The sequence below is a fragment of the Pseudoalteromonas sp. '520P1 No. 423' genome (assembly GCF_001269985.1).
Taxonomy (GTDB): Bacteria; Pseudomonadota; Gammaproteobacteria; order Enterobacterales; family Alteromonadaceae; genus Pseudoalteromonas.
In genome coordinates this window covers 1,499,460-1,960,832 of the sequence record NZ_BBZB01000001.1, presented here as the reverse complement: position 1 = coordinate 1,960,832, position 461,373 = coordinate 1,499,460, and the positions used below count along the sequence as shown (strand labels likewise).

Here is a 461,373-nt window from a genome sequence, read left to right as displayed (position 1 = left end):
CAGCACCGCCAAAATCTTTATTACTATATAAAATGTTATAAATCATATGCGGCTATATATTCTTTTATTTGTGTAAGGTAATCGGATGAACTTACATGCCGAGAATTTATTCGAGTTTCTTCACTCCAGACTTGCTCCTGAGTTAATCGCAACATTTTTGATGTATTGAAATTAAAATCTAATAAAGATGACCTATAACCCGCCAAAAAATCTACATTATTATAAATCTGATCAACTACTTTAAACTGTTGTAGCTCTTTATATTTATTGCAATCAGATCTTGGATGTAGCTTTACATAAATTTTACCTTGGATTTTTTCTGATAATTGTTTTAATAGATTTTGTTCCTGTTTAGATGTTATACCTAGCGTTGTAGTTAAAGGTTCATCAACATAAAAACATTTTATTGGCTGAGTATTAATAATAGTTGAAGTTGAAGAGCCAAAAGTACTAACACAAGGCTCATCACACTTAATATAATTGACATTCTTAATATGCTTAAAGTGTTGCTGCCATTCAGCTTTGTATTCATCGGTATAATAAAGTATGTGAACGCTAGGTTGTTTATTGTTTTTTTTAATTAAGTTTGAAATTTTTGGTAACTTAAGCCTTCCCATAGATGAAACCCACATGGCTACTTTTTTAAAATTATTCACATAATAATTTAAGGGAACACTCTCACGTCTAGGATTTTTAGCATGTTGTAATATAACAATATTTTTATTTAATTTTGATGCTCGTTTATAAGCTGCAATATCTGGCGGGCGTCTTCCCCATATAAAAACCGTTTGTGCTATGTTAAATTTACATCTCCCCAAAATAGATGTTAATTTTTCATGATAATAATAAGCACAATCATTACCTAATAAATGATTAGCAAACCTTTTCCTTTCTAAATCATTAATATTTATAGATAAATATTTCATACTTCGTTCACCCTTTTTTCATCAATAATTTTATTTGCAAGAAACCAAAGTAATGGATCTGTAAGTGGAATTTTTGTAACTATCAAACACAAAAACATTGGACTTTTAAAGCAGCAAAAAGCTAAAAGCATGCCTACCGGTACAGCTAATACTCCAAAAATCAGAATACTAGAAAAAATAGGCCCTAGATCAAACACAACATTATTTTTAAGCGTTTCTTCGTCTAAACCAAAAATAGGAAGCTGCTCATAAAATAAATTTACGGCTTGAAATCTTGTAACCATAGACAAATCCATTTGCGAATACACATTTATTTTATAGAGTAAGAATTCAACAACGATATAGCCTATCCATACAAACGCAGGCGAAATAAAAACAAGGATGGCTAATTTAATTTTAAATTTTAAAGGGCTTTTTATTGCTAAATAAGACAAGAATACTAAAGATACAACTGCCGCCGCAGAAAAACTTAATAATGAGAAAAATAATAAAGATATTTTTGAATAGAAAAAATCTTTTGTAGATATTAAATGTAACGCAAAAGCAATTCCTATCAAATGATATGCGAAAGTTGAAGGTTCTTGATATAATCCTGATCCCCTAAATTTGACTAATGAGAATGCACCAGTTGAATGTCTTGATTCTCCATAAATAAATTGTGCTATTAAATCAGTATCTAATATCAGGATCGATATAATAGATAAAACAAAAAAAACAATTTGAAAATAGCCAACTCTTATCCAATCTTTAGCTTTAATTTTAAAATCAAACAAAATAAAGCTCACAGATATTGCACAGTAAACAACAATAAGTACTTTACTTGGTTCATTTTTAAACGCGACACATATAATACTCAGTGATGTCAGTATTATTAAGCTAATAAGTAAGCGGACTAATGAAAAACGCCTATGATTTATTAATGCTAATAAAATAGCCAGCGGAAAAAAGAGTTTTAATCCTATAAATGGAATTGGGATCGTTGCTAAGCTAATAGTCATCGCATAAGTAAAGCTAAGCATTATTATACTTAAAACAAAAGTAATGAAATAAACCAATAAGGCTTAAGTAAAAAATAATTGCTCCAATATAATCAAGCTTTACATTGAAATTGGAAAGTGTGATGTTAAATAAATAAAGGCTTGCACTCACCATAACGCTTATTTTTATCATAGTATTATATGAAGCTTTATAATTCAGTAATATATTAAAGTGACCAAATTTTAAGAGGATGAATTCAAATATAAGAAGGATAATAAAATAAGGCAGTAATTTAAATTCAACTAAAAAAGCTACGCATATCATTGAAACAGCAGATAAAATATAAAAAACATTAAGTAGACTTAGCTTTATTTTATTAAATACATCTGTTTTACCTTCATTATGATCTAATTGTTTCACTCTAATTAAAATTAGAGCACCTATTGAGCCAGAAATAAATGCACTTATTTTCAGTAGTAATAAGAAGTCCACACTTAAATAAAACAGATTTTTAAGTGTGAAATATGTTACCAGTGGGAATAAGAATGTTGTAAGTGAGTCAACTAGATAAGGTTTAATGTTAGATAACTTTATTCCTATCAGATCTGGTGCTTTTGGTTTATATAGGTAAAAAGTAATAAATAATAAAACAAATATTTCAATCATTATAAAATGAAAGATATTAGTATTATCAGGCTTTAATATAAAAAGGCATACAGCTATTAATAATGACCCATTCACTAGGCCATTTTGAATGATGAAACCTGGCCTTTTACCTTCTCTAATATAAAAACAACCTAAGTTAAACAATAGAGCTGAAATTACAGTTAATGATAAAATTAAATATGCGGTTAAGTTCACAAAATACAAAGGCTGTATTGATAAAAAGATGACTAGTTGAAACCAAAATAAATTGTCTTTAGCTTGCATTTTTTTCTTAAAAGATAAAGCTTGCTGTAAATGAATAGGTAAACCAAACCTAAAAAAAGGCAACAAAATAGGTATAATTAATAATGCTTCCATTAAAAATTCAGATATAGTTGCTTTTGAATCAATAAAATCAACAGATTTAATTAACGTGAATAAAACGACTGCAGGAACACTTCTACAAACTAAGTCTAATACCCGACTTTTTTGTGTTTTCGCAAAAAGCCTTATATCAGATAAAGCTTCCATAATACTATTGCCCCATACCAGTTATTACTGTTTTGATCGTACGAAGTAATATTTTAAAATCTAACCATAAACTGTAATTTTTAATATAATGAATATCATATTTGTGTTTCCATATAGCATCCTCTAAAGAAGAACCATAGCTATACTTAACCTGTGCAAGCCCTGTAATACCTGGCTTCAATGCATGTCTAAAATAATAAAAAGGTATTTCTTTTTCTAGTTGTTCAACAAAAAAAGCCCTTTCAGGTCTAGGTCCGATTAAAGACATTTCACCTTTAAATACATTGATTAGCTGAGGCAACTCATCAATGCGAGTTTTTCTTAAAAACTTACCAACAACTGTGACTCTAGCGTCATTTTTATTAGCCCATTGAATACCTTTTGCTTCAGCATCATTCCTCATTGAGCGTAACTTATAGACATCAAATTCAGTATTTTTTATTCCTACTCGACTTTGTCGATATAGAACAGGTCCTTTACTTTCTAATTTAATCGCAAAAGACGCTATAACGAGTATTGGTAAACATATCGTAAGTAAGATAAAAGAAATAAAACAATCAATAATTCTTTTAGTAATTAAGCTTTTTCTATTAGATAAAATAGTTAAAGGAGTGCCTTGGATAAAGTAGCTTTCATATAGTAACTCAACTTCAGTATAACCATGCTTTCTCTCTAAATAAGTTAGAATACTTTCTACTTGAGCACCACTTTGTGTTGCATGTAATAAATATTGTTTGTACTTATCAGATAACTTTTCATGTTGATAATATAGAACTACTTTATGCTTTAAATCATTTAAATTTAAATCATTAAAAACGATAAAGCATTTAGAATTCGAGAGTGATTTAGTAATCTTTTCTTGAAGATCGTTTGGACAAAACACATAAATTGTATTTTTTTCTCGTTCAGATTTGTGCATCGGTTTTGAGTCAGCAATAACTCCATCATCACTCATACTCATTCCATTAGACAACTTGAAATTCATATATAAACCTTACATTTTTATTTCACTCCTTCCTTTGAAAATATTATCCTATTAATGAAAACAAACGTTAACAACAGATTAACAATTAGTTAGCTAAAACTCATACTAATAGACTACAACCTCTATTACAACAAATAAAAGTATATTTTTTGATCGGCACGCATCATGTTGTTGATATAAATACATTAAAAAATCAACTAAAACATTATTTTACAATGCAAAAAATTAAAACTATTTTCAATCATATAAGTTAATCTACAGATAATCTGGCATAGCACAATTGTGCTGCAACCTTTTGAATTTATTTCCTAACAAGTGTATTGTTTAAGTATTGTATTGTAAAAACGATACAGTACTAAACATTCATATTTTTTATTAGGCGTATATGAAGAATTTAAACAAAGGTTTTACTGTAATCGAATTAGTCACTGTAATAGTTGTTCTGGCTATCATTGCAGTCACCGCCCTGCCAAAGTTTTTATCTTTATCTAAAGACGCTAAATTACAAGTGCTTAGTCAAATAGAAGTAAGTATAAAAACAGCCAATGATTTTATGTATATTCAATCTCAACTACCAAGCTATGCAGCCCTGCCAGTACCAGGAAGAGCAGACCTAATTGATGTCGATACCGATAAAAATGGCACTTATGATACACGCTTAAAATGGAATTACTTAGATAATACTGATATCGAAAAACGGATCACACTTTCGAGTGATTTAAAAATTAAGTATCAAGGCATTACAGATACTTATATTGGTTATGATACAGCTAGAGACAATCAAGTCGCTGATAATAATTGCTATTTTAGATACACACAGGCAGCAGGATTAAACTTAAAACCGACTTATGCAGTACAAACCAGTAATTGCTAATTAATTGGTTTTTAATCTAAGTTACAATTGTTTTATCATTTAAGGAAGTTAAAAGTATCATGGACAATAATCAACCTGAAAATTTTCGTTGGATACTCATTAAAAAAGGCTTTGTATTTCAATTAAAACTGGGCGCCGATGCCCTTAGAGATTTTATTCTTAGCCCAATATCAATCATTTTATTAATCACAGATGTATTATGTAGACATGATGCAAAAAACAGTCTTTTTTATAAAATGATGAAATATGGGCGGTTAAGTGATCATTGGATTAATCTATTTGAGATTAAACAAGGTTTTGGCTTTAGAAAAAATAAAAATGTTGATCATTGGATAGATAAAGTTGAAACAATTATCAATGAACAACAACATACAGGTAAAATGAGCCAAGCAGCTAAAGATAAAATAGACGCTTATTTAGATAAAATAAGTCGCCACTCATAAATATTTACCCTATCTGATAATATTTACGAATAATCAAAAATATTATCCCAATGACTATCTAATTGCTTTTTAGCTTCATCAAGCTTTATTGCACAATATTTATTATTTTTTATTACAACTAACTGCATACGTTCAAGCTTAGACAAGGCATCTGATATTTCAAAATCTAGTTCACATTGATATTTACTTTTAAACCAATACTCTATTTTGGAATCAAGAGCGCTAGCTTCAAGCCCATGAGGTTCTTTAAGTAAAAATGTATAGGCTAGTATCGCTTCTTTAAAATCTTCTTCTTCAGCAGAATCAACTAAAGTATGAAATACCCCCGCATTGTTATCTAAATTTTTAAAATAAAGATTATCAGAAAGCGCCTTCATAAATTTAATTTTACGATTTTTAAATTTACTCCACTCTTTAAAAATAAAGCCGCCAAATACCCCCATGCCAATTGCAAAAGACATAAAGTGTTGTTGCGTCATTTCAACAGTTTCAGATCTAAAACCAAACCAAAAGGCGAATAACGCAGTAAGTAAAATAAGTGAAGCTCCCAATTTAGTAACTAATATAACAGCACCACCTACAACTGCTGAAACACCAATAAACGCTTTATCTATTGGTCGCATTTTTACTTCACTATTGGGAAATAGCATTTCTAAATCTGCTTTTGGCACATTTTGGAATAGTTTGACTATAGTGGAACTAGGCTCAAAACCAACTGGCTGCTTACTTTTTTTATCAAAATAGCTTTTATCTTTAAAAGTAATGAAAACTGCTACACGATCATAATTAGTAAAATGAATTGTTTTCTTCCGAAAACCCCAAAAGGAGCTAATAGAATCTGTTAATTGAGATTCACCTCTGCAATAAAAAACCACTTGCTCAAAATCTTCAAATTCAACTTCTAATCGTACCCTCTGACCTATCCCCCAAAAATAAGACCATGACATTGATGAGATTTCCAATAAACTGGAGACAATGGAGATCTCAAAATGAAGAAACGTTACAGCGAAGAACAAATTATCAAGGCCATCAAGCAACATGAGGCTGGTGCAAAGGTAGATGACATCTGTCGAGAGATGGGCATATCCTCAGGTACTTTCTACAACTGGCGCAGTAAATATGCTGGATTGGAAGTCAACGAAGCCAAGCGACTCAAGGATCTTGAGTCTGAGAACAATAAACTAAAGAAGTTGCTTGCAGATAAATTGTTGGAAGTTGAGGCTATGAAGGATGTACTGTCAAAAAAGTGGTAACGCCAGCAGCAAGGAAACCGGTCGTCCGACATCTCATTGACGAATTTAGTTTGAGTGAACGGGTGGCTTGCAAGCTTGCTGGTGTGAGTAGAACAGGGTTTCGATATAGTCTAAGGAATAAGACGGATGATTCCGTTCGTACACGGCTGAAAATACTGGCAGCGCAATATCCGCGATACGGTTATTTGATGCTTCATGGCTTGCTTAAAGGCGAAGGCTTAGTGGTCAATCGGAAACACACTTATCGCCTCTACACTGAAGAAGCACTACAGGTGAGGACTAAGAAGCGTAAGAAGCTAACACGCCCTAGGCAGCCTATTGAGGTTCCTACAACCCCCAACCAACGTTGGTCTATGGACTTTGTATCGGACCAACTGAGTAATGGGAGACGCTTTCGTGTATTGAATATAGTTGATGATTTTTCACGAGAAATGGTTGGTCAACTTGTCTCAGTTTCTATTAGCGGACGACAGGTGGCTCGGTTTCTTAGTGAATTGATAGAGCAACGGGAAAAACCAAAGAAAGTGATTTGCGACAATGGAACCGAATTCACCAGTAAAGCGATGTTCTTCTGGAGCAAGGAAAGCGAGGTACAACTGGGCTTTATTCAACCAGGCAAGCCAACACAGAATGCATTTGTTGAAAGCTTAAACGGGAAGTTCAGAAATGAATGTTTGAACCAACACTGGTTTAGAACCTTAGATGAAGCGCGATATGAAATCGATTTGTGGCGCAAGCACTACAACACAGTTCGACCACATAGCTCACTGAATTATTTGCCGCCTGTTGAATATGCGAAAAGAGCAGCATAATATAAAGAATCTCATCAAAAAATTGGTTCTAATCTCGGGGAAAGGTCACCTCACTCAATGCATCTTTTAAGTCTTGCTCTGTGAGCATCTCAAAATTGGCGGCATCTAATACTTTTGCAAAATCCTTCGCAAATGCAGTTTGACATTTAGCTCTTTCATTTGGCGTGAATGTTTTTATTAAACGGGTATCTGAATTTGGATCAAAAGGTGCGTAATTACTTTTAAGGTTGTCTAATAAATTATGATAGTCATAATGGATTAGGCTTGAGAGTATTTCACAAAACTGTGTAAATGAAACTTTTAAATCTTGAATTTCAATTTCTTGCAAACACATATTTACAATATCTTGCTTTCTAAATGGAATAAATCTGTCTGCAGTCATAAGTTAAATTATAATATTAAATAATTTCATTATTGTATGCGTTTAATAAAGCAAAACAAATGATTTACTCATCATTTAACTAAGATGGAGTGTTGTATTAAACTAATTCTATATCTAACCTTTGTGCTAATAACTGCCTTTCTTTACTTAAGCCTCGATATGTACGCAATCCTGCCAGTAATGCTCTTAACATCACTTTATCTTGCTTTTGTGCCTCAAGTTGCGTCTTTAAATGCGCTAATGTTACCTCTAATGTATTTCGCGCATCTAGGTTAATCTTCAAACCAGCCGATTTTTCGATTAAACGTGTCAAAGCTTTTTCTATATGCTTAGATTTAAGCTCAGCTTTTTTTGCATTTATCTCTTCTCTTCCAGAGAGCATATCAGCTGATACGACTGAGCTCGGTTTTTCAGACTCTAGATTTGAGGCAATTTTATCAATACTGCGCACTACCCAACTGACTAATGGGTCAATATCTAATTTAATTTGCTCAAGCATAGCTAAACTTAAATAACTTGTCACTAAACCATCTAGGCATACAGCCAAGTCTACAATCCAAGGTCTGACTGATTCACCATAGATTGAAAGCAAAAATGCCTCTTGAAGTTGCTGCCATTCAACTCTGTATTCTTGATAATAAATAATGAATTCTTGATTTAGCTTAATTGCTTCATCATTAAATAAAGATTGATAGAAATTCTGATAATCTTGAATTTCTTCAAACTGAAATCTAATTTGAGTTGCTAGCTTTTCTAAAGGTGCCATAGAGTTATCATTTAATATCTCTTTTACTTTACTAGAAATATGGTTAGTGTGGCTTTCACATACAGCAAGCAATAGCTCATCTTTAGATTTAAAATGCAAATATACTGCACCTTTAGATATTCCTGCCTCAATGGCTATCTCTTGCATACTTGTTGATTTAAAACCCTTTTGATCAAACAAAGTCTCAGCTGCTGTTACAATTTTTAATCTTTTATCAAGCATCATTATATATTTTAAGTATTTCCTACGATTGTATCAGTTGATATCGCGCTTTAAAAATAAATAAAAATGACCGGTCGGTCATTTTTATTTTGACTTTAAGGTCGCGCTGAGTCTAAAATCGAATTATCACAATAGAAATTATTTCAATGTATATGGAGATAATATGAAAGAAGATAAAAAAACTGTTAACTATAAGGATTTAATAAGCTTACTAAAAGCTTCCAACCCAGGTGTCAAACTGATCATTGCCTGTGTTGCTTTAATTTTAATTGAAGCAGTGCTTGGGCTTTTAGTACCACTACAAACTAAATACCTTTTAGATGAGCTTAATCTAACGAGTCAGCTTTCTTGGCATCTTGTTTTTATGCTGGCTGGAGTATTAATTATTGGTTCTATTGCCAGTGGTATTTTAAGCTACTTACTGGGCTTACTTGGTAATAAACAAAAATTAAAATTACGTAAGAAGTTTTTTAATCATTTAATTCATTTACCTATTTCTTTTTTTGACAAAACAGCATCTGGAGAACCTGCAAATCGGTTAACTAAAGATACTGAAGTAATTGAAGATTTTGTCAGTCAAGGTAGTCACTCATTAATCTCAGGTTTAATCTTACTCATTGGCTCATTTTTTGTTTTATGGTGGTTAGATTGGCGCTTAACAGCCGTCTTATTTAGCGCTGTCGTTATCAGCTTTCTAGTTATTTTACCTTTCACAATTAAGCTTTCTTCATTATCTAAGTCTTTACAAGATGAAGAAGCAAATTTAATGGCGCGAGTAACTGAAGTCTTATCTCAAATACGCCTGATCCGAAGTCATAATGCTCATAAAGTTGAAGCTAATAAAAATAACGAGAAGTTTCACCAAATTTATAATATCTCGATGAAAGAAACACGTTTACTGGCAATAATGTCACCACTAATCAATATTGTAGTGATGGCGACGATTATTTGTGTGCTTGGTTATGGCGCGACGTTAGTAAGCAATGGCGATATGACCATAGGTACATTTGTGGCATTTATAATGTATTTAATTAATGTTGTTGCACCCTTCGCACAATTGAGTATGTTTGTTGCCATGTTTAATAAAGCAGCGGGTGCGGCTGTTAGGATTTCAGAAATACTAAAACTCAAGCAGCAAAATTTATCAGGTTTACCGATTCTCATAAAAAATCAAGATATCAGTTTTAAAAATCTCAACTTTGCTTATAAAAATAAACCAGACCTATTTAAAGAGCTGAGTTTTACGCTACCAGCAGGGAAAACAACTGCTTTAGTGGGCACATCAGGTGCAGGTAAGTCGAGTTTATTTTCTTTATTACAAGGTTTTTATAATGCACAAGCAGGCCAAATTTATTTTGGAGTTCAAGCATTGGACAATAGTAGTTTAACAAGTTTATATCAACAAACTGGTTATGTTGCTCAAGACTCTCCGGTTTTATCTGGCTCTATTTATGAAAACTTAATTTACGGGCTAGACGAGAAACCTTCAGAAAATCAAATTGAACAATCTTTGAATGATGCTGATTTACAATCTTATATCGCAACTTTAGATAAAGGGTTGGATACACAGATAGGCGAAAGAGGCATTAGTCTATCTGGCGGCCAAAGACAAAGACTCGCATTAGCTCGTGCGCTTTTAAAAGATCCAGCCTTACTCATATTAGATGAAGTAACAGCAAGTTTGGACTCTAACAGCGAAGATAAAATTCAACAGGCACTTAAACAAGCTTGCAATGACAGAACAACTTTAATTGCAGCACATAGGTTAAGTACAGTGTTACATGCAGATCAAATATTACTACTCAAAGATGGAAAAATAATCGCGAGCGGTCAGCATCAACAGCTCATGCAAGAGCAAAGTTTTTATAGAAACTTGATGGAAAAGCAGTTTAAGTTGCCCGATATGGTCAATGAAGCTTAAGTTGATGCATATTTCTAAATGATGAATGGCAATATAAAGTGATTTTCGGGACATTATTGCCTTTTATTTTAAGTAAAATAACCTCCATAAAAATAACAAATTGGAGACATCATGCAAATTACAATAAACAATGTTGTAAAGCGTTATGCAAAAGTTGAAGCTGTTAAACAATTAAGTTTTTCAGTACAGCAAGGTGAAATATTTGCTTTATTAGGACCAAATGGCGCAGGAAAATCATCTTTAGTACGCATGCTTGTTGGGTTTACACACCCAGATGAGGGGGAAATACAGGTAGCGTTTAATGATGAGATTTACAGTGCAATACCTGGAGAGGCTTTAGGTTACTTGCCTGAAGATCGTGGTTTATATGCAGAAAAAACGTTAGAGCAAAACCTACATTATTTTGCACAATTGCATGGCATTAATAAAAAAGAAGCAACCAAACGCATGGAACACTGGTTAGAGAAATTCGATTTACTAGATCGAAAAGATCAACCTCTTAAAACCTTATCAAAAGGCAATCAGCAAAAAGTACAGCTAGTGAATGCTGTATTACACCAACCAAAATTTGTTATTTTAGATGAACCTTTTTCAGGTTTAGATCCTATCAATCAAGAAAAAGTAGTGTTGTTTTTATCCGATTTAAAACAACAAGGCATGACAGTAATATTAAGTGCTCACCAAATGTCTATGGTAGAAAAACTAGCTGACCGCATGTTATTAATGAACCAAGGAGAAGCCGTATTATATGGTGATTTAACTCAAATACAGCAACAAGTCGGTGTAGGTACCCAACTGACAGTTGAATTTGCAACACCATTTAATATTAAACAACTCTCACTTGCTTTAAATGGTTTTAAGTATGAAGCCTTATCTAAAAACAAAGTTGTAGTAAATTTAGCCGATACAAATCAAGTAAATGAAGCCCTTACGCAACTTATGACATTAGGTCATATAGATAATTTAGAAAGTAAAAAAATGGATTTACATCAGCTTTACTTAAAAGCAATTTCTGACCATAAAGGAGCAATACAAGATGACGCAGCATAATAAAACTTGGTTAGTTGCCAAATGGGAGTTTATGCACTTTTTTAAGATCAAGCAGGAATTGATTGGTAAAGCAGTTATGTTACTCATCGCACTTATGGTCTTTTTTTGGCATAACAGCCAAGGATTATCATCTGAAAAATATCAAGTTGCCGTGATTTCACAAAGCCCATTAATTGGTGAGTTTGACTTATTTGAGTTTAAAAAAGCTTCTGAGCCTGAAGTTGTATTAAAAGAGCAACTTAATAATGAACTAATTGATGCTATCTTAGTTGAGCAAATGGTTGATAAAGGAATAACAACTTTTAAACTCTATAGTGTTGGTAAACATAGCTGGCAAAAAGATTTATCAAATGTATTAACAACATATTACAGCGCCAAAGTCACACAAAGTTTGGGTTTGACACAGCAGCAACTTCAGCAAATTAAAAATCCAATTTTCATTGAAAACCATTATTTAGATACTAAGATAAAATCTGAAGAGCACACCTCCCGTGAAACAGCTGTAGGTGTTTTAATATTAATTGGTTTAGGTATTTTTGTTTCATTCGCTCAAATATTTGTCTCTATAACTGGAGAAAAACAACAGCGTGTCACTGAGCAACTCTATGCCTGTATGGACTCGCAAACTTGGATTGATGGTAAAATTTTAGGTCAAATGCTTCTGGCACTAAAAGCAATGACAAGCACTTTAATATCAATTGTATTAGGTTTTGGCTTTTTTCAGGTGATCCTCAATGGACAAACATTTGATTTATCTTTTATTGATTGGTTTTTACTACCTTGGTTTTTATTATTTTCTATTTTGGGACTCTATTTAGCGACAGCCTTTATGGCGGCGATTGCCGCAGCTATTGATGACCCTAATCATAGTGGTAAAACATCATTTATGATGTTGCCATTAGTACCTATGATTTTAACTTTTATGGTTATGGATAGCCCAAGTGGTTTAGCTATGACTGTATTAAGCTATTTCCCACTAACTGCATTTGCGGCGATGCCGGTTAAAATGGCATTAATAGAAGTCCCTATGTGGCAAACATTATTAGCAATCACTTCTACTGGCATCACTTGTTGGTATGCAAGAAGACTAGCTGGAAAAATGTTTAAAATGGGCATGATAATGTATGGAAAAGAGCCTGGCTATAAAGAAATGTTTAAATGGGCTGTTTCATAGTTTAATCTTTTGACCTAAATTTAAATAACTATAATTTACAAATTAAAAAGCGAATCTCAAGATTCGCTTTAATTGTCGCATCATAAGTGTCACGTGTTGTTAAACCTAAACCTATGCTGGTTTGTGAAGGAAAGTAATAATCTACAACACCATCTAGTTCATCATCAGTCATTAGCTCTACATTTAGAAAGCTATCGCCTGTTAACTGTGTCATATATTTAGTACGAAATGTAAATGGGCTATCATCAATATCTGATTTACCCACGGCAACTAAAAAGTATTCGCCAAAAAAGTAACCTAATTCGCCTTGAACAACTGAATCACCTTCTTCAGGGTCTAGATAATTTAATGCAGTAAAAATGTTATTGTCAGCATTATAATATCTACCATTTAAATCAAAAACATTGCTGTATCAACTTCAGTTGCAACTGATGGATTTGATTCAATTGATACTTTTGCTTTAACTTCCTCAGAACTACCGCAAGAAATTAAAAGTAAAGTAGCGCCTAATAGCCCAAAAATATGGCAAGAAAGTGATTTGCATTTAACATCTTGTTTCATAGAACTGATCCACTAATATTTAAACTAGTCAATCAGTGAACAGTTAGGTAGAAATGTTTACCCTTAGATTTAAGCCATTTTAACCATACAAATTTGTATGAAAGCGAAAGTTACCAAAAATATACCAGGTATGTTAACTTACATAAAACTCTTAAATTATAATAACATGTGATATTTTTATCGAAATAGCATTTGGGAGTATGACAAATGAAATTTGATACTTTTGATTTTCAACAAACAAAAAACTAGCTTAAACCTCATCATAAACAAGATGTATTACTAAAGGCTTCTGCCGCCTTCTATCCAAAGTATCGCAAAGGGGGAAATACTTTCTAGTTTGCTATAACTCAAGCATTTCGGTATTGGATAAATCACCCATTTCAGTCAATTTTTTATGCCGATACGATGCTCAGTCCTGCAATGTATCGCCACAGTAAAAAAAGCCGCGATTGCTTGGCCGAATTTAAAAAGCACACCACCTGCGTGTTTATTTGAAAAATTTAATGCTAAAGGGAATATTAAGATGCCTAAGTTACATATTCGGACAATGAAACAACAATGGCTAAGCATTGCAATTAATTGGGCTAAATCTGAAGGTTGGGATCCTGGACTTCATGATGCAGAATTACTTTATAAAGCAGATCCTAATGGTTTTTTTGTCGGTGAAATTAATAAAAAAATTGTTGCAGTTGGCAGCTCAGTAAATTATGACGCGCACTTTGCGTTTTGTGGCTTATACATAGTTGCACCTGAGCATAGAGGCAAAGGTTATGGTTTAGCGCTTACAAAGCATAGACTCAAATACTGTGGTGAACGCAATATTGGCATAGATGGCGTATTAGAAAATATGGAGATTTATAAAAATATCGGGTATGTTCCTTATTATAAAAACTACCGATATCAATCTAATGCAAAACAAACATCTAACCTGAATAAAAATACCCAAGAGATTTCTAAAGACTCCCTTGCTCAAGTTTTAGATTATGATAAACAATGTTTTCCAGCCAATAAAGATAAAGTATTTGGAATTACCACTTTTGAGATAGGTTAAGATAAATAAAAGGCACTTAACAGTGCCTTTTAAATAAGATGTTCTCAGCTCTGATGTGTTATTTTTCTGAAATTTGCCAAACAGCTACTGTGCCTGATATTTCATTACCAACAATTAATAAAGCTTCGCCAGTCGCACTGTCTTGTGAAGAAACAAACTTCATTCCCTCAGGCGCTAAATCACCTGTGATTTGAGCACCTTCTGAAGTACCACGATTAATAAAGTAATCAACAAATTGCGTATTATAAGGGTTGGTGATATCAAATATCATAATACCTGCCATACGCTCAAGGCCAACAAAAGCAAATTTACGTTCACCAATGTCGCCTATTGCAAGCGCTTCAGGCTCAGCACCTTTTGCATCTGAACGTGTGTCACCTTTGTTTTCATCTTCATCATTGTTAAATGCTTCACCATGAATAGATGCTGTTATGCGATCAACCATATCACCTGAATCAAATACAACTAAACCATTACTGTCCCAAATTGTGAATGAACGGCCACCGAAAGTATACAATTCATCAAATTCGCCATCATTATTGATATCTCCCATTTCTGAAGATACTTTTAATCGACCAATATCATTATCATCATTATTTAAGTAATCAAAATTAGCACCTAAATTAAGGTCTTCAGCTCTTATTTCATTGGTATAAGCTAAACAGCCATCATCTTCGTCATAATCTAAACCTCCTGCAATCATACAAGCGGCTTCATTTTCAGCATCAAAGAAATATTCACGCCCATCACCTTCATTAGCAGTCACAACAAAGTCAGCACCTTGCCAAGAAAATGAAGCAACCGAATCAGGTTGATACATGCCTTTTAGGCCTGGGTATTTTTTAAAGTTAATGCCGCCATCTTTATCTGATGCATCAAAATCAAGGTTACTCCAATCCTTAAAGCCTAACCCCTTAATTGACATAGAGTTGTCTTCTAAATTAACTGTGATCATCGCGTTATTTTCTTGTAAAGTAATAAAAGCTTTTGAACTGTCATCAGATATTGCAACATATTCAGGCTCTAAATCCATCGCAACTGATGTCTGTATTAACTTACCATTAATAGTGCGACCCGCAGGATTTGAAAATAAAACGCCTTGCGCTGCTAATTGCGCCTGCTGATTATTTAAGCTTTTAAGATCTATGCTAAACGCAGAATCTTTTGGCATACCTGAGTCAATATCAATCACAGAAATAGACCCTTCAGGATCAATAGAATAATCACCCATAGGTTCACCTTCATTGGCTACAACAACCTTTTTACCATTTGGAGAAAAAGCCACCATATCTGGTAAATAACCAACCTGCACATTTTTTATAAACTGTGGTAACTCTACAGATATATCATAAAATGCAATATGGCCCATGACACCTGTATTGCCAGCCATAGCAACTGCTAATAAATGATCTGAATCTGAAATAGCGATGCTATTAGCATCACCAGCTGTATTAACTGATAAATCAATTGTATGTAAAATCGACATATTAGTATTATTAACAGTACCTTCACTATCTTTTTCTAAAGAAGCAGCATCTAAATTTTGCGTAGATAAAATCTCAACAACTGCTTTGTCACCGGAACTATTGATGGCATAAATTTTTTGTGAAGCTTTATGATACGCTACAATTTCAGCCGCCCCTTCTGGAGACTCTGCGTTTAGTTGCGAACGTCCGACAAGTGATATATTAAGTAATTGACTTGCATCTTTGCCATCAAGTCCATTATTACCTGAGTCACCTGCTTGGCCTTGCTCACCTGTAGCGCCATTTTTGCCATCACTACCATCAAATGTACAAGCAGATAACATTGAAATTAAAGTCAGTGCAATTATTGATTTTTTCATCTACAACTCGTTAAATTTTATTAGAAAGAAAAGTTATCCGCACATGAAAACAGTTTCAGATGACAAGGATATTTCAAATAAACGACAGCTGTGTGACAAGTTTTAAGACGGTAATTTACACAACATTTAAATTTCAAATCGATTGGTTATATTTTGCTGAAATAAATGAGCGACCTATATTCAATATAAAGGTACTGAGTGAGCTGAACGTCTAACTAGATATAAGGTTGAGCATCAATTAATTGGGTGACTTAATAGCCATTAAACTTTAGCGTGGTTATATGCCTAATCACCTAAGTCTCTTGACTTGATTAAACGCTCAGTTCGTAAGCATTAATACAATAAGCAAAGTCGCTTGCACCTGACTTGAGCCTGAAACTAACTGGTGCACATTATGCAACCAACATGCTTGAATAGTGCCTTGATTAGGTTAACCGATGAATGTCTCGATTCTGGCATCCTGCTTCATTCTACCTCCTAAATCCATTTAGTCGTAGTGCCCATGCTATGTTATAAGGATATGAACTAAAGCAGGCAGCGATGAGATCGCAATAAGAGAGCCTCTATATGTGTTTGCCGTAAGCTACTTGCTTAACAGCCGCATCGACATACGAAGTAAACGAGTTTGTTTATTGATTTACATTTGACCGTCACTGCAAAAAACGGTCAAAAAGAACACTATTGCCTATTGACAGAGTTAATGCTCATATGTGTTAGGGAGTTTAGCCACCCAACACAGGCTGAAAATTAATTTTAATACTATCACCGTTGCAACCAGGGTATTTATGAGTTGAACTTACCGACATACTACCGGTAGCGGTATTTTCGGGTGTTCTAATGTATATATCAGTTGCAACATTAAACGTTACATCATTTTGGGATAGCAAATTCCAATCTATTTTTGAGCCAATTGGAGTTGGGTTTTGAGTTGAGTACTCATTTAGTACGTTTAATGATTGTGGCCAGATAGAATTATCACAATAGAACTTAGCGATTACCCCAGAAAGGTAAACATGTTGCATAGCGTTTTCGGCTGATGCTTTACTTGAATCAGCCTCTTTGCTCTCAGTTGACGCGCATCCTGAAACAACCAGAATGAGTAACAAAACTTGAAAATAACGCATACCCTTGAATAACTCCCTAACGAATGATATGGACTCCCCATCCAATTGGCATTTGTGCCATATTGAAAGTGTAAACAATCAAAAAATGGAGAGCCCATATGTCTTTAATTAAAGTTGTTGGCATTGATTTAGCCAAATTAGTTTTTAGTATCCACGGTGTTGATAAGCATGACAAGTGTAAATTAAGAAAAACTATCAAAAGAAACAAGCTATTAGAGGAAATAACACAACTGCCACCCTGTATTATTGCAATGGAAGCTTGCTCCGGTGCTCACTATTAGGCAAGGGAATTTACCAAACTCGGTCATGATGTGCGTATTATGGCGTCTAAATTTGTTATTCCCTATCGCTAAAATGAAAAGAATGACGCCAATGATGCTGATAAAAAAAATTAAAAAAAAATTTAAAAAAATTAGACAGGCAAAAATATCTCATTGATATTAAAACCCCACTCAGAAATTAAAAGCTTACGCTGGTTACTATAAATATATTTAATTTGAGAGTTTTATGTTTTATTTCACGAAATACAATACAAATTATTGAGGTTTTATTAATTACGCGCACAATCAATTAAATTGCTAGATAGCAACAATTGTTAAACTTAAATAAAGTTGAGCAACTACGCGGAACCTTTATACCAACTATGATTGTGACTATGTGCACACTTCATTAAAGATGATTTTGAACCTGCGAAGTTAGCATAATGCCGCCTGAAGTGTTGAATGGTATTGAGCCATGAATCAACTTCAATATTTAAAACAGCTAAAATTTTTGGAGTCGTTTTCAAAACCGAACCTCGTTTATTTGGCACGATTAACCGACTACTAAAATCAGCTAACTCTAGATAATCAAAAAGTGTAAAAGGAATCGTATTTTTATCAATTGAGCAGCCAAATTCTAATAGTAACTTTGGTTGCTGTAATACTGTAAACCCTGAAGTTTCATTTGGTTTTTTCTTTTTATTACTTTGCTTTTTATTACTTTGCTTTTTAAAAGATTGGTATTGCTTGATTCGTTCTTGAATTGAAGTGAAATCACTGTCTAAAAGTGAGTCAACCATTTTTGCTCTAATAGGATTTAAATCAACATACATCATGCAACTTAAAATTGCAGATTCATCTAGCAAAGCCTGTGATTTAAAACGCCCTTCCCAAAATTTACCCGTGCAATTATCTTCTTTATTCGCTTTACGCGCTATAAACTCATTAAGGCTGCGCATAAACCAACTAATATCATATAGCCTTATGCGCCATTCATTAACTATTTCATTAATTCTAAACATGTATGCGGCATTGAGTTTTTCACCCGACCTGTAACGGTCGACCAAAATACAACCATGGTATAACTGATACCAACGTTCAATAACTTCATCATTCGTTAAATTTAAAGCCTCTTCCCTATTTACCTTTAAAACAAGGTGATAATGATTAGACATAATCGCATAAGCTGCGATATCAATTGAAAAAACAGTTGAAAGGAATTTGATTCTATCTACTAACCAAGTTCTACGATGGTCAAAGTTATTACCTGAATATTTATCATCGCCACATAAGTAACTTCTACGGATACAGCGATTTATACAATGATAATACGGGGTTGCATCTAAATCGATTAACGACTCTCTCGCCCTAGCCATAATAACCACCAATAACATTTCATCAGTGGTTAAAGTTTAGTCTAAAAAATGAGTTTTAGACTAGTTTTCAATAAGAAAAGCATGGCTGTCTTTAATTTGTTTTTCGTCTTTAATTTGTTTTTTGCTAAAATAAATTAATTTTAAAGATAACCAACTCGTTTACGACTTTCTTCTGACGCTACAATTTAGCTACAAGTATCGTCATTTCTGCCATTGCTCGCCGGTGGACTCTCTGGAAAGGAGGGTTCACCTGAGCCGCCTGCCCACCTATACTCAATCGTGCAGTCACTTTCTGCCAATGTAGTCCCAGGATACCACCAAATAACTTTATTAGAAGTTAACATAGACTCCCAACCTCCAGAATCAACAAGACCTGCAATACTACTAATAAGAAAATGATTTGCAGATGGGTAACCATCATCCATACGAATCGTTTCGCCACCTACTTCTATAGTGGAGTCCCCACTCACATCACAACTTGGGTCCATCATACATTTCAAATGTGCCATTTGAGATGCCGATTTAATTGAACCGAATAACGCTGCACGACTAGCGCGTTTGGCATCACTCGTTAAATCGAGAAACTTAGGTGCAGCCGTAACCGCTAAAATACCTAAAATGACAATAACGACAACCAACTCAATTAACGTAAAACCTTGTTGCTTTTTCAAAAGAACTCCTTCTGGTGCACATGGAATTTGCATACACATAGACACAATGACTCCCACAAAGCGCTAGCCTCTACATTTTCGTGGGTTAGTTTATCAGCAAAACTGACAAGCCAGAGCCATAATATATGTGTCAAAACAATACAAAGCAGAGGCTAGCATGAATAACATTAGCATAGTTTTCATTGGATTAGATACTCATAAAGAATTTTTTGAAGTAGCACATGAATTAGATGGTCGTGATAATCATGTTACACACGATGGTCGTATATCCAGTTCTAAATCATCCGTCATCAAAATGGCCCGTGATTTCCAATCCAAATATCCACAAGCGACCCTTCATTTTGTTTACGAGGCGGGTCCTTGTGGATATTGGATTTATTGATTATTGACTAGTCTTGGTCATTGTTGTTACGTCGTTGCATCTTCTCTTTTACCTAAAAAACCAGGTGAAAAAGTTAAAACTGATAAACGCGATGCCCTTAAACTTGCTAAACTACTTAAATCTGAAGATCTCACCCCTATTTATGTGCCTGAGCCTGAAGATGAAGCTATCCGTGATTTATCTCGTGCGCGTGAAGTCGCCATTAATGATCTTAATGATCTTAATGATGCTAAATATCAGTTAAAAGCACTGCTACTTCGAAACAATATTAACTATCCTGGTACTACAAACTGGTCGCTTAAACATTTACGCTGGTTAAATGAGTCAATCTTACCTCACCCCGCACAGCATATTGTTTTACAAGAGATGCTACATACGATTGATGAACGAATGAAACGCTTAGCTCGCTTAGTTAACGAACTTGAACATCAAGTTAAGCAGTGGCTTATTACCCTGTTGTTAAAGCAATACAAGCTATGCGCGGTGTACGTTTATTGGTTGCCGCAGGCGTGATTGCTGAGCTCGGTGATTTAACCCTTTTTAACCATCCAAGAAAATTAATGAGCTACCTTGGTCTGGTTCAGAGTGAGCATTCAAGTGGTGGAAAACGCCATCTCGGAGCGATTACCAAATGTGGTAATGGTCGCGCAAGGCGTTTAATAGTTGAAGGGGCACACAGCTATCGGTATCAGGCAAATATCTCAACTGAATTACAAAAAAGACAAGAAGGATTACCTAAGAAAATCATTGATATCGCATGGAAAGTCCAACTTAGACTATGTAAAAGATATAAAAAATCTCATTGCTAAAGGTAAACATTACAAACTTGTTGTTACTGCAATAGCCAGAGAAATGATTGCTTATATTTGGGCAAGCACCAAAGAAGTGGTACTAACACCAGTTAACCCAAAACTACGTTTGGCAAGAGTACCAGCATAATGAACGATTTAGAGTTAATGCATTGGATCGAGCATCGGGTGTGGCATAACCATCGAGGGCGTTGCCTACATGGATGTAGGTAAGGGGCGTGAGCAGGAGCGGAAGCTTTAGGTCGGCAACATTGAGCAATCAATGTTGACCCACGAACATAGACTGAAATTAGGTGCCACGTCGAAATAAGTAAGGTTTACTCTGTTACTAGCAATAGTAATAACCAACGAATACCAGCATGAAAACCGACGAAAATACTTGCTTCATCTATGCATTAACTCGCTCTAATTCGAGAATAATGATTATGGTTTAAAAAGTTAAACAAGGATAAGTGTGTTTAACTTGACAGTGGGAGTCATACCAACGCCGCAATAAGCGGTGAGTAACAGTTTGCTAAAATGTGAAGCGAAGCGAAACCGAGCAAACTGTTACGAATCCGACTTTATTGCTTTGTTATAAGCCATTAACTAAATCAACTGTTTTTTCAATAGCTATATTAACTAAATTTGGCGAATCTATAGGTATATTGTGACCAGTTGAATTTGAAACAATATGAATTGAATTAGGGTTGTGCCTTATTAATGAGGAGTGGAGCTCTCTCCATATTTCTTTCCCTTTCTCACTGTGACCAATCCACCAATCGCTTTCTCCTAATTTACTGGAGGTGACAATAACAGTCGGTATTTTAGTAATAGAGCCTTTATCTTTTAATTGCTCATTTTGATATATTTTTTGCAAAACTTTCCACTCTTGGCTTTGAGCCAAAAGTGAATTTAACTTTTTATCATCTCTCTCCACCCAATCTTTATCTAACTGAATTAACTTTTTCGAAAATTGTTCGTGACTTGGATCTAGTAACACTAAACCTATCACTTGCTCCCGATAAGAAGTAGCATATTCACGAACATGAATACCTCCATATGAGTGCCCAACTAATATAATATTTCTATCGACATTTAATAGCTTTAGTAGAGCATGTAAGCGATTATTAGATTTCTGAATAGAAACATCAATAGTTGCTGTTGAGCTACCATTGCCTGCACGAGAATAAATAATAACTCGATGTTTAAGCATTTTTAATTTAGTTAGTAGTGGCTTCCAATAATTAACCCCCATCCCTACGCCTGACTCAATAATGATATTAATGTCCCCAGTACCTATATCAATATATTCAAGCTGTACATTTTCAATCGCAGCAAAACTAACCTTAGACTCGGCAAGGACAGTGAAATGAGTTAGAAAAATACTTAAAAAAAATAGAAATATGGAAGACTTCAATGCTCTATCCTTGGCTTATAACAACGCAGCAATATGGGGCGTATAAATGCTTGGCTAAAATTAGCGAAGAATGAGCGCCAGCCAAGCTTTAGACGTCCCACGCATAATTGCCTTGTTATATTTCTTTAAACTCAGGCTTTATTAAGCCAAAACACTTTAAATCATGGAATTCCTTTTTCCAGAAACCACTAGAACGCCTAATTCCTTCCTCTTTGAAGCCTAGCTTTTTTAACACAGACTCAGAAGCTGCATTTCCAATCATAATGTCACCTTGAATCCGGTAGAGTTGACCTAATGGTTGGCCATTGGAAAATACAAATTGGATAATCGTGCTAACAGCCTCGGAAGCATACCCAAGCCCCCAATACTTTGAGGATAACTCATACCCAATACCTGCACTTTTCATCTTTAGGTTTATTGAGTTAAAACCACACGTACCAATCAACCTTCCCGTGTTCTTAACTCGAATAGCCCAACGAACACCATCTTTGTCAGCAAAGCGTTGATTAAAAAAGTTAATTAGCTCCAAAGATTGTTTCTCTGAATCAAAAACATCAATATCGTAAAATTTTACAACGTTTTCATCAGAGAAAATATCAAGTAAAGCCTGGCTGTCACTTTCTGATAACTTATTAAGAATTAACCGAGATGTTTCTAGCTCTGGAAATTGCACTTAGTCCTCCTTGAAATATAGACACAATGACTCCCACAAAGCGCTAGCCTCTACATTTTCGTGGGTTAGTTTATCAGCAAAACTGACAAGCCAGAGCCATAATATGTGTCAAAACAATACAAAGCAGAGGCTAGCATGAATAACATTAGCATAGTTTTCATTGGATTAGATACTCATAAAGAATTTTTTGAAGTAGCACATGAATTAGATGGTCGTGATAATCATGTTACACACGATGGTCGTATATCCAGTTCTAAATCATCCGTCATCAAAATGGCCCGTGATTTCCAATCCAAATATCCTCAAGCGACCCTTCATTTTGTTTACGAGGCGGGTCCTTGTGGATATTGGATTTATCGATTATTGACTAGTCTTGGTCATTGTTGTTACGTCGTTGCATCTTCTCTTTTACCTAAAAAACCAGGTGAAAAAGTTAAAACCGACCGTAAAGATGCTATGAAATTAGCACACTTACTTAAAATGAATGATATTCCAATCATTTACGTACCTGAGGCTGAAGATGAAGCTGTTCGTGATTTATCTCGGCCACGACAAACTGCAACTAATGATTTAAACCATGCTCGTTGCCAATTAAAAGGTTTCCTATTAAGGAATAACATTTGTTATGACGGTACTGCCAATTGGTCACTTAAACATCTGCGTTGGCTAAATGAGTTAATTTTACCTCACCCTGCACAACATATTGTTTTACAAGAAATGGTACATACGATTAATGAACGAATGAAACGCTTAGCACGTTTAGTCAATGAACTAGAACATCAAGTTAAGCAGTGGCTTATTACCCTGTCGTTAAAGCAATACAAGCTATGCGCGGAATCAGGTTCTTAATTGCTGCAAGTATCATTGCAGCGCTCGGTGATTTAAGACGCTTTGATAATCCTCGAAAGCTAATGAAATATCTAGGTTTGACCCCCAGTGAAGATTCAAGTGGTGATAAACGTAGATTAGGAAAAATATCTAAATGTGGTAATGGCCGAGCTAGACGTCTTTTAATTGAAGGCGCACACAGCTATAAATTTCCAGCTAAAGTGTCTTCTGAAATGCAAAAACGACAAGAAATGTTAAGTAAAAAAGTAATCGATATTGCTTGGCAAGCACAATTAAGGTTATGCAAAGGTACCAAAGGTTAATGCACAGAAGTAAACATCGCAATGTTGTAGTAACTGCTATCGCCAGAGAAATGATTGCATATATATGGGCGATTTCAAGGGAAGTGGCAATTGCACCAATTGATGTAAAAAAACGAACAGCCAGAGTACCAGCATGAAAAGGTTAGAGTTAATGCATTGGATCAAGCAGCGGGTGTGGCACAACTCCCGAGGGCATTGCCTACATGGATGAAGGTAAGGGGCGTGAGCAGGAGCGGAAGCTTTAGGTCGGCAATATTGAGCAATCAATGTTGATCCACGAGCATAGACTGAAACAATGTGCCACGACGGAAAATGTAAGGTAGGCGCTGCTAATCAATAGATTAGTAATCCACGAATATCAGCATGATAACCGACGAAATTACTTTGCTTCATTCAGTGCATTAACTCATTTATTTAAAAATATATTAAGAATGGCTTTAAAAAAGAAGCAAGGATCAGTGCAAAAAAGTTGACTGTGGGAGTCATATCAACGCCTGCATAACACGTTTGCTACCATGCAGATTAAGTCTAAATTTACCACTTAATACGGTAAACTCAAAGAAACCTAGAATGCCGAATGTAGCAAATCGTGTTGATGCATTTGTTATGCATTACAGGCCACCAGCTAAATCCAAGTAGTTCCCTGTAGAAAATGATGCTTTGTCTGAGGCTAACCAATAAATGGCTTCTGCAACCTCACTTGGTTCCCCACCTCTTTGAAGTGGAATTATACTTTTTAACCTTTCGATTCTCTCTGGCTCTCCACCATCAGCATGCATATCAGTATGAATCAACCCAGGACGAACACAATTAACTCGGATACCTTCAGATGCAACTTCCAGTGATAAACCTTTCGTTAAAGTATCAATTGCTCCTTTCGATGCTGCATAATCAATATATTCGTTTGGTGAGCCTGAACGAGCGGCACCAGAAGAAACATTAACAATTACGCCACCAAAACCACCATTTCGTGTCGACATTCGCTTTACTGCTTCTCGACAGCATAGAAAATAACTTGTGACATTATTAGTAAGTATTGAGTTGATCCGTTCGGCACTCATATTTTCTAAGCGTGATTGCTTTTTTAAGATCCCTGCATTGTTAACAAGAATTGATATTGCACCTAACTCTCGATCAACAGTAGAAAACATTCGGATCACATCATCTTCGCAAGAAACATCAGCTTGAACAGTAATACACTTTACACCCTCAGCCATTATTGATTGAGCTAATTTATTCGCTGAGTCTGAATTGGATTTATAATTGATACATACAGCGTAGCCTTCTTTCGCAAAAAGTTGAGCCGTTGCCGCTCCAATTCCTCGCCCGCCACCTGTAATAATTGCCACTTTTTGAATACTCATAAATCAATCCTTATATTCTGAGTTAAGGGAATGCATAACGCCCATTTAATTAGTGAAGCAATGTTGGCTGGCTTTTTTGCGGGTCTTTGCAAAAAACAGGTCAACTTGCGTAGTCTGATTGAAATGTTTGTTAGCTGTCTTATCTAAAAGCTTCAATTCTTCGATTTAAATATTAACTTATACCAACAAAATATTGGTGATAAGAAGCTCCCTAGAAAAAATAGTATTGCATAGTACAACTTAAACTTTCCACTAGATTTCGTTTTAGACCAAAATACAAAGAAGAAGCTCCAAAATATTATTGCCGCACTTCCAATCAAATAGGAGCCTAACACCTTAAGCTCCTCTATATATTCTACCTGTTGTAGCATGCTATTTATATAAAAAGCTACGAGTCCAATTGGTGCTAATGCAACAATCAATGTCACAAGTTTAAATATTAACATTGATTCTCCATGGACAGTTAACGAATGATATGGACTCCCCATCCAATTGGCATTTGTGCCATATTGAAAGTGTAAACAGTCAAAAAATGGAGAGCCCATATGTCTTTAATTAAAGTTGTTGGCATTGATTTAGCCAAATTAGTTTTTAGTATCCACGGTGTTGATAAGCATGACAAGTGTAAATTAAGAAAAACTATCAAAAGAAACAAGCTATTAGAGGAAATAACACAACTTCCACCCTGTATTATTGCAATGGAAGCTTGCTCCGGTGCCCACTATTGGGCAAGGGAATTTATCAAACTCGGTCATGATGTGCGTATTATGGCGTCTAAATTTGTTATTCCCTATCGCCAAAATGAAAAGAATGACGCCAATGATGCTGAAGCTATTTGCGAAGCAGCTACAAGACCAAAAACACGTTTTGTCAGTATTAAAAGCGAAGAACAACAAGCCGTGCTGTGTTTACACCGCATCAGACAAGGTGCAATTAAAGACAGAACCGCACGTATAAACCGATTACGCGGTTTACTCGCTGAGTTCGGTATCATCATGCCAAAAGGTCGATACCCTGCACAAAATGCCATTAACGGTATTCTTGAAGATGCTGAAAATAACCTACCTTTTCTTGCGCGTGAATTGATCAATGATTTATGGCAAAAGACAAAAAAATTAGACAGGCAAAAATATCTCATTGATATTAAAAAGACAAAAAAATTAGACAGGCAAAAATATCTCATTGATATTAAAACCCCACTGAGAAATTAAAAGCTTACGCTGGTTACTATAAATATATTTCATTTGAGAGTTTTATGTTTTATTTCACGAAATACAATACAAATTATTGAGGTTTTATTAATTACGCGCACAATAAATTAAATTGCTAGATAGCAACAATTGTTAAACTTAAATAAGGTTGAGCAACTACGCAGAACCTTTATACCAACTATGATTGTGACTATGTGCACACTTCATTAAAGATGATTTTGAACCTGCGAAGTTAGCATAATGCCGCCTGAAGTGTTTAATGGTATTGAGCCATGAATCAACTTCAATATTTAAAACAGCTAAAATTTTTGGAGTCGTTTTCAAAACCGAACCTCGTTTATTTGGCACGATTAACCGACTACTAAAATCAGCTAACTCTAGATAATCAAAAAGTGTAAAAGGAATCGTATTTTTATCAATTGAGCAGCCAAATTCTAATAGTAATTTTGGTTGCTGTAATACTGTAAACCCTGAAGTTTCATTTGGTTTTTTCTTTTTATTACTTTGCTTTTTAAAAGATTGGTATTGCTTGATTCGTTCTTGAATTGAAGTGAAATCACTGTCTAAAAGTGAGTCAACCATTTTAGCTCTAATAGGATTTAAATCAACATACATCATGCAACTTAACATTGCAGATTCATCTAGCAAAGCCTGTGATTTAAAACGCCCTTCCCAAAATTTACCCGTGCAATTATCTTCTTTATTCGCTTTACGCGCTATAAATTCATTAAGGCTGCGCATAAACCAACTAATATCATATAGCCTTATGCGCCATTCATTAACTATTTCATTAATTCTAAACATGTATGCTGCATTGAGTTTTTCACCCGACCTGTAACGGTCGACCAAAATACAACCATGATATAACTGATACCAACGTTCAATAACATCATCATTAGATAAGCTTAAAGCCTCTTCCCTATTTACCTTTAAAACAAGGTGATAATGATTAGACATAATCGCATAAGCTGCGATATCAATTGAAAAAACAGTTGAAAGGAATTTGATTCTATCTACTAACCAAGTTCTACGATGGTCAAAGTTATTACCTTAATATTTATCATCGCCACATAAGTAACTTCTTCGGATACAGCGATTTATACAATGATAATACGGGGTTGCATCTAAATCGATTAACGACTCTCTTGCCCTAGCCATAATAACCACCAATAACATTTCATCAGTGGTTAAAGTTTAGTCTAAAAAATGAGTTTTAGACCAGTTTTCAATAAGAAAAGTATGGCTGTCTTATTCGTGTTGAAAAAACAGTTGAAAGGAATTTGATTCTATCTACTAACCAAGTTCTACGATGGTCAAAGTTATTACCTGAATATTTATCATCGCCACATAAGTAACTTCTTCGGATACAGCGATTTATACAATGATAATACGGGGTTGCATCTAAATCGATTAACGACTCTCTTGCCCTAGCCATAATAACCACCAATAACATTTCATCAGTGGTTAAAGTTTAGTCTAAAAAATGAGTTTTAGACCAGTTTTCAATAAGAAAAGTATGGCTGTCTTATTCGTGTTATACAACGCTTAACTCTTTATTCCAATCTTTCCACAAAATACACCGTCCTGGAAATGCTACTTTGGAAAAATCCCATTCCTCCGAAAGCCATTTACGGACTGTTTGATAAAGCTCATTATCTAGTTCGATACTATCATCTCGAACCCATAAATAGACTACGCATTGATAGTTTGGAGAATCACTTGGGTCGATGTAAACAGAACCAAGGCATTTGTTTTTTGACTTATTAAATACTGAATAAGCAAATGCCTCTCGTGATTCAAATTCTTGTTTATGTACTTTTAGGCTAGCAATATTTTCTTCAAGTGTCATATCACTTTTAGGCCATTTAGAGCCTTCGCCAAAAATCCCTTGCAGTCTCTTTTGGCTAGACATTACTGCTTCAAAATCAAATTCTGCGACTTCATCTTCAAGAACTCTGAAATGAAAATATCTATTGTCAAAACTCTTAGGTGGTTCAAAAATGTCAGAAATTAAAGGGTTAGACATGCTCAGAAATTTCCATAGTTGTATAACGCCCAGCTCAGCCGTAGGCTGGGCGGAGCTTGTTTTGTGTTAATTTGAGAGCGACAGCGAGCAACACAAAATCAAGTGGAGCCCAGACTGTCAGCTGCAGCTGTTTGTTATGCAACAGGCTGGAATGCAATTACATCCATGAAGCCGTTATTAATGATTTTTGCTTTTGATAACTTGCTCATATCATAGAATGATTTAATCAGACCATATGATTTATCTAAATTCTCTTGCGATGCCTCTAATATACTACGAGGTATAAATACACCCTCGAATTCAAGCTCGCACTTGGAGTCAATAATTATATTTGGCTTATCAAAACCTTCATCAGCTAAAGGAATCACACCTATAAAGTGTACATTAACCTTATTATCTAAAGCCTTACCAAAAATTATTTTGGTAATATCCACAGGGATATGCTGACTATTCAGGTAAATTGAACCATCAATGTAGCCGTCCTCAGGATTTACAGGAAATTCAAAGACCTTGCCTTCAATATCAGCAATAGATTTGAATGGAATGTCGATGAAATCTAGTTGAATAGAGGTTTCATTGACCTCTTCTTCAAACTCAAGTGGTTCTAGCTCGATATTGATGTTAATTACACTCATCATTTCTAGGCCGATTGAGGAGTTCTCAAAAAGATGAGAATCCATCACCGCTTTTTTAGGGCTGATGGTAAATTCCATTTATATATTCCTATGCATAACGCCTTGCACATCGGCTGGAAAAACTGGCGATTTTTGTGCGGCACGCACAAAAAGTGACAGGTTTGACAGTCCGTTGCTGCGCCTTGTTAAGGCTGCAACTTTAATGACATTGAATAGTTGATTAATGACTGCCCCCTTAACTTAACATGATTTGTATTATTGTATGAAAAACCTTGTTTCTCGAATATAGGCCTCGCAACTTTGCTTGCCTCTGCATAGAGATGATATATGCCATTGTTCATAGCTTTCTCAATAGCATATTCTAAAAGTCGGCTCCCAATTCCTTGCCCTTTAAACTCTTTATGGATATAAAGGCAGTCAATATGGCCATCCCTTTCTAATTCAATAAACCCAACAATTTGATCATTTACGATGGCCTTATATGGTTGCTTATTTTCGAGCCTCATCTTCCACTCATCATAGTTAGGAGGAGATGGTGACCAAGCCTCTAATTCATCTGACGTGTAAAAATCAGATGATATTGAATGTACTGAGCCATGGAATAAATCTGCTATTTCCTTAAAGTCAGAGGATTGATAATTCTCGAATTTCATAATGCCTTAACATTTGTATAAACGGCCCGCACACTTATCAGGTTAGACCTCTTAATATAAATTAAAAATAAATAGCTTAGAGATAAATAACGTCAAAAACGGAGGTAGTAAAGTGTGCTTGCACGCTTTGTAATTTATGTGCGCCTATTATATCGGAGCATATATTCGTATGTGATTGACTATACATAATTTATTTTTTTTCATCAAGACAAAGCGTGCGCTACTTAAAAGCAAACCGTGCGATGAAACTTAAGTTATGAGGTAAATAAAGCAAATAACATACTTTTTAAGAGATTAAAAAACACTTCCACAAAATTGAATGTTTTTCTCAGCTAAATATTCAAATCACCATTTCACTTTTACAAAATCGCTTTGTGCACTTAATGATTCAACTAATAACAGTTTATTTTTATTCGGATGTAAATCAAATCCTAATCTAAATTTATTATTGCCAATTGAAATGCTTAATAAATCATTGTTAGCGCCTGCTTTTAATTTAGATATAGGCTCAAAAGAAACGCGATTTAAATATGATTCTCGACCTTGTCTCGAAGTAAAATATAATCCACTTTTATCTACTGACCAACGATGTAAATTAGCCGCTTCTATTTTAGTTAATTTATCTTTTTTTATAACTTCACTCTTTTTTGATGAAATCAGCCAAGCCACATTATTTTTATCAATGGCAACAGCGTTATACCCTTTCAAAGCAAAAAAAGGTCGATATGCAATATATTCATTAATCACTTGCGTATATGTTTTATCTTTAATAGTAATGTTTTTTATTTTAGCTTTACCATGTTCATAAACAGTTAAATACACAGATTCATTATTATCATGCCATACAGGCTCTGCCACTTTCTTTAATGAATCCGTAATATAGGCTGGCTGTGACTGTAAACTTATATCACATTCAGCGAGTGTTTTAATGGGTTCTAGGACGAGCCTTTGATTTACGATAGCTGCAAAGTGGCTCTCTTTTGGACTGATCTCTAAATTTGTAATTTTTATATTACTTGGCCAGCAAGCCAATATAGATAAACTACCGCCAAACTCTTGTTTATGAAGTACTAAAGATTCAGTGGTTGAAGTCACAAAATATACCGCTGTGCCAATATTATTATAACGAGGTAAGTCTTGCGCCCCCGGCAATGCGATAATGTCACTTGCAGATATTAATGGTCGATTATGATCTACTTTCTCAGATAATAAAAAGTTTGGCTCTTCTTTGATATCCAAATAATTACCATTATGTTGGCGCATGAGATAACAATTATCACCACAGTCAGCAAAAATATCATTTGTATAAGCTGGAAATTGGGGTAATTTAGTTAAACTGTTTTTAATGATATCAAACTTAATTGCAGCACCGCTAAAAGCACTTAAGGTTAATGTATTATTATCTTGATGCCATACAATACGGTTAACAAACATAGATACAATACGATTCGCGATGAGTGTGCCTGATCCAGTTTCAATAACTAATAGTGAAAACTCCCCTTTAGCAACTTCTCTGATAATAGCTAAGTATTTTCCATCAAATGATTCTGAAGCTAAATAATCACCTGACCCTGTCACTTGAGGGGATGTCATTGTTATTAATTCTTGTGTTACTAAATCAAATTTATAAATGCTGCGGTTATTTGATACATAGGCTTCTTGCGCTAGATAAAGCGCATTATCTCCATGCCAGCCAACAATATATTTATCCTTCAAACTAGGGTGTTGCAATATATCTACATTAACGACCTCCCCGTTTTTATTAAACTGTGTAATTATGCTGTTTGATACACCATTATGACTTCGTCCAAATGCCAGTTTATCACCTTGTTTCGACCAATAAGCACCTGAATAATGTGCACCATCCCAACTTATTCTTTGAAGTCTGTTATTTTTTAAGTTTTTAATAAGAATTTGTTGTGGAGAATCACTTTGACTACGGTGTGTAAATGAAATTGTTTGCGAATTATGATTGAAACTACCATAAGTTTCAGAGCCCGCCAGTTGTGTAATTTTACTGACTTCAAACTCTGTTGTGATTGTTAAATCATTATCAGTAGTGTTATTTAAGTAGAAAACATAAGAAAAACCAATGCACAAACAAGCTAATCCAATAATAAAAGGATTTAAAAGGCTGGGTTTCACTTCGCTATGTGAAGGGTTTTCATTTGATTTCTCAGTTATTAAAACTTTTTCAACTGGCGCTATAAATTTATAACCTTGGCGTGGCACAGTTTTTATAAATATTGGAGATTTCGCATCATCCCCAAGTATTTTTCGTAACTTTTTAAAGGCAGCTCTAACTGCTTCATCACTAACATGTCTTCCAGCCCACACTTTATTTTGAATTAGCTCACGACTCACCACATTAGGTGACTCTAAAACTAATAAAGCCAAACAAGAAAACAGCTGAGGTTCTAGTTTTATTTCTTCATTATTTTTATAAATACGCTCTTTAGACAAATCAATTTTAAATTCGTCAAAAATAACAACATCCTGAAAACCTGACTCTAAACCAGCCATAAAAAACCCTGATAATACATGTGACCTTTTGTGAACACCCGATTATTACATGTGTTCACAATAGTTAACAAAAGTTTGTTTGCTTTAAACCATTCTTTTAATTAATTCTAATAAAACACTTTGGCCAACTAGGTTCAAGTGTTTTTAACTTGAAATTTCGCATTAATTTCATACTGAAAATAATAAATTCATAAAGAGGTACTATGAAACTTTTATCCATACCAATTATCATCTATTGCTTTTTACAGCTAGCGATTTTAAATATTGCTAATGCCAGTTCTGAGACAAAAAAAGCAAAAACATTAACTCAACTAAATAACAATATTTTAAAGATCATGGAAAAAAGTACACTTCCTTCTTTAGCTTACGCATTAGTCAATAAAAATGGTATTGAAGAAATTAAAGTACTCGGATTTTCTGATTTAGAGTCGCAGAAAATAGCTGATAAAAATACCTTATACCGAATAGGCTCAGTATCTAAAATGTTTACATCTATTGCGATATTAAAATTGATAGAACAAGGCAGATTACATCTTGATGATGAAGTAAAAGCGTTAGTCCCAGAAGTCAAATTTTATAACCCTTGGCATGATACTCATCCTATTAGAGTGGTTCATTTACTTGAACATACAACTGGTTGGGATGAAATCGCTTTAACTGAATATGCAAAGCAAAATAACCCTGAACAAACTTTAATTGACAGTTTAAGTTATTATCCTGAATCTAGAACATCTCGCTGGCCAGCAGGAACACGATCATCTTATTCAAATTCAGGCTCAGCTGTGGCAGCTTACATAATTGAAAAAATTACAGAACAAAACTTTGAATCTTATATCCAAGAAACAATTTTTACTCCGCTTAAAATGCACAACACAACTTATTTATATAATGAACAGGTTAAGCAGTTTGGTGCAACCTCTTATGTAAACCAAAAAGCTCAAACTTATAAACATCTTATATACCGTCCAGTAGGTGCAATAAATTCAACTATTGGGGATATGGCTAAGTTTACAAAAATGCTACTCAATAGTGGCAAGCCAATTTTAACAGCTGAATCTATCAAGCGTATGCGAAACAGTGAATCAACTAATTCAAATGAAATTGAAAATGCTTATGGCCTCAACAATATCCCTACTTTATTAAATAATTTTTTATATCACGGACATGATGGGGGTATTAATGGTGCTTTAGCAGATCTGAGATACTTACCTAGTGACAACTCTGGATTTGTAATTTTAACTAATAGTTCAAATCCAAGTAAACTAAAACAAATTAGAGAGCAGATTGTCTCATTTCAAACTCAAGGGTTAAATAAACCTGAAGTATTTTCAGAAACCATATCAAATAAAATATCCAAACAACTGCGCGGTTACTATTACACAGTAAACCCTAGATTTGAATTAGCGCATTTTTTCAATAGATTAGTTGCTGTATATAAAGTAACTACTACCGAGGAAGCATTATTATTTGGTGGTTTAATATTTAATGCTAAACCTAAAAAGTTTTTACCGGCCTCTAAAACTTCATTTAAATCTGTCGATAATGGTCTAGTAACTTTAGCCGTTGCAGAAGATCCTATTGATGGCAAAGTTATCCATTATGGAGATAAAGTACTTAAACGTACCAATGCCTTTGCTGTTTATTTTCAGCTTATAACAGCAAGTCTTTGGATAATAATCGTCATTTCATTCATTGTTGTTTTATTAATAAATGGTATTAATAAACTTAGAGGGAAAAAGCTAAAAATTGACCACAAACAATTAAGGAAATATCCATTATTAGCCTCTTTTTCTGCTTTATTGATGATCACATGTGTATTTTTAGGAATGCAAAACCCCTATTTAAACTTTGGCAATAAGACTGTTTTTTCATTAATGCTAATGTTAAGTACTGTTTTTTATGCCATTTTCTCATTAATAGCCATTTACAATACTGTTAAAACACCTATTAAGAAAATAAATAAGCTAGCTTATAGTTATCATGCTACTTGTTCTGTTATTCATTTGCTTGCGTTTAGCTATCTACTGTATTTTGGCATTATAGGTGTGAGAGTATGGGCTTAAATTCAGGCGAAGCAGCTTGAGTTGATAAAAAAGCAGGATGTAAATCCTGCTTTTGAGTACAATTAACAAGTCTAAGAGCGAAACTTAAAGCGATCTACCAAGTGTTTCATTTGATCAGAAAGCTCATTCATCCTAGACGCTTTTTCTGATGTTTGATTCGTAACTTCTAATATTTCAGATGATGATGAGCTAATAGCGACAACATCTTTTGAAATTTCAATTGTTGTTGCTGACTGCTCCTCACAAGCCGCATCAATTTTAGCATTGAGTCATATCTAAAGTTGCAGTTAATATCTCATTGGCGGCATTTGCAACAGAGCTCGATACGCTATTTATATCCCGAATTAACTCATTAAAGAGTTTGCCATAGTATTCATAGCTTGAGCTAACTCTCCTATTTCATCACCACTATTATCTTCGATAGGTTGGATCGTTAAATCACCTTCAATGACCCTATTTGCAACACTTAGTACGTTATGTAATCGTTTATTAATACTACTTGTTAAGTAAAATTAAATACCACCAACAGTAAAAATGGCAATAATTGAAATGATAATTTATGTAGATAACTGGTTATTCTATGAAACTAATGTACCATCAATCGCCACAATAGCATCAGACTTCTCCTCTTCAGCTGAACGTTCTAAAATGTCTTCAACCTTAGCGAATAGTTGATGTTCCATTTCGTCCGCTGATTTTAAAGTAGACGCTCTACCTGTTGGATCGAATTTTTCAAAAATAAGCTCCGCAGTAGTTTTTCTCTCATTGTATAGATTATATATTTTTTGAAGGTTAACTAATTCTTGAGGCTTTTGCTCTAGCGGGTTTAGTTGCTCAAAATAACTTTTAAACGAGTCACTACCTTTGTAAAAATCAGCTTTTTTACTTAAATCTCCTGCAGTAAAACTCGTAACCGATGCTAACATGTCACCTGCTTCATCTATTTTTCCAGTTAAATATTCTAATAAGTTAGATTGCATATCTCCAACTTCATCTAATACTTGTAGATATAAGATCACACTTGGAATATCATCACTTTGAACTTCAAAAACGACTTTTTGAATATTACTACTCTTAATCTAAATAGTTAAAGATACGATTAACATCAAAAAAATCACGATACCAAAACCAGCATAAATTCTTTGAGAAAGGGTCATTTTCATAATGGAGTGCTCTATCAGAGTAAGTTTTTACTGTAGTATATTTAGCTCGATTTGCTAGTTTTAGAATATCAGAACTTACACAAAAAAATGTTTAAAAATAAGTGATTTATGTACTGAAGATTTTTCGACACTAAAAAAGTAAACGATGCTTTTCAAGGGATAAAACACCGTTTACATTTGGGTTACATACTTCAAATACATAATACCCTTAGATTGGATTTAAAAGATTGCTGTAATATTGTTATTTATTGATTTTTATTTATTTCGATTATTTTATAAACATCTAAATTAAATTAATATTTTGATTACAAATTAAAATCACTAAATACGCATGCAAAGTTAATGTTTTGTTAACTCAACATATTGTTAGTGATTGAGTAATAACACTTATATGAAAGCTAAATTATTTTGAATTTTCAACTTTAGAAAACCTTTTAAAGGTTTTACCTTCACGTTCAATCGTTTCATCAAACATCGCTAATGGACGCACCCAAATACCTCTTTCACCATATTCAGGTTGATATACAACTAATAGCTCATCTGTTTCACTATGTTTTGCTATATGTAAAACTTGATAAAAATTACCTTTAAAATGCTGGTATCGACCTGATTCAATCATTGTTTTTCCTAAAGTAATATTTTATTTTAAATTCCTAAGTAAAAAGAGAGGTAAACCTCTCTCATTTTATGCCGTTTTGACCAGTAAATTTATCTAATAAACCACCTAGTTTTTCTTTGGCTTTGTCTTCTAGCTTCTCTTTAGCTTGGTCTTTTAAGATTTTTGTTTGTTGTTTTTTTGCTTGTTTCCAGATAGATGATAATGCTTGCTTAGCTAATTCAGCACCTAATTGACTTGCAGGCATGCCATTTTGACCACCAATATTTGTTAAATTAATATCTGTCAAAACAGCTTGATGCGCTTTATTACCCAGCTTTGATAAATCAACAGTTAGTGCCACACCAGCTAATACAAATTTATTTATACGTATAATCGGCTCTTTTACACTCGTTGAAGTGCTTTCTTGCTCAGGTTCAGACTGAGTATTACTTGGGGTATTTTTCTTTATGGTATCAAGTAGCTCTTTAATATTAGCGTCACCATTTTGAGTAAACTCAACAACAGCTTGCGGTTTGTCTATGACTATTTTATCGATAATAATAAGATCGGTAGTCAAGCTATCAAGATTAATATCTAAAGTGACTTCATCTAATGAAAACACTGAAGGTGCAGTATACTTTGATGGGTTAGCCAAAACTAAACCTTTAATTGTGCCAGCGCCTTCTAACAGTTTCATATCAACTGTATTAACAGTGACAGGCTGCTCTATCACTTTTGTACCAACTTGCTCAATTTGTTGTTTAATCAAATCATTAAGTGCACCACCAGTTAAAAACCAAAATGCACCTAATATTACCAATATTAAAGCAGCTAGAATAATTGCTATTTTTTTCATTTCAATATATGTCCTTTATAAATTTAGATGAATTATATAGAAATTTAAAAAAACACAAAGTAATTAATGTACTAGAGAGCTTTAAATATGTTTGATTAAATAACCATGTTATTGCAAATTTAAAAAATACAATACTGCCTATTAATACCAAAGCAACATAAAGTAATAAATGAATACCTGCTTGGCGATGTTTTTTAGCGTGTTCGCAAACTGTTTGATTAGTGATATTTTTAAGTAGTTTTAATCCGTTAGGAGAAACAAAAACCATAGGAATTTTAAAATATTTAGGTGAACCTAGTTGTTGCCATACTTCAGGCTCTAAATTTTTAACTGATTGATAGTAATAATATTCAGAAAATGCTGAGCGCAACTCAGCAAATGAATATCACTCATGAACTCAATGAAACTTTAGAGCAGCTACATCACGTATCAGAAAATTACCGTACATTAGTAGAAAGCGATAAAGTCAGTAACGCTGTGGCTAATACAAATAAAGATCTCCATTTAATGGTAGAAAAGCTCACTGGTAACCTTGAACATCAAGAGTTCGAACTATTTGATTAATTAAATCGAGTTCATATTAATTATTAGTAATTTACTGAATTTAAATACTTCTATACCATTGCAACATAAAATGACTTCCTAGAGAAATAGTATGAAAACAGCATTTATTACAGGTGGTGCAACAGGTATTGGTGCAGCTACAGTAAAAAAATTCGTTAACCAAGGTTATAAAGTTGGTTTTATTGATACTAATCCACAAGCTGCTGATTCATTAGCTATAGATTTAAAAGAAAATATATATTTTTATAAAGGTGATGTACGTAAAGTATCAGATCAAATTGCTGCTATTGAAGGTACTATTGCAAAATTTGGCGAAATAGACGCTGTATTTGCCAATGCCGGTATTCACCAATCTAATTCTATTCTTACTGCCACTGATGAAGAGATTGATACCATTATAGATATCAATATTAAGGGGATTGTTATCACAGTAAGAGAAACTGCTAAAAAGATGAAAGATTCAGGTGGTGGTAGCATAGTGATAATGGCTTCAGATCAAGCATTAATAGGCAAACCTAATAGCTTTAGCTATGGTTTGACAAAAGGTGCACTAGGCCAAATCACAAAAAGTTTAGCACTTGATTTATCAACACATCAAATACGTGTAAACGCAGTTTGTCCAGCAACAATCAAAACCCCTTTAGCAAATAAAGCAATGCAACGTTGGGCTGATGCCGACTTAGATGGCAATTTAGAAAAAGCATGGGAGCTTGAAGCACAGGCCCACCCAATCGGCCGTGTTGGTTTAGGTGAAGATGTTGCTAATTTGGTTTATTTTTTATCATCTGATGAAGCAAGCTTTATTACTGGTAGCTTGCACAGTGTAGATGGTGGTTTAACTGCAGGTTAGCACTCTATGTGCCAATAATTAAGCAGATAAAAGTACCTTAGGATACTTTTATCTGCTCAGACTAATAATGTCACAATTTCCCCTTAGCCAAAAAATCTAAAACATAACAGTTTAACAAACTCAAAAAACACCCATTAATTCACGTTAAATCCCCCTAAAATAGCTTTAGATTCAATAAAATTTATTTTCCTCTAAATTACACCACCTTGATATTTTTAGCTAAAACCTATAATATTATTATTGATTGAACGTTCAATTAAAATAAAAAGAGAAGTTAGTGCCTAAAGTTGGAATGCAACCTCTGCGAAAACAGCAGTTAATTAATGCAACATTAGAGTCTGTTGCGCAATACGGATTACAAAAAACGACCATAGTCACTATAAGTAAAATAGCGGGATTATCCTCTGGCATTATTAGTCACTATTTTGGTGGTAAGCAGGGATTAATTGAGGCTACTGTTAAATATCTTTTAGAGCAGTTAAAAGTCGCTTTATTAGAACGTGTTACAGATCATACTCTCAGTGCCCCTCAACGATTAAAAATGATAGTTGAAGCAAACTTCACGCAACTACAACGCTCTACACCTGCCACAAAAACCTGGCTTAGCTTTTGGGCGCAATCAATGCACGAACCAGGCCTTGCAAGGTTACAAAATATTAATAGCAAACGCTTATACAGCAATTTACTTTTCTCTTATCGTCAAATATTTGATGAAGACTTAGCACAAATCACATCGAAACAAACAGCTGCGATGATAGATGGTTTTTGGTTGCGAAGTGCATTAAGCCCAAATTCTGAAGAAGCGTTCAAACAAGCACAACAATTGTGTAAAAACTTTATAGATGACTTAATCAAGCAACACGGAGATAAAACATGCCATTAAAATGTTATAAAAACTATGTAGATGGTGGTTATATTTCAAATTCCAGCGGTGAAACATTTGATGTAATTAACCCCGCGACAGGCAAAGTTATTTACCAAGTTGAAGTTGCAGATGAACATATAAAACAAAAAACCATAAAAAGTGCAAAAAATGGTTTTGCACTTTGGTCGGCTATGAGTCCAACAGAGCGTAGCCGAATATTAAACAAAGCCGTAACTTTATTACGAGAACGCAATGATGAAATGGCAAAAATTGAAGTATTAGATACAGGTAAACCAATTCAAGAAGCTGCTGTAGTAGATGTGCATTCTGGAGCTGATTCAATTGAGTTTTTTGCAGGACTTGCTCCCGGTATTGAAGGCAATCAGCAAGCTGTTGATGGCGATTTTTATTATACTCGCCGCGAACCTTTAGGTATTTGTGCAGGCATAGGTGCTTGGAATTACCCATTGCAAATAGCGTGTTGGAAATCAGCTCCAGCGCTTGCTTGCGGTAATGTAATGATTTTTAAACCATCAGAAGAAACCCCCTTAGGCGCATTAAAACTAGCTGAAATCTTCACCGAAGCAGGTATTCCCGATGGCGTATTTAATGTTATTCAAGGTGCGGGTGATATTGGAGCTTGGCTAACACATCACCCTGATATTTCAAAAGTCTCTTTTACAGGTGAAGTCGGTACAGGTAAAAAAGTAATGGCGGCAGCTGCCACATCACTTAAAGATGTGACTATGGAACTTGGTGGAAAATCTCCTCTGATTATTTTTGATGATGCTGATATAGATAATGCGGTGTCTGCGGCCATGATAGGCAACTTTTATACGCAAGGTGAGATTTGCACTAATGTGACCCGCGTATTTGTACAAAAATCGGTTTACCCTAAATTTATAGAAAAACTGATTGAAAGAACAAGCCAAAATATTGTTGTTGGCGACCCATTGGATCCAGAAACAAACTTTGGCGCTCTTATTTCTGCTAAGCATCGTGATTTAGTACAAAGCTATATCGATATAGGTATAAAAGAAGGCGCTAAATTACTTCATGGCGGTAAGGCACTCAAACCTAAAAACGCACCAGATGGCTATTTTATTACGCCAACTATTTTTGGTGACTGCACTGATGACATGACAATCTGCCGCGAAGAAATTTTTGGCCCTGTTATGAGTGTTTTAACATTTGATGATGAAGATGAAGTTATAAAACGCGCCAATGCAACTGATTTTGGACTGGCGGCCTCGGTATTTACCCAAGATATTAATCGTGCCCATAGAGTGACCCATCAAATGCAAGCCGGCATTTGTTGGATAAACAGCTATGGCGCCTCTCCTGCTCAAATGCCAGTTGGCGGATACAAACAATCAGGTATTGGTCGTGAAAATGGCCTTGCGACACTTAACCACTATACTCAAATTAAAGCTGTGTATGTTGGTTTACAGCCTTTAGAAAGTCCATTTTAGATAAAATAGATTTTCATCTATAAATTTAAATCATTAACCATTTAATTGAGATCAAAACTACGGTTTTGATCTCTGAAGTAGTAAATACGAGTTTTACATGACAAAACAAAATTTTGATTTCATTATTGTTGGCGCAGGATCTGCTGGCTGTGTTTTAGCAAATCGCCTATCAGAAGACAGTAATAATCAAGTATTGCTACTTGAAACCGGCGGCACTGATAAAAGCATTTTTATTCAAATGCCAACAGCATTATCTATTCCTATGAATACCAAGAAATATGCTTGGCAATTTGAAACTCAACCTGAGCCATACCTAGATAATCGCCGTATGCACTGCCCTCGCGGTAAAGTCTTAGGCGGTTCGTCTTCTATTAATGGCATGGTTTATGTTCGTGGGCACGCTAAAGATTTTGATGAATGGCATGAAAATGGTGCGACAAATTGGGATTACGCACATTGTTTACCTTATTTCAAAAAAGCTGAAACCTGGGCATTTGATGCTGACGAATATCGCGGTAAAAATGGCCCCTTAGGGGTTAATAACGGTAATCAAATGCAAAACCCGCTTTATAAAGCATTTATTGACGCAGGTGTGCAAGCCGGATATTTAGAAACTAACGATTATAATGGCGCCCAGCAAGAAGGCTTTGGCCCTATGCATATGACCATCAAAAATGGCGTGCGCAGCTCTACCTCTAATGCCTATTTACGCCCAGCTATGGCGCGTAAAAACCTCACAGTGATCACCCATGCTTTAGTACATAAAGTATTGCTTGAAGGCAAAAAAACAGTGGGTGTACGTTATGAACGAAAAGGCAAAATAGTTGACGTAAAAGTTAATAAAGAAGTTATTCTATCAGCAGGCCCTATTGGTTCTCCCCATATTTTACAGCTTTCTGGCATAGGACCAAAAGCAGTATTAAAAGATGCTGGCATTGAGTTAAAACATGACTTACCTGGTGTGGGTGAAAACCTACAAGATCACTTAGAGTTTTATTTTCAATTTAAGTGTAAAAAGCCAATATCACTTAATGGTGAGCTAGATCTATGGCGTAAATTCCTAATAGGTACACGTTGGATATTGACTAAAAAAGGCTTAGGTTCAACCAATCATTTTGAATCATGTGGTTTTATTCGCTCAAAAGAAAACGTTGAATGGCCAGATTTACAATATCATTTTTTACCAGCAGCAATGCGATATGATGGTAAAGAAGCCTTTGCAGGGCATGGTTTTCAAGTACATATTGGTCATAATAAACCAAAAAGTCGTGGTTTTATAAAAGCAACGTTTGCCGATCCTAAAGCGCCCCCTCAAATTCAGTTTAATTATCTAGAGCATGAAGCAGATCGCGAAGGGTTTCGTGCCTGTGTACGTTTAACCCGAGAAATAATCCATCAAGCGGCATTAGATGAATATCGCGGTGAAGAAATTCAACCTGGTATTGATATTCAAACCGATGAAGAAATTGATTCGTTTGTTCGCCAATTTGTAGAAAGCGCCTATCACCCATCATGTTCATGCAAAATGGGCACAGATGAGTTATCCGTTGTTGATCCACACACAAAAGTGCATGGCATTAATGGACTTAGAGTGGTCGATTCTTCCATTTTTACCACAATTCCAAACGGTAACCTTAATGCACCTACAATTATGGTTGCAGAGCGTGCGGCTGATTTTATTCTTGGCCGAGATACATTACCACCATCTGATGCACCGGTGAGTATCACACCCAATTGGCAGCAAGAACAACGTACAAATAAACCAAATAGAAAAATAGACTAAATTCATTCGCGAGCATTTTTAATTCGTTAATTTTCGCAATCATGACGCTTATATCCACTGTCATCATTGCGAAAGTTAATATTTAGGTGAGAATCTGAAAATTTAAAATGCTCTTATTATAAAAAAGAAACAGGAGTATTACGTGTTTATATCTACTAAAATCAAAATAAGGAGACTGCTATGACCCCTTGGTTATCTGCCGGTATCTTATTTACCTTTACTGCCATCGCTTTTATATTATATCGCTGGGGAAATATCCGCTGTGTTGGTGTCACACCCGTTAAAACATTTACCTTTATTGCAATTTTATTTACTTCAGGACTTGATGTGGGACTTATTATGTTTCCGCTCACTGAGTTTGCAGGTTATGCCGACTTAGCCGCTAGCCCTGAATATGCCTTTACAAATCCACTAGCAATTGAATTTGGCTTTTGGGCATTCTTGATTTGGGGTTTTTACTTTTTAACCTGTTTCTATTTTTGTGTAATTGAGCCTCGGGTAAAGTTCTTTGAAATTCCAGCAGTAAAACTAATCAATAACGTGGTTATTGTTGGTACCTGTGCTTTTACAGCCTACTTATTGCTATCAAACCTTCCTTGGTATGTACCTCAACTTGGCGATGGCGAATCAATTATTGGCAGTTTCTACTTAATCGTATTTTTGGTCATTGCTGTTGCTGTGTATTCTAGTACCAGCATTCGTTATGTACGCTTATTAAGCTTGCTAACGACCTGGATGTTTATTGGTTTAATTTTATTAATGTGGGCAGGTGCTTTTCTTTCAGAAGGTTCAGGCATTGGCGAGTTTGCAACCACAGTTGCATTGCTTGGCGGCTACTTTGGCAATATTCATGAATTTGTATTACCTATGAATGCATACCATGAATTCTACCTTTATTGGTGGTTTGCTTGGAGCATCATGATAGGTCAATTTACTGCGCGTTTTGTTGGTGGCTTACGTACATACCAAGTATTGTTGGCTATGTTGATATTCCCATCAATTCCAATCGGGATCTGGTTTACTGTGTTGTATTACTACAGCGCAAATGGTCTAGAAACAGCTGGATTTTACAATATAACAATGGCAATTGTAGGCATTACCTTTGTAATTAACTCACTTGATTCATTGATCCGATTATATACAGATAACCTTAATTTAACTGTGTCACGGATGGGTAAAGTTAAGTACTTTTTAGGCAACTTAGTTGCACTTAGCTTACTCACTTTATTATTCAAATTGGACTTTTTACAGATCCAATGGGTCGGCGCAGTCGTTATTGGGCTATTCTTTACTTGTTTTGGTTATATTTTATTTTCCAAATTCAATGTTGTTAGTGAGATAGAGTGCTCACCAAAAGAGAATAAAATCGACTTTAATAAAATTGAACTAGTAAATTAATATGAGCATAAAACTAATGAATAAAAATATCATCGCTATTGCAGCAACTAGCTTACTTGCAGTGTCTGCAAGTTCACACGCTGCGCTATCTTCTACTGTGAATTTAGCATCTGACTACACCTTTAATGGTGTCAGTCAAACAATGAACGATCCAACTCTGCAAGCAAGCTTTGATTATGCTGCTGACAACGGATTTTATGCGGGTACTTGGGCATCTAATGTTGATTTTGGTGGTACTGATGATACCAATATTGAATGGGATGCTTATGTAGGTAAGTTTTATCAGCTAAATGATAAAGTTGGTTTAGACACCGGTATTGCCTACTACACTTACCACGGTGATGATGCATCTGACACTTATAACTACCCAGAAGCTTACGCTAAATTTGCATATAACTCTTCGATGGGCGATACCGAATTTAACTTCTGGTATAGCTGGGATTACTTTGGTGTAGGCGCAGACCATTACATTGCTATGGTAGCCCACACAGTAGAAGTTGCAGATGGCCACAACATCAAACTTACTTTTGACCGTTCAACTTCAGCAGATGAAGATAAGTGGTCTTGGGATGGCGGTGATGCTTATAATCACTACCGTGCTGAATATATGACAAGTTGGCAAGGTTTTGATTTCAATTTAGCGGCTGAAAATACAAGTATCGATTCAGATACTACTGATGAACGTATCGTCCTAGGCGTATCACGTACTTTTAGCTTCTAGTAACATTTTATATGCCTTTATTAGGTATTTAAAAATATAAAAAACCGACTCTGTTCGGTTTTTTATATTTTTCCTCAAAGGTAATACACCGTTGAGTTTCTTTCGTTTACATTAACGATAAACTAAGTAACTTTTTAGTTGTTAAACATAGGTAAGATGTAAGTGCACTTTTATAGTCGCATACATAAAAATTACAGCTAAAATTGAAATAACATTTAAGATAATTAAGAGTACCTTAATGACTAAGATACACAAACCAAACAGTTCTACTATGTTCAAAAGAGCCATTGACAATATGCCACTAGGCGTTGCTGATAGTTACCGTTACTGGGGTGAGGAAAACACCGTATTTTTAAAAAGTATGAAAGGATGTACTATCACAGATTGTGATGATCAAATGTTTACAGATTTCCGTTTAGCGTATGGCCCTATTATTCTTGGTTATCGTGATTCGCGTATTGATAGTGAAGTGATCAATGCAATTACAAATGTCGGTACTATTTCTGGTTTTTCTACGGGTTTAGATTCTGATGTTGTGGAATTAATAAAGTCACTTTGTCCTAATATTGAAAAAATGCGTTTTTCAAACTCTGGCACTGAAGCTGTAATTGGTGCAGTACGTACAGCACGTGGTTTTACAAAGCGTAATAAAATTGTTGTAGTGGAAGGCGGATTTCATGGTCTGCACGATGAAGTAATGTGGAAATCAGATGTTGATAATTGGGATGTTAATACCCAGGAAGTACCTGAAATCATTCCTTTTGGCGGTGGTATTCCACACAATACCCGTGAGCACCAAGTAAGCGTACCACTAAACGATTTTGATGCGATTGATGCTGTTTTTGCACAGCATGGCGATGATATTGCAGCTATTTTAATTGAACCTATCATGGGTAACTGTGGCTCAATTGCTTCAACACAAGAGTATATGCAAAAACTGCGTGATATCTCTGATGCAAATGGTTCATTACTTATTATGGATGAAGTGAAAACCGGTTTCCGTGTTGCTAAAGGTGGCGCACAATCTTTATACGGTATTCATGCTGACTTAACAACCTACGCTAAAGCAATAGGTAATGGTTACCCAGTTGCATGTTTTGGTGGTCGCGCCGATGTCATGGACACGATTTCATTCGATAAAGATGGCGTAACACATGGCGGCACGTACACTGCAAATATGGTGGCATTAACTGCAGCAAAGGCGACATTAACAGTACTTAAAGAAACAGATGCACTTGAAACAGTGAACCGTGCAGGTAAAGCAATTCAAGCATTACTATCTCGCGTATTTACTAAGTTTGGCATTGAGCATTGTTTTGCAGGCCCTGATTCTATGTTTGGTGTACATTTTGGTAACTCAGTACCGCAAAACTACCGTGACTGGAAACAAACTAATAGTGATCTATACACGCAGTTTGCACTTAACTTAATTGATAATGGTGTAATGTTAGAACCAGATTCACGTGAACCTTGGTTTATCTGTGAAGCACATCAAAACACTGATCTTACATGGCTAGAAGCCGTTGCTGAAAAATCGATGGAAGCAGCTATAAACGCAAAATAAATTTAAAGCCTCTTTAATTGCTAGATTAAAGGGGCTTATAGAAACTGATTAAAAATGATAATACGCTTGTAATGAAAATATATCCATATCAGCATCAAGATCAATAAGTGAATTTTTAAACACTAAAGTCCAATTATTAAGCTTATATTTAGTACCAAAAGCATAATATATGCTCGAATCTCTACCATCTTGCAACGTTTCTGTATCAGTTCCTGAGTATGATACATTTTTACTTTCATCTATCCCTAAATCCACTGACATACAGCCTAACTCACCAAATACACAAAAGTTTTCTAGGACTAGATAACTGCCAATAATGCTTAAACTGGCACCATTGCCTTTCATTCCTAAATCTGTGTGAACACCCAGAGTAAGCAGAGAAGTTTCTGCACTAAAGTATTTTGAAAATACATAGCCCCTATCAAAGAAAAACCATTTTCTCGACTTGATTGACCTATTTCCTCAGCTGAATTTTTGCAATAACAAGAAATTCATCAACAAGTAAAATTAAGCGAACAAAGGTTGAATCTAGCATTGTGGGGAAGTGGTGATATTTTATGGGATTGGGCTCTTAAAGTTGGCGCTATTAAACGGGAAAACCTATCAAAAAAAAAGTCGCTTACCAATTTATATAAATGGCAATACCATCGACTCAGTAAAAAAATATGTCCATCCCGATGATTTTGAATTACTTGTAGCAAGGTTTAATAAGCATTTAGCAGGTAAAACAGAGTTTTTTTGAAGCAAGTTATCATGTGCTAAACAAGGTGTCGGATTTAAGATTGAAATTAAAAATATAGTCCAAAAATAGGCTATTTAACGAAACATTATTAAAGTGCCCTGCCCTGTTTAAGATAAAAACGATATAATCCTTATAATTATATCGCGTAAAATAGGCCAACCATGAATACCAAAATATATAAAAAAGTATTATCACTTACTGACAGCTTATTAGCGGCTGCAGAGCAAAAAAACCAAAAAAGATTTGATGGCTTTTATTTAGAATTAAAACAATTATGTGAACAAAATGACAATACAGATAAAGACCACCCAGTACAATGGGAGACACTAGCTGATTTTACTGATGATTTAGCCTTAGCCGTTACGATTTATGAGCAAGCATTAGTTAAAGCAGAAGAAATTAACTCTAAAGATTTCCGTTCTTCTATTGGGTATTCAATTGGCGCTTTAAAAGTTGAATTAGGCGATAAATCAGGTGCAATTGAACATTTAGAAAAAGCGAAAATTAGTTGTAATAAAATTGCAGATAAAGAGTTAAAATCTGAAATTCATGATTTATTAGAAGAGCTTAAAAGCGCATAAATGGTGCCTTCATATTAATGAGTAATCATATTTACTCATTAATATTATAAAGTGCGATTTCCCGGTAAAGAATTCATATGCCATACCTATAAATGTGTATAAAGCCAAGCTTTTTGTGACTCTCCATGGTTTGTTTTAACATCATAATGTTTATTCTCAGATTTTAATTCACTCATTAGTTTATTTGCTAATTTATTTGCGTCAGCTTCAAGTTGCTCACAGCTAGTACGAGCACCTATTGATAATAATACGTTATCAATCTCTTTAGCCGTTTCAATTGCTAATGTGCCATGACCTTTTTCATGAATACTCAAATTCGGGTACCATTTGTTCCAAACATTAATCACAGCTGTATTTGAGGAGTCTAATTTAGGCATAGTATAGGTAAGTGTTAAGTGCGTATTGACCTTAGTAAACTGACAACTGTTTTTCAATGACCGCCACCAAAACCGCCATTTTATATAATACTTTGTATTTCCGTGAAAAATATCATCTCCCTCACGAATAGGTGTTGCTGTATTCAAAGATGAAAGTAATTGTTTTTTTGATTTAGGAGTTACTGAGTAATAAATAAATTCTTCATCTATTTTTACTTTAGATGCAGCATAAGGAGAGACAATAATTAATATAAATAAAATGGTTTTCACTAACACCCTCCTAATTTTAAAACGCCTTAATACCTATATTTCAGCATTACTTTAACAAAGTACTTTGAGTGAATAAAGAGTCTACTACTGATATACGTTCGCTATCAGGTGAATATCAAAGTTTAATTTAAAACGATTTGTTATTGGCATTCAGCATGAATTAATTGATATTAGGCTTTATTTATAACTATCCAATTTGTCATTGAGTGGCTTTTTTGTCATTCTATGATGCACATAGTTCAATAAATGAGTTTTATGAACTTATCAATAATTTGATTTTGAAAACCAGCTATAAATCATTACTTTGGAAAACGTATAATGTCGAATTATAAATTAGTCATGTTTGATTTTGACGGAACTTTAGCTGATAGCTACCCGTTATTTATAAAAACGTTGAATAACGCAGCTGATAAATACAAGTTTAAGCATGTAGGAAAAAAAGAAGAAAATGATTTAAAGCATTACAGTGCTCGTGAAATAATTAAAATTTTACAAATATCTAAATGGAAAATGCCTTTTTTTATTAAATATATTAGACATAATATGACTGAAAAATTTGATCAGGTATCATTATTTGAAGGTGTTGGAAGTTTATTACAAGATTTAAAACATCAAGGGGTAAAGGTTGCAATTGTCAGTACTAGCTCTTATCAATATGTCGCTAATATACTCGGTGAAGAAAATACCGCTTTAATCGATCATTTTGAATGCAGTGCTTCACCATTTGGTAAATCTAAAAACATCAAAAAAACGTTGAAAAAATTTGCGTTCCATAAGCAAGAATGTCTACTCATAGGAGATGAGATCCGCGACATCGATGCTGCGCGAAAAGTATCCATTCCGATAGGTGTGGTTTCATGGGGCTATACGCATATTGATGCTTTAAATAATCACAAGCCAGATGAAAGTTTTTTACAATTAGAGTATGTAAAGTCAGTATTGGGGAGTTCAAGTAAAATTTGACTTGAAAAAGCTTATTCAAGTCAAAGCAGACAATTAACTTAAGCTTTTTTTACAAACTTAGCCGTCACCATCATTTCACCAACACCATCAACTTTACAATCAAGTTCATGGTCTTTCTTATCAAGTACGCGCCTAACAAGCGCTTTAGTACCAATTTTGATTATTTGAGAGCTGCCCTTTATTTTTAAATCTTTAGCAACAGTGACTTTATCGCCATCACTGAGCAAGGTGCCATTGGCATCTTTGACGATCACAGCATCTTCATCTGGCTCTTGTGGATTCCATTCATAAGTACATTCTGGGCATATCAAAAGCGATTGATCTTGATACACATATTCAGACTCACATTTAGGGCAAGCTGGTAAACTCATAATTTATTCATTAACTTAAGTAAAAACTATCGGTATTTTAGCAGTGTAGATGAGATATTTAAAAGCAATGATTTATAAATCCTCATTAGCAACTAACTTAATAATCTTCATCAAATAAACATGACTAAAATGAACAAAAACGACTACAGCTAATATAATTATGTTATTAAAAATATTGAAACATCTAAGTCGTCAATGAGAGTAACACCAAAGGATGGGTTGCTCAGTCACAACAAAGTGGCTATTAGAATTCCAGCCTTTGCTTTCAGCACTGGGTCTGCCATATTAGGGGGAAATAATACTATAAACATTTTTTGAAATAGCTTTTGCTGAAAAGTTAAAGTCTGAATTGCTAGCCCAAACAGGTTGGGCAATCGAGCCAATGGCACATAATGCTAATAAGGTTTTTTTAGATATGTCCAAAATAACTTCCATGATTTTATTGTCTAATGTATATGTCATTAAGATATAAGACAAAAAGCGCTTTATTATATGTGAAGTAAAACTTATCGAATTTAGTTTAATTTTAAAACTATTAACCCATCATTTTTGTTACATAGAGTGTATTTTTTACACCTATTTATAAAGAAAAAGCGAGCATCACTTTTGTAATACTCGCTTTTAATATCAGCTGAATAATTTCTTATTCATCTATTAATATATTTTATCTCCTCGAATTTTTACGGCCTTTAGATTTACCTCGATTTGGCTGTGGATCTGCTTCAAAATTACCGTATTCGTCATCATCTGTTTTTTTTCTTTTTGATTTACATGTTTTTTTTGTAGTAGAAGCTAATTTTGAGTTTTTATCTTTAGCTGCAGCTTTTGAAATTGCTTTAGTAATTTCCTTTTTATTTGGCTTAAAGCCAGCGATAATTTCAAGTTCAAATTTACGCTCAAGTAATCGCTCTATTGCTTGCAACTGTTTAGACTCATCAGCGCTAAATAATGAAACCGCTAACCCTAAAGTACCCGCACGGCCAGTACGACCAATACGATGCACATAATCCTCCGGTGTATATGGCAAGTCAAAATTAACCACATATGGTAATTGATTTACATCTATGCCACGCGATGCAATATCTGTGGCAACCAAAACTGTGATATCTTGATTTTTAAAGCCCTCTAAAGCATGAGTACGAGCATGTTGAGTTCTGTTAGCATGAATTGATGCAGCTGTAATGCCTGCATTTTCAAGTTCAGATACCAAATTATCAGCGCCTTGCTTAGTACGACTAAAAACCAGCACTTGATGCCATTTATTCTGTTTAATTAAATGAATTAGCAACTCAGTTTTGCGTGTTTTTTCTACTGAATAGATTTTTTGTTTGATTTTATCAACGGTGCTGTTTGCAGCTGTTACTTCAATTGATAAAGGATTATTTAACATGCCACTTGCAAGCAACTTGATCTCATTGGTAAAAGTCGCTGAAAACATTAAAGTTTGACGTTTAATTGGTAATAGGCTTTTTATATGGCGAATATCATCTATAAACCCCAAATCCAACATACGATCAGCTTCATCTAAAACCAGCATTTCAAGCTGGTCAAAGTTAATCGCCTTTTGATTATATAAATCAACCAAACGACCAGGAGTTGCAACCAAAACATCTACACCGCTTTGCAACAGGGCAATTTGCGGCTCTATTCTTACACCGCCAAACACAGCTGCAGAGCTAAGCTTCATATGGCGACTATAGTTTTCTAAACTTTTAGCTACTTGAGCTGCAAGCTCTCGAGTAGGCGTAATAACTAACGCCCTCACTGATTTAGGCGCAGGGCTCTCCCCCAGAGATAAAAGCTGAACCATAGGTAGCGAAAAACAAGCAGTTTTACCAGTTCCAGTTTGCGCAACGGCCATAACGTCGCGCTTTTTAAGTACAGCAGGAATGGCCTCAAGCTGTATGAGTGAAGGCTCTGTGTAACCTTGTTCTGAAACAGCTTTCACTAATTCATTGCATAAACCTAAAGCGCAAAAAGACATAAAATAAATTCCTTGGGTGTTTAAGGAGAAGAAAACAGGCTTCAAAACCTTAAAACATAACGCCATTGATGGCTGAAAATTGTGGCTATCATATAGTAGAATCAATAAAAGCCAACAAATATTTAATCATTTAAAAACCATTTCACATATATTTCACTTACAGTTTTTTAAGCTAGCTGCAACAAAATAAATAGGAGCCAAGTTCATGCTTAAAAAAATAATATTTACCTTAGTAACCTTAACTATCCTACTTGTTGGTTTCGCATTTGGCGCTAAATCTTGGGTTAAAAGTTTATTACCAGAAAAAGCACACTTTATAGCAATCAAACAAACCAAAGTAAGTGACTTACCTTATATTACCCAAAATATCCCAGCATATAGAGGTAAAATATTAGCAGTTGTTACTAGTGCAGATAAAATGGGTGAAGATAAAGAAACTGGTTATGAACATACTGAATTAGCGCGTGCTTATTGGGTATTTACAGCAAATGGCTTTGAGGTTGATATCGCCAGTCCAAAAGGCGGAAAGCCACCTGTGGTCATTGATGGCGAAGATATGGGCGCATATGATTATGCCTTTTTAAATGATCAAGATATTCAACAAAAAGTAGCGAGCACCATAGCATTAGCAGATGTTAATCCTAACGATTACGAAGCTGTATATTTTGTCGGTGGCAAAGGCACTATGTTTGATTTCCCTGATAATCCGCATGTGCAAAACATTGCTAAAACTTTATATCAAAATGACAAAGTAGTCAGTGCTGTTTGCCATGGCCCAGCAGCACTTGTAAATGTTGAATTAGATAATGGTGATATGTTGCTAGCAAATAAAAACGTCAGCGGATTTACCAACGAGGAAGAGTTGTTTCTGATCCCTGATGCAAAACAAATTTTCCCTTTTTTACTTGAAGATAAATTAAAAGCACAAGGCGCTCAATTTAATGCGGGTACAACCTATTTAGAAAAAGTAACACAAGATGGAAAACTAATCACAGGTCAGAACCCTTGGTCAGTATGGACACTTGCTGAAAAAGTAGTCGCTGAAATAGGTTACAAGCCTAAAACTAGAGAACGTACCCCGGAAGAACACGCTATAGAACTTTTAATGACATACGATGCTAAAGGCTTTAATGCTGCAGAAACTCAGCTAAAACAAAAACCACAAGCTTATCAACGTATTTTAATCTTAATGCATGGTGTATTAGCATTTATGCAGTTTGATATAAACAAAGGAATCGACCTTTTAAGTCTGTCAAATCAATTAAAACAACTAAACTAAAGTTGAGATAGGCTCTGTAAATAATCTATTAAGCAAGCCTAATACTTTTAAAGGTATTAGGCTTTTTTATTCAATCTATAGCCATTTTTGAAATAACAATGAACAATTACGCGGATAAATCCTCGCCGATAAATAATCACAACAGATACTCCCGTATACGGGACTTCAGCAGTTTATTTCTTGACCAGATCGTTTTAAAATAAAATGTAATCTACAAACAGTAACAAATAAAATAACCAGCTTAGTCGCAAAAAATGATTGAGTGCGATAACATCATATAAAATGACTTTTTGAAAAAAATTGATGACACAAGTTCAGCAACAACAAGATAAGCCTAAAAAGAACAATCCATTATTAGAAATACTATTTAATATCTTGGTCCCTTCCCTTATTTTAATGAAATTTTCAGGCCCAGAACATTTAGGCACTTTACTTGGTTTAATTGTCGCACTTGCATTCCCTGTTTGTTATGCCATATACGACTTTACTAAAGTTGGCTCTTTAAACTTTATTTCATTGTTAGGTTTTTTAAGTACACTACTCACAGGCGGTATAGCCTTGTTTGAATTGGATGTAGAGTGGTTGGCAATTAAAGAAGCAGCTATTCCAGCCATGATAGGTTTAACCGTTTTATTATCTGGCTTTTTTGGTAAACCATTGCTCGCAAAACTACTATTAAACTCATTTATCTTTAATCTTAATTTGATATATGACACGTTAGAAAAAAAATCAAAAACAGAGCAATTTAAACAAAAAATTAGCCAAGCTAACTTTGTTTTAGCGATGACTTTTGTATTTTCATCTACGATGAATTATTTATTAGCCAAATGGATTGTAACAAGCCCCGCTGGTACAGTTGAGTTTAACGAACAACTCGGTGAAATGACTTTGCTAAGTTATCCAGTGATTGCTATTCCATCAACAATCATGCTTTTTGGCATATTATTTTACGTTATTAAAATAACGTCTAAATTGACTGGAATAAAGTTTGAAGACATGATGAATGCAGATTAGCTCGTTTTAAATCATCTTTAAAGAAGTAAAAAGCCTTATTTACGAACGTAAAGGTCACTATAATCTCATGAAATTATACGGATTTATTTAATAGCCCAATAATGACAACTATTTATTTATGGAAAATTAAACAATAAAGAAAATAAGCATAACGAATAAGTTATGCTTATTTTAAATGTGTGGATTTAACTTTTAGAAAAAACCACCTTTGTAATAACCCCACTTTTAACCGTATAAGTAGCAAAGGCTTCTAATGACTCCCCATTTAAGCCAGTAACACGTTCATGATCTTTAATGGTAAACTGGTTAATTACTTGTCGATTTAATACTTCACAATGTAGCTCTGGGAACTTATCAAATAAACCAGTGTAACGTGTTCGCATGACATCTTTACCTTTAAAAGATAAAACCGGCTTACCCTCTTTCAATCTATATACTTCAATGTCATCAGAATAAGTATCTAAAAACGCTTCTATATCTCGTGCATTATATGTATTAACTTGTCTATGAACGACTTCAGCTGCAGACCAATCTAAAATTTCATTTGAACTAAATGACTCACCAGATTTAATAACATTTACTATTGAAGATATATTTTCTATATTTTTTAATGGGTTTTTTTTGAGTAAAACTAAGTCAGCATTGAACCCCTCTTTAATCACTCCAATTTCATCTGCCATAGCCATTGCATGTGCGCCACCAATAGTTGATGCTTGCAAAATTTCTAATGCTGACATACCCGAATTAGACATCAACTCTACTTCTCTAAAATAAGATGACCCAGGTAATGTACCAATATTTCCTGCATCTGTGCCTGTCGCAATAATCACCCCAGACTTTTGTAATTTTAAAAGATTTTTAATTTCAATTTCGTTCAACTTGAATTCAGGTTTACTTGCCATGTAATCGCGCAATCCCTGTGTAAACTTATCTTTGTTAATCACTTTCAAATCAAATAGAGACGACATTGTGAAAGGGTTTGCTATCTCAAAATCCGATTTTTTAAAATTAAATTGTTGTGTAAAAGTTCTTCTATAACCTTCAACAACTTGCAAGGTAGGTATATATACAACTTGATTTTTCAATAAAGTATCTATGAAGCTTTTATCTACTACTTCATCTCGTATTCCATGTACTAAAATGTCCGCTCCAAGTGCAACTGCAAGTTTTGCAGAGGCTAATTCAGTTGCATGTACAGCAACACGAACATTGTGCTTATGGGCTTCGTTAATAATAGATTCAACAAGTGGTTTATGTTCGTTAAGAGAACGGTTATCACGTCTAATAAACCAAATTTTAATAAGATCTGTACCTTGTTTGATTTGTTTATCGATTATAGGCTTTGCCTGTTCAAAATCTTTTACTGATACTATGGCTAAATCATCACTTTCAAGACCTTTAGGCGTATAATTTGTAGATAACAATGGACCAGCTACTTTGATATTAGGAGATTTTAAAACACCAACAGCTTGGTCTCTTGCATTAAAGTTCCACATAGGGCCACCAGCATCAAGCGTAGAGGTTATACCACTTCGAAGATAGCGCGAAAAAGTATCACTCAAATCACGCTTTATTTCTTTAAGCTCTGCTTTATAGGGTTTTACGTATTTCAAATCAAGTGCATCTGGTCGAGTATAAAGCCCACCAGATTGAAAGTAATGAACATGAGAGTCAATTAGGCCAGGTATTAGATATTGATCAGTACCATTAATTGCTTTAGCCTCTCTATTATCAAAAATAGGTTTATCTGATATCGTATCAATCACACCATTTTTAATTAAAATATGTTGATTATTTTTTACGTTTCCAGTTTCAACATCAACAATATTCACATTTAATATTTTAAGGTTTTTTGAAAACGCACTTAAGCTAATTGAAATCGAAATTAAAATAGCGATTATTTTTATAAAACTAATCAGTTTTAACATTGATTCTTATTAATCCGTTCCGTTATAAGGTAAGGTCGGTGATTTAATCAGAACATCAATTCTAATTCAACTTTTTTGCTATAGGTTTGAACGGGCTAACATTCGTTCCACCTGTATTGCCTAAAGGAACCCAAATTCGAGAAAATACAATTGAAGCTAAAATACGCATAACTTGACCTAAAACTTCTTTAATATTAATTGTTTTAATGCCTACTTTTAACATCCACCAGTGAGAGCTTGTATGGGAGATAACATAAGATTGCCCTAATATATGTGCACGCTCTAAATGCCCAAAGCACTTAATATAATCTCCTGTTTTATAAAGTTTTTTGGCAAACAACATCTCTTGAGCAAACGCTTTTTTTAATTCAGTGTTTATTTTTTCTTCCCCAATCAAATAAAAAGGGAAATTAGCCCCCTTTCTTTAACTGATAGCATAAGTAAAAAAAACTTAATTAATTGAATAAACCTGCTATCCATTAAACAAAATCAAGCGCAATGTTAATAATTAATTTTTCTCTATCTGTTTCAGTTACTTTTCAAAAAACGGCAGCTTTCATACCGTCACACTCTAAATATAAGCATGACAGTATTATTTTAATATCCCCAATTCCCTACAATTTACTCTAATTATAAACTTGACCCTAACGCCCCATCACCGGATAATCCTTTTTATTTATAGGCGTATTAATGCTTAAATTTTTTCGTGTAGTCAGTATATTAGAAGGCTTTTCTTATTTGGCCGTTTTAAGTGTTACGTTTGGTTTTATTAGTAGGGACTTTGTATCTGGGTTAGGCATGTTACATGGTGTGTTATTTATGCTGTATTTATTTTTAGCTTTGCCAGTTTCTAATAATCAAAAATGGCCATTAGTTACATTTTTCTCTTTATTTATCGCCTCTATTGTTCCTTTTGCTTTTATTGTTGTAGAACTATTTCTAGGCCAGCATCTAAAATCACAAAGATTAACTAAAGTGTAAAGAACATAAAGCATATTTGACTTTAAACAATCACAAAATGATATGTTAGAAAACCATGAAATTGAAACAGTGTCATTATATGTTGGCACTGCTTCAGTTTAGATAAACTTAACAATAACTATTTATAGTATTTTACTGTTCGGTAAATACTGCTTTTACTTTTTCTAACTCTTGCTCATTTCTAAGCTTTATCTTTTCTTCAACTGAAAGTTTAGCTTGTTGCTCAAGTACTATTTGTCTTTGCTTAAGGTCGTACTTTTCATCTTTTGTCAAAAATTTATAGGCTTTTTTATTGGCAAGTGCGTAAGCAACAACATCTTCACCTTTTACTCTGCGCTCATCAACACGTTGTGAAAAACGTGCGTTGTCCCGGTCTTTACGCTCTTGGGCATTTAATTTACTCATATCTTGTATCCTCATTAGTTAATCGCGCTAGTATCACTACGCTCAGTCAAACAAATGAGATTTAATGCACATTTATAAAGCTGAAACGGAATTTTAGCATAATATCTATTGTAATCCCTATGATATCTAGCTTTGAGAATATAAATTAAAGCGTTAATACAGCAAAGTATGTAAACCAATTAGAAATAATATGAATATCAAAAATAAAGATATCACAGTTATATTTTAAAGTACTTTACCGTTGTATTATTCTATTTACATCATCAATAAAAAAAACCGCTTAAAATGTTTCAAAGTTTTTCTAGCTTTGCTCTAATAGAGGCAAATATAACAAAAAATATGATTCACTCACATTAAGGACATTGTATGAATGCTGCTAATCAAAAACCTAGACTAATAGACAGGTTTTTGAACTCAATTGAACGCGTAGGTAATACCCTGCCGGATCCTGCTATTATCTTTTTATTCGCCATGACGCTTATATGGTTTTTATCAGCCATATTTTCTCAGGTCTCATTTGACGCCATTGATCCTCGTACAGGCGAAGCTATCATAGTACATAACTTATTAACGGGTGACGCTCTGGCTAACTTCCTTGCTAGCATGGTAAAAACCTTTACTGGTTTTGCACCTTTAGGTGTTGTATTGGTTGCTATGTTAGGTGTAGGTGTTGCTGAGCACTCAGGCTTTATCAATACTGGCCTAAAAATCATGCTAAAACGCACCCCTAAAGCCTTATTAACTCCTTCTATCATTCTTATTGCGATTGTTAGTCACACTGCAACAGATGCAGGCTATGTTTTAGTTATTCCATTAGCAGGTGTTATATTCTTTGCCATGGGACGCCATCCATTAGTCGGTATTGCAGCAGCATTTGCTGGGGTAAGTGGTGGTTTTAGCGCTAACTTTATTCCTTCTGGTATCGATCCTTTACTACAAAGTTTTACGCAAAGTGCGGCACAAATTATTGATCCTGAAATTGTAGTAAACCCCTTAAATAACTGGTTTTTCACTTCAGCTTCTAGCATATTTATCGTGTTATTAGGCTGGTACATCACAGATAAAATCATTGAACCTAGATTAAAAAATACACCTATAGATGGCGATACTTCAGATTTACCACAATTTGATGAAATAACTCAAAAAGAACGTAAAGGCTTTTATTTAGCATCTTTTGTTATGGTCGCAGGTCTTGCATTACTAGCATGGGCAAGTTGGTCTGATGATTCTCCACTTAGAGGACCAAGTGGTTCTTTAGCCGATTTTAAAGCACCGTTAATGCAATCTATCGTACCGCTAATTTTCTTATTATTTTGGATACCAGGTGCCGTATATGGTTTTTGTGTTGGTACCTTTAAAAACAGTAAAGATATGATAGATGCCATGAGTAAATCTATGGGCAGCATGTCTTATTATATTGTAATGGCATTTTTCTGTTCTTTATTTATTGCTGCATTCTCTCAATCTAATTTAGGTGCTTTACTGGCAATTGAAGGTGCACAAGTATTAAAAGCAATGGCATTACCAAGTGCAGTAACAATTGTAGGTATTATATTTTTAACTGGCTTTGTTAATTTATTTGTAGGCTCAAGCTCAGCTAAATGGGCGCTGCTAGGTCCTGTATTTGTGCCTATGTTAATGCAACTGGGTATATCACCTGACTTAACACAAGCGTCATACCGTATTGGTGACTCTAGCTCGAATATCATCACCCCATTAATGCCGTACTTCCCATTAGTTGTGGTGTACTGTCAGAAATACGTTAAAGACACAGGTATCGGTACTTTAATATCATTAATGCTACCTTTCTCAATTGCATTTATGATTGGCTGGACATTATTCTTATTAGCTTACTGGGGTCTGGGTATTCCTTTAGGTTTACAATCTAGCTACACATATTAGTTAATTTTATTCATAAAATTAACTAAATATGCCCACTACAAAGTGGGCATATTTTTATCTTTTCATAATTTTATAAACTTTTTATTGAAAATATGGGCTTAATAATCTGCGCTAAACGAACTATTCAGATTTAACTTATATACGATAATTACATGTAAAATCATCCAGAAAATTGAAGGTGATTTCTCAAAGGTACACTAAAGCCTTAAATAACTTTTTTATATTTTCTATGATGCAAATAAAAAAGTCCGGCGTACTTTAAAAAAGCAACCGGACTTTGCACACATAAACAAAACTTACCTTTACGAATTAAAAGTATTTAACCCAACCTATAGAGGTTGATCTTTTAAACGCACCAAACTTTTTACAAGGCCAATATAAAAGCACGATTAAACTCGCAGCGATTAACCACACAATGCCAATATTACTAACACCTAAATAGCCTATTTGTTTTTCACCATAATGCATAGTTGCTCCAAAAATACCGTAACCTATTGCGTAATAGACAAGTAACGCATACAAGTGAACGATATAAAAAAACATAGGCACAGAACCGATAACATTTACTTTTTCAAGCCATTTGCCCTTAGCAAATTCAAGCCAAGATAAAATCAATGAACCTATCCCTAAAGAAAATAATAAAAAGTTCAGTGAAGGCGGATATTTAGTGTAATTTAGAAAGTCCATAACCGTTTGTACGAATGTCGCCTGCACTTGCCAATTAATCGTTTCACCATATGTATTAGCGCCTCTAAGCACCATTAATAATAACAAACAAAAAATGCCTGCATTACGTAATACTTTTTGTCTCAATTGTTTATTTACAGAGGAACTAAACAATGGTCCTACAGCATAACCGACCATAATGACACCAATCCAAGGTAATACAGGGTATGAAGCTTTTACTTTCACAATACCATCCATGATTAAATACCCTCTATCATGCAGGATGGTCCATAAGCTATAACCGAGTTCATCAGCTTGAAAAGATATCGGGGTTAATAAATTATGACCGAACACAATAATTAAGCCCAATATAGCTATCCATGTTCTGGGTAGATACGCTAACAATGCTAACGAAATCATACTGATCCCAATGGCCCAAATAACCTGTAAATATAAAGTTGTATAAGCAGCAAACCATGAAAAATTAATCAAAGTTGCTTCAAGTAAAATCAAAATCAGACCGCGTTTGATCAAAAAACCTTGTACTGGTCGTTGTGGTCCATTACTAGGATTTGCATAAAGCCAAGCAGACAAACCTGTTAGAAACACAAAAATAGGTGCACATAAGTGTGCACTCAATCGCGTGAAAAATAACGCAGGATCTGTACTGTCAATATCCATAGGATCCAGTACCTGCTTATGTAAATAAAAGCGCTCTCTAGCATGGTCAATTAACATCAAAATAATTACGAATCCACGTAAAATATCAATAGAAGCAATACGAGAACGAAAAACGTTTTCTGTCATAATAAACAGCGCCCAAATTGGGCGCGCCTCTTTATCTAATTAGAATGAATATTGAATGCTTGCTGTATATGTCAATGGTTTACCAGGCATATTCCACAGAGCTGAATATGAGTTCGCGATATAAGATTCATCAAAAATATTTTCGATACTCGCATTAAAACTCACTTTGTCATTGACCGCTACTTTGCCAAATAGGTTTGTTAGCGTATAACCATCTAATTCGTAGGTTGGATCAATCGTTTCACCTAATCGCTCACCCACATACTGAACATGCATGCCCAGTTTTAAGTCATAATTTGCAACAGCAGTAAAATGCTGCAAGGAAATATTAGCTGTATGCTCAGGTACATTGATTAAACGACTACCTGAAGGAATATCTACGCCCCAATCAGGATTGATCATGTCATTATTAGTATGAGCGTCTGTATAAGCATAATTGACTAATAACTCAGTATTTTCTAAAAGAGTGGCAGTTAAATCAAACTCAACACCAGAGCTTTGTGCTTCGCCAAGTGCCATAGAAAAACCAGAATTAACAGGATCAGATGTCAGGATATTTGATTTTTCAGTACTAAATAATGCAAAACTGGCAACCACCGTATCATCATTACTTTGCCATCTAGCGCCAAATTCAAACGATTCGCTTTTTTCAGGTTCAAAAGCTGCGCCATTTACATCTGCACCAGAATTAGGTCTAAACCCTTCAGCGTAATTGACGTAAAACATAACAGGCTCAGCTAACTGATATGTTAGTCCTAATCTTGGATTAAACTCTGATTGTGATTGAGAAGCGACATCAGAATTAAAGTGATTGGTAATATCTTGCTCAAATTTATCGTAACGTAAGCCAACAAGTGCCTTTAAGTTTTCGCTCAGCGTTAGTTGGTCTTGAAAATAAATACCCCAAGCCGTTTGTTCTTCAGTTCTATCTTGCGAAGGTGCAAGTTCTGATGCTGCTTGGCCATATACTGGGTTATAAGCATTAATTGAGTAGCTTGTATCACCACTACCCCAACCTACACGCCAACGATTTTGTAATGAATCCAGTTCATAATCATAAGTATCAGCACCAACCAGTATGTTATGTTCAATATTAAGTGCGTTAACATGACCGCTTAGCTCTACTCTAAAAGACATATCTGAGGCATCATAATCACGATAACGACGCTGACGACTGACCGTTTCTCCATCTACATAAAGTAATTGGCGCCCTGGTGATAACTCTATTTCTGTCGAATAACCTTCTAACGAAGAAGTCCTATAACCTGCACCAAACGATAGAGTCCAATCTTGATTAAGTTGGTGATCTAAAGTGAATTGGTGACCTAATGCAGCCACATCCATAGGACCGTCGTTTGGTTCACCATAAAATGTACTGTGATCAATATCGATGCCAGCTAAAACTGGAATACCACGATCAAAAGGAATGGCTTGATCAACATATTCTAGTTCATATGTGATGCTGGTTTGTTCTGTAATTTTGTAAAGTAATGAAGGTGCTAACGCAAGTTTTTCTGATTCTACAGTATCTCTAAAGCTACCTGAGTCTTCATAAGCACCATTTATGCGAAATGCCACTTGGTTACTCAAAGCAGAGGTGAAATCACCTTCAAAGCGTGTATGCTCGTCGCTGCCTAATTCTGCACTTACATAGCCTTGTTGTTCAAATTGTGGCTTTTTAGTCACAATATTAATTGTACCACCAGGTTCGCCTCTACCATAAAGAGCAGAGCCCGGACCTTTTAATATTTCTATAAATTGTATATTCGATGTATCGCGTAAACCGCTAAAACCACGACCAGCACTAAAACCATTGATCAAATAAGCTGAAGGTAAATTTTCATCTCCTGAAAATCCTCTAATCGCAAAGCTTTCCCAAAGGCCACCAAAATTATTTTGTCTCGCAATACTGCTTGATAAACCTAAAGCAGTTTGAAAATTAGCGATACCCATATCTGAAAGTTGATCAGCTTCAATTATCTCATACGATTGCGGTAATTGTGCTAATGGTGCATTGCCTCGATATGCTTGTTTTTGTGTATGAACCGATATTTTTTCGATATCTTTTGTGTCTGCATATGCAGTAGAAATAGAAGCTAAAAGCACAGATAAAGAAAAAATCGCACCATAATTTTTAAATTTGGAATTAAATGACACTTTGTTCTCGCATTGCTGTATTAATATCAACACCATTGTAATTGATACGTTATACCATAACAATGGTTGCTTATATACTTTATAAATATTATAAAATATCAACGTGCAAAAGGATGGTAATGGTCAACTTATCTACAGTGAACATTTAGATAGGTTTTGCCGTCGAGGCTCTGTAGAAGATAAGCATACTTCAGCACTTTATGATCAAGGCGTTGATATACAAAGGTTCCTGGTAAAAAACAATGTAGTTTACGGCATTAATAATGACTTTCAATTATGGTCATATAATTTACGATAATAATGCTTTTGAAATCATAGCTAAGTACCTCACTCAGTGTTTAATCATGGCTTAGAGGTATTTAACTTTACCGCATTTAAGATTTGCAACAAAACAAGCTTGTGCTAATGTCGCTCTAGGGTTGTCAGGAAGCCTATTCTCGTGAAAACAAGCGTACCTGTTCGTAAGGAAAATACTTACACTTTCTATTATTAAGCCACAAACGAGAACGACTAATTGATTGATGGAGTTTGTATGAACACCCCTAAAACAATTCCAAAGTTAAACTCATTTTTATGCACAGAAAAAAACTATGTTGCTGTAAATGTTGGTAAAGTAGTTCAATATGGCGCTCAAGCTATGGTGCTATTAGCAGATACATAGTAAATATTTAACAGAGTCTGTAGTTCATCATAATCTACAGACTCTTCTTACATTAATCGTTAATAAACTTATAAATAACAGCGCTAAGTATTATTTTGGCTAGTTTGCGCTAAAACCTGTTTAGGTTTTTGTCTTTTACCATTTAAAAATACACCTATTAATGTGTTTCTCACTAACAAATGATATGAGGCAACACCTACAATGACCATAGCACTAACTAATATGATAAGTTTAATACCCGCTGGCAAGCTAATATTAATCATCGGTAGCTGAATATACATTAACAACGGCACATGAATAAGATACAGCCAATACGAAGCATTCGACATATAAACACTAAATTCATTGCGTTGATTCAGCCACTTAAACCCAGCAAGCAAAGCAACAGCCGCCCAAGTCACTATCGCAATAGTTTGACTAGCAAGTGCGACAATATTTGTATGCGCTAACTTCACTACACCACTAGCATTCGCAGCCTCAATTACTTGTTCAATAGTTAAAGCCGCTGGCAATACAACAAAATAAACTATGGTAGAAGCAACTGCTAATAAAAATAATACATTGATACGTTTGAGATACCCCACCAAAAGTTCATGGTGATGGTAAAAACCAGCGCCCACTAAAAACATCGAGCCATATAAACCATAAGACCAAAGTTCTGGGTACAGTTTATCCGCTGCAGGAAATGGTACCATCAGATTAAACATCGCAACAAATATAATAATTGGCAATACAATGCCCAAAAATAAAGGCCGCACAACAATAGAAAGCACCTTACGATAAGCCTGTTTATATAAGCTTAAAAGCCAAACTAATAGGCAAAGTTGCATTAAATTCCACAGAAACCAAAGGTGCATTGTGGATATAGGAGGATCTTGAACTACTTGAAACACGTTAAATAATGGCGGCAAAGAGTGTGCTATTTTTTCTCCCCATGTGATGGCATGAAAAATGAGTGCAAAGGTTATTGGCAGAAAAACCATAAAAGGCAATAAAACACGTTTTAAACGATTTGAAATAAAGGCTTTCGAACCTCGTTTCTTAATTAATAATGCAGCGCAAAAACCCGCTATTAAAAAGAATAATGGCATTCTAAACAAGTGCGACCATAAGGCAAAGTAGTTAAAACCAACATGACTGTTAGGATCTGCTACAAACCAAATATTCTAAAAATAAGGGCCATATGCAAGCGATGCGTGAAATACAATACCGAGTAATAATGCTAGGCTACGTAGATTATCTATATAATGAAAACGAGGTTGTACTTTAAAATCCCTGTACCTAAATGCGAAGTGTATACAATGTAACATTCAATCTCAGTTGGTACTACATCTCGACCCCATTAATATTAATATCTCTGTTCTTACGTTGCTTGCACTCTATTAGTTTAGTTATAATCAGCTTTCAGGTTTCACTTTTTGCCTTCTCATTTTGGAATACTCCATGAAGAAACTCTCTAAAGTACAACAAAAACAACAAGACCTTGTAATGAATACTGCCGATATGCTGGAAGAGCAAGCTCGCGCAGAAATCCCGGGCATGCTGCAATGTTGGTTTGATGTTGAATATCACTTATTTCCAGGTTCATTATTACTTTGTTTTCAATTTGAAAATGAGCAAGCATTAGCAAGTGCAGAACCCGATTTACTAAAGTGGCAAAAACGCTTAAGCGCAGCAATGATGAAAAAAGGGGTTATCTTAAAAAATATGCGTAAACATTTAGTATTTACGATGAAAGGACCTGAAGACTAATATTAAGTCTTGATGAATTAATAAAACTTAGTTAATTAGATTAATATCTTAGACTCAATCTATTCTATTTTCCTCGATTGAGTCTCAAAATAAAATCAAGATTGTAACAAGATGGTTTTGGCTAACCAGTATTATTGGAGTTAGCCAAATGTCATAAATTTCGATTCAACTTTTAACGCCACATTTATTCATAATCACGATGTCGTTTCGTTTTAATGACGGCTATGTAGGCATGCCAACTAGCAAATGCAAGAAGTGGCATGGTGATGATGAAGCCAAATCCAAAAGTCAAAACACTAAAAGCAACCATAGCTACAATGATCAATGCCCAAACAAACATGGTAAATGCATTTTTATTAACCGCTTTAATTGAGGTGATAATGGCAGTCATAATATCAACGCGACGCTCTATCATCATTTGTGGTGTAAAGGCAGACAAAGTAAAAACGACTGTTGATATTATCGCCCCAGCAGCAGTACCCATAGCCAGAAAGTTAATGAGCTGCTCCAGTGTAGGATCGGCATAGCTTGGATATAAAACATGGATCAGCGCAGCAATTCTCATCCAAGCAATCATAATAATCACAAGTAATAAAGCAAAGCCCCATTCACCAACGGGGTTTCTAAACATAGACTTTAAACTATGTTTGAATGTGGGTTTGTGCCCTTTTTCTAACTCCCAAGCAACGTCATATAAGCCTGTAGCAAACGCAGGGCCTACGAGAGCAAATGCAACAATTGAAGGAAGTATGATTAAATGGTTTTGAGTGGATATGACTAAAAAACAGATACTAATAGGTATAATACTAAATACGATACCGTATACCATTGCAATCATTGGCGCATTTATAAAATCTTTTACTGCTAAGCTCAACCAATGAAAAGGAGAAAAAGTTGAAACAATATTAGAATCAATAATCCTACTAAACTCTCTATTTTTTATGTTTTTTGACTTTACCTTATTACTCTCTACATGTGTTTCAGCCATTTCAGACTCCTACTTTACAAAAGATTGTAAAGTTTAATACGATAGAAATATCAAATAAGTTCAACGGAACTAGTATAAAAAACAAACAGCGATAGCCACTAAGTGATAATAAATTAAAATGAGATTGTTTTAATATGGTGTGTTTAATTTGAATTTTTCAGAAAAATGGTTTTTATAATACGTGCTATAGTCTTGATTTACTTATTCTTTCGGTAACCAACTCGACATCGCGTTAAAATAAGCGACAGTAGATTTAATGTCTATCAATACTGTATTAATTTTTTGGATCACTTTTTTAACCCAAGCCGAATTACTACAACCAATATAGGCAACACCGTATGTTTCAATTCCCAATAGCCAAAGAATCAAACCCATAAGCAGAGTCATCCAATAAATAATTTGCAGATGTTGGCACAGCAATTAAAAACTCTACTCGACCACTTTTTAACATTTTATATAATCCTGACTCCGATAAAGTCGGTCAATTATAAAGAAGCTCAGGGTCCTTCGAAAAAGTTTTATCTACATGCTCAGTATAAGATCGCTCTGGAAGTTTAATCGCTTTTAATTTATATCGAGAAAATAACATATCAACAGTGACAATTTAATAGACATAACCAATTACTGCTATTAAAAGTGCTAGCTCGTAATTGGTCAATGTGAAGTCTAATCTAACTTACTGAGCCGCACCTAATTCTTTTGCCAATTGAAAACGTTTTTCAGTATCATTATTATCTGACCAACCCAGCAGATTTTGCGCCAATAACTCAGACATCATTTCAATGTGTTCTGGCTCTGCATTGAGTGCTTCAATATATTCATAACGCTCTCCACCAGCTTCTATGAAATAATCCCTATTTTCGATGCCTATCTCTTCTATTGTTTCTAAACAGTCAGCAGAAAAACCAGGGCAAACTAACTGCACAGATTTAACACCTTGTTCTGGTAAAGACATAAGGGTTTTATCGGTATAAGGCTGTAACCACTCTTCTCTGCCAAATCGAGATTGAAAAGTAACCATATATTCCCCTTTGCTTAAACCTAAATTTTCAGCAATTAAACGAGAAGTTTTATAACATTCACAGTGATATGGGTCTCCATTAGTTAAATAGCGCTTAGGGATCCCATGATAAGTAAATATCAATTTATCCGCCCTGCCATTCAGCTGCCAATGCTGACGAATTTTATTTGCTACGGCATTAATATAATAGGGAAAATCATGGTAATGATTAATAAAACGTAACTCTGGAATAAGTCGTTTTTTCGCAAAACTATTTGCTACGGCATCAAAAGTTGATGCCGTTGTAGAAGCACAATACTGCGGATAAAGTGGTAATACAGCTAATTTACGTACACCTTGGTCTAGCATTTTACTGATTACTGAATCAACCGAGGGAGAGCCATATCGCATTGCAAATTCCACTACAATATTATCACCATATTGTTCTGTCAGTTTTTTACGTAATGCGTCCGTTTGGTCTTGTGTATGAAATAAAAGTGGTGAGCCACGTCCAGTCCAAACAGTACTATAAGCATGCGCAGATCTTCTTGGGCGAATATTTAAAATAACAAAATTCAGTATCATCCACCAAATTAAGCGTGGTACCTCAACAACGCGAGGATCAGATAAAAACTCTCGTAAATAACGTTTCAATTCCTTTTTTTTAGGAGCATCTGGCGTGCCCAAATTTGTTATCAATACACCAATTTTATCTTGTTGCTTATGGGAGAAATTTGGATTACCTTGGTATTTCATAAACCTGCTCTAATTAATATTTATTTAACTAGCCATATACGAACAGCGGGATTAAAAAGATCTCTTTCAATAAAAAAGAATGCAAATAAACGGTACCAACCTACTGACACTTTAAAGTTTGTTATAAAATCGTCTATTCAATGATAGCTAACGAAATCACACTAATTTAATTAATTTTATGATGCTAACTTCTATACCTTGTTATTCATGTTAAAATTCGACATTGTATAAGTATCACCAATTTTTACTTACCGTTTTATTCAAGGAAGTCCCGCTAATGGTCTTTTTAAAGCTTTTTGTTAATCAAATTAGTTATGTTTTTAGTATCAAAAAATTATTTTTTATTTGTTCACTTTTTCCATCGTTGGCACATGCTGTAATTGCAGATAACAATTTTGCGCAGTGTAAAATTAATTTAGCAGAACGCGCTGAAACCGAAGGTTTTTCGCCTTACATCACCCAAACTATTATTGATGATATCTCCCCGATAGAACAAGTCATTTCATACGATAAAAAACAGCCTGAATTTACCCAAACTTTTGAGCAATATATTAAAGCTAGAGTAACCTCTTTTCATGTGAGAGTAGGAAAACAAAAATTAAAACAACATGAAGAGCTGTTTGACTCATTAGAGAAAGAATACGGTGTGCCACGCGAATATTTGGTCTCTTTTTGGGGCTTAGAAACAGTTTATGGTAAAATTAAGGGTAAAATGTCGATAATAAACTCTTTAGCGACATTAGCGTGTGATGAACGCCGTAGCGAATTTTTCACACTGGAACTGTTAGATTTATTCACCCTAATTGAAACAAAACAAGTAACCACTAAACAGCTGCAGGGCTCTTGGGCTGGTGCTATGGGGCATATGCAATTTATGCCTTCATCATTTTTAAAGTATGCAGTTGATGGCGATAATGATGGAAAAGTTGATGTTTGGCAAAGCGAAATTGATGCGTTAACAACGGCTGCGAATTATTTAAATAAAATAGGCTGGCAAACTAAAGAGCGCTGGGGAAGAGAAGTTAACTTATCAGATAGCTTTGCCTATGAAAAAATAGCGTTCGATCAATACTACCCAACTCGCTATTTTAAAGAACTAGGTGTTAAAAAATCGAACAATCAACCATTATCTACTTACGATATTGAGGCTGAACTTTACCTGCCTTCAGGCCATAAAGGCCCCGCATTTTTACTCTACCCAAATTTTAATGTGATCATGACGTGGAATTTATCAAAAAGTTATGCATTATCTGTTGGAATATTAGCTAATAAATTAATTGGTGCTAGCGGTTTAAAACTTTCAAAGAAACAAACCAAAGTGAAACCTTATACTGTTACTGCAATGAAAAACCTGCAGAACCAACTTAATACCCTAGAATTTGAATTAGGCGAGCCAGATGGTATTTGGGGTCCTAAAACCAGACGTGCCATTCGATTATTTCAGATAGAACACCAGCTAATTGCTGATGGTTATCCAATTGACGATGTTTTTTCGACAGCTAATTCGGTGACAAATGAAAGCAAAAAAGCGCCCTAGGGAGTGACTCTCATGGCTATAGCCCTGGTAAATCAGAGCTTACTACCTGTCTGGGTTGAATCGTATTGTGCTTTACAGTGACATTAGATAGCTTATTTATTCCCATTCTTTTACTATCTCTATATTAAAATATAACAACTAAACAATATGAAAACAGCGATTGTACTTGGGGCAACAGGGTTAATTGGCCAAAATCTGACATTAAAACTGGCACAGCAATCCCATATCAATAAAGTTATTGCTGTCACACGCAAAACTGTTGATTACTCACACCCAAAAATTGAAAATCAAGTCGTAGATTTTTCTTTGCTTGAACAATACAGTCAGACCTTTTTGGGGGATATTTTATTCTCATGTTTAGGCACAACTAAAAAGCAAGCAGGGTCCACTGAGGCACAGCGAATAATAGATGTTGATTACCAATTAACAGCAGCAAAACTCGCTGCCAATAACGGTGTTTCTGAGTATTTTTTAGTATCTTCAAGTGGTTCAAACGCAACAAGTAAAAACGCATATTTACAAATGAAAGGCGAGTTAGAAAATAAAATAATGGGCCTAGGTTTTGAACGTATATGTATTTTTCAGCCTTCGTTATTATTAGGTGAGCGTAATCACGTTAGAATAGGCGAAAAACTTGGTAGCTGGATTTTACCAACACTATGTAAACTTCCTATTTTAAAACGCTTCAAACCAATTTATGGCGCTCAAGTAGCAACTAAAATGTGCCAAGTGAGCGCACAGCAAACTGTCGGAATAATGCGTTATACATTAGATGAATGTTTTCCAAAGTAGCGAGTCTTATTTTTCTAGTCTTAAAACAATTTCAATTAAGTTATATATTTGAACACCACATCAAAAACAAAGCCTAATAACGCCATATAAATCATGTAAATTGCCATAGTTTTAACAATAATTAACAACCAAGCTTGCTGATAAACCACCTTAAAAGCGCTTAAAACATACCAAGTTAAATATATAACAGGCAAAAATTGCAGCAATAAAAACGTGATATGAGACTGCTCCATCACTTCTAAAGGCGCGATAATCATTAGAAAAATATACGCCATACTATGCAAGTGCATGGAGAAAACTAAATTACCAATATAAAATGTTTGTCGAAAAAATACCTGAACGATTAATGCAAACACAGGAAAAAGCACAAACATCACTTTAGAATAATAACTAAGCATTGACTCTGTAAACTTAACACCGAGGTCAAGCATTTGATAAGGTTGAGAAAATACTATGAGAAACAGTATGCTAATCACAAGATATAAACGTAAAGGCGGTGTATATTTAACCCGTTTACCTTGGTTAAACTCATGTGTCAATGTGCCTGGTTTAGTAAGCATTGTGCGTAACGTAAGCCACAGCTTACCATCAATATCCAATAATTCATGTGACATCTCTTTTACGACATCAAGAAATGGTCTATTTAGACTTGAAGCTCTTTGTCCGCAATATGAGCAAAATTTAGTATCATCTTGAAGTTGTGTTTGGCAATTTTTACAATTCATTTGTTTAATCATTAAGTTAAAAATAAATAATGGCGAATATCATTATAAGGTTAGTTTTCAAGAAGAAAAGTATGGCTCTCTTATTTGACTTTATAATCGTTTATTTAAGAAAACCAAAACAATAAAACAATAAAACAATAAAACAATAAAACAATAAAACAATAAAACAATAAAACAATAAAACAATAAAACAATAAAACAATTGTATACTTTATAAAATAAATTATAGTAAGGAAAATAATATGGGATGGAGATAAATATGTTTAGAAAAGCTGGATTATTGATAACTTGCTTATCCTTAACTGCTTGTTCGATAACGGCAGAAAATCAATCAGTCAAAGTGACTAAAGCCGATTATCAAAGGGCTGAAAATTTTTTACCTAAAAATGTAGCAGCTAAAGTCCGTAATTTGGTTGTTGAGCCACAATGGATCAATCAAACTAGTGATTTTTGGTACAGTGAGCAAGATAAATTAGGCAATAAAAGTTATTTCAAAGTACAACCCACTTCAGCTTCTGTTACGCCATTATTTGATCATGAAAAACTAAAACTCAGTATTAACCATGATGCAGAGCAAATTTTTTCGATAGACATAAAAAAACTAGATTTAGTCGAAAATCATTTGAAACTCGTTTACCAAAATCAAGACTATAAATGTAACTTATATACCAGTCAATGTACTCAATTAGCTGAAAAAGCAGCCGCTACTCAACCAAAATACAGTTCGCCAAATGGTTTATATTCATTAAGTGTAAAGCAATGGAACTTGTATTTAACTGAACATGAAACGGATAAAGTAACTCAGCTAACCTTTGATGGCAGCGAAGGTTATCCTTATGCCGTAAACAATATGAACCCAAAAAATTATATCAATAAAGATGCTAAAAATGTAAAGCAGCAACTGGATGTATTTTGGGCGCCAGACAGTCGTACTGTTATTACGCACAGGCTCGATCGCCGAAAAGTTGGTAAATTACATTTAGTGCAATCTAGCCATGATGAGGGCTTAAGACCAAAACTATATAGCTATTATTACCCCTTAGCAGGTGATAAACATATTCCACTAGGTGATATTTATTCAATTGATATAGCGAGTAAAAAAGTAAGTTTAGTAGATACCCCTAAACTACAGCAAACTTATTATGGTGGCCCAATTTGGGGTTGGTGGGAAGATAACAACCGTTTTTACTTTATAGACCAAGCTCGCGCAAAAAAGCGTATAAGCCTTCATGAATATAATCCTGAAAACCAACAAGTAAGATTAATTGTTGAAGAGAAATCAGCACAATTTTTAGACCCATGGGCACAAAATATATGGATATTACAAAAATCAAATGAATTGATCTGGAGTAGTCAACGTTCAGGCTCACAACACTATTATTTATATGACCTTAAAAACGGACAACTCAAAAATAAAATCACACAATGTGATTGCTATGTTCGTGCAAATAGAGGCGTCGATGAAGAATCACGTACTTTATATTTTGAAGCTTCAGGTGGGTTTAATGATAGAGATCCCTATTTACGCCATTTATACAAAGTGAATTTAGATGGTACAAAGCAAGCTTTATTAACATCTGAACCACTAGAGCACAGCACGCGACTTTCTCCTGACTTTAAATACTTTGTAGATATTGCTTCTGATCATAAAAGTGTACCTACAAATACAGTACGCAGCACTTTAGATGGAAAATTAGTAACAACTGTTGGCTCACCCGACATAAGTGAATTAATTACGCTAGGCTGGCGTGCACCTGAAGCCTTTAGCGTACTCGCTGATGATCAACATACGCAATTATATGGCTTAATGTATAAGCCGAGTAACTTTAATGTCAATAAACGTTACCCTGTGATTGATGCCACCTATACCGGCCCTCATGGCTTTTTTACCCCTAAATCGTTTTGGACATATTATCAGCAAGCACAATCTTTAGCTGAGTTAGGCTTTATTGTGATTAAAATGGATGGTAGAGGCACCAGTAAGCGAGATCGACAATTCCACTTAGCGGCTTATCAAAATTTGTCTGCTGGAGTAGATGATCATGTATACGCAATTAAAGCACTGGCTAAGCAACATAAATATTTAGATGTTAATAAGGTAGGGATTTATGGTTTTTCTGCGGGTGGTTATGATACAGCTCAGGCCATGTTTAGACATGCTGACTTTTTTAAAGTCGGTGTAGCCGCTTCTGGTAATCATGATTTTAGAGTAGATAAAACAGGCTGGAATGAAACATGGTTAGGCTATCCAGTCGCTGAACACTGGGATCAACAAACAAACCTAAATCCGCAAAGTGTTGCCAAATTAAAAGGTAAATTACTGCTTGCTCATGGTGAATTAGATGAAAATGTTAACCCGGCTGCAACTATGCAGCTCGTGAATCAATTAATCAAAGCAAACAAAGACTTTGATTTAATGATTTATCCAAACCAAGATCACTTTTTAAATAATAGTGATTATTTCATTAGAAAGCGTTGGGACTATTTTGTTGAGCATTTACTTGGCGCACAACCAGTAAAGGAATATCAGTTCACTCATACTGAAGAGTAAAATAATTGCTCACTCAAATTAATCTAGATTAGAAATAAGCGGGACTTTTTTATACCAATTCTATTAAGTTAGTGATCTAATATAAATTAGGATAAATTTTCAAGAGCAAGGCGCTTGATTGACCAATAGCTGGCTATTGGGATTGAAAGCACAGGTTTATAGCTCCAGACTAAACCTAAGTACCTGCATCCATGCAGGCAACGCAGCTATTATATATTTAGACCATTTAGATTGATCACATATTTATTGGAATTGATATTAGTCCCTTTTTTTATAAAGTAACTTCCCTGATTTTATTTGATACTAGGTAATAGTGATTAGATATCATTACCTAAACTACAAATTCAGGAATTAAATACGTGACTTTCTTTAGAAGTCGATGTTAGATATTACGCCTCAATTTAATAACATATTTAACACTTCACTTACAATAAACCCAATAGTTCCCACAACTAAAATCAACTAAAACCATAAAAATCAATCACATAAATACACATATCAATCTTTTACTTTTTTAAAGCCTATATAGAATGATGGACTTTTAAGAACTCTGTATTCACTAGGTAAGATATTGAAGATGCGACAGAAATCAATGAAGAAGTAACTGATGAAGAAAATAACGCAAAAAGCAGCGTTGTTTCAATTAGCAGTAATGCGTAATTATTAGATAAGTTTGAACGCTATAACTTAAGAATGAATATAGGGCTTGTTGACTTTCAAGCTGTTCAACAGGCCCAATATCTTTATAAACATGGTAAAAGAAAGTTAGACAACTAAGATTTACGTTCGCTTTTAAACTTTCCCCATGGGCCAGTTATCGCCAATGTTTTGGTTGGTGCATAAATGTTTACAAACAATACACTGCCATCAGGTGAAAAACACGTCCCTGCTGGCTCAGTCTGAATATTCAATTTAGCAAAGGGATATACTTCACCCTTAGGAGTTACACCACGTAAATGATTTTTTGTCACATCAGTATATTGATCTTCACAAACCAATAAATGACTTTGTGGTGTTACTGTTAAGTTATCACCAAAGTTATATAAAGACTCATCTTCACTTTGTAAAAACAGCTGAATTAATCCTGGATGTTTGGACTCATTTTGTGAGCCTTCATATGCTGATGGCTGATAACGCATTATTTGCCCTAACTGCTTTTTACCACCATTAGTACAACAAAAATATAATTCATTATCAGCAAAATGAATGCCTTCACCACGGGCAAATAACCCAGCTCCTTTTGCAAAACCGCGTTTTCTAAGGTCATCTTCAGGGCTTTGTGGATTATCTAGATTTATCCACTCTACTTCATGCCAATTTGAAATTGGAAAGTTGTTCGTTTGCCAATTTCGGGTATCGAAACCACTAGCTTGTTTGAAGACTAATGCTTGAAGTTGACCACCTAGATTAAGTTTGCCTTTAATATTAGGAATAAATCGATAAAACAAACTATCGCCACGGTCTTCAGTCAAGTAAACAATACCCGTGCGTGGATCAACTGCGGCCGCCTCATGGTTAAAACGTCCCATAGCGATAATTGGTTTCGCATCAATTAACCCCGTAGCATTGGCCGGCACTTCAAATACATAACCGTGATCTGCTTTAATGTCATTGTTTGCAGTTTTCACAGACTCTTCGCAAGTTAACCAACTACCCCAAGGAGTGGTACCGCCCGAACAATTTCGTATTGTGCCAACGAGACTATAAAACTCGCGCTCTACCTTACCTGTTCGCAAGTTATAAATAATATTTGTCGTACCACCTGGTAATGCAACCCCATTAGAGGTCGAGTCATAAGCAAGCGGTGTTTTATGGTTTTGAATAGATACTGTAGCTTTGCTTAAATGTTTTGGGCTTAATTCATGATTACGTATTAATACAACTCGTTCATCATCAAGTTTAATACAGCCCATGCCATCAGCATTATTAGGTACATTAAAACCATCATCCATTATACTATCTAGTTCAGAAATAACGGAATAACTAAACCCTTGCGGTAAATCTAATAAACCATTTTTGTCTTTAATTAAAGGTCCATAACCATTATTTAATGGCATAGCCATCGTATTTTTATTATTAGCAGAAGTTGATGCACAGCCTAATAAACTACTGCCTAACCCCATAAATGCCAAAGTCACTGTACTTTTTGTAAATTGTCTGCGAGAAACCACTAATTTGCCCCTAAATTTTTTAAATAAGATTAAGCAACCAAGATGATATTTTCATTAAAGGCTTATTAAACTAACTTAAATTTCTACATGTTACTAAAAGATATAATATAACATCACAATAAAAATCAAAATAGGGTCTAAATAAAGAGTTTGAGTTTAAGTGTATTGAATACTTTTTAATAGCCACAAGTTCTAACAATATAATTTAACACTCGTTATACACTAAGATTCCAACCTAGCTTTGACGATAAACCATTAGATACATGTGGCTATAAATGTTTGATCCCTATTAATTAAGTAATTTCTCAGCTAATGATAAAGCAACTTTCCCCGCATCCTGACCACTGAAATTACTCAGCACCACGATATAAATATCTTTTTCCGGAAAGAAGTAACCGGACGTAGCAAAACCATGGATCCCACCATTATGTGAAACTGCTTGGTATTTATTAAATTTTTCGATGTACAAACCATAACCATAGTTTGATGATTTACCATTATTTAATATGACAGGACTCGTCATTTGTTTATAACTGTTTTGAGAAATCAACTGATTATTTGTCAGTGCTGTAAACCATTTATTCATATCCTCTAATGTAGACAACAAAGAACCTGAAGCATGAGGCCAAGACATATCAATATATCCTGCATTTACAACTCCTTTGTTAGTGGCATCATAACCATTAACTCTATTTTTAATTATTTGAGAGCCGCCGTACTGGCTAGATTTCATATCCAATTTTTTGAAAATATGCTGTTCGACAAATTTAGCATAACTTTGTCCACTAGCTACTTCTATTATTTTACCTAACAACACATAACCAGTGTTAGAGTAATACATTTCTTCACCTGGTTTTGTTCTCATTGGATATTGTGCTAATTTCTCAATAACTTGATCAATAGATTTCGATGTTAAAGCTTCATTAGCAAATATATTAAAGTCATCTGTGAAATTACCAAGCCCTGATGTATGGGTTAACAATTGCTCAATTGTAATCTTATGACCTTGAGTTGGAAAATTAGGGATATATCGATTGATATTATCTGTTACTGTTAATTTTTTTTGCTCTTGTAACAACAAAATTGCTGCACCTGTAAACTGCTTGGTAATTGAGCCTAAACGAAAAACGCCATCAGTTTTCAAAGGTATCTGATGTTCTATATTAGCGAGTCCATAAGCTCCTTTAAAAATAACTTCACCTTTTTTACTTACCAAAGCAGCAACACCCGGCCCATTTTTACTCACCGCTTTTTCAAGGATTTTTTGATAATCCATATTTGTTTCAGATGCAAAACTTGATTGTTGAAAAAGTACTGTAAACACAGTGCAAAGGCCTAAATATATATATTTCTTCATTCATTTCTCATTTAAAATAACAATTTAGTTTAAATAGGTAATTGATACGCCAATTTAAAATACTATATACCATTGATTTTATTTGATTTATTCTTTCTTAACAAGTACCTGTTTCGTAACATTTGGTAAATTTAACTATTTATTAATATTTAAGACCTTAATTTCAAGCTTTTAGAGAACACATTGCACTTAGGATATTAATTCCTTTTAAATACATTTATATCTATAAAAATCCGTTGCAATTATCTTATTTAGCAAATAAGACATCCTAGATATGTAAACTTTTGTAAAACATAAGCAAAATGATTTTACATTAAGTGCCTATAAGAGCGCCCAATCAAAAATGTATATTGTACAAAAACCGCCCAAACATAAGGTTCACTATGCATACCTATATAAACAACACCTTGATATTTATGCTATTACTTTCACTATTTAAAGCTAATTTGGTTAAAGCAGAGGAAGTGCAGCACTTTGTAAATAAATTAAAAGACCACTACCAAGATACCTTATCTATCAAGGCATTCTCTCTTAATCATCACTTTCTAAATAAACAATACAGAGATAAAAATTACTGGGATTTTAAAATGCCCAATCGCGCTATGTCGATCAGAACAATAGAAGTTGATCTTGAAAAAAAACACTATTATGACAACGACATCCTCTATTTCCCTGGCGGATTACTGTTTGATAGAGTGCAATTTCAAAATAATACCGAGGGTTATTATTATGATAAAAGCGGTGCATTTCTTGGAAAAGCCGTTATAAAACAAAATATGAACAGGTTTGATACTGTAACTAACTATCTAGTAATGAAGCTTGATTTTATGGCTGTAAGGCCATTACTTGAAGAACAAAATAGCAAAAAGGCTCTTACCCTTATCAAAGACAAAAAGTCTCAAACGACCCTAGTCACTCATACATTACCTAGCGGTGACACAATAGATTACAAGTTCAAAAATCAGCCTTTACAATTAATTTCAGTTAACCATAAACCGCTTAATGGTTACTTTGAATATTATGACTATCAAACGACCCGAGGCATTACTTACGCTCGAGTAGTACACCAACATTACAATGATGCAACAGTTCCTCAATATGTCACTTATAACGACAGTTTTAACATTCTTAATCAAGTAGATCCTAATAGACTAAAACTACCACAAGGGTATGATCAAGAATTACCCAGAGGTGATGGCAAATTATTTTCAAGCTTATTATCTGAAGATCTGTATTTAGTGACAGACTCAGCTGGAAGACGTAATAGCTTATTAAAAGTCAAAGACGATAAAATCATGGCATTTGGGGTAAGTGGCAGTACTGATTTAGCAAAAAAAATTATCAGTTTTATTGAAAAGGAATTTCCAAATAAAACTCTAAAATCTGTGCACATCACTCATCCACATAGCGATGAAATTTCAGGGCTTAATCTTTATGCTAAACAAGGTGTTGAGATTATTGCTGACAGTTACACAATTGCAGGTATAAAAGCACATAAAGCATTTTCAAACGACATTGAAAATTTCAAATTTCGTATTTTAGAGAACGAGCAAAATATTTATGGAGCTAAGTTTTACATCTTAGAAACCATGCACGCTAAACGCCAAAGCTTTGTTCACTTCGATAACGCTGGTATCATTTTCCAATCAGATTTTTTACACATTCCATTTGATAACACTATCCCTAAGGTGATCCCTAACTACACTAGAACTTTTGTTGATTTTGTGCGAAATAACAAGCTAAAACTCAATCGTGTAGTTGGCCAATATGGCAATAACAATATAACCATAGAAGTCATGAATAAGGCATATGATGCTTTAATGTAAGCGATTCTTTAATCAAAAAAGGTGATCTAAGTCACCTTTTCATATTGGAACTAGTTCATAAAAAATAGCCCATAAAATCAAGCTTATTTATCATTCGATAACCATCAACATTCTATATTCATCATAAGCAAACTGATCTGTCATGCCGCTTATATAATCTTGAATTAATCGACAACGATAATAAAACTCTAAACACGTATAGTTTTCTGCTCCTTTATCTAGTAACGAAACAGCTTTTAAGTAGGTCTCCTTATGCTTTATTGGGAGTTTATTACACAATCGCGTTTCAATTAGTGGCGCCCCTTTTTCTTTATTTATCGCCAGTTCAAACTCATGTTTATCTAATTCTAATAAGGGTTTATAAGCATCAAGTAAGCCGCTAATTATTCTAAACCCTTGTAATTCAAGCTTTTCAACCTCTTGATTACAAAATACATATTTTAATGCGATTTGCTTTAAGGTCTGCGTAATTGCATGATATCGGCTGTTATCTTCTAATAAAGCTTGATTAAAAGTGCCATGATATACAGCTTCAATATTATCAATAAATCGTGTAGTTGCATGCTCAACTAATGGATGAATTAATGCTACGCGCAACTTAATAAAATAATTTGCATCATTCTCTACTTTATCTGCACTTTCAACTGCCTTTTTCCATTGAGATATTGCATTAATGTCATCAATCTTAAGTTGATTGATTAAAACATCTTCAAACATATCCTTTAAGATAGTACTTAAATCATTTCGACTTAAAACCCCTTTTTCTACTGCATCTTCTATATCCGCTAAACAATAAGATATATCATCGGCTGCTTCCATAATATAAGAGATTGGGTGACGACAGCCATGCTCTATATTTAAAGATGTCATCATGCTATTTACATATTCTTTTTCAGCGAAATAGTAGCCGACCTTTTTCATTAAATAGCTTTTGTCTCTAACCACTTCGGATTTTTTCATAGTTGCTGGTCTAGTATATTTTAAAATTCCTGCTGCTTGGGTATAAGTCAGATTTAAGTTTAATAATGAATGAATTAATCTTATTGCTTGGGCATTACCTTCAAACTGTTTCAAATCTTCAAGTAAATCTTCATTACCAATAAAAATATTGCCACTACTTAAAGTTGTTAATTGCGCAATATTTTTTATAAACCATTGATTTAATGCTTCTTCACCAAAATGACCAAAAGGAGGGTTACCTATATCATGCATTAAACAAGACATTTCAACTAGACTTTCAATTGATCTCTCAAGACCCTCTAGGCCATATTCAGCGAGCTTATTTGGTGATAAGCTTTTGAAAATAGATTGAACAATAAACCGACCAACTTGCTGTACTTCCATAGAGTGCGTTAGCCGACTTCTTACTGCAGCATTACGTTCAAGCGGAAAAACCTGTGTTTTTTGTTGTAGTCTTCGAATTGCAGCTGAATTTATTATGCGTCCCCTATCACTTTCAAAAGCTGTATGCTGGTTAGCTAAGGGAATATTTTCTGTTTTATAAGTATTAAAAGGTCTAATAAAGTTTATTTTTGTTTTAAAGTTAATATTAGCCATGATGTTATCTCCCTCTACATCTCGAAACTGCGTTAGGTTGTCCCTATCATGCCAAATATATTATTGAACTATAAGGTTTAATTATCATATATCAAAATTATATTAACTTATTGTTTAACACCTTCTATTTCAACATAAGCAATTGAGCAACAACCTCCTTTTTCGAAATCATAAATATTTTCACAAAACCGAAAAAACACCTAATAAAACCAGCAACTCAAAGCAGAATAACAGTTAAATATCAATACCTTACAACCTGGTGTGCTACTTGCTTATTTCAATATATAACTAACATAAAAAGTAAGGAAAAATATGAATTTAATTGGTAAGTTAATCATGAGCTGTTGTATTGCAACTAGCCTACAAGCCAGTGCAATGATAATTAGGCATGACAAAAACGACAGTGAGTATGTTAAACAAGAAGCTGACTTTCCTGCGATTTTTCCATTGCATGATAATGGCAAACTAAAAAACTGTGTTGGCACTATGCTCGCATCACAATGGGCTATTACAGCTGCGCATTGTACTATCTTATTGAAACCTGGTAGCAAGTTTGTAATTGCTGGCAATGATGCAGAAGTTTCATCTATTTATATGCCTCCTGAGTATGGTTATATGAAGGCCATTAGAAATAGCCAAGGCGACATTGTTGGGGTAGAAGATAAAGTAAAGGACCAATCATTTGATATTGCATTAATTAAGTTGGCTAGCCCTATCAAAAACATTAATACATTGCCCTTATTAGCGTCAGAAGTAAAAGTAAATCAAATCATTGAAGTTATGGGCTGGGGAGATTTTGGTAATGGCGTCACAGGTGTTTCGCGCCAAGATAGGGTGAACGATAGAAAGTTTCGTGTGGCGCATAATAAAATAGAAGCCGTAGATGGTAATTATTTAGTCTTTAATTTTGACGCTCCTAACAGCGGAAACACATTACCATTAGAAGGTATTAATGGCCCAGGCGATAGTGGCAGCCCAGCACTTGTAAAAATTGATTCAGTTTACTATGTTGCTGGGATAAGCTCTGCTGGCGACTACCCTAATGAGCAAAAACATGAAAGAGAAGGTAAATACGGTTGGCAAGAGTACTATATTAGTGTTAACACTTTAAAATCTTGGATCACGCAAACCATGTCTGTACAACAGAGAAAATCACAGTCCAGCAATTAGAGTAAATTAGTATCCTTAGACTTTCAGTATTTATGGGTTGCTCATTCACTTATTTTAAATAAAACAAGCTAGATGTGTTAAAAAGCATATCTGGCAAAGAATAAAAATAAAAAAGGTTAGGCAAGTATTGCTAACCTTTTGAATATAAAATTATGTAATATGTGTTGCGGTGCACAACGAAAGACCCGCACCAGTTATTTTAGTTAAGAACCACAGCCACTAACAACAACCCAAGAGTCACAATATCCATCCAAATTAACAAACAGGTTGCTTAACCTTTGCGGCTCTTGCGTAATAAAATCATACGTTACCTTGTTTTTAACCTTAAACGATACATATCCAGTAGGATCACCCTCTTCAAGCAATTCCGCTTCTGTTTCTACAAAGCTTACCTCTGGTAACTTCTTTAGCACTTCAGCTTGCTGCGCTTGGCTTAATGGCCAGCATTTAAAATCGATCATAAACTCAATTTCGTGATCTAAATTGAAATCAAACCCCCTTCCCTGAAGTAATCGTAAAACATCTCCATCAACATCTTGTGGCCAAGCATTATTTTCATTCATTAAAATCTATTATTCCTAAATTTATGTCTCAATTTACAAAACCAAGTGATAAGTCAATATTTTCACTTGTTTATATTGTTACACCTTATCAGAAACCAGAAAACAAAGAAATGAGAATTAATATCATTACCATTAATGAATTAAGGTCAATATAAACTCGTTTTCAACAAGAAAAGAATTAATGTTTAGTTTTACTTATCCTGACTGCACGATGCAAGACCTGATAATCATATAGAAAGCTCCTAAGTGTTAAGCGTAAAGTATGTGCCGTCCAAAACACTTTTACGAACACTAGGAGCCTAAGATGAAACTATATGGTGGAATTGATTTACATTCAAATAATAGTGTATTTGCTATTAAAGATGAAAATGGTGAAATTAAAGCAAGAAAAAAATTACCCAATGATTTAAATATGATTTTTCAGTTTTTAGGCTCTTTTGAAAATGAATTAGTTGGCTTAGTAGTTGAGTCTACTTTTAACTGGTATTGGTTAGTCGACGCTTTAATGGATGCTGGATTTTGTGTTCATCTCGCCAATACGACAGCGATCCAGCAGTATTCTGGTTTGAAATATGCTGATGATAATAGTGATGCTGCTTGGCTGGCAGAAATGTTGAGATTAAATATTCTACCTGAGGGGTATATCTATCCAAAAGCAGAGCGAGCAGTACGAGATTTGATGCGTAAACGGATGCAACTTGTTCAACAAGCCACGAAAAACCTTTTGTCCATCCAGGGGCTATATATGCGTCATTTGAGTTATAAACTGAGTAATAACAAAATAAAACAACTCTCAGCTGAAGACATAGAAAAAGATTTTTTATCAACAAATGTTAGCCAGGCTACAGTTTGCAACCTAGCTGTAATGAACTGTCTAAAAACACAAATTAAGACGATTGAACGTGTCATATTAGAACAAGTTAAATTAAGAGCGCAATTCCAACAACTGACTAGCATTGATGGTATTGGTAATATTTTAGCCCTCACTATTATGCTTGAAACTGGTGATATTAAGCGTTTTGACAAGGTAGGTAATTACGCATCTTATTGTCGATGTGTCAGTGGTGCTCGTTACAGTAATGGTAAAAAGAAAGGCAGTACAAATTCAAAAAATGGCAATAAATATTTGGCATGGGCTTTTGTTGAAGCCGCTAGCTTTGCTATCAGGTATAACAAAACAGTGAAAAGTTATTATCAACGAAAAGCAGCAAAAACAAATCAAACTGTTGCGATAAAAACAGTGGCCCATAAATTAGCGAGAGCTTGCTTTTATGTTTTGCGAGATGACGTGCCTTTTGAAGCTAAAAAAGCTTTTTGTTAACAGAATTTGGTTAAGGTAATGAGTTATACAAGGGATTGGAAAAACCACGAGACCTGATTAAACCTTTACCTTAACCATTCTAATTTAATTGTAAAAATGAGTATGCCCAAAGTTAAAGCCATAACGGGTTGGATTGCCTTTAGCAGGCAAAGCCATAGATCTGTTAATTACAGAAACTTCTGTAAAGAACTGGATTAACTTTGGCACTAAATAATTACTGAGGCTTTGTAGCCAAGAGCAGTAGTCATCCAGTTTATTGGCTGACTACACCGCTTTAATTCAGATGGGTGACTGGTGCATATTCACACCAACATTGTGATTTTTAGGTGCGTATTAATAAATAATTGAAATTGGCGGTACAAAAAACATTTTTACTTGGTTTTTAATAAAAAACACAAGAAAACACACATGTCTGCTTGACCGGAAATTCCTAATGGGTGACCCCATTGGTTTGCTTGACCCCATTGGTTTGCTGTGTTAATGGCCTCAAGTTAAATAAATCACAAATTCAGCGCAAAATGAAACAAAATTTGTCTGTAATCACTTTACTTGCCCCTATGCTAGGCTATGATGTTTCAGCGCAAATAGTTCATACAGCACACCATAAGGACATTTCATTAGCAAAAGCCGCTGAGCTACTAGGTTTATATACCTCAGCAGAGTTCGTAGCATTGTTAAATGAAAAAATTCAACAAAGTTCTACTTTCATGGAATAAACGCTTTTTTGCAAGGCCAGCTAATCCCATAAATTAATGCATTTTACGTCTACAACTCAACCTTACTCATTAATGATGTCTTAACTTTCAGCCACATTCTGATTAAAACTCTCAATGCAACTAAGGCAGAGCAATAGTAGCGTTTACTTTCCCTTTTTCATTCATGGCATTGTTGCTCACCTTACTGGCGATATGTTTATTGAAATATTTGTAGACATAACATGATGACATAGAAGATAAGAGTGCACTGTAGTCCAAGTTAAACATTACAGTTTGGCCAACTAATAGCGGTTTTCCTGAAGTTTCAATAATTAGATGATCACTCGTTGATGACATTATTGTCATTCCGTCAGGAGCACTAAGTCCTGTAATACATACATCTTGACGGCCTAACGCAAGAATAGCTTGTGATACTGCACCTCTTTCTGAAGTATATTCCTTTTCTCCAAATGCATTGGCACCTATACTTCCCCATGGCAAAGACGGTTTTAATTTTGACTCAATCACTTCAGCAGTCAATGTAATTGAATCGGTATATAAACCTTCAATTTTTTCTTGAGTTAATGAGTCAAAGCCTAGAAAAATCGCTTCACCGATACGGAGGTTATTCACACGGGTTGTACTGGTATGATTAATTGCCCAATCAATTGAAGCAGTATTTCCCCCTGAAATAATATCAAGCTTGAGGTCAAACTTTGCTTCAATGTCATCGGCTAAATTTGAAAGAAGTGACATATTTTTTTCGTCAGTAGCAATACCATACCGACACGCTAGGTTTGCACCTATTCCTTTAATGATGATATTGGGTAAATCAATAATTTGTTTGATAAAGCCAATAATAAGTTCCGGCATAACGCCCTCCCTCAGATCGCCAAGTTCTATCATGACAACAATTCCATGGGTGATATTTAATTGCTTTGCGACACAGGAAAGCTTTTCAATAACATCTATCTCAGTATTCAAACTAATATCACACCATTTAACAACACTGGTAACTTGGCTGAGCATCGGCGTGCGAATCAACATTTTCGGCACCAAAACACCAGCTTTAGTTAACCTTTGGATATTTTCGACCCTAGAATCTGCAACCATTTCTGCTCCTGCATCAATAAGCATTTGTGCAATAATAGGATGGCCTGAAAAAACTTTAGTTACCGGAGTAACTGAAATGTTTCTTAAAGCTAATTTAGCCATAAGGTACTGAGCGTTATGACAGACTTTAGTGCAATCGACATCTAATCTAGGATACTTCATTCTTTTCAGCCAGTTTACTTGCCAATTGAGGATAGGCTGACAGCACGATGTCGAGCAATTTTTCAACTGGCTGAGACAACGGGTCAGTAACCTGTATACCTAACTCATTGGAGTAACCATCAATCGCAGTAAAAATATCATCTGAAGACATTCCTTCGTGATTGAGCGTTAAGCCAATAACCGATGTGTCTGAAAATGTCTCAATCAGTATTATTTCTGAAGCAACTGAGGGCATTGGCATATTTGGAAAATCACTACGGTGCTGACGTTTAGGAGCATGCTGTAAAATAACACTGGTTGGGCAGCTGCCACGCAATATGAACGAACTGGTAGAATATGCGGGGTGACTTAAGGCACCTTGTCCTTCAATAATAATCAAGTCTGGATTTTCTTTTTCATATGCTTTAACAATAACCGACTCCAATTCTCCAGCACAAAATTGGGAAGGGACTGCGTCGAGAGCTACACAGTAACGCGCCCCTTGCATAATACCTGTTTGTCCTGTTGCTATCATCACAACATTGAGACCTTTATTAGTTAATTCGTTGGCCAAAATGGTCGCAGTTGTTCGTTTTCCTAATGCACAATCTGTACCTAATACAGCTATTCTAGGGCAGTTCACCTCTCGAACTCTACCGCTAAATATTTGAAGCTCTTCTTTTCGCTTAGGTTTGCGAATATCAAATATTCGAACACCATGCTCAATACTCGCGTCAACAAATGCTAAATCCTCGGTCAGAAACTCATGTAGACCATTGATGATATGCATTTTCAAGGACATGGCATGTAAAATGATTTTTCTTTCTAAACTCGATAAAAAACCGCTGGTAGGAGCAAGACCGAAAATGAAGTATTGAGGAAGAGTTTCGCTTAGGTTTATAGCGTCTTCTAAACTTGCAACTATGGGTATTCCATTGGCTTTTTGATCTAGTACCTTACCAGAATCCAAACCAGCTAATTTGCTATCAATGACAGACACTATGCGATACTTTTGGGAGTGCCGAATCAAACCATTCGCCGTTTTACCATCAGCTTTTCCAAAATTCCCTTCGCAAAAAATGATAGCAGTCGGTTGAATGGAATTATCTTGTTCTTTTAGCAGAGTTGCCTGTCTTAACGAATTAAAAGTATTGTTGACGTTAATATTTCTAAAGTCATTATAGTTTGAAGGAGTAGACATAATAATAGCCTTAAAGTAAGGCTTAGAAGGGCGTCTGAGGAGTGTCGAGATTCAATCTCGAAAAAGAAAAGAAGTCCCTACTAAGCGGTAGGGAGAATTTCAATACTAACACACTTGGCAATTTCCCACCAATCATTTAACTACAATGACATAACATTTAAGAGGCTAACTTGACATTTGATTACTTAACAGAATCAATATCAACATCATGCTTTCAAAAATTATTAAAACGAGAAGAGTTAACGATAATGATTAGTAAAAGACCAATTAAGTAAATTTTAAAGAAATTATTTACTAGTTTTTTTCTTATGACTCAAAGCCCCAGATTGGAAAAATCATTTTCGTTATATTGACACTTCAAAAAAAAAGATTAAAAAAGATTAAAAAAGATTAAAAAAGATTAGACATAAATATCTCATTGATATAAAAACCCCCACTCAGAAATTAAAAGCTTACGCTGGTTACTATAAATATATTTAATTTGAGAGTTTCATGTTTTATTTCACGAAATACAATACAAATTATTGAGGTTTTATAAATTACGCGCACAATCAATTAAATTGCTAGATAGCAACAATTGTTAAACTTAAATAAGGTTGAGCAACTACCCGGAACCTTTATACCAACTATGATTGTGACTATGTGCACACTTCATTAAAGATGATTTTGAACCTGCGAAGTTAGCATAATGCCGCCTGAAGTGTTGAATGGTATTGAGCCATGAATCAACTTCAATATTTAAAACAGCTAAAATTTTTGGAGTCGTTTTCAAAACCGAACCTCGTTTATTTGGCACGATTAAACGACTACTAAAATCAGCTAACTCTAAATAATCAAAAAGCGTAAAAGGAATGGTATTTTTATCCATTGAGCAGCCAAATTCTAATAGTAACTTTGGTTGCTGTAAGACTGTAAATTCAGGTTTCTTATTAGATTTACTATTTTTAGATTTGTCTTGTTTTTTAAAAGATTGGTATTGCTTGATTCGTTCTTTAATTGAGGTGAAATCACTGCCTATAAGTGAGTCAACCATTTTTGCTCTAATAGGATTTAAATCAACATACATCATGCAACTTAAAATTGCAGATTCATCTAGCAAAGCCTGTGATTTAAAACGCCCTTCCCAAAATTTACCCGTGCAATTATCTTCTTTATTCGCTTTACGCGCTATAAATTCATTTAGGCTGCGCATAAACCAACTAATATCATATAGCCTTATGCGCCATTCATTAACTATTTCATTAATTCTAAACATGTATGCTGCATTGAGTTTTTCACCCGACCTATAACGGTCGACCAAAATACAACCATGATATAACTGATACCAACGTTCAATAACATCATCATTAGATAAGCTTAAAGCCTCTTCCCTATTTACCTTTAAAACAAGGTGATAATGATTAGACATAATCGCATAAGCTGCGATATCAATTGAAAAAACAGTTGAAAGGAATTTGATTCTATCTACTAACCAAGTTCTACGATGGTCAAAGTTATTACCTGAATATTTATCATCGCCACATAAGTAACTTCTTCGGATACAGCGATTTATACAATGATAATAAGGGGTTGCATCTAAATCGATTAACGACTCTCTCGCCCTAGCCATAATAACCACCAATAACAATTCATCAGTGGTTAAAGTTTAGTCTAAAAAATGAATTTTAGACTAGTTTTCAATAAGAAAAAGATGGCTGTCTAATTTTATAGTCTTCTTCAAACACATTCGCTGATAGGTGCGGCTTATTCATAGCTGATGGGTGGCACTTGTGGTATTCTTGCTTCAAGAACGTATCTACAACCTTGGTATAGACTTGTGTTGTGTAAACGCACAACTAAGCAGTGCGCCTAGCTATGATCGAAGTCTAGCTGCACATTCCACGGCATTAAATCGGTTAAATCAGAATTTTCTCCTCGATTTGGCATTTCTTTGAACAGATATTGGAAATAGTAATATGGGTTTATATCATTTGCCCGACATGTCATGACAATACTATAAAGTATCGCACTTGCCTCTACACCATTGACTGATTGTGAGAACATCCAGTTTTTCCGTCCCGTGGTAAATGGTCTGATATCTCGCTCCGTTATATTAGTAAACGCGCAACTAGGCGGTGCGGCTAGTTATAATCAAAGTCTAGCTGCACATTCCACGGCATTAAATCTGTTAAATCTGAATTTTCTTCTCGATTTGGCATTTCTTTAAATAAATGTTGGAAGTAGTAATATGGGTTTATATCATTTGCCCGACATGTCATGACAATACTATAAAGTATCGCACTTGCCTCTACACCATTGACTGATTGTGAGAACATCCAGTTTTTCCGTCCCGTGGTAAATGGTCTGATATCTCGCTCCGTTATATTATTGTCGATACCTAATTCACCATCTTCTATATAATGATTTAATTTATCCCATTGATTAAGTGTGTAGTTGATTGCTTTGCCAATATGGCTCTCTTTGGTGACTTTTATCTTGGCTTCATCTAACCATATTTTAAATGCTGCTAATATTGGTTTGGCTTTTTCTTGCCGTAATTGATAGCGTTTCTTTGCGCTTAGTTTCTTGTTTTTTGCCTGCGTTTCTAATTTATAAAGTTTACTGATGAAACTGATTGCCTTATGTGCCCGACCTTTATTCTTTGACTCAGCCTTAAGTGCATCATTATATTTACGCCTGGCATGTGCCCAGCAGCCTACAGGCGTGATATTTTCAACATTGTCATAAACAGGGTAGCCATCACACTGTAAATATCCTTGATAATCCCCTAGGAATTCTTTTAAACAGGCGCGACTTCTACCCGCCTGGTAATCATAAACCACAACAGGTTGCTCACTCATTTCGTTACTGCGATACACCCACATATAAGATTGGTTTGTGGCTTTTTTATCAGGCTCATCTAATACCTGAACTCGAGTTTCATCGGCGCATAAACTATGCTGAGCGAGTAAATGTCGTCTCATTGCTTCAACTAAAGGTTTAATGATTGCGCCAGCTTTAATACACCAATTTGCCAGCGTGCCCCGAGACAAGCTAAGTCCACCGCGTTTGAATATCTCAACCTGTCGATAAAGCGGTAACGCATCACAATATTTAGCCGTCACAACTGCAGCCAGTGTTTCCGCGCTGGCAATACTGCCGGGTATCGGTTGTTTTGGCTTGGAAGCGGTAATGATTTTGTTTTTGATTTCAGTATTTTCACAATGACGACAAGCGTATTTGAATTGCTTGTGTTTTATGACACTGATTTTGGCTGGGATAATTTTAACTTGTTCACTTTCTTCAGTGCCACAAACATGCATATCATTCCCGCAACACATACAACTGCTATCTGCTAATACATGTTCAACTTCTTCACGCGGTATATCTTCAGGCAGTGTTTGTTTGCCTTTTTTATGATGCTTGGGCGCTGACTTTGCTTGCTCTGCTTCGTTAAAGGTGCCACGTGGTGCCTTCTCACTTTTCTTGCCATATTTTTGAGATTTGCTCAGTTTCAATTCTGCAAGAAGGTGATCAATACGCGCCTGCATTTCAACCATATCTTCTTTTAATGCTTGTTTATCTTGCTGCAATGCATCAACCTGAGCTTGCAAAGCCGCCAGTTGTTTTTGCAGTTGATTTATTTGCGCATTATCAGACATTTATAAAGCTTTATTTATCTCAAAGTATGGCTAGCATGACACAGTAAAAAGATCGTTCAATACCTAAAAAATGCTCTTCAGGATCACATAACCGATAGGCCTGATAATGTGTGATGTCGTGACGGATTACTAACAGGCAAGCCTGAGAGTAACCATTGCAACTGGCGTTGTTCAATACCCATAGCAGCCAATGAACAACTGTTTTTCGGCCATTGAAAGCGACCTTGTTCTAAACGTCGATAATAGAGCCAAAAACCATTAGTATCCCAAAATAAAATTTTTAGCTTATCGCGATGTTTATTACAAAAAACATACCAAGCTTGATTGAGAGGATCTAACTCAAGTTGCTCAGCAACAATGATTGATAAACCATTTATGGATTTACGCATGTCAGTAAAGCCAGTGACCAAATATACCTGTTGAGGACAGATCATTTAAGTAAACTCACAATATGATGAAGCTTTTGATGACATAAGTCCTCATCAAATTCTAATTGATAGCCGGTTGGTGTACTTAATTTGAGCGAGGTCGTTTGAAGTTCAGCGGCACCTTCAACAAGCAAGGGAATAAGTTGTTGCTTTTGAGTCGGCAGGGGCTTATTGCCATTAGTTTTGGCTATGCGTTTTTTCCAGGCATAAAATGTAGAAGTTGAAAATTTTTGCTGTTTACAAAAATCAGTAATAGAAAGACCACTGTTTTGTTGCTGAATAAAGAGTGACTGCCAATGTTTAATTTTTTGCTGATATTTCATAATTATCCCGAATTAATTTGATGAGATAATTTTGCTTAAAGCTGATTGAAATTGGAATGTGGGGTTAAATTAGCGCTTACTTCGCTTGCAAACTCAAGGCGGTGGAGATTTAATTTATTGGGTTTTATGCCCTTTTTGGTTCGGACTTTTATTTTTAATTATTCACAACCAAATACACAAAAAAACACTCTACAAACTACCGTACAAAATCACTGCATTCATGAGGGGTAGACGCGAAAACCGAGAACAAAAAAAAGCAGAGGAAGCACAAGAAAAGTTTAATTTTCAATCCAATATAGAGCGAGAAATTGAACTCGAAAGGGAAAAAGTAAGAGCTGAAACACGCAGGGCAGAAATAAGACTAGAAGAAAAAGCACTAGAAAAATCAAGACCCGAAAAAGAAAAAAATCTATCTTCTATTTTAGATAGATTAGATGATTTATAAAAAGAAATTCCACTTGAGTTTACTTTGGTTTTTGGTTAGGTGTGACACGATAAGAGCTGAAAAAAGGCTAGAAATAACAAAGATAATCTAAGCGCGGATATGTACGGAAATTTAAGAAAAAACCGTTCTTTTATTCAACCGACCCTTTATAGGAACATGTATTACCGCAAGGTTTAAAAAATGGTATGAAGTGATAGCGCGCATAGCAGGTGATTTAGTTGATGCGATGATCAGTTATGTCAATATGCGGAGTTATTTGAGAAAGCTGCAGGACGTAACCCTTTATCATGTCAATATTGTGGTGAGGAAATGGAGTTAACCCGATTATTACACCCACTAAAGGGATTCTTCTATGATATATTTGCACACGATTAGTTTTTTGTTCTATTTCAGTGAAATTATGGTTTTTGTTTATTTCTATTAATTTCACTGTAAACAAGAGTGTAAATAAGAATTGATCCAGCTATCGGTAAACCTGAATTATCTATACGAAAACCACTTAATATCAAACCTATCGAAAACAGCCAACTGATAATTATAATAAATAACGAAAAAACATCTATTAATTTACTCATGTTATTTAACATTTCCTTTTTCATAACAACAATATTAATATCAAAGTCTAACAGTAAACTTTAATTAATCTAATATCAATAGGTTGGAGAATTAAATGATTTAAATATTGTTTAATTGACTTACTTAGTACCTACTTTATAGTAGCGGCCAACCTCATTATTAAGGAAAATAAATGAAATATTTAATCACGCTCACACTTGTACTCTTATCTGGATTAGCCAGCGCAAAAACATATGTTAAAAGTTGCAATGGATGTTATGACCATCAATATAAATCAGTAGCGTTAGATATGAGAACAGTAAAAGGAGATGAAGTGTATGTAAGTGATAGCGTAAATAAAATTATAAAAAGATACCGTATAAGTATTGTATATATTGAAGATTATATTCCAGTTCCAACTGCAACGGAATATAGTGTTGATAGTGATATTAGGGCCAAATTTTTAGAAACTATATCTGCGTTAGATCTAATGCATTCTAGAATCCAATCAGGTCCTCAAATAGAAGGAGTGACTTCGATTGAAATAGATGAAGGGTTTGATGTTCCGCCAGATACTTCAGTGTATGATTGGTTGAGTAATGGAGGTCTTCAAAGTCGCTCATACTTACAGCTTAGAGCTCGAAATCCTATAATATATTCATATTGGGAATTCTACAGTGGTTTAATCAATACAATCACTGTAGGTTCTGGTTCAACTCAGATTCAGGTTGAACCTTCTGCTTTTAATAAACCACTGATTTTAATTTTTGAAAAAGGTGGTTATGTAAAAGTTTATCCTAATAAAGACACATCTTCATGGAACATTGTTAAAAGTTCAGCTTACGATGAAAATGGAAACCAAGTTCCTTTTTCAAAAGAAAGCCTTGCGGGTCATGATTTTAATTTTCAAGGTAAAGCTTCTTATGATGATTTTGAAAAGTGGGCAAAACAGTTCAATGTTTTATTTACTGAGCCTGTAAATAAATTTTCTTCACCATATAAAGTTTCTTGTAATTATGAAAGTGGTAAATTTGTATGCACACTTAAACACTAAGATCACTTATTATAAATTAAAGAAACACTTATTTAGTCGCCACACGACAAGCGTATCGCCTTTCCTGGCATATTTTAACGTTTCTTGGGGTAATTCCACATAGCACTGGTTTGTACTCATAAGCGGCATCCTTTATAAATAAAGGATGCCGCTATTTATATGAAAACATACTTTAGTGACTAAAATTTATAAATTATTGTTATATCGATATATTGTAGGTTAATTCATAATAAATTTTTAGTGCCATTTAAACGACCATTTTTTTAGCGCTCTAAAAAAAGTAAATTTGATAGGTAAATTAACCAAATTAAAGAAACCATGTAAAGTGAACTCAAAATATATATTGACTCTATAAACCTTGCTATATAAGGGCTAGAGAGAATTCTACCGACAAACCGTTGACCCTAACGAGTAATTATCAACTAAGTCCAAGTAAAAGAAGAGCTGTAGGCATTTACAGTGATAAATCAGTGCTATGTGGAACAACTCCCTAAATATCAAGCATACAAAATATTATTTTACTTCTGATAATCCTAATTATCAGAAGTAAAATTTCAGCCCTCAAATACAAAAAAATGATTTTTGTGCAGTTAAATTTGTCATTATTATTTTATAAAAATAACGGTGTATGCTATTGTTGTTAGGTTGAAAATTGAACAGGTGTCATTTTAATAAAGGACTGTTATGATCAAAAAAATACTCCCCATATCCTTAGCTGCTTTATTCTCGGTCAGCCCTGTAGCAAACGCCGGCTTCTTTAGTACATTTTTTGCTAATGTAGCCTCTGATTCTTTTCAAAAAAATGGGCGTGGCAACTCTACACCTAATTTAAAAGAGAAAAAAATCCAAGCTGCGCTTGGTGTTATGGCGCTGTACAATGGGAAGCTTGATGGTGATTTGGATACCTTCGAGTCAAGAACAGGTATAAAAAAATTTCAAGGGCAATACAACTTAGATCAAACCGGATTCTTAACAGATACAGAAAAAAGCCAGCTGGTATATTTAAGTAATTTATATGTATCTTTAAAGAAAAAAGGAGTGACGGAATCAAAAAAAATAGCCATTTACAATGAAATAGATAGCACTACAGATTCAATGGTAAACAAAACTTTAATTGAAGAGTATTTACCATTTTTATCTGATGATAAATATAAGTTAAGAATAACGAGCGAGCATGAAGATGCTACCGTTTATATTGATGGTAAGAAAAGTTGGTACTATTCAACTAGGCTACTATACCCAATTAGTCGATTCTGGTGAGTTCACTGTAAAAACACTTAAAAAAATCAATACTTTGATTATTCAGCGAGCAAAAAAATTACTGTTAATAATAAAAATGAAGCAACAGTATTTCATGCAAAAGAAACTAAAAGGCCAAATAAAAAAACAATTGAAATAACAAAAAGCATGGGGTTGAAAGAATATCCGATTAATGGTGTTTTTGTTGATTTAGTTAATAAAACTATTTGGGAAAATACCTCTTCAACACTCCAGAGTGCAAAGTATACTTGGTATCAAGCTGAAGAATACTGTAATAGCTTATCTATTTCTGATTACACTAATTGGCGATTATCAAGTAGGAAAGAGCTTCATCAGCTGTATCAATCGGTAAATGGAAATAGCATTCAAGAAGCCTCTCAAATACAAAAGAAATACAATTCTAATAGTAACTTTGGTATTTGGAGTGATCACACAGAAGTACAAAATGTACGTGGTGGTTATACAGTTACCTATGGCAGTAACGCATATGATGGGCAAAACTCTAGTTCTTTTATAATCGATAGTAAAAACCCCTACTCATCAAAAACTAGAGATGATTATCATAAAACACAAGTTATATGTATTTTAGATAGCTAAAAATAAACCGTCGATAAAATATATTATCGACGGTTTTTATTTAGTTGTGATAATTCAGATTATCTCAACTAGTTGACTCAAAACTAAACTCTGTATAATTGAAATATATTGTACTTTTTTTATTCTATTTTTGATGTCTGTAGTGGTTTAATGAACTCGGACACCATTTAAGGTGGTATTATTACCACTTACATGAGGTGTCATATGACTAGTAAACGTCGAACTTTTACAAAAGAATTTAAATTAGAAGCTGCAAGTTTGGTGCTTGAACAAAGTTATAGTATTCCTGAAGCTGCTCGTTCACTTGGTGTCGGTGAAACAGCATTAAGGCGCTGGGTACGGCAATTGAGTGATGAACGTAGTGGTACTACGCCAAAGTCCAAAGCGCTAACACCTGAGCAGCAAAAGATTCAAGAATTAGAAGCTAGAGTTAATCGCCTAGAGCGGGAAAAATCTATTTTAAAAAAGGCTACAGCTCTCTTAATGTCAGACGAAATGAACAATATACGTTAATCAACAAGTTAAGTGGGCATGAGTCTACAGAGTTGATTTGTGACGTATTTGAAGTACCACGTTCTAGTTTTTATGACTTTAAGCAATCTAAAAAAGTTATTAACAAGCAAGAGATAGAGTTACGAGCAAAGGTAAATGAGCTATTCAAACTTAGTAGAAGCTCTGCTGGAAGCCGAAGCCTGGTTATGATGCTTGGTGAAGATGGCTTCAACATAGGTCGCTTCAAAGTAAGGCGTATCATGAAGGATATGCACTTAATCAGTAAACAGCCGGGTTCGCATGCTTATAAAAAGACAACCGTTGAACGACCTGACATTCCAAATCTATTGGATCGAGAATTTAATGTTTCGCAGCCAAATCATGTTTGGTGCGGTGATATCACTTATATTTGGGCCGGTAATTGTTGGGTATATCTTGCGGTAGTACTCGACTTATATTCAAGACGAGTTGTTGGTTGGTCATTATCGAACAAGCCTGATGCTGACCTTGTAGTATCAGCATTAGACAGAGCCTATCAACAGCGTGGAAAACCTACAGGGCTGATGTTCCATTCTGATCAAGGTAGCCAATATGGAAGCATAAAATTCCGTCAACGATTATGGCGTTATAGAATAACTCAGAGTATGAGTCGCCGCGGCAACTGTTGGGACAATGCACCGATGGAACGTGTGTTTAGAAGTTTAAAATCAGAATGGGTACCAACCAATGGCTATCATTCAATTAAAGAAGCAGAGCAGGATATCAGTTCTTATTTAATGAAATACTATAACTGGCGCAGGCCACATAGTTATAACAACGGGTTTTCTCCTGCTAAACCAGAAGAAAACCTTAATTTAATGTCCGGAATTAGTTGACCACTACAACGGGTATTCCTGAAGGAAACTTTTTAGGCAGACCAGGCTTAATACACTGTTGGTAATAAAGCATAAACAACAGGGTTTTAATCTCATTATCATCCTCATATGTCTTTGCAAGCGTCTCAAATGTCAGCTTTTTCCCTTCAGCATCTTTTATTTTTAAAGCTAATGTTGGTAAAAAGCCGTTCGATGCGCCTGCGCCAATAAGAAAGTTAAGGTTTTGTTCATATATATTGAACAAGTTTAGTTCATTAGTCATTTTGAAGTCCGTATCGAAAACAAAAGTATATAAAAAGGAAAGGTTCGCTATAAATTTATGCTTATCAAGCTTACCTTTTAAATACTAAATATCATACGATAATTCACTATAAATATGACGAAAGTTAACTCAGTTTGAATTATGTACTAGAGCACTATTCACTATGACTAATAATGAGTTAATGATATTGATAATAAAAAAGGCGAACCATTTCTGGTTCGCCTTTTAATAATTAATGTCGGATCTAGTTAATTAACCAACTTAATTAAAATAATCATCTTCATTAAATCGTTAACCAACTTAATTAATGATCCTCAAAAAACAATGTGCCTGAGTATTTATAATTCAGACAAAATGACAATGTAGGATAATCAAAAAACCTTCTCTCAATCAAAAAATCTATTAAAAACTCAGACAAACTTAATTTCTTCCTGTTACAAAGTAGTTTGTCTGAATTTAAATACAAGCCGATTGTAAATGCTACTTTCTGAGAAGTCCGGAATCGAAAGTGTAAAGCTATACCACTTTAGTGCGCCCTAGAACATGATAAACAATGTACCCTGAACGATACATCATAAATATTTCAGAAAATTAGAGTTCAAATGATAAACAAGTACTATTGATTTAAAGCAAATAGTTTCATAGTATAAAAAACATCCAAAGAGCTAGACTTATTCGCTCTTCGTATTTGGATGTAGAACCAAAATGTTTTGCAAGTTACGAAGGTGTCGTTTTAGTTTATTAATTTTCTAAATCTAGTAATTGCACTTCTTACCATTAAAACGTTTTCCTTCTGTGTCCAACTCTTAGTACCTTCTAATTATAGGGATATGATATGGGTTATTACTTGTTCTGCTGGTTGTTCAGCTTTCTAAGTAGTTTAATTTTCCTTGGCGGGATTGGGCTATTATTCAGTAAACGTTTAGCTAGAGTTCTAATTGGTTCTCACAAAAAGATGAACTTGTCCAGTCTACAGTTTTCTCTCTGGATGATATTAAACATGTCAACTTTGTTTTGCGTCAGCATCATCTATAAAGCGATGAATTTAATTATACCAGCAAATCTCTGGGCACTTATCGGAATATATCTCAGCTCTTCAGCAATTATAGTTACAGTGAAAGGCATAATAAACACCCAAGAAGCATCTGTAAATCTATCGAAACAACTTCGTTCTTTCAAAGCTATATAAGATTCTTTAATTTTAAATACATCACAACTTTATTTTTGACAAATAATTTTAATTATTCTTATAGGAAAGTAACTATGACTAAGCGTGAAAATAGAATAAAAGTAAATGTAAAAACCACAGACGCTGATTTACTAATTTCAAAAAATGTGAAAGAACTCTCACCTAGTAGTGAAAGCTTGAACTCATTCGATAGATTAACTTTCGATGGTTATCGGTTGAGGTGGCATGGTGCTTCCCCAGCAGAATACAACGCTTTCTCTGGTCAATCAGATTTGTCAGCTAGAGAGTCGAAGAAAGACTTAGGCCCAACTCCTCAGGGGTTGTTTGCAATTGATCCGGCAAATATTGAGGAATTGGAACCAAGTAACGATTGGGGGAGCTATAGGGTTAAGATAGAACCTTACCGCTCCACTGTACAAAGAATGAGTAATTGCTTTGATGCTATTAGAACCAGCATGTACATACACGGTGGTAAAGTGAATGGAACTAGCGGATGTATTGAAATTAATGACGACCAACAAGAAAAAGCTTTCTTCGAAAAATTAAAAAGCTACGGAAGAAAGATTGAACTTGAGGTTAGGTTTGTTGGCGAGATGGAAAACAAACTCGAAGAATCAAAATGTCCTTATTAAATAAAAAGCTAGAAGTAAAAAATTGTCGGTAAAAAAGAAACTTTTGGAGATAGAGATGCAAGTATGCAACACCACAATAAAGATACTCAATAAAATTTGCTGGAAACTCCCTTCAAGAGCAATAGAAAAGCTACTTTTTCCAATTTTATATATTCTTCTTATAGTGGCCCTCAGCGGCTGTAGTTATAAGTACAGCCAGCAAGTTATAAACCTTGAAATAGAGGGGACTGAACAGAAATCCATAGTAATTATCACGCCCCCATATAGCACGTTCCCCATCTCTAAAGGTGCCTACAAAACTAATTCAAAGCACCGGTTTCAAGCCCTGTTAATCGAAAATGTGAGCATGAACTATTATGAAATGCTAACCTATGCAAGTGAAGGAAAACTCCTCTCCTACAAATCGCAAAAAAACTCACCGCCCCATCTAAAACAGTCGAAAATACTTGAAACAAAAAATATCACTTCAGGGCGAATAGTTTTATTTGAGCACAATCAAACAAAAAAAATTCTAATTGAAACTGACTACGATAATCTACTTAAGTGCACTGATGTAAAATGCATCACATCAAATTTTGAAACGTTATCCCACGAAGTTTTAAAAACACTGGCAAAATATGAAAAATTGTCTAGCTCGGGTGACGAAAAGTTAACTTTGCCACATGGCGCAGCATTAGAAATACTCGTTAAGCTTTTTGAAACAATACCACACCCAGAGTCCGCAAGCTTATCAAGGTATGGAAAGGTTCAGGGGAAGTACCACATGGTATTGTTTCTTCATCCTTCAATGCGATTGATTGTAGATACAACTAACAAACTAAAAAGACCCAATGAAATCTATATACTTGAAAACACATCTTTTCATTCTTTTTCGCGCAATAAACGGGGGGAAATATCACAACTTCCCTATTTCGAAAATACTTCATTAGATAAACAAACAACTTTCAGCAAGACACAACAGGGAAGCGGGAATGAGATTGTAATCCTAGCCACCACTGCCGATATGCATTATTCAAGCGCAACTAGATCTAGCAACTACATTGCATTGCTGCAAATGCCGATGAAAAATTCAATTCATAGCAATGGTGAACATCTTGATGATGATGACGCTAAAGACTACTGCAAGACATACGAATGCCAATCGGCAATTCTATACGGACTACCTGACAAAGTCATCTCACCAAATGATCTTCATGTAGGTGTGATTCCTGAATACAAAAACAAAGCCGTTTTTGGTGATAGAAGTTATATTTCCGTCGAATTCCCAATCTACATCAATGATACAAAAATATACGTGCAGGCAGGCAGTACAATAGCAACTCTTTTGCAATTAGGTGACATACCACGAAACTTTAATTTATTCCGTAAATATAAAGGGATATACCACCCTTTCAAAACAGATAAAAACATAGACATTCAATTGCTACCAGGCGACAGGTTCAAAATATAAGGAATATATATGAAACTACATAAAAGCAATACGGATTTGCTATTCAGAGACCATAGCACAAGCTCAGATGTACAATTTGGCGTATATTGGAAAGGCTATGAAAGCGCTTTGGAGCTTGAGTTTAGCAATAGCTTTATATCCGATTCCACCCATAAATGGGTATTAATATTTTACCCTCAGGGTCTAGATGTAAATAGTTTAAGTCAGAGTGATTTTGACGTTTTTATAGATAGCTTTAGCGAAGTTAATGCCGCCATAATATGGCTGGAGTCCACAGAATCCCCTGCATATTTAAAGAAAGCTCTGCGTCTGACGCTTGATGGAAAAAGAATCGAAGCTTCTAGGTTGGATCCCGCTCAACACTATACTATCAATAAAAAAGTACAATTCAGACGATTAAAAAATTCGACTATCGCTTTAAATGAATTGGGAAATCTAATTATCACCCAATCCCTTCAAGACCCAATCAATTTCAAAATAAACGGTGGCCGATGCTGTTTTAATGAGTTGCAAATAGGTATAACCAACAAAACTGGAAAGCTTAGCTTTCAGTCACTATTTGATATATCAGAAAAATCGATGCCAATTGTTGTACCTTTGGTTTCTCAAACAAAAAGAGAGGCCTTTGAATCATATGCATCTGATGAAGATCCTGTTGTATCGTATCAGGTTGCAGACGCATCAGGGCTTGTTGGTCAGAAACTACTAGCCAGCTATTTACCATTCTACAACTTAAGCTCTTGCGAATTCCAACTCTCACCAAATTCCGATATACCCATAACAACACAACTTACCGATTCCCATGGGAGGCAACTTAAGATAAACCACCCCAACAACCTGACATTTGGAATTAGGAACCTTCAGGTTACAGAGAACGAAGAAAACCACCGACGCTATTTCATGGTGCCAATTTCAGGTACTGTAATGCTAGATAGTCAGGAAATGCTATTGGGTTACTCGGGAACAGAGAGTATTAGCTGCAATAATACAGCAACTTCAGCATTGGCACTGACATTTAGTGAAACCAATCAAGTCCAATACGATGATAAAGACTTTTCAACAGAAATCGCCACTTGTTATGACTCTACCTCGGTAGGTATGTCGCTTAATACTGGTCTTGACTTTAACTTTGATAGCCAGCGTGCGCCACTATTTCCTAATCAATCAAGTCAAGCAACAAATAAAGCTTGGATATCTAATTACAAGAAGATCAAAAAAGGAACATTTACTACCGAACAAGTCCCACTTATACCGTCACTCGCTTTTTTTAAGGAACATCAGGAAGACCTGCTAAATTTGGAGAAGATATATTCTCAACAACGTATTAATAATGCCCAGACAGATACATTTTCAGCTAGCACCCTTATAGAACAAAACCACATTACTCCTCAAGGTTTCATTAAGTCAGGTCCTAGATACGATTTTGTAAATAAAGATGATATTGAAAATCAAGGTTTCGAGTTTTCAATTGAAGGTTTTGACAATGATCTAGAACTATCAATCCAAAAAAATGAAGTTTTCTTTGTACTTACACCTGAATTATTCAGGCAATACAAGTTGCTGTCTCAGTCACAGATGACGCTATCGGCCAAGTTCTCAGTGAACAATACACATGACAACAATCTACGCTTTTTGGTTGATCTTCTTGATGCCTACCCAGACACACAAGAATTTCTTGAATCTCCAACAACTCATAAAAACTCCATCGTAATATTCAAATTCCACACAAAAAGTCTTCAAACTCTGCTCAATGATAAAACCAATTGCACCAACCAGGGTAACTTAAAAAAAGATCTAGTGACTATAATTGGTGAAACTAGCACTCGATGCGAAAAAATCAACGAAACATATTTTGAGCGCGTATACAAGGATAGCAGCTGGAACGGTATCGTAATACTGGATATACCAATTACCGGCCAGTCACTGCCAGCAACATTTAAGGGACTTGCCTCATCTCAACAGCTACCTCAAACCGAGAGCGGTAGCAGTCCATCTTCGTCGCTCATCCCACTTAAAACCATGCTCAAGTTTCAATATGTTGCCATTCCGGTGAACAAAACCAAAATCACAGATTTAACCTTGGAAATAGATTCCACCGCATTCTTCGGACTCATTGATTACGATCCATTTACAGATGAACAGGATTACGAAGAAATACACGCTCACCTAGACGAGTTAGGCACTCAAAATAGTTGGCGTTTCGTACTTTCCAAGTTGCGTGTTGTGTTTCGAAACTCAAATATCGTTGAATTCGACTCTTATGCATTTCTTAGGGTTGGTTCACTATTTGAAAGCACCGTTTCATTTGGTCAAATTGCACTGACACACCCAAAAGAAAACTACCCAGGCATAGAAGTAGAGCAGCTTGATCGTATGATCATGCTTAAAGGGAGTTACCAAAAAAACGAAGGCAAAGAAGAATTTGCTTTTGATGCCCACTTAGATGGCAGCATTCACATCAACAATAGTATTTTAAAAGCAATTAACGTTAGCCAAATTGGTTTTAGCGGCAATGGAGAAGCTTATCGCTTCGATATTAATGCGGACGTTGACCTTGACGCAATTGACTTTAAAGAGTATCTATCTTTTGAAGGGCTCGAGTTAAGAAATCTAGGTCTTGCATTTAACACTGATTCTTCAAGTATCCCATCCATCTCTTTTGATGTTTCCAAGCTCATTGCCTTTCCAAAAATAAGTTTCAACGGGGAGGGATTCCTAAGCAGCTTCCCTTTACGTTTTAGCCACTTCAATATGTTTGAATTAGATCTCAATTTCAAACCTATCAACGACTATATGACACTACCCGTTGGTCGTTTGCATGACGCTGATATATCTAACTCTATGCAAATGTATAGCTTAGTTTTTGATTTTGACATGGGAACTCTAGGGGACCTGGATTTTCTTAAGAAACTCAAAGGGCAGCTTTATATTGGTTGGACTGGGGGTAATGGGCTTTATCTGGGTATGAAGCTCGGTCCCTCTAGTTCCGGCTTGGACTTTGATTTATTTGGAGCCCTAAAAGTAAAAGTTGAAGAATTGGATGTTGGCACTTTGAATGTCTACGGAGAATGCAATACGTATTTTATCAGGCTAAAAAATGCCAGCCTTCAACTCTTCGATACACGCCTACCAAGCGAAGAGAACAATTTTAACGGCATTATCATCGCTGACTTTAGTAACAGCACACCGAGTAAGATTGCCTGGCTAGCTACCTATTCACGAAATGAAGATGAGCGACTTCTGCTGGGGCTAGGCCAGAGAATGGGGCCTCCTTCTGGTGATGAAGGTTCCACTACTAGAACAATGCTCGAAGCAGCTAGAAAGCCATTCAAGATTGATTTACAAAATAGGCCTGCTTGCTCACTAACACCGAATGATTTCCATTATCGACCGGAAAGGAACTGGCTTGTTGCTACGGAATCACTCTTTGGTTTGTTCGGTAGTGCGTGGGAAAAAACTGTCGACCTTCGATTTATTTTCAATGACCCTGTACTCTACGGTATATATATCGGTATCAACGGTGAGAATCCTGCAACCAAAGGGTTAGGCGTTGACATATTATACAAAAAACTCTCCGAAAATCTGGGGTTATGGTCAACGGAGATTCAATTACCAGATGCCGTACGCTATCAAGAGTTCGGGGCTTTATCTGTAACTTTCCCAAATCTTGGGCTGGATATATACACCAATGGTGATTGGAAGTTGGATGTTGGGTTTCCAAAAAACAACCTGGATTGGCAACGCTCTTGCCAGCTACAACTGATACCTTTCGTCGGGTGGGCAGGCTTTTACATTGCCAGTTTAAAGTCTGTTGACCACTCAATATTTTCGTCGTATGAGGATGAGGTTGAAGGAACATCCATTGTTCAAGTGGGCTGTGCAATTCGAATAGGTTTAGGCAAGTATTTTCGAAAGGGCCCACTCTATGCGGGTGCATCAATTAGTGTTTATGGCGTACTTGAAGGTGCTTTCGCATTTGAAAACGATGAAAGTGGTCTAGATAAATTCTTCCCTGATCATTTCGCCCTGCGTGGACGAATTGGCGCAATTGCTGAAATTATTGGTTACGTCGATTTTAAAATAGTTAAAGCCTCACTGCATGCGTTTTTACAAGTAGAGATAGGTCTACTACTCGCTTACATAAACTCTAGACTCATGCCAGCTCCCCTATACATTGAAGGGAATGTTGGGGTAAGAATTCGCGTTACCATTTCTTGCTTCAAAATATTTAGAAAAAAAATATGCATTAGGATCACTTTCTCTTTCAGTACTACGGTGAGATTTCAGTGGACTCTGGGCGGAAGTGGTTCAAACAAGTTATTTCCGTTGTTAGAGTCTTCCCCTGTATCCGTCCCTGTAAATCTAGAAGAAATACCTGTTATCTATATACCTTCTGTGACAAAAGAAAGTAACGGGAACGCTGTCTTAGTTCATAACTTTGCAATAAACTTTTTTGGTTTTGATGCAGAAGACAATAAAACTAGCATCAACAAAAACAACATTCTTAAAAAATCAATTATTGACCCTATATTTAAAGCACTGATAAATGGGGAAAACCCGGTAAGTAGCATTGAGCAGTTACGCTCAATATTGTCGGAAGACAGAGAAGATAACCCCAGTCACAAGCTCGATTTTTCAAGTTATGTTCCTACCATTTATTCTGGGTACGACCTTGATAAAATCACATTTGATGAAGATGATTTTAAGCATTTTAGAGATATATTTGGGTTTGATGAAAACGAATTTGAGAAATTTGTTTCCATCCAAAATAGCTGTGAAACCACACCAGAACAATGCCCTTTCAGGCCACTTGTCGCCCCAATTGGTCATAAGCTCAAAGTAAAAACCAAAGATGGTGTCGAAAAGCACTTTGATAGTGGGTTTGACATAAGTTTGGAAAACCTTTTCAAAGATAACCAAGGTAATACCTCTATTGTTAAATCAATAGATAAACTGGGTGGTTATACGGAAGGCGATATTAATAAAATAGACAAGTTCTTCAACGGCTACAAAACGCAGTTTATTGCTCGTCAAAATGAAGAAAGTGCATTACTCGATGAGTCCGACATAGAATTGCGATATGAGTACATCATCAATGAATATTTTGAGCTATTCGGCTTATTGGTGTTAGAGGCCTGCTTCAATCGTTTTATTGATAGCTACGATCATGATAGTAAACCAGACGCCTCTTCTGTTTCAGTGAAGTATATTTCGAATGACGGTCAATATCACTTTAAATTCAAAGCTGGCGATATAGCAGCCCCAAACGACGGGTTAGTCAATCCTAATGATGTTCTTGAAGACGTTGTAGGCCAGATCAACTACTTCTATAGCAACGGTCTACGCTTACCTAAACGAGAGGAAGACAGCCAAGATATAACTACACCCTACTGGGAGTACCTGAAACAAACGTCAGATATAATTATACCAAAGTCACCTTTAAGCCAAATAGAAGACGTTAAGGTGGAATTTGGCAATAATAAGTTTGGCGACGATCGTGACTGCATAAACTTGAGAGCAGACCTATTTGAAGACAATAACGATCTGCTTGAATTTATGGACAATGCAAGAAAAAACGTATCCGTGAACCTTTCTGATATTAAAAAGACCTTCAACCTAGACAAAATCATTTCAAATCCTTACAAGCTCATTCCCGCATCCTATGGCCTTATTAATTCCACAATAAAAGAGTCCATTGTTGAAGACAGTGTGGTATTTCTCAAATTCCCTGAACAATTAAGATCTACACAGGAAACCAAAAGTTATACATTCAAACTTTCTGGAAAAAGTAGCGATGAGGTAGATTTTACACCAGTTGCAAATATTGACGTGATTGCAAGAGTTCGACAGGTTGATGGTAGAGATATCATTGAAATACAAAACGTTAAGATTGATGAGCTCACATTAATTAACCTTATACAGCAGTCCATGCTTGTTCAAGGTTGTGATCTGAGCATGTTTCGCGCTGAAAAAGATGAACAAGGCGGAATTACTCTTCATGATTTGGGTGAACTAACAATTGTAAAAACCAATCTTAGCAAAGTTACATCCCCACCAATCATTATCAGTCAAAATGCCATGCTTTCAGAAAACCATGAAAGCAAGAAATATATCGCTTCAACATATGGTGACAAACAGCGATTTATAGAGCTCCTTAGGCAGGCTTTAACGACGAACAATGGCGGCTTCTACTTGCTACCGCAGCACTCCGGTGAAGCGCTTGCGACTTCTGAAAAATGGTCAGATATACATATCACCTGCTCCGTCAGTTTTACACCAGACAATATACCTTCTTACATTAACTACTTAAAAGTAAAAAACAACAATCAACAACTCAAGCTCATTGATATTTTTATCAAACATGCTTCCAATGAAGAATATCGAGAATTACTTGATTACCACTCCATCATACCTTCGCATTGTGTTGGGTTCGAGATAGGCAGAACACTGCCTGATACAGATGATGCGGAACATCATAAGTTATTTTTACCACTTGAATACGGCATTTCATCTGAAGATGAAACCATGATTAGTAAGGAGAAAGTACTACCTATAATGCCCCAAAGCATTAATTCAGAATCTGACCGAGCACTAGATCCGTCTAAAAAGCAAGAAAAGCTGGACGTAAATAGTTTAAGCAAAAGACTGCTTTATTATAAGCACGTAACACCTCTTAGCGACCAGCTTACAGCCGTTGAACGATATGCCTGCGTGGGTAAAACCTACGTTTTCAAATTTGGTTTAAGGGATATATATGGCCATAGGACTATTGATAACATTGGAACCACTGTAGAGCACACTCATAAATATTTTGATAAATTAATCCCCATGAGTGCATGGCCTATGATTAAAATTACCCCTTCAATATCAAACGAATTAAATTCAGTTACATCTTCCTCAATTAAATTCAATGCAATTATCGAAGTTGATAGAGAAGCTTATAGAAAGTACCAAAACAGCAATGGTAAGGAACAAATACAGTCCCAATTATTAACAATTATCTCTCAGCTTCATGATGAAAATTGTCATATGCTGATAAATACAGACGCGAGTGAACGTACTCACATATCAGATGCAATCAAAAACTCGATAAAAGACCTTTTGATGAACCTTTACGAGGAAAATAACATTGCCGTAGAAGCATCTATTTCGATACCTTACATTATTACACTAGACCGGTTCGCATCAACCATTAACGCCGACATCGAGATTATTAGAAAAGTCGAGGAAGAGCTGTTTGTTATCGCCACTTCAAATTCAATTATCGATTCCCGAACAATACGGTCAGTTAAAACACCGTTAGTATTCGACTCGGCATCTAACAAAGAGGACAGCCTTACAGGCTTTGCTAAATTGGTTGACACCATAACCAAATCAGATGAATTAACAGTAGGCATTGGTAGTGATGGTAAAGAACGCAAGTTGATATATGCGATTAAAACTGCACCAATGGATAACTTATTTGAAAGTAAAGAACCCTATTCTCGATCGGCGGCGACTCCTATAAGCAATACGCTTTGGTCCGGAGAGTATAACAATACCAAATATACAGACATTGATCTGGATACTTCACTTAGAAGTGTGTTTAACTATATTGAAGACTTGCTATCTGATAATAACATAGCAAGTTTTTTTGACTATTCAGAAGATTCAGATAATACATCCACGTTAAACGAATTAATTCAAGCTAAGAAAGAGCTTTCAAAACATCAAGGGTTTTTAAGTCGTAAGGTTGAACTGCTAAGTTCAAAAACATTAAAAGCGAGCAAGTTATTTGATGAAACCTTGGCAAAATCATTACTCAGTTACTACTATGTTGACGGCATAGTTTCTTATAAAATCAACACACCCGTTGATCTACAAAAGTATAGGCTTACAGTATCCGTAAAGGACCCCGTAAAAAGCTATGATGTAACCTGTTCAAAAATAGATAGTCGTAATAATGGCGATCTCGATATATTATTTGATAAAACATCTAACAATGACGAAACTGATGACGGTAGTCACCATAGTTTCTCATTTACACCTCAGGTTACTCATATTGAGTCGGATATTGACTCATCTTCTGAACTTGAAAGTTCAAAGTGGATTCAGCTCATTAAGCCTTATTCTTTACTAGGTGACGACGACAAACTTCAAGTAGATCTTTTCCCTTCCATTACAAAGAAGTTTCCACCTAAGCCCTTAATTTCACATGACTTTGATTACAATAAAAAGCTTAAAACATGGGGGGACAATGTCGGAGAGTGGAAATACAAACTTAAAATAAACAACTCGAATGCAATTAGCAAAGCTTTAGAGGGCTCTTCGAATGACTACTACGTCGAAGGCGACAAAGTTATTATCAAATTAACAACAGAAACAGTTAATCAATATTTTTTTGAAGATCAGGAACAATCAACATTTTCAGCATTTGTTGCACACTATGCTAGCCTGATAGCTTCAAGAGAAAAAATTAGAATACCTGAGTTTATTCAAGATCTAACCTCGGCCATTCCTTCAGAAAAGGCTCCCCTTGTATTTGGAAACTCTTCTAAAAATCACACCTATACGTTCTGGTTAGTCAAACAAGATAATAAGTGGAAGAGTGTGGAGGTTTCACCCCCAAATCCTGATAATGCACTTAAACTGTTCACAACCCCTGACGGTCACGTGAATATAGAAAACATGACTTTTAACGGACCAAATATACTGGCGTCCGACAGCCGGTGCATCCAGTCTGTTCTTCCCTCTGTTTATGTTATTAGAAACGAAACAGGGGTAGAAAACGAAAACTTCCATTACACAACCCAAAAAATATCAACAGCAACCAGAGTGATACCTTTGCTGGAATATTCTCGTTACCCCTTAGCAATAGATCGAGATCAAACCTTTGATGACAACGTTATTAACAAAGTACCAGGTAAGTATCGGCGTAAAGTCACAGTGAAATATCATTTAAATCCTGGTTCGGGCAATCTAAACCATAAACCGCCTCGGCCTCTTATCCCAATAACACAGATAGAGATTGAGAAAAACATCAATGAATTTAAAGGTGTGGATGCTATATATGAAGGTTATCAAAATGGAAATGAAGCTTTGACACTTACCGTTTCAATAGAGAATGACGATGCAGAAAGTAACCAGCCAATTATTCATGTTGATACTATTTATCGAAAAGGAAATTAAAATAAAACTATAAAGATATATTTAAATTAGAAACCTGTTTAGTTGAATTAAATAATACAACTAAACAGGTCATAAATGACAAGGCCAATTACATTTCACTTAAATGGAGTAATTGATTGATTAGAAATACTTGCTTAAATTTATCAACATAAAAATGTACACAAACTACATCTAATAGACGTGGAGTTATAATTTATTCAGTTCTTAGTATTCATGTTTAGATACCCCTAACTAGAGCTACTAACTTGAAGTCATATAGACTATTTTTTTAATTTTACTCTTACAATAACTTAGAAAAGCAATGATTAAATCTCAAAGAGCAGCCAATTACCATTTATCATTACAAGCTGGTTAATTCGACGCACAAGCGTCGGTATACCTCATTTCGTAGAAATGAGAAAAACTCCATTAATGATTAATTTCCAGTGTAGAAGAAGTAATCTACAAAATCGGGGGAAGATCAATTTGTTATCAATTACAAACGCCCTAGTGAAGCCATAGAAGTTCGCAGTATAAAACCTTCTCTGTTGAGAATAAGGATTTTAAAACCAAACAAAAATTAGAAGAGACAATTAATACCAGTTAATATCATATTTTCCTTTATAAAATTGTTAAGTTAGATAGAACGAAGGGGTTCTGATTTGAAAAATATTTTCATAGTTTTTATTTTATTAATTATTGTTTTACCAATAGATGCGATTTCATCCACCTCTACAGTAGGTGAAAAAACAGGGGTTATTCAACCAGTGGTTGAAGGCCCCGATGAAAAAGACAAATGGTTCAATTTAACCGATGATTCAAAGTTTTGGGGAGCAGTTATAGCTGCTATTATCGTTTTTATCTCAGCACAGATCGTATCAATTTTCACAATACGCTCACAAGGTAAAATGCTAACTAAAACTATTGAAGAAAATAGAAAATTGGAAGAAGAAAAAGCAAATAGGAATTACAGTCATGACTTTATTAACGAGAAAAGAGAAAAGCTTCTAGAAGTAATGAACTCTGTGATTTTTGCATGCAACTGGGCATCAGAGCATAACAGGTATTTAGCTGTTACGGAGGAAGATGGAAAAGCGCTAAGAGAGAGTTTTCTTGAAATATCAGCCAATCTTCAAAATGCTAAATCTATTTCACTTTTCTACTTTCCAGACCTTATTGAAAGTTTAGAAAATTTAGAATTACCACTAAAAGACTTCTTAATAAGTGTTGAAAATCAAATAGATTGCTCTGACAAGGTTGCAAAAGAAAATTGGAAAAAACAAGCCCGTGAACAATCGAAAATAATGAAGGGTTTGATGGAAAGGTTTCATGTATTAACCTCTTCGTATGCGGCAAAGCTTAAAGTGGAAAATCCAATATTATTAAAAGGGGCTGTCTAAGCTTAGATTCCGAGTTAAGACGAATGTATGGTATTGAGAATTGAATCAATATATTGTTTCTCACATGTTCGTCTCTTATTTGCTCTCATGAGTGTAGTGGTACAGTAGTTTTGGCCACCTAATAAGAAATGTTATGATTATTTCATAACCAATTTAGGTGACATATGACAAAGAAAAACCGTGTAACATATTCTGCAGCGATCAAACTTGAAACAGCTCAGTTAGTAATTGACCAAGGCTACACTCAAGAAGAAGCAGCAAAAGCTATGAATGTGGGTAAATCAACTGTGAGTAAATGGGTTGCCCAGTTAAAGGTTGAGCGAAGCGGAAAATCACCTTCAGCATCACCTATGACGCCTGAACAAATTGAAATTCGAGAACTGAAAAAGCGTATACAGCGAATTGAATTAGAAAAGGATATATTAAAAAAGGCTACAGCTCTATTGATGTCGGACTCTCTGAACAATTCTCGATAATCGAGAAACTCAATAAGAGCAATAGTCACCCAGTTAAAACATTATGTGATGTATTTGGCGTACATCGCAGTAGTTATAAATATTGGGTTAACAGAGATAAATCAGTATCAACTGATGATTTAAGGTTATCTATTGAAATCAAAGCAATACATAAAGAAAGTAATGGCTCTGCGGGTGCCAGAACTATCTCTGATATTGCATCTTATCGTGGTTTTAATTTAAGTCGGTATCGAGCGGCTAAATTTATGAAAAAATTAGGACTGGTTAGCTCTCAACCGCCAAATCATAAGTACAAAAAAGCAAAGAAAGAGCATATTTCAATACCCAATTTATTAAACAGACAGTTTGATGTAATTGAACCCAATCAGTATTGGTGTGGTGATGTGACCTATGTTTGGATTGGTCACAGGTGGGCATATTTAGCCGTTGTAATTGATTTATTTGCAAGGAAGCCAATTGGTTGGGCTATCTCCTTGTCTCCAGATAGTGAATTAACAATAGCCGCTGTAGATATGGCTTATGAAAGCAGAGGAAAACCTAAAGGTATCATGTTTCACTCAGATCAAGGCTGTCATTACACAAGCTTAAAGTATCGTCAGAGGCTATGGAAATATCAAATAAAGCAAAGTATGAGTCGACGAGGAAATTGTTGGGATAATGCGCCAATGGAAAGGTTTTTTAGGAGCTTTAAAACTGAATGGATGCCGAAAAAGGGTTACATCGATTTTAAAGAAGCCAAAGGTGCAATTACTGATTACGTAATAGGTTATTACAGCGAGATCAGGCCTCATCACTATAATGCAGGCTTAAGTCCAAATGAATCAGAGCGAAGGTTCTGGTTAAATTCTAAAACTGTGGCCAAATTTAGTTGACCACTACAAGATTCAACTAACGAAGAAATATCAGCATGGGGTATTGCTAAAAAAGTTCAATGGGAAGCATATATTGCTAGTGAATACGAAAGAGAAGTAGAGCATGACATTGATAGAAATGAAAGGTTTGAATGGTAGTTGTGAATTCAATATCAATTAAATTATAACTTTTTCGAGTCAATTAATTTTGAGCTGAAGAGTCATCTACATTTCAATATCGACATCAGTTAAAAATAAATGTATTTCTTCAAGCAAAAAAATAGACAAACCGCAGTTTGTCTATTTTTTAATACATTGTCTGAATTTTAAATATTCAGGCACAACTGATCGCAACATTTATAGTTGGAAACAATTAACTCATTTACCACCTATATATTCAATAACTTACAAAAAACGTAAAAACAATTAAAGTTGGAAACTTCGACCATTTAAAGCATAGTAAATACGTAGATATAAGCACTTAAAGATGGAAACCGAACCAAGCATATAAAACAGTAATAACAATCATATGTTTACCATTATATCTAGCCGGTTTTATGTGGCAAAATACACCTAAATTGACCTAAATAGTATCTTTCCCAACAGATATTAAAATTTAAAAGTGTTTTTCGTTAAATGCCATCCACCATTATCACACCTGTAAACTCTCAAGTAAGTTCCATCCTCCTCAAAGATAATATCAGCTTGGGTATCAGCTTCATGTTTAGTGTCATAAGTATGTTTAGGCGTTCCATCTCCCGCTGTGCAGCTTTCACATATTTTTCTCTGGACATATTCTGATTGAGAAGCAAGCTTCCCTAAGTCATATTTATTCAACTCATATTGTGAAAAGTCACTGTATTGCTCTAGCATTTGTTCAAAGCATGTTTCACTCTTCATAACATAGCTCCTTCACCAATAAACACAACAGGTTCAATAGGAAGGTAACGAGCAATAAAGACTGCTTCGTTAAAACTAATTTGCTTTAATGCTTTTGCTGCACCTACTTTATTTATACTCTCACTGTATTGATAACCAGAGCCACCTGACGAGTTTTGATAAAAACACCCTTTAGGATCAATCATTAAATATGATTCAGTCATAGCGAAATTAGATTCAGCAAAGATTGGTAATCCTGCATTACTATGCTTATCAACGAAATTATTAAATTGTTCATTGGAAATAAGGAGGTTGTCTTCACCATATGGCATGACCTGTAATGCTTTCCATTTATAAGGATTTATTTCTGATATTAAACTAGAAAAATCCTCCTGCCAATTAAGCTTATTCACGACAGTATTAATTTTTGTTTTAATACCTTTCTGTGTATTTGATAACTTTGCTAATGCAAAAATCAAATCATCAGAACTTAATGAGTTCCCTTTTCTATCAACTCTCCCTATTTGACATCTAACACCATAGTTTTGACTATCAAAACTAATCCCAACCATATCCAATACATTATTAGGAAGGTCAAATTTACTATTTAGCAGGTAGTGGCCGTTAGTTATAATTGAGGTTTTAAAACCTTTCTGTTTCGCTAACATCAAAACTATTGAAAAGGTACTGCCCAACATCATTGGCTCACCGCCAGCAATATTAAGACGGACACTTTTATAGCCCAGCTTTTGCTTCAGTGGTGAACTACCTCTAATGAAGTAGTCCGCTAAGTTATCTAAAAGCTTTTCAATAGCCTCAAGTGAACGATGCAATTCATTTGGCTTTCCCCACTTAGCAAAGCAGTAAGCACAGCTATAGTTGCATGCTTCAGTTATGTGCCAATTTATTACTAGCTCATCTGATTTATTGATGAGTGAAGAAGTCGAATTTTCGACGTAGTTGTTTTGTATAGACATACGTATACTCCTTGACTGGTCTGCAAGTGCAGACCGTAAAGTTTCAACATGGCGGACGACGATCGTCGGAGGAGGAGCATCGGGCTCCAGTACACCAAGATTGGATTATTTAAATTTTGGGTCGTTTAGGGATTGCGCATTAATTTGCGCCTTGTTTTGAGCGCTGCTTCATGATCAACAGATTCTGGACCTAGTAACTCTCGACGTTGACATAATAAAAGCCACCACTCGGCAGCAATAATGCCCCGTTTTAAATCTTGAACTGACGGGTTTTGCTTAGCATGGCGACGAACTGCCTTGTAGCATTCACTTGCGATAGATCGAACATCTTCATTTGGGTCTGAATTTTTAGTGAAGTTCACTGTTTTATGAACCTTGCCATTTAGATCAAAACCTAACTCAGTTAAGGCTTTTAAATAACCTTGTCTCCAAATTGAGGATTGCTCTACTACTTGGCTAGAATCATATTTGCCTTCTTTTGCTTTTTCACCTTTACGAAGGCGCAAGCGACTGAGACAAAATTCAGCTAATTCTTGAGAAAAGTTCACATAAAAATCATTCTGAACTTGTTTATAGTTATCTTGCGTTACTTCTCTATTACCATTCGTTTGGTAAGCATAATGTGTATCAGAAAGTTGCTTAAGCGAATCGTACCATTTGTAAAAGTTTTCACGCTCAAATGGACTTCCTAGCTTTGAGATGGATTCATCAGAAAATGGGGCTTTAGATGAGCGCATCAACAATAATCTATGGCGTAACGCTTTTTTAGACGATGATTGGTCAAGAGCGTTAAGTAACCTCTCAAGTTTTTGATGGTATGTTTTTATTTTTTCATCACATTCTTCTTTAACCAACTCACCACGTAATACCCCAATACTTTTATCAATATAAGGAAGCACATCTTCATGTTTAAAACGATCAACAGCGACAACTGTCCAATTAGGAATCAAGCTTTTTGGAAAGTCACGGGAGTCAATTAAGTCAGTAAAAAGTTCATTCCACCATATAGAAAACTCAGAATAAAAAACCTCAGATTGACCTCGTTTAAAAGGTGAACAAGAAGATAAAATACATAACTGATTTTCAATTACCAAATCATTAAGGCTTTCTAAGAACATTTTTTTCCAAGCAACAAAGTATTCTTTACAAACCCATTTTTCAGCACTATTCAGCAAATCTGGTCTAGTTTTCTTTGAGTCAATGACTCGCTGAAAATCATAATCAACTGAATATTTAATCCATGTTGATACCTGTAAGGAAGTTAATTCTGAACAAAGTTTGTGATGAGCATTACTTAGGCGTATGTTTAAATCATCATTTGTTAGCTGACTATAATCATAGTCACTATAGATATATGTATGAGTGTAAGAAGTAAAATAACTATCTAAACCACTAGCCCACTGCTCCTTAACTTCATCAGAAGCAAGGTTTAGATTGGCGCTTAAGTATATAAGTTTTTTAAACTCTAATTTTGTGTCTTCTAACCATCTTTTTAACAATTTAGAGGTTTCTTCACAATCAGATTGTTCGTCACATTTTAATCTTTCAATTCTTTCCCAGGGTGAATTGCCGTCATATGCAAAGTCAATCCAATTATAGGAAAACCTACCAGCCTGCGAATCAAACTTTATCCATGCTTTAAGGAAGTCCAAACCTCGCATTATATCTAATGAGTCTTTAGTTGCGGGGCCATAGGTAAAATTTAAAGAAGCTATTGATATAAATTCTTTTAATAATCTAGTTTCATCTAAACTTCTAAATTGATAGGCAATAGAGTGAAAGTAATCCCAGAAAACGTAGGCCCTTTCACGAAAACCTAACAGAGCTAATTTTTTATCGTTAAAGAACTCTTTTGAAAAACAAAAATCTTTACCATATAACCATGAGACAAATAAAGAATAATTACCTGTAACTTTATCCATTCCGTTGTTATAAAACTCGAATGGAGAGTCATGGAAATAAGTCTTTTTTACATCATCTATAAAATCAAGTAACTCATTTTCAAGAAATGGTGTTCCACTTAAATAACAAATATAACAATGTTCTAATGTCGACTTTTTAGATAGTAAGAAAGCAATACATTTCTCAGATTCAGAGTCATGCTGCTTAGTATTTCTGAAAGCCTCTTCAAGCTCAGAAACGCCTCTGAATACATTCTGCCAATTATCAGAAAAGTGTTTAATTAGTAATGTTCGTAAGTTACCTTGTACTTCAAACTCATCTAGAGCTTGTACAAAACGTTCTTTGGGGTCGTTTTTTTCATCAAAGGTGATATTGCCAAAAGGCGCATCAATCCTGCACATAGTTTTCTCCATAAACTGAGAATTAGGTTTCACAAAAAGAATCCGGATCTATATCCGGTTGCAGTTGAAACCTCCCGTACAATAGAGGGGAGCGGAAAAGTAAAGTAGAGCAAACATGCTCAGTAGCCGACTGCGATAGTCTTATTTTAGCTTAAGGATAATATTCAATGATGTCAACAAGATGTTTGGACTTTTGATTGTAATAAACGAATTAAACTGACAAGATTCATGCTGGTTTGGATACAAATCCGTAGTCAGTTTCACTTAACCATCACACTAAGAATTAACAGTAGAACATCAAACTAATATCATGAAAAAAATTATAAATAATTGAATATATAAAGAGTAAAAAATATGATTCCTAATGGAATAGAATTTAATCACATTGAAAGTGCAATACAAGAAATTGAGAATAGTGAAATCCCTAAAAATAGAGAATCAATTCATTATGATTATTTACATAACAACAAGCCTTACCCCCCAAAATATGTCATATTTCTAGCATCAAAATATGCATTTGGTAATACATTTGATAATTTCACTGCTGTAATGGCAAAAGATTATCTTAAAAAAAGGGGTTATATTGTTCTCGATCGAAGAGAAAATAGTTCTAGTAAATATTCATTACTAGCAGATTATTTTAATCAATTAACAGGAAATTCTGTAACACTTTCATTCCAAGATATTGAGATGATACTGGGTAATACTTTACCTGCAAGTGCACGTAAGTATGTCGCATGGTGGGCTAACTCTAAGTCCAATGGTTCACATCCATGGGCACAAATTTGGATAAAAGCCGGTTGGAAAGTTAATGAATTAAATTTAAGAGTGTCAGAAGTTGAATTTTCGAGAATCAACAGCTTAAAGCTTACCAATCACGATAAGTTCGACATTGTATTTTCTAATGTAATACTAAGAAAATTTGAATCAAAATTGGTTGGTTGCCCATTAACAGTTAAAGAAATAAAGGCAGTATTAGAAAAAGTAGCGAAAGCACATCCTGAGTTAAAAATTGCTGACGGTAGCATAATCCCCAAAGACCATGCCATTGGAAACAAATCGCCGTGTTCGTGCTCCGGAACAAATGACCAACTTTTTCATACTGTAAGTGATACAGCCAATTTTAAACAAGATATGTTTCTACCCTGTTCAAATAATGGAACCTCTCAGGCCGCACTAAGATTCTTTAATACTTATAATTTAAAATCAATTGTCTTACATGAAAGTAATGAACAACAAGTAGGTGAAGAAAGAGAAGTTATTACTAAAGCTAGAATTGGTCAAAGCTTATTCAGAAAAAACTTGCATATATATTGGGAGGGATGCTCAGTTACAGGATGTCTGTTATTTTCAGTGTTAAAGGCTTCACATATAAAGCCCTGGAAAGATTCTACCCCACAAGAGAAAGTAGATCCTAATAATGGGTTATTATTATCACCAAATCTAGATTCATTATTTGACGGTGGCTTTATTAGCTTTAATAGTCGTGGAGCCATTCTGATATCCCTTTTATTGTCTAATGAAGATTTAGGCACACTCAACATAAATAATAAGATGGCATTAAGGAAGATAACCCCTGAAATAGCCAACTACCTTAAGTATCATCAGGAAAATATCTTTCAAGGTAAACTATAATTTGTGATAATAATTTCAATAGAATTAAATGCTTGGGTAGTTAATAAGGAGTAGTTTTTGGGTATTAATAAATTATCTAATTTACCAGTAGTTCAACCTTGGATTAAACAGTTTCTTCCAAAGGATAGAGCCTTAGCAAGGCAGCTAGTTGATGAGCTAATGTACTATGAAACGAGTCATGTGTTTAGAGAAATTAGTCTAATGACTAAAGATAAAATGACCCCTTACTCCGGAGTAGGGATTATCCCAGTCCGTGAACTAAAAGATAAGACTGAAAGCTACTTTCCACAAGATAATGATATAGCACCATTAACACAATCATCAGAAGAATATCTAGGTAGTGAAGCTTATGTATCAAATTTAATAACTCAATTATCTAGGTATAACGTAAAAAAAATAATAAGAAAAAATGGTAAGGCACCTAGTTTAAATGAATTAATTCATAGAAAAGCTAAAGCATTGATTTTAGTTGACGATCTGATTGGGTCAGGCAAACGTGTATGTGACTTTCTAGACGCTATATATCGAAATGAAAAAATAAAAAATTTAATATCTCAGGATAAAATAAAAGTTCATATTGTGGCGTTTATGGCATCAGAAACTGGTGAGGCATCTATTAACCGATGGGCTGAAGAAAAACATGCAAGCATAAATCTAACTGCTATTAATAAGTGTCCTACATTTCACAAGCTACCATTATCTGAGTCATATTTAAAACTTTGTAAAGATTATTCTTTCCGCGAAGAAAGAAAGCCTATTGGCTTTCAAGATACTGCTGTTAGAGTAGTATTTGAGCATTCAGCTCCTAATAATTTGCCAACTATCTTTTATAAAGACATAAAACAGTATTTTCCAAAAAATAGTAAAATAACTGGCTTAAGTAAATCTTGGTGTGCTTTGTTTTCAGGAAGAGCTGTAGATGAAAAATTTAAATATCAAGCTTCACACATTAAAGTTAAAAGAACAGTATCAAATATCATAGGATTGATACTCAGAACCTTATCATCAGCCTCACCTATGAGTTTACGCTCCTTAAGAAAGGTTGAAGGTCTCAACTCTCTAGATCTGGCACATTATATTAACTTGTGTGTAAAACTTAAAATGTTGGAAAAGAATAAAGAGCAAGTCTCAATAACACAACAAGGTGTTATTGAGCTTAATTCTTTAAGTAACATAAAAAAACCTATTGAAATCAATGAACAACTATACTACCCTCCGTAGCTTGAGCAGGGCCTTTTGTTTTGAGCTAGTGTTCCGGTTGATTTTCAATTGGGCGTCTACTTGTTAGATGTACAGACTCATGATTTGAGTGAAAGTATGCTTTAAAAGATACTTTAGGTATTAACGGTGTTGTTAATATTTTGGTTAAGATAAATTTTATATTTTATTATTTTTAATATATTCATAAAGGTAGCTCAGTGACAATCGGCCCTACTCATTCGTACCTTAAAACTGGATTATCAAAAGGCTTTTCTAAAGAAAAACTCCTTACCATACTTGAGTCTTCACATGAAAAAGAGTCTAAATCTCTTTCTTATATACACAGCCTAAAACACATCAGTCACATTACAGGGGTTCATTACATTGTTTTGAGGAACATTGTTTTGAGAAACTCTAACCCTTATTTGGTATACAACCTGAAGAAAAAAGTGTCTGGGTATCGTGACATTTCATCGCCAAATGATGATTTAAAGCTAGTACAAAAATGGATAGCCCAAAATATTCTAATAAACATTGAGCCTCATTGGCGATGTTATTCATACCATAAAGGCGCATCAATTATTAAGTGTGCTCAAGAACATGTAGAATCAAAGTGGTTGATCAAACTAGATATAAATAATTTTTTTGGTTCTATACAAGAATCTCAAGTTTACGACGTTTTTAAAAGTCAGAATTACAACTCATTAGTTTCTTTTGAAATGGCTAGGTTATGTACAATCAATACTGAATTTGATCATAGCTCATCCATAAAGCATTGGGTGAAATATAGGAACAAAAGATCTACTTCACCTTATAGTTCTCTAAAAATAAAAAGGTTTGGCCATTTACCTCAAGGCTCTCCAACCAGTCCTCATTTATCAAATATTATTTTTAAAAGTGCGGATATTGAATTACAAAGCATTGCCCAAAGGTACTCCTTAGTTTACACAAGGTATTCAGATGACCTTAGCTTTTCGACAGGTGATAAAAAATTTAACCGGAAACATGCAAAAGCTTTTATTACTGAGGTATCGAAAATATTAAAAAAACATCATTACCAATTAAATTCAAAGAAAACAAAAATAATACCACCTAGTAAGAGTAAGGTTATTTTAGGGCTTAATGTTGATGGAGATACCCCTAAACTAACTAAGTCTTTCAAACAGCGCCTAAACTTTCACATTCGTGGAATCCAAGAGTTTGGCATAATAGAGCACTCACAACACAGTCATTTTAATTCAATTTTTGGGATGATAAATATAATATCAGGAAAGATAAATTTTGCTAAAAGTGTTGATATAAATTACGGAAATAAAACTGAGTTGATTTTTAAAAAAATATTACAGCAAGAAGGATTAATATAAATACCTTAAAATCCTTGATGCTTAAAAATAAGAGTTTAAATACTAATTCTGTGAAAAAAAAAACTGAAATATAACTCCACATCGCTAATGGTAAACTATTATGCTGTTTAGGATTAAGAATACTAATAACCACTTCAGGTTCACTTTCCATTAGCTAACAAAGAACATCAACGACTTAATATCACTAATGATTATTTAATAGGAAATAACAATGAGTTGGGAAAGCATTGGTACAGCAGTATTAGCTGGAGGCATGGCAGGTCAGCTTGTCACACTATTTTGGGGAAACCGATTAACAGAAAAGCGTGAATTCAACAAATGGTTAGAGCAAGAACGTTATAAGCTTTTTGGCACTCTAGTGTCTAAGGCATCTCATACACCAAAAAATCAAACATCACTTGATAATTGGACATATGAAATTAGGGATATTTCTCAACAAATTCATATATTATTTAAAGATGGCACCGCTCCTAAAAATTTAGAAAACACTATGGAAATAGTATTTAGGTTAGCTAAAGAGAAAAAAATGCTTCAACTACTCCTGACTTTAATCAAACAACCTGGAGGGCCAATATGCGACAGGCTGTAAGTGACATGCGCAAAGATATGTCATCATCGATTAAAGTACATTAATTCTTCTAGTTGTACAAAAAGCAAATAAGGCATTTAATCCATTGCATTAAACGCTTTTATAAACGGCTTATGGTGAGGATGAAAGCGTATATGGCCTTTAGCATTTAATCGCTTCCTTCGTTGATTAAACGGCTTGGTTATATACCCCCAATTTGCGCTTTTCGAAAAATAGATGACGTAATCAATCTTGGCATCGCCCCACTTATTTTCAACAATATGAGATTCATCTGCCGACTCAACAGTTTTAATTTGAATACGATAGAAGTTAACGCCATCACTAACTAGTAGGTCTGTTTTCATATCATGGTCAATTACAGGAACAAAAACTTCCCAGCCATCATAGGTAAACCAACTGGCGGCTAACGTTTCAAAAGAGGTGTTTTTATAGTACTGATTTGCGGGTGCTGTGCGGTTTTCGTTTTTAACAGGCATAGTTATATCCGATATAAAATTAATGCCGCATGCCAGTGGGTCTTCAGCTAGCGGAAAGGAATTCCGCTTGGAATTTCCCTAATTTAATATCACCATACAACCGTGTGGTTTGTATCTAATAACGAAGGCTGCCCGCCTTGCACTTTCCCTAAAGGGGTCATATGCATTAACACTATTATCAGACTTTAGAGCCTGTGATAAAGCTTACAATTAATCTAGCAAACATTATGATTTTAGGCAACTATGGAACTAACGCCCCTACCGACAAGTAATAACTTCATGTATTAACGCCGGCTGCTCTTATTTTCTTAATTTCAACAGGACTAAACCCTTTTCGTAATAGTGGAAATTCATTCAAGTAAATCTTGACTTCATTGCCATCACCCAGCAACAAATACGTGCTACCCGAATTTGTGAACACTCGATTTTCTTCCTGTATTATTGTTTTTATTAATGACGAACAAACGTAATCACCAGGGGAAAACCTCATGGTTTCATCGTGAACTACTATCCCCCAGACAACAGAGCCTTGGTACTGTTCTTCAGAAAAATTACGTTCACATATTCCAACGATAAACCACTCTCTAATTTCCGTAATCATACTCACACCTTTGGCAATACCAATAGTTTTTTAGCAAACTCTAATGACATCGGCAGCTGATTCCTATATTTCAAAAGCCAGCCATGCCCACCTAGCTCTCTGTCTATTTGCGATAATGAGCTATATATCGGTTTTAACGACATGAGTTGGGCGACTAAAACGATGTCTCGTGCACTCCAATCAACGCTTGGATAATAAATACGAGATTGTGGAGGTGGCAAATGTTGATATAACCAGTCTTTATCGTTTTTATATAGCCACATATACGCGCCACAGTGCTCTTTAATATAGTTTCTGGGTTTTCCTGGATGTGAGACCGTAAACGCCAATAACTCTTTCTGATGAGCCATTAAGCGCCTGACCATCAGTAAATGATGACGCCACTGTGATAGTCCTTGGTGACTTTGAATGATTTGCTCAACTGCACCGACTGAAATATCAAGCTCATTTGCGATGACTTCACGGTGTATACCGTAAAAAGCCTTTCGCCAAACCGTGCGTTCAATATCAGCAGAAATGTGCTGACGCCGCCTTTCTATCTCAATGTTATTTCGTAAAGCTAGTTGCTTCAGATAGCCAATACTGCATGATAGCTGGGAAGCGACACTTCTCATTGAGTTGCCTGCAAATAGCAGTTCAAGTGCACGCTCTTCAATATTTCTTGCTGGCTTTACTTTAGCCTCGCACTCTTGTTCAGCTTCAGCTGGCCCGTTAAAAAATTCTTCCGGCGTTCTACTCAGAAAAGCCATTAGCAACACATGTTTGATGTAATGCATATTTCTGGGCTTGTGAACCATGATAGGAACAAACTGAAAACCTTTTAGCTCTAGAGGTAGTACTGGCTCAATAGAGCAAAATAACGAGTGCCAATAAGAAAGCAGTTGTGGTTTTAAAATTCTCCAGCGTATATGACCATTACTAGTTAATAACTCTCTGTCTGATAACCATTGTTGGTACAATTTATTGAGCGGTGTGATTGGCGTAAAGACGCAAAGAAGCTCATGTAATTTTTCAATGTAACGGCTAAGAGTTTTCTCAGTAATATTTGAAGGCTTTATTTCTTCATCTTTTTCCCATAAAGGCAAAACATATTGATGATTTATTCCACCCTCACCTGTTTTGTGAACGGCCAATCTAACGCCGTGCTTAGGGCAAACTGATACACCATGATATTGATGAATAATATGCCAATACGGAACGCCATACTTAGCCTCATCAGCTATAACACACAATGGACACGCTTTTATCTCTTGAGCAAAAGTAAGCTTAGAAACGGCAAGTAAGCTTGAGCCAAAAGCCCTCTCTCCTGTTTCAGTGCTTGTATTGATAAGTCGCTCACGCGACTTAATATCAATTAGCCCTAACCCAAACAATACATGCCCTGTGGCTTTTACACGTACTTCATCTATTGAATGAGCCGTCAGCTCTGCAAAAGCAGTTAAACGCCCAGGAAGTATTACATTAATCCGTACATGCTTTACATTAAACATTTCTTTATTCGTTTCACCCCAAGAGCAGTAAGGCGATTGTAAATAAGCTCTCGCAACAAGACTATATGCGCATTCACCCGGAAACCAAACAAGCTGATTCATAAGCTTCATCCTTTATCTGATGGCTGTTTATAAACTGCATAGCAAGCAAATGAACCAATGGATGTATAGGAGTCGCTTTACCGTTACACATGGTTAAACGAGAACTACGCATCATCGAAGGTACGAGCAAGCCGTTAGTCCCACTAAAATTATTAAACCAACTCTTAATTTCTGAAGGTGAATAGTAGGCGAGAAATTTACCACGCCAACTGCTTAATTTTTTTTGCTCTGCCATCGTGTTTTGCAAATTAGGAGGAATCCCTATTTGAGAGCACAAATTCAATTGATGTTGGTGTAATAAATCCATTTCAGGTTCATTATTTACTAACTGTAAAATAGCCTCCTCAATCACGGCCATGTTGTCAGTGAATAGTCCATCATAACTACTTAGCCAAAAGCCGCAGCACGGACAGAGATTATCTATAGGAGGTACTTGCTGGTCTTTAATATGTGTAACCTGCCACCCGCATTCAGCACATTCCTCAACCAACCCAAGGGAGTGTTTTTTACAATGAAATACGCCCGGCAACTGATGGTCTCGATGATAATACGGCATTCCAAAAGAGGCTTCATCTACAACAACACAATCCGGACACCAACGCCAACGTTTAGGGTGTACACTCGCTAGCGCAGTAAATCTTGGTTTTATTTTATTATCTAACCACTGCTTTCGCTCTGCTGAAGTTAAATAGGCCAACTCTAGATTTATAATGCTATGCTTTCTGACACTCTCATCATTAATGCTTTTTCCAATAACATCCAAAATGTTCAGCGTGCATGAGTTAAATAGCCTATGTGGGCCTTGTGCATCAACGCTTAACCCCATTTCTTTATAACTATGAGCCATTGCTCCTGTTCCTGTTAAATAGTGCCATCTAGCAGGAGCTGCTAAGATATCTTCCCCAGGAAACAGTGTTTGTAAGCTATTCATGATTTTCTCCATCAATTAACGCCATAAAGTTATCTGGTGATAATTTACTGGATGCTTCAGAGGCTTCTACTTGATGATGAGAAATCTTATCTTGGGGTGAAGCCAACTGGTATTGCCCCGTTTTCAGGTGTTCCGTTTTCTCCTGCCATAACTGATACACTTTTTCTGCTTCTTTATTCAACTCAGCAAGCTTCTCTTCTCCTGCACTTTTAGGATTAATTTCCTTGAGTAACTTAATAGGTTTAAAGTCCTCAAACTTGTCATATTCTTCTTCTATCAATGCGGCCATTGGTCCATGCAATAGTTTAAATTGTTGTTCAAAGACAAAATCAAAAGCACCTGTTGTCAGACATTGTCCGCCTGTATCGTGATAGCTTAAGAAACGTAGGGTCGATTGAACTAAGCTAACGGCAATTGCAGGGATACCAGCTGTAAGACCATGAAGGTGTGTTCTTAAAATGAATAACTCATCTTTTGAGTAAGTAGCTCCAACGGCCTTAAATAACTGATCAGTTAACCTTATCCAAAATGAACTATCGAGAGGAGAACCTAGAAGGATCATAGATCCACATCTTATGGTCCGCCGAGTGATAGTCACTTCTTTTTCGAATAAAGATAACGTACTCAACGTGCCTACAAATATACTCGATACACCCAAAGTATTAATTAATTCTTCAACAAATTTCATTGAAGTTTTTTCTTGCGAGCCAATTTTTAAATCTTTCGCTGCGGGTGCAAAATTCTGAGCTTCATCAATAATAAACGCACCGATGTGATGTACGACAACAGCTTTTCGAACCGCATTCATAAGCTCAAATACTGAGCTGTTTCGGTTTACATACGCATATGACTTTCGACTTACACCACTTAATTCATCACCAATTACCTCATCAATAGCTTGGAGTATGGAAATCAAAAAGGCTTTTTGTCCAACTCTATCGTGATGCTCTACATAGATATATGTGATCTGCATATCAGTAAAAGTGGCTTTTTCGCCGTTTAGAACAATATGAGTCTGGTGTATTATCTTCTGCCGGATATGTTCAAGTGCCATTTTTACCATTGCACTTTTTCCTCTACCTGAAAGACCTGCGATTAAATAGCTAAAACTATTTTCTAGCATATTCAAACGTTTGATATTTAGTGCCTTTAACGGCTGATCCTTGTCTCGCTCTATCGCCGCCAACATACGACCAATTTCAGGTTCGTTCGGATTACGTCCTAGGTAACCATATTCAATTCCATGACGTAAGGTTTCATAAACATCGACCATCTCATCCTGGCAAACATGAAGACTAAATAGATTTAAAATAACTGAGCGGTTATAATAACCATGCAAATCACTGGGCACACCTGTTAGGTCTAACCCGCCATCAAATGGCTTGTTAGATACTTCTTGTATTTCTTTTATAGTTAAAGGGTATCCCATCCCCTCAACCAAGGGGTTACCTCGGTAACTTTCGTTAGGGTGATTGATATAATGTGGTTTAGACATGTTCGTTCTCCTTTAGAGGAACAGCGTTAGGATTAGACCATGCAGCATCAATGGTATAGCTCATGGTTGGTTGAGAAGGTTGTGTAGTAGAAAAGGCTGTTTGTTGCTGCTGATGGTATTCGAATTTTTGTTGGTCCCCCATCAAAGCTCCATTTTGTTTAGTGCCTTGTGTCGGAGATTTTGCTCGTGACGTTTCAACTTGTTTTTTCATCCGCTTCAATAGTCTTTCTTGAGACCTTAAATCCATTCGAAACAAAATTTTTGCAAATTGATTACGTTCATCAAGTAATGCTAATTCATGCTTAATAAACTCTATGCGGTGCATAACATTCAACCAGGTTTGATTTTTAAACGCTTCACTTCTATCTGTTAAATCGAGTTTAAATAGCTCCTTTGTTTCGTCATTACGCCACCAGATTGAGTTTGTGGAAACATCGGTATAGCGGATTTTTACCTTTTCACGACTCCCATTCTTAGCCTCATCCATCAAACCTAAGCGTTCAAATTCCTTAGAGTTGTAGTAAAGGTTTTTATAGAAAACGCCTTTCCCTTGAATAACAGCGTTGTCTTCAGGTAGTAAAGCATATATCAAGCGTTGTTGTGAGACCTGACGGGTAATTACACGATGCTTTAACCCATAATTCCAAGCGTCGAGAGAGGTAAAGTCCACACCATCTCTTTCCATTTCAAATGTACGCCCATTGGTTCGTTTTGTGTGATTATTTGATAGTATGATGGTCTTGATTATCTGACGTACCAGCGATTTATAGGTATAAATCTGTTTACGACTTGCATGTTGCTCATCAAATTTTTTAACCTTTTCAACTTTACCTGCTGTTGGCGATAAAGTTTTAGACTGAACCGTATCAAATGACTTCTCTACAGTCCCTTTTGCACTGCCCATATGGTAAGCATTCAAGTTCATAACACTTAACCCTATTTGACCTTTAAGAGTAGACTCTAAATTCCCGTCATTGTTTTCAGTTCCTCTATCGAGTGTTAGTTGCTGACTTACATGATGACAAGGCCATTCACCATCCTTAAGTGCATAGCCAAACTTTGCACAAAATGCTTTCTTGTCTGTAAAAGCATTTAATAGTGCTTGGCTTGCTCCTGTCCAATCTGGGCCATGAAAGCAAACGTGCATACCTACAATCATTCCAGTAACAACATCAATCACTAGATATAAAATAGGACGCCCTATTGAGTAATCTTCATTGGAGTACTCATATCTCACATAGACATCAATAACCGTACTATCGATTTCATAACGACTTGTTGGCCCCCTAAGACCATGGTGCGCAGAGCCCGGCTTTGCTTCGTTATCTCTTAAGTAGTTTTTATTACCTACTTTTTTCTTTAACCAAACAAGCGCTGGTACAATTTTTTTGAGCTGACGTTTAAAAGCACGAGGGGAAATTAAATGTCGCCTTTCAAGAACCATTGAAAACGGCTCTGCAATATCATTTTTTGTCGCCCCTTTGGGCTTCACTTTAAAGGTATAAAACTTGCCAATAAAATCATCATATAGCGTGCTTAGTACTGTTTCCTGGCCATTCTTGATATCTGTCTTGGCAAACTTTTTTATATTTTCTACATCCCATCGCGTCACATGCCGATAAGCATTTCCATAGACGGTAGCAATACCTGGCTTACTGGCTAGGTCTGGATAACCATCATCAAGATAACGGGGTTTATCTTGTAATTTATGAAATTTACCACACTCATAATAACGAGGGAGAAGCGCCTCTTTAGTGCCACCATAAAAAAAATATCGATTAAGATTTCCTGTAACATACTTGCGGCTTTTACCGGACTTCTCTTCTAATTCTTTTAAAATACCTTTGGAGCTACCATACAAATATGAATGCAGTTTTTCAGGGGTTTCAACTAATGGCTTAAGGCATTCGTAAGCATCATCTTGCATCTGAATTGGATCTTTAACTTTAGCTTTTTTAAGGGCTGAAGCTAATGTAGACGTCTTGCAATAAAGCGTATCTGGAAAGTCATGCTCTACTATCTGCCATTCTTTTCGCTTAATCTTTCCAAGAACGTACTCAATTTTGTGAGTCGTAGGACGTTTAGGACATTTTCTGTTCAAGTCAGATACTGCTATAAGCCCATTGCCTTCATCTTCATCGATTCCGACAATAAGGAGTTCAACATGCTCGCTTTTAGCGCCAATAGAGACTATTTTTTGATTAACTAGCATGACGAAGCTCCTTAACCATCGATAAAGGGCGATTCAGGTCAATGAGCTCTAGCCAATCAATTGTAAGTGCACGATTATAAACAAACATTTGGAATAAGAACTGGCTTTGAAATAGTTCTATGCCAAGCTCAGCAGCAGTCATTTCAATGATTTTATATACCGTCACATCAGGATAATTTTCAAAGTTAATACGAAAGCACGTTAGCGCGATAACTTTGAATTCTTCACTTACATTAAATTCATCTTCATGTTCCTTGTATTCCCTTAAGTAACGTAGGTTATTCGTGACATTTGAATGGAAACTCAACTCGGTAAGTTGGGTCCAACTTATTTTGTTTTTCTTACAATACTTACGTTCAATCTTTGCTTTTGCCTCCGTTCTAGCCACAGATTGTGGACTTGTTAACTTTGGGTTTAGTGCATCAGCATATTTGAAGTTATAGGCATGAAGCGAATTATCTTGGTGCTTAACGACATAATCCAGCGTCATGGTTTTTGCTGGCCTGTGGCCATCAAAATCTTCAGCTTCTTGATAAGAGCCAGGGTGAACAATGTTTAAATCGACGGCATATTTAAGTGTATCTTCAATGGGAAGTGGATATTGGTCAAAGATATCTTTAACAATGTTATTGGCTTCAAAGTGAAAGAAAGGAACAAGCTCACCGCGACTTAAGAAATGATGTGTTCGACCAGTTTCATGCGAATATATAATTTGCCCTTGGCCAATTGTGTGCGATTGCCGCACAGTAACAAAAGGACGATATCCTTCTTTTTTAACAAGAGCGATATAACGCTCAATTTTGTTCTTTTCTTTTTGGGTAATGATTGGTTGTGTAACTGGTAATTTCATTTTTTTGATCTCAAGTTAAATTTAGAGATCACTTATTATATAGCTGAAAACGATTTACACAACAAGCTAGTTCCTTGATATTATTACAATAAATATATATAACTGTTAATAATTTAAATTGTACATATTTTGCACAGGTAGGAATTTCAACAACTTAACCATCGTTTATTAGCAACTGTTAATTATTAGAATATTAAGTTTTAGACCAAAAAGGAATAAGAAGAAGAAGGTGGGTTTAAAATCGGTCTGAAAATAGTAATAAATATTTGTTAAGAGCTACCCCAAATGAACTGTCATGAAAAAATTCAGCTAATTTCCTTTAAAAGAGAAGGAAGAAATGCCCCTTCCATACCGCCATAATATTTAAGGTAGACATATAGAAAATCTTCGAGTACTGTATATTAAAACAGTACCCAATAGGTATGGTATTACATCTACTCCTTTTAATTAAAAATATTTAGGTATCCGTTGTTCGAATTCATAAACTCTTTGATAGAAAAGGTGGTAACTCATTGGCATGTAAGGTTTAATACGTATAACGTGAAACTTTATATGTAATAAGTGTTGAAAGTATATGATCCACACTGATGTTGGCCCGTTAGATGGTGATAAATGGGAAAGCCTAATTCAAGCTGTATTTAAAAAAAAATATGATACCTATCAAGATATGGTCGCATCTCCAGGTGATCTTGGAATTGAAGGTTTCGTGCTTGATGGAGGTATTGTCATTCAGTGTTATTGCCCTGACGAACATTACGATACAAAAACATTACATGAAAAGCAACGCGACAAAATTACTAAGGATATAAAAAAGCTATCGCTAAATGAGAAGGAGCTAATTAAACACATTGGTGATTGTGAAATTACTCAATGGTTATTTATTACTCCCAGAATAGCTAAGCATGACATTTATGCTCATGCGAGAATAAAGGAAGAAGAAGTTAAAAATGCTGGCCTCGACTTCATCGCCAGTAATTTTCAAATACTCGTAAAAGATCTTGATTTCTATATTCAAGATATCAGGCAGCAACAAATGGTAGGTGGTGAGCAATTAAGTTTTACCAGCCATTATGGCGAAGTAATTACAGAGCCTGAATTAACCACAGAATACGATAATAACATTAAAGAGAAAAATGAGATAAGAAGTGTCGTTAATGAAGTATACAAGCCTAAAAATCATAGCCGATTGAACGAGCTCACAAAGAAAAACTACTTAAGCGGCTACGATATTCTAAGGCGTATATTTACCCAGTCACCTGAGCTATATGAACGTATTGCAAAACTAGTTAATAATTTTGAGGATGATGTTGAAGAACTGTCAATGACATGGGAAGAGAGCCCTCAAAAATTGGTTGGATGGGTAGAAGATAAATTGATAGAAAGGTTTTGTAAAGATCCACATATATCATCAATAGAGCATGAGGATTTAATGTCAATTACTAAGCACATGGTTGCTAGATGGATTGCAGAATGTCCAATGAGGATTGAATGATGAGTAGACTGAGATTTTCTCGAAAGAAAACATCAGTGATTCCTGAACTTCGGCCTATGTATAAAGTAGGAAAGCTGTTATTGATTTTAAAGCTTTGTTGCAGTGGTGGTAAAGCAAGTCTATTAAAGCTCCATCTGTTTAACTGGGCTATGTTAGAGCCTGAACGGCTAAAAACTCTCCAGCTTTCAGCTGAAAGGAAAAATTTATTGCTAGGAGTTTGGGGAATAGATCCCTCATTAAATATGGCTCTATGCTATGCAACCTCTGAAGGGTTACTTTCAAGAACGGCAAATGGGGCTTATAAGTTAACTCCTAAAGCTGAGTCCTTTATCTCGGGGGCAGATTTAATGAACCTGTTTGATACTGAAGTTAATGAATTAAACATCATAGCAAAGAAAATTACTGAAACTATGGTGACTCAAGCAGCAAAAAGGTGGGTAGATGAAGTTTAATCAATTATTTGTAAAGTTAACTGATATTCAGAATCAGGACTATGGGTATAAAATAAAATTTAAGCCTGGCCTTAATATTATTCGTGGCGACAACTCATCAGGAAAAAGTACATTTGTTAACTCTCTAATCTACGCCCTTGGGATGGAAGAGATCATAGGCTCTAAAGGAAATGCAGCTTTACCTTACGCTCTAAAAGATCGATTCGACTTAAATGGTAGTGAAAAACGAGTTCTTAGTTCAACTGTTTACTTAGAAGTTGAAAATAAACTCGGAAAGGTGATTACGTTAAAACGAGCTATCAAATCAGCTGATGTCAATACGAAGTTAATTCAAATTATCGACGGTGCATATTTAACAGATACCTCTTCAATCAATTTAAAAAGTCAGTATACATTCTTACATGACGGGGGCTCAGCTCAAGACAAACAACGTGGTTTTTTTGCATATTTAGAGCAGTTTTTAGGCCTTGATTTGCCGAGTTTATCTGATAATAAAGGTAAAGAAACAAAGTTATATTTACAATCAGTGTTCTCTGCTCTGATAGTAGAACAGAAGAGAGGTTGGACAGATTATATTGCTAATATTCCATATTATGGAGTTAGCGCCATGAGAGAGAAGGTGGCAAGCTATTTATTAGATCTTGATAGCTTCAGAAATGCAAAGACACTTAATGAGCTCCAATCTCAACGTTCTAGTCTTATCAGTGAATGGTCAGAGCTTGTGACTGAAATTAAGATTGAGGTAGAAAATAAATATTTATCTATTTCAGGAATTAATAAAGTCCCATCGGTCGATTTTGATCCTAGATTAGTCATGATTGGCGAGAGAAATGGAGCAGATGTTTTACCTTTTGAATCTGTAAAAGCCAATCTTAGGAATGAGATGCATGAAATAATTCAAAATGAAAAGTCTCAGCTTTCCGAGGCCCCTTATGTTCTAGTCCAAAAAATAGAAACAACACAAAATAGGATGGAAGAGTTATTGGTCATGCAGAGTATGTGCGGCAGCCAAATTAAAATTAATGAGTCCCAATTTGGTCAGTATTTAGGGAGCTTAGAAAGTATTGAAAAGGACTTAAAAGCTAATAAGTTAACCGAAAAGCTTGTCAAATTCGGGGCCGATGAATCAGATTTAGATTTTGCTAAAGGAAAATGCCATACCTGTATGAATCCTATCGACGATATTTTAATTTCGCCGGATAGTGTAGCTATGCCAATGTCGCTTGATGAAAATATTACTCATCTTGATAACCAGAAAAAGATGACGAAATCCATTATTGAGGGGTTAGATAAAAATATTGAAAGAGACAAGGCTCAGCTGCTAACAATTAATAGAGAAGTTATTAAGTTTAGGAAAGAATTGGTCTCTTTGAAAAAAGATATAAAGTCTACAAATAGTGTCAAAGAAACTGATGTTAGGCGAAAAATAAACCTAGAAAATAGATTATCAGGGCTTACTGAAATTGAAGAAAGAGTAGAAAATAAGCTTGAAAAACTGGTTGAATTATCCACTATATATAAAAACTTAAATGGAAATATTGCTAGCTTATCTAAATATAGTTTTACTCAAAGTGACTGGAAAAAAATCAACTCATTTTCTAATGAGTTCAAACAACTTGCAGCTAAATTTGGCTACCGTAGTGCTGATGTTAATGAAATAGAAGTTAAACCAGATACATTGCTTCCTTACTTGAAAGATCTAGAATTACGGGAAAGAGTAGACACGCCAACAGAGGCAGCTAATAAGAAAAACTCAAATTCAGCTGATATCAAGTCGGATTCATCGGCAAGTGATTTTGTAAGATTAATTTGGTCATATTTAATAGCGTTATATAAAGCATCTAATTCTACAAATGGAAACCACCTCGGTTTAATATTATTTGATGAACCTGCTCAACACTCTATGAGCACTAGAAGTGTGAATAAGATGCTTGATACTTTATCAACGACACAAGGCTTACAAAGTATTGTTGCAGCGTCATTTGATGAAAATGACGAAACATACGCAGCATCGGTTGCTGGATTAAATACTAACAGTTTTAAGCTTGAGTATTTACCTAGAAAAGTCATTACTAAATTATAAAGCAGTAATAATTCTAGTAAATTGCTATAAACACCTGCTTCTTGATGTCAATTTTAATCAAGAGGCAGGTGTATCGCGCTATATACTTACCAATGAATATAGTTATTGTCGAACAAAACTAGGTTCGCTTAAAAAAGATAAAACTAACAAGCTGTATTTAGTTAATACAATTATTGAATAGGTGTTCTGAACATGCAATTGGCAACATTATTGAGAGATATGTTTTTAGGTGATGATCACCCTGGACGTGCAACAGTTTTTTCCAAAATAAAGAAACAGCCCGATGAAGCATTTCATACCTTAAACTTAGAAGACGCTGATAATCATTTGTTGCAGTACTTAATGTGGCCAATGAATACATTCCATCTGATAGCTCGAATATTTGATACACAGGACGAGTATCAGAAAATAGTATCTATAGAAAATGAAGTCGATTACCTAAAACAGCTAAAAACAGGTAACCATGCAAGAAACTGGTCTACCACACTACTTGATGCCCAGGGACTCAACGAAATTAGGGTCAGTCCAAGGTTTTATGGACTCTTGTTTAATTTATTTAATGGAAGCAAAGCTAAGCTCCATGTTGAAGATCTATTAAAGAGGCCTGAATATCTAAAATTGCTTTTTGAACTATATGTTGCAAGCGATGAATGCGCATACCTATTACGGAATGAGATATACCGAACTAATAATAGCCTTATCAATAGCTATGCAGAATCACTAATTGCAAGAAAAGAACGTTCAATTATTTCTAGCTTATCTCAATGTAAGAAAAGAAATGGTGTAATTCAGTTTAAGAGTCATACCCCACAAGCAGGCATATCCTTAAATAGCTTAAGCCATAATTTAGCTTACATTAAACCAGGAATTGAGGTAGCAGCCCTTGTTGGAAGCTCAATTGAATTAATCCAACCTGACTCATACAATGTATTGGTTCTTCCTTGGCCCCTAGAGGTAAAAGATGAGTTTTTTAAACAAGATGATAAGCCAACTTTACAAATGAATGATGAATTTGCTTTCTTTGAATATAAGAACAATCAACCAATTACGCATCAGATGATCGAGTATGCTATTGAATCATCAGGAGAACAAACCTCATTAGACCTTATCGTGATTCCAGAGTGTGCGGTTAACTCTAATGATAAAATTAAAATTCTCAGCGGGCTAAGAGATTATTTTTCAGAAAAAAGCATTAATCCTCCAGTAATAATATTTGGTGTTTTTGGTGACGGTGATAATGTAGAAAGTTACGGTGAAAATAGCTTGGAACTACTTTATCAGAACCGATTTGTCGCACATTATGTAGCAGAGAATCAAAAAAAACACCATCGATGGGCTCTGGATGAAACTCAGCTAAACACATACGGATTAGGCCATATACTCAGTACCGATAAAGTGAAGTGGTGGGAAAGCTGTTCAATTGGAGACCGAAAGCTTATTTCTTATCGAGATGAGCGTATCCATATATGTCCTCTAATTTGTGAAGACTTAGCAAGGCAGGATCCTATAGCTCCTATCGTTCGCGCTTTAGGCCCTGATCTTGTCATTGCTCTTTTACTTGATGGTCCTCAATTGAAGGATCGCTGGTCTGGAAGGTATTCATCTGCTTTAGTTGATGAGCCTGGCTGTAGTGTTCTGTCTATCTCACCATACGGTATGACACAGCGCTCAACGAATGGCGGAAAGTACCCTAAAAGTTCAACAGTAGCTCTTTGGAATGATACAGCATCCTCACATGAACTAGAATTAGAGCCAGCTAAAGTTGGCCTTTTGTTAAAGTTAAGGTGTAGTGGTACAGTAGTTTTGGCCACCTAATAAGAAATGTTATGATTATTTCATAACCAATTTAGGTGACATATGACAAAGAAAAACCGTGTAACATATTCTGCAGCGATCAAACTTGAAACAGCTCAGTTAGTAATTGACCAAGGCTACACTCAAGAAGAAGCAGCAAAAGCTATGAATGTGGGTAAATCAACTGTGAGTAAATGGGTTGCCCAGTTAAAGGTTGAGCGAAGCGGAAAATCACCTTCAGCATCACCTATGACGCCTGAACAAATTGAAATTCGAGAACTGAAAAAGCGTATACAGCGAATTGAATTAGAAAAGGATATATTAAAAAAGGCTACAGCTCTATTGATGTCGGACTCTCTGAACAATTCTCGATAATCGAGAAACTCAATAAGAGCAATAGTCACCCAGTTAAAACATTATGTGATGTATTTGGCGTACATCGCAGTAGTTATAAATATTGGGTTAACAGAGATAAATCAGTATCAACTGATGATTTAAGGTTATCTATTGAAATCAAAGCAATACATAAAGAAAGTAATGGCTCTGCGGGTGCCAGAACTATCTCTGATATTGCATCTTATCGTGGTTTTAATTTAAGTCGGTATCGAGCGGCTAAATTTATGAAAAAATTAGGACTGGTTAGCTCTCAACCGCCAAATCATAAGTACAAAAAAGCAAAGAAAGAGCATATTTCAATACCCAATTTATTAAACAGACAGTTTGATGTAATTGAACCCAATCAGTATTGGTGTGGTGATGTGACCTATGTTTGGATTGGTCACAGGTGGGCATATTTAGCCGTTGTAATTGATTTATTTGCAAGGAAGCCAATTGGTTGGGCTATCTCCTTGTCTCCAGATAGTGAATTAACAATAGCCGCTGTAGATATGGCTTATGAAAGCAGAGGAAAACCTAAAGGTATCATGTTTCACTCAGATCAAGGCTGTCATTACACAAGCTTAAAGTATCGTCAGAGGCTATGGAAATATCAAATAAAGCAAAGTATGAGTCGACGAGGAAATTGTTGGGATAATGCGCCAATGGAAAGGTTTTTTAGGAGCTTTAAAACTGAATGGATGCCGAAAAAGGGTTACATCGATTTTAAAGAAGCCAAAGGTGCAATTACTGATTACGTAATAGGTTATTACAGCGAGATCAGGCCTCATCACTATAATGCAGGCTTAAGTCCAAATGAATCAGAGCGAAGGTTCTGGTTAAATTCTAAAACTGTGGCCAAATTTAGTTGACCACTACAAGGTTTGAAGGTCAGAAACAATGGTCAGCAGATGGCAGATGCGAAAATAAAAATAGACTCTTTTACTCAAGTCATAAATCTATAGGTAATATTTCGAAACTAAAGGAGCTATTTGGTTTTAATTCTCAAATCCACTTAGAAGGCAAACTAACAGAAGAAGTATGACTCTACATTATTACTTTGAAAAACAATTAAAGTTTAATAGCTAATTAACCCCATCTAAAATTTAATTGAATTAACGTTCCAAATTAGAACAAAGCTGTATTATCTACACTTCTTTTAATTAAACTATTAGATCAGATCCTATATACAAATCTACATCTAATAGTTTTAATCTCTACAGATAACCTCAATTAAGTACAAAAAAGGCGAACCATTTCTGGTCCGCCTTTCTAAAATTCACTTGAAGTTTCCAACTACATTAGCAGTTTCCAACTTGATCTCACCGATTTCCAACTTGATCTGTTGTGATCAACAACAAAATTTAGTCTTTGTAAGTATCTACTGCAGGACATGAACAAATGAGGTTACGGTCGCCGTATACGTCATCGATACGGTTAACTGTTGGCCAGAATTTGTTTGCAGCTGCTGCTGGTACTGGGAATACTGCTTCAGCGATCGTGTATAGACGATCCCAAGTATCAGTAATATCAGCAAGTGTATGTGGTGCATTGTGTAATGGGTTGTTATCTGCGGCCCACTCACCTGAACCTACTTTAGTCACTTCGTTACGGATAGATACCATAGCTTCAATGAAACGGTCTAGTTCAACTTTAGACTCAGATTCAGTTGGCTCAATCATGAAAGTACCCGCTACTGGGAACGACATAGTTGGTGCGTGGAAACCGTAATCCATTAAACGTTTTGCCATATCAACTTCAGTTACGCCTGTTTCTGCTTTGATTGGGCGTAAATCAATAATACATTCGTGAGCAACACGGCCGTTAGCACCAGAATATAAGATTGGGTAATGTTGACCAAGCTTATGGGCTAAGTAGTTAGCGTTAGTGATTGCATATTTAGTTGAATCAGTTACGCCTTTTTTACCTAATAAAGCAACGTATAGGTAAGAGATACATAAAATACCTGCACTACCATAAGGTGCTGCTGAAACTGCGCCGTTACCTTTCGTTGATTCATCAACATTAATTAATGCATGATCTGGTAAGAAAGGTGCAAGGTGTGCTTTAACACCGATTGGACCCATACCTGGACCACCGCCACCGTGTGGGATAGCAAAAGTTTTATGTAAGTTAAGGTGAGAAACGTCAGCACCAATAAGACCTGGTGATGTTAAGCCTACCTGTGCATTCATGTTTGCGCCATCAAGGTAAACTTGACCGCCATTATCATGAACAATGTTACAGATTTCTGCGATTGTTGTTTCGTATACACCGTGCGTAGACGGGTAAGTGATCATGATACAAGATAAGTTATCAGCCATTTCAGTTGCTTTAGCACGTAAATCGTCCATATCAACGTTACCTTGCTTATCACAATCTACTACCACTACTTTCATACCAACCATTTGCGCTGACGCTGGGTTAGTACCGTGTGCAGAAGATGGGATCAAACAAATGTTACGATGCGAATCACCACGGCTTTCATGGTATTTATGAATTGCGATAAGACCAGCGTATTCACCTTGTGCACCAGAGTTTGGCTGCATTGAGATGTTATCGTAACCTGTTAGTTCTACTAACCAGTCACCTAATTCGTCGATCATTTTTTTGTAACCAACAGTTTGGTCTACTGGTGCAAACGGGTGCATGTTTGCGAATTCAGGCCAAGATACTGGGATCATTTGTGCTGTCGCATTCAATTTCATTGTACAAGAACCTAATGAAATCATTGAATGGTTTAGTGCTAAATCTTTGTTTTCTAGCTTTTTGATGTAGCGTAACATTTCTGTTTCGCTGTGGTACGAGTTAAATACTGGGTGAGTTAAAAACTCGGAACTACGTACTAATTCAGCTGGGATAGATGTGCTACCGTTTGCAACAATTTGTGCGTCAAGTGCCGCTACGTTTAAGCCATGACCTTCACCTAATAAGATATTAAATAAAGTATTGATGTCGTCACGTGTTGTTGTTTCATCTAATGAAATTGCAACTTGACCATCTACGTCTGTACGTAGGTTAGCGTTGTTTGCTAATGCACGTGCTATTACTTCGTCTTTGTTAGAAACATTAAATGTTAATGTATCGAAGAAAGTATTGTTTGCTGGTGCTAAACCTTTAGCTGTCGTACCTGCAGCTAAGATATCTGCTAAACGGTGAATACGGTTAGCAATTACTTTTAGGCCTTCTGGACCGTGGTAAACTGCGTAGAATGCAGCCATATTTGCTAATAATACCTGAGCTGTACAGATATTTGAGTTCGCTTTTTCACGACGGATATGTTGCTCACGTGTTTGCATTGCCATACGAAGTGCTGCGTTACCGCGAGTATCTTTAGATACACCAATAATACGACCTGGTAATGAGCGCTTGTGCTTATCACTTGTAGTGAAAAATGCAGCGTGAGGACCACCGTAGCCCATAGGTACACCAAAACGCTGAGTAGAACCAATTACAGCATCTGCACCCAGTTCACCTGGTGATTTTAACATTACTAAGCTCATGATATCGGCAGCTACTGCAACAACACCTTTTTTAGCTTGTAAGTCTTTAATTAAACCAGCGATATCTGTGATTTCACCTGTTGCACCTGGGTACTGTAATAAAGCACCAAATACGTCGTGATTTACTGCATCTGCAGCTGGTGCAATAACAACGTCAAAACCGAACATGTCAGCACGTTGTTTTACTAAATCAATAGTTTGTGGATATACGTCATCAGCGATGAAGAATAAGTTTGATTTTTTGTTTTTAGATACACGCTTAGCTAAAGCCATTGCTTCGGCTGCTGCTGTGCCCTCATCTAGTAAAGAAGCTGATGCTAAATCTAAACCTGTTAAATCAATACACATTTGTTGATAGTTTAATAATGATTCTAAACGACCTTGTGCGATTTCTGGTTGGTATGGCGTGTACGCTGTGTACCAGCCTGGATTTTCTAACACGTTACGTAAAATTACGTTAGGTGTTAGCGTACCAAAGTAGCCTAAACCAATATAAGTGTCGTTAACTTTGTTTAAGTTAGCAACGGCTTTTAAATCTGCTAATGCTTGTACTTCAGATTTGCTTTCTTCAATTGCAGGAAGATCAGCTAAACGAATATCCGCAGGTACGATTTCATTGATTAATGCGTCAACAGATTCAGCACCCATGTCGTTTAACATTGCTTGTGTTTGTGCTGCGTCAGGGCCGATATGGCGGCGAATAAAGTCTTGCTTTTGCTCTAACTGCTCAAGAGAGTTGGCGTTTGACATTAGTCCAGATTCCTATGATACAAATAAAATAATTCATACTAGTTAAAAAGTGATATTTAAAACTAGCTAATAAATGGTTTAATCTAAGTTTTTAAAACAAACCATTTTAAAGTTTAAATACCAATTATATTAAGGGGTTAACACTTTTCGCTTGTGTATATTAATATAATGGGTATGTATTTTTACTGCACAACAGTAAAAATATAAAAGCCCAAATACCCAAATTACTGTAAAGAGAGAGGTTCAGAGGCTTGGTAGGGGATTAAATCAAGACGCCGCTTGTAGATAATGGTTTTTCCCTTATCAAAAGCTGCAACGATGAAATAATTCCCTACCGAGCCTCCCTTCGGGTAAGTTGATAAGCAACCATCTTCTTCGTTATAAAAATTTTGAATTGGAATAACCAGTCCTACAATTTTATGCCTTGAATCTAGTCACTTCTTAACTTACTGAATTCTTCTATTTACAGTATTTTGGGTATCTAGAGGCTTTTTATCAACAAAAGAGATTAGTCTTCGTCGATTGAATTTTCGTAACCTTCAGCGTCTAGAAGATTAGCAAGCTCTGACTCGTCAGATGCTTTAACACGGAATAACCAACCGTCACCGTATGCGTCAGAGTTTACTTGCTCTGGTGCATCTTCAAGTTCTTCGTTGATTGCAACAACTTCACCTGAAATTGGTGCATAAATGTCAGAAGCCGCTTTTACAGACTCAGCTACTGCACAATCTTCACCAGCGTCAACTTCGTCACCAACATCTGGTAAATCAACAAATACCATGTCGCCAAGAAGTTCTTGTGCGTGCTCACTGATACCTACAGTGTAAGTACCGTCGCCTTCGTTACGAACCCATTCGTGAGACGTTGCATATTTTAATTCGCTAGGGATATTGCTCATTTTTATGTTCCTTAGTTCTTTATTTAGGCTATTAGCCCATAATTCATTAAATTATTGATTTGCCGTTACGTACAAAGCTAGGCTTAACTACTTTAACATCAACTAATTTTTTACGCATTTCTACTTGTGCAGTTTCGCCAACTGTTTTTGGTACACGTGCAAGTGCAACGCTAAAACCTAAAGTTGGAGAGAAAGTACCAGATGTGATAACGCCTTCGCCACCATCAACAACTACTTTACTACCTGCGCGTAAAACGCCTTTAGCTTCTAATACTAAACCAACAAGTTTATCGACACCTTCAGCTTTTTGTTTAACAAGTGCTTCACGGCCAATGAAGTTACGATCTTCTGGTTCCCAAGCAATTGTCCAACCCATATTAGCAGCAAGTGGTGATACAGTTTCATCCATATCTAAACCGTAAAGGTTCATACCTGCTTCTAAACGTAACGTATCACGTGCGCCTAAACCAGCTGGTGCAACGCCCGCGTCTAAAAGCTTCTGCCATAAATCTGCTGCATCATCATTATGAACAACAATTTCGTAGCCTGCTTCACCAGTGTAACCAGTTGTAGCGATAAATAATTCGCCAGCTTGAACACCAAAGAATGGCTTCATGCCTTCAACAGCTGCAACTTGTTCTGCATTTAAGATAGTAGCAGTTTTTGCTTTAGCATTAGGACCTTGCACTGCAATCATGGCAAATTCTGGACGTTCTGCAACTTCAACAGCAAAATCTTTTGCAACTTCACCGATCCATGCTAAATCTTTAACACGTGTTGCTGAGTTTACAACTAAACGATATTCAGTTTCTGAGAAGAAATAAATGATAAGGTCGTCAATTACGCCGCCGTCATGGTTAAGCATACCTGTGTATAGTGCTTTACCAGGTACAGTTAACTTAGCAACATCGTTTGCTACTAATGTACGAAGGAATGATTGTGCGTCAGCGCCTTTAACATCAACAATTGTCATATGAGATACGTCGAACATACCTGCATCTTGACGAACAGCATGATGCTCTTCAATTTGAGAGCCATAGTTGATTGGCATTTCCCAACCGTGGAAATCAACCATTTTTGCGTTTGATTCTAAATGTTTTGCGTGTAGAACTGTTTTACTTGTCATAATATTCCTGCAATTTATTTAATATCCGGGTAATAAAAACCAAACGGACCGTGGCCTCTTTACGAGGGGAATAACATGAGCCGCGATTATACATAAGATATGCATAAGGGGCACATTTATTTAACTATTGATGAAACCTAATTTTGTAAATTCTTGCTGCCAATTGGCTAATTCTGTTGGGCTTGCTAATAATTCGTAACTATTTCGTTCATTTGCATGTACAGCAGTTACAAATACTCGGCCACTTTGTGCACCAAAACGTTGTTGAGAGTCAGATAAACGTATGCCAGGTGTAAACTTAAATTGCTCAACTAACATATCAAATGCATCATCTCCGCTTACAAGCATAACCGCTAAATCTGAACGATTGATAATATCGATATCGTAAATATCTTCAAAAGGCGATAACCACGCATTGAACAATGCAGGTTGTGTTGTATTTACGATAATGCGGTAAGCTGACTCTGAAAAGTAATACACATCAAGTTGTACTTCAAAATCTGTATTTTTTGGTCTTAGGGTACTTTGTATGCCCATGCCTGGTGCTGTTAATTTAACAACATCAGAATCTAAAATATGACGTAAGAAAGGCAAAGCTGCGCTACCACCAATATCCAACACTTGTTTTTGTGGATGAAAGGTAAAGTTATTCGCATTTTCAATTTGAGTATCAGAATCTAATACGTGATTCGCAAACATCGTTGTATTTAAGATCATTACAGTGCCTTTAATGCTATTTTAGAATATTTAAAAATTATATTGCTGCTTTAATGCAACAACAAATTGTAATTTTAAATATATTGATAAATAATACTTATATTATTCGGTCGATAAATAGAAAATACTAATGAAGAATATCCCAACAGATGCTTTACGTGCATTAATTACTGTTGTTGAAGTAGGTGGTTTTGCCAAAGCAGGTGAATTATTATGTTTATCTCAACCAGCTGTGAGTTTGCAAATAAAACGGCTTGAAGATTTACTTGGTAAAAAACTGTTTAAAAAACAAGGGCAAAGACAAGTATTAAATCATCAAGGTGAGATGTTGCTGCCGCTTGCTAAGCAAGTACTGCAAATGAATGATGCTATTTTACAAAAATTCAGCTCTGAATTACTAACAGGTAAAGTACGTTTAGGTATTCCAAGTGAATTTGCAGCCAGTATTTTACCTTATATTATCGGTGAATTTGTTTCCTTATATCCCGATGTCTCTTTAGAAATAAAATCCGAATTAAGCAAACAATTGATGCATATTAGTAACCGAGAGCAATTTGATTTGGTGCTAACCTGTAATGAACAGCTAGACCATTCTGATAATCCAATCTTTATGGAAGATGAATTAGTGTGGGTGGGCGATTTAAATGTATCATCTGACGATGTTATTTCATTAGTTGTTGCCCCAGAAGGCTGTTTATATCGTAAACGTGCAATCAATGCGCTAGATAACGCAGGCATAAAATGGCGCATTGTTTATACCAATGCCGATTTAGCCGGTTTAACAGCTGCATTAAAAGGTAATTTAGGCATAACAATTTTAACCAAACAAACCGTACCTGCAGAATTAAACCATTCAAGAAGCACCAGTGTGTTGCCTGCTTTAGGCAAAATAGGTATTAGTTTAATAAAAAGAAATCAGCACGAAGATCAAGCCGTTGATAAATTAGCTGAGTTTATTACACTAAGGTTGAAATAACAGATCTGCTATGCAGCTCAGTTGATGGCAACTGCGTTGCAATGCATGGATAAAAATTTAACGATAGATTCCCGATAAAACAACTCGGGAATGACATGTTTTAATCCCTCAGAAATGACATCCTATAATTCCTCAGGCAGTCACCTCCGAAGTGTTTTATCGAAGATCTATTAAGATATAGGTAATAGATTCCCGATAAAGCAACTCGGGAATGACATATTTTACTTCCTCAGGAATGGCATATTTACTCCCTCAAGCAGTCATCTCCGAAGTGTTTTATCGGAGATCTACATGAAAATAAAATAGATTCCCGATAGAAAAACTCGGTAATGAGATGTTTTGGTTTCTTAGTTGCTTTAAATAACTTTAATTTGTCTTTCGCCACGTAGTGGCCACCAGTAAAGCTGTGCAGCAGATTTACTTGCCTAAAGCACTTTTACCAAATATTTGTTTTAATGGCCCTAGGTTATCAACTAAGTTTAGCCCTATGCCACGGATCAGTTTTTTAACTGGGTTTTGCCCTTCAAATAATTCTTTTAATCCTTGCATCATAGCGATGTGTAATTGTGCATCAGATTTACGGGCACGTTCGTACTCTCGTAACACTTTATGCGGAGCAAATTCGGGTTTTTGGACTCTTGTACTGATAACTTCATTTTGTGAGTCTTCACTTAATAAATCTATCATCAATGCTGCATCTTTTAGACCTAAATTCATACCTAAGCCCGCTAAAGGGTGAATGGTATGTGCTGCATCACCCATTAATACAATACGGTTATCTAACCACTTTTTACTATAACGCATGGTTAAAGGAAACGCTGCTCGATCACTGACTATTTCGCATAATCCACATTGACCATCAAAATGTGCCATCAAGGTCTTATTAAACTCTTCATCACTTAATGCTTGTAGCTGTTTTGCATGCTCAGGTGAAGTAGACCACACTATTGAATGGGTGTTTTTTTCTGCTAATGGTAAAAAAGCTAATGGGCCTTCAGGCAAAAACACTTGTCTTGCAACATTATCGTGGGGTAACTGAGTTTTAATCGTCGCTACGATTGCATGATGATCGTAATCCCAAAAAGTAATTGGCATTTTAAATGTTTGACGAATATTTGAATTTGCGCCATCACACGCCACCAGCAATTTAGCAATGATTGGTTGACCGTTTTCTAATGTTAAAAATACATCATTATCAGATTGATGTATTTCCTTATAGCGGGTATTAAACATCAAAGTCGCGTTAGCTTGATTATTTAACTGGGCAATAAGAGATTGGCGGATGACATCATTTTCTACAATATGACCTAAATGTTCAGTATCAAAATCTGCAGCTGTAAATGAAATCTTGCCAAAAGAGTCTTGATCTCTGACATCCATTTTTTGATAACTTTGAGCCCGGGTGGTTATAATATCTTGCCATACTCCTAGTTTTTCAAATAAAGCTTGGCTCGCTAAACTCAGCGCACTGACTCTTAAACCAAACTCTTCACCCACTTCGATTTCACCTGATGCAGAATCTAATACAACGACTTCAACCCCTGATTTAGCTAAACCTAAGGCAAGAGTTAATCCAATACAACCTGCGCCGACAATGCATACTTTTGTTTGCATCATGATACTTTTTCCTCAACATTATCTGATGATAAGCGAACTTTTACTTTACCCATAAGTTGTTTTGCTAATGGTTGTTTTAAATCTGAGCATAAATCCATACTAACAAGCCCTATACTGCGAGTAAGTGCTAGCATACGAGACGAATTTGAAAATAAACGCACTAAACCGTCAGTTAACATTAATACCTTATCTAAATCTTTTTTGCGCTCTAACTCAAATGCACGTAGTACTTCAAAACAGCCTATATCTTGATTATTTTGGTGAGCTTGCGTTATTTTAGTAACCAAAGCTTGTATATCACGTAAGCCTAAATTGAAGCCCTGTCCTGCTATTGGGTGCACTAAATGTGCCGCATTGCCTATTACAGCCACACGATGTTGCACTATTCGCTCTGCACGCCCTAATGCCAATGGATAGCATGCTCTCATTCCCACTTGGCTAAACTTGCCAGCACTAAAACCAAAAGCTGTTTGCAATTGAGATATAAATTCTTTTTCAGGTAGCTCTAATAGTTCTTGTGCTTTTACAGGGCCCTGACACCAGACTAATGAATAACGGTTTTGGCTCATAGGCAATAAAGCCATAGGACCAAATTGTGTAAATCGCTCAAAAGCCTGATTATTATGCCCACCAGCCACTTCAATGTTAGCAATCAATGCTGATTGCTCATAAGCTTGCTTTTTAAAGTCTATATTTAATAAATCACGACTTACAGATTGCCCGCCATCAGCCACGACAACCAATGAAGATGATAATTTAATGCCAGATTTTAGCTCAATAAAAGCTAAGTCTTGTGTAAAGCGATGTGCAACAACTTGATCAGGACAAAATAGTGTTATGCTTTTTGTTTCATCAAGCTGTTTATGTAACGCAAGACCTAAAGGTTTTACTTCTGCCACATAGCCTAACGCATCAAGTTGATACTCTTGTGCGGTTATTTTTGCTTTACCAAAATGGCCTTTATCAGTGACATGAACTGTTTTAATGGCTTCACAATAGTTTAAGCTTTCATTAAATAAATTAAATTTTTTAAGATACTGTGCTGATTGCGCAGCAATCGCGATACTGCGATCATCAAAACTTGGCTGATTTTTTTGTGTGGCCTCAAAGGCTTCAACAACTGCGATTTTAAGTTGCGGACATGATTTAGCTAAACACAAAGCTTGTGTTGCGCCAACTAAACCACCGCCTACAATCACAACATCAAAATGATGTGTGCTTTTTGATAAATCTTGCACTGTCACTCCTGCCACTAAGCCATTAAGCTTTCGATTTGGGCGATAGTTTTAGGTAAAGACTGCGTTAAATTTTCATGACCATCATGTGTTATCAAAATATTATCTTCAATACGCACACCTATGCCTTTGAATTGCTCTGGTGCTTTAGCGTCTTGCGCAACATAAATACCAGGCTCAACGGTTAATACCATTCCTGGCTCAAAAATACGTTCTTTTTCGTCTTGTTTATAATCGCCAACATCATGCACATCTAACCCTAACCAGTGCCCTAAACCATGCATATAAAATGCTTTATAAGCTTCACTTTTAATAAGCTCATCAAGCTCACCTTCAAGTAAACCTAAATCTATCATGCCCTGAGTCAGCACTTCAGTTGCAGCAACAGATGCTTGTTTTAAGGTAAAGCCAGGCTTGTAAAATGACATAGCAGCAATTTGTGCGTCTAATACAAGTTGATAAAGCTGTTTTTGTGGCGCACTAAACTTGCCATTTACTGGGAAAGTACGTGTAATATCAGCAGCATAACCTTCAAGCTCACAGCCCGAGTCTATTAAAACTAAATCGCCATCAACTAATGCGCCTGAATTTTCTGTGTAATGTAAAATATTGGCATTATCACCAGAACCAACAATCGTACCGTATGCAGGATAACGCGCACCGTTCATTGCGTAGTGGTGATGAAGTTCTGCTTCTAATTGAAATTCAAACGCACCCGCTTTTGAAAATTTCATTGCTCTTATATGTGCTTGCACACTTATCACAGCAGCTTTACGCATTAATTCAATTTCGTTTTCTGATTTAAATAAGCGCATTTCATGTACTAAATTACGTACATCTTTAATCACTGCAGGGGCTTTATAACCTTTTTTAGGTCCGCCTCTTAAGGTATTAAGCAATTGCCAAATTTTTTCATCAAACTCAGCATAGGTACCTTGACCGTAATAAAGCGTTGAATGACCATTCACTATAGTCAGTAACGTATCTTTTAGCTCAGATAATGGGAATGTTTGATCGAATAAGAAATCTGATTGCGCACGCTCAGGACCAACGCGTCTGCCACACCAAATTTCAGCGATTTTATCTTTATTACGACAAAATAATGTTGATTGATTTTTGGCACTTGGAGATAACACTAAAACAGCTTCTGGCTCTAAAAAACCAGTTAAATATAAAAAATCACTGTCTTGACGAAATGGGAATTCAGTATCTCTGCTACGTGTTAATTCAACGCCAGCAGGAATAATAGCGATTGAATTGGTATCCATTTTTTTTAATAAATTGTCTCGACGATTTTTAAATTCGATTATGTTCATTATTATTCCAAAAGTCTTTTTTGATACAGCTAGAAAACTTCTCAAAGTAAAAGACCACTTAGTGGCCTTAATATGGAGTTTAAGCAATTAAATTAATGCAATGTTTTACTTGGAGATGCTGAACTTTGCTGTTTTTTACCTAGCTCTGCAAAACATAATAATGTTGAAATGCGTGCATACTCTATAATTTCATATAAAGCTTGTGCATCATCTTCAGTTTCATCAAAGTGGGTATCTAATTTACTGATCTCAGTAAAGTCAGTGATCACTTCTTTTACATCTGGTGATAATTTAACGTAATTTTTTTGTTTTAAACCAAAACCTAATAAAAAACCAGATACCCAAGCTACTAAAGCATTGGCTTGATCCGCTTGAGATTCATCTTCATGAGGCAGGTATAGTTCAAACGACAGATCATCTTTATCTAAGTTTGATGTGACTAATTTATAAAAGTCAGCAAAAAAAGACTTTAATTCACTATTAAAATTTTGCCCTTCGTTAAATACATCGCTCAATATTTGTAAATACTCATCACTTTGAATATCTAAACCACATGCTAATAAGCCGCTAATTACACCATGTACTTCAGACGGCATGATATGAATTTCATTTTGCTCTAATACTTGCTGGACTTCTTGATAATCTTGAATTTGACTCATGACGGATTTTAAACCTGAATTTGTGCACTGAATATGTATTAATGCTACCACTGGGTAAAGCGCAAAACCACTAAATTGCAGTAGCTTGAATAAATAAACAACCATTTGTTTATATTAGTAGCATTCAGATCAATTTTTTGAAAAAAAATGTAGAGGTTTGCTACGACTCATATATACTTAAATTGTTCCCTGTGGTGTTGGTGTACGAGTTACGTCCCTGAGCCGATAAACTTTTTACCAGGAATTCAGTTAACCTTCTATTGAGCAAGCTTGGCATGTACCGAGAAGCCTACGGAAGGCATCTGAGCTCCGACCTGAGCCATTGGGTTCAGGACCAATACTTGAAACCGCGTCTTGGGGAACACCTTTATTTTTAAGTAAGTTTTTAGTATTCGCTTCATTTTTTAATCTACTAAATTAATTCCCAAAGCATATAATAACCTTACTGCTTCGTATCTGCTAAAGCTCGCATTTTCTACTTTGTTTCTATTAATATTAATATCGTAATTAATCGCCCCCGCAAATTTTGCACCGGTTAAATTCGTATTTGAAAATAAGCTATTATTTAAATCTGTATCTTGAAAGTTAGCCTTAGTAAAGTCAGCTTCTCGAAAATCAACATCATGTGCTCTACATGCTTTTATTGCTATTTCGGCTTGACTTAGACCATAAAAGGAACTTGAATTGATCATACACTGATTAAATTTTAATAATGAGCCCAATGCTAAATCGCGCCAATAAGCTTTAGTCCAATCAACACCAAGCATTTTACATTCAGTAAATACAACATCAGAAAACTTACTATTGCTCACCGATAATGAATTGAGATTACATTTATCGAAGTTGCAATCAATAAATTCACAACTTTTAAATACCGCACTACTAAAATCACACGATACAAACTCACAGGAATCAAAAACGTTACCTGTTAATGATAATTCACTACAAGTTACGTTATTAAAAGTTTGATTGTATAACTCTTTTTCTTTTAAGAATAATTGAGACATTTTTTTCTTTTTGATTAAAAATCATATTATGGGGACATTGTATTTAGTTAAATTTAAATTGCACCGATTTTTTAAGAACTTATACCAATTGTTTAATAACAGATAAAAACCAAAAAAGCCTAGCTAAAAGCTAGGCTTGGGGTGTCTATAATCCAGGGAAGAACTAAGACTAAAGTTTGTTAAACAGAAAACTTAGAAAGTTTGAGTGAAACCAACTGTGAATACACGTTCACGAATATCATATAGTGAAGGTACTGGACTACGTGGATCACTTTCAGATCTAGGCGGAGTTTGTTCCAATAGGTTTAAAATACCTAAAGAAACTTTACTATTCCAAGGTGTGTAATATGTGTATGAAAGGTTATGGCTTAAGTAGCTATCCAATGTATCAGTAACCTCAACACTTGTAACACCATCTACAACAGTTTCAGCTGTATCTTCCATTGCAGAAAGGTAAGTTGATGATAAAGCAACATTATGTGAATCTAGTGTCCAACCTAATTGCAGAGTTACACGATCTTCAGGTCTAAATAATGCACCTAACTCATCTTGACCTAATACAATATCTCCATTTTCATCAATGAAACTTGTTTTAAATTTCATCATATGAGTCCAGTTTAAATCTACAGTAAAATCACCAGAAGAAGTTTCAATATTACCGCGAACTGTGATATCTGTACCTGCTGTTTCACGTGTACCTGAATTTGTTCTTGGACTAATGATTTCATCTATATTATTCGCACTACCTTGATAAGAAATAGCGACTCCAGGTAATTGACTTGAAATGTCTGCATTTGGACCTTCTGTTTCCCAAAGGTTAATTTGCATTATTTGAATCAATTCTTCATCAATTGTTGAAACGCGCTGATCAACATCTAATGTCCAATAATCAACTGTTGTTGACCAACCATCAGCAAACTCCCAAACAAAACCAATATTTGTATTTTCAGATTCTTCCGGCTGTAAATCTTCATTACCGCCTGACGTACCCCAATAGCTATCTTTGTAATCACAATCTTCGATTGAAATACCTTCTTGATAACAAGCAATATAGTTAGTTTCGTCTTCTAAATGACCGCGAGATTTTAAACCGTATAAATCTGTTAATAGTGGCGCTTGGAAACCTGTACCTATAGATGCTCTTAGCAATAACGAATCGATTGGACGGTAGCTCATTTTTAATGCAGGATTAAATGTACTACCAAAGTCACTAAAGTCATCATAACGTGCAGCTAAGTTGACCTCTAAATCATCAATTACTGGGATAACAAGTTCAAAGAATGCAGATTCAACAGTACGAGCACCTTCACCACCGCTACCGCCATTACCACCACCAACATTATCAGCTTCAGCTTGTGCATCTATATATGAATAATAAGTATCACGAGTATGAGATGCACCAACATAGCTTGACATTGTACCAGCTGGTAGTTCCATAACATCAAATGAAATACCACCAGTTATACCTAATTGCTCAGTGAAACGGCGTTTATCAAAGTTAGCACGGACTGATCCTGGTGGTACTGAATCTGGATCACGAGGATCCCAACCTGACCAATTCCCATCAGCATCTTCAGAACCGATTGCCGCAGTTAATGCTGGTGTACTTGTGTAATTAGTACCCCAAGTAAATGCATCATAACGAGCATAGCTTGTATTTAAATCCCAAACGGCATCACCGATGCTGCCTTCTAAACCAATTACAAAATCAAATGTGCTATCACTGTGTTCAGCAGTACGATCGCCTAATGTATTCATTCGGTAACCAAACCAACCACCCTCATCAATAGCTGTTAAAGTCAGATCAGTACCATCTTCTGTAGTAATTGAACGCTCAGGTAATGCTTGATCCGTTGGGAACCAAGCTGGAACGCCTGCAGAGACATCTAATGTTACAGAATTCATCCATAAACCACGAGCATATAACTGAATATCATCGGTTAGCTCGTAAGTAAGGTTTGCCATTAAAGAATCGCGACGGTAATCAGGAGTAAGCTGAGCTGAATCAGTATAATCATAACCACATACAACACTATCAGTACCAAAAGGGCCCATTATTGTGCCTGTACCATTACCAGTATTGTAAACATCACAGTTATTTTGCGTGTTTAGCGCTTGACTAACCCAACCATTGCTCGCTTGCTCTACAGTTCGGCCCGTACCACTAACGCCGTGCCAGTTACCTCTATCACTTGGATCTAAACCTTCTTCTTGTAATTGTGCTTTTGCATAATCAAAATCAGACATATAGATAGCATCTTTTTCATAATGCTCCCAAGAAAATACCATGCTACCTTTATCACTTGAAAGGCCGCCAGTAAAAGTAAAGTTTTGCGAGTCTGCGCCTTTTACCGTATCAGGGAATTCACTTTTAGCACCAAATTCAATGCCATCAAATTCTTTTTTAAGCACAATATTAATAACACCCGCTACAGCATCAGAACCATAAACTGATGAAGCACCATCTGTTAATACATCAATACGCTCAATTGCCGCATTTGGGATCAAGTTTAAGTTAGATGTACCACCAGCGATTGGTGATTTAGACATTCTTACGCCATCAATTAGTATAAGGGTTTGACGAGGATCAGCACCTTTAAGTGCCATAGTTGCTGTTGCAGCCCAACCATTATTGGATTCGCCACCAAAAGATCCAAACGGATTAAGTGATGAATTACGTAGTACATCAGCTACAGTTGAATAACCAGTGCTTTCCATTGTTGCAGCTGAAAAAGATACGATTGGAGATGCGCTTTCTAACTGAGTACGCTTAATACGCGAACCCGTTATCGAAATACGCTCTACTTCTTCAACTGACTCTTCAACTGCAGCTGTTGAAGTAGCAGAAAAAGAAAGCAGGGAACCCATGCTTAATGCTACTAATGATCTTTTATATTTGTCTAATCCTGAACGATTCATGTTAACTCTCTTGTTTTATTTATTGCACTTTCTCGCTTAAAAGATAGCGCAGTTATTTCCCGGGCGTATTTATACAACAATATATTGTATACTTTCTACAAAAATTAACATTAAGTTACAATCTGTGAACGTTTTAGTTTCAAAAAGCAGTAATTTAAATATGTAATCAACTGAAATAAAACAAAAAATAAACATTGCATACTTTATATAATCTAAAGCTATAAACTATAACCATTAGCGATTAAAAGTAGGTACAAGCTAAAATCATTGACTTAGTGGGATATTAATAGGTTTAAGTTATTATAGATAAAACATAAAAAAGCCAAGATAATTTAGAATTACCCTGGCTTTATTGTTATTTTTAATTTGCATTAAGAAGTTGTTAATTCTCCCGTGAATGAAATGCAATTTTTACTTTTTCAACCAACATATAATTGACAGGTATTAATATTAAAGTGATAAAAGTCGCAAATAAAATACCAAAACCAAGTGATACTGCCATAGGTATTAAAAATTGCGCTTGAGTCGACTCTTCAAATAATAGAGGCATTAAACCAATAAATGTTGTTAAGCTAGTTAGCATCACAGGTCTAAATCTTGCTGCACCGGCTGTCATCACGGCGTCCATTAATTTATCTGCATGTTCGCCCATTTGCCCACGCTTTTTATTGATAAAATCAACTAACACTAAAGAATCATTCACTACCACACCTACCAGTGCCAACATGCCCAGTAAGCTCATTATGGTTAGCTCCATGCCCATAATCCAATGGCCCATCACAGCACCTATCATGCCAAATGGGATCACACTCATCACTATTAATGGCTGTAAATATGATTTAAATGGGATAGCTAATAAACCGTAAATAATAAAGAATACAAATAATAACGCCCAGCCTAATGAGCCAAATGACTCCCTTTGCTCTTTCGCTTCACCTTCCAATGAATGGTTAACACCTGGGTATTGCATTATTAACTCATCTAAATACTCTTTAAGATCAGCTTGTAATATCGTCATATTGGTATTTGTTTTCTCAACATCAGCGGTTACATTTACTGTTCTATATCTATCAACACGATTAATAGATGCAGGGCTTTGACCCGGAATTAAGGTTGCTATATGCGACAAAGGCACATTACCCCCGCGCGGAGTCGTGATCAGTATATTTTCTAAGTCTGATACTGATGCTCGCTCATTTAATGGTAAACGTACCATTACACGCACATCATCTCTACCGCGTTGAATGCGCTGTACTTCAGCACCAAAAAATGCACTTCTAACTTGGCGAGATGCTTCTACTCGCGTAAACCCTAACGCACGACCTTGATCTGTTAATTCAATTTGAAGCTCTTCTTTACCATTAGATAAGCTATCTGCAATCTCAAAAACCGTAGGATAAGTTGCTAATCGGGTTTTAACTTTATCAGCTACTTCCTTCAGTGTTTCTAATGATGTTGCTGTTAACTGCACATCAATTGGATCTGAAGAGCGACCAAGCTCAGCTCTAAATGTCAGACTTTCGGCCCCTGGTACTGTGCCAATTAATTTGCGCCACTCCCTTACAAGCTCCTTAGAGGTGATTGTGGACTCTCTTTGCTCTGGCGGAATAATTTCAAAACGGACTCCTCCTGAATGAGATACCCCACCTCTACCCCCTGTTGTCGCTAATATATTTAAAATTATGCTTTGACCTGTTTCGGAGTCTCTATATTTTTCTTGTAAGTCATGGGCTTTATCAGCCATTTTAATCACAAATTTATTTGTCACCTCAAAAGGTGTACCTGTAGGCAATGTTAAATTAACTCTTACAGTTTCACTTGGAATACGCGGGAAGAAAATAAACTTAGTCCAACCACTTGTGATTAAAGTGACTATGATAATAAATACACCAGCAAATAAACTTAGTGTGGCTAACTTATGCTTTAAAGCTGTAATTAATAATGGTTGGTAATATTTTAAAATGGCACGTTCAAAACCATCAGCAAATTTATGTTGAAAACGCTCAAATCTACTTGGTTCAGATTTTTCGTGACGTAATTTAATATTTTTTAAATGCGAAGGAAGAACAAATTTAGATTCAATCAATGAGAAAATTAATACAGGTATAACAACAACTGGAATTTGTGCAAACAAGGCACCTCTATTACCTTCAATAAATGCTAATGGTAAAAAAGCGGCAACCGTTGTTAAAATACCAAATGTCACTGGCGTGGCAACTTCTTGTGTGCCTTTGATGGCGGCATATTCGCCTGACTCTGCATTTTCTAAATGGGTGTAAATATTCTCACCTGTAACAATGGCATCATCTACCACTATGCCGAGCACTAAAATAAAACCAAATAGACTCATAATATTAAGTGTTATACCAAAAAATGGCATTGCGATAAATGCGCCCATAAATGAAACTGGAATACCCACACATACCCAAATCGCAATTGCAGGTCGTAAAAATAAGGTCAAAAGAATTAAGACTAAAAAGCCACCTTGCATCGCACTGGTTGTTAAAGTAGAAATACGATTTTTTACTATTTGAGAATCATCATCCCAATAATTTAGCTCGTAACCTAAAGGTAGATTTACTTGGCGTTGATCAATATAGTTTTTTACTTTTTGGGCAACATCTATGGCACTTTGCTGACCAATACGATAAACATCAATGAAAGCAGCTTGATTACCATTAAAACGTGTTCTTACCGGTGTTTCTTCAAAATCATCTCTAATTATTGCAATATCATTTAAAGTTAAAATAGAACCATCGGTATGTGTTTTTATTGCTATAGCGGCATATTCATCTTTACGGTAAGCTTGCCCTTTTGAGCGAATAAGTACATCTCCCCCTTGGGTTTTTATATTTCCCGCAGAAATATCAGCGCTTGAATTAGAAATGGCAGAAGATACTTGACTAATACTCAAGCCATATTGATTTAACTTATCTTGAGATATCTCAATTGCCACTTCATAGTCTCTCACTCCACTGAGTTCTAATTGCGTAATACCTGGAATTCGTAATAAATCATCACGTACTTGCTCTGCAAACTCTCTAATTTCTTTTTCACCATACTGGCCAGAAACAGTTACTGACAGTACTTCACGTTTTCTCTGTGATAAGGCTACAACAGGCTTTTCTGCATCAACAGGAAATGTATTAATCGCATCAATTCGACTTTTTATATCAGCCAACATTTCTCTTGGATCATAACCAGATTCAACTTCGATTGTTACCGAGGCAGAGCCTTCTGAAGAACGACTTGAGATTTTTTCTATGCCGTCTAGATCTTGTACTGCTTCTTCGATACGAATGGCGACTCCTTGCTCTACATCTTCTGGCGTAGAGCCTCGCAGTGATACTTTTACACTAATTTTATCTGTTTCAATAGATGGAAATACTTCTAAGGGTATTTGTGTGATTAAGCTAAATAATCCAGTAAATATAATCGTGACCATTAGCAGATTTGATGCTACATGATTTCGGGCGAACCAAGCGATCATGATTCACCTCTTTTATTTTTACGTGCTAATTGTCTTTGCTTCTGACCTGCGACTCTTACTGGTGTTCCTGAACTAACTTGGCCTAAAGGTGTGATCACAAGATTATCTTTAAAGTTTAAGCCTGATGATATAATCGCATCTTGGCTATTTTGCCAGCTGATAGTGATATCTTTACGTTTAAGTACCCCTTTATCAACAATATACACATAGCTGCCTTGATAAATCGCACTGTTAGGAATAACAATGGCATTTTTAACTTTTTTACCTTGGATGCTCGCTGTTAAGTATTGCCCAATTTTAATCGGTGATTTTTGATTATGGCTGACATCAAAAGGGTTTTTAATGTGCGCAACAATATAAAGCTGTTGCGAATCGGTATCTATGGCACTTTCAGTTCTCACAACTGTGCCTTGCCATGTTTGCAAACCTACAAGCTCTGAAGTAAGAGACACAGATGTGCCATCTATTTTTTTATTACTATTACGAAACTCCTCAGGAAAAACCATTAGCCCAAGATCTTTATTTTTAATAGGCAAACGAATTTCAACTACATCCGTTGCATAAATATCAGCTAACTGAGTATTAGCAGATACAACCTGGCCTAAATCCACGTACTTCTTTAATATGCGGCCAGCGTAAGGCGCGACAATTTGACTTCTTTCTAATGCTAAATCTGTTTTTTCTAATTGTGCATGGGCTGATAACACTTGTGCTTTTGCAGCTTCAAGTTGTGGCTGCCTTAAAACTAAAGCCGACGGTTTATTACCGTTACCTAACCTTTTCCAATCAACTAATGCTTGATCTACTCTAGCTTGCTCTTCCAATAGTCCTTGTTTTGCTGACATTAAACTTGCTTGCGCTATTTTTTGCTCAGCTAAATAATCTCGATCATCTAAAGTGACTAATGCATCCCCTTTTTCAAAAAAGCCACCTTCTCTAAACTGATCTTGTACTTGTTTGATTTGCCCCGATACTTGAGACACTAATACACTTTGAATTTGTGGTTTTACTGTACCAAAACTTTCAATCATAACGGGATATGTTTGCGGTTTTAACCTTTGAACCTCAACTGTCATTTGAGGTGCTTGTGATGCTTTTCCTCTTTGACTACTTGGAGGATTACTTTTAATAAAAGCAACCGAAATAGCCGTTAGGGTTAAAATAGTAACTGGGATAAGTATTTTTTGTATTTTATTCATAAATTATTTAGCCATTTCATTTTGTTCTGCAGTGGAAAAGTCACCACCTAACGCAATATGCAATTGAATTCGATTTCTGATTAATTGATTTTTTATTTGTATCACTGTGCTTTGCGCATCAAAAGAGCGACTTTGAGCATCAAGAACTGTAGTGTAATCAACTAAACCACTTTGGTAGTTTTCAAATGATAGCCTTTGTGCCGCAATGGCATTTTCCTGTGCCGCTAACATCATTTGATACCTTTGTTTTAGGCTACTTTCTTGAGTGACTGCGTTCTCAACATCTAAAAATGCGTGATGTAAAGTTTCTAAATAACCTTGCTCTTTTTGCTTGAGTAATAAACGCGCTTTTTCTTCATTTGCTTCTAGCTTGCCAGCATTAAGTAGTGGCATGGCTAAATTACCTAACAATGACCAGCCTAGTGCTGATGCAGAAACAACATCAGATAAATCTGAACCACTGTTACCTATTGATGCTGTTAGATTGATTACTGGAAACCTTTGCTTATGCGCATATGCTAATGATGCGTCAGTTGCTAAAAGTTGATACCAAGAGGCTATCAGCTGAGGTTTACGTGTAATAAGCTCTGATGGTAAGCCTGTTGGAATATCTGAGTTTAATAAAGGCAAACTTGCATCAATAGCTAATGCTCCTTTTGGATAATCTCCTAAAAGTAATTCAAGAGAACGAATAGCCTCTATTTTTGTTGCTTTTTGTTCAACAGTACGTGAAAGCTCACTATTGACTTCGTTACGCGATAAATACACATCTAATGCGCTATTTAGCCCTTGCTGATAACCTGATTCGATGATGTCCAAGTTCTGCTGAGTATTATCAGCGCGTTGTTGATATAACTGAGTTAATTGATTAGATTCAATCACTTTAAACCAAGCTATCACCACATCTGCAACTAATTGTAGCCTAGCTTGCTCATAATTAGCTTGTTCAGATAAATAGTCTAAATTTGCTTGTTTATTTAAATCAGATAACTTGCCCCATAAATCAATTTCATACTTAATATTCAAATCAACAGAAGTACTATTTGTATAATCACTTGGGAATGTATTTTTTCTACGACTACTTGAAACAGCTAAATCTAAAGATGGCCAAAGAGCGCTACCAGAAATCATAAGCTCTTGCTTTTTCATTTGAAGTGAATATGCCTGTTGTTTTAAGGCGAAATTATTATTTAAAGCGACTGAAACTAATGTTTGGATTTGCTCATTGCTAATTTGACTCAACCATCCACTATTAACATCTTGTACTTGGGTACTATTTTGCCAAGTTTGCGGGACATTTGATTGACGTAATGACTCATCAAGTTCATAGGTTGTGGTGTTACACGCACTTAATAAAATACAACTTAGAAATACACTTAATGGTTTAAGGCGCTGCCTCATATACTAAAACCTATTTAAATTTTCAACACTTTATTGTAAACCTAGTCAATAAAATATCTAAAGCAACTTTACATAAGCTTACATTGATGCGGATCAACTGAAAAAAATGCAATTTTTGTATGATCTAATTACATTAATTAAAAGTAGGTCAAACGCTTGTCTCTACTTTTATTAAAGTGGCAATATGAAAAAAAACACCCAATTGGATAGCTTACTATTAAATTCAATAGCGCAAGCTGGTATGGCCGTTTGTATTAAGGATGAAAATAAAACAGTATTAAAAATCATCCCCTAGGGTTGAAATTAGAGGTTATTTGATTTTTTAAAAATAGGTAAAACTTGAGAATAAAGCCGCTCGGATTCAATTGTAAATCCCTGACTACCATTGCTTTCCAATTCCTCCACCAAAGCGTCTGATGAAATCCAGGTATACATATAAAAAGGAGTTTGATTATTAGTTCTCATTGCTAAATGTATAATCGAGAAACATAATACAGCAACAAAAAAATAAATTGGCTACTGCCATTTTTTGCTAACTGAACTTCTTTATTGATGGTATTTGAAAACTCAACAGTTTCATTTTTAAGTCTATTGAGTTGTTTTGATAATGAATCATCTAATTTATAGCCTTTACCATGGACAGTTTCAATTAATGGACCTTTATAACCTGCTAATGCAAATATATTTCGGGTTTGAGTAATAAGCTCAGGCAAACACCAACTCGTAATTTCTTTATTCTCATAAGTAACTTGGATCAACATGTGCTTAGAGCAAACATCTGGGGAGGCTTCAATTAATAGTTTAAAAGCAAAAAAGTACTTTCATCAATTTGAACTAAATTAGTATTGATTTTTAATTGAGTGTTCTCGGAGTCTATCGAAAAACCCTTAAAGCAATATTCCATAAATATTAAATATATCCCTATTTCATCCTGTGAAAGAATATGGCAAGTATCAATTAAAAAAACAATGAAAAAGTTTATTTTAGGGTTATTTATTAAGTAAGCATTCTAATTCAGAAAAATAAAGAATTGTTAATTGATAATTAAAAGGTGGGTTAGAAACTAAAAAACCAAGCATATGCTTGGTTTTTTGTTATTCATAAGAATAAATGGTGCCTCGACGCGGAATCGAACCACGGACACGAGGATTTTCAATCCTCTGCTCTACCGACTGAGCTATCGAGGCACATTAACTGTGCTTTGCCTAAAAGTAATAATAAATGGTGCCGACTAACCGAGTCGAACGGATAACCTGCATGAGTTACTGATTACAGTTTCTCAATTTCATATTTACTAATAAATGGTGCCGACTAACCGAGTCGAACGGTTGACCTACTGATTACAAGTCAGTTGCTCTACCAGCTGAGCTAAGTCGGCACACTAAAATCGTACTAGAGTCGTTTAATGTTTAAATAAAACGAAAAAATGGTGCCTCGACGCGGAATCGAACCACGGACACGAGGATTTTCAATCCTCTGCTCTACCGACTGAGCTATCGAGGCACATTAACTGTGCTTTGCCTAAAGGCAATAATAAATGGTGCCGACTAACCGAGTCGAACGGATAACCTGCATGAGTTACTGATTACAGTTTCTCATTTTCATATTTACTAATATATGGTGCCGACTAACCGAGTCGAACGGATAACCTGCATGAGTTACTGATTACAGTTTCTCATTTTCATATTTACTAATATATGGTGCCGACTAACCGAGTCGAACGGATAACCTGCATGAGTTACTGATTACAGTTTCTCATTTTCATATTTACTAATAAATGGTGCCGACTAACCGAGTCGAACGGATAACCTGCATGAGTTACTGATTACAGTTTCTCATTTTCATATTTACTAATATATGGTGCCGACTAACCGAGTCGAACGGATAACCTGCATGAGTTACTGATTACAGTTTCTCATTTTCATATTTACTAATATATGGTGCCGACTAACCGAGTCGAACGGTTGACCTACTGATTACAAGTCAGTTGCTCTACCAGCTGAGCTAAGTCGGCACACTAAAACCGTCTAACGTTTAAATAAAACGAAAAAAATGGTGCCTCGACGCGGAATCGAACCACGGACACGAGGATTTTCAATCCTCTGCTCTACCGACTGAGCTATCGAGGCACATTAAATTGTGCTAATTAAACGTAATAATAAATTTAACTTTAATACAAATATTGCCGACTAATAGTATCGAACGTATAACCTTCATGAGTTACTGATTACAGTTCCTCATTTTCATTTTTAGTAAAAAATGGTGCCGACTAACCGAGTCGAACGGATAACCTGCATGAGTTACTGATTACAGTTCCTCATTTTCATTTTTAGTAAAAAATGGTGCCGACTAACCGAGTCGAACGGTTGACCTACTGATTACAAGTCAGTTGCTCTACCAGCTGAGCTAAGTCGGCACACTAAAACTGCCTAACGTTTAAATTAAACGAAAAAATAAATGGTGCCTCGACGCGGAATCGAACCACGGACACGAGGATTTTCAATCCTCTGCTCTACCGACTGAGCTATCGAGGCAAAAACTATAAAGCTTTTACTTTTTGAGTTTCCGTAAAATACCAAAACTTTAAATAAATGGTGCCGACTAACCGAGTCGAACGGTTGACCTACTGATTACAAGTCAGTTGCTCTACCAGCTGAGCTAAGTCGGCACACTAAATCACAACTACTTTTTTATAAAAGTATAAAAATGGTGCCTCGACGCGGAATCGAACCACGGACACGAGGATTTTCAATCCTCTGCTCTACCGACTGAGCTATCGAGGCAGTACCTGACAAACTTTGCATCCGTCTTGGTGTGCGGCGTATTAAACTGGTTTTAGGTGTTTAAGTCAACTTTTTTTTTACTCTATTTTTTGTTTGCATAGTTTTCAATCAAGGTTCTGATTTTAAGCTCAATAAGACATCAATTTGATAAAAAATTATACAGTTTTCTTAATGTCGTTTTTAATCTAATGAGATGCTACTATTAACAATCTAATAAACAAACTTACTTTAGTCATTAAAAAGGAATGCCTCCGATATGAATGCAGCTACATTTCCAGCAAAAAAAATGATGCATCTTATATATTTTATTCTTTTATTTCTTTTTGTTCTTTCTTCTACATATACAACATATTTAATTCCTAAAGAAAATAGTCATTTTTCTGAAGTTCATCTAAAAGGTATTGCCAATAAAATCGATAACCCACTTGCTGATGCGCTCACCCGCTTTGGTTATAACACTGCTATTCAAATTTTATTTTCAGCTAACGCGATTAATCCTAAGCTTGATTTCTATTTATACAAAAAAACAAAAACAGATTCTCTTGAGTTAATTAGTAAAACTTCTGAAGTTAATGTTGAAGGTATTTTAAAAAATCAGACAATTGAAAAAAATCATCAGATGTATTTACATCACATTATAAAGAAAAATGACGCTGTCATAGGTAGCTTGGTTATAGTGCAAAAGGTGAATAAAAAAATAGATAGTACGCTTTTTTATATCATGCTTGCTGCGAGTATTTTATTTGCTTTTATTCTATTATTTATATTTCCTAAATATTTAAGTAAAAAAATAAAAAACAGTACACAGCAACTTGAAAATGAAATTAGTTTAATCACTCAAAAGCAAGACTTTAAACTTTCAGTATCTACAAATATTGGTTTAGGTTTAAAACAAATTTCAATTTTAATTAATCAACTACTTAATAAATTACGTACTCAAGAAGAGTCTCATGCTCAAATTGAACTTGATTTACAAGCTTTACATACTAACCTTGAAATTCAAGTTGCATCACGAACTGAGGCGTTAGAAAAGGCGATTAAGTCAGCTGAGCTTTCAAATGAATCCAAATCAACTTTTTTAGCGACTATGAGCCACGAGATCCGTACACCTATGAATGGTGTAATAGGAACCATTGATTTATTACGTCATACCGACTTAACGGGCGCGCAACATAGATTGAGCAGCATCATCCGTGATTCAGCATTTTCATTATTAGGGATCTTAGACGATATTCTTGATTTCTCTAAAATTGAAGCGGGTAAATTAAAGATAGAAAATAAAAGTTTTTCGATTATTAAAATAACTGAAGAAGTAGCCAAAGTGCTTTCATCTGTTGCTCATAAAAACAACCTAGAATTAGACCTTTATATTGACCCTAATATCCCAGACTCGGTAACAGGCGATATCGTTAGAGTGCGCCAAGTGATTTATAATTTATGCAGTAATGCCATTAAATTTACAAAATCAACCGATACACAACAAGGCTTAATTTGCATTCAAGTTTCTTTAGTCAATAAAAGCGATGATCACCATACAGTAGAGTTTAAAATTTCTGATAATGGTAAAGGCATGAATAAAATGCAACTGGCCAAAATATTCTTACCATTTAATCAAGCTGAAATAAGCATTACCCGTGAATATGGCGGTACCGGATTAGGTTTATCTATCTGTAAAAGCCTCATTGAATTGATGTACGGTGACATAAAAGTAAACAGCGACTTAGGCTTTGGTAGTGAGTTTATCGTTACTTTGCCATTTTCAATAGATGAAACCAGTGTTGTAAAAGATAAAGGCCGACTTAAAGGCAAAAAAATTGTACTTTTTAGCCAAAACAATAAACAAAGTGAATATATCAATAACTATTTGAAATTCTTAAATGCTGAAGTTATTTATTTAGATGATTTAAAAAATGAGCTACCTTGGCATAAAACAAAAAATTTAATTTGGTTGTTAGATGGTATTAACGCTATGCCAACAGTTAATCAAGCACTTAGAAGGCTAAGTGGCTCTTTAGAGGAAAACAATCAACAAGTGATTGTTTTAAGTGAACTCAGTGAAGCTAAACTTTCATTTAAAAATATATTTTACCTTAATGCTGCACCGCTATGTAAAGAGAGCTTTTTTAATTCATTATTTATTGCCGCTGGATTACATCAAGCAAAAAATATCAAAATGGCAAAATCTCTCAATCAATACCCTTCTATAGAGCAGGCGCGAAAAAACAACCAACTCATTTTATTGGTTGAAGATAATATGATGAACCAACAGGTGATATGCGACCAGCTACATTTACTTGGCTATGGCGTTGAAATTGCCTCTGATGGTCAAGAAGGCTTGAAAATGTGGCAATCTAGTAATTACTCTTTGGTATTGACTGATTTACATATGCCAAAAATGTCAGGTTACGATTTAGCTAAAAAAATTAGAGAGCTTGGGCCAAGTAGAACCGATATGAAAAAAGAGAGCATTATTATTGCAATTACAGCAAATGCACTCAAAGACGAGCGAGATAAATGTTTATCTCAAGGTATGAATGATTACATAACTAAACCTGTCGAGCTTAATTTATTAGAAACAACATTAAATAAATGGCTGCCTAGAACGCCTACAAAAACAATATCGCCAACATTAAATGAGCAAGCTTTAGCTGATTATATTGGACCTGATACAACTCAACATGCTTATTTTTTAAATATGTTTCTAGAACACGGCTCAAAGCTAATGACTGATTTAAAGCTTGCTGTCACACTTGAAGATCAGGAGAGCATCATGGACAATGCACACCAATTAAAATCTACAGCTAAAAGTATAGGTGCCTATATTCTATCTGAAACAGCTGAAAAATTAGAAGGTATTGTAGATAATAAATCATGTGATGCCCATACAATAGAGCATATATTTGATCAACTTGAGCAACACTATTTTGAAGTTAAAGAGTTTATAAATCAAAGGTTAAACTAATTAAAATTCAGTTTTAATATTAGAAAAGGTGAACTCAGTTCACCTTTTTTAATATTTAATACTTGTCTTAATCAATAACTAAAACACTCTAAATGAGAATCCTCGACCGCCTCTACCCTTGCGACGAGAACGCATTCTACCGTGTAACTCTTTACGCTTTGATTCTAACCACTCTTCACGTGTAATGGTATCAGGATCTTTACGAACCTCTTCACGAGAGCGATATTCACAAAATTCCACAAAGGCTTCCATATCATCTTTTAGTTCAGCAACAACTAACTCAATCATAATTGCGTCATCTAAAAAGCCTAATACGGGAATATGGTCAGGAATTAAATCTTCTGGCTCACTAAAGTAAGCAAGTGCACTAATTACATCTTTGCGTTCTTCAGCTGGAATGTTCCATTCTATATCTTCGATCATTGCAACTAATGTTTCTAACTGCTTTAATCTAGATGACACAAACTCCGGTACATCTGTTTTTATTTCTCTCGATAAAGCACGAACATTATTTAAGATATCTTTTTCATCTAAATTACCTACCCCAGACTGAGCTTTACGCATAACATCGCGAAAATATTCTAAATCACTGTCTTGAAGGTTAAATGTAATGTCTACAGACATAAATACAACTCCTTAAAATCCATCTTTATTATTTCTAAGTAAATAAACTAAGCAGTATAAAAACACCATTTTAGTTTTGTTTTATTAAAGCTTTTTTAACATAAGTAATCAATCATTAATTTTTTTGGCTCTGTTCCATTAAACTGTTGTCACCTATAAGCTGTGATCAAAGCGAGATAACTTGGTAAATAACCTGAACTCGGGATAAAAATTGAACTAATAGCCCACCTTGTGATCAGATCTTTCGACAAGAAACGATTTAAATATTACAAACGGTGGGCGTATGGATAAGTTAGTTGAAATATTTTGTGATGTCGATGATTTTTGTACAGTTTTCATTCCTCAGTGGGAGAAACAATTACTATCCGATGGTACTCGAAAACGACAACGCAAAGGTCGAATGACAACGAGTGAAGTGAAGTCATGACTATCATTATTTTATTTCACATGTGACATTACAGAGACTTTAAAAACTATTACATCGGGTTGATTCATCGCTTTTATAAAGAGCACTTCCCAAATTTACTCAGTTACACACGGTTTTTAGAAGTAATGCCAACAGCTTTAGTTCCTTTGTGTAGTTACTTTTCTACTGTTAAAGGCAAACCATCAGGTATTGAATTTATTGACTCTACAAGTATTAAGGTATGCCATAATTTACGAATTCCTCGTCAAAAAACGTTTGATGGAATTACCAAACGCGGTAAAGGAACGATGGGGTATTTTTTTGGTTTTAAACTCTATTTAATAGTAAATCATCTAGGCGAAATTGTAGCAGCAAAAATCACAGCAGCTAATGTACATGATACTCACCAGTTGAAGATATGACATCAGATTTACCAGATAAACTCTATGCTGATAAGGGATATATAAGTAAAGTACTGGAAAGTAACTTACTAGAAAAAGGTGTCACTTTAGTCACGAATATTCGTAAAATATGAAAGCCTAAATTGAATATTACAGATGATGAGATAAATCAAATGGTCGTAGCTTAAACCGATCCAAATTACAGGGTAAAAAAAATGAATCGTTTTATTACTTTCAAGGAGCGATAGATGTTGGCTGGGTGACGGTATGGCGTGCTGAACTTGAACCTATCTTGTCTCAATTACAGCTAGACTCTCAATTTTCTCTTATGATGGGTGGCGTAAGAGCAAGATTAGCCACTATGCGCTCTAAGATGGCTGTAGAAGATGAGTTCTCTGCTATTGAATTTGATGAATTTTAGCCATAGAGAATAAACCCCATATCAAGAGGGGTTTATTTTAAGATTACTTTGGTCACACCGTTACTTTTTTTCTTGCGGTTTATAACCTTCAATTTCGACTTCTTTGTTTTCAAATAAAAAGCCTGTCATTTGCTCTTCTAAAAACAGACGGTGTTCGTTGTCCATCATATTTAAGTGCTTTTCATTAATTAGCATAGTTTGTTTATGTTGCCACTGCTGCCAAGCTTCTTTTGAAATATTGTTAAAAATCTTTACCCCAAGTTCACCAGGGTAAAGTTGAAAAGAAAGACCTTCAGCATCTTTTTGTAATTTTTGACAAAATACGGTACGTGACATTGTATAAACTCTCTTGGAAGTTCGAAATATATTACTATTTTAATGTTTCAACTAAAATAATTCTATTAGTTTTTTAGTTGGTGCAGCTAAACCTACTTCAGATTTAGATTTTAAATCATACCAAATTATTTGATTATCATTTATCACATCAGGATGAGTGTTAAGCTCAATCACTAATGGGTTAATGGTTAACTTAAAGTGCGTAAATATATGCACAAATGAATCTAAGTATTTTGCTTCATATTTTATACCTTGCTGAGCAAGATAAGTTTGCAACATGCCTTCATCATCAAATTGCAAAAAAGCATGTAATCCCCCCCAAATGCCTTCACTTGGTCTTTTTTCTAATAAAAGCTGATCTTTTACTTTAAGAATAAGCATATGGCAATGACGTTTAGGTACTACTTTTTTCGGTCTTGGATTTGGATATTGTTTTACTACATCGTTTTTAAGCGCTAAACATTTGCTATTCAATGGACAAGGTTCACAATCAAACTTCGAACGAGAACACAGGCTTGAGCCTAAATCCATCATAGCTTGATTAAATTCTGTCACATTATTTATTGGTGTTAGTTTTTCGCTATATTGCCATAACCTTTGTTCAACCGCTTTATTACCATACCAGCCATCTAACATAAAAAAACGTGCCAATACACGTTTTACGTTACCATCTAAAATGGCATGATGTTGTTGCAATGATAATGATAAAATTGCCCCAGCAGTCGATTTTCCAATACCAGGTAAAGCGATAACCTCATTTATATCTGTTGGAAAATGCCCTTTATATTGCTCATGAATTATTTTTGCCGATTTTTGCAAGTTCCTTGCTCTAGCGTAATATCCCAGTCCAGTCCATAAATGCAATACTTCATCTTCTGTCGCATTCGCTAATGATGCCACATCAGGAAACCTTGCCATAAAGCGCTCAAAGTAAGGTATTACAGTGATCACTTGTGTTTGTTGTAACATGATCTCAGAAACCCACACTTTATAAGGCGTTTTATTGATCTGCCAAGGTAATGTTTTTCTACCGTGTAAAGCATACCAATCTACAACTTGAGACGAAAACCACTTACTTTTTGTCGATGTTAATTCCAACTTAGCCAAACCCCATGCAAAAATATGCCCGTCAGTCTATAACTCATATTAAAAAGGTCAAGAGATTACTTGTGCCAAGAGGTGCTAACAGGGATAATACGCCACCGAATTTAGGCAGAAGATATGGTTGGTACCAAAAATGAGTGAAAAAGATCAAACTCGATTAGAGCAAGCAAAAGAAAGTGGCAAATATATAAGAACTATTCGTAGTTTTGTAAAACGCGAAGGCCGTTTAACTAATGGTCAAGCAAACGCCCTAGAAAAAAGCTGGCCAACCATGGGACTAATGCATGAAGATGGAGCATTAGATTTCAAAGCTACTTTTGGCAATGATAACGACGTTGTATTAGAAATTGGTTTTGGTATGGGTAAGTCATTAGTAGAAATGGCTGCCAACGCACCACAAACCAACTTTATCGGTATAGAAGTTCACCGCCCAGGTGTAGGTGCATGTTTATTAGATGCTGATGTTGCACAAGTGACAAACTTACGCGTATATGAACATGATGCGATTGAAGTATTAGCTGACTGTATTGCTGATAATTCATTATCTAGAGTACAACTTTTCTTCCCTGATCCTTGGCATAAAAAGCGTCATCATAAACGCCGTATTGTTCAAGCTGAATTTGTTGAAAATTTACGTAAGAAATTAAAGATCGGCGGTGTATTCCACATGGCTACCGACTGGGAAAATTACGCAGAACATATGCTTGAAGTAATGAATTTATCAGATAAATTCAAAAATCAGTCTCAAAATAATGATTACATGCCTCGCCCAGACTTTAGACCTTTAACTAAGTTTGAAAAACGTGGTCATCGTTTAGGTCACGGTGTATGGGACCTTATGTTTGAGAAAGTGGAGTAATTTATAATGAGTCAGCTAACTAATCCAAGTAAATTATTATTACGCAATGAGCACTCACTTGAAGCTGACTCTATTTTAGTTATAAACTTTACCCAAGACGGTTTTTTACAGCAGTTAGGGGCTTTAAATATATGTAAAACACTCACAGCTTTTACAAGTAATTTTGCAACTAAAGCCGCAGAAAAACACAATAACAATTGTAATATCCAACTAGGTATCGAGTTACCTAAAGTTGATAAAAACAATAAGCCTTTTGATTTAATCATTTATTATTACCCAAAAGCAAAAGCAGAAGCTTTAATGATGATAGATAATATTCGTGCTGTTTCATCAAATGAAACCCGTTTATTAGTCGTTGGAGAAAATAAAGGCGGCGTAAAATCATCCGAAAAGCAGCTTAAATCACTATGTAAATTTTCAAATAAAATTGACTCCGCCAGACACTGTATTCTTTATCAATTTAATGGATTAGAACTTAAAGAAAACTTTGATATTAATCAATATCAAAAGACTTTCGAACTTTTAATTAAAGATCACACGATTAAAATAGTGAGCTTACCTGGTGTATTTAATCATGGTGAGTTAGATCTTGGAACTAAATTACTGCTAGAAACCATGCCAATACCAAAATCGGGTCAAGTATTAGACTTTGGCTGTGGTGCAGGCATTATTAGTGCCTATTTAGGTAGTTTAAACGCTAACCTTTCGTTTACGTGTTTAGATGTCAGTGCACTAGCAACAAAAGCGACTGAATTAACACTTGCAGCCAATGATGTAGAAGGCAAGTGTTTATTAAGTGATGGATTAAGCCAGGTTTCTGGCAAATACAATCATATCGTGAGTAATCCGCCATTTCATACTGGCCTGTCGACTGATTATGACATTAGTGAGCAATTTATTATTAAGTCAAAGCTGCACTTATCAGCAAAAGGCAGTTTAACAATTGTTGCAAATAGCTTTTTAAAGTATCAACCATTTCTTGAGCAAAGCTACAATCAATTTGAAACACTTAGTAAATCCAATAAATTTACTGTCTATCAGTGCATCAATAAATAAAATCACTTCAAATTAGTTTTTTTATTGCCTATTACTAAGTTAGATCTTAACATCAAAGGAGATGTTTTTAATTTAAGACCTAACTTAGTTTAATATGCCAGTATTCGGCCAAATAATAAGTATCAAAAAAGCTTTGATCAGAACTGTAATGCTTATTACAGCTTTTTGTTTGATCTTATCTGTTTCTGTTTCCACTTACCTCGATATTGAAAAACAGCGCACTCTCACTGTCGATAAATTAACAACTTATGCCGATGTGATCGCTTTTAATGCTCAAATTAGCTTACTTTTTGATGATCAAGACACTGAAGAAAATAGATTAAAAGCATTTCGAGCTGTTAAAGAAATAAGAAATATACATATTTATAAAATTGATGACTTTAGTAATGAAACTGAATTTTTCACTAGCTACAATGCGCCTAACACCCCCCCTATTCCTGCAAGATTAGATAGGCTTAAAGCACCTTATACCTCTGAATTGGCGGGTAATTATATAGATGTTATTAGGCCTATAATGTTCGAAGAAATCATTCAAGGTTATGTCTATATAAGAGGCGACTTATCCTCTTTAAATGCCTATATAAAAGATAAATTAATTATAGATATATCAGTCGCTTTTTTTGTGTTAATTGTTGTCTTTATACTCAGCTTCAGGATCCAGCGTCGATTAGCCAAACCAATAGAAGGGCTCAGCGCATTAGTACAAGATGTTTCAAAGAATAAAAATTATTCGGTTAGAGCGCCGCATGTAAATGTATTAGAACTCAATCAACTAAGTCACAGTTTAAATGTACTGTTTTCTCGTACTCAAGCCCAACTTCAACGTCAGAAAAAAGATGAACAAGAGATAAGATTACTAAACCAAAACTTAGAAGAAAAAGTAAATCACAGAACAATTGCCTTAAAGGAAGCAAATCAGGAGTTATTAAATACGTTAGAAAGAATGCACCAATACCAAAATCAAATTGTTGAAAATGAAAAAATGGCCTCATTAGGTCAAATGGTTGCAGGTGTTGCCCATGAAGTAAATACACCAATAGGTTTAGGTGTAACGGGCTCTACCTTGCTAAAAGATAAACTGTCTGACATAAAATCTGCTTTTGATAATAAAACACTGACATCAAAACAGCTCTCTCGATTTATAAATGATGGTATTGAAAACTTAGATCTTGTTTATCGCAGCTTAAACCGTGCAGCTGAACTTATATCTAGCTTTAAACAAGTTGCTGTTAATCAAGATACTGAAAGCAATTTAATGCTTAATATGAATGATTTGATGAATGAAGTGCTGCTTGCGATGAAAGCAGAAATTGCTTTAACACAGCATCATGTCGTTGTGGAATGTCCTGAGTCACTCAAAATACATTCAAAAGCCGGTCCACTACATCAAATTTTGCAGAATCTAATTGAAAATTCCCTGATCCATGCCTTTGAAGAAATGACCATAGGGGAAATTTTAATAAAAGTTGCGATCGATGAAGGTCAATGCCAAATAAATTATACTGATAATGGTAAAGGCGTACCAGGCAATATAATAAATAGAATATTTGACCCCTTTGTCACTACAAAAAGAGGTAAAGGCGGTAGTGGTTTAGGTATGCATTTAGTATATAACCTAGTAACCCAAGCACTTAAGGGCAGGATCACGCTAAATAATACGGGTTCTACAGGCGTAAACTTTATCATTACTTTCCCAGTAAACGGGGATGTATAATGGTTAAGTCTCATCATTTTATTTCTAAAAACATATTATTTACAGCACTATTTCTGAGCCTTATTTTCACCCATAATAATGCTTTTTCTGAAGAACTCACTAAAGTACGATCTGCTTTTATATTTAAACTGTCTAAATTTCTGAGTTTCCCAGCACCAAATTCAAATGAAATGAATTTTTGTTTTTTTGATAAGAAACAAGGCCCTGGTAGTTTCCTGCATAACAAGAAAGGGTTGAAATCTCAGAAAAAAACAATTTCAATCATTTTTTTCGATGATATTAATAAAATCACGGAACTTAATCAAAAATGCAACATCATATACATTAGTGAAAATATACAAAGTAAAATTGATAAACATTGGATTAACAAAATAAGCCCTAAAGTTGTGGTGATTGGTGAAACACTTGAGTTTTTAGATTTAGGGGGATTAGTTGCCTTGATTCAAGAAAGGAACAAAGTTAGGATATTTATAAACAAAGCTAAATTATCCCAAAACCAAGTTAAAATAGAGTCTCGATTACTTGCTTTAGTAAAATTTCACCCTCAATAGCGCGTTTCTGCATAAAAGGGTTTAATCACCTTATTACGAGTTTTACTTGTTAACAAACCGATAAGCACCTATAATCGCTAGATATTCGCACGATTAACATTTTTATTATTAATTGTAAACTAAACATTTCCAAAAGGTTACAAATGATGCAAACACCAGTCATTCTAATCGTAGAAGACGAAGATGTCACACGACTAAATCTCGTTAGTTTATTCCAAGCTGAGGGATACAAAGTTGTCGAAGCCATTAATGGTGAAGATATGCACGATAAGCTATCAGCAAATGACGATGTCAACTTAGTAGTAATGGACATCAATTTACCGGGTAAAAACGGCCTAATTTTAGCCCGCGAACTGAGACAACAAAAAAATATTGGTCTTATTTTCTTAACTGGCCGTGACAATGATGTTGACCGTATTTTAGGATTAGAAATTGGCGCAGATGATTATATAACTAAACCATTTAACCCTCGTGAATTAACAATTCGCGCGCGTAATTTATTAACCCGTACGTCAAGCTCGGACGATGAAAATGAATTAAGCACAGATGGTGTAGTAACATTTAATGGTTGGGAACTAGATGAAAACAGCCGTTGTTTAACTTCTCCTGCAGGTGACTCTAAACGTCTACCTAAAGGTGAGTATCGTGCATTACGTTTAATGCTAGATTCACCAGGTCGCATTTTCAGCCGTGAACAGCTTATTAAGCAAATGACTGGCCGTGAGCTTCGCGCTAACGATAGAACTGTAGATGTTACGATACGTCGTATCCGTAAACACTTTGAAAGTGATGATGCAACTCAAGAGCTGATCAGCACAATTCATGGTGAAGGTTACCGTTTTATTGGTAAATTAGATAAATAGAACAATTTAGTTTATCTATTTTAAAAAGCCCGCAGTTTTTAAACTGCGGGCTTTTTTATTGCTTAAATTAAAATACTTAACTATTTAAAAGCACGCGTTAAATATTTTTCTAACAGCTCTAAACTCAAGGTAATACTTTGAGGTAATTCATCAAGCCAGGACTGCCTTTGTTGCGCTGTTGCAGTATGAGTATTGTTTTCCATCTCCTTTGCTAAAAGTTGAACTGATTTTAAACCAACCGACCCTGCTGCACCTTTTAGTTTATGCGCGACCGATTGATATTCATCTAAATCATTTTCACCTAAAGCATCCTGCATTTCAGTAATATATAAAGGACCTAATTTTTCAAGTAATCGACTACTTTTAATAAAAGGATCAACTCCCATTGATTCAACAAAATCATTGATTGTTTCTAAATCTAACAGCTTAGTCTGCTCTATCAATTTAGGGTTATCACGATGAACTGACATAATCTTAGGTTCAAGTTTTTTCGGCTCTTGTGTTGCCGTTGAGTGTGGAAAAAGCTCAGCTAACATACGATCTAAACGCCCTGTATTAATTGGTTTAGCTAATGCACCCTGTATATTAATTTCAGCTAAATCTTCTTCAGCACGTCGCACATTTGCAGTTAATGCAACAATTGGTAATTTATCAAAATAGCTGTCTTCTCGAATAATGCGTGCAACTTCATCACCATTTATATCAGGTAATTGCATATCAAGTAATACTAAGTCTAAATCGTCCTCAGTTTCAACAAATGAGAGTGCATCTTCACCTGTTTCGGCCCATATAACCTCATGCCCTCTTTGCTCTAATAAATTTGTCGCAATTTCAGCATTTAAAGGCACATCTTCAACTAATAGAATATTTAGTCCACGGCCATCATATAGGCGTTGCTCTGGCTCCGGAGCCATAGTTAATGCAAGTGGTATCTCCATAGTAAAGCAACTGCCACGTCCTTGCTCACTCTCAACTGATAATTTGCCATCCATTGCTTCAACTAGGGCTTTAGTTACGGCTAAACCTATGCCTGAGCCCAGTGCGTTACTACCATTAACATCAGGTACTTTGTAATACATATCAAATATTCGATTCATTTCTTGAGGCGCAATACCAATACCACTGTCAGCCACTTCAATCATTAACCAAGGACTTCCCTTTCTGTACTCTCGAATAGAGGTGAAGCTTACACCACCTGCATCAGTAAATTTCACTGCATTATTAATTAAATTCCATAAGACTTGACGTAGGCGTGTGGGATCAAGTTGTGCAAATACATCTAATTCGCCCTGTTGCTCAACTTTAAACTCAAGTTCTTTTTGTTGCGATATCACACCACCAAAGTTAATAACATCATTTAAAAAGTCAGATAAGTTAATGCTTTCACACGCAATATCTAACTGTTCGCGATCAATTTTATCTAAGTCTATAATATCATTAAATATATTACCTAGCGTCTCGGCACTTGAAAATACCGTATTACACCAACTTTTTTGCTCATCACTTAAGTCTGTATCTAGTAACATGCGAGTTAAACCAACAATACCATTAAGCGGAGTTCTAAGCTCATGGCTTAATGTGGCAATAAACTTGCCTTTATCTTTATATGCAGTTTCTAATTCTTGTTCGGCTTCTTTACGACTTGTTATATCACGACCAAAACCTAATAAACCTATGTAATCATTTTTATCATTGAAAAATGGGACTTTACGCATTTCAAACCAATGAGTTTCACCTTTGATTTCATACTTCACATCTAAAGTAACGGCAATATGTTTTTGCTGTACTTCTTTATCGGTTTTTAATACAGATGGCAAATGCGACCCTGTATAAATTTCACTCGCATGCTTACCAATCAAGTTATCACCTGAGAGACCTACAACTTGTTCAAACATACGATTACAACCTGCGAAACAACCACTTTCATCTCGGTAATAAAATAAATCTGGCGAGGAATCTACTATAGATCTCAGTAAAACACCTTGTTTAGCGAGCTCTTGTTGAGTTTTTTTACGTTCAGCAATTTCCCTTCTAAGTTCATCAATAGCACGTCGTTTAGCTTGAAATGCCATTTTACGTTCATCTATTTCGCTATTTAAACGTTGGATATTGTCTTTTAAGGTCTGATTTAATAGTTTTTCTTGTTGTGTTGCGTTTTCTAAGAAGTCATAGGAGGCATTCAAATGTACGATTAAGTTTATCGTGACGTAAACTAAAACAGGTGAAAATAAAGCTGTTAAAATAATATTTTGTAATAGGTCAAACCAAGCAATAGAACCTGTAGCGACATAATAATAAGTACAAGATAAAATAAGCGCGATAAACAATAGTAAAGTATACAAAATGATACTTGCTTTACTATTACCCCATCGAATAACAAAAGAGGATAAAATACGTACCCAAGGGGTAAAAGACGATTCAATCATATAAGTAAAAGGGGCTCTAAATTAAAAACCCCTCTATTGTAATCAACTCGTCATCATTTGTACTTAATAATTATACTAATTAAGTATTTTTATTTGGCTTGAGATGCTTGCAAAAGAACAAATATTTAGATTTTTACTGTCTAAAGAAACTATTCCCTTGCGGGCAGTACTTGAGGAATCACGTTTAAGTAATAAACTATAATCAACACCTTGAATATCTCCAGTACCTTTTGCTTGCATAGCACCTGTATTACACAACATATTATTAAGCTTATAAAAATTATATCGTGCAAAAGGTTGTGATGATGTCACTGTTGGTGTTTGAGTATTAGTGGTATTTGTAAATTTCCAACTTGCAAAATCAACAGAGAGTGCACCATTTCTAAGTGTCATAGAGTCTTGATGAGTTAAATAGTAACTTGTAAACTCTTCCATTTCGATACTCGATGCTTGCAAGTTTATTTGCCTCCCCTCTTTTTGAGTATCAAAAATCCAGAAGCCTCCTTTACCTAAAACATCAAATTTAATTGTTTCACCATTTTCATTCTTACTGCTTGATATTGCGATACTTGTCTCTTTATCCAAACCAAAAGCAAAACGGTTATTTGTCTCTATTGCCGTTTTTATTAACCTGGGCTGGCGAGCCAATGAACTAACTTGGGTATCAAATACACCCCACGGAAACATATTAAAGACTGTAGAATTCAGATAACCCAAGTTTTTTTCAGACTCTAGGGCAATACAATCTAAACCTAAATTACATGCCTCATTACCTGAATTCATCACAGTAGAAGCCGTTAACATGACCTGTAAACCATCACCTGAAAATATAGTAGACTTGTTACTTAACACATGGATACTACTACCTTCAAGCCCGAGTATTATTTGCTTTTGTATTAGCATTTCTTCAACTTTTTTTAATAACTCAGATTTTTCACCTGTTGGTAAGTAAAAACTATGAAACGCTAATAGTGGGCTACCATCAGCAATAAAAAGTGCATCTGACTTTTTTAAAGTCTCGATAAATGCATCTTTCTTTTTACATTGAGATACCTGCTGTTTAAATAAGTCTGGATATAAAACTTTTCGGCGATAACTTGCAAGCTTTTTTATTTGAAACTCTTCTAAGCTATCACACGATGTTAAATCATATTGCTTAGCCACTAATGCAGTTTGCATAGCTGAGTCAATTGCAAGCCAATCAGCTTCGAATCCTAACTGCTCAAAAAGATTTTGAAAATAATCTACATTTTTATAAGGGTCTCTATCATTACCTGTAATAAAGGCTATTCTAGGTTTTCTCTTTTTCCCTGATACTGCTGATGCTGCTTTATAAAAAGCTTTATAAGCTAAAACTGCTGATTGATTATTAGTTGATTTTATATCTACAGCTGTATTTAAGCGTTTCCCTGACTTAGTTGATTGCTTTTGCTCTAATAAATCAAATAAATTTTGTTTTTCAAATTCAAATAAGTTGGACCAAATATCTCTACCTTTTAGGTCTTCATTTAAGTAGCTAAAATTTTGACGGCGTAACATGCGAACAAACAATCGTTCACTTAGCTTTTTATCATCTAATTGCGCTTTTAATACTTTAAATAATGCGATTGTTTGTTGTTTTAATTCTGGTTGGTCAGTCCAAGCTATTTCATTTAAACGCTCAAGTGCCTGTTCAGTTATTGTATAAATAGCAGTTTGTTTTGCGTTATCATCGAATCCGTCAGCCTTTTTATCTTTGCCGCAGTGCTGTAAGTTTTCGCTAGAGCAAAAAGATAAATTTTGGCCGAATAAAAATAAATCAGGCGTTACAGCGATAGCAACATTAAGGTTTGCCAACAAAAACAAACCACCTAAAACACTTATTTTAGTTTTGAACAAGTTCATACTGATACCGTTTTTATTATTAAAATCAATTTCCATTAAGTATTAAAATGAAGCGACACCTCCATTGTATTAACCTTAAAAGCGCATTCTATCAACATCCCTAGCAATTTCATATATGGTTTATTGACAATAAAAAATATCCATCGCAATTATTTCCTCAAACATTAAAAACGATACTTTTGGCATATATCATGCTTATTAAAATATAGATTCACTGATTTTTATTATCAGTGTCAAATTATTGATGTTGGAGTGTATTTATGGAGTTTGTTTTATTGTCGATCTTGGTTTTAGTTGTTATTGCTTCTATGGTCACAACTAAACTCACAGATAGTGGAAACCCTTACCCTTTTACTAAAAAAGATACTTTATATACCCATATAGAAAAAGGATTTTTGAGTTTATTAGAGCGCGCGATTGGCAACGAATACAAAATTGTTAGCCGAGTAAAGTTAATTGACGTAATAGATTTTAAATCTGACACGACTTCTAAATCAAAGCGTCTTGCATTAACTAAAGCGCAGAATAAACAATTAGATTATGTATTACTTGAAAAAGAAACCATGAATATTGTTGCTGCGATCGATTTAGTGAATAACAACAATAAACAAGGACATAAAGCGCAAAAAGACTGGTTTGTAAATGGTGCTTTAGAGTCAGCTGGCATTCCCCATATCAGAATGAAAGTAAAAGCAGGGTATAAACCTTTGGAAGTAAGACAAGCAATTATGTTTAAACTTGGCAAGTCAGCGCCAAAAAAACCTATGGTAAAGGCACGTACTTCGAGCAAACCAGCGGTTTTATCTGCATCCCAAGTTAAAACGCAATCTACAGGGCTTGTTCAAGCTTAGCTATTTTTGTAACAACTGAGTATAATATATAAAAATATTATTTAGAGTTAAGTAAATGAAAATTGGCATTATTGGCGCAATGGAACCGGAAGTAGCAATTTTAAAAGATGCTATGGAGCAAACTGCTGTAACACAAAAAGCAGGCTTTACTTTTTATGAGGGTAAACTTGCAGATCAAGACATCATATTAGTGCAATCAGGCATAGGTAAAGTAGCATCGTGTATTGCGACAACTTTATTGATTGAATCTTTTTCGCCTGATTGTGTCATTAATACCGGCTCGGCCGGTGGGTTTGAACCAAGTTTAAATGTAGGCGATGTCGTTATAGCTTCAGAAGTACGTCATCATGATGTTGATGTTACAGCTTTTGGTTATGAAATGGGCCAAGTACCAAATATGCCTGCAGGTTTTAAAGCACACCCAGCTTTAATCAGTGCAGCTAAAGATGCAATTGCACACATGCAAGGCATTAGAACGATGACAGGCTTAGTATGTACTGGTGATTCATTTATGTGTGATCCAGCACGTATTGAAGTTACTCGCTCACAATTCCCTGATATGCTTGCAGTTGAAATGGAAGGCGCAGCAATTGCACAGACATGTTATCAGCTAGATACACCATTTGTAGTTATTCGTTCTTTATCTGATATCGCAGGCAAAGAATCTCCAGAATCATTTGAAAGCTACCTAGTTAAAGCTTCAGAAAACTCATCAAAAATGGTGACTGCTTTATTAGAAAAACTTCAAACGGTTTCTCTATAAGTGATTGACGTATTAGAACAAATATTTTTGACAGATTCTGAAAGTTCGCATGAACTGCTAGAGATTTTTGTTTTATTACTTGCTCTTACAGCTGAGCGTTGGCTAACTTTACCGCGCTCATACCACCCCGCTACATTATTATTTGTTATTTTTTCAAATTTACAAAACCGTGTTTATAAACAAAACGACGCTAAGAACTACCAAATTTTATCTGGCTCTTTAGCTGCGATCTTACCCTTAATGGTCATTTTAGCCTTATGTTATGGGCTATTAATATTTGCATCTTACCCTGAATTATTATCTGGCTTAATTTTATATTTGTGTTTGGAAAGTCAAAAATTAGAACAATCAATTAATAGATTACCGCTTTTATTAAGGCAAAAACAAAAATCTGCTGCAAGAGACTTACTCAGAGTATGGCTTAGACGAGAAACTAAAAACTTATCAGAGCCTGGATTGATCAAAGCTGCGATTGAAGCCTTAACCTTACGAAGCACTAGACTTTACTTTGCAGTCTTATTTTTTTATTTGATTGGCGGTCCTATTGCTGCTTTAGGCTATAGAATTTTAACCATAATGCATGCCAGTTGGAGTAAGCAATACTTACCTAACAGCCCTTTTATTCAGCCAATTCGCAATCTCACATATATTTTAGAATGGTTACCAACTCGTATCGTGGCCGTTTGCATTGCTTTAAGTAAAGAAACAAAAATGAGCTTTCATTATATAAACCATTACGGCAATCATTTTTATCATAAAAATACGGGCTGGCTATTGAGCTGTATGAGTGCAGCATTAAAAGTACAACTTGGTGGACCCGCATTCTATTGTGGAACTCGCTTTGCAAAAATACGTGTAGGACAGTACCCTGTACCTACATTACCTAGTATTAAACATGCCATAACACTTATAAACCGCGTAAAAGTATTGTGGTTTTGTTTTATTATTTTATCTAAAGTGAGTATTTACCTTGCGTTTAACCTCTAAATTTACTGCTATTATCTTATTACTTGTGAGTTTTAATAATTACGCTTCAGCACAAACAATTAAACGAATTGCGACACTAGCACCTCATTTGACCGAATGGGCTTATAGCTTAGGTTTAGGAGATAATATTGTAGCTGTTAGTGCTTATAGCGACTTCCCCGAAAAAGCAAAAAAACATCCCGTTGTATCTGATGTTAATGGTATCAATTTAGAAAAGTTAATCGAGCTAAAGCCTGACCTTGTATTATTATGGCAAAATACTCATGTGTTAGGTCAAGTTGAAAAGCTAGAAGCCTTAGGTATTGAAGTTTTCATTTCAACGCCTAAAACACTTGAAAGTCTGGCAACTGAAATGCTACGTTTAGGTGAACTTACAAATACACAAAATAAAGCAAAACAAGTAACAGATGCGTACCTTTCGGATTTAGCCGATTTAAGAGCCAGATTTAAAGATATACCAAGAAAAAAAGCTTTTTTCCAAATTTGGCATTCCCCTTTGATCACCGCAAATGGCGACAGCTGGATCCAAAACCTGATGGATGTTTGCCAATTTGATAATCCATTCGCTGAACATGAAGTACCTTACCCGACGGTAAATAAAGAACAAGTTTTAATGCATAACCCTGATATTATTATTATTTCTGAAAAATCAGATAATAGCGTGCAATTAACAACTTGGGATTCATTACCAATGATCACCGCAGTTAAAAATAAGGAAGTATTTAATATCAACCCAGATCATTTGCATAGGTTTACTAGAAGGGTATTAATTGGCGTTGAAGAGTTGTGTGGATTAAGCCAATAAAAAATTTTGTTTAGAATCGCACTGCAGCTTTTTACATTTAATTTGATGAAGTGAGACTATTAATGTTGAATAACATGACTAGTCCCACTTTTTTATAATTTACTACATGGTCAATTTACTGCCACGCTGTGGCTGCAATGTAAATGCACAGCAGATATATTAAGCAATTGTAATTTTGGCAAATTTGCGTTTACCTACTTGATAAATTTCTTGTGACCCTTTAGCAAATGTTTGCTTAGTATCAGATATTTTTTCTTTACCATTTAGCTTAACAGCACCTTGCTTGATCATTCTCATCGCTTCAGAAGTACTGGCAACCAAACCTGCTTCTTTTAATAAATTAGCGATGCCAATTTCTTCACCATCTATTGTTATAGTCAGCTCAGGAATTTCATCTGGTAATGCTTTCTTTTGAAAACGCTGAATGAAATCTTGATGTGCAGCTTCTGCATCTTCTTGAGAATGAAAACGTGCAATCATTTCTTTAGCAAAATCAATTTTGATATCTCTTGGGTTTGTACCCGCAGCTATCTTAGCTTTTAAGCCTTCGATTTCACCTAAAGATAGGCTACTTAATAATTCGTAATAGCGCCACATTAGCTCATCAGAGATAGACATGATTTTACCAAACATTTCTGTTGGCTTATCAGTAATACCGATGTAATTACCTAAAGATTTAGACATTTTTTGAACGCCATCAAGGCCTTCAAGCAACGGCATCATTAATACAGTTTGTGGCTTTTGACCTTCATCTTTTTGAAGTTCACGACCCATTAATAAGTTAAAGCGTTGATCTGTTCCACCTAGTTCAATATCCGCTTCTAATGCTACAGAATCCCATCCTTGAACTAAAGGATATAAAAATTCATGGATAGCAATCGATTGATTATTTGCGTAACGCTTTTTAAAATCATCACGTTCTAGCATACGTGCAACTGTTTGACGTGCTGCTAATTTGATCATGCCAGCTGCACCTAACTCTTCCATCCAAGTAGAGTTAAAAGCAACGGTTGTTTTAGCTGGATCTAAGATTTTAAAGATTTGCTCTTTATATGTTTCAGCATTAGCTAATACATCTTCACGAGTTAATGGCTTACGAGTTACATTTTTACCCGTCGGGTCGCCAATTAAACCTGTAAAGTCACCAATTAAAAAGATAACTTCATGACCTAAATCCTGAAATGTCTTCATTTTATTGATTAAAACAGTGTGGCCTAAATGCAAATCAGGCGCAGTTGGATCAAAACCCGCTTTTATTTTTAATTTCTTTCCAGACTTTAATCTTTCAAGTAAGTCATCTTCAATTAATATTTCTTCAGCACCACGTTTTATTTCAGCAAACGCAGCTTGTAAATCACTCATCAAATACTCCCAATAATATTTTAGCTTTTAGGCTTATAACGCTATGCCTCGATTCTAGCTTATTATTCTCCTAGTTTATACGGCTATACCTCGCTATATTTACACAAAATTCTGGTATCTGAACAAAAATCATTATATGCTGAAATATTGTTATAAAATATCATTTAGGTAAATACAAAAAAATGATGGTAAAAGCGGTACAAAAAATACCGAAAAAACACAAGTTAGTCATATTAGGTTTGTCTACTTTAATGTTAGGACTTACGCTGATCCCAGCAGAACAAGCAACAGCTTCTAAAGACAATGATGCTAAAATTTTAGAAGTTGGTAAGCGTTATAATTTAGATCTTGAAGTTGTTAAGAACACACCTAAAATACAAGTAAAACTTGCAGAATCTGCCAAAACAGAAATTGAACAGACGAATACAACCAAAGTTCAAGTAATACCTGAAGTTGATACTTCTATTAACTTTAAAGATTTTAAAGTTAAAAAAGGCGATAATTTAGCTATTATTTTTAAACGTGCAGGCTTTTCAGCTAAAACATTACATAAACTAATAAATTCAGATAAAAACACAAAAAAACTAACACAAATACATCCAGGGGATACGCTCAGTTTTGCTAAAAATCCAGCTGGTGAATTATCACATTTGAAATATATCTTAAATAGAACTGACACTTTATTAATCAGTCTTAATATTCAAGATAAATACCAATCACAAATACAATCAAAAACGATTGAAAAACGCACTAAATCGTCATCAGGTCTTATTACTTCTAATTTTTGGAATGCAGGTGTTGAAGCGGGTTTAAATGACAAACAAATCATGAACTTTGCTGATATTTTTGGTTGGGATATTGATTTTGCAAACGATATTCGTAAAGACGATCAATTTACTCTGATTTATGAAACCCTACATATTGAAGGTGAATATATAGGTACAGGCCAAGTGCTTGCCGCTGAATTTATAAATCAAGGCGAGAAATACAACGCATTCTTACATACCGATGGCAATTTTTATACTTCACAAGGTCGCAGTATGAAAAAGGCATTTTTACGTGCCCCTGTGAACTTTAAATATATTAGCTCTCGTTTTAACCCTCGTAGAAAACATCCTGTAACCGGTAGAGTTAAAGCACATAGAGGTATTGATTATGCAGCACCAACGGGAACACCGGTAGTTTCTGCTGGTAATGGTAAAGTAATAAAAGCGGGATATAGTAGATTTAATGGTAATTATGTATTTGTTCAACATGGCACAAAATACGTTACTAAATACCTGCATTTACATAAGAAAAAAGTTAAAAAAGGCCAAAAAGTAAAGCAAGGTCAATTAATTGGTACTGTAGGCGCTACAGGGCAAGTAACAGGTGCTCATTTACATTATGAATTTTTAGTAAATGGTGTTCATCGTAACCCTAGAACCGTTAAGTTACCTAAATCGCAATCATTACCTAAATCTCAATTAGCTAAATTTAAGCCAATTGCAGATGACTACCTAGCAAAACTCAGTCGTAATCGAGAATTGCAACTTTCTATGATTGATAAATAGGTATTGATAAAATCAGGGCATCCCCTTTTGCCCTGAGTGTAAATATTAATTTAAAATTTAGTCCAAAACTCCCATCAACCTCCTATAATTAAATTTATATCAGGAGGTGGTGATGAAAATACTTAGTCAGCTTTTAATCTCTTTATTTATTATACTCACGCTTATTACTTGCAGCTTTAATCCCTATGAAGATCAGCAGGTATTATCAATTGCGCCATCGGTAGAAGCACCATTGCTCAAAGTAACAAGTCATATAAGAAATAGCCCTAGACCGAATGATCCGACACAATTTCCAATTGAATTAGGAGAAGTGGGTCCCACCCTGCCATTATTTTCTGGTAATTTAAATTACCCTTTTTCATGCCATACCCAAGCATCAGGTTTGGGTCAACCTTTGGTTGATAACCAAGAGTTATTAGGCATTCCTATTTTTGAACTTGATTCAAACGGTGTAAAAACACATAAAGTGCTCGGTTTTAGTAAAGATTGTTCAATACCAAGCCAATTAAGATTTTTTAAAGTCAGTAGTGATAATAAAATAAGTCAAATACACGACGCTAAAGACATAAGAGCTGATGATTTATTACTACGCATAGAGCAAGGCACAATTAATAGATATATCTATGCGATTGTGATGCCGATTAAAATAAATGAAATGCCTGATAGATTATTAAACTCTTTATGGAATAAAAAGTTGATATATCAATTTGCAGGGGGTGTGGGCATAGGTTTTAGACAAGGAAAACTAAATCCTAAAAAACTCATCAGCAGGCGTATACCACAACTGAAAAAAGGCTATGCTGTTATTTCAAGCACAGCTAATAAAACCAGCTTTAGCTATAATATGCTGCAAGCCGAAGATACAGCTAGAAGAGTAAAAAAACAGTTTATTTCGTTATATGGTGAACCTTTATATACTGTAGGCATTGGTGGCTCTGGAGGTGGTTTAGCACAATACCTTATAGCACAAAATAGCACAGGATTAATTGATGGTGCCCTGCCCTTATATTCATACCCAGATATGATCAGTCAAACTTTATATGCCTTAGATTGTGATTTATTGAATAGCTATTACACCTTTAAAAGCTCATTAGAAGAATGGGATGTTGCAGATAAAAAACGATCTATAGAAGGTTTTAATAATGCCAAAATCGAACATAAATCTTGGTTTTTTTATCCATTCAATCAGTTGGCCAGCGCTAAAAAGATATATATCCCAGAAAATTACAGTGAATGTATTCATGGCTATTTTGGCTTAAGTTCTTTAATTAATAACCCAGATCAGGGGTTTATAAAAAACATTTTCTCTCCTGAGGTTAAGCGTCAAGCTCATTGGAGTTATTGGCAAGATTTAATCAATATACTAGGAAAAGATGAACAAGGCTTTGCTAATTCGGCTTGGGATAATCAAGGCGTACAATACGGGTTATCGTCATTACGAAAAAATATCATTTCGCCCAAAGAGTTCATTCATTTAAATTACAATATTGGCGGCTGGAAACCGCAACGGAAAATGAAACAAGAGCAATTAGTATATTTGCCCTTTACCAAAATCCCTATTTGGATGACCCAATGGAGTAGACACAACATTTATCAGGCAAAAAAAGGCCCTGCTAAACGCACAAAAGCATCAAGTAAAGCCATTGAAAATGCTTATCGCTATGGACAAGTTTTTATTGGCTTTAACGATATTCCTACAATAGATATCCATCATTATTTAGAGCCTCAATTAGATATGCATCATATCTCGACTTCATTTGCCACTAGAGTACGTATTTCACAGCAAACTAAAAATCTAAAAAACCATAAAATATGGATTGCTCACCCTGATCATACGCCATTAGAGGAAGCATTTTTAGCCATGGATGAATGGTTACTTAAGGGCGATTCAGAACAACTACAAAACCAAACGAGCGATCGCTGTTATGACAAAGAAGGCAAAGTAATCGCTCAGGGTATTAAGGTATGGGACGGTGATTGGAATAATAAGTCTCATGGAGAATGCACTTCAACTTACCCTATTTATACTAACAGCCGAATTCAAGCAGGCGGCCCTTGGCAAGGCAGTATATTTAAATGTAAAACCATGTCAGTTGAGCAAGCAATCAAGTTAGGGCTTTATGGTGATCAAGATATGACACTATATGTAAATCAGTTAAAAGAAATTTATCCTGATGGTGTATGCGATTATCGTTTTGATGATATCGCTAAACCGCAAGATATGGCTTTAGCAAAAGCTATTGAGTAGATACCAAAGTGTTCAAATTTACAAAAATCAAGTTCATTTTATAGATCTGAACTTATTACTTTGCAAATATATAAAATCAAAATGTATGGTTTTACAGTAAACCATATATGATCTGAATAACGATTAATATCACCAATAAAGGCCAAATAAATTTTTGGTAACGACTCATTTGCTCATTTGACATTCTAGGCGAAAATTTTTCTAGCAATGGAACAAGTATCATAAGTGCAACAAATAAGCTTAATAAAATAATTAATACGGGAGGCATGTTTGATCCTTTGCTTTTTAAGAGAGGTTTATATTATCACTTATCTTATAAATAAAAAAACGCGCAATATTATAAAATATCACGCGGTAAAGGTCGGGAGGTTGAGCCCTTAAACTTTAATTTATAAAACGAGTCTGTAAATCACACTTTCTGAAATTAACCTACCATTGCAAGCAAGATACCTGCTGCTACAGCACTGCCTAATACACCAGCTACATTTGGACCCATAGCATGCATTAGTAAGAAGTTATGCGGATTACTTTCAAGTCCCACCTTATTAACAACACGTGCAGCCATTGGTACCGCTGATACTCCGGCGGCGCCAACGAGTGGATTAACTGGCGTTTTAGAATAACGATTCATCACCTTAGCCATTAATACCCCAGATGCAGTGCCTATTGAAAATGCAACGGCACCTAAAGCTAATATACCTAAAGTTTCAATCGTCAGGAACGACTCCGCAGCCAACTTAGAGCCTACACCTAAGCCTAAAAATATCGTTGTAATATTAATCAGCTCATTTTGTGCAGTTGAACTTAAACGATCTACAACCCCACACTCTCTCATTAAATTACCTAAACAGAACATACCCACTAATGGTGCTGCTGCTGGTAAAAACATAATGATTAAAACTAATACCAATAGCGGGAAAGTTATTTTCTCCACTTTTGATACATGGCGTAATTGCGGCATTGCAATCTTACGATCTTCTTCGTTAGTTAATGCACGCATAATAGGTGGCTGAATCAATGGTACTAATGCCATATATGAATATGCAGCCACTGCGATTGCACCTAATAGTTCAGGAGCCAATTTAGAAGCTAAAAAGATCGCTGTCGGACCATCTGCACCACCAATAATAGCGATTGCTGCAGCATCTTGTAATGTAAATTCAAACCCAGGAATATAATTAAGTGCAATAGCACCAAATAAAGTAGCAAAAATACCAAACTGTGCAGCAGCGCCTAATAATAACATTTTAGGGTTTGCAATTAGCGCACTAAAGTCAGTTAACGCACCTACTCCCATAAATATGATTAATGGAAATACTCCTGAATCAATGCCAATTTTATAGACGTAATAAAGCATACCGCCCACTTCAGACATACCAGCAAGTGGTATATTTGTTAGTATTGCACCAAAACCAATAGGGATTAATAGTAGAGGTTCAAAGTTTTTCATTATTGCTAAAAACAATAATAAACACCCTACCGCTATCATTATTAACTGTGTAAATTCAATATTGGCAACCCCAGTAGACTGCCATAGATTAAGTAACCCTTCCATAACAGCTCCTAAGCGATTGACAACAAGGCATCGCCGACTGAAACAGCGTCACCTTCAGAAATATATACTTCGCCAACAGTGCCCGCTTTAGTTGATCTTATTTCAGTTTCCATTTTCATAGCTTCTAAAATAATAACAACTTCACCTTCTTTTACTTGATGACCCGCTTTCACTTGTACTTTAAATATGTTGCCAGATAATGGCGCAGTTAAATCTTCAGCATCACTTGCTACTGCTACTGCTGCTGCAGGAGCGGCGGCAACAGTTTGTTTTGATGAAGCAACAACGTCTTTAAGCTCACCATTAGGTGCAACCAAAACATCATAAACTTTGCCTTCAACTTGCACGCTATAACGCTCGGTTTTACCTGACGCAGGTGCTGGTGCTTGCTCTAATACCGCAGGTGCACTTTCTAATGAAGGTGCAGGTTCAAAAGCGTCTGGATTACCTTTATTTTTAAGGAATTTCAAACCAATTTGAGGGAATAATGCATAAGTTAAAACATCATCAATTTGCTCATCTGCAAGTGAGATATTATCTTCTTTAGCAGCAGCTAATAAAGCAGTTTCAAGTTCTGATAACTCAGGTTTTAATAAATCTGCTGGGCGACAAGTAATTACTTCTGCACCATCGAGTACTTTATCTTGCAGTGCTTTATTTACTGGTGCTGGTGTTGAACCATACTCACCTTTAAGTACACCAGCAGTTTCTTTACTAATTGATTTGTATCGTTCTTGCGTTAATACATTTAAAACTGCTTGTGTACCAACAATTTGTGAAGTTGGCGTAACAAGTGGTATGTAACCTAAGTCTTCACGTACTTTCGGGATCTCTAGTAATACTTCATCAAATTTATCTGCAGCACCTTGTTCTTTTAACTGACTTTCCATGTTGGTTAACATGCCACCAGGTACTTGAGCTAATAAAATTCGACCATCAACCCCTTTTAAGCTACCTTCGAACTGAGCATATTTCTTTCTCACATCTCTAAAGTAAGATGCAATTTCTTCTAATAATGGTAGATCTAAACCTGTATCTCTATCCGTGCCTTCAACAATCGCAACCATAGTTTCAGTCGCACTATGCCCATAAGTCATACTCATAGATGAAATTGCGGTATCAAGCATATCGATACCCGCATCGATTGCTTTTTGGTATGTTGCAGTACTTAAACCCGTAGTGGCATGACATTGCATCGCTATTGGCACATCTACAGTCTTTTTCAAGCCAAGAATTAACTCTTCAGCTTCATATGGTCTTAATAGTCCGGCCATATCTTTGATACAAATTGAATGACACCCTAAATCTTCAAGCTGTTTAGCTTGGGTTAACCATGTATCTAAATTGTGAACTGGGCTTTGTGTATATGAAATTGTACCCTGTGCGTGAGCACCTACTTTTACAGCTGATTTAATTGCAGTTTCAAGATTTCTAACATCATTCATCGCATCAAAAATACGGAAAACATCAACACCATTTGTATGAGCCCGTTCAACAAACTTTTCAACAACATCATCAGCATAATGACGGTAGCCTAATAAGTTTTGACCACGCAATAACATTTGCTGCTTAGTATTAGGCATTGCTTTTTTTAATGCCCTAATACGCTCCCAAGGATCTTCACCTAGGTATCTAATACATGCATCAAATGTTGCACCACCCCAAGATTCCATTGACCAATAACCCACTTTATCAAGTTTTTCGGCAATCGGGAGCATATCTTCTAAACGAAGTCGAGTTGCTAAAATTGACTGATGTGCATCTCTTAATACTAACTCGGTAAGTTTTAATTTAGACATAGAATAACCCCTTATGATTTCTTGTGACCATGTTGTTGTCTGTACTGATGAATTGCCCCTGTGATTGCAGCTAAGTGAGCAACAGGTACAGTTGACGATTTAGTCGTGATTGTATTTTGTGTTTTGGTTTTATTATTTGTTACTGGATCTTCAGCATATTTAGCTAATACAGACGACATTAATTTAACGACTGAAATCAACAACAGTAAAAAAACAAAAACAACTACCATGCCAGTAAGCATTAAATTGGCAGCCTCTAATAACAAAGATGTTATATCCATCTTCTTTTCCTCATTCCCAACAATAAATCTTTACTTAAATCAGTTTATAACTGTGAATTAACTAACACCCTTGAAACTCAAAAACCTTAATTAAGGTCAAATAATTAAGCTTTAATTCACATTATTTATACAAACATGATAATTACCACGCAAATATTGTCAATTGGTAAAACCAATTAATTTTTCAATAACAGTAAAGCACAATATTTTTACATTGATATATACTAAAAATATTATGCCTTATAAATCATAAGATTAAATTATAGTAATTATTAATTTGAATGATGTGACGTTTACGTTAACGTAAAGATAAGAGTGTGTTTTTTGCTAATATATTGACAAAACTAGTTAATTTTTTAACTGACATTAAAATTGGTAAAAACAAGGGTAAAAATAAGGGTAAAAAAACATATTTAAAAATTAACATATTTGTCAAGAAATGAGGTTTTAATTATTTTAGTGCGTTATTTTATTTCTTAGAAATGCCAACAAATAGCATAAATAGTTAATATGCAAAATTTTCATGTCGGTAAAATATGACTTATAACTGACTAAAATTGGCTTTAATGGCTTTTATTTGTTAAAAAAAACACTGTCATGATTAAATTTAAAGTAAAAAGAATGAGAAAATAAGTTTAATGATTTATTACTTACAGCTTGAAGGGTTTTAATTCTCTCTAGCTTGTTATTTTTACTTATTATCGGGCTGATTTAACAAAATAATAAGTGAAACAGCTAGAGAGCTTATAAATGTCAGTGGTTTTAAAACGAGTTTATTCAGAAATATCCTTCAATCGTTCCCATACAGCAACAACATGTGCCTTATCTTCATCAGATAACTCACCGCCTCGATAGGCTTTTACTAAAGACTTTTCAATATTATTATTAAGCTCTTCAATTGTAAGCGCTAACTCTTCTACCTGTGCATAACCAACAGCAAGATCAAAGTGCCCTTGAATATAGCTGCCAGCAAATAACTCATCATCAGAGGCTGTTTCAACTAAATGTTCAAAAAATGTTTGCGCCTGATCTACATATTCTTTTAATGTCATTTTTGTTCCTATTAATACCAATTCCAATAAATATATGAGCAATTTAAATGGTCTAATTTAAATTTGCTCACTAACTTAATAAAGTTGCTATAATTTCTAATTACCAACCGCATACATAACATGATCATTAAACCCAGTGATCACTTTAATATATCCACTTAGTGCTTCATCTAATTCATTGTCGCCTGTATCACTTATCAGAGGACGGCAGTTAAGAGCTTGTAATTTAGTTTTTGTTGCCACTAAAATAATATTATCTCTACCAATTAACCTAATTACTTCTGGGCTTAATTGCTGATTACCTCGACCAAATATATGACCTTGACCACCAATCAAAGTGATCACTAACTTGGTTTTTAATCCTTGTTCTATTTGTTCTTTAATTACTTTTACAAGTTGATTAGCTGTAACATCTGATGCAATTAGTTCATGATCTTCAATAATGTCCACACCAAGTAACGTGTTATCTAAACCTATTTCTTGCATTACTGCTGCAACTGTAGAGCCTGAACCTATTATATATTTCTCATCATCTTCCATTTGAGAAGCAACATAAGCAGCAATATCATCTAATACAAGTTCGTCGGTTTCCTTACCGCCACTTTTAACGCTTTGTATATATCTCAGCTCAGAAGGTACTTGCATTTCACCATACCTTTTGGCTTTTACACTGCCTTGTCTAAATGCAACTTCATCAATATCCATTACATCTGCATCTTGAACGGTAACTAGCTCTCCCGTTACCAATAATTCAACTACACGCCCTGCTGCTTTTGGTGTAATTGCATAAACACCAGAATGAATTTTACACCCTGCCGGAATACCTAATACAACACAAGTATCTTCCACTGCATGACATATATTACGAGCAGTGCCATCTCCACCTGCAAACAAGATAAGATCAACATCTTTATCTCTTAAAGTTTGTGCCGCTTTTTCTGTATCCTCAGCAGTAGATTCCTCTTTAGATTGATAAACAACTTGCGTAACAAAACCAAGTTCACTCGCTACCTTCTCACCCATTAATCCAGTAACCGTATAAATTTCTATTTTTGATTGGTAGGGAAGTAAAACTTCAAGTGCAGCGCGTGTTCTTTGGTTTGACTTTGCCACTGCACCTAATTCAAATGCGCGTTGGCTCATATTATCACTGCCTTTAAGCGCAACACTACCACCTAAACCAGCTACAGGATTGACTATTAAACCTAACTTAAATTTTTTCATTGTATTTACCAATTAAATCTTTGCTCTGTTAGTGGCCAAGGTGTTTGATAAAAGTCACTAAATGCTTTTAATAACGCTTGTGTTCTTTGGCAAAAGCCATTTTTGATATATGTTAAAACTTGTTGATGTACTTTTTTTTGAAAGCTCACTCTGCAAGCTTGTTCACCATTTAAATTATCTGCAGATACGTTAAACTTAAACCCTGCTGCCATACATAATGCCCACTCAATTGCCTGTGGTTTTATTTCCACTTTTTCGAATTCAGCCTGTTCGATTTCAGTGCGACCATCAGGACAGTACCAATATCCATAATCCTCGATCAACCTGCGCTGTTCACCTGCAATTAACCAATGCGATATTTCATGCAGTCCACTGGCATAATAGCCATGGGCAAAAATAATTCGGTGAAAATTGTATTCTTTATCTGCAGGAAGATAGATAGGCTCATCATCACCTCGAATAAGTCGAGTTTGATAATTTTGATAGAATGTATTATCAAAAATAGAAATTAAGTCGGATATTTTGTGCATAAAATATTATTTGGTTTAAACCTAAAACGAGTGTTCATTTTACAAAATAGTAAAAATAAAAAACACTACTTAAATCAATATGAGTAGTGTTTTTTATGTGTTATTTATAGCATTTTTAACTAAAGCTGCCCGGTATTGGACCATGCTCTAAATTAACATGTGGATTTTGCCCACGTTGACGTAATAAGTGATCCATCAAAGTAATTGCGAGCATCGCTTCTACAATTGGGATTGCACGTATACCAACACAAGGATCGTGACGACCTTTAGTGATCATATCTACTGACTCATTATCAGTATTTAAGCTTTGACCTGGTATGGTAATACTTGAAGTCGGTTTTAATGCGATTGATGCGATAATATTTTGCCCCGTCGAAATGCCAGCAAGTACGCCGCCGGCATGATTTGATTTAAACCCTTCAGGCGTTAGTTCATCTCTATGCTCGGAACCTTTTTGTTCTACCACATCAAAACCATCACCCATTTCAACGCCTTTTACCGCGTTAATGCCCATTAATGAGTGAGCAATTTCAGCATCTAAACGATCAAAAACAGGCTCGCCTAATCCAACAGGTACATTAGAGGCTACAACTTTTACTTTAGCGCCAATAGAATCACCTTGCTTTTTAAGCTCTCGCATATATTCATCAAGTGCTTCAAGTTTAGTTGCATCAGGAAAGAAGAACGGATTTGTTTCAACTAAATCCCAATCAAATTGCTCAGCTTTTATCGGTCCTAACTGACTTAAACATGCTTTTATTTCAATGCCATGGCATTGTTTTAAATATTTTTTAGCTATACCACCTGCAGCAACACGGATCGCGGTCTCTCTGGCTGATGAACGACCACCGCCACGGTAATCACGAATTCCGTATTTATGCCAATAAGTATAATCACCATGGCCTGGACGAAATACGTCTTTAATCTTGCCATAGTCTTGCGATCTTTGATCGCCATTTTTAATTAATAAACCAATACTTGTGCCAGTGGTTTTGCCTTCAAAAACACCTGACAAAATTTGAACTTTATCTTCTTCTCGTCGTTGTGTGGTATAACGACTTTGTCCTGGTTTTCTTCGGTCTAAATCAACTTGTAAATCTTCTTCAGTGATTTCTAATCCTGCTGGACAACCATCTACAACACCACCTAAAGCAATACCATGGCTTTCACCAAACGTACTTACTTTAAATAGTTGCCCAATACTATTACCTGCCATTGATTTTCCCCATTCCCATAAAAAATTATCAATATTCGATTAAATGTGACTGTCAATCACACGCTTTTTAAATATGTGCAACCAATTCTTCTTTGGTTAATACAAATACACCTATACCACCATTTTCAAATTCTAACCATGTAAATGGCATATTTGGATAGATAGCTTCCATGTGTACCATAGAATTACCTACTTCGACAAATAATAATCCATTATCAGTCAAGTGTTCGGCTGCTTCAGTTAAAATAGTACGTGTAACATCTAGGCCATCATCACCTGACGCTAACCCTAACTCTGGCTCATGATGGAATTCATCAGGTAAGTCAGCCATATCTTCTGCATCTACATAAGGAGGATTTGCAATGATTAAATCATATTTTTGACCTGGTACACCACTAAAGACATCCGACTGTATTGGGAAAACACGATCTGACTCCATATGCTCATGAATATTAAAATCAGCCACTTCTAGGGCTTCATAAGAAATATCAACCGCGTCAACTTGCGCACTCGGAAATGCTTTAGCCAGTGCAATTGCGATACAACCTGAGCCTGTACACATATCTAAGATACGATTTGTTGGTTTTCCATCTTCTAACCAAGTAGAAAAACGATTATTAATAAGCTCTGCAAATGGTGATCTTGGTACTAATACGCGCTCATCTACATAAAATGGCAGGCTTGCAAACCATGCTTGATTTGTTAAATAAGGCACAGGTGTGCGATGATTAATTCTGGCTTCTATAAGTGCTGCTAATTGTTGTTTTTCACTGGTGATCAATTTTGAGCTAATAACATCTCGAGGCATATCTATAGGTAAGTGAAGCGAAGGTAAAATTAAGCTAACAGCCTCATCCCACGCATTATCAGTACCGTGACCAAAAAATAATCCAGCTTGAGAAAACTGACTTGCACTGAAACGCAACCAGTCATTTATCGTTTCAAGTTCATTAATTGCTTCATTGAGTATTTCAGGCGTTATTTGTGCTTCATTCATTGTATTTCAACTGACCGATATTATATTCCCCCATTATACCCAAGCAAGGATAAGATGCGAGTTTCAGGCACAATTAAGTCCTTGTGAAATTCACAATCCTTTATATAGAGCTAGCTTTGTAATATATCTGGTTATAAATCGAATTGTATTGATATTATTTTTGAGATTTCAGTTATTTTTAATTAAACTTGTCGCATGAAAAAAGAATTGCGACAAATCAAAAAAAGCATAGTGAAAGATATGCAACAAAAAGCGGATGCCGAAGCAAAAAAGCGCGCTCAAGCATCTGAGCCTAGTACACTTCCCGAAGATGATGCTGACTTATTTAGAGATATGTTTGGTGGCACAAAAAAATTACAACAAGATAAGGTTGTTTTTAAGAGAAATACACTGCAAAAAAAACATGAAATTGAAGAAGATGCAAAGAAAAAACGCTTAGCTGAGTTTTACTTCTCCGATGAATATGTGCCTAACTTAGAAAATAATGGCACTATTAGCTATGTTCAGCCAGGTCAAGATACGTATTTGGCAAAACAATTAAGGCGAGGTGATTTTTATCCTGAACTCGTGCTTGATTTACATGGTTTAAATAAAGAACAAGCCAAAGAAGAGCTCATCGCTTTAATCGCTGAATGTAAAAAACAACATTATCGCTGTGCTTGTATTGTTCACGGTATTGGTGAATATATATTAAAACAAAAGGTGCCGCATTACTTAGTACAACATCCAGATATACTAGCGATGCACCAAGCACCGTTAGAATTTGGCGGTAAAGGTGCTTTATTAGTGGTAATAAACCAACCTACCAATCCTAAGTTTTAAGTTTTAAGTAATGAGATAAAGTAATTAATCTAATTACTTTTTCTCATTTAAAGTCTATTTGGAGACTTTAAACCCACTAATTCACCTTGGCCTTTATCCTCATTATATTCAATACAAGCAATCGCTGCCGTATCAAATATGGGCATTTTACCAGGACAAAGCTCACCCACTAAGTAACTAACCAAAGGCATATGGGCAACCACTAACCAATTTTGATTATCAGGATTTAATGATATTAATGCCTGTAAAAAATCACAAGTATAAGCAGGGCTTGCTTCAGGAATAAAATCGGATGAGGTTTGCTCGAGTTTTATATTATTTTGTCCTTGCTTCAACAATTGATATGTTTGTTGTGCTCTAACATAAGGGCTAACTAAAACGGCATCAACAGAAGCTGTTTTTTCAAGCCACTTATTCATGGCTTCGACTTCTCTGATACCTGAGTTTGTTAAGGTTCGGCTCGCATCATCGGCACACATAGGTGATGCTTGACCATGTCGCATAATAAAGATCTTTTTCATTTATGATACATTCGCTACTAATAAAAATTAAAGTAAAAAGAATAGCCAGGCTTAGTAAATTTCAGCTATATTACTAATACACCTAGTAAAAAACTTGTGCTTTTAATGTTCAGGAAAAAAGAATAACCACCTGAAGCTGTCAGCAAAAAGCTCCTAAATACCCGACACCTACAATTAGGGTATGTAAATTCTGATTTGGAGCCATCTTTTGAAACAAACCATAAAAACTAGTAATAATGATAGCAGAACTTATCACAGTCTTACACTAAACAATGGTCTTAAAGTTTTACTTACCCAAGATCTTGATAGCGCTAAATCCGCCGCATCACTGACTGTGAACGCAGGACATTTTGACGACCCTGAAGATAGGCAAGGATTAGCGCATTTTTTAGAACATATGCTATTTTTAGGCACCGATTTATATCCAGAACCAGGCGAATTTTCTAAATATACCAGTCAACATGGTGGCAGTTGCAATGCTTGGACTGGCACCGAACATTCTAGCTATTTTTTTGATATAGATGGCCAATACTTTAACGATGCCCTCAAACAGTTCAGCCGTTTTTTTATCAACCCATTGTTAAGCACAACAGCCACTAATAAAGAAAGAAACGCAATAGATGCAGAGTTTAAGTTAAAGCTTAAAGATGACAGCCGAAGAATTTATCAAGCTCATAAAGAAACCGTTAATTTAAAACACCCTTTCTCTAAATTCTCTGTTGGCAGTTCAGATACATTAAGTGATAAAGATCAATGTATTAGTGAAGAAATCAAAGCATTTTTCAATGAGCATTACATTGCAAAAAGAATGACTTTAGCTTTATGTTCTGAGCTGCCAATTAATACACAAATAGGCTTAGTAGAAGAGCTATTTAAAGAATTAAATAATATAAATACAAAAAAAGTGCCTATATCAGAGCCTTTATATCAAACTGAGCATTTGCAAAAGCTAATTTGTATCGAGCCGCATAAACATATGCAAAAACTTATCGTTAGTTTTGCTATGCCTAATATTGATACCTTTTATAAACATAAAACGGTCAGTTTTATGGCGCATATTTTAGGTTATGAAGGCGAAGGCTCTCTGTACGATATTTTAAAAGAGAAAGGTTGGCTCAACAGCTTAACCGCCGGTGGTGGTATAAATGGTAGTAATTTCAAAGATTTTAATTTAAGTATCTCATTAACCGATGAAGGAATTAATCACTATAAAGATATCGTCGAGACTATATTTGCTTTTATACTCTTATTAAGAAACCAGTTAGATACCTTAATTCCTTTATATATTGATAAAAAATCACTTTTACAAATCGCTTTTGAAAACCAAGAAAAATCTAAAATTATCGATTTTGTTAACGGGCTAAGTATTAATATGCACCACTACCCAACTGAGGATTATGTGCAAGGCGACTACTTAATGGACGGCTTCAATAAGTCAGAATGGCTAAAAGTACTTAACTGGCTTAAACCAGATAATATGCGCATTGTATTAATTCATCCTAATGTGAAAACAAATAAAAAAGCAGCTTGGTACCATACACCTTATAAATGCGAATCAATTGATAAAAAATGGATTGAAACCCTTAAAGGTATCAATACGCCTGTTGATGAAATGCAATTACCGAAACCAAATCCTTATTTAACCAATCAAATTCATTTACTGCCCTTAGAAGCAAAAAGCCAAGCTCCTGAAAAATTAATATGTCAGCCAGGTATAGAGTTTTGGTTCCAGCAAGAGCAAGAATTTAGACTTATAAAGGGTCATTTTTATTTGGCGTTAGACTCATATTTTGCAGTACAAAGTGTAACAAATATGGCGTTAACAAGATTATTTAGTGATTTATTTATGGATCATGTTGCTCAAGACTTTTATCCAGCAGAATTAGCAGGTTTAAGTTATCAGTTATCTATTCACCAAGGCGGTTTAACTTTACATACATCCGGTATTTCTACCAATCAGTTAAGCCTAGTTGAAGGACTGTTATCTAAGTTATTTAATAGTGACTTTAAACAGCAGCGCTTTGAAGAATATAAAAAGCAACTTTGCCGACATTGGAACGCTGGTAATCATAATAAACCTGTGAGTCAATTATTCAGTTTTTTAAGTGCTAAATTATTACCTTGGAATCCAACACCTGAATCTTTAGTCGATGCATTAAAGCAAGTCACTTTTGAAGAGTTTACAGCTTTCACCAAACTCCTATTTAAAGAAATTCATGTTCAAGCTTTATTACATGGTAATTGGCAAAAGCAAGATGCCTTTAACTTTAATTCTGTCATTGAAAGATATATCAATAAACAAACACCGATAGATGATCTAAATCGCCCTACCACTATTTTAGATAAACCTATATACAAAAATTTTGCTTTAGCCCATGGAGACCATGCTATGGTCATTTATTACCAAGCGCTTTCAAATAGTGTTGATGAAAAAGTAAAAATGATGTGTTTGAATCACTTAATATCACAAGATTTTTTCCAAGAACTCAGAACACAAAAACAGCTAGGGTATCTTGTTGGAACAGGTTATGCGCCTCTCAATAGCAGAGCGGGCATAGCTTTTTACATTCAATCTCCAGAGGTTGATGCTAAAGAATTAATTAAACATACTCATAGTTTTACAAACCAATACGTAAAAACGATTCGAAGCATGTCTGATGATAACTGGATTAAAAGAAAGCAAGGTTTATTAACGCAAGTACAAGAAAAAGATAAAAATTTAAGACTCAGATCTTTACGTTATTGGTTGTGCTTAGAGAATCAAGATTTTAAATTTACAATGCAAAACAGATTGGTTAAATCATTAAAATCTCTTTCAAAAGAAGATATGTACCAATACGCATTAGAGACCTTTAATGAAGGTAGATCGCGAATAGAATACAGCTCAAAAAGCTAAAAATGCTAGAAGCCTTTGACACTAGGCTTTCATTACATTATGGTGAGAGGTCAAAATAAAAAATAACGAGGTAAAAGTTGCATCTTATGCAAACTATAAATAAATATACCTTAAAATTTAGTGTTTTTTTTGTGCTATTTTATTCTTCAAAGGCTTTTTGTTCAGAAGTAAGTATTGTTGAATCAATTGCCGCTATCCCTATTATTTTCATGGCTATATCCCTCCCTATTGCGTTATTTGGCATATACAAATTAAGACGTTCAAAAAAAGAATTAAAACACTCTGAAGAGCGCCTAAAAAGTAGCTTAGTTGGTAGTGGTGATACTTTGTGGGATTGGAATATTTCGACCGGTGAAATGAACCGAATGAATGACGGTCAGTTTATAGAGCAAGATGAGAACGTAACAACACCACCTAATAGAAAACATATTCATCCAAAAGATTTACCTAAAGTTGATTTATTACTTAAACAACACTTTTCAGGGCACACCTCTTTTTTTGAAGCCAGCTACCGAACTAAAGATAATTTAGGAAAGTGGCGCTGGGTATTAGATAGAGGCAAAGTAATTGAACATACAGCTAATTTAAAACCAAAAAGAATGACTGGTACGGTTAAAGATATTAGTCGTATTAAATCAACTGAAGAGCATTTAAATTTATTTGCTAAATGTATTGAAAATTTATCAGACTCTATCGCTATTTATGATAAATCATTTAATTTTGTAGAAGTAAATCCAAGTTATTTAAAAGCTTTTGGCGGCCAAAAAGCACAATATATTGGCAAACGTTTCGCTTTACATGGCTATAAAGATACTTATATAGAAAAGCTCAAAAAAGTATTAGCTGAAAAAGGCCACTGGCAACAAGAGCTTAAATTACCAAACCAAAAAAACAAGCTTATCCCAATAGATATGTCTATTGATGTCGTTAAAAATAAAGCAGGAAAAATATCTCATTTCATTGTTTTATATAGTGATATTAGTGAGCGAAAACAAGCTGAATCTGAATTACAAAAACTATCTAATAGAGATAGATTAACAGGTTTACCTAATCGCACTGCATTTTTTAGTAATCTTCAAAAATTAGTAGATCTACGTACACATCATGCTTTACTGGTATTTGATTTAGACAATTTCAAAAAAATAAATGATTCTTTAGGTCATCAACTTGGTGATATGTTGTTATGCCGCTTAGCTAACAGACTTAGTAAAATAACTAGGCAACAAGATAGTATTTATAGATTAGGTGGCGATGAATTTGGTTTAGTGATGACCAATACTAATGATATTCATACCATTACATGCACTGCAAAAAAGTTTTTAGCCGAAATCATTAAACCATTTCATATGTCCGGCCATGAACTTGTTATCACATCAAGTACTGGTGTCGTTTTATTCCCAGAAGATGGTAATAGCCCAGAAGTATTATTAAAAAATGCAGATACCGCTATGTATCATGCTAAAGAGCAAGGGAACCGCTATTTATTTTTCAATGATACGATGAACAAACAAGCAGTTAAACGTCTGCAAATTGAAAACTTAATGCGCTACGGTTTAAAAGAAGATCAATTTTGTGTGTTTTATCAGCCAAAAATGAATCTAAAAACGGGTGAGTTAATGGGAATGGAAGCTTTAGTGCGCTTTATCACGCCTAAAAAAGGTCTTATTAGCCCAGTTCAATTTATTCCAATTGCTGAAGAAACTGGTCAAATTATTGAAATTGGTGAAGTCGTATTAGAAAAAGCCTGTAGAGATGTTAAACAATGGCTCGATAAAGGACTATTTAATGGCAGAGTTGCAGTTAACTTATCTGCTAAGCAGTTCTCATTACCTGATTTAACCCAGCGTATTGACCGTATTTTACAAAAACATAATTTACCTTCTTATTTCTTAGAGTTAGAGATCACTGAAGGCACGGTAATGGATGATCCAAAAGATGCTATTAACATTATGAAATCGCTTAGTGCCCGAGGCATACATTTAGCGATGGATGACTTTGGTACTGGCTATTCATCTTTGGCACTCTTAAAAGAGTTCCCGCTTAACACATTAAAAATTGATAAAGCTTTTATAGATGATATCGGCTCAAAGCGAGGTCGAAATATGGTTGATTCTATTGTTACAATTGCCCATAACTTAGATTTAGATGTCGTAGCAGAAGGCGTAGAGTATTCTGAACAAATAGATATTCTTAATGAGCTGAATTGTGAGATATTACAAGGTTATCATTATTCTAAACCTTTATCTGCAGAACAATTTGAAGCCTTTTTATTAAAACAAAATGGCAATCCCAAATCTCGATTGAGCTTAGTTAGCTCATAATTCAATTACAAACGCCCATAGATAAAACATTTAACAGTGAAATTATTCTAATGGACTTTTTTGTAGTAAAATTCTCTTATAGCAATTCTATTAAGTTAGTGATCTAATATAAATTAGGATAAACTTTCAAGAGCACAGGTTTTTTGTTCCAGACTAAACCTAAGTACTTGCATCCATGCAGGCAACGTAGCTATTGTATATTTAGGCCATTTAGATTGAACACATATTTATTGGAATTGGTAATATATTCTACCGTCTCATTAAAAGGCTCAAAATGAACCCTATAATTCAAATATTAAATGAATCAAATATCAGCAAAGAAAAAACGCAAGAGCTTTTCCAAGCCTTAACAGAAAACCCTATGATGGCAATGGCTTTAATCCAAACTATGGGGATAGCGCCAGAGAAGCTTCAGCAAATTATGGGTTTAGTGATGACAAATCCAAACCTTATTAAAGAAGCAGTTGAAGAACTAGGTCTTGATTTTTCTAAAGTTGAAGCCGCAAAAGAAAAGTTAAAAGAAGGTTTAAAAAAATAACCTCAGCTTAATATATATTTATTTGCAAATATAAAGTTAAGTATTTAAGCTTTAAAAAACTAAAAAAGGCGACCTAGGTCGCCTTTTTGCTATCTGAAATTTAAACTAATTATTCAGACTTGTCAGTTTCAGGTAAAGCGACTGCAACAGCTAATTCAACTAATGAATCAGGGTTTGCTTTACTTGGTGCATTTGTTAATAAACAAGATGCTTGTGTTGTTTTAGGGAAAGCAATCACGTCACGGATATTATCTGTACCACTTAACAACATAGCTAAACGATCTAAACCAAATGCTAAACCAGCGTGAGGTGGAGTACCGTATTTTAGTGCATCAAGTAAGAAACCAAATTTGTCTTCTTGCTCTTGTGCTTCAATACCTAAAATACGGAAAGCAGCAGCTTGCATATCGTTATTATGAATACGAACCGAACCACCACCTACTTCATAGCCGTTTAATACCATATCGTATGCGTCTGAGATTGCAGAAGCAGGGTTTGCTTCTAATTCTTCAGCAGTCATATCTTTAGGCGCTGTAAATGGATGATGAACAGCATGTAACGTGCCTTCATCATCTTCTTCAAACATTGGGAAATCAACAACCCAAAGTGGAGCCCATTTATTTAAATCTGTTAATTCAAGGTCTAAACCTATCTTAATACGTAACGCGCCCATCGCTTCGTTTACAACATTTGTTTTATCAGCACCAAATAAGATGATATCGCCAGTTTGTGCATTGGTACGCGCTAATAATGCGTTTATAACGTCTTCATTTAAGAATTTAGCAACTGGAGATTGAATTCCTTCAATACCCGCATCACGATCTTTAATCTTCATCCATGCTAAACCTTTAGCACCGTAGATACCTATGAATTTAGTGTATTCATCTAACTGCTTACGAGATAACTGTGCGCCACCTGGTACGCTTAATACTGCAACACGGCCTTTTTCATCATTAGCAGGACCTGAGAATACTTTAAACTCAACATCTTTCATTAAGTCCGCTACGTCGATTAGCTCTAATGGGTTACGTAAATCAGGCTTATCAGAACCGTAACGAGACATCGCCTCGTAGTAAGGCATAACTGGGAAAGTACCTAAATCTGCATTAAGTAATGACTGCCACATTTCAGTAATCAGTTTTTCAGTCATAGCACGCACTTGATCTGAACTCATGAATGACGTTTCAATATCTATTTGAGTAAATTCCGGTTGACGGTCAGCACGTAAATCTTCATCACGGAAACATTTTACAATTTGATAATAACGATCAAAACCAGACATCATTAACATTTGTTTAAATAACTGAGGTGACTGTGGTAAAGCGTAAAAAGAACCTTTGTGTACACGACTTGGTACTAAGTAATCACGCGCACCTTCAGGTGTTGCTTTAGTTAGTACTGGTGTTTCGATATCTAAGAATTCATTACTGTCTAAGAAATTACGAACAAAGCTGCTTGCTTTTGCACGTAATTTAATACGATCGCTCATTTCGATACGACGTAAATCTAAATATCTGTATTTTAGACGCATTTCTTCAGAGTTTTTCTGATTAAAATCTAATGGTAATGGCTCAGAACGGTTAATGATCTCCAGGCTTTTACCTAAAACCTCAACTTCACCCGTTGCCATATCTTTGTTGATTTGACTTTCAGGACGAGCACGTACAATACCCGTTAACTTCACACAAAATTCATTACGTAAACTCGTTGCATTATCCATTAAACCAGCAACATCAGGATCAAAAACTACTTGTACAATACCTTCTCTGTCTCTTAAGTCTACAAAAATTAAGCCGCCTAAATCACGACGTTTATTGATCCAGCCACATAGTTCAACAGTTTGATCTACATGAGTATTGTTTAATTGTCCGCAGTATATCGAGCGCATAGTTTTCCTATCAGTCAAATGACCTGATGAGTTGTTATAAATAATTGCTGCTGATTATACCCAAATAACACATAAATGCGAGCATCTACGCAAGAGTTAAAGAGGAGTATTTATAAGGTTTAAGTCATTTTATTTAACCAAGTATTTCAAATTTTAAAAAAGTGATTTCGGATCTATCCTATAAAAAGCTGAATTAAAGTTTTAATTAATATAATTCATAACTTAACAAAATCAGATATAATCCCTTTTTTGAGGAATTAGCATGTCTGCAAACAAGTACTTTTCACATTATCCAGAAAATATTCAGAACCAAATAATGCACCTTATTAATAGTAATAAAGTTAAAACCTATTTATTGAACAAATACCCCAAGCCACACAATATCAATTCCGATAAAGCGCTTTATCAATATGCGAATGATTTAAAACAACAATATTTACGTAATACGCCTCAAATCAGCAAAGCCTTATATGAGAAGGAAAAAGACTTAATTCAAAATGCACTTGGCACTCATACATTTGTCAGCAGAAATCACGGCGGCAAACTAAAAAGTAAACATGAAATAAGGATCGCACAAAGCTTAAAGTCTGCACCTGATGAAATGCTAAAAATGCTGGTAGTACATGAACTTGCGCACTTTAAAGAAAAAGATCATAACAAGGCTTTTTATAAATTATGCGAACATATGCAACCACAATACCATCAAGTTGAGCTCGATATGCGTTTATTCTTAGTTTTAATTGATCAGGGCGATAGCCTTTTTTAGTTTTTATGATGTTTTTTAAACATGTTTGCTTTATTTAAAACTTAATATTAATCTGAACACTTAACTAATAGATTAATTTATTATAGGTCCAGATATGAGCCAAGCATTAATCATTGCCGAAACAATTAATAATATAAGGCATATTCAGTTTAACCGTCCTAAATACAAAAATGCACTTACTGAGCAAATGTATCAAGATTTAACGCAGTTTTTACTTGATGCTGAACAAGACAGTAATATTCACGTCATTATGATCACAGGTGATGAAAATGATTTTTGTGCAGGTAACGACTTAAACGATTTTATAAATAACCCCCCTACCAATACTCAAGCAAACGCGTTTATATTTTTACTTACTTTAAATAGACTTTCAAAGCCATTAGTCGCAGGTGTATCAGGCTCAGCTATCGGGATAGGCACAACTATGTTGTTACATTGTGATTACGTCATTGCAGCCAAAGAGTCGGTATTTAAAATGCCATTTGTCAATTTAGGCTGCACGCCAGAAGGCGGTTCAAGCTTAATCTTACCCATGTTAATTGGCCAAAGAAAAAGTGCACAATTATTAATGCTTGGCGAAAGCTTTAATGAAAACCAAGCGCAAGAGTTCGATATTATCAATCAAGTGTGTAATTTAGGTGAGTGCTTACAAAGAACGCTTGATATAGCTAAAAAAATGGCAAGTCAGCCACCATCGGCAATACAAGCCGCTAAAAAAATTATGAAGGCGAATGTTGTAAATCAAATCGAACAAACAATTTTAGTTGAAGGGGAGTTATTTATTCAAAGGTTGCAATCTCCCGAAGCAAAAGAAGCCTTAACCGCTTTTATCGAAAAACGACAACCTAACTTTAATTGAGCTATGCCAGTGGTTGAGACTCTAATGTTGTAACCACTTCCTCTTGGGCTAACATTAAACGTATTTGGCTATTCGCCTCACTTCTTACTTCTGATTTATGCCAACGTTTCCAGCACTCTATATTTTGCCAATCAGTTATAATTGTGCGCTTATTTTTATTATTTATATCTACATAAGAAGTACCAGAAATAAATCCTTTAGCACCCATCACAGCTGTCAGTGTATTTTTCAATTGTGCCTCATAAGTTGATTCCATATCATCTGCGATAATGCGTTCGATAATTACTTTAATCATAATATTTCTCCAAACAATAGCTTTGTATACTTTTGTTTTAACTTATTTAATAAAATATAGCCAGAGTATTTTAAGTTAATGTGACACGGTTAGCGCATTTTAATCTCAGATTCTAGCAGGGTTGAGCGATAATCATCGCCTATCCCTGCCATTTTCTTTTTCCTCGCCATACTAGCTGACTTGGTTGTATTTTGTTTGAATAGTGCCATAGCTACCTTTCACATTACACTAAATACAAGTGGACCTTGCTTTTTACGTATTCTCGATTCATCTTCTCTAAAGGTCATATCTAGCATCCAATGCATACTTTCAACTTGCCAATGGCTACGTACCGCATTGAGCGCTTGCTCTGCATTTAGGTCTAATGAGCTGATATACCAGCGTGTTTCTGTTGACTCCGTACCTGCCAATTTATCGTAAACCTCTGCGGTAACTTTAATGATACTTTTTAAACCAGGCCACAGGTAAGTTTTGGCTAACCACTTTTTATCAATAAGTAGCTGCTGACAAGTCCTAGTTTCAATGCGTCCATGTCCTGAGCTTATTTCGGTATGTTTGTCATAGTTATTATTGGATAATCCTTCTCCCTCACTCTTGTACCACCAAGCTTTTAATTCGCTCTGCATACCACAGTGGTTGCCTTTGAACGCAAGAATATAATCGGCTTTTTGCTTAATTATTTGTTTGGCTATTTCTTGTTGGCATCCCATTGCATCAATGGCGATGATATCAGCACCTGTGGTTTCAATAAGTGATGAAATCCAAGATTGAAATGCACTCTCAATTTCATCCGCTTTTAAACGACAGACGACACGAGCAATAGTGTCATGCTTTGGAATTCCAGCGTCGAAAGAGCCATATTTTTTTAACCAATCAAGCTTTAGATGCCCAAATTCTTCAATATCCTCCCATCCTTGTGCACTAGACAATACAGCACTAATGGCTAGCAGAAGAATATCGATAAGTTCATGCTTTTTGCAGCGTTCAATGCGAGGACCTGTAATTGAATTAAAGTGTTTCAGAAAAGTAGCGCTCATATTAAGTTACCAAGGTCGTAATTATGCCTTGATCTGATCGCTACTTGTTCTATAAGTTCAATTTATAATGATCTTGCCGCGGTTAATGTAAGTAAATAATACTTATTAATTAGTATAGTAAATATTTATTTGAATATGGCGTTAAGCAGAATTAGTGAATTTTAGATGAATAAGGTTAGGGGCTGTTGATCTTTCACATTGGCAGCCAAATCAGTGCACATTAATCGGGGCATGACAATCTCGTTTAGTTTGGTTTTGGCGAAGTGAATTATACGAGATTGTTACTTACGCTCAAAATTCAAACAAAGATCAACAGCCCCTAATATTAATAAGAAAAAATTAAAGAAATAATGGTTCACTTACTACAAAAAGTAAGTAATAAGTGAACTTTATTTAAGATAAGTTTTAAAGCCCTAACTCAGCCATAAAGTCGTCATCGATATCATCGACAGCAGGTGCTTCATCTTTTACTTTAGCAGCAGCTTTATTATTTTTAGCTTCGCGCTCTATCACTTCATCAGGGTCGATTGCTTCAGCGATATCAAAATCATGTAATTTAATAAATTCTGTTTTATCCATAGCAAGTTCAAGATAAAATATATTTTGATTTTTAGTTGTAAAAGTAACTCGTCTCGCTTGAGGTCTATCCATCGCAGTATCTACAGAAATTTGAACTAACTTATTGATAGCCATCATTTTAGGTTGATTTTGCGTAATCGATGTATGCAATTGCTCTCTGACTTTACCTGTGAAATCTCCTACTATCTGGTTCATCAATTCGCCCATGACATTTGAAACATCATCTGACATATGGCTACTGGCAATTTCAGACTCTGGCATGCCCATATTTCGCATATAGTCTTGGTAAATTTCCATTGCAGCTTGTGCTGTGAAATTTGAAACTACAATGCCGTTAAAACCGCCATCAAACAATACAAAACACCCAATATCTGGTCGTAAACATGTTCTGGTTATTTTTTGCACCATAGCAGAGTAACTTATTTTATTACCACTGGCTGTAGATAAAACCTCAGTAAATGACTGACATAAGGTTACGAGAATATCATCAGTTGTGATTGTTTTATTCTTTTTCATTTATCCTCTCTAGAACATGATTTTACTCAACTATTAGAAGTGTAACCTAATTTTAGTGAAATTGAATGCCAGGACCATAAATATTCCTAAGTGATAAATCTCACTTTAACGCTGACTAATTAAAACAAAATGCGTAAAATAGTGGTATTGATATTAAGTGAGTTGAAAAAGTGACAATTAAAGACAACATATATGCTGATAAACAAGCAGTAGAAGATTTTAGTTTTGATGCAAAAGTGGTCGAAGTATTCCCTGATATGATCCAACGCTCAGTTCCTGGCTATACAACAATAGTCAGTACTATGGGCAAACTTGCTGGTCAGTATGCACAAAACAACTCTAATATTTATGATTTGGGTTGTTCTTTAGGCGCTGTAACCTTAACGATGCGACGCAATATCAATAAAGATAACTGTCAAATAATCGCATTAGATAACTCACAACCTATGGTTGAACGTTGTAAATTGCACTTAGAGGGTTTTCGCTCTGATATCCCTGTTGAGGTCAAATTAGGTGATATCACCCAGTGTGAAATAAAAAATGCGTCGGTTGTTGTACTAAACTTCACGCTACAATTTATACCTAAAGAGCAACGCCTTAATTTACTAGAACAAATTTATAAAGGTCTTAAGCCTGGCGGCATTTTATTATTAAGTGAAAAAATCCGTGGCGAAAATGAGCAAACCAACGAATTGCTCATAGATCTACACCACGATTTTAAACGTGCAAATGGTTACTCCGAGCTTGAAATTAGCCAAAAACGCACTGCAATTGAAAATGTAATGCAACCCGATACCTTAAGTAGTCATTTAACCCGATTACAAAACATCGGTTTCTCTCAAACACAAGTCTGGTATCAATGTTTCAATTTTTGCTCTTTAATAGCAATTAAATAGTTTAGGATAAGTTTAAACATGAACAATAAATTTAAAGAGTTTTACGCCCAAATTGCACAAACAGAGCTGAGTCCTTGGCTAGAAACGCTACCTACACAATTACGTGATTGGCAATATGAAGCTGCACATGGTGACTTACCAAAATGGGAAAAAGTTTTAAAAAACCTACCTAAAACTGATACCAAGCATATTAATATCACCGATAAAGTTGAGTTTGGTACTGCAGATGAGTTATCAATTGGTCATGATAAAAAAATTACGCACTTATTAAAACGCATGATGCCATGGCGTAAAGGCCCATATCATATTCATGGGATTCATATTGATACTGAATGGCGCAGTGATTGGAAGTGGGACCGTTTATTACAGCATATCTCTCCTCTTGAAGGTAAAACTGTGCTTGATATTGGTTGTGGCAGTGGTTATCACTTATGGCGAATGCGCGGCGAAGGCGCAAACTTAGTTGTTGGTATCGACCCAACTGATTTATTTTTGTGTCAGTTCCATGCAATCAAACACTTTAATCCAGATCCTAAAGTACATCTGATCCCAGTTGGTGTCGAAGCGCTACCTGAATTGAAAGCCTTTGATACTGTATTTTCTATGGGGGTTTTATATCACCGCCGTTCACCAATTGACTTTTTAGCACAGCTAAAAGCGCAATTAAAACCTGGCGGCGAGTTAATATTAGAGACCTTAGTGATTGAAGGTGACGAGCAATCAGTACTAATGCCCACAGATCGTTATGCAAAAATGCGCAATGTTTGGTATATACCAAGCTGCGATGCGTTAAAATTATGGATGACCCGTGTCGGCTTTAAAGATATCAAAGTGGTAAACGAAGATACCACCTCTTTAGGCGAGCAAAGGACTACAGATTGGATGGAAACTGAATCTTTAGAAGACTTCTTAGATCCTAACGATAGATCAAAAACAGTTGAAGGCTACCCTGCTCCACTTAGAGCTATATTTATTGCTAAAGTATAGTAATACCAATCCCAATAAATATGTGATCAATCTAAATGCTCTAAATATGCAATAGCTGCGTTGCTTTCAATTCCAATAGCCAGCTATTACTCAATCAAGCGCCTTGCGCTTGAAGATTTATCCCTATTTATATTAGATCACTAACTTAATAGAATTGGTATCAAACAGTGCACCTACTGTAGTCGGGATTTCAGTCGCGTAAATTATTTAACCCTAAATTAAGATTGGGTTCATTAAAATAGCTTTGCAGTAGTTTAACAAACTTAGCAACATGAATACCGTCCATTAGGGCATGATGCACTTCAATCGACAGTGACATCATGCCACTATTTTTATCATATTCGCCAAATACCAATTTCGGAATTCCCAACTCATTTGGTAAATGTGTTGCATGTTTAAATGAAGTGAAATTCAGCCAAGGTAATACCGAAATATGTAAAGTATTTAACTGGCCTTCATTATCACTAAAATCTTTTGAGAAAAATTCCGCCTGTTTCGCTTTGTCAGCAGCGAGCTTAGCTTTGTCATCAAACACACTAAATTCATTTTCAAAATCAATATAACTAAATCTAAAAGACTCATCTTCACATAATTGCACAACACTGGCATTGACTGGTTTAACTTCCAATGCATCATCATTCTTTATGCGCAAACACATAGGTTGATAATTATTAGCTGCTTTGAGTGTTAAGAATAAATAACTATGAAAAAAAGACACTTTATTTGCTTTTGCAAATAAAAATAAAGCTTGGACATTAATATTAACCGTGACATTAAAGTAAGGATCTGAAAAACCTTTAAAAAATTCAAAATGCTGTGCTCGTGACCCAGTTTTTAAATCAATTTTTTTAACATTATTCATATTCATTCCCAAAAACAAAAATCCCCGTAATTTACGAGGATTTTAAAGTGTTACATCATTAAATGATTTTATATGAAATTACGCATGTTTTATAAACCGTTTTTTATGATTTCTTGCGCTAATTCATCTGCAATTAAGTGTGTCGATTTTTGCTCAGTTTTAGAGCGGTCAAATATTTCACATAACGTACTATAAATGCCTTCAACATGTTTAGTTGAAGCAGCTTCATTATAACCGCCTTCATGTGTTTCATACCAAACATTAATAATACCGCCCGCATTAATCACATAATCAGGGGCATATAATACGCCTTTTTCACGTAAGATTTCACCGTGACGACATTCCGCAAGCTGGTTGTTTGCGCAACCCGCTATGATTTTAGCTTTAATGCGAGGAATGGTTTCATCATTAACTGTTGCACCTAATGCACATGGCGCATACACATCAACATCTAAGTCGTAAATTTCATCAATACCGACAGCCTTTGCATTAAAATCATTAACCACACGGTCGATAGAAGCTTGATTTATATCTGTAACAAATAATTCGGCGCCTACTGAATGTAAATGTTTACATAAACCATAAGCGACAGCGCCTAATCCTTGAACAGCAACTTTAACACCGCTTAAATCCTCATGGCCATTTAAATGTTTAAAAGCCGCTTTAATACCTAAAAATGTACCTAAAGCAGTAAAAGGTGATGGGTTACCACTTTTTCCTTCAAGGCCTAATACATAATTAGTTTCTTTGTTCATAATAGCAACATCACCAGTAGTGATGTTTACATCTTCTGCGGAATAATAACTACCACTTAAGCGTTCAAGTTGACGACCAAATGCTCTAAAAAGCGCTTCTGATTTTATTTTTTTTGCATCGCCAATAATAACCGATTTACCGCCACCAAATGGTAATCGTGCAACTGCATTTTTATAAGTCATCCCTTTTGATAAACGCAGTACGTCATAAACAGCATCTTCATCGCTAGCATAGTCCCATAAGCGACACCCACCAACAGCAGGGCCGAGTTTAGTATTATGTACTGCGATAATAGCTTTTAAGCCTGATTCTTTGTCAGAACAAAAAACCACTTGTTCATGGTTATCAAATTCAACTTGATTAAATACAGTCACTTTTATTCTCCGAAGTTAAGTGCGCCCCTAAACCCATATTAAGTTTAGTATCAACTAGGTGCTTTTACTGATTTATTGCGATTGAGAGGACTCTATCATTTACTTTACTCGCTTGCTACTTTTTAGGATAACAAGCTAGTTTACAAATAAAAACATCTAATAAATCCAATAAAAAGTATTTTTATACATACATAATGCGACATTACTTATTAATATGGATTTATTATTTAATTTCGTTAATTGTTAATTTAAAATTGCTTGAAGAGTTTTATCATTAAAAATTTATGTCAATTCTGCGTTACACAATTTAAATAACTTCAGTATAAAAATTAAAATTGTTGCTCTTTAATATTCTAAATATTTATAGCTTAGATAAATAAATTCCAGAGTCTTCTGTTTAAATTTAATTACACAAACAACTAAAAATTGACATAAAACCATAACCTAGTGGTTAATCCATTTTAAATTAACAAGTTAAAACAAAACCCAACCGTATATAAATAGTTACAAAAAGATATAAATAAAAAATAAAAACTTATACCTCTAAATATATAAAAAAAACAAATTACCCAAATTTGACACAAGTACAAAAAAGCTATTTATTAATTAACACCAATTTAACATTTAACTTGGTTCCTATGCATATTCAAAATAATGAAATGCAATTTTAAAATAATAAAGAGATCTTAGAAAAATGAATAATAAAACTAAAATAAGTTTAGCTACAGGGTTTGCCTTATCTCTCATAACATCAGGCATTCAAGCCAGTACTAATGCTCAATTAGAATCAACAGATAACACGCAACGATTTATTGTGCACCTAAATGACAGCGCTATCTTTAAAGCACAATCGGCATCAAAATCAGCCCATAATATACAAGCAGCAAAAATGACATTAATGCAAGCAACTGCCAATAATGTAAATGCAAAGCTAGTTCATACGCTTTCTGATATCAATGCGATTGCAGTTGAGTTAAATGCACAACAAAAAGCGGATTTACTTAAAGATGATAATGTTAGCTTGGTTGAAGTAGATCCTAAACGTTACATTTCTTCTGAATCTACACCGTATGGTATTTCGATGGTGCAAGCGCAACAGCTTTCTGATGCTCAAAGTAATCAAATAAAAGTGTGTATTATGGATACAGGTTACACATTAAATCATCCAGACCTGCCAAATTCAGGTGTAACAGGCGATGACGGTTATGGTTCAAACGATACAGGTAATTGGTATAACGACGGCAATGGTCACGGTACTCATGTGGCAGGTACTATTGCGGCAATAGGTGGTAATAACCAAGGCGTAGTTGGTGTTAATCCTTCTGGTCAACTAGGCTTACATATCGTAAAAGTATTTAACGATTCTGGTAATTGGGCATATGGCTCTGATTTAATTGCAGCTATTGGCCAATGTGAGGCAGCTGGTGCAAATATTACTAGCATGAGCTTAGGTGGTGGTGGCTCATCTACTGCTGAAAAACAAGCATTTGATAATAGCTATAACCGTGGCATGTTACATATTGCCGCCGCAGGTAATGATGGTAATTCAAGTATGTCGTATCCGGCATCTTATGATTCTGTTGTATCTGTAGCAGCTGTAGACAGCTCTGGTACCAAAGCTTCTTTCTCTCAATATAACTCTCAAGTTGAAATTGCTGCACCTGGTGTAGGTGTAAACTCGACTTGGAATAATAACGCCTATAAATCAATAAGCGGAACTTCAATGGCGACACCACATGTTTCTGGTGTAGCTGCGCTTGTTTGGTCTAATAATTTAAACTGTTCAAATAAACAAATTCGAAATGGTTTAAATGCGACAGCACAAGATAAAGGTGCTTCTGGTCGAGATACATCTTATGGCCATGGTATTGTAAAAGCAAAAGATGCCAGTGATTATTTAAACAACTGTGGCACAGTAACGCCAGATGAAAAACCTGTTGCTAACTTTAGTCATTCAGTCAGTGGTAAATCAGTTAGTTTTAATGATAACTCTACAGATGATAAAGGTATAAACAGTTATGCGTGGAACTTTGGTGATGGCTCAAGTTCGAACTCGAAAAACCCAACGCATACCTATTCTGCGGACGGCGACTTCACTGTAACACTCACTGTGACAGATACAATCAATCAAACAGGCAGTAAAACAAGTAAAGTGACTATCGGTACTGTAAGTGAAACTTGTGACGGCTATAAAGCTTGGAGTCCTGCAACTAACTATCAAATAGATGATTTAGCATCTTATAATAACCGTAAATACAAAGCGACTTGGTGGTCAACAGGGGCTAAACCGAACGTTTACACAAATGTTTGGCAAGATCAAGGTGAATGTACAACTGGCGGACCTGGTGAAAACCAAGCACCAAAAGCAAGTTTTAGTGTATCTACTTCACAGCTAACAGCAAACTTTACTGACAGTTCAAGTGATGATAAAGGCGTAACTGCTTATTCTTGGAATTTTGGCGATGGTAATACTTCTTCTAGTAAAAACCCAAGCCATACATATGCATCATCAGGTGCTTATCAAGTATCATTAACAGTTTCAGATGCAGGCAACAAATCAGATACTTATACAAAATCAGTAAATGTATCTGAAGTGACTCAAGGGTGTTCTGGTATTGTGACTTGGTCTGCAAGTACTACTTACCAATCGGGCACAACCGTTGCTTACAATGGTAATAAATACAAAAACAACTGGTGGAGCCAAGATGAAAATCCAGAGCAAAATTCAGGTCAATGGCAAGTATGGAGTAACTTAGGTTCTTGCCAATAGTTTTTATTAGTTAAAATTTAAATTTCCCTTAAAGCACGATTTTATCGTGCTTTTTTATTTAAAACAAAAAAGTGAAGACAAATATAGAGCAAAAACACTACAATAAAAATATTATAAAAACTCTAATTTAGAGACAAACCAACAATAAGAATAACAATATGCTGCTATTTCTAACTTTTATAACATTCTTTGGCTTATGTCATATCATTGCTGATCATTATCATAAAACCCACTTTTGCTATATTTTAAAACCACTCACTACATTAACCATATTGAGCTTAGCGCTATATTTAACTGAGTTTGAGCTTCAGTACTATGCATTGTTAATAATTTTTGGATTATTATTTTCTTTAATTGGCGATATATTTTTAATGCTCAAATCCGATAAATTTATGCAAGGTTTAGTGAGTTTTTTGATAGCACATATTTTTTATATTGTGGCTTTTTTAGACTCTGCAAAAATTGACTTAAATCTGTATGCCATTATTCCAATTACATTAATAGGTATAGGATATTTAACGGTTTTATTACCAAAAACAGGTAATTTAAAAATTCCGGTATTAATTTATGCGTTAGTGCTACAAGCTATGGTGATCACTGCTGATATGTTTTATCAAACAGCACTAACAACTAATAGCTTAATGGTATTAATAGGTGCTATTTGGTTTATGTTGTCAGATTCTATTCTAGCTTTTGCAAGATTTGTTAAGACTTTCAAGTTTGCCCAAGTTGCTGTACTTAGCACTTATTACATAGCGCAAACCTGTATCGTGCTCTCACTAAAATAAACGATTCATTCCGACTAAGTTCAATATACACGCTACTTTTTAGTAGCGTGAGATACTGGCAAATTTTTTATCCCTAGATTTTTACTCTTATTCATTACAAAGCTAAATTTATACTGCCCTTTAAAACCAAGCTCTATTGTCCAAATAAATCCTGATAAAACTAGCCAAAGCGTAATAATAGAAAAAAAGATAATTTGCCAATTATTAAAACTACCTTCACCTGCATAATCCATAAAGTGCAACATGAAAAAGAAGTCAGCAATACGTTTATCATCATCGCTATGTTTTATTAATCGGCCAGAGCTGGCATTAACATACACACTGGTATTCACGTTATCTTTAAAGTTAATCTGCCAAACTGTATTTTTTTCTTTTGGAATATCTTCTATAGGTGGTTTTTGCAAGGTAACAGACTGTATTGTACCTGGGCCATTATAAGACGTCTTAGCTATTTTAGATGCCATTTCCTGATCAACAATCACCTCTTTACCTGTAAATGTATTTACTAATGACTGTTTATTATAAAAATGGTGATACAAGCCCGTTTGGTGGGTTAATAGATAATAAGGCTTATCTAATACTGAGACTATTGTTAAGCTTTGTGAGTTTTCAAATTCAGCTAAAATTGTTTTAGGATCAATAAATGGAGCATTATTCATATTTGAATAAACCACAGGAGCTAGTTTTAATTGCTCTCTATATTGATTTCCTCTAACTTTATCGTGATCCATTATATTAAAATAAAAACCACTGACTAACCAAAGCAGTAGCTGAATACCTACGAATAAAGACGTCCATTTATGTATTAATTTAATAAATCGCATTTGAACGATTCCGTTTATTTTTGATAACGCGATAATACGTCAACACAAATCCTGTTAGTGCGGCGAACAAGCCTAATATTGAAAACCAAAGAAGTAATAAGTTATCTGGTTCTCCATCTTGATAATCTGCAATATGAAACCTAAACATCCAATCAAACAATCGCCAAAATTCATGACGTTTAGTAACTACTTTCCCTGAATAAGCATTGATATAAAGTGATGGGCTAGCAAATGCCTCAAAATTAATACGATAAGCTGGCAAATGCCGTTTGCTTAACTCAAAAGGAGCGTGGTCTGTAAGCAATTTAATTTCTGATATAACATCATCAGCCGAATAATAATGCCTAGCAATCTTAGCTGCCATCATTTCATTTATAGGTGATAATACCTCACCCGAACTAGCATTTAGCATAATATTTATATGCTCATTTTTAAATCTATATACAGGTAAATCAATTAATACAGCGAGTTCGATATTTTGTGCAGTAGGATACTTTTTTATCACGTCTGTAAGGCTCATATTAATTTTATTAACATCTATAGGAGTTTGATGCTGAGTTACTAGGCTATCTCCATGTATATAATCAATATCAAATATAACCATATATGCACCGGTAACAGACCAAACAACAAATTGAATGCCTAAAAAAAGCATTAACCATTTATGTAATTTACGGCTGGTTTTTAACAACATCATTGTATGTTTATACATCCCTTATTCTTTTTCACTACAAAGTATTTTTTATATTCTTTCTATAATATTTCGTTTCATTAAGATCACAAAACCATCACTAACTGCGACAACAATAGTATCATCATCCTCTTTGATGCTTATATGCTCCGTTTTGCTTATAAAACAAAGCATTTTTATATTCTTTCTATGATATTTCGTTTCATTAAGATCACAAAACCATCGCTAACTGCGACAACAATAGTATCATCATCCTCTTTGATGCTTATATGCTCCGTTTTGCTTATAAAACAAAGCATTTTTATATTCTTTCTATGATATTTCGTTTCATTAAGATCACAAAACCATCACTAACTGAGACAACAATCGTATCGTCATCCTCTTTGATTATTGTGCCGTTTGAATACTCATGTGTGATTTGACCTAGCTCAATGTTATTAACTAATAAGGTTTCATTATTAAGTCGCGCTACAACTCCAAACCGGCCACATGCTGCTGATAGCGCTTTTATCTGGTTTGTAGTCATATTCCAATTGATAACGCGATCATTTATTTCTATCTTGGGCCAAGTACTGCCAGTACCTTGTTTTTTAGCTTGGTGATATAAATTTTCAAAATCACTTAATACTTCATTTAACAATTGCGGAATAGTTAAATGAAGTTTCATCATTAAAGTTTCAAAGCATTCATCCTGTGCTAATGAAAGTGATTTTTGATAAATAATGTCACCAGAATCAAATTCATTCGTTAATTTATGAAATGTCACACCTGCATGTTGCGCTTGTGAATTAATAATCCAACTCACAGGTGTTGTACCTCGTCCATGAGGTAACATGCTCGGATGCACGTTCATAGTAAATACATCCGATAGATTGTCATAAATAGGGATCAACCAAGCATATTCTATTGAAAATAAACAATCAATCCCTTGAAGTAATAAGCTTTCAATCGTTTTTGCATCAGGCTTAGTCTTCGTCACGGGAATATTATTATCAGATGCGTATTGGCGGATCACTACATTAAATGGCTGCTCTGAGTTTATAAAAATATGGCCAATCGTATGTCCATTATTTTTAAATGTTTCTAAACAGCCTATATGCCAATCATTGCCAAAATACGCAATATTCATTTTGTTCCCTTAACTAAATTTTCATCAATTATTATTTATCGAATTTTTACGCCATACAAAATATATGGCCGGTAATACAAGTAATGTTAAAAGCATGGCACTTAACATGCCACCCACCATAGGAGCTGCTATTCGACTCATCACTTCGGAGCCTGTTCCTGTACCATACAAAATAGGCAACAAACCTATTATGATAGACAAAGCTGTCATCATAACAGGCCTAACTCGCATACCTGCACCTTCTATAATAACCTGTTTTAAACTTTCAATATCGACCGATTGACCTTTGGTTTGGCAATCATCTAATAGCTTTTGATATGCTTGGTTTAAATAAACCAACATAATTACGCCTATCTCAACGGTGACACCTGCAAGGGCAATAAATCCAACCCCTACGGCAACTGAAAAATTAAACCCTTGGAGATACATTAGCCAAATACTGCCTACCATTGCCAATGGTAAAGTACCCATAATAATGCCTACTTCAACAAAATTACGGAAATTAATATACAACAATAACAATATGATAAATAAGGTCAAAGGAACAACATATTGCAATTTTTCTTTTGCTCTTAACATATATTCATATTGCCCTGACCAAGAAATAGAATACCCAGCTGGCAATTTGAGCTTATCAGATACAAATTTTTGCGCATTTTCAACATAGCTTCCGATATCAACACCTTCAATATCGATAAAAGCCCAGCCATTTAACCGTGCATTTTCACTCTTAATAGCAGGCGGACCATCTTCAACAAATACATTAGCAACATCACTTAATGAAATTCTTTGCCCTGTTGGCGTAACAATAGGTAGTAACCTCAACTTTTCAGGAGAGTTCCTATAGTCTTGCGGATACCTTAAATTGATAGGGTAACGCTCTAAACCCTCTACGGTTTTAGATACATTCATGCCACCGATTGCAGTTGATACCACTTGTTGAATATCGGAGATATTTAAAGCATATCGCGCCGCTTGTTCACGTTGAATATCAACTTTAATATATCGACCACCAGCAACTCGCTCAGCATAAACTGATGCAGTACCGGGTATTTCTTTTAAAATTGATTCTAATTGCGTACCTATTTGTTGAATTTTATCTAAATCAGGACCTGCGATCTTGATGCCAACAGGAGTTTTGATACCTGTAGCGAGCATATCAATTCGTGTTTTTATTGGCATAACCCAAGCATTTGTTAACCCAGGTAGCTTAACTAACGCATCTAACTGCGCTTTAAGTTTATCTGTGGTCATACCCACTCGCCATTCGCTTTGAGGTTTTAACTGAATAAATGTTTCTATCATAGTCAAAGGAGCGGGATCGGTTGCAGTTTCTGCACGCCCTACTTTACCAAATACATTTTTCACTTCTGGCACGGTATAAATTAGCTTATCCGTTTGTTGTAATAACTGCCTTGCTTGACCAATAGATATACCTGGGTAAGTCGTTGGCATATACATAATATCGCCTTCATCTAATGGCGGTATAAACTCACTGCCTATTTTATTCACTGGGTATAAACCAACACCTAACAACACCAGTGCCATAAATAAGGTCATTTTTGGAAAATTAAGCACTGCTTTTAACGCAGGTAAATAAATACTGGTTAAAACACGATTTACTGGGTTTTTATGCTCAGGTAAAACTTTACCTCGAATAAAGTAACCCATTAAAACAGGCACTAATGTGATTGCTAAAGCCGCAGATGCTGCCATCGCATAAGTTTTAGTAAAAGCTAAAGGTGAAAACATACGACCTTCTTGCGCTTCTAAAGTAAATACAGGAACAAAGCTCACTGTAATGATCAATAAACTAAAAAATAATGCAGGCCCAACTTCACATGCTGAATCAACGACTATCTGCCAACGATTTTCTTTGGTTAATGGTGTACGTTCCATATGTTTATGCATATTTTCTATCATCACTATCGCACCATCAACCATGGCGCCTATCGCAATCGCAATACCACCCAAAGACATAATATTGGCGTTTAACCCTTGCATATGCATCACGATAAATGCTGTTAATATGCCTACGGGTAAACTAAAAATTGCGACTAAAGATGAACGCACATGAAATAAAAATACAATACATACAAGTGCAACAACACCAAACTCTTCGAGTAATTTAAAGGTTAAATTTTCAACTGCTCGCTCTATCAGCGCGCTTCGGTCGTAAACGGTTACAACTTCAACACCTTTTGGGAGCCCTTTTTTAAGTTGCTCTAACTTAGCTTTCACACCATTTATAACTTCTTGAGCGTTTTCGCCGTAACGCATTACAATTATGCCACCTACGGTTTCACCTTCACCGTTAAGTTCAGCGATCCCACGGCGCATTTGTGGACCTATGCCGACATCCGCAACATCTTTTAATAATAATGGCGTACCATTTTTATTTACCCCTAATGGAATATTACCTAAATCTGTTTCATTTTTAATATAGCCCGTAGCACGCACCATATATTCAGCTTCAGCCATTTCAACAACTGATGCCCCAACTTCTTGATTACCTTGTTTTATTGCAGTTTGTATTAGAGATAAAGGAATACCAAAAGCCCGTAATTTATCTGGGTCTACTTTTACTTGATATTGTTTAACCATACCGCCTAAAGCAGCGACTTCAGATACGCCAGCAACGGTTTGCAATTCATATTTTAAAAACCAATCTTGTAAACTACGCAACTGACTTATATCATTTTTCCCCGTTTTATCTACTAAAGCATATAAATATACCCAACCTACACCTGTTGCATCAGGGCCTAACTGTGGTCGGGCATTGCCAGGTAAATTAGGTGATACTTGAGAAAGATATTCAAGTACACGTGAACGCGCCCAATAAAGGTCTGTATCTTCATCAAAAATCACATACACATAAGAATCGCCAAAAAATGAATACCCTCTTACAGTTTGTGCCCCTGGTACTGATAACATAGCTGTTGTTAAAGGGTAAGTTACTTGGTCTTCTACAACTTGAGGTGCTTGACCTGGATAAGTTGTTTTAATAATAACCTGCACATCTGATAAATCAGGCAAGGCATCAACAGAAGTATTTTTTACAGAATATAGACCTGCAAGCACTATGATGGCTGCAGCTAATAAAACAAAAAAACGGTTATAGACGGACCATTTAATAATTGAAGTTATCATATGCTATCCCCCTAATGATTACTGTGTTCAGCTGAATTAGGTGCAATAGCTTGTTCATTTATCATTTTATGCTCAGAGACTACCAGCTCAGTAATAATAAATTCACCGTTATTAATCTCAAAAGTAAAATCTACTGACAAACCTGAAGTTAACTTAGACATGTCAATATCGTCTACGATCATGAAATCTAGAGTTGCAGCTGGGCGATCCCACTTTTCAATCGGACCTCGGCTAATATTCAACATTTTATGCTTTGCCATTACTGTATTGATCACACCTGAAACACTTGCAGTGCTATTAGCGTTTTCATTTTGCTGCTCGGGAATGTGAATAGCGGTAATTTCAAAGCTGCCAGTTTCATCTTTCGTTATTTCAATATGTAAAACCATATCAACTTCTAAACTTGAAAAATCAACTTTAGGCGATACCATAAAATCCATTGTCATTTGTGGCCAATCCCAGTCACTAACTGGCTGGTGATCAACATTGATCATATTATGGTTTGCCATCAAGCTATTTATACTTGCTTCAACCCAAACAGAGCTTGGTTGTTCATCATGATACATACGTTTAAAATCTGAGCTTTTACTTGATTCCGAATCCAGTAAAAACTGTGCAGAAGTGACTATGTCATCTTCTTCAATTAAGCCAGATATAATCTCTACAGATTTATCATCAAAACGACCTACTTTAACAGCAACCGATTTAAATTGACCTTCGCCTAGGGCTAACACAACACGATCTTGACTACCCGTTCTTATCAATGCTTCAATTGGAATTAATAATGCTTCACTGCCTTTTGCATGAATAATGACTTGTGCAAACATATTTGGTTTAAGCATTAAATCTTTATTATCAAATCGTAGCCTGACTTTTACTGTGCGTGTTTTCTCATCTAATGTTGGATAGATATAATCAACCTTGCCAACCCATTCACGACCAGGTAGGTAATCTAAAGTCATAGTAACCGAAGTGCCTTTTTTCACTTGATTTGCTTGCCTTTCAAATACCTCAGCTTCAACCCACACTTCATTCAATGCACCGATTGACATAATTTTCGTACCAGGTTTAACAAAAAAGCCTTCTCTAATTTTTAAGTTTTCAACAACACCAGATTGCGGTGCATAAAAGGTAATGGTTTGCGCCACTTTTCTTGTTTTTTTGATATTTTCTATTGCTGACTTTGGTAATTGTAATGCCGTTAACCTATCTTCTGCAGCCCTTACTAAACGCTTATTTTTACGACCTAGCGCCAACAAAAGTTCTTCTTGCGCGTTTACAAGCTCAGGTGAATATAAAGAATAAAGAGGTTCACCTTTAGTAACTGGATCACCTAATGCTTTGATGAATAAATTTTCAACCCAACCTTCAACTCTTGGGTGAATATGTACTAATTGGTCTTCATTATATTTCACATAGCCAACAGTTTTAATCCCTAAATGTAATTCACTCACTTTTGCCTTGCCGGTTCTAACACCTAAGTTATTTACCACATCAGAAGAAATTTTAATGGTCCCCGGTCCAGAATCGGAATTTGATGCACCGTTAGCGTAAACAGGTACTAAATCCATGCCCATTGGCGATAGACCTGGTTTATCTCTTCTGTAATTAGCATCCATAGGTGCAACCCAGTACAAAGGTTTATTTTCAACATTTTGCGTTTCATTAATAGTCGATGGTGTTAGTAATTGTGATGTAATGACAAAAGAAATGATGCCACCAAATATTGCAGCTAAACTAAGTTTGATTGTTGGATTCATTATTTCTCTCCTAATGTAATTGGCATCTTTTTGTAACTGACTAAATTATTATTTTTCTTAAAACTCAACATCTGTCTAGCTTGACTAACAAATAAATAATTTAACTCCAATTGCACTTTTTGTATTTGCGTTTCTATCGTTAAACTCTCAATTTTTGCATTAAGTTGTGCAATACGAGCCCGAACAACTTCTGAAAAATCACCATCGTCATTGGTGTATGCTGTTAATGAAGCTTCTGCTTGATCTTGTATTTGTGGCAGTAACTTAGTGTTATATAAAGACTGTCTTTCTACTAATCTTAATAAACGGCCTTTACCACTAGAATATGCCCCCATAAGCTGCCTAAGTAATAATAAACGCTCCGTTTTAACAGATTCAGTTTTTGATATAGCTGCACTGACTTGTTGATCTTGACGATTATCAGTAAATAGTGGCAAATCAAATGTCATACCCATGGAAAATAAATGGGCGCGATTATTTCCCATAGGATCATCATCTCGATAGGCATAACTGGCATTAACACCCCATTGCGGTTCATAACTTTGTTTTGCTAACGCTATGCCTTGTAAACTGGCATTTATTTTTTTATCAATCGCCATTATCTTTGGATGTTGATAAAAGTTTTCGACCAATTTATCTGGTGTAAGCCAGTTCTTTGATTTAATAATATCTTCTTTTAATAAAAGCACTTCCGGTAAAGAATCCCCTAAATTTAAATCATGAAAATTAACTGATTGTGTCGTATTTAAGTTTTTGGCTGCGAGCCATTGTGAAAGCTGACCTTGATAACGGTTTTTCTGTTGTGATAACTGATTTAACCTATCATCTAACATTGTTAGTTCTAGTTGCGCTCTGATCACATCTTGTTGGCGGGTTTTACCTTGCGCTGATGAATAACTAGCTTGCGCGACATCAGTTAATTGCTCAAATAAAGCACGATCAGCTTGTATTAACCTTATGCTTTGTTGCACTCTAAAAGTATCTAACCATAACTGTCCAACAGTCACTGCGACCTCAGCTTTTCGATTCTCTCTTTGAAATGGATATTGCTGAGAACTTAATTCTAATTGCTGTTGTTTAAGTGCCAAACTATCTCCGCGGGGAAGCATTTGTGCCACTGCCACTTTAAATTGCGTCATGCCCTCTTGAGATAAGTTAAAGTTATCCGTTGGCAAGTTTGCCATAGACATTGATACTTTTGGATCTTCATATGTGCCAGCTGCAATGCTTAAAGCGTTAACAGAATCTTGTTGATGTTGGTTACCAGATAACCAAGGGTCATTTTCTTGCGCTTTAAGAATACTCACCCTTAATGTAAGTAATGATTCACTTACCTCATAAGATGCCAATAAATTAAAATGAGCTAAAAGAGTAAAAGCAGCTAAACATTTAATTTTTGAATTATAAATTCTTTGACTCATTAATATTGCTCCTTTTGATTTTCAACATTTGCAAATGTGCTATAAGACCCATCTTTATTAAGTAATAGTACTTTATAAGGCGTAAACCTATCACCCATCTCCATACCTGGACTACCCGCGGGCATAGCTGGTACGGCTAAGCCAATTGCATCTACGGGTTTATTTGCCAAAAATATTTGTATATGTTTTGCAGGAATATGGCCCTCAAAAACAAAACCATCTGTTGATACAGCTGTATGACATGAGTGAAATCTAGGCGCTATGCCTTTATCTAATTTAAATTGCGTCAGGTTTTCGTCATTAACCGCTTGTGTATAGAAGTTCTTTTTATCTAAATGCGTGATCCAATCATTACAACAGCCACATGATTCCCGTTTATATACAGTTATATGTGTTTTACTGTGACTTATTTGTGTTGTTATATTTGTTTGTTTGTCATTACCACAACCAATAAGTGCAGCTAAAGAGAGTAATAAAAATAATGATTTATACATAATGCCTTCAAAGACCAAAGTTTGGTCATAGTTTTGAGCTACTTTTCAAGATGAAAAAGACTCACTAAATACAATTAAAGTGTTTCTAAGATAAATTTAGAAAATTAAGACGGATCTATTTTGTAATTAGCTATTAAGCGGAGGGCGATATAAAGATGAAGGGTATTGGCTATATATAAAAAAGTTTAATTGATTTATTTTTTGTGATGCAAAATCAAGATGAGAAAAAGCATAAATTGATGTAACAGCCATAGAAACACAGCCATTCATTGAACATAAGTGATCATTATCATCACAGCAATCCATTTTAGACATAGACTCCATTGAATGATCCATATCTGACATCCGATCAGATGTATCCATTGCGTGATCCATGCCTGACATCATAGATGCAGTTAAATGATTAGCGTTTTGAAATTGACATGAATCCATAGCATTCGCCATTGACTGACCAATAAAGGACATCAATAAAAAAAACACTATGAAAATATGACATTTTTTATTCAAAATTTAAATCACCCATACACATTCTTTTATTAGGATACAGAACATACAAAAAAGTGCCATAAAAATTATCACTCTTGCCTATTTATCAAGTACACTTGTTTAAATAACGGACAATAACTAACTTAAAAATGAAAAAATTTATTTTTTGTTTTGATGGCACGTGCAACGAGCCTAGCGATAGCATGGATTACGCAGTTGATTTAAGCATTAGCAATATCTTAAAGTTACACGCCTATTTTGGCGGCAGTTTAACTAACTCACCTCACAACGATGAATATGGCCAGCATAGCTTTTACTACTCAGGCGTTGGCACTTATGGTAATTGGCTGCAAAAAACGTTTAACTCTCTTTTTGCACCTGCATTCTCTGATATAAAATCAATAATCACTAAAGCTAAACGTGATGTAGAGAAACATTACAAAGAAGGTGATGAAATATTTGTTTTTGGTTTTAGTCGAGGTGCCGCCATAGCACGCATCTTTGCTAGCCAAATAAAACATAAGGTCAAATTTTTAGGCGTATTTGATACCGTAGCCTCTATTGGTTCACCTGATCTCAGTATGGAGACACGCCCCGCCAGTGATGTTGTTTTTGAAAATGGCACTTTGGCGGGTAACATTGAAAAAGCGGTGCATATAGTTGCATTAGATGAAAAACGTGTCGCTTTTCAGCCTATATTGTTTAATCGTGATCCCAGAGTATTAGAGGTATGGTTTGCTGGTGTACATTCAGATATTGGTGGTGGTTATTGGTATGATGGTTTATCGGATATCAGCTTAGAATTTATGTGTTTACATGCCAGACAGCAAGGTTTAAATATCCTAAATCTTGAAGAAATTGATTTTAATCGGCTTAAACAAAGCGATAGTTTTTTATGTGTGGATGATTTAGAAATTCAACCTATTCCTGAGGGCATAATGCATCAGCAGCAGCGTACTCAAATTATTGCCGATAGGACGTTATCTCCCAGATTAGTATGTGTCAACCACCAAGACACAACTTGTGATAGCCATCATGCAAAAATTCATCATAGTGTTGCTTTAAGGTTTAAAAAAGTAACTAACTATAGACCGCACTCTTTAAGAAATACCAATTATCAAATCATGGCTGATAATGGTCGTCTTTCAAAAGTGAAATGCGGTATTACAGGGTTAAGAGGCGTATAAAAAATAAAAGCCTACTGTAAACAGTAGGTTTTATAATAATCGCTATAGCCGTCACTAAATGACTTTAATAAAAATGCAAAGCAGTTTTATTATTTAACTTGCCATTGAATTGTTTCTCCAGCGCGAATTGGCACTACTATATCGCTACCTAATGGGTAAGACTCAGGTACTTCCCACTCTTCTTTAACTAAAGTAATCGTATCTGTATTTCGTGGTAAATTATAAAAATCAGGGCCATTTAAGCTCGCAAAACCTTCTAACTTATCAATCGCACCAGCAGCATCAAATGCTTCTGCATATAATTCAACTGCTGCATGTGCAGTGTAAGAACCCGCACAACCACAAGACGCTTCTTTTTTGTCTTTTAAATGAGGTGCAGAATCAGTACCTAAGAAGAATTTTTTGCTGCCACTTGTTGCCGCTTTATTTAAAGCGTCTTGATGAATATTACGCTTTAAAATTGGTAAACAATAAAAATGAGGACGAATGCCACCCGCTAACATGTGATTACGGTTATATAATAAGTGATGCGCTGTGATTGTTGCCGCTACATTATCAGATGCAGCTTCTACAAACTCAACAGAATCTTTGGTTGTGATGTGTTCAAGTACAATTTTTAGCTCTGGGAAGTCAGCAACCACAGGCGTTAAAACGCTCTCTAGAAATAATTTTTCACGGTCAAAAATATCAATAGCAGAATCTGTCACTTCTCCGTGTATTAACAATAACATACCCACGTCTTGCATCGCTTTAAATACTGGGTACATATTTTTAACGCTAGTCACACCTGAATCTGAATTAGTTGTTGCGCCAGCTGGGTATAATTTAGCTGCAACAATATGACCTGTTGCCTTTGCTTTTTTAATTTCTTCAGGTGTTGTTTTATCCGTAAGATAAAGCACCATCAAAGGTTTAAAGTTCCCTTGAGGCTTTTCTGCCATAATGCGCTCACGGTAGCTTAATGCTGATTCAGTACACGTTGCTGGCGGTACTAAATTAGGCATGATAATCGCGCGGCCCATATAACGACTCACATCGCGCACTGTGTCTTTTAATTGATCGCCATCACGTAAATGGATATGCCAATCATCGGGACGAACTATAGTGATACTTGTCATTGCTCTATCTTCTATAAATAAATTTATATGATCATATGGAGTCTAGGTATGCCTGTAAAGTAACAAATCAAATTAACAATAAGTTTATTGTATACAATATTCGTTACTGTTAATCTCAGCATTAGATTAAAAAAAATAAAGACCACTATGATAAAAAATAAACTATCTCTTTTAAGCAGCGCATTATGTTTATCATTGCTAAGTGCCTGTAACAGCACTCTAGATAATACTGAAATATCACCTGCTGATATTAAAGTAATGCAAATACTTGATGCTAAAGACAACTGGAGCTTTGAGTTAACAACATCTGAGCACCTAAATAAAGTAACTGAACGCATCATTTATTTAAGTGAAAATAAATTTAATAATTCAGAGCTTGATTCACTTTTATATTTCCTACGTGGTTTTAGTTATTATGGAGATACTAAGCAAATAACCGACTCAAGTTGGTTACAACTAGAACAAGCCTTAACGACCTTAAATAAATCAGGTTTATTAAACCTGAACCACAATAGTAACGCACGATTAGTTGAGCATTATGCTGTAGCCCTTTATCGTTTTTATAACCAAGATATTTTGAGTGCTAAAGTAGGACCTCATTTAAATACTTTATCACAACTTGTACAGTTACCTATTGATATTGAAAACTCGCCTTCTCAGTATGCTAAATGGGAACTGATCAGAGCTATGGCCTTTTTAACCTATGAAGCTAAAAACAATAAAGTACTTGCTGGTGCAATTTTAGCAAATCAAAACTGGCTACCGAGTTTAAAAGCTTTAATCAAACAAAGCGGTTGGCAAGCTGAACATGCACTTTGGGCACTCGCTTATCAACATAAAATATTACATGAAGGTGCTAAAAAACAATTAGATACCCATGTATGGCAACTAGTTGATAATATGGAACTTGAGTTGAATAAAAAGCAATTTTTATTTTCACAAAGGTATTTAGTGAATAGCTTTAGAGGGTTATCAGAATGTAACAGTGATTTTGAAGGTAAATGTTCATTCCCTACAATTGATGAAGCATTGCCTATCAATCACCAATGCTCTGATAGTTTATTTATTCGCGCCAACGAAATGAATAAGTCACAACTTGAAACAAGCTGCAATAAGTTAACATCACAAGAAAGCCAATTTCATTCTTTGTTAAATACAAAAAATCAACCAGCAGCAAATGATCATAATCAATCATTACGAGTTGTGATTTTTGATAATTACAGCCAATATAATCAATACGGTCAAATGGTATTTGATATCCATACGGATAATGGTGGTATGTATATCGAAGGCACTCCGAGCGATCCAAATAATCAAGCAACATTTTATTCTTATGAGGTATTTTGGCAACGTCCTGATTTTAAAGTATGGAACTTAAATCATGAATATGTACATTACCTTGATGGTCGTTTTAGCAAATATGGTAGTTTTGGTCATTTTCCTTCACATTTGGTCTGGTGGAGCGAAGGCTTGGCTGAATTGGTTTCAAGACAAAAAGTTAACCCTAAAGCCTACCAAGAAGCAAAAGAAACTGCTAAAGAAGAATGGCCTACTTTAGAAGAGATATTTGCGACTACCTATATTGATGGGAGTAAACGCGTATATAAATGGTCATATTTAGCAATTAACTATTTAAGCCAGGTTGATCTTCAAGGTGTTCAGCTATTATCTCAACATTTAAAAAATGATTTTTTTGATGGTTATAAAGCACAATTAGATAGCCTTGCTCAAAAACATCAAGCTGGTTTTGTTGCATTTTTAGATAAACAGCTAAAAAATGGTGCTAACAAAGACCTTCAAGTTAAAAAAGATAAAAGCCCTAAAAAGTTATATAGATATTTATATCGCGATTATTTAATGCCAAAGTCTTTAAAGCTAACTCAAAAACATAATCATATTCTTTAAAGCTATACATTAGTATGTATGCAAAAGTGTAAAGGCTAAGCACATGCCTTTACACTTCTATAACAAATGATAAGGTATTTTCATTTGAATATTCTTCCAATGATGATCATAATAAAACTTTACACTTAATGATGTTTGATATGCCTAAAGTTAATGATGCAAATAACAATACTAAACCATCTGACTTATTAGATCCTTTAGAACAAAAATCCCAGCAGCTAAGCATCATTAATCAATTCTCGTTATCTTTAATTCAAATTAATAACCTTGAACAACTGTTCAGCTATGTCGTAAATGAAGTTGTTAGTAAACTTGGGTTTCCTGATTGTGTTATCTATTTAGCTGATCATGAAAAGCAAGAGTTAAAACAAGTAGCTGCGATGGGTAAAACGAATGACGATGGTCAATATTACATTAAACAAAATAAAATTCCCTTTTCTTTAGGCAATACAGGTCATGTTGCAGTTTCAGGGCAACCACAAATGATCAATGATTTATCTCTTAGTGATAGATATTTACCGGATATTACACCCGCAAAGTCAGAGATTTGCGTACCTTTGATCGACAATAATAATGTGATTGGTGTGATTGACTGCGAGCACCCACAAAAAAATTATTTTAATGGAAGTCATTTAGAAATATTAACAACCGTGGCTTTAATGTTAAGTACAAAAATAAATCAATGCCAAACATTAATCGACTTAAATAAAACCGTTGTTCAGCTCAATGAAGCACAAAAGCTTGAGCAAGGGCTGCTAAAAATAGCAAATCTAACTTACGAAGCCTGTAATATGGCTGAGTTTTACGAGAATCTTCATGAAATAATCAATTCCTTGCTTAATGCTAAAAATTTATTTATCGGATTATTTAATAAAAAAACAAAACAATTAGAGTTACCTTATATTCTAGAAGCTGGAATACGTAGTTCAGATATAAGAGTATTCTCTGCCGAACAAACCAATAACACAGCTTCTGCCTATATGCTAAAAACGAAGACCTCTTTGTTGCTAAGTAAAGCGGATTTTAAATCTCATCTTGCAAAAAAACACTTTCAATTAGTTGGTGACTCCCCTCATTCATGGTTAGGCGTGCCATTTGAAATAAATGAGCAATTTAATGGTCTTATCGTGACCCAAAGCTATGATAATAACATTGCTTATAGCCATCGCGATCAAGATATTTTGACATACATAAGCAGGCAAGTCAGTTTAGCGATAGATAAAGAACTTACACATAAAGCGCTTACTCATAAAGCCATGCATGATCAATTAACAGGCCTTGCAAATAGATCATTATTGATTGATCGCTTAGAGCAAGGAATAAACCGCTTAGACAGGCAGCCCGATTTAAAATTCCATGCTTTATTATATTTAGACTTTGATAGATTCAAAATTATAAATGACACTTTAGGCCACCAAGTAGGCGATCATTTTCTAATTAAAATTTGTAAAAAAATTAATGAAAACATCCGTCAAGTTGATACATTCGCCCGTTTGGGAGGAGATGAATTTGCAATATTAATGGAAGATTTAGACAGCGAATCACAAGTAGCTAACTTAGTAGAGCGGATCAAAGCCTCTTTATCTGAGCCTCTTATCGTTGATGGTCACATTCTAAAAGCCTCTACTAGCATAGGTATCTCTTATGCCATCAATTCAACAGACTTAGCATATCAAGTATTGCAATGTGCGGATACTGCAATGTATGAAGCCAAGTCATTAGGCAGAGGACAATCTCAAGTCTTTAATGAATCAATGCGCAATAAAATGAAAGGCGCTGCCATTTTAGAAAGTGACATACAAAATGGTATTGAAAATAATGAGTTTGAACTCTTTTACCAACCTATATTTGAGGTTGCGACTAATTTAGTAACGGGATTTGAAGCATTAGTTCGTTGGCACCACCCAACTAAAGGCTTTGTTTTACCAAACGATTTTATTAAGGCTGCTGAAGATAGTGGTCAAATATTACAACTTGATTTGTATTTACTTGACCAAGCAGCCAAACAAATATCAATTTGGCAAACACAAACTAATAACGACTTTACAATTACTGTAAATGTATCATCAAGACACTTTTCTAGCTTAGATTTTGTCACCTTTATAAGAAAGCTATATGAAACATATCAGTTAAAAACTGGCTCTTTATGCATTGAAATTACCGAGTCAGGTTTAATTGAAAACCTATCATTAGCAACGCAAATCATTGAAGGGTTAAAATCTTTAGGCTTAAAACTTTACTTAGACGATTTTGGTACAGGCTATTCTGCATTAGGATATTTACATCAATTGCCAATTCAAGTATTGAAGATTGATAAAAGTTTTATCGATAATCTAAAAAATGGCCATAAAAACCCCCTTGTAGACGCTATATTAACTTTAGCAGAATCACTTAATTTAGAGGTTGTTGCTGAGGGAATTGAAACACAAGAACAGCTAGATATATTAAAACTTACCAGTTGTAATTACGGTCAAGGTTATTTAAAAGCAAAACCTTTGCATGCTAAGGATGCAGCTAAATTATTTGGTAAACAAATTTAATTTAAACAAAAAACAACCTCACTTCTCTCTTTGCCCTCATTCACTTCTAAATTAGTTTAATTCAACTCAAACACGATCTTCTGTTGAATTAAATTCAGCATATTAAAGATGAAAAAATAAAAAATAGAAATCAAAAATGAATTAAATTACTACCAACTAGGATTTAGAACAAAAAAAGTACAAATTAAATAGATAAATTATAAGTTATAGCCATCTAGATGTTGAAAGAGTATTAAATAAGCTATAAGATGTTTGAGTTCGTATTAAATACAACCAACAAGATGAGAAAAATTAAAGATGATTGATGTAAAGCATTTAAAAACACTTTCAACACTCAAAGAAACAGGTTCTTTGGTTAATACTGCTCGCGAATTATTTTTAACTCAATCTGCATTATCTCACCAAATTAAAGACCTAGAAAATAAGCTTGATTGCCAACTATTTGAGCGTAAAACTCATCCAGTTCGATTTACACCTCAAGGCATGCTACTGATTGAGCTTGCTCAAGAAGTATTACCTAAGGTAGAAGCAACAAAATGCCGAATAAAAGAAAGTTTAAATCAGCCTATTTCTCAGCTTAGGCTCAGTGTTGAATGCCACGCTTGTTTTCATTGGCTTTTACCTACAATAAAAGAATTTAATAACTTTTGGCCTGATATAAAAATTGATTATGAAAGAGGCTTTAGTTATGACGCGATACCTGAATTATTAAATGATGAGCTTGATTTAGTTTTAACGTCTGACATGCGCGAACCTGAGCACCTAGAATATGCGCATATGTTTGATTTCAAATTAAAATTAATTGTATCACCGGATCATGAGCTTGCTAAAAAAGCCTATGTGACGGCGCTTGATTTAAAAGACGAGACTATCATCTCATATCCTATCCCACGTCAACGCCAAGATATATTTAAATATTTCATACAAAATGCCCGCTATGACGGCAATTTAAAAACGGTTGATCAAGGATTATTAATTTTTCAATTAGTGAGTGCTGGAATGGGAGTTGCGGCATTACCAGATTGGTTAGTCACGCCATACGAGAGCCAAGGTTTAATAAAATCAATACCTTTAGGTGCCTTAGGATTAACACGTCCTATGTACCTGGCGATGAAAAGAAATATGAAAGATAATCCTGTTTACAGACACTTTATAAATACTTGTAAACAAACAACCAGATAAAATCTCACCTTGTAAAAAGACACAAGGCGATATTTTATTAAGCCAGCTTAGCTAGGGGAAATACTTACCCACCTGTAAAAATAACAAATTAAGAAACTTGGTTTCAAGTTTCTTAATTAATGCCTAGATACTTATGTACTTGCACTGATAAGCGCCAATTTTTAGCGATACATACATCTACAGCCAACCGTGTTGCTTTTGCTTTTTGGCTAATAGGCTGTAAGTACACTAACGCTGGTTGAATACCCATTTCCTCTAATAAATCTTCTAGTTCTTCAACATGTTTCATCATCGCAATGGGGTGTTTAATTTCATTTGCTCTGAGCATTGCTGATTTTAAAACGGGATAACCACCGCGCATATTGATCTTAGGTGATACTGTCACCCAAGTTTTTTCTGGTACTTTAATCTCAAAAGTTCCGCTTGTTTCTAACTGCGTTGAAAAGCCATTATCGTGTAACAATTCGCACATCGGGTTCAAATCAAACATACATGGCTCACCTCCGGTGATCACAATATGTTTCGCCTGATAACCTTTATCTTTAATTAAAGAAATGATTTTCTCAGCAGAGCTATCAGCCCACAGTTCTGAATCTGCTTTTTTCTCTACAGTTTTTTGTAAATCAACTTTATAAACATCAGATGCTTCCCAAGTCTGCTTGGTATCACACCAAGAACAACCTACAGGGCATCCCTGTAAGCGGATAAAAATAGAAGGTGTACCAGTAAAACTAGCTTCACCTTGGATAGTTTCGAATATTTCATTGATTTTGTACAAAAGGGTTTTCGCTCTCGATATAAACTAAAATTGTCATTATCAAAGCGTAGGTGTAGAATATCGCGCCCTGACAAAACATCTATTATACGAGAGTCTGAGAAATATGTCGCAAAAAGTTGTTGTTATTTATTCCGGTGGAATGGATTCATATACCGTATTGAACAAAGCCTTAAGAGATGGCTATGAAGTTTATGCATTATCATTCGATTACGGACAGCGACATGTTAAGGAACTTGATGTGGCAGCAGTAGCCTGTAAAGGCTTGGATGTTCATCATAAAATCGTTGATATTTCAGCTATAAATCAAATAATTGGAGGCTCTTCTTTAACTGATGATATTGAAGTTCCTGAAGGTCATTACGAAGCTGAAAATATGAAAAGTACCATAGTGCCTAACCGTAATATGATCTTACTGTCATTAGCTGTTGGTTATGCTGTGTCACTAAAAGCATGTAAAGTTTATTATGGCGCACATTCTGGTGATCATGCCATTTACCCTGATTGTCGCCCAGAGTTTGTTAAAAAGATGGATGATGTGTGTCGTATCGCTAACTATGATGAAGTTGAGATTGTTAGCCCATACCTTAAAAATAGCAAAATTGATATTTTAACTGATGGTCTAAAAATGAATTTAGATTACAGCCAAACTTGGACTTGTTATAACGGTCGTGAAAAGGCGTGTGGTAAATGTGGTGCATGCCAAGAAAGATTGGAAGCGTTTAAACTTAATAATGTCATTGATCCAATAGAATACGAAGTATAATAAATATTAAAATCTCACTTGATTTAGATCATAGCTATCAGTATATGATCTAAACTCTTCACCATTTCAATTATTTACGCAAAACGAAATTTAATAACCAAAAAAGTAATTATTTATATTTATATTTATCTTTAATACTGACAATTATAGCTGAAGCATATTTTACTTTTTACACAGATTTTACAGGTACAGCTTTGTTATTGGACATATATTTAAATTTTTATCATTTTGGATGGTTTATCAAGCGATTGTACAAACAATTTTAAAAAAACCTTTCACTTTATTAACTAAAAATTCAAATAGCTATGATGCAATCCATCAACCCACTATTCTAATTGACAGTAATGGTGATATATCACAATTAAATCAATCAGCAGTGAAAATAATCAATACAGCTTTAATTGATGCAATCCATCAACCAGTTCATATATTATTTCATCCAGAAAATTTATCAAAACATAACTGTTCTATTTGTAATTCAATAAAAAAACATGAAATAATTTTTAGCGAAGAGTTTTATTATCCACAATTTAATAAATTTTAGTTATAAATGCGATTATTCTGGTTTTGAAACTTTAGACAGTGGGCATATCTCAATTCATATCTCGCAAGAAAAGCACATGTTGGTATTAAAATTTCAAGATTCAGGTTGTGGAATTGAAAGCAAAAAATTTACCAAAGTTATTTGAACTATTTTTTACCACTAAGAGAGGCCAAGGAGGCAGTGGATTGGGGTTAAATATTGTTTATAACTTAGTAACACAATCTTTAAAAGGCACTATTACCTGCGAGAGTAAGCTAGGAAGTTGTGCTAAATTTATCATCCACTTCACCTGTGAGATCATTAACTGGTAATACAGGAAGGTATTTGCCTGTTACATATTTAATTTCAGTTATTATCACGAATTACTCTGTTTCTGATAAAGTTTATTCCTCATAAAAATTTCATCCAGAAATTTTTAAATTCAACAAGTACCCAAAAAAAAAACATGGTATACTTTTAGTTAAAGTTTCAAATAAAGGGAAATTCACACTAAATTCTCAGAGAAATATAATGCAAAAACCTTTAGACTACATGTAGTAGTAAATTATTCATTATTTGGTAGTAAAGTCATTGAGTAAACATGATCTTATAAAAATAAAAGACTGGATTTTTGATCCTAGCACTAAATCATTACGCAAGGATGATGGCACTGATGAGACTGTAACACTTGAAAATAAACAGTGCTTACTCTTACAGTTTTTAATAGAAAATCACTCTCAAGTAGTTAATCGAGATCAACTTATTGAAACTGTTTGGTTTGGCAGAATAGTTGAAGAACTCACAATCAATGCTGTTGTTTCAAGATTAAGAAAAGTACTTGGTGGTGAAAAAAATGACTATATTAAAACACACCCAAAAATAGGTTATTCACTCGTATCAGAAATTAAGTTTATAGAAAAGGAAATTGTAGAGCCTGAAACAATAAAGATATCAGTACCGGAATCGTCAGCTAGTGACTTAACTCATAAGATGCGTTATTCCAAAAACGCAATAACTTCCTTTATTGCAATTGGGTTTATCATAATTTTAGTTTCATTTATTATTTTTAAAAATAAAGAAATTAATAGTACACCGCCCACCAATATCAATATATCTAATTCAGTAACACCACTGCCTTTAACATATCAAGAGGGTTGGGAGTTAAGTGCAGACCTTTCACCGGATAAAAAATTATTAGCATTTGTTCACAAAACCAATGCTGATTCAAACATGCAAGTCATGGTTAAAAATATTAATACAAATAAAACAATTTCTATCGATGATAATTACACTACATCTCCTAAATGGTCTAAAGATGGTAAAACCCTTTTTTACCAAAATTTTATTAAAGAGAAATGTCTCATTAAAAGCGTTGCTATTGATAAGGATTTGAACTTAAACAAAACTAACAAAATTACTAGCTGTGGTAATATTTTAAGCATGAGCCCTTTAGCTATTGATAACACTTGGATCTATTTTTCATATAAACTTAATGATACAGAACCTTTTGTTATTAAAAGGTTTAATTTAGATACGAAACAAGAAGAAACATTAACTGCACCTCCTATAAAACACTATGGTGACTATAGTTTAAGTTTAGATAACAGCGGTCATAAGCTAGCATTTATAAGATCAATTACCAATACTAAACATGAATTAATGTACCTAAATTTAATAAGTGGTGAAGTGAAGTTTTTAACCAGCTTTAGCCATGTACCATATCAAATAGACTGGAATCCTACAGCTGATTCAATCGTATTTGTTAATGAAAATTATACTTTAAGTTCAATTAATATTGACTCTCTCAAAGTAACACCTTTGTATCAATCAAGTGAACAAATTATAGGTCCTAAAATCATCTCAGATAATGAGCTATTACTGATAATTGGTGACTTTTATACATCAGATATAAAACAATTAAACTTAGCAGCTAATGATACTCTTGCCTCAAATTTAATATCATCAAGTTTTAATGACTTTGCAGCCTCACAATCTGAAGGCAACGAAGATATAACTGCATTTGTATCAAATAGAACAGGTAAAAACCAACTTTGGATTTCTGATACAAATGAAATTTATCAACTTACTAATTTTAAAGAAACTCATTTATTATCTAATTTAAAATTGTCATTTGATGCATCTCAATTATTATTTACTAAAAATCACCAGCTTTTTTCAATAGATATTAAGTCGAAAACAATTAGTGAAATAACTAAAAAGAATGAATATATTAAAAGCCCTATTTGGCTATGTTCAAGTAAAGATTCAATTTTAACCATATTCCACAGTAAGGGTGAATCTAATCTGTACTTAATCAACAGTAAAAATGGTACTAAGGAAAAACTACAAGCTTCTATTAATTCAGTTAAATCTGATTGTAAGAATAATCAGTATTATGTCAGTAAGCTTGGTGTAGATGGTATTTATAAATTAACAGACGATTGGCATATAGAGCAAGATTCTTACCGTATTTTAAACACTAACTTTGCTGATTATTATGAATGGGAAGTTTATGAAAATAACCTTTATTACACCAAACACAATAAGTTTTATAAGTTAAATTTAATGACAAAAAAACAAACGGAACTATTTAAAGGTGAATTTTCTGTTGGTCGATTTAGCTTATCTAATAACCGGTTACTCTATACCAAAAGAAATTTAAATAATACCTATGTTGCCAAGATGAAAATAAAAACAAGTTTATAAATAACAAAAACAATAATTCCGCAATGTAAAATTGCGGAATTAAATCATTATCTTATGGCAGAAACATTAATTAGTCATATAGGTATTGTTATGAAAAACACATTTAAAAAAATCTCACTTTTAGCATCATTAGTTATGGCAATGCCATTTTTAGCTCAAGCTGCACCATTAATTGATTTAAAAAATATAGATAAGCAAATAGATAATAAAAATACAGGTACGGTAACTATCATGAATTGCTCACCTTACCCTTTGTGTGCAAAAGAAGTTACAGAAGAACAAACGAAAAAAACACAAGAAAAACACAAGAAAAAACAAAATAACTTACATTAATTACATGTAGTTATTTTAGGAGAAACCATGAAAATATGTACTAAAAATCATCATCATTGGTCTCTCCTTGATTCTTTACCTCATGATAAAAATGGTGCGGGTAAGTATAAATGCGCAGGATGTGCTTATGAGAAAGGCTTTAAAGCAGGAGAAAATAAAGAAGAATCACTTAATATAGATTTAGATAAGCTACATGAGAGCCAATCTGGGACTATGCAATATAAAAGTCCCCATGCAGCATTCGCCCAAGGGTATATAGATGCTATAAATAATTCCTAATACCGTAACTTCACTAACTCTTCAATTTTCACACTAACCTATATCCAATAAAAATATTATCTAACCCTATCTGACCTTAATCTGATTAGAATCATTTACTATCCAGTTATTTTTGCTTTAGAATAATATTAGATGCTTGATATATAGATAAAGGTAATCAAATGACAGGTACAAACATTCAGCTAATTTCACTGATAAATACACATGGTGAATATACTTATGTTAATTCTGATTACTGCCAAAATTTAGGTTAATCTCAAGATGAATTGCTTGGTAAAAACAGTAGAGATCTCTACTCACCTGATATGCCCGCTTCAGTTAAAGATGAAGTAAAAACCACTTTAGGAAAAAGGATTTTCATGGCAAATCACTCACTTTTGAGTTTACTCGCTCACATCGTTTTACTTTATCGGTTATTCTAAGCTTAATTTCTCAAGATATTATTCCGATGGCAAGAAAAGCACAAAAAGTGTAATCTACCTTTGATAGCGTAAGCCGACAAGTATATTTTGGTAAAGGAGCAGCCAGTGCATTTTATTTTAATATGAACCTATTGAAAACAGAAATAAAAGCAATTTTAGAGCGAACTCCAGATGTAACTAAGCCAATATGAGATATTATAAATAAGGTACATAAATGAACTGAGCAAACCCGAACTAATCTCCTTGCCTTGAATGCAGCTATTGAAGCAGCAAGAGCTGCAGAGCATGGCCGAGGATTTGCTGTGGTAGCTGATAAAGTAAGGAGCTGTTTCTTCTCGTACTCAAGAAACAGCCGTGCATGTCCATACAAGTTTATCAGAAATGCTTGCTACAATTATCAGGATTATCAATGCAAATTGCGACGGCAGCTGAAGAGCAAAGTTCAGTTTCAAATGAAATAAATAATCATGTTATTGAAATAAAACAAACATCAGAGCTAAATTGGCAGCAAACTGAAGACGTTGCGACTCAAATGGATCAATTACAGCAAGACATTGAGACTATTAGTAATTTAGCCAACACATTTATATCCACAAAAAATAAGGCGTAACCTATGACAGGCACAACTATGATAGTTTTGATCGTTTTTATCTCTGTTGGCTTTGGTGTTATGTACGATATGTATAAAAAACACTTAGAGTTCAAAGAAAAAACTTTTAATTTAAGCCAGGAAAATGATAAGAGAAATGAGACTTTAGAACAAAAAGTCACAATTTTAGAAAATAGAATACAAGTACTCGAAAAAATTGTGACTGATGAAGGTTATTCAGTTCAAAAGGATATTAATAACTTATAAAGCTTATGAAATATTAACTTTCAAATTTATATATCAAAGCCTTTAAGCTGCGGTCGTCATCTAATTCAACAAAATTAGGTGCCGGATCAAGACGCTGCTTAAATATAAACTTTTCACCTGCGTGCTCTGATATTAAGTTTTTAAAAGCCTGTAAGTTTAATTCAGGGCTGTTTGCACATAACAATAACTGTGCGCCATCAGTTAATATTTCAGGTAAACGTCTTAATATTTTTTGATAGTCTTTTGTCAAAACAAAACTGCCTTTTTGAAAGCTTGGCGGATCTACAATCACTAAATCAAATGGACCTAATTTCTTTAACTTTCCAAATGATTTTAAAATATCATGGGGATAAAAACTCACATTTCGAGTAAATCCATTGAGTTCATGATTTATTTTACCTGTCCGTAATACCCCTTTATTCATATCCATATTAATGACTTGTTTAGCACCACCGGCCATAGCAGCTAAAGAGAAACCACACGTATAAGAAAATAGGTTAAGTACTTTAGTATCTGCAGCTTGTGCTTTAGTCCAAGCCCTTCCTACTTTCATATCTGGAAAAATACCAGTATTTTGACTACCTGTTAATTCAACTTGATATTTTAGTCCTAGCTCTTGTATTTCAAAGCTTTTAGGGTCTTCTCCCTGAATAACTTGAGTATGTGTATCTCTTCCAGCTCTTTGTTGATATATCAAACCTTTAATATTTGGATTATTTGATTCCTTAACATGCAGCCATATCAACTGAGTTAAACTTTCAAGGAGCTGAGGTGCTACATCTATATATGAAATTAAAAATAAGTAAGGGGAATAAAAGTCTAGATTTAAGTGACTTAACCCTTCATACGCATGGCCCCTGCCGTGAAATATACGACAAAGTTCTTTATTATCAACCAAAGATGCATTTTCTAATTCTATTGCATCTAAGCTTTCAATATTAGCATTAAGTGAGTCACTTAATGCCTGCAATAACGGATAAAACGGACTCGATGATTGAGAGTTGATTAAATCAGGCATTTATTAAATTATCATGTAGTTGTTGAATTTCATCACGCACCTTAGCAGCTTGTTCAAATTCAAGCTCTCGGGCATGGGTTAACATTTTTGCTTCTAAACGCTTTATTTCAGCACCAATTTGATGCGCATCCATCACTGGCTTTTTAACTGCTTTGGTAGGAATTAAGTAAGAAGTATCAACTTTATTTTCAGCTTTCTCTCCTACATCCATCATATCAGTGATTTTTTTATTTAAGCCCGTGGGCGTTATACCATGTTCAACATTATAAGCGTGCTGAATTTCACGACGTTTATTTGTTTTATCAATCGCCTTTTCCATTGAGCCCGTAATACGATCAGCATATAAGATAGCTCTGCCTTTTACATTTCTAGCTGCACGGCCAATTGTTTGTATTAACGAGCGCTCGGAGCGTAAAAAACCCTCTTTATCTGCATCTAATATAGCAACTAATGACACTTCAGGCATATCTAGACCTTCACGAAGTAAGTTAATGCCTACTAGCACATCAAATACACCCGCTCTAAGATCTCTAATAATTTCCACACGCTCAACAGTATCAATATCTGAATGCAAGTATCTCACCTTTACATCATGATCCGATAAATAATCAGTTAAGTCCTCAGCCATTCGTTTGGTTAACGTTGTGACCAGTACACGCTCTTTTAACTTGGCTTTTTTATATATTTCTGAGAGCAGATCATCGACTTGCGTTGCAACTGGCCTGATCTCAATTATAGGATCTAATAAGCCGGTTGGTCGAATAACTTGTACAGCAACTTCACCTGTTGAATGCTCTATTTCATAATTCCCAGGGGTTGCTGATACATAAATACGTTGTGGCGCAATCGCTTCAAATTCTTCAAACCGCATTGGACGATTATCCATAGCTGAAGGCAACCTAAAACCATACTCAACTAAATTTTCTTTACGGCTTCTATCACCTTTATACATAGCGCCAATTTGAGAAACCGTAACATGAGATTCATCTATTATCATCAAAGCGTTATCAGGCAAATAATCTAATAATGTTGGAGGGGGATCGCCAGGATTACGGCCAGATAAGTATCGGCTATAGTTTTCAATGCCAGAGCAATATCCCAGCTCAATCATCATTTCAAGATCGTATTGTGTTCTTTGAGCAACCCTCTGCTCTTCAACAAGGTGATTTTTTTCTAATAAATATTCTCGGCGTTGTTTTAATTCTATTTTTATTTCTTCTGTTGCAGCCAGTATTTTTTCTCTTGGTGTTACATAATGGCTTTTAGGGTAAATAGTTGCCCTAACAATATACTTGTCAACTGCACCTGTTAAAGGGTCAAAAATACTTAAACGGTCTATTTCATCATCAAACATTTCAACTCTAACTGCATACTTATCAGATTCTGCAGGAAATATATCTATAACCTCACCTCGAACTCTATAAGTACCTCTGCTAAAGTCAATGTCATTTCGCGTATACTGCAACTCAGCTAAGCGACGTAACATATCTCTTTGATCTATAGTGTCACCTTGCTTGAGTAATAACATCATTTTCATATATGAATCAGGATCACCTAAACCATATATTGCAGAAACAGAAGCTATGATAATGACATCTTTTTGCTCTAAGAGTGCTTTAGTAGCCGATAATCGCATTTGCTCTATATGTTCATTGATAGATGCGTCTTTTTCAATAAAGGTGTCACTGGCAACAACATAAGCTTCAGGCTGATAATAATCATAATAAGAAACAAAGTATTCAACCGCATTATCTGGAAAATACTCTTTCATCTCTCCATACAATTGCGCTGCTAAGGTTTTATTATGCGCCATGATGATAGTAGGTCTATTTGTATTGGCGATGACATTTGCCATAGTAAAGGTTTTACCTGTACCGGTTGCCCCTTCTAATGTTTGATGAGCAAGGCCAGATTCTAAACCATCACATAATTGCGCTATTGCCTGAGGTTGGTCGCCACTAGGTGAATAATGGGATTTTAAATTGAATGTTAAACTCATGCTTCACAAACCTTTATTTGTTCATTGATTTCAATTGATTGTAATGTTTGACAAAACCAACGGTATGAAATGATTGCAGTGAATACATTACCTATTAAAGCACCGATAAATAAACCATGAATACCCCAGTATAGGCTGCCTAAATAAGCTAATGGCACATAAAAAACAAATAGTCGGATCACACTCATAAGTAATGCATTCATAGGTTTATGTAATGCATTAAAAGAAGAATTAGAGAGTATTATCACCCCTTGTAGACCATAGCCTAAAGGTAAAATCCAGATAAATAATTTTATTATCGAGACAACCCCTTCTGAAGAAGCAAATATATTTGCAATTACCCCCGAAAATACAATTAAAAGTAAATATAAAGCAAACTGCCATATTAAAATGAATTTAAGCGTCGTTTTATAAGCCATCGCAACCCTATCAAATTTAGCGGCCCCAAAATTTTGACTTATAAAAGGCGGTAATGTCATAGATAAAGCTAATACAACAATACTAGAGATAGATTCAATTCTACTGCCTACTCCAAAAGCAGCTACAGCCTCAGCCCCATGACGAGCAACAAGCGCAGTCATAACGGCCATTGCAATAGGTGTAAGCATATTAGCACCAGCTGCTGGTAAGCCTATTTTCAGCATCTTTTTTGTTGCTAACAAAAATGTTTGTTTTTTTGCGTCTAAACTGATGAGGTTTTTCTTTATTATTAATAGGTATAAAATAAGAAATACGCCTGTAGACCAGGCAATAACACTTGCTATTGCAGCACCTTGGATCCCCATAGCGGGGATTGGCCCTAATCCAAATATAAAAATGGGATCTAATACAGCATTTATAAGCCCTGCAAAGCCCATAATCATGCTGGGTGTTTTAGTATCTCCACTGGCTCTTAAAACTGCATTACCTATCATAGGTGTTATTAAAAATACGCTACCAATAAACCATACACAAATATAATCTCGAATAAGTGGCATTAAGTCTTCTTTTGCACCTAACAGTGAAAAAATAGAGTCAATAAAGATATAACCTATAAATGCAAGAACCGATACAAATAGTGCTGATACAATTAAAGCTACAGCTCCATCAAAACGCGCTTCTTCTAAATTACCCGCACCTAACGCTTTGGCTATTATGGCTGAAGTACCAATGCTCAAACCTATTGCCAAGCTTATAACTGTAAAGGTAACAGGGAAAGTAAAACTGATCGCTGCTAAAGGATCGGTACCGAGTAAGCTAACAAAAAATGTATCAACAAGATTAAATAACATTAAGGTAACCATGCCAAATATCATAGGTATGGTCATATCCCGCATTGTTTTAGGGATTGGCGCACTTAATAAATCAGGTGATTTTGTTTTGTTTCTCATAATCATTCACATCTTAATTTTTGATATTACTTTTGATTTAAATAACACCTGTTAGGGGTCGGCTATTCTAAAACATGGTAAAAACCTTGGCAACTTAGAAAACAAGTTAATTGTTTGAATATGAGTTATACAGAAATTAGCTTATTTAAAATCATATAAAGACAAAAAATGTTAACAACAGCGATAAAATAGAACTGCAAGATGAAATTATTTACAAGTTAGTAACAACAAACCTTTAAAAAGCTTCTTTTGTACACAAGTTAAAATAGTCAATTAGCAAAGAGGTAATATTTTCTTTATTATAGAAGAATCGACCGCAAGCGACCGAGTTTAAAAGAGTCCTAACTGATTTCCGTGAGCTTATTTTTTATCCAATTAAACCAATTGGTTTTACACATATTTTCGAATTATATCTTCCGTTGTATTTCCAATTCGACTATATCTATATCGTAGTCATAGCCAATTTTTAGTTATAATTTTCATCGCTTCACGGTAAAGCTCAGAAAAAACTTTACGTCGATACTTAGGTATCCACACAAAGTGATACATTAGTATAAAAACATTTGACAATCCTAACTAGCTGTTTTAATTGCCAAATATTTATTTTAAAAAACCTATTGATATTGCTAGACACCTCAAATACAAAGGCCTCAAACACTTTCTTAAAGATCCATAAACATAGTTATCCACAGATTCTGTGGGTAACTAACGCCACCCCCTATATATTCAGGGGTATTTAAACAAAATAATGAATTTCTATCTAAAACATTTCTTACAAATAAATTTTTTAGCGTTAATTGTGAATTATATGGGCGATCTAAAATAGATAATGTAATTAATAACTGAGCTTGCTACTGTTCTTTGAAAATAACGATTAATGTAAATAGCAAGATTTCCTACGAATATGCTTATTTCTTTATTTTTAATATAAAGTGACAGTATAAATTTTCTATTTTTAGCTGATCGCCATAAATATTACCTAGCTTTACTCATAATCTGATAGTTCTACAACAAACTTATTATCTACGGCGGAATAAATTTGGACGCTATACATACAGAAATGCTATTTTTTAGTCTTATTGAATATAAAATCAGCGAACGAACCATTTATTTTAAATAATAAAGTTTTATTAGTTGACACTTTGCACCCCTGCCATTAATATTTCGCCCCGTTGAGAAGCAAGCCATTCCCCCTTAGCTCAGTTGGTTAGAGCGACGGACTGTTAATCCGCAGGTCCCCCGTTCGAGTCGGGGAGGGGGAGCCAAATTTTCAACATATCATAAGTAGTTCCCCCTTAGCTCAGTTGGTTAGAGCGACGGACTGTTAATCCGCAGGTCCCCCGTTCGAGTCGGGGAGGGGGAGCCAAATATGATAATATCAAGTAGTAGTTCCCCCTTAGCTCAGTTGGTTAGAGCGACGGACTGTTAATCCGCAGGTCCCCCGTTCGAGTCGGGGAGGGGGAGCCAAACGTTGATAATATTGTTTAGTTCCCCCTTAGCTCAGTTGGTTAGAGCGACGGACTGTTAATCCGCAGGTCCCCCGTTCGAGTCGGGGAGGGGGAGCCAAATATACTCAAAATATTCCAAATACTTAAAAACCACGACTAAGTCAGATCAAATTATTTACATTTCATATCTTTATACTCTACTATATGACAATAAATCTTTACTCGATTTAAACTCTAAATAAAACGGATATTAGATACACCATGGTTGAGTTAAAAAAATTCATATCTATTCAAGTGCTACTTTGGATAATTGTAACCTCTTCAGGAATTTACACGATTATAAATGCCTTTCAAAGTTACACTGCACAAACACAATTAACAACTCAACGTGCTATTAGCTTGTATATCCGAGAAAACCCACTTGTTGAAGAACCAAAAGTTTATGGCAATAACATAAAAAATATATTTAATTTAGATTCATTAAAAATTCAAAAAGATAAAAGTGAGATTATTTACAACCAAAATGAAAATTTATCTTATTTACCTTTTACAATAAAAGAAATACACGCCCTCTCCCCTTTTATTAGAACACAATTTGCAGTAGATGCTGATCAAGGTTTAAATCTTGAATTTACAGTGAAAATGCAATTAGCTGCTAATGTTGCACAAAATACGCTATTTATCTTAATGGCATTTACTTTAATATTGGTTATCACGCCGTTTCTTACTTTAAAATCAACACTAAAAAAAGCATCTAACAATGTCACTGAAGCCATGTCTAAAATGATTGATCAATTTGTAAAAAATCATGAGCAAAATAAACAGTTAGATAGCAGTATTGCTGACGGTGCTGTTTCTTCTATTTTCCCAAGTATCGTACGTTTAAATTCATTTTTAAGAAAAAAACAAAAAGAAGTTCAAGAATCAGCATTAGAGATAAAATTTCAAGCATATAAAGATTCAGTAACGGATCTTGGTAACCGTAATATGTTTGTTGAATATTATGGGACTAATATAGAGGATACAGACAATCCTAGTTTTGGTATTTTAGCCTTAGTACGTTCAAGTGAATTACAATTGATAAACCAAACCAGAGGTTATCAAAAAGGTGATGAATATATAAAAGAAGTATCAAACTTGATTCAAAAGGTGACTGGCACATATTCAACAAGCCAATGTTATAGAATCAATAGTTCTGATTTCGCCATTATTTTACCGAATACTCCTTTAAAAGAAGCTGAAAAATTTGGTGATTCATTACAGTCAAAATTTACTGAGTACCAACAAAAAACAGAACTAAGCTCTATTGCCAATACTGGCATGGTTGCATATGAAGCAAAAAAACCATTAGGTGAATTGCTTGCTCTATTAGATACCGCATTAAGCTTAGCCCAAAGCAAGCAAGCAAACGCTTGGCATATTCAAAAAGCATCTGATGTACTCGGTAATATCAGTGCAAGCTTTGGCAATCAAAATTGGCGACAAGTCATAGATGATGTACTAGAAAGTTCGCGCGTTAAATTAATGATACAAACAATTTCGCCAACAAATAGAAGCACCAAAGCCTACTCTGAAATTTTAGCCCGATTTAAAACCAATGATGATCAAATTTTACCTACAGCATCTTTTTTTGCTATGTCAGAAAAGCTAGGACAAATATCTCATGTGGATAGACTGATTATTGAATCTGCAATCGATTCAATTAAAAACAAAAACCTATCAGAGCAGTTCTTTGGTATCAATATTACTGCTCACAGTGCACATGACGAACAATTTTTAATATGGCTTGAGCGATTGTTGCTTAAAAATAACAATGTTGCTGCAAAACTTATTTTTGAAATAAGTGAATTTGGTTTACAACAAAATATCAAAGCAAGTAAACGCTTTATAGATATGACACACAGAGTTGGTTCAAGAGTAACCGTAGAAAGATTTGGCGTAGGCTTAACCTCATTTAAATTTTTCCGTGATTTAAAACCTGATTTCATAAAAATGGATGCTAGCTATACTCGAGGCCTTGAAGAAGATAAAAACAATCAATATTTTATGCGTTTAATTGTAGATTTAGCCCATAGAATTGGTGTTACAGTTTTAGCTGAAGGCGTTGAGACCCAAGAAGAAAAACATATTATTGAACAACTGTGTTTAGATGGTGCTCAGGGCTACTATATTGATAAACCAAGAGATATTTAAACTTTAAATAAAGCGCTTTGTTCAAATTAATCAAGGCGCTTTTTATAAAACCCTACTCCCCCCACACTTCTAACACGTTAAATTCATTTTTTTCTCACTGTTCACCTGTTCTCAGTTGTTAAAAGGCCGAGAAAACAGGATAATAACCCGCTTATATCTTAGGGTGATAAAAAACATGGCAGAATACTTACTAATACTGATAGCTACAGTGCTGGTAAACAACTTTGTATTAATACAATTTCTTGGCTTATGTCCGTTTATGGGTGTATCTGGTAAACTAGATACCGCTATTGGCATGTCTTTAGCCACAACTTTTGTTTTAACTTTAGCATCTATTGCCAGCTATTTAGTTAGTCATTATATTTTAATGCCCTTAGAACTCGAATTTTTAAGAACAATGAGCTTTATTCTTGTTATTGCTGTAGTTGTTCAATTTACCGAAATGGTCGTTCGAAAAACCAGCCCAACCCTCTATCGTTTGCTTGGTATATTTTTACCCTTGATCACAACTAATTGTGCCGTACTAGGTGTCGCCTTACTTAATATCAATAAAGATCATAACTTTATTCAATCTGCGGTTTATGGATTTGGTGCTGCGATTGGCTTCTCTTTAGTGCTTGTTTTATTTGCAGCACTTAGAGAAAGGTTAAATGCTGCAGATGTGCCTTCGCCATTTAAAGGCGCTTCAATAGCAATGATTACAGCGGGACTTATGTCTATGGCATTTATGGGCTTTACTGGCTTGGTGAAACTATAATTATGATACTTATATACGCTTTAATTGCACTAGGAAGCTTAGCGCTTATTTTTGGACTTATATTAGGCTTTGCTGGTGTACGTTTTAAAGTTGAATCAAACCCTATTGTTGATCAAGTTGATGAGATATTACCGCAAACACAGTGTGGCCAATGTGGCTATCCAGGCTGCCGCCCATATGCAGAGGCTATTGCAAATGGCGATGATGTAAATAAGTGTCCACCAGGTGGCGATGCCACAGTAAAAAAATTAGCTGATTTAATGGGTGTGGAAGCAACACCTTTAGCTGGAGGCGAAGCACAAGAGCCAATAAAAACTGTTGCATATATACGTGAAGACGAATGCATTGGATGTACAAAATGTATTCAGGCCTGTCCTGTAGACGCTATTTTAGGTGCAACAAGGCAAATGCATACTGTATTAACTGATGAATGTACTGGCTGTGATTTATGTGTCGAGCCCTGCCCTGTAGATTGTATTGACATGCTAGCAGTGAAAACAACAACACAAAACTGGAAATGGGATTTAGAATCCATTTCAGTAAAACAGATAGATTAAGAGGGCTAGGTGGAAAGTTTACTAGAGCAGATAGAACGTGGAATGCTATGGCAGGCCCCTGGTGGCGTGCATCCTCCTGGTCACAAAGAGTTAACCGAGAAGGCTGAAATTGCTCAGCTTCCGCTACCAGATAAACTTGTGATCCCAATAAAGCAACACATTGGCGTACATGGGAAGGTATTAGTTGAAAAGGGGCAATTAGTCCTTAAAGGGCAAGCATTAACCGAGCCAAATCAGGCTTGGTCTGTTCCTATACACGCACCAACATCAGGTATCATAGATTCAATTAAAGCGATGCCATCTGCTCACCCATCTGCTTTAGAAGAAATTAGCATCATATTAATTCCTGATGGCAAAGATATATGGTGTGATTTATTTCCTGTAGCAGATTATAAAACACTAGAAAACCAAGATATTATAACTAAAATTCAAATGGCTGGGATCAGCGGTATGGGGGGAGCAGGCTTTCCAACATATGTAAAATCTCAAACAGATATAAACATTGAATTTTTAATCGTTAATGGTGTTGAATGTGAGCCTTATATCACAGCCGATGACAGATTAATGCAAGAGTATGCGGATGATATAATTCAAGGTATCAATGTTTTAAATCATGTTTTAAAACCAGAAAAAGTATTAATAGCAATCGAAGATGATAAACCGCTTGCAATCAAAGCAATGGAACAAGCTAGTGCATCATTTGACAATATATTAGTTAGCGCTATTCCTACTAAGTATCCGTCTGGTGGTGAAAAACAATTAATTCAAATCTTAACAAATAAAGAAGTGCCTGCTCGAGGGATCCCCGCAGATATAGGTATATTAGTTCAAAATGTGGGAACTTTATTTGCTATAAACGAAGCTATCCATAAAGGTAAACCGCTTATAGAACGCGTTATAACAGTAACTGGGCGAACTTTAAATAAACCTAAAAATGTTTGGGCACTGATTGGCAGTGAAATAAAACATTTACTGGATAATTGCGATTTTGAGCCAGAAGCGCAACAAAGAGTGATAATGGGTGGCCCTATGATGGGTTTCACTTTACCTAGCATTCGCATCCCTGTTGTAAAAACAACAAACTGTATATTAGCACCCAATAAAATAGAATTACCTGTTAGCGATAACGAACAGGCCTGTATTCGTTGTAGCGCCTGTGCAGATGCCTGCCCTGCATCATTATTACCGCAGCAATTACAATGGTTTGCTAAAGCAAAAGAGTTTGATAAATTGGAAGAGCATAATTTATCTGATTGTATTGAATGTGGTGCATGTAACTATGTTTGCCCAAGTGAAATCCCTCTAGTTCAATATTACCGTATTGCTAAGGCGCAGATAAAAGAGCAAAAAGAAGAACAACAAAAAGCACAAAGAGCAAAAGAACGTTTTGAAATTAGAAATCAAAGACTCGAGCGAGAAAAAGAAGAACGACTCAATCGCCATAAAAAACCAGTCAAAGCTAAAACAACTGAAGAACAAACTAAAATAGCGCAAGCTATGGCTAAAGTAAAAAGCGACAGGTCTGAAAAATCAGCGGTCTCGGCGGCCATTGCCCGTGCGAAAGCTAAAAAATTACAAAGTGAAAATGAAGCAGCTTTACCTGATAATTCCGAAGTTGCCAAACAAAGAGCTGAGCGTAAAGAAAAAGCACGACTATATAGAGAAGAAAAACAAAAGAATGCATTAAACTCAGATACAGATATTCAAGATAATACAAGCAAAGATAGCGATAAAAAATCAGCTGTAGCTGCTGCTATCGCTCGCGCTAAAGCAAAAAAACTTGCTAAACAAGCAGAACAAACACCTGAACTTGAAAACAATTCAGAGCAAATTGAAGATCCTAGAAAAGCAGCTGTTGCTGCGGCAGTCGCTCGCGCTAAAGCAAAAAAACTTGCCAAACAAGCTGAGCAAGCGTTTGTACCAGAAAACAATTCAGAGCAAATTGAAGATCCTAGAAAAGCAGCCGTTGCTGCGGCAGTCGCTCGCGCTAAAGCAAAAAAACTTGCCAAACAAGCTGAGCAAGCGTCTGTACCAGAAAACAATTCAGAGCAAATTGAAGATCCTAGAAAAGCAGCCGTTGCTGCGGCAGTCGCTCGCGCTAAAGCTAAAAAACTCGCCAAAGAAGCTGAGCAAGCATCTGAACCAGAAAACAATTCAGCGCAAATTGAAGATCCGAAAAAAACAGCTGTTGCTGCAGCTGTCGCTCGCGCAAAAGCAAAAAAGCTAGCGAGAGAAGCTGAGCAGGTGTCTGAACCTAAAAACGAGTCAGAGAAAATTGAAGATCCGAAAAAAGCAGCTATTGCTGCAGCTGTCGCTCGCGCAAAAGCTAAAAAACTTGCCAAACAAGCTGAGCAAGCATCTGAACCAGAAAACGATTCAGAGCAAATTGAAGATCCGAAAAAAGCAGCTATTGCAGCAGCTGTCGCACGCGCAAAAACAAAAAAGCTAGCGAGAGAAGCAGAGCAAGCGTCTGAAGCAAAAAACGAACTAACCCATGAAGAAAATAATACAAAGGGCGATGAATAATGATGAAGGCTAGCGCACAATTAAATATGAGTAGCTCCCCACATAGCCACAGTCAAAAAACATTATCTAATATGATGATGACGGTCATACTCGCTTGTATTCCTGGTATTTTAGTACAAGCGTATTTTTTTGGTTTTGGCGTTATATTTCAATGTATTATTGCACTACTGACAGCCGCTATAGCTGAATCTTTTGCCTTAAAATTAAGAAAACGTCCTATTTTGACAACTTTGAAGGATAATAGTGCAATACTCACAGGCTTGCTATTAGCTCTAAGTATTCCTCCATTAGCACCTTGGTGGATAATCGTTATAGGTACCTTATTTGCAGTCTTAGTTGTTAAACAACTATACGGCGGTTTAGGGTTTAATTTATTTAATCCAGCGATGGCAGGTTATGTATTATTATTGATCTCTTTTCCTGTGCAAATGACTTCATGGTTACCCGTTAACTCACTTCAACAATATTCGTTAAGTTTTATTGATCAATTACAAGTTATTTTGACTGGGTTTACCAGTGATGGTTATAGCCTTAATCAATTAAGAATGAATATTGATGGCATCACTATGGCAACCCCATTAGATACCCTAAAAACAGATATTACAAAAGGACTTACCGTAACCGAGAGTTTAACTGGTGAGGTCTTTAATGGATTTGCTGGTAAAGGTTGGTTATGGGTAAACCTTGCATTTTTAGTGAGCGGTTTATATTTAATAAAAGCAAAAATTATTAATTGGCATATACCTATCGCTTTTCTCACTAGTTTAGCTTGTTGCTCTATTTTAGGACCTTTGTTTTCACCTGATATCCATGCTGGACCTGTATTTCACTTATTAGGTGGTGCAACAATGTTAGGTGCCTTTTTTATTGCGACAGATCCTGTTTCCGCAACAACAACTAATAAAGGCCGATTAATCTATGGTGCATTAATAGGCTTATTAATTTACCTTATTCGAGCATACGGTGGTTATCCAGACGCGGTTGCATTTGCAGTATTGTTATTAAATATGGCTGTACCGCTAATAGATTACTACACACAACCAAGAACTTATGGTCACGGAGATAATTAATGGCAACTGAAAAAAAAGCCATGATGAAAAATGGTGCCATATTGTCTTTATTTGCACTGATCACAACAGGTTTAGTAACTGCCACGCAAATAATGACAAAAGATAAAATTGCACTGCAAGAAAAAAAGCAATTATTAAAGGTTTTAGAGCAAGTACTGCCTAAAGATAAACATGATAATGAACTTTATTTAGATTGTACTATCGTAAATACCAGTTTTTTAGGCAGTAAAAAACCATATAAAGTTTATCGCGCTAAAAAAGACAATCAACCAGTCGCTCTTTTAATTGAAAGTACAGCACCAGACGGCTACAGCGGGAATATTGATATTTTATCAGCTGTTTATTTGGATGGTACGGTAGCAGGTGTTAGGGTTTTAAAACACAAAGAAACACCAGGCCTAGGCGATAAAATTGAAATAGAAAAATCTCCCTGGATCACTGAGTTCAATAATATCCAAGTAAAATCTGAGCAAGATATGCGCTGGGCAGTAAAAAAAGATGGCGGCATGTTTGATCAATTTACAGGGGCTACGATTACACCAAGAGCGGTGATTTCAGCGGTAAAACGCGCTAGCTTATATGCACAGCACGAACAAAATATGTTATTTGAAGCCGAAAATAAATGTGTTGGAGTTGATAAATAATATGAAAGATGAATTAAAAGAAATTTCGTTACAAGGGCTGTGGAACAATAACTCAGTATTAGTACAGTTACTAGGTTTATGTCCATTACTTGCTGTTTCAACAAGTTTAATTAATGCTCTTGGCCTAGGATTAGCGACTATTTTAGTTTTAATTGGCTCTAATATTTCTATTTCATTTGCTAGAAACTGGGTACCAAAAGATATTAGGATCCCAGTATTTGTGATGATTATTGCTGGCTTTGTAACCATTATTCAGCTACTAATGAATGCTTATACATTTGGTTTATATCAATCTCTTGGTATTTTCATTCCGCTTATCGTTACAAACTGTGTCATTATCGCAAGAGCTGAAGCTTTTGCTTCTAAAAATCCAATTCATTTATCCGCTTTAGATGGTTTTATGATGGGTTTAGGTTTCACATTAGTGTTAATCGTCTTAGGTGCCATGCGCGAAGTGATAGGTCAAGGTACATTATTTGATGGTGCTCACTTATTATTTGGTGAATGGGCACGAGTTTTAAAAATTGAAATCTTCAAATTCGATAGTCAATTTTTATTAGCTATTTTACCGCCAGGGGCTTTTATTGGTATGGGCTTTCTTATAGCTGGTAAAAATATCATTGATGAACAAATTAAAGATAAACACCCTAAAGCTGAAGAAATTGAAAAAGCACCTAGGGCCCGTGTAACTAGCCTAACTTAAACAACACGCCACATAACTGTGTGGCATTGAAGAAATAAATTACTCAGTAGCAAGTAGTGATTATGAATAAAATAAAAAGAATAGAAATCCTAAAAAGATTAAGAGAAAACAATCCAAACCCAGAAACAGAACTAGATTATAACTCGCCATTTGAACTACTTGTTGCAGTAACGCTATCAGCACAATCTACAGATGTTGGCGTAAATAAAGCAACCAGAAAGCTTTTTCCAGTTGCGAATACCCCACAAGCAATATTGGATTTAGGTATAGATGGATTAAGAGACTATATAAAAACAATCGGTTTATATAATTCAAAAGCCAATAATGTTTATAAAGCCTGTGAAATGCTTGTGAATCTTCATAATGGTCAAGTACCTGAAAATAGAGAAGCCTTAGAGGCACTTCCTGGTGTAGGCAGAAAAACGGCTAATGTTGTTCTTAATACTGCATTTGGCTGGCCTACTATCGCTGTTGATACGCACATTGACCGCGTATCAAACCGTACAAAATTTGCTATGGGTAAAAACGTGATAGAAGTTGAACAAAAACTTCTAAAAGTTGTACCTGCTGAATTTAAAGTTGATGTGCATCACTGGTTAATCCTGCATGGCCGTTATACATGTGTAGCTCGCAAACCTAAATGTGGCTCATGTATTATTGAAGATTTATGTGAGTTTAAGGATAAGACAGACTAGTTCAACTTTATATTGCATAAGGCACATTAACCTTCGTAAAAATATCAAAATAATTTACATCTGCATGTCAACCAAATTGCTAGATAAACGTTATATTTGATAATAGTTATAGCTATTATCTTTGATTTGAGGTTTAAATGAAGTTGTATAACACAAGCAAATTATTTGTATTATTTAGTCTATTTTTTCTATTAACAGGATGTGGGGGCGCAGGCAGCAAGTCTGATAATTCTACACCTTTTTTACCTGACCCTGAACCAATTGAAGTCACGCCAATGGTTAAGTCACAATCTACTTATTTAACATTTGTAGATGAAGATATCACATACGCTGAAGGGCTTAGTCACGACAATTCGAGCGCAACACCTGTTGCAATATCACTTAAATTAGATGTTTATTACCCTAGTAATGACTCTACCAACAGACCCGTTTTTATGTTTATTCATGGCGGCGGATTTACCGGTGGTACAAAGACTAAGCCCGAAATTGTCGATATGGCTAGCTACTACGCTTCAAGGGGGTGGGTTTTTATTTCCGTAGATTATAGAACAGCAGAGGAATTAATTACGATAGAAGGCATCTCTCGAGAAGAGTTATTTACCTTTTATAATGGAATTGCCCCACAAGAGTGGATAGAGCATGCTCTACAAGGTGCAGAAACGGTAAAACAGTTCGAACAAAGTATTGCTATGTACATGGCACAAAGAGACTCAAAAGCAGCACTTCGTTGGGTTGTAGCTAATTCAGAAACCTATGCCATTAACACAGACTATATTACGGTTGGAGGAGCCTCAGCAGGTGCCATTACAACAATTGCATTAGGCATTTCAAACCAAGAGGATTTTAGAGATGAAATTTCTATTGCCGACGATCCCACACTTTCAACGACAAACTTGGAAGAGACCTATAACGTACAAAGCATGGTTTATTTTTGGGGTTCAAATTTAAAGTTAGATGTATTTGAAGCCGTTTATGGGTTATATCAATATGATAGTAACGATCCAGAACTATTTATGGCACATGGCGATCAGTATGACCCCGTTACGCCTTATGAAGAGGCTTTGGAGTTACAAGAAATATATGACTCCTTAGGAATATACAACAAACTTATAACTTTACAAGGCGAAGGACATGGTGCTTGGTTGGCAACGGTAGACAGTAAAGGCTTATCCGAAATGTCATTTGACTTTATCGTTGATAGACAAAATTTGACAGTTGAATAGCCCACAATACAATTAAAACTATACTCAGTTTATAGTTACTAAAAATGAATATAAGACAATATTGCAACGGAGTTTATTGCCTGTTAATTATCTTTACACTGTGACTATAGCCATTAATTTATCGATTACACGGCATAGGTATTTGCAACTTATATAGAGAGTTCTAATGATGTTATATAAAAAGCTTAAACAGTCTGCTTTATTTTTTTTGCTATTGCTATTAACGGCTTGTGGAGGAGGAAGTAGTAGTAGCGATTCGCCACCTTCTCAAATACCAACAGCGCCTTCGGTATCTTTTTCACCTTCTTCAAATAGAGCCACTACTAACACCGAGTTCACGTTAATTTGGTCTTCAACCAATGCCGATTCTTGCTCTGCATCAGGAGATTGGAGTGGCGAAAAAACAACGTCTGGCAATGAAACATTAACAGAGAGTGATACTGGAAATAAAACGTACACCCTCTCCTGCTCTGGTACAGGCGGTGAAACATCAATAAGTGTTGAAATTGAAATTACAAATGACGACGAGAATGGACAGTGGGATCATATCAATATTGTTTATGGATCAGATGACCCTAGCCGTCAGTGGCTAAACATTCATTTACCATACGATCAGAGCACGCCTTCACCTATTTACGTGTTTGCTCACGGCAATGGCGGCAAAGCCAATGGGGTGTCTGAAAAGCAACTGCATACTATTGCGATGGCTGGCTACGCTGTCATCAGTTGGGAGTCCATTGCAAACATAGGTAATCCAGAAGAAGCTGCAATAGGTGTTGCTGATGCACAGGTAATGTTTGACTGGATTCGAGCTAACGCTGATAAATACGATTTGGATCCCGACCACATCGTTGTGGGTGGACGTTCACGTGGCTCAATAATTAGCTGGCAGTTGGCGCATAGTAACCACCCTGCAATTAAAGGAATATACATGTACAACGCTTTACCAGAGTCAACTTGGCAAAACGTTGATGTTTGGAATCCTGTTGATGAAATAACAATTGATAGCCCCATTACCTACTTAGTTTACGGCCCAGATTTTGACGATAATGATGGCCATAATCCCGTTTACGTTGATCCCGTTATCGAGCGGTATGGAGAGCTAGGCATTAGCGACAAAATAACACGTTATGTCGATATGTGGGGAGACTACAAGGGTGGCAGTAGCAGCGGTAACTGGACGAATGATGGGGAAATTATGCATTACTTTCCTGAGTTCGCTGTGAAAGTTGAAGACGCAGAAGTTCCCCCTTCCTCAGAGCACAATACTTTATTTATGGGACACAGCTTCTTTGCTCCAATCGCCAGACAAATCCCTTTTCATTTGGCTGAACTAGGTATTGATAACCATAGCCAACATGTTGAGATGTCTGGTGGAGAAACAGGAACTCCCCATGCACTTTGGGAAGACGAAGAGCATAGAAACAACATTCAAACCATCCTCAATACCGGAAAAGTTGAGCTACTTGGCATGACTGCAAGCCCAACGCTCGAAGGCTACACGCTTTGGATTGATTATGCTTTATCGAAAAATCCAAATACAAAAATTGTTATAGGAACGCCTTGGCTAGACTTTCCTGCGAATTACAGTGACGCGGCAAGTTATGAAAGTACAATAATAGACGGAATTGACAGTAAAATTAAAGTTGATATTGATGAGCTTAGGGTACGCTACCCTGATGCAGAAATCATTAGTTTACCTTATGCTTTTGCCGCTATAGAACTAAGACATATGTTCGAAGCAGGCCAATTACCAAACGTAACAGATTTAATAGGAAACAATCTAAATACTTCTATCTTTGCAGATGAAAAAGGTCACGGTCATAGTAACGGCTTATTACTAGATTTAGCAGAATTTATCTGGTTAGCTCAAATTTATGGCGTTGACTTGGACTCTTACAAATATAGAGCCGGACATGCTATTAACCTAAAAGAAGTTACCAAATCTATTTTAAATAATCATGCCTATTACTTTAATTAACTAGAAAAATAGCTATTCTATTCTGCCGCTCAAGGTTGCGTTAGGATATATCTACCTTGATTATACTTTGGCTCGCCAACCATATCCGTAGATACTCACATCGACCGCGTATCAAACCGTTCAAAATTTGCAATGGGTAAAAATGTGGTAGAAGTTGAAAATAAGCTTTTAAAGGTAGTACCAAAAGAGTTTATGGTAGATGTTCATCATTGGCTTATTTTACATGGTCGCTATACGTGTGTTGCAAGAAAACCTAAATGTGGCTCATGTATTATTGAAGACTTGTGTGAGTTTAAAGATAAAATAGAATAGTCCAAGATCTATTTAACGCGTAAAACGATCTCTATAAATGACTCTTTTCTTTATCTTACCATTTGATTTTTTAATTTTTAAAAGCGAAATGAGGTATGTAGGCCTAGAGCTTAAAAGGCCTCATTAATAAATTGTGATGCATCAAAAAAGAGCCCTAAACATTGTGAACTCTTGCTATAAAAGTTGCGTTTGTGAATGCGCTAATAAAGAAAATGAATTTGATTTGGTTGTTTCAAGTGAAGTGGTAAACCCAATATCGCTTCACAGTCTATGTAGATCTAATATTGGTTGGTTCAGTGATAAATCTATATTTGAGCACCATATAAAAGATTAGCACTTAGGTCACACTAATGGACTTTACATACTTTGGCATAAAAATAACTACTGTAATAAACACAACCACTTTCATATGAGAGCGCTATATGTCGGTAAGGGAAATATAGCAGCTCGTTTTCGTGATCATTGGGATCGAAAAGACTTTTCCGAAGAGTTATTTGTTTATTTTACATACGTAGAAATGTCGAATCGCCTATCAAAATACTTTGAACAGGTGTTACTAGACCATTATGATTTTCCCCTAAATAAATCAGAAAATACTGGATGCAAAGTTTTGTGCCAGCATTTTGCTCAATGGGACGTTGATTAATTCGCGCATAACATAAAGCTTTCTGGATAATAGAACACAAAACTTACTTTCCTTTAACTAACTGTAATCACTATTTCTTAAAGATTATTGGTAGCACCTTTTCTAAACGACACTACTGGAGGTAGTTGATCGGTAAAGAGTCCATCTACTTTCCATTTATTTATAAGCAGATCCAAAACATCTTTTACTTCTTTACCTTGCATTAATGTTTCTGTTCTAAAGGTATAAGGGTGAATGAGTAAGCCAAGACTTTTCGCTTTGTGTACCCATGGTGCTAACTCCTTACTTTCAGCATCTGAAATGTGGCCAAGCCAAGGACCTATGCCATCTGCATATTGTGAAACGCTCATCATGCCGGCTGAAGTTTTTAACTGATCAAAGTTGGTTTCTGCTTCCTGCCAGCTATTTTCACCTATTAGTTGGATCAACTTAACCTTAGCGTTTAACTCTGTGCGGATCCGCTTTAGCTCGTCAAAGTCAAAACACTGAATATATACCTTCGCATCAGAAGCATCCAAACCGAATTTTCTAAGCGAACTCAGTACCTTTTGACTAATATCTAGACCGTTTTGTCGATGAAATTCTGGTGATTTTACTTCAATATACAGCCCAGTATTTTTGTTAGTGCCACGATTTAATTGATTTACTAGCTCAATCTGATCGGCCAACGTCGTAATGCGAAATTTAGCTTGTCCCTGATAACGTTGCTTAAAGACTTGAATGTTATTATCTTTACGTTCGTTTACTGTCAGCCTGTTTATTTCCGCTAACGTAAAATCAATTGCATAATAACTACCGTCCTTCCTCGCTCTTGATGGAAAGATCTGTGCGACATTTGTAGTATTTTCAAGATGGATATCATGGATCACTAATGGGACCCCGTCTTTGGATAAAACAACATCCTGCTCGATAAAGTCTGCACCTTGGGCATGAGCGAGTACTGTAGAGGCGAAGGTATGCTCTGGTAAATAACCTGAGGCACCACGATGCGCTATGATACTGAAATCAGCTTGAGAGCTAAAAGTGACTATAGCCAGTGATAAAAAGACAATTATTGTTCGCATAATAAAGAGTATTAACGGTAATTACAGTTGAGTATAACCACTGATTATTAAATATTTATGTCAATTTCGATAACGCACTCAAGACTATATTTTATTCTAAATGGCATTAATGCCTTTTAATGGATAAAGCAAGCCACAAAGTTGGTAATAACAAAGGTAGCAGCTGAGTTTAAGGTAAATACAGAGTAAAGGTAATTATTGCATACCAGTAATGTTTGTATCATCCAAACCTAAATGTAGATCATGTTTTATTAAACGTTTGTGTAAGTATAAGAATTCAATAAATCAAAGACATCAACAAGTATATAAGGTTTATATTTTTGTTATCTAAGCATTAAAACTGTTCCCATTTGCTGACTTAAAATGTCGACTAAAATTACGGGTACTCATCATGCAGTATTTGGCTACTTTTTCCAAAGTATAATTATCAGCACTAAATCGATTAACTTAGCAATTCTTTCGTCACTAGGTCTTTCTATTATTGGGTTTTCAATAAATTGATTTTGACCGCCACTTCTTTCTGGAGATGAGACCATAACTTGCGCAATCTTATTAGCCACTTTAACACCATAATACTGTTTTACTATATGAAGACAACAATCAATTGCTGCTGCACTACCAGCTGAGGTGATCACATTACCTTGCGTTATATATAATGGATTTATATCACAGGTTATTAATGGAAAGGTTTTTGCAAAGTCACGCCCATATTGCCAATGGGTTGTAGCGCGTTTGCCATTGAGTAAGTCACTATAAGCGATAGCATAAGCTCCGGTACATAAACCGACTATTAGTTTGTTATTACTGTGGGCTTGTATAAGTTGCTCTTTCATAAAATCGCTTGGCACTTTATCCGGGAGCCAGCTAGGCACGATCACAATATCTGCATCTTTAATAACAGAAATGTCATCGTTTATTTCAATGCTTAAACCATTGGCTGAAGTATTTAGAAAAGCCTAAGGCATTTATTTCTTTATTCTAAATACTATCTATTTGAAAACAGGATCTAAATAGAGTTGAATTTCTTAAATTAAGCCGATTATTATCTTTAAATTATTTAAGTTAAAATGTATAAGGAGGCAATGTATTGTGCCTCCTTAATCCACTAATTTACTTTAAAGAAATTAGTGACCGAACTGAATACGAATGCCGGCATTGACAGTAAATCCATCATTACGAGACCAAATATCTGTAGTCCAGCGACCGCTTGGGTCTTGCTCTGGTAGCAATAAAGACTCATCTTTAGTTTGTCGTACGTTTAGCAAGTTTTCTGCATTTAAAAAGTAACTCACTTTGCCAACAGTAATTTGACCCAGCAAACCTAAATGCCAGTATGCCTCACTCTTAGTTCGATACGGATTATCCTCTAAGTGTTGCGTCCCTGTGTAGTAAGCCTCAAAACCTACCATATGACTACCATGCTCTTCCCACATAAGCACAGCACCAGCTGAGTGTTTTGGCGTAAAAGTCAAAGGCTCTCGGCCAGTGCCTAACTGAGTTTGTTTACTAGCATCAGTGTACAAATAACTAGCTGTTAATTTCAAATCATGCCAGCGATAGCGAACTAAAAATTCAGCACCTCGAATTTCACTCTGGCCTGGCGCATTTACGATACGTACTTGTTTATCAGAATTTCTCTCATATAAGGGAATTTGCTGAAGTTCTGTAACATTATCAACATCAGATGCAAATAAAGTCATACTCGTTTCGATATTATCAATTTGATAGCTAAAATCGATAGATGCTGTTGTTGCCTGCTCCTCTTCAAGATTTTCAAGCGGTGCTAAACGTGATAAACCAGCTTCTTCAATATCTTCAATAAAAGGCGTAGGTGCAAAAAAACCTTGACCGTAAGAACCGCGAACAGTCCAAGTTTCTGGGTTATAAAGCATTGAAATACGTGGACTAACTTGCGTCCCATATTCACTGTGCCAATCTGTACGTGCACTCAAGGACAGTGAAATATCATCTTCTGTATCATAATCAAGCTGAGAGAATAATCCTGGTACTTGGTAATTGTAATTAAACTCAGAAAAATCTTCCGCGTTAAAACTATCTGATTGATAAGCTACACCCACTAACCAAGCAAGTTTATCACTGTAACCTGATACGCTAGATTCAAGTAAATAACTTTCGTGGGTATCAGTCTCTTCTACCAGACCATAAACATGATCATGCTCTTGGCGCATAGCGGAGCCACGAATATTAAGATTTAATTCATCTTCTAATTGTTGATCAAAAATAAAACCACTATCTAATCTAAGTGAATCTTGGCTTTGAATAAATGGATTACCATCTGGAACTGTGGCTCCCTCAACTGTGCCACCTTCACGTTCTTCCATCATAGCACCAAGAGTCATATATAAATTGGCTCCGCTTTCGCTTTCCCAATAAATGCGAGGGCGCACTGTTGCTCGTTGATACTGTGCCATATCAATCCAACCGTCACTATCCAAATCTTGTTGCTCTTGATTATGTAAGCCAGCAGTTAAAGATGCACGAGTAGAACTATTAATAGGTGTGGCGAAATATGATGTGATATCTTGGCCATTTTTAGATGTTGCATTTAATAACACTTCACCTTCAACTCCATCTGATGGAGTACGAGAGATTAAGTTTATTACGCCACCAAGTGCAGAGCCCCCATAAAGAGAAGATGCAGAACCTTTTATGATTTCAACATTTGCAAGATCTGTTGGTGGAATTTGTAATAAGCCTATAGATGCAGTTTGACCGCCATATAATGGTAATCCATCACTTAATAGCTGAGTGTAACGACCATATAAACTTTGCAGTCTAATATTGGCACTACCAAGCGCAGGTGAAGTAGTTTGTACGCGCACCCCACCCGTTTCAGCAACTAGCATAGAGATATTACCAGGTCTCATTAAGGCCTTTTCTTGAATTTCTTCTCCATTAATGATCTCTGTTCTTGTGGCTGACTCAGTAACAATTCGACCAAGTCGTGACGCTGTTACTTGAATTTTTTCAATTTTATCTTTGCCATGTTCATCATGGTGGTCGCCTTCAGAAGCGTATGATATTGAAGGTGCTAATAGCACTGCCAGTGCTACTTTAGAATATTTAGTAAGCATTTTTTACCTCATAAATGCCAAAACTGCGAGACGTTCGCAATTAAAAAATGTTTGTTTCTTCTATATTGGAGTTTTAGGGACTAGGAGGTAAAAATGGGTGGCCGATAGAGGGAGTTAGCAATAAAATGCGTACTTTTAGTTGCTAATGATAACTGCTGCTCACTTAAGATCACCAGTTCTGAAATATCAGTATTATTATCTAAATATGTAAAAGATGCACATGCATTTGCAGGGCAAATACATTCTGTTTCACAACAGTCTATCTCACAACAATCATCATCTGATGTATTCATATCATGATCATTATTTTCAACTGCTTGCTGAAATACTTTTGTGTGAAGTTCAGACATATCATCAAAAGATGGCATAATGTGATAAGCCATCGTTTGCCCTATAAAGGCAACCGCAATTGTGATTATAAACAGCAATTTTGACAATAGTTTAAACATAAATAACTCTAATAAAATTCGCGACTATTGTAGGCGATTTTCAAATATATGTGAAGCATAGCAAAAAGTTCAAGTTGTGAAAGATTTTTTAACATACTTATTATATTAAAGAATTGTGCCTCTATCTTGCCTGCTTTTTTCTATTTTTTATCGATTACATTTAAACAAAACTAATTAAAACTGGCATAATAACTTAAAGCCTTCACTGAATCAGTTTTGTAGCATATTGATTACTTTTTCTAATAATTGTTAGCGGTTCACAAGAAAAATATGTATTTATGACTCTGATTTTTGATAGCGACCGTCACCATATAAAATACTCTTTAAGGAAGGTTATGCGTTTATTACATACTATGCTGCGCGTTGCAGATTTAGAAAAATCTATCGAGTTTTACACCAAAGTTCTTGGCATGCAGGAGCTTAGACGCTCTGAAAATGAAAAGTATCGTTATACTTTAGTTTTTGTAGGCTATGGCGATGAAGACGCAAATAGCGTCATAGAGCTAACATATAACTGGGATACTAATGAATATGATCATGGCACTGCATTCGGTCATTTAGCAATAGAATATGATGATATCTATAAAGCATGTGACAATATTAAACAGTTAGGTGGCATTGTGAGCAGAGATCCAGGCCCTGTACTTGGTGGTACAACTGAAATCGCTTTTGTTAAAGATCCTGATGGCTATGCAATTGAATTGATTCAAAAAAAGTAAATAACTTAGCAGAATGAGAGCTAAATCTTTATTTGGCTCTTATTCTCCATAACAAAAATTAAATTTATGTAAGAAAATAAAAAAATAATGTCTTTAGGATATAAGGCTTACAGTTAGGGTTTGAAAGATTACTTAATCAGTTTTAAAGGTAAAATATATTAGATATTAATAAATAGGTATAAATTAGATATTCTTGAAATGATTTATCTAATGACTTCTGACTAGCACTTTAAAAAGAGTGGCGTCCCCAAGGGGATTCGAACCCCTGTTACCGCCGTGAAAGGGCGGTGTCCTAGGCCTCTAGACGATGGGGACACAGTTGTTTTTGTTTAAATTTAATCTTAAAAAAATAATAAAATCTATAAAACGGTCAGTGTCACTAGGACTGGTTATTTAGACTCTTACCATACGAGCTTCGCCTAAGCGATTAAATTGTATTGCTGACTTTCACTTTAAATAAAGTGGCGTCCCCAAGGGGATTCGAACCCCTGTTACCGCCGTGAAAGGGCGGTGTCCTAGGCCTCTAGACGATGGGGACACAGTTGTTTTTATGTTACTCTTATTAAAAGTAATAAAACGGTCAGTGTCACTAGGACTGGTTATTTAAACTCTCACCATATGAGTTTCGCCTAAGCGATTAAAATGTACTGCTGACTTTCACATTCTAATTAAAGAAAGTGGCGTCCCCAAGGGGATTCGAACCCCTGTTACCGCCGTGAAAGGGCGGTGTCCTAGGCCTCTAGACGATGGGGACACAGTTGTTTTTGTTTAAATTTAATCTTAAAAAAAGAATAAAATCTATAAAACGGTCAGTGTCACTAGGACTGGTTATTTAGACTCTTACCATACGAGCTTCGCCTAAGCGATTAAATTGTATTGCTGACTTTCACTTTAAATAAAGTGGCGTCCCCAAGGGGATTCGAACCCCTGTTACCGCCGTGAAAGGGCGGTGTCCTAGGCCTCTAGACGATGGGGACACAGTTGTTTTTATGTTACTCTTATTAAAAGTAATAAAACGGTCAGTGTCACTAGGACTGGTTATTTAAACTCTCACCATATGAGTTTCGCCTAAGCGATTAAACTGTATTGCTGACTTACACTTTTAATAAAGTGGCGTCCCCAAGGGGATTCGAACCCCTGTTACCGCCGTGAAAGGGCGGTGTCCTAGGCCTCTAGACGATGGGGACACAGTTGTTTTTATGTTACTTTTATTAAAAGTAATAAAACGGTCAGTGTCACTAGGACTGGTTATTTAAACTCTTAACATACGAGCTTCGCCTAAGCGATTAAATTGTACTGCTGACTTTCACATTCTAATTAAAGAAAGTGGCGTCCCCAAGGGGATTCGAACCCCTGTTACCGCCGTGAAAGGGCGGTGTCCTAGGCCTCTAGACGATGGGGACACGGTTGTTTTATGTTACTTTTATCAAAAGTAATCAAACAGTCAGTGTCACTAGGACTGGTTATTTAAACTCTTACCATATGAGTTTTCTATTTACACTTTATGCTAACTCTAAACTCGGTTAAAGTTGCTTTTCAGCTTCAGCATTAATTAAGTATAAAAACTTAATTGGCGTCCCCAAGGGGATTCGAACCCCTGTTACCGCCGTGAAAGGGCGGTGTCCTAGGCCTCTAGACGATGGGGACACAGTTATCTTTTTAGATATGTATCACTAGGACAATGCAAAAGTAACCTGGTGGAGCTATGCGGGATCGAACCGCAGACCTCTTCACTGCCAGCGAAGCGCTCTCCCAGCTGAGCTATAGCCCCATTACTTACTCAGTAATTCACATGTATGTATCGCTGAGTGCGGGGCGCATTTTATGCAGACACCATTTTAAAGTCAACAGTTTTTTATAAAACAATTGCTAACTGATAAGTTTTTCAACAAGCTGATGCTTAAATAAGCAAATATAGTAAAAAGTATCCGGTTAGTTTGTTGGATAGCTTTTAAAAACATAAAATCTGCGCGCCTACTCTATCCTAAGCTCTGATACCATCAATCTAAGTTGCCTTATATGTGCAAAAAACACAATAAAGATAGGTATACATCTATAATGGCTATTTATTTTAATACTTAATTCTTTTAAAAAATGATATAGCTATTAAGATTGGTTCTGCTTAATAAACCTATCCACATAAACTTCGGTTTTAAGTTTTAAGTTTTAAGTTTTAAGTTTTAAGTTTTAAGTTTTAAGTTTTAAGTTTTAAGTTTTAAGTTTTAAGTTTTAAGTTTTAAGTTTTAAGTTTTAAGTTTTAAGTTTTAAGTTTTAAGTTTTAAGTTTTAAGTTTTAAGTTTTAAGTTTTAAGTTTTAAGTTTTAAGTTTTAAGTTTTAAGTTTTAAGTTTTAAGTTTTAAGTTTTAAGTTTACATAAAAAAACCATAAATTAAGTAAGTGCGAATATAATATTCAGCATTTATTAATCTTTTTATAAATCTTTATCATGGGGTTTTTTCTACTTAGAGATCTATTGAACTCACCTAAGAACAGGCAAAACTTCATATAAAGCTAAATATAAGTTTAAAAAACAAACTTTTGTTTATTATATATTCAGCTAAAATAAAATAACTTAAAATATTGCATTCAAGTATTGACAGTTTTCGTTCCATACCTATAATAGCGCTCCACAACAACGGGGTTATCTTTTAAAAAGTTAAGAGCATTGTTGATAATGAAATTGGGTGATTAGCTCAGTTGGGAGAGCATCGCCCTTACAAGGCGAGGGTCACTGGTTCAAGTCCAGTATCACCCACCAATTTTATTACAGTAGCATTTATATCTGGGTGATTAGCTCAGTTGGGAGAGCATCGCCCTTACAAGGCGAGGGTCACTGGTTCAAGTCCAGTATCACCCACCATTTATAAATAATACAAATCGTAATCTGGGTGATTAGCTCAGTTGGGAGAGCATCGCCCTTACAAGGCGAGGGTCACTGGTTCAAGTCCAGTATCACCCACCATTTTACGATTAAGAATATAATATCTGGGTGATTAGCTCAGTTGGGAGAGCATCGCCCTTACAAGGCGAGGGTCACTGGTTCAAGTCCAGTATCACCCACCATTTATTATATTTAAAATGCATATTAGTTATATCAAATTGGGTGATTAGCTCAGTTGGGAGAGCATCGCCCTTACAAGGCGAGGGTCACTGGTTCAAGTCCAGTATCACCCACCATTTTGATACAATAACAGATTTATGTGGGTGATTAGCTCAGTTGGGAGAGCATCGCCCTTACAAGGCGAGGGTCACTGGTTCAAGTCCAGTATCACCCACCATATGCATTCATTTAAAAATCCTATTATGTGGGTGATTAGCTCAGTTGGGAGAGCATCGCCCTTACAAGGCGAGGGTCACTGGTTCAAGTCCAGTATCACCCACCACATAATAGCCTCTTGTAAAAATCATCTTGTAAGTTAAAATAAATTTAAACCTCGTTATTATCTTAATTACCATTAAATTGTCAAAAACTAACCTCTTGGTTTAAATATCTTTAATACCACTTGTCAGGCACAGATCTGTTTAATATATTCATAGTTACACACAGTGACTATATTTAATAAATGATAGATAAAACCTTTAACAAAACTAAAGTACTGATTATTGATGATCAACCTTTAGCACAGAGCTATATGAAGCAATCTCTAGAAAGCATTGGTTTTAGAGATCTTATTTGTGCCGAACACGCACAAACTGCATTACGCCTGTGTCAAAGTAGTAAGTTTGATTTAATTCTGTGCTCATTCAATTTAGGCAGAGATAAAGATGGCTATCATTTATATGAGGAACTCAAAAATAAAAAGCTTGTTAAGCGTACTACAGGTTTTATCTTTATCAGTGCAGAAACCAGCCCCGCTCTTGTTCATAGCGTTATAGAATTACAGCCTGATGATTTTTTAGCTAAACCTTTTTCACAAAAAGAACTCAGTACCAGAATTGAAAAGTTATTAAATAGAAAAACAACTTTAGCTCAAATTTATGATTTTATCGATGTTGAAAATTACTCTAAAGCTTTAAAAGTCATAAAAGTACAGCTAGCTTCCACCAAAGTATATAATTACACCCCTATTCTTTTAAGATTAAAAGGAGAGTTATTACTTAAGTTAAATCAGTTTGCTGAAGCTAAAGAGTTTTTTAAGTCTGTTTTAGGGATCCAAAAATTTACTTGGGCAAAAATTGGTCTTGTAGAATCATTGATTGCAAATAGTGAATTCAAATTTGCGCAAAATTTACTTGAATCTATGCTTGAACGTCCAGAAACCAGACTTGTCTCATACGATTTACTCAGTAAATTAGAGCTACAATTAAAAAATTATGATAGCGCACAAAACTACTTAGTAGGTGCAACACAAATGGCGCCTAGAAATATTAATCGACAACATCAATTAGTTAATGTTGCTCGATTAAATCATGATTATGAAAATAATTATACGGCTAACCGTAATATTTTAAAGTTTGCAAAAAATTCAATTCATCATCACCCTAATATTTATTTAAATGTCGCTAGAGCCGGTGTTGATTATGCTTTAACAACAGATCAAACCGAATTAGTTACTAGATTAACAAGGCAATCTAGTGAGTGTTTAAATGAATTAAAAACACAATTTCCGGATGCTGATACGCAAGAGCAACTTGATATTCTACATGCACGTATTCATTACCTAAAAGACGAAAGAGAAAAAGCACTTGGACTCATTAATCAACTCGATAATGAAGGTGACCCTATCCGCTCAGTTGATGATTCATTAGATAAAGCAAAAGCATTGCATGAACTTGGATTTCATCATAAAGCGAGTTTACTTTTTGATAAAATCAATCAACATTGCTTACAATACAAAGTAGATGACAAAACACTCTTAGCTTATATTTCTCAAGAAAAACAAGAGAGAAATGAAATTAAACATGGTCCTCGAGAGCTTAATAACAATGCTGTAGAGCAATATCAAAGAGGCCAATTTCCAAAAGCAATTGAAACTTTTTCTCAAGCTTTTAGAGTTATGCCAAAAAATGCCAGTATAGCCCTTAATTTATTACAAAGTATGCTTAATGCTTCAAAATCTGGTGAGAGTTTAAATTCAGCTTTAATCAATAAATGTAAAAAAACCATAGAATCTGAAAAGCTAGATGATGAACAGCAACAAAGATTTGATAAGCTCAAAGAGCAACTTCCTTCAAAAATTCATTAGCAATACAGTTTTCACTATATTGATTACATTTATTTCGAGTAGGTCTATCCAAGATAGACCTACTCTCTTTAATTTACTTTTTTAAGGTAGTTATCCATACGTCCTTTATTCAAAGCGACTGTCGGTATCACTTCTTGCCAATCTTTTTTGGCAGCATCTAAATTAATTGCGTTACCAACTTGAATCAACCCTACCATGCCCATAACGGTATGCGGCAAACACTTATATAAATAAACACCTTCTATATCAAAAGTTACCTTAGTTGGTTTACCAAAGGGGGTTGAAAATGCTTTTGCGCCATCAGGCACTGAAAAAGACTGTGCATTATGACTGACATCGCTAGGAATAAAGTTAATAACATCGCCTTTTTCAATTTGTATATATCCAGGTTCCATTACCATAGTTGCACCTTTACTACCTGAAGTTAATAATTTAACACTATGCTCTGCTGCATTAACTTGAACCAGACCACAGGTTAAGGCCGCTGCTATGATTAACTTTTTCATATTACTCTCCTAATATTTTTCATTCAAAAAACTTTTTTTCTTTACATTTCACACAAAAAACAATATAAATGCAAATCATTATCATTACAAGAAAGTAATTAAATGGAAAACTGGCAATCTATGATGAAAACAGGCAATGCATTTTTTGAGCAATGCGCCTGGTTTGATGCACAATATTATTATCAAAATGCAATTAGCCATATAGAAGCTTTATGGTCTAGTGATCCTCAAAACATTCAATTACTACTTGGCTGGATCTCAGGAATGCACAATTTATCAGCTCTGTTTGAAATTCAAGGTGACTTCCAAACCGCTTTATATTATTTAAAAGCACCACATGAGCATATGTTGAGTATTACGCAAGACGATACACAATCTGAATCCATGCAGTTAATCGCATTAAGAGCGCTAAAAATAACACTAACGCCATTATTAGAGTTTTCTCAGCAACATCCTATTTGTGATCCTTGTTTAGACTCTCTTCACGCAGCAGAAGAGTTTATAAACTCATCACAGCCTATCATCCATTAAAATCAAAGGTATTGAACAATGAACAATAAAAAGGTTATTTCAGCATTACTAGGTAGCGCATTGCTAACTACACAAACTGCTTTTGCTCACCCTGGACATGATCACAATGCAGCATCTGCAGACTTAATTCATTTATTTTGGATTGCACCAGCAGTAATTGCCGTTGGATTTATTGCATACAAATTAATAAACAAAAACAAACAATCGAAGAAGGGATAATCATGCTATTTAACTTAGTAAATAAATTAGATCAAAAATTCAGTTTTTCAACTGCATCCGCACATTGTGATATTCCCTGCAAAATATACGATCCTATTTCAGCTCAAATTGCAGTGTTAACTATGATCAGAATGGTTGATTTGTTAAATGAGCTTAATGAAAAAACAGATTTAACCGCTAATGATCAAGCCCAATTTAGTCGCCTACTAAATCAAAAAGAAGATCACGGTAATAAAGTAAAAGAAGAAGTTCGAATTATTTGGGGTGATTATATTAAGCAACCACAATTAGAAAAATTTCCAGAGCTACATGAATTAACGCATAGTATTATGTTAGCTAGCTCGAAGGCAAAACAGCATATAGATAAAGATGCTACTTTAGATTTATTAAACAAAGTAAATAGATTTGCTGAAATATTTTGGATCACTAAGGGTGTAGAAACATTCACAGCTGTGTGTCCATACCCACCAGCACAAACATTAGTTTATCCTAAGCTGAATTAATGCCCTTTAAGCTAATAAGAATTACGGGGCACAGTATGTCGCCTCGTATACCAGATAAAAGTTATGTTTTACTGCATACTTGGTTAAACATATTTAAGCCTGAACATGGTAATGCTTTGCTTATTAAACATCCTAAATATGGTGATATAATAAAAAGCTTGGACCATATAGATAACCAAGGTTTTTTCTGGTTTAAGGGAGAAAGTGAACAAAGTGTTTCTATGATTGAAATAGGCCCTATCTCAAAATGCCAGATTTTAGCAAAGGTTTGTTTTACTTTGTCGGCCAATCGTTAAAAAATACGGGTAAGTATTTACTGCGTATTAAATAGAACAATACCCAAGAAACTAATAACAATTGTATAGCAAGAAAAGCAGAGAACTGAAAATGATGACTTCTTGCTTGTATCAATAGCCAAGCCAAATCAAGTACACAACACAAAACCAAAGGCGTTTTCATAAACCGCCAAGATTTTGCTAATTTAGGATTGCTACTAGGTCGCCTTAAAGAAAATATCACTGCGGGTATTAATGCTAATGCCCCAATCGCTAAAGCAATAAAAAAATCATTTTTATTGCGATAAAACAATGACATTAAATCTAAATCAGGACGCCTTGATACCGCTGAAAAAATCCAAATTATGTAAGTTCTTAATAAAATAAGAAATGAAACACTCAATGCGATAGGTGCACGATAAACACCATGTTTATCCCAAAACTCAGGTCCAAAACGCATTACAATTTCCTCGAACATTCATATGCAAAGTCTCTAAATTTGATTTTTTCTATCTGCTAATACACCTAAAATAATAAAAGCCACCAGCAAAAACCAAGGCATATATATTTTGCCAAACAATAACAGTAACTTTATTAATAAAGGCGTTGCAAATAGGGTTAATGCACCAAAGCCAAACGCATTGACAATAATAAAAATCACTGTACGGATAATAAAGTGCTTACGGGAAAATAGTCGTTTAATAAACTTATTTAAGTCATTTGCGTATAGCGCTATTAAACACACGATAATTGTCAGTGCGATTTGACTTAGATGAGGTAAAAACCAGCTTGCAAGCTGGTTAGAAACCTGATTAAAAAAAGTAATTAAGCTATTCATACATTATGATCTAAAAACAAATCAACTAAGTCTTGTTCTGTTAATATTTTAAGACCCAAGTCTTGCGCCTTTGTTAGTTTTGAGCCTGCTTTATCACCAGCAACTAAAGCATGAGTTTTTGCAGAAACACTACCCGATACTTTTGCGCCTAAAGTTTGCAATTTCGCTTTTGCTTCTGAGCGCCCCATTTGTGTCAAGGTACCCGTTAAAACATAAGTTAAGCCAGCTAAAGGCTGCTCACTTTCAGACTTAACTTCAATGTCAGGCCAATGAACACCAGCTTGCATTAAATCTTCTATCACTGTTTTATTATGCTGCTCTCTAAAAAAGAAATTTACATGTTTTGCGACTATCTCGCCAACATCAGATACATCTTGTAAGCTCTCTACGCTTGCTAGGCTTACTTTCTCAAGTGTTAGGTAATGATTTGCTAGGTTTTGGGCTGTTGCTTCGCCAACCTCTCTAATACCTAAGCTATATAAAAAGCGTGATAAAGTGGTTTTTTTTGCGTTTTGTAAAGATGCAATTAAGTTTTCAGCCGATTTAGGTCCCATACGCTCTAACGTTTCCAGATGCCCTTGTTTTAAAATAAATAAATCAGCAGGTGTATGAATTAACTCTCTATCAACCAATTGCTCAACTATTTTATCTCCTAAACCATCAATATCTAATGCTTTGCGAGAAGAAAAATGTTTAATGGCCTCTTTTCTTTGGGCTTCACATACTAAACCACCACTACATCGTGCTACGGCTTCTCCAGCTAAACGTTCTACTTTAGAATCACACACAGGGCAAGAATTAGGAAAAGTAATGTCTACGGCATTATCAGGACGCTTTTCTAATACTATTTGTGCCACTTTAGGGATCACATCACCGGCACGGCGAATAATCACAGTATCACCAATTTTGATACCTAAGCGCTCTATCTCATCTTGATTATGTAAAGTTGCATTAGAAACCGTTACACCACCAACAAATACGGGCTCGAGTCTCGCTACAGGTGTGATAGCGCCTGTTCTACCTACCTGAAATTCAACATCTAATAACTTAGTTAATTCTTCCTGAGCCGGAAATTTAAAAGCAATTGCCCATCTTGGAGCACGGGCAACAAAACCTAACTCTTGCTGTAATGTTTTATTATTTATTTTAATTACAACGCCATCAATTTCATATTTTAGGCTGGTACGGCGCTCACCAATATCTTGATAATAAGCTAGTGCAGAATCAACGCCTTTAACTAACTTAGTCTCAGGGCTCATAGGTATGCCCCATTGCGTTAACTGAGTTAATTGTTCAAAGTGATCTTGTGCCAATTCGCCATCTTCAACGACACCTGTACTGTAGGCATAAAACATTAAAGGTCTTTTAGCCGTAATTTTTGAATCAAGTTGACGCAAACTACCTGCTGCTGCATTTCTTGGATTGACAAATACTTTGTCACCATTTAACTGTGCTTGCTCATTCATTTTTTCAAAGCCAGCGCTATTCATAAATACCTCACCGCGTACTTCAAAACGCTTTGGATAGCCAGAACCACGTAATTTTAAAGGGATATTACGTATCGTTTTAACATTCTCAGTGATGTTTTCACCCGTAGCACCATCTCCACGTGTTGCAGCTTGTACTAATACACCATCTTCATACAAAATTGAGACAGCTAAACCATCAAGTTTAGGCTCACAACAAAACTCAAAAGTGTGGGACTCTTTTAGTCTGTCTTGTAAACGCTTGTTAAAAGCATGAAACTCAGCATCATCAAATGCGTTATCAAGAGATAACATAGGCACTTCATGAGTCACTTGCGTAAAGCCAGCTAGTGCATGTCCGCCTACTTTTTGAGTTGGTGAATCTGGTGTAATAAATTCTGGATTTTGTTGTTCTAGTTGGGTTAAAGATTTAAATAATCTATCGTATTCAACATCTGGAATACTTGGTTCATCTAAAACATAATATTTATAGTTATGCTCTTCAAGTACTGATTTCAGGCTATTTATTTGTTCTAAAATATCTTCCGACATGGTTTTCTCTATCAACAAAAAAGCCACCAAAGGTGGCTATAAACTATAAATATATGATTTTAAGAACTTGGTTTTAGCCAAATTCTCTTATTTTTTCAACATACTGTCTAACTGTAGGTACAGTTAATAATTCGCGCTTATGGTCAAATATTTCTGCGCCAAATTCATCTGCTATTTTCTTAGCTGCGCTATGTAACATATTAAATGCGGGTAATGTATCGCCTTCACAAGGAAGTGTCATAAATAAACTTATACCGGCAGTTGAAAACTGCTCCATATTATCTATATCAAAGGTACCTGGATTAAACATATTAACAAGTCTAAATAGTACAGGTCCATCGCCTGAAGGGTCTTTATGACGATTAAAGAACCCTTCATCTGAGTATTTAAACCCTAAAGTAAGTAATAAAGGTAATAAAGAAGAACCTTGCATAGTTAGCCCTGTAGGCATTTGAATATGAACTATTATAAAATCTTTAGGCTCTTCTGCTTCAGGCGTTTCTTGAGTACCTGACGCTTCTTTGTCAGTAGCAGATTTCACATCATCGTCTTCATCTAATTGAACGCTAATATCACCAATCTCAGGCTCATCTCTGTCTGCAACCATACTAGGCACATCCATAGACTCATCTGCAATTTCAACTGATGGTGCTTGCTCTTTACTGCTAGTGTTTATTTTGGCTTCACCTGATGGGGTTTCGTCTTTTTTTCTTACAGACCAAATTCCATGTAATAATAATCCACCAATCACTAAGGCGCTAATGATCACTAAAACCCATCTTAACTCTTCGGCCATGCCTCTACCCTTTTTTATTTTTAATGCAGTACATTCTATTTATAGCATTATATTAGTTAATTAACAGCCATTTCAACTGCTTGGTCAATATCAACGGCAACCATACGAGATACACCGGGTTCTCCCATAGTGACACCCACTAAACTACCAGCCATTTCCATCGCAATTTTATTATGGCTGATATAAATAAACTGCACAGATTGTGACATTTCTTCAACCAAACGACAAAAACGTCCAACATTAGCATCGTCCAATGGCGCATCTACTTCATCCAGCATACAAAATGGCGCAGGATTGAGCCTAAAGATGGAAAACACTAATGATAATGCGGTCAGCGCTTTTTCTCCACCACTAAGCAAATGAATTGTTGAATTTTTCTTTCCCGGTGGTCTGGCCATGATAGAGACACCACTTTCTAATAAATCATCTGAGGTCAGCTCTAAATATGCGTGACCTCCGCCAAAAACTTTAGGAAATAATTCCTTTAACCCTGCATTTAACGCATCAAATGTTTCTTTAAAGCGGTTTTTGGTTTCTTTATCAATTTTTTGAATCGCCGTTTCTAATGTATTTAGCGCATCAAATAAATCTTGATATTGTTCATCAAGGTATTCTTTTCTATTTTTAGCTTTTTCATACTCATCAATCGCAGCTAAATTAATTGGCCCTAAAGCCTCTATTTTTATCGCAAGTTCAGATAATCTTGTTTGCCAAATACTACTTTTTGCATTCTCTGGTAAATGGTTTAGTACTGATTCTAAATTAGTATTCAAATCTATTAAAGGTTCAAGTAAAGCCGATGCTCTTACAGCACTGCCCTCCTTTTCAATTTGTAGCTGTTGTAATTTTTTTTGTATGTTAGCTAATTCGCCTTGCGCATTTTTTTGGCCACGCTCTTTGGATGACAACCCCTCTTTTGCTTTAATTAGCACTTTATCTTGCTCTAATTGTGCAGTTTTTAAGGATTGCTTTTTCTGTAACAAACGTTGAATTTCCTCATCAACATGCTTGATAGGCGATTCTAATTCTAGGTCTTGCTCAGTCAGTGATTTTTGTAATGTTAAGGCTTCATCTAATGACTTTTGAATATGGGCTAACTGATTTAGCTCTAAAGTTAACGTATTCTTAGCCGTTTCAAATGCCAAACTCGCGTCATGATTCTCATTTTTAAGTTGTTCAAATTGCTGCTGATATCGTTTTAATTCTTGTTTTGCCTGTTCATACGCTTGCTCAGCTGACTGCGTTTTTGATTGCAACTGCTCATTTTCAATGTTTTCCCAAAGCGATTTTGCATGTTTTAATTCATCTTGATGCCGATTATATTGCTCTTGTAGATGTTTTAATTTGAGCGTAATTTCATTTACTTGTATTTGCCATCGTTGAGCCTGTGATTGCAATACATCTAAGCGTGTAAAAACAGCAACATCTTGCTGGGTTAGTTGATGAATTCGCCCAGAAAGCGCTTCATCATCACTTTTAAGCTCAGATATGAGATCTGTTTGTTGTTGATGTTTAAGTTTCAGTACATCACGTTTATGTGCTAATTCTGTTAATCTTTGCTCGATTGATACTATTTTTTTTGCTTTTAAGATTAATGATGCTGACTCATCAATTTGAGCATCTAATACCCAGTTTCTACCAAATAATGTGCCTTGCTTGTTTATGCATGCAAACCAGTTTTTATCTTTTAAAATTACTTTAGCTGGGGCTTCGTTTTCAATCAGTGCAATATGTTCTAATACATCAGGAAAAGTACCAGATGCCACTTTTCGTGCTAATGCAATCTCAGAAGCACTATCAGTGTAACTGCGCCAAATACTATGGCCTTCGCTTTTTGTCGATTCATAATCTTTAAATATTTTTGCATTTTTAAATTGCTGTAATGCATGCTCTATGGCTAACTCAAATCCATTGTGTATTTTAAGCTGGCTAAACAGCAGAATATCTTGTGAGTTTGTTTGTCCATCCTTATTTAGTGCAACATTGTTGACGATATCGCTTAATGCTTTTAGCTGTGCTTCTTGTTGACTAAATTCAGTTTGTAATTGCTCACATTCATTTTGAATGTCTTGTTGTTTTTGTAACTGTAAACCAATTAAATTCTGCTTTTTGTTTTGTGCTAATTGCTGTTGTGCTAAGTCACTTTTTAATTGTATTTGTTCTGTTTGTAACTTCGCCAGTTCGTTAGCACTATTTTGTTGCTCTAATTGATTAAGCTGATGCGAACAGTCTTGCTGTTGTTTTTCATTTAACTCTAACGTATTGAGAATTTTCTCTATATTTAATTCGTTTTTTTGAGTTTGCTTTTCATATTCATGAAACTGCTTTTGTAAATTTTGCCAATTTTTAAATGCGTCTTGGTTTTTTTGATGTAATTCATTAGAGTGAATTTCATTTTCAGCAACACGTAATTTTGCTATTTCCAGATTTTCCTGAGCCAGTTGTTCAGCTTGCTTATTTTCAGATTGCGTTTTTTTAAGTGTATTTTGACTTGCTGTTAATGCCACTACTTTAGAGCTACATTGCTCAATTTGAACTATTAGCTCTTGTCTTTTTTGTTTTAAATGCACTTTTTGTGTTTCAAAACGCGTTAATTCTGTTGTGGTTTTATAATCTGACTCTTGAATTGCTTGGCGCTTTTGCGTAACCGCTTCTATTTCACTTTTTAGTGAGGCAAGGACATCTTCATGACCAATATGAGCTTGTTGATAAAATTGAATTTCTTGTTCTAACTTTTTTATTTTTTCTTCTGTCACTGCGATTTGTTGTTGCAGTTTTTGCCATTTTAAAACTGCCAATTCACTTTTTAAGCATCGCTCTTGTGCTTTAAATTGCGAATATGACTTAGCTTGCTGTGATTGTTCATTCAACTTATCTAACTGAGCTTGTAATTCTTGGCGTACATCTAATAAACGTTCTAAGTTTTCACGTGTACTGCGTATCCGAGTTTCAGTTTCTCTTCTGCGCTCTTTATATTTAGAAACACCTGCGGCTTCTTCAATAAATGTGCGTAGTTCATGGGGTTTACTTTCAATTAACCGGGAGATCATGCCCTGTTCAATAATGGCGTAACTGCGAGGACCTAAACCTGTGCCTAAAAATATATCTGTGATATCACGCTTGCGGCATTTACTGCCATTTAAAAAATAAAATGACATACCTTCACGATTAACAGCCCTTTTAATTGAAACTTGGTTTCTGCTAGCAAAAGTATCTGGTAAACGACCTTGGGTATTATCAAAAATAAGTTCAACAGAAGCTTGAGAGATAGGCTTTCTAGATGTTGAACCATTAAAAATAACATCTGTCATGGCATCGCCACGCAGGTTTTTTGCTGAACTTTCGCCTAGCACCCAACGTACGGCATCAATTACATTTGATTTGCCACAGCCATTAGGTCCAACAACACAGGTCATTTGATCTGGAAAGGGTATTTTAGTAGGCTCAACAAAGGACTTGAAGCCAACCAGCTTAATGGTACTCAGGCGCATGTATCTTTTTATTATTATCTATCAGGTTTTGGGCCGCTAATTTTATCAGAAATAAAATATATTGATATTAAATCGCACTCAATATTAATAAGTACCGATTAAATTAAATAAATTGTTGGAAAAATATATTGTTACGCTTATCTTTATTAAAGAGGTTTTAATAAAAAACAATTTATTTATACTCAATTATTCTTACGCCTATATCTGTTCGATAAAAAAGGCTTTTAGTTTATTATTTTTTACAAGGAACATAAGTGCAGTCTTCTCAAGGGTTTCAATACTTTTTAGCTGGTTTTAATCTTATCAATACCAAAGGACTTAAACGCTTTGTTTTAATTCCATTATTAATTAATGTGCTGTTATTTGGTGGCTCATTGTTTTTTATTTATGACTGGCTTACACAAGGTTTTTCATATTTAAATGATTTACTACCTACTTGGCTAAGTTGGTTAGAATGGCTCCTATGGCCTATCGCCATATTTACGATATTATTTAGTTATACCAGTATTTTCAGCATCATTACTAATTTCATAGCCGCACCATTTAATGGCCTATTATCTGAAAAAGTCGAATTACATTTAACGGGTAAAGCCATAAATGATGACAAAATTTTAGATACCATCAAAGATGTGCCGAGAATAATAGCCCGAGAAGGGACTAAATTAGTTTATTATTTACCAAGAGCCATTGGTTTCTTTTTATTATTATGGTTTTTACCCATTTTTGGACAAGTCCTCTGGGTATTATTTACATGCTGGATGTTTAGTGTGCAATATCAAGATTTTGCATTTGATAATCATAAGATCCATTTTAGAGAAACAAGACAGCAACTCAAACAAAACCAAGGTCTTTCATATGGATTTGGTTTTGCAGTGTTAATTTTTACCACTATTCCATTATTAAATTTACTTGTTATGCCTGTAGCAGTATGTGGTGCAACTAAGTTATGGGTAGAAAAATATAGAGATAAATATTAGAAATAAACTCAAGCTTCAGTGCTTAAAGCTTGAAAATAAAAATATTAAAAATATAAAAGGGAATAAATATGAAATATGCCATTTTTCAAGTTGATGCATTTTCTAACGCGCAATTTAAAGGCAACCCTGCAGCTGTAGTGCCTTTAGATACCTGGTTAGACGATGATACTTTACAAAAAATTGCCGCTGAAAATAACTTATCTGAAACCGCCTTTTATATTATTGATAATGAAAACATTAAATTACGTTGGTTTACCCCTGAAACTGAAGTTGATTTATGCGGTCATGCCACACTCGCAACAGCTTGGGTATTAGTGAATGAATTTGGACATAAAGAAACCGAAATTAACTTTGAGACGCGTTCAGGTATTTTAACCGTATGTCACTTTAATGATGCTGCACATGAAAATGAGCAAATTTTTGAACTTGAGTTACCAATTAAACATGCTCATGAATGTGATATTAAAAGCCCGTTATTAAGTGCTTTTGGTCGCCCTCCTTTAGAAATTTTAGCATCAGATGACTATTTATTACTTTTTGAAAATGAACAAGTCATTCGAGAATTGAAACCAGATCTGTCTTTATTATCTCAGCTACCATTAAGAGGCGTTATTGTTACCGCACCTGGTGACGAAGTTGATTTTGTATCTCGTTGGTTTGGTCCAAATGTTGGCGTAAATGAAGATCCTGTAACCGGCTCAGCTCATACAAGCTTAACACCCTATTGGGCAAATAGATTAGATAAAACATTATTAACAGCTAAACAGATATCTCAACGTGGTGGTGAGTTAGAGTGCCAATTAAGAAGTGACAAAGTACTATTGAGAGGCAAAGCAAAGCTGTATATGAAAGGTGATATTTATATAGAGCTATAAACAGCGATTAACAAAAAGCCAGCGAGTTTTAAATAAATACTCGCTGGCTTTTCTACTTTAGTCTTAATTTACTTACTATTATTCAGAATCAGCACCATTTACCACTTCAGAAATCGCGCTTAATCTTTGCAATGCAATTTGATTAATCGTGCCTTTAGCGTACGTGCCTTTATTTGTTAATGTACCAGCCGGTTTATTCAACAAAATTTCTAACGCTTCATCAACTGTTTTCACTGTATATACATGGAAATGTCCATTAGACACTGCAGTGCGCACTTCTTCATTCAATACTAAGTTTAAACGATTTGAATGCGGGATCATCACACCTTGTTTACCCGTTAAACCACGCATTTTACAAAGTTTGAAGAAACCTTCTATTTTTTCGTTTACCCCACCAATTGCCTGTACTTCACCATGCTGATTAATCGACCCCGTTAATGCGAGTGATTGATCTATTGGTAAACGTGTAATTGCCGAAATAAGGGCACATAATTCAGCTAATGACGCACTATCACCATCGATATAACCATAGCTTTGCTCTATGGCAATACTAGAGCTTAGAGTAAGCGCGAAATCTTGAGCGTATTTATTGCCTAAGTAACCCGTTAGCAGCATCACACCTTTTGTATGTATTGCTTTACCTAGTTCAGCTTCCCTTTCGATATCAAGTACACCTTCAGATCCTGCATATACAGTTGCAGTGATCCTAGCTGGGCTTCCAAAGCTCGTATCACCTACATGCAGCACAGTTAAACCATTTACTTTACCAATGGCTTCACCTTGGGTATCAATGAGCGTATGACCCTCTTTAATATCAGAGAGCATGCTTTCACTCATTTGTCCTGTGCGATATTGCTTGCCGGCAAGGGCTTCCGTAATGTGATTTGCTTCTATGATCTGACTTAAATCTTGTTTTGCGTAATAGCTAGATTCATTTAGCAGTTCTAAAATATCAGCAAATCTCGCACTCAGTTTAGTTTGATGCTCAGCTTGTCTGTAACTAAAGTATAGAAGTTGTGCGATCGCTTCATCAGTTAAATCTAATTCTAACGCTTTAGAGGCATGCTCTTGCACTTTTGTAATGAATTGATATTGAAATTTATCACTGCCAGGAATGAAAAATTCAAAATCAGCTAAAACACGAAACTGTTCATTAAACTCTTCATCGTATTCTTGCATTAAATAATAAAGTTCACGAGAACCTAAAAATATAATTTTAACATCAAGTGGAATGAGTTGAGGTTTTAAAGAACCACCTCCTGCACCACCATCTTGTACTAAACAATCATTTTTAATTTGATGTGTTTTTAAAGACAGTTTTAACGCATCCCATACTTGCGGGTTTGCCATAACTTTTTCGGCATCAACAATTAAATACCCGCCATTAGCTTTATGCAATGCGCCAGATTGAATGGTGCGGTAACTGGTTAATATCGACCCCTGATGTGAGCCATATTCCGCCTTACCAAATATATTGCCTAATGTCGGGTTTGGTTCATAAATAACAGGCGCTGCATCACCCTCTTTATAATCTACAATCTGATTAGGTGCAAAATAATCAGTTAACATACCGCGTTTATCTAAATCATCTTTGTTGTTTTCATCATTTTCAACATCTAACCATTCTAAAACGGTATCAATTAGCTCATCTTTGATCTCTTTTAAATATTTTAAAATGCCTATTTGTGCCGCATATTTAAACTCAAGCTCTTTTAAAAGTGGTTTAATCGCTTGCTCAGCAGTTGATTTTTTTAGCTCTCTTAGTTTTTCTGATGATTCTCTTTTCCAGCGCGGTAATTCAATTAATGCATCAATTAATGCATCTTCTAATTTTGAGATCACTTCATAGAAATATTGTTTTTGATCATCACTTAAAACCGAGAATTCCGCATCATCAAGTTGTTTGCCATCTACAACTGGGGCAAAACTTAATACATCATTTTCTTCGAATAATGCAATGCTATGCTCAGCAGCAACAATTTCAACTTTATCAATCGCTGAGTCGTATTTGGTATTAAATGCGCGATCGATTGCTTTTTTCTTACGCTGAAATCCAGGGTTATCAAAAGCCGCAGGAAAAGTATCCATAATTTCATCAATTAACGAATCTATATCATCACAAAAAACTTTACCCTCACCAGGTTGCAAGCAAATAGAGATAGGCTCACGGTGATCATCATAATTATTAACGTAAAGCCACTCTAATGGGGTTTTTCTTGTTTTGCTATGTTGCGTCAATTTATCTTTAACAATAGAGAAACGACCTAATGCAGCCTCCCCCATGACATATAAGTTATAGCCCGGCATTTCCATGCCTAAAGCAAAATCAATTGCGGTTTGTGCGCGATTTTGACCAATGAAGTTCAATGACTCAGGATAAGGTATCGTCATGCAATTACTCACATGCGCCATATCAATTTTTGGTGCCAGTGCCATTGGGCTTAATGCATTATTTTCTTTATTCATCCCTTACTTTACCTCTACTGGGCTTGTTATTTCATAAGCTTATCATAGGCAGTTAAAGAACTTTGATTTTTATAAGGTTTTGTTTGAAAGGAATTAGGGCGATAAAGCTTGTCTAGTAAAATAGATCCCACCGCACTCATTACAAGCCGATATTTGAGTCGGATGAAAGCTATGCGTAATATCACCACATTCCTTGCAAACAAGCTCTCCAAAGCCTATCCATTGTCCTTGATGATATTCTCCATTATGTTTAAAGTCTTCCAATAAGGATTGCCATTCAAGTTGTGATTTATCAGCAATAACAGCTAATTCACACCAAATTGTTTCTTTAAATTCTTGTAAAGCTAGGTCATTGTATTGAGATTGATTTTGTTGGTAATGAGATAAGTCGAGTAACAAGTTTTTTTGGTAAATAGACAGTTGCTTCTCACTTGTATGTTTAAACGCTTTTAGCTTTTGTTCCCCTTGCATTAAATTTTCAATTAAATGTTTCATTTCATTATGCTCAACATCTTTCAACCACGCATGGAGGTCGTTAATCCAATCAAAATAACTATCTTGCTTATCCATGAGTTCACCAACTGAAGATGTTAATTAGTAATAAGTATAGGAAATTTCAGACAGTTATGAGTGATTTTTAATAAAAATTTATTTAGTGACCATTAAACCCGTACTATTTATTCAAACCAATGCAATTTTAGGTTATCCTAGCAGTAATTTTTTAGTGATTTTTTGCAATAAGTTTGGAATTGTAAATGCAAGAGCAATATACCCCGCAAGATATAGAGTCAAAAGTACAATCGTACTGGGACAAAAACAAAGTTTTTAAAGTAACTGAGCAAGAAGATAAAGAAAAGTTTTACTGTTTATCTATGTTCCCATACCCAAGTGGTCGACTACACATGGGTCACGTGCGTAACTACACTATTGGTGATGTTGTTTCACGCTTCCAACGCCTACAAGGTAAAAATGTAATGCAGCCTATGGGTTGGGATGGATTTGGTTTACCTGCTGAAAATGCTGCAATCAAAAACAATACTGCGCCTGCAAAATGGACTTACGAAAATATCAATTATATGCGCGATCAACTAAAACGTTTAGGTTTTGGTTATGATTGGGATCGTGAAATTGCAACTTGTCATCCAGATTACTACAAATGGGAACAATGGTTTTTCACTAAATTGTATGAAAAAGGCTTAGTGTACAAAAAAATGTCAACGGTTAACTGGGATCCAGTAGACCAAACTGTACTTGCTAATGAGCAAGTAATTGACGGTAAAGGTTGGCGTTCAGGTGCGGTAGTTGAACAAAAAGAAATCCCACAATGGTTCATTAAAATCACTGACTACGCACAAGAATTATTAGACGATTTAGATAAGTTAGATGAATGGCCTGAGCAAGTTAAAACCATGCAACGTAACTGGATCGGTCGTTCAGAAGGATTAGATATCACATTTAAACGTGCTGATACTAATGAAGACCTTTCTATCTACACAACACGTCCAGATACGATTATGGGTGTAACATATGTTGCTGTTGCAGCAGGTCACCCAATTGCAATTGAAGCAGCTAAAAATAACGCTGATATTGCTGCATTCAACGAAGAATGTAAGAACACCAAAGTTGCTGAAGCTGATATGGCCACGATGGAGAAAAAAGGCATTGCAACGGGTTTCTATGCTGTTCATCCATTAACGGGTAAACAAGTTCCAATCTGGATCGCTAACTTTGTATTAATGGGTTACGGCTCAGGTGCTGTTATGGCAGTACCAGGTCATGATCAAAGAGATTATGAGTTCGCGACTGCTTACGGCTTAAATATAGAGCAAGTGATCACTAATGAAGAAAATACAGCTGACATAAGCGAAAGCGCATACACAGAAAAAGGCACTTTAGTTAACTCTGCAGAATTTGATGGCCTAGATTTTGAAAAAGCATTTAATGCCATTGCTGATAAAGTAACTGAAATGGGCTGTGGTGAACGTAAAGTTAACTTCCGTTTACGTGATTGGGGTGTAAGTCGTCAGCGTTACTGGGGTTCTCCAATCCCAATGTTAAGCGATGAAGATGGCCAAACAATTGCTGCGCCTGAAGATATGCTACCTGTACGTTTACCTGAAGATGTTGTAATGAACGGTGTAACTTCACCAATTAAAGCAGATCCAGAGTGGGCAAAATCAGAGATTAACGGCGAGCCTGTTTTCCACGAAACAGATACTTTTGATACTTTCATGGAATCTTCGTGGTATTACGCGCGTTACTGTAGCCCACGTAATGATGAAGCGATGTTAAACCCTAAAGAGTCAAACTACTGGTTGCCGGTAAACCAATACATCGGCGGTATTGAACACGCAATTTTACACTTATTATATTCTCGTTTTTTCCATAAGTTATTACGTGACTTTGGTTTAGTTGACTGTGATGAACCTTTCGAACGTTTATTATGTCAAGGCATGGTATTAGCTGAAACTTTTTATCGTAAAGATGAAAAAGGCGGCGATATTTGGATTGCACCAAGCGATGTTGAAACCGAAAAAGATGAAAAAGGTCGTGTCACTAAAGCATGGCATAAAGACGATGGTGAACCTGTTTTTGCAGCAGGCACAACAAAAATGTCTAAGTCTAAAAATAATGGTATCGACCCACAAACTGTAATCGACCAATATGGTGCTGATACGGTACGTTTATTTATGATGTTTACTGCTCCACCAGAACAAACTCTAGAATGGTCTGATTCAGGTGTTGAAGGTTCTCATAGATTCTTAAAACGTGTTTGGAAATACGCATACGATGTTAAGGCTGCTGGTACCGCTACACTTAATAAAGATGCATTAACAAATGATCAAAAAGCACTGCGTCGTGAATTACATAAAGCCATTGCAAAAGTAACTGATGATTTAAACCGTCGTCAAACTTTTAATACAGCAATCGCTGCGGTAATGGAATTATTAAACAAGTTAAATAAAGCGCCTTTAGTTGATGAGCAAGATATCGCTTTAGCAAACGAAGCATTAACAGCAATGATTATTATGCTTTCGCCGATCACACCACATATCAGCCACCAGTTATGGCAAACTTTAGGGTTTGAAGGCGATGTGATTGATGCATCTTGGCCAACATTTGATGAAAGTGCACTTGTTGAAGATGAGAAATTAGTCATAGTGCAAGTTAACGGTAAAGTCCGTGCAAAACTGACTGTTGCTGCAGATGCTGATCAAGAATCAGTTGAAAAGGCTGCTTTTGCAGATGCGACTGTAAATAAATTTATTGATGGTAAAACCATTCGTAAAGTAATTTACATTAAAGGTAAAATCTTAAACGTGGTTGCTAACTAATATGCCTTTGCTTTTTGATAAAGTAACAACGTATTACAAACAGATCATAGCAGTTTTGCTATGCTCTGTTGCGCTATCAGGCTGTGGCTTTAAGTTAAAAATGGCATCTGTTTTACCGCAGGAGTTTAAATACCTTACAGTGACAGCCGATGACGCAAACTCTGCGTTATATCGTCAACTTAAAAAACAGCTGGTAAATGCTAACGTAGATTTATCTGAAGATGCGATTGGTAGACAAGCTAATAGTCCTCACTTGGTATTAAATAAAGACAAACTTGATAGACGTACATTGTCTTTATTTAAAAATGGCCAAGTAGCAGAATATGAACTTACCTATCATGTTGCTTATCAAGTGTTCCGCCCTGGTCAAGATACAGTAAAACACAACTTTGAGCTTTACCGTACTTATCAGGACGATCCAAACAAAGCGTTAGCAAAAGCAAAAGAATTAGATATTATTTTGACTGAAATGAGATTGCAAGCAAGCCATAGAATAGTGAGAGAGCTTTCTCAATTATGATCTTTAATATCAAAAATAATGGCGTACGTTAGTTGTGCGCTGTTATGTTAACCAACTCAAAACACAATTAAATAAAGGGCTAAACCCATTTTACTTAGTGATGGGTGAAGAACCCTTTCAAGTACAAAGCTGCACTGATGACATTCGAAACAATGCAAAAAAACAAGGCTTTGATGAAGTTTTAAAATTTAGCATCTTACCTCAGTTTGATTGGAATGAAATTACACAAGAATATAATAGTCTGTCATTGTTTAGTGATAAACGTATTATTGAAATTGAACTAGGCGATCAAAAAGCCGGAAAAACAGGCTCAAACGCCTTAAAATCTTTAGCCCAACATATTAACCCTGATTGTATAGTAATTATTAAAGGCAATAAAGCAGGACAAGATATTCAGAGATCGGCATGGTTTAAAGCCTTGGACAAAGGTGGTTTATTTATACCTTGTTATGAAATCACCGCTAATCATCTTAATACTTGGCTAAATCAACAATGCCAAAATTTATCTTTAGATCTTGATCAACAAGCTAAACAATTTTTACTTGAGTCAACTCAAGGCAACCTATTAGCGACACATCAAGAACTTGAAAAATTGGTATTACTTTACGGCAGCAATGCAATTACCAAAGAGCATTTGATTAGCGTATTAAGGAATCAATCTAAGTTTGATATTTTTGATTTATCTGATGCCTTGCTAAACGGTAATTTAAAACTCATTATAGACATTATTAGCAACCTAAAAAGCAATCATAATGAAGTAGCCAGTGTTAGCTGGGCTATCACCCGAGACGCACAACAATTGTTTGAAATGAGCAATGCAATGCAGTCAGGTGAAAATATTAACCAAGTATTTAAAGCGCATAATGTGTGGAAAAACAAACAAGCGCTATACCAGAATGCATTAAATCGCATCCCTTTTTCACAACTAAAACATATTTTAGTTTTACTGGCACAATTTGATACTGGTTTTAAAAGTGGCACACTTGTATCGCCCTGGCAGGCATTGGCGCATATTGGCATCAGCTTTACACAAGCATTTAATGCTCCCTTGCCAATTTATAAAGAAGACTAATATGATAGGTATTTTTGGCGGTACATTTGATCCAATTCATTTAGGTCATTTGAATATTGCACAGCAATGTGTAAAGCAACTTCAACTAGATAAACTCTTCTTTATGCCCTGTGCAACCCCTGCGCACAAATCATTATCAAATATTAGTGCTGAACATCGCGCTCATATGGTCAACTTGGCTATCAAAGATAATAACCTCTTTGCTTTAGATGATAGAGAGCTAAAACGCACAGGAGCCTCTTATTCGGTTTTAAGTTTACGAGAGTTAAAACAAGAATTTCCAGATCAAAGTATATTATTTTTAATTGGCATGGACTCTCTAAATACTTTAAGTAGCTGGTATCATTGGCAAGAAATCACCCAACTTTGCCACTTAGTTATTTGTAAAAGACCAGGACAAACGTTTTCACCAAGCCAAGAAACGCTCGATTATTTAAATCAAGCAACAACAGCACATCAAAGTGACTTAAAAGAGATAAAATCAGGTAAAGCTTTCTTCTTAGATACACCTGAATTTAATATCGCCTCAACTCAAATCAGAAATAATCTAAATGAAACAAATTCAATCAATCAACTACTGCCCAAAGCAGTTCTCAGTTATATAAAACTAAATAATTTATATTAGCCGTAAAATCCAACCTAAAAAATCGTATTTAAAAGTAAGTGGTAGTAATGATGAATCAAGCTGAATTAATCCATTGGCAAAAGCATTTTAAAGCATTTGTAACTGAGCAAATGCAACAAGACCCAGCTCATGATATAGCGCATATACAAAGAGTTGTTACCAGTGGTATCGCTTTAGCTAACAAAGAAAACGCTGACATAAATATCGTTTTGCCTGCTTGTTGGTTACATGATTGTGTCAATGTGCCAAAAAAATCAAATCTTCGTGCTAAAGGCTCTATTTTAAGTGCTGAACGTGCCATTGAGTACCTAACAGAAATAAAATATCCAGCACATTATTTTGACGCCATTCATCATGCCATTGCTGCTCACAGTTATTCAGCAAATATCGAAACTAAAACATTAGAAGCTAAAGTTGTACAAGATGCTGACCGATTAGATGCATTAGGCGCTGTAGGCATGTCTCGGTGCTTAATGTTAGGTGCAACATGGGAAAGTCAGCTTTATCATTTTGAGGACCCTTTTGGCGCAAATAGACCTCTTGATGATAAAAAATATTGCATAGATCATTTCTTTGTTAAGTTGCAAGGTCTAGTTGATACCATGAAAACGCCAGCAGGATCTATTGAAGCTCAAACTCGTTGGCAGTTCATGGCCCTATACCTAAAACAGTTAGGTCATGAAACAGCGATTGATTACCAAGCCAAAAATTAATTAAAAACAGGCTCAGGCAGTTTCACTTTGAACAGATAAAAGCTACTCTATTAAAGAGTAATAAATAGGTGATACTGTGACTGAGCTACCAAAAGAAAAAAAATTGAATGTTTTATTCCGCTTAGAGCCTGGATGTCTAGGTCCTAAAGGCATAGATTTGATTGAAGGTTTTTGCGAATTTGCAAATTCAAAAATATCAGAACTACCCTATGCAAGCTATATGTTTGTGCCTAGATTTGATAAGACGCTACCTGAGTGGGAATACAAAATTAATACAAGAAATTTAAGCAATGAAAAAGTTTCTTCATATTTGGCAATCTTTAATCAAGTAAAATCACAATTTGAAGAAAGCTTAGAAGAACAGGTAACTGAATATATTGAAATATATTTGAATAGACAGTAACCCTGTAGGTTGAGTTTTTACTAGCAAACATTCATGCTAAATCAACCTACAGCAGTTATTAAATAGCACTATACAGACAGTAATTTATACCATCCTAAAATTGCATTCAAACAACCCACTCCAGCAAATACAATTAGAAAAACTAAAAAATATTTAAAATTAAACGGGTCTTTAAATTCACCTTGCTGACTCATTATTTACTACCTTTATTGATTAAACACAGACGCCGCGCAATAATAGAGCAATTCTGATAATCAATAAAGTATTATAATTTATTTTTGGGTAACTAAAACGCCTTGCTCTATCAGCGCGCTTAATATACTTACAGCACCTTGCTTTATTATATCTAAAGATAACGATTGAACTTGGCTGTATAATGTTTCACATAAAGCTTCGAACTTTATATTCGGGTTTTCATTTATTATCTGCAACATAAGTGCGGTCATGCCGTTGATAGCAATAAAACCCACTTCGTCTTCTAAGTCTCTAAAAACAATTATATAACTAGGTTCTTCAGGTATGCTTTGTGGTTGATTTTCAGGGCTTATTGTATGTACCGGAAACTGATAGCTCAAAGACCAAGCTAAATGAGACAAAGATAACGGTGTGATATCTAAATCATCAGGATCAAAGTTTGTATATGACTCATTTTCATCTCTAATTGAGATATCTAGCTCTACCCACTCATAATGTGCTAACTCAAGCATAAATATCGGATCATGTGTTGTCATTTGATACTGGTGACTTAGATACTCAATAAACTCTTGTGAAATTTCTAAAAAATATGGTGTTTTACAATTATGTTCAATAAAGAATTTTCTGACTAAAGCCAGCCAATCATCTTCATCATATAAAGATTTTAGAACAGGAAAAGCAGAAGCAATAAAACCTTCAATATTGTTGAAAAATAACTCGCTATAAATAGCCATTCTTCTTGGTTCTATATCAGAAGGAGGTGCTATATGATCGGGGTCTTTTATGTGAGCCATAAATTGCGCTTGCACGTATTTAAAATGAGACATAATTATACCCGCTCTATTTTATTTACAATGTCAGCAGTATTTAAAACTGAACTTGGCTGTAATGGCGAATTAAATGTTTGTTGAATTGATTTTATTTTATTAATCTCTATTAATAAATCAGTAATAGGTGGGATATTAAAATCACGTTCTAATAACGTTGGAAATACACCATGGAATTCATAGGCTTTTTCTAATAAGGACCAAACTGGATCAATAACATCGGCACCATGAGTATCAACCAGTAGATCATCTGCTTCATCATAATGACCAGCAATATGACCATAAGCAATGCGTTTAGTTGGTAATGCTTTTAAAAACTCAATCGCATTATATTTATGATTAATTGAATTAACATAGATATTATTTACATCAAGTAATAAGTCACAATCTGATAATTCTAATACTTGATTTAAAAAGTCTATCTCTGACATTTCCTGACCAGGAGCAGCATAATACGAGACATTTTCAATGGCTATTTTCATCTCTAAAATATCTTGAACTTGTTTTATTCTATCCGAAACATAGATAGCACTTGCCTGTGTAAATGGGATCGGCATTAAATCATACATATGACCTTTACCCGAACAATAACTTAAATGTTCACTATAAAGTTTAATATTATGTTCTTTAAAGAAAGGTTTTAGTTGTTTTACAAACTCAATATCCAATGGCTCAGGAGAACCAATTGAAAGCGATAATCCGTGGCATACAAAGTTATGTTTTTGAGTCAGTTTTTTAAGGTTTTTTTTAAAAGCGCCGCCTAAGATTAACCAATTTTCAGGTGCTATCTCTAAAAAGTCTACATCACAAGGATAACTATCAATCATTTTATCTAGCATTTCTCTACGTAAACCAAGCCCAGCTAAACCTAATATAGGTGTATTCTTATTCATAAAACTTACCTAAAAAAATGGCCAGATAAACTGGCCAGTATAAAATAAAAATATAGTTTATTTATGTGAACCACACTTACCTTCGCCACACTTACCTTCTTTTTTAGCTTTTTTCATGTCGCCACCGCATTTACCTTCGCCACACTTGCCTTCTTTTTTAGCTTTTTTCATGTCGCCACCGCACTTGCCTTCGCCACATTTACCTTCTTTTTTGGCTTTCTTCATGTCGCCACCGCATTTACCTTCGCCACACTTGCCTTCTTTTTTAGCTTTTTTCATGTCGCCGCCGCATTTACCTTCACCACATTTTCCTTCTTTTTTGGCTTTTTTCATGTCGCCGCCGCATTTACCTTCACCACATTTTCCTTCTTTTTTGGCTTTCTTCATGTCACCACCGCACTTACCTTCGCCACATTTTCCTTCTTTTTTCTTCATATCGCCGCCACATTTACCTTCGGCAGAAACAATTTGGTATCCGGCGGACATTGTTTTCATTTCAAAAGGGTTTGCTTGCGCGTTCACAGACGCTAAGCTTGAAGCTCCAATAGCAACAGCACCTAATGTTAGAGAGATAGATTTCTTATTTAATGTTTTCATATTGGATTTCCCTTTTTACTTAAATTTACTTTCACGAATATTTGTATTACTTATGAAGACCTAGTCTTAGATAATTTTATTTCAAATTAATTATATTAAATTTTTAAATTATTCTAATTTTTGTTAAATATGACACCAAAACCAAATAATCATTTATCAAAATGGCAGTTATCTGTAAAATCCTAAACCTTATTTCTCTGACTCAGATCCCTTTATGAAACTGATTTTAGCACCTATGGAAGGTGTAGTTGATTTTAATATGCGACAGCTACTTACTGACATTGGTGGTTTCGATTTATGCGTAACAGAGTTTGTTCGTATTGTTGATCAAATATTATCACCTAAAGTTTATCATCGTTATTGTCCTGAACTCCTTACAAAAGGCAAAACAAGAGCTGGCACCCCAGTTAGAGTACAGCTATTAGGCCAAGATGCAAATTACTTAGCTGAAAATGCAATTGTCGCATCAGAGCTTGGTTCGCACGGTATCGATCTTAATTTTGGATGCCCAGCTAAAACAGTGAATAAAAGTAAAGGTGGTGCAGTATTATTAAAAACACCTGAGCATATATATGAAATAGTAAAAAAAGTACGAGAAGCGGTCCCTTTAAGCAATGAAGTATCAGCTAAAATTCGCTTAGGTTTTGACGATGATACTTTATCGCAAGAAATATTTGATGCAATTAATCAAGCCGGCGCTAATACCATTACTATTCATGCAAGAACTAAAAAAGACGGCTATCGTCCTCCTGCATATTGGGAAAAAATAAAACCTTTAATGGATAAACCTCACGCCATGCAAGTTATTGCTAATGGTGAAGTTTGGAATTTAGATGATTATAAAAGGTGCCAATTAAAAAGTGGCTGTGTTGATGTTATGTTAGGTCGTGGTGCATTAGCTAAACCGGATCTGGCTAAGCAAATATACTGTGCTAATTTATCTCAAGAGTACTCTGAATTATCTTGGCAAAGTATATTAGTTTATATTATTAATTCTTCAATGCACAATGAAGAACCTAAAAAAGAAAAGTACTTTTCCTCTAGAACGAAACAGTGGTTGAGGTTTTTATTGCTAACATACCCGCAAGCAAGTGATTTATTTAATGATATAAAACGCTTAAAATTAAAGGATGATGTTTTAAATATGCTAAAACAACATGCAAAGGTCATTTAATTGATTTACATCAAACTCAGGTTATAAGACTGCCTTCTATAATTCGTTAACCCGACATTAAATAAAAAGTAATTAAATTAAACAAGGTCGAAGCAGCTTTATGTCAATTTGAGCAAGGCGTTTATGGCATTTTCGCTGATTGTGAAGACGCAATTTCACTATTAAAATTGGAACAGGACCCAACAGAACAAAAATGCCTGCCTTGTGCTGAAAAACCAGCTGTTTAATTAATATCATAAAAATTAAACAGCCCAGAGCACCCCGTTTATTCAACTATTTGTTTTTTAGTAAACCTTTTGCACCTGACATGATCTGACCAGGATAAAATACAACATACTCTATGAGTGAAGCCACTTCATCCTCAGTTAAATCAAAACGTTTATTTAATACATGCTCAGCTTGCTTTAAACCCCAACCTTGATAATGAATACCTAAATCGATTTCAGCAATTGTAAGCCAAAATAATTTAAAATTACTGTTTATGATCCCTGGTTTTTCATATAAAGATTCAAACATTTCATTGTAATTGATATAACCCTGCTGCCAGTCTAGCCCGTTTACTTTTGAATTTAAAATCTCTATACCAAATTGTGAAACTAAACTTGTCAATAAAGGTTGCGGTAGTATAAACCCGGCCTCAATTAATTGTTTTTGTAGTGCAACGTCAGACATTCTATCAATGGCTACTACATTTTCGCCATCCAAACTTTTTAGTGCACTTTGTATTGTAATTAGCCATTCATCTGGCGCCTTAACACCACCTAAGAAGTAATTTAACTTAGACTGGTACCAATCAACTCCATTTGGTAATTGTCGAAGCCCTAACATGTTTCTTGGTTTATATTTTAAGACATATGTTTTTAGCTGTTCTAAGGCACTTCTAAACTCTGTCAGTTCAGTACTTTCTTTAATATTTAAATTATTTAGTTTCTCATTCACTAATGTAATTCGAGCGATTAAATCTGAATGCGCCATCTTATTAAGTTTAATATTACTCTTAGTAGCCTCTTCTAATCTAGTCTGAACGAACCTGAGCCAAATTGTCGCATCTGATAACAAAGCAGAGTTTTGTGTCGTTAAGGTATGAGTTAGCACGGTATCAAGCACATTGATATCCGATGGCCACGGAAAGTAACGCTCAGGAAAGCGCTGTTGTATCATCAAATAATTTAACTCTGCTTTCGCACCTGTTCCACTTGATATTTCAAAAAAGGATAAATCAGTATAAATTTGATGCCTTTTCATTAAATACGTTTCATCAAATGGGTAATCAATGCTTTGGTTTAGCACTACATTAGATGGTAATAACAAATGATTTAATACCTTCAATTGTTCAATCGAACCCTTAGTACTTTTGCTTTTCGGTATGTTTGCATCATTACATGCAACGAATACAGGTAATAAAAAAATTATTAAAAATTGAGTAATTTTGTTCAAGCTAATCTAACCTTATTTAAGAGGGTTAATTAAAGGGTGGCCTATGATATTTTCTTTTTCAAAATGCATCATTTAGAGATGGTGATACAGGATTATACAATCAAGCATATTTTATGGAAATACTAAACAGGCAATGGCATAGATTATTAATCAGGAACAAATAATATTGTTCAACGAATACAAAGCACTATAGAAGAGCGCATTAAGTTAAGATCTATATCAATCAATTTGACTGTAGGTGCGACAAATATTTATACCTTTAGAAGATATATTTGTTAAATCAGCCAGTACACTAAAAGAAGCGGAGTCTCAAGGGTGTAATGCCTATTCAATCCATGGTCTGCATTAGTCATTTTTAGGTTTATAAAAACAAAAAACCCTATTCAAAAAATGAATAGGGTTTTTGAGTTAACGAAAGTTAACTTTAGATCTTAACGCCTTTACGTGCTGCTTTTTCTTTAATAAAAGAAGACCAACTTTTCGCAAATTTACGTGTTTTAGGATCTTTAGCTGATTCCATAATTGCAGAATAAGCTTTCTTGTATTTTTCTTGCTGGAAATAAGCATCAGCTAAATCAGCATAAATACGACCTTTCTTTTTAGAACCTAACTCAAGAGCTTTGTTTAATGCTTTAACAGATTGTGAGAATTTCTCGCTCTGTAGCAATAACGCGCCTGATTTACGATACAATTCAGCATCGTTATCAAACTTACCTGCTTCTTGGTAGTACTTTGAAGCCTTAGCAATCTCTTTTGACTGATGGAAGTAACTTGCCATCGCCATAACATTTTGCTTAGTACGCTTAACTTTATCTTCTTTCATTGCCTTTTCAAATAATGCACCGGCTTTGTAAGGGATTTCGTTAAGAGAATAGAAGCTAGTTAATATTTTATAATCAACTTCTGTTTCAAAGTGACCGTTTTTATAAGCCATTTCCATGGTTGAAAGACCTTTTTTATAGTCTTCAACTTGCATGTAAAATTTACCTAACTGAGTCCAAGACTTAGGCATTTCTGGCCAAGTTTTAAGTACAGTTTCAGCAACTTTAACTACATTTTTGTAGTCTTTTAGCTCATAAAAAGCACCGATTTTTAAATCATATGGTGCTTTTTTACGGTCATCAGGTTTTTCCAATGCAATGGCACGATCTGCTGGTGCAATTACATCTTTAAATGCTTTAAGCTCATAGTTAGCTTGTGCAATTCGGATGTAAACATTGGCATCTTCTTCACCTGTAAAGTCCATCCAATCCATGTAAATTTCTTTAGCTTCTTTGTATTTTTTAGTACCTGCATACAAATCACCCATCAATTTCATAGATTGAGCTTGGTCTTTAAAGTTAAGAACATCTTCAGAAATAGCCAGTTTCATGTATTTAACAGCTGCAGAATAATTTTCTTTTTGAGCATTTAACTGCCCTAAGTAAAAATTAACTGTTGCTTTATCAAATGCATTAGAAGGTTTCAGTTCAAGTAAAAGAGCAAGTGCACCATCTATATCTTCTTCATTATAAAGATCAAATGCTTTAACTACTTTTTTACCTGTACGCTCACCCATTATTTTGGTTTTAGCTTTTTTACGTTTTTCAATTTCTTCGTAATTAGGCTTAGCCATAACTGTAGGTGAAACAACAGAACCACCCAAAGAGATAAGCAGGGCAAGAGCTGTTACTTTTGACAAGTTTTTCATTTCTATTCCTCCTTAACCTTGGTTAATTTTAAAGTCTAATTGAACTTGAAGGCCTGGTTGTTTCATGGCTTTACCATCAACAACTTTAGGCTTGTACTTCCACTTACGTAGAGCACGTTTTGCTTCGCGGTCAAATATACGTTTTGGTTCAGCGTTTATAACTTTAACATCTTCAACACCACCAAGTTCATTGATAGTGAAAGATAACTGCACCCAACCTTCTTTACCATCACGTGCAGCTTGCACTGGGTATTTAGGTTCAATTCGAACGATAGGTGTAGCATCACCATCACGACCAAAAGCACCTGGACCACTCAGTCCTCCAGCTGAACCACCTACATTGATGCTTGGCATATTAAATGACAAAGCTCCGGCATCAGGTGTACTGTTGTCCGGTTGTGGTGGCTGCGGCTTAGGCGGCTGTTTTGGCGGCGGCGGCGGCGGAGGCGGAACACGTCTACGCTGCTGCACCTTCGACTCAGGCGGATTCGTCATAATTTCGACTATGATTTTTTCTTTTTCATCTTCAGCTCTCTTATCTCCACTGGAGATAAGAAAGGCCATGAAAAAGAACAAGCCGAAAGTAACTGCCCCACCTGCAATAAGTGAAAACAGAAAACGAATCATCAAGGAACTCCTGCAATAGAAATTCTAGAAACACCTGTCGTCTTGATAGCATCCATTACTTTAACAACGATACCATGTTTTGCTTCTTTATCCGCTTGGATAATTACAACATCAGTAGGCTGTTCAGCTAATAAACTTTCAAGTTTCGCAGATACACGTTCGATATCAACAACACTCTTGTCCATATGAACTTCACCACGTGCATTGATAGCAATAAAAATATTTGCATTTTTTTGCTTACTTGCTTGTGCTGCTTTTGGTTTATTGACTTCAATACCCGCTTCTTTAACGAATGAAGTAGTCACGATGAAGAAGATCAGCATGATGAAAACGATATCTAGCATCGGTGTCATATCTACTGCAGCGTCTTCTTCTTCACGAAAACGTTGTTTACGTGCCATATTTAAATCTCTCTCTAGTGATGTGGCAGACTATCAATTAATGAAGCGCGAGCAACTTTCGCTTTAGCTTCAAGACGTGTACTAAAAAATACACCAGATAGCGCCGCAACCATTCCAGCCATAGTCGGAATTGTTGCCATTGATATACCAGCTGCCATTAAACGTGCGTTACCTGTACCTTGGCTTGCCATTGTTTCAAAAACAGCGATCATACCAGTTACAGTACCTAACAGTCCGATTAAAGGACAAACAGCTACCAAAGTTTTAATCAACAACATGCGCTGGCTTAAATTTTCGGACGCTTCAGAAATCCATGCTTCACGAATTCTGTGTGCGTACCAGGATGTAGTATCCTGGCGGGCATCCCAACTAGCGATTATTCCTTTTTTCATACGAGGAAACTCGGTAGTTAAGAACCAATAACGCTCTATCATTAATACCCACATAATGAAAAGTGCTATCGCGACCACATAAAGTACTTGGCCGCCTGTAGCCACAAAATCCCTGACAGATTCCCATAACTCTATCAGGAATAACATTAGGCTTTTTCCTTCTCTGCGTGAGCTGCGATGATACCAGCGCTTTGCTCTTCAAGAACGTGCACGATTGATTTACTACGCGCATGTACAACAGCGTGTAAGAAAATTAATGGTAGTGCAGCAATTAGACCTAGAGCAGTTGTTACTAGAGCCATTGAGATTGAACCAGCCATGATTTTCGGGTCACCTGTACCAAACAAAGTAATTTGTTGGAAAGTTTCGATCATACCAACAACCGTACCTAGTAGACCTAGTAACGGAGCGATAGCTGCGAAAATCTTGATAATATTGATACCAGCTTCAATGCTTGGAGTTTCTTTCATGATAGCTTCATCAAGTTTCAACTCAAGGTTTTCAACATCTTGGTTTTTGTTGTCGCTGTAAACTTTAAGAATACGACCTAGTGGGTTTTTGTCACTTGGTGCGTTAACATTCTTAAGTTGTGCTTTCATTTTGCCACCGATAACAGTAAGCGCAGCTAAACGTACGAAACCAATTAGGAAACCAACAACTAATAACACTGCGATTACGTAACCAACTGTTCCACCTTGGTGGAAACGGTCTTCTGGTGTCGCTTTTTGCGTGTTAAGACGAAGGATTGAACCACGAGTTGGATCTAAGTAGAAACCTGAGTATGAACCAGCTGAAGCTGATATTAAATCAGAAGCAGAACCTACGATATGACCGTCTGGTTGACGACCTAAAGGTTGGATTTGCTTAGTTTCTGGGTGGTAGATTAAGTAACCTTGTTCGCTAACTAAGTTGAAGTTACCAATACGAGTAACTTGCATCATGCTAGTTGCACCGTCAAGTTGAGCAACTTCAGCATCAAATTTAGATACTTTAGCAGACTCAGTCATTTCAGTTTGAAGTGCAATCCATAACTCTTCTAGTTCACGAGTTGTAGGAAGTTTTTTAGCTTCTGCTAATGAACGTAATACAACTTCGCGACCTGGTTTTTGAGCGCTTACTAAAGAAGCTTCAATTGAACCAATTGTTTCAGATGCAGCACGACGTACAACACCAAACATTTCACCAAGTGTACCTTTAGCATTTTCAAGCGCTTGCTCTTTTTCTGCTAAAGTAATTTCATTTTGTGCATATTGCTTTTTAAGCTGCTCACCACGTGCTTTTTCAGCAGCTAGTTCGCGTTTTGCTTTATTATGCAAAGCTTTTTTGTCTGCACGAGCAGAAAGGAATTCTTGCTCACGTTGCTTATTAATTTTACCTTCAGAGATACGATCTTTTTTTACTTGCTCTAAAATTTTATCTAGAGAAGCTGTATCTGCGTGAGCATTTAATGCTGCACCAGCAGAAACTGATAGTACTGCAGCAACAGCAAAACCTTTAAAAAGTTTCTTCATTAGTTTTACTCCGCGCCAAAGATAGGTAGTTTAACAAGATCGAATGACGCTTGCTTACGTGCCATACGGATAAGAGTTGTTACTGGTTTTAGGTATTCTTCACCTAAAGCATCCCAAGATCCTGACGTGTTGTTCCATACCCATGCGTTTTTCATGTCTAAAGACTGAGCAACGTAAGAGATACGACCAACTTGAGCGAAATCTACAGTGATATCACGACCATCTAGTTTCAATACACCTTGAGTAGCGTTAACAACTGAACTGTAATCTTTTTCAATAAGATATGCTTCAAGTACTTGACGGTATTTCTCAGAAGTCGTTACTTGAGAGCTAACCATAGTGCTACGAAGTAGTTCAATACGTGCTAAACGTTTTTCAGTATTGAATGGAACGTCCGCTTTGATGAATTGCTCAAGCGTATCGATCATGCGATACATCAAAGGCACAACGTTTTGTTTCGTTTTATCGATTTCTGCGATTTGATCATTAAAAGATTCGATTGAAGCATTTTGGTCTGCAACCAAACGTGCTACGTGATCGTTATAAACTTTAATGATTTCTCTTTCGTCAACAACAGAGCGGTACTCAGCGATTAACTCTTGAGTTTGTTCATATACATTGTCGATTTTAACTTGTGATTTTACAGCGGCCTTATGAATTTTCGCTTCAGCTTTATGAAGGTCATTCAAAGGATCTGCAATCACATTATTGCTTGCTAATGCAAATGCGCCAACCAACGCAGATGCTACAAGGCTCTTTCTGATTTTAACAGACATAGTTCCCAACCAATTTAAGTAATGTAACTTTTTTAGAATTTAAAACTGATTTAATTCAACCAGGATTGATACCTATAGATAGGCATCAACTTACCAATAATGCAAAATGGATCAAGTCCTGTCAACTCGATGTTAAGATATATATAACTTTTTATATCATTTAAATTCGGCACAAGTTTTTGAGTTACATAAAATTTACATAAATAAGATTTTATTCCCTTGTAACTCTGGAAAAACAAGCTTCATGTGAACAAATGTTAATATACAAACGAATATAAAAAAAATAATTTTATTTTAGTTAAACAATCAAAAAGTATGAATTCTATAAAATCCTGAGTGTTTTTATTATAAAAAGTGCATCAAAAATCTGGATCTTCTTCTTAGTTCTTAATTTTAAGTTATATTCTTTGAATTGATTTTAGTCCTCGAACTATAAAGTAAACGCATTAATTCTAGTTCTGTATTTTCACCTATCAACATTGAAAACCATTTCTTCACCTGTGCTAGGTCTTCAGCATTATTAATTTCTATTTTTTTATATTTATCATTACGAAATGATGAGTTAAATTCCTCATTAGTTGATTTTACATTTTTTGACATCATAGGTGAGTTTATGATGTTAACAATATCACTATCATCAAATCTTAAATCTAAATGCGAATTAATTGCTCTTAAGGCGCTTTGCGAATCTGTAAAGAAATTCTCGATATTTATGGATAAAGCTCTTGATGATATTTCTTTAGGTAAATCTATGATTTGTTTTAATTGAAAATACTAGATTAGGCTGCACGCTTCCAAATAACTTACCTTTTCAAAGTTGATACTTTTCATCCAAGTTTCTTCAATTGCTTCTCGACTGAGTATCTTTGCTAATAAAGGCATTTTTAATTTTGTTTCTTTTGATTTATTTAAATTTGTAATTAAAAATTTATGTAAATCAGTATATAGAAAAATACTCTTAGACTCTGGATTTACTATTTTCAAATCTTCAATTAAATTATTAGCAACATTTGTTGGTTTTATAATTACTTTTTCTTTTTTTCGTAGTTTTTTACCAGTAATATCTCACAATTTTTAACTAAAGCTAATCATAGTTTTGTATCGAATTGACCGCTATTGACTAGACCCCTTTTTGTATCAGCTAACCTTCTAAGTACCAAGGTTCACGAAATGAAAATGTTTTACTTGGTTTATTTAAACATCTTGAAAGTAAAGTAGAAGCGAAAACAAAATATGAAATATATAACAAACCGGTTTAGTACCTATTTCCTCATCTTGTATTATTTTATTCATCAAAGGCATATTAACCAACCAGTTTTTACCTGATACATCCTCCATTCTCGTATCTAAAAAACTTGAATTAATATATGTTTTTTTAGTGACATCCAAAAATGTATATTCACAACTTCTTAAATCAACATCATATAATAAATAGTTAGGGTTAAACAACAAATCATCTTTTATGTTTTATCCTGAAATTTACAAAGTTAAAAGGCCGCTAAAGCGACCTTTTATCATATTCTATGAATATTTTATACTTAGAAAGTATGAGTTAAACGAACAAACCAGCTTTTTCCAAATAAACGGTAATTACTTTCATCTGTATTACCGTTATTTGCAGGCTCGATGTATGGAGGAGCTTCATCTGTTAAGTTAGTAATACCTGCAGAAACAACTGTACCAAAATCAAAGTTATAAGTTGCAGTGATATCATGGTAAACCATTGAATCAACTTTGTAAGTGTTTACAGGGCTATTAGGATCATTAGGATCACTCAATGTAGTACCCCAGTAAAGAAGCTCTGAATACTCAAGTTCACCGATATAATTCATACCGTACGAAATTGTTAAATCATCCAAAGAGTAGCTTACATTTAAATTAGCTTTGTTTTTAGCATAGCTTGTATCATTTTCAAATAAGCCAGCTAAATCTTTCATTTCAAATTCAAACGTTTCAGCGTTATAAATTTGGTTTTCACGCTCTAGAGTATGAGTCATAGAGTAGTTGAACTTCATTTCGCCGCCAAGAGCTTCTAAGCCGTAGTTAGCTTCAAAGTCAATACCTTTTGCAGTCATACGACTTAGGTTGCTTGATTTTGCACTTAGACGAGAAATTTCACCATTTGTACGTTCAACATTGCCACATAATTCAGCGATTCCACCTAAGTAACAACCTTTAAGTGAATCATTTGCGCCAACACCATCAATTACTTTTTCAATTTCGATTGACCAATAATCAAGTGTAATTCCTAAACCTTCTACAAATTCAGGAGAGTAAGCAAAACCTACTGTTAATGTATCACCTTCCTCAGGCTTAAGTTCTTGGTTACCACCTACACGAGCTAATTGCTGTGAATCTAGGTTGTTAGAACCACCAACAGGAACACCATCAGCAGTACAGTAACCTTGTTGAGCAGCAGTTAATGAACCCCAGTTAGACGTACTACATGGATCTGTTGCTGAAGGGAATGAGTCACTTTCTGGACCGTATAAAGAACCAATACCAGGTGCTCGGAATACTGTGCCGTATGTACCACGAACTAATAACGAATCAACAACTTTCCACTCCATACCTAATTGGTATGTAGTTGATGCACCAAATGCGCTAAAGTCATCGTAACGTAAACCAACTTTTGCATCTAAGTTTTCAGCAACTACAGAGTCTGTTAATAATGGAATACGGAACTCAGTAAATAAACTTGTTACATCGTAATCACCGTTAGTACCTTTAGACTTGTTACCAGTCACAGCACTCATAAATTTACCTGAATCTACTTGAGCTTCAGCTTCTTCTTTACGGTATTCAAAACCAAAACCACCAGAAACTACGCCAGCTGGCAATTCAAATACATCACCACCAACGAAAGCTGTAAGTGTTTGTACTGTATAGTTACTTGCATCAACTAGAGGTGCAGTTACGTAATCAAGCATTTCTTGAGTAACAGAACCTGGACCACCAAATACATTCATAGATACACAATCAGAGATTGGTGAAGCTGCAGTACCACAAACAACATTACCATTGCTGTCTTTGAATGAAGGACCCATAGCTTTTGCTAAGTTTGGACCAAATAATTGACCAAAGTCAGTTGATGTATTTTGTGTATAACCATAGTTATAGTTTACATCATAATACCAATCATCATTGATCTCACCTTCAAAACCGATAACTTGTTGGAAACCAACTATATCTTGTTCAAAGCTACGACCACCTTCTAACATACGACGACGTGAACGAAGAACGTCTTCACCAAATGGGTTGTAATAGTTATCTTTAGATACACCATTAAACTCAACCATTACTTGCTGGCCATCATCACCTAGTACCGGTGTACCGTCAGCTTCAGTTTTACCATATAGTCCTGAATAAGCAGGATCATAACGTGTATCGTAAGGAACAGCAGCTAGTTCTTGACGCGAAGTACGTTTGTTAATACGAGTTTCTGTATATGCACGAGTTGAGTCATTGATATCAAATGAACCTTCGATAAATACATTTAATTTTTTGTATGGCGTTTGTAAGTAGTTTACAGGTGCGTAGTTATATGTGTCATTGTTTGGACCACTGCCAACAAAATCACGCATATCACCTAAACCAGGTCTACCACCATCACATGTATCATTAGTTTGGCTTGGACCATGTTGTAAATAGAAATTACCACAAGGAACTGAACCTGAACCAACAACAATAACATTCATATCATCGCCAGAACCAATTAAGCCATTTTTATGGAAAGATGCTTCACCTGCATCACCCCAAACTTGCCAAGGGTAGTTCATGAAATCGATTGGAGTATCGCCTTGATAAACAGCTGACTGGTCAACAAAATCAACACCTACAACTAAATGACCAGCATCAAAAGCTTTACCCATTACTAGGCTAAAACCAGTTTCTTCATTTGCACTTACGTCAAATGAACCTTTAGTTTGTAGAGTTAATTCTACACCTTCAAAATCTTTACGAGTGATGATGTTTACAACACCAGCAACAGCATCTGCACCGTAAGTTGCAGAAGCACCATCTTTTAAAATTTCAATGCGCTTAACCATTGAGCTAGGAATAGTTTGGAAGTCATCAGATACTGGACGACGGCCATTAACTAGAACAAGAGTACGTGAAGAACCTAAACCACGAAGCTCAACACCAGTAGAACCATTACCACCATTATTGGTAGTTGTCATAGCTGGTGAACCAGACATTACAGCACTGCTTTGTAGGAATTGACCTACATCTTGAATACCTTGAACTTTCATTTGTTCAGCAGTAATTACAGTAACAGGTGATGCTGATTCCATATCTGTACGTTTAATACGTGAACCAGTTACTTCAATACGCTCTACTTCTTCAGCGCCTTCTTCAGCCGCTGAAACATTTGCAGATAATGCTACTGTTGAAGCAGCACCAAAAGCCATCGCTAAGCGAACTGCTTTTGCTAGTTTGTTATTTATCATTCGATTTCTCCCTGGACCACATTCTTTGATGTGATTTAATTTTTTGTTGCCATTTAAGTTGAACTTAATGACTATTTTTAAGTCTTGCTCGTTATCCGAGGCAAATATTAAACAAAATAGGAAACATTGGTCAACACATGTTTATAATAAATTAACATTTAGAGCTAAAACTTTTCCATAAAGAAACAACCTGAAACACCTAATTACAACTGCATAGAAGTAAAAATAACCAGCAACACACTGTTATATATAAAAAATAAAACAAGTAAGGAAGTTAATTTGACATTAAAAGTGTAACCATTGGATTACAAAAAAAATATATTGGAAACATTTGAAAAAATAGATTGACATATAGATAATTGGCTATAAATGTCAGGTTTTTGATATATCACGCCCTGTAAATAAAATGTAAATGAAACTAATTTTCATTAAAGAGGGTTTTAACTTTTCATTAAAGAGGAATTTATATACCCAACGGAAATCAAAACACTGGATTTAAGCGCTGAAAATTATCGTTAATTCTACTGTCTAAAGAGTCAGCAATATTAGGTAACGTTGTCTGGAAAAAATCATCAACCCTTTCCTTAAAAATTTTAACTGAGCTAAAAAAGTAATTATTCCTTATATGCTCATTCATCACCTTCCACAGCCTTTCTATTGGGTTCAAATTAGGGCTGTACGGAGGCAGAATATGAATTTTTATATTCAGCTCTTTGGCTTTTTCTGTCACTATTTTTGACTTATGATATCCAGCACCATCAAGGATGAAATGTATTTGCTTATAATCGCTATATTGCGCTCGCAACTTATATAAAAAGTCGATAATACTTTCACCATTAATCGTCTCGTATTGGCTTGTAAGCGTTTCATCTAAATGACCCAAACGAATACTGCCAAAAATATTCAATCGCGTTCTGCTCGCCGTTGTTTTGACATGTTTCTCAGTGCCTTTTTTGATCCAGCCATGGCTTATTTTAGTCGCCATAGTTGGATGCACACCATCACCAAAAATAATAGGTTCATCAGGGCCTACAGACGCTTTTAGTTCAGCATATTTTTCAATGAATTGTTCTTGTGCTACCACGTCAGCTTTATAGGGTATGCCTTTAGGCTGTTTGTAAACAAAATTATTGCGGCGTAGCCATTTATGCATCCCTGAAACGGTAAAACTAACAACTAATTTCTCTTATATATAAGTCACTATTTGATGGTTATGGTGATAAAGGTTATTTTCGATATGACTACTAAGTTCTTTGGTTTGTTCTGGGTTTAAATAACCTTCACTGCCACCACTATTTACGGTTAATTTTTCATTTGTTAGATAATCATCAATATATCGAACAACACTGGTTTCGTGTATACGTAGTGCTTGAGCAATCATTTTTGTTGACCAATCTTCATCGCGTAGCAAAACAGCCTTAATACGGTCACTTTCACGTTTACCACATGATTTTTTGTGACGCGTTTCTAATGCTTGTTTTTGGTCTATGGTGAGTTCGATTTTTTCATACTACTATCATGATCTTATTGGTGACAAAATCAAGTACTTTCAAAGATCACTAGTATAAGAGCTATTAATGATGTTTGGGAAAGTAAAATTCGCTATAAAATAATATTTTTATTTAGATTTCGGTTTTTTATGTTTATTGGAAAATAAAAAACCTGCTAGCTAATCAGGTTTTTATTATTGGTAGGGTTTAACTTTTAAATATTAAAACTGTTGTTCAACTCTTAAATACATTGAACGACCTGTTTGATCATATAGCGACAAGCTAGAATCAAGTTAATCACGGAAGCAATCATAGTAGCTAAGTGCTGCTTTATCAGTCAGGTTATTAACGCCCCACTCTTCATTACCAGATTCTTGCGAGCCAACATGGAAGAGAGACCAAGCAACTGAATAATCATCATACGCATAGCTTAATGCTAAATCTGACTTAAGATCTGGGTAATCTTGTAAACCGTCGTAATAAAATGGTTCTGACTCAGAATCAGCGATTTCTTAAATGTCATTACTTTTGAAACATTTGTAGGAGAGAAATCACCAAAAGATGTTTCAAAGTTATAACGTGCACTAAAATCAATACCATCTGTAGACAGTGATGATTTATAGATATGACCCATTTTCATGCTATCAATTTTACCCGTTGTCGCATTACGCTCTATCGCATCAGGTGTAGAACCCAACCCATTCTCTTGCTCAATTCTTAATAATTTATTATTCGATACACTATCAATTTTATTTTCATAGTTGATTGAATAATACCAATCAGATTATTTAAACACCCAAATTAATCCAGTCTCTCATACACATTGATTTTACTCGTTCTAAATCACTAACGAAGCTATTCCAAGCATCGCAACATGAATTAACAATATCCTCATAATCATCAAAGCACTTATTGGCTAGTTCATTTTGGCGTTACTATTGCCTCTGTTGCTCCAGTCGCAGGAAAAATAGCACCAAAAAGATAAGCATATTGAAATTGTTGCTGTTTCACAGCCCTCGGCCGTGAGCCTTTTTCAGCCTATAATCTTGTCGTTGTATTCTGTTGCCCAAACCTTGCTTCGTCTTGAAACCAAATATCTATGTTGGATCTATCATGATCCTCAAGGAGCATTTCAGTTTTGAATTTTGTAAGTTGCTCTGTGGTCAAATAGCAAGGCCGCCCTGTTCAGGGTTGTTCTTTTAGTCCATCAAGTCCGTTTGCATAGAATTTTTTAGCCCAATCATTTACAGCTTTACGACTGAGCTTTAAATATATAGCGGCTTGTGTTCGGTCTGCACCATCTTTGATGTGTGAGAGAGCTAACAAGCGAATACGTATTTTACCATTAGTTTCTTTGGCGATAAGAGATTTAAAGTCTATTGATTTAATCTTATCTTGAAGTTGTTTTTGGGAAATATATTTCACCCAACTATTAGATCATAAATTTAATCTTATTGGTATAACATCTAAAAACAAATTGCCACAAATGAAATCAAATGTAATCACGTGACAACAAGGTAATTTAAAAAAATACACTTAATAACCCCACGGGAAACTATAACCTTAAAATTAGCGCTAAAAGTAAAATAGTGAACAAGATGTTAAGTTGATTTTCTAGGTTTTGTAATCAAATTATCATTTTAGATGAGTTGGAGGAAAGGCACTCGTAGATTTACAAGTGCCTATATTATGAAATGTTAGAATGAAAGTCCTAGAGATAAGTACATATGTCTACCAGTTGTATTGTATGTACGCGGATCTGTATTATCATTAAATCCACTTGCCATATAAGGTGGATCTTCATCAAAAATATTGTCCATGCCTATAGTCGCAGTCATATTCTCCATGAAGTAGGTGAACCTGATATCGTGTATAGTTGAAGAGTCGACATCTCTGAAAACATCCCAACCATCTAAAGCACCAGTTTCACCATTAAATACCTCAGCAGTTCTAAACCCTGAGTTGATTTCAGATAATGACCAATCACTTGCTGAAGCCATATCTACATATTCTTCAACACTCGACATGTATCTAATGCTATATGCCACTGACCAATCATCATTTTGTAAACTTATATTTATATTAGTTTTCCATTCAGGGAAGTTACCATCACCACTTGATGCATCCCAATATTTTCCGGCATGCTTTACAATGGAATCATCAGCTTGAATTACATCATAGGTATCATAATAAGTCGTATCTAAATTTACCTTTAACATTCCCATTTCAATATCTGTAGAATATTTAATATTAAAATCATAACCCGACGAATTAACACCACCTACGTTGGTTGTTCTATCATCTATATCGCTTGAATTACCATACAAAGCACCAGCATCAGGGCCATAACGTGTAATTTTGTCACAGAAAGTCCCCTCAGTGGCACATTTAGTTAAAATCAACTGCTCCCCAATTGTAGATATTGCATCTGTTACTTCAATATCCCAATAATCTAAAGTGACTGATAGACCATCCAAAAAATCGGGACTATATACAATACCCGCAGTCAAAATATCAGCCTCTTCAGGTTGAATTTCTGTGCTACCTCCTCGAGTTGATGATAATTGGTCACCAATTGGTTCAAAACCACCTGCAGGTACACCATCAGCGATACAAAATGCTGTGGGATTACTAGAACAAGGATCCTCCACTGTAGGGCTGTTAGCAGATGCACCTTGGAATAAATCATTCGTAGAAGGTGCTCTAAATGCACTAGAACTTGTCGCTCTTAATAATAACCCTTCCATAGGTACCCAGCGAATACCTAGCTTATGGTTAGTGGTATCCCCAAACGTATCATAATCTGAATATCGAATTGCACCATCGATCTCTAAACTATCAGCAAATGGTACATCCGCTAATAATGGAAAATTAGCTTCAACATAGGCCTCATCTACAGTATATGAACCCTCCGTAGATAAACGAGATGAACCTGATGTAATGCCTAAAGCAATTAAAGCATCAGGGTAATCGGCTCCTTTTTCTTCCCTATGCTCTAACCCAATAGCAACTCCAACCATACCAGCTGGTAACTCAAAAGCATCACCAAATACACTACCTGAAATAATTTGCTGTTCATTTGAACCAAAATCATGAGCATTAAATGTAATAAAATCCATCATAGCTTGATTAATAGCAGTTTCTGTTCCGGGAATACCAAATACATTTAGGGATACACATCCCTCAATAACATTATCTTGTGTACCACACATTACTTCGCCTGATGTCGAATCTAAGAATGATGGTCCTACAGCTTCACCTACTTTTTCAAAATTCACACCACCAGCGCCATTTGTTGCTGCATCGTTTGCACCAAATATATATGAGACTTCGTAACGCCAATCATCATTAATTTCACCGTCAAAACCAATTGCAGCACGAACTGTTTCAACTCTAAAGCTACTATCTCGACCCCCAGTTTCAACCATACGTCTACGCCAATCAGCAATATCTACAGAGTTTCCATCTTTGTCTTTTGGACCAAACATTTGGTTGTAATAGTTATCTTTTGAATAAGTCGCATCCGAGAAGCCAAAAAATGCTAACGGCGCTAAGGGTAGTGGTGCTAATTTAGTATCTGATATCCTACGATTAAAACTTAATTCTGAGAAAAACCTAATTTTATCGTCAAATTCATAACTCCCTGAAGCAAAAAATCCATAACGTTCTTGCGGTGTTAAATGATAATTAGCAGGCGCATAGTTATAGGTATCTTTATCCCAATCCCAACAATCAAAGCCTGTAGGGTTTGAAAAGTCGCTTGGATCTGATTGACCAGGACCACTACCTGCACCATGAGTAAATGACCCACACTCAGAACCATTAACTATGCCATCAATACCATTATATCTTCCCCATGGTGGTGCTGAAGATCCCCCTTTAGAAACTTCACCAGTAACATCCATATCTAATTCAAATTGTGACCATGATCTATCACCAGACCACTGTGCACCTTGCTCAACATAAAAGGCATTTACAACCACATTCCCTTTATCTCCTGCAAAGCCTACAGTCACATCAAATGATTTTGTTTCGCCATCACCCTCTTCTGTTGAAGCGTCATACATTAAATTTGCTTCAAAGCCCTCAAAATCATCACGTGTGATAATATTAACAACACCTGCGATTGCATCTGAGCCATAAATTGCTGAAGCACCATCTTTTAATACTTCCACTCTTTTAATTATCGCGGTGGGTATCGTACTTAAATCGACTGAACTATTCGCACCAGTTCCCGATGCCACCATACGACGGCCGTTAAGTAGGACTAAAGTTCTAGCAGATCCTAAACCTCTTAAGGAAACCCTAACAGACCCTGAACCACCGTTATTAATAGCTGTATTTGTTCCTGCACCTGCTACCGAAGGAATTTCTTGTAAAATATCACCTACATTGGTAATACCTGAGGCAATTAACTCGTCCCTACCAATGATCTGTACTGGATTAGCCCCTTCCATATCAGCTCTTTTAATACGAGAGCCAGTTACTTCTATTCTCTCTACCTCTCCAGCACCTTCTTCGGCTTGAACATTAATGGATAAAAAAGAAAGTGAGGATATAGCGAGTGCTAATTTTGAATATTTAAATAATTTATTGTTTAACATTTCAATTTCTCCCTGATAAGAGTATTTAATGGAAAAATAATAAAATAAAAATAAACTGAACTTAATTTTAATACTTTGAACTATTCAATTATCGTACAACAACAGACCCGAGGTTAATTTTTAACCAATAATATAGAGTGATTAATGATTATTTCGCAATTATTAGCTCACTAAAATCGCTAACTAATAATTAAAACAATGAGGCTTGACCATTTAAAATTTGATCAAAATTTGTATTTAGGTAAGGTAAAATAGATTCGGCAATCGGTCTTATTTGCTTTTCAACATAATGTGTCCTGTTAAATTTTGAAGTATTAAATTGCCTTATTTCAGGACCATTAATTGTAATAACATATTCAACCCATTGTCCTTTGCTAGGCACTTTATCTGGATGAGTAATGTGCACTTTTAATGCAGCTTGTGCGTGAGGCGGGATATTTTTCACATATTCGCTTAAATGTTGTCGTAATCGCTTTTTATAAACAAACTGATGATCAAAGTCTCCATTTAAAGTATTAGCAACATAAGTTTTAATATATTCTTCAACGGGTTCACCATCAAAAACTTTACGATACAAAGTCATTTGAAAGTCTCTTGCTAATACAGTCCAATCACTTCGTACTGTTTCCATACCTTTAAAAACTAACTCTTTTGTATCTTGTTTATTATCTAAAAATCGCGTTATTTGACCAACATAACGTTTCTTTGAACCTTTTATATCGCCACGAATTGTAGGCATGAAAAAAGGGTTATATAGAGTTTCAAATTCAATTTCTAAGTGGCTTATTATATTAAACTCTTGTTTTAGTTTTTCATGCCATTTTAAGTTGATTTCGTCAGCTAATTTTATACCGACTTCATTACATTGATTTTGCGTTAATTCATCAGCTAACTTTATAAAAGTGGAATCAGTATCACCATAAATAACCTCAAAACCCGATTTTTCTATCCATAGTTTTGTTTGTTGCATGATCTCATGACCACGCAACGTAATTGAGCTTGATAATCTAGGATCATAAAACCGACAACCTGTAGAACCCAATACGCCATAAAAGCTATTCATAATAATTTTTATTGCTTGAGAAAGCATTTTATCTTTATTTTTTTTTGCTTGATCTCGTGCACTCCAAAGCTGCTCAATCAAGTTAGGCAAGTGGTGTTTTGTTCGGGAGAACTTAGCGTCATGAAAACCTGCTACTGCACTATATTTTTGTTTATCATCTTCTTTAAGCCCTTCAATAAGCCCCATAGGATCTATTAAAAAGGTTCTAATTATTGAAGGGTAAAGGCTTTTAAAATCAAGCACGATAACATTTTGATATAACCCTGGACTTGAACTCATAACATAGCCGCCAGGACTATCAAAATTCACAGGGCTATCTCCTAAATTAGGAGCCACATAACCACTGCGGTGTAACAAAGGGAGATATAAATTAACAAAAGCAGCGACTGAGCCACCCATTCTTTCTAAATCTAATCCTGTTAATTGCGTTCTTACAACTGCAAACTCTAGTAAACTTTCTTTTTTGAAAATATCCCATACTAATTTACAATCTTGTAAATTATATTCAGCCAAAGCAATTTTATCTTCTACAAATTGTCGCTCTATTTCTTCAAGTTTATTATCAGACTCAATTAATTTTGACTCCCCTAAAATCTCACTTGAAACATTAGCTAAACTAAAGCTTGAAAATTGATAAGTTGCATTACGCATTAAATCTATACCATCTAATACAACGCGACCCGGAACAAGTAACTTTCCTACCTGAGATTGTTTCAACTGAATTTTATTATTGGCTCGACCTAATTTTAAAGAGATATCTAATTGTTCTGCCCGTTCAAACAGTAGTGAAAAGTCAAAATTAATCACATTCCAACCAATTATTATATCGGGATCATAGAAAATAATTTTCTTTTCAAGTTCCTGTAATAATTCAGTTTCATCTTTTACCCAGATAATGCCATCATGATTTTGAGCAACTCCAACCATAATAACAAGAGCACATTTATCGCTGTATAAACCAACCGAAAATAAAACCCCTTTGCCACTGCATTCTATATCTAAAGAAAGCATGTCTAATTTAGGTTTATATTGATTATCATCTTTAATAGACTTCATTTGCGCATTTGAGATCTCAATAAAGCCATTTTTTTGTACAAAAACGCCCTTAACCCATGCCGAACCACATATAAACCGCTCCATTAAAAACCGGTCGCAATGGCGAATATCAGATTCAAAAGTCGTAATGAAATGTTGATTAAATAAGTCTCTTGCTTGGTAGAACTGTTTTAACTGAGAAAAGTAAAAGCCAACAACATTGTTTTGTTTAAAAGTACTTAAAGGCAAAGCACTACATCTATACGGTATTTTTTCTTTATCTAATAACTTACTCGCATTCTCTTGATTAGTCTGTTCAACAAAAAAAACAGCCTCTTCACCTGTGATCACAACCTTAAGCGGACCAAAATCAGATGATAGCCAATAACACAGACAGATCTGCCCATTTAATGTGTATTGTTGCTTTGAAAGGATAAACCCTTGCAATGTTTGTTGTATCAAAAACCCGTTCCCTTTAAACTAATCACTGTAATTATATACATAACTAGGTCACTGCAACATGCTCTCTGATGCTTTAAAAAAAACAATTCGTAAAATTCACCAGCAAGTTGCAGATAATTTAACCGATTATAAACCGCGAAAAAGCCAAAACTACCTAGTTGCAGAAATCGCAAAAACCTTGGCGGGTGAATACCATAAAAGCCAAAGGATTTGTGTATTAGAAGCCGGCACAGGTACTGGCAAGTCATTAGCCTATTGTTTAGGTGCGCTACCTTATGCCATTGCAAATAAAAAAAAGTTAGTTATCTCAACCGCAACAGTTGCTTTGCAAGAACAATTAATAGATCAAGAACTCCCTTTTTTTGCTAAAAACTCAGGTTTAGATTTTCAATTTGATCTCGTTAAAGGCAGACACAGATATGCCTGCGCACAAAAACTAAAAGCATCTCTAGCAGAAGAACCTGCACAACTTGATTTTGTACCTTTGTTAAAATCGCCATTAGATAAAATGGAAAAAAAATGCTTAGAGCAGCTCGTTACGGCTTATACCACAAGCAAGTGGCATGGTGACCGAGATGCATGGACTGATACGATCCCCGATAAAGTTTGGAATTTAATTGCCGGTGATAAACATTCTTGTCAGCGCCAATTAGCTGAGCATCAACACTGTCCTTTTCATAAAGCACGCAACCGATTAAATCAGATGGATGTCTTAGTGGTAAATCACAGCTTATTATTAGCTGATTTAGATTTAGGCGGCGGAAAAATTTTACCAGAGCCAGCTAAAACAATTTATGTCATTGATGAAGCACACCATTTACCAAAAATAACTCGTGATTTTTCATCGGCTTCCGCAACTGTAAAAGGCACTTTAGAATGGCTTGATAAGTTAGCTAAGTTTAATCAAAAACTGTCTAATACCATTTCCACTCAACGTGCAATCGGTATGAACTTTAAATTAGCTGATGCCATTACAGATACACAAAAAGAATTAAAAAAAGTCCGAGATATTCTTGATGGCTTAGATGTTACTTATAATGAAGATGACGTATATCGTTTTAAAAATGGTGAACTACCTGAGTTATTATCTAATTTAAGTGAAGATTTAAGTGACTCATCATTATTAGTATCTAAACATTTAACTAAAATGCATGAATCATTGATCCTTGATGTGAACGATGGCGATGTAAAGCCACATAAAGCAGATCCTATTTTGGCTGAAAGCGGTGTTTATATTCAAAGAGTAGAAAATCTAAATAAACTTTGGAATAACCTCAATAAAGGCACAGCTTCAAGCCCTCATGCTCGCTGGTTGACACAACAAAACTATAAAAACCATCACGACCACCTATTAGCCGATAGCCCTATCGAAGTTGGTTTTTATTTAAAAGATAAATTATGGCAAGAATGTGCGGGCGCAGTTTTGTGTTCAGCAACATTAACTGCATTAGGTAATTTTGACCACTTTGCATTTGAATCTGGCTTAGCAGGTGAAGAAGGCGTTAAGTTCTTAAAGGTTCCCTCTCCTTTTGACTATCCAAAGCAAGCGCTACTTTTATTGCCAGATATAAAATGTGAGCCAACAGATAAAAACTTCACTAAACGTTTAATTGAGGTGATGCCAGATTATATTGAAAAAGAAAAAGCTAACTTAGTATTGTTCGCTTCTTATTGGCAAATGAAAGAAGTCGCTCAAGGTTTAAGAACAAAAGGTTATAATTTATTATTACAAGGTGAGTCATCCCGCGAGTATTTAATAAAACAACATAAAAAAGCAATTGATAAAAATAAAGGTTCTATTTTATTTGGCACCCAGAGCCTTTCTGAAGGTCTTGATTTACCTGGTAAATATTTAGAAAATCTCATTATTACTAAAATTCCATTTGCCGTGCCAACGTCACCAATGGAAGAAGCGCAAACAGAACATATTCAAAATAAAGGTGGAAATCCATTTTTATCAATCACTGTACCCGAAGCCTCTAAGAAATTAGTGCAAAGTTGTGGTAGACTGCTACGCAAAGAAAAAGACTCTGGTCGCATTGTTGTATTAGATCGTCGTCTCGTCAGTAAGCGTTATGGCAAAGCTATGTTAGATGCCTTACCTCCTTTCAACAGAAAAATAGAGTAATAAATTTAAGTGCTAGAACTCGCTTTAGACCCTTCAACTTGGGCAATATTATGTGCTGTAGCATTGGCTGCAGGTTTTATAGATGCAATTGCTGGCGGTGGCGGTATGCTCACTGTACCCGCATTATTAACTGCTGGTTTGCCACCTCATATTGCCTTAGGTACCAATAAACTCGCTTCTAGTTTTGGCTCACTTACCGCAAGCATTACTTATTTTAAAAAGCATTTGTTTCAACCAAAATTTTGGTTAAAATCCATTATTGCAACAGCTTTAGGTGCCTTAATAGGCACTCTAGTCGTAGATAAACTCAGTATTGATTTTTTAAATAAGCTACTGCCATTTATCATTATATCCGTTGCTATTTACAGCATATTTGGCAAATTAAGTCCCGAACAAAAAACGAAACTACCTGCTGTTACTTTTGGTTTAAAAATAAAGCAAATCGTGCAAGGCAGCCTATTAGGTTTTTTTGATGGTTTAGCGGGCCCAGGTACTGGCACATTTTGGACTGCTTCAAATTCATTATTATATAAGATGAACTTACTACTGAACTGTGGTTTAGCCCGCTCTATGAATTTTGTGAGTAACTTTATCTCTCTTATTGCTTTTGTCGCTTTAGGCCATGTTAACTTTATATTAGGTGCAACTATGGGTGCATTTTTAATGTTAGGAGCTTGGATAGGTGCACATTCAGCCATAAAATTTGGCAGTAAAATTATTAGACCTATATTTAATACTGTGGTCATTGTTTTAGCGGGTAAGCTTGCCTATGAGGCTTTTATGTAAATGAAATCTCAAGTATTAGAAAGATTAAATATTCAAATAGCAAAAATAAAGCGAGACGCCAAAAGTTTTGATAACGCTAAGTGGTTTGATAAAAATAGCTATATGAGATCTAAGCACAGATTATTTGACCCGACACTCTTTAATACCCGCAGTATGATTTTACTAGATTATGTTGATGAATTATTAGAAACTTACAAAAACCTGCCCCCTATTGCCCACCGCCGCAGCTATGAATATGCAATAGAAAGATTAACAGCACAACTTGAAGCCATGATACGTGTGCTAAAATCAACACCTGTTTGGCAAAAAGATTTAGACGTAAATAAATTTGTTAAAAAGAAGACATATTATAAAAAAGCGGTGAAAAAAATCATGCAATCATCCCATGATTTACACCAAGAACTGGCTAAAAATAAAGAGTTTGAAAGACGTTTATTAGTTATGATAGAAGAGAAAAAGGCCTTGTTACATAAAGCCATTGGCGATAAAGCAAATGAAATCAATCTTGATATTTTGATAACTCACGGCCGATTAGGACGTTGTCGCAAAGCAATTTCAGCCACTGAAGATAAAATTAAATTGTCTGAAAAAACCAAATAAATTGTCTCGAACCCATGAGTTAGATTTGCCTCACGTTTTGGTATAAGCTAAATTAAGTACAAAGAGTTTGAATTAAATTTATTAAAAGAGCTGATTCAAATAAATATAAAAATAAAATTTCATGTTTTATATGGAGTATTAGATGAAACTGCATGATGATATACATAATTATTATGAAAAATTAGTGCTTGATGAAGTCATTAAACAAAAAATAAGTGAATCTTTAGATGTCGATACATTAGCTGATCTTTGCTGTACGGTACTAAATCAACTCCCTCCAAGATATATACGTTTTGAAGTTGATCTGGCTTTTTATTTACCACAATCTGAGCGAATAGAAATGGAAGAACAAGTCAAAGTAGCCATTGAAGAATCTATAAAATTAATATCAATGAGGGGGGACAATTGATTAGCTCTAATTTAGATAATGCACCTGAGCATATTAAACTCGCTATTGATTTAATTATGTTATTAGAACAAGAAGAGCTTGATTCACAGGTTGTGCTTGATGCATTAGAAGTTGTAAAAGATGACTACAAAAAGAAATTAATTCAGATACAAAGTGTTTAAGTTGGTATCTGAATTATCTTTAAAAGCACTTATTACTTAGAAAAGCGTTTAAAAACAAGCGATGTATTAATACCACCAAAAGCAAAGTTATTGCTCATCACATGATCTGTATTTATTTCACGGCTTTCATTTTTAATATAATCAAAATCACCACACTGAGGATCAATCTCTTGTAAATTTAATGTCGGTGAAAACCACTTATCTTGCATCATATTAATACTTGCCCAAGCTTCAATGCTGCCACAAGCACCTAAGGTATGCCCTAAATCTGTCTTTGCGCACCTAAAAATTTAATTAAAAAAGCTTGGTATTGCTAAGTTAATTGATAAGGCACTCCCTGAGCACAGTGATGACAAGCTTATTTCTTACGGTCAGCTGCTAGGGCATTAATTTAGACTCGACAAGTATTCATGTTGATGGCAATTATGAGCATGACAACGACAGTAAAGCAGTAAAACTAGTTCGAGATTACAGTCGAAACCATCGCCCAGAGCTGAATCAGTTTGTACTTAACCTGATCACTGAAAACAAGGCAGGTATTCCAGTGTATATGCAAGCAGCCAGTGGCAATATTAATGACAATGAAGGGTTTAAAAATATTGTTAAACACCATATTAGCAGTTTAAAAGCAGCTCAAGATGGCCAATACTTTACTGCTCGCTGGGTGTTCTTTTGCTTTTAAGGTATTGATGTATTAACAATCAGTGGCGAGCAACAATTAGTCCTCAATGTGGAGGAGAGGAACAGTATTATCATTAATTGCATGGGCAGCATCTATCAAGAAATTTATTCCTAAAAATGCTGCGGAATGTCGGAAATATCTTTATTTATAAATTAAAAACAAAGATATACAAAACTACTACTTAGATATAGAGCATAAAAGACGTAAAATAGACCTTTTATGTTTAAGTAGTAAAACCTTGAACATAAATCATATACTGAAAAAGATAGGTTATTACTGTATTATTATGCTTAGACTATTCAAGACATTTAAGAACCATAATGGCAACCCAACAATTCAATCCTGAACTGATCATAAAGCAAGTAGATGCGACTAAGGAAAGCGCTCCAGCTGCATTAAAGCACAATCCACCTATTAATTTAGAACCAGATGAAAACTCATCTAAAATCGTGCTTGCTACAATTAACGCTAAGTATATTCATGCGAGTTTAGGCTTACGTTATCTTTACGCTAATCTAAAAGATTTACAAAGTAGCTGTGAAGTTAAAGAGTTTGTTATTCAAACTCGCCCTATTGATATTGTTGAGAAAATATTAGAATCCAAACCAACTATCGTGGGCTTTGGCGTTTATATCTGGAACATCATTGAAACAACAAATGTGGTAAGTCTTTTAAAAGTAATCGCGCCTGAAATTAAAGTTGTTTTAGGTGGACCAGAAGTAAGTTATGAAGCTCAAGGCCAAGCCATTGTTGAATCCGCTGATTATGTATTAACAGGTGCTGCAGAAGTGAGTTTTTACAATTTATGTAAAGACATTTTAAATCAAAAAGCACCTGAACAAAAAGTACTTACTTCTAAGCCAGTAGCCTTAACAGATCTCGCGTTACCTTATGAATATTATAGTGATGAAGATTTAAAAAATCGCTTACTTTATGTTGAAGCATCTCGTGGCTGCCCATTCAAATGTGAGTTTTGTTTATCATCATTAGACACGGCATCAAATCCATTCGAACTAGAGTTATTTTTAGAAGAAATGGAAATCCTATATCAACGTGGCGCTCGAAACTTTAAATTTATCGACAGAACTTTTAATTTAAACATAAAAACGACAATGCAAATTATGCAGTTTTTCTTAGATAAGAAAAATGATGAACTTTACCTGCATTTTGAAGTAGTGCCAGATCATTTACCGCGCAAATTAAAAGAAGTATTAACGCAATTTCCTGAAGGCAGTTTACAGTTTGAAATTGGGATCCAAACATTTGATCAGCAAGTACAAACTAATATTAGCCGAAAGCAAAATAATGCAAAATCTAAAGAAAATTTAATTTGGTTAAAAGAGAATACCCATGCGCATATTCATGCTGACTTAATTTTTGGTTTACCAGGTGAAACATTTGAATCATTTGGTGATAGCTTCAATCAGCTATATGACTGTCGCCCACACGAAATTCAATTAGGTATTTTAAAACGCCTTAAAGGCAGCCCTATTATTAGACATACAGAAGCGTTTGACTTACGTTTTAACCCTTTACCACCGTTTAATATATTAAGTACTGACCGTGTTGATTTTTCAACCATGCAGCTGATCAATCGATTTGCAAGATATTGGGATATGATAGGCAACTCAGGTCGCTTTAAACATGTGCTGCCTTCAATATTAGAAGGTAACCCATTTGAGCACTTTATGTCTCTGACAAACTGGCTATTTGAAGCTACAGGTCAAACTCATCAAATAAACCTTAAAAGACTCTATGAGCTGTTATCACAGGCAGTAGAAGCTTTATTTCCAGAAAAGCATCAAGTTGTCATTTCAAAAATTGAATTAGATTACACTGCGTCTAAATTAAAGAGCCGCTTTGATACCCTGAACCTTTATGCCGGTCAAAAGAAAGAATCAAAGAGCCAAATTAATTTCGTGCAAAGACAAACCCGTCATATGAGTTAACAAGTTAAGTACACTCTATGTTTTAAAATAAAGCATAGAGTGTGTATTCAATAAAACGAATATACCCAAGCCTTCTTTGATCTCCATGCATATTTTAAGCGTATCAAGGTGATTTATTTAAAATCATACCATCTATTTTTTAAACAATATAATTTGATTTAAACCACAGAGGCAGCTTTTGAAGCTAACTAGTTTTAAATATAAAACCCGCAAAGGCCCTGACTATCGTCATGGTGAGCAAATGACGTTTATAGATATTAAAAAGACTTTTAATCTTGGTAATATCCGCATCGGTAAATGGGTCACCCGAGAAGAAAAAGAGCTTGCGGCAAACGTGATTTTTGACTCCTTAGCAGACTTAGCTTTTATACTGGCGCTTCCACCTGAAGCAATTGGCCTTCGTGGTACTTTAAATTTAGCTTTTGGTACTGGCGGTCAAATGGGAGTTCAGGCACATTATGCGCCTTATCGACGTGAGTTAGCGCTTGCTAAAAATGCAGGAGCCGGTGCATTAGCTCATGAATTTTGGCATGCATTTGATCACTATATATCAGATAAAGCTTTTGAAATTGACACTCCTTTCAATTCATCAAGTCTTCCATTATTTGCGAGCGATTGCTGGCTAAAAAATAAAACCATAAAACCTCACCCACTTAATGAAAGATTAATGGCAATATTTGATAGCGCACTGCTCAGTGAAAATGGACTTGATAAAAGTGACTATGTTGCACGCAGTGTGAAAGCAGATCTCGTATTATCTAAAAACTATTATGCACAACCCACAGAAATGATGGCAAGAGCGTTTGAATCAGTGATTGAGTATTGCGCTGAAATCAACAATGCCTATTTAGTATCTGGCACACTCAATAATGATGTCATTAAGCTATACCCAGATTTAACACATAGACATCGAGTTCACGAAGCGTTATTAGCTTACTTTAAACCACTGGGAATGGCGTTAACTAGGCTTTAGAGAGATATATCTAAAAATTTGATTAAAATAAATATTAGTAGCTAATTCATTTACATTCAGTTGCTCCGAGATTCAAAACCGATGTTTTAAAGATCAGACATTCAGAAAACGAATTTTAAATGCAACCGAATAATATACAAGTGGATTAATTTATGAATATAAAGAAAAATTTAATTTTAGTTGTTATGTTTTTACTACCTTTTCTAACAATTGAGGCGAGCGAGAGATTATTCAATAAGCAAGTCAAGCAACTCTCAACGTCAAGCTAAATATCAATTTGGGCAGGCCGATAATCATCTTACTTTTATTCGTAACGATGTCATTAAGTTTATCGAAAGCAACTATCGAACTAACCCGAGTAATCGAACTTACTTCGGCTTTCCCTTGGGGGCTTATTTGGTACTTACGCCTTAATGACACATCCGGATACTTTTAAAAACTATATCTTAGGTAGCCCATCGCTTTGGCGAGATATTCCGTTACTTTTCTCCCTTGAAAATGCCTCATTAAAAACAAAAGCGCTAGATATCAATCTGTTTATTTCATATGGCGAATTAGAAAAAGAATTAAGTGTGCATGTAGAGGACTTTATTACCCAACTAAAAGCTAAAAAATATGAAAGGTTATCATCTTTAAAACAGGTAGTGATTCAATCGTCTGACCATAGCGACTCATTTCCTATGGTTGGCGTCCGCAGTATAAAATGGTTATCAAACTTGACAAAAAACAAGGATAAACTCTAAGCCGAGTTTATTTTTTTATTGATTTGCTGCTCTTTGTGTTAACACTGAGTAGCAATCGTTTTAACCAAGATGATTTTCTAATACTGTGAGCCTATTGTTGATATTGATTCCTATACCTGCCAAAAAACTAAATAATCTATGTATCGGCAATGTGATGATACTTAGCCCGAAAATCAAAAAATAAGGTAACCTTATACTCCGAAGAAGTTTGAATCTGTGAATTGTTTACTTCAGCTTAGTGCACTTTACTCACGTTAATTGATGAATAATGGATTTGGTTACTAAGTTCTCTGTCAATATAAAAGCAGGACTAAATCATTTAAAAACATACTAACAAGAGAATTAAAGTCAACTGTTAAAGGAGCCTAAAAGGCTCCATAACATTTTGATATTTGATTAAAATTGTCCTCGTATCGTTAAACTAAATAGACGTGGAAATCGTGATTGTCTCACTTCATATTGCTCTATGTTATTGCTTGTAATTTCATCAACATAACGAGTGCGTTGGCGTTTTTCTTTACCATAAAATAACTCGGAACCTTCTAAACGAATCTTCAATTTAGGATTAATTATATATTCAATAAAGGCATCAGCATCAATTTCTGGCTTATAACTGTTGGTATTATCACGCCAATTGTAATAATAAACAGAATCAGAGAAAATACTGAAACCATAGGTTAATCCTAGTTCTAAGTCATCATGCTGTAATTCAAGTGACCATACATGTTTGAGTTCGTCATTGATTTGTCTACTGATTTGACTAAGCGGATCATTAAAGTTTGACTCAGTAAAGCTGTATTCACTATTGAACAGCGTATTCTCAAACCCTAACGCTGTTAACCTTAAATTGCTCTCTAGTTTTATGCCATATTTTTTTGCATGGTCAACATTTCCTAAGCCAGAACTCGCCTCTAAAGGAATTTGAGTAAGGTGGTCGCTAATATTTTCATAAAATCCTGTTAAGCTAATATCACCTTGTTCTTCTCTAAAGTTATGCTGATAAGTTAAGTTCATCGCCCAAATTTGTTCAGGTCTTAAATTCGGGTTACTCGGTTCAAGACGGTTATTGTCATCATTAAACTCAGGTAGAAAGTCAGTTAAGTCTAATTGGCTGACAGTTTTCTCTATATTAAAGCGTAACTGCTCATCAATACTAAGGTCGTAGCTTAGATTAATACGTGGTTTAAAGTAATTGAAGCGACGATTTAATGCTAAGTTGGAAGTTATTGGTAGTTCATCAGCGAACTGGTTACTGTAGTTAGTGACTAAGTCAACTTCAGACCACTCCCAAACTAAGGATGTTTGCAAATTAAGAGTGGATGAAATAATAAAATTATGATTGAAAAAAGTCTGGTAGCGATCTTCTTTGATCTGTGATGCTTCAGTTGATAACTCATTATTATTGGCGGCAATATCAGCAAAGGAAGTAAAACTCACATTACCGTCAAGCTTATTAAATGCTAACTCAAAACCTGCCTCAATTGAGTGCTGCCCATTTATTGTTTTATCTAAACTGCTACGCACAGCCTGTTCTGCAGTAATAACATAATCATCTATCGCGTAAATAGGTGTATAACCGCCGCCAACTTGGTTGATTTTTTGGTTAATTAAATCAGTGTTGTCAATTTGATTAGCGATAAATATCACTTTTAAATTGCCTAATTTTTTAAATCGATAATTGAAATCCCCACCTAACTCCCACTCTTGGGAGTCCTCGCTATAACGGTTATCTTCAATATAGTTTTCTATCATAATTTGTTGAGTATTAAAGAACTTTCGTTTTATCGGGTCGGTAGACTTACTTTCAACAAATTTATAGGCGCTATTTAAGCGGATGCTGCTTTTATCGGATAAGTCATAAACCATGCTAGCGGAAAAGTTATTACTGTACCATTTATCCTTATTATTACTCTGATTGGTCTCCAGTAGACGATTTACACTATCGGTAATTATCTCATAGCTGATAAAATGGTCGGGTTCTGCTTGACGTTCAAAACTCAAAGAATATTTTAACTTATCTTTACTTACACTATGATTAACACTACCGAGAGGTAGAGGTTCTACGCCAGAAATATATGCTAGCCCAATATCCCACAGAGTCGCTGATACATTGTTAGCGTTATCTAACACTACGTTAATAAGCAAACCATCAGATTGCACGTCCAAACCAGCTACTGCTCCTCTAATTAATTCTATATGACGAACATTACTAGCCTGAATTCGGAAAAGTTGTGCTGAGATTCCATTGCTTTTTCCTGAAATACGTTTGCCATTAATTAATATTTTACCGCCACTAGCGCCAAATCCTCGCTCTGTGCCATCACTATCAAGGTCACGTAAAATGGCAGAGGTTCCAGATATTTTATCCAATATATCTTTGAGATTTTGTGGCGAAAATTGATTAAAGTAATCTCTTTGATAACGCGTAATAGCAGGGCTATCGATAGCATAGCTTTTAAATGACGCCAAACCTAACAATATTGAGTAAATAACAGCGGCAAGCTTTACGGTAAATCGGTATGGATAAATAGTCATAATGTCCTTCAACTAATGTAATAATTTCAACTAAAGCACACCAATAATAAGCACTTCTTAAAGTACTAAAACTGATGCTTGCATTGATTTATTTGTATTATCCAACACAGCGAATACGATACATGTTTTTCTGCTGATTAAAAGTTGATGATTTGCTGATGCCATATTTACAAAGGGCTCCAGTCATTATTTGATAGCTAAATAGTGATTACACGGTATAATTTGGCTACTCGAAACTTAGCTATATTGGTTGATTTAACAAAGAAATGGCAAAACATAAATGAATGAATTTTCTATAGGCAGTTTTTATATTGATATAGCCAGATCAAAAATTACCGTTCGAGATGAGACTATTGCAGTAGAACCTAAGGTATTACAGGTTTTATTGGTTTTAGCAAAAAGCCAAGGTAAAGTGGTTAGTCATGAAGATATTTTAACAAAAGTTTGGCCTAATGTTTATGTTGCCCCTAACGCATTACAAAGATGCATAGCTCAATTACGTAAAGCCTTTAAAGATGATGCTAAACAACAACGCATAATTGCGACTCACCCGAAACAAGGTTATAGCTTAGTTGCTGAGGTAAATTGGCAAATAAAATCAATTGTTCCAGCGCAAAGGGTTGAAGTGACTGAGGAGTCAGTTCCACTTACAAGCCAAACTGCGCAGCCTAAAAATCAATTGAGGCAAATGCTGAATGTTATAAATATACGTTTTTGGTCTCTTTTCAGTGTAGCGGTAATCGTTTTTCTGACTAGCTTTTATTATTGGCAAGCGCCGTTGAATCATTTAACAATCAAACAGCTTATTCCTTTAACCACAACAGATAATCAAGAGTATTCACCGCGTTATTCTCCTGATGGGCGGTATATTGCTTTTGAGCGACATATCAATATCTGTGAAAACCAAATTTGGGCTAAAGATACTCAAACTAACAAAGAGTTCTTATTAACTAAAGAACGTGGTTTATATGGCCCCCCTACTTGGTCTCCCGACGGCAGTCAGTTAGTCTTCTCGTTAGAAAATAATTGTGGTGAGCAACAAAAATTAAATTGATGCTCTGACATTCGTTTACTTTCTTTTACTTTAGCAAAAAATAGCCCTCAGCAGACTCGCGCGATTCTCCCTTGTAAAAAAGACTATATTTATCAAGCCCAATGGTTAACTGATAATAAAATTGCTTGGTCAGTAACTGAAAATAAGCACCATAAAGTAATGTCGTTAACATTATCAAATAATGAAATTCAAACTTTATATAGCACTGAAAAAATGTTATTACCTACATAGACTATTCAGCAAAATATAATAAAGTTGCAATAATGCAATACGATACGAAACGATCTGCTAATTTAGTATTACTTGACCCTGATAATAGCAAGTTTACGCAAGTCAAATTACGACCGCCAGAAAAATATCAATATAACTCTTGGTGGCCAGTTAGTTGGCCCCCTCATCAAGAAACTTTACTTAGTAGCTATCGAAATTCTTTATTTACCATTGATTTACAAGGGGGGTTTTACTGAAGTTAATATCCCTAGCATGCATAAATTTAATGGTGCAAATTACCACCCAGAAGCTGAGAATATTATTGCTAATATGATCTTTCAAGATCTAGATTTAGTTGAGTTACAGTGGCCAGCCACTTATAAAATTGAAAACCCAAAAATACAGTCAAATCAATCCACATTAAAGACTCGCGTTTTACACCGTAGTACTGTCAGTGAGTTCTCTGCTCAATACCAACCAAAAGGCCAAGATATCGCTTTCATATCTAAGCGCAGTGGCTCAAAACAAATTTGGCTATCACGACATGGTAATAAAAAGGCTGAGCAACTAAGTCACTTTTCAGGCAATGGCTTAGAGAGTTTTCGTTGGTCTAAAACTGGTGATGCTATTCTAGTGGTAGCAAACCGTAAATTATACTTACTCAGTTTGACTGGCGAAAAACAGCAGCTAATGACTGTATTTGATGTAGTCGATATTTATCAAGTAACAGAGCAAAACCACTTATTATTAAGTATAGTGGAAAAAGAAAATATTAAAATAGCTCTGTTCAATATGACAACTACTGATTTTCAGGTGTTATATCAAGGAGACAGTTATTTAGCCCAACTAACGAACGAAAATATTTTATACGTAATTGATGAAAAAAATAAGTTTAAAAAAGTCACTCAAGATAATGAGGAACATATCAGTGAACTAGCTGATTTAGATATTATGTCTATATTTTATCGCCATAATGTTGGCTTATTACTTGAAGATAGTGATTCTAATTTTTGGCGTTATAACCTAGTAAAGAAAACAAAGGAAATTATATTACCTAAGCTCGATGATGTTTATCAGATAACAGATGTAGATCTCAATAATAGGCGATTACTCTTTAATCGCATAACAACTTCAAGTAGAGAAGTTGTTTTATTACAGTAAAAGTTAAATTGTACCGTGACACTAAAAGCTGGGCTTCAAAACCAAATACGCCAGAGGCGTCTTCAAAATGCAAGCAGGTATCAAATTCTAAAAATGACTCGACAGAAAAACAGTTTTCATTTTTTGACTGGCAAACTTAAAAATATTATTTACGCTAGAGTGTTTTATATTTCGGCGATACATAACATAGCTTATTTTCATACAATGAATGTATTTAAAAATAAACTATGTCAACTTACCGTAAAATCTGCACTATAAAATGACATAGAAATGCACTAATAGTTGACATAACCTTACATAATTGCACTATAAGTTGGCATAACCTTTTCGGTTTACTCTAACTATTATTTATACCTTAGTTATCGGGATATACAATAATAAAAAAGACCCGACTAGCGAGGCATTGGATTCAAAAATTTAGACTTTGCTAATAATGTCTAAATTTCTTAACGAATATAAAAAACTGCCCTTTTGTTTTTTCGTTAATTGATATAGAACACTCAATTTCGTTTGGAAGCATATCACCTACAATGTAAGTGCCAATTAAAAGTGAGGTTTCAGCTTTTCTATTTAAATCAGTAATTTTACTAGAGCTTGACTCTAGCTCTATGATTTTATCTGAACAATTCATTGTTGCCGAAATATTATGATTTTTATTTCGGACAGCTTCACCTACAACATATACACCATACTTCCCTTTATAACGATGATTTAAATATAATCTTTCACCTTTACTTTTATCTGTATCAATCCAAATCCCCCCTATTTGCTGATAATAATCATGAGGAATATAGGTTAGGTTTAACAGCGTATAAAAAAATCCATCAGAAAAAGTTTCAAAATGCCATTTTGCATATAGACTCATAGGCTGGAACAAAATTGAAAACAAAAATAATACTGATATAACAAATTTTATTTTCATCTCTTACGCCTCTTCTGATCTGCGGCAACATTGTGATATTGCTCAATGACTTCATCAACATAATCCTGACAGTTATTAGTTAGAACATTATAATTTTTCATATAAAATGAAATTTTTGCACGTAATTCTGCTTTCTTCATTAAATCATCATCGTATTCTTTACTCTTACATGAATATTCACTTGTATCGGAATCGGTGCACGGGTAACCTTTCCGAATAGCGAATCTACAGAAAACCAACTGTTAGTGCCATCCTTATATAGAATTTTCTCATGAAACACTCCTATATTTGTATTTGATGCACCATTGGTTCTCCTACCCCCTGAACCTGCTAAAGCCCTAGTACAAATTTTTGCTAAACCTAATGGGTCAATAAAATTAATAGGATTACCTTCAAGATATGCATAGGTATTAATGCCACCCGCTAAACCAATGGGATCAGACTGAATGTAGCGCCCAAATTCGGGATCGTAATCCCTAAAGTAGTTATAAACTGTTACTAATATTTTCATCCATGAATTTAATGACTAAATCTCAGTTAGAACTTGTTTCTAAACTTTTCAGCCATCACACCAAGCTTAAACATTATGTCTCTAGACTTAGCTTGCGCATGCCCATCAGGTGCTAAAATTGTCATTAGCAGGTAGCAATTTTCATCACTTGCTCCCTGGCAATAAACAAGGTGAATATCACTGGTTTTATAAAATTGAACTTTCTTCAAAGGCAGCGGTTTATCTTCGCTGCCCAATTGAATATGCTGAACTTCTTCAGCTAAAATAATTGGCAGCGTATTCGGGTGGTCGTATGGCACATCACGGCCCAAATTATCAGGCGTATTACCTGTAAGTTTGTAACTTTTAAAATCATCTACTAGTGTGTTAAGTTCTTCTTCCGTCAGCACTTTACGAATGACACTACTTTTAAATACGCGTATCACTCTGCAAAATCACCTAACTCGTCATCAGAAGCAGCTAGTAATACTTCACTACCATGCTCAGCGATTTGAGTGAGCCGTGCATGTGACGGTCTAAAGCGTGAGGTTTTAGATTGTGACTCTATAAGATCTACCATTTGCTCATACAACTCTGCACTAACCATGTAACCCGCAGTTTTGTTATTTGATAACACAGCTACTGGCTCATCTATGAAATAGTCGCATGGCTTCTTCCTAAGCTCTGTCACTGAAACCGTCTTTTCAGCCAATATTGATTGAACCGCCATAAATCACCTTATATACAATTAATAATGTACTTAATTAAGTACGTTATTAATTATACCCCTCGTTATGATAAATACAAATAACTTCTGATAGTGCGCTATTCTGTATTTGGATTTTTAGCCGCTGGATGTGTTTTTTGATAGGTTTCACTCAATTCATCAACCGTAACATGTGTGTATATCTGAGTACTGGTACTTTGTATTAAATTATTTTCATGATCTTCTGGCACTCCTATTTCATTATCAAACTCATCAAAAAATCTCCCAAAGCTGGTGTCAGTCATTTCTCAACCATATCTTTGATTGCGCATTAATATCTGAATTAATTAAGTCGGTATCAATAAAGCCATGAGAGATAAGTCCTAAAATTGACGCTAATACCTCTCCTTCAGCAACTGATTCTGATTGAATAATCTTTACAATGCGTATCATGCCGAATGATTTAATTAATTCTAGTAATTTGTATTGCAATGGCGTTAAAGATTGAAAGCCTGAATAGCGATGTAATAATTTCAGGTTGTTTAAAATTGGGTTTATACGGATTTGCTGTTCTGTAACCAAAATAAGCGGTTTGCCTAATAACAGAGATTGCTGCTGCTTTGCTGAAAACCTAAGTCTAAATTCATCATTAATGGTTTTATCTAGCGGCTTTACTTCTATGAAGCGCTCACCATGCTTTTTATCAACAACAAAAAAATCTGGTGTATACCTTCGGACTTTATCATCAAATTGATATTTAAAAGTTAAAGGTTGAGCTTCAAAACTAATTACATCAGGGGAATATTCAAAACTAATTACATCAGGGGAATATTCAAAATGAAAGCAGGTATCAAATTCTAAAAATGACTCGACTGTAAAAAACAGTTTTCATTTTTTGACTGGCAAACTTAAAAATATTATTTACGCGAGAGTGTTTTAGATTTCGGCGATACATAACATTGCTTATTTCAATACAATGGCTATATATAAACTTAGTCTATGACAACTTAGAGTGCAAATTAGGACAACATACAAGGAAAAAATGACAACTTATGGTGAAAACTACAAAAAAGGTGTTGCTTGCACAATAAATTGGCATAAAGTGAAAGCAACAATCAATAACTTACCGCTAAATCTGCACCATAATATGACATAAAAATGTACTAATAGATGACATAACCTTACATAATTGCACTATTAGTTGACATAAAGTGGTGAAAGTTTAACAGCACTATACAACAGGCTTTAGGTTTAATTGTAATGGTCAATCCAACTTGGAGACTTCTTTAGGCACTTTTCAGTAATTTCATTTCATATTCTGCTGGTGAAATATTTCCTAACTTATAATGGCGGCGCTTTTGATTATAAAATGGTTCTATATAATCAATAATATCTGCTATTGCTTCACTCCTTGTTTGATAACGACGATAATTAACTCGTTCAGATTTTAAACTTCGGAAAAACCTTTCTGTAACAGCATTATCCAAACAATTTCCTCGGCTTCTCATACTCGCTTTGATACCATATTCATTTAGTGTTTCTTGAAATGCTTCACTCGTATATTGAACTCCTTGATCACTATGGAATATAACGTCATCATCTGGTTGTCGTTTATTTACTGCTAAGCGTATTGCTCTTGTTGTTAACTCACTATTTGGTTTATCTGAAAACGCCCAACTAATTACTTTACGAGAGCATAAATCCATAATCACAGCTAAATACAGCCAGCCTTGTTGAGTTCGGATATAGGTAATATCACCTGACCAAAGCGTATTTAGTTGCTCTGGGTTAAATTGTCTATTCAAGTGATTAGGTGCGACAACTGATGCTTTACCACCTGATGGATAACGATGTTGCTTAGGTCGTTTAGCTACAAGGTCTAATCGCTTCATTGCTGTTCTAACTTTATGAATACCTAGTCTAAAACCCATAGCCTGAAGCTCTATTAGCATTCTGCGTTTGCCATAAGTTGCATCCATATCAACATGAACTTGCTTCATGGCCGCTTCAAGTTTTAGTTGTTCGGCATTTATAACTTTAGGCTTTGAACGATAATAAAATGTACTTGCTGCAATCGATAAGCACCGACAAATTTGCTGAACTTTATTTCCAGCCTTTTTCAACATAACTGCTACTTGCTGCCGTTGTTCATTTCCATAGCGAAAAAGGCTGACGCTTTTTTTAATAGTTGATTATCACTTTTTAACTGCTTAACTTGCTTTTCTAATTCCTGAATACGTATTTGTTCAGGAGATAAAGCACTCGCTTTTGGTGTGATTGTTGTGGTCAACTAATATTGGCCACGGTTTTATATACAGACACTCCAATAACAACTTGGACAATCTACCGTACTTTTTGAGTAGGGTAAATTTTCTACTGAATCAGACCAAATATGCTTACATTTATCGCATCTTATTGTTCTGGTTTTGTATTGTTTAATTTCTTTAACTATTTGGTTTGACGGTGAGAATTCTGAGAATAATTTGTCATATACGTTTGTTGTATTTGTGTGCATTGACGCATGTTTTTCTTGTGCAAACTGAATATTATATAACTCTTTTTCTCTGAGTTTATCTAATTGAATTTGTTCCCTTACTACCTTATTTTCATTGGGATGATAATGCCAGGTTCTAAGGTTTACATCATATAAAAGTTTATTTTTCACCTGCTCCCTAAAATCCGAATGAATGTTACTTATGTACTCAGCTAAAGAACTAATCCATATCTCCACCCTAGCAGTATCGCTTTGTATATTTGTAAAATAACATGTGGTTTCTGAAGCGTTATAGGATAGCGCTAAAGCTATACGCATATTTGCGGTTTGAATTGTTGCGAGTTCAGTGTTTGCACTTTCATATGCTGGTCGAAATTTAACATCTCTATATGAATAAATTTAGCACTCAGTTACTGTACATTTTTTAGTATAACTAGCACTATCTCTTTTATATTTGGTAGTATATTTTGGTAATTTAATTTCGTTATTAGATTCTAATATAGAGCGACATAGCCAAAACACAGCTCTTTCTATATTTGCTTCACAAGGAATTTCATCAGACGTCACACGTGGTGCGTGCTTGAAGTGAGGGCGCCTATCTGTATAGTAAAAAGCGACAACCGGCATATCACAGTGCACACATAAACAATTGCAGGCTAATCCTCGGGGAACTTCATCAACAAAAGCTAAATTTCCAGTTTCTTTATCTTTTGCAAATGGTAGAAGTAAATCCGTTTTCAAATGCTTTTCCAATGTACTTTTTTATAACCCAACCAACTTAAAAATTGGACTTTATTTATTATATTAAGAATGAGTATACCTAGTTTCTAGTTTAGGAATAAAGAATAACTACTAAATTTTCTTCAATTTAGAATCAAGCCCGATTATTTAATGACAGTGTATTAATAACTTTCCCCATACAAAAAGCCCCAGAAAGTTCTGGGGCTTTAATTTAAAACACTGCCTTTTCGGCAGATTAATTTAATACGATGTTGTTGCTTACTTCTTGGCCTAATTCCAGCTGCCTATGCGGCAGTACACCTACACGGTTGCTAGCGAAAGTATCAGTTAATATTTCCAGCTGCCTATGCGGCAGTTCACTTAATATTCCAGACATGTAACCATATTTACTTATTTCCAGCTGCCTATGCGGCAGTTCACTATAAATATTAGTAAACAATAGGCTATATTCCAGTAAGTTAGTATGTGATTAGCTAAAATACCCTTTACTACCCAATTTTTATAACAAACTGAAACTAAAAGCTTTTATTTAATCATTATAAATAAGGGATTTCTGTATTTGATAAATCAGGTACTGTGCCTAAATGTTTTTGGTTTGTAGCTAGCCCATAATTACCATAGTCATTACTTTTAACAGAAACAGTATTCACCTTTTGAATATGTAATAAAAACGCTTCATTTGAGCTTTTACTACTTGATAATGCACAATGAAATGGTTGTATTTCCTTTTCTGGTTCAGGGGTTTTAGGGTTAAACATTTCACCTCTACTGTGTGCTCTTCGCTTAGCTCTTTCGAGCCGCCTTCTTTTTTCACCTACAAAGCATTTAGCAATACTTTGGTTACGCTTAAATCGAACTTCAGAGAGGTTTTCTGGAATAGATGTTACTTCACTAACGGCAAATAAATTATCACTAGCCATCATGTTAAAATATGATTGCTCTGATAATTCAGCTAAAAGGGATTCGTGTTCACTTACAAATGCAATGGTATTTCCCAAACTTTTATCAGACCAATTAGGAAAGCTGACTCCAATACCTGTAATATTTCTTGCTGAAATAAAACCATGTAAAATAGAAATACAGCGACCAGCTAATAAACATTGATCTACATTTAGCGGTAAATATTTAATAGCGAAAAAGTATCGTTTTTGCATTAACCTCTCCCCTTTTGAAATAAACCACCTTTTAACAATACAGCCATTACATAATGAATCTCTTTAGATGTTTTATCATCACTTAAATTATGTCTTTTCATATAACGAATATACACCGCAGCTCTGATCACCAATGAATAAAAATCGTTATGTTTTGATGGGTGACGTTGAGATATTAAGCTTTGTTTATCTGCACCGTATTCATGGGTTCTTAATCTTTTATCTGCTTCAATATGCCACCAGTCGTCAATTAGCTGTAGTGCAGCACCAATTTTTTCAGCGTGAAAACACGCAGCCTCTTTACCATCAGTACAAGTAACGGTTGAAAGCTGCTTAGATGACTCTCCTTGCTCTACATTATCTGTAAACCTTTGGCTTGGGTGGATTTCTTGGCAAAAACTTGTTTTTAGTGTCGCAGTCACTTCAATAAACCAATAAACTTTAGCATCACTTAAGGCTTGGCTAAACTCTTTAGTTAACTGCTTTAAAACCTCATCATCTGGTGATTTCCAATTAGAGTGCCAAGTTAGTCGTCTTGCATCTTCAATAACATAAGTATTACCTGATGATGTTAAAACCTCTATTCTTGTACCACCTGTATGCTGATTCCGCCAAAGCCAAGCGCCCATTAAAATATTCATACAATATCTTCGTGCTAATTCATCATAACCATTAGAGTTTTTATATTGAGTTGCGAGCTTTTCGAGCCATTTTTTAACTTTAGGATCTATACACACTCTTGGCTCAAGAGAGTTTGCTTCAACTCTTAATGAAAATCGGCAATATACTTCGTTAATATTTGGAGGGATATAGCAGGCATCAATTGTATGAGGATTAGCAAACGCTAAATCTTGAGGGGTTGTATTTTTATAGTTACCACTACCATCATAAGCTTCAGAAAAACTAGATTTTTGACCTGCTATTTTATTAACTTCAACTTGTAATGGTACAAAATCACTTTCTGGTGTTTTATAAAAAAAGATGGCTTTTCCTGGTGACAGCGAACGAACATAATTAAGCTGCTTACATAACTTCATTTAAATCACTCAAATTTAGCTATTTTCATAAGCATAGCGTCTTTTTCAATATTAAATTGCCAAAGTGCTTTATTTAAAAATGACTTAACTCCATTGAGCCTCACTGTTATTGGGCTAATACAATTAATTATCCCTATGGCTGGCTCGACATAACAATGTAAGTCTGCTATTGCATTCTCTCTATATTTCATTGGCTCTAATGCGAAAAAACCTAATGATGCGGGTTTTAACCTTGGGTTTAATTTTAATGTATCAGCTAGCTGTTCTAAATTATCAGCAGTCTTATCTGATGGATAAACCCAACAACCATTTCGAGGTAAACGCGATAGCTTAGAGAAAAGTTCATTTGAGTCATTATAAATATGGCACCATTCTTTATTTTCATATAAAGATGGTGGATGCATACAACCACCTGCAAACTTGGATGGAAAAGCAGCTTTTATTAATGCTGATTGTAAGTCTACAGGATTATCAATATACACTCGTAAAACTAACCCCATAGTCAAATCACATTTTTTAGTATCAATAATGCCTGAGCTTTTTACTGTTGATGGATTACGTTTTGAAGTTAATACACTTGGTTCAGGTAAGTTTTTACCTGCTACTAAATTATAATTTTGAATGAACCAAGCAGAACCCATCACTGTTAGCTCAGTTCCTAGTATGTTATTTACTTTTCTTTGAAAATTATGACTCCAACCACCTAAAGCACTTAGTGATGGAATGCCTTTAATATAGGGATTGGCTAAAGCATTGGCATCAAATACCCTCAAGTCTGAAAAATATAAATACATAATATTCGATTGTGACGTATCACAATGTTTATCAGGTTTACCAATCCAAGTTAATAACCACTTTAACTGTGATTTTAAAGGTGCCATTAAATCAGGATGAAATGCATAGCGTTGCGTATATTTGTTATATTGAAACTGCTCGTTAAGAACCCGACTAAATTCATTTAGCAAACTCAGCAATTCAGCAATTCAGCAATTCAGCGTTATTTTTTTTTAAAAACTCAACTTCTAGTGTATGTTGATTAAGTTCATTATTAGAGTTTTCTTTATAATCTAGCCGCCACTCAATTAAAGGCGCTAGCCAGTCGCTTAATTGCTCACGGATCAAACGTAACGCAGCCACACGAGCTTTACGCCTTAACTTATGCGTTATGGCTTCACTTTCTCCTGAAATCACTTGTAATGCAGCTGTGAAGGCTCTATTACGTATTGCTTTATGATTAAAACAGCCCCTTTGCTTAAATGGCTTTTTCAGCATATTTTCTTTATAAGTGTATCCATCGCTATTAAACACTGTTGGTAAATAACGCATCCCCCTTACATTGCCACCTAATGAAGTTGCCAAGTCGCCTACATTAGTCGGCCTTGAATGCTCAACAATTACCGTTCGTAATTTATGCTCTACTGATAGCTGTTGTATTTTAACGAGTAAGTTATGGCTAACTACAGGAGTAACTGTACAATAAGTATCACCAATAGGGACCATTAATTGATTTGAGAATTGACTCACTTCATCAGGGAAGTCAGCATTAGGCAAATAATCTGTAAGTTCCTGACACAATAATTTTAATCGTTTTTTAGTTAATCCTAACTTAACAAGGCAATCCATCCAGCATTGCTCTTTTTTGATCAGTAATCTTGCTAAATTGGTTGATTCGTTTTGCCAAATAAAGCCTGCACTAAATAGTTTTGCATGATTCACTTCAGCACTGTTATGCGACCAACCTAACAGTTGAGGCTCACTTTCACTGGAGATCACTCCCCTATAATGATCCAACTTAGGTGCAATAATGCGTTGATGGCTTACCCTGATCTCAGGATACTTTAAATTATGAGTATGAAACCATTGGACTTCGTTAATACACTTATCAAATAAAACCGTATTTTTTAATATCTCAGTTGCTGTATCTGGATTTATTAAATCACTAATTTCGGATTTTTTAAAAGTAAGATTTAATAAAATAATAACTGTACTTAATTCATTACCATCAACACTAATAGCTTTGGAGTAAGGTGCAAATGCACGCCTGATTTTATGTTGTTTGTCTTTAAAGTCTTTATTATCTAACAAAGTATTTAAATACATGAAATCACCATGCCGGTACATATTTATTTTGCCCGTCACGTTGTGACTGCATTTTTGCAATTCTTAACTCAATAACTTGCCTTAAATAAAAAGCAGGTTGATAAGCTGGTAATTTAACGTGTAGCTTTAAGTTACTTACTAGCTTTAAATGACCCTCTTGATATAAGCGATACACTTGCTCTGTGCTAGTACACAGTAAAACGGCTGCCTCATTAATATTTAATAATAAATCAGCCATATTAGGCTCTTTCGATTTTGGATTATTACCTATCAAATTTACAAAATATTCAATTATCGCTTTTAGAATAAAGTTTTTATTAAGCTCAGCCGTTGGTAAATAAGCACTGCCTTTTAGCAATGTCCCAAACACATCTTCGAAAGAGGTGTGATTTAGTAATTTAGTTTGTTTAAAATGTGCATTTTCAACTTGTTGATTGAGTTCTAAATATAAAACATCAGGCCATTTTTCAAAATACTCAAAGCAATCTGTCATTACCAAATTTTGATTTTTAACTAGCTTGCAATAACGTTCATTAAACCAAAGCAGTGCACCATATCTAAACGATAAATTACTGGAATTAAAAAAGTTGTTAGTGCTATCAACTTGCTGCCCAACAACAAACCCACTTAAATTAATAGTTTCTCTAATGGCATCAGGAAGTGAAGCCTCACTAAAATCAAAACCACATTCACAGTGCGATATTTTTTCACTGATCATATAGTTAATTTCAACATTACAATTCGGGCAAGTTTTGAGTAAATCACAATTATGAATATGACAGGCGTTATAATGTTTTAAATGCCAGAACTGGCGTATATAGGTTTGTTCTTTTATACATTGAGGGCAAATAGGTACACCTGCTACACGTAAAAAACTACGAGGTATATCTATATCATTTCTAAAAACAGCAGCTTTGCCCGAAAATCTAATAGCAGAATGCATTAAAGCTAATTGCGTTAAAGTTGAGATTTCAAGTCCAGCTAACTTTTCAACCAGCGCTAATGCACGAACTCTAAAACTACTTGTTTGATGTGCATGATAAACATTCACTAAATGCAATTCTTTAGGAAATGCTCCCGCAGCTTCATGATCATGTTCATATAACCATTGCCACAGCGCATCACTTAACTCTTGATATGATTCAAAGAAATTGGCATCAGATAAACGTAAAAGATAACTCTCTAATGATTCATCTGAAAAAGGAGTTGGACGTATGAGTAATTGCATCAACAATCTAAACTAAGAAACTCTTAGTTTAGGTTTAGTGTATGTTTGCTTTACTTTCCAGTTTAAACTTATACTTGAAAAGCTATCACCAATGAGGCGCCTCTTTTTCAAAATATAGCTCCCAATACTTAACCCAAGTATCATTTAACGAAAATAAAGGTTTCCTACCATTTTGTAGTCGAGTTAACCATTCTAAGTTAAGTATATTTTCTTTTCTTAATTCTCGTGACATATTATTACTTGCTATTTTATTTCTACTCATATTTAGGGATATAATTTCATTTATTTCATTTGTTAATTCAACAGAATAACTACAGTCAAAACCTTTAGCTTTTCTTAGAACTAATGCAACAAATATAAGTGGAATATAAATAGAGCCATCAACCTTTAAGATTCCAACATCTTTTGGTATTTTTGATAATAAATTTTGATTAATATTTTTTTCAAGCGAAATTGATTTATTCTTCTTCATTTTCGGTAATTGAAGTTGATCTGTGGAAGTAATTAAATCAAATCTTGCTTGCCCACTATCCAATTGCTCTATATCTAAAATAGAGTTTTTTACAGATCTGTAGTCAGCTTTTGGTATTTCAATATAATGAGCTTCTTCATTTTCATCTGATTCAATAATCAACCCTTTAGGAGCATTACTTGAAGACATTAAATCTACATAACAGCCATAATCTAATGCATATATTGTGTACTTTTTACCTACAGAATTATGAGCTGAGACTCCTTGCTTTAATACATGGATAATTCTCATATCGTATAAATAATCAATTAAATCAAAACTTTTTTCGTTACTGATTAAAAAGCCCCTAGATTTTCTTAAACCAATTACTTCATTAATTATCCTATCTAATAATGCAACAGCTGAAGGTCTACTATTTAAAGCATTATGTTTATTCACTTGAAACCATTTTTGCGCGGAGCTACGAACGCTTGATATGGATATTTTAGTGTCATTGGCAGCTTGAGCCGCTAAGGAAATAATATTAATAGCATCTCTAGGAACCCCTTCTGCAGCTCTAACAAACTCTTCAAAAGCAGGTACTTGGCTAAATATATCATTTATGAAAAAGTTTGACTCGTTTTCACAAACAGCAGTTTTATCTAAAGCTATTGCATGACGATGAAGTAAATTTTTAAAAAAATCTTTCGCTGCATCACTATCATTATCAAATACCATATATTCATCTAAATTAATAACTGAAGATGCATCTGAACCTAGCTCTATTCCAATACTTACATTGCTTTCATAGTCATATTCCTTAAAATTACACCTGTGGGCTATTGCTGCAATTTTCACTGTAATTCCAGGGATTGGATATAAGATTCTTCTTAAAAGTTCAGCTAAATATGGCTGTAAATCTAGAGGGGTTTCTGACCATTCATCAATTAGAACCCATAGTTCTTTACCTGGTAATTTTCTTACAATCTTATTAAGTAATTTAGTTATCGCACCAAAATGAATACGGAGTACCTTTTTCCCTGTAACTTTACCCCTTTCCATGTCATCAGCTGCTATAGTCTCTTTACTTGAAAGGCCTACTGATAAGCTTTTAGTCGTTATTCCTACTTTGTTTTCTGAATTTATTGAGAGTTTATTAGTTGAACTAACTTCACTTTCAGAAACTCCATCTATACAGAGTGAAGTTGCTTGTTCCACAAACTCATTCAATAACTCGGTTATTTCCGAAGCATTTTGAAGCTCATTATCAAAAATATAATCAAGTATATTTTCATGAATAAGACATAATGTATCGGATAATAGTCTTGTAGCTCTCTCACTTTGAGGAATATCTTTATCTGCAAAAATCCCCCCGGTAGAACCTATTAACCTCATATCAATAGGGACACTTATTAAACCTCTATCTAAAATATCCTTACTAAGTACTGTTAAAAAGTGAGTTTTCCCCGTTCCTCTACGGCCAAACATTATTTGATTATCAGTACTAGAAAGCAATGTATATGTTGGCCCCACATCAACAAATGATTTTTTTAAATGATCTGGTTGTAATTTTTCAGCTCTCTTAGCAAGTCTCATTAAAATTGAATTTACAGGTCTCATATATACTTTGCTTTATTTTATTTATTCGTTAGCCTAACAAAAAAACTAGATATATCAATAGTATTGATATGAACTATCCTATTGACAAATTAAAATTTTTAATCGTTAAATAGTTATTAAATCAACATTAAATTAATTCTATCTCTCACTCACTTTTCATGATGTTGCTGAGTATTTCCTGCTGTTCTGTTGCACTCAATGAAGCCACAGCGCAAATAACTTCAGCCAATAGATCATCATCACAATAAAAATATGCCACAGGTAAATCTAACTCTTTAGCTATGCGCTGCATAGTTAAATAATCAGGTGCATGTTTGCCTTTTTCATATTGATTCATTCGTGCACTGGCTGTATTTGGTTCCATGCCTAAAGCAATGCCAAGTTGTTGTTGCGTAAAACCTACTTTTTTGCGTGCAGTTTTGAGACGAAGTGGCGTTGGATTATCCATTTAAGACATTGCACCGTAACTATATTTTTTATAGCTAAGATTCTCTTAGTCTCTGGGGCATAAGTGTACTAAGGTATCCTTAGTTTAAGAGTGTCCGGCCTATATTGCTGAAATAAACTTAAGTTCTGTGACATAAACTATTGATAGAAAAAAATAAAATTTGATCATTTACATTAATAATTGATTATTTTTTTAATAAAGAAGAATGTTGGGTAGCAAGTGATGTCTGATGTAATTTGATAGTTTTGTTCGAATAAAGTTAATGTCCCTTAAGAGCGAATATCAGACGTTGGTATCAGTTTCGTTAACGACTGCTACTCCGACGGAGCGGACATTAGCATCAATGAATACCTTATGACTTCATTTAGCCATTAGCTTCTAAGTTATTAACGACAATTCAAAGCCTAAAGTACACTGGTTTATTGGCCACTTATTTATGTCGATATACCTGTCTTTCAATAAGATCCCTCTATGCTTCGGGGTCAGCCTTATGAGATACAGATTTCAGGGTATTTAAATAAGCTACAGGGACTTTATTCTCGATTGCACCAATAATTACATGATTTAAATACCAAGAATAAGGCAGAAGGCTAGTATCAATTCTAGCTGCAACATAAATTAGTGCGGATATAGATTCACCTGCCTCGTTAATTACTTGAACAATCTGCTCATCATAACCAACGCCTAGCTCCTCAGCTTTATACAAATATGTTTTTTCAGCATCATCCATTTCATACAGAGCACCTATGATAATGTCTGATTGGCTACCAGTATAATAAGCATCACATTTAGCGGAGCCATCATCATCTCTTTTTATGAAAACGCAATTGATATTTATCTAAAGTGAAACGGCCTATTTTAGTAGTGCTTGGCACTCTAGCACCCAATATGTGACGGCAAACGGGGTTAGCAATTCCTCTTTACGCCTACCACTTAATAAAAGGCTATTTAATTGAATTTACGATAAAATCTAATACCTTATCACCTGATGTCGTATATGACGTGTCGAATAATGATTCAGGTTTGTCTAGCATGCCTCGTTCCACCATTTCGGTAACAACTTCAAAATCTAGCAGCCCTGTTTTACCAACCAGTAAGTTATCGATAGAGCCTTGTTTTGCAACGTTTAGAATATCTCTAAAACCTGTTAGGTATAAGTAATCTTTGGTAAAGCCACCACCGCGATAAACACGGGTTGTTAGCGTAAAAGCAAACTCTTTATCTAATGAAAATTCATTCATGAGCGCATGGTAAGTTTTAACAAAATCTCTGTGCTCCAACATGTATTGTACAGCGATAACTCGAAGCGCAATTATCTTTAATCGCTGTATTGTCAAACTTCCAGAGCAGTATTCACTGTACAGCGCGATCCCTTCTTGGGTATGTGTATTACCTGTCAATCCCAAACTAAAGACCTTTAAAGGGTGTTTCTTCGCATTGATGGACGTTAACATATGAATGCCTAATTCATGATAAGCAAATGCATGTAGTTCTTTATCGGTAAACTTAGCGTCTTTGTTTATTAGCAGTAAGGCTTTTTCATTATTTACCATTGCTTTGGCAACAATCTTCCCTGACTTTTCTATTTTACATTTAAGGCCCCATTCATCTGCCTGATATCTGAAGAAGTCTATTGCTTCATCGGCGGTTAGATATTTTTCTGGCTCTGTAACATCCTCGTCATTCAAATGAAGAATAAATCTTGCGTTAGCAATATCAGTTTGGTCAGGCTCTCCGTAGTATTTCAAAGAGTTATAAACAAAATCATCTGTGCCAATTGAAGTTAATAAATCAATTTTACTCGCTAAGTTATCTATAACATGGCGATACAATTGTTGAATACCCGCATCAAAAATGTCATCAACTGGTAATTTGTATAAGCTTTCTCGAAACTTATACGGATTCATATTTAGTTGCTTATAGTTAAAATTCGGCGCAATATAACTATTTTTTTTGATAAAGCGATTTTTCTGGGCAACTAAGTTAATTGGATTAATAAAATTAAGTGTTTCAACGCTTTTACAAAGCGAAAACAACTTTTTATCAAGCTCGACAACTTCTGGGCTAACGTTGGAAGAAAGAATGTCAGCTTTTTTAGTACGTGTTTTATTAGTGTAACGACGCATAAAAAATGCAGCCGTTTCACTGATAGCATCTTTAAAGCCTGCCTTTAAATCTTCTAGAACCAACGGATAAACTTCACCCGAAGATTCATCCATGAATACTTTTTTAACTTCTGTCGGCAATACTAGTGTGTTATCAAAATGCGCATTAATGTGTGAAATTAAATAGCCTCGACCATGAAAAATGTCATCCGTAGCAGCTCTAACTTCAATATTAGGCAGCTCAATTTTATTTAGCTGTCGTTCGAACTGACTAACAACCTTTCCCCATCGCTCGACATCAATTTGCCCAGCACCAATATTGAATGTTGGCGTAATCTGTTCAATTCGCTTGTAATTATACGAGTGAATATCAAATACAATTGCATTGCTAAATTGCTTTTCAATAACTGTCACTATAGCTTCTAATACATTATAAAAAGACTCGTGCTTACTGTGACTAATTGCTCGTTGTTTTTGAGTAAGCGGCTTTTGCCAAACTTGCTTATCCCATGCTGTCTTAAAATAAGTAGACAGTGTTTTAGCTCGATTCAAGTCATACTCAAACCGAGAATCATTACCAATTAACTGAATAGGAAAAGAAGAGATGAGTTCATCTGTGTATGGGTCTTCCTCATAGAAGCGCTCTTGTTGAGAGAGCAAGAACGACTTATCCAATTCAGCACGTAACCTATGACCGTTATGGATTGCTGCACAAATAAGTGGTGTATATTCGTCTATTTTTACAACAAAAGAGCCATTATTAACTTCAGCGTGAAAGCACTCTCGCTTTTTAATGAGTTGAATGCACTCTTTTTCAGATAACGTGAGCATCGTCTATCGCCTTTCTAAATTCGTTTTTACGCTGAGCTAATGCTTCTTTGGCATTGACGACACTTTCAACAAAGTCGATGACCTTTCTTTGCAATTTGACGTTATTCAATTTATTTATACGCATAATACCACCAGGGCTTTGCACATTTACTTCGATTAACTTTTCATTGATTACATCGATACCAACAAAATATAAACCATCGCGTACAAGCTTAGGACCAATATGTTTGCAAAGTGCTTTCTCGTTTTTTGTTAAAGTATGTTTTACTACGGTGCCACCTGCGTGAACGTTTGAGCGAACTTCATTGGTAGCAGGCACTCGTTTCATGGCCCCAATGGGCTCTCCATTTAGCATTAATATACGAACATCACCTGAGTCTGCTCCCTCGACGTACTCTTGTAGAATGACATAATTCCCGCCATCACCACTATTGATGTAGAACTCTAATAGTGAATGAAAGCTTTTTTGTGCATGCTTTTCTACTAAAATAACCCCTTGACCACCATAGCCATCTAATGGCTTCATGATCATTTTTCCAGAAGCTGAATCATTTAATACGTCCACTAAGTATTCTGGTGTTTTTGAAACATGCGTTACAGGGATGAAGTGATTAGTCGGGTCATCAAATGAAGCGGTATAAAGTTTAGTGTTCGCGATACGCAAACCATCAATATCGTTCATAATAAAAACATCTTCGCGAACCGAATCAAGGAAGTTTAACGTAATCGGATCTAATGGAGGGTTGGCTCGCATGATGATGGTATCGAAACCAGCAAGTGGCAACTGTGATTTTTTAAATTCAGCTTTTTTATAAAAAGACATCACATTAGCAGGAGTAGCAGCTCCCTTTTTAAAAACCTGACAGAAAGCACTAGAAACCGAGTCTCTCATGGTTAAATTATGTGGGGTTGCAACTGCAACGGTATGATTGCGTGATACACACTCATGTATTAGCCTTAACGTTGAGTCTGTTTCAGGTTCAATTTTATCCCAAGGATACATTAAAAAAAGAATATTCATTGTTTCGCCTTTGAACCGCATTATTCAAATCATAAAGTAATTGTGAAAATTGAAAATACGTATTTGAGTAAATATCAAGTATCTACCCACCCTTAAAAATATTGGAGTGTGATCTAATAGAAGGTAAAAACACTAATCCCAATCATCATAATAGTCTTCATTAAGTCGTCTCAATCGACGCTCTTCTTGTAGCTGTTCAATTTTTTTCTTAGCAAGATGAATGCGTTTTTCATTTCGTCTAGAGCTTTTTCCTTCATTTGTATTTACTGTCAATTCAAAATCAGCAATATCATTCTCAAGCTCACTTGAAGAACTTTCACTATCAAAGTTTAATTCATCGGAAGAAGTTAATTCGTAATCTGGATCTATAGCCATAAAGCGTTACTCAAATGCTAACGGTGTTAAAATTGAATAGTCTACTTTTTTTACGGTGAAGAAAAGTAAAATATATTTAAGCTGACGATAAAAATATTTTACTTAAAGATTAGCTGGGGAATTTGGTTATAAAGTAACTTATTCAGTCTATTGAATTATGTAGGTGTCATAATTGCCGGAGCTTCAGGTTTGTCTTTTCTTAATAAGTTCTTTATTTCAATAATACGCTCTTCATTTTCATTTTCTTTGTGAAAAGCACTGAATAATTCACGTTCAAATACTGGAAGCGCTTTAATTTCAAACAACTGACCTTGTTCAATAAAAGGTCTTGCTAACATATCTGGAAGATAAGCACTACCGCCACATTGCAACATGAGATCAAGCGCGATCCTCGCTGTACTGGTGCGTATTGCAGGAATAGAAATACCAGGAACTTCTTTAGCATGCCAATTAATAAAACTCGTTCCCCAGTCAATCATAATGTAACGTTGCACTTCACTAGGGACTGTGATGTCATTTTGAAACGTGGTAACAGGGATTAAATTGAACATATGTAGCGACTCAATTTTTAATTCCTCAACTTTAGGTGGATCAAATAAAATGGCGACATCTAATGTCCGCTCAAGCAACTGCCTAGTTAGCTGCTCTCGTGAGAGAATCTCAGCGATTAAACTTATTTGAGGTTGATCAATGTATATTTTTGAAATCGCATCATGAATGTAAACATCCCACGTATTGGGGGTTCCGGCAATAGATATTTGCGTAACTTGTTCAGATGCTAAAGCAACATCTTGTTTAGCCATCCTGAGGGTATTTAGCATAGCTTCAGCATGCGGGATCAACCTTTCACCCGCTAACGTTAATTGAATATTGTTTCTTGCACGCTGGAATAATGTCACGCCAAAATACCTTTCTAGCTGTCTTATTCTAGTACTGACAGCAGCTTGCGTTAAATATAAATTTTCAGCGGCTTTGCCAAAATGACGGCTATCTTTAACTTCTAAAAACGTTTTAATTAATTCTATGTCCATCGCTATTTCTCTTATCGTTACGATAAATATAATTTGTTTTACAGCCAAATGGCTTAACCGCATAATTCGCCAAAGTATATACCCTAAGACATAAGATGAATATGAAATTAATACACGGTTTTATTGCGGAAGGGCCTTTTTATGATGATGCTCATTTTGCTAGAGGATTTAGTAAATCAGGCGATTTCACTATCGCTGAATCAGAACTATTAACTCAAGCTGGTAAACGCTTATTCATGCTTGAACAAGGATATAGAACTCCGGAAAATACCGTTGAAGAACAATTCGTCAAATTTTGTAAAGCACAAATTGAAGGGGACTTAGAAGGACAGAATAAAATTGAAATGTTATGGCTGAAATATAAGAAGTTGACAAAATTTAAGCCTTTTAATTGCTTAAGTGGTAATAGTTCAGGGTAAGCTATATTTATTAGGGGTAATTGATGAAAGTTAATCACAGTAAGACATTAAATCTATTGGTATTTATATTCATCATATTAAGCTTTTTTATTGCTCAAGTTGCAACGGCTTTACAATAGATAAATCATTCCACAAGACAGCATCGATATCTTACTGGGTGCGATTATTAAAAAGTTACAGACAAATATTCTTAATCTAGTATAGCCAATTAGCTTATCAACTGAGGGATTCCATTGTTAGATTTTACGTCATCAATTAGTCAAATTGTTTCACCTTATACTCTATCGTCAACGAGTAATAAATTTTTTATTACAATTTTCATGGTTATTACAGTGATGTTTATCAAGTGGTTGATAATCACTTTAATAAAAAAAATAGCTCCAGAAAGTAAACGTTCTAAGATAAATATCATCAACAATTTAGTCACTGTTTTAATCTTAATCGGTGTATTTAATATATGGTCTGATGAAATCCAAAAGTTTGCATTTTCTATTGCTGCATTTATCGTTGCTATTGTCCTAGCAACAAGAGAGTTTATTCAATGTTTCATTGGTTTTATGTACATTATTTCAAGTCGTCCCTACAGGATTGGCGACTGGGTACAGGTGGGCGACATATATGGCGAAGTGCATTCAACCGATTGGATGAAATTAACCCTATTGGAAGTGAATATTGATGCATATGAATACACAGGTAAAACTCTCTATTTACCTAATAGTAAGCTTATTACCTCATCAATTAAAAATTTAAACTTCTTAAAACGTTATGCAATGCACCACTTTACAATTACTCGTGATGGAAGTGTAAACCCATTCGTTTTTATTGAAAATTTATCTAAAAAAACAAATGACTACTGTGAAGATTTTAAAGATGTCGCCTTTCGTTATAATCAACTAATTGAGCGTCAGTTAGATATTGTTATTACCGGCCCTGAGCCTCATATTCAAGTTGCAACTTCTGATTTAGGTGATACCCAAGTATTTTTCACCATTTTCTGCCCTACAGAGAGAGCTATGGATATTGAGCAAAAATTAACGAGTGACTTTATGACTATGTGGTTTGAACAAAAAGCGTTACCGACGAAAAGTGGTTAACCGTATATATTTTTAACGAACCACTTCTGTTAACTCTAAAGTCAGGTTTCGTATCAAAGTGATCGTTAGATTCGGGGTATTTATTACGCCATTTAGTCCGCTTTAGGCTCAAAGTCGCCATCCATGAATAAATAGCAAAGGTCTGCTAAATGGCACAAAGCGGTCATTGATTACATGCCAAGAAAAGAGTGAAACGAGCACAATATATTGTAATTAGGCGTGGTTATCAATTACTCTCTCTTCTTTAATCATCAAACTTTATTGTCTGCTGACAACTATGATCTGTAGATGATATTATTGAGTCAGTTCTTTTTAAGTAGTTGGCTAATTGGTAATTTGTCAGTAAATTGTGTGGGGATCAGTGCATCAAAATCACTTTGTGCACCAAGGTCATACCGGGAGTAGTTTTGTACTTCACATGCACTAATATCCGCTAATGATTGTGTAAATGGGTTAATGAGTTCAGGATAGAAATAGTCAAAAGCGCTTGTCATGTGTTCAATCGTTAAAGTAACAGCATCATCTAATAGAGCTTGTTTTACAGATTCATCTAATAAATGTTTTAATGCTCTAAAACAGCCTTTACTTGCAGAAAATAATGCATAAGTTACTTTTTGGTCTTCAAGTTCTGGCTTTATAGTGAAAGGCATTCGTTGAGCTAAGCCCATTAACAATTGAATGAAATTCTGTGGGTTTTCTGATAGTTTAAAATAAGATATGTTACGCCGGATCATTAAACGAGATGACCATTGAGGCTCTTCAGCTATTTTAGCAGTCCATGGCATACCCACTAGTACTATAGGAATTCCAGCCTCTTCATTTATGTATTTGAGTCTATTGGCAATTTCATTTCTTTTTTGACCGCTTTGAAATTCAATCAATTCTTGAAACTCATTGATTATGATTAATTCAGTACCACATTGCTTCAAAAGTTTAATTAAAGATTCTGTTAATCTTTGATCATTATTGCGAGTTTTTTTATTACAGCTACCAAACTGCCCTGAGTCTTTTAATAACTCAATCATGGTTGTTTCTAAGGTGGGTTTACTTGGAATTCGACTGACTAATAATGGTTTATGCAATTTATCATTTATGAACTGTGATTTAACTAATGATTGGTAGTGACTAATTACTGACGATTTTCCCGTTCCAGTATCACCTGTAAGCAACATGCATTGCTGCTCACCACCTAATTTATGATTATATCTGAGCCTGTCAAAATCATTTAAGATTGTATTAAGTATTGGATGAGCAATAAACGAAGTAATAAAGCTATTTAGCTTTTCTTCTTGATTGTGATTAAGTGTTTTCATGAATAAGGTTTCAGGTCTGAAATAAGGTTATTCCAATCATCTTCTACTGACGGTTTTTCAGCTATGGTATTAAATTCACCTTTAACTTCCTCTCTCTCCATTACAATGCTTGTGCTATTGTCACTACTGATCCCTTGATGTTTTGCCAATGCAGCACCACCGCGTACGCTTCGCTTTGAGGCCATTTTTTTAATAACTTTGATTTCTTGCTCAATACGATTATTTATCGCTATTCTTACACGGGCTAAACTAACCAAATCGACACTATTATTAATATAATTACGTTGTAATCTAAGGTTTATTTGATGTTCTAACAAGCTTAGCTTTTGAGTGTAACCAGTAGGGTCTATGCATGGCACTTTTAGATATTGGCTTAACTTATTTAAATAAACGTAAACTGAAGATAAATCATCTGGGTTTGTTTTTATTAAATATTTATCAGTCTCGCCACTTTTTTCACCATACATTTTTCGATAATCAGATAGTTCATCACTATCATACCTAAGGTTATGTATATGAATTCCACCGCGCCTATGCTGCTTATATTCACTAAGACCTAATACAATATCTAATTTAGTTAAATCTTCTAATGATGCTTTTAATGGTGGGAGTTGTTGATAACCTGTTTTCCATGACAAAATCGGAATAAAACGTGCTCGTGCATCTTTATCTTGATGATAAACATCAATTATCCATTGATGTAAAAGATCATTAAAAGTAGAAAAACGCATAATCGCATCTTTAGCTGAGTTATATTCTGCTCGCTTTAGGATATTTGAAAATGTTTTGCCTGGAATATCTACTAATAGTTCTCGGTTAATTGTACCAAAAATACGTTCTACCATAGGCTTTAGCCAAGGTTTTCTTACTGGATTGTATTGAACATTGATACCAATTTCTAAACATGACTGTTCTAAACTATTACTCCAAAATTCAGCGCAATTATCAACTACTAAAGTTTCAAACTTACCATGACATGGCCACTCATTTTCAATGCATGGAAACTGTTCTCTAATATAGCTTTTTGGTTTTATCGCATTTAGTAGTGCTTTTAAAACAGAGTAGTTACTTGGCTCTTTAAACCCTAAGTGAAAGCCAACAATGCATCGGCTATAACTATCAATTAATAGCGTTAAAAATGGTCTACCTAAAGGGATTAATAGCTCATCATCTAATAAAATCAAATCCAAAGGTGTATGGTCAATTTCAACACGCTCTAGTATTCGAGTTGGAGGGCGATGGCCATAAATGGCTTGAAACTCCATATCAGCTAAATATTTACCATATCTTGCAACCATAACATCATATTTAGGGAGTTTTTTAATTCTTTTATAAAAACCTTTATATGAAAGCGCTTTAATTTTTTCGCCAACTATAGTTTCATTTTCTAATCGAATAATATCACTATAGTACTGATAAACCTTTGCTATTGATGGCCTTTCTTTTACCAGGTATCGTTCAACTGCTTGCTCGTAAAATTTATCTGAAGAAGATACTGTATTACAATTACCTTTTTTAGCGTGTTTTGGGATCAAAGAAAGCATATCTCTTTCTGACTTATTGAAACTCTGCCACCATCTAGCTACTGTTCGCCAGTATGGTCGAGTACTTGTGTTATGCTTTGGTTCTGTGTTTATTAGAGGCATTAAATTTTTCTTTGTCCAGCCCCCTATTAAGTGACTTTCTATCCATTTGATATAATCATAACGTTTGGAAACTTCATATTGGATTTTTTTAGGATAACTCGCTAAATCTCTTTCACGAAAATCAGATGCATCTTCATGTTTTATTTGTGGTAAATTCAATAATTCATCTGAAAACCCGCTTTGTTCTAAGCTATCTTTACTCATTTGCTAGCCAAACATTTGATTGAATACCAAAGTTTGAATTAATTAAATCAGTATCAATAAATCCATGCGAAATCAGTCCTAAAACAGACGCTAACACTTCTCCTTCAGGTAAATTTTGGGATTGCACAATCTGTATAATACGTACCATGCCTAATGATTTAATTAATTCTAGTAACTTGTATTGCAATGGCGCTAAAGATTGAAAGCCTGAATAGCGATGTAATAATTTCAGGTTGTTTAAAATTGGGTTTATACGGATTTGCTGTTCTGTAACCAAAATAAGCGGTTTGCCTAATAACATAGATTGCTGCTGCTTTGCTGAAAACCTAAGTCTAAATTCTTCATTAATCGTTCTATTTGAGGGTTTAACTTCAATGAAGCGTTCGCCATATTTTTTATCAGTAACTAAAAAATCTGGTGTATACCTTCGGACTTTATCATCAAATTGATATTTAAAAGTTAAAGGTTGAGCTTCAAAACTAATTACATCAGGGGAATATTCAAAACTAATTACATCAGGGGAATATTCAAAATGAAAGCAGGTATCAAATTCTAAAAATGACTCGACTGTAAAAAACAGTTTTCATTTTTTGACTGGCAAACTTAAAAATATTATTTACGCGAGAGTGTTTTAGATTTCGGCGATACATAACATTGCTTATTTTCATACAATGAATGTATTTAAAAATAGACTATGCCAACTTATGGTGAAAACGACAAAAAAAGTGGAATATTGGGTGGCAGTCTTACCAGCCACATCCCGGCACACAAATCATCCGCTGTGGCTGCTCCCTTCCGGGCCTGACCAGGTTCACGAACTATTGTTGCGAGAGGACCAATAAGACTACCATAGAGGGTCTTGTTAGACGCGGGGTGATTATCACTATTTATAGCGGGTATATCAAGTTAAAACTTTAAAAATATGTTTGTTTGCATGGTAAACATACAATAATGAGTCAGCTGAGTATAAAACTCAGCTGAATTTGAAGTATTGGAGAATTATTATTCTGAAGTTTCTAAAAACGTTTTAATGCCTTTTAAAGCACTTTTTACTTTTTTAACATTTTTAGCGCCCATTCTTAATAATTGCTTTTGCGCCTCAGGAAGTTGCTCCCACTCTGAATAAGCATATTTATATGCTACGCTTTCACTTAATAATGGTACATTACCTGTTACTATCGGTGTTGTTAATACCATATCTATCGCATCAAAAACCGCATCGTCAAAATCTCGTTCTTGATAACCTATCTCTTCATACGCTTCATCAAATAGTGGTTTATATTCTTTATAAAAGTTCACAGCTTGCTGTGGTGTCATACTGGTAAATAGCTCAACAAAAGGCGTATAACGCTCATAACTTTGTGGCGCGATAGTTAAAATATCACCTTCTACAACAGTAAAACTCGCTTGTGGCTCAATAATAGGGCTGTGTTTTTTAGCAATTTTACCTTTACCAATATTATCAACATAAACTACAAAACGTCTGATCATGTCATCTTGTACAACCAGTTTTAGAGTTTGTTTAGCAAAGTATTGAGATAACTGAGTTTTAACACTTAAGTCACTATCATTTAATTGCGGCAATGTTTTTACAGGTTCAACTTCAACTAAAGGCAAGTCTGGTGTTTGTGTTAATTCAGGCTCAATGTGTTCAGTCAAACCTTGATTACTTTGCTCTTGCTGCTGCTCTTCTACATGTTCAACAACTTTTATTTCTTCAACTTCCACAACTGGCAGCGCAACGGCAACAGGTTCTGTAACATCTTTTGAATTTAACGATGTAAATAATTTAAAGCTCGCACCAATAATAACAATTAACATGATTATTAAGGCAAACATGTAAATGCGTTTTTTAGTTACGTTAGAGTCTTGTTCTACATTTTTTTCTGTCATATTTCACTCATATACAAATAAACAATTTCTTTTTAATTCAATATCTTCTAAATTAAAGAAAATACCCTAACAAAAGCTGATTATGCCTATATGATAAAAAAAGCAACTAAGCATAATATTGTGCCAGCAAATAAAACGGCCTTGTTATTGACCGGAGGTGGCGCACGAGCAGCTTATCAAGTTGGCGTGCTCAAAGCTATAGCAACAAAGTTACCACGTAACTGCCCATCCCCTTTTGGTATTATAAACGGAACGTCAGCAGGTGCAATCAATGCAACGGCTCTTGCCAGTTATGCTTCTTGTTTTCACCTAGGCGTAAAAAAACTAGAGTGGGTATGGAAAAACTTTAGCACAAACCAAGTTTATCATAGTGACTTACGCCATGTTTTTTGCCATTTATTTTCAAATATCCTAGGTAGTTTTCAGTCTGATCATTTAAATCATTCACCAGCAAGTCTGCTTGATAACCAACCTTTAAGAGCATATTTAAAAAGTGTCATGGAGCTAAAAAGAATAGATAAAAATATTGCCAATGGTTATTTAAGAGCGCTTTCTGTCACAGCTTCAAGCTATACCAGTGGAGAATCTGTCGCTTTTTATCAAGCTAAAAACACTGTGCCGTGGAAAAGAGCTAAACGCTGTGGAGAGCAATCTCAAATTAATATTGAGCATTTAATGGCTTCAAGCGCAATTCCTATGGTTTTTCCTAGTATTAAAATCAACCAGGCTTATTTTGGTGATGGGTCAATTCATCAACTCTCACCATTAAGTCCACCGATTCATTTAGGTGCCAATAAAATATTTATCATAGGTGTCGATCAACCTAAAGATAATAAATACTTGGGTTTTCAGCCTCACTACCCGGGTATTTCTAGTATTGCAGGTCACTTATTAGATACGATATTTTCTGATACTTTACATTCTGACATTGAAAGGCTAGAACGTGTTAATCGCACAGTCTCTTTATTACCTGCCAAAGATAAACATCAAGAGTTAAAGCGAGTAGAAACTTTTGTAATTAATCCCTCTAAAAACTTTAATGCAATTGCGTGTGAACATTACGATAGAATGCCTTTTGCTATAAAAATGATTTTGAGATTAATTGGGGTGAAAGCGCATTCTGAATCAAGTTTAACCAGTTATTTATTATTTGAAAAATCTTATACTCGACATTTAATTGAGATCGGATATGAAGATGGATTAAATCAAATTGATGAAATTTTAGAGTTTTTAGATATAAAGTGTGATTAGGCTAGCAATGTTAATCCCCTTCAAGTAAATATCTTTCGACTCTTTCTACTTTTCTTGGTTTTCCTCTGATCACCAAAATATCTTGGCTTTGTAAAATCATATCAAGAGCCGGTTTTGATATTTCTTTACCTTCTCTGCGTAAACCCATTATATCGACGCGTTTTTTATCTAGCGCTAACTCTTCTAGACTTTTATTAATAGCAAAAGCATCATCTGAGAGTGCGACTGCATGTAAATGTTCTAACCTTTCTATTGAGCTAGGTGGTAAATCTGAATTCTCTCCCGGAAAATAGCCATGTAGTATGCCATACCTATTTTTACGCTCTTGTTGCACCCTACGTAGAATACGTTTAACGGGAACTCCTGACATAAACAATACATGAGAGACCAGCATTAAACTGCCCTCTAAAGACTCAGGTACTACCTCAGTAACACCGGCATCTTTTAATTCGTCTAAACGACTATCATCTTTCATCCTTACTAATATTTTAACAGTCTCACTTATACTTTTTAGTACACTTACAATTGCAGTCGACTTATCATAATCAGCAAAGGTGATGATAACTAACCGGCTATTTTTAACCCCTGCGGCATTTAACACTTCTTTATGTTTAACATGACCAAAATGTACGTTTTCTCCGGCTGCTTGCGCTTCCCTTATACGAACAGGATCTAAATCTAATGCAATATAGGGGATTGCTTCTGTTTTTAAAAAACGTGCAACTGTTTGCCCTACTCGACCAAAACCACAAATTACAACATGCTGTTCTAATTCAGATTTAAAGGTCGGCTTTTCATCATGTTTATTTTTGTCCTTTTCTTTACTCGACAAAACCTTAGCTATTTTTTGATTGTTATCAATTAAATTAGGGGTAATTGCCATTGATAATACACCTACAGCAATTAATAAAGACGCATATGACGAGGCTATAATTTGATTCTGTAAAGCCAATGCAATTAAAACAAAACCAAACTCACCCATTTGGCATAACATTAACCCAGTAGACCACGCATCCTTTTGACTTTCGCCCATCATGCGAGCAAGCAGTTTAATCACTAAACACTTAATTAAAATGAGCCCTACTAAACCTAAAATCACCCAATTAGCATTCATAAATACGAATGCCATATCAAGTTGCATACCTACAGTTACAAAAAATAATCCCATTAAAATATCACGAAACGGTCTGATATCCGCTTCTAACTGATGCCGATATTGACTTTCTCCAAGCATAATTCCAGCTAAAAATGCACCTAATGCCATAGATAAGCCAAAGAAGTGTGTCAATGCGCTGGCAAATAATGTCACTAATAAAGTCGTTAAAACAAATAACTCATCAGTTCTCACTTGAGCAACCGCATTAAATACCCGCGGTAAAACCCATTTACCAATTGCCCACAACAGTCCACACACTAATGCGCCTTTAGCAAGCGCAATTAAAAGTGCAACAACTAATAACTGCTCTCCTTCACCTGCTAATAAAGGTAATGCGATTAATAAAGGCACAACCGCTATATCTTGAAATAACAATATGCCAATGGCTAATTGCCCTCTGCGAGTATGTAATTCACCCGATTCACTTAATTGTTTAACAACTATAGCTGTTGATGAAAGTGCCAATAAACTGGCGATACTGAATGCACTGAGCCAATTAGTGCCAAAAATTATCGCAACTAACATAATTAAAAAAGTAGAGATCCCGACTTGTGCCGAGCCTAATCCGAATACGATATGCCTCATGGCGACTAGTTTAGGAATTGAAAATTCTAAGCCTAGCGAAAACAATAAAAACACGATGCCAAACTCTGCAACCAAATGAATTTCTTGATAATCTGTGATCCAACCTAAAGCATGAGGGCCTGCAAAAATACCCGTCGCAAGATAGGCTAAAATAGGAGGTAAATTAATTCTTTTAAAAACCCATACGAGCAATGCCGCAATAACTAATAAACTAAAAATTTCAGTAAAAACACTCTGCAATTATTAAATCCCTTATATTTTTATTAATCTAAATATCGCTTTTATTTATCAAATATAGCAAGTAATTGTTTTAATTCTAGTTATCATATTATTTTTATCAAAATATTTAATTATTGTGATATTTGGCACAATACCTGCAAACATGATTTTGTACTAATTAGACCCTTATCGCAATTCCATTAACGGAGAATACAAGTGGAAAATGTACATGTTTTAACACACGCTTCTTCAACTAGAGGACAATATTTGCCTCCTACGGCTAATTCTTACCGCTCTACTAATGATGGGAATATTCATAGTTTAGTCGCTCAACTTCAAAAAACCTTAGAGCTGGATAAACTTATCAATATTTTTTCATTCGAAGCGGCAAAGTTATTACCGATAGACGGCCTACAGTTTCATAGTATTGATGGCGTTGTTGAAATGACAGGGAGTAAAAATTTAGGCCAAACTGTTTCTTTTGATTTAGAAATTGAAAATGAGAGATTGGGGCAATTAGTTTATTTTACTAAAAAACCGATCAGTATTTTCCTTAAAGAGAAACTCCAAAGACTGCATAGTGTACTTGTTTACCCTCTTAGAAATGCGCTTATGTTTTACCGTGTTAAAAAGTTAGCAACAAAAGACATATTAACAGGCTTAAGCAATCGCAGTCATTTTAATGACTACTTATGTAAAAAATTAGACCGCTGTCGCCGACATCATAGACATTTTGGTTTAATGCTATTAGATTTAGATAACTTCAAACAAGTAAATGATACCCATGGGCATTTATTTGGCGATCGCGTTTTAGTACAATTTTCAAAGCTGTTACTTCAAAGTATTCGTGGCATTGATACCGTATTTCGATTTGGAGGTGATGAATTTGCTATTTTAGTTGATGATAACCAAGAAAATGCGTGCAATATTATTGCAAATAGAATGCAGATACTAGTTCATCAAGATGCGCTTTTAGCAAAACATCAAGTAACAACTAGCATAGGTTTCACTTTAGCTAAGGTCAGTGATGACCAAGTGTCTGTGTTTGAACGTGCTGATAAAGCGTTATATAAGGCTAAAAAAAATGGTCGAGATTGCTTTGAAATTATGAAATAAAGGAGCTTGTCCTTTCTTCCATATAAAATTTTATTTTTTCTCAGTAAAACCATAAAGCATTAACAATGCTGAAGCACCGATAAAATAAGCGCTGACTAATTGAAATAAAGAAATAAAATTAGGCAGACTTGTCATTATTATAGCAACTAGTGGGCTCAACAAAGCGATGATAAAAAAGCTGCCACCCTTACCTCGCCAATAAAATAATAAAAATAGAGATGTCAGTTTGCCTGCAATCACACCATTTATAATGGCAAATAAAAATACTTCACTTGAAAAACATAAAATACAAATAATAATTAATGATATTATTAATCCTATATAAGCTTTTGAAATTATTGATTTTCCGACTTGATCATTTGTTCTCATTTAAAATATCTTCTTTTAATTGCCAGAATACACCTTGATCTTGTGCATAATCATCATTAATAAAATAGCCAACTACTTGCACCAAAGTGTCATTATAGTAAATCTGTGGCACAGCAGCACGCTGCCAAGGCGGCACTTTTGCATCTTTAAGCCAATGCTTTACGGTATTGCTACCCGGTTTATTGCTCGGTTTAATCCGTACTTTCAAGTTAGAAAAACGCACACTCAATTTTTCATCAGGTTTAATATCTCTAATGCCTTTCCCTTGGTATTTAGCCAATGAATTGCCATTACCTAATAAAATGGTATCTGAATCACAGTCGTACACATCTAAAATGGGTTCATATTCAGCAACAATATAAAGCTCATTTCGAAACCTTTGTATTGAGTGATTACCTAGTGCGATATTAATTTTGGCATCAATTTTAGCATTGGCGGCTTGATTTAAAATTTGCTCTAAAATGACTTTTGATGGCATTAATAAATTATGTTTACCAAGCCAAAACCTCACTAAATTTGCTTGCCTTGCAAAAGACAGCGAGGATAAAAAGCAAACAGGTAATGCCCTATCACCTTTTGCTTGAGATACGTTATAAGCTTGGTCTAAATCTGATTGTGATATTTCATCTATTAAACTTTGCTGCTGCTGTAATAACTCTACACTGCGCGATACACATGAATTAAAACCCCTAAATCGCTCATTTAATTGCGGCACAATATCATGACGCAAGTAATTACGGTCAAAGCTTTTATTATCATTTGATTCATCATTAATATGTTTAATAGCAAAATCGGTTGCAAAGCTTTCTATCTGGGCTCGGGATATATTCAATAATGGTCTTAATAAATAACGCCCTTGTTGTGTGCTTAAGCTTGCCATGGCACTTAAACCCGCTAAACCCGAACCTCTTTTTAATTGCAGTAAAAAAGTCTCAACCTGATCGTCTTGATGTTGTCCTAATAAAATAACACTACTGGCATCTGATAGCTCAAATAAAGCGAGATATCTTTGTTCTCTGGCAACGGCTTCTAAACTTTGCCTAGTCTTTTTATTAACTTCAACTTGGGAAGTTTTCAGTGGTATATTTAGTTTTTCACACAGTTGAGCGCAAAATAGCTGCCAATCTTTAGCATTATTACTTAGGCCATGATCAACATGAATCGCACTTACGGATATATCGGGATTGTCTTTTTGAAAGGTATTGGCTAAATGAAGCAAAACAACTGAGTCTACTCCACCAGACAAAGCCACAGTCAAAGAGTTTGAATGTGGCTTTATAGTTTTCAGCTTTTTAAAAACAACATTGCTGAATATTTTATATATTTTAGAAGCTTTCATAAAAAGACTGCCCTAAGCAGTCTATTCATTAGCAATAACCAAATGACATTAAACGATCATATCTTTGCTCAAGCATTTCATCAGTAGAAAGCGCTTTAAGATCAGATAAATCACGCTTTAATTGTGCCTTTAAGTTTTTAGCCATGCCTTCATGGTTGCGATGTGCGCCGCCCATAGGTTCATCAACAATATTGTTGATTAGGTCTAATTCTTTAACACGATCTGCGGTTACACCCATAGCTTCTGCAGCTAAAAATGCTTTTTCAGCGCTTTTCCAAAGAATTGACGCACAACCTTCAGGAGAAATTACCGAGTAAGTGCTATATTGCAGCATGTTTACACGATCACCCACACCAATTGCTAATGCACCACCAGAACCACCTTCACCAATAACAGTACAAATAGTTGGCACTTTAAGGCCAGCCATTACTTTAAGGTTTTTCGCAATTGCTTCACTTTGACCGCGCTCTTCAGCGCCGACACCTGGGTATGCACCTGGCGTATCAATAAAAGTAATAATTGGCATATTAAAACGTTCAGCCATTTCCATTAAGCGTAATGCTTTACGGTAACCTTCTGGCTTTGGCATACCAAAGTTGCGTTTAATTTTTTCAGCTGTATCACGACCTTTTTGATGACCAATAACCATAACTGGTTCGCCATCTAAACGCGCAATACCACCGATAATTGCAGGATCATTTGCAAAAGCACGATCACCACACAATTCATCAAACTCAGTAAATATATGATTAATATAATCACGTGTATAAGGACGTAACGGGTGACGTGCTAATTGCTGCACTTGCCACGCGCCTAACTCAGAAAATATTTTTTGAGTTAGCTCTGTACTTTTGTCTTTTAAGCGACCTACTTCGTCTTCAAGACTTAGATCTAACTCACCAACGTTACCAATACTACGTAATTCTTCAATTTTTGCTTCCAATTCTGCAATTGGAAGTTCGAAATCCAGATAATTGAGACTCATGCTCTAAAAGACCTAACTAGTTAAATTCTAAATCTATATCTTGCGCCGCCAATTGACCTAACTTATGTAATAAGTCGTCACTTGGCGTAACACACCATTGCGTTCCTAATGAAAGCTCCGAAATTATATCCGGTCGTTCATATTCTATAATGATAGGACAGGTGCCGTATTTATAAGGTTCAAGTACATTTTGCAACTTATCGAAGAACTTACCATCAATATCCTGCATTTTAACTTTCATTTTTATATTTCTAATGCGCTTTTCACGCACCTGTTCTATCTTGCACACTTCCCGAGCAGTCATTGTAAGGCCTCCGGAGAAGTTATCAAAGCTGACCTGTCCAGATATCACCAAGATATTGTTATTTTGTAACAATTCTTCGTAAGTTTCAAACTGTTCAGGAAAAAAACGTACATCCATGCGCGCACTTTTATCATCTAAGGTGATTAAGCCCCAACGTTTTCCTTTTTTATTAATCAAAACTCGGGTGCTTATCACTAAACCAGCCGTAGTTGTCATCACATCACGTTCAGTTGGCTGCAAATCAACTAATCTACCGCTAATATAGTGTTTTAACTCTTTTCTATATTGATTAATTGGGTGCCCTGTTAAATAAAGGCCTAAAGTTTCTTTTTCACCTTCTAACCATTCATTATCAGAAAAGCGTGGGACATGTACAAATGCTTGTGCAACATCTTCAGGTTCAGTTGCTAATAAACCAAATAAGTCATCTTGTCCTAAAGCTTGCGCTTTATTGTGTTGCGTCGCAGACTTAATTGCATCAGGTAAACTGGCTATTAAAGTCGCGCGGGCACCTTGTATTGCACTTTTATCTTTAGACTCAGGTAATTTTGGACCTAAACTATCTAAAGCACCTGCCATGATTAATTTTTCAATAACACGTTTATTCAGTCTTTTTTGGTCTATATTGGCACAAAAATCAAATAAATCTTTGAATTGACCGATTCTGGATCTGGCTTCTAAAATTGTATCTACAGGGCCTTCACCTACACCTTTTATGGCACCTAAACCATATACAATTTGACCTTGTGAATTAACAGTGAATTTATATAAACCACAATTTACATCAGGTGGTAATAAAGGCATGTCCATATTTTCACACTCATCTACTAGTGTGACTATTTTATCTGTATTATCCATATCGGCCGACATTACTGCGGCCATAAATTCTGCAGGATGATGGGTTTTCATCCAAAGTGTTTGATAAGAAACAAGTGCATATGCAGCTGAGTGAGATTTATTAAATCCGTATCCGGCAAATTTCTCTACCAAATCGAATATCTTCATGGCCAACTCGCCATCTACACCATTATTAACAGCGCCTTCTTCAAACGTTGCACGTTGCTTTGCCATTTCTTCAGGTTTTTTCTTACCCATAGCACGACGCAGCATATCTGCACCACCTAGAGAGTATCCAGATAATACCTGTGCAATTTGCATTACTTGTTCTTGGTATAAGATGATACCGTAAGTAGGCTCTAGAATTGGCTGTAATGACTCATGTTGCCAAGTTTCATCAGGGTAAGAAACTGCTTCACGACCATGCTTACGCTCAATGAAGTTATCTACCATGCCTGATTGCAATGGTCCTGGTCTAAATAGTGCTACCAAGGCAATCATATCTTCAAAACAATCTGGCTGAAGCCTGCGTACTAAGTCTTTCATACCACGAGATTCCAATTGGAATACCGCGGTTGTTTCAGCCCTTAGTAATAAATCTATGCTTTTTTGATCATCTAATGGGATAGTAGCAATATCAACTAACTCTTTATTTTCTCGAGTTAATCTTTCATTGGTCATATCCAAAGCCCACTGCAGAATTGTCAGTGTTCTTAGACCTAAGAAATCGAATTTTACCAAACCAGCTGTTTCTACATCATTTTTATCAAATTGTGTAACTGGAAACTTACCTTCGTCATCACAATACAGTGCTGCAAAGTCAGTAATTGTTGTAGGCGATATAACAACACCACCGGCATGTTTACCGGCATTTCTGTTACACCCTTCAAGAATACGACACATGTCGATAAGCTCTTTAACTTCATCATCGCCATCGTATGCTTCTGGTAATCTTGGCTCTACTTCAAATGCTTTTGTTAAAGTCATACCAGGGTCACCCGGTACTAATTTTGAGATCCGATCAACAAAACCGTAAGGGTGACCTAATACACGACCTACATCTCGTATTACCGCTTTTGCCGCCATAGTACCAAAGGTGATGATCTGAGATACAGCATCTCGACCATATAGTGCAGCAACATGATCAATTACTTCATCACGCCTATCCATACAGAAATCGATATCAAAATCCGGCATAGAAACACGTTCAGGGTTCAGGAATCGCTCGAAAAGTAAGTCAAACTCTAATGGGTCTAGATCGGTAATTTTTAGTGCATAAGCAACTAATGAACCTGCACCTGAACCACGTCCTGGCCCTACAGGAATATTATTATCCTTACTCCACTGGATGAACTCCATTACGATCAGGAAGTAACCTGGGAATCCCATTTTATTTACAACATCAAGCTCAACTTTTAGTCTATCGTCATATATACCGCGTTTTTCTTTTCTATCTTCTTCATCAGGAAAAAGCGTCGCTAAACGCTCTTCTAGACCATCTATCGATACACGAACTAAAAAGTCTTCAATTGAGAGACCTCCCGTTGGATAATCCGGCAAGAAGTAGGTACCTAATTGAATTGTTACATTACAGCGTTTTGCAATTTCTACTGTATTTTCGAGTGCTTCTGGAATATCAGAAAATAGTTCAGCCATTTCTTCAGCTGTTTTGAAGTATTGCTGTTGGGAGAATCGTTTTGGCCTACGTTTATCATCTATGGTAAAACCATCGTGAATAGCAACGCGCACTTCATGAGCATCAAATTTTGATGGTTCAATAAATACCACTTCATTTGTCGCTACAACTGGCAAGTCTGTTTGATTGGCATGATGAACAGCTTTATGTAAATACTCTTCTTCTTGTGCTCTTGAGGTTCTAACTAGCTCTATATAATAATGATCTGGAAAATGGGTTTGATAAAAATCAGTGATAGACTCAATACTCTCAACTTGATTTTTAAGTAGCGCTTTACCTAAGTCACCATCTTTAGCCCCAGATAATAAGATTAAGCCTTCTTTATGTTCAACCAACCATTCTCTATCGATCATGGCACGATTTTGAACATGACCTCGTAAAAAAGCCTCAGAAATCAGAACCGTTAAATTTTTATAGCCAACATTATTTTTCGCTAAAACGGTTATTCTACAAACTTCATCATCAAATTCTGGTGATTGTAACCAGAAATCAGCACCTACAAGGGGTTTTATGCCAGCACCATGTGCTGCACCATAAAAACGAACTAAACCACATAAGTTCATTTGATCTGTAATAGCCAAAGCCGGCATATTCATTTCAGCAGCTTTAGCTACAATAGGTTTTGTTTTACCTAACCCATCAACTAATGAAAAATCACTATGGACACGTAAATGAACAAAATTGGGTTGAGTCATAATCGAATAATGATCCTATTTAGCCTGCATTTCTATTATTTTTTTAACGGGTTTAAAGCTTTTTCTATGATGCTCAGTAATACCGTATTCTTCAAGTGCAGCTAAGTGCGCTTTCGTTGGGTAGCCTTTGTGGCCTGCAAAGCCATATTGTGGAAATTCTTTATCAAGCTCAATCATTTCATTATCACGGGCCACTTTAGCTAAAATTGATGCCGCACTTATCTCTGCAACTAAGCTATCACCTTTTACAATCGCTTGTGCTGGAATACTAATATCAGGCAAGCGATTACCATCAATAAATACAAATTCAGCTGGTATCGCTAATCCCTCAACTGCGCGTTTCATTGCAAGCATAGTAGCATGTAATATATTAAGCTCATCTATCTCTTGAATATTTGCACGTTCAATGCAATAACATAATGCTTTTTCTTTAATTTCAATCGCTAATGCTTGGCGCTTTTTATCAGTTAATTTTTTTGAATCAGCTAAGCCTGCAATCGGTTTATTTGGATCTAAAATAACAGCGGCAGTTACAACGTCACCTACTAAAGGTCCTCTACCGACTTCATCTACACCAGCTATTAAATGTGTATTTGGACGTATTATTTCCATTAGTGATCACCGTTATTAATTAAATTTAGCACTGCTTTTGCAGCCTCATTACTTGCATCAAGTCTTAAGGCTTTATGCATGGTCATAAATGTTTCTTTAAGCTCGCTCTGATCTTCCATTAAATAAGGCGTTAATTTTTCAACTAAATTCTGTGCTGTTAAATCTTTTTGAAATAACTCAGGAACCAAAGCTTTATCAGCTAATAAGTTTGGTAATGAAAAATGCTTAATATCAAAAGTAAAAAAGGTATTTAATAAATGATATGTCAGCGGTTTTAGCCTATAACCGACAACCATAGGTTTCTTGAAGAACATCGCCTCTAATGTAGCCGTGCCTGATGCTAATAATATGGCATCAGCAGATTGCATTGCTTCTCTTGATTGTCCATCTAACAGAATAAAATCAATTTCAGGCGCGATATTTAATGCAAATTCTGAGAATTCAGCTTTTCTTTTATCATTTACAAATGGCACTACAATTTTTAGCTCTGGTACTTTTTGCTTTAATAATTTGACCACTTGAATATAAGGTTCGCTTAGCACTTTAACTTCAGAGCTTCGGCTACCCGGTAATAAAGCCAATACTTTGTCAGTTTGAGATAAACCTAGTTTGTCTCTCGCTCCGCTTTGATCAACTTCTAGCGGTAACTCATCGGCCAGAGTATGACCTACAAATTGACAAGGTACCTGATGTTCATCATAAAATGATTTTTCAAATGGTAATAAAGCTAGTACTAAGTTTGTTGCGTCGGCAATTTTAAATATGCGTTTTTTACGCCATGCCCAAACTGAAGGACTCACATACTGCACTGTTTTGATACCTGCTTCTTTTAAAGGTTTTTCAACTCTTAAGTTAAAGTCAGGTGCATCTACGCCAATAAATACATCCGGTGGATTATCAGTAAAATGCTGAACAATTTCTTTTTTTATTTTAAGTAAGCGCTTTAGTTTTGGTAGGACTTCAAAAATCCCCATTACAGCTAACTCTTCCATCGCAAAATGAGAATGGCATCCAAGGGCTTTCATTCTTGGACCAGCAATCCCCTCAAATTCTACATTGGGGTTTATTGCTTTAATGGCTTTAATTAAACCTGCGCCTAAAATATCGCCTGAATGTTCTCCGGCAATAATGCCGATACGTAATGGTTTTGTCACTGTTTTGAGTTCTTATATATTGGACTAAAATGAATCATTTCGTGGCTTGTTGTGAGGATGGCCCTCACAACATCAAGCTAGAAAATTGCCACGAAGTGGGCTTTATGTGGATAATAAAAAATACTATCGTGTAATGCCTCGGCCTGAATTTTTAATAAAGTCAGCAAACATTTTCACAGCAGGGTATTTTGCAATATCATCAGCCATTTGCTCAATTGCTTCATCAACCATTAAGCCTTTTCTATAAACTGTTTTATAAGCACGTCGAGTTGCCATGATTTCATCTGACTCAAAACCTCTGCGTTTCATGCCTTCAGAATTAATTGAAACAGTTTTAGCTGGTGTGCCAATCGTTGTAACAAATGGTGGTACATCTTTATTAATGCCTGAATACATGCCAACAAAAGCATGTGAACCAACATGACAAAACTGATGTATCCCTGAATTACCCGCTAGGATCACCCAGTCACCAATATGCACATGACCCGCTGCACTTGCATTATTAGCAAATATACAATTGTCACCAATAACACAATCATGAGCTACATGGGTATAAGCCATAAATAAGTTATCACTACCTATTTTTGTTATACCTTCATCTTGTATTGTACCACGATGAATCGTTGCACATTCACGAATAATATTATTATCGCCAATAATTAGCTTTGTTGGTTCATTATCATATTTTTTGTCTTGGCAGGCTTCACCTACTGACGCAAATTGAAATATATGATTGCCAGAACCAATTACAGATGGGCCCTTAATAACAACATGTGACTCAATAATACAATCATCACCAATCACAACATCATTACCTATGTAGCTCCAAGGACCTACTTTTACATTTTTACCAATTTGAGCACCAGGCTCAATAATCGCAGAGGAATGGATCACGCTTATAACTCTCTTCTAGCACACATTAATTCAGCAGTACAAACAACCTTGCCGTCTACTTTTGCTTCACCATAAAACTTCCATAAATTACGACGTTCTTTTATAAAATCTACATGCAAATGCATCGTATCACCAGGGTAAACTGGTTGCTTAAATCTTGCATTATCAATTGCAGCAAATAAGTATAGTTCATTATCAGCACGACCTTCAGTCGTTTTAAAACCTAATAAACCAGTTGCTTGAGCCATCGCTTCTAAAATCATCACGCCTGGGAAAATAGGCTGATCTGGGAAGTGACCAGTAAAAATAGGCTCATTAGCTGTTACATTTTTGATTGCATGTAAATATTTACCAGCTTCATAATCCACCACTTTATCAACCAATAACATTGGGTAACGATGTGGTAATAAAGCCATTATTTCTTGAATATTAAAGCCATTTAATTCATTAGCCAAAATACGATTCCTTTTATTCAACTTTAACTAAAGTAGCTGTGATTTTTTCTAACTCTTTAATTTTTTTATTCATATCACCAATATGACGTAAATGCGTCATTTGTTTACGCCAATCTCTATTTTTACCATGTGGTATACCCGAAGAATAAACCCCAGGCTCAGTGATTGACGAAGTTACCATAGCCATACCAGTTAATATTACACTATCACAAATTACAATATGACCATTTATGCCACATAAACCTGCAATTTGACAATACTGGCCGACCTTAGTACTACCTGCAATAACCGAACATGCCGCCATAGCGGTACCTTGTCCAATCACAACATTATGTGCAATTTGACATTGGTTATCGATAATCACATTAGAATGTATTTCAGTATTACCTAACGCACCACGATCAACCGTTGTGCTTGAACCAATTTCTACATCGGAACCTATAATGACAGAACCTAGCTGAGGGATTTTAACCCATTTGCCTTGCTCATTCGCAAAACCAAAGCCATCAGAACCTAAAACCGTATTTGAATGAATAATACAGTTATCACCTAGCTCTACTTCATGATAAATAGTTGCATTAGCCCAAATTTTACAATTAGCGCCAATTTTAGCTCTTTCACCAATAAAACAACCAGGACCAATTTGACAGTCATCGCCGATTATAGCACCCGCTTCGATTACTGCATTAGCGGCAACTGAAGCAGTTGAGCTTACAACTGCATCAGGGTGTATCACCGCAGAAGCATGCACACCATTAGCAGACTCTGGCGTGGTATCCATTAGCTGTGCAAGTTTCGCATATGCTAAATAGGGATTTGCTAACACAAGCTTAGTACCTTCAAAGTACTTAGTGTCAGCATCAGTTAAAATAACTGCACTTGCTTGAGTCATATCAAGTTGTTTTCGGTATTTTTTATTCGCTAAAAAACTAATCTGTCCACTTTGAGCAGACTCTAAAGTTGCGATGCGTGTTATTACTAACTCACTCACAGCTTTAGTGTCTTTTTCATTATGAGCACAAACGAGTTCTGCGCCTAAATATTCAGCCAAGTAGGCTAGTGTGAAATCTTGCATTATTTAAGTTTGCTTACTCTTTCAATAATTTTAGAAGAAATGTCTTTAATCTTTTTAGCATCAAAATAAACTAACGCAGCTTTATTTTTTACTTCGTCGATTTTGCTTGCTTTTGCTTCTGACTCTACTGCTTGTAAAACAAGCGCTTGAACTTTAGCTAATTCTTGATTTTGACGTAATTTAATTTCTTGCTCTAAAGGACGTGCTTTAGCAGCAAAGTCTTTTTGCATATTTTGTAATTTTTCAGTCAAAGCATCTTTTTGTGCTTTGCTCATCGTTGCGCTTTCACGCTTAAATTTTTCAGCTTCAAAACGAATATCGCCTTGTAATTTTTCAATTTCTTGACGACGTTCTGAAAATTCAGTTTGTAGCGTTTGCTCAATAGTGCTCATTTGAGGTAACTGACTGAAAATTTGCTGCATATCGATTACTGCTACATTATGCGCCATCACAGCTGATGAAGCGCTTAACATCATAGTTGCGAATATGCTTGATTTAATTATTTTGTTCACAATAAATTCCTTTAAAAATTCTGTTAAAAAGTATTACTTATATTAAAGCTAATAGATTTAGTATCGTCGTCTTCTTCTTTTTTAAGTGGATAAGCGAAACTAATAATCATCGGCCCCATAGGAGATATCCATTGAACTGACATACCTGTTGCTACACGGAACCTTGCAGGATCTGAGAAGTCATCAAGTTTAGCCTTTTCATCTGGTGATAAATTAGAGAAGCGGTCTACATCAAATTCAGTATCCCAAACATTTGCAGCATCAACAAAGAAGCTAGTTCTTACAGAGCTGGTATTGTCATCATCTAAAAATGGTGTTGGTACAATTAGCTCTAGACCTGCAACCGCTTTGGCATTACCACCAATACGACCAGCCATGCTAATTTGGTCAAACTCTGGATCGCCACCAATATTACTTACGTTACCATCTGGAGATGGCGTACCAGGTAATGGGCTTGGTCCACGAACAACCGCTCTTGGTAAGATAGTATTTCTATCAAAACCACGTAATTCTGTTTCTTGAATTCTAAAGAACTCTTGAACTGGTAGGATTTGGTCATAACCATTGGTTGTACCAAAACCATTACCGTAACCAAATGCCGCACGTGTCATAAATGACCACTTATGATCATTACTGATTGGCCAGTAGAACTTAGAATCATAGTTAACTTTAAAGTATGTTAAATCAGATCCCGGTGTTGTACCTTTAAGCGTTAACGTTTGTTTAGAACCCGCTGTAGGGAATAAACCACGGTTTAACGTCATTCTTGACCAACCCACACTTAATTCAAGCTTTGTAAAATCAAAACCTGCATCTGGATCTTCTGGGTCTAAGAAAGTTTCACGCATGATACGTGTTTGTTCGTATTCTGATAACTGAGAAAGTTCTTCTTTACTTAAGGTCACACCAAAATTAATACGGTTAATTGCATTAATAGGGAATCCCAAGTTACTACCAACACCGTATGAAGTGCTCTTATATTCTACTAGACTAAATTTACTTGCATCATAGTTACGGTAGAAAATACGGTTGCCTAAACTCACACCATCAGGCGTAAAGTAAGGGTCTGTATGAGATAAGCTAACAGCTTCAGAACCTGTTGATGTATTGATGTTAAACGCAACTTGGTTACCTGAACCTAAGAAGTTTGATTCACTAATACCAATATTAAATTGCAGACCATAGTATGAACCATATGCAAGACCTGCATTAAAGCTACCTGCTGATTGCTCTTTTACTGAAAAATCAACATCAACTTGATCATCTTTACCAGGTACTGGTGCAACATCAAATTCAACACTTTCCATATACATTAAGCGTTGAATTTGAATTTTTGAGCGCTCTAATGATTGATTTGATAACCAACCACCTTCTAGCTGTGTCATTTCACGTCGTACAACTTCATCAGCTGTATTTGCATTACCTGCAACATTGATACGACGAACGTAAACTCGCTTACCAGGATTAACTGATAACGTTAACTTTACTTCTTTATTCTCTTCGTCAACTTCAGGAATTGTTCTTACTTCAGCATTTGCATAACCAAAACGCGCTAAATAGCTTTTAATGAACTCTTCAGATGAAGTAACTACTGAGCCATTATAAAGCTCACCGGCTTTAAGCGGGATAACCGAACGGATCAGTTCTTCACGGCCTAATAAGTCGCCTATAAAGTCAAAGCCACTTACTTTAAATTTTTCGCCTTCAGTTAAATTAACAGATACATAAACTGATTCTTTATCTGGGCTCACTGATACTTGAGTAGAGTCGATATTAAATTGTAAATAACCACGATCTAAGTAGTAACTACGTACTTTTTCTAAATCGCCTTGTATCGTTTGTTTTTGATATCTATCACTGCCCATGAAGTCAAACCAAGATAAATCTTGTTGTGACTCCACTTGCTGTAATAATTCTTCATCAGAAAAAAGGTTATTACCCACTAAATTAATTTGACGAACCGATGCAGCATCACCTTCATCAAATTTAAGTTTTAACTTAACGCGGTTACGCGGTAAGTTAGTAACGCTGATATCAACTGTCGCATTGTATTTACCAATACTATGGAAAAACTCAACTAAACCTTTTTCGATATTATCAATAACCGTTTTATCTAGAGGCTCACCTTGACGAATATCTTGACCTTCAAGAGACTCGTTAAGTTGCTCATCTTTGATATCTTTATTGCCATCAAATTCGATAAAACTAATTGTAGGACGCTCTTTCACTTTAAAAATAAGTGTTTGTCCATCTCTATAAGCTTTGATGTTATCAAAGTGACCTGAACCATATAATGACTTTATCGTTTTTGATATTGTATAGTCATCTAGGTTATCACCCACATTGATAGGGATATGTGTTAATGCAGCACCAAGCGCAACCCTTTGCAGCCCTTCAACTTTTAAATCTTCTACGATAAAAGCGGTTTGGCCTAATGAAGCAAAACTTGCTCCTATTAAACTTGTTGCAGCCAAATATTTTTTTATAGCCATTTTATTATCTTTTACCCTTTACAACCGCATAAAATCATTGAATAGCGCAAAGCCAGTCAACAATAATAAAACTAATGCACCAATTCTAAAACCAAATTCCTGTGTCCTTTCAGAGACTGGTTTTTTTCTGATAAGTTCAATTATGTAATACATTAAATGCCCGCCATCAAGAATTGGCAAGGGCAATAAGTTAAAAACACCCAAATTAACACTAATTAATGCTAAGAAGCTCAAAAAAGCGACTAAACCATAGCTTACACTGGCACCAGCGCCTTGTGCTATGCCAATTGGTCCACTTAAATTATTAACTGAAATCTGCCCTGTTAACAGATTTCCAATCATCTCAAAACTTAAAGATATCATTTGCCAAGTTTTATCAACACCTTGAACAAACCCATCAATTGGGCCATATTTTCTTGTTGTTATATAACCATCTGGCCACTTTGATGCTAAAGGTACCACACCTAAATAGCCTTGGCTAAACCCATCTTTAGTTGGCTTATTATCAGGCACGACATTTATGTTTAATTTTTCATCACCACGACTAATAGTCATTAACAAAGATTTATCTGCTGAAGCTTGAATAATACCGACTAACTGAGCCCAACTCGAGATTTTTTCGCCATCAACTAAATAAATTTTATCGCCAACTTGTAAGCCATATTTTTTAGCGGCTGAATCTTCGGCTATATGCGCTAACTCTGTGGTGATTTGTGGTCTAAATGGTGTAATACCCACTGAATGTAATGGCGATTTAACATCATTACCTAAGGTCCAACCTTCAAGGTTTAAGTTTTTAACAACTTGACCTTCAACCGGATCTTGAACCACGACTTTAACTTTAGATTCCCCCATATTTTGCATCAATGCAAAAGTGGTTTCTCTCCAGTCAAATACTGTTTCATTGCCAATTGAAATAAGTGTTTGATCTGCTTTAATGCCTGCAATTTGAGCCCGACTGCTTGTTTCTATGCTACCGATTACTGGCTTAACTGTTTGCACACCTAGCATATACATGGCCCATAAAAGAACGATTGCAAATGCAAAATTAGCTAACGGTCCAGCCGCTACAATAGCAATTCGAGATTGCACCGACTTACTATTAAATGATAGGTGTTTTTCATCCGCAGGCACTTCTTCAACACGTTCATCAAGCATTTTCACATAACCACCTAAAGGAATGGCTGCGATAACATATTCAGTGCCTAGTTTGTCATACCAAGTGATTAATGGTTTGCCAAAACCGATTGAGAATCTCTGTACTTTAACGCCTGCTTTTCGAGCAACCCAAAAATGACCATACTCATGTACAGTCACTAAAATACCTAATGCCAAGATAAATGAAGCTAAGTTCCAAATAAAATCAAACATTAATTTAGTGCCTTATTGATTATTTCACAGGCATAAGCACGTGCCACTTTATCTACATTTAAAATATCATCTAAAGTAATTGCTTGCCCATTTTGCATTTTATTTAACACTTCTGCATTAATTTTATAGATATCAGTAAAGCCGACTTTATTTGATAAAAATGCATTTACAGCCACTTCATTCGCTGCGTTAATTGCTGTTGTTGCGCCTTGCCCTAAACGACAAGCATCCATCGCTAATTTTAAATTAGGATAACGAGAAAAATCAGGTGCAGTAAATGTAAAGTCTGCCATTGCCTTGAAATCTAATGGTTTCACACCAGAATCTATACGATTTGGATAAGCAAGTGCATGTGCAATAGGTGTACGCATATCAGGGTTACCCATTTGCGCCAATACTGAGCCATCTCGGTATTGCACCATTGAATGAATAATACTTTGTGGATGTATTACAACTTCAATATCATCTACTTGGGCATTAAAAAGCCATTTAGCCTCTATAAACTCTAAACCTTTATTCATCATAGTGGCAGAATCAACAGATATTTTTCTGCCCATACTCCAATTAGGATGTGCAACCGCTTCATCAACAGTAACTTGCGCTAAAGTATTTAAATCGCGTTTTAAGAAAGGACCACCTGAGCCGGTGAGTAAAATCTTACTAATACCTTGCTCTAATAAGTTGCCATTATTTATATCTTGCTGCATTTTCGTAGGTAAACATTGAAATATAGCGTTATGTTCACTATCAATTGGTAATAAAGCTGCGCCATGCTTTTTAACTTTATCAATAAATAATTGGCCTGACATGACCAAAGATTCTTTATTTGCTAATAGAACTTTTTTTCCAGCTTCAACCGCAGATAAAGTAGGTAATAAGCCTGCAGCACCAACAATGGCAGACATAACTACATCTACGTCATCAGCTTTAACCAAGTCACACATAGCTTGTGTGCCTGATAATACTTGTGTTTTAGCGTTGTGGCTACTCAAGGCTGCTTTTAAGCGCACAGCACTGTGTTCATCATGCATCACTGCAAATTGAGGTTTAAACTCAATACACTGGGCTAACATTTGTGCATCATTTTGACCTGCGGTTAATGCAAAAACAGTGAATTGAGTATTTTGACGGATCACGTCTAATGTACTCAGACCAATAGAACCGGTAGATCCTAAAATACAAACCTGTTGAGGGGCCTCGTTTACATCTGATGCATTCAAAATCATGAACTGATTGTCCATGCGTAAAAGGCTACGAATATAGGTGCAGCTGCAGTTAAGCTATCAATACGATCTAAAATACCACCATGACCAGGCAAACAACGACCACTATCTTTTAATCCCGCTTCACGTTTAAACATGCTTTCTAATAAATCGCCCACTGCAGAGAAAATTGCAATAAAGACTGTCACACAGGCATATAAAAACCATTTGTCTTTTGCTACGTCAGCAAAATAACAAAAAATCAAAATGAATAACGTGCTAGCAATAACGCCGCCAGCTAAACCTTCAATGGTTTTATTTGGGCTTACGTTGGGCATTAACTTATGTTTGCCAAAGTTTTTACCAGAAAAATAAGCGCCAACATCTGCACTCCATACGATGCCAAGTACAATCATAATTAAAATAGAGCCATGTAAAGTAGACTCATTATAAGATGCGCTTCTCAATGCATTTAACGCTAACCACAAAGGAATAAGCGTTAAAAAACCTGCGATTGCACGCATCAAAATACCTTTATTCCATGATTTTGACATTGAAGGATATTGCCAAACTAAAGCTGTAGCGACTAACCACCAAGCAACAGAAACTGTAAATAAATAATTGGCATCAGATAATAGTTTATTATCTTGCCATAACGTTTGAATAGGCCAATGTAAATGTAATGCAGACAAGATGGCCCCAATCAAAACAACATACAGGGATCTGTGTATTATTTTTTTAAGGCCCATAAAACCAGACCATTCCCACGCGCCAACTAAGACTATCAAAGCAGCAATATAACTAAAAACCATCAATGGTGTATAAAATACAAGCGCTAAAGCCGCTGGCGCTAATACAAGAGAAGTCATTATTCTATGTTTGAGCAAACTGTTTTACCTTATAAATTTAAATTTTTGCGTAAAAAAATGTATGAGAATTTAAGCGAGTAATTGTTTTATTTGTTCGCCGGTACAACCGAAACGTCGCTCTCGAGACACATAACACGCAATTGAATCTGCAAATGCTTCATCATTAAAGTCAGGCCATAAAATATCAGTAAAATATAATTCTGCATAGGCAGCTTGCCAAAGCAAAAAGTTACTAATACGAAGATCGCCACCCGTTCTGATCAATAAATCTAAATCGGGTTGATCTGCCATCATAATATGTTGGGAAATCAGGTCCTCATTAATATCTTCATTTTTGATTTCCCCTTCAGATACTAAAGTAGCAACTTTCTGTGTTGCTTGAGTAATATCCCAACGACCACCGTAATTTGCAGCAATATTAAGACATAAACCTGTATTGTTTTTTGTAAGTGCTTCAGCTTCGATTACACGCTTTTGAAGCTTGTCAGAAAAACGGGATAACTCCCCCATAATTCTTAATTTCACATTATTTTTATGGAGTTTTTTAACTTCCTTGGTAAGCACAAACATAAATAGCTCCATTAGCGTACTAACCTCTTGTTCCGGTCGTTGCCAATTTTCACTACTAAAAGCAAATAAAGTAAGAGATGAAATTTCTAATTTTTGACAAAAAGTAACTGCGTTTCTAACCGCATCTACCCCTTTTTTATGGCCAAAAACACGCGGTTTACCCTGAGCTTGCGCCCATCGACCATTTCCATCCATGATAATAGCTATATGCTTAGGTAAAGTTTGTTGTGTTATTTCACTCATTCTAGAACCATTAACTGTTTATATTCCATAAAAAAACGCCGACTAGTATACCCTAGCCGGCGTTTAATCTCTAACATTTTACTGCAGAGCAGGAATTAAAATTCCATTAATTCTTTTTCTTTGGCTGCTAATTGCTCATCCATTTCTTTAATGAATAAGTTAGTTAGCTTTTGGATTTCATCTTCAGCTTGATGTTGCTCATCTTCAGAAATTTCTTTATCTTTTAATAAAGCTTTGAAATCACTGTTTGCATCACGACGAATATTTCTGATAGCAACACGGCCACTTTCAACTTCACCACGTACCATCTTAATGAAATCTTTACGACGTTCTTCAGTTAATGGCGGTAATGGTACACGAATTACAGTACCTGCAGACATAGGGTTTAAGCCTAAATCTGAAGTCATAATTGCTTTATCAACCGCTTTAGTTAACTCTTTATCAAAAACAGTGATAGCAAGTGTACGTGCATCTTCAGCAACAATATTAGCAAGCTGTTTAAGCGGCGTATTAGCGCCATAGTATGGAACCATAATGCTGTCTAAAAGGCTTGGATGTGCACGCCCTGTACGGATTTTAACTAATTGATTTGCTAGTGCATCAACACTTTTTTGCATACGTGTTTTAGCATCATTTTTAATTTCATTAATCACAGTATTATTCCTATATTTTTTTTAATAACCAAAATATCTATTCTGGACTTTATTTATTCTGTGGTATCAACCGAACTTTGAGATGAAATAAGTGTACCTTCATCTTCACCCATGATCACACTTTTTAATGCACCAGGCTTATTCATGTTAAATACACTGATTGGCATTTTATGATCTCGCGCCAAAGTAAATGCCGCTAAATCCATTACCTTTAGTTCTTTTTCAATGATTTCATCATAGCTTAAGTGACTAAATAACGTAGCATCTGGGTTTTTTGCTGGATCATCATTATATACGCCATCTACTTTAGTCGCTTTAATCACAGTATCAGCTTCAATTTCAATGCCACGTAGACATGCAGCTGAATCTGTAGTGAAGAATGGGTTGCCGGTACCGGCTGCAAAAATTACAACGCGGCCTGTTTTTAATAAACTGATTGCTTCAGACCAGTTATAAGCTTCACAGACACCATTTAATGGAATTGCTGACATTAAACGCGCATTTACAAATGCACGGTGTAATGCATCACGCATTGCTAGGCCATTCATTACGGTTGCTAACATACCCATATGATCGCCAACTACACGGTTCATACCCGTTTCAGCTAATGTACCACCACGAAGAAAGTTACCACCACCAATCACTAAGCCAACTTCTATTCCTAATTCTACTAATTCTTTAATCTCTTGCGCCATACGATCGAGAACTTTTGGATCAATACCAAAACCTTCATCGCCCATTAAAGCTTCACCACTAAGTTTTAATAAAACTCGTCTAAAAATTGGTTTTCGATTTGTATTCATAAGTTACCTGGCTAGAAATAGGGATAAAAACGGGCAAAAAATAACCGCGTTCATTAATATAATGACAACGCGGTTATTCTAAATAATTTTATCAGATGAAGCAAAGCAAAAACGCCCTGCTTATAGACAAATTAAGAGATTAAGCTTTAGCAGCAGCTATTTGAGCAGCAACTTCAGCAGCAAAATCTTCTTCTTTCTTTTCGATACCAGCGCCAACTTCTAAACGTACGAAGTTAGATACAGTTGCGCCTTTTTCTTTAAGAATAGCACCAACAGTTTTCTTAGGTTCCATGATGAAAGCTTGACCAGTAAGAGAGATCTCACCAGTAAATTTCTTCATACGGCCTACAACCATTTTTTCAGCGATTTCAGCTGGCTTGCCTTCGTTCATAGCGATATCGATTTGAACTGCTTTTTCTTTCTCAACTACGTCAGCTGGTACATCTTCAGGGTTAACAAACTCTGGGTTAGATGCAGCAACGTGCATTGCAACATGCTTAAGTGTTTCTTCGTCAGCTTCACCAGCAACAACAACACCAATACGCTCACCGTGACGGTAAGTAGAAAGTGTTGCACCGTCGATGTATTGAACACGACGAACATTGATGTTTTCACCAATTTTAGCAACTAGAGCAACACGTGCTTCTTCAAACTGTGCTTGAAGTGCTTCGATTGTTACTTTACCAGCTGCAGCAACGTCTAATACTGAGTTAGCAAAAGCTAAGAAGCTTTCATCTTTAGCTACGAAGTCAGTTTGGCAGTTAACTTCAAGAAGTGCAGCGAAACCTTCGCCTTTCTTGATAAGGATAGTACCTTCAGCAGCGATGTTACCTGCTTTTTTAGCAGCTTTAGCAGCGCCACTTTTACGCATGTTTTCAATCGCTAACTCGATGTCACCAGCGGTTTCAGTTAACGCTTTTTTACAATCCATCATGCCAGCGCCAGTGCGCTCGCGTAATTCTTTAACTTGGGCAGCAGTTACAGCCATTAGAAAATTCCTTAAAACAATAAAATTAAATAAACAGGGGCCAATCATAATTTACATTATAAATTCGGCCCCTATTGAAGTAAAAAGTAGTTACTTAATACTTATTCAACTTCTACGAAGTCGTCTTTTTCAGCTTGAACAGCAATGTTGCTTTCACGGCCTTCAACAACAGCGTCAGCCATTGCACCAGTGTATAACTGGATAGCACGGATTGCATCATCGTTACCAGGAACAACGAAATCAACGCCATCTGGATTAGAGTTAGTATCAACAATAGATACTACTGGGATACCTAGATTGTTTGCTTCGCGAATAGCGATGTGCTCGTGATCAGCATCTATTACAAAGATAGCGTCCGGTAAACCGCCCATATCTTTGATACCACCAAGGCTCTTGTCTAGCTTTTCCATTTGACGAGTAAGCATTAATACTTCTTTCTTAGAAAGCTTTTCAAAAGTACCGTCTTGGCTCATTGTTTCAAGGTCTTTTAAACGCTTGATAGACTGACGAACTGTTTTCCAGTTAGTAAGCATACCACCTAACCAACGGTGATTTACGTAGAACTGGTCAGAGCGAAGTGCAGCTTCTTTAACCGCTTCGCTTGCTGCGCGCTTAGTACCAACAAAAAGGATTTTACCTTTGTTTGATGCAGTCTTACCGATGAAAGAAAGTGCATCATTGAACATTGGAACAGTTTGTTCTAAGTTGATGATATGAACTTTGTTACGAGCGCCAAAAATGAAAGGCTTCATTTTTGGATTCCAGTAACGTGCTTGGTGACCAAAGTGAACACCAGCTTGAAGCATATCGCGCATTGAAACGTTTGCCATTTTTAATTCCTTAATTTAATTTTGGGTTAGGCCTCCACACATCCCATATCACTAACACTTTTATTGAATAAAAATAAACGTGCACCCAAGTGTATGTGTCGACGTGTGTGTGATTTTAGTTAATATATTAATTATTAATATATCGGTTTAGTGTCTCTTAAATACAACAAAACCAACCAATTTATAGTAGCTTTCAGAGTGAAAACTTAAATTTTAGATTTTAATTGTAAAAAGGACGCGCGCTTTATACCATGAACTGATGTATAATTCCAATCTTTCTTGATTTTGTTATTCAATTTTTGAACAATAATTTGCTTCGGAGCATAAATGAGCGCAGTCATAAAAACACCTGCTGAAATAGAAAAAATGCGTATCGCTGGCCGTTTGGCTGCTGATGTATTAGAAATGATAGTACCGCATGTTAAAGAAGGTGTTACTACACAAGAATTAGATACAATTTGCCACAACTATATCGTTGATGTGCAAGAAGCGATTCCTGCACCTTTAAACTACCATGGTTTTCCTAAGTCGATATGCACTTCGGTAAATCACGTAATTTGTCATGGCATTCCAAATGATAAACCACTAAAAGATGGTGACATCATTAATATTGATATTACCGTTATTAAAGATGGTTACCACGGCGATACTTCTAAAATGTTTTATATCGGTACGCCTAACGTCCAAGGTAAACGCTTATCTGAAGTTGCACAAGAAAGCTTATATCTGGCAATTAAAATGGTAAAACCCGGTGCCCGCTTAGGTGATATTGGCGCAGCAATTCAAAAATATGCTGAAAGCTTTAAATATTCAATTGTTCGAGAATATTGTGGTCACGGTATCGGCGCAGGTTTCCATGAAGAGCCTCAAGTGATGCATTATGGTAAAGCAGGCACTGGCGAAGTATTAAAAGCAGGTATGTGTTTTACCATTGAACCTATGGTTAATGCAGGTAAACGCCAATGTAAAGTACTTAAAGATAACTGGACAGTGGTAACTAAAGACAGAAGTTTATCTGCTCAGTGGGAGCATACCCTACTAGTGACTGACAATGGTGTTGAGATATTAACACTCAGAAATGATGATAAAATTGATCGTGTGATTGAGCATTAATTTCTAATTTGTAAAAATGGCTTAGTTTCTAAGTCATTTTTCTCACCCTTATCAATAAATCTTCCAAATTAAAGTCACCCTCCCTGTTGAGTTAATTTCAATCTAAAATCTTAGATTAAATTTGATAAGACCAATCCATTGTGTACAATCAATGCTTTAAAAACCGTTGTAGATCCTGCATTTTAAAGAGATACGGATATAAAATTTATGGCTGTACCTAAAGAACAACTAAAACAATTAGCACAATGCACAATACTTGAAGATTATAAAGATGCTATATCCAATTTTTATACTTGGCTAAAAGGTGAGTTTGCTTTCCAACCTGTAGAAAAACTAATAAATGCACGTGCTGATTTTATTGATCAGTTATTATCTCAGTTATTCCTGCACTTTAACCTTAATGAAAATAATAACTTTAACCTGATTGCCGTTGGAGGTTATGGTCGTGGAGAGCTACACCCTTACTCAGATATCGACTTTTTATTAATAGCGCATAACGAACCGACAAAACAAGAATGTGAAAAAATCGGTGAGTTTGTCACTATGTTGTGGGATTTAAACCTAGATATTGGCCACAGTGTTCGCACCTTAGCGCAAACGATTGAATACAAAGCAAAGGATGTGTGTTTTGCGACTAGCTTATTAGAAAGCAGATTAGTCATTGGCGATGATGATGAATTTAAAATACTACAAAATTCACTAGTTAAAACCCAAACTTGGAGCTCTGAAGCCTTTTTTTTAGCTAAAGTAGAAGAACAAGACTTACGACATAAAAAATGCCATGGCACAACTTATAATCTAGAGCCTAACCTAAAAGAAAATCCTGGTGGTCTTCGCGATATTCAAACCATTATTTGGGTCGCAAAAAAGCACTTCAAATCGACTTTACTCAGAGATTTGATTACTGACGGTTATTTAACGCATGAAGAACATCAAGAATTATTAGAGTGTTTACTAAATTTATGGAATATACGATTTGCCCTACATTTAGCTGCTGGTCGCCAAGAAAATAGATTGCTATTTGACCATCAACCTTTAGCAGCTGAATTGTTAGGGTTTGGTACCGATGGTAAAGCTTCGGTTGAGCGAATGATGAAGCGATTATTTAGGATCATGAGTCGTGTTAGAGAGTTAAATCAGATGTTATTAAGATATTTTGATGACAATATTTTACCTGATAGGAACTCCCATAAAATAACACAACTGAATGATGATTTTATTCGCATAGATCATCAAATAAAAGTTAAAGATGCATTAGTATTTTTTAATCGAGAAAAAATATTTGAGCTATTTGAGCATGTCGCCGATAATCCTGAAATCACCCATATATATCCAAGTACCTTGAGAACTTTACGACAAGTTCGTCGTAGGCTATTAGGTGATTTACAAGATTATGAGGGCTGTCGGTCAGCCTTTTTAAGATTGCTCCGCCACCCCAACGGTATGGGTCGTGCATTTACCTTAATGCATAAACACGGTATTTTAGCCGCTTATTTACCACAATGGCGCAATATTTTTGGTCAAATGCAATTTGATTTATTTCACGCTTATACAGTTGATGAACATACTCATAAAGTGATTCAAAATATTTATCGCTACTTTCAAAGCGAAAGTGTACAAGAATTCCCTTTATGTCGTGAAATTGTGATCCGAATGGAAAAACCAGAGCTGCTGTATTTAGCAGGTATATTTCATGATATTGCCAAAGGCAGAGGCGGCGATCACTCCGAACTTGGTGCATTAGATACCATTGAATTTGCTAAACTACATCAGTTATCAGACTTTGAAGGTAAATTCATAGCTTGGCTAGTTGAAAATCATTTATTAATGTCGATCACAGCACAACGTAAAGATATTTCAGATCCTGATGTGATCAGTGAGTTTGCAAAACGCGTCAAAAATGAAAAACGCTTAAACTACCTCTATTGTTTAACCCTTGCAGATATTCGTGCAACAAACGATAACCTTTGGAATAGTTGGAAGAATACCCTTTTACGTGAATTATTTTTATCAACGCAACGCGCATTACGTTTGGGACTTGAAAATCCGATGGATTTACGTGATCAAATTAGGGATAAAAAGCAACAAGCAAGACAAAAGTTAATTAATCTTGATTATAATGAAGCACAAATCGATTTTTTATGGAATCGATTTAAACCAGATTATTTCAGTCGCTTTAGTACACAGCAAATTGCTTGGCATAGCGAAAACTTCCTTAAATCAAAAGACTTATCGCAACCTATGGTTGTTATATCAGAAAAAGCCATGCATGGCGGTACACAACTATTTGTATACAGCCCAGATCAAATAAATTTATTTGCGCGTATAGTCAGTGCATTAAGTAATAAAAAAACCCATATTCATTACGCACAAGTTATGATGACTAAAGATGGTTATGCCATCGAAAGCTTTGTTATTTTAGAACAAGATGGCAAAGCCATTGAATCAACAAGTAGACTAAACTCTATTAGGCGAGGTATTGAACATTCTCTCAGTGACCCCCATAAAAAGATTAGAATTAAAAAGAGTCGTTCTAAGCGTTTTAAAGGGTTTAATATTAAACCTCAAGTTATCATTAGACCTCATGGGCGTAAAGATAGAACATTAATAGAAATACAAGGTGTCGATATACCTGGTTTATTGACAAGAATTGCCAATGTATTTCAAAAAACCAAATTACATATTCATGCAGCTAGGATCACAACCGTAGGCGAACGCGCTGAAGATTTTTTTGTGGTTTCAGATGAACATTACCAAGCATTAGATGCTGATATGCAAGCGAAAGTAAGCCAAGTACTATCAGACAATTTAAATAAAGAAACTGAATAAAGGACAGATAATGTCAGATTTAAAAAGCATAATTGAAAGTGCGTGGGATAACCGCGATAACATTACACCAGATACAGTAGCAAGCGATATTAAAGACGCTATATTAGACGCCCTTTCACAGTTAGATTCTGGCAAAGCGCGTGTTGCAGAGAAGATTTCTGGTGAATGGGTCGTTCACCAATGGCTTAAAAAAGCGGTTTTATTATCTTTTAGAATAAATGACAACCAAGCATTAAACGATGGTGTAAATCAATACTGGGATAAAGTGCCGCTTAAATTTACCGATTATACGCCTGAGCAATTTAAACAAGAAGGTATGCGTGTAGTACCAAATGCAGTAGCACGTAAAGGCAGCTTTGTTGGTAAGAATGTTGTATTGATGCCTTCATATGTAAACATTGGTGCATATGTAGATGAGGGTACTATGGTTGATACATGGGCGACGGTTGGTTCATGTGCACAAATAGGTAAAAACGTACATTTATCTGGCGGTGTTGGCATAGGTGGCGTATTAGAGCCATTACAAGCGAATCCAACTATCATCGAAGATGACTGTTTTATTGGCGCACGTTCTGAAATTGTAGAAGGTGTTGTAGTAGAGCAAGGTGCTGTCATTTCAATGGGCGTTTATATCAGCCAAAGTACACGTATTTACGACCGTGAAACAGGCGAAACACATTACGGCAGAGTACCAGCTGGCGCAGTTGTTGTGCCAGGTTCAATTCCATCAAAAGATGGAACTCACAGCCTATACGCTGCAATCATAGTTAAAAAAGTAGATAAGCAAACACGTGATAAAGTGGGCATAAATGCACTACTTCGTTCAGTAGACGCCTAATAGAGCTGCTGCGCACCTCTATTGAAGCCACTACGTGGCAATATATTGGGATAGTCACATTGATTGACCCTAGTTTTATTAATTCGAATAAAAACTAAAAATTAAATTGATGAGTAACTTTGACTACTTTGATGATATTCAATAGAGACTAAAAAATATTGTCTTATACTTTAAAGATACAGAGTTAGGTCTAGAGATCTAAAATAATTAGATTAAATATAATGATTACTAAAAGTAGTTATCATTATATTTTTTAGGTTATTTCCACGAAGTGGTATTTATAGAAATGCGAAGCAGAACTATATTGCTTCTTCGTCTTCTTCGCCTGTACGTATTCTTACAACACGTTCGATTTCTGTGACAAATATTTTACCGTCGCCGATTTTGCCAGTTTGTGCTGTTTTGATTATCATATCAATTGCACGGTCTACATCTTCATCTGCTAATACGATATCTAATTTAACTTTTGGTAAAAAATCGACCATATATTCCGCGCCGCGATATAATTCTGTATGCCCTTTTTGACGACCAAAACCTTTTACTTCACATACCGTCATACCTGAAATACCAATTTCAGATAGTGCTTCACGTACATCATCTAATTTAAAAGGTTTAATTATGGCTTCAATCTTTTTCATTTTTGTTCCATTTTAATGGTCGTTAAAAACATAAGGTGTTGAGTTTAGCTAATCAATATAATCTGTGCAATTTATATTAAGTGCCACCTATGGCATATTTCAATATTTGATTTTTTAATGGACCTGAATTTTTTGCGACTTTTAAACCTAATTGGCGTAACATTTTTAATGGTTTAATATCATTAGAAAAAATGCCATAGCAGCCATCCATTACGCTCATCATTAATAAATTGGCATTTCTACGCTTGTTTTCATATTGGGATAATAATTTAGTACAGCCGACATCATCTATATTATCAAGTACATCAGCCAAAGCGGAAACATCTTTAAAACCTAAATTAACGCCCTGACCTGCCAATGGGTTAATTGTATGAGCAGAGTCCCCAACCAATACTAAACGACCTTTATAATAATTATTCGCATGAGAGCGCGTTAATGGAAATACCGCTTGTTTTACTATTTCAAAGTCACCTGGTAGCTCAGGGAAGGTTGCAAGCACTTTGTCTTTAAGTTGCTGCTCAGTTAATTTATTAAATTCGGCCAAGGTTTGTGTATGGTTATACCAAACTAAACTTGCATAAGGCGCTTGTAAAGGTAAAAAAGCGACAGGTCCTGTTGGTTGAAATTGCTGCCAAGTAATATCTTGCTGTGGTGCATCTAATTTAATTAAAAGCCCCATACAGCTTTGCTGGTATTGCCAACCTGTAGAACCGATACCCGCTAATTTTCGACACTGTGACTGCCCCCCATCAGCAGCAACAATTAAGTCTGCTTCTAATGTGATATTTTCAAACGCTATGGTTATTTTATCTTCAGTTGTTTTACCCTGAATGATATTTTTTAATTTACCTGCATCATCTATTACATTTATATCTAACGCTGAAAACTGTTGCCAAAGTGATGCTTGTATTAAATTATTTTCAAGAATATGACCTAAGTGGGTTTCGCCTATATCACTGGCTTTAAATTCTAAATTTGAATCTAAAGATTCACATACAGATAAACGTGAATAAGGTGCTGTTCTCCCTTCACGTAAAATAGGCATCGCACCCAGTTCATCTAATAATTTTTCAGAAAAGCGATTTAATGCAGATACTCTAATATCTGGAATTTTATCACTGTTATCATCATTTAATATAACGGCATGATGCTCAATTAAAGTGATTTTATGTCCTTGCTTAGCAAGTTTTACAGCGGTTGCAGCACCCACCATGCCGCCACCAACAATAACAATCTGATTTTTCATAACTTTTTAATTAAAAATGCAATTACTTATATTATACGCTTCATAATTAGAATACGAAACTAGCTAATATTCACTTGGTATTATAAAATACGCGCCCTGCTCTTATTCCTGATCTGAAAATCATAACAATAAGGGCGTTAAAAGTTGCAACAAATTGCAGCTATAATCACCAAAGCACGAGGCAAGAGAAACACTATGGGTAAGAAGCTACATATCAAAACCTGGGGTTGTCAGATGAACGAATATGACTCTCAGAAAATGGCTGAATTATTAGATGCAACAAACGGTTATTCACTAACTGATGAAGCAACAGAAGCCGATGTAATTCTACTTAATACTTGTTCTATTCGTGAAAAAGCGCAAGAAAAAGTATTTCACCAGCTTGGTCGTTGGAAATTATTAAAAGACGACAAACCTGATCTTGTTATTGGTGTTGGTGGTTGTGTTGCTTCTCAAGAAGGCGATACGATTCGCAAACGTGCACCATTTGTTGATGTGATTTTTGGTCCACAAACATTACACCGTTTACCTGAAATGATTAAACAAGTTCAAACAGACGCAGGTTCTGTTATTGATATTTCATTTCCTGAAGTTGAAAAGTTTGACCGTTTACCGGAACCTGTAGCCGAAGGCCCTAGTGCATTTGTTTCTATCATGGAAGGCTGTTCTAAATACTGTACTTTCTGTGTTGTACCTTATACGCGTGGTGAAGAAGTTAGTCGTCCATTAGATGACGTGTTATTAGAAGTTGCACAACTTGCTGAGCAAGGCGTACGTGAAGTTAATTTACTTGGTCAAAATGTAAATGCTTACCGTGGTGATACGCACAATGGTGAAATTTGTTATTTCTCTGACCTTTTACGTTACGTTGCTGCAATTGATGGCATAGACAGAATTCGTTATACCACTTCGCATCCGGTAGAGTTTACACCAGATATTATTGAAGCATATAAAGATGTACCAGAATTAGTTGATCACTTACATTTACCAGTTCAAAGTGGGTCAGACAGAATTTTAGCACTAATGAAGCGGAGCCATACTGCTATTGAATATAAATCAACAATTAGAGCACTACGTAAAGTTCGCCCTAATTTATGTATGTCTTCAGATTTCATAATTGGTTTCCCTGGTGAAACACAAGCTGACTTTGAAGCAACAATGAAACTAATTAGTGATATTGGTTACGATATGAGCTTTAGTTTTATTTACAGTGCCCGCCCAGGTACACCTGCTGCAGATTTACCAGATGACGTAACAGAAAAAGAAAAGAAAGAGCGTTTATATTTATTACAAAACCGTATTACGCAAATGGCGCAAGATATCAGCCGTAAAATGTTTAATACTGAACAACGTATTTTGGTTGAAGGCCCTTCTAAAAAGAATCCAATGGAATTACGCGGTCGTACTGAAAATAACCGTGTAGTTAACTTTGAAGGCCCACACTCTACAATTGGCCAATTTGTAGATGTGCGCATTACAGAAGCATTACCAAATTCTTTACGTGGTGAATTATTACGTACAGAGGCTGAAATGGATTTACGTAAAGATGTTGCGCCAGCTGATATTTTAAATAAAGCACCCGCAACAGTAGAAGTTAATGAAATAGGTGTAGCTACTTTTACACCATAATTAACCACTCAATATAGAAATGCCTGTAAATGCAGGCATTTTCTTCAAGGATTGCATTTTGAGCAACAAATTAAAAACTTCAGAAATATATTTAGAACCTTCCGACAATCAAAGACTCAGTTCACTTTTAGGCCCTTTTGACGACAATATAAAGCAAATAGAACGTCGTTTAGGCCTTGAAATTGCCCACCGCGAAAATCATTTTCGCATAACAGGCAAACATAAAAATGTTCAAGCAGGTTTAGATTTATTAAAGAACCTTTATGTTGAAACTGCACCAATCCAAGGTGTTGTTAAAGAAATTGAACCAGAACTCATACATTTATGCATACAAGAAGCGAACTGTTTAGAGCAAGAGCAAGCTAAAAGTAATTACATTAGCGATGCCTATATAAAAACAAGAAAAGGCGTTATTAAACCGCGTAATCCAAATCAAAACTTATATATTTCTAATATTGTTAATCATGATATTTGTTTTGGTATTGGCCCTGCTGGTACGGGTAAAACCTATTTAGCTGTTGCAGCTGCTGTTGATGCATTAGAACGCCAAGAAATTCGTCGTATTTTGTTAACGCGCCCGGCTGTTGAAGCCGGTGAAAAATTAGGTTTTTTGCCTGGTGATTTAACGCAAAAAATAGATCCGTATTTACGCCCATTATATGATGCACTTTTTGAAATGTTAGGCTTTGAAAAAGTCGAACGTTTAATAGAAAAAAAGGTCATAGAAATAGCACCGCTTGCTTATATGCGTGGTCGTACTTTAAATGATGCGTTTATTATTTTAGATGAAAGCCAAAATACTACTGTTGAACAAATGAAAATGTTCTTAACACGTATTGGTTTTAATTCTAAAGCAGTTATTACAGGTGATATTACGCAAGTTGATTTACCTCGTGGTGCGCGCTCAGGTTTACGTCATTCAATTGAAGTATTATCTGAAGTAAATGAAATCAGCTTCAACTTTTTTGAAGCCAAAGATGTTGTACGTCATCCAGTTGTTGGCCGTATCGTAATGGCTTATGAAGCACATGATGAAGTTGAACGTAAACGTGCTTTAGCTAAAAAAGAGCAGTATATAATTAAACAAGCACAAGAAGTTAAAAATGATTGATCTGGATTTACAAATTGCTTGCGAATTTGATGATTTACCTAGTGAAGCACAATTTTCACTTTGGGCAAATACGGCATTAAAAAACTTAAAGCCTGATGCTGAAATGACAATACGTATTTCAGACGCTCAAGAAAGCCAGCAATTAAACTCTGAGTATCGCTCCAAGGACAAACCAACAAATGTTTTATCATTTGAATTTGAAGCACCTTCTGGTATAGATTTACCTTTAATAGGTGATTTAGTCATTTGTCCTGAAATCGTAAAAAAAGAATCAATTGAACAAGAAAAAACATTTCATAATCATTTTGCCCATATGGTTGTTCATGGATGCTTGCATTTATTAGGTTTTGACCATATAGATAAAGATGAAGCGAATGAAATGGAAAGCTTAGAAAAACAAATCTTATCGAGTCTAGCTATTGACGACCCTTATAGAGATGATGTTTAATTCACTTTCACTATAAAAAAGTGATTAATTTTAATACTACGGAGCTAAATAAAAGCGTATGAGCGACGACAACTCGCCGAGTAACCAGGGTTCTTCAAGCAAAACATGGTTAGGGGCAATTGCCCAAATGTTTCAAGGAGAACCCCAAAGTAAAAAAGAATTAGTAGAAGTAATAGAAGATGCCCAGCATCGTGAACTTATTGATTCTGACACTCAAAAAATGATCAAAGGTGTATTAGGTGTATCTGAACTTAAAGTTCGTGACATCATGATACCGCGTTCACAGATGATCACTCTAGATGTAGAAAAACCACTAGCTGATTTATTACCGCTTATGGTTGAAGCATCACATTCACGCTTCCCGGTTATATCTGAAGATAAAGACCATATTGAAGGCATTTTATTAGCAAAAGATTTATTGCCTTTAATATTAAAAGATCATGACGAGTTACCGCCTTTAACGGATCATTTACGCCCTGCTATCGTAGTTCCAGAAAGCAAAAGACTTGATACCTTATTAGATGAATTTAGACAAAAACGCTATCATATGGCCATTGTGGTTGATGAATATGGCGGCGTTTCTGGCTTAGTTACCATTGAAGATATTTTAGAAATTATCGTTGGCGAAATCGAAGATGAGCACGATGAAGAAGAAATAGAAGATATTAAGCAACTAGCTAAACATGTTTATTTGGTCCAAGCATTAACGCCTCTTGATGAGTTTAATGAATACTTTAGTGTTGAATTTAATACCGATGAAGCCGATACCATAGGCGGCATTGTATTACACGCATTTGGTCATATGCCAGAAAAAGGCGAAACCATTGATGTTAATGGTATCCAATTTAAAATAGCAAATTCTGATAATAGACGTATAGGTCAATTACAGATCACTGTACCAAAAAAATTGGAAGTTGAAGCGACCTCTTGATCACCTTCAATAAAAAGCAAATGGTTAAAAGCGCACTGTCATTTTTATCGGGTGTGCTTATGACATTAAGTTATGCCCCTTATAATTTATGGCCATTGGCTTTTATTTGCATTGCCATCCTGCTTTTTAATGCAAAACCAACTGAAACCTCAACAGCTAAAGATTCAACCAAACAGGGTTTTTTATTTGGTTTAGGTTGGTTTGGTGCAGGGATCAGTTGGGTACATGTTGCCATCGCTGATTTTGGAGGCTTGCCATTAATTGTTTCATTAATACTCATGTTGATTTTATGTGCTTACTTAGCGATTTATCCTGCTTTAGCATTTGGGCTGAGTACAAAACTTCTTCAAAGGAACATTAAAAATATTCAGACAAACGTAAAAAATGATTATTTATGGTTTGGCTGCTTATTACCTTTATTCATTATAATGGAAGCACTCAGAGCAACTATGCTCACTGGTTTCCCATGGTTATCATTAGGATATATTTTAACTGATAGCCCATTCAATACACTCTCTCCTATTATTGGTGAATTTGGTTTAAGCATTATTGTGTTAATCATTTCATTTAGTTTACTGTTATTAATAAACAAGAAGTACTGGCAAGCACTCGCTGCCACAAGCTGTGTTTTATCTGGTTTATATTTTACAGCACCTTTATTCAACCAACTCGAACATCAAGAAGAAGATATAAAAGTTCTGCTAGTTCAAGGAAATATTCAACAAAGCCTCAAATGGAACCCAGATCAAGCTTGGCCTACGATGCAAAAGTATCAAGATCTTACACGTAAAAATTGGGATGTAGATCTAGTTGTTTGGCCAGAGGCGGCGATTCCAGAAATAGAAACTTATGCTTACCGATTTTTATCTAATCTTGATAATGCAGCAATATTTAATAATGCAGCTTTGATCACAGGCATTGTTGATTATCAAAGAGATACCAAGACCGTATTTAATAACCTAATAGTTGTAGGTAAAAAGGAAGCTGATAGCACAGCTGGCCAGTATGAATATTTACATAAAAACCGCTATACCAAACATAAACTATTGCCTATCGGTGAGTTTGTACCATTTGAAGATTTTTTAAGGCCACTCGCACCATTATTTAACTTAGCGATGTCATCTTTTACCCCAGGTGAGCCAATTCAAAAAAACTTATTAGCTAATGGTTTAAATATATTGCCAGCAAACTGTTTTGAAATTGTATTTTCAAACTATCTGAGAGCCAATCAACAAGATAATACAGATGTTTTATTAACAGTGAGTAATGATGCTTGGTTTGGTGATTCTCACGGCCCTCATCAACATATGCAAATTGCACGTATGCGCTCACAAGAATTAGGCTTGCCATTATTACGTGTTACCAACAATGGCATAACAGCTGTATACGACCCTTTAAGCCATAAACAAGAGTCATCAAAGCAATTCGAAACTAATGTGCTTAAAACACAATTTAACAAGATATCTGGCACTACTTTTTATTCAAAGCATGGCAACACTCCATTTTGGATAGCCCTCATTACATTATTTATCAGCGCATTAACCATAACCTTAAAAAGGGGTCGGAGTTAATTACCCTCAATTCAGTTTGAAAAACACCTAACCTGACATACTTAAAATAAAAAACCTATATATTTCAGTCTATTATCATCAACAATAAAAAAGGGGTCGGAGTGAATTAAATTTAATTCACTCCGACCCCTTTTTAGACCCTTTTTTATTGTGTTTATCGTTTTAGATGTTTTGGTATATCTGTTACTTGTAGGTTTACTGTGATTTCTTCACGGTCATGGTATAAATGTTTTGCCTGCAATTTATATTCAATGCCATATTTTTTAAGTTCAGTTCGAATTAAACTTAAATTTTCATATACGCTATCAAAGCGTTTTTTCATTGGCAGTTTTAAGTTAAAGATAAGTTCTGTTACATAACCGTTCACAACCCAATCTAGCATCAATCTTGTAACTTTAGATGGCTTTTCTACCATATCACATACTAACCAATCTATATTCTTTTTCTCTGGGCGAAACTTAAAGCCATCTTCAGTAAAGTGGCGTACTTGACCTGTATCCATTAACGATTCAGCCATAGGGCCGTTATCTATTGCTTGAACAAACATACCCCTACGAACCAGTTGATATGTCCAACCGCCAGGACAAGCACCTAAATCAACTGCATTCATGCTTGGTTTGATACGCGCTTCTTTTTCATCATCAGGAACAAAAAATATAAATGCTTCATCTAATTTTAAAGTAGAGCGACTTGGCGCTGCACCTGGCATTTTTAATCTAGGAATCCCCATAAAGAATGCAGAGTTATTATTAGTATGAGAATAACCAACATAAGCAACTGAGCTTGATAAAAGCAATACATGCATTATAGGGCGTTTTTTAGCTGAATTGCTTATAGCGCCTTTTTTATCATCTATTAAAAGATTCTTTTTGATCAGTTTATGTTTTAAAGGCACAGATAGTTTTTTACAGAATCTCAGTAATTCTTTGCCTTCATTCGTATCAGGGGTTTCAACACGTAATTCACTGCAAAGTTTAATGTCAGCAGCAAACTGCTCTGTGGCTTCAACAAGCGGCGTTACACGATCTTCATCCGGCATATTTTCAACTAAAGTTGCTGCAAACCACTGTCTTGCAAATACCATTTGTGTAAATGGCACATTTTTAATTATTTTATCAGCATGACCTTGTTCAAAGCACTGAAAAATAACAAACCCACTTTGAGGTTTTGTTTTTACAAAGCCTGCGACATTTTGTTGTGCTGCTTGATGGGTGATCTCGGCTGCGGCATCACTTTCAAAACCAATACGACAGTAAATAACAATACAATTCATTAAAAATTAAACCCTAAAATATAAAACTTTCCCAAAACTAATTAATACTGCAATAAAAACATCTATATTTGGGAAATTTTTATTACTATAGCTTCGCTATGATTAAAATATAAATGCGCTCTTATTTTGACTAAGAACGCATTTTGATATTTCAATAAAATAAATAAACAACTATGTGCGATAAATTTGAACAACAAATAAAATCCAGCCAATTATAAAACATAATCCACCTAATGGTGTTATTGGACCAAACCATTTCACGCCTGTTAGTGCTAAAGCATATAAACTGCCACTAAAAAGCAGTGTGCCTATAACCAAAAAACCAGACGCCCAATTAAGTGGCACACCTTGTTTGGCAACAATTGCAAATAAAATCAAAGCTAAAGCATGATACATCTGATAAGTCACACCAGTTTGAAAAGTCACAATAGCTTGCTCTGAAATTTTACTTTTTAAACCATGTGCTGCAAATGCACCTAAAATTACGCTTAACGCAGCAAAAAGACCACCTAACATTAAATATACTTTAATCATGATAGCTGCTCATCAATAAAGCTAAGCGCAATATCGGCTGCACTTGCCCAGTTTTGTTCTTGTGTAAAACCTGACTTTTTTCTTGGAACCAAAGAGTGATCACCATCTGGTATCCAAGTTAGCTGCACATTATCGCATAAATCCATTGCCGACACCTCAGCTTCAGTACCAAAGGAATCTCTTTGTCCTTGTATAACTTTTAATATGCAATTTAAATCAGGAAAATGCGAAGTTCTTAATTTTTCTGGTTTACCAGGTGGGTGAAAAGGGTAACCAAATGCAATTATACCTTTAACAGCAGATATTGCTTCATGTGATAAATAAGCTTCATCGCTGACTATCATTGATGCCATTCTCCCACCCATAGACTTACCGCCTACAAACAAAGGTAATTCACTTTCTTTAACGGCTTGAGCTAATACTTTATCAAAATAAGCTAATAACTTAACTGCACGCTCTGGCGGCCTTCTTTTACCTTCTGCTTTTATTTTTTGCATATATTCAAAATTAAATAAACCTACGCTTATTTTTTTTTCAGACAGCATTTGTGCCATTTTTTGCATAAATTCAGAATCCATACCTGCACCGGCACCGTGTGCAAATATAAACTGTGCTTTTGCATTATCTGCTTTGTACCATTGAATCATTAAAACTTTCCTAATTTTGTTCTTGTGCTACTAAATCTAACATCCAATCTTTGAAAGACACGATTTTACCGAGCTCTGATTGCGACTCTCTAAAAACCAAATAAAATGCATTTTTACTTTCTAGATAATGACTAAAAGGAATCACTAAACGGCCTGCATCAATATCTGGTTTAGCTAATACACTGTTACCTAAAGCAACACCTTGACCATGAACAGCCGCTTGTAAAACCATAGATGAATGACTAAAGATCGGACCTTGATTCACTTTGATATCTCGTACACCTGCTGTTTTCATCCAGGTTTTCCAATTCCTACGTGTCATATCATGTAAAAGTACATGTTTTTGCAAATCTGCTGGGGTATTCATAGGGATTGAACTATTTAACAGCATAGGGCTACATAATGGCACCATATACTCAGTGTGTAACTTATGAGTCTCTATGCCGCTCCAATTACCCCTGCCATAATAAATAGCAACATCAACATCATCGGTTAACGAGTTTTCATCTTGATCTTGTGCTTTGATCCTTACATCAATATCGGGATGCGCTTCATTAAATAAATTAAGCCTAGGTACTAACCATTGAATAGCAAAACTAGGAGTTAAACTTACAGTTAAAGAACCCTTAGCACCACGCGCTAATAGCTTTTCTGTCGCATCAATTAATTGAGTGAAAATATCACGAATATCTAAAAAGTAACCTTGACCTTCTTCGGTCAATAATAGAGAGCGATTTTTACGTAGAAATAACTTTAAACCTAAGTGTTCTTCTAAGGTTTTTATTTGATGACTAACAGCAGCTTGCGTTACAAATAACTCATCTGCTGCTTTTGTAAAACTGAGGTTTCGTGCCGCAGCTTCAAATGCCTTTAACGCATTTAATGGGGGTAACCTTCTAGACATGACAACCTTATGAAAGATGCATTAGTTTTTCTAATCTATTCGCATTATAAATGATCGTTTTTAAATTACAAACCAAACGGTTATTATTTACCCGACCTTAAGGAACACCTTACAACCAAAGGAACTGAAGGTAAGAATTTAAAATTGATTTTAACTTTGAATATATTTATGCCCTCAACCTGCATAACTATTTCTATTCAATACCGAGGTATATTATGAAAAATTTAACAGCTAGCATCGCAATACTCGCAATCACTTTATTTAGTGCAAATGTTTTTGCAGCACAAACACAAAGTGAAATAAAAGAACAGTTAAAAAATGAAGTAACAGCTCAAATTAAAAACGTTATTGTAGTACAACTAAACGATTCATTTAATGCGCAATCTTTTGCACCTAAATTAACATTGGGAAAGGTTAATATGCAATGGGCATTAGCAAAAAATACAGTAACGCAACCAAATACAGGTATTAAAGCAACAGAACTATCTGAATAAATGAATTATTTGCATTTATCAGCCAACCAAAATGAAAAAAGGAAGCTAAGCTTCCTTTTTAAAATGCGATTCTAATTAGTATTAGTTCACCACAACAAACTGACCATCAGTTAAGCGTTCAGCACCTCTAACAGCCACTTTATCACCTTCAATCAAGTCACCTTGTATTGCAACACGCTCTAAACTGCCTAACCCCACTTTTACTAACAATTTATGTGCTTTGTTCTCATTGTCGACTTTTATCACATAAGTGCCATCTTTTCTTAAAATTAATGCATCTCTATGAACTGTTAATTTTGCCAAGTTATTTTGAGTTGGTACTGTCACAGTGACTAACTGCCCCGCTGCCCAATAATTATTTATCTCTTGTGGGATCTTAATTCTCACCTCAAATGTTTGTGAGCGAGGATCTGCACTTGGAATTTTTGCTATAATTGGTGCTTCTATTTCTTTACCGTTTGCGAATATTTTTAAAAGATTGCCTTTACTGATATACGCTAAATATTTTATCGGTACAAAAACGCGTACTTCTAAGTTTTCTGTATCAAGTAATTTAAGCAAAGTATCACTTCTACTCACATCTGTGCCCGCACGTGTGAGTCTTTGCGTAATTACACCTTCAAATGGTGCTATTACTGTTGCACGATTAATTTGATCTTCAATTTGCTGTAATTTTAATTGTGCAATTTCAATATCGGTTTGCGCTAATTCATATTGAGATCGGGTTTGATCTAATTGAAATTGTGATGTCGAATTTGTTTTACGTAGTTTTTGCAGTCTATCCCATTCATTTTTAAGATAAGCCAAATTGATGTTTGCACGCTTAATTTGTGCTTTTTGCTCTGCAAGCTTTAATTTTAATGGCAATAAATCCATTTTGACTAAAGTATCTCCGGGATTTACATGCGTACCAGGCTCAGCAAGCCATTCTAAACGACCATTGATCCCAGCTGTGATCTGAATATGAGAGCGACTATGCAAAGTACCCATTAAATCTGTCGTTGCTGGTAATGAAATACTTGTTACTGTATCTAATTTTACAGGACTTGCAGGCGTATCTTGTGCGTTTGTAGAAATAGCTAATAACGCTATACTACTGGCTAGTAACCCTTTAACTAATTTTTTGGTACACATACTGACTCCTAGCTAGCCTGTTGATGTAACGAATTTAAATCCGCAACTTTATTATCTGATTTATTTAATGAGCTATCTTGATTTGAACTCGATAAGTTTTTCCCTAACTGTAATAAACAAGGGAATAATAATAAGGTGAAAATTGCACTAATACTCATACCGCCAACAATAACGGTAGCTAACCCGCGGTATATTTCACTTCCAACACCTGGCATTAACATAAGTGGCAACATGCCAAATAAGCTAGTTAATGTACTCATGTATACTGGTCTTGCACGAATACTCACAGCTTGTGCTACTGCATCTGTACGAGATAAACCTTGCTTTTGCGCTTCCCGTGTTTGATCTACTAATAAAATGGCATTATTAACTACTAGGCCAAGTAAAATAATGAAACCTATCATAGTTAATAAATCTAGTGACTGGTAAGTAAATAGATTTAATATATATAGACCAATTACCCCACCAGCAACCGCTAAAGGCATTACCAAAAGTACTAGCAAACTATCTTTTGCAGACTTAAATAAAGCTGTCATTAATAAAAACAAAATCAATAAAGCTAAAGCAAAATTTTGCAACATATCATTAATTGCATTAGCCATTTTATTTGCATTGCCACTTAATAGAATTGAAGCATCATTTGGTAAATTTTCATTCATTTTTGGAATGATTTTTTCGTTGATCATCACTAGTGCTTCTTCTAATGACATATCAGCCGGCGGTGATACTTGTAAACTAATAGTACGTTTACCATCAACCCTTCTAAGTTGTGTTGGACCTGCTGTTCTCGTTAAAGTTGTTAATTCACCAATTGTTTGAACACCCGCTAACGGCGAATAAATAGGGAATGATGCAAGCTCATCGGGAGTCTTCCATTTTTCACCGCGTAAAATCACATTAACCCTATCGTTACCATCAAAGTATTCACTAATAAATAAACCACTGGTATAAGCTCTCACTGCATTTGCTACATCTCTTCTTGTGAGCCCAGCTTGCGTGATCCTTTGATCATTGGGTATTAAATTAAGCTCAGGCTCAGTAAGATTTAAGCTTGGAATAGGGAAAGCGGTTGTGCCTGTCATATTTTCATTAATGGCATCTATACCTGTTTGTGCCACTTGCATTAAACTTTCAATATCAGAACCATTAATATCAATATCTATTGTACGGCCATTACCTGAGCCCGAGACATTGATCATAGAGCCTCTAAATAAAAATATTTGTGTATCAGGTAATCCTGCAAGCACTTTATTTCTAATAACATCCATAAGCTCTTCTACCCGCCTTGGATCATCAGAATAGATAAAACCACCGGTTGCGCCAGCACCGTAAGAGAAGAAGTTATAACTTTTAATCTTAGGCTCTTGTTCACCCGATAAATAAGGTGCTAAACGTTCTTTTACTAAAGAAGCAGTTTCTTTTTCAATAGATTCCACATTGCCACCCGGTGGCATATTAAAACTCATAAAAAAACCATCTGTAGGTGCCCTTGGCATAAAATCTGTTTTTGGCATTAACATGACACTTGCCACAACAGAACCACCTAATAAGATTGCTATCCAAGAAAAGCGTTTAGCTGTTGTATTGGTAACTTTCATTACAAAGCTTGCCAGGTTTTGCCAATAAGCTTTATAAGGATCTATTTCTTCTTTTGTATTTAACCAATACTTACTCGCAATAGGTAAAACGGTTACTGCCGATACAAATGATGCTATTACCGCGATAGATAAAGTAAGAGCTAAATCTGAAAATAACTGGCCCTCAATGCCAGCCATAAACAAGATCGGTAAAAATATCGCTACACTGGTTGCTGTTGAGGCAAATAAAGCGCCTGTCACTTGAAGTGCACCGCGCATTACAGCTTTCGATGTATCTAACCCCTGACTTCTAAGCCTTACGATATTTTCTTGGACAATAATGGCGGCATCAAGTACCAAACCCACAGAGAAAGCTAAGCCAGCTAAAGAAATTACATTTAAGCTACGATCAAAAATACTTAATGCTGCAAACGACACCATAAGCGAAACAGGTATTGTCATAGCAATAATTAAAGTTGTTTTTATACCCCTTAAAAATAACCAAAGAATAATCAATGCCAAAAGCACACCTAAACCTAAATTATTTTGTACTAGTTTTAAGGCATTTCGAATATGCACAGAGGCATCAAAACTTAGATCTATGGTTAAACCCGCTGCAGCCATAGGGCCAGCATTGAGCTCTTTTATTGCGATATTAATTTCATCTAATAAGGCAACTGTATTGGCATCATTTTGGCGCTTTAAAGTGAAGTAATATGAAGGCTGGCCATTTCTTAAATTAAAAGCAAATTTATCGACTAAGGTATTTTCAACTGTTGCTACATCTTTTAAATAAATAGGACGCTCACCACTATAACCTATGATCATATCGGTTAAATTACCAATATTGTACTGACCAGAAAAACGAACCGTATATTGACGGCGACCAACATTGGCAATACCACCTGATACGTCACTGGCTCTGGCAATGGTTGAGCTAATATCAGCAATGCTTAGCCCTAGGGAGGCTGCTCTTAACGCATCAAAGGTAATTCTAAGCTCTCTTGGTCTATGGCTAGCTAAATTAACTTGCCCCATACCAGGGATACGAGCAAATCGTGGTTTTACCACATCTTCAATCAACTTTTGATATTGACCTAAATCTTGAGCCGGATTTGAAGGTAAAGTTTTTATCATTAATGATGCAGTATTGGGGCCGCCTCGTCCACCACCAGCTGAAATTACAGGCTCTATCGCATCTAATGGTAATGGAGGAGCTTGGTTTAGATTATTAATCACATCTAACATAGCTTTTTGCATATCAGCACCGACATCAAATGTTAGTGAAATATTGCCAAAACCACGTTGAATATTAGTTGTTACTTTAGTGACACTTTGGGTATTTTTAACGACGTTTTCTATAGGTTCTATTATCACCGATTCCATTTCAGAGGGTGCAGCACTTCGCCAACCAGTTGAAATGGTAATTTGAGGTTGCTCTATATCTGGGGTAAGTTGCAGTGGTAATTTAAAAACACTTATGACGCCAAAAACCATCACTAAAGCGACTATTACGATAATAGCGGCAGGATTTTTTAAGGCCGAACGCGTTAAGTTCATTTTTTTATTCTCAATTTTAGCCAGTTGATTCCCTTATTTTATTATAAGCTTTGTACACAGTTCCTCTAGAGAACTTACGTTAAACAGCAATAATTTCACGTTAGAAACGAATTTTGAAACACCTTGTTACAGCTCGAAATCTTGAGCAACAATATTTAATCTGGGCTTCGAATAAGAGAATAAAATTTATTTTCGATGACTAAACAAAAAGGCAAGATAAGCTTGATGGTAAAATAACTTTAACTCTGGGTTTTTAATAACTACTGGACACAGTGCGCGCTTAGGTGGTAAAAACCTGACCTAATATTGAAATATAATAATAATTAAGGTCTGTTATGACAGCTTTTTTAAAAAAATTACAATCAACCAGTCTGGTTAGTCAAATTATAGTCGCTATTATTTTGGGCTGTCTTTTGGCTGTTGCATCACCCGAAACCGCTAAATCATTCTCTATGTTAGGTGGTTTATTTGTTAGCGCATTAAAAGCCGTTGCGCCTATATTAGTATTAGTATTGGTAGCCTCTTCAATCGCGAATCAAAAAGTAGATAGCGACGCTAATTTAAAGCCTATTGTCGGTCTTTATTTAATTGGTACATTAAGCGCTGCATTTGTAGCTGTTGTAATGAGCTTTTTATTTCCAACTCAACTGACGCTTGATTTAGCAGGCGCAACAGCAAACCCACCGCAAGGCTTATCTGAAGTCTTAACAACACTAGCTTTTAAAGTAGTAGATAATCCAATTAATGCCGTAGCTACGGGTAACTTTATTGGTATTTTAGCTTGGGGATTAGGGTTAGGTTTTGCATTAAAACGTGCCAGTGAGTCATCTAAAATAATGGTTCATGACTTAGCTGATGCGGTTTCTAGTATCGTTAAAACAGTTATTAAGTTTGCACCTTTAGGTATATTTGGTTTAGTTGCCAATACAATTGCAACAACTGGTTTTTCTGCATTAGCTGAGTTTAGCCATTTAGTATTTGTATTAGTAAGCTCCATGCTAATTATTGCGCTGATTGTTAATCCTTTAATTGTATATATCGTGACACGTAAAAACCCATACCCATTAGTATTAACTTGTTTAAAAGATTCAGGTATTACTGCTTTCTTTACAAGAAGTTCAGCTGCAAACATTCCTGTAAATATGGCTTTATGTAAAAAACTAGATTTACATGAAGATACTTACTCTTTATCAATTCCACTAGGCGCTACGATTAATATGGCTGGCGCAGCAATTACCATTACTGTACTTACTTTAGCTGCTGCTAATACCTTAAATATTGAAGTTGATATTGCAACGGCTATTTTATTAAGTGTGATTGCATCTGTATCTGCTTGTGGTGCATCAGGTGTTGCAGGCGGTTCTTTATTATTAATACCTTTAGCTTGTAGCTTATTTGGTATTGATACTGATATTGCAATGCAAGTAGTTGCTATCGGCTTTATTATTGGTGTGATCCAAGATTCAGCGGAAACGGCATTAAATAGCTCTACGGATGTTGTATTCTCTGCAGCTGCTTCTCATCACGCAACTAAATAGTAAAAGTTACAGTAAAATAGTAACTGAGAAATAAAAAGAGCAGCTATTTAGCTGCTCTTTTGCTTTAAGGGTTTCTTTAATTGCTTTTAAAGCTTAGTCCATACAGATGCTTTTCCTGGCTCTTCATTTTTAGTCCACCAACCAGCACTATAGTCTGCGCCATTATGTGAAACTTTATCACCACCGTTATAAACTAAGTCTGAGCGCCAAGCACGAACTTGACCATCATCAGGGATCACTTCTTCCCATGGACCACCAAGATCTGGTTGATTACCTTTAGTCCACCATTTTGCTTTATATGTCACACCATTAAATACAACAGTATCGCCTGTATTATAAACTTTAGTGCTATCCCATGTTGTATTTCCATCTGTTACTTTATCCGTCACAGTTACTGTAAAGCTTTGTGAAACAACAACTGTGCCATCTGAAACATCAACAGATACGGTGTAATTAGTATCAGCCGTTACTTCATCTGCTGCTAAATAAACATTTTCACCTGAACCTGATAAAACCAAACCAGCAGGTACATTCCATGTGTAAGTTAATGCATCGCTATCCGCATCAGACGCTGAAACTGAAAGATTTACTTGCGTATTTTCTTCCAAAGACACATCACTAATTGGCGATACTACAGGTGCTGTATTTCCAGTTGTTGGTGCAACAACAGTAACAACAGCTGATTTAGTTACTACAGCTTTACCATCTGACACACTGATAGATATTGGATAATCTGTTGTCGTAGTTACATTTGGCGCAGTGATGCTGATAGAAGCTGAATCAGTACCTGTCGCATTCAATGCAGCATCAACATTCCAAGAATATGTCAGTGCATCATTATCAGCATCTGTTGCCGTCGCAGAAATTGCTAATACATCACCCGCATTTACACTAAAGCTAGCATCTAAAGTAACAACTGGCTTTTTATTAATAGGATCAGTTGGACCACCAGCCAAACCTTCATGCATTGCATTTAAAATATCACCGTTATCTGCATCAATTTCCCATGCAAATAAACCACCTAGTCCATTATTAGTCACATACTGACCTTTAGCTAATACTGAACGAGGGCTATCATAAGTAATTAACTGACCAGAAGTACGATTCCAAACATAAGCAGCTTCTGCCACTTCATCATAACTAACTTCAAAACCATTTAGACCAGTACCTGCTGGACCTACGATATATTTAGCAATACCTTTATAGTCCATGATACCGTCTTCCCAAACACCTTGAGCTGTAGAACCTTTTAACTTACCATTACCTGGCGCAGTCATAGGATTATCCATATCTGATGCGCTTGCAGGAAAAACACCTTCCCAACCACGACCATACATAGCTGTACCCACTACAATTTGTTTTGCAGCAACACCTTGTGCAAGTAATAAATCAACCGCATTAGTAATAGTATAAGCAGGACCTTTACGTGGTTTACCTTCATCATCAAGACCAGTACCATCACACTCTCCAGCACTGATATGACTGCCACAATTTAAACCAGTTTGATGCCCAGTTACATTATTCCAGCCACCAAAAAAGTCATATGTCATGGCAAAAATATAATCCATGTACTGTGAAGCAGCTGCATAATCAACATCTTCAATTTTGTCATAGCCAGAACCTATTGCAGAAGTAAGTTCGTACTTACGACCTGTCTCAGATTCTAAAGCATCTAACATAGTGCGAAGCTCTTGCATTAATGCAACATAAGCTGGACCATCTTTAATTGGGTCGCCTAAACCAACACCTGCGCCATCACCACCAGGGAATTCCCAATCAATATCAACACCATCATAGAACTTCCATGTTCTTAAGAATTTTTCCATAGATGCAACAAAAACATCTCGGTTTGCCTTTTCAGTAAAACCATAAAACGGGTCTGATAACGTCCAACCACCCACTGAAGGTAAAATTTTCAAATCCGGATTTCGTTGTTTTAATGCCATTAATTGCGCATATGTACCACGAATTGGATCTTTTGCATCAATACCCGGCAATGCTTTTTGCACAGCAGCCCAAGGGTCATGAATGACAACTTCATAATCAGCTGAACCACCACATGCAGTTTGCAACGCACGCCAACTATTGCCATTTTCGATTTCTTTTAATGATTCGTTTGGACCACAAATTGGAATAAATCCATATAATAAATGCGTTAAGTTATCTACAGGGATCTGAGTAACATCGTATTTACGACCATAGATACCCCATTCAACAAAGTAAGCACCCACTACATTATCTATTTGTTTAGGGTATTGTTTATTATTAGGATCAATATTCATATCTAATGGTGCTAAATGACCACCATCAGTATCTGCAATAACAATTGGCTTAATTGCACTTGTTGCACACCCCGTTGAGTCACATAATTCAATTGTTAAATCATGACGACCAGACTTATCATAAGGGAAAGTGATCACACCACTTTTAGTGCCAGCAGCTAATGCACCTTCATTTACAACAACACCATCAAATAATACTTTATAGCTATCACCACCAGTACCACTCCAAGAGTTCCATTTGATGCTAATATCTACCACATCTTTTGCTTTCACTAAATCTTTATAAGAGCCATTTGACTCTAGATTTACTTCAACAAAAGAATAATCTTGTGGTGTCCAATCTATACTTGGTGCAGCTGGAGCAGCTGTAACTTGCCAAGATGAAAGTATTGCCGATACAGCACAGGCAGTGAGTAATTTTTTATACATAATTTCCTCTTCTTTTTATTTAATTAAATCGATAGTTATTGCTTTTGCCAAACAGCATTGACGCCAGGCTCTTCACCCTTAGTCCACCACTTAGCTTTATATTGAATTGTGTTATGAGATACGATAGTGCCACCAGCGTAGTCATTTTGTGCATTCCATATTGCAACACCTCCATCACTCGGTGTCGCTAACTTCCAAGCATTGCTATTATTTGGCTTTTGGTTTTTATTCCACCATTTAGCTTCATAAACTTTGCCTTCAAACACTACTTTATCACCAGCAGAATACGCTTTAGTGCTAGTCCACGGGGGTTCAGTTGGATCGATTACTAGGTTATTTACACTTACTACAAAAGATTTTGTTGTTGTAAGCTTGCCATCAGAAACAGATACACTTATTGGGTAGTCAGTATTAAGTTCAACGGAAGGTGCTGTAATTACAATGTTTGCATCACTTCCTGTGTAACTGATTTCACTTGGAACAGACCAAGTAAACTCAAGCGCAGTTTGTTCATCATCAAATGCATGCACATGAATTTGAACACTTGCTAATTCATCAATATTTATATCAGCAATATCATGAACGATCGGCGCTGTATTTACGGGTGCAGCTTTAATAGAAACAGCAAAGGTATGATCTTTATTTGTTACAAATACACTATTGCTTAAGATATTTTGCTCATCAAAAACAATATCACCAGTAGGATTTTTAATGCCGATAGCAACTAGATTGCTGTAATCAAGATTAAGCGATTGTGCAAAGTTGGTTTGCCAATTTGATACATTATTTTGAGTTACCGCTAATTGTTGATTAACAAGCTCTTGACCACTGACATCAAAGACTCTAAATGTAACTGTTTCGCCAACTTTAGCTGTTTGACCTTGTTTTACATAAAAGCCGGCGTCAAACCAAGTATCAGGCTGAACATCGTCACGTTTTATTGTAATGTCACTACAGTTATAAAAGCCTTCTCCCACCACATCTTCACGCTGCCAGCGAGTATAAAGGATTGCTTCACCAACACGATCTACAGGTAGATTTACATTCATTTCATAAAAACGCTTACCATCACTGTCTTTAATAAAATCAACATTACCTATTGATTGCACTAAAGTAAGATCAGACCAATTAAGTGCTTGCGTCGCATCATAGGTTTCATTACTTAAATAAAACTGCCAAAAGCTGGGGTTATGGGGTGTTGTCGCTCTAAAACGCACTTTAATATCACCATTAGCATTTGGAATCACATCCGTTCTTTGCCAATGCGCTGATGTTAAGTTCATACCTTTTTTATTCACGTCACCTGCAGCACATAAAGTACCATCAGGAATATTAGCTTCAACTGCTGCTTGGTTATTATAATCTCGCGTATTAACAGCAAATTCATGCTCTTGAATAAATTGAACATGGCCTGAATCTAAATATGCTGCACGACATGCTGCATTAGGAATATTTGAACCATCTTCTGGCCACCAATACCCTTGCTGCTCTTCACAAATAGCTTGCCTTGCTTTTGGGCTATCCATGTAACCATGAGCACTGACTTCTACCGAGCTACCAAGTAAAGCACTACTTAATGCAATACTCAGTACTGATAATTTACTCTTTTGGTGGTTTTTAAACATAGTTATCTCCTAAGCAAAGAGATCACTCTCTTTGCTTTATGTTGATATTTACTTAAAAGAAGGTGTTAGATTAAAGTGCGCAGACTTTTTCCCAGTCGGCACCACCAGGTTCAGAACTTGTCCACCATTTAGCCTTGTATACAGCACTATTGTGAACCATCATATCGCCTTGATTAGCATGACTTGGATTACCAGCCCAATCTTTTTGAGGAAAATCAGGATAGATAGGTAAAGTAGCCACATCAACGCCATCACAGCCAGTACCTGTGCCACCACCATCGCCACCACCTGTACCACCGGTAGTTGCTTCAGGTAAGTTAGGATATTCAGACTTAAAAGCAAATGACTTACCATCTTTTTCAATTACAAAGTTAACAGGACCACTGATAGGCATGTAATACATCACTTGCGCATCAATCGTTTCGCCTACAGCAAATGATTCAGCCGCGCCGCCCCATTCATTTGTTAATGTGATTGAAAATCTATGGAATTCATTTTCAAAGCCACCAATATTATTTCCTGCTGCATTTGAAGCATTAGCATCAATCGCCATTTTGAGTTTTTTAGTGGCACTCCAGTTAGATTTGAAAATTGCCGAAGTGGACACAGGTACATCAAATGATATTTTTGCGCCACTAAAGTCAATTGCTGAGTTATTAGTAAATGCAAATGTTGGGCTGATAGGATAGTTTTTATCACCTTCAGGGAAATCTTTAGCAACGAAGCTCACATCAACCATTTCAGCAGGCTTAACAAAAGTACTATTACCTTTATCTATGCCATAAGGCACACCGCTTTGATTAAACTTATCATAGGCAAGCGTTGTCATAGTTGAACCCATGAAGTACTCACCTTTAGCTGCATCAAAATCAAAATCACCAGCTAGCTCCCAAAACATAACGCCACCTAAGCCATTATTAATGACATAGTCAACCTTAGTCGCCATAGACTCTTCATCTTCAGTAGAGATAAATACTTTTTTAGTGTCATTCCATAACCAAGGTGCTACAGCAACACTGTCGTAATGACGTGTATATGTGCCTGTGAACTTATCTTTTGGATCTGTTACTGGATCTAAACCATATGCTGTTAAATAGCTGCCAACAATTCCTTTTTCTAAGTTTTTAGTATGCCAAAGCGGGTTACTACCAGCAGGGACTTCACGGTCATTCTCTGTATCATGCCAAAGGTTATCTATACCAACAGCGCCATTACCACAGAAGTTTTTATCACCTTCACCTGTACCTTTAGGACAACTAGCTTGATCAGGCAGTTTTGCTTGACCCCACAGACCATTAGTTCCACCCGTTACATCTTTAAAACCACGCGTATAATAAGGTAAACCAATATTGATACGACCTGCAGATAGTCCGCCTCTAAAGTATTTAACAGCCCAATCAGTATTTAAATAACCAATGCCTTCAAATTCTTTAGTACCGTATACGTCCCACGCTTTTAATTCAGAATCTAATCCAGTATCAAATAATGATGCGTTATGGCCAACATGAGAATTCCATGCACCATGTAAATCATAAGACATGATATTGACATAATCTAAGTATTGCGTAGCTTGGAATGTTTCCATACCACGTAATAAATAACCTGAAGATGGCGAAGCAATTGTTAACATGTAATGTTTGCCCGCAGCTTCACCGGCTTTATCAAGTGACTCACGTAATGATTTCATTAATACTTGATAAGAAGCATTTAAACCTGCACGACGTGCATTAGATATTTCAAAATCATCCGGATGACCTGCATCAGCCATAGATGAAGGGTACTCATAATCTATATCAACACCATCAAAGCCATACTTTTCAATAAACTCAACAGCACTTGCACTAAATGCTGCAATACCAGCATGATTTACGCTGCCATCAGCATTGGTCGTTAATGTATAAAAACCACCATCAGCAATTCGTCCATTTTCACCAAAATGGCCACCTGTTTCAGCCCAGCCACCTACAGACACAAGAGTTTTAACATCAGGGTATAATTTTTTATATTTGTTTAATAAGTTGAAGTGACCTTTATAAGGTAAACTAGGATCCAGCTCTGCACCTGCAACACCAGGCCATTCCATATTTGTTGCTGGATTGTTAGGTGAATTAGGATCGCCAATTGACACTTTTTGATTGCTATCAACATGTGCAAAAGCATAGTTTATATGCGTAATTTTATCCCAAGGAATATCATTTACTAAATAACTAGGTTGGTTGTTTGCACCATTTCGCCAGCTAGTGAAATAACCGATTACACGTCTTGGGTGATCTGCACCCATTAACTCACGACCATCAGCATCATACATAGTACAATATGGCGTATTTACACCAGGTGTTTGATATAAACCTTCGGGGCGACATGCGTCTGCACCATTATCAACTTGACCGTCTTCCACTACAGATACATTAATTACATTACTTAAATCTGTCGCACCTTTATCATCAGTTGCATTAACCGAAAATTGTACAGAACCTAAAGCTGAAGCCGTCCATAAATAACTACCACTTGCTGAAGAAATTGTACTAACTACACTATTGCCTTCTAATAATTCTAAAGAAGCAATTTGGCCATCACTATCTGTTGCTGAAAATTCAAAGTTAATTGTATCGCCAATTAATAATTTACTTGGGATCGTTGCCATTAAGGTTGCAACTGGCGCTTTATTGACTGGTGGCTGATCTTTTGCAGTAACAGAAATTAAAACTGAATTACTTTGAGTTTGTTCACCTTTATCATCATAAGCAATTGCAGTGAGTGAATGTTCGCCTTTAACTGCAGTCCAATTATAGGTGTATGGGTTATTCGCTAAGCTAGTTAATTTAACACCATCAATAAATACTTCTACTTGAGCAACGGTACCGTCTTCGTCAGATGCAGAAAGATCAAAGACAACGCTGTCATTTTCAACAAAAGAACTTCCACTTATAGGGCTATTCCAAGAAATAATAGGAGGTACATTAACAATGACACCGCTGTCACAGTCGCCCGTTTTTTTCCATTCTTGCCAAGGTCCAGATTTTTCTAAAGGATTAGACTTATTCCACCACTGAGATTCAAAAGCTTGATTCTCAAGTTGAACTAACTGTCCTTTAGTATACGCCGTATTCGGTTGCCAAGTTTCTAAACTCGTACAGTCAACTGTTGCAGCTTGAGCTTGAACACTGACTATCGCCAGTGATACAGCACTAAGCGCTAATATACTTTTTATATTTTTAACAGGTTTCATTGTCACCTCCGTTATTATTTTAATTAACTTATTTGCATTACAAACACATGACAACATAAAGGTAACATAGTTTTTACATTCGTCAAGAATAAAGGTACTAAAATAAAATTCAACAACACTCAATGCAACTCATTAAAAAACAACGACCTATAAAAAACACACAAATAAGTAACGTGTAAATAAATATGATAATTGATGCTTAACAGGCATGCTATAACGGATAAATATTGCTACAACCAAATTACTAGTTAACAATTATTTAACCCTATAATACATAAACTTACGGAACAGAATGAAGTAGAAATAACTTCCCACGTTAGATATAACAAAATGAAATAAGACAAAAAAACATGTTATATAAAACGATAAATAAAAAAATTTAAACCCTAATTGATAATGATTTAATTAAGCTGTTACTTATCTGCAACTAGCATGATAAAATGCTCTATTAGATTAAATGTTAAACCTTTTTTAAATAGTGAGTATATATTTTGCAAACAACTGAATTATTAGATTTTGCCTTTGATAAAATTGATGATATGAAAGCCAGAGATATTGTTAAACTTGATGTTATCGGTAAATCAAGCATTACTGATTACATGATTGTTTGTTCTGGTAACTCTAAACGTCATGTTTTATCAATTGCTGATAACGTGAATAAAGAAGCAAAAAAAGCAGGTATTGACCCTTTAGGTTTTGAAGGCCGAGATAGCGGCGAGTGGGTGATTGTTGATTTAGGCGAAGTTATTGTTCATGTAATGCAAGAACAAAGCAGAGACTTTTATCAACTAGAAAAACTTTGGGGCTAGTATGAAAATACAGCTCGTTGCAGTCGGTACTAAAATGCCAAGCTGGGTTGAAACCGGCTTCAAAGAGTATCAGCGTCGTTTTCCTAAGGATATGGCGCTAGAGTTAATAGAGATCCCTGCAGGTAAACGTGGAAAAAACGCAGATATTAAGCGTATTTTGCATATAGAGGGTGAAAAAACCCTTGCAGCTGTACCTAAAGGTAATCGCATTGTTACGCTAGAAGTAACAGGTCAACCTTGGGATACGCATAAACTCGCAAAAAACATGACTAAGTGGCAACTAGATGGCCGAGATGTCAGTTTATTAGTTGGTGGTCCAGAAGGGTTAGCACCACAGTGTATTGCAGCTTCAGAGCAAAAGTGGTCATTATCAAATCTCACTTTACCTCATCCATTAGTGCGAATTATTTTAGCTGAAAGCCTGTATCGAGGTTGGAGCTTAAATACAAATCACCCTTATCACAGAGAGTAGCACTTTTAGATGTTTAAAGGCCCAACTACCATTCGAGATCACTCCTTTGAAGCAAATTTATTTGCACGTAGGGCCTTTATCGCTTTTGTTTTTGTACTTGTTCTAGTCGCGATTCTTTTTATCAATGTTTATCAATTACAAGTCACCTCACACGATACGTATCAAACACGCTCTAACGATAACCGTATAAAAATTGTTCCTGTCGCACCAAATCGTGGTATTATTTATGACCGTAATGGCGTAATTTTAGCTGAAAACAAACCTGTTTACAGTCTTGAAGGTATTTCAGAAAATATCAAAGATTTAGATAAGTCATTAGAAAAATTAGCTAAATTACTCGCGATTAGTGAACAACAACAAACCAACTTTTTAAATGATCTAAAACATAACCGCCGTTTTAAAAGCCAAATTCTAAAATCTAGATTAAGCGAAAAAGAAGTAGCGCTATTTTCTGTTAATCAGCATAAGTTTCCAGGTTTTAGTATTGAAGCACGTTTAGCGCGTCACTACCCTTATGGTGATACTTTAACCCATGCTTTAGGGTACGTTGCAAAAATAGGCAAAAAAGAATTACTCAAATTAGATTCCGAAAATAAAACCAAAAACTACCGTGCAACCAGAGATATTGGCAAACTTGGAATAGAAAAATTCTACGAAGATACATTACACGGCACTGTGGGTTCACAAAAAATAGAAATCAATAATCGTGGTCGTGTATTACGCACTCTAAGCTTTACACCACCAATACCAGGTGATGATCTTGTTTTAACCATGGATATAGGGTTACAAAAAGCCGCCCAGGAAGCTTTAAAAGGCATGCGCGGCGCAATTACTGTTTTAGATGCCAAAGATGGCGGCGTATTAGCTATGTATTCGAACCCTAGCTACGACCCTAATTTATTTGTACATGGTATTAGCAGTAAAAATTACAAAGCCCTCCTCAATCCAGATAGACCACTTATTAACCGAGCAACACAGGGGAGATATGCACCCGCCTCTACTGTTAAACCCTTATTTGCAATTTTAGGTTTAAATGAAGGTATTATCACCGAAACGACAAAAATTCATGATCCAGGATTTTTTCAAATTCCTAATGTTAAGCATAAATGGTATGACTGGAAACCATGGGGCCATGGTACTAAAGAAGATGGTTACAAAGTAGATGTTTATAAGGCAATAGAAGAATCCTGTAATGTATTCTTTTATGATCTTGCTTATCGTCTTGGCATTACCAAAATAAGTAATTTTATGGCTAAGTTTGGCTTTGGTGAAAAATCGGGGATTGATATTTTTGAAGAAACCAGTGCTATTTTACCTTCTGTTGAATGGAAAAAAGAACGTTATAAAGAAAGCTGGTATGTAGGCGATACAATTTCAGTCGGTATAGGGCAAGGTTACTGGTCAGCTACACAAATTCAAATAGCTAACGCAATTAACATATTAGCGAATAAAGGCGTACATAATCCGCCTCATTTAGCGTCTGTTACCAAACAAGGCAGTACCGTTAAATTAATTAATAATGAAGAAAAAGAGCCCATTATAGTAAAAAATCCGCATCATTGGGATATCGCTTTAGATGCAATGCACAATACAGTTTCAAAGCTCAGAGGCACAGCGAATAAAGCTTTTAAAGGCGTTACTTACGACCCAGCAGGCAAGACTGGTACAGCCCAAGTTGTAAAAATCGCCCAAGGCGAAAAGTATGATGAAAAAAAATTAAAAGAAAAGTATAGAGATAATGCCATGTATGTTGGTTTTGCGCCTTTTGATGATCCTGAAATAGTTATCGCGATCACTGTAGAGAATACAGGTGGCGGTAGTAGTGTTGGTGCACCTATGGCAAGAAAAGTAATGGATTATTACTTTGCAAACAAAGCAAAAGAGGTCGCAAGCAACCCATGAACCCACTAAAACATCGCGCCACTCTTTGGGATAAACTACATATTGATTTACCTTTGCTACTTGCTTTGCTTGTTTTGTTAGGAGCCAGTGTATTAATTGTATTTAGTGCCGGCGGTCAAGAAATGCCAATTGTATATCGCCAATTAAAACGAATGGGTGTTGCGCTGATTATCATGTTGGTTTTAGCACAAGTTCCTCCCTCTACATTGCAAAGGTTTGTGATCCCATTTTATTGTATTGGCCTTGTTTTACTTGTTGCTGTATTAGTCTCAGGAATTACAATTAATGGCTCACAACGTTGGTTAAGTATTGGTATTACGCGTATTCAACCTTCAGAAATAATGAAATTAATGGTACCTATGATGGTTGCTTGGTATATAGGTAAGTATCACTTACCACCAAAAATGAAGCATTTATTTGTTGGTTTTATTTTAGTGATGCTACCAACTATTTTAATTCAACGCCAACCAGATTTAGGTACTTCTCTTTTAGTGGCTAGTTCAGGCATATTTGTATTGTTTTTAGCGGGTGTCAGTTGGCGCCTGATAGGTGGTTTAACTGCTGTAGGCGCAATAAGTGCCTGGCCGTTGTGGACTTATGGTATGCACGCTTATCAAAAACAAAGAGTACTCACTTTATTTAACCCTGAAAGTGACCCTTTAGGTGCTGGTTATCATATTATTCAATCAAAAATAGCGATTGGCTCTGGTGGATTGGAAGGAAAAGGCTGGTTGCATGGTACGCAATCTCAATTAGAGTTTTTACCAGAACGACATACTGATTTTATATTTTCAGTGCTCAGTGAAGAGTTTGGTTTAGTCGGAGTCACATTATTACTTGCTGCATATTTATTTATCATAGCGCGAGGCTTATTTATTGCCGTTAATGCCCAAGATGCATTTGGCAAGCTATTAGCTGGCAGTTTAACACTGACATTTTTTGTTTATTTATTTGTAAATATAGGCATGGTTTCAGGCTTATTACCGGTCGTTGGTGTACCTTTACCATTAATTAGTTATGGCGGCACTTCAATGGTTACATTACTAGCAGGGTTTGGCATGATAATGTCAATCGCAACCCATAAACGTATATTGGTGCATACATGAACCTGATTAACAAGAGTATTTCACTACTTTTAATTCTGATGATTTTAGGCTGTAGTTCTAGTCGTTATGAAATGCGCCATGATTCTGCCCCGCTTAGAAAACCGACTTTGCTAGAACAATTAGACGCACAAGTTGTACAAGTAGATAAAAGCTCGGCCGCAAAACGCCCTTATACTATTAGGGGAAAGCGTTATTATCCTATGCTGTCAGAAAAAGGCTATAAAGCATCTGGTGTTGCATCTTGGTATGGTCGTAAATTTCATGGGCACCTAACTTCTAATGGTGAAGTTTATGATATGTTTGATATGACAGCCGCACATAAAACATTACCTTTACCTAGCTTTGTTGAAGTAACCAATATAAAAAATGGTAAAACAGCGATAGTTAAAGTTAATGATCGTGGCCCATTTCACGATAATAGATTAATTGATTTATCTTATTCTGCCGCATACAAACTTGGTATTTATCAATCAGGTACTGGAAATGTAACAATAAAAGCATTGTTACCTGACGACGCCAAAATACCTAAAACTTATATTCAGGTATTAGCAGCATCAAATCTCGTTAATGTTCAATCACTTGCGATAACTCTTTCCAATAATTACAAATTAAATCATAAAATAAGCCAAATAAATGGAATTTATCGACTTCATTTAGGTCCTATAAAAGATCAATCAAAAGCCCAAGAAGTATTAAATAGTTTAAAACAAAATTCACATAAACAAGCGTTCTTACTTTACTCTCAAGACAAGCTTTAGGATAATGCTCTTTCAGCGCGTCACTTTAACTCATTAAAAAGTAACTAATTAGCAATATGAAACAAATAAAAATGACATTATTAAAAAAACTCAGCAAAATTGTTTGCTCTGCGGCAGTTATTGCCACAGTAGGGGCATCATTTAGCGCGACAGCTCAAATCATCCCTTCTGTACCTCAAATAAATGCAAAAGGTTATTATTTAGTAGACTTCACCACTGGTAAAGTAATTGCGCAAGGCGACGGCGATACCAAACTAGCCCCTGCAAGCCTGACAAAAATGATGACTAGCTATGTAATCGGCTCAGAAGTTAAAAACGGCAATATCGCTTTAACTGACATGGTTACCGTAAGTGAAAATGCATGGGCTAAAAATTTCCCTGACTCTTCAAAAATGTTTATTGAAGTAGGCAAAGAAATTTCAGTAGAAGATTTAAACCGCGGTATTATTATTCAATCAGGTAATGATGCCTGTGTCGCTATGGCAGAACATATCGCAGGTAGCGAAAGTGCGTTTGCGGATTTAATGAATGCACATGCTAAACAACTTGGTATGACTAACTCTCATTTCATCAATAGCCATGGCTTAGATACTAATGAGCATTACACTACGCCAAAAGATATGGCTACTTTAGGTGCTGCATTAATACGTGATGTTCCAGAAGAATATGCTTTATATGCAGAGAAATCATTTACTTTTAATGGTATAAAGCAATTTAACCGTAACTCACTTCTTTGGGATAATAGCCTAAATGTAGATGGTATAAAAACAGGCCATACAAGTGAAGCAGGTTATAGCTTAGTAACTTCAGCAACTAAAGGCGATATGCGTTTAATTACTGTTGTTATGGGTACTAAAAGTGAGCGAGCACGTAAAGTCGAAAGTAAAAAACTACTAAACTATGGCTTTAGATTTTTTGAAACAATTACACCTTATAAAGCAGGCGATAGCTTTGCTAAACAACGCATTTGGATGGGCGATAAAGAAGAAGTTTCTTTAGGTATTTTGCAAGATACACCTATCACAATCCCACGTGGTCAACGCAAAAATTTAAAAGCAAACTTTAAGTTAGATACTGAATTAAAAGCACCGATAGCTAAGGGCACTGCTGTAGGCACTTTATTCTTACAGCTAGAAGGTGAAGATATTGCTCAGTATCCACTTGTTACTTTAGAAGAAATCGAAGAAGGTAGTTTCTTTAGCAAAGTTTACGACTACTTACGTTTACAACTTACAAACTAAGCAGTACAAATAACTAAATATTCTTAGAAAGCCTCTCTTTAATAAGCGAGGCTTTTTTGATTACGCTATCTCAAGTACGATAAAACTTATCCCAAATCAAATCTGAACAGCTTTATTAATCTTTAAATTTAGAATATTAATAAGCGTTTTTAGCTGATTAATGTTAAAATGCCGATCTTTTTAACATTCAGTTCCTTTTATTATCTGCTCATCAAAGGCTTAAGGCTGTTGAACACATAACAAATCATATGAACTGTAATGCGCTTGAACAAAGAATATTAAGGTGAATTATTGTGGTTAAACCAGTTAAAGATACTAAATTTGATGAACTTTTAGAGTTTCCATGTCAACTTACTTTTCGTATCATGGGTTTGGCAAACACAAACTTAACAGATCAAATCATTGCTGTATTGCAAGAGTATGCACCAGGTGATTTTGCACCTACAAGCAAACCTAGCAGTAAAGGCACTTACGAATCAGTTAGCATTGCAACAACCGTGACAAGTAAAGAGCATATCGAACAGCTTTATACTGTGATTGGCAATATAGAAGACGTGCGTTACGTACTATAAGCGCTATTTTCCTATTTAGGAGTCATTAAGTTGAGTCAAAACAGCGTAATTATCCGTCAGTTAAATCGTCGTGGCTACGAAAGCGTCTTACATGCAATGCAAGACTTTACCGATACCAGAAATGACGATACACCTGATGAAATCTGGTTAGTTGAGCACGACCCTGTTTTCACACAAGGCCAAGCAGGTAAAGAAGAACACTTGCTGATGCCTGGTGATATCCCTGTGGTAAAAGTAGACAGGGGCGGTCAAGTTACTTACCACGGACCAGGACAACAAGTTTTATATGTCATGTTTAACCTTCGACGCTTAAAAATAGGTGTACGTGAACTAGTAACTTGGCTTGAAGAAGCAATAGTAGAAACATTAGTTCAATATGGTATTAAAGCTTACGCTAAGCCAGATGCACCAGGTGTATATGTTGATGATAGTAAAATTGCGTCTTTAGGATTAAGAGTCCGTAAAGGTTGCTCCTTCCATGGTCTTGCTTTAAATATCGATATGGATTTAACACCATTTTTGCGTATAAACCCATGTGGTTACGCTGGTATGACTATGATACAAAGTAAAGATTTATCAGGTCCTCAAAACCTTGAAGAAGCCGCGAACGGTTTAGTTAAATCTCTACTTAATAAATTGCAAAAAAACAATGCTGACCTTACAAGCATTCAAATACAGGGGTTTGAGAACGAATGACTCTTTTAGATAAAACACAAGATAAACCAGTAAAAGTAAAACCAGGTGTTAAACTGCGTGATGCTGAAAAAATGCAACATATCCCAATTCAGGTTATAGCAACAGAAAAAAGTGAAATGCTACGTAAACCTGAATGGCTCAAAATACGATTACCTAAATCAAGTGAACGTATCGATGGTATCAAAAAAGCAATGCGTAGCCGTGGATTAAGTTCAGTATGTGAAGAAGCATCATGCCCTAATTTATCTGAATGTTTTAATCATGGTACTGCAACCTTTATGATTTTAGGTGCGATATGTACGCGTCGTTGCCCATTTTGTGATGTAGGCCATGGTCGACCTTTAAAGCCTGATGCTGAAGAGCCAGAAAAGCTCGCTTTAACGATTCGTGATATGAAATTGAAATACGTTGTTATCACATCTGTAGATAGAGATGATTTACGTGATGGTGGTGCGCAGCATTTTGCAGATTGTATTACGCAAATCCGAAAGCACTGTCCAGGTATTACAATCGAGATCCTAGTACCTGACTTTAAAGGTCGTATGGATCGTGCACTAGAGATATTAATTCAAACACCACCAGATGTATTTAACCATAACCTAGAAACAGCACCACGCTTATACAAACTAGCACGCCCAGGTGCTGGCTATAAATGGTCACTAGAACTATTACGTCGCTTTAAAGAAGCACACCCTGATGTTAAAACTAAATCAGGATTAATGGTTGGCTTAGGTGAAGAAATATCTGAAATTGAAGAAGTATTAAGAGACTTACGTGAGCATAATGTTGATATGTTAACGGTAGGTCAGTACTTACAACCTTCAAAACATCATTTACCAGTTAAGCGTTATGTACCGCCAGCAGAGTTTGATGCATTAAAAGCATATGCTGACGAGATTGGTTTTAGCCATGCTGCAAGTGGTCCATTTGTTCGTTCTAGCTACCATGCAGATCAACAAGCTGCAGGTAAAGAAGTTAAATAACTTTTTTAAGTAAAGATTTAACCTCAAAAGGCTTGATAATTTATCAAGCCTTTTTCTTATTTCCTCATTTTAAGTCAAATAAATGCTAAAATTCCTATATAATTGTAAAATTGAATAATGAAATGCTAATTTCCACAAAGATGTTTTCAATACTATTTTACTTTACTCTCACTACCTCCCCCTTCATTGGCAGTTGATGCATTGCCCAATGCAGAGGTGAGTGCGATTAATAATCCTAGTATGGCGATAAGCGCTTATCAACAATATAAAGAGACTTTGAATACACTTCCCCATTCAATCCAATTAAGGTGGCATACCGTTGCAATAAGAGCCGCATTAAATAATTCTCAGTTTTTATTTGCAGAAGAAGTATATTCAGAAAGCTTTATCAATTTTGGAAATTGCACCGCATAAAGCTATCGAAGCAAGTATATATAATACTTTAGGCATGCTTGCACTAAGTCAAAAAGACTATCTATTGGCTAAACAGAGCTTTACACGTTCTTTATTTTTAAAAGAAGGTAAATCAAGAGATTCTGCACAACTTATTTCAGCTCTTAATCTCTTAAATACATTACTTTATTTAGAAGATACCTCATTATCAATTAGAGTATTACCTACAATAGAAAGACTGTTAAAACGCAGTAATAATATAGATCATCATACTTATTACCATTGGCTGCAATTTAGCCTTGCAAAACTGCAAAATAAACAAAGTGATATCACATCCGAGATACTGGTAAAAGAGTTCAAATTATTAAGTGGTAGTAGTTATAAAGCATTGATAAAATAAAGAGCTATTCATTTAGACATCCAATTGCCTCCGGCTAAAAAAAACACAAAAAAAATGCAGTACAGTGGCCCTATACTGCATTATTTAAAAGCGTGTAAAACAAAGATATAGAAGAAATTAATCTTCTTCTATATTATCTAAGCCTTTAGTACTTTTTTTTGCGTCTAGCTTATGATGTATGGCAGCCTTAATAAGCATATAGCCCGTTATAGGTGCCGTGATCAATAAGAAGATAGAGATTAATATTTCTTTCAAGCTTATGGTATCTGTTGTCACACTAAAATAGACCATAGCGGCAATTAAGATACCTGCCATACCTAAAGTTGTCGCCTTAGTTGGGCCATGTAAACGCATGAAAAAATCAGGCATTTTATTTAGGCCGATAGAGCCAATTAAAATAAAAGCACCACCTAGCAGTAATAAAATTGATACTATCCATTCAAAAATCATAGTCACCCTTATTCAATAATATCGCCACGAAGCAAGTATTTACATACCGCTACCGTGCTAACAAAACCTAACATTGCAATTAATAGTGCAGCTTCAAAGTAAAGCGCTGTATCCATTTGCAAGCCGTATAAAATTATCAGAGCTATGGTATTAATATACATAGTATCTAAGGCTAAAATGCGATCAGGTACTGAAGGACCGACAATTAATCGCCAAATATTTAATAATAAAGCGATGCCAATCATAGAAAATACAATCAAAATTACGGTGTCTAACATTGAAAAATCTCCTTTAGCGGCGCTTCATATCTTTGTTTAATCATTTTAATTAATGCTTCCTCATCTTCCAAATCCAAAACATGGATCAGTAAATATTTTTGAGGCTCAGGCGCTTCATCATCAATATTTTCAGGTATTGGATATATCTCTGCGCTGACAGTTCCTGGTGTTAGCGATACTGTGCTTGCCAATATGGTAATTGGCATTTCATGAGATAAATCCAAAGGCACCTTTACAAATGCTGGACGTAACTTTTTAGTTGATCCTAATATCAAAATTGCCACTTGCACATTAGCAGTCACAATATCGTAAAGTACTAATAAAAAGTGCCTAAGCGCAAGCCCAGGCTTTAAGATCAAAGGTTGCGGCTCTCTAAATCTAAAAGTTAACAACGGAATTAAAACAGCTAAAATCGTTGCTAAAATTAAATGCCCAACTGAAACACTATTATTTAATAATAACCATACAATAAATAATAATAGGCTGCGAAATGGCGTTGGTAGCCAAGATACCTTAGCTTCTAATCTCATTATTTAGCTCCATGGTTTGATATGGCTAAAACGGTATTAACATGATTAGTCACATCATGTAATTGTTTAGCAGCAGCTAATGTAAAGTCACTTATAGGTCCTGAAAAAATAACCATTAAAGGTGAACATAATAATAAAGCAATGATCACATTTGTTTTTAATGGTGCTGCAATTTCTTTGGTCGCTTCATTATTTGAATGTCGCCAAAATAAATAACTACCCGCACGAGATAAAGCAATTAATACAACAAAACTCGCAATCAAATATACAGGCCAAAATATATAGGTACCGTTAATTTCTGAAGAGGCTTTTAATAACCAAATCTTACCAATAAAACCCGACATAGGCGGCATACCCATTACAGCCAAAGCTGCAATTAAAAAACCACCGCCCAAAATATAAGGTTGAGCGACCGGTCGTCCTTCAACGAGTCTATCGGATACTTTACCTCTTTGGACTGAAATTAAATCAGCCAATAAAAATAGTGCTGCTATCATTAAGGTTGAGTGAATAACGTAATACAGTGCTGCGGCAGTCGCGATAACAGAATGCATACTAATTGCTGCAACCAAAGTACCCACAGAAATAATAACAAGGTTCGCTGTTAGCTTTCTTAAATCTTCACTGGCAAGTACACCAATAGCACCAATTGCGATAGTTAAAATAGCCAATGGCCATAACCAAGACTGCGCCATAAAGGCAAGCTCGCCCGCTTGTTCACCAAAAATAATGGTATATACTCTAAACATCGCATACACGCCTACCTTAGTCATTATTGCAAACATCGCTGCAATAACAGGCAAGGCTGATGAATAGGTTTTTGGTAGCCATAAATGCAGTGGTAAAATCGCTGCTTTTAAACCAAAAACAATCAATAATAATAATCCACCAATTTTAGCTAAAGCAATATCGTCTCCAGTAAGTTGTGATACTTTCACTGCCATATCAGCAATATTTAATGTGCCTAATACGCCGTATAGTACGCCTAAACCAATCAGGAATATGCTTGAACCAATCAGATTTAAAATCACATAATGCAATGCTGAACGGGTTTTATGCTTATCCCCTGCATGCATCAATAATGAATATGACGCGATTAATAAAACTTCAAAAAATACAAATAAATTAAATAAATCCCCAGTTAAAAATGCCCCATTCACACCCATAACTAAAAAATGCATTAAAGGGTGAAAGAAGCTGCCTTTCTCATCATCATCAGCACTTGCATAAAAAATACAACATAAAGCTAAAAATGACGTTAAAGAAATCAAAAGTGTCGATAGCATATCGCTAACCAACACAATACCAAATGGCGCGCTCCAATTACCAACCGCATATACTTCGATGTTATTGCTAGCGCTATGATTTAATAATATTAAAGAAGCAACTAAGGTAAAAAAAGCAAATGCTTGAGATACCATACGTCTAATTTTTACATTTTTACCACAAGGTGGCAGCAATGCTAAAATTGCGCCTAACATAGGTAATAATATAGGTAAGGTCACTAAGTGGCCCATTAACGACTCTCCCTTTTAGATTTATTGTTTTTATTAGGAATAATGCCATCTACATGGTCATTACCTAAATCAGCTCTGCCACGTATAGATAAAATCACCACAAATGCCGTCATTGCAAAACCAATTACAATCGCGGTTAAAACTAAAGCTTGTGGTAAGGGGTCAGCATATTGTGCTGACTGACCTAATACGGCAGCTTGATTTGAGTTAAGTCGCCCTGAGGCAAATAAAAATAAATTAACTGCGTAAGACATCATAGTGAGACCCAAGACAACTGGAAACGTACGGGCTCTTAATATTAAAAACAGACCGCAAGTTACAAGTATGCCGACACATGTCGAATATAAAATCTCCATTATTTACTCTCCTTAGCTTCAGTGCCTATGGTGAGCTTACCTAAACTAGCTAAAATCATTAATGTAGAACCTACAACTGTAATATAAACACCTAAATCAAATGCGATTGCACTGGCTAACTCTACTTTTCCGACAAATGGAATATCAAAGTATTCAAACCAACTTGTTAAAAATGGACGGTCGAAGAACCAGCTTCCCACACCCGTTGCTAAAGCAATTAAAATACCTGAGGCGATGATCTTTCTGTAGTTTGCATCAATTCGAGATGACACCCACTGAGAGCCATGTGCCATATACTGCAATATAAATGCAGTTGCAGTAACCAAACCAGCTATAAATCCGCCACCTGGTAAATTATGGCCACGTAAGAAGATATACACAGATACCAATAAAGCTAAAGGTAATAAGCTTTGTGAAATACTGGCTAGCAAAATAGGATGACGTTCTCTTGCCCAAGGACGCCCTTCACCATCGCTTGATGGCATAAATAAAGGTAAATTAGTTAATAATTTATAAATACCCAATGCGGCAATGCCTAAAACGGTAATTTCACCAAAAGTATCAAAGCCTCTAAAATCCACTAAAATCACGTTTACAACATTTGTACCACCACCGCCAGTTTTAGCATTAGCTAAAAAGAAGTCAGATATTGATGATAAAGGACGTGTCAGCATGGCATAACAGATACTACCTATAACCACACCAATACTAGAAGCAATAGCTAAATCTCTTAAGATACGTGGCGAACTTGATTCTTTTGGTGTTTTTTGTGGTAAAAAGAATAATGCTAGCATTAATAAAATAACCGTCACAACCTCAACGATTAACTGTGTTAAAGCTAAATCAGGTGCTGAAAAACGGGTAAATGCTACAGATACCATTAAACCTACAATAGAAATACTGATCAGTGAAATAATACGTACTCGATGCCAAATGATAGTCGCAAATGCACCTGCTATTAACAAGCCTGCGCCAACCGCATTTTGAGGTGTAATAGGCATTAACTCTTCAGTACCTGCTAATTGGATCATATCAAATAATGGTAAGCCTGCTAAAATAAGCACTGTAAGCAAGAACAAAAATATGTATCTTTGTAATGAGGCGTTTTCAACAGAGTTTATAAATTTAGCGCTTACTTTAACCGAAGCTTGCACCCATGTTTCAAACCATACTTTTGCATCAATGCTTGGTAAAGATGCTTGAAACTGGAAGAAATGCTTGCGCTGTGTATATACAAATAAGCCAACTACAACAGCAATAAAACTCATTAATAATGGCAAGTTAAATCCATGCCAAATGGCTAAGTTAAATTCAGGTAATGCATGACCAACTACAGCCATCGATGCCGATGTTAAAATACCATTCACAACAAAATTAGGTACTACACCAACGATAATACAAAGCGCAACTAAAATTTCAACGGGTACACGCATATATCTTGGCGGTTCATGTGGGGTTTTAGTTAACCCAATTGGCTCACCATTAAAGAATACATCATGAATAAATCGCGCCGAATAAGCCACAGCAAAAATACCCGCTAAAGTAGCCAGCACAGGGATCAACCAAGACATTGAACCAAGTACTTGTTGGTGTAGTGTTTCAGCAAAAAACATCTCTTTAGATAAGAAACCGTTTAATAAGGGCACACCTGCCATAGAAGCTGATGCCACCATAGCGAGCGTTGCGGTATAAGGCATAAATTTAAATAAACCATTTAATTTACGCATATCACGAGAGCCTGTCTCATGATCAATAATACCCGCAGCCATAAACAGCGATGCTTTAAATATCGCATGGTTGATAATATGGAAAATAGCTGCAACTGCAGCCAGTTGCGTATCTAAGCCTAATAATAAAGTAATCAAACCTAAATGGCTGATCGTTGAGTAGGCTAATAAACCTTTAAGATCGTGCTTAAATAGTGCTATGTATGCACCTAAAAGCAAGGTGGCTAAACCTGTTAAACCAACAATTAAGAACCAAAGTTCAGTGCCCGCTAAAGCAGGATAAAAACGCGCGAGTAAAAATATACCAGCTTTTACCATAGTGGCAGAATGTAAATATGCACTTACTGGCGTTGGCGCGCTCATAGCATGAGGCAACCAGAAGTGGAATGGAAATTGTGCCGACTTAGTAAAAGCACCTAATAAAATCAATACTAAAGTAACAGGATAAAGTGCATGATTTTTTATTAATTCACCACTTTTTAATACAACACTTAAATCGTAACTACCAACGATATTACCAAGTAAAATTAATCCAGCGAGTAAAGCTAAACCACCTGCTCCCGTCACCGCTAGGGCCATTCTGGCGCCTTTTCTTGCAGCGGATTGATGCCACCAAAAACTTATAAGTAAAAACGAACTAACACTGGTTAATTCCCAAAAAACCCACAGCTGAATAATATTATTTGATAGTACGATACCTAACATCGCAGTCATAAATAACATTAAAAAGGCATAAAACTTAGCCATTGAGTCTTTTTCACTTAAGTAATATCGAGCATACAAGATAACCAATAGCCCGATACCTAAGATCATAAATACAAATAATAAGGCAAGACCATCAAGTCTGAACGATAAATTTATACCTAACGCGGGTATCCACTGAAGAGAATACAACAAGGTTTCACCAGCAAAAACAGCAGGTGTGTAATAAATCGCAATCGCAAGCGCAATCGCCGGAAAAATTGCAGTTAACCAAGCGCTTGTCGTTCTGTTTAAGTTTCCGGTAACAGACGCAATTACACTAGCTAACAAAGATAATATGGGGATCCATAGCAAAGCCATTTGTTTATTTTATTTCCTGAATCTAAATTCAAATCTCTATGATGATATCATTTATCCCCCTAAACAAAATAGATATTAAATGAAAATTATAAAAAATAGCTCAGCGACACTAAAATTAACTTGTTGATGAAAATAAGCTAAATAGAACTTAAACATATTAGGAAGCTTTTACCCCTGATTTTGATAACATGATTAGAGCGATCCTTTCCTCCTATTCAAATACTGTACTGCTAATGGGTTATTTTGTGATGCTGATAACTTAAAATAACGCATTGCAGCCTTTTTATCCGCCTTGCCTCCCAATCCATCATTTAACATTTTCCCATAAAAATACTGTGCAAAACTATCCGATGATAACTTACTTGCACTAAGATAAAGTGCCCTCGCCTTTTTAAAATCAGAATTTTCATAATGGAGCCTTGCTAAATGAGATTGGGCAAGCGGCCAGTCTCCGGCTTGTTGTAAACGTGTAATAGCCAAATCAATCTCACCTTTATTTTCATAATATAGAGCAAGCTGAAGCGACGCTCCTTTAAAGCCAAGTTCTTCTGAATACTGATACCAATAATAGGAATTGTCCAATTTAGCAAACGCCATGGAGAAAACCTCAAAGTCAGGCAAGCTATTCTCTATATTACGCTCTAATATATTTTTATAATCTAATGGTAAATTTTTATCTAAATACTGCATTAAAGTTAGTTCAGTTACAGGTTTATAAGCTGTCCGTTCACTGCCATTACAAGTTGGTACAGCATGTAAGTTAAGTGGTTTTGGCTCTTTATTTGAAATCAGTGTTAATTGACTATGCTTTAAATTTAAAGCTTGAGAATTGCAGCGCTGTTTTTGTATAGGTTCTGAAAGCAGGTATTCATCTTCAAAGCCAAACAAATGCATAAACTCATGTTTGAAAACATTAAAGTGGCTTTTTTTTGCTAAATACATTATCCCTGAATTGACATTAGCTTTACCTTTCTCGCTCATTATCATTAGGTGTCGTATGCCTTTAGGCCAATTTTTAGACTGCGCTAAATGGCTTAAATCACATGATATTGCTTTACTCTGCTGTGCAGAACATTTTAATTTAGCACTTTGAATATAAAGTGGTTTAGTAAAACATACAGGTAAACTTGATAAATATGCATCGTTTTTAAAAGATTGAATAATCTCTATAGAGCGCGCTAACCTAGAGTAACTTGTTGCTATGGGCACAATATTAATTTGGCAACTTGTGATATTAAGTTGATTTTCTTGAGCGACAAAGTCACGCGTAAAATAAAGATAATTATGGCTTATACGCTTGTATAGCGCAGTTGAAGGCTTTATAGATAAAACTTGAGAGTTGTGCAACTGCGATAAGTAATGCCAACTGTCATCATCTTGCGGGGTTAAAAAGTCACTGATCTGAGACCAGTTATTTTGCTTTTCATAAAATGATAAAATGTTTTCTCTTGCTGATTTTTTACTAGCAGTATCATCGGCTAAATTTAAAATTTTATAATATAACTTTTTGGCTAATAAATGCTTTTGCTGCATTTGATAATGACTCGCCAACAACGTCATCGCCTTTACATCATTTTTTGATGATAAGTATCTTAAACTCTCAATATCAATATAAGCCGAATCTGATAACTCTGATTTTTGTAATATCAAATTAGCAAATTGATAACTACCATTACTATAAAGGCTGTACAAAGTTTGCATTGTTAAATTTGATGAATTTAAAACAAAAAGTGTTAAACAAATACATAAAAGCCGAAGCATTTGCTTCGGCTTAATATTGAAAGCTAAAAACATTACCTTATTGCACAGCTTGAGCGGCTTCTAAAGCTTGATTCTGCAATACTTGTAGTTCTAATCGAGCATATTTGTATTCGACAAACTCATGTACATTTGTTGATAATGCCAACTTAAAATATTCTAAAGCTCTTGCGTTATTACCGTCATATTGATGTTGTTTAGCTAAGTAAAAATAAGCTTCGCATAAACGCTCTGCGTATTGCTGATGATTACTTATATTTTTATCTAAACCTGCTAAAAAGTCTTTTTCACTTAAATCGCCGCTATATAGCGATACCAACTGATATGCCCAGTTATCTGAATTTAATTTTTTTGCATGTTGTTTTAAATGCTTAACAGCCTCTGGTTTTGATATCGCTTGCTCAGCTAAATATAGCCACACTACACGGTAAGCGTCATCAGGTGCATAATCTAAAAACCTTTGAAAATCAGATTGCGCAAGTTGCGCTCTATCACCATAGTAAAGTGCTATACCACGATTTAAATAGGCGTATTGATGCTCTGGCTTTAAATCTAAAACCGAATCAAACATTTCATATGCTTTGGTATATTGTTGTTTAAGCGTTAAATGAATACCTAAAAAGTTATAAACCTCAGGTAAATCCGGCTTTAATTTAATAGTACGATTAAAGTCGATCCACGCTAAAGTTTGCATACCTAAGCTATCAAATAATACACCTCTGTCATAATACAGTTGTGCTTTTTGCTCATCAGTTAAGTTTGCACGATAAAGTAACTCGCTATAGCGGGCGATTGCGATTTCACTTCGCACATCAGACTCTAATGGCGTGGTAAAAGCAACATTTACAATAGGTGTATCCGTTTTTTCAGGTGTTGATTGACATGCCATCAAGCTAAAACCTAAAAATGTGCCTAGTATTATATTTTTTAATTGCATCGATTTCCCTAGAATTAATAATCGATAAAAAGAAACTACTCTTAAGAGTATAGCCTATTATTTTGGTTCAATTAAACCTATTAAAAAATAATAAATAACATTAGATCAAACTTTTACCTTAAACACAAAAAAGGGCCAAAAGGCCCTTTTAAAAAAACTAATTTTTAGTTTAAATTATTCTGCAGCAGGTGCTTCAGTTGGAGCAGCAGGAGCCATCGCTTCTTTGATGCTTAAGCGTACACGTCCTTGACGGTCAACTTCAACAACTTTAACTTTAACTTCTTGACCAACTTTAAGGTGATCAGCAACATTATTCACACGCTCTTGACAGATTTGTGAAATATGAACTAGACCATCTTTACCTGGAAGTACGTTTACAAACGCACCAAAATCAACGATACGTACAACTTTACCGTTGTAGATAGTACCTACTTCAAGCTCAGCAGTAATTTGCTCGATACGCTCGATTGTCGCACGTGCACTTGCACCGTCAGTTGCAGCAATTTTGATTGTGCCATCATCTTCGATTTCGATAGTTGTGCCGAATTCTTCAGTTAATGCACGAATTACAGCGCCACCTTTACCAATTACATCCGCAATTTTCTTAGCTGGGATGTTCATAGTGTAGATACGTGGCGCAAATTCTGATAATTCTTCAGACGGTGCAGAAATAGCTTCGTCCATCACAGTAAGTATGTGTAAACGTGCCGCTTTTGCTTGAGTTAAAGCAATTTGCATGATTTCTTGTGTGATACCTTCAATTTTGATATCCATTTGTAGTGCAGTGATACCACCTTGAGTACCCGCTACTTTAAAGTCCATGTCACCTAAGTGATCTTCATCACCTAAGATATCTGAAAGTACTACAAAGTTTTCGTCTTCTTTAACAAGACCCATAGCAATACCCGCTACAGATGCTTTAATTGGTACACCAGCGTTCATAAGTGCAAGTGAAGAACCACACACAGAAGCCATTGAAGAAGAACCATTTGATTCAGTGATTTCAGATACAACACGAATTGAGTATGGGAATTCAGTTAATGATGGCATTACAGCATTCATACCACGTTTTGCTAAGTTACCGTGACCAATTTCACGACGTTTAGGAGAACCTACAAAGCCAGTTTCGCCAACACAGAATGGAGGGAAGTTATAGTTAAGCATGAAATGATTCTTTTGCGTGCCTAAAAGGTCATCGATAAGTTGTGAATCACGTTCAGTACCTAAAGTAGCTGTAACGATTGCTTGTGTTTCACCACGTGTAAAGATTGAAGAACCGTGAGTACGTGGAAGTACGCCAGTTTTTACATCTAATGCACGAACAGAAGCAGGATCACGACCATCAATACGCTTTTCACCCGCAATGATGCGGCCACGTACAGCTTTTTTCTCTAAAGAACCAAAAAGTTTACCTACTTCTTGAGAGTCTAGCTTTTCATCTTCAGCAAGTTCAGATGTTAATGTGTCGATTACTAATGCTTTAGTTTCGTTAAGAGAATCTTTACGAGCAACTTTATCAGTAATTAAGTATGCCGCACCGATTTTTTCTTCAGCGATTGCAGCAATTTTATCTGCTAATACATCATTTTTTTCAGGAGCAGTCCAATCCCAAGTAGGCTTGCCAGCTTCTGCTTTAAATTCATTTACAGCAGTGATAATAGATTGTGCTTGCTCATGACCATATACAACAGCGCCAAGCATAACGTCTTCAGCTAATACTTCAGCTTCTGACTCAACCATTAATACTGCATTTTCAGTACCAGCAACAACTAAATCTAATTGGCTGTTTTCAAGTTCAGTTACTGAAGGGTTTAGTACGTATTGACCGTCAACATAACCAACTCGAGATGCACCGATAGGACCATTAAATGGGATACCAGAGATAGCTAATGCAGCAGAAGTACCAATCATAGTTACGATATCTGGTTGGATTTCTGGGTTTGATGACATTACAGTTGCAATAACTTGCACTTCGTTCATGAAACCAGCAGGGAATAAAGGACGAATTGGACGGTCAATTAAACGTGCGATAAGTGTTTCGCCATCGTTAGGACGACCTTCACGCTTTAAGAAACCACCTGGGATACGACCAGCAGCATACATACGCTCTTGGTAGTTAACTGTAAGAGGGAAAAAATCTTGACCCGCTTTAACGTCTTTTTTACCAACAACAGTTACCAAAACTGAAGTATCACCGATGCTTGCTAATACCGCACCACATGCTTGACGTGCAATTGCACCTGTTTCTAGGGTTACTTCGTGTTGGCCTAGTTGAAATTTTTTAATAATTGCTTGCACTTAATATTCCTTAATAAATAAGTTTGAAATTGTTGTTTTGCTTTAATCTGGAATCATTAATTGAACTCGTGGAAAGAGTGTTAGCCAATGGTGCAGTTGGCGTAGCGAAAAAATTCGTAGTCACCTTATAGGTAATGAGTAATTTTTTCGTATAGCCAGGTGCATCAGTGGGTGGCGCTATTTTTCGTGGTTCAACTGATTAATCCAGGTTTCAGTACCAATTCCAGTAGTTAATTGTACTTTAACTGTCAAATTGAAAGATCAATTAACTACTACAATTGGTATCCGCGCTTAGTATACTTTACAAAACACATGATAGTAATAAACAGACATAAAAAAAGAGGCTAAAAAGCCTCTTTTTTTAATCAAAATCTTAGCATCGAATTAACGACGTAGGCCAAGCTCTTGGATTAACGCCTTGTAAGACTCTACTTTTTTACCTTTAAGGTAATCAAGAAGTTTACGACGTTGGCTAACTTTACGTAGAAGACCACGACGAGAATGGAAATCATGTATATGGCTTTTGAAATGGCCTTGTAGCTTGTTGATATCAAATGTTAATAATGCAATTTGAACTTCAGGTGAACCAGTATCGCCTTCAGCACGAGCAAATTTAGCAACGATTTCAGCAGTTTCTTGAGTACTTAGTGACATGTGTAACTCCAATATTTAAAAATTTAGACTCTTGAAAACAAGAGCACTTAGGGTGTTTAAGCCGATCACTAATTCAGCAAAAACGATTCGGACGGGATTATACGGTTTAATATACCAGTCTGCAAACTTTATTGTGGCTGTAAGCTTTCTAAAGTACGTTTTGCTTTTAATTCGCCTTGGCTATTTTTTTCACCAACACCAATAAATGTTTTAGCGCTTCCGGCTGTTACCCTAACAACACCATCAGGTAAACCTTTAACAGCAATACTACGGCCATTTGCAAAAAAGCGTCCGTTTTCTTCGCTGATATTAACTTCTTTAAGATCTGCAACCGCCGTATCCATAGGTAATAGTAGTGAATCTAACACAATGTAAGCATCAGCTGATATTTGCTCTCGTTTATCTGATTGATTTTCCTTGCCACGATCTAGTAACTCTTGTATTTGGTCTAGCGTAACCATTTGCTCGCTAGGATAATTACCTACTTTTGATCTATGCAGCATAATGACATGCGCACCACAACCTAAGAGTTCACCTAAATCATCAACAATTGTCCTGATATAAGTGCCTTTGCTCACATGCGCTGTCATTTGAATTTCGTTGGTTTCACTGTCGAATTCGTCAAACGTCAGGCTAAATACATTTATTTTTCTGCATTTTCTAGGTACTTCTATGCCTTCTCTGGCATATTTATATAAAGGACGACCTTCGTATTTTAGTGCAGAATACATAGAGGGGTATTGATCAGTTTCACCGACAAATGTTTTTATCGCATCGTCAATTTGGGCATGTGTTACTGATACCGGCTTTTCACAAACTACATCACCTTGAGAGTCTGATGTTGTAGTACGAACACCTAACTTTGCACGAACAACATACGTTTTATCAGTGTCTAACAAAAACTGTGAAAACTTAGTTGCTTCACCAAAACAAATTGGCAGCATACCTGTTGCCAATGGGTCTAGTGCGCCAGTATGACCCGCTTTTTGAGCATAATAAATCGCTTTAGCACGTTGCAAAACATTATTAGATGATAGCCCTTCTTGCTTATCTAATAGCAAGACTCCATTGATAGGGCGACCTTTTGACCTTCTTGCCATTTTAAAACCTATTACTTTTGTTCTGTAGAACTGTCTTCGTTGTTGTCTGCGATATCTTCGTTATTATCTGCACCACGTCTTTCATTATCAGTACGTACAGCAGTTTCAACTAAGTTAGAAATACGCATACCATCCATTAACGAAGTATCTAATACAAACTTAAGCTCAGGCATAATTCGAGCACGAATTCGCTTGCCTAATAGAGAACGGATGTAGCCCGTTGCATCATTTAATATTGCCACACTCTTTTTACCACTATCTTCATCTTTTTGATCTAGGATAGTTATAAAAATTCTTGCATAAGATAAATCACGTGATACTTCAACAGCCGATACTGTTACAAAGCCTAAACGTGGATCTTTTATCTCTCTTTGTAAAATCTGAGCTATTTCTTTTTGAATAGACTGACTTACGCGATCTGTACGAGAAAACTCTCTCATTTTATCACTCTTTAATTTACATAAACTTTAGGTGACTTAAGACCTAAAATTTTAAAATTCTTAAAATACGAATGGGGGCTAAAGCCCCCATTCATTCATTTTGAAATTACTAAAAATTATAGTGAACGTTGAACTTCAACAATTTCAAATACTTCAATCTGATCGCCAACTTTAACGTCATTGTAGTTCTTAACACCGATACCACATTCCATACCGTTACGAACTTCTTGAACGTCATCTTTAAAGCGACGAAGTGACTCTAGTTCACCTTCGTAGATAACAACATTATCACGTAGAACACGAATTGGGTTACTACGTTTAATTGTACCTTCTGTAACCATACAACCTGCGATTGCACCAATCTTAGGTGATTTGAATACATCACGTACTTCAGCAAGACCAATGATCTCTTGCTTGAATTCTGGTGCTAACATACCAGACATTGCTTGCTTAACTTCTTCAATCAATGCATAGATAACGCTGTAGTAACGTAAATCTAGGTTTTCAGTTTCAATTACTTTACGTGCTGATGCATCGGCACGTACGTTGAAACCAACAACGATTGCATTTGAAGCTGCAGCGAGTGTTGCATCAGTTTCAGTGATTCCACCAACACCAGTACCAACGATTTTAACTTTAACTTCATCAGTAGATAGTCTTAATAGTGAATCAGAAATTGCTTCAATTGAACCTTGTACATCAGCTTTAAGTACAACGTTAACTTCAGAAACATCACCAGCAGTCATATTTGAGAACATGTTCTCAAGTTTCGCTTTTTGCTGACGAGCAAGTTTAACATCACGGAATTTACCTTGACGGTAAAGTGCTACTTCACGTGCTTTCTTCTCATCTTTAACAACTGTCGCTTCATCACCTGCCGCTGGAATACCTGATAAACCTAAGATTTCAACTGGAATTGCTGGACCCGCCGATGAAATGTCTTTACCGTTTTCATCACGCATTGCTCTTACACGGCCATATTCTTGACCACATAAAACGATATCGCCTTTATTCAAAGTACCTTCTTGAATAAGGATAGATGCAACTGGACCACGGCCTTTATCTAGACGAGATTCAATAACAACACCAGCAGCCATGCCTGCTTTAGAAGCTGTAAGCTCTAGTACTTCAGATTGTAATAAGATTTGCTCTAATAAAGCATCAACATTCTCACCAGTTTTAGCTGAAATATGTACGAATGGTACATCACCACCCCACTCTTCAGGTATAACATCATGTTGAGAAAGCTCATTCTTAACGCGATCTGGATCTGCGCCTTCTTTATCGATTTTGTTTACTGCAATAATAAGTGGTACCTCTGCAGCTTTAGCATGTTGAACAGCTTCAATTGTTTGTGGCATAACACCATCATCTGCTGCAACTACTAATACAACTATATCAGTCGCTTTAGCACCACGCGCACGCATTGATGTAAATGCCGCGTGACCAGGAGTATCTAAGAAAGTAATCATACCATTCTCAGTATCTACGTGGTATGCACCGATATGCTGTGTAATACCGCCCGCTTCACCGTCAGCTACTTTAGCTTTACGAATGTAATCAAGTGTAGAAGTTTTACCGTGATCTACGTGACCCATTACAGTAACTACTGGTGCACGAGATTCTTTAGTACCCGCTTCACCACGGTCAGCAAGAACATTAGTTTCTAATTCATTTTCTTTAACTAAAACAACTTTATAACCCATTTCTTCTGCAACAAGTTGTGCAGTTTCTTGGTCGATGATTTGGTTAATTGTAACCATATCACCCATTTTCATCATTGCTTTAACAACTTCTACACCTTTAACTGACATTCTGTCAGCTAAATCAGCTACGCTGATAGTCTCGCTGATGCGAACATCTTTTGATTTAACTTCACCAGTTGGTTTTGTAAAACCATGCTGTAATGAAGTTGGTGCTTTAAGTTTGTTTTTACCGCGACCTTTACCACGTAAAGTAGTTTGAGCTGCAGCTGGTTTTTTCTTCTTACGACGACGATCACTTTTCGCTTCTTTAGCTTCAGTTTCATCTTCAGCAGCACGTGCTACAGTTGAAGTCGTGACGTGTAAATCAGCATTTGCTTCAGCTTTTTTACGTGCTGCTTCTTCAGCTTTCCAACGCGCTTCATTTTCTTCAGCTAACTTACGTGCTTCTTCAGTTAACTTTAATGCTTCTGCTTCAGCTTTTTTACGAGCTGTTTCATCAGCAATGTTTTGAATACGCTGTGCTTCTTGACGTTCTTTAGCAATACGTTGTGCTTCTTCTTTACTTACAACCTTTTTAGGTTGAGCAGCAGCTTTACGTGCAGCTAATGCTTTTTCTTTCGCTTCTTGCTTAGCTTTAACTTCAGCTTCATGCTTTAATTTTGCAGCTGCTTCTGGGTTTGCTTTTTGCTTAGCGATTAGTTCTGCATTTTCTTCAGCTTTAATTGCAGCTTCTTTTTCAACAGCACGTTCAGCTAAACGTTTTTGCAATGCTTCGGCATCTTTTTTAGCTTGCTCTTGCTGTTGTTCTTGAACTGCGCTTTTCTTAGCGTATGTACGTTTTTTACGAACTTCAACTTGAACTGATTTTTTACCTTTAACGTTTAAAGTACTTTTACTTTTACGTTGTAAAGTCATTTTAGCTGGTTCAGTAGTACCTTTACCACCATGCTGCTTGCTTAAATGATCTAGCAAGGTTGATTTTTCAGCATCTGATACATTATCAGTTTCTGCTTTATTAATACCTGCTTGTGCTAACTGTTTAACTAATTTATCAACAGTTGTGCCTATATCACTGGCCAGCTTTTTTACGCTTACATCTGCCATCTACTTGTTATCTCCGTCAATAAATTATTCGTTAGCGAACCAGCATATATTACGAGCAGCCATTATTAGCTTGCCAGCTTCTTCATCAGGAAGCTCCGTAATCTCTACTAATTCATCAATACCTTGTTCTGCCAAGTCTTCTAAAGTAATTACACCTTTACTTGCCATAACAAACGCTAAATGCTTTTCTAAGCCTTCAAGGGCTAATAAATCTTCAGCTGGATGCGCATCTTCTAATGTTTCTTCTGATGCTAATGCTTTTGTAGTAATTGCTGCTTTTGCACGATTACGCAGTTCTTCAACTGTTTCTTCGTCTAAATCACCAATTTCCATAAATTCTGCAACTGGGATGTATGCAACTTCTTCTAATGAAGAGAAACCTTCTTCGATTAGTAAAGTGGCAAAATCTTCGTCTAAATCTAAGTTTTCAGTAAATAATGACATTAATTTATCTGATTCAGCTTGATTCTTTTCAGCCATATCATCAACAGTCATTACATTTAGTTCCCAACCCGTAAGTTGTGTTGCTAAACGAATGTTCTGACCGTTACGACCGATAGCTTGTGCTAAGTTATCAGCTTCAACTGCGATATCCATAGAATGCGTATCTTCATCCATTACGATTGAAGCAACTTCTGCAGGCGCCATTGCATTAATAACAAATTGCGCTGGGTTATCATCGTATAAAACGATATCAATACGCTCACCACCAAGCTCTGTAGATACAGCTTGAACACGTGCACCACGCATACCAACACACGCACCAACAGGGTCAATACGTTTATCGTTAGATTTAACAGCGATTTTTGCACGAGAACCAGGATCACGTGCCCCAGCTTTAATGTCGATTGTTTCTTCGCCAACTTCTGGCACCTCAATGCGGAATAATTCAATCAGCATTTCAGGCTTTGAACGTGTTACAAATAACTGTGCGCCACGAGCTTCTGGTTTTACATCGTAAAGTAAACCACGTACACGATCGCCTGGGCGGAAGTTTTCACGTGGTAACATATCATCACGGTATATAACAGCTTCAGCGTTATTACCTAAGTCTAACATTACAGCTTCGCGCGTTGCTTTTTTGACAACACCTGTCACCATTTCGCCAACTTGATCTTGATATGCTTCAACCACTAAAGCACGTTCAGCTTCACGTACTTTTTGTACGATTACTTGCTTAGCTGTTTGCGTTGTAACACGGTCAAATTTAATTGAGTCAATTTGATCTTCAATAAATTCACCAAGTTTGATTTCAGGCTCTTCATATTGAGCCGCTTCAACTGTGATTTCTTTGAATGGGTTTTCTAAACAACCTGTTTCTGGGTTATTTTCTGCAACCATCCAACGACGGAAAGTATCGTATTCACCTGTTTTACGGTCAATACATACTCTTACATCAATATCACCTTCGTGCTTTTTCTTTGTAGCAGTTGCTAAAGCGATTTCTAAAGCTTCAAAAATCTTCTCTTTTGGAACTGCTTTTTCATTGGAAACAGCTTCTGCTACCAATAATATCTCTTTTGCCATTTTATATGCCTCGCTGCCTTAATTCCTTTATGCTTAATAAAAATTTAGCAGTTTAAAATTTAGCAATAATGTTTGCTTTTTCGACGTTACCTAGCATGATCATAAAATCTGAACCATCTATAGATAAAGTCAACATATCACCTTCTACTGATACCAAATCGCCCTTAAAATTACGGCGACCATCTTGAGGAAGTTTTGTTCTTAATCGAATTTCTTCACCCTGTGCTTTTTTATAATGTTCTAGCTTGAACAAAGGACGATCTATACCAGGAGAAGAGACTTCCAAATTGTATTCATTTGTTATTGGATCTTCGACATCTAAAATTGCGCTAATTTGACGACTCGTGTCAGCACAATTATCAACCGTAATTCCCTCAGCATTTTGTAAATTTTCAATATATACACGCAAAGTAGAATGCTGGCCAGCTCGAACAAACTCTAGGCCTAGTAACTCAAAACCTAATGCTTCAACGGCAGGTTCTAACATAGCTGTTAAATCTTGCTCTAGCTTAGTCACAAAAATCCTCCATACAGACAAAAAAGGGCTCAATACCCACATATAACCAATTACATTAAATAATTGTTTTCACTTATTTAATAAAACTGACATTTATTTTGCTTCAGAAACAACAACGCCCCTATCTAAGGGGCGCACACCTGAAACAAAAAAAATGTGTGCCCTGCAGGGCTTGCGTATTAACTTTAATGCCAAATATAAAAGCACTAAAACGCAAAATGCGCATTACCAGAATGCGCCATAACCATCATTATCAGTATAAACCGATAATGGCTTGGTTGCGGTAGCTTAAACTAAGTTTAAATTGCTCAATGAACAAATAAATTTAATTATATGTCCAGCACCGCTTTATGATGGCAGGGATTATAATTTCCCGCAGCTAATTTAGCAACCTTTGAATAGCTTATTTTTTGAGATAAAGTGAATGGAAGCCAATATTACTCAAGCTCAGTCACTACAACCGATTAGCCGAAGTAACAAGCTTATTAAGTCGATCCATATTTTTAGGACTTTTTAAGGCTAAAATACTAAACTATTTTTCTACCGTTAAAAGCATGTGAGAGTGTCATACCATCCACTAAATCAAGCTCACCACCGACAGGTACACCATGGGCGATACGAGATGCTTTAACTTGATGCTTTAAACAAAGTTCAGCGATAAAGTGCGCTGTTGTTTCGCCTTCAATTGTTGGGTTTGTGGCTAAAATAACTTCATTCACTTCACTTGAAAGTAAAACTGTTTCTAATTGATCTAAGCCAATTTCTTTTGGCCCTATACCATCTAACGGCGATAAATGCCCCATCAATACAAAATAACGACCTAAATACTGTCCAGTTTGTTCTATTGCAAGAATATCTGATGGTGACTCAACAACACATAACAAACCCGAGTCGATTCGTTTTACGTTTTGACATAAATCACATACTTCTTCTTCACAAAAAGTACGACACGATTTGCAATGCCCTATTTTTTCCATCGCATTTGTTAAGGATTGCCCTAACTGACTGCCGCCATGCCTATCTCGCTCTAATAAGTGAAATGCAATTCTTTGCGCCGATTTTGGTCCAATGCCTGGCAGACATCTTAATGCGTCGATTAATTGAGAAAGACTTGCAGATAGTTTCATTGAGTTTCGCTTACATACTTTTAGAGTTGGTTATTAAAAACTCTTGGCAATTTTCATTGGCAAGAGTTTTTAGATTCTTTATTGATTATAGAATCAATTAAAACGGCATTTTCATACCTGGTGGCATTTGCATGCCACCTGTTACTTTAGCCATTCTTGATTCACTTTCTTGTGCAACACGACGCACTGCGTCATTAGTTGCTGCTGCTAGTAAATCTTCAATCATGTCTTTATCATCTTCCATAAGGCTTTCATCGATTTCTACACGACGAACATTATGGTTACCTAGCATAGTAACTTTAACTAGACCTGCGCCAGCTTCACCAACAACTTCCATTTTTGCAATTTCTTCTTGGGCTTTTTGCATGCGCTCTTGCATTTGCTGCGCTTGCTTCATCATGTTGCCCATTCCGCCTTTAAACATATTCTCTACTCTCTAATTACATTTGACTAAATTTAAACTGAGCAAAAGATAAGGATTTCTTTTACTGATTACAAGTTTAAATACCTACATTTTATCTTGTTTGTACACTTGATTCATCCATTTGAGCATCAAAGCGAGATACAAACTGTGTTATAACAGGATCTTGCTTTAATACTTCAGTTGCATGCTGCAATCTGTCGGAATCTATCTTTTGCTGTATTAGGTAAGGTGAATTTTCAACTGTACCTTCAAACTGCACTTGTAAGTCAATCACTTCATTTAATACTTGAGATAAACTTGTTTGCAGTTGTTCTCGTAACATCTGACTATCAAGATGCTGTTGCGTTAAATCTACATTTAAAAAAACCTGATTATCTTGCTTTTGATATATTGAGTGTAAAGCAAATTGACGAATACGCCCACCCAAGGCCATCTGATTAATAATATCTGCCCAGTGATCTTTTTGATAAGCAAATTTAGTATCACTCAAAGGACTAACAAAGCCTTCTGGTATTTCTATTACTTGCTCAATTTCTTCTTCAACCGGTCCAGTATCACCTGATATTTGAAATAACAGTTCAGGAGCTAAGTTTGCAGGATCAGACTTTATTCTTTCATGTATTTGTTGTTTTTTTCGAGGCTGTGTGGGCCTAATCTCTGGTTTTTTTATCTCTGCTACTTCGCCCCTTTGGAGCTCAGTCTTTTTTACGGGTGTTTCATTTTTTGTAGCAACTTGTTCTGCGGCTACTTTACTAGGCGACGATAACTGACCTGTACCTGATATATTCCTATTTGCTAAAATACGTGCGATAGCAGATTGTGCACCCGACATCATTTTAGCTACATTAACAGGCTCTTCTTGTTCAACATTAGGCAATTGTATGCCAGTTTCGGCTAGGTCACTACGTTGAATATCTGGATTGTGCGGAACTGAGGACGCTTGATCCGTTTGTTCACTTTGATAATGCGTTGACTCAAAGGCTTGAGCTTGTTCCATTGCTTCAGATGATTGATTATCACTATGTTGTTCTACAGCATTGCCAGTATCTGATGCGCTAGGTATCAATTGCTGTGCATTGTCTAATACATCTTGCATTTGTGCATTAATATCAGCTTCAGTGACAGTATCCGCTGATTGAATATTTGCTTGCTGTTCAGCTATATTATTTTTAGGTATTGATCTAGCTTGCTGTTCAATAATTTCAGCGACAGCCTCTGTCGTCACTTGTTTTTCAGGCTCAGAATTTGTTTTGCTCGGAGCATTAGATTTAGGTTGATCTAATAGTTGACGCAAATTTGCCATTTTACTGGTTTTATCAGTTTGAGCAGTTGCAGTATTTTGATTCACGGGTGCAGACTGTACATGGGCACTCGGCTCAAATGCTAGCAATCTGAGCAGAACCATCTCAAAACCAAGTTTTGCTTCTGGTGCCCATAATAAATCTTTTTTACCATTGAGTAATAACTGATAATAAACTTGAATTTGTTCCGCACTACTTTGGCTGGCAACTTGAGAGATAAACGCTTCGTTCTTATCATCTAAATTGGCTGCACTCGGTACTAATTGTGTCATTAAAATTAAATGTGTTAATGCCAACAAATCATCAAGTACCCTAGTATAACTTGGGTTTTGCATTGAAAGTTGCGAAACGACATCTAATAAAGCTTCACCATCATTACACACTATGGCAACAAATAACTTTTGTGACCAACTGATGTCCATTAGCCCTAACATAGTCATTATATCAGGTGTTTTTAACTGACCATTAGTTTGTGCTATTGCTTGATCGGTTAAACTTAAAGCATCACGCATACTGCCATCGGCAGCTTTTGCTAGTAACTTAAGCGCTTCAACATCAAAGCTAAGTTGTTCTTTATTTAATATTGTATCTAATTGTTGTTGGATTTCATCTTGAGACAGTGCACTGAGATTAAACTGTAAACAACGAGATAAAATTGTAACAGGCAGCTTTTGAGGATCGGTTGTCGCGAGTAAAAACTTAACATGCTCTGGTGGCTCTTCTAAAATTTTAAGTAAAGCATTAAAACTGTGTTTTGATAACATATGAACTTCATCTATCAAGTAGACTTTATAACGTCCTCTAGATGGTGCATATTGCACGTTATCTAATATTTCTCTAGTATCTTCAACTTTAGTTCTTGATGCCGCATCGATTTCTAATAGATCTATATATCTACCTTCTTCGATATCTAAACAAGTTGAGCAGGTACCGCAGGGCTCTGCCGTAATGCCCTGCTCACAGTTAAGGCTTTTTGAAAATATACGCGCTATCGTGGTTTTACCTACACCACGTGTACCAGTAAATAGATATGCATGATGCAATCTCTGTTGTTCAAGACCATTAATTAAAGCTTGTTTAACATGATTTTGACCAACTAACTGGTGAAAGTTTTGTGGTCGCCATTTACGTGCAAGAACCTGATAGCTCATTTATTATTAACCCTTAAGATCACTTATCGAAACTGACTATTCGCCTTCAAATTCCACTAACTTTAATATATTTATCCCTAAGTCTTTCATTTTATCTTCACCACCTAGTTCTGGTAATGAAACAACAAATGCAGCATCAGTTGCTTTGCCACCTAATCGCTCAACTAATTTGTACGTCGCTTCGATAGTGCCGCCCGTTGCTAATAGATCGTCAACTAATAATACTTTATCGCCTGCTACAATAGCGTCAGTATGTAATTCTAATACATCTTCACCATATTCTAATTGGTATGCTTGACTTGTAACGGCTCTTGGTAATTTACCTGGTTTACGAACTGGCACAAATGGAATACCTAAAGCGTAAGATAAAGGCGCACCAAAAATAAAGCCTCTCGCTTCAGTACCGATGATTTTAGTAAAACCTTTGTCTTTATAATTATCGGAAAATAAATCAATTACCGCTTTAAAAGCGTCAGGATCAGCCATTAAAGTTGTTACATCACGAAACATGATGTCTGGCTTTGGGTAATTAGGAACTGTTGCGATGCTCGCTTTTATTTTATCAATGCTTGACTGTGTCATTTTTGACTCTAGAAAATTTATAACTCATTAAGTGCATTATACCCAAGCCATTTCAAGATGCGAGTTTCCCAAGGAATTAAAGCTTAACATAAGTGAATAATCGTCTTTTTCTATCAGGCACAAAAAAGCCGGTTTAGTTATAAACCGGCTTTTTCATTATTTGGTGCGGATGGGGGGACTTGAAAGTTCACTCCACCTTCAGATACCTTAATATACAAGCAATCTTATATTTTCACAGGGTATTACGGGGTATATTCCCGCTTGGCTATGATCCAACAAAGATCCAAAAGACAGTATAAAATATTATAAATATTTAAAGGTATCCTCAAAGCTGTTGTGATTAAGTCACTCCACTCTTATCTAAGCAAGAGGGAGAGGATTAAGCTTATTGACAAGTACCTGAATCCCATTCCCACTGACCTGAAAATGAATTGTATTTTTGTTGGGCTTGAAATCTAACTTTTCTACCATCTGCATAGGTGCGGTAACAGTCGCCATTAGTACAACTAGTATTACAGGTAGTGTAACCATTTCTTGGAGCTGGTTTAGCAGGATACTTTGCCTGCTCTAAACCACTGAACCCATCATTATTCCTAATCATATCTGCTAAGTTGTAATTGCTTTCTTGTATAGCATAATCTAAGGCACTCCTTTGTTTTTGCTTCCAATTTACAGCAGATATATCCGCACCACTTGCGATAAGCACTTTAGCTTCATTTAATCTGCCAAAGTAACCAGCAAGCATTAACGGAGAAAAACCATCATTGATTTTCTGATTCAGATTCGCACCAGCTTTAATCAGCAACTGAGCTAATTCACTACCATCGTGTTTTTGATTTTTTTGACTGTTTACCGTCCTGTGCAACGGCGCCCAGCCATTACTGTTCGCCTTATTGACATCAGCTCCCGCTTTTATCAAAGCCTTTACCATTGATACCTTATTACTTGAGACAGCACTTAAAAGTGGTGTCCAATCATCATTGTCTGCAAGATTTGTATTCGCTTTAGCACTTAACAACACATTGAATTCATTTAAACGGTTATTCGATACAGCTAACCTTAGAGGTGTACTGCCAGAGCTGGTTTTCTGATTCAAGTTTGCGCCAGCCTTAATCAGTAATTGAGCCAATTTTCTGCCATCATGCTTTTGATTTTTTTGACTGTTTACTGTCCAATGTAATGGCGCCCAGCCATCGCGACCCGCCTTATTGACATCAGCTCCCGCTTTTATCAAAGCCTTTACCATTGATACCTTATTACTTGAGACAGCACTTAAAAGTGGTGTCCAATCATCATTGTCTGCGATATTTGTATTAGCTTTTGCACTTAACAGCACCTTGAATTCATTTAAACGGTTGTTCGATACTGCTAAGTTTAAAGGCGTATCGCCAGAGCTGGTTTTCTGATTCAAGTTTGCGCCAGCTTTAATCAGCAACTGAGCTAATTCACTACCATCGTGTTTTTGATTTTTTTGACTGTTTACCGTCCTGTGCAACGGCGCCCAGCCATTACTGTTCGCCTTATTGACATCAGCTCCCGCTTTTATCAAAGCCTTTACCATTGATACCTTATTACTTGAGACAGCACTTAAAAGTGGTGTCCAATCATCATTGTCTGCGATATTTGTATTAGCTTTTGCACTTAACAACACATTGAATTCATTTAAACGGTTGTTCGATACTGCTAAGTTTAAAGGCGTATCGCCAGAGCTGGTTTTCTGATTCAAGTTTGCGCCAGCTTTAATCAGCAACTGAGCTAATTCACTACCATCGTGTTTTTGATTTTTTTGACTGTTTACCGTCCTGTGCAACGGCGCCCAGCCATTACTGTTCGCCTTATTGACATCAGCTCCCGCTTTTATCAAAGCCTTTACCATTGATACCTTATTACTTGAGACAGCACTTAAAAGTGGTGTCCAATCATCATTGTCTGCAATATTTGTATTAGCGTTTGCACTTAACAGCACCTTGAATTCATTTAAACGGTTGTTCAATACTGCTAAGTTTAAAGGCGTATCGCCAGAGCTGTTTTTCTGATTCAAGTTTGCGCCAGCTTTAATCAGCAATTGAGCTAATTCACTACCATCGTGTTTTTGATTTTTTTGACTGTTTACTGTCCAATGTAATGGCGTCCAGCCATTACTGTGCGCCTTATTGACATCAGCTCCCGCTTTTATCAAAGCCTTTACCATTGATACCTTATTACTTGAGACAGCACTTAAAAGTGGTGTCCAACTGCTACTCTTTGCTATATTAATATCTACATTATGCTTTATTAACTCATCCAAAATATCAGTGGACTTTAACTTTAAAGCTTCAAATACTGCCGTTTCTCCATATTTTGAGTCCCTTAAATTAGGGTTTGCTCCTTCATTTAAAAGCAAAGTAACAGCTTTGATATTACTATTCTTAACAGCTTCCATTAAAGGTGAGTAATAATTTTTATCAAAAAAGTCTACATCATATCCGTCTCTAATAAATTCTTTTAAAGCTTCAGTCGATTTGCTACCTAACGACTTCATCATTTTATTTCTGGCAGAAGAAATCATAAAGGACTGAGCTAAAATCAGCTCTGTCAGCTTAACTTTAGTAATAATATCTTCACTTACTTTAACGTGTTCAATTATCGTTTTTCCTTTATATTTTTTGTTAAGGTCAGTTTTATTATTGATTAGCTTACCTGCGTATTTCTTATTGACCTTAGCTAAATCCGTTAAATAAATAAAAGGGATTAGTCCTTTTTTATCCGCAACATTGACGTTCGCGCCATTATCTAAAAGTAACTGAACTATTAATTCCTTCTCTAGACTAACAGCTAGACCTAGAGGTGTTTTACCATCACTACCATATTTATTGATGTCATGCTTATTACTTAACAGAAACTCCACTACTTGAGGTTTGTTGAGAAGAATAGCAGTATGAAGAGGATGTTTGGTATATTGAATATTTATAGGCTGGGATTCTTTGTGGTTGACAGCTATCTTTCGAAAGGATTTGTCTTCATATATTTTTAAAACTTCAACATCTTGATTTATTATTGCATCAACATATCCATCTGCTGTTGGAGTTATACCACAACCATTAAGTAAACCTATAATAGCTCCAGCTAGTAAAACCTTTTTAAACATACTACCTCTTTTATGCGTACGGAGGTATACCTTGTTAGAACCTCCTATTCAATAATTATCGAGCGCAAAGGTTAACATAAACATAGCCTTAACATCAAATTAACATTAAACACCTAAGCGTTTTGAGTTCGTTTGATAGCTGGTAGTGGTAAACTTTAAAAGTATGCATAATCTAAAATTTTTAATTTGGATTAGTGTCAGATAATTGCTCTACCGTAATCACCCGCGTGATACGAGTTGGCCTGCGCACCCAGCTTTTATCAAATCATGGAGGCATGGAGTGCTGGTTGAGATCCGTATGGTGTACACTGATTTAACCTTTCAGTAGACTTCGCTGATATAACTGGAGGTAAAAGAAGGAAATCAAGACTATTACCTAACACCGCACCTAGTTACTTATAGGTCAATTAATATGAGTAACAATAATGAGTACAACAATTGAGTTTTATAAAACATACTCGCGCCAATCTCGCTCCATGTGGGCAGATAACGCACGTGTAGTGTTGACGTTCGATGCTGAGTCGAAACAAGGGGTATACCTGCACCTTGGAGACTTTGGCATTAATGGCTTTTCGATTAGCAAGCAACTTCAAGCTCTTTTACCTACACCACTTCAGCAACAATATATCGACGTTGCACACATTGATATTGTGATGCACGTTTTCCATAAGCATATTGAAGGTTATTGTAAAGAACACGTTTTAGAAGCTGCTTTCAAAGAAGTCTTCTTATTGAATCAAGAAGCTTTTTTTTCTAAATCAGCTAAAAGCCAATGGGAGAAGTCACTCCATAGTTTTGTTGAACATAGCGATTAACATTGCATCCACAACGAGCCTTAATTGGCTCGTTTTTTATTAACCTGCAAAATTTCCCTATCTTGAAACTAATTAACATTGTACTGGAAACAAACCTGCGGCTATTGCAAGCTGCGTCCCATCACATAGTGATGGCCTACTCAAGCTGGGTCTGCAAACCTCAGCACTACACTGATTAAAAGCGCGGTATGCCATTTAAATCACACCATGTACATAGGTGGTCTCACATAAAAATGAAAGACTTAAGAAACACTCAAGGCGCTGATAATAGCGCCTTGAGTGTTTTTATCTATCACCTGATAATTTAGCTGTTGTTTAGTTGAATGAATCATTTGTAGTTATGTCGGAGTCAAAATCAGTTGAGCTAATATCATTATCAAAAGATGAGTCAAAATCAATATTATTGGTATCTAGGTTATCATAATCTAACTGAGCCTCTGCCATATCAGAATAATCTACTCCAAATGGATTCCCAGCTGTATCGACTGCACTTCCATTAAGCATTGGTAAGCCAGTTGCGGGGTTTATTAAGGTTTGTTCTTCATTAATACCTGTTTGTGTAGAACTACCGTTTTGATTGTTTTCATTATCATTACTCAAGTCACTATGACTTGGGTGAAAAGTAGCATATTTTTCTTCAAGTTCAGTTTGGTCATGAGAGGTTGTTTTAGGGCTTAACAGCCATGAGATAATAGCGGTCAAAACCCACAGTATACCAGCCGTTCCCATTAGATAATGAGGATGTGTATTAATAGCAACAATTATAGATGTTCCCACTATAAACACAAACTTACTAAGACTAATCAAAGAACTTTTATTTGAGTTATTTTCTTGAGCATTTACATCTAAATTTTCAAGATAGCCTATAACTTTAGTACAGTCCTGTACAAACCCCGATAAATTAGGAATAGAGAAAGCATCTTCATGGATTAGTTTATTTCTAAGGGTTGCTATCTTTCTTACGTCACGCACCATAGAAGGAGGTAGCAACGTCTCCACATTAGATACTTTTTGATGTAAGCCGCGCCCTTGTGCGGATAGCTTGAGCTGAAGTAAAGTTTCTATTTTTTTTGTGTTCTTTATAACCGCTTCATACTGGCTACTCATATCAATCCCTTTTAACTTATTGTTAAATATATTTTTATATAAAAATATTATTATAATGAGTTTAAGATGACCATCAAAACTTTTAAGCAGCTTCTACGCCCTTTCTCATTAGTGGAGCCAAAACTTATGATAAAGAATAGAAATCAGTTCCTTGTTGTAAATATACTTAACATGCTGATCAAAAAACTGCTTATCTAAACCATTTTCGCCTTTATCAAATAACTTGTTATGAACCCTCTCGGCATCCATTATGAAGCGCCGTTTATGTGAAAAACATAATATTTTACTCACGCGGTTCTCAATGGTGACTGCTTGTTCGTACCGCTTTAGTATATCCAATCGATGTGGAATGGTCTTAGCGCTTGCTTCAACCTCTAAGCCAATTAATTCATTGCCATCATATACGATGGCATCAAATCGTCTTTTTTTACCCAAATTTTCTTTTTCTTGTTCTTTCTCTGTAATAAAAAAGACATAATTCTCTTCTTTAACACCTAATGCCACAATAGCTTGAAGCATGAGGTCATGAGTCAATGTTTTAAAATTTAGCGTAGACTTCTTAGTTGTATATTTGAGAGCTTGGTTGTGTAATGCCTCTATCATCCTTACCCCTTTGGGCCTAAGTAAAAACACACGTTTGTCTCTGCACGCAAACGTTGCAACTTCAGCAATTACCTCTTCACGTTCATAACGACGTAATAGTCGATTAACAACTGAACGATCAACACCCCACAGTAATTCAAGTACAGCTGGTGAGGTAAATCCAAATCGATAGATCCAATCAAGCAAGCTATACAACTTGGCTTGATGCCTTGCTTGAGTTGATGGTGACTGTATATAACGTGCGAGAATCCCTCTCTCATTTATTGGTATCATTTCACTCTCCTTGTTTAATAATAATTAGGTTCTAGGCAAGCGAAACACCCTAAGGCAGGACTTGGAGATTGATTACTGTTAGGTAATCAAAGAAAGGCAATCGAACAAGAGTTCGACTTCATCATTTCATGACATAACTGCTTAATTCCTTGCTCTGCTTGACTCGTCAAGCGCCACTGCGCTATTGATTCCATCAATAACATTAAACAGCAACGCGCATCGTCTGCCCTTCGGTTGCGGAGCAAATCGCTCTAGAGAGACTACGGGGCGAGAACAGAGCAATTTGCTCCGCATCCTCTTTGAGGCTGACTACGATGCGCTTTTTTATTTTTTCAAAATGCTTCCGTATAAAAATCATCTTCGATATTTTCATACTCACGCCTTTAGATGCTTATCTCACGATAAGGCTTTTATAGGCTTAACTCTGCGAGTTACGCACTTCTTCACTTTTCAAGTGATACCTACCTAAAAATACTTTTTGCTCGAAGAGCAAAGAAGTATTTTTAGGTAGGTTCGCAGCAAACAAAAACATCGTTGACTGAAGTAATTTTTATAACAACGGTTAGTTTGCTCGTTGATTACTTATGTAGAGGTTCTTTTCATTAAAACTAGGAATCTAACAAATGAACAAACAACTCGAACTATTTGGCGAAACTATTCATGCAGGTGTCGGCTATATAAGAAACCAGATAAATACAGTCAAAATAAAAGCCAAGGCTGCATTAGGCTATGGCACCAACAATCCCATTAAGTATAAAGAATTTAAAAACATTAAAGGGGTTGATCGCACACCTCTATTCGGCAAGTATTTCAAGACAGGTGATATTGTGGAGCTAGCAGGGGCACAAGGTGGTGGTAAGTCTTTTCTAACATACAAAATGATCACAGCTATATGCACTGGCGGTCAGTTTTTAGGTGAATACGCACCTCAAGCAAAGAAGGTTCTTTTGCTCGATGGTGAACTACCTGTCGATGATGTCAATCATAGGTTTGACAATATATTAAACTTACTAAATGTCGAACAATTAAGCCTATTTGAAAACAACTTCAGTATTATCAATCGTGAGTTTGCAGGTGGGCTGTTACCCGACTTATGTAAACTCCAGGAGAACGATCAACTTTTCATAGACATGCTTAAGTTTGATGTTGTTGTGATCGATAGCCTCAAAACCAACACCTTTGGTAGCAATATATCAAGTGCCGATGAAATATCAGGGTTGATCAGATTATTCTTATTATTAAAGGCGCAAGGGGTTACAGTAATTTATATCAATCATTTCACTAAAGGTGAAGTTGTACTTGGCTCTGTCGATTTTGACATTATCAACGATGTCACTCTGAAGTTTTCAATTGATAAAAAGAAAGGTTGTGGGGTTAGGAAGCTAGAAGTTGTCAAAGGCAGAAGTATGAGTGATGCGGAAAAAGCACCAACCTATTTTACTTTCCACCCCGATGAGCATGGCACACCTTTCCGGCAAGTAGCTTAAAAAATTTAAAATTTTTGAAGAAATTTCGTGCTGAGCTAACGCAGCGAAGTTTCTTTTTTTACATTAAAAAACCTTTAAAATCAAAAGCTAAATATTTTTCAAAAAAACAAAGATAAACTTAACTTATTGTTATGTATGTGATTTCCAAAAAAAACGAAACAATTAACCGAAAAAAAACTTTTTTTATATCATGCCTGTGATTTGAACAATAAATGAATAAAAAAGTTGAGGCTATATGAAACAAGACACAAATACACCATTCATAATTAATTTAGGTTGGGTTCATCCACGAATTATGGAATCTTTAAAAGGCTTTACAAGGGATCAATTAGATGGCCGAAGAAAAGCAGGAAAATTCATCGAAGGCGTACATTGGATAAAAGATCCCGTTGGCACAATTAATTGGCATTTCGAAAACATCAACAGTTGGATTGAAGGCATTGAAGAATGATAAGCATTAACGAAGCTAAAGTTATAGCAAAAAAGTACACTGGCGTCACAATACACGGCAATGCGATACGAATCACATTTATGTATCAAGGGAAGCGCTGCCTTGAAACACTAAAGAACGTACAGCTAAGCAAAACAAACATTAAAGCAGCATTCAATAGACGAATGGCTATTTGTCATAACATAGAGCATGGTCTATTTGACTATACGGCGGCGTTTCCCAATTCTAAAACTGCTTTAGCGTTAATCAAAAACGATGCCTCTAATTCAACGATACCATTAAGTCTGTTCTTAGATAAATTCATCACAGACTCTAAGGCCAACAACCGCCCAAAAACACACCAAAATAATAGCTACAGAGCAGAGAAGTATATTAGACCTTTCTTTGGTGAGCGCTGTATGAAAAGCATGAAAATATCCGAACTAAAAGAGTGGATTAATAAAGATCTAGCACACCTATCTAACAAAACTATAGGTGAAGTTTTAACTCCATTGAGGGCTGCATTTCGCTTCGCAATAGAAGATAAAGTAATTACTGAAAATCCAATGGATTTAGTAAAGAACCCAAAGAAAGAAAAATGTGATGAAGCTGACCCTTACACACAGTCTGAAATAGCAAAGCTAATGTCCACTGACACTGAGCGAGAGATAGAAAGAGATGCATTAACGTTCGCTACTTGGACAGGCTTACGTCCGTCTGAACTGTTAGCTATTTCACTATGTGATATTGATTTTGAAAAAAGGAAGCTTTATGTCAACCGAGGTGTTGTTAGAGGTGTTTTTGCAAGCACAAAAAACGATGGTAGTTCCCGTTGTATTGACCTTTTAGACGAAGCATTTGATATTCTACAAAACCTTGTAAATAGAACCGAAAACTTTAAATTTTTCAAAGTCAAAGTTCTTCAAGCCAACAACAGACTGTTTGATGATAAGGAGCTACAGTTTATTTTTACTAGCTCTAAATCAAAAAGTTTTTGGACTGATAGTGAGTCCTTCAATTAAATGTTCGTAAAGCCTCACTGTAAAGCAGCTGGTGTGCGCTATCGCCCAATAGGTCAAGCTAGGCATACATATGGTAGCCAACTCATTACAGCTGGTATACCTCTAAACTGGATTTCTAAGCAAATGGGCCATAGCAGCATTAAGATGTTAGAGAAGCATTATGGTCGTTGGATGGAATCTGAGATACCAGATATGGCAGCGCAAGTGTCAAAAAAGCTTAAGAAAAAGCAAAAAAGTGATAATGATCCAAGCTAGATCCATTAAAAAGAAGAAAGCCCGTAACTCATTGAGTTACGGGCTTTTTATTTGGTGCGGATGGGGGGACTTGAACCCCCACGCCCTAAAGCACAGCCCCCTCAAGGCTGCGTGTCTACCAATTCCACCACATCCGCATTTTCTTTTCTAAAGATTAGTTTGGTACGTCTGAACCTTTATTGTCACTAACTGGCACATCTTCAGTACCTGGTGCTGCTAGCGTTTCAACAGCTGGTACTGTTGATAAATCTGACCATTCATCAGTTTTTTTAATTTGATTTGCAGTTAAGTTACCTAATATGATGCTTAATACAAAAAATACAGCGGCTAAAACTGTTGTTGTTTTAGTCATAAAGTTACCAGCACCACTCGAACCAAATACAGTTGCAGATGCGCCAGCTCCAAAAGATGAGCCCATATCTGCGCCCTTACCTTGTTGGATTAAAACCATACCGATTAAAGCCAATGCGGTAATTAAATAAACTACTAAAAATATTTCGTACATCTTATGCGTTCCTTTGGGCACTGTTACAGATATTTACAAAAGCGTTTGGTTTTAAGCTTGCGCCGCCAATCAAACCACCATCGATATCTGCTTGTGCAAACAACAATTCGCTATTTTGGTCATTAACACTTCCACCATACAGAAGCGCAATATTTTGTGATACAACAACATCTAATGCTGCTATCTCATCTCGTATAAATTTGTGCACTTGTTGTGCTTGTTCAGGGGAGGCTGTTTTACCAGTACCAATGGCCCAAACGGGTTCGTATGCTATCACAGAATTAACAAGGGCTGCTACACCTAATTTATTAATTACTGCATTTATTTGTTCAGAAACCACTGACTCAGTTAAGCCTTGCTCTCTTTGTTCTTCACTTTCACCTACACATAGAATAGGTGTTAAGTTATGTTGTTGTGCTTTTTCAAATTTAGCAGCAACATCATCATTTGACTCGCCATAAATACTACGGCGCTCAGAATGTCCAACTAAAGTGTACTTACAGCCCAGTTCAGCAACAAGTTTTGCATCAACTTCACCCGTAAATGCACCTGCATCTTCTTGGGATACAGTTTGAGCACCGGCTACTATGCCAGACTCTAGTGCCTTAGATAAAAGCGGAAATGGAGGAAAAATAAGTACATCAATTTTATTATTTGACGCGTTTTTCAATGTATCTGCCATGGTAGTGACTAACTCAACTGAGCCATTCATTTTCCAGTTACCAGCGACTATTGGTTTACGTGATGCCATTTTAGCCTCTTTTTAAGTTACCATTAAATAAAGCGGGCGAATTTTAACGTGACTCGCCCATTGTTTCAAGTCATTACCAAGCTTAAGTGTCTTGATTGCTCACAGATTCAACAACTTCAGCTATTTTCTTCGAATAATCGAAAACCTGTTTTTCATGTTCAGCTTCAACCATCACTCGGATCACAGGTTCTGTTCCTGACTTTCTTAACAATACGCGACCTTTTCCAGCCAACACCTCTTCAACTTCTTGAACAGCTTGTATTACTTCAGGGTTAATTGTTGGATCTGTGCCTTTAGGGTAACGCACATTGATCATATTCATTGGATATTTAACAAAACCTTTTCCTAAGTCTTCTAAAGTTTTATTTTGCGCTATCATAGCCGCTAAAATTTGCAGACTTGAAATAATGCCATCACCCGTTGATGTCAGATCTAAATTCAAGATATGGCCAGAGCTCTCTCCGCCTATCTTCCAACCTTTTTGTTTTAGTAACTCCATTACATAACGATCGCCCACTTTTGAACGCTCAAATTCAATACCCTTTTCTTTTAAGGCATTTTCCAAGCCCATATTTGACATCACAGTGCCAACAACACCACCGCCTAATGTATTGGTTTCAAATGCTTGGCAAGCCATAATATAAACAATATCATCACCATCAAAAACACGGCCTTTATGATCAACCATCATTACACGGTCGCCGTCACCGTCGTAAGCAATACCTACATCAGCTTTCGTTTCTAATACCTTACGTACTAAAGCTTCAACATGGGTTGCACCACATTTTTCATTAATATTGATGCCATCAGGTTCACAAGCGTAAGTAATTACTTCTGCGCCTAATTCTTCTAATACTGATGGTGCGATGTGGTAAGTTGCACCATTTGCACAATCAACTACCACTTTAAGGCCATCTAGTGATAATGTTTGTGGGAACTGACTTTTACAAAACTCGATATAACGACCATCAGCATTATCTAAACGCTTAGCCTTACCTAGTTGCTCAGAAGAAACACATGTCATTTTTTCATCTAACATGACCTCCATTTCAAGCTCAACTTTGTCGTCTAATTTTAGTCCTTTACTTGAAAAAAACTTAATACCATTATCATAATAAGGGTTATGTGAAGCACTGATCACTATCCCTGCTTCTGCACGAAAAGTTTCAGTTAAATATGCAACAGCGGGTGTTGGCATTGGACCTAATAAAACCACATCAATACCCGCAGCAATTAAACCTGCTTCTAAAGATGTTTCAAGTAAATAACCAGAAATACGGGTATCTTTACCTATAATTACTTTTTGAGTTCCTGATTTAGCTAATACTTTACCTGCAGCCCAACCTAATTTAAGCGCAAATTTAGGTGTAATTGGATATTCACCTACTAAACCACGTACACCATCGGTACCAAAATACTTTCTATCCGACATTCAAATTTCCTTTATTATCTAAGCCTTTTTCACATGCTTGCCATACTGTTAATACATCAGATGTTTGAGCAACATCATGCACTCTAATTATTTTTGCACCTTTTTGTGCTGCGATTAATGCACCCGCTAAAGAGCCTGCTAGTCGCTCATTGGTATCTCTATTTAATAAATTCCCGATCATCGACTTACGAGATAGCCCAGCTAATACTTCGCAGCCCAATCTTTTAAAGGCGTCAATTTTATTTAAAATTTCGTAGTTATGCGCCAAAGTTTTGCCAAAACCAAAACCCGGATCTAATATAATTTGTTTTTTATCTATTCCTAACTTTTCACATGCATCAACTCTTTGTGCAAAAAAGTCATTTATATCTGATATTAAATTGTCATACTGAGGCGAATTTTGCATTGTGCGAGGTTGCCCTTGCATGTGCATTAAACATATTGGCACATTTAACCCTGCCGCAGTTTTCAGCGCATTTGGCTCTTGCAGTGCCCTAACATCATTAATGATATCAGCACCGGCTTCAACAGCCTTTTTCATCACAATTGCTTTACTGGTATCAATGGAAATAACACAATCAGATTGTTCTCTGAGGGCTTTTATGACCGGGATCACACGATTTAATTCATCTTCTAAAGTAACATCAGGTGCGCCCGGACGTGTTGACTCACCACCAATATCAATAATACTTGCACCATTATCGAGTAGCTCAAGGGCTTTATTGACAGCGCTATCATAACTTGTATGGCTGCCACCATCGGAGAAAGAATCTGGAGTAACATTTAGAACCGCCATTATATGCGGCCGGCTAAGATCGAGCTCTCGGCCTCTGGGTAGTTTTAAAATAGACATAATTCACATCATTGCGATGAAAAAGTTAATTTTCAATATAATAAAAAAAACCCCGATGGCTCGGGGTTTTTTGTTTTACTTATTCTACAGATTTATTGTCTGCATCATCAAGCTTAGATTCATCTTTTTTATCAGGTTCTTCCTTTATTTCAGGTTTTTCTGAGGTTTCAGATTTTTTATCTTCACCCGACGGCAGATTTTGGTCATGTAAGTCTCTTGGTTCTCTTACTGGCTTTCGAGCCATCAAGTCATCAATTTGACCTGCATCAATTGTCTCGTATTTCATAAGACAATCTTTCATAGCATGCAAAATATCAATATTATCTTTTAATATTTGCTCTGCACGTTGATAATTACGGTCAGAGAAATCTCGTACTTCAGCATCAATTAGTTGAGCTGTATCAGCTGACATACTATTTGCTGGTGAACCGTATGTTGCTTCTGTTTCTTCTCTTGTATAAAGCAATGGACCAAGTTTTTCACTAAAACCCCATTGTGTAACCATTTTACGGGCAATATCTGTTGCGCGTTCGATATCATTTGATGCACCAGTTGATACTTTTGCAGTACCATAAATAATATCTTCAGCAATACGACCACCATAAAGGCTTGAGATCATCGATTCTAATAATTGCTTAGAATGACTTACTCTGTCTTTTTCTGGTAAGTACATAGTCACACCTAAAGCACGACCACGTGGAATAATAGATACTTTATACACAGGATCATGATCTGGTACTAAACGACCTACTATTGCATGACCTGCTTCATGATAAGCAGTCATTTCTTTTTCTTCTTCGCTCATAACCATAGACTTACGTTCTGAGCCCATCATTATTTTATCTTTAGCAGCGTCAAATTCAGCCATATTAACAACACGTTTATTATTACGTGCAGCAAATAATGCAGCTTCATTTACTAAGTTAGCTAAATCAGCACCAGAGAAACCAGGTGTACCACGGGCAATCACTTCAGCTTTTACGTCATCACCTAATGGCACTTTACGCATATGAACTTTAACAATCTGCTCACGACCACGAATATCAGGTAAACCAACAGTTACTTGACGGTCAAAACGACCAGGGCGCAATAAAGCGGGATCTAAAACATCTGGACGGTTAGTTGCAGCAATAACGATAATGCCTTCATTACCTTCAAAGCCGTCCATTTCTACTAACATCTGATTGAGTGTTTGCTCACGTTCATCATTACCGCCACCCATGCCTGCGCCACGTTTACGGCCTACAGCATCGATTTCATCGATAAATATGATACAAGGCGCAGCTTTTTTAGCTTGTTCGAACATATCACGAACACGTGAAGCACCAACACCAACAAACATTTCTACGAAGTCAGAACCTGAGATTGCAAAAAATGGTACTTTTGCTTCACCTGCAACGGCTTTAGCTAATAGCGTTTTACCCGTTCCAGGAGGGCCTACCATAAGTACGCCTTTAGGAATATTACCACCAAGCTTTTGATATTTTCCAGGATCACGTAAGAAATCAACCATTTCGGTTACGTCTTCTTTCGCTTCATCACAGCCTGCAACATCTTTAAAGGTCACTTTGATTTGGTCTTCACTCATTAGGCGAGCTTTACTTTTACCAAATGACATCGCGCCTTTACCACCACCGCCTTGCATTTGTCGCATGAAGAATATCCATACACCAATTAGCAGTAACATAGGGAACCATGAGATGAAGATACTTGCTAAGAAAGATTGCTCCTCAGGAAGTTTTCCTTGTACATTTACACCGTTTTTCAATAAATCGTTCAGTAAGTCCTCATCATGCATAGGAACAACTGTTTCAAAGCGTTCACCATTACCTTTTATGCCGGTGATGATGCCTTGAGTACGATCTACCTGAACTTCACGTACAGCCTTAGTACGCACGTCAGATACGAATTGAGAATAGCTCATTTGACGGTCTGAAGAACCACCAGGATTGAAGCTTTGAAACACCGACATTAAAACAACGGCGATGACTAACCAAAGTATTAGATTTTTTGCCATATCACTCAAGAAGTTAACCTCTTGTTTCCAATTAAATTAAAATTACCAATAGTAGAATATCTTAATGTACTACAGTTTGTAGCCCGTAGCTACTATATATACTTCTCTTGAACGTGCTCTTGACGAATCAGGCTTTCTAATTTTGACCGTTTTAAAGCTTGCTCTTACATCTTTTACAAATTGTTCAAAGCCTGCGCCTTGGAATACTTTAACTGCAAAACCTCCATTTTTTTTCAAAACTTGATGACACATATCCAAAGCTAGTTCAACCAGATACATACTGCCAGATTGATCTACAGATAAATTGCCACTAAAATTTGGTGCCATATCAGACAGCACTAAATCTACATTTTTACCGTCAATTCGATTAAGTAGCGCATTTAATACGCCCTCTTCTCTGAAGTCGCCTTGCAAGAAGTCAACACCCGCAATAGGATCCATCGCGAGAATATCACATGCTATGACAGTCCCTTCCATACCAGCATGTTCAACACAATATTGCGACCAACCACCTGGAGCCGCACCTAAATCGACAACAGTTGCGCCCTTTTTGATAAGTTTATCTTTTTGCTGTAGCTCTTCAAGCTTAAATACAGCACGAGATCTGAAACCTCTTTTTTTGGCTTCATTCACGTAATGGTCATCAAAATGCTCTTTCATCCAGCGTTGCGAACTAGCTGACTGCTTCTTATTTGTCATCTTTTTGCTCAACTATAGTATTTAACTAAATACTCAACATATTAGTATTATTCAGTAGATGGCGGTAGAATACCCATAATTCAAGCTTTATCCAGTGAAAAATGTAACATTATGAAATTATCAAACAAGCAAAAGCAATTTTTAAAAGGCGAAGCACATAGCCTTAAGCCCGTAGTTTTACTAGGTTCTAACGGCCTAACAGAGGGTGTAATTGTTGAAATTCAAAGTGCTCTTGAAATACACGAATTAATTAAAGTAAAAGTTCCGACAGATGATCGCGAAACTAAAAAACTTATTTTTGATGCCATTGTTCGTGAAACTGGCGCTGAAAAATTACAAACAATTGGTCACACAGTTGTTTTATATCTACAAAGTGTAGAGAAAAAGATTCAATTACCTCGTAAGTAATTTTTATCATATTCTAAAAAGGCTAGCTTTTGCTAGCCTTTTTTATTTGTGAGTATTAATACCCATCTCCTTTATCACTGTGATATATTCTTTACCAACCAAGTTTATTTCAAAATACCGTTCAAATTGCTTTTCATCAAATTGTATATATTGTTTGCCATCAATCAGACCTGCTAATTTAGGTGTCGTATTGCTATGCCCTGCGATCACAATCGTGCCATTTAATTTTTTTATTTTATCAGCAAAAGCATTAAGCTCTCTTGGATTATAAATAACCACATTCATTTTGGTTTTTTCTGCCAAAGGCGCTAATGTTTCTTTTGTGCGATTATAATCTGTGCTGAACAGTTTGTTTGGTTTAAATTCGCTCAAAAAACTAGCAACCCATTTAGCCCTGTGTTGACCTTCACTAGTTAAGCTTGGGTTATTTCCCTGCAACTTTTCAGCATGCCTCAATAAAAATATTTTATCCGGTGCAGCTATAGCACTTAAGCTTGTAAAACATAAAGCAATTAAAATTAACTTCATACTATGTCCTTATCTTTATATTCTACTAATACGCGATCTATAAACTCTGTTGTAAGTTCATTAATTAAACCTGTTTCAGCATTTAACATTAAGCTAAAACCAATATTTAATCTAGGTAGTACTACTATATCAGCGCGATAACCTTGAACCCAGCCACTATGATAATACAAAGTTTCACCTGCATAATCATATATTCGCCAACCTAAACCATAATGCGCTTCTTTTAAGTTTTTTCGCCAAATTCGTCGCTTTAATTCTTTCTTTGTTTTCGTATAGTTAGTTACTTGCAGCGACAAAACCTTGTCATTTAATACATTAGGGTAATTTCCTAGTTGTGCTTTTAGCCACTGAACCATATCAGACGCACTTGCATTAACACCTGCTGCAGGTTCCACTTTATAATAATTTTTTTTAAGTTTGGCGGTGTACCATCTTTTACGGCCGCGAACATGAGGATGTGCATAATCTTCATCGACTAACATTGCATGATAGCCAACACTGGCATTTATCATTTTTAGCGGTTTAAATAAAAACTTCTTTAGCCAATTGTTATAGCTCAACCCCGTACTTTGCTCTGCAATATCACCTATTAAGCTAAACATCACATTTTGATAGCCATAACATCGCCCTGGAGTACACAAAGGTTCAATATCAGTTAATTTATTAACGATATCTGGGTATTTCATTCTCGATTCAATTAAATTGTCATAGGCATTAGGGACTAACCCGCTTGAATGGCTTAATAAATGATAAATTTTTAATGATTCATCAAAATTTGAAAAGTGCACACCTTGTAAATATTTATCAACCGGATCATTGAGTGAAAATGCCCCTTGTGCGGCAAGTTTAGCTGCCAAAGAGCCTGCAAATGTTTTTGAAATAGAAGCGAGTCTAAAGCGTGTGTTTTCAGTGATCGGTTGTCCATTTTTTAATTTTGTAACACCGATACCTAATGCGATTGATGGTGAATTTGGTTTAACAATCGATAATGCAGCACCTGGAATTGTTTTTTTATTGAGTGACTTTTTTAAATGCTTTATATAAGACTCTGTAAATCCATCCCACTTTTGTGAATTGGCTTGCGATAAAAAACTAATTGAAACAACAAACAATGCAAAAATATACTGCATTTCACTCTCTAAAATATTATAAAATCATTTACAATTTTATCACATCCAAAAACGAAAGGGCACACCCTCTGCAAAATCTGATATTAGATAACTTTGAGCCTCTAGGATATAATTCTGACTTTAGTGCCTAAATTACTGGGTATATATTTTTATTCGGGGAACAACATGCGTTTATCGATAATCATCAGTTTTATCTTTTTACTAGCTGGGTGCCAGTTAACAACACCACTAGCGCCGTTATTAACGATGCCAGAGGCACCAGAGCTAACTTATGAAGATATTCAATTGCAATATATTAAAACAGACAGCTCAGATTCAGCTCAGATAAAATCGGTTCAATTACCAGCGCACAAGATCACACCACAGCAAACGATTGCATTCGATTTATCTAAGGCTAATGTCAATTATGATTTAGCAGCAATATTTAATGAACAACTTCAAAAAATAGCATTACAGCCTGTTAATGATGGCGTTAATGCAGAATATAAACTCACATTAAACAAACTATCTCACAAACAAGGGCTTAAAGCCCATTACGAATTAAAAAATAAACAGAATATTACAGACATAAAAAATAATGCTTTTATGACTAAATCCTGTCACTCCATGGATACAAGTATCAGTCTGCGTTTAACGCATACACAATCTGGTGACGTTGTGTGGTTTGCACAAGGTGAGTTAAATACTTCAGAACACACTATTAAACCTTTAATTTATCAATTTAATTTATATCAAGATATTACAAATAAAAAACAAGTGAGCGATTTTGTTTTAAATAATAATACACAAGCAGCAAGAGCGCTTAGATTGCAAAAAGAAGTAACAATACCAACCTATAAAATCTCGACTCACTCTACTAAATTAGTCAAAATTTCAGGGAGTTGTTCGCAAAGTGAAGTGGATGCATTAGCACCAAAAATTAGCCTACAACTGATTAAAACTTTAGTGAAAAAACTAAAAATAAATGATATAAAAATATAAAGCTACATTTTCTTACAGTTAAAGTACGTTATTTCACAATATAATAACACCTGTAAAATACCAACTAACAAAAAGGTTTCCATGTTAAAGGGTCTTTCAATCAAAACTTTATTACAGCTGCTCTGTTTAACAATTTTGTTGAGCCCTTTAGTATCTCAGGCAAGTAATCGACTTTATGCCGATAACGATTTAGAGCCAACTCAGGGCTTTGCTTGGGATTGGAGCTTTGGCGCGGGTGTATACATCCAAGATTCTTATCTGCTTGGCACAGATGATACCAATCAAGGGTTAGATCTCAATTTAAACATCGCCTTATCATATAATAACTTTTATTTAGATATAGATAATAGCCAGCTCAGCGGTACCTTAATTCTAGGTTATAGCGTGATAGACAAATATGATTGGGGTTTAGATATTATCGGCAGTAATTTTCAATCTGGCTTTGATGAACGCGGCATTTATACCAATGGCTTGATCAATGAGCTTGAAGGTATCACTCCTAGAGAATACGATTTTGATACAGGCATACGTTTATCTCGTAGCTTCAAAGATACTCAGCTTTCTTTTGAGTTATTAAATGATATTTCCGGCGCCCATGGTGGCTGGCTATTAAATACCTATCTAAGCCATATTCGTGTATGGAGAAACTGGGAGTTTCGTTCAGTTGCAGGCATAAATTTTTACTCTGAAAAATTCACTCAATATTATTACGGCATTACAGTTGAAGAAACCACAAGTGAGCGGCCACTATACAAACCAAGCAATGGATATAGTGTATTAATTGAATTCCATGCTGAATATCCCATTACGGAAAACTGGGTATTTATGGGTGGTGTGCTATCAACTAAGTTTTCAAGTTCGATTGATGAGAGCCCAATTATTTCTCAAAGTTATCAACACAAAGCCAAGGTAGGCGTTCGATATGTATTCTAGGAGTGTAGCTTACCTCTATTTATTTGCGGTATTACTATCATTTGACACATTTGCTGAGGTAACTGTAGATTCAGCAGAACACTTTGTTGTGACACCAAATAAGTGCATTGCTTTACGAGAAGGCAGACCTTGTTATGCCGTTGTTTCAGTCAATTGGAAAAAAACAAATATTGGTAATTACTGTCTAAGAAATAGTGAAAACAAACAAATATTACAATGTTGGACCTCCCAAAACACAGGTGTTTATCAATATGAATTTAACTCAGAAAAAAACCATAAATTTGAGTTGGTTAATACCAAAACAGGGCATACATCAGGGCAAGCTGGCATAAAAGTCCATTGGGTATATACCAATAAACAGAAGAAAAGACGTTGGAGAATATTCTGATGAATAACTTAAATACCAAAGACTTTATAAATTATAAATGGAAGTATTAGATGACTAATTTATCGACAAGTGGATACGGAAAAATATTATTAGTTGAAGATGATCTCTCATTAGCTGATTGGGTAAATAATTATCTTGTAGAGCAAGGTTTTGAAGTGATTATGTGCCATAGAGGAGATCATGTTGTTAAACTTGTTAAGCAACACGACCCTTCTTTAATTCTATTAGATATTATGTTGCCTGGCATGGATGGTATTAGTGTTTGCAGAGAACTTAGAAACTTTTATCAAAAACCTATTTTGCTATTAACTGCAAAAGGTGAAGAAGTAGATGAAGTCATAGGATTAGAAGTTGGTGCATCTGATTATATAATCAAACCTGTGCGCCCAAGAGCACTATTAGCTAGAATCAAATCGGCATTACGCAATGAGTCGACACAAACACAAGAGCCAGAAAAAGTAGTCGAAATAAATGTAGGCTGTTTATATATAGATTTAAAAGCCCGCAATGTGATGCTTGATGGTAAAAAGGTAATTATTTCAAACGCTGAATTTTCACTACTCAGCTTTTTAGCCTCACATGCAGGTGAAGTTGTTGATAGAGACTCTGTTTTTAAAGCAACTAAAGGCCGCGAATATGATGGTTTAGATCGCAGCGTGGATGTCTTAATATCAGCTCTTAGAAAGAAATTCGGTGATGATCCTCAAAATCCACAAAAAATAAAAACAATTTGGGGACAAGGTTATTTATTAGTAGATGACGCTTGGTAAATGAAAAAGCTCTATATATCACTTTTACTCAGTGCATTTTTTTCATTATTTGTTTTAGGTTGGTTGATTGATACTTTCAGCCAATCAAATACAAGTACTGAAGATGATTTTGCTTGGCAAAAAAATATGATGCAAGGTTTTAGCGCTCAAATAGCTGATACATTAGAGCCACATAGAATAAAAAAATCTGCACAACTAAGTAGCCATTTTAAACAAGAACTTGCATACCGTAAGAATATAGAATTAGCTTTACCTGAAACGCTGATCTCTGAACTTTATCTACCAGGAGGTTTAGTATTAGAAGATGATTTAGGTTTTTATTTGCTTAAATCTTCTCCTAAATTTATAGACTCCCATTTAGAGCTTCGATTAACTAAACAAATCAGTACTTCCACAAAGCTAGACTTATTTTTAACCCTCAGTTTTTATGCTGGGGTGTGTTTATTAATGTGGATATGGCTTTCTCCACTGACAAAACGATTAAGCATACTCAATGAGGCTTCTCAGAAATTTGCCAGTGGCGATTTATCTGCCCGAATAAGAATTAGTAAATTTACTTATATATATGATGTTGAAGCGGCATTTAACCGAATGGCTGCGCAAATTCAAAAACTCATAGAAGAAAATAAATTACTCGCATCAAGTATGTCGCATGACATTCGCACACCCGTTGCCTGCCTTAGATTTGGACTAGACGCCGCGCTAGATACACAAGATAATGCTAAAAAAGATCACTATCTGGAAAGAATGGAAACCGACTTAGATCAAATGGAGTGCATGTTAAATAGCTACCTAGAGTTCGCAACATTAGAAAAAAACTCATATCAAATTTCCGTCAGTCCCGTTGAATTAAAGCCTTACTTAGATAATTTAGTGCAGCAAATAAAACCGAAACTCGATAATAAAGGCTTAATTGCAAGTGTTGAATGTGGTGATATTGAACTCAATGCAGATTTACATTGGCTCGCCCGCGCAATTATCAACTTATTAAGTAACGCCTGTGATTTTGCAGCAAGTAATATAGTGATTAATGTAACGACTGACAATACAAGCTTAATACTCACAGTAGAAGATGATGGTCCAGGGATCGCACCTGAAAATTGGCATAGTGTATTTACACCATTTTTTAAAGAGCAAAGTCACAGAAATCGTAGTACAAAAAGTTACGGCTTAGGACTCGCTATTGCAGCAAAAGTCGCAGATTGGCATTTTGGCTCCATAAAAGTAGATCAATCACTCTCTTTATTAGGCGCGAGATTTACAATTACGATCCCATTAAAACCACCAATCAACATGCATAACGTCAAATAATATTTTGTAATCGACCGTTTACATTAGAATAAACAAAAATACGAAAAAGCACATTAAAAACAACAAGGTACATTTATAGCTTTTTATAAGTATCAATTTTTGTTCATTACACCTTTTTTTATTCTGTTATTTTGAGGCAGATCAAAACTATTTAGGCTTTTTATTTTTTAATATTTAAAGTAGATTGTCATCGACACATTAACTAAAGAATAACCGTTACTTAATAAAAAGAGAATGATAATAATATGAGTGCTAATCGTGGGGAGTTTACCTCCCGTTTCGGATTTATTATGGCGGCAGCAGGTTCAGCTGTTGGTCTTGGCAATATTTGGGGTTTCCCTACACAAACAGCTTCCAATGGTGGTGCTGCATTTGTATTAGCTTATTTAGTTTTAGCTTTCTGTTTGGCATATCCCGCTTTTATGGCTGAGCTTGTTATTGGTCGATATGGTAGGGCTAATGCTGTTGAGTCACTAAGAAAAATGTCGAACAAAAAATGGCAACATCAATTTTCATTTGTAATTGGCTTTGGCGGTATTTTATGTGCGGCACTGATTTTAAGTTTTTACGGTATTATAGCCGGTTGGATGATGTCTTATACTATAGAACCAATAACAACTTTGGCAGGACTTAGCGAAGCAAGCACGTGGCTTACAAGTCAAAGTAAAGTACCAAGTTTAATATTCACAGCTATATTTATGAGTTTAACGGTTTATATCATACGTAGTGGTGTACAAAACGGTATTGAAAAGTGGTCTAAGCGTTTAATGCCGATGCTGATCTTACTGCTTATCTGTTTAATTATTTATGTAATGACATTAGAAGGTGCAAATGAAGGCCTTAATGCATACTTAAACCCTGATTTTAGTAAAATATTTGAACCACAACTGTTGATCAGCGCATTAGGACAAGCATTTTTTTCTTTATCGCTTGGTACCAGTGTGATGATTATATACGGTTCATATATTAGTAAAAAAGAAAACTTAGTAACTTTAGGCGCACAAGTAACGCTTATTGATGTTTCAATTGCGTTTTTAGCCGGTTTATTAGTGATCCCAGCTATGTATGTGGCACAAGCACAAGGACTGCAAATATTTTCTGCAGACGGCAGTTTAATATCAGGCCCTGATCTGGTGTTTACTGTTCTACCTAGTTTATTTGATGGCATGGGTTTTATGGGCTCATTTGTGGCTTTAGCTTTTTTTGCGTTAATGAGCATCGCCGCTTTAACCTCTTCTATCTCAATGTTAGAAGCGCCCGTTTCTTATGTAGTAGAGAGATTTAAATTACCAAGAAATAAAGCAACTTTAATCACTAGCTTAATCATATTAACAATAAGCATAGTGATCATATTTAACATGCAAACATTATTTGGCTTTGTAGTTACCTTAGCAACTGAATACGGACAGCCAATTATAGGTATGTTCTGTTGTATATTTATTGGTTGGATTTGGCACAGAAGTAAAATTATTGAAGAGCTAAAAAATGGTTATGAAGATTTAGAACAAGGTCTGTTTTGGAAGATATGGCCTTGGTATGTTAAATTTGTTTGCCCATTATGTATCTCATTAGTTTTTCTAAACTCAGTACTTTAAATTAATAAAAAACTTTAAATAAAAAGGCGCTAAAATAAGCGCCTTTTTTGTAAATCATTTTTAGCTCACTCACTTCGATACATATCCTGATGCTCAATACCATCTTCTAAATACGCTTCTCCAATCGGTGAAAAACCTAAACTTTTATAAAAGTCTAATAAATAGGTTTGTGCTGAAAGTTTTATATCTTGATTAGGCCAAGCAGCTTGTGATTCTTTTATAGACTCAAGCATTAATTCTTTTGCTAATCCTCGCCCCCGGCCCTCTTTTGAGACCAATACACGACCTATTGCAGGATTTATATCAAATACCACTTTAGGCGCTAAGCAGCGCGCATAGGCCAGTAATGTTTCCTTTTGGTAAAA

At 35.5% G+C, this 461,373-nt stretch carries 389 protein-coding genes, 29 tRNA genes, 2 other RNA genes, 16 pseudogenes and 1 CRISPR repeat array (2 of these 437 running past the window's edge); of the genes and pseudogenes, 180 read left to right on the top strand and 256 right to left on the bottom strand.

Annotated elements, in window-relative coordinates; genetic code table 11:
• The 5 genes in view from PSA_RS08995 to PSA_RS08975 are tightly spaced (at most 4 nt apart) and all read right to left on the bottom strand, a layout consistent with a single transcriptional unit that may run on beyond the window.
• Positions 1–46, bottom strand: partial view of a glycosyltransferase gene (locus PSA_RS08995; RefSeq protein WP_042144596.1) — the 5' end (the start) only. Its footprint begins 866 nt before the window's first position; the window shows 46 of its 912 coding nt (coding positions 1–46); its start codon is at positions 44–46; its stop codon lies beyond the left edge, outside the window.
• Entirely contained in the window at positions 36–926 is an 891-nt protein-coding gene (locus PSA_RS08990) for a hypothetical protein (protein ID WP_042144593.1), read from the bottom strand. Before PSA_RS08990 ends, PSA_RS08995 begins: the two co-directional genes overlap by 11 nt.
• Positions 923–1,945, bottom strand: a complete 1,023-nt coding sequence (locus PSA_RS08985; RefSeq protein WP_042144591.1) for a hypothetical protein — start codon at positions 1,943–1,945, stop codon at positions 923–925. Before PSA_RS08985 ends, PSA_RS08990 begins: the two co-directional genes overlap by 4 nt.
• Positions 1,938–3,080 carry a hypothetical protein gene (locus PSA_RS08980; protein WP_042144588.1) on the bottom strand — a complete coding sequence of 381 codons (1,143 nt, stop codon included), beginning with the start codon at positions 3,078–3,080 and terminating at the stop codon, positions 1,938–1,940. The genes PSA_RS08985 and PSA_RS08980 overlap by 8 nt, the downstream gene beginning before the upstream one ends.
• A 4-nt stretch (positions 3,081–3,084) precedes the next feature.
• Positions 3,085–4,035, bottom strand: a complete 951-nt coding sequence (locus tag PSA_RS08975; RefSeq protein WP_042144586.1) for a sugar transferase — start codon at positions 4,033–4,035, stop codon at positions 3,085–3,087.
• 415 nt (positions 4,036–4,450) lie between these two features.
• On the opposite strand from PSA_RS08975, the gene PSA_RS08970 reads away from it, so the two are divergent.
• Together PSA_RS08970 and PSA_RS08965 are read left to right on the top strand one after the other, a co-directional pair.
• Positions 4,451–4,939: a Tfp pilus assembly protein FimT/FimU gene (locus tag PSA_RS08970; RefSeq protein ID WP_042144583.1), complete on the top strand. Its 489-nt coding sequence runs from the start codon at positions 4,451–4,453 to the stop codon at positions 4,937–4,939.
• 59 nt (positions 4,940–4,998) lie between these two features.
• Positions 4,999–5,382, top strand: coding sequence for a hypothetical protein (locus tag PSA_RS08965; RefSeq protein ID WP_052379928.1), 384 nt, complete (start codon positions 4,999–5,001; stop codon positions 5,380–5,382).
• A gap of 23 nt (positions 5,383–5,405) precedes the next feature.
• On the opposite strand, the pseudogene PSA_RS08960 reads toward PSA_RS08965, so the two are convergent.
• Positions 5,406–6,296 (bottom strand): annotated as a pseudogene (locus tag PSA_RS08960) (TMEM143 family protein); the annotation flags it as partial.
• 75 nt (positions 6,297–6,371) lie between these two features.
• On the opposite strand from PSA_RS08960, the gene PSA_RS08950 reads away from it, so the two are divergent.
• Positions 6,372–7,447, top strand: a protein-coding gene (locus tag PSA_RS08950; RefSeq protein ID WP_127924094.1) for an IS3 family transposase whose coding sequence is annotated in 2 segments (ribosomal slippage) — positions 6,372–6,621 and positions 6,621–7,447 — 1,077 coding nt in all. Because the reading frame shifts where the segments join, the coding sequence is not laid out codon by codon here.
• 28 nt (positions 7,448–7,475) lie between these two features.
• On the opposite strand, the gene PSA_RS08945 is transcribed toward PSA_RS08950, so the two are convergent.
• Together PSA_RS08945 and PSA_RS08940 are read right to left on the bottom strand one after the other, a co-directional pair.
• The gene (locus PSA_RS08945; RefSeq protein ID WP_042144576.1) at positions 7,476–7,829 is read right to left on the bottom strand and encodes a hypothetical protein; all 354 of its coding nucleotides are present in this window, start codon (positions 7,827–7,829) and stop codon (positions 7,476–7,478) included.
• A gap of 97 nt (positions 7,830–7,926) precedes the next feature.
• Positions 7,927–8,820 (bottom strand): TetR/AcrR family transcriptional regulator, encoded by an 894-nt coding sequence (locus PSA_RS08940; protein WP_052379927.1) that lies wholly within the window; start codon positions 8,818–8,820, stop codon positions 7,927–7,929.
• Between the two features lie 160 nt (positions 8,821–8,980).
• On the opposite strand from PSA_RS08940, the gene PSA_RS08935 reads away from it, so the two are divergent.
• The 3 genes from PSA_RS08935 to PSA_RS08925 all read left to right on the top strand — a co-directional run bounded on the left by PSA_RS08935 (position 8,981) and on the right by PSA_RS08925 (position 12,962).
• Complete coding sequence (locus PSA_RS08935; RefSeq protein WP_042144575.1) at positions 8,981–10,738, top strand: ABC transporter ATP-binding protein; 1,758 nt, start codon at positions 8,981–8,983, stop codon at positions 10,736–10,738.
• Positions 10,739–10,849: 111 nt separating this feature from the next.
• Positions 10,850–11,788, top strand: a complete 939-nt coding sequence (locus PSA_RS08930; RefSeq protein ID WP_042144573.1) for an ABC transporter ATP-binding protein — start codon at positions 10,850–10,852, stop codon at positions 11,786–11,788.
• Entirely contained in the window at positions 11,775–12,962 is a 1,188-nt protein-coding gene (locus PSA_RS08925; RefSeq protein WP_042144571.1) for an ABC transporter permease, read from the top strand. The genes PSA_RS08930 and PSA_RS08925 overlap by 14 nt, the downstream gene beginning before the upstream one ends.
• 28 nt (positions 12,963–12,990) lie before the next feature.
• Here the strand turns inward: PSA_RS08925 and PSA_RS08920 are convergent, their stop codons facing one another.
• Entirely contained in the window at positions 12,991–13,227 is a 237-nt protein-coding gene (locus PSA_RS08920; protein WP_042144569.1) for a hypothetical protein, read from the bottom strand.
• Positions 13,228–13,352: 125 nt separating this feature from the next.
• A complete protein-coding gene (locus PSA_RS25160) occupies positions 13,353–13,523 on the bottom strand; it encodes a hypothetical protein (RefSeq protein ID WP_157575759.1) in 171 nt (56 codons plus the stop codon).
• Between the two features lie 523 nt (positions 13,524–14,046).
• On the opposite strand from PSA_RS25160, the gene PSA_RS08915 reads away from it, so the two are divergent.
• On the top strand, positions 14,047–14,574 hold the full coding sequence (locus PSA_RS08915) for a GNAT family N-acetyltransferase (protein WP_082305803.1): 528 nt from the start codon (positions 14,047–14,049) through the stop codon (positions 14,572–14,574).
• Between the two features lie 58 nt (positions 14,575–14,632).
• On the opposite strand, the gene PSA_RS08910 is transcribed toward PSA_RS08915, so the two are convergent.
• Entirely contained in the window at positions 14,633–16,420 is a 1,788-nt protein-coding gene (locus tag PSA_RS08910) for a choice-of-anchor I family protein (protein ID WP_042144567.1), read from the bottom strand.
• Positions 16,421–17,142: 722 nt separating this feature from the next.
• A complete protein-coding gene (locus tag PSA_RS08905) occupies positions 17,143–17,544 on the bottom strand; it encodes a hypothetical protein (protein ID WP_059364884.1) in 402 nt (133 codons plus the stop codon).
• 98 nt (positions 17,545–17,642) lie between these two features.
• Between PSA_RS08905 and PSA_RS08900 the strand changes: the two are divergent.
• Positions 17,643–17,894 (top strand): annotated as a pseudogene (locus PSA_RS08900) (IS110 family transposase); the annotation flags it as partial.
• Positions 17,895–18,163: 269 nt separating this feature from the next.
• On the opposite strand, the gene PSA_RS08895 reads toward PSA_RS08900, so the two are convergent.
• Together PSA_RS08895 and PSA_RS26840 are read right to left on the bottom strand one after the other, a co-directional pair.
• Complete coding sequence (locus PSA_RS08895) at positions 18,164–19,180, bottom strand: transposase (RefSeq protein WP_059364881.1); 1,017 nt, start codon at positions 19,178–19,180, stop codon at positions 18,164–18,166.
• A 185-nt stretch (positions 19,181–19,365) separates the two neighbouring features.
• Complete coding sequence (locus tag PSA_RS26840) at positions 19,366–19,851, bottom strand: type II secretion system protein (protein ID WP_042153547.1); 486 nt, start codon at positions 19,849–19,851, stop codon at positions 19,366–19,368.
• A gap of 157 nt (positions 19,852–20,008) precedes the next feature.
• Here PSA_RS26840 and PSA_RS08885 point away from each other — a divergent pair.
• Positions 20,009–21,172 (top strand): annotated as a pseudogene (locus PSA_RS08885) (IS110 family transposase).
• Between the two features lie 444 nt (positions 21,173–21,616).
• Here the strand turns inward: PSA_RS08885 and PSA_RS08880 are convergent.
• Both PSA_RS08880 and PSA_RS08875 read right to left on the bottom strand, forming a co-directional pair.
• Positions 21,617–22,441 carry an alpha/beta fold hydrolase gene (locus tag PSA_RS08880; protein WP_042153556.1) on the bottom strand — a complete coding sequence of 275 codons (825 nt, stop codon included), beginning with the start codon at positions 22,439–22,441 and terminating at the stop codon, positions 21,617–21,619.
• 115 nt (positions 22,442–22,556) lie between these two features.
• Positions 22,557–23,114 carry a GNAT family N-acetyltransferase gene (locus PSA_RS08875; RefSeq protein ID WP_059364877.1) on the bottom strand — a complete coding sequence of 186 codons (558 nt, stop codon included), beginning with the start codon at positions 23,112–23,114 and terminating at the stop codon, positions 22,557–22,559.
• Positions 23,115–23,249: 135 nt separating this feature from the next.
• On the opposite strand from PSA_RS08875, the pseudogene PSA_RS08870 reads away from it, so the two are divergent.
• Positions 23,250–24,402: pseudogene (locus tag PSA_RS08870) on the top strand (IS110 family transposase).
• A gap of 474 nt (positions 24,403–24,876) precedes the next feature.
• Here PSA_RS08870 and PSA_RS08865 read toward each other — a convergent pair.
• A complete protein-coding gene (locus PSA_RS08865; RefSeq protein ID WP_042153581.1) occupies positions 24,877–25,629 on the bottom strand; it encodes an SDR family oxidoreductase in 753 nt (250 codons plus the stop codon).
• A gap of 545 nt (positions 25,630–26,174) precedes the next feature.
• Between PSA_RS08865 and PSA_RS08855 the strand changes: the two are divergent.
• Positions 26,175–26,792: pseudogene (locus PSA_RS08855) on the top strand (IS110 family transposase); the annotation flags it as partial.
• 204 nt (positions 26,793–26,996) lie between these two features.
• Here the strand turns inward: PSA_RS08855 and PSA_RS08850 are convergent.
• The 6 genes from PSA_RS08850 to PSA_RS08830 all read right to left on the bottom strand — a co-directional run bounded on the left by PSA_RS08850 (position 26,997) and on the right by PSA_RS08830 (position 32,677).
• Positions 26,997–27,797, bottom strand: coding sequence for a transposase (locus tag PSA_RS08850; protein WP_371257793.1), 801 nt, complete (start codon positions 27,795–27,797; stop codon positions 26,997–26,999).
• A 268-nt stretch (positions 27,798–28,065) separates the two neighbouring features.
• Positions 28,066–28,275, bottom strand: coding sequence for a hypothetical protein (locus PSA_RS25155; RefSeq protein ID WP_371257792.1), 210 nt, complete (start codon positions 28,273–28,275; stop codon positions 28,066–28,068).
• Positions 28,276–28,374: 99 nt separating this feature from the next.
• A complete protein-coding gene (locus tag PSA_RS08845) occupies positions 28,375–28,866 on the bottom strand; it encodes a hypothetical protein (protein WP_042151586.1) in 492 nt (163 codons plus the stop codon).
• A gap of 134 nt (positions 28,867–29,000) precedes the next feature.
• On the bottom strand, positions 29,001–29,579 hold the full coding sequence (locus PSA_RS08840; RefSeq protein WP_052380221.1) for a hypothetical protein: 579 nt from the start codon (positions 29,577–29,579) through the stop codon (positions 29,001–29,003).
• Between the two features lie 107 nt (positions 29,580–29,686).
• Positions 29,687–30,154, bottom strand: coding sequence for a GNAT family N-acetyltransferase (locus PSA_RS08835; RefSeq protein ID WP_042151590.1), 468 nt, complete (start codon positions 30,152–30,154; stop codon positions 29,687–29,689).
• A gap of 345 nt (positions 30,155–30,499) precedes the next feature.
• Positions 30,500–32,677, bottom strand: a complete 2,178-nt coding sequence (locus PSA_RS08830) for a transcriptional regulator (protein WP_042151594.1) — start codon at positions 32,675–32,677, stop codon at positions 30,500–30,502.
• A 203-nt stretch (positions 32,678–32,880) separates the two neighbouring features.
• Here PSA_RS08830 and PSA_RS08825 point away from each other — a divergent pair, with 203 nt between their 5' ends.
• Positions 32,881–34,740, top strand: coding sequence for a serine hydrolase (locus tag PSA_RS08825; protein WP_042151597.1), 1,860 nt, complete (start codon positions 32,881–32,883; stop codon positions 34,738–34,740).
• A gap of 344 nt (positions 34,741–35,084) precedes the next feature.
• On the opposite strand, the gene PSA_RS27140 is transcribed toward PSA_RS08825, so the two are convergent.
• From PSA_RS27140 to PSA_RS08805, 5 genes are all read right to left on the bottom strand, one after another.
• Positions 35,085–35,234: a HAMP domain-containing protein gene (locus PSA_RS27140; RefSeq protein WP_082305802.1), complete on the bottom strand. Its 150-nt coding sequence runs from the start codon at positions 35,232–35,234 to the stop codon at positions 35,085–35,087.
• A gap of 84 nt (positions 35,235–35,318) precedes the next feature.
• A complete protein-coding gene (locus PSA_RS08820) occupies positions 35,319–35,759 on the bottom strand; it encodes a hypothetical protein (protein WP_042151600.1) in 441 nt (146 codons plus the stop codon).
• A 547-nt stretch (positions 35,760–36,306) separates the two neighbouring features.
• Positions 36,307–36,522 carry a DUF1653 domain-containing protein gene (locus PSA_RS08815; RefSeq protein WP_042151603.1) on the bottom strand — a complete coding sequence of 72 codons (216 nt, stop codon included), beginning with the start codon at positions 36,520–36,522 and terminating at the stop codon, positions 36,307–36,309.
• A 61-nt stretch (positions 36,523–36,583) separates the two neighbouring features.
• The gene (locus tag PSA_RS08810; protein WP_042151606.1) at positions 36,584–37,357 is read right to left on the bottom strand and encodes an AsmA family protein; all 774 of its coding nucleotides are present in this window, start codon (positions 37,355–37,357) and stop codon (positions 36,584–36,586) included.
• Between the two features lies 1 nt (position 37,358).
• Positions 37,359–37,727: a hypothetical protein gene (locus PSA_RS08805; protein WP_042151608.1), complete on the bottom strand. Its 369-nt coding sequence runs from the start codon at positions 37,725–37,727 to the stop codon at positions 37,359–37,361.
• Between the two features lie 8 nt (positions 37,728–37,735).
• Between PSA_RS08805 and PSA_RS08800 the strand changes: the two genes are divergently transcribed.
• From PSA_RS08800 to PSA_RS08765, 8 genes are all read left to right on the top strand, one after another.
• On the top strand, positions 37,736–37,921 hold the full coding sequence (locus tag PSA_RS08800; protein WP_127924230.1) for a hypothetical protein: 186 nt from the start codon (positions 37,736–37,738) through the stop codon (positions 37,919–37,921).
• 91 nt (positions 37,922–38,012) lie between these two features.
• A complete protein-coding gene (locus PSA_RS08795) occupies positions 38,013–38,771 on the top strand; it encodes an SDR family NAD(P)-dependent oxidoreductase (protein ID WP_042151613.1) in 759 nt (252 codons plus the stop codon).
• A 277-nt stretch (positions 38,772–39,048) separates the two neighbouring features.
• On the top strand, positions 39,049–39,654 hold the full coding sequence (betI, locus tag PSA_RS08790; RefSeq protein WP_042151616.1) for a transcriptional regulator BetI: 606 nt from the start codon (positions 39,049–39,051) through the stop codon (positions 39,652–39,654).
• A complete protein-coding gene (gene betB, locus PSA_RS08785) occupies positions 39,645–41,108 on the top strand; it encodes a betaine-aldehyde dehydrogenase (protein ID WP_042151618.1) in 1,464 nt (487 codons plus the stop codon). Before betI ends, betB begins: the two co-directional genes overlap by 10 nt.
• Positions 41,109–41,205: 97 nt before the next feature.
• Positions 41,206–42,891, top strand: coding sequence for a choline dehydrogenase (gene betA, locus PSA_RS08780; RefSeq protein ID WP_042151621.1), 1,686 nt, complete (start codon positions 41,206–41,208; stop codon positions 42,889–42,891).
• Positions 42,892–43,071: 180 nt separating this feature from the next.
• Positions 43,072–44,289 carry a choline transporter gene (locus tag PSA_RS08775; protein ID WP_042151623.1) on the top strand — a complete coding sequence of 406 codons (1,218 nt, stop codon included), beginning with the start codon at positions 43,072–43,074 and terminating at the stop codon, positions 44,287–44,289.
• A 16-nt stretch (positions 44,290–44,305) separates the two neighbouring features.
• Entirely contained in the window at positions 44,306–45,010 is a 705-nt protein-coding gene (locus PSA_RS08770; RefSeq protein WP_042151693.1) for a TorF family putative porin, read from the top strand.
• A gap of 238 nt (positions 45,011–45,248) precedes the next feature.
• Complete coding sequence (locus PSA_RS08765) at positions 45,249–46,574, top strand: aspartate aminotransferase family protein (RefSeq protein ID WP_042151626.1); 1,326 nt, start codon at positions 45,249–45,251, stop codon at positions 46,572–46,574.
• 48 nt (positions 46,575–46,622) lie between these two features.
• Here the strand turns inward: PSA_RS08765 and PSA_RS08760 are convergent, their stop codons facing one another.
• Positions 46,623–47,024 carry a hypothetical protein gene (locus PSA_RS08760; RefSeq protein WP_127924231.1) on the bottom strand — a complete coding sequence of 134 codons (402 nt, stop codon included), beginning with the start codon at positions 47,022–47,024 and terminating at the stop codon, positions 46,623–46,625.
• Between the two features lie 453 nt (positions 47,025–47,477).
• On the opposite strand from PSA_RS08760, the gene PSA_RS08750 reads away from it, so the two are divergent.
• The gene (locus PSA_RS08750; protein WP_042151633.1) at positions 47,478–47,897 is read left to right on the top strand and encodes a hypothetical protein; all 420 of its coding nucleotides are present in this window, start codon (positions 47,478–47,480) and stop codon (positions 47,895–47,897) included.
• Positions 47,898–47,983: 86 nt separating this feature from the next.
• On the opposite strand, the gene PSA_RS08745 is transcribed toward PSA_RS08750, so the two are convergent.
• Positions 47,984–48,544, bottom strand: a complete 561-nt coding sequence (locus PSA_RS08745; RefSeq protein ID WP_042151634.1) for a DUF922 domain-containing Zn-dependent protease — start codon at positions 48,542–48,544, stop codon at positions 47,984–47,986.
• Positions 48,545–48,862: 318 nt separating this feature from the next.
• Here PSA_RS08745 and PSA_RS08740 point away from each other — a divergent pair, with 318 nt between their 5' ends.
• Positions 48,863–49,507 (top strand): HAD hydrolase-like protein, encoded by a 645-nt coding sequence (locus tag PSA_RS08740; protein WP_042151636.1) that lies wholly within the window; start codon positions 48,863–48,865, stop codon positions 49,505–49,507.
• Positions 49,508–49,545: 38 nt separating this feature from the next.
• Here PSA_RS08740 and PSA_RS08735 read toward each other — a convergent pair whose 3' ends face one another.
• From PSA_RS08735 to PSA_RS08730, 3 genes are all read right to left on the bottom strand, one after another.
• Positions 49,546–49,878, bottom strand: coding sequence for a zinc ribbon domain-containing protein YjdM (locus PSA_RS08735; RefSeq protein ID WP_042151638.1), 333 nt, complete (start codon positions 49,876–49,878; stop codon positions 49,546–49,548).
• A gap of 285 nt (positions 49,879–50,163) precedes the next feature.
• A complete protein-coding gene (locus PSA_RS25150; protein WP_127924232.1) occupies positions 50,164–50,355 on the bottom strand; it encodes a hypothetical protein in 192 nt (63 codons plus the stop codon).
• Between the two features lie 187 nt (positions 50,356–50,542).
• Positions 50,543–51,862: a DEAD/DEAH box helicase gene (locus PSA_RS08730; RefSeq protein ID WP_042151641.1), complete on the bottom strand. Its 1,320-nt coding sequence runs from the start codon at positions 51,860–51,862 to the stop codon at positions 50,543–50,545.
• Positions 51,863–52,067: 205 nt separating this feature from the next.
• Between PSA_RS08730 and PSA_RS08725 the strand changes: the two genes are divergently transcribed.
• Together PSA_RS08725 and PSA_RS08720 are read left to right on the top strand one after the other, a co-directional pair.
• A complete protein-coding gene (locus tag PSA_RS08725) occupies positions 52,068–53,141 on the top strand; it encodes a type 1 glutamine amidotransferase domain-containing protein (RefSeq protein WP_042151644.1) in 1,074 nt (357 codons plus the stop codon).
• A 303-nt stretch (positions 53,142–53,444) separates the two neighbouring features.
• Positions 53,445–54,155, top strand: a complete 711-nt coding sequence (locus tag PSA_RS08720) for a VC0807 family protein (protein WP_042151648.1) — start codon at positions 53,445–53,447, stop codon at positions 54,153–54,155.
• 185 nt (positions 54,156–54,340) lie between these two features.
• Here the strand turns inward: PSA_RS08720 and PSA_RS08715 are convergent, their stop codons facing one another.
• On the bottom strand, positions 54,341–56,083 hold the full coding sequence (locus PSA_RS08715) for an amidohydrolase family protein (RefSeq protein ID WP_052380222.1): 1,743 nt from the start codon (positions 56,081–56,083) through the stop codon (positions 54,341–54,343).
• A 61-nt stretch (positions 56,084–56,144) separates the two neighbouring features.
• On the bottom strand, positions 56,145–56,480 hold the full coding sequence (locus PSA_RS08710) for a DUF3703 domain-containing protein (RefSeq protein ID WP_231665236.1): 336 nt from the start codon (positions 56,478–56,480) through the stop codon (positions 56,145–56,147).
• A gap of 293 nt (positions 56,481–56,773) precedes the next feature.
• Between PSA_RS08710 and PSA_RS08705 the strand changes: the two genes are divergently transcribed.
• Positions 56,774–57,064, top strand: coding sequence for a DUF3817 domain-containing protein (locus PSA_RS08705; protein WP_042151651.1), 291 nt, complete (start codon positions 56,774–56,776; stop codon positions 57,062–57,064).
• Positions 57,065–57,196: 132 nt separating this feature from the next.
• On the opposite strand, the gene PSA_RS08700 is transcribed toward PSA_RS08705, so the two are convergent.
• Positions 57,197–57,469, bottom strand: coding sequence for a hypothetical protein (locus PSA_RS08700; RefSeq protein WP_042151655.1), 273 nt, complete (start codon positions 57,467–57,469; stop codon positions 57,197–57,199).
• Between the two features lie 366 nt (positions 57,470–57,835).
• On the opposite strand from PSA_RS08700, the gene PSA_RS08695 reads away from it, so the two are divergent.
• A complete protein-coding gene (locus tag PSA_RS08695; RefSeq protein ID WP_042151658.1) occupies positions 57,836–59,371 on the top strand; it encodes an AbgT family transporter in 1,536 nt (511 codons plus the stop codon).
• Between the two features lie 309 nt (positions 59,372–59,680).
• Here the strand turns inward: PSA_RS08695 and PSA_RS08690 are convergent, their stop codons facing one another.
• Both PSA_RS08690 and PSA_RS08685 read right to left on the bottom strand, forming a co-directional pair.
• A complete protein-coding gene (locus PSA_RS08690) occupies positions 59,681–60,844 on the bottom strand; it encodes a DUF1624 domain-containing protein (protein WP_042151661.1) in 1,164 nt (387 codons plus the stop codon).
• Positions 60,845–60,883: 39 nt separating this feature from the next.
• Complete coding sequence (locus PSA_RS08685) at positions 60,884–63,001, bottom strand: TonB-dependent siderophore receptor (protein WP_042151664.1); 2,118 nt, start codon at positions 62,999–63,001, stop codon at positions 60,884–60,886.
• A 103-nt stretch (positions 63,002–63,104) separates the two neighbouring features.
• Between PSA_RS08685 and PSA_RS25145 the strand changes: the two genes are divergently transcribed.
• Both PSA_RS25145 and PSA_RS26835 read left to right on the top strand, forming a co-directional pair.
• Positions 63,105–63,299: a hypothetical protein gene (locus tag PSA_RS25145; RefSeq protein WP_042151666.1), complete on the top strand. Its 195-nt coding sequence runs from the start codon at positions 63,105–63,107 to the stop codon at positions 63,297–63,299.
• A 234-nt stretch (positions 63,300–63,533) separates the two neighbouring features.
• Positions 63,534–63,662 carry a hypothetical protein gene (locus PSA_RS26835; RefSeq protein ID WP_269432780.1) on the top strand — a complete coding sequence of 43 codons (129 nt, stop codon included), beginning with the start codon at positions 63,534–63,536 and terminating at the stop codon, positions 63,660–63,662.
• A gap of 83 nt (positions 63,663–63,745) precedes the next feature.
• Here PSA_RS26835 and PSA_RS08680 read toward each other — a convergent pair whose 3' ends face one another.
• Complete coding sequence (locus PSA_RS08680; RefSeq protein ID WP_231665347.1) at positions 63,746–64,753, bottom strand: acyltransferase family protein; 1,008 nt, start codon at positions 64,751–64,753, stop codon at positions 63,746–63,748.
• Positions 64,754–65,105: 352 nt separating this feature from the next.
• On the opposite strand from PSA_RS08680, the gene PSA_RS08675 reads away from it, so the two are divergent.
• Positions 65,106–65,414 (top strand): hypothetical protein, encoded by a 309-nt coding sequence (locus PSA_RS08675; protein ID WP_042151668.1) that lies wholly within the window; start codon positions 65,106–65,108, stop codon positions 65,412–65,414.
• Positions 65,415–65,598: 184 nt separating this feature from the next.
• On the opposite strand, the gene PSA_RS08670 is transcribed toward PSA_RS08675, so the two are convergent.
• From PSA_RS08670 to hemH, 3 genes are all read right to left on the bottom strand, one after another.
• Complete coding sequence (locus tag PSA_RS08670; protein ID WP_042151670.1) at positions 65,599–66,402, bottom strand: DUF2189 domain-containing protein; 804 nt, start codon at positions 66,400–66,402, stop codon at positions 65,599–65,601.
• A 201-nt stretch (positions 66,403–66,603) separates the two neighbouring features.
• The gene (locus PSA_RS25140) at positions 66,604–66,777 is read right to left on the bottom strand and encodes a hypothetical protein (protein ID WP_157575758.1); all 174 of its coding nucleotides are present in this window, start codon (positions 66,775–66,777) and stop codon (positions 66,604–66,606) included.
• Positions 66,778–67,078: 301 nt separating this feature from the next.
• Positions 67,079–68,158, bottom strand: coding sequence for a ferrochelatase (gene hemH, locus PSA_RS08665; RefSeq protein ID WP_042151671.1), 1,080 nt, complete (start codon positions 68,156–68,158; stop codon positions 67,079–67,081).
• Between the two features lie 277 nt (positions 68,159–68,435).
• Here hemH and PSA_RS08660 point away from each other — a divergent pair, with 277 nt between their 5' ends.
• Together PSA_RS08660 and PSA_RS08655 are read left to right on the top strand one after the other, a co-directional pair.
• Positions 68,436–69,695, top strand: a complete 1,260-nt coding sequence (locus tag PSA_RS08660; protein ID WP_042151673.1) for a lytic murein transglycosylase — start codon at positions 68,436–68,438, stop codon at positions 69,693–69,695.
• Positions 69,696–69,842: 147 nt separating this feature from the next.
• Positions 69,843–70,487: an NAD-dependent epimerase/dehydratase family protein gene (locus PSA_RS08655; RefSeq protein WP_042151676.1), complete on the top strand. Its 645-nt coding sequence runs from the start codon at positions 69,843–69,845 to the stop codon at positions 70,485–70,487.
• A 35-nt stretch (positions 70,488–70,522) separates the two neighbouring features.
• On the opposite strand, the gene PSA_RS08650 is transcribed toward PSA_RS08655, so the two are convergent.
• Entirely contained in the window at positions 70,523–71,212 is a 690-nt protein-coding gene (locus PSA_RS08650; protein ID WP_042151677.1) for a DUF3667 domain-containing protein, read from the bottom strand.
• 259 nt (positions 71,213–71,471) lie between these two features.
• On the opposite strand from PSA_RS08650, the gene PSA_RS08645 reads away from it, so the two are divergent.
• The gene (locus PSA_RS08645; protein WP_052380223.1) at positions 71,472–73,763 is read left to right on the top strand and encodes a DPP IV N-terminal domain-containing protein; all 2,292 of its coding nucleotides are present in this window, start codon (positions 71,472–71,474) and stop codon (positions 73,761–73,763) included.
• A gap of 773 nt (positions 73,764–74,536) precedes the next feature.
• On the opposite strand, the gene PSA_RS08640 is transcribed toward PSA_RS08645, so the two are convergent.
• Both PSA_RS08640 and PSA_RS08635 read right to left on the bottom strand, forming a co-directional pair.
• Positions 74,537–75,934, bottom strand: coding sequence for an alkaline phosphatase PhoX (locus PSA_RS08640; RefSeq protein WP_042151680.1), 1,398 nt, complete (start codon positions 75,932–75,934; stop codon positions 74,537–74,539).
• Positions 75,935–76,223: 289 nt separating this feature from the next.
• The gene (locus PSA_RS08635) at positions 76,224–77,291 is read right to left on the bottom strand and encodes a serine hydrolase (RefSeq protein WP_052380224.1); all 1,068 of its coding nucleotides are present in this window, start codon (positions 77,289–77,291) and stop codon (positions 76,224–76,226) included.
• Positions 77,292–77,674: 383 nt separating this feature from the next.
• On the opposite strand from PSA_RS08635, the gene PSA_RS08630 reads away from it, so the two are divergent.
• A complete protein-coding gene (locus PSA_RS08630) occupies positions 77,675–79,117 on the top strand; it encodes a hypothetical protein (RefSeq protein ID WP_042151683.1) in 1,443 nt (480 codons plus the stop codon).
• A gap of 90 nt (positions 79,118–79,207) precedes the next feature.
• Here PSA_RS08630 and dgt read toward each other — a convergent pair whose 3' ends face one another.
• On the bottom strand, positions 79,208–80,674 hold the full coding sequence (gene dgt / locus PSA_RS08625) for a dGTPase (protein ID WP_082305672.1): 1,467 nt from the start codon (positions 80,672–80,674) through the stop codon (positions 79,208–79,210).
• A gap of 312 nt (positions 80,675–80,986) precedes the next feature.
• Between dgt and PSA_RS08620 the strand changes: the two genes are divergently transcribed.
• The gene (locus PSA_RS08620; RefSeq protein WP_042151686.1) at positions 80,987–81,844 is read left to right on the top strand and encodes a trypsin-like serine protease; all 858 of its coding nucleotides are present in this window, start codon (positions 80,987–80,989) and stop codon (positions 81,842–81,844) included.
• A 203-nt stretch (positions 81,845–82,047) separates the two neighbouring features.
• On the opposite strand, the gene PSA_RS08615 is transcribed toward PSA_RS08620, so the two are convergent.
• Positions 82,048–82,407 (bottom strand): ribonuclease E inhibitor RraB, encoded by a 360-nt coding sequence (locus tag PSA_RS08615; RefSeq protein WP_042151687.1) that lies wholly within the window; start codon positions 82,405–82,407, stop codon positions 82,048–82,050.
• Positions 82,408–82,711: 304 nt separating this feature from the next.
• On the opposite strand from PSA_RS08615, the gene PSA_RS08610 reads away from it, so the two are divergent.
• Complete coding sequence (locus PSA_RS08610; RefSeq protein ID WP_059364865.1) at positions 82,712–83,728, top strand: IS110 family transposase; 1,017 nt, start codon at positions 82,712–82,714, stop codon at positions 83,726–83,728.
• Positions 83,729–84,246: 518 nt separating this feature from the next.
• Positions 84,247–84,444 carry a hypothetical protein gene (locus tag PSA_RS08605; protein ID WP_042153693.1) on the top strand — a complete coding sequence of 66 codons (198 nt, stop codon included), beginning with the start codon at positions 84,247–84,249 and terminating at the stop codon, positions 84,442–84,444.
• 120 nt (positions 84,445–84,564) lie between these two features.
• On the opposite strand, the gene PSA_RS08600 is transcribed toward PSA_RS08605, so the two are convergent.
• From PSA_RS08600 to PSA_RS08570, 7 genes and pseudogenes are all read right to left on the bottom strand, one after another.
• The gene (locus PSA_RS08600) at positions 84,565–85,698 is read right to left on the bottom strand and encodes an alanine/ornithine racemase family PLP-dependent enzyme (RefSeq protein WP_082305671.1); all 1,134 of its coding nucleotides are present in this window, start codon (positions 85,696–85,698) and stop codon (positions 84,565–84,567) included.
• Positions 85,685–86,878, bottom strand: coding sequence for a DUF1611 domain-containing protein (locus PSA_RS08595; RefSeq protein WP_082305670.1), 1,194 nt, complete (start codon positions 86,876–86,878; stop codon positions 85,685–85,687). The genes PSA_RS08600 and PSA_RS08595 overlap by 14 nt, the downstream gene beginning before the upstream one ends.
• A 604-nt stretch (positions 86,879–87,482) precedes the next feature.
• On the bottom strand, positions 87,483–88,487 hold the full coding sequence (locus tag PSA_RS08590; protein ID WP_059364860.1) for a transposase: 1,005 nt from the start codon (positions 88,485–88,487) through the stop codon (positions 87,483–87,485).
• A 239-nt stretch (positions 88,488–88,726) separates the two neighbouring features.
• Positions 88,727–88,972, bottom strand: a pseudogene (locus PSA_RS08585) (transposase domain-containing protein); the annotation flags it as partial.
• Between the two features lie 26 nt (positions 88,973–88,998).
• Positions 88,999–90,519, bottom strand: coding sequence for an IS66 family transposase (locus PSA_RS08580; protein ID WP_059364853.1), 1,521 nt, complete (start codon positions 90,517–90,519; stop codon positions 88,999–89,001).
• An 83-nt stretch (positions 90,520–90,602) separates the two neighbouring features.
• Positions 90,603–90,953 carry an IS66 family insertion sequence element accessory protein TnpB gene (gene tnpB / locus PSA_RS08575; RefSeq protein WP_042153746.1) on the bottom strand — a complete coding sequence of 117 codons (351 nt, stop codon included), beginning with the start codon at positions 90,951–90,953 and terminating at the stop codon, positions 90,603–90,605.
• Positions 90,950–91,270 carry a hypothetical protein gene (locus PSA_RS08570; RefSeq protein ID WP_042153749.1) on the bottom strand — a complete coding sequence of 107 codons (321 nt, stop codon included), beginning with the start codon at positions 91,268–91,270 and terminating at the stop codon, positions 90,950–90,952. Before PSA_RS08570 ends, tnpB begins: the two co-directional genes overlap by 4 nt.
• Positions 91,271–91,355: 85 nt before the next feature.
• Here PSA_RS08570 and PSA_RS08565 point away from each other — a divergent pair, with 85 nt between their 5' ends.
• From PSA_RS08565 to PSA_RS08540, 5 genes are all read left to right on the top strand, one after another.
• Positions 91,356–91,715: a hypothetical protein gene (locus tag PSA_RS08565; protein ID WP_042153664.1), complete on the top strand. Its 360-nt coding sequence runs from the start codon at positions 91,356–91,358 to the stop codon at positions 91,713–91,715.
• 748 nt (positions 91,716–92,463) lie between these two features.
• Positions 92,464–93,324, top strand: coding sequence for a hypothetical protein (locus tag PSA_RS08560; protein WP_042153662.1), 861 nt, complete (start codon positions 92,464–92,466; stop codon positions 93,322–93,324).
• Positions 93,325–94,008: 684 nt separating this feature from the next.
• Positions 94,009–94,584: a hypothetical protein gene (locus PSA_RS08555; protein ID WP_042153659.1), complete on the top strand. Its 576-nt coding sequence runs from the start codon at positions 94,009–94,011 to the stop codon at positions 94,582–94,584.
• Positions 94,585–94,737: 153 nt separating this feature from the next.
• Complete coding sequence (locus tag PSA_RS08550; RefSeq protein WP_059364850.1) at positions 94,738–95,181, top strand: DUF1566 domain-containing protein; 444 nt, start codon at positions 94,738–94,740, stop codon at positions 95,179–95,181.
• Positions 95,182–95,385: 204 nt separating this feature from the next.
• Positions 95,386–96,548, top strand: a protein-coding gene (locus tag PSA_RS08540) for an IS3 family transposase (RefSeq protein WP_157575757.1) whose coding sequence is annotated in 2 segments (ribosomal slippage) — positions 95,386–95,641 and positions 95,641–96,548 — 1,164 coding nt in all. Because the reading frame shifts where the segments join, the coding sequence is not laid out codon by codon here.
• Here PSA_RS08540 and PSA_RS08535 read toward each other — a convergent pair.
• Entirely contained in the window at positions 96,541–96,810 is a 270-nt protein-coding gene (locus PSA_RS08535) for a hypothetical protein (RefSeq protein WP_042153414.1), read from the bottom strand. The two genes, PSA_RS08540 and PSA_RS08535, sit on opposite strands and share 8 nt — an antisense overlap.
• 1,263 nt (positions 96,811–98,073) lie before the next feature.
• On the opposite strand from PSA_RS08535, the gene PSA_RS08525 reads away from it, so the two are divergent.
• From PSA_RS08525 to PSA_RS24485, 5 genes are all read left to right on the top strand, one after another.
• On the top strand, positions 98,074–98,631 hold the full coding sequence (locus tag PSA_RS08525; protein WP_042153421.1) for a DUF2778 domain-containing protein: 558 nt from the start codon (positions 98,074–98,076) through the stop codon (positions 98,629–98,631).
• 22 nt (positions 98,632–98,653) lie between these two features.
• Entirely contained in the window at positions 98,654–100,081 is a 1,428-nt protein-coding gene (locus PSA_RS08520) for a hypothetical protein (RefSeq protein WP_127924259.1), read from the top strand.
• 9 nt (positions 100,082–100,090) lie between these two features.
• Complete coding sequence (locus PSA_RS08515; RefSeq protein WP_042153426.1) at positions 100,091–109,249, top strand: hypothetical protein; 9,159 nt, start codon at positions 100,091–100,093, stop codon at positions 109,247–109,249.
• A 641-nt stretch (positions 109,250–109,890) separates the two neighbouring features.
• A complete protein-coding gene (locus PSA_RS08510) occupies positions 109,891–110,628 on the top strand; it encodes a hypothetical protein (protein WP_042153429.1) in 738 nt (245 codons plus the stop codon).
• A 164-nt stretch (positions 110,629–110,792) separates the two neighbouring features.
• Positions 110,793–111,976 (top strand): IS3 family transposase gene (locus PSA_RS24485; protein WP_371257771.1). Its coding sequence is split into 2 segments (ribosomal slippage): positions 110,793–111,051 and positions 111,051–111,976, totalling 1,185 coding nucleotides; the frame shifts between segments, so codons are not numbered across the junction.
• 588 nt (positions 111,977–112,564) lie between these two features.
• On the opposite strand, the gene PSA_RS08495 is transcribed toward PSA_RS24485, so the two are convergent.
• From PSA_RS08495 to PSA_RS08485, 3 genes are all read right to left on the bottom strand, one after another.
• Positions 112,565–112,855 (bottom strand): hypothetical protein, encoded by a 291-nt coding sequence (locus tag PSA_RS08495; protein ID WP_052380272.1) that lies wholly within the window; start codon positions 112,853–112,855, stop codon positions 112,565–112,567.
• Complete coding sequence (locus tag PSA_RS08490) at positions 112,852–113,811, bottom strand: viperin family antiviral radical SAM protein (RefSeq protein ID WP_042153081.1); 960 nt, start codon at positions 113,809–113,811, stop codon at positions 112,852–112,854. The genes PSA_RS08495 and PSA_RS08490 overlap by 4 nt, the downstream gene beginning before the upstream one ends.
• Before the next feature lie 125 nt (positions 113,812–113,936).
• Complete coding sequence (locus tag PSA_RS08485; RefSeq protein WP_042153084.1) at positions 113,937–116,114, bottom strand: hypothetical protein; 2,178 nt, start codon at positions 116,112–116,114, stop codon at positions 113,937–113,939.
• Positions 116,115–116,468: 354 nt separating this feature from the next.
• Here PSA_RS08485 and PSA_RS08480 point away from each other — a divergent pair, with 354 nt between their 5' ends.
• From PSA_RS08480 to PSA_RS08465, 4 genes are all read left to right on the top strand, one after another.
• Positions 116,469–117,749, top strand: coding sequence for an HNH endonuclease (locus PSA_RS08480; protein ID WP_052380273.1), 1,281 nt, complete (start codon positions 116,469–116,471; stop codon positions 117,747–117,749).
• Between the two features lie 57 nt (positions 117,750–117,806).
• Complete coding sequence (locus PSA_RS08475) at positions 117,807–118,970, top strand: hypothetical protein (protein ID WP_042153087.1); 1,164 nt, start codon at positions 117,807–117,809, stop codon at positions 118,968–118,970.
• Positions 118,971–119,167: 197 nt separating this feature from the next.
• Positions 119,168–120,313, top strand: coding sequence for a reverse transcriptase family protein (locus tag PSA_RS08470; RefSeq protein WP_042153089.1), 1,146 nt, complete (start codon positions 119,168–119,170; stop codon positions 120,311–120,313).
• A gap of 211 nt (positions 120,314–120,524) precedes the next feature.
• Positions 120,525–120,902 (top strand): hypothetical protein, encoded by a 378-nt coding sequence (locus PSA_RS08465; RefSeq protein ID WP_042153092.1) that lies wholly within the window; start codon positions 120,525–120,527, stop codon positions 120,900–120,902.
• A gap of 77 nt (positions 120,903–120,979) precedes the next feature.
• On the opposite strand, the gene PSA_RS08460 is transcribed toward PSA_RS08465, so the two are convergent.
• The 7 genes from PSA_RS08460 to PSA_RS08430 form a co-directional block, all read right to left on the bottom strand.
• Entirely contained in the window at positions 120,980–121,378 is a 399-nt protein-coding gene (locus PSA_RS08460) for a hypothetical protein (RefSeq protein WP_042153093.1), read from the bottom strand.
• Positions 121,379–121,655: 277 nt separating this feature from the next.
• Positions 121,656–121,979 carry a hypothetical protein gene (locus PSA_RS08455; RefSeq protein ID WP_042153097.1) on the bottom strand — a complete coding sequence of 108 codons (324 nt, stop codon included), beginning with the start codon at positions 121,977–121,979 and terminating at the stop codon, positions 121,656–121,658.
• Positions 121,980–121,981: 2 nt separating this feature from the next.
• Complete coding sequence (locus tag PSA_RS08450) at positions 121,982–123,571, bottom strand: TnsD family Tn7-like transposition protein (protein WP_052380274.1); 1,590 nt, start codon at positions 123,569–123,571, stop codon at positions 121,982–121,984.
• Complete coding sequence (locus PSA_RS08445) at positions 123,543–124,502, bottom strand: TniQ family protein (RefSeq protein ID WP_127924253.1); 960 nt, start codon at positions 124,500–124,502, stop codon at positions 123,543–123,545. Before PSA_RS08445 ends, PSA_RS08450 begins: the two co-directional genes overlap by 29 nt.
• Positions 124,495–125,997, bottom strand: a complete 1,503-nt coding sequence (locus tag PSA_RS08440) for an AAA family ATPase (protein WP_052380275.1) — start codon at positions 125,995–125,997, stop codon at positions 124,495–124,497. Before PSA_RS08440 ends, PSA_RS08445 begins: the two co-directional genes overlap by 8 nt.
• Positions 125,990–128,209: a hypothetical protein gene (locus PSA_RS08435; protein ID WP_042153107.1), complete on the bottom strand. Its 2,220-nt coding sequence runs from the start codon at positions 128,207–128,209 to the stop codon at positions 125,990–125,992. Before PSA_RS08435 ends, PSA_RS08440 begins: the two co-directional genes overlap by 8 nt.
• Positions 128,199–129,059 carry a TnsA endonuclease N-terminal domain-containing protein gene (locus tag PSA_RS08430; RefSeq protein ID WP_042153110.1) on the bottom strand — a complete coding sequence of 287 codons (861 nt, stop codon included), beginning with the start codon at positions 129,057–129,059 and terminating at the stop codon, positions 128,199–128,201. The genes PSA_RS08435 and PSA_RS08430 overlap by 11 nt, the downstream gene beginning before the upstream one ends.
• Positions 129,060–129,633: 574 nt before the next feature.
• On the opposite strand from PSA_RS08430, the gene PSA_RS08425 reads away from it, so the two are divergent.
• The 5 genes from PSA_RS08425 (at position 129,634) to PSA_RS24475 (ending at position 136,127) form a co-directional block, all read left to right on the top strand.
• Complete coding sequence (locus tag PSA_RS08425; protein ID WP_042153114.1) at positions 129,634–130,551, top strand: hypothetical protein; 918 nt, start codon at positions 129,634–129,636, stop codon at positions 130,549–130,551.
• Between the two features lie 35 nt (positions 130,552–130,586).
• Positions 130,587–131,003, top strand: coding sequence for a hypothetical protein (locus PSA_RS08420; protein ID WP_231665234.1), 417 nt, complete (start codon positions 130,587–130,589; stop codon positions 131,001–131,003).
• Positions 130,993–133,086 (top strand): hypothetical protein, encoded by a 2,094-nt coding sequence (locus PSA_RS08415; RefSeq protein WP_042153120.1) that lies wholly within the window; start codon positions 130,993–130,995, stop codon positions 133,084–133,086. Before PSA_RS08420 ends, PSA_RS08415 begins: the two co-directional genes overlap by 11 nt.
• A gap of 192 nt (positions 133,087–133,278) precedes the next feature.
• Positions 133,279–134,901: a hypothetical protein gene (locus PSA_RS08410; protein WP_042153124.1), complete on the top strand. Its 1,623-nt coding sequence runs from the start codon at positions 133,279–133,281 to the stop codon at positions 134,899–134,901.
• Between the two features lie 42 nt (positions 134,902–134,943).
• Positions 134,944–136,127, top strand: a protein-coding gene (locus PSA_RS24475) for an IS3 family transposase (RefSeq protein WP_371257771.1) whose coding sequence is annotated in 2 segments (ribosomal slippage) — positions 134,944–135,202 and positions 135,202–136,127 — 1,185 coding nt in all. Because the reading frame shifts where the segments join, the coding sequence is not laid out codon by codon here.
• A gap of 492 nt (positions 136,128–136,619) precedes the next feature.
• On the opposite strand, the gene gcvP is transcribed toward PSA_RS24475, so the two are convergent.
• The 4 genes from gcvP to PSA_RS08380 all read right to left on the bottom strand — a co-directional run bounded on the left by gcvP (position 136,620) and on the right by PSA_RS08380 (position 142,249).
• Positions 136,620–139,508, bottom strand: a complete 2,889-nt coding sequence (gene gcvP, locus PSA_RS08395; protein WP_042153061.1) for an aminomethyl-transferring glycine dehydrogenase — start codon at positions 139,506–139,508, stop codon at positions 136,620–136,622.
• A 508-nt stretch (positions 139,509–140,016) separates the two neighbouring features.
• A complete protein-coding gene (gcvH, locus tag PSA_RS08390; protein ID WP_042153058.1) occupies positions 140,017–140,406 on the bottom strand; it encodes a glycine cleavage system protein GcvH in 390 nt (129 codons plus the stop codon).
• A 46-nt stretch (positions 140,407–140,452) separates the two neighbouring features.
• Positions 140,453–141,532 (bottom strand): glycine cleavage system aminomethyltransferase GcvT, encoded by a 1,080-nt coding sequence (gene gcvT / locus PSA_RS08385; protein ID WP_042153055.1) that lies wholly within the window; start codon positions 141,530–141,532, stop codon positions 140,453–140,455.
• Between the two features lie 120 nt (positions 141,533–141,652).
• The gene (locus PSA_RS08380) at positions 141,653–142,249 is read right to left on the bottom strand and encodes a hypothetical protein (protein WP_052380271.1); all 597 of its coding nucleotides are present in this window, start codon (positions 142,247–142,249) and stop codon (positions 141,653–141,655) included.
• A gap of 130 nt (positions 142,250–142,379) precedes the next feature.
• On the opposite strand from PSA_RS08380, the gene PSA_RS08375 reads away from it, so the two are divergent.
• Positions 142,380–143,225, top strand: coding sequence for a LysR substrate-binding domain-containing protein (locus PSA_RS08375; protein WP_042153053.1), 846 nt, complete (start codon positions 142,380–142,382; stop codon positions 143,223–143,225).
• A gap of 417 nt (positions 143,226–143,642) precedes the next feature.
• On the opposite strand, the gene PSA_RS08370 is transcribed toward PSA_RS08375, so the two are convergent.
• From PSA_RS08370 to PSA_RS08355, 4 genes are all read right to left on the bottom strand, one after another.
• Positions 143,643–144,842, bottom strand: coding sequence for an FAD-dependent monooxygenase (locus PSA_RS08370; protein ID WP_042153050.1), 1,200 nt, complete (start codon positions 144,840–144,842; stop codon positions 143,643–143,645).
• Entirely contained in the window at positions 144,839–146,080 is a 1,242-nt protein-coding gene (gene ubiH, locus PSA_RS08365) for a 2-octaprenyl-6-methoxyphenyl hydroxylase (RefSeq protein WP_042153048.1), read from the bottom strand. Before ubiH ends, PSA_RS08370 begins: the two co-directional genes overlap by 4 nt.
• A gap of 14 nt (positions 146,081–146,094) precedes the next feature.
• Positions 146,095–147,393 carry a Xaa-Pro aminopeptidase gene (gene pepP, locus PSA_RS08360; protein ID WP_193216568.1) on the bottom strand — a complete coding sequence of 433 codons (1,299 nt, stop codon included), beginning with the start codon at positions 147,391–147,393 and terminating at the stop codon, positions 146,095–146,097.
• Between the two features lie 92 nt (positions 147,394–147,485).
• The gene (locus PSA_RS08355; protein WP_042153065.1) at positions 147,486–148,052 is read right to left on the bottom strand and encodes a UPF0149 family protein; all 567 of its coding nucleotides are present in this window, start codon (positions 148,050–148,052) and stop codon (positions 147,486–147,488) included.
• A gap of 183 nt (positions 148,053–148,235) precedes the next feature.
• Here PSA_RS08355 and ssrS point away from each other — a divergent pair.
• A non-coding RNA gene (gene ssrS / locus PSA_RS08350) (6S RNA) lies at positions 148,236–148,417 on the top strand.
• A 39-nt stretch (positions 148,418–148,456) separates the two neighbouring features.
• Here the strand turns inward: ssrS and PSA_RS08345 are convergent.
• From PSA_RS08345 to PSA_RS08275, 15 genes are all read right to left on the bottom strand, one after another.
• The gene (locus PSA_RS08345; RefSeq protein WP_042153045.1) at positions 148,457–149,059 is read right to left on the bottom strand and encodes a pentapeptide repeat-containing protein; all 603 of its coding nucleotides are present in this window, start codon (positions 149,057–149,059) and stop codon (positions 148,457–148,459) included.
• Positions 149,060–149,251: 192 nt separating this feature from the next.
• Complete coding sequence (locus PSA_RS08340) at positions 149,252–151,978, bottom strand: TonB-dependent receptor domain-containing protein (protein ID WP_042153042.1); 2,727 nt, start codon at positions 151,976–151,978, stop codon at positions 149,252–149,254.
• A gap of 382 nt (positions 151,979–152,360) precedes the next feature.
• Positions 152,361–155,468: an efflux RND transporter permease subunit gene (locus PSA_RS08335; protein ID WP_042153039.1), complete on the bottom strand. Its 3,108-nt coding sequence runs from the start codon at positions 155,466–155,468 to the stop codon at positions 152,361–152,363.
• Positions 155,465–156,667 (bottom strand): efflux RND transporter periplasmic adaptor subunit, encoded by a 1,203-nt coding sequence (locus PSA_RS08330; RefSeq protein WP_042153036.1) that lies wholly within the window; start codon positions 156,665–156,667, stop codon positions 155,465–155,467. Before PSA_RS08330 ends, PSA_RS08335 begins: the two co-directional genes overlap by 4 nt.
• 3 nt (positions 156,668–156,670) lie before the next feature.
• Positions 156,671–158,068 carry an efflux transporter outer membrane subunit gene (locus PSA_RS08325; protein WP_042153033.1) on the bottom strand — a complete coding sequence of 466 codons (1,398 nt, stop codon included), beginning with the start codon at positions 158,066–158,068 and terminating at the stop codon, positions 156,671–156,673.
• 467 nt (positions 158,069–158,535) lie between these two features.
• Entirely contained in the window at positions 158,536–158,829 is a 294-nt protein-coding gene (locus PSA_RS08320; RefSeq protein ID WP_042153030.1) for a hypothetical protein, read from the bottom strand.
• Between the two features lie 350 nt (positions 158,830–159,179).
• Positions 159,180–159,255: transfer RNA gene (locus tag PSA_RS08315), tRNA-Phe, on the bottom strand.
• 115 nt (positions 159,256–159,370) lie between these two features.
• Positions 159,371–159,446: transfer RNA gene (locus tag PSA_RS08310), tRNA-Thr, on the bottom strand.
• Between the two features lie 49 nt (positions 159,447–159,495).
• A tRNA-Phe gene (locus PSA_RS08305) sits at positions 159,496–159,571 on the bottom strand.
• Positions 159,572–160,006: 435 nt separating this feature from the next.
• Positions 160,007–160,082, bottom strand: a tRNA-Thr gene (locus tag PSA_RS08300).
• A gap of 39 nt (positions 160,083–160,121) precedes the next feature.
• A tRNA-Phe gene (locus PSA_RS08295) sits at positions 160,122–160,197 on the bottom strand.
• Between the two features lie 211 nt (positions 160,198–160,408).
• Positions 160,409–160,484 (bottom strand) — tRNA-Thr (locus PSA_RS08290).
• A gap of 42 nt (positions 160,485–160,526) precedes the next feature.
• A tRNA-Phe gene (locus PSA_RS08285) sits at positions 160,527–160,602 on the bottom strand.
• A 58-nt stretch (positions 160,603–160,660) separates the two neighbouring features.
• Positions 160,661–160,736: transfer RNA gene (locus PSA_RS08280), tRNA-Thr, on the bottom strand.
• Between the two features lie 39 nt (positions 160,737–160,775).
• Positions 160,776–160,851 (bottom strand) — tRNA-Phe (locus tag PSA_RS08275).
• Between the two features lie 256 nt (positions 160,852–161,107).
• Between PSA_RS08275 and PSA_RS08270 the strand changes: the two genes are divergently transcribed.
• Entirely contained in the window at positions 161,108–163,813 is a 2,706-nt protein-coding gene (locus tag PSA_RS08270) for a hybrid sensor histidine kinase/response regulator (RefSeq protein WP_042149739.1), read from the top strand.
• A gap of 78 nt (positions 163,814–163,891) precedes the next feature.
• Here the strand turns inward: PSA_RS08270 and PSA_RS08265 are convergent, their stop codons facing one another.
• Positions 163,892–164,437 (bottom strand): YkvA family protein, encoded by a 546-nt coding sequence (locus PSA_RS08265; protein ID WP_042149742.1) that lies wholly within the window; start codon positions 164,435–164,437, stop codon positions 163,892–163,894.
• Between the two features lie 283 nt (positions 164,438–164,720).
• On the opposite strand from PSA_RS08265, the pseudogene PSA_RS08260 reads away from it, so the two are divergent.
• Positions 164,721–165,372: pseudogene (locus PSA_RS08260) on the top strand (IS982 family transposase); the annotation flags it as partial.
• A 131-nt stretch (positions 165,373–165,503) separates the two neighbouring features.
• Complete coding sequence (locus tag PSA_RS25135; protein WP_157575756.1) at positions 165,504–165,665, top strand: hypothetical protein; 162 nt, start codon at positions 165,504–165,506, stop codon at positions 165,663–165,665.
• Between the two features lie 60 nt (positions 165,666–165,725).
• Here PSA_RS25135 and PSA_RS08255 read toward each other — a convergent pair whose 3' ends face one another.
• Together PSA_RS08255 and mutY are read right to left on the bottom strand one after the other, a co-directional pair.
• Positions 165,726–166,001 carry an oxidative damage protection protein gene (locus PSA_RS08255; protein WP_042149745.1) on the bottom strand — a complete coding sequence of 92 codons (276 nt, stop codon included), beginning with the start codon at positions 165,999–166,001 and terminating at the stop codon, positions 165,726–165,728.
• 51 nt (positions 166,002–166,052) lie between these two features.
• Entirely contained in the window at positions 166,053–167,099 is a 1,047-nt protein-coding gene (mutY, locus tag PSA_RS08250; RefSeq protein WP_042149748.1) for an A/G-specific adenine glycosylase, read from the bottom strand.
• Between the two features lie 139 nt (positions 167,100–167,238).
• On the opposite strand from mutY, the gene trmB reads away from it, so the two are divergent.
• From trmB to arcA, 5 genes are all read left to right on the top strand, one after another.
• Positions 167,239–167,964, top strand: coding sequence for a tRNA (guanosine(46)-N7)-methyltransferase TrmB (gene trmB / locus PSA_RS08245; RefSeq protein WP_042149751.1), 726 nt, complete (start codon positions 167,239–167,241; stop codon positions 167,962–167,964).
• A 6-nt stretch (positions 167,965–167,970) separates the two neighbouring features.
• The gene (locus PSA_RS08240) at positions 167,971–169,020 is read left to right on the top strand and encodes a methyltransferase (protein WP_042149753.1); all 1,050 of its coding nucleotides are present in this window, start codon (positions 167,971–167,973) and stop codon (positions 169,018–169,020) included.
• Positions 169,021–169,114: 94 nt separating this feature from the next.
• On the top strand, positions 169,115–170,734 hold the full coding sequence (locus PSA_RS08235; protein ID WP_042149756.1) for an ATP-binding protein: 1,620 nt from the start codon (positions 169,115–169,117) through the stop codon (positions 170,732–170,734).
• Positions 170,734–171,285, top strand: a complete 552-nt coding sequence (locus PSA_RS08230; protein ID WP_042149759.1) for a YfiR family protein — start codon at positions 170,734–170,736, stop codon at positions 171,283–171,285. Before PSA_RS08235 ends, PSA_RS08230 begins: the two co-directional genes overlap by 1 nt.
• A 146-nt stretch (positions 171,286–171,431) precedes the next feature.
• A complete protein-coding gene (gene arcA / locus PSA_RS08225) occupies positions 171,432–172,148 on the top strand; it encodes a two-component system response regulator ArcA (protein ID WP_042149762.1) in 717 nt (238 codons plus the stop codon).
• A gap of 80 nt (positions 172,149–172,228) precedes the next feature.
• Here arcA and arcB read toward each other — a convergent pair whose 3' ends face one another.
• Positions 172,229–174,574: an aerobic respiration two-component sensor histidine kinase ArcB gene (gene arcB, locus PSA_RS08220; protein ID WP_042149765.1), complete on the bottom strand. Its 2,346-nt coding sequence runs from the start codon at positions 174,572–174,574 to the stop codon at positions 172,229–172,231.
• 75 nt (positions 174,575–174,649) lie between these two features.
• Positions 174,650–176,458, bottom strand: coding sequence for a hypothetical protein (locus tag PSA_RS08215; RefSeq protein ID WP_127924195.1), 1,809 nt, complete (start codon positions 176,456–176,458; stop codon positions 174,650–174,652).
• 260 nt (positions 176,459–176,718) lie between these two features.
• Here PSA_RS08215 and PSA_RS08210 point away from each other — a divergent pair, with 260 nt between their 5' ends.
• From PSA_RS08210 to PSA_RS08195, 4 genes are read left to right on the top strand one after another with little or no spacing between them, the layout of a single operon-like run.
• The gene (locus tag PSA_RS08210; protein WP_042149770.1) at positions 176,719–177,309 is read left to right on the top strand and encodes a DUF2726 domain-containing protein; all 591 of its coding nucleotides are present in this window, start codon (positions 176,719–176,721) and stop codon (positions 177,307–177,309) included.
• A 55-nt stretch (positions 177,310–177,364) separates the two neighbouring features.
• Positions 177,365–178,072 (top strand): 5'-methylthioadenosine/S-adenosylhomocysteine nucleosidase, encoded by a 708-nt coding sequence (gene mtnN, locus PSA_RS08205; RefSeq protein ID WP_042149773.1) that lies wholly within the window; start codon positions 177,365–177,367, stop codon positions 178,070–178,072.
• Positions 178,073–179,059: a regulatory signaling modulator protein AmpE gene (locus PSA_RS08200; protein WP_052380163.1), complete on the top strand. Its 987-nt coding sequence runs from the start codon at positions 178,073–178,075 to the stop codon at positions 179,057–179,059. It begins immediately after the preceding gene.
• The gene (locus PSA_RS08195; RefSeq protein ID WP_052380164.1) at positions 179,043–179,864 is read left to right on the top strand and encodes a cobalamin-binding protein; all 822 of its coding nucleotides are present in this window, start codon (positions 179,043–179,045) and stop codon (positions 179,862–179,864) included. The genes PSA_RS08200 and PSA_RS08195 overlap by 17 nt, the downstream gene beginning before the upstream one ends.
• Positions 179,865–180,023: 159 nt before the next feature.
• Here the strand turns inward: PSA_RS08195 and tyrS are convergent, their stop codons facing one another.
• Positions 180,024–181,226 (bottom strand): tyrosine--tRNA ligase, encoded by a 1,203-nt coding sequence (tyrS, locus tag PSA_RS08190; protein ID WP_042149776.1) that lies wholly within the window; start codon positions 181,224–181,226, stop codon positions 180,024–180,026.
• A gap of 185 nt (positions 181,227–181,411) precedes the next feature.
• Here tyrS and PSA_RS08185 point away from each other — a divergent pair, with 185 nt between their 5' ends.
• The gene (locus PSA_RS08185; RefSeq protein ID WP_042149865.1) at positions 181,412–182,779 is read left to right on the top strand and encodes an OapA family protein; all 1,368 of its coding nucleotides are present in this window, start codon (positions 181,412–181,414) and stop codon (positions 182,777–182,779) included.
• Positions 182,780–182,891: 112 nt separating this feature from the next.
• A complete protein-coding gene (locus PSA_RS08180; RefSeq protein WP_052380165.1) occupies positions 182,892–185,027 on the top strand; it encodes a DUF6351 family protein in 2,136 nt (711 codons plus the stop codon).
• Between the two features lie 91 nt (positions 185,028–185,118).
• Here the strand turns inward: PSA_RS08180 and PSA_RS25815 are convergent, their stop codons facing one another.
• The 9 genes from PSA_RS25815 to prmB all read right to left on the bottom strand — a co-directional run bounded on the left by PSA_RS25815 (position 185,119) and on the right by prmB (position 193,681).
• Positions 185,119–185,295, bottom strand: coding sequence for a hypothetical protein (locus PSA_RS25815; RefSeq protein WP_193216549.1), 177 nt, complete (start codon positions 185,293–185,295; stop codon positions 185,119–185,121).
• Positions 185,296–185,451: 156 nt separating this feature from the next.
• Complete coding sequence (locus PSA_RS08175; RefSeq protein ID WP_042149778.1) at positions 185,452–186,582, bottom strand: sodium ion-translocating decarboxylase subunit beta; 1,131 nt, start codon at positions 186,580–186,582, stop codon at positions 185,452–185,454.
• Between the two features lie 8 nt (positions 186,583–186,590).
• Positions 186,591–188,381, bottom strand: coding sequence for a sodium-extruding oxaloacetate decarboxylase subunit alpha (gene oadA, locus PSA_RS08170; protein ID WP_042149781.1), 1,791 nt, complete (start codon positions 188,379–188,381; stop codon positions 186,591–186,593).
• 11 nt (positions 188,382–188,392) lie between these two features.
• Entirely contained in the window at positions 188,393–188,662 is a 270-nt protein-coding gene (locus PSA_RS08165; RefSeq protein WP_042149785.1) for an OadG family protein, read from the bottom strand.
• 773 nt (positions 188,663–189,435) lie between these two features.
• Positions 189,436–189,714 (bottom strand): YfcL family protein, encoded by a 279-nt coding sequence (locus tag PSA_RS08160; protein WP_042149788.1) that lies wholly within the window; start codon positions 189,712–189,714, stop codon positions 189,436–189,438.
• Positions 189,715–189,810: 96 nt separating this feature from the next.
• Positions 189,811–190,938: an ATP-NAD kinase family protein gene (locus PSA_RS08155; protein ID WP_042149793.1), complete on the bottom strand. Its 1,128-nt coding sequence runs from the start codon at positions 190,936–190,938 to the stop codon at positions 189,811–189,813.
• 5 nt (positions 190,939–190,943) lie between these two features.
• Positions 190,944–191,468: an elongation factor P hydroxylase gene (locus PSA_RS08150; RefSeq protein WP_042149796.1), complete on the bottom strand. Its 525-nt coding sequence runs from the start codon at positions 191,466–191,468 to the stop codon at positions 190,944–190,946.
• Positions 191,469–191,583: 115 nt separating this feature from the next.
• On the bottom strand, positions 191,584–192,684 hold the full coding sequence (aroC, locus tag PSA_RS08145) for a chorismate synthase (RefSeq protein ID WP_042149798.1): 1,101 nt from the start codon (positions 192,682–192,684) through the stop codon (positions 191,584–191,586).
• A 67-nt stretch (positions 192,685–192,751) separates the two neighbouring features.
• Complete coding sequence (gene prmB / locus PSA_RS08140; RefSeq protein WP_042149801.1) at positions 192,752–193,681, bottom strand: 50S ribosomal protein L3 N(5)-glutamine methyltransferase; 930 nt, start codon at positions 193,679–193,681, stop codon at positions 192,752–192,754.
• 240 nt (positions 193,682–193,921) lie between these two features.
• On the opposite strand from prmB, the gene smrB reads away from it, so the two are divergent.
• On the top strand, positions 193,922–194,503 hold the full coding sequence (gene smrB, locus PSA_RS08135) for an endonuclease SmrB (RefSeq protein WP_082305801.1): 582 nt from the start codon (positions 193,922–193,924) through the stop codon (positions 194,501–194,503).
• Positions 194,504–194,550: 47 nt separating this feature from the next.
• On the opposite strand, the gene sixA is transcribed toward smrB, so the two are convergent.
• On the bottom strand, positions 194,551–195,024 hold the full coding sequence (gene sixA / locus PSA_RS08130) for a phosphohistidine phosphatase SixA (protein ID WP_042149804.1): 474 nt from the start codon (positions 195,022–195,024) through the stop codon (positions 194,551–194,553).
• 220 nt (positions 195,025–195,244) lie between these two features.
• Between sixA and PSA_RS08125 the strand changes: the two genes are divergently transcribed.
• The 3 genes from PSA_RS08125 (at position 195,245) to PSA_RS08115 (ending at position 200,779) form a co-directional block, all read left to right on the top strand.
• Positions 195,245–197,920, top strand: a complete 2,676-nt coding sequence (locus PSA_RS08125; protein WP_042149872.1) for an insulinase family protein — start codon at positions 195,245–195,247, stop codon at positions 197,918–197,920.
• A gap of 86 nt (positions 197,921–198,006) precedes the next feature.
• A complete protein-coding gene (locus PSA_RS08120) occupies positions 198,007–200,241 on the top strand; it encodes an EAL domain-containing protein (RefSeq protein ID WP_042149809.1) in 2,235 nt (744 codons plus the stop codon).
• Positions 200,242–200,515: 274 nt separating this feature from the next.
• Positions 200,516–200,779 (top strand): DUF2999 family protein, encoded by a 264-nt coding sequence (locus PSA_RS08115; RefSeq protein WP_042149812.1) that lies wholly within the window; start codon positions 200,516–200,518, stop codon positions 200,777–200,779.
• A gap of 109 nt (positions 200,780–200,888) precedes the next feature.
• Here PSA_RS08115 and aspS read toward each other — a convergent pair whose 3' ends face one another.
• Positions 200,889–202,667: an aspartate--tRNA ligase gene (aspS, locus tag PSA_RS08110; protein WP_042149827.1), complete on the bottom strand. Its 1,779-nt coding sequence runs from the start codon at positions 202,665–202,667 to the stop codon at positions 200,889–200,891.
• A 262-nt stretch (positions 202,668–202,929) separates the two neighbouring features.
• Here aspS and PSA_RS08105 point away from each other — a divergent pair, with 262 nt between their 5' ends.
• Positions 202,930–203,433 (top strand): M48 family metallopeptidase, encoded by a 504-nt coding sequence (locus tag PSA_RS08105; protein WP_042149830.1) that lies wholly within the window; start codon positions 202,930–202,932, stop codon positions 203,431–203,433.
• A gap of 94 nt (positions 203,434–203,527) precedes the next feature.
• Positions 203,528–204,292 carry an enoyl-CoA hydratase-related protein gene (locus PSA_RS08100; protein ID WP_042149833.1) on the top strand — a complete coding sequence of 255 codons (765 nt, stop codon included), beginning with the start codon at positions 203,528–203,530 and terminating at the stop codon, positions 204,290–204,292.
• Position 204,293: 1 nt separating this feature from the next.
• Here PSA_RS08100 and PSA_RS08095 read toward each other — a convergent pair whose 3' ends face one another.
• From PSA_RS08095 to PSA_RS08085, 3 genes and pseudogenes are all read right to left on the bottom strand, one after another.
• Complete coding sequence (locus PSA_RS08095) at positions 204,294–204,587, bottom strand: antibiotic biosynthesis monooxygenase (RefSeq protein ID WP_042149835.1); 294 nt, start codon at positions 204,585–204,587, stop codon at positions 204,294–204,296.
• Between the two features lie 89 nt (positions 204,588–204,676).
• Positions 204,677–205,624, bottom strand: a pseudogene (locus PSA_RS08090) (ISAs1 family transposase).
• A gap of 405 nt (positions 205,625–206,029) precedes the next feature.
• Entirely contained in the window at positions 206,030–206,719 is a 690-nt protein-coding gene (locus tag PSA_RS08085) for a DUF3334 family protein (RefSeq protein WP_042149837.1), read from the bottom strand.
• A gap of 170 nt (positions 206,720–206,889) precedes the next feature.
• Between PSA_RS08085 and cmoA the strand changes: the two genes are divergently transcribed.
• Together cmoA and cmoB are read left to right on the top strand one after the other, a co-directional pair.
• Positions 206,890–207,615 (top strand): carboxy-S-adenosyl-L-methionine synthase CmoA, encoded by a 726-nt coding sequence (cmoA, locus tag PSA_RS08080; RefSeq protein ID WP_042149840.1) that lies wholly within the window; start codon positions 206,890–206,892, stop codon positions 207,613–207,615.
• Between the two features lie 18 nt (positions 207,616–207,633).
• The gene (cmoB, locus tag PSA_RS08075; RefSeq protein WP_042149843.1) at positions 207,634–208,602 is read left to right on the top strand and encodes a tRNA 5-methoxyuridine(34)/uridine 5-oxyacetic acid(34) synthase CmoB; all 969 of its coding nucleotides are present in this window, start codon (positions 207,634–207,636) and stop codon (positions 208,600–208,602) included.
• A 190-nt stretch (positions 208,603–208,792) separates the two neighbouring features.
• On the opposite strand, the gene PSA_RS08070 is transcribed toward cmoB, so the two are convergent.
• Positions 208,793–209,464: a CatA-like O-acetyltransferase gene (locus PSA_RS08070; RefSeq protein WP_231665233.1), complete on the bottom strand. Its 672-nt coding sequence runs from the start codon at positions 209,462–209,464 to the stop codon at positions 208,793–208,795.
• A gap of 89 nt (positions 209,465–209,553) precedes the next feature.
• On the bottom strand, positions 209,554–210,594 hold the full coding sequence (locus PSA_RS08065; protein WP_042149849.1) for a Glu/Leu/Phe/Val dehydrogenase: 1,041 nt from the start codon (positions 210,592–210,594) through the stop codon (positions 209,554–209,556).
• 694 nt (positions 210,595–211,288) lie between these two features.
• On the opposite strand from PSA_RS08065, the gene PSA_RS08060 reads away from it, so the two are divergent.
• Together PSA_RS08060 and PSA_RS08055 are read left to right on the top strand one after the other, a co-directional pair.
• Positions 211,289–213,364 carry a S8 family serine peptidase gene (locus tag PSA_RS08060; protein ID WP_042149852.1) on the top strand — a complete coding sequence of 692 codons (2,076 nt, stop codon included), beginning with the start codon at positions 211,289–211,291 and terminating at the stop codon, positions 213,362–213,364.
• A 158-nt stretch (positions 213,365–213,522) separates the two neighbouring features.
• Positions 213,523–214,152, top strand: coding sequence for a lysoplasmalogenase (locus PSA_RS08055; protein ID WP_052380166.1), 630 nt, complete (start codon positions 213,523–213,525; stop codon positions 214,150–214,152).
• A gap of 32 nt (positions 214,153–214,184) precedes the next feature.
• On the opposite strand, the gene PSA_RS26830 is transcribed toward PSA_RS08055, so the two are convergent.
• The 8 genes from PSA_RS26830 to PSA_RS08015 all read right to left on the bottom strand — a co-directional run bounded on the left by PSA_RS26830 (position 214,185) and on the right by PSA_RS08015 (position 224,053).
• Complete coding sequence (locus tag PSA_RS26830; protein WP_127924196.1) at positions 214,185–214,976, bottom strand: PepSY domain-containing protein; 792 nt, start codon at positions 214,974–214,976, stop codon at positions 214,185–214,187.
• Entirely contained in the window at positions 214,963–215,688 is a 726-nt protein-coding gene (locus tag PSA_RS26825; protein ID WP_042149855.1) for a PepSY domain-containing protein, read from the bottom strand. The genes PSA_RS26830 and PSA_RS26825 overlap by 14 nt, the downstream gene beginning before the upstream one ends.
• A gap of 280 nt (positions 215,689–215,968) precedes the next feature.
• Positions 215,969–216,796: a formyltransferase family protein gene (locus PSA_RS08040; protein WP_059364839.1), complete on the bottom strand. Its 828-nt coding sequence runs from the start codon at positions 216,794–216,796 to the stop codon at positions 215,969–215,971.
• Positions 216,797–216,820: 24 nt separating this feature from the next.
• Positions 216,821–219,946, bottom strand: coding sequence for an efflux RND transporter permease subunit (locus PSA_RS08035; RefSeq protein ID WP_042149892.1), 3,126 nt, complete (start codon positions 219,944–219,946; stop codon positions 216,821–216,823).
• Positions 219,947–219,957: 11 nt separating this feature from the next.
• A complete protein-coding gene (locus PSA_RS08030; protein ID WP_042149895.1) occupies positions 219,958–221,706 on the bottom strand; it encodes an efflux RND transporter periplasmic adaptor subunit in 1,749 nt (582 codons plus the stop codon).
• On the bottom strand, positions 221,706–223,127 hold the full coding sequence (locus PSA_RS08025; protein ID WP_052380167.1) for a TolC family protein: 1,422 nt from the start codon (positions 223,125–223,127) through the stop codon (positions 221,706–221,708). Before PSA_RS08025 ends, PSA_RS08030 begins: the two co-directional genes overlap by 1 nt.
• Complete coding sequence (locus PSA_RS08020) at positions 223,127–223,621, bottom strand: DUF411 domain-containing protein (RefSeq protein WP_042149898.1); 495 nt, start codon at positions 223,619–223,621, stop codon at positions 223,127–223,129. The genes PSA_RS08025 and PSA_RS08020 overlap by 1 nt, the downstream gene beginning before the upstream one ends.
• 126 nt (positions 223,622–223,747) lie before the next feature.
• Positions 223,748–224,053 carry a hypothetical protein gene (locus PSA_RS08015; RefSeq protein ID WP_042149901.1) on the bottom strand — a complete coding sequence of 102 codons (306 nt, stop codon included), beginning with the start codon at positions 224,051–224,053 and terminating at the stop codon, positions 223,748–223,750.
• Positions 224,054–224,256: 203 nt separating this feature from the next.
• On the opposite strand from PSA_RS08015, the gene PSA_RS26820 reads away from it, so the two are divergent.
• Positions 224,257–225,294, top strand: a complete 1,038-nt coding sequence (locus tag PSA_RS26820) for a DUF2235 domain-containing protein (protein WP_082305667.1) — start codon at positions 224,257–224,259, stop codon at positions 225,292–225,294.
• A gap of 89 nt (positions 225,295–225,383) precedes the next feature.
• Here PSA_RS26820 and pyrC read toward each other — a convergent pair whose 3' ends face one another.
• Positions 225,384–226,412: a dihydroorotase gene (gene pyrC, locus PSA_RS08005; RefSeq protein WP_042149903.1), complete on the bottom strand. Its 1,029-nt coding sequence runs from the start codon at positions 226,410–226,412 to the stop codon at positions 225,384–225,386.
• A gap of 147 nt (positions 226,413–226,559) precedes the next feature.
• Here pyrC and PSA_RS08000 point away from each other — a divergent pair, with 147 nt between their 5' ends.
• The 3 genes from PSA_RS08000 (at position 226,560) to PSA_RS07990 (ending at position 232,039) form a co-directional block, all read left to right on the top strand.
• Positions 226,560–228,317, top strand: coding sequence for a collagenase (locus PSA_RS08000; RefSeq protein WP_042149907.1), 1,758 nt, complete (start codon positions 226,560–226,562; stop codon positions 228,315–228,317).
• A gap of 140 nt (positions 228,318–228,457) precedes the next feature.
• Entirely contained in the window at positions 228,458–230,857 is a 2,400-nt protein-coding gene (locus PSA_RS07995) for an EAL domain-containing protein (protein WP_042149984.1), read from the top strand.
• Positions 230,858–231,154: 297 nt separating this feature from the next.
• Positions 231,155–232,039 (top strand): LysR substrate-binding domain-containing protein, encoded by an 885-nt coding sequence (locus PSA_RS07990; RefSeq protein WP_042149909.1) that lies wholly within the window; start codon positions 231,155–231,157, stop codon positions 232,037–232,039.
• 112 nt (positions 232,040–232,151) lie between these two features.
• Here PSA_RS07990 and queE read toward each other — a convergent pair whose 3' ends face one another.
• Entirely contained in the window at positions 232,152–232,817 is a 666-nt protein-coding gene (gene queE, locus PSA_RS07985) for a 7-carboxy-7-deazaguanine synthase QueE (protein WP_042149913.1), read from the bottom strand.
• Between the two features lie 103 nt (positions 232,818–232,920).
• Here queE and queC point away from each other — a divergent pair, with 103 nt between their 5' ends.
• From queC to PSA_RS07945, 9 genes and pseudogenes are all read left to right on the top strand, one after another.
• The gene (queC, locus tag PSA_RS07980) at positions 232,921–233,580 is read left to right on the top strand and encodes a 7-cyano-7-deazaguanine synthase QueC (RefSeq protein WP_042149916.1); all 660 of its coding nucleotides are present in this window, start codon (positions 232,921–232,923) and stop codon (positions 233,578–233,580) included.
• 157 nt (positions 233,581–233,737) lie between these two features.
• The gene (locus PSA_RS07975; RefSeq protein ID WP_337590001.1) at positions 233,738–234,124 is read left to right on the top strand and encodes an MASE3 domain-containing protein; all 387 of its coding nucleotides are present in this window, start codon (positions 233,738–233,740) and stop codon (positions 234,122–234,124) included.
• 107 nt (positions 234,125–234,231) lie between these two features.
• Positions 234,232–234,435 (top strand): ATP-binding protein, encoded by a 204-nt coding sequence (locus PSA_RS07970; RefSeq protein ID WP_042149923.1) that lies wholly within the window; start codon positions 234,232–234,234, stop codon positions 234,433–234,435.
• Between the two features lie 259 nt (positions 234,436–234,694).
• On the top strand, positions 234,695–236,809 hold the full coding sequence (locus PSA_RS07965; RefSeq protein WP_042149927.1) for a winged helix-turn-helix domain-containing protein: 2,115 nt from the start codon (positions 234,695–234,697) through the stop codon (positions 236,807–236,809).
• A gap of 90 nt (positions 236,810–236,899) precedes the next feature.
• On the top strand, positions 236,900–237,142 hold the full coding sequence (locus tag PSA_RS07960) for a hypothetical protein (RefSeq protein WP_127924197.1): 243 nt from the start codon (positions 236,900–236,902) through the stop codon (positions 237,140–237,142).
• Positions 237,143–237,169: 27 nt separating this feature from the next.
• Entirely contained in the window at positions 237,170–237,421 is a 252-nt protein-coding gene (locus PSA_RS07955; protein WP_042149933.1) for a hypothetical protein, read from the top strand.
• Between the two features lie 652 nt (positions 237,422–238,073).
• Positions 238,074–238,227, top strand: a pseudogene (locus tag PSA_RS25810) (methyl-accepting chemotaxis protein); the annotation flags it as partial.
• Between the two features lie 25 nt (positions 238,228–238,252).
• The gene (locus PSA_RS25805) at positions 238,253–238,453 is read left to right on the top strand and encodes a hypothetical protein (protein ID WP_042149937.1); all 201 of its coding nucleotides are present in this window, start codon (positions 238,253–238,255) and stop codon (positions 238,451–238,453) included.
• Between the two features lie 3 nt (positions 238,454–238,456).
• Positions 238,457–238,699 (top strand): hypothetical protein, encoded by a 243-nt coding sequence (locus PSA_RS07945; protein ID WP_042149939.1) that lies wholly within the window; start codon positions 238,457–238,459, stop codon positions 238,697–238,699.
• A 13-nt stretch (positions 238,700–238,712) separates the two neighbouring features.
• On the opposite strand, the gene PSA_RS07940 is transcribed toward PSA_RS07945, so the two are convergent.
• The 4 genes from PSA_RS07940 to PSA_RS27135 form a co-directional block, all read right to left on the bottom strand.
• Positions 238,713–239,717, bottom strand: coding sequence for a class I SAM-dependent methyltransferase (locus tag PSA_RS07940; RefSeq protein ID WP_082305664.1), 1,005 nt, complete (start codon positions 239,715–239,717; stop codon positions 238,713–238,715).
• Positions 239,710–241,716 carry an excinuclease ABC subunit UvrB gene (gene uvrB / locus PSA_RS07935; RefSeq protein ID WP_042149941.1) on the bottom strand — a complete coding sequence of 669 codons (2,007 nt, stop codon included), beginning with the start codon at positions 241,714–241,716 and terminating at the stop codon, positions 239,710–239,712. Before uvrB ends, PSA_RS07940 begins: the two co-directional genes overlap by 8 nt.
• Positions 241,713–243,086 (bottom strand): MATE family efflux transporter, encoded by a 1,374-nt coding sequence (locus PSA_RS07930; RefSeq protein WP_042149989.1) that lies wholly within the window; start codon positions 243,084–243,086, stop codon positions 241,713–241,715. The genes uvrB and PSA_RS07930 overlap by 4 nt, the downstream gene beginning before the upstream one ends.
• A 453-nt stretch (positions 243,087–243,539) precedes the next feature.
• Entirely contained in the window at positions 243,540–243,635 is a 96-nt protein-coding gene (locus PSA_RS27135) for a transposase (protein ID WP_082305663.1), read from the bottom strand.
• Between the two features lie 639 nt (positions 243,636–244,274).
• Between PSA_RS27135 and PSA_RS07925 the strand changes: the two genes are divergently transcribed.
• The 13 genes from PSA_RS07925 to PSA_RS07865 all read left to right on the top strand — a co-directional run bounded on the left by PSA_RS07925 (position 244,275) and on the right by PSA_RS07865 (position 254,902).
• Positions 244,275–244,351 (top strand) — tRNA-Asn (locus PSA_RS07925).
• A 24-nt stretch (positions 244,352–244,375) separates the two neighbouring features.
• Positions 244,376–244,452 (top strand) — tRNA-Asn (locus tag PSA_RS07920).
• A gap of 24 nt (positions 244,453–244,476) precedes the next feature.
• Positions 244,477–244,553: transfer RNA gene (locus PSA_RS07915), tRNA-Asn, on the top strand.
• A gap of 22 nt (positions 244,554–244,575) precedes the next feature.
• Positions 244,576–244,652, top strand: a tRNA-Asn gene (locus PSA_RS07910).
• 143 nt (positions 244,653–244,795) lie between these two features.
• A complete protein-coding gene (locus PSA_RS07905; RefSeq protein ID WP_042149944.1) occupies positions 244,796–246,727 on the top strand; it encodes an EAL domain-containing protein in 1,932 nt (643 codons plus the stop codon).
• A 175-nt stretch (positions 246,728–246,902) separates the two neighbouring features.
• The gene (gene rsxA / locus PSA_RS07900) at positions 246,903–247,484 is read left to right on the top strand and encodes an electron transport complex subunit RsxA (RefSeq protein ID WP_042149947.1); all 582 of its coding nucleotides are present in this window, start codon (positions 246,903–246,905) and stop codon (positions 247,482–247,484) included.
• 2 nt (positions 247,485–247,486) lie between these two features.
• A complete protein-coding gene (gene rsxB / locus PSA_RS07895) occupies positions 247,487–248,041 on the top strand; it encodes an electron transport complex subunit RsxB (protein ID WP_042149949.1) in 555 nt (184 codons plus the stop codon).
• A gap of 9 nt (positions 248,042–248,050) precedes the next feature.
• Positions 248,051–250,567, top strand: a complete 2,517-nt coding sequence (gene rsxC / locus PSA_RS07890) for an electron transport complex subunit RsxC (protein WP_082305662.1) — start codon at positions 248,051–248,053, stop codon at positions 250,565–250,567.
• Complete coding sequence (gene rsxD, locus PSA_RS07885) at positions 250,567–251,637, top strand: electron transport complex subunit RsxD (protein WP_231665232.1); 1,071 nt, start codon at positions 250,567–250,569, stop codon at positions 251,635–251,637. The genes rsxC and rsxD overlap by 1 nt, the downstream gene beginning before the upstream one ends.
• A complete protein-coding gene (rsxG, locus tag PSA_RS07880) occupies positions 251,637–252,281 on the top strand; it encodes an electron transport complex subunit RsxG (RefSeq protein ID WP_042149952.1) in 645 nt (214 codons plus the stop codon). The genes rsxD and rsxG overlap by 1 nt, the downstream gene beginning before the upstream one ends.
• Before the next feature lies 1 nt (position 252,282).
• Complete coding sequence (locus PSA_RS07875) at positions 252,283–252,984, top strand: electron transport complex subunit E (RefSeq protein ID WP_042149957.1); 702 nt, start codon at positions 252,283–252,285, stop codon at positions 252,982–252,984.
• Between the two features lie 62 nt (positions 252,985–253,046).
• Positions 253,047–253,679, top strand: a complete 633-nt coding sequence (gene nth / locus PSA_RS07870; protein ID WP_042149960.1) for an endonuclease III — start codon at positions 253,047–253,049, stop codon at positions 253,677–253,679.
• 137 nt (positions 253,680–253,816) lie between these two features.
• A complete protein-coding gene (locus PSA_RS07865; protein WP_197276816.1) occupies positions 253,817–254,902 on the top strand; it encodes an alpha/beta hydrolase in 1,086 nt (361 codons plus the stop codon).
• Positions 254,903–255,169: 267 nt separating this feature from the next.
• Here PSA_RS07865 and PSA_RS25130 read toward each other — a convergent pair whose 3' ends face one another.
• Complete coding sequence (locus tag PSA_RS25130) at positions 255,170–255,361, bottom strand: hypothetical protein (RefSeq protein ID WP_127924198.1); 192 nt, start codon at positions 255,359–255,361, stop codon at positions 255,170–255,172.
• Between the two features lie 34 nt (positions 255,362–255,395).
• On the opposite strand from PSA_RS25130, the gene PSA_RS07860 reads away from it, so the two are divergent.
• Complete coding sequence (locus PSA_RS07860) at positions 255,396–256,883, top strand: hypothetical protein (protein ID WP_371257852.1); 1,488 nt, start codon at positions 255,396–255,398, stop codon at positions 256,881–256,883.
• 66 nt (positions 256,884–256,949) lie between these two features.
• A pseudogene (locus PSA_RS07855) lies at positions 256,950–257,195 on the top strand (endonuclease III); the annotation flags it as partial.
• Positions 257,196–257,918: 723 nt separating this feature from the next.
• Here the strand turns inward: PSA_RS07855 and glpQ are convergent.
• The 4 genes from glpQ to PSA_RS07830 all read right to left on the bottom strand — a co-directional run bounded on the left by glpQ (position 257,919) and on the right by PSA_RS07830 (position 262,383).
• Complete coding sequence (gene glpQ, locus PSA_RS07845; protein WP_042149966.1) at positions 257,919–258,905, bottom strand: glycerophosphodiester phosphodiesterase; 987 nt, start codon at positions 258,903–258,905, stop codon at positions 257,919–257,921.
• Between the two features lie 404 nt (positions 258,906–259,309).
• On the bottom strand, positions 259,310–259,828 hold the full coding sequence (locus PSA_RS07840; RefSeq protein ID WP_082305660.1) for a GlxA family transcriptional regulator: 519 nt from the start codon (positions 259,826–259,828) through the stop codon (positions 259,310–259,312).
• Between the two features lie 201 nt (positions 259,829–260,029).
• Complete coding sequence (locus PSA_RS07835; RefSeq protein ID WP_042149969.1) at positions 260,030–262,000, bottom strand: TonB-dependent siderophore receptor; 1,971 nt, start codon at positions 261,998–262,000, stop codon at positions 260,030–260,032.
• A gap of 80 nt (positions 262,001–262,080) precedes the next feature.
• Entirely contained in the window at positions 262,081–262,383 is a 303-nt protein-coding gene (locus PSA_RS07830; protein WP_127924200.1) for a hypothetical protein, read from the bottom strand.
• A 401-nt stretch (positions 262,384–262,784) separates the two neighbouring features.
• Here PSA_RS07830 and gloA point away from each other — a divergent pair, with 401 nt between their 5' ends.
• Positions 262,785–263,168, top strand: a complete 384-nt coding sequence (gene gloA / locus PSA_RS07825) for a lactoylglutathione lyase (protein WP_042149974.1) — start codon at positions 262,785–262,787, stop codon at positions 263,166–263,168.
• Between the two features lie 239 nt (positions 263,169–263,407).
• Here gloA and PSA_RS07820 read toward each other — a convergent pair.
• The 8 genes from PSA_RS07820 to PSA_RS07785 all read right to left on the bottom strand — a co-directional run bounded on the left by PSA_RS07820 (position 263,408) and on the right by PSA_RS07785 (position 264,939).
• Positions 263,408–263,483 (bottom strand) — tRNA-Glu (locus PSA_RS07820).
• A 147-nt stretch (positions 263,484–263,630) separates the two neighbouring features.
• Positions 263,631–263,706, bottom strand: a tRNA-Glu gene (locus PSA_RS07815).
• Positions 263,707–263,846: 140 nt separating this feature from the next.
• Positions 263,847–263,922, bottom strand: a tRNA-Glu gene (locus tag PSA_RS07810).
• A 147-nt stretch (positions 263,923–264,069) separates the two neighbouring features.
• Positions 264,070–264,145, bottom strand: a tRNA-Glu gene (locus PSA_RS07805).
• 134 nt (positions 264,146–264,279) lie between these two features.
• Positions 264,280–264,355 (bottom strand) — tRNA-Glu (locus PSA_RS07800).
• A gap of 140 nt (positions 264,356–264,495) precedes the next feature.
• Positions 264,496–264,571: transfer RNA gene (locus tag PSA_RS07795), tRNA-Glu, on the bottom strand.
• A 168-nt stretch (positions 264,572–264,739) separates the two neighbouring features.
• A tRNA-Glu gene (locus PSA_RS07790) sits at positions 264,740–264,815 on the bottom strand.
• A 48-nt stretch (positions 264,816–264,863) separates the two neighbouring features.
• Positions 264,864–264,939, bottom strand: a tRNA-Ala gene (locus tag PSA_RS07785).
• A 910-nt stretch (positions 264,940–265,849) separates the two neighbouring features.
• Here PSA_RS07785 and PSA_RS07780 point away from each other — a divergent pair.
• From PSA_RS07780 to PSA_RS07745, 8 genes are all read left to right on the top strand, one after another.
• Positions 265,850–265,925 (top strand) — tRNA-Val (locus PSA_RS07780).
• A gap of 26 nt (positions 265,926–265,951) precedes the next feature.
• Positions 265,952–266,027, top strand: a tRNA-Val gene (locus tag PSA_RS07775).
• 26 nt (positions 266,028–266,053) lie between these two features.
• Positions 266,054–266,129 (top strand) — tRNA-Val (locus PSA_RS07770).
• A gap of 25 nt (positions 266,130–266,154) precedes the next feature.
• Positions 266,155–266,230 (top strand) — tRNA-Val (locus PSA_RS07765).
• Positions 266,231–266,268: 38 nt separating this feature from the next.
• Positions 266,269–266,344: transfer RNA gene (locus PSA_RS07760), tRNA-Val, on the top strand.
• A 25-nt stretch (positions 266,345–266,369) separates the two neighbouring features.
• Positions 266,370–266,445: transfer RNA gene (locus PSA_RS07755), tRNA-Val, on the top strand.
• Between the two features lie 29 nt (positions 266,446–266,474).
• Positions 266,475–266,550, top strand: a tRNA-Val gene (locus PSA_RS07750).
• A 180-nt stretch (positions 266,551–266,730) separates the two neighbouring features.
• Entirely contained in the window at positions 266,731–268,353 is a 1,623-nt protein-coding gene (locus PSA_RS07745) for a response regulator (RefSeq protein ID WP_042145784.1), read from the top strand.
• A gap of 68 nt (positions 268,354–268,421) precedes the next feature.
• On the opposite strand, the gene PSA_RS07740 is transcribed toward PSA_RS07745, so the two are convergent.
• Positions 268,422–268,859, bottom strand: coding sequence for a pseudoazurin (locus PSA_RS07740; RefSeq protein WP_042145787.1), 438 nt, complete (start codon positions 268,857–268,859; stop codon positions 268,422–268,424).
• A 102-nt stretch (positions 268,860–268,961) separates the two neighbouring features.
• Here PSA_RS07740 and PSA_RS07735 point away from each other — a divergent pair, with 102 nt between their 5' ends.
• The 4 genes from PSA_RS07735 to PSA_RS07720 are packed head-to-tail and all read left to right on the top strand — an operon-like array spanning position 268,962 to position 270,408.
• A complete protein-coding gene (locus tag PSA_RS07735) occupies positions 268,962–269,390 on the top strand; it encodes a hypothetical protein (RefSeq protein WP_042145789.1) in 429 nt (142 codons plus the stop codon).
• Positions 269,391–269,408: 18 nt separating this feature from the next.
• Entirely contained in the window at positions 269,409–269,609 is a 201-nt protein-coding gene (locus PSA_RS07730) for a hypothetical protein (RefSeq protein ID WP_042145791.1), read from the top strand.
• A 2-nt stretch (positions 269,610–269,611) separates the two neighbouring features.
• Positions 269,612–270,112, top strand: a complete 501-nt coding sequence (gene sodN / locus PSA_RS07725; protein WP_042145793.1) for a superoxide dismutase, Ni — start codon at positions 269,612–269,614, stop codon at positions 270,110–270,112.
• Positions 270,112–270,408 carry a S24 family peptidase gene (locus PSA_RS07720; RefSeq protein ID WP_269432778.1) on the top strand — a complete coding sequence of 99 codons (297 nt, stop codon included), beginning with the start codon at positions 270,112–270,114 and terminating at the stop codon, positions 270,406–270,408. Before sodN ends, PSA_RS07720 begins: the two co-directional genes overlap by 1 nt.
• Here PSA_RS07720 and PSA_RS07715 read toward each other — a convergent pair.
• The 5 genes from PSA_RS07715 to smc all read right to left on the bottom strand — a co-directional run bounded on the left by PSA_RS07715 (position 270,386) and on the right by smc (position 277,530).
• Positions 270,386–270,847 carry a DUF2919 domain-containing protein gene (locus PSA_RS07715; protein ID WP_231665231.1) on the bottom strand — a complete coding sequence of 154 codons (462 nt, stop codon included), beginning with the start codon at positions 270,845–270,847 and terminating at the stop codon, positions 270,386–270,388. The two genes, PSA_RS07720 and PSA_RS07715, sit on opposite strands and share 23 nt — an antisense overlap.
• 33 nt (positions 270,848–270,880) lie before the next feature.
• Positions 270,881–271,225 (bottom strand): DUF3392 family protein, encoded by a 345-nt coding sequence (locus PSA_RS07710; protein ID WP_042145801.1) that lies wholly within the window; start codon positions 271,223–271,225, stop codon positions 270,881–270,883.
• The gene (gene ligA / locus PSA_RS07705) at positions 271,222–273,243 is read right to left on the bottom strand and encodes an NAD-dependent DNA ligase LigA (RefSeq protein WP_042145803.1); all 2,022 of its coding nucleotides are present in this window, start codon (positions 273,241–273,243) and stop codon (positions 271,222–271,224) included. The genes PSA_RS07710 and ligA overlap by 4 nt, the downstream gene beginning before the upstream one ends.
• A gap of 73 nt (positions 273,244–273,316) precedes the next feature.
• Complete coding sequence (locus tag PSA_RS07700) at positions 273,317–274,039, bottom strand: cell division protein ZipA C-terminal FtsZ-binding domain-containing protein (protein WP_042145805.1); 723 nt, start codon at positions 274,037–274,039, stop codon at positions 273,317–273,319.
• Positions 274,040–274,095: 56 nt separating this feature from the next.
• Complete coding sequence (gene smc, locus PSA_RS07695) at positions 274,096–277,530, bottom strand: chromosome segregation protein SMC (protein WP_042145808.1); 3,435 nt, start codon at positions 277,528–277,530, stop codon at positions 274,096–274,098.
• Positions 277,531–277,784: 254 nt separating this feature from the next.
• On the opposite strand from smc, the gene cysZ reads away from it, so the two are divergent.
• Both cysZ and PSA_RS07685 read left to right on the top strand, forming a co-directional pair.
• On the top strand, positions 277,785–278,507 hold the full coding sequence (gene cysZ / locus PSA_RS07690) for a sulfate transporter CysZ (RefSeq protein ID WP_042145812.1): 723 nt from the start codon (positions 277,785–277,787) through the stop codon (positions 278,505–278,507).
• Positions 278,508–278,575: 68 nt separating this feature from the next.
• Entirely contained in the window at positions 278,576–279,382 is an 807-nt protein-coding gene (locus tag PSA_RS07685) for a PhzF family phenazine biosynthesis protein (RefSeq protein ID WP_042145814.1), read from the top strand.
• A 78-nt stretch (positions 279,383–279,460) separates the two neighbouring features.
• On the opposite strand, the gene PSA_RS07680 is transcribed toward PSA_RS07685, so the two are convergent.
• Positions 279,461–281,848 carry a Lon protease family protein gene (locus PSA_RS07680; RefSeq protein WP_042145816.1) on the bottom strand — a complete coding sequence of 796 codons (2,388 nt, stop codon included), beginning with the start codon at positions 281,846–281,848 and terminating at the stop codon, positions 279,461–279,463.
• Positions 281,849–281,941: 93 nt separating this feature from the next.
• The gene (locus PSA_RS07675; protein WP_042145820.1) at positions 281,942–282,418 is read right to left on the bottom strand and encodes a hypothetical protein; all 477 of its coding nucleotides are present in this window, start codon (positions 282,416–282,418) and stop codon (positions 281,942–281,944) included.
• 185 nt (positions 282,419–282,603) lie between these two features.
• Here PSA_RS07675 and leuS point away from each other — a divergent pair, with 185 nt between their 5' ends.
• The 6 genes from leuS to PSA_RS07645 all read left to right on the top strand — a co-directional run bounded on the left by leuS (position 282,604) and on the right by PSA_RS07645 (position 288,516).
• Positions 282,604–285,183 (top strand): leucine--tRNA ligase, encoded by a 2,580-nt coding sequence (leuS, locus tag PSA_RS07670; RefSeq protein ID WP_042145823.1) that lies wholly within the window; start codon positions 282,604–282,606, stop codon positions 285,181–285,183.
• A 1-nt stretch (position 285,184) separates the two neighbouring features.
• Entirely contained in the window at positions 285,185–285,703 is a 519-nt protein-coding gene (gene lptE / locus PSA_RS07665; RefSeq protein WP_042145826.1) for an LPS assembly lipoprotein LptE, read from the top strand.
• A gap of 34 nt (positions 285,704–285,737) precedes the next feature.
• Positions 285,738–286,775, top strand: coding sequence for a DNA polymerase III subunit delta (gene holA / locus PSA_RS07660; protein WP_042145828.1), 1,038 nt, complete (start codon positions 285,738–285,740; stop codon positions 286,773–286,775).
• Between the two features lies 1 nt (position 286,776).
• On the top strand, positions 286,777–287,400 hold the full coding sequence (gene nadD / locus PSA_RS07655; protein WP_042145830.1) for a nicotinate-nucleotide adenylyltransferase: 624 nt from the start codon (positions 286,777–286,779) through the stop codon (positions 287,398–287,400).
• A gap of 47 nt (positions 287,401–287,447) precedes the next feature.
• A complete protein-coding gene (locus PSA_RS07650; RefSeq protein WP_231665230.1) occupies positions 287,448–288,113 on the top strand; it encodes an HD domain-containing protein in 666 nt (221 codons plus the stop codon).
• A 76-nt stretch (positions 288,114–288,189) separates the two neighbouring features.
• Positions 288,190–288,516, top strand: coding sequence for a hypothetical protein (locus PSA_RS07645; protein ID WP_042145834.1), 327 nt, complete (start codon positions 288,190–288,192; stop codon positions 288,514–288,516).
• Positions 288,517–288,788: 272 nt separating this feature from the next.
• Here the strand turns inward: PSA_RS07645 and PSA_RS07640 are convergent, their stop codons facing one another.
• From PSA_RS07640 to PSA_RS07630, 3 genes are read right to left on the bottom strand one after another with little or no spacing between them, the layout of a single operon-like run.
• Positions 288,789–289,538 (bottom strand): DUF2063 domain-containing protein, encoded by a 750-nt coding sequence (locus PSA_RS07640; protein ID WP_042145836.1) that lies wholly within the window; start codon positions 289,536–289,538, stop codon positions 288,789–288,791.
• Positions 289,539–289,540: 2 nt separating this feature from the next.
• Positions 289,541–290,431 (bottom strand): DUF692 domain-containing protein, encoded by an 891-nt coding sequence (locus PSA_RS07635; RefSeq protein ID WP_042145838.1) that lies wholly within the window; start codon positions 290,429–290,431, stop codon positions 289,541–289,543.
• A gap of 57 nt (positions 290,432–290,488) precedes the next feature.
• A complete protein-coding gene (locus tag PSA_RS07630; RefSeq protein WP_042145841.1) occupies positions 290,489–291,028 on the bottom strand; it encodes a hypothetical protein in 540 nt (179 codons plus the stop codon).
• Positions 291,029–291,242: 214 nt separating this feature from the next.
• On the opposite strand from PSA_RS07630, the gene PSA_RS07625 reads away from it, so the two are divergent.
• Positions 291,243–292,202: a tRNA-dihydrouridine synthase gene (locus tag PSA_RS07625; protein WP_042145842.1), complete on the top strand. Its 960-nt coding sequence runs from the start codon at positions 291,243–291,245 to the stop codon at positions 292,200–292,202.
• A gap of 273 nt (positions 292,203–292,475) precedes the next feature.
• Here the strand turns inward: PSA_RS07625 and PSA_RS07620 are convergent, their stop codons facing one another.
• The 13 genes and pseudogenes from PSA_RS07620 to PSA_RS07540 form a co-directional block, all read right to left on the bottom strand.
• The gene (locus tag PSA_RS07620) at positions 292,476–293,639 is read right to left on the bottom strand and encodes a hypothetical protein (RefSeq protein ID WP_042145845.1); all 1,164 of its coding nucleotides are present in this window, start codon (positions 293,637–293,639) and stop codon (positions 292,476–292,478) included.
• A 424-nt stretch (positions 293,640–294,063) separates the two neighbouring features.
• Positions 294,064–295,329: a tetratricopeptide repeat protein gene (locus PSA_RS07615; protein ID WP_042145847.1), complete on the bottom strand. Its 1,266-nt coding sequence runs from the start codon at positions 295,327–295,329 to the stop codon at positions 294,064–294,066.
• A 12-nt stretch (positions 295,330–295,341) separates the two neighbouring features.
• On the bottom strand, positions 295,342–295,956 hold the full coding sequence (locus tag PSA_RS07610) for an energy transducer TonB (protein ID WP_042145848.1): 615 nt from the start codon (positions 295,954–295,956) through the stop codon (positions 295,342–295,344).
• The gene (locus PSA_RS07605) at positions 295,956–296,357 is read right to left on the bottom strand and encodes a biopolymer transporter ExbD (protein ID WP_042145850.1); all 402 of its coding nucleotides are present in this window, start codon (positions 296,355–296,357) and stop codon (positions 295,956–295,958) included. The genes PSA_RS07610 and PSA_RS07605 overlap by 1 nt, the downstream gene beginning before the upstream one ends.
• A 14-nt stretch (positions 296,358–296,371) precedes the next feature.
• Positions 296,372–296,896 carry a MotA/TolQ/ExbB proton channel family protein gene (locus PSA_RS07600; protein WP_042145853.1) on the bottom strand — a complete coding sequence of 175 codons (525 nt, stop codon included), beginning with the start codon at positions 296,894–296,896 and terminating at the stop codon, positions 296,372–296,374.
• A complete protein-coding gene (locus PSA_RS07595) occupies positions 296,896–298,260 on the bottom strand; it encodes a MotA/TolQ/ExbB proton channel family protein (RefSeq protein WP_042145855.1) in 1,365 nt (454 codons plus the stop codon). Before PSA_RS07595 ends, PSA_RS07600 begins: the two co-directional genes overlap by 1 nt.
• Positions 298,261–298,265: 5 nt before the next feature.
• Entirely contained in the window at positions 298,266–299,036 is a 771-nt protein-coding gene (locus tag PSA_RS07590; protein WP_042145857.1) for a DUF3450 domain-containing protein, read from the bottom strand.
• Positions 299,037–300,574: 1,538 nt separating this feature from the next.
• Entirely contained in the window at positions 300,575–303,487 is a 2,913-nt protein-coding gene (locus PSA_RS07570; RefSeq protein ID WP_042145863.1) for a TonB-dependent receptor domain-containing protein, read from the bottom strand.
• A 481-nt stretch (positions 303,488–303,968) separates the two neighbouring features.
• Positions 303,969–304,988: pseudogene (locus PSA_RS07565) on the bottom strand (IS630 family transposase).
• Between the two features lie 425 nt (positions 304,989–305,413).
• Entirely contained in the window at positions 305,414–305,674 is a 261-nt protein-coding gene (locus PSA_RS07555) for a hypothetical protein (RefSeq protein WP_042145865.1), read from the bottom strand.
• 91 nt (positions 305,675–305,765) lie between these two features.
• Positions 305,766–306,366 (bottom strand): annotated as a pseudogene (locus PSA_RS24455) (helix-turn-helix domain-containing protein).
• A 308-nt stretch (positions 306,367–306,674) separates the two neighbouring features.
• Entirely contained in the window at positions 306,675–309,581 is a 2,907-nt protein-coding gene (locus PSA_RS07545; RefSeq protein ID WP_042145871.1) for a TonB-dependent siderophore receptor, read from the bottom strand.
• 190 nt (positions 309,582–309,771) lie between these two features.
• Complete coding sequence (locus tag PSA_RS07540; RefSeq protein WP_127924124.1) at positions 309,772–312,141, bottom strand: DNA polymerase II; 2,370 nt, start codon at positions 312,139–312,141, stop codon at positions 309,772–309,774.
• A gap of 58 nt (positions 312,142–312,199) precedes the next feature.
• On the opposite strand from PSA_RS07540, the gene dinG reads away from it, so the two are divergent.
• From dinG to PSA_RS24450, 5 genes are all read left to right on the top strand, one after another.
• Entirely contained in the window at positions 312,200–314,269 is a 2,070-nt protein-coding gene (gene dinG, locus PSA_RS07535) for an ATP-dependent DNA helicase DinG (protein ID WP_042145874.1), read from the top strand.
• Positions 314,270–314,278: 9 nt separating this feature from the next.
• On the top strand, positions 314,279–315,055 hold the full coding sequence (locus PSA_RS07530) for a TSUP family transporter (protein WP_042145875.1): 777 nt from the start codon (positions 314,279–314,281) through the stop codon (positions 315,053–315,055).
• A complete protein-coding gene (locus PSA_RS07525) occupies positions 315,056–315,655 on the top strand; it encodes a primosomal replication protein (RefSeq protein ID WP_042145877.1) in 600 nt (199 codons plus the stop codon).
• A 142-nt stretch (positions 315,656–315,797) separates the two neighbouring features.
• Positions 315,798–316,064, top strand: coding sequence for a late competence development ComFB family protein (locus PSA_RS07520; protein ID WP_042145879.1), 267 nt, complete (start codon positions 315,798–315,800; stop codon positions 316,062–316,064).
• Positions 316,064–316,225 carry a DUF2496 domain-containing protein gene (locus PSA_RS24450; RefSeq protein ID WP_082305798.1) on the top strand — a complete coding sequence of 54 codons (162 nt, stop codon included), beginning with the start codon at positions 316,064–316,066 and terminating at the stop codon, positions 316,223–316,225. Before PSA_RS07520 ends, PSA_RS24450 begins: the two co-directional genes overlap by 1 nt.
• Before the next feature lie 32 nt (positions 316,226–316,257).
• On the opposite strand, the pseudogene PSA_RS07515 reads toward PSA_RS24450, so the two are convergent.
• A pseudogene (locus PSA_RS07515) lies at positions 316,258–316,500 on the bottom strand (beta-ketoacyl-ACP synthase); the annotation flags it as partial.
• 110 nt (positions 316,501–316,610) lie between these two features.
• Here PSA_RS07515 and PSA_RS25125 point away from each other — a divergent pair.
• The 5 genes and pseudogenes from PSA_RS25125 to PSA_RS07500 form a co-directional block, all read left to right on the top strand.
• Positions 316,611–316,883: pseudogene (locus PSA_RS25125) on the top strand (IS1634 family transposase); the annotation flags it as partial.
• A 344-nt stretch (positions 316,884–317,227) separates the two neighbouring features.
• Positions 317,228–318,856, top strand: coding sequence for a B12-binding domain-containing radical SAM protein (locus PSA_RS07510; protein ID WP_042145882.1), 1,629 nt, complete (start codon positions 317,228–317,230; stop codon positions 318,854–318,856).
• 178 nt (positions 318,857–319,034) lie between these two features.
• On the top strand, positions 319,035–319,829 hold the full coding sequence (locus PSA_RS07505; RefSeq protein WP_042145883.1) for a CLCA_X family protein: 795 nt from the start codon (positions 319,035–319,037) through the stop codon (positions 319,827–319,829).
• Between the two features lie 210 nt (positions 319,830–320,039).
• Positions 320,040–320,243, top strand: coding sequence for an alpha/beta hydrolase-fold protein (locus PSA_RS27130; protein ID WP_371257791.1), 204 nt, complete (start codon positions 320,040–320,042; stop codon positions 320,241–320,243).
• Positions 320,243–320,572, top strand: a complete 330-nt coding sequence (locus PSA_RS07500) for a hypothetical protein (RefSeq protein WP_052380010.1) — start codon at positions 320,243–320,245, stop codon at positions 320,570–320,572. Before PSA_RS27130 ends, PSA_RS07500 begins: the two co-directional genes overlap by 1 nt.
• A 396-nt stretch (positions 320,573–320,968) precedes the next feature.
• Here PSA_RS07500 and PSA_RS07495 read toward each other — a convergent pair whose 3' ends face one another.
• Positions 320,969–323,107: a TonB-dependent siderophore receptor gene (locus PSA_RS07495; RefSeq protein ID WP_042145885.1), complete on the bottom strand. Its 2,139-nt coding sequence runs from the start codon at positions 323,105–323,107 to the stop codon at positions 320,969–320,971.
• A gap of 280 nt (positions 323,108–323,387) precedes the next feature.
• Here PSA_RS07495 and PSA_RS07490 point away from each other — a divergent pair, with 280 nt between their 5' ends.
• From PSA_RS07490 to PSA_RS07480, 3 genes are all read left to right on the top strand, one after another.
• Positions 323,388–324,161, top strand: coding sequence for a transcriptional regulator (locus PSA_RS07490; protein ID WP_042145887.1), 774 nt, complete (start codon positions 323,388–323,390; stop codon positions 324,159–324,161).
• A 263-nt stretch (positions 324,162–324,424) separates the two neighbouring features.
• Positions 324,425–324,628 carry a hypothetical protein gene (locus PSA_RS07485; protein ID WP_042145889.1) on the top strand — a complete coding sequence of 68 codons (204 nt, stop codon included), beginning with the start codon at positions 324,425–324,427 and terminating at the stop codon, positions 324,626–324,628.
• 16 nt (positions 324,629–324,644) lie between these two features.
• Entirely contained in the window at positions 324,645–325,532 is an 888-nt protein-coding gene (locus PSA_RS07480; protein ID WP_042145891.1) for a hypothetical protein, read from the top strand.
• A gap of 427 nt (positions 325,533–325,959) precedes the next feature.
• On the opposite strand, the gene PSA_RS07470 is transcribed toward PSA_RS07480, so the two are convergent.
• The 23 genes and pseudogenes from PSA_RS07470 to PSA_RS07370 all read right to left on the bottom strand — a co-directional run bounded on the left by PSA_RS07470 (position 325,960) and on the right by PSA_RS07370 (position 344,286).
• A complete protein-coding gene (locus tag PSA_RS07470) occupies positions 325,960–326,454 on the bottom strand; it encodes a hypothetical protein (protein ID WP_042145895.1) in 495 nt (164 codons plus the stop codon).
• A gap of 139 nt (positions 326,455–326,593) precedes the next feature.
• The gene (locus PSA_RS26815) at positions 326,594–326,965 is read right to left on the bottom strand and encodes an RHS repeat-associated core domain-containing protein (RefSeq protein ID WP_042145897.1); all 372 of its coding nucleotides are present in this window, start codon (positions 326,963–326,965) and stop codon (positions 326,594–326,596) included.
• Positions 326,966–326,991: 26 nt separating this feature from the next.
• Positions 326,992–327,390: a type II toxin-antitoxin system YafO family toxin gene (locus PSA_RS07460; RefSeq protein WP_042145899.1), complete on the bottom strand. Its 399-nt coding sequence runs from the start codon at positions 327,388–327,390 to the stop codon at positions 326,992–326,994.
• Complete coding sequence (gene yafN / locus PSA_RS07455) at positions 327,387–327,674, bottom strand: type I toxin-antitoxin system antitoxin YafN (protein ID WP_042145901.1); 288 nt, start codon at positions 327,672–327,674, stop codon at positions 327,387–327,389. Before yafN ends, PSA_RS07460 begins: the two co-directional genes overlap by 4 nt.
• A 95-nt stretch (positions 327,675–327,769) precedes the next feature.
• The gene (locus PSA_RS07450) at positions 327,770–327,955 is read right to left on the bottom strand and encodes a hypothetical protein (RefSeq protein WP_042145904.1); all 186 of its coding nucleotides are present in this window, start codon (positions 327,953–327,955) and stop codon (positions 327,770–327,772) included.
• Complete coding sequence (locus PSA_RS26255) at positions 327,948–328,232, bottom strand: hypothetical protein (RefSeq protein WP_052380011.1); 285 nt, start codon at positions 328,230–328,232, stop codon at positions 327,948–327,950. The genes PSA_RS07450 and PSA_RS26255 overlap by 8 nt, the downstream gene beginning before the upstream one ends.
• A 48-nt stretch (positions 328,233–328,280) precedes the next feature.
• A pseudogene (locus PSA_RS26250) lies at positions 328,281–328,439 on the bottom strand (Tn7 transposase TnsA N-terminal domain-containing protein); the annotation flags it as partial.
• Positions 328,440–328,936: 497 nt separating this feature from the next.
• A complete protein-coding gene (locus PSA_RS07440; RefSeq protein ID WP_231665229.1) occupies positions 328,937–329,776 on the bottom strand; it encodes an IS3 family transposase in 840 nt (279 codons plus the stop codon).
• 5 nt (positions 329,777–329,781) lie between these two features.
• Positions 329,782–329,940: a hypothetical protein gene (locus tag PSA_RS25120; protein ID WP_157575753.1), complete on the bottom strand. Its 159-nt coding sequence runs from the start codon at positions 329,938–329,940 to the stop codon at positions 329,782–329,784.
• Positions 329,941–329,958: 18 nt separating this feature from the next.
• On the bottom strand, positions 329,959–330,462 hold the full coding sequence (locus tag PSA_RS07435) for a hypothetical protein (RefSeq protein WP_042145918.1): 504 nt from the start codon (positions 330,460–330,462) through the stop codon (positions 329,959–329,961).
• 81 nt (positions 330,463–330,543) lie between these two features.
• Positions 330,544–330,885: a hypothetical protein gene (locus tag PSA_RS07430; protein WP_042145921.1), complete on the bottom strand. Its 342-nt coding sequence runs from the start codon at positions 330,883–330,885 to the stop codon at positions 330,544–330,546.
• A gap of 271 nt (positions 330,886–331,156) precedes the next feature.
• A CRISPR array of direct repeats spans positions 331,157–331,307; the repeat unit is 22 nt; unit sequence TTCCAGCTGCCTATGCGGCAGT.
• Positions 331,308–331,421: 114 nt separating this feature from the next.
• On the bottom strand, positions 331,422–332,039 hold the full coding sequence (gene cas6f, locus PSA_RS07425) for a type I-F CRISPR-associated endoribonuclease Cas6/Csy4 (RefSeq protein ID WP_042145922.1): 618 nt from the start codon (positions 332,037–332,039) through the stop codon (positions 331,422–331,424).
• A complete protein-coding gene (gene csy3 / locus PSA_RS07420; protein WP_042145924.1) occupies positions 332,039–333,076 on the bottom strand; it encodes a type I-F CRISPR-associated protein Csy3 in 1,038 nt (345 codons plus the stop codon). The genes cas6f and csy3 overlap by 1 nt, the downstream gene beginning before the upstream one ends.
• A 5-nt stretch (positions 333,077–333,081) precedes the next feature.
• The gene (locus tag PSA_RS07415; RefSeq protein ID WP_127924126.1) at positions 333,082–334,041 is read right to left on the bottom strand and encodes a type I-F CRISPR-associated protein Csy2; all 960 of its coding nucleotides are present in this window, start codon (positions 334,039–334,041) and stop codon (positions 333,082–333,084) included.
• 10 nt (positions 334,042–334,051) lie between these two features.
• Positions 334,052–335,176, bottom strand: a complete 1,125-nt coding sequence (locus PSA_RS07410) for a hypothetical protein (RefSeq protein ID WP_042145927.1) — start codon at positions 335,174–335,176, stop codon at positions 334,052–334,054.
• A 4-nt stretch (positions 335,177–335,180) separates the two neighbouring features.
• Positions 335,181–336,404 carry a TniQ family protein gene (locus PSA_RS07405; RefSeq protein WP_052380012.1) on the bottom strand — a complete coding sequence of 408 codons (1,224 nt, stop codon included), beginning with the start codon at positions 336,402–336,404 and terminating at the stop codon, positions 335,181–335,183.
• An 85-nt stretch (positions 336,405–336,489) separates the two neighbouring features.
• The gene (locus PSA_RS07400; RefSeq protein ID WP_052380013.1) at positions 336,490–338,475 is read right to left on the bottom strand and encodes a hypothetical protein; all 1,986 of its coding nucleotides are present in this window, start codon (positions 338,473–338,475) and stop codon (positions 336,490–336,492) included.
• A 145-nt stretch (positions 338,476–338,620) separates the two neighbouring features.
• Positions 338,621–338,923 carry a helix-turn-helix domain-containing protein gene (locus PSA_RS07395; RefSeq protein WP_042145928.1) on the bottom strand — a complete coding sequence of 101 codons (303 nt, stop codon included), beginning with the start codon at positions 338,921–338,923 and terminating at the stop codon, positions 338,621–338,623.
• Between the two features lie 469 nt (positions 338,924–339,392).
• Positions 339,393–339,653, bottom strand: a complete 261-nt coding sequence (locus PSA_RS26245; RefSeq protein WP_082305657.1) for a gamma-glutamylcyclotransferase — start codon at positions 339,651–339,653, stop codon at positions 339,393–339,395.
• 214 nt (positions 339,654–339,867) lie between these two features.
• Positions 339,868–341,859, bottom strand: coding sequence for a flavohemoglobin expression-modulating QEGLA motif protein (locus PSA_RS07385; RefSeq protein WP_042145930.1), 1,992 nt, complete (start codon positions 341,857–341,859; stop codon positions 339,868–339,870).
• Positions 341,843–342,880 carry a glutathione synthase gene (gene gshB, locus PSA_RS07380; RefSeq protein WP_082305656.1) on the bottom strand — a complete coding sequence of 346 codons (1,038 nt, stop codon included), beginning with the start codon at positions 342,878–342,880 and terminating at the stop codon, positions 341,843–341,845. Before gshB ends, PSA_RS07385 begins: the two co-directional genes overlap by 17 nt.
• A gap of 132 nt (positions 342,881–343,012) precedes the next feature.
• Entirely contained in the window at positions 343,013–343,255 is a 243-nt protein-coding gene (locus tag PSA_RS07375; RefSeq protein WP_042145932.1) for a PA3496 family putative envelope integrity protein, read from the bottom strand.
• Positions 343,256–343,410: 155 nt separating this feature from the next.
• On the bottom strand, positions 343,411–344,286 hold the full coding sequence (locus PSA_RS07370) for a LysR family transcriptional regulator (protein WP_042145934.1): 876 nt from the start codon (positions 344,284–344,286) through the stop codon (positions 343,411–343,413).
• A 101-nt stretch (positions 344,287–344,387) separates the two neighbouring features.
• On the opposite strand from PSA_RS07370, the gene maoP reads away from it, so the two are divergent.
• Positions 344,388–344,705 (top strand): DUF413 domain-containing protein, encoded by a 318-nt coding sequence (maoP, locus tag PSA_RS07365; RefSeq protein WP_042145949.1) that lies wholly within the window; start codon positions 344,388–344,390, stop codon positions 344,703–344,705.
• A gap of 335 nt (positions 344,706–345,040) precedes the next feature.
• Entirely contained in the window at positions 345,041–345,799 is a 759-nt protein-coding gene (locus PSA_RS07360) for a mechanosensitive ion channel family protein (RefSeq protein ID WP_231665342.1), read from the top strand.
• A 302-nt stretch (positions 345,800–346,101) separates the two neighbouring features.
• Here PSA_RS07360 and PSA_RS07355 read toward each other — a convergent pair whose 3' ends face one another.
• The 6 genes and pseudogenes from PSA_RS07355 to PSA_RS07335 all read right to left on the bottom strand — a co-directional run bounded on the left by PSA_RS07355 (position 346,102) and on the right by PSA_RS07335 (position 350,855).
• Positions 346,102–347,112 carry a TniB family NTP-binding protein gene (locus tag PSA_RS07355; protein WP_042145936.1) on the bottom strand — a complete coding sequence of 337 codons (1,011 nt, stop codon included), beginning with the start codon at positions 347,110–347,112 and terminating at the stop codon, positions 346,102–346,104.
• Positions 347,109–348,962 carry a Mu transposase C-terminal domain-containing protein gene (locus tag PSA_RS07350; protein ID WP_042145938.1) on the bottom strand — a complete coding sequence of 618 codons (1,854 nt, stop codon included), beginning with the start codon at positions 348,960–348,962 and terminating at the stop codon, positions 347,109–347,111. The genes PSA_RS07355 and PSA_RS07350 overlap by 4 nt, the downstream gene beginning before the upstream one ends.
• On the bottom strand, positions 348,955–349,263 hold the full coding sequence (locus PSA_RS26240; RefSeq protein WP_231665228.1) for a hypothetical protein: 309 nt from the start codon (positions 349,261–349,263) through the stop codon (positions 348,955–348,957). Before PSA_RS26240 ends, PSA_RS07350 begins: the two co-directional genes overlap by 8 nt.
• Before the next feature lie 24 nt (positions 349,264–349,287).
• A pseudogene (locus PSA_RS26235) lies at positions 349,288–349,446 on the bottom strand (Tn7 transposase TnsA N-terminal domain-containing protein); the annotation flags it as partial.
• Positions 349,447–349,706: 260 nt separating this feature from the next.
• Positions 349,707–349,803: signal recognition particle sRNA small type (gene ffs, locus PSA_RS07340), an RNA gene on the bottom strand.
• A 161-nt stretch (positions 349,804–349,964) separates the two neighbouring features.
• A complete protein-coding gene (locus tag PSA_RS07335; protein WP_042145959.1) occupies positions 349,965–350,855 on the bottom strand; it encodes a DUF3014 domain-containing protein in 891 nt (296 codons plus the stop codon).
• 90 nt (positions 350,856–350,945) lie between these two features.
• Between PSA_RS07335 and PSA_RS07330 the strand changes: the two genes are divergently transcribed.
• Positions 350,946–352,106, top strand: a complete 1,161-nt coding sequence (locus PSA_RS07330; protein ID WP_042145961.1) for a patatin-like phospholipase family protein — start codon at positions 350,946–350,948, stop codon at positions 352,104–352,106.
• A gap of 10 nt (positions 352,107–352,116) precedes the next feature.
• Here the strand turns inward: PSA_RS07330 and PSA_RS07325 are convergent, their stop codons facing one another.
• Positions 352,117–354,087: a monovalent cation:proton antiporter family protein gene (locus PSA_RS07325; protein WP_042145963.1), complete on the bottom strand. Its 1,971-nt coding sequence runs from the start codon at positions 354,085–354,087 to the stop codon at positions 352,117–352,119.
• A 195-nt stretch (positions 354,088–354,282) separates the two neighbouring features.
• Between PSA_RS07325 and PSA_RS07320 the strand changes: the two genes are divergently transcribed.
• On the top strand, positions 354,283–355,182 hold the full coding sequence (locus PSA_RS07320; RefSeq protein WP_042145965.1) for a GGDEF domain-containing protein: 900 nt from the start codon (positions 354,283–354,285) through the stop codon (positions 355,180–355,182).
• 30 nt (positions 355,183–355,212) lie between these two features.
• On the opposite strand, the gene PSA_RS07315 is transcribed toward PSA_RS07320, so the two are convergent.
• From PSA_RS07315 to rpsB, 19 genes are all read right to left on the bottom strand, one after another.
• Positions 355,213–355,551 (bottom strand): hypothetical protein, encoded by a 339-nt coding sequence (locus tag PSA_RS07315; protein ID WP_042145967.1) that lies wholly within the window; start codon positions 355,549–355,551, stop codon positions 355,213–355,215.
• Positions 355,538–356,890, bottom strand: a complete 1,353-nt coding sequence (tilS, locus tag PSA_RS07310) for a tRNA lysidine(34) synthetase TilS (protein ID WP_052380016.1) — start codon at positions 356,888–356,890, stop codon at positions 355,538–355,540. Before tilS ends, PSA_RS07315 begins: the two co-directional genes overlap by 14 nt.
• Before the next feature lie 28 nt (positions 356,891–356,918).
• Positions 356,919–357,875, bottom strand: a complete 957-nt coding sequence (gene accA, locus PSA_RS07305; protein ID WP_042145969.1) for an acetyl-CoA carboxylase carboxyl transferase subunit alpha — start codon at positions 357,873–357,875, stop codon at positions 356,919–356,921.
• Between the two features lie 16 nt (positions 357,876–357,891).
• The gene (dnaE, locus tag PSA_RS07300; RefSeq protein WP_042145970.1) at positions 357,892–361,407 is read right to left on the bottom strand and encodes a DNA polymerase III subunit alpha; all 3,516 of its coding nucleotides are present in this window, start codon (positions 361,405–361,407) and stop codon (positions 357,892–357,894) included.
• A 15-nt stretch (positions 361,408–361,422) separates the two neighbouring features.
• Entirely contained in the window at positions 361,423–362,019 is a 597-nt protein-coding gene (rnhB, locus tag PSA_RS07295; protein ID WP_042145972.1) for a ribonuclease HII, read from the bottom strand.
• Complete coding sequence (gene lpxB / locus PSA_RS07290; RefSeq protein ID WP_042145974.1) at positions 362,019–363,173, bottom strand: lipid-A-disaccharide synthase; 1,155 nt, start codon at positions 363,171–363,173, stop codon at positions 362,019–362,021. Before lpxB ends, rnhB begins: the two co-directional genes overlap by 1 nt.
• A 123-nt stretch (positions 363,174–363,296) precedes the next feature.
• Positions 363,297–364,067, bottom strand: a complete 771-nt coding sequence (gene lpxA, locus PSA_RS07285; RefSeq protein ID WP_042145976.1) for an acyl-ACP--UDP-N-acetylglucosamine O-acyltransferase — start codon at positions 364,065–364,067, stop codon at positions 363,297–363,299.
• Positions 364,068–364,069: 2 nt separating this feature from the next.
• Positions 364,070–364,522 (bottom strand): 3-hydroxyacyl-ACP dehydratase FabZ, encoded by a 453-nt coding sequence (gene fabZ / locus PSA_RS07280; protein ID WP_042145978.1) that lies wholly within the window; start codon positions 364,520–364,522, stop codon positions 364,070–364,072.
• Between the two features lie 13 nt (positions 364,523–364,535).
• Positions 364,536–365,597 carry a UDP-3-O-(3-hydroxymyristoyl)glucosamine N-acyltransferase gene (lpxD, locus tag PSA_RS07275; RefSeq protein WP_042145980.1) on the bottom strand — a complete coding sequence of 354 codons (1,062 nt, stop codon included), beginning with the start codon at positions 365,595–365,597 and terminating at the stop codon, positions 364,536–364,538.
• On the bottom strand, positions 365,597–366,109 hold the full coding sequence (locus PSA_RS07270) for an OmpH family outer membrane protein (protein ID WP_042145982.1): 513 nt from the start codon (positions 366,107–366,109) through the stop codon (positions 365,597–365,599). Before PSA_RS07270 ends, lpxD begins: the two co-directional genes overlap by 1 nt.
• 23 nt (positions 366,110–366,132) lie before the next feature.
• Positions 366,133–368,601 (bottom strand): outer membrane protein assembly factor BamA, encoded by a 2,469-nt coding sequence (gene bamA / locus PSA_RS07265; protein WP_042145983.1) that lies wholly within the window; start codon positions 368,599–368,601, stop codon positions 366,133–366,135.
• An 18-nt stretch (positions 368,602–368,619) separates the two neighbouring features.
• Positions 368,620–369,972: a sigma E protease regulator RseP gene (rseP, locus tag PSA_RS07260; protein ID WP_042145985.1), complete on the bottom strand. Its 1,353-nt coding sequence runs from the start codon at positions 369,970–369,972 to the stop codon at positions 368,620–368,622.
• Entirely contained in the window at positions 369,972–371,198 is a 1,227-nt protein-coding gene (ispC, locus tag PSA_RS07255; RefSeq protein WP_042145987.1) for a 1-deoxy-D-xylulose-5-phosphate reductoisomerase, read from the bottom strand. Before ispC ends, rseP begins: the two co-directional genes overlap by 1 nt.
• Positions 371,195–372,061: a phosphatidate cytidylyltransferase gene (locus PSA_RS07250; RefSeq protein ID WP_042145989.1), complete on the bottom strand. Its 867-nt coding sequence runs from the start codon at positions 372,059–372,061 to the stop codon at positions 371,195–371,197. The genes ispC and PSA_RS07250 overlap by 4 nt, the downstream gene beginning before the upstream one ends.
• A 51-nt stretch (positions 372,062–372,112) precedes the next feature.
• Positions 372,113–372,856: an isoprenyl transferase gene (locus PSA_RS07245; protein WP_042145991.1), complete on the bottom strand. Its 744-nt coding sequence runs from the start codon at positions 372,854–372,856 to the stop codon at positions 372,113–372,115.
• 95 nt (positions 372,857–372,951) lie between these two features.
• Positions 372,952–373,509, bottom strand: a complete 558-nt coding sequence (frr, locus tag PSA_RS07240) for a ribosome recycling factor (protein ID WP_042145993.1) — start codon at positions 373,507–373,509, stop codon at positions 372,952–372,954.
• Between the two features lie 53 nt (positions 373,510–373,562).
• Positions 373,563–374,312, bottom strand: a complete 750-nt coding sequence (gene pyrH, locus PSA_RS07235) for a UMP kinase (protein ID WP_042145995.1) — start codon at positions 374,310–374,312, stop codon at positions 373,563–373,565.
• Positions 374,313–374,451: 139 nt separating this feature from the next.
• A complete protein-coding gene (gene tsf / locus PSA_RS07230) occupies positions 374,452–375,300 on the bottom strand; it encodes a translation elongation factor Ts (RefSeq protein ID WP_042145997.1) in 849 nt (282 codons plus the stop codon).
• A 101-nt stretch (positions 375,301–375,401) separates the two neighbouring features.
• Positions 375,402–376,130 (bottom strand): 30S ribosomal protein S2, encoded by a 729-nt coding sequence (rpsB, locus tag PSA_RS07225; protein ID WP_042145998.1) that lies wholly within the window; start codon positions 376,128–376,130, stop codon positions 375,402–375,404.
• A gap of 327 nt (positions 376,131–376,457) precedes the next feature.
• Here rpsB and map point away from each other — a divergent pair, with 327 nt between their 5' ends.
• The 3 genes from map (at position 376,458) to dapD (ending at position 380,910) form a co-directional block, all read left to right on the top strand.
• On the top strand, positions 376,458–377,243 hold the full coding sequence (map, locus tag PSA_RS07220; protein WP_042146000.1) for a type I methionyl aminopeptidase: 786 nt from the start codon (positions 376,458–376,460) through the stop codon (positions 377,241–377,243).
• Between the two features lie 207 nt (positions 377,244–377,450).
• Complete coding sequence (gene glnD, locus PSA_RS07215; protein WP_042146003.1) at positions 377,451–380,072, top strand: [protein-PII] uridylyltransferase; 2,622 nt, start codon at positions 377,451–377,453, stop codon at positions 380,070–380,072.
• 10 nt (positions 380,073–380,082) lie between these two features.
• Positions 380,083–380,910 carry a 2,3,4,5-tetrahydropyridine-2,6-dicarboxylate N-succinyltransferase gene (dapD, locus tag PSA_RS07210; protein ID WP_042146005.1) on the top strand — a complete coding sequence of 276 codons (828 nt, stop codon included), beginning with the start codon at positions 380,083–380,085 and terminating at the stop codon, positions 380,908–380,910.
• Positions 380,911–381,209: 299 nt separating this feature from the next.
• Here dapD and glnB read toward each other — a convergent pair whose 3' ends face one another.
• Positions 381,210–381,548, bottom strand: a complete 339-nt coding sequence (gene glnB, locus PSA_RS07205) for a nitrogen regulatory protein P-II (protein WP_042146007.1) — start codon at positions 381,546–381,548, stop codon at positions 381,210–381,212.
• 76 nt (positions 381,549–381,624) lie between these two features.
• Complete coding sequence (locus PSA_RS07200) at positions 381,625–382,794, bottom strand: FAD-dependent oxidoreductase (protein WP_042146009.1); 1,170 nt, start codon at positions 382,792–382,794, stop codon at positions 381,625–381,627.
• A 195-nt stretch (positions 382,795–382,989) separates the two neighbouring features.
• On the opposite strand from PSA_RS07200, the gene miaB reads away from it, so the two are divergent.
• The 5 genes from miaB to lnt are packed head-to-tail and all read left to right on the top strand — an operon-like array spanning position 382,990 to position 388,484.
• On the top strand, positions 382,990–384,423 hold the full coding sequence (miaB, locus tag PSA_RS07195) for a tRNA (N6-isopentenyl adenosine(37)-C2)-methylthiotransferase MiaB (RefSeq protein ID WP_042146011.1): 1,434 nt from the start codon (positions 382,990–382,992) through the stop codon (positions 384,421–384,423).
• Between the two features lie 58 nt (positions 384,424–384,481).
• Positions 384,482–385,534: a PhoH family protein gene (locus PSA_RS07190; RefSeq protein ID WP_042146013.1), complete on the top strand. Its 1,053-nt coding sequence runs from the start codon at positions 384,482–384,484 to the stop codon at positions 385,532–385,534.
• Entirely contained in the window at positions 385,527–385,982 is a 456-nt protein-coding gene (ybeY, locus tag PSA_RS07185; RefSeq protein WP_042146015.1) for an rRNA maturation RNase YbeY, read from the top strand. Before PSA_RS07190 ends, ybeY begins: the two co-directional genes overlap by 8 nt.
• 58 nt (positions 385,983–386,040) lie before the next feature.
• Positions 386,041–386,913 (top strand): CNNM family magnesium/cobalt transport protein CorC, encoded by an 873-nt coding sequence (corC, locus tag PSA_RS07180; protein WP_042146017.1) that lies wholly within the window; start codon positions 386,041–386,043, stop codon positions 386,911–386,913.
• 59 nt (positions 386,914–386,972) lie between these two features.
• A complete protein-coding gene (gene lnt, locus PSA_RS07175; RefSeq protein ID WP_231665227.1) occupies positions 386,973–388,484 on the top strand; it encodes an apolipoprotein N-acyltransferase in 1,512 nt (503 codons plus the stop codon).
• A 154-nt stretch (positions 388,485–388,638) separates the two neighbouring features.
• On the opposite strand, the gene rlmM is transcribed toward lnt, so the two are convergent.
• From rlmM to PSA_RS07155, 4 genes are all read right to left on the bottom strand, one after another.
• Complete coding sequence (rlmM, locus tag PSA_RS07170) at positions 388,639–389,757, bottom strand: 23S rRNA (cytidine(2498)-2'-O)-methyltransferase RlmM (protein ID WP_042146020.1); 1,119 nt, start codon at positions 389,755–389,757, stop codon at positions 388,639–388,641.
• A gap of 171 nt (positions 389,758–389,928) precedes the next feature.
• A complete protein-coding gene (locus tag PSA_RS07165) occupies positions 389,929–390,291 on the bottom strand; it encodes a DUF423 domain-containing protein (RefSeq protein ID WP_042146021.1) in 363 nt (120 codons plus the stop codon).
• On the bottom strand, positions 390,288–390,938 hold the full coding sequence (locus PSA_RS07160; RefSeq protein ID WP_042146023.1) for an alpha/beta family hydrolase: 651 nt from the start codon (positions 390,936–390,938) through the stop codon (positions 390,288–390,290). The genes PSA_RS07165 and PSA_RS07160 overlap by 4 nt, the downstream gene beginning before the upstream one ends.
• A 10-nt stretch (positions 390,939–390,948) precedes the next feature.
• Positions 390,949–391,842, bottom strand: coding sequence for a transcriptional regulator GcvA (locus PSA_RS07155; RefSeq protein WP_042146024.1), 894 nt, complete (start codon positions 391,840–391,842; stop codon positions 390,949–390,951).
• 215 nt (positions 391,843–392,057) lie between these two features.
• Between PSA_RS07155 and PSA_RS07150 the strand changes: the two genes are divergently transcribed.
• Positions 392,058–392,336, top strand: coding sequence for a hypothetical protein (locus PSA_RS07150; protein ID WP_042146026.1), 279 nt, complete (start codon positions 392,058–392,060; stop codon positions 392,334–392,336).
• A gap of 81 nt (positions 392,337–392,417) precedes the next feature.
• Here PSA_RS07150 and PSA_RS07145 read toward each other — a convergent pair whose 3' ends face one another.
• Entirely contained in the window at positions 392,418–393,470 is a 1,053-nt protein-coding gene (locus tag PSA_RS07145) for an efflux RND transporter periplasmic adaptor subunit (protein WP_052380017.1), read from the bottom strand.
• Positions 393,471–393,478: 8 nt separating this feature from the next.
• A complete protein-coding gene (locus PSA_RS07140) occupies positions 393,479–396,607 on the bottom strand; it encodes an efflux RND transporter permease subunit (protein WP_042146028.1) in 3,129 nt (1,042 codons plus the stop codon).
• Between the two features lie 335 nt (positions 396,608–396,942).
• On the opposite strand from PSA_RS07140, the gene sstT reads away from it, so the two are divergent.
• Positions 396,943–398,145 (top strand): serine/threonine transporter SstT, encoded by a 1,203-nt coding sequence (gene sstT, locus PSA_RS07135; RefSeq protein ID WP_042146030.1) that lies wholly within the window; start codon positions 396,943–396,945, stop codon positions 398,143–398,145.
• A gap of 86 nt (positions 398,146–398,231) precedes the next feature.
• On the opposite strand, the gene PSA_RS07130 is transcribed toward sstT, so the two are convergent.
• From PSA_RS07130 to PSA_RS07120, 3 genes are all read right to left on the bottom strand, one after another.
• Entirely contained in the window at positions 398,232–400,856 is a 2,625-nt protein-coding gene (locus PSA_RS07130) for a glycosyl hydrolase family 18 protein (RefSeq protein WP_042146032.1), read from the bottom strand.
• Positions 400,857–400,891: 35 nt separating this feature from the next.
• Complete coding sequence (locus tag PSA_RS07125; protein ID WP_042146034.1) at positions 400,892–402,481, bottom strand: lytic polysaccharide monooxygenase; 1,590 nt, start codon at positions 402,479–402,481, stop codon at positions 400,892–400,894.
• A gap of 70 nt (positions 402,482–402,551) precedes the next feature.
• Complete coding sequence (locus PSA_RS07120; protein WP_042146036.1) at positions 402,552–405,710, bottom strand: glycosyl hydrolase family 18 protein; 3,159 nt, start codon at positions 405,708–405,710, stop codon at positions 402,552–402,554.
• Between the two features lie 491 nt (positions 405,711–406,201).
• Between PSA_RS07120 and rsfS the strand changes: the two genes are divergently transcribed.
• From rsfS to PSA_RS07070, 10 genes are all read left to right on the top strand, one after another.
• Positions 406,202–406,519 carry a ribosome silencing factor gene (gene rsfS / locus PSA_RS07115; RefSeq protein WP_042146038.1) on the top strand — a complete coding sequence of 106 codons (318 nt, stop codon included), beginning with the start codon at positions 406,202–406,204 and terminating at the stop codon, positions 406,517–406,519.
• A 1-nt stretch (position 406,520) separates the two neighbouring features.
• A complete protein-coding gene (rlmH, locus tag PSA_RS07110) occupies positions 406,521–406,991 on the top strand; it encodes a 23S rRNA (pseudouridine(1915)-N(3))-methyltransferase RlmH (RefSeq protein ID WP_042146040.1) in 471 nt (156 codons plus the stop codon).
• A gap of 9 nt (positions 406,992–407,000) precedes the next feature.
• Entirely contained in the window at positions 407,001–408,893 is a 1,893-nt protein-coding gene (gene mrdA, locus PSA_RS07105) for a penicillin-binding protein 2 (RefSeq protein WP_042146042.1), read from the top strand.
• Positions 408,890–409,999 (top strand): rod shape-determining protein RodA, encoded by a 1,110-nt coding sequence (gene rodA, locus PSA_RS07100; protein ID WP_042146044.1) that lies wholly within the window; start codon positions 408,890–408,892, stop codon positions 409,997–409,999. The genes mrdA and rodA overlap by 4 nt, the downstream gene beginning before the upstream one ends.
• Positions 409,996–410,757, top strand: coding sequence for a septal ring lytic transglycosylase RlpA family protein (locus PSA_RS07095; RefSeq protein WP_042146046.1), 762 nt, complete (start codon positions 409,996–409,998; stop codon positions 410,755–410,757). Before rodA ends, PSA_RS07095 begins: the two co-directional genes overlap by 4 nt.
• A gap of 56 nt (positions 410,758–410,813) precedes the next feature.
• On the top strand, positions 410,814–411,998 hold the full coding sequence (locus tag PSA_RS07090) for a serine hydrolase (protein WP_042146049.1): 1,185 nt from the start codon (positions 410,814–410,816) through the stop codon (positions 411,996–411,998).
• 293 nt (positions 411,999–412,291) lie between these two features.
• Entirely contained in the window at positions 412,292–412,570 is a 279-nt protein-coding gene (ybeD, locus tag PSA_RS07085; protein WP_042146051.1) for a DUF493 family protein YbeD, read from the top strand.
• A 30-nt stretch (positions 412,571–412,600) separates the two neighbouring features.
• Positions 412,601–413,266, top strand: a complete 666-nt coding sequence (lipB, locus tag PSA_RS07080) for a lipoyl(octanoyl) transferase LipB (RefSeq protein ID WP_042146053.1) — start codon at positions 412,601–412,603, stop codon at positions 413,264–413,266.
• Complete coding sequence (lipA, locus tag PSA_RS07075) at positions 413,263–414,249, top strand: lipoyl synthase (RefSeq protein WP_042146055.1); 987 nt, start codon at positions 413,263–413,265, stop codon at positions 414,247–414,249. The genes lipB and lipA overlap by 4 nt, the downstream gene beginning before the upstream one ends.
• 394 nt (positions 414,250–414,643) lie before the next feature.
• Positions 414,644–415,042 carry a hypothetical protein gene (locus PSA_RS07070; protein WP_042146057.1) on the top strand — a complete coding sequence of 133 codons (399 nt, stop codon included), beginning with the start codon at positions 414,644–414,646 and terminating at the stop codon, positions 415,040–415,042.
• A 117-nt stretch (positions 415,043–415,159) separates the two neighbouring features.
• On the opposite strand, the gene PSA_RS07065 is transcribed toward PSA_RS07070, so the two are convergent.
• The 20 genes from PSA_RS07065 to PSA_RS06970 form a co-directional block, all read right to left on the bottom strand.
• On the bottom strand, positions 415,160–415,492 hold the full coding sequence (locus PSA_RS07065; protein WP_042146059.1) for a Na+/H+ antiporter subunit G: 333 nt from the start codon (positions 415,490–415,492) through the stop codon (positions 415,160–415,162).
• An 8-nt stretch (positions 415,493–415,500) separates the two neighbouring features.
• Positions 415,501–415,770 carry a K+/H+ antiporter subunit F gene (locus PSA_RS07060; RefSeq protein ID WP_042146061.1) on the bottom strand — a complete coding sequence of 90 codons (270 nt, stop codon included), beginning with the start codon at positions 415,768–415,770 and terminating at the stop codon, positions 415,501–415,503.
• Positions 415,764–416,300, bottom strand: a complete 537-nt coding sequence (locus tag PSA_RS07055) for a Na+/H+ antiporter subunit E (protein WP_042146063.1) — start codon at positions 416,298–416,300, stop codon at positions 415,764–415,766. Before PSA_RS07055 ends, PSA_RS07060 begins: the two co-directional genes overlap by 7 nt.
• Entirely contained in the window at positions 416,300–417,817 is a 1,518-nt protein-coding gene (locus PSA_RS07050; protein WP_042146065.1) for a monovalent cation/H+ antiporter subunit D, read from the bottom strand. Before PSA_RS07050 ends, PSA_RS07055 begins: the two co-directional genes overlap by 1 nt.
• Positions 417,817–418,173 carry a Na+/H+ antiporter subunit C gene (locus PSA_RS07045; protein ID WP_042146067.1) on the bottom strand — a complete coding sequence of 119 codons (357 nt, stop codon included), beginning with the start codon at positions 418,171–418,173 and terminating at the stop codon, positions 417,817–417,819. The genes PSA_RS07050 and PSA_RS07045 overlap by 1 nt, the downstream gene beginning before the upstream one ends.
• The gene (locus tag PSA_RS07040) at positions 418,173–420,962 is read right to left on the bottom strand and encodes a monovalent cation/H+ antiporter subunit A (RefSeq protein ID WP_042146068.1); all 2,790 of its coding nucleotides are present in this window, start codon (positions 420,960–420,962) and stop codon (positions 418,173–418,175) included. Before PSA_RS07040 ends, PSA_RS07045 begins: the two co-directional genes overlap by 1 nt.
• 192 nt (positions 420,963–421,154) lie before the next feature.
• On the bottom strand, positions 421,155–422,663 hold the full coding sequence (locus tag PSA_RS07035) for a tetratricopeptide repeat protein (RefSeq protein WP_127924127.1): 1,509 nt from the start codon (positions 422,661–422,663) through the stop codon (positions 421,155–421,157).
• Between the two features lie 97 nt (positions 422,664–422,760).
• Positions 422,761–423,657, bottom strand: a complete 897-nt coding sequence (nlpI, locus tag PSA_RS07030; RefSeq protein WP_042146071.1) for a lipoprotein NlpI — start codon at positions 423,655–423,657, stop codon at positions 422,761–422,763.
• 174 nt (positions 423,658–423,831) lie between these two features.
• On the bottom strand, positions 423,832–425,955 hold the full coding sequence (gene pnp, locus PSA_RS07025) for a polyribonucleotide nucleotidyltransferase (RefSeq protein WP_042146075.1): 2,124 nt from the start codon (positions 425,953–425,955) through the stop codon (positions 423,832–423,834).
• A gap of 384 nt (positions 425,956–426,339) precedes the next feature.
• Positions 426,340–426,609 (bottom strand): 30S ribosomal protein S15, encoded by a 270-nt coding sequence (gene rpsO / locus PSA_RS07020; protein WP_042146076.1) that lies wholly within the window; start codon positions 426,607–426,609, stop codon positions 426,340–426,342.
• 128 nt (positions 426,610–426,737) lie between these two features.
• Positions 426,738–427,709: a tRNA pseudouridine(55) synthase TruB gene (gene truB / locus PSA_RS07015; protein ID WP_042146078.1), complete on the bottom strand. Its 972-nt coding sequence runs from the start codon at positions 427,707–427,709 to the stop codon at positions 426,738–426,740.
• A gap of 11 nt (positions 427,710–427,720) precedes the next feature.
• Positions 427,721–428,149 (bottom strand): 30S ribosome-binding factor RbfA, encoded by a 429-nt coding sequence (rbfA, locus tag PSA_RS07010; RefSeq protein WP_042146080.1) that lies wholly within the window; start codon positions 428,147–428,149, stop codon positions 427,721–427,723.
• Between the two features lie 116 nt (positions 428,150–428,265).
• A complete protein-coding gene (infB, locus tag PSA_RS07005; protein ID WP_059364819.1) occupies positions 428,266–430,959 on the bottom strand; it encodes a translation initiation factor IF-2 in 2,694 nt (897 codons plus the stop codon).
• A gap of 24 nt (positions 430,960–430,983) precedes the next feature.
• Positions 430,984–432,486: a transcription termination factor NusA gene (nusA, locus tag PSA_RS07000; protein WP_042146096.1), complete on the bottom strand. Its 1,503-nt coding sequence runs from the start codon at positions 432,484–432,486 to the stop codon at positions 430,984–430,986.
• Between the two features lie 52 nt (positions 432,487–432,538).
• A complete protein-coding gene (rimP, locus tag PSA_RS06995) occupies positions 432,539–433,003 on the bottom strand; it encodes a ribosome maturation factor RimP (protein ID WP_042146098.1) in 465 nt (154 codons plus the stop codon).
• 527 nt (positions 433,004–433,530) lie between these two features.
• Entirely contained in the window at positions 433,531–434,130 is a 600-nt protein-coding gene (gene recR / locus PSA_RS06990) for a recombination mediator RecR (protein ID WP_042146100.1), read from the bottom strand.
• Positions 434,131–434,227: 97 nt separating this feature from the next.
• Entirely contained in the window at positions 434,228–434,554 is a 327-nt protein-coding gene (locus tag PSA_RS06985) for a YbaB/EbfC family nucleoid-associated protein (protein ID WP_042146102.1), read from the bottom strand.
• 91 nt (positions 434,555–434,645) lie between these two features.
• Positions 434,646–437,006 carry a DNA polymerase III subunit gamma/tau gene (dnaX, locus tag PSA_RS06980; RefSeq protein ID WP_042146104.1) on the bottom strand — a complete coding sequence of 787 codons (2,361 nt, stop codon included), beginning with the start codon at positions 437,004–437,006 and terminating at the stop codon, positions 434,646–434,648.
• 36 nt (positions 437,007–437,042) lie between these two features.
• Positions 437,043–437,588, bottom strand: coding sequence for an adenine phosphoribosyltransferase (apt, locus tag PSA_RS06975; RefSeq protein ID WP_042146106.1), 546 nt, complete (start codon positions 437,586–437,588; stop codon positions 437,043–437,045).
• Positions 437,589–437,973: 385 nt separating this feature from the next.
• The gene (locus tag PSA_RS06970) at positions 437,974–440,715 is read right to left on the bottom strand and encodes an ankyrin repeat domain-containing protein (protein WP_059364816.1); all 2,742 of its coding nucleotides are present in this window, start codon (positions 440,713–440,715) and stop codon (positions 437,974–437,976) included.
• 425 nt (positions 440,716–441,140) lie between these two features.
• Between PSA_RS06970 and PSA_RS06965 the strand changes: the two genes are divergently transcribed.
• Positions 441,141–441,530, top strand: coding sequence for a hypothetical protein (locus PSA_RS06965; protein ID WP_042149654.1), 390 nt, complete (start codon positions 441,141–441,143; stop codon positions 441,528–441,530).
• Positions 441,531–441,845: 315 nt separating this feature from the next.
• On the opposite strand, the gene PSA_RS06960 is transcribed toward PSA_RS06965, so the two are convergent.
• The 3 genes from PSA_RS06960 to PSA_RS25110 all read right to left on the bottom strand — a co-directional run bounded on the left by PSA_RS06960 (position 441,846) and on the right by PSA_RS25110 (position 443,886).
• Entirely contained in the window at positions 441,846–442,637 is a 792-nt protein-coding gene (locus tag PSA_RS06960) for a hypothetical protein (protein WP_052380162.1), read from the bottom strand.
• A gap of 108 nt (positions 442,638–442,745) precedes the next feature.
• A complete protein-coding gene (locus PSA_RS06955) occupies positions 442,746–443,513 on the bottom strand; it encodes a helix-turn-helix domain-containing protein (RefSeq protein ID WP_042149651.1) in 768 nt (255 codons plus the stop codon).
• Between the two features lie 202 nt (positions 443,514–443,715).
• Positions 443,716–443,886 (bottom strand): hypothetical protein, encoded by a 171-nt coding sequence (locus tag PSA_RS25110; RefSeq protein WP_157575751.1) that lies wholly within the window; start codon positions 443,884–443,886, stop codon positions 443,716–443,718.
• 250 nt (positions 443,887–444,136) lie between these two features.
• On the opposite strand from PSA_RS25110, the gene PSA_RS06950 reads away from it, so the two are divergent.
• From PSA_RS06950 to PSA_RS06935, 4 genes are all read left to right on the top strand, one after another.
• Positions 444,137–445,000 (top strand): AAA family ATPase, encoded by an 864-nt coding sequence (locus PSA_RS06950; RefSeq protein ID WP_042149648.1) that lies wholly within the window; start codon positions 444,137–444,139, stop codon positions 444,998–445,000.
• A gap of 235 nt (positions 445,001–445,235) precedes the next feature.
• Positions 445,236–445,451 carry a hypothetical protein gene (locus tag PSA_RS06945; protein WP_042149645.1) on the top strand — a complete coding sequence of 72 codons (216 nt, stop codon included), beginning with the start codon at positions 445,236–445,238 and terminating at the stop codon, positions 445,449–445,451.
• Positions 445,448–446,452: an Arm DNA-binding domain-containing protein gene (locus PSA_RS06940; protein WP_042149640.1), complete on the top strand. Its 1,005-nt coding sequence runs from the start codon at positions 445,448–445,450 to the stop codon at positions 446,450–446,452. The genes PSA_RS06945 and PSA_RS06940 overlap by 4 nt, the downstream gene beginning before the upstream one ends.
• Positions 446,453–446,707, top strand: coding sequence for a tyrosine-type recombinase/integrase (locus tag PSA_RS06935; RefSeq protein ID WP_042149638.1), 255 nt, complete (start codon positions 446,453–446,455; stop codon positions 446,705–446,707).
• A 52-nt stretch (positions 446,708–446,759) separates the two neighbouring features.
• Here the strand turns inward: PSA_RS06935 and PSA_RS06930 are convergent.
• The 7 genes from PSA_RS06930 to rlmE all read right to left on the bottom strand — a co-directional run bounded on the left by PSA_RS06930 (position 446,760) and on the right by rlmE (position 452,964).
• A tRNA-Leu gene (locus tag PSA_RS06930) sits at positions 446,760–446,844 on the bottom strand.
• Positions 446,845–446,861: 17 nt separating this feature from the next.
• On the bottom strand, positions 446,862–447,212 hold the full coding sequence (gene secG / locus PSA_RS06925) for a preprotein translocase subunit SecG (RefSeq protein ID WP_042149635.1): 351 nt from the start codon (positions 447,210–447,212) through the stop codon (positions 446,862–446,864).
• 1 nt (position 447,213) lies between these two features.
• A complete protein-coding gene (gene tpiA / locus PSA_RS06920) occupies positions 447,214–447,963 on the bottom strand; it encodes a triose-phosphate isomerase (protein ID WP_042149632.1) in 750 nt (249 codons plus the stop codon).
• 82 nt (positions 447,964–448,045) lie between these two features.
• Positions 448,046–449,395 carry a phosphoglucosamine mutase gene (glmM, locus tag PSA_RS06915; RefSeq protein WP_042149630.1) on the bottom strand — a complete coding sequence of 450 codons (1,350 nt, stop codon included), beginning with the start codon at positions 449,393–449,395 and terminating at the stop codon, positions 448,046–448,048.
• Positions 449,385–450,248 carry a dihydropteroate synthase gene (gene folP, locus PSA_RS06910; protein ID WP_371257790.1) on the bottom strand — a complete coding sequence of 288 codons (864 nt, stop codon included), beginning with the start codon at positions 450,246–450,248 and terminating at the stop codon, positions 449,385–449,387. Before folP ends, glmM begins: the two co-directional genes overlap by 11 nt.
• Positions 450,249–450,327: 79 nt before the next feature.
• Positions 450,328–452,265: an ATP-dependent zinc metalloprotease FtsH gene (ftsH, locus tag PSA_RS06905; protein WP_042149714.1), complete on the bottom strand. Its 1,938-nt coding sequence runs from the start codon at positions 452,263–452,265 to the stop codon at positions 450,328–450,330.
• 69 nt (positions 452,266–452,334) lie between these two features.
• Complete coding sequence (rlmE, locus tag PSA_RS06900; protein ID WP_042149625.1) at positions 452,335–452,964, bottom strand: 23S rRNA (uridine(2552)-2'-O)-methyltransferase RlmE; 630 nt, start codon at positions 452,962–452,964, stop codon at positions 452,335–452,337.
• A 111-nt stretch (positions 452,965–453,075) separates the two neighbouring features.
• On the opposite strand from rlmE, the gene yhbY reads away from it, so the two are divergent.
• Positions 453,076–453,372, top strand: a complete 297-nt coding sequence (gene yhbY / locus PSA_RS06895; protein WP_042149622.1) for a ribosome assembly RNA-binding protein YhbY — start codon at positions 453,076–453,078, stop codon at positions 453,370–453,372.
• Between the two features lie 42 nt (positions 453,373–453,414).
• Here the strand turns inward: yhbY and PSA_RS06890 are convergent, their stop codons facing one another.
• Positions 453,415–453,900, bottom strand: coding sequence for a histidine phosphatase family protein (locus PSA_RS06890; protein WP_042149618.1), 486 nt, complete (start codon positions 453,898–453,900; stop codon positions 453,415–453,417).
• Positions 453,897–455,030, bottom strand: a complete 1,134-nt coding sequence (locus PSA_RS06885) for a serine hydrolase (protein ID WP_042149616.1) — start codon at positions 455,028–455,030, stop codon at positions 453,897–453,899. The genes PSA_RS06890 and PSA_RS06885 overlap by 4 nt, the downstream gene beginning before the upstream one ends.
• Before the next feature lie 165 nt (positions 455,031–455,195).
• Here PSA_RS06885 and PSA_RS06880 point away from each other — a divergent pair, with 165 nt between their 5' ends.
• The 6 genes from PSA_RS06880 (at position 455,196) to PSA_RS06855 (ending at position 461,008) form a co-directional block, all read left to right on the top strand.
• Positions 455,196–456,011, top strand: coding sequence for a hypothetical protein (locus PSA_RS06880; RefSeq protein WP_042149613.1), 816 nt, complete (start codon positions 455,196–455,198; stop codon positions 456,009–456,011).
• Between the two features lie 81 nt (positions 456,012–456,092).
• Complete coding sequence (locus tag PSA_RS06875) at positions 456,093–456,944, top strand: MipA/OmpV family protein (RefSeq protein ID WP_042149610.1); 852 nt, start codon at positions 456,093–456,095, stop codon at positions 456,942–456,944.
• Positions 456,934–457,332: a DUF3019 domain-containing protein gene (locus PSA_RS06870; RefSeq protein WP_082305655.1), complete on the top strand. Its 399-nt coding sequence runs from the start codon at positions 456,934–456,936 to the stop codon at positions 457,330–457,332. Before PSA_RS06875 ends, PSA_RS06870 begins: the two co-directional genes overlap by 11 nt.
• Positions 457,333–457,382: 50 nt before the next feature.
• A complete protein-coding gene (locus tag PSA_RS06865; RefSeq protein ID WP_042149607.1) occupies positions 457,383–458,102 on the top strand; it encodes a response regulator in 720 nt (239 codons plus the stop codon).
• Positions 458,103–459,413: an ATP-binding protein gene (locus PSA_RS06860; RefSeq protein WP_042149604.1), complete on the top strand. Its 1,311-nt coding sequence runs from the start codon at positions 458,103–458,105 to the stop codon at positions 459,411–459,413.
• Between the two features lie 245 nt (positions 459,414–459,658).
• The gene (locus PSA_RS06855) at positions 459,659–461,008 is read left to right on the top strand and encodes a sodium-dependent transporter (RefSeq protein ID WP_042149601.1); all 1,350 of its coding nucleotides are present in this window, start codon (positions 459,659–459,661) and stop codon (positions 461,006–461,008) included.
• 65 nt (positions 461,009–461,073) lie between these two features.
• Here the strand turns inward: PSA_RS06855 and PSA_RS06850 are convergent, their stop codons facing one another.
• Positions 461,074–461,373: the 3' portion of a GNAT family N-acetyltransferase gene (locus PSA_RS06850; protein ID WP_042149599.1), read on the bottom strand. 156 nt of this gene lie beyond the right edge of the window; only the last 300 of its 456 coding nucleotides appear in the window; its start codon lies beyond the right edge, outside the window — the gene reads right to left on this strand; its stop codon occupies positions 461,074–461,076.

Excerpts from the sequence above, each read along its gene's own strand:
- PSA_RS08990 (WP_042144593.1), bottom strand. The coding sequence starts at position 926 with ATGAAATATTTATCTATAAATATTAATGATTTAGAAAGGAAAAGGTTT.
- PSA_RS08985 (WP_042144591.1), bottom strand. The coding sequence starts at position 1,945 with ATGCTTAGCTTTACTTATGCGATGACTATTAGCTTAGCAACGATCCCA.
- PSA_RS08980 (WP_042144588.1), bottom strand. The coding sequence starts at position 3,080 with ATGGAAGCTTTATCTGATATAAGGCTTTTTGCGAAAACACAAAAAAGT.
- PSA_RS08975 (WP_042144586.1), bottom strand. The coding sequence starts at position 4,035 with ATGAGTGATGATGGAGTTATTGCTGACTCAAAACCGATGCACAAATCT.
- PSA_RS08970 (WP_042144583.1), top strand. The coding sequence starts at position 4,451 with ATGAAGAATTTAAACAAAGGTTTTACTGTAATCGAATTAGTCACTGTA.
- PSA_RS08965 (WP_052379928.1), top strand. The coding sequence starts at position 4,999 with ATGGACAATAATCAACCTGAAAATTTTCGTTGGATACTCATTAAAAAA.
- PSA_RS08945 (WP_042144576.1), bottom strand. The coding sequence starts at position 7,829 with ATGACTGCAGACAGATTTATTCCATTTAGAAAGCAAGATATTGTAAAT.
- PSA_RS08940 (WP_052379927.1), bottom strand. The coding sequence starts at position 8,820 with ATGATGCTTGATAAAAGATTAAAAATTGTAACAGCAGCTGAGACTTTG.
- PSA_RS08935 (WP_042144575.1), top strand. The coding sequence starts at position 8,981 with ATGAAAGAAGATAAAAAAACTGTTAACTATAAGGATTTAATAAGCTTA.
- PSA_RS08930 (WP_042144573.1), top strand. The coding sequence starts at position 10,850 with ATGCAAATTACAATAAACAATGTTGTAAAGCGTTATGCAAAAGTTGAA.
- PSA_RS08925 (WP_042144571.1), top strand. The coding sequence starts at position 11,775 with ATGACGCAGCATAATAAAACTTGGTTAGTTGCCAAATGGGAGTTTATG.
- PSA_RS25160 (WP_157575759.1), bottom strand. The coding sequence starts at position 13,523 with ATGAAACAAGATGTTAAATGCAAATCACTTTCTTGCCATATTTTTGGG.
- PSA_RS08915 (WP_082305803.1), top strand. The coding sequence starts at position 14,047 with ATGCCTAAGTTACATATTCGGACAATGAAACAACAATGGCTAAGCATT.
- PSA_RS08910 (WP_042144567.1), bottom strand. The coding sequence starts at position 16,420 with ATGAAAAAATCAATAATTGCACTGACTTTAATTTCAATGTTATCTGCT.
- PSA_RS08905 (WP_059364884.1), bottom strand. The coding sequence starts at position 17,544 with ATGCGTTATTTTCAAGTTTTGTTACTCATTCTGGTTGTTTCAGGATGC.
- PSA_RS08895 (WP_059364881.1), bottom strand. The coding sequence starts at position 19,180 with ATGGCTAGGGCGAGAGAGTCGTTAATCGATTTAGATGCAACCCCGTAT.
- PSA_RS08865 (WP_042153581.1), bottom strand. The coding sequence starts at position 25,629 with ATGAGTATTCAAAAAGTGGCAATTATTACAGGTGGCGGGCGAGGAATT.
- PSA_RS08850 (WP_371257793.1), bottom strand. The coding sequence starts at position 27,797 with ATGTCTAATCATTATCACCTTGTTTTAAAGGTAAATAGGGAAGAGGCT.
- PSA_RS25155 (WP_371257792.1), bottom strand. The coding sequence starts at position 28,275 with ATGGCTAGGGCAAGAGAGTCGTTAATCGATTTAGATGCAACCCCGTAT.
- PSA_RS08845 (WP_042151586.1), bottom strand. The coding sequence starts at position 28,866 with ATGTCTAACCCTTTAATTTCTGACATTTTTGAACCACCTAAGAGTTTT.
- PSA_RS08840 (WP_052380221.1), bottom strand. The coding sequence starts at position 29,579 with ATGGAATTTACCATCAGCCCTAAAAAAGCGGTGATGGATTCTCATCTT.
- PSA_RS08835 (WP_042151590.1), bottom strand. The coding sequence starts at position 30,154 with ATGAAATTCGAGAATTATCAATCCTCTGACTTTAAGGAAATAGCAGAT.
- PSA_RS08830 (WP_042151594.1), bottom strand. The coding sequence starts at position 32,677 with ATGGCTGGTTTAGAGTCAGGTTTTCAGGATGTTGTTATTTTTGACGAA.
- PSA_RS08825 (WP_042151597.1), top strand. The coding sequence starts at position 32,881 with ATGAAACTTTTATCCATACCAATTATCATCTATTGCTTTTTACAGCTA.
- PSA_RS08815 (WP_042151603.1), bottom strand. The coding sequence starts at position 36,522 with ATGATTGAATCAGGTCGATACCAGCATTTTAAAGGTAATTTTTATCAA.
- PSA_RS08810 (WP_042151606.1), bottom strand. The coding sequence starts at position 37,357 with ATGAAAAAAATAGCAATTATTCTAGCTGCTTTAATATTGGTAATATTA.
- PSA_RS08800 (WP_127924230.1), top strand. The coding sequence starts at position 37,736 with ATGAATATCACTCATGAACTCAATGAAACTTTAGAGCAGCTACATCAC.
- PSA_RS08795 (WP_042151613.1), top strand. The coding sequence starts at position 38,013 with ATGAAAACAGCATTTATTACAGGTGGTGCAACAGGTATTGGTGCAGCT.
- betB (WP_042151618.1), top strand. The coding sequence starts at position 39,645 with ATGCCATTAAAATGTTATAAAAACTATGTAGATGGTGGTTATATTTCA.
- betA (WP_042151621.1), top strand. The coding sequence starts at position 41,206 with ATGACAAAACAAAATTTTGATTTCATTATTGTTGGCGCAGGATCTGCT.
- PSA_RS08775 (WP_042151623.1), top strand. The coding sequence starts at position 43,072 with ATGACCCCTTGGTTATCTGCCGGTATCTTATTTACCTTTACTGCCATC.
- PSA_RS08770 (WP_042151693.1), top strand. The coding sequence starts at position 44,306 with ATGAATAAAAATATCATCGCTATTGCAGCAACTAGCTTACTTGCAGTG.
- PSA_RS08765 (WP_042151626.1), top strand. The coding sequence starts at position 45,249 with ATGACTAAGATACACAAACCAAACAGTTCTACTATGTTCAAAAGAGCC.
- PSA_RS08750 (WP_042151633.1), top strand. The coding sequence starts at position 47,478 with ATGAATACCAAAATATATAAAAAAGTATTATCACTTACTGACAGCTTA.
- PSA_RS08740 (WP_042151636.1), top strand. The coding sequence starts at position 48,863 with ATGTCGAATTATAAATTAGTCATGTTTGATTTTGACGGAACTTTAGCT.
- PSA_RS08735 (WP_042151638.1), bottom strand. The coding sequence starts at position 49,878 with ATGAGTTTACCAGCTTGCCCTAAATGTGAGTCTGAATATGTGTATCAA.
- PSA_RS08730 (WP_042151641.1), bottom strand. The coding sequence starts at position 51,862 with ATGTCTTTTTGCGCTTTAGGTTTATGCAATGAATTAGTGAAAGCTGTT.
- PSA_RS08725 (WP_042151644.1), top strand. The coding sequence starts at position 52,068 with ATGCTTAAAAAAATAATATTTACCTTAGTAACCTTAACTATCCTACTT.
- PSA_RS08720 (WP_042151648.1), top strand. The coding sequence starts at position 53,445 with ATGACACAAGTTCAGCAACAACAAGATAAGCCTAAAAAGAACAATCCA.
- PSA_RS08715 (WP_052380222.1), bottom strand. The coding sequence starts at position 56,083 with ATGTTAAAACTGATTAGTTTTATAAAAATAATCGCTATTTTAATTTCG.
- PSA_RS08705 (WP_042151651.1), top strand. The coding sequence starts at position 56,774 with ATGCTTAAATTTTTTCGTGTAGTCAGTATATTAGAAGGCTTTTCTTAT.
- PSA_RS08700 (WP_042151655.1), bottom strand. The coding sequence starts at position 57,469 with ATGAGTAAATTAAATGCCCAAGAGCGTAAAGACCGGGACAACGCACGT.
- PSA_RS08695 (WP_042151658.1), top strand. The coding sequence starts at position 57,836 with ATGAATGCTGCTAATCAAAAACCTAGACTAATAGACAGGTTTTTGAAC.
- PSA_RS08690 (WP_042151661.1), bottom strand. The coding sequence starts at position 60,844 with ATGACAGAAAACGTTTTTCGTTCTCGTATTGCTTCTATTGATATTTTA.
- PSA_RS26835 (WP_269432780.1), top strand. The coding sequence starts at position 63,534 with ATGAACACCCCTAAAACAATTCCAAAGTTAAACTCATTTTTATGCACA.
- PSA_RS08680 (WP_231665347.1), bottom strand. The coding sequence starts at position 64,753 with ATGCCATTATTCTTTTTAATAGCGGGTTTTTGCGCTGCATTATTAATT.
- PSA_RS08675 (WP_042151668.1), top strand. The coding sequence starts at position 65,106 with ATGAAGAAACTCTCTAAAGTACAACAAAAACAACAAGACCTTGTAATG.
- PSA_RS08670 (WP_042151670.1), bottom strand. The coding sequence starts at position 66,402 with ATGGCTGAAACACATGTAGAGAGTAATAAGGTAAAGTCAAAAAACATA.
- PSA_RS25140 (WP_157575758.1), bottom strand. The coding sequence starts at position 66,777 with ATGGGTTTGATTCTTTGGCTATTGGGAATTGAAACATACGGTGTTGCC.
- hemH (WP_042151671.1), bottom strand. The coding sequence starts at position 68,158 with ATGAAATACCAAGGTAATCCAAATTTCTCCCATAAGCAACAAGATAAA.
- PSA_RS08660 (WP_042151673.1), top strand. The coding sequence starts at position 68,436 with ATGGTCTTTTTAAAGCTTTTTGTTAATCAAATTAGTTATGTTTTTAGT.
- PSA_RS08655 (WP_042151676.1), top strand. The coding sequence starts at position 69,843 with ATGAAAACAGCGATTGTACTTGGGGCAACAGGGTTAATTGGCCAAAAT.
- PSA_RS08650 (WP_042151677.1), bottom strand. The coding sequence starts at position 71,212 with ATGAATTGTAAAAATTGCCAAACACAACTTCAAGATGATACTAAATTT.
- PSA_RS08645 (WP_052380223.1), top strand. The coding sequence starts at position 71,472 with ATGTTTAGAAAAGCTGGATTATTGATAACTTGCTTATCCTTAACTGCT.
- PSA_RS08635 (WP_052380224.1), bottom strand. The coding sequence starts at position 77,291 with ATGAAGAAATATATATATTTAGGCCTTTGCACTGTGTTTACAGTACTT.
- PSA_RS08630 (WP_042151683.1), top strand. The coding sequence starts at position 77,675 with ATGCATACCTATATAAACAACACCTTGATATTTATGCTATTACTTTCA.
- dgt (WP_082305672.1), bottom strand. The coding sequence starts at position 80,674 with ATGGCTAATATTAACTTTAAAACAAAAATAAACTTTATTAGACCTTTT.
- PSA_RS08620 (WP_042151686.1), top strand. The coding sequence starts at position 80,987 with ATGAATTTAATTGGTAAGTTAATCATGAGCTGTTGTATTGCAACTAGC.
- PSA_RS08615 (WP_042151687.1), bottom strand. The coding sequence starts at position 82,407 with ATGAATGAAAATAATGCTTGGCCACAAGATGTTGATGGAGATGTTTTA.
- PSA_RS08610 (WP_059364865.1), top strand. The coding sequence starts at position 82,712 with ATGAAACTATATGGTGGAATTGATTTACATTCAAATAATAGTGTATTT.
- PSA_RS08605 (WP_042153693.1), top strand. The coding sequence starts at position 84,247 with ATGAAACAAAATTTGTCTGTAATCACTTTACTTGCCCCTATGCTAGGC.
- PSA_RS08600 (WP_082305671.1), bottom strand. The coding sequence starts at position 85,698 with ATGAAGTATCCTAGATTAGATGTCGATTGCACTAAAGTCTGTCATAAC.
- PSA_RS08595 (WP_082305670.1), bottom strand. The coding sequence starts at position 86,878 with ATGTCTACTCCTTCAAACTATAATGACTTTAGAAATATTAACGTCAAC.
- PSA_RS08590 (WP_059364860.1), bottom strand. The coding sequence starts at position 88,487 with ATGGCTAGGGCGAGAGAGTCGTTAATCGATTTAGATGCAACCCCTTAT.
- PSA_RS08580 (WP_059364853.1), bottom strand. The coding sequence starts at position 90,519 with ATGTCTGATAATGCGCAAATAAATCAACTGCAAAAACAACTGGCGGCT.
- tnpB (WP_042153746.1), bottom strand. The coding sequence starts at position 90,953 with ATGATCTGTCCTCAACAGGTATATTTGGTCACTGGCTTTACTGACATG.
- PSA_RS08570 (WP_042153749.1), bottom strand. The coding sequence starts at position 91,270 with ATGAAATATCAGCAAAAAATTAAACATTGGCAGTCACTCTTTATTCAG.
- PSA_RS08560 (WP_042153662.1), top strand. The coding sequence starts at position 92,464 with ATGAAATATTTAATCACGCTCACACTTGTACTCTTATCTGGATTAGCC.
- PSA_RS08555 (WP_042153659.1), top strand. The coding sequence starts at position 94,009 with ATGATCAAAAAAATACTCCCCATATCCTTAGCTGCTTTATTCTCGGTC.
- PSA_RS08535 (WP_042153414.1), bottom strand. The coding sequence starts at position 96,810 with ATGACTAATGAACTAAACTTGTTCAATATATATGAACAAAACCTTAAC.
- PSA_RS08525 (WP_042153421.1), top strand. The coding sequence starts at position 98,074 with ATGACTAAGCGTGAAAATAGAATAAAAGTAAATGTAAAAACCACAGAC.
- PSA_RS08515 (WP_042153426.1), top strand. The coding sequence starts at position 100,091 with ATGAAACTACATAAAAGCAATACGGATTTGCTATTCAGAGACCATAGC.
- PSA_RS08495 (WP_052380272.1), bottom strand. The coding sequence starts at position 112,855 with ATGAAGAGTGAAACATGCTTTGAACAAATGCTAGAGCAATACAGTGAC.
- PSA_RS08490 (WP_042153081.1), bottom strand. The coding sequence starts at position 113,811 with ATGTCTATACAAAACAACTACGTCGAAAATTCGACTTCTTCACTCATC.
- PSA_RS08485 (WP_042153084.1), bottom strand. The coding sequence starts at position 116,114 with ATGTGCAGGATTGATGCGCCTTTTGGCAATATCACCTTTGATGAAAAA.
- PSA_RS08480 (WP_052380273.1), top strand. The coding sequence starts at position 116,469 with ATGATTCCTAATGGAATAGAATTTAATCACATTGAAAGTGCAATACAA.
- PSA_RS08465 (WP_042153092.1), top strand. The coding sequence starts at position 120,525 with ATGAGTTGGGAAAGCATTGGTACAGCAGTATTAGCTGGAGGCATGGCA.
- PSA_RS08460 (WP_042153093.1), bottom strand. The coding sequence starts at position 121,378 with ATGCCTGTTAAAAACGAAAACCGCACAGCACCCGCAAATCAGTACTAT.
- PSA_RS08455 (WP_042153097.1), bottom strand. The coding sequence starts at position 121,979 with ATGATTACGGAAATTAGAGAGTGGTTTATCGTTGGAATATGTGAACGT.
- PSA_RS08450 (WP_052380274.1), bottom strand. The coding sequence starts at position 123,571 with ATGAATCAGCTTGTTTGGTTTCCGGGTGAATGCGCATATAGTCTTGTT.
- PSA_RS08445 (WP_127924253.1), bottom strand. The coding sequence starts at position 124,502 with ATGAATAGCTTACAAACACTGTTTCCTGGGGAAGATATCTTAGCAGCT.
- PSA_RS08440 (WP_052380275.1), bottom strand. The coding sequence starts at position 125,997 with ATGTCTAAACCACATTATATCAATCACCCTAACGAAAGTTACCGAGGT.
- PSA_RS08435 (WP_042153107.1), bottom strand. The coding sequence starts at position 128,209 with ATGCTAGTTAATCAAAAAATAGTCTCTATTGGCGCTAAAAGCGAGCAT.
- PSA_RS08430 (WP_042153110.1), bottom strand. The coding sequence starts at position 129,059 with ATGAAATTACCAGTTACACAACCAATCATTACCCAAAAAGAAAAGAAC.
- PSA_RS08425 (WP_042153114.1), top strand. The coding sequence starts at position 129,634 with ATGATCCACACTGATGTTGGCCCGTTAGATGGTGATAAATGGGAAAGC.
- PSA_RS08415 (WP_042153120.1), top strand. The coding sequence starts at position 130,993 with ATGAAGTTTAATCAATTATTTGTAAAGTTAACTGATATTCAGAATCAG.
- PSA_RS08410 (WP_042153124.1), top strand. The coding sequence starts at position 133,279 with ATGCAATTGGCAACATTATTGAGAGATATGTTTTTAGGTGATGATCAC.
- gcvP (WP_042153061.1), bottom strand. The coding sequence starts at position 139,508 with ATGTCAAACGCCAACTCTCTTGAGCAGTTAGAGCAAAAGCAAGACTTT.
- gcvH (WP_042153058.1), bottom strand. The coding sequence starts at position 140,406 with ATGAGCAATATCCCTAGCGAATTAAAATATGCAACGTCTCACGAATGG.
- gcvT (WP_042153055.1), bottom strand. The coding sequence starts at position 141,532 with ATGACAAGTAAAACAGTTCTACACGCAAAACATTTAGAATCAAACGCA.
- PSA_RS08380 (WP_052380271.1), bottom strand. The coding sequence starts at position 142,249 with ATGATCTTAAATACAACGATGTTTGCGAATCACGTATTAGATTCTGAT.
- PSA_RS08375 (WP_042153053.1), top strand. The coding sequence starts at position 142,380 with ATGAAGAATATCCCAACAGATGCTTTACGTGCATTAATTACTGTTGTT.
- PSA_RS08370 (WP_042153050.1), bottom strand. The coding sequence starts at position 144,842 with ATGATGCAAACAAAAGTATGCATTGTCGGCGCAGGTTGTATTGGATTA.
- pepP (WP_193216568.1), bottom strand. The coding sequence starts at position 147,393 with ATGAACATAATCGAATTTAAAAATCGTCGAGACAATTTATTAAAAAAA.
- PSA_RS08355 (WP_042153065.1), bottom strand. The coding sequence starts at position 148,052 with ATGAGTCAAATTCAAGATTATCAAGAAGTCCAGCAAGTATTAGAGCAA.
- PSA_RS08345 (WP_042153045.1), bottom strand. The coding sequence starts at position 149,059 with ATGTCTCAATTATTCTTAAAAGAAAAAGAGTTATACAATCAAACTTTT.
- PSA_RS08340 (WP_042153042.1), bottom strand. The coding sequence starts at position 151,978 with ATGAATCGTTCAGGATTAGACAAATATAAAAGATCATTAGTAGCATTA.
- PSA_RS08335 (WP_042153039.1), bottom strand. The coding sequence starts at position 155,468 with ATGATCGCTTGGTTCGCCCGAAATCATGTAGCATCAAATCTGCTAATG.
- PSA_RS08330 (WP_042153036.1), bottom strand. The coding sequence starts at position 156,667 with ATGAATAAAATACAAAAAATACTTATCCCAGTTACTATTTTAACCCTA.
- PSA_RS08325 (WP_042153033.1), bottom strand. The coding sequence starts at position 158,068 with ATGAGGCAGCGCCTTAAACCATTAAGTGTATTTCTAAGTTGTATTTTA.
- PSA_RS08320 (WP_042153030.1), bottom strand. The coding sequence starts at position 158,829 with ATGTTGATCCAAGTTACTTATGAGAATAAAGAAATTACGAGTTGGTGT.
- PSA_RS08270 (WP_042149739.1), top strand. The coding sequence starts at position 161,108 with ATGAATGCAGCTACATTTCCAGCAAAAAAAATGATGCATCTTATATAT.
- PSA_RS08265 (WP_042149742.1), bottom strand. The coding sequence starts at position 164,437 with ATGTCTGTAGACATTACATTTAACCTTCAAGACAGTGATTTAGAATAT.
- PSA_RS08255 (WP_042149745.1), bottom strand. The coding sequence starts at position 166,001 with ATGTCACGTACCGTATTTTGTCAAAAATTACAAAAAGATGCTGAAGGT.
- trmB (WP_042149751.1), top strand. The coding sequence starts at position 167,239 with ATGAGTGAAAAAGATCAAACTCGATTAGAGCAAGCAAAAGAAAGTGGC.
- PSA_RS08240 (WP_042149753.1), top strand. The coding sequence starts at position 167,971 with ATGAGTCAGCTAACTAATCCAAGTAAATTATTATTACGCAATGAGCAC.
- PSA_RS08235 (WP_042149756.1), top strand. The coding sequence starts at position 169,115 with ATGCCAGTATTCGGCCAAATAATAAGTATCAAAAAAGCTTTGATCAGA.
- PSA_RS08230 (WP_042149759.1), top strand. The coding sequence starts at position 170,734 with ATGGTTAAGTCTCATCATTTTATTTCTAAAAACATATTATTTACAGCA.
- arcA (WP_042149762.1), top strand. The coding sequence starts at position 171,432 with ATGCAAACACCAGTCATTCTAATCGTAGAAGACGAAGATGTCACACGA.
- arcB (WP_042149765.1), bottom strand. The coding sequence starts at position 174,574 with ATGATTGAATCGTCTTTTACCCCTTGGGTACGTATTTTATCCTCTTTT.
- PSA_RS08215 (WP_127924195.1), bottom strand. The coding sequence starts at position 176,458 with ATGAACTTGTTCAAAACTAAAATAAGTGTTTTAGGTGGTTTGTTTTTG.
- PSA_RS08210 (WP_042149770.1), top strand. The coding sequence starts at position 176,719 with ATGGAGTTTGTTTTATTGTCGATCTTGGTTTTAGTTGTTATTGCTTCT.
- mtnN (WP_042149773.1), top strand. The coding sequence starts at position 177,365 with ATGAAAATTGGCATTATTGGCGCAATGGAACCGGAAGTAGCAATTTTA.
- tyrS (WP_042149776.1), bottom strand. The coding sequence starts at position 181,226 with ATGAGTGATTTACAAGCTGCGTTTGCTGAAATAAAACGTGGTGCTGAA.
- PSA_RS08185 (WP_042149865.1), top strand. The coding sequence starts at position 181,412 with ATGGTAAAAGCGGTACAAAAAATACCGAAAAAACACAAGTTAGTCATA.
- PSA_RS08180 (WP_052380165.1), top strand. The coding sequence starts at position 182,892 with ATGAAAATACTTAGTCAGCTTTTAATCTCTTTATTTATTATACTCACG.
- PSA_RS25815 (WP_193216549.1), bottom strand. The coding sequence starts at position 185,295 with ATGCCTCCCGTATTAATTATTTTATTAAGCTTATTTGTTGCACTTATG.
- PSA_RS08175 (WP_042149778.1), bottom strand. The coding sequence starts at position 186,582 with ATGGAAGGGTTACTTAATCTATGGCAGTCTACTGGGGTTGCCAATATT.
- oadA (WP_042149781.1), bottom strand. The coding sequence starts at position 188,381 with ATGTCTAAATTAAAACTTACCGAGTTAGTATTAAGAGATGCACATCAG.
- PSA_RS08165 (WP_042149785.1), bottom strand. The coding sequence starts at position 188,662 with ATGGATATAACATCTTTGTTATTAGAGGCTGCCAATTTAATGCTTACT.
- PSA_RS08160 (WP_042149788.1), bottom strand. The coding sequence starts at position 189,714 with ATGACATTAAAAGAATATGTAGATCAGGCGCAAACATTTTTTGAACAT.
- PSA_RS08155 (WP_042149793.1), bottom strand. The coding sequence starts at position 190,938 with ATGAAAAAATTTAAGTTAGGTTTAATAGTCAATCCTGTAGCTGGTTTA.
- PSA_RS08150 (WP_042149796.1), bottom strand. The coding sequence starts at position 191,468 with ATGCACAAAATATCCGACTTAATTTCTATTTTTGATAATACATTCTAT.
- aroC (WP_042149798.1), bottom strand. The coding sequence starts at position 192,684 with ATGGCAGGTAATAGTATTGGGCAACTATTTAAAGTAAGTACGTTTGGT.
- prmB (WP_042149801.1), bottom strand. The coding sequence starts at position 193,681 with ATGAATGAAGCACAAATAACGCCTGAAATACTCAATGAAGCAATTAAT.
- smrB (WP_082305801.1), top strand. The coding sequence starts at position 193,922 with ATGCAACAAAAAGCGGATGCCGAAGCAAAAAAGCGCGCTCAAGCATCT.
- sixA (WP_042149804.1), bottom strand. The coding sequence starts at position 195,024 with ATGAAAAAGATCTTTATTATGCGACATGGTCAAGCATCACCTATGTGT.
- PSA_RS08120 (WP_042149809.1), top strand. The coding sequence starts at position 198,007 with ATGCAAACTATAAATAAATATACCTTAAAATTTAGTGTTTTTTTTGTG.
- PSA_RS08115 (WP_042149812.1), top strand. The coding sequence starts at position 200,516 with ATGAACCCTATAATTCAAATATTAAATGAATCAAATATCAGCAAAGAA.
- aspS (WP_042149827.1), bottom strand. The coding sequence starts at position 202,667 with ATGCGCTCGATATACTGCGGACAATTAAACAATACTCATGTAGATCAA.
- PSA_RS08105 (WP_042149830.1), top strand. The coding sequence starts at position 202,930 with ATGTCTGCAAACAAGTACTTTTCACATTATCCAGAAAATATTCAGAAC.
- PSA_RS08100 (WP_042149833.1), top strand. The coding sequence starts at position 203,528 with ATGAGCCAAGCATTAATCATTGCCGAAACAATTAATAATATAAGGCAT.
- PSA_RS08095 (WP_042149835.1), bottom strand. The coding sequence starts at position 204,587 with ATGATTAAAGTAATTATCGAACGCATTATCGCAGATGATATGGAATCA.
- PSA_RS08085 (WP_042149837.1), bottom strand. The coding sequence starts at position 206,719 with ATGAAAAAGAATAAAACAATCACAACTGATGATATTCTCGTAACCTTA.
- cmoB (WP_042149843.1), top strand. The coding sequence starts at position 207,634 with ATGAACAATAAATTTAAAGAGTTTTACGCCCAAATTGCACAAACAGAG.
- PSA_RS08070 (WP_231665233.1), bottom strand. The coding sequence starts at position 209,464 with ATGAATAATGTTAAAAAAATTGATTTAAAAACTGGGTCACGAGCACAG.
- PSA_RS08060 (WP_042149852.1), top strand. The coding sequence starts at position 211,289 with ATGAATAATAAAACTAAAATAAGTTTAGCTACAGGGTTTGCCTTATCT.
- PSA_RS08055 (WP_052380166.1), top strand. The coding sequence starts at position 213,523 with ATGCTGCTATTTCTAACTTTTATAACATTCTTTGGCTTATGTCATATC.
- PSA_RS26830 (WP_127924196.1), bottom strand. The coding sequence starts at position 214,976 with ATGCGATTTATTAAATTAATACATAAATGGACGTCTTTATTCGTAGGT.
- PSA_RS26825 (WP_042149855.1), bottom strand. The coding sequence starts at position 215,688 with ATGTATAAACATACAATGATGTTGTTAAAAACCAGCCGTAAATTACAT.
- PSA_RS08040 (WP_059364839.1), bottom strand. The coding sequence starts at position 216,796 with ATGAATATTGCGTATTTTGGCAATGATTGGCATATAGGCTGTTTAGAA.
- PSA_RS08035 (WP_042149892.1), bottom strand. The coding sequence starts at position 219,946 with ATGATAACTTCAATTATTAAATGGTCCGTCTATAACCGTTTTTTTGTT.
- PSA_RS08030 (WP_042149895.1), bottom strand. The coding sequence starts at position 221,706 with ATGAATCCAACAATCAAACTTAGTTTAGCTGCAATATTTGGTGGCATC.
- PSA_RS08025 (WP_052380167.1), bottom strand. The coding sequence starts at position 223,127 with ATGAGTCAAAGAATTTATAATTCAAAAATTAAATGTTTAGCTGCTTTT.
- PSA_RS08020 (WP_042149898.1), bottom strand. The coding sequence starts at position 223,621 with ATGTATAAATCATTATTTTTATTACTCTCTTTAGCTGCACTTATTGGT.
- PSA_RS08015 (WP_042149901.1), bottom strand. The coding sequence starts at position 224,053 with ATGGATTCATGTCAATTTCAAAACGCTAATCATTTAACTGCATCTATG.
- PSA_RS26820 (WP_082305667.1), top strand. The coding sequence starts at position 224,257 with ATGAAAAAATTTATTTTTTGTTTTGATGGCACGTGCAACGAGCCTAGC.
- pyrC (WP_042149903.1), bottom strand. The coding sequence starts at position 226,412 with ATGACAAGTATCACTATAGTTCGTCCCGATGATTGGCATATCCATTTA.
- PSA_RS08000 (WP_042149907.1), top strand. The coding sequence starts at position 226,560 with ATGATAAAAAATAAACTATCTCTTTTAAGCAGCGCATTATGTTTATCA.
- PSA_RS07995 (WP_042149984.1), top strand. The coding sequence starts at position 228,458 with ATGCCTAAAGTTAATGATGCAAATAACAATACTAAACCATCTGACTTA.
- PSA_RS07990 (WP_042149909.1), top strand. The coding sequence starts at position 231,155 with ATGATTGATGTAAAGCATTTAAAAACACTTTCAACACTCAAAGAAACA.
- queC (WP_042149916.1), top strand. The coding sequence starts at position 232,921 with ATGTCGCAAAAAGTTGTTGTTATTTATTCCGGTGGAATGGATTCATAT.
- PSA_RS07960 (WP_127924197.1), top strand. The coding sequence starts at position 236,900 with ATGAAAAACACATTTAAAAAAATCTCACTTTTAGCATCATTAGTTATG.
- PSA_RS07955 (WP_042149933.1), top strand. The coding sequence starts at position 237,170 with ATGAAAATATGTACTAAAAATCATCATCATTGGTCTCTCCTTGATTCT.
- PSA_RS25805 (WP_042149937.1), top strand. The coding sequence starts at position 238,253 with ATGCAAATTGCGACGGCAGCTGAAGAGCAAAGTTCAGTTTCAAATGAA.
- PSA_RS07945 (WP_042149939.1), top strand. The coding sequence starts at position 238,457 with ATGACAGGCACAACTATGATAGTTTTGATCGTTTTTATCTCTGTTGGC.
- PSA_RS07940 (WP_082305664.1), bottom strand. The coding sequence starts at position 239,717 with ATGCCTGATTTAATCAACTCTCAATCATCGAGTCCGTTTTATCCGTTA.
- uvrB (WP_042149941.1), bottom strand. The coding sequence starts at position 241,716 with ATGAGTTTAACATTCAATTTAAAATCCCATTATTCACCTAGTGGCGAC.
- PSA_RS07930 (WP_042149989.1), bottom strand. The coding sequence starts at position 243,086 with ATGAGAAACAAAACAAAATCACCTGATTTATTAAGTGCGCCAATCCCT.
- PSA_RS27135 (WP_082305663.1), bottom strand. The coding sequence starts at position 243,635 with ATGTATCACTTTGTGTGGATACCTAAGTATCGACGTAAAGTTTTTTCT.
- PSA_RS07905 (WP_042149944.1), top strand. The coding sequence starts at position 244,796 with ATGGTTGAGTTAAAAAAATTCATATCTATTCAAGTGCTACTTTGGATA.
- rsxA (WP_042149947.1), top strand. The coding sequence starts at position 246,903 with ATGGCAGAATACTTACTAATACTGATAGCTACAGTGCTGGTAAACAAC.
- rsxB (WP_042149949.1), top strand. The coding sequence starts at position 247,487 with ATGATACTTATATACGCTTTAATTGCACTAGGAAGCTTAGCGCTTATT.
- rsxD (WP_231665232.1), top strand. The coding sequence starts at position 250,567 with ATGATGAAGGCTAGCGCACAATTAAATATGAGTAGCTCCCCACATAGC.
- rsxG (WP_042149952.1), top strand. The coding sequence starts at position 251,637 with ATGGCAACTGAAAAAAAAGCCATGATGAAAAATGGTGCCATATTGTCT.
- PSA_RS07875 (WP_042149957.1), top strand. The coding sequence starts at position 252,283 with ATGAAAGATGAATTAAAAGAAATTTCGTTACAAGGGCTGTGGAACAAT.
- nth (WP_042149960.1), top strand. The coding sequence starts at position 253,047 with ATGAATAAAATAAAAAGAATAGAAATCCTAAAAAGATTAAGAGAAAAC.
- PSA_RS07865 (WP_197276816.1), top strand. The coding sequence starts at position 253,817 with ATGAAGTTGTATAACACAAGCAAATTATTTGTATTATTTAGTCTATTT.
- glpQ (WP_042149966.1), bottom strand. The coding sequence starts at position 258,905 with ATGCGAACAATAATTGTCTTTTTATCACTGGCTATAGTCACTTTTAGC.
- PSA_RS07835 (WP_042149969.1), bottom strand. The coding sequence starts at position 262,000 with ATGCTTACTAAATATTCTAAAGTAGCACTGGCAGTGCTATTAGCACCT.
- PSA_RS07830 (WP_127924200.1), bottom strand. The coding sequence starts at position 262,383 with ATGGCTTATCACATTATGCCATCTTTTGATGATATGTCTGAACTTCAC.
- gloA (WP_042149974.1), top strand. The coding sequence starts at position 262,785 with ATGCGTTTATTACATACTATGCTGCGCGTTGCAGATTTAGAAAAATCT.
- PSA_RS07745 (WP_042145784.1), top strand. The coding sequence starts at position 266,731 with ATGATAGATAAAACCTTTAACAAAACTAAAGTACTGATTATTGATGAT.
- PSA_RS07740 (WP_042145787.1), bottom strand. The coding sequence starts at position 268,859 with ATGAAAAAGTTAATCATAGCAGCGGCCTTAACCTGTGGTCTGGTTCAA.
- PSA_RS07735 (WP_042145789.1), top strand. The coding sequence starts at position 268,962 with ATGGAAAACTGGCAATCTATGATGAAAACAGGCAATGCATTTTTTGAG.
- PSA_RS07730 (WP_042145791.1), top strand. The coding sequence starts at position 269,409 with ATGAACAATAAAAAGGTTATTTCAGCATTACTAGGTAGCGCATTGCTA.
- sodN (WP_042145793.1), top strand. The coding sequence starts at position 269,612 with ATGCTATTTAACTTAGTAAATAAATTAGATCAAAAATTCAGTTTTTCA.
- PSA_RS07720 (WP_269432778.1), top strand. The coding sequence starts at position 270,112 with ATGCCCTTTAAGCTAATAAGAATTACGGGGCACAGTATGTCGCCTCGT.
- PSA_RS07715 (WP_231665231.1), bottom strand. The coding sequence starts at position 270,847 with ATGCGTTTTGGACCTGAGTTTTGGGATAAACATGGTGTTTATCGTGCA.
- PSA_RS07710 (WP_042145801.1), bottom strand. The coding sequence starts at position 271,225 with ATGAATAGCTTAATTACTTTTTTTAATCAGGTTTCTAACCAGCTTGCA.
- ligA (WP_042145803.1), bottom strand. The coding sequence starts at position 273,243 with ATGTCGGAAGATATTTTAGAACAAATAAATAGCCTGAAATCAGTACTT.
- PSA_RS07700 (WP_042145805.1), bottom strand. The coding sequence starts at position 274,039 with ATGGCCGAAGAGTTAAGATGGGTTTTAGTGATCATTAGCGCCTTAGTG.
- smc (WP_042145808.1), bottom strand. The coding sequence starts at position 277,530 with ATGCGCCTGAGTACCATTAAGCTGGTTGGCTTCAAGTCCTTTGTTGAG.
- PSA_RS07685 (WP_042145814.1), top strand. The coding sequence starts at position 278,576 with ATGAAATATGCCATTTTTCAAGTTGATGCATTTTCTAACGCGCAATTT.
- PSA_RS07680 (WP_042145816.1), bottom strand. The coding sequence starts at position 281,848 with ATGAATAAAGAAAATAATGCATTAAGCCCAATGGCACTGGCACCAAAA.
- PSA_RS07675 (WP_042145820.1), bottom strand. The coding sequence starts at position 282,418 with ATGGATAAGCAAGATAGTTATTTTGATTGGATTAACGACCTCCATGCG.
- leuS (WP_042145823.1), top strand. The coding sequence starts at position 282,604 with ATGCAAGAGCAATATACCCCGCAAGATATAGAGTCAAAAGTACAATCG.
- lptE (WP_042145826.1), top strand. The coding sequence starts at position 285,185 with ATGCCTTTGCTTTTTGATAAAGTAACAACGTATTACAAACAGATCATA.
- nadD (WP_042145830.1), top strand. The coding sequence starts at position 286,777 with ATGATAGGTATTTTTGGCGGTACATTTGATCCAATTCATTTAGGTCAT.
- PSA_RS07650 (WP_231665230.1), top strand. The coding sequence starts at position 287,448 with ATGATGAATCAAGCTGAATTAATCCATTGGCAAAAGCATTTTAAAGCA.
- PSA_RS07640 (WP_042145836.1), bottom strand. The coding sequence starts at position 289,538 with ATGTCTCATTTTAAATACGTGCAAGCGCAATTTATGGCTCACATAAAA.
- PSA_RS07635 (WP_042145838.1), bottom strand. The coding sequence starts at position 290,431 with ATGAATAAGAATACACCTATATTAGGTTTAGCTGGGCTTGGTTTACGT.
- PSA_RS07630 (WP_042145841.1), bottom strand. The coding sequence starts at position 291,028 with ATGAAAACATTAAATAAGAAATCTATCTCTCTAACATTAGGTGCTGTT.
- PSA_RS07625 (WP_042145842.1), top strand. The coding sequence starts at position 291,243 with ATGAAACTGATTTTAGCACCTATGGAAGGTGTAGTTGATTTTAATATG.
- PSA_RS07615 (WP_042145847.1), bottom strand. The coding sequence starts at position 295,329 with ATGAAAAACTTGTCAAAAGTAACAGCTCTTGCCCTGCTTATCTCTTTG.
- PSA_RS07610 (WP_042145848.1), bottom strand. The coding sequence starts at position 295,956 with ATGATTCGTTTTCTGTTTTCACTTATTGCAGGTGGGGCAGTTACTTTC.
- PSA_RS07605 (WP_042145850.1), bottom strand. The coding sequence starts at position 296,357 with ATGGCACGTAAACAACGTTTTCGTGAAGAAGAAGACGCTGCAGTAGAT.
- PSA_RS07600 (WP_042145853.1), bottom strand. The coding sequence starts at position 296,896 with ATGTTATTCCTGATAGAGTTATGGGAATCTGTCAGGGATTTTGTGGCT.
- PSA_RS07595 (WP_042145855.1), bottom strand. The coding sequence starts at position 298,260 with ATGAAGAAACTTTTTAAAGGTTTTGCTGTTGCTGCAGTACTATCAGTT.
- PSA_RS07590 (WP_042145857.1), bottom strand. The coding sequence starts at position 299,036 with ATGTCTGTTAAAATCAGAAAGAGCCTTGTAGCATCTGCGTTGGTTGGC.
- PSA_RS07570 (WP_042145863.1), bottom strand. The coding sequence starts at position 303,487 with ATGATAAATAACAAACTAGCAAAAGCAGTTCGCTTAGCGATGGCTTTT.
- PSA_RS07545 (WP_042145871.1), bottom strand. The coding sequence starts at position 309,581 with ATGTTAAACAATAAATTATTTAAATATTCAAAATTAGCACTCGCTATA.
- dinG (WP_042145874.1), top strand. The coding sequence starts at position 312,200 with ATGCTCTCTGATGCTTTAAAAAAAACAATTCGTAAAATTCACCAGCAA.
- PSA_RS07525 (WP_042145877.1), top strand. The coding sequence starts at position 315,056 with ATGAAATCTCAAGTATTAGAAAGATTAAATATTCAAATAGCAAAAATA.
- PSA_RS07520 (WP_042145879.1), top strand. The coding sequence starts at position 315,798 with ATGAAACTGCATGATGATATACATAATTATTATGAAAAATTAGTGCTT.
- PSA_RS07510 (WP_042145882.1), top strand. The coding sequence starts at position 317,228 with ATGGCAACCCAACAATTCAATCCTGAACTGATCATAAAGCAAGTAGAT.
- PSA_RS07500 (WP_052380010.1), top strand. The coding sequence starts at position 320,243 with ATGACACATCCGGATACTTTTAAAAACTATATCTTAGGTAGCCCATCG.
- PSA_RS07495 (WP_042145885.1), bottom strand. The coding sequence starts at position 323,107 with ATGACTATTTATCCATACCGATTTACCGTAAAGCTTGCCGCTGTTATT.
- PSA_RS07490 (WP_042145887.1), top strand. The coding sequence starts at position 323,388 with ATGAATGAATTTTCTATAGGCAGTTTTTATATTGATATAGCCAGATCA.
- PSA_RS07485 (WP_042145889.1), top strand. The coding sequence starts at position 324,425 with ATGCAATACGATACGAAACGATCTGCTAATTTAGTATTACTTGACCCT.
- PSA_RS07480 (WP_042145891.1), top strand. The coding sequence starts at position 324,645 with ATGCATAAATTTAATGGTGCAAATTACCACCCAGAAGCTGAGAATATT.
- PSA_RS07470 (WP_042145895.1), bottom strand. The coding sequence starts at position 326,454 with ATGAAAATAAAATTTGTTATATCAGTATTATTTTTGTTTTCAATTTTG.
- PSA_RS26815 (WP_042145897.1), bottom strand. The coding sequence starts at position 326,965 with ATGAAAATATTAGTAACAGTTTATAACTACTTTAGGGATTACGATCCC.
- yafN (WP_042145901.1), bottom strand. The coding sequence starts at position 327,674 with ATGGCGGTTCAATCAATATTGGCTGAAAAGACGGTTTCAGTGACAGAG.
- PSA_RS07450 (WP_042145904.1), bottom strand. The coding sequence starts at position 327,955 with ATGACTGACACCAGCTTTGGGAGATTTTTTGATGAGTTTGATAATGAA.
- PSA_RS07440 (WP_231665229.1), bottom strand. The coding sequence starts at position 329,776 with ATGTTGAAAAAGGCTGGAAATAAAGTTCAGCAAATTTGTCGGTGCTTA.
- PSA_RS07435 (WP_042145918.1), bottom strand. The coding sequence starts at position 330,462 with ATGCGTATAGCTTTAGCGCTATCCTATAACGCTTCAGAAACCACATGT.
- cas6f (WP_042145922.1), bottom strand. The coding sequence starts at position 332,039 with ATGCAAAAACGATACTTTTTCGCTATTAAATATTTACCGCTAAATGTA.
- csy3 (WP_042145924.1), bottom strand. The coding sequence starts at position 333,076 with ATGAAGTTATGTAAGCAGCTTAATTATGTTCGTTCGCTGTCACCAGGA.
- PSA_RS07410 (WP_042145927.1), bottom strand. The coding sequence starts at position 335,176 with ATGTATTTAAATACTTTGTTAGATAATAAAGACTTTAAAGACAAACAA.
- PSA_RS07405 (WP_052380012.1), bottom strand. The coding sequence starts at position 336,404 with ATGCAATTACTCATACGTCCAACTCCTTTTTCAGATGAATCATTAGAG.
- PSA_RS07400 (WP_052380013.1), bottom strand. The coding sequence starts at position 338,475 with ATGAGACCTGTAAATTCAATTTTAATGAGACTTGCTAAGAGAGCTGAA.
- PSA_RS07395 (WP_042145928.1), bottom strand. The coding sequence starts at position 338,923 with ATGGATAATCCAACGCCACTTCGTCTCAAAACTGCACGCAAAAAAGTA.
- PSA_RS26245 (WP_082305657.1), bottom strand. The coding sequence starts at position 339,653 with ATGGATGATGCTGAAAAAACATATTTGTATAAAGCTGAGGAGCTAGGC.
- PSA_RS07385 (WP_042145930.1), bottom strand. The coding sequence starts at position 341,859 with ATGCTCACGTTATCTGAAAAAGAGTGCATTCAACTCATTAAAAAGCGA.
- gshB (WP_082305656.1), bottom strand. The coding sequence starts at position 342,880 with ATGAATATTCTTTTTTTAATGTATCCTTGGGATAAAATTGAACCTGAA.
- PSA_RS07375 (WP_042145932.1), bottom strand. The coding sequence starts at position 343,255 with ATGGCTATAGATCCAGATTACGAATTAACTTCTTCCGATGAATTAAAC.
- PSA_RS07370 (WP_042145934.1), bottom strand. The coding sequence starts at position 344,286 with ATGGACATAGAATTAATTAAAACGTTTTTAGAAGTTAAAGATAGCCGT.
- maoP (WP_042145949.1), top strand. The coding sequence starts at position 344,388 with ATGAAATTAATACACGGTTTTATTGCGGAAGGGCCTTTTTATGATGAT.
- PSA_RS07360 (WP_231665342.1), top strand. The coding sequence starts at position 345,041 with ATGTTTATCAAGTGGTTGATAATCACTTTAATAAAAAAAATAGCTCCA.
- PSA_RS07355 (WP_042145936.1), bottom strand. The coding sequence starts at position 347,112 with ATGAAAACACTTAATCACAATCAAGAAGAAAAGCTAAATAGCTTTATT.
- PSA_RS07350 (WP_042145938.1), bottom strand. The coding sequence starts at position 348,962 with ATGAGTAAAGATAGCTTAGAACAAAGCGGGTTTTCAGATGAATTATTG.
- PSA_RS26240 (WP_231665228.1), bottom strand. The coding sequence starts at position 349,263 with ATGTTATTAGGCAAACCGCTTATTTTGGTTACAGAACAGCAAATCCGT.
- PSA_RS07335 (WP_042145959.1), bottom strand. The coding sequence starts at position 350,855 with ATGACAGAAAAAAATGTAGAACAAGACTCTAACGTAACTAAAAAACGC.
- PSA_RS07330 (WP_042145961.1), top strand. The coding sequence starts at position 350,946 with ATGATAAAAAAAGCAACTAAGCATAATATTGTGCCAGCAAATAAAACG.
- PSA_RS07315 (WP_042145967.1), bottom strand. The coding sequence starts at position 355,551 with ATGAGAACAAATGATCAAGTCGGAAAATCAATAATTTCAAAAGCTTAT.
- tilS (WP_052380016.1), bottom strand. The coding sequence starts at position 356,890 with ATGAAAGCTTCTAAAATATATAAAATATTCAGCAATGTTGTTTTTAAA.
- accA (WP_042145969.1), bottom strand. The coding sequence starts at position 357,875 with ATGAGTCTCAATTATCTGGATTTCGAACTTCCAATTGCAGAATTGGAA.
- dnaE (WP_042145970.1), bottom strand. The coding sequence starts at position 361,407 with ATGACTCAACCCAATTTTGTTCATTTACGTGTCCATAGTGATTTTTCA.
- rnhB (WP_042145972.1), bottom strand. The coding sequence starts at position 362,019 with ATGGAAATAATACGTCCAAATACACATTTAATAGCTGGTGTAGATGAA.
- lpxD (WP_042145980.1), bottom strand. The coding sequence starts at position 365,597 with ATGCAAGATTTCACACTAGCCTACTTGGCTGAATATTTAGGCGCAGAA.
- bamA (WP_042145983.1), bottom strand. The coding sequence starts at position 368,601 with ATGGCTATAAAAAAATATTTGGCTGCAACAAGTTTAATAGGAGCAAGT.
- rseP (WP_042145985.1), bottom strand. The coding sequence starts at position 369,972 with ATGTTTGATTTTATTTGGAACTTAGCTTCATTTATCTTGGCATTAGGT.
- ispC (WP_042145987.1), bottom strand. The coding sequence starts at position 371,198 with ATGATTTTGAATGCATCAGATGTAAACGAGGCCCCTCAACAGGTTTGT.
- PSA_RS07245 (WP_042145991.1), bottom strand. The coding sequence starts at position 372,856 with ATGAGTGAAATAACACAACAAACTTTACCTAAGCATATAGCTATTATC.
- pyrH (WP_042145995.1), bottom strand. The coding sequence starts at position 374,312 with ATGAATACAAATCGAAAACCAATTTTTAGACGAGTTTTATTAAAACTT.
- tsf (WP_042145997.1), bottom strand. The coding sequence starts at position 375,300 with ATGGCTGTAACTGCTGCCCAAGTTAAAGAATTACGCGAGCGCACTGGC.
- rpsB (WP_042145998.1), bottom strand. The coding sequence starts at position 376,130 with ATGGCAAACGTTTCAATGCGCGATATGCTTCAAGCTGGTGTTCACTTT.
- map (WP_042146000.1), top strand. The coding sequence starts at position 376,458 with ATGAGCGCAGTCATAAAAACACCTGCTGAAATAGAAAAAATGCGTATC.
- glnD (WP_042146003.1), top strand. The coding sequence starts at position 377,451 with ATGGCTGTACCTAAAGAACAACTAAAACAATTAGCACAATGCACAATA.
- dapD (WP_042146005.1), top strand. The coding sequence starts at position 380,083 with ATGTCAGATTTAAAAAGCATAATTGAAAGTGCGTGGGATAACCGCGAT.
- glnB (WP_042146007.1), bottom strand. The coding sequence starts at position 381,548 with ATGAAAAAGATTGAAGCCATAATTAAACCTTTTAAATTAGATGATGTA.
- PSA_RS07200 (WP_042146009.1), bottom strand. The coding sequence starts at position 382,794 with ATGAAAAATCAGATTGTTATTGTTGGTGGCGGCATGGTGGGTGCTGCA.
- miaB (WP_042146011.1), top strand. The coding sequence starts at position 382,990 with ATGGGTAAGAAGCTACATATCAAAACCTGGGGTTGTCAGATGAACGAA.
- ybeY (WP_042146015.1), top strand. The coding sequence starts at position 385,527 with ATGATTGATCTGGATTTACAAATTGCTTGCGAATTTGATGATTTACCT.
- corC (WP_042146017.1), top strand. The coding sequence starts at position 386,041 with ATGAGCGACGACAACTCGCCGAGTAACCAGGGTTCTTCAAGCAAAACA.
- lnt (WP_231665227.1), top strand. The coding sequence starts at position 386,973 with ATGACATTAAGTTATGCCCCTTATAATTTATGGCCATTGGCTTTTATT.
- rlmM (WP_042146020.1), bottom strand. The coding sequence starts at position 389,757 with ATGAATTGTATTGTTATTTACTGTCGTATTGGTTTTGAAAGTGATGCC.
- PSA_RS07165 (WP_042146021.1), bottom strand. The coding sequence starts at position 390,291 with ATGATTAAAGTATATTTAATGTTAGGTGGTCTTTTTGCTGCGTTAAGC.
- PSA_RS07160 (WP_042146023.1), bottom strand. The coding sequence starts at position 390,938 with ATGATTCAATGGTACAAAGCAGATAATGCAAAAGCACAGTTTATATTT.
- PSA_RS07155 (WP_042146024.1), bottom strand. The coding sequence starts at position 391,842 with ATGTCTAGAAGGTTACCCCCATTAAATGCGTTAAAGGCATTTGAAGCT.
- PSA_RS07150 (WP_042146026.1), top strand. The coding sequence starts at position 392,058 with ATGAAAAATTTAACAGCTAGCATCGCAATACTCGCAATCACTTTATTT.
- PSA_RS07145 (WP_052380017.1), bottom strand. The coding sequence starts at position 393,470 with ATGTGTACCAAAAAATTAGTTAAAGGGTTACTAGCCAGTAGTATAGCG.
- PSA_RS07140 (WP_042146028.1), bottom strand. The coding sequence starts at position 396,607 with ATGAACTTAACGCGTTCGGCCTTAAAAAATCCTGCCGCTATTATCGTA.
- sstT (WP_042146030.1), top strand. The coding sequence starts at position 396,943 with ATGACAGCTTTTTTAAAAAAATTACAATCAACCAGTCTGGTTAGTCAA.
- PSA_RS07130 (WP_042146032.1), bottom strand. The coding sequence starts at position 400,856 with ATGTATAAAAAATTACTCACTGCCTGTGCTGTATCGGCAATACTTTCA.
- PSA_RS07125 (WP_042146034.1), bottom strand. The coding sequence starts at position 402,481 with ATGTTTAAAAACCACCAAAAGAGTAAATTATCAGTACTGAGTATTGCA.
- PSA_RS07120 (WP_042146036.1), bottom strand. The coding sequence starts at position 405,710 with ATGAAACCTGTTAAAAATATAAAAAGTATATTAGCGCTTAGTGCTGTA.
- rlmH (WP_042146040.1), top strand. The coding sequence starts at position 406,521 with ATGAAAATACAGCTCGTTGCAGTCGGTACTAAAATGCCAAGCTGGGTT.
- mrdA (WP_042146042.1), top strand. The coding sequence starts at position 407,001 with ATGTTTAAAGGCCCAACTACCATTCGAGATCACTCCTTTGAAGCAAAT.
- rodA (WP_042146044.1), top strand. The coding sequence starts at position 408,890 with ATGAACCCACTAAAACATCGCGCCACTCTTTGGGATAAACTACATATT.
- PSA_RS07095 (WP_042146046.1), top strand. The coding sequence starts at position 409,996 with ATGAACCTGATTAACAAGAGTATTTCACTACTTTTAATTCTGATGATT.
- PSA_RS07090 (WP_042146049.1), top strand. The coding sequence starts at position 410,814 with ATGAAACAAATAAAAATGACATTATTAAAAAAACTCAGCAAAATTGTT.
- lipA (WP_042146055.1), top strand. The coding sequence starts at position 413,263 with ATGACTCTTTTAGATAAAACACAAGATAAACCAGTAAAAGTAAAACCA.
- PSA_RS07065 (WP_042146059.1), bottom strand. The coding sequence starts at position 415,492 with ATGATTTTTGAATGGATAGTATCAATTTTATTACTGCTAGGTGGTGCT.
- PSA_RS07060 (WP_042146061.1), bottom strand. The coding sequence starts at position 415,770 with ATGTTAGACACCGTAATTTTGATTGTATTTTCTATGATTGGCATCGCT.
- PSA_RS07055 (WP_042146063.1), bottom strand. The coding sequence starts at position 416,300 with ATGAGATTAGAAGCTAAGGTATCTTGGCTACCAACGCCATTTCGCAGC.
- PSA_RS07050 (WP_042146065.1), bottom strand. The coding sequence starts at position 417,817 with ATGGGCCACTTAGTGACCTTACCTATATTATTACCTATGTTAGGCGCA.
- PSA_RS07045 (WP_042146067.1), bottom strand. The coding sequence starts at position 418,173 with ATGGAGATTTTATATTCGACATGTGTCGGCATACTTGTAACTTGCGGT.
- PSA_RS07040 (WP_042146068.1), bottom strand. The coding sequence starts at position 420,962 with ATGGCTTTGCTATGGATCCCCATATTATCTTTGTTAGCTAGTGTAATT.
- PSA_RS07035 (WP_127924127.1), bottom strand. The coding sequence starts at position 422,663 with ATGCAAACTTTGTACAGCCTTTATAGTAATGGTAGTTATCAATTTGCT.
- nlpI (WP_042146071.1), bottom strand. The coding sequence starts at position 423,657 with ATGCAATTAAAAAATATAATACTAGGCACATTTTTAGGTTTTAGCTTG.
- rpsO (WP_042146076.1), bottom strand. The coding sequence starts at position 426,609 with ATGTCACTAAGTACTCAAGAAACTGCTGAAATCGTTGCTAAATTTGCT.
- truB (WP_042146078.1), bottom strand. The coding sequence starts at position 427,709 with ATGGCAAGAAGGTCAAAAGGTCGCCCTATCAATGGAGTCTTGCTATTA.
- rbfA (WP_042146080.1), bottom strand. The coding sequence starts at position 428,149 with ATGAGAGAGTTTTCTCGTACAGATCGCGTAAGTCAGTCTATTCAAAAA.
- infB (WP_059364819.1), bottom strand. The coding sequence starts at position 430,959 with ATGGCAGATGTAAGCGTAAAAAAGCTGGCCAGTGATATAGGCACAACT.
- nusA (WP_042146096.1), bottom strand. The coding sequence starts at position 432,486 with ATGGCAAAAGAGATATTATTGGTAGCAGAAGCTGTTTCCAATGAAAAA.
- recR (WP_042146100.1), bottom strand. The coding sequence starts at position 434,130 with ATGAAACTATCTGCAAGTCTTTCTCAATTAATCGACGCATTAAGATGT.
- PSA_RS06985 (WP_042146102.1), bottom strand. The coding sequence starts at position 434,554 with ATGTTTAAAGGCGGAATGGGCAACATGATGAAGCAAGCGCAGCAAATG.
- dnaX (WP_042146104.1), bottom strand. The coding sequence starts at position 437,006 with ATGAGCTATCAGGTTCTTGCACGTAAATGGCGACCACAAAACTTTCAC.
- apt (WP_042146106.1), bottom strand. The coding sequence starts at position 437,588 with ATGACACAGTCAAGCATTGATAAAATAAAAGCGAGCATCGCAACAGTT.
- PSA_RS06970 (WP_059364816.1), bottom strand. The coding sequence starts at position 440,715 with ATGTTTAAAAAGGTTTTACTAGCTGGAGCTATTATAGGTTTACTTAAT.
- PSA_RS06965 (WP_042149654.1), top strand. The coding sequence starts at position 441,141 with ATGAGTACAACAATTGAGTTTTATAAAACATACTCGCGCCAATCTCGC.
- PSA_RS06960 (WP_052380162.1), bottom strand. The coding sequence starts at position 442,637 with ATGAGTAGCCAGTATGAAGCGGTTATAAAGAACACAAAAAAAATAGAA.
- PSA_RS06955 (WP_042149651.1), bottom strand. The coding sequence starts at position 443,513 with ATGATACCAATAAATGAGAGAGGGATTCTCGCACGTTATATACAGTCA.
- PSA_RS25110 (WP_157575751.1), bottom strand. The coding sequence starts at position 443,886 with ATGAAAATATCGAAGATGATTTTTATACGGAAGCATTTTGAAAAAATA.
- PSA_RS06950 (WP_042149648.1), top strand. The coding sequence starts at position 444,137 with ATGAACAAACAACTCGAACTATTTGGCGAAACTATTCATGCAGGTGTC.
- PSA_RS06945 (WP_042149645.1), top strand. The coding sequence starts at position 445,236 with ATGAAACAAGACACAAATACACCATTCATAATTAATTTAGGTTGGGTT.
- PSA_RS06940 (WP_042149640.1), top strand. The coding sequence starts at position 445,448 with ATGATAAGCATTAACGAAGCTAAAGTTATAGCAAAAAAGTACACTGGC.
- PSA_RS06935 (WP_042149638.1), top strand. The coding sequence starts at position 446,453 with ATGTTCGTAAAGCCTCACTGTAAAGCAGCTGGTGTGCGCTATCGCCCA.
- secG (WP_042149635.1), bottom strand. The coding sequence starts at position 447,212 with ATGTACGAAATATTTTTAGTAGTTTATTTAATTACCGCATTGGCTTTA.
- tpiA (WP_042149632.1), bottom strand. The coding sequence starts at position 447,963 with ATGGCATCACGTAAACCAATAGTCGCTGGTAACTGGAAAATGAATGGC.
- glmM (WP_042149630.1), bottom strand. The coding sequence starts at position 449,395 with ATGTCGGATAGAAAGTATTTTGGTACCGATGGTGTACGTGGTTTAGTA.
- folP (WP_371257790.1), bottom strand. The coding sequence starts at position 450,248 with ATGTCTATTTTAAAACTACCCAGAGGCCGAGAGCTCGATCTTAGCCGG.
- ftsH (WP_042149714.1), bottom strand. The coding sequence starts at position 452,265 with ATGGCAAAAAATCTAATACTTTGGTTAGTCATCGCCGTTGTTTTAATG.
- rlmE (WP_042149625.1), bottom strand. The coding sequence starts at position 452,964 with ATGACAAATAAGAAGCAGTCAGCTAGTTCGCAACGCTGGATGAAAGAG.
- yhbY (WP_042149622.1), top strand. The coding sequence starts at position 453,076 with ATGAAATTATCAAACAAGCAAAAGCAATTTTTAAAAGGCGAAGCACAT.
- PSA_RS06890 (WP_042149618.1), bottom strand. The coding sequence starts at position 453,900 with ATGAAGTTAATTTTAATTGCTTTATGTTTTACAAGCTTAAGTGCTATA.
- PSA_RS06885 (WP_042149616.1), bottom strand. The coding sequence starts at position 455,030 with ATGCAGTATATTTTTGCATTGTTTGTTGTTTCAATTAGTTTTTTATCG.
- PSA_RS06880 (WP_042149613.1), top strand. The coding sequence starts at position 455,196 with ATGCGTTTATCGATAATCATCAGTTTTATCTTTTTACTAGCTGGGTGC.
- PSA_RS06875 (WP_042149610.1), top strand. The coding sequence starts at position 456,093 with ATGTTAAAGGGTCTTTCAATCAAAACTTTATTACAGCTGCTCTGTTTA.
- PSA_RS06870 (WP_082305655.1), top strand. The coding sequence starts at position 456,934 with ATGTATTCTAGGAGTGTAGCTTACCTCTATTTATTTGCGGTATTACTA.
- PSA_RS06865 (WP_042149607.1), top strand. The coding sequence starts at position 457,383 with ATGACTAATTTATCGACAAGTGGATACGGAAAAATATTATTAGTTGAA.
- PSA_RS06860 (WP_042149604.1), top strand. The coding sequence starts at position 458,103 with ATGAAAAAGCTCTATATATCACTTTTACTCAGTGCATTTTTTTCATTA.
- PSA_RS06855 (WP_042149601.1), top strand. The coding sequence starts at position 459,659 with ATGAGTGCTAATCGTGGGGAGTTTACCTCCCGTTTCGGATTTATTATG.